Source organism: Enterobacter sp. BNK-8 (assembly GCF_048685095.1).
Lineage (GTDB): Bacteria > Pseudomonadota > Gammaproteobacteria > Enterobacterales > Enterobacteriaceae > Enterobacter > Enterobacter quasiroggenkampii.
In genome coordinates, this window is sequence record NZ_JBLQTN010000001.1 from 4,107,819 (window position 1) to 4,569,191 (window position 461,373).

Consider the following 461,373-nt stretch of genomic DNA (forward strand, 5'->3'; position numbering starts at 1 on the left):
ACTGACAAACGGCCAGTGGCTGGTCGTGGCAGCCAGCAGGTAGCTCAGGCCACTGAGGAAGCAGCCGCACAATCCCACCACCACAATGCTTTTTGGACCGAACGTGTCCGCGTAGCGACCGGCATGCGGTCGGCTCAGGAGTGTCGCGAAATACTGCAGGCTAATCACCAGCCCCGCCCAGAAGGCACTGAAGCCCATCACGTCATGGACATAGCCCGGCAGGACCGCCAGCGGCAGGCCGATGGTGAGATAGCTGGCAAAGTTGAAAATAACAACGGAAACGATGCGCAGATTGAGGCGCAGTCCGCTCAGTGCCGTTTCAGCGGCAGGTTCGGGCATGGGGTTCTACCTGGATTTTTTACAACAGTGTTTCACTATTACCACGCCCCAATAAGAAAATCAGCACCGACTTTCAGATTAACGGTGCCAGACGAAGCGAAGCCCGGGCACTACACTTATCGGGTCATCATATTAAGGAACACGCATGATCGCTAACCCGTCCGACAAAGCAGGACTCCACATCTTATTAAAGCTCGCCTGTCTGGTGGTTATCCTTGCGGGTATCCATGCTGCCGCTGACATTATTGTCCAGCTCCTGCTGGCGCTCTTTTTTGCCATTGTGCTTAATCCTCTGGTCACCTGGTTTCTTCGCCGGGGCGTCAGCCGTCCGGTCGCCATCACCATTGTCGTCATCGTGATGCTGATTGCCCTGACGGCGCTCTTCGGCGTGCTGGCGGCATCGCTGAGCGAATTCTCCACCATGCTGCCGCAGTACAACAAAGAGCTGACGCGTAAGATTGTGGCGCTGCAGGAGATGGTGCCCTTCCTAAATTTGCATATCTCACCTGAACGGATGCTGCGCAGGATGGATTCCGAGAAGGTCATGACCTACGCCACCACGCTGATGACGGGGCTTTCCGGCGCAATGGCCAGCATTCTGCTGCTGGTCATGACGGTGGTGTTTATGCTGTTTGAAGTCCGCCACGTCCCCTATAAGCTGCGCTTTGCGTTGAATAATCCCCAAATTCACATTGCCGGATTACACCGGGCGCTGAAGGGGGTCTCAAAATATCTGGCGCTGAAAACGCTGCTGAGCGTCTGGACCGGGGTGATTGTCTGGCTGGGGCTGATGCTGATGGACGTGCAGTTCGCGCTGATGTGGGGCGTACTGGCCTTTCTGCTCAACTACGTGCCCAATATTGGCGCGGTGCTTTCCGCCGTGCCGCCGATGATTCAGGCGTTTCTGTTTAACGGTTTTTACGAATGCATGCTGGTTGGCGCGCTGTTCCTCGTGGTGCATATGGTGCTGGGCAATATTCTCGAGCCGCGCATGATGGGGCACCGGCTGGGCATGTCGACGCTGGTCGTATTTTTATCCTTACTGATTTGGGGATGGCTGCTGGGCCCGGTCGGCATGCTGCTGTCGGTCCCCCTGACCAGCGTGTGTAAGATCTGGATGGAGACCACAAAAGGCGGCAGCAAGCTGGCCATTTTGCTCGGGCCGGGAAGGCCGAAAAGCCGGTTGCCCGGGTAGCTGACCTACCTTTATAGGTAGGTTTAAACCGCCAATAATCCGCCTTAAATTACCGCGTTCATAACCTGTCGCGGTATTTTTATTTGCGTTAAGGAAATATTAATTCTGTTTTTGTTTACGTCGGTCGCATTACGTTGAAACGCATATCATGATTTAACGCAAATTAAAAAAAATGAAATTGTTAATTATTTTCCATGTTATTATGCCCGCCTTCGCGTCAACGTAATGCAAACCTTAATATTGATTAAAAAAACATCTGGCACATAAGAAACGCCGGATGAATATTATTTGTAAAAACCACTACCTTTAATTGTTATTATTGATATGGAGTTGTTGATGAAAAAGATCGTTAAATGGTGTGCTGCCGCCGTATTCGTTGGCGCACTGGCAGGCTGTGCGCGTACTGCCCCAATCGCTCAGGTTCACTCTACTGTGAGCGCGGGTCATACCGCCGACCAGGTAAAAACAGCGATTTTGAAAGCAGGACAAAAACGTGACTGGATCATGACGGAAGCCGGTCCGGGCGTTATCAAAGGTCGTCTACAGGCGCGCGACCACTCGGTCGACGTTCGTATTCCTTATTCCGCAACAAGCTATTCCATTAACTACGAAAGCAGTATGAACCTGAAAGCGGCTGACGGTAAAATTCACAAAAATTATAACCGTTGGGTGAATAACCTCGACCACGATATTCAGCTGAACCTCTCCGCGGGCGCCCCACTGTAATATTTTTCTAAAGTCGGGCCGCATTTGGCCCGATAACCCTTATTTCTTGCCCTGAAAGGTTACGCAGCAATGTACGAAAAGGATACGCTCAGCGCACTGGATGCCATTACCGAAGCGCAACGCATCGCTTTTGCTCCGATGTTATTTCAGACCGCGCTTTGTCTGCGTAACTCAGGCATTCTCGCCTGGCTCGATAAACAAGGTAAAGAGGGTGCCAGCCTCGAGGAAATAACCGAACACAGCACGCTCGGCAGCTATGGCGTCAGCGTACTGCTGGATATGGGATTAAGCGGGCGGATCGTTACCCAACAGCATGGACGTTATTTTCTGGCGAAAGTGGGCCACTTTTTACTGCACGATGAAATGACCCGCGTAAATATGGATTTCACTCAGGACGTTTGTTACAAAGGGCTATTTCACCTGGCGGACGCCCTGAAGGAAGAAAAACCTGCGGGATTAGCGGTGTTTGGCAACTGGCCAACCATCTATCCGGCATTATCCCAATTACCGGCTCAGGCGAAAGAGAGCTGGTTCGCCTTTGATCATTACTATTCCGACGCCGCGTTTGACGCCGCTTTGCCATATATATTCGCAAGCTCGCCGACAAAATTGTACGATGTGGGCGGAAATACGGGTAAATGGGCGTTACGCTGCTGCCGCTATGACGAAAATGTTGCCGTGACGATCCTCGACCTGCCGCAGCAGATAGCGCTGGCGCAGGAAAACATCGCAAAAGCAGGTTTTTCTCATCGTATTGGATTCCATGCTGTCGATATGCTTAGCCCAGCAGCCTTGCCGGGTGAGGCCGACGTCTGGTGGATGAGCCAGTTTCTGGATTGTTTCTCTCCGGATCAGATTGTCGCCATGCTGACGCGCGTCGCACAGGTCATGAAGCCAGGCGCACGTTTGTGCATCATGGAGCTTTTCTGGGATGCCCAGAAGTTTGAAGCGGCCTCTTTCAGCCTGAATGCCACCTCGCTCTATTTCACCTGTATGGCGAATGGCAATAGCCGGTTTTACAGCATAGAGGCGTTTTATCGTTACCTGGAGAGCGCAGGTTTCAGCGTTGAACAGCGTCTGGATAACCTTGGGGTCGGTCATACCCTGCTGATATGCACCAAACGTGAACAATAGAGCAGCTTAGCTGCCCGGGTGGCCAAGTCTGCCCTTTGAATACGGTTTTTTTTCGCGGACGCGCGTAGATGAAATTTTCACTGAACATTATCGACTGGCAGGCGAGAGCCCCAGGACTCAACGATGCCACAGAGTGGCAGGCGTGGTCACGCCTGCAGCTGCCCGTCGATCCAGCGGCCCCGCTTCCCCGGCTGACCGCTTTACCCATGATGACCGCGCGCCGCCTCAATTCAGGCAGTAAGCTGGCGGTGGACATTGGTCTCGCTATGCTACAACACCACGCCATTGATGCCGTCGTCTATTCCAGCCGCCACGGCGAGCTGGAGCGCAACTACCGTATTCTGCATGCTCTGGCGACGGGGCAATCCGTATCGCCTACCGACTTCGCCATGTCCGTGCACAACTCGGCGGTGGGCAATCTCACGATTACCGCACGCCAGGCTATCGTCTCGTCATCCATTTCTGCCGGGCTGGACACCTTCCAGCAGGCATTATGTGAAGTCCTGAGCCTGCTGCAGGCGGGCTACTCCCGCGTCTTGCTGGTCGATTTTGACGGCGCACTGCCGGAATTTTACCACCCAGCGTTACCGCACCAGATGCCCACCTGGCCCTACGCGCTGGCGCTGGTGATTGAATCCGGCAAGGAATTGCTGTGTGAAACCCGCAGCGGCAGCACAGGGGATGAACCCGCCCTTCCGCAAAGCCTGATGTTCCTGCAACGCTATCTCAGCGAGGCACGCCAGTTTGTGGTACCCGGCGAACGTTTGCTGTGGCAATGGACGCGCGCATGAACCGCCTGACTGCCCGAATTAACTGGTTATGGCGTCTGATGATGACCGGATTCTGCTTCGTGCTGTTTGGCGTGGGCGGGCTGCTGCTGTCACTGGTATGGTTCAACCTGCTGCTGATCGTCCAGCGCGACCGCACCAACCGCCGTCGCCTTGCGCGGCGCAGCATTGCGGCCAGCTTCCGCTTCTTCCTGACCGTTGCCCGTGGCCTCGGGGTACTGGACTATCGCATTCACAATCTTGACGCCCTGCGCAACGATCGGGGTTGTCTGGTGGTGGCTAACCACCCCACGTTAATTGACTACGTGATTCTGGCATCGGTGATGCCAGAAACCGACTGTCTGGTGAAAAGCGCGCTGCTGCGCAATCCGTTTGTCAGCGGCGTCATCCGCGCGGCGGATTACCTGATTAACAGCGAAGCCGAGCCTCTGCTGGCTGCAAGCCAGCAGCGTCTGGCTCAGGGCGACACGCTTTTAATCTTCCCGGAAGGCACACGTACCCGGTCTGGTGAAGCTATTTCCCTCCAGCGCGGCGCAGCAAATATCGCCGTGCGCTGTAACAGCGATCTGCGGGTGGTGCTGATCCACTGTAGCGAACATCTGCTGGATAAAAAAAGTCGCTGGTATGATGTGCCGCCAGAAAAACCTGTCTTCACCGTGGATGTCCGCGACCGCGTGAACATCGACGAATTTTACGATGCAAATGAACAAGAACCGGCGCTGGCGGCAAGGCAGTTAAACCGGCATCTACAGCATCGATTAACATCAGGCCTTCAATCTTTGTCAGGAATTAATGATGCAAGCGCTTTATCTTGAAATTAAGAATCTCATTATCACCACGCTGAATCTGGACGAGCTTACCGCAGAGGATATTGATACCGATGCCGCGCTGTTTGGCGATGGGCTGGGTCTCGACTCTATCGACGCGCTGGAACTGGGTCTGGCCGTGAAAAACCAGTATGGCGTGGTGCTTTCTGCTGAAAGCGAAGAGATGCGCCAGCACTTCTTTTCCGTCGCCACGCTGGCGTCCTTTATCAACGCTCAACGCGCCTGAGATGTGATCACGATGACCGAACAAGAAACCATTTATCAGGAAGTCTGTGGCCTTCTGACCCGACTGTTTGAAATCGACCCGCAGGATATTACCCCTGAAGCCCGTCTTTACGAAGACCTGGAGCTGGACAGCATTGATGCGGTGGACATGATTGTTCATCTGCAGAAGAAAACGGGCAAGAAAATCAAGCCGGAAACCTTCAAATCGGTTCGTACCGTTCAGGATGTGGTAGACGCCGTCGAACAGCTTCTGCGCGAAGAGTAAGACGTCGTGCGCGGCGGACGGACATTCCCGATCATCCCACTTCTGACGGGGTTGATGCTGCTGGCGTGGCCCTTCCTGGTTGGATTTGGGCTGGCGCATAACAGCCTGCAGTGGCTATTACCCGTGATGGCTATGGTGTTACTGCTGCGGCTGCGTCAGGCGCAGCGGAACACAAGCCCGATGCGGTATGTGGTGCAGTGCGTGGCGCTGGCGGGGATCGCCCTCTGCACGGCAAGCTACCTGCTGAAAGCCCACCAGTGGCTGCTGCTCTACCCGGTGGTCGTCAACCTTGTCATGCTGGCCGTGTTTGGCGGTTCGCTGTGGACAGCGATGCCGCTTGTAGAACGACTGGCGCGCTTGCGCGAGCCAAACTTGCCCCCGGAGGGCGTGCGCTATACCCGTAAGGTGACCCTCGTCTGGTGCGGTTTTTTCGTCGGCAACGGCACGATGGCGCTGTTTACCGTCCTCCACGGCGACATGCATCTGTGGACGCTATGGAACGGTATGGTGGCTTACATCCTGATGGGGATGCTGATGGCAGCAGAGTGGCTGGTGCGCCAGCGGGTGATAAAAAAAGAGATGCACAATGACTAACCCCCTTCCGCTGGGCCAGTGGTTAAATGCGCCGCGCCCTGACGACACGCCTGTTGCCTGGCTCGACGATCGTACCTGGACGCTGGGCCAGTTGCGCCACGATGTAACCTTACTGGTCGAGACCCTGCGTCAGCAGGAAGGCGAGCGCTGGGCGCTGTGCTTTGAAAACAGCTACCTGTTTATTGTTGCGCTGCTGGCCTCGCTGCACGCCGGTAAAACACCGGTCATTCCCGGCCATAGCCGCGTCTCGCAGCTTGAAGAACAGCAATCTTTGTTTAGCGGCGTTCTGAGCGATCGAAATCTTGGTTTTCATGGGAAACAGACTGTGGTGGCCTCCAGCTACCAGACAGCCAGCCACTGGGTGCCTCTGCCGGCCATTGACGAAAACCGCTTCGTTGAACTGTTCACCTCAGGCTCCACGGGCACGCCGCGCCGGGTGGTTAAGCACATCGTCAGTCTGGATCGCGAAGCCCGCCTGCTGGCTAACCGCTTTGGTGAGCGTCTGGCCGGATGCAGCATTGTGGCCTCGGTCGTACCGCAACATCTGTATGGCCTGACATTCCGTATCGTCTTGCCGATGGCGCTGGGCCTGCCGCTGCATGCCGCGATGCTCTATTACGCAGAACAACTGGCCGCCCTGCCTCCTGACAGGCAATACCTGTTCATCAGCAGCCCGGCGTTCCTGAAGCGCCTGGATACCGAGCTTGCCGCGCCGCCCCTCAGGATGCTGATTTCAGCAGGTGGAATGCTGCCCTGGCGTGACGTCTCGACCACCTCCGGCTGGCTTAACCTTTGGCCAGATGAAATTTATGGCAGTACCGAAACCGGGATCCTCGCCTGGCGCCATCGTCAGGAGGATAACGTGCCTTGGCTACCGTTCCCCGGCGTGATCTTCCATCAGGAAGATGACGCCTGTCGCGTTACGTCGCCACTGATCCATGAGCCAGAAGGGCTCCAGCTCGACGATATCCTGCACTTCGACAGCGAGGGGCTTTTCAGCATCGCCGGTCGCCGCGGGCGGGTGGTCAAAATTGAAGAAAAACGCATCTCGCTTAACGAGATCGAACGCCGCCTGCTGGAGCTCGACGGTATTTGCGAAGCGGCCGCACTGCCGGTCACGCGCGGGGGTCGTCAGGGGATTGGCGCCCTGCTGGTTCTGGATGAAACGGCCCGTCAGCGCGGGTATGTGCAGGATAAAAAAGCGCAGGAGTTCGCCTGGCGTCGCGCCCTGCTGCCGTGGCTTGAACCTGTCGCGGTGCCGCGCTACTGGCGCATAGTTGATGAAATGCCGGTAAACAGTATGAACAAGCGTGTCTATGCGCAGTTAGAGGAGTTATTTCATGAAAATTCATGAAATTGAGCGCCACCAGACACAGCCGGAGAAGCTGGAGATCGTTTTGCATCTCGACGCAACGCTGTTCTGGTTTCAGGGCCATTTCGCCGTACAACCACTGCTGCCCGGCGTTGCGCAGCTTGACTGGGTGATGCACTACGCCACGACGTTACTGGCACCGGGCTATCGCTTTCACAGCATTCAAAACGTGAAGTTTCAGGCACCACTGCTGCCGGAAACCACGGTGACGCTGATGCTTGAGTGGCATGCCGAACGTCAGATGCTGACCTTCAGCTATCAACGCCATGCCGGGGCTGAGCGCCACACCGCCAGCAGCGGGAAAATTCGTCTATGTCAGTAATCTTTCGTCCCTGCGTGCTGATCCCGTGCTACAACCACGGCGCGATGATTGCCCGCGTGCTGTCACGTCTCGCGCCGTTCGGCCTGCCGTGCATGGTAGTGGATGACGGCAGCGACGCAGTCACCCGTCGGGAGCTTGAGCGCCTGGCGGCGGAGCAGCCGCAGATGACGCTGGTTCGTCTGGCGCAAAACGCAGGAAAAGGTGCCGCGGTCATCAGAGGGCTGGAGGAGTGCGCGCGGACGGGCTACACCCACGCCGTGCAGGTGGATGCGGACGGCCAACACGCCATTGAGGATATCCCCAAACTGCTGGCGCTGGCGGAGCGCCACCCGGACGCGCTGATTTCCGGCCAGCCCATTTACGATGACTCTATTCCGCGCTCCCGACTTTACGGGCGCTGGATCACCCACGTTTGGGTGTGGATTGAAACCTTATCGCTGCAGCTTAAAGACAGCATGTGCGGATTTCGGGTCTATCCGGTTTCACCCACGCTGCGGCTGGCAGCTCGCGAACCGCTCGGCAAGCGGATGGACTTTGACACCGAAGTGATGGTTCGTCTCTACTGGCAGGGCAACACCAGCGTCTTTCTGCCCACGCGCGTGACCTATCCTCAGGACGGTTTGTCCCACTTCGACGCGCTAAAAGATAACGTGCGGATCTCCCTGATGCATACCCGGCTCTTCTTCGGCATGCTGCCCCGTATGCCCGGCCTGCTTTTCCGTCGACGCCGCCAGCACTGGGCGCAGCAGGACGAGGTCAAGGGTCTGTGGGGGATGCGCCTGATGCTGCGCGTCTGGGAACGGCTGGGTCGGCGGGCCTTTACCGTGCTGTTGTGGCCAGTTATCGGCGTGTACTGGCTCATCGCGCGTCCGGCGCGGCAGGCCTCGCGGCAGTGGATTGCGAGAGTGAAGCAAGAACTGCGTCAGCGGAGCATGCCTGTTCCCTCACGGCTTAACAGCTTTTTCCATTTCATGCGCTTCGGCAACGCGATGCTGGATAAAGTCGCCAGCTGGCGCGGCGAGCTGAAGCTTCATCGCGATATTGTCTTTGCCCCCGGCGCGAGCGAAGCGTTAAACATCGCGGCTCCACAGGGCAAACTGCTGCTGGCCTCGCACCTTGGCGACGTAGAGGCCTGCCGGGCCCTGGCTCAGCTGGAAGGCAGTAAAATCATCAACGCCCTGGTTTTCAGCGAGAACGCCCAGCGCTTTAAGCAAATCATGAGCGAAATGGCGCCCGAAGCTGGCGTGAATTTGATGTCGGTCACCGACATCGGCCCGGATACCGCCATTGCCATCAAAGAGAAGCTTGAGCGCGGTGAATGGGTCGCGATTGTGGGGGATCGCATCGCGGTGAATCCGCAGCGCGGCGGGGAATGGCGCGTGATCTGGAGCCGATTCATGGGCCAGCCTGCACCGTTCCCACAGGGGCCGTTTATCCTGGCCTCCATCCTCCGCTGCCCGGTGGTGCTGATTTTCGCCCTGCGCCAGCATGGTAAGCTCGTCCTGCACTGCGAGCCGTTTGCCGACCCGCTGCGCCTGCCGCGCGGTGAACGCCAGCAGGCACTGCAAGATACCGTCGATCACTATGCGCAGCGGCTGGAACATTACGCCCTCATGTCGCCGCTCGACTGGTTTAATTTTTTCGATTTCTGGCATCTGCCAGAGTCCAGTGAGAAGGAGTAAAGGGTGCTGACCGATCCCCGCTTTACGACTGAAGTCGAGATCACCGTTCCGTTCCACGACGTCGATATGATGGGCGTGGTCTGGCACGGTAACTATTTCCGCTACTTTGAGATCGCCCGCGAGGCGCTGCTCAATCAGTTTGATTATGGCTATCGCCAGATGAAGGCCTCCGGCTACGTCTGGCCCGTCGTCGACACCCGGGTGAAATACCGCGATGCGGTGACCTTTGAGCAGCGTATTCGCGTCCGCGCGCACATTGAAGAGTATGAAAACCGCCTGCGCATTGCCTATCAAATTTTCGATGCGCAGACCGGCAAACGCACGACCACCGGTTACACCATTCAGGTGGCGGTGGAAGAAGCGACCCGCGAAATGTGCTTTGTGAGCCCGGCAATACTGTTTGAACGTTTGGGAGTAACACCATGAAATGGTTGCCTTTACTGGCGCTGATCGTCAGCCCGCTGGTCAGCGCCGTGACGCTGGATGAGCTGCAGCAGCGCTTCACCGAGCAGCCCGTGGTGCGCGCGCATTTCGAACAGGTTCGCACGATAAAAGATATGCCGCAGCCGCTGCGCTCGCAGGGCGAAATGCTGATCGCCCGCGACAGCGGCCTGCTGTGGGATCAAAAAGCGCCGTTTCCGATGACGCTCCTGCTGGACGACAAGCGGATGGTGCAGGCGATTAACGGCCAGCCGCCGCAAACCATCACTGCCGACAATAATCCGCAAATGTTCCAGTTCAACCATCTTCTGCGCGCCCTGTTCCAGGCCGACCGTAAGGTGCTGGAAGAGAACTTCCGCATCGATTTTAAGGACCTGGGAGCGGGCCGCTGGTCGCTGGTGCTTACGCCAAAAACGACGCCACTGGACAAGATTTTCGCCACCCTCGATCTGGGCGGCGCGACCTATCTGGAAACGATTCGCCTCAACGACAAACAGGGCGACCGTACCGATATCGCCCTTTCTCGCCACCAACTGACGCCCGCCAGCCTGACCGATGACGAACGCCAACGCTTTGCCGCACCGTAAATCCCTGCGCCCGGCGCTGCTGTGGGCCACGCTATGCCTGATTCTGCTGGGCGTGTTGCTGTCGCTGCTGCCCGGCGCGCGACTGAACAGCAGCGTGCTGGCCATGCTGCCGAAGCAGACGCTGGGGGCGATCCCGCCGGCGCTCAACGACGGGTTTATGCAGCGTCTCGACCGCCAGCTGGTCTGGCTGGTCAGCCCCGGCAAAGAGCCGGATCCGCGCGTGGCACAGCAGTGGCTGGCGCTGCTGCAAAGCACTGATTCGCTCAGCGAGGTCAAAGGCCCGATGGACGCCGCCGGGCAAAAGGCCTGGGGAGAGTTCTTCTGGCAGCACCGAAATGGCCTGATTGACCCCGCCACCCGCGCCCGCCTGCAAAACGGCGGAGAAGCGCAGGCGCAGTGGATTTTATCTCAGCTCTATTCGGCCTTTTCCGGCGTCAGCGGTAAAGAGCTGCAAAACGATCCCCTGATGCTGATGCGCGGCTCGCAGCTCGCTCTGGCGCAAAACGGCCAGAAGCTGCGGCTGATGGACGGCTGGCTGGTCGCAAAAGATGAGGCGGGAAACTACTGGTATCTGCTCCACGGCGAGCTGGCGGGCTCATCATTTGATATGCAGCAGACCCACCGGCTCGTGACGACGCTTAACGCGCTGCAGGAGACGCTGAAAGCCCGCTACCCTCAGGCACAGCTGCTTTCCCGCGGGACCATGTTCTACAGCGATTACGCCAGCCAGCAGGCCAAACGTGATGTTTCGACGCTGGGTATCGCCACCCTGCTTGGCGTGTTCCTGCTCATCGTGGCGGTGTTCCGCTCTCTGCGCCCGCTGCTGCTGAGCGTGCTCTCCATTGCCATCGGCGCGCTGGCGGGGACGGTGGTGACGCTGCTGCTCTTTGGCGAGCTGCACCTGATGACGCTGGTGATGAGCATGAGCATCATCGGAATTTCGGCAGACTACACGCTTTACTACCTGACTGAACGGATGGTACACGGCGCGGAGCATACTCCCTGGCAAAGCCTGGCCAAAGTTCGCAATGCGCTGCTGCTGGCGCTGCTGACGACCGTCGCCGCCTACCTGATTATGATGCTGGCCCCCTTCCCCGGGATCCGCCAGATGGCGGTGTTCGCTGCCGTGGGACTCAGCGCCTCCTGCCTGACGGTGATTTTCTGGCATCCGTGGTTGTGCCGCGGGTTACCAGTGCGCCCGGTTCCCTTTATGGTCCTGATGCTGCGCTGGCTGGCCGCCTGGCGACGCAGTAAAAAACTGTCAATTGGTCTTCCCGTCGCGCTGGCGCTGCTCTCCGCCGTGGGAATAAGCACGCTGAAGGTGGACGACGACATCGCCCAGCTGCAGGCGCTGCCGAAAGATATTCTGGCGCAGGAGAAGGCCATTACCGCCCTGACCGGACAGAGCGTGGATCAGAAATGGTTTGTGGTTCATGGCGCTTCGCCTCAGCAAACGCTGGAGCGGCTGGAAGCCTTTACCCCGGCGCTGGCAGAGGCGCAGAAAGCGGGAGAAATTACCCGCTGGCGCACCCTGCCGCTGAACTCGCTGGCCCGTCAGAAAAGCGATCTTACGCTGCTGCAAAACGCCGCGCCTGCGGTAACGAACGTGCTGAAAAGCGCAGGGCTCAACGCCGTCTCCCCGAATCTGGACGCCATGCCGGTCAGCGTGGACGCGTGGCTTAAAAGCCCAGCCAGCGAAGGCTGGCGTCTGCTCTGGCTGACCCTGCCCGACGGTCAAAGCGGCGTGCTCGTACCGGTGGACGGCGCAAAAAACAGCGCGGCCCTCGGCGAGCTGGCCGCGCGCCATGACGGTGTCGTCTGGGTCGATCGCAAAGCCAGTTTTGACACCCTGTTTGCCCTCTACCGCACGCTGCTGACGGGGCTTCTGTTTGCCGCGCTGGCGGTGATTGCCTGCGGGGCGATGCTGCGCCTCGGCTGGCGTAAGGGGCTGATAAGCCTGGTGCCGTCCGTGCTGTCGCTGAGCTGCGGGCTGGCGGTACTGGCCGCAACGGGCCACCCGGTAAACCTGTTTTCACTGCTGGCGCTGGTGCTGGTGCTCGGCATTGGCATTAACTACACGCTGTTTTTCAGCAACCCGCGCGGCACGCCGCTGACCTCGATGCTGGCGATTACGCTGGCGATGATGACCACGCTGATGACGCTGGGCATGCTCGTCTTCAGCGCCACGCAGGCCATTAGCAGCTTTGGTATCGTGCTGGTGAGCGGTATTTTTACCGCCTTCCTGCTGGCGCCGCTGGCGATGCCGGATAAGAAAGAGAGAAAACGTAAATGAACGCTTTTTACCGCGCCGCCGCGCTGGCTGCGGCGCTGCTGCTGGCAGGCTGCAGCCATTCGACCGATACCCAAGAGACGCGTCCCCAGGCCTGGCTCCAGCCGGGAACCCGCGTTACGCTCCCGCCGCCCGGCATTAGCCCGGCGGTAAGCTCTCAGCAGCTGCTGACCGGCAGCTTTAACGGGCAAACGCAGTCCCTGCTGGTGATGCTCAACGCGGATGCGCATAAAGTGACGCTGGCCGGGCTCTCTTCCGTGGGCATTCGTCTGTTCCTGGCGACGTACGATGAGACCGGTATTCATACCGAGCAGTCGATCGTTGTGCCGCAGTTGCCGCCCGCCAGCCAGGTGCTGGCCGACGTGATGCTCAGCCACTGGCCGATTAGCGCCTGGCAGCCGCAGTTGCCGAAGGGCTGGACGCTGACTGACACGGGCGATCGGCGCGAACTGCATAACGCCAGCGGCAAGCTGGTGACGGAGATTGTCTATCTGCAGCGTAAAGGCAAGCGCGAGCCGATCAGCATCGAGCAACACGTTTTTAAATACCACATCACCATTCAATATCTGGGTGACTGAGATGATTTATATTTCCGCTGTTGGCATGGTCAACGCGCTGGGCAACTCGCATGATGAAATCGCTGCTAACCTGATGACGGGCGTAGCGCCGGGTATGCATGCCCGAACCGGCTGGTTACAGGATTCACCCGATGCCGTGCTGGGCGGTGTGGAAGGCGAACTGCCGCCCATCCCGGAAACGCTGTCCGCACACCGCACCCGCAACAACCAGCTTCTACTGGCCGCGCTGGCGCAGATTCAGTCGACCGTCGACGAGGCTATCGCCCGCGTCGGCCGCGATCGGGTGGCCGTGGTGCTGGGGACCAGCACCTCTGGGCTGGATGAAGGCGATGAGCACGTGCAGCGCATGACCCATGGCGAAGCGAGCACGCACTGGCAGTACCCGCAGCAGGAGCTCGGCGATCCGTCCCGCTTCCTCGCCAACTGGCTTCAGCTCGAAGGCCCGGCCTATACGATCTCGACAGCCTGCTCTTCCAGCGCGCGGGCGATGATCGGCGGCAAACGTCTGATTGAAGCCGGGCTGGTGGACATCGCCATTGTTGGCGGAGCAGATACCCTGAGCCGGATGCCCGTCAACGGGTTTAACAGCCTTGAATCCTTCTCCCCTACGCTCTGCGAGCCTTTTGGTCGCGACCGTCGGGGGATCACCATCGGTGAAGCCGCCGCGCTGATGGTGCTTAGCCGTGAGCCCGCGGACGTGGCGCTGCTCGGTACGGGGGAATCCAGCGATGCGTACCATATCTCCGCTCCGCATCCGCAGGGCGAAGGGGCGATCAGGGCCATCACGCAGGCGCTCAACGAAGCGGGTATGCAGCCGGAGGATATCGGCTACATCAACCTGCACGGCACGGCCACGCCGCTTAACGATCAGATTGAATCGCAGGTGGTACACGATCTCTTTGGGGAAAGCGTGCCCTGTAGTTCTACCAAACACCTTACCGGCCATACGCTGGGCGCTGCCGGTATCACCGAAGCGGCCCTGAGCTGGCTGATTCTGACGCGCGATCTGCCCTTACCGCCGCAGGACTTCACCCGCTACGCACCGGACGACACGCTGGCGCCGTGCGGTCTGCTGCACCAGCGCACCGCGCTGACAAAGCCGGTCATTCTGTCTAACTCGTTCGCGTTTGGCGGCAACAACGCCAGCATTCTGCTGGGGAGAGCGTCATGAGCTACTTATCACCCGAAGCCTATTTGCCGCACGATGCGCCCATGATGTTGCTGGAGTCCGTTGAGAATGTGACGGACGACATGGCGGTATGCCGCGTCGCGATAGACAGACAAAGCGTGCTGGCACCATTTCTGAATGCCGATGGCGACCTGCCGGGCTGGTACGCGCTCGAGCTGATGGCGCAGACCGTCGGCGTCTGGTCCGGCTGGCATCGCCAGCAGCAGGGGCAGGAGCATATTGCGCTGGGCATGGTGCTCGGCGCGCGTGAACTGATCTGCGCCAGCGGGCGTTTCGCCGCAGGCTTGACGCTGGACATCACCGTTAAGCTGCTGATGCAGGACGAACGCTTCGGCAGTTTTGAATGCGCAATTTCCGCTAACGAAGAGACGCTGGCCACGGGCCGGGTCAACACCTTCCAGCCAAGCGCAGAAGAATTAACCTCGCTTTTTAATCAGGGATCTAACGCATGAGTCGTTCCGTACTGGTCACCGGGGCCAGCAAAGGCATAGGGCGCGCCATCGCCCGCCAGCTTGCCGCCGACGGGTTTACCGTAGGCGTGCATTACCATCGTGATGCCGCAGGCGCGCAGGAGACGCTGGACGCCATCACGCAGGCGGGTGGCAACGGCCGTTTACTCTCGTTTGATGTGGGCAACCGCGAACAGTGCCGCGAGGTGCTGGAACAGGACATTGAAGCCCATGGCGCATGGTATGGCGTGGTCAGCAACGCGGGTATCACCCGCGATGGCGCCTTTCCGGCATTGAGTGAAGACGACTGGGACAGCGTGATCCACACCAATCTCGACAGTTTTTATAACGTCATTCACCCCTGCATTATGCCGATGATTGGCACCCGTAAAGGGGGACGCATTATCACCCTATCGTCCGTTTCCGGCGTGATGGGTAACCGCGGGCAGGTGAACTACAGCGCGGCAAAAGCGGGCATTATCGGTGCCACCAAAGCGCTGGCGATTGAGCTGGCAAAACGCAAAATCACCGTGAACTGCATTGCGCCGGGGCTGATTGATACCGGAATGATTGAAATGGAAGAGGCCGCGCTGAAAGAAGCGATGTCCATCATTCCAATGAAACGCATGGGCCAGGCTGAGGAGGTCGCCGGGCTGGCAAGCTATCTGATGTCAGATATTGCGGGCTACGTCACCCGCCAGGTCATTTCCATTAACGGAGGAATGCTATGACGCGTCGCGTGGTGATAACGGGCATGGGCGGCGTGACCGCCTTTGGCGAAAACTGGCAATCCGTGTCCAGCAGGCTGCTGGCGTATGAAAACGCGGTGCGTAAAATGCCGGAGTGGCAGGTCTATGATGGCCTGCACACCCTGCTGGGCGCGCCGATTGATGACTTCACGCTGCCGGAACATTATACCCGCAAACGGATCCGCGCCATGGGCCGGGTGTCGTTAATGTCGACCCGCGCCACCGAGCTGGCGCTGGAGCAGGCGGGATTGATTGGCGAAGCGGTACTCACCAACGGGCAAACCGGTATCGCCTACGGTTCTTCTACAGGCAGTACCGGGCCCGTCAGCGAATTCGCCACTATGCTCACCGAAAAGCACACCAATAACATCACCGGCACAACCTACGTGCAGATGATGCCGCACACCACCGCGGTGAATACCGGACTGTTCTTCGGATTACGTGGCCGCGTCATCCCGACCTCAAGCGCCTGTACGTCCGGCAGCCAGGCAATTGGCTACGCCTGGGAGGCGATTCGCCACGGCTATCAGACCGTTATGGTTGCGGGGGGCGCTGAGGAGCTGTGCCCGTCTGAAGCGGCGGTGTTTGACACGCTGTTTGCCACCAGCCAGCGTAACGATGAACCCAAAACCACCCCTTCGCCATTTGATACGCAGCGCGATGGTCTGGTGATTGGGGAAGGCGCGGGCACCCTGATACTCGAAGAGCTGGAGCATGCCAAAGCGCGCGGAGCCACTATCTACGGCGAAATCGTGGGCTTTGCCACTAACTGTGATGCGGCCCATATCACCCAGCCTCAGCGTGAAACCATGCAGATTTGTATGGAGCAGTCGCTGGCCATGGCGGGATTAAGCGCCCTGGATATGGGGTATATCTCCGCACACGGTACTGCCACCGATCGCGGTGATATTGCTGAAAGCCTAGCCACCGCCGCTATCTATGGTGACAACGTGCCGGTTTCATCGCTGAAGAGCTATTTTGGCCACACGCTCGGAGCCTGCGGCGCGCTGGAAGCATGGATGAGTTTACAGATGATGCGTGAAGGCTGGTTTGCCCCGACACTCAATTTAAGGCAACCGGATGAGCAATGTGGTGCTTTAGATTATATTATGGGAGAAGCCCGCCAGATCGATTGCGAGTATCTGCAGAGCAATAACTTCGCGTTTGGCGGCATCAACACCTCGATTATCATTAAACGCTGGGCGTAACTATGTACCAGTTTGTACTGGGAAAAATATCCACCCTTTGCGCGGACCCGCTGGCGTCAACGTTCGCAGACAGCGCACCTCAGGGTGCTCGCAACGCCTCATGGCTGGCTGGCAGGATGCTGCTCGCCAGAGCGTTATCCCCTCACCCGCTCCCCGACATTATTTACGGCGAGCAGGGGAAACCGGCCTTTGCGGAGGGCCATCCGCTGTGGTTCAACCTGAGCCACAGCGGTGACGATATCGCCTTGCTGATGAGCGATGAAGGCGAAGTCGGCTGTGATATCGAAGTGATTCGCCCCAGGAAGAACTGGCAGGCGTTGGCGAATGCCGTCTTCAGCATGACGGAGCATGATGAGCTTGAGCGCGAAGCGCCAGAGGAACGGCTTGCCGCCTTCTGGCGTATCTGGACGCGAAAAGAGGCAATCATCAAACAGCGTGGCGGTAGCGCCTGGCAGATTGTCAGCATTGACAGCACGGCGCCGTCGCACTCAGTCAGCCAGGTGCAGATCGGCTCACTCAGCCTGGCCGTTTGTACGTCGACCCCTTACACCCTGACCACCGAGTCGATTATCCACGTCGGGGCAGGAAAATCACCAGTACACCCAACATAATAAACACGACGCCGACCAGCCCGTGCCAGGAGAAGCTTTCTCCCCAGCCCGGCAGCAGGATCGCAGCGCCCCACACCAGGATATAGCTAAGACTCAGCAAGGCATACGCTTTGCTGAGCGCCATGCGATGCAGCGCCAGATACCAGCAGCCCATCGAGGCCACATACCCCATCAACCCCAGCAGCAGCGCCGCCGTGCCGGATGAGAAGTGCCACAACGCGGAAATAAGCGCCAGAACATCGCTGACCGGCGGCAATGCCTGCATCGCATTGCGCAGCAACAGCTGCGCGGCGCTGACTAACAGCACGCTGCATAAGGCCCAGAACGCCCCTTTCACAGGCTTCCTCCCAGGATAACAATCCCAATGATGATCAACCCTACCCCCAGCCAGTGATGTGACGCGACGGTTTCACGCCAGAATACCTTCGCCGCCAGCGTCACCCAGACAAAATTGAGGCTCAGCATAGGGTAGGCAATGCCGACAGGCAGGCGCTGCAGCACCACCAGCCAGACCAGCATCCCGCTGCCCAGCGCCAGCAGGGCCAGGCCAAGCCACAGCGCGATATGCACGCCACGCCGCCCGGCTTTCGCCGGACGGGTAGCCTGTTTCTGGCACAGCTGTCCTGCACAGCTGAGCAGGCTTGCCAGTATCAGCCAGATCCAGGTCATCACTTCGGCAGATACTGCAGGTAGGCCAGACGGCCCTGGATATACAGGCTGTCCGGTTCTGGCAGATTCGCCCGCGAAAGGTCATCGCGTTTTGACAGCAGGATAACCAGCGATACGCGTCCCTGCTGACGGTGCTCTGCCAGCCACTGCGCGAAGTCATCTTTACCGACAAAACGATCTTTCACATCAGGATAATCCAGCCCGTAGCGCAGTTCGCCACTCTGACCATACAGCGTGATGTCATTGCGCTTCAGCTCCCACGCCAGGCCAGCGGCCACGCCCACGTTATTGGCCAGCACGTAACGGCTGTCCTGAAGCGGCTCGCGCACGGTGTCGACCAGCGACTGCGGCTGTTTGGAATCCACCACCAGGTTAGGAATGGCGAAACCAATCAGCAGCGCCAGGCCCGCAGGGCAGAACGCCGCCAGCCACCAGCGCTGCTGACTCTGCCTGAACGTAAACCAGCCTACCGCGGCCCAGATGAGGAACGCGACCACCGCGCAGAACACTTTATACAGTTCGACCGAGGTCCAGACCGGATGCTTAGACAGTCCCCACGGGGAGACCACCAGCGCCGCCACCACGCCGATAACGCCAAACGCCAGGTTAATCCCGCCGTTAATGCGCAACGCTCTGGCGCCTTTCTCCGCCGCGAGGCAGGCATAGCGCGCCATCAGGATCGCCAGTGGGGCAAAGCACGGCAGGATGTAGGTCGGCAGCTTGCCTTTGGCGATGCTGAAGAACAGCAGCGGCATCACCACCCATCCCAGCAGATAGAACCCGCCGCCCGCGTTTTGTCGGTCATTCCAGCCGAGACGAAACGCGCCGGGCAGCAGTGCCAGCCACGGCAGGCTACCCGCAATCAGGAACGGTATGTAGTACCAGAACGGGGCTTTGTGCTGCGCGTCGCTCTGGGCGAAACGCTGAATATGCTCCACCCAGAAGAAGTAACGCCAGAAGTCAGGCTCACGCTGCGCAATGGCCAGCCCCCATGGCAGAACAATCAGCACGCAGCTCAGGATCGCGAGCCAGCCAAAAATCAGCACCTCTTTCCAGCGCTTCTGGGCGATCACCCACGGCAGCACGCCAATCACCGGTACCGCCAGTGCCAGGAAGCCTTTGGTCATCACCCCCATCCCGCAGGCCAGCCCAAGCAGCACATAGCCGCCCGCTTTTCCGGCAACGGTTTGGGCCTGTGACGCCAGCCAGAAGCTGCACATCGCCGCCACCAGCCACAGGGTGATGATAGGATCCAGCACCGCATACGTGCCGATGCCATACACCAGGAACAGGGTCAGGAAGATTAGGCCGGAGAAAATGGCTGTCCGCTTATCCCGCCAGAGACGCCAGGCCATCCAGATAACCAGCAGCGCGGCTAAACCGGTGGAGAAGATGGACCCGGCGCGCACGGCGAGGTTCGTGTGCCCGAACAGCATCTGCCCGATGCTGTTGATCCAGTAGCCAGCAATTGGCTTTTCAAAGTAACGCAGCCCCAGAAAATGCGGGACAACCCAATCTCCGGAGGCCAGCATTTCGCGGCTGATTTCCGCATAGCGCGTTTCATCAGGCTGCCAAAGCAGGCGGATATCGACCGGAATGAGGTAGTAAACGATAAACAGTGCGAGAAGCGCTAAGCCATAACGGGCTGTTTTCATGGGACCGGACTCACGGTTTGTTGATAACCAAGCCAGCCTTCCCGGCCAGCCAGTTCATTACGGACAACTTTGCCTACGGGCAGGGTGCTGAGGTCGTCTGGCAGCAGCTCGCTCAACGGGCAGAATTCGATGCCCTCCTGAGCGGCCATCGTCAGCAGTTCGTCGAAATCATGCTGATACGCAATCCCTTCCACTTCGGCATGGATGGTATACACCGGCGTACCGGCGTCACGATGAATGCGGTCCAGAATGTAGCGATTGAACTCATCCGCCTTTACCTCGCGTCCGACCACTTCATCCCAGGTGGGAAGCGTGACCGGAATTTGCACCGTACCGTAGCGATTTTCGCCCAACAGCGGCAAAAAGGGCCCGGTTCCGCGGCAATCGCTGTTGTAGCGAAACGCGAAGGCCTCTTTGGCCTTCACGACGCGCTGATCCGCACGCCATCCCGCCACGGCGGAGCAGCGCACGGGCTGACCGATAATGGCCTCCAGCTCCAGCATCCCACGCTCGACCTCACGAGACAGGCGCGGGATATCCCAGACGCCCGCCCAGGCTTGCCAGGCATGGTGATCCCAGGCGTGCAGACCCACCTCATGATGCTGCGCCGCCTCGCGGATAACCGCTTCATTACCCGCGCCGATGCGTCTGCCGGGCCAGGCGGTGCCGGCCAGCAAAATATCCCAGCCGTAGAGGGATGCTGCGCGCGAGCGCAGCATTTTGTACAGAAATGCCGGTTTAACCAGACGCCATAAATGGCGTCCCATGTTGTCAGGCCCCACGCTGAAGAAAATGCTGGAGCGCACACCGTGCTTGCTCAGCAGTTCCAGCAGTTTGGGTACGCCGTCACGCGTTCCCCTGAAGGTGTCGACATCAATGCGTAAACCGACTTTTTTCATGAGACCTGTTCCGACAGCTCCACGGTGCGCAGGAAGAAATCAAGCGTTTCATCAATGGTCTGTTCCATCTTCACGGTCGGCGTCCAGTTCAGGCAGCGCTTCGCATTGCGAATGCTTGGCTTACGGTGCTCAACGTCCTGATACCCTTTTCCGTAGTAGCTGCTGCTTTCCACTTCGCGGAAACCGGCAAACGGCGGGAATTTATCGCGCAGCGGATGACGCTCAAAGCTGGCCAGCAGCATCTCGGCCAGCTCGCGAATGCTCGCTTCGTTGTCCGGGTTACCGATGTTGATGATTTCACCGTTGCAGCGGTTATCTTTGTTTTCGATGATGCGGAACAGCGCTTCGATACCGTCGCTGATATCCGTAAAGCAGCGTTTTTGTTTCCCGCCTTCGATAAGCTTAATTGGCGAGCCTTCTACCAGGTTCAGGATCAGCTGGGTGATCGCACGGGAGCTGCCGATACGCGCCGCGTTCAGGTTGTCCAGACGTGGCCCCATCCAGTTGAACGGACGGAACAGGGTAAAGCGCAGGCCCTCTTTCTCACCGTAGGCCCAAATCACGCGGTCCAGCAGCTGTTTGGAGACGGAGTAAATCCAGCGCTGTTTGTTGATCGGCCCGACCACCAGGTTGGAGGTGTCTTCATCGAAGTTCTTATCGGTACACATGCCGTACACTTCAGAGGTGGACGGGAAGATGATGCGCTTGTCGTATTTCACGCAGTCGCGGATGATCTTCAGGTTCTCTTCGAAGTCCAGCTCGAACACGCGCAGCGGGTTACGGGTGTACTCGATTGGCGTGGCAATAGCGACCAGCGGCAGCACCACGTCGCATTTTTTAATGTGGTATTCAATCCACTCGGAATGGATGCTGATGTCCCCTTCCACGAAGTGGAAGCGCGGGTTGTCGAGGAAGCGGCTGATGGCATCAGAGCCGATATCCAGACCGTAAATCTCGTAGTTATCGTCCTTAAGCAGACGTTCGGTCAGGTGGTTACCGATAAAGCCGTTCACGCCGAGGATCAGCACGCGGGTGCGGCGTTTGATGGCAACAACCGGTGCGCTGGTGATCAGCGCCCCGGCCACCAGGCCCAGAGACTGCGCCAGCTGTGTGCCCTGAACGTACAGGCCGTTGTCGGTTTGTCCGGTAACGATCTCCAGCGCCTGCTCGCCGCAGCTCACAATCAGCGGGGAGACGGAGACGACGGTGCCCGGTTTTGCCGCCGGAATGTCGTCACGCACGCGGGATTTCCAGACGATGAATTTGCTTACGCCCGCAAAGCTGTAGGCGCCCGGCCACGGATCGGTTACGGCGCGCACCAGGTTGTGCAACTGGCGGGCCGGTTTGTTCCAGTCCAGACGGCCATCTTCCGGCGCGCGGCGACCAAAGCTGCTTGCCTTGCTCTCGTCCTGCGCGGTCTCGCTGTAGGTGCCGTTGAGGATGGCAGGAAGGGCATCACGCAGCAGCGTCTGTGCCGTCGCGTTCAGCTTCTGATGCAGCTGCAGCGCGGTGTCGTCCGCATCAATAGCGACCTTCTGCTGTGCCACGATAGCGCCCGCATCCGCACGGCGCACCATGCGATGCAGCGTCACGCCCGTTTCCGTTTCACCGTTCACCAGCACCCAGTTCAGCGGGGCGCGGCCACGGTAGGCAGGCAGCAGCGAACCGTGAAGATTAAAGGCACCTTTCGCGGCCAGGCCTAAGATCTCGTCAGAGAGCAGGTTGCGATAGTAGAACGAGAAGATCACGTCAGGCGCGAGGGCGCGGATGCGATCCACCCACAGCGGGTGGTTGACGTCGTCCGGCGCATAAACCGGGATACCGCGCTCGGCGGCGATACGCGCTACGGAGCCGAAAAAGTTGTTTTCTCCAGCCGTGTCCGGATGGGTAAAGATTGCCGCAATGTCATAGCCCGCTTCCAGCAGGGCCAGCGTGCCCGTGCACCCCATATCGTGATAGGCAAATACAACAGCTTTCATGGGTGAATTTCCTCTTGAGATGCTTTGTGTTCCTGACGGACAACACGTTGAATAAAGTAGCGCGGACGCGCGCGAACATCGTTATAGATACGGCCAATGTATTCACCGAGGAGACCCATCCCGACAAACTGGGCGCCGATGAACATAAACAGCACGGCAAAGAGCATAAAGACCCCTTCCGCCGCCCACTGCGGGCCAAAGACCAAGCGCAGTACCACCAGCAGGACAGAAATCGCAAAGCCCGCCAGCGCAATAATGCTGCCGAACACGCTCAGCAGACGCAGCGGCGTGGTGGTCAGGCAGGTGATGAGGTCATACATCAGGTTGATGAGACGCATAAAGCTGTACTTCGATTCCCCGTGCTCGCGCTCGGCGTGCAGAACCGGGATTTCCGTTGCCTTACGGGCAAAGGTATTCGCCAGAATCGGAATGAAGGTGCTGCGCTCATGGCAATGCAGCATGGCGTCGACAATATGACGGCGGTAGGCGCGCAGCATGCAGCCGTAATCGCCCATCGCTTTACCGGTCGTGCGCTGGATAAGACGGTTGATGGTGCGCGAGGCCAGCTTACGGAACAGGCTGTCCTGACGGTTCTGACGGACCGTGCCGACCACGTCATAGCCTTCGTCGGCTTTGGCCACCAGGCGCGGGATCTCTTCCGGCGGGTTTTGCAGGTCCGCGTCCAGGGTGATGATCAGATCGCCCGTGACGTGGCTAAACCCCGCCATAATCGCCGAGTGCTGGCCGTAGTTACGGTTGAGCAGCACGGCTACGATGTGGCTGCCTTCAACCTGCGCGGCTTCGGTCAGCATCAGCGCGGAATTATCGCTACTGCCATCATCCACCAGCAGAATTTCGTAGGCCTTGCCCATCGTGTCGCAGGCGGCCGTTGTACGGCGGATCAGTTCGGGCAGGCTCTCCTGCTCGTTATAAACCGGGATTACCACGGATACTTTTTGTACAGGCGGTGCACTGAACATATCAATGTCCTGCAAGCTGATGGAGTGCGGTAATGACGCGGGTTGTGTCGTCATGAGTCATGTCCGGGAAAAGAGGGAGAGAACAAATACGCGCGCTATTCCATTCAGAATTCGGGAGCGATACATCAGGAAAACGCTCGCGGAAGTATTTTTGCGTGTGGGCCGCGCGGAAATGGAGGCCGGTACCGATGCCTTTCTCTTTCAGCGCCGCCATCAGGTTGTCGCGTGAGATCCCGCAGCGCGCTTCATCAACGCGAATAATAAACAGGTGCCAGGCGTGCACGTGCGGCCATGACGGAATAGTGAGCGGCTGGAACGGCGTATCGGCAAGCTCCCGCAGGTAGCGTTCAGCGATTTCCTGGCGGCGTTTGTTGGCCTCTTTCAGTTTGCCTAACTGCACCAGCGCCAGCGCGGCGTTGATGTCCGCCAGGTTGTATTTATAGCCCGGCGCGATCACTTCCGCCTGCGGCGCGCGGCCGTGCGTCTGGCGATCATAGGCGTCTACGCCCAGGCCATGGAATTTCAGACTGCGGATCCGCTGTGCCAGCTGCGCGTTATCGGTGACCACCAGGCCGCCTTCCGCGCAGGTCATGTTTTTAATGGCGTGGAAGGAGAAAATTGCCGTTCCTTTCCAGCCCACGTGACGGTTTTTGTAGTACGTTCCGGCGGCATGAGCCGCATCTTCAATCACCGGAATACCGTGACGTTCACCGATGGCATGGATAGCGTCGATTTCACACGGCGCGCCGGCATAGTGAACGGGAATAATGGCTTTAGTGCGCGGGGTAATGGCGGCTTCAACGGCTTCTGGCGTCACCATTAATGTGTCTTTATCCACATCAATCATGACTGGCGTGGCGCCCAGCAATACGATCATATTCAGCGTGGACACCCAGGTCTGGGAAGGGGTAATGACTTCATCGCCCGGGCCAATATCCAGCGCCATCAGCGTAACGTGCATGCCCGCGGTGGCGGAACAGACGGCAATCGCATGCTGATTCCCGGTAAGTTGACAGAATGCCTCTTCAAGTTCCTGATTCTTAGGCCCCGTGGTGATCCAGCCCGACATCAAAACGTCCTGAAGCGCCGCAATTTCCTCAGCGCCCATCGACGGTCGCGAAAAAGGCAGAAAATCACTCATTATTAATTTCCTTGCTGTATTAAAGGCGTCATCTTTTACTGCGCTGTCGTTATGGGCAGCTCAATGGAATCATGCAAGATGGTTATTAAATAAAGACCAAATAAAATTAAGTCGCTATAACAGTTATGTCAACAAACCATCAACTGAAGCAAAAGTAGCGTCGTTTTCTTAGGAAAAAATTAAGACAGAGGGGAAGCAGAAGAGGAACAGCATATAAAAAAGCACAGGAAAGTGTTTTACAACAGTAAGATAGCGCTTACGGCATTTTTTTTCTGTTTTTTGTGGGGCCACTCACAGCAGCAACTATAATATTTCATTTGTTTTACACTAAAAATTATAGGAAAAGTAAATGAATACTCAACCAAAATAAAAATCCCGAAGGTTTGGGCGGGAATTCCGACCTCCTCCGGGAACTTTTTATTAATTTGAATTGTCGCGGAATCAACTGTCGCGATTAGTTAAGATTAGCAGGAAAATCATTCGGCAATTCACTGGCCGCACAGGCGATCACGCTTTCGTTATTGGCGCCGCAGTCACGTACAAAGGTGATAGTGGCAAATTCATCAATCACTTCCGTTGGATACGCCGGGCCCGCATCACGGTAGCTGTTCATCAGTGGAATATGATCGTTCTGGAAGCAGACGGTTTTTTCCGGGTTGTTCATGACCCAGCGCGGGAAGAAGATGGTGCCGTGGAACAGTTTGTCGCCCAGGTTCACAATCAGGCTGACGTCGGTACCGGTTGGCTCGGTCCAGGAAATTTTATAGATGCTCTCCCCTACCCGCACGATGTAAGCCTGCTGATCTTTCACCCAACGGTTTGCCACCAGACCGCTGTGAATACGGTAATCCAGGGTCGTCTCATTTTTGACGTAAATCTCGTAGTTCCAGCCGTTGTCGTAGGTATAAACAAGGTGTTTGCCAACGAAGCCGCTTAAGTCGTGTTTGTCGAAGGTGTTCATAAGATGTCTCCTTTGTTTTGATGAGACGATCGTACCCCTTCAAAAAATGAATGAATAACGCTATGTTTTAATCAAATTCATCCAAATTTTAGATAAATTATGCACAAGACGACGCTTGAACAATGGTCTTTACTGGCGAAAGTGGTCGAGGCGGGCAGCTTTGCCCGAGCGGCGGAAGAAACGCACCGCAGCCAGTCTTCGGTGAGCTATAACCTGTCGCTGCTGCAGGAGCGGCTGGGCGTGGCCCTCCTGGTGCCGGAAGGACGACGGGCGGTGTTAACGCCGGCAGGAGAACTGCTGCTCAACCAGGTTAAACCGCTGCTGAAAGCCTTTTCGTACGTTGAGACGCGCGCAGCGACCCTTCGCAACGGAATGCGCACGCGGCTGGATCTGGTGGTGGATTCCATTTTCCCCCGTCGCCGCCTGTTTGCCATTCTGCGCCAGTTCCAGCAACAGTATCCGCAAACCCAGGTACGACTCACCGAGGTGCTGGAAAACACCCGGGACGACGCCATTAACGACGAAGCCGATGTGATGGTCCTCACCCGCCGCCAGGACATGACCGGGCTCGGCGAATGGCTGATGAATATCGACTTTATTGCCGTGGCCCACCATCAGCACCCCCTCTTTGACCTCGACGCGCCGCTTAACGATGACATGCTACGCCCGTGGCCGCTCATTCAGATTGCGGACAGCCAGCCCGCCGCGCGCGCGGCCGGTGAGTCATGGACCTTCTCCACCATCGATGCCGCCATTGAGGCCGTCCTCTCTCAGGTCGGCTACGGCTGGCTGCCGGAGGAACGCATCCAGACTCAGCTGGATCAAGGCATCCTGAAACGCCTGCCGCTGAGCCACGGTGCATGCCGAGCGACGCCGCTTCATCTGATTGTTAAGCGCTCCCTCGCCCCGCTTGACGAGCAGGTGGAGACGCTGCTGCGCCTTTTTAGCCAGGAGCCGTCATCCTCACCTGCTACGCTTTAAGGTCCGAACGTTAAAACGATAAGGAGCGGATGATGAAAATCGACTTTACGGGGAAAGTGGCGCTGGTGACCGCCTCAACCGGCGGGATCGGGTTCGCCATTGCCAGAGGGCTGGCAGAAAGCGGTGCCGAGGTGATCGTCAATGGCCGCAGCACGGAATCGGTGAACAAAGGCATTCAGCAGCTGCAGCAGGTGGTGCCGGGCGTCCAGGTGCGCGCCGCGATTGCCGATCTCAGCACGGCGGAAGGGGTCGAGTCGCTGCTGAAGGTGGCGAATAACGTCGACATTCTGGTTAACAACGCCGGGATTTACGGCCCGCAGGATTTCTATTCCACCGACGATGAAACCTGGGAGCGTTACTGGCAGACCAACGTGATGTCCGGCGTGCGTCTGTCCCGCGCCCTGCTGCCAGGCATGGTGCAAAAAGGCTGGGGGCGGGTGGTGTTTATCTCCTCCGAGTCGGCCTGCAATATCCCGGCGGATATGATCCACTACGGGGTGACCAAAACGGCGCAGCTCTCGCTGGCGCGCGGGCTGGCGAAGTTAGTGGCGGGAAGCGGCGTGACGGTCAACAGCGTCTTGCCGGGGCCAACGATGTCGGACGGTTTCGCAGAGATGATGAAGGATGAAATCGAAAAAACCGGTAAGTCGCTGGAGCAACTGGCGAAAGAGTTTGTGATGGCCAACCGCCCCAGCTCGGTGATCCAGCGCGCGGCCACGGTTGAAGAGGTGGCCAATATGGTGATTTATGTCTGTTCGCCCCAGGCTTCCGCCACCTCGGGCGCGGCGCTGCGCGTTGATGGCGGCGTCGTGGATGACATCATCTGAGGCTGTCAGGCTGCACTGCCTGCAACCCGACGGGCAGTAATGTAGTGCGCCTGCCAGTAAGCATCCGTCAGGGTTGAGACCGTGACGCCCTGGCTGCTTGAGGCATGAATGAACTGGCTATTGCCAATATAAACGCCGACATGCCTGCGGTTCGGACCCGTCTGGAAGAACACCAGATCTCCGGGCCTCAGGCGGTATTGCGTCACCTGCACCCCGCGGTGGATCTGCTCGCCGGTCGTGCGCGGTAAGTTAAGATGCGCCGCATCGCTGAACAGGTGCTGCATGAGCGCGGAGCAATCCACCCCGCGGCGCGTGGTACCGCCCCACTGATACTGGGTTCCCTTCCACTTTTGGTATTGATCGAGCATGCGCGCGCGCAGCGGGCCCGTATCCTGTTGCATCAGCGCAGATTTCGCTGGCGAGACTGCCAGTTCATGGTTCATCGATAACATCGACGCGGGAAGTTGAAAACTGAATGCAGAAAACGACGCAAAACTTAACGTAAGGATTGAAATAAACGATCTTAGAGTCATATCAAGAAAGAGGTAGTGAGTGAGTTTTTCCTTACCTGTGGGGGCCAAAGGGTTCCCCTAAATATCGTGCGATGTGGCGATAATATAGACAGATTGTTTTTTCACCAATTCTTATCGAGGCCAAAATTGGACTCACTTTGAGATCGCAAGATCGAGAAAAAAATGGTGGTGATGTAAGGACTGTCCTGGTAAAGCAGGTAAACTGATCCACAGAATGTGTATTTCAGCTAAGACGTATTTATGACCAATATGATTGCCGACGAGACGGTGGCGAAATCCAGCGTGCTCTCTGTCTTTGACTTTGATGGGACGTTAACGCACCACGACAGCTTTATCCCTTTCCTGCGCTTTGCCTTCGGGAAACGTTACTTCGCGGGCCGTCTGGTGCGCATGGCGCTGCCCACGCTCCACTGCGTGCGTCGCAAGCTGACGCGCGACGAGCTAAAGGAAGTGCTGATTAAAACGTTCCTGACGGGCGTGGATGAACACTGGTTGCGCCAGCAGGCGGAAGCGTTTTGCGAAAAATACTGGAACAAGCTGATGCGCCCCGAAGGGGTTCTGGCCGTGGCGGCCGAGGTGAATTCCGGTGCGGAGGTGACCATCTGTTCCGCGTCTCCGGCACTGGTGCTTCAGCCGTGGGCTGACAAACTGGGCATTAAGCTGATTGGCACGCAGCTGGAAGTGAAAAACGGCAAGCTGACGGGGCGCATCACGGGCCACAACTGCCGCTGCGCCCAGAAGGTGGCCAGGCTGGAAAAAGTGTATGGCGACCTGAACGCCTATCACCTGCGCGCCTGGGGAGACACCCGCGGCGACCACGAGCTGCTGGCGGCGGCGCAGGATCCGCACTGGCGGCACTTCCACCCGCCGCGCAAGCGCCGGAATTCACCGATTAAGGGTTAGGTGCGGTCTGGTGCCCTCACCCCAGCCCTCTCCCACAGGGAGAGGCAGAAAACCAAACTGTAGGCCCGGTAAGCGAAGCGCCACCGGGCGGAACATCAGGCCTCACGTTTCCCCGGGAACATCACGCTCGCAATAATTCCCAGCGCCAGCACGCCCAATACCACAAACAGGCTGGCCGTCGCGCCAATGCTGTAACCGTGATGCCAGAAGTGATCGGTGGCATTTAACCCCAGCTTGAACGCCACGAAGAACAGCAGCAGCACCACGGCTTTCTCGAGGTGCACCAGATACTGCTTCAGCGCTTCCAGCACGAAGTAAAGCGTACGCAGACCGAGAATAGCGAACATCATGGCGCTGTAGATAATCAGCGGCTCGCGGCTCACGGCAATAATGGCCGGCACGGAGTCAAATGCGAACATCACGTCAGAGAGTTCGACCACGGCCACGCACAGCAATAGCGGCGTCGCATAGCGCTTCGCCTTCTTCACGCGTCCGACCATCACGTCCTGGTTTTCCGGCTTTTCAAGCTCTGCATCCACCTCTTTCTGCGTCAGAATAAAGGCATTGCTGCTGATTTTCGGCCAGACCGGATAGAAGCGTTTTACCAGGCGATAGGCGAGATGACCCGAGTAATCTTCCACTTCGTCACTCTCTTCATTACGTCTGAGCATCATCACCGCCGTCCAGCCGACGACCAGCGCGAAAATCACTTCGACGTAGGGCCCCAGGCTTAACAGGCTGGTGCCGATAGCCACGAAAATACCGCGGAAAACAATCGCCCCCAGCACGCCCCAGTAGAGCACGCGGTGACGGTACTTATCCGGCACGCCGAACCAGGCGAAGATCGCCATCATCACGAACAGGTTATCGACGGAGAGCACCTCTTCCAGCGCATAGCCGGTAAGGAACAGGCTCGCCATCTCGGCGCCGTGGTGAACGTACAAGAACCCGGCGAAGGCCATCGCCATCATGACCCAGAAGATGGACCACATGGCGGCGCTTTTCAGCGAGATCGGTTTGTCGTGACGGTGCATAAAGAGGTCGATAAACATCGCCCCAACGGCCATCACCACAAAGACAACAACGGTTTCCGTCGGGAAACCGAGATGAGCAGCAGACATACAAAACCCTTTTGGCAGACAAAACACAGAACCATGCAAACTGGCGTAAACCAGGAACGAAACAGGGCGGGCCGTTAATCAGCCTCTTCACCCTTAAAGCCGCAGCCCAATCGGCTACGCAAGGAGGGGTACTTTACCTTACCAGGCGGGGATTGCGCATCTGCCGTTTAGGCGCTCATGCCACGTAAACGCTGCAGCACCGCGACCAGAACCGCCACAGACCAGCCTACCATCAACGCGCCCACCAGCCCTTCCACCCCGCCGATGAGCCGCCAGTGCTGGGGTAACGTGACGTCGCCGTACCCTACCGTCGCATAGCTCACCAGCGAAAAGTAGAAGCTGGTGTTCCAGTCATTAAACGCGTCGATGACAAAATAAAACGCAGCAAACAGCCCGGCTTCCAGGAGATGGGCGAAAATCATAGAGATCACGATGCCGACATTGCGTAAAACAATGCGTACCGCAGAATCGACCTCTAACGTAATGAATTTTAAAACGCCAAACATCCACAGCGAATGAATCACCACGGTTAGGGTAAGCAAAATAATAATGCTGAGTAGCTGCATGGTACGTGCTCTGACCAAAAGGAGTATGGCCCCGCGAACGCGGCGGGGCATCTGGTCGAAGCTTAGTCGAAGGGAGAGGAAAAGTTGGTGCAATAATTGCGTTGCGTGATTATTTCTCTGCCAGCACGTCCTGCTTGCGGCTGGTCAGCAGCCTTGAGCGATATCCGCAGCGCACTATCTGTGAGTCACCTCTTATTTACATCATTTAAACCTTCCATTAACTGGATAAAAAGAACGCGCCGTCGCTATAGTGGTTTTGTTTAATAAAACTAAGTTGTACCTAATAAAACAAAGAACACACCCTGCGAGGATACAATGACAGAACATTTACGTAACGGCGCGACCGCCACCGAGGACATAGAAAGAGAGACGATGCGGAAGGTGATCTGGCGTATTCTCCCGTTTCTGATTGTCAGTTACCTGGTCTCGATTATCGATCGCGGGAATATCGGCATGGCTTCGCTGCAGATGAATGAGGACCTTGGCCTCAGCAAAGCGGCGTTTGGCTTCGCCAGCAGCCTTTACTTCGTGGCCTATTTTTTGTTTGAGGTTCCCAGTAACCTGGCCATGCAGAAAGTCGGTGCCCGGCTGTGGATACCGCGCATTATGATCAGCTGGGGCATCGTCTCCATGGGCATGGCGCTGGTTCAAAATACCACCTCGCTCTATATCGTCCGCTTTCTCCTCGGGGCAGCGGAAGCAGGCTTCTTCCCGGGCGTCGTGCTGTATCTGACCTGGTGGATCCCTGCCCGCTACCGCGCGCGCATTATTGCGTCCTTTATGGTCGCCATCCCGCTCGCTAACTTCATCGGCTCCCCGCTTTCCGGGTTGATACTGTCGCTGGATGGCTGGCTGGGTCTTCGCGGCTGGCATCTGCTGTTCATTATTGAAGGCTTACCTGCGGTACTGCTGGGTATTGCGGCCTGGTTTATTCTCCGGGATCGCCCTCATCAGGCGAAATGGCTCGGTGATGAACAGAAAAAGTGGCTGGAAACCACGCTTGAGGCCGAGCGGAGCCAGCAAAAGAACATTGGACATCAGACGACGTGGCAGTTGCTGAAGCATCGTCAGATCTGGCTGATGGCGCTGATTTACGCGGGCGCATCGTCCGCGGGCACCACGATCAGCGTCTGGTCTCCTCAACTGCTGAAATCCTTCCATCTCGATAATCTTGAGACAGGTCTGTTTAACGCTATCCCTTACGGTCTGGCATCGGTTCTGATGATTGTCTGGGGACGACACTCCGATCGCACCAACGAACGCCGCTGGCATACCGCGCTGACGCTGTTCATGATTGCCGCCGGCGTGTTTGCTGCCTTTGTAAACGTCTCGCTCTTTGCCACTATCGTGATCCTGAGCATTATCCTGACAGGCGCGTATTCTGCGAAAGGGCCTTTCTGGGCGCTGGCATCCGGCTGGATGAGCAGCTCCTCGGCGGCGGCAGGGCTGGCCGCGATTGGCGCCATCGCGAACCTGATAGGCGGGGTGGTCATGGTAAATGCCTACGGCATAATCAGCGAGCAGACGGGAAGCTATACGCTGGCTATGCTTCCGCTGGCCGCGCTGTGCCTGGCCGGGGGTATCGCGGTACTCATTATGGGACGGCAGGCCCGCAACGCTCGGTTACACGAAAAACAGGTCACGCATTCGTGATGACAGAAGCGGGACACGTGTCCCGCTTCTGCGTTTAAAGATTTTCTTCCGCCGCGTCGCTCGTTTCACCAAAGAACTGCAGACAGAAGGGCTTACTGGCTCCCATTTTTTGCGACAGACGGCTGGCCGCCACCTTCATCAAAGGCCCTATCTCCTTCTCACGACGATCTTCCGTCAGCCGTGAGATGGGGCCGGTCAGGGCTAACGCCGCAACCAGCTTGTCGTGAACGCCGAAGACAGGCATCGCAAACGCCGCGGTGTGGGGATCGCGTGCGCCTGACGTGTAGAAAGGGAGTTCAGCGTCTCCCTCCGGCAGGCTCTCATTGAGCCCCCAATGGCGCAATACCTTACTGATGGCCGAATTATCGAGCGGGAACTGGCTGCCGGGAAGATTGCTGTGTCGCAGGCCGTGCGACGCTTCCGCGCGAAACAGGCAAAGGCGCTGCCCACCCTCCAGCACATACCAGCTGGCACTTTCCTGAGACGCCAGGGAGAGCGCCTGAAGCTCTGGCTGAACCACCCGCGAAAGATGGAAAGATTGTTCATACAGCTTGCCGAGGTAAAGCAGACGTGGGCCAAGCGCATAATTGCCGTCTTCATGCCTGACGACGTAATTCATCCGTTCAAGAGAATTCATCAGGCGGTAAACCGTGGTTTTGTGATAACCCGACAGCTGTGCCAGCGCGGTCAGCGTCAGGCTCTCATCCCCAGGACGGAAGCAATCCAGTAAAGCCAGCGCTTTTTCAACCGCTACAACGCCTTCATTCCCCATCATTATCTCCTTGTTAGCCCGGCAGTGAGTGTACCTCAAATTTTGTGAGTCACTTCGTGTTTACATCACAAACGCCACCTCGGGTCTGGCTAAAAGGAAAGCAACACCGCTATAGTTGTTTTGTTCTGTACACCTGAGTTGTACTAAGTAAAACAATATGGAGGCATTCATGTCCGTTTCTGAAAAAAAAGCGATTAATCGCCAGTTCGAACGCGTTTCTGCCGAGGACGTTCGTCGGGCTGCCGAGTATCAGGCAGCCATTCTGGCCGACGTGGCCGGTCGCCGCGGTACGCTTCACGGCCGCATCAAACCGCTGGCTCCTCACATGTCCGTTGCGGGTCCGGCCATCACCGTGGAAGTCCGTCCGGGTGATAATCTGGCGATTCATGCCGCGATGGCGGTTGCGCAACCCGGCGATGTCCTGGTCGTCGATGGCAAAGGCGACCTGAGCTGCGCGCTGCTGGGCGAAATCATGGCCACTCAGGCTCAGGCGAGCGGCATTGCGGGCATCATTATTGACGGTGCTGTACGTGACGCCGATTCCCTGAGCAAAGGTCACTACCCTGTCTTTTCTGCCGGTCTGAACCCCTGCGGCCCGACAAAGTTAATTTCTGGCCGGGTTAATCATCCCATTTCAGTCGCCGGGGCGACGGTTCAGGCCGGGGATCTGGTTGTGGCGGATATCGACGGCGTGGTCGTCATCCCGCGTGATGAGGTTCAGCAGGTCATCGCGCTGGCAAAGGAAAAGCTGGATATGGAGACCCGACGTCTTGCCGCCATCCGTGAAGGCGATTTGCGTCCACACTGGCTTGATGACGCGCTTCGTAAGGCAGGTATGTTAGCTGACGGGGAGACGCTGTGATGGAGGGCAAAGACGTAATTCTGGTTACCGGAAGCGACCTGGCGGAGCAGGCCATGGTGATGCTGCAGGGCTTTGAGGTGGTGTTTGCGGGCCGCCAGCCGACAGAAGATGACCTGATCGCGCTGTGTGAACGACACAATCCCGTGGCGATTCTGGTTCGTTATGGCCGGATCACCGCGAAAGTCATGGATGCCGCCCCGGCTCTGCAGGTTATTTCCAAGCACGGAAGCGGGATCGATGTGATAGACCAGACGGCAGCGGCCGAGCGCAATATCGCCGTCCGCGCGGCCCCAGGCGCAAACGCGGCGGCAGTGGCTGAACATACCTGGGCGCTGATCCTCGCCTGCGCAAAGTCCGTGGTGCCTCTGGACAAGCGGTTACGAGACGGGCACTGGGATAAGGCGACGCATAAATCCATTGAGCTGGAGGGATTAACCCTGGGGCTAATCGGATTGGGCGCTATCGGCTCGCGCGTGGCAACTATTGGTCATGCCTTCGGTATGAAGGTGCTGGCTTACGATCCTTATGCGAAGTCCATGCCCGCCCTGTGCGAACGCGCAGAGACGCTGACCGGACTTCTTTCCCGTTCCGATGTCATCTCTTTGCACTGTCCGCTAACCGATGAGAATCGGGGAATGATCAATAGCGAGACGCTCGCACACTGCAAGCGGAACGCCATTCTGGTCAATACGGCACGCGGTGGACTGATCCACAGTGAATCGTTACTGGCGGCGCTCCGGGATGGCACGCTGCACAGCGCAGCGCTGGACAGCTTTACCCACGAGCCGCTGACGGCGCCGCACCTCTGGCAGTCTGTAGAAAACGTGGTTATTTCACCGCATATCGGCGGCGTTACCGCCGCGTCATACATCAAGATGGGGACCGTGGCCGCGAGCAATATTCTGGCCGTGACGGACGCCACCACCGTCAGCCCGTAAAGCCAAGCGTGACGAGTGGCAGCGCGCTGATGTCACTTGTCTTCTGCCAGCGCCTGAGCACACGCCCAGGCACTTGCCCATGCCCACTGGAAGTTGTATCCGCCGAGCCAGCCGGTCACATCCATCACTTCGCCAATAAAATAGAGCCCCGGCACGTTGCGCGCTTCCATGGTGCGGGAAGAGAGCTCGTTCGTGTCGACCCCGCCCAGCGTAACTTCCGCGGTGCGGTAGCCTTCCGTGCCGTTTGGCTGCACGCGCCAGTTTGTCAGGGTCTCCACCAGCGTCTCCTGCTCGCGGCTGTTAAGCTGCTTAAGCGACACATCGGGGATCTGCCCCAGCACCTGCAAACACTCCACCAGACGCTTCGGCAGCTGCATTGCCAGCGTGTTTTTCAGGCTTTGATTCGGGTGCGCGGTACGCTGCTCGTTGAGGAAGGCATCCAGATCGCAGTCCGGGAGCAGGTTAACCGTGACAAACTCCCCCGGCTGCCAGTAGCTGGAGATTTGCAGGACCGCCGGGCCGGAGAGGCCGCGATGGGTAAAAAGCAGGTTTTCGCGAAACACCGTGCCGTCTTCGGCGGTGATAACTGAGGGAACAGACACGCCAGACAGCGTCTGAAGCTGTTCCAGAAGCGGTTTATGCAGCGTGAACGGCACCAGCCCGGCGCGCGTAGGCAAAACGTTCAGGCCAAACTGTTCGGCAATCTTATAGCCGAACGGGGAAGCGCCCAGCCCCGGCATAGAGAGGCCGCCGCTGGCGATCACCAGATTATCGGCACTGACGGTTTCGCCGTTGAGCTGCAGCGTGTAGCCCTGGTCGTCACGGGAAACCTCCAGCACCTCGGTGCGCAGGCGCATGACCACGCCGCCCTTCTCGCACTCGGCCACCAGCATATCGACAATCTGCTGCGCGGAGTCGTCGCAGAACAGCTGGCCCAGCGTCTTCTCATGCCATGCGATACCGTGCTTTCCTACCAGGTCGATAAAGTCCCACTGGGTATAACGCGCCAGCGCAGATTTACAAAAATGACGGTTTTGGCTCAAATAGGCCGCGGGTTCAACATACAGGTTAGTAAAGTTGCAGCGCCCGCCGCCGGACATCAGGATCTTACGGCCTGGCTTTTTACCGTTATCCAGCAGCAGCACGCGACGACCCGCCTGTCCGGCCATTGCCGCACAAAACATACCCGCCGCACCGGCGCCAATTACCACGGCATCAAACCTTTCCACGTCAAAACCCTCTTTGTTAACTGCCGCGGATTGTAAAGTTTCCTCTGTGGTCACACCAGCGTAAAAAGATATTACAAAGCCATTCCATTGAAATTTAAAGAATATCCTTTCAAGCACTTTTCTCAATTCAGGTGGTATGTCAAAAAAAGTCTATATTTCACTTTGCCCGTTGCGCATTTGTCCTGGATAATGCGCCGCGTTCATGTCCTCAAAATGGCGTAACGTCCTATGCTACATTTGTTTGCCGGCCTGGATTTACATACCGGGCTTTTACTCTTGCTTGCTCTGGTTTTTGTACTGTTTTACGAAGCGATCAACGGCTTCCACGACACTGCAAACGCAGTAGCGACGGTTATCTACACTCGCGCAATGCGATCGCAGCTTGCGGTTGTTATGGCGGCGGTATTTAACTTTTTTGGTGTCCTCCTGGGCGGACTGAGCGTTGCGTATGCCATTGTGCATATGCTGCCAACAGATCTGCTGCTTAACGTAAGTTCTGGCCATGGCCTCGCTATGGTGTTCTCAATGCTGCTTGCTGCAATTATCTGGAACCTCGGTACCTGGTATTTCGGCCTGCCTGCATCCAGTTCTCACACTCTCATCGGCGCGATTATCGGTATCGGGTTAACCAACGCCCTCATGACCGGTACATCGGTTGTTGATGCGTTAAATATCCCGAAAGTACTGGGGATCTTTGCCTCTCTCATCGTCTCCCCTATCGTGGGTCTGGTGGTGGCAGGCGGGCTGATCTTCATCCTGCGTCGTTACTGGAGCAATACCAAAAAACGCTCCCGTATTCACCTGACGCCAGCAGAGCGTGAAAAGAAAGACGGCAAGAAAAAGCCGCCATTCTGGACGCGTATCGCCCTGATCATTTCCGCAATCGGTGTCGCTTTCTCACACGGCGCGAACGATGGTCAGAAAGGCATTGGTCTGGTGATGCTGGTACTGATCGGCGTTGCTCCGGCAGGCTTCGTGGTTAACATGAACGCCTCCGGCTACGAAATCACCCGGACCCGTGATGCGGTCAACAACGTTGAAACCTACTTCCAGCAGCACCCTGAGCTGCTGAAAAAAGCGACCGGCGTTGACCAGCTGATTCCGTCTCCGGAAGCCGGTGCTACCACCGCGCCTGGCGAATTCCACTGCCATCCGGCAAACGCGATTAACGCGCTGGAACGTGCCAAAGGCATGCTGGGCAATATCGAAAGTTATGACAAACTGACCGTTGAGCAGCGTGGTCAGCTGCGTCGCATTATGCTGTGCATCTCTGATGTAACGGATAAAGTGGCGAAGCTGCCTGACGTGAATGCTGACGACCAGCGTCTCCTGAAGAAACTGAAAGGCGATATGCTCAACACCATTGAGTACGCGCCAATCTGGATCATCATGGCGGTCGCACTGGCACTCGGTATCGGTACGATGATTGGCTGGCGCCGTGTGGCGACCACCATCGGCGAGAAGATCGGTAAGAAAGGCATGACCTATGCGCAGGGTATGTCCGCGCAGATGACGGCGGCAGTATCTATCGGTCTGGCGAGCTACACCGGTATGCCGGTATCCACCACCCACGTACTCTCCTCGTCCGTGGCAGGTACCATGATTGTTGACGGTGGCGGCCTGCAGCGCAAAACCGTGACCAACATTCTGATGGCCTGGGTGTTCACCCTTCCGGCATCCATCCTGCTGTCTGGTGGGCTGTACTGGATTTCGCTGAAGCTGATTTAATCGGTTGAAAGCGACAAAAAAGCGGGTCAGGAAACTGACCCGCTTTTTTTATGCTCAGTGCCAAATCATCAATGCAATCATGCTGACCACGACCAGGCCACACAGGGCGCTGGTTAAAATGAACTGACGACGCAGGCGCTCGCAGCGACGGATAAACTCTTCATCGTGATGATCGCGGTAGCGCTGGTAGTAGATATATCCCACCAGACGCATCTGTTTGCTGGGCTGTCCATGCGAGGTGAAGAACCCTCCACCGTCCACATACTGATAAAGCAACGGATCGCAACCACGAAGTACCACTAACAGCGCACGTAACGATGAGAAGTAGCGCGCCATATTCACTATGCAAACCACGCATAACGCCCAAAACAATGCGACGGTGCTAATCATACATCCTCCCCGGCGTCCGCCCACGAAGCAAGGCTTCTGAGCTACCGCACCCCAATGCCCTGACAGACAGTTCAGTGAAAGAATGACCAAAAGTCGATCCGGTTCGCGTTTTAATATCCGAACGGCTCATTTAATAGTGTAGGAGATCCGTTAATTTTTTTGCCACAAGGTTAATCGTTATCAACACCAAAGCTTGAAAAATATGTTTAACTGGGCCGTAATGAAAGCATCAGACGACGGCTTTCCCATTTAGTCATCGATAACTTAAGGAAGGAGTAACACTATGGCTTACAAACACATTCTCATCGCGGTAGACCTCTCCCCGGAGAGCAAAGTGCTGGTTGATAAAGCGGTATCCATGGCACGTCCCTACAACGCGAAAGTTTCGCTGATTCACGTTGATGTGAATTACTCCGACCTCTACACCGGTCTGATCGACGTCAATCTGGGCGATATGCAGAAGCGTATCTCCGAAGAGACGCACCACGCCCTGAGCGAACTGTCCACTAACGCAGGCTACCCGATTACCGAAACCCTGAGCGGCAGCGGCGACCTGGGCCAGGTACTGGTTGATGCGATCAAGAAATATGACATGGACCTGGTGGTGTGTGGTCACCATCAGGACTTCTGGAGCAAGCTGATGTCTTCCGCGCGCCAGCTGATTAACACCGTTCACGTGGATATGCTGATTGTTCCACTGCGTGACGAAGAAGACGAGTAAGTGCAAAAAAGCCCGGTGGCGCTAACGCTTACCGGGCCTACAAACGGCACTAACTGTAGGCCGGGTAAGGCGAAGCCGCCACCCGGCTTTTTTTATTCCGGCGTGCCTGAGTAGATATCAAACCGGTGCCCTTTGGTGGTCACCGCATTGGTCGTGGCAACGTCCGCCAGCGGCGGTGCATAGTCAGGGCGTTTCACCACCACCCGCTTCGTCGCCAGCTGACGAGCCGGTTCCAACAGGCCATCCGCGTCCAAATCAGGCCCCACCAGAGACTGAAACACCCGCATCTCTTTCTTCACCAGCGCGCTTTTCTGCTTGTGCGGGAACATCGGGTCGAGATAGACCACCTGCGGGCGCGGGGTGATATCGGTCAGCGCCGTCAGGCTCGAGGCGTGGATCAGCTGCAATCGTTCCTGCAGCCACGGGCCGATTTCCGGGTCCGCGTAGCCACGGCTCAGACCGTCGTCGAGCAGGGCCGCCACCACCGGATTACGTTCCAGCATCCGCACCCGACAGCCGACAGACGCCAGCACAAAGGCATCGCGCCCCAGCCCCGCCGTGGCATCGACCACGTCCGGCAGATAGCTTCCTTTAATCCCAACCGCTTTAGCCACCGCTTCGCCGCGACCGCCGCCGAACTTGCGCCGGTGCGCCATGGCCCCGCCGACAAAATCGACAAAAATCCCGCCGAGCTTCGGTTCGTCGCGCTTGCGTAACTCCAGATGCGCTGTCGTCATCACCAGCGCCATCGGGTTTTCATCATCGTGCTCCAGCCCCCAGCGGGCGGCCAGAACAGATAAGGCGCCGTCTCCGGCGCCCGTTTCATCCACTAAGCAGATCTTCACGTCACAATCAGCCTTTGATCCCGTAATGCTCAAGCATCGCATCCAGCTGCGGCTCGCGTCCGCGGAAGCGTTTGAACAGCACCATTGGCTCTTCGGAACCGCCGCGGGTCAGGATATTGTCGAGGAACGACTGGCCAGTTTCACGGTTGAAGATCCCCTCTTCTTCGAAACGAGAGAAGGCATCCGCCGCCAGCACGTCGGCCCACAGGTAGCTGTAGTAACCCGCCGCGTAACCGCCTGCAAAGATATGGCTGAACGCGTGCGGGAAGCGGCCCCAGGTTGGCCCAGGAATAACGGCAACCTGCTTTTTAATCTCGGCCAGGGTTTCAAGAATTTTCGCGCCCTGCTCCGGGCTGAACTCGGCGTGCAGGCGGAAATCGAACAGGCCGAACTCCAGCTGACGCAGGATAAACATCGCCGCCTGGTAGTTCTTCGCTGCCAGCATTTTATCCAGCAATTCTTTCGGCAGCGGTTCGCCGGTCTCATAGTGACCGGAGATAAACGCCAGCGCGTCCGGCTCCCAGCACCAGTTTTCCATAAACTGGCTCGGCAGTTCGACCGCATCCCACGGCACACCGCTGATGCCTGCCACGCCTGCGGTTTCGATGCGGGTCAGCATATGGTGCAGACCGTGTCCGAACTCGTGGAACAGGGTGATCACTTCGTCGTGGGTAAAGAGCGCAGGTTTGCCGTTTACCGGACGGTTGAAGTTACAGGTCAGGTAGGCGACCGGCTTCTGCAGAGAACCGTCTGCTTTACGCATCTGGCCCACGCAGTCGTCCATCCACGCCCCGCCGCGCTTGTTCTCACGCGCGTAGAGATCGAGGTAGAAGCTGCCGCGCAGTTCGTTTTTCTCGTCATACAGTTCGAAGAAGCGCACGTCCGGATGCCAGACGTCGATATCGGTACGCTCTTTGGCGGTGATGCCATAGATGCGCTTCACCACTTCAAACAGGCCGTTAACGGCTTTGTTTTCCGGGAAATACGGGCGCAGCTGCTCGTCGCTGATGCTGTAGAGGTGCTGCTTCTGTTTTTCGCTGTAGTAAGCAATGTCCCACGGCTGCAGTTCGTCCACGCCGAACTCCGCTTTCGCGAAGGCGCGCAGTTGGGCCAGCTCTTTTTCACCCTGTGGACGGGCGCGTTTCGCCAGATCGGTCAGGAAGTCGAGCACCTGCTGCGGATTTTCCGCCATTTTGGTGGCGAGGGATTTATCGGCGTAGTTTTCGAAGCCCAGCAGTTGGGCCAGCTCGTGGCGCAGGGCGAGGATTTCCGCCATGACCGGGCTGTTGTCCCACTTACCGGCATTCGGCCCCTGATCGGAGGCGCGGGTGCTGTAGGCGCGGTACATCTCTTCGCGAAGCGCCTGGTTGTCGCAGTAGGTCATCACCGGCAGATAGCTCGGGATATCCAGAGTTAGCAGGAAGCCGTCCTGCTCTTTCGCCTCGGCCTGAGCTTTTGCCGCCGCCAGCGCGCTTTCCGGCATGCCGGAAAGCTCCGCTTCGTCGGTGATCAGCTTCGTCCAGCCCATGGTGGCGTCGAGCACGTTGTTGCTGTACTGGTTGCCCAGCTCAGACAGGCGCGCGGCGATTTCACCGTAGCGGGTCTGCTTCTCTTTTGGCAGGCCAATCCCGGACAGCTCAAAATCACGCAGGGCGTTATCGACCGATTTTTTCTGCGCCGTGTTCAGTTCGGCATAATGGTCACCGTCGCGCAGGTCGCGGTAGGCTTTGTAGAGCCCTTCGTGCTGGCCGACCCAGGTGCTGTACTCAGAGAGCAGCGGCAAGGTTTGCTCGTAGGCTTCGCGCAGCTCCGGGCTGTTTTTTACCGAGTTCAGGTGGCTCACCGGGGAGAAGATACGCCCCAGCACGTCGTCCACTTCGGCCAGCGGCTGACACAGATTTTCCCAGGTGTACGGCGCGCCCTGCGCTACCACGCTTTCTACCGCCGCGCGGCAGTTGTCCAGCGATTGCGTAACGGCTGGAACCACATGCTCGGGGAGGATTTTAGAAAACGGCGGCAACGAAAAAGGCGTCAGTAATGGATTGGTCATAAACGCTGTCCTGTTGAATAAGATGAATGAAGCGCGCATCCGGCGCTGTGCATATGCGATCTAGAATGGGGTTAAGTGTAGAGGATTTCAATGCCAGACGTTGTCGAAAAGAGCCCGGTGGCGCTGCGCTTACCGGGCCTACGGGTAATCTGCGCCGTTCTGCTGTAAACTGTGGCAAATCGTCAATTCAGCGGAATATCATTACCCATGCTCAGTTATCGCCACAGCTTCCACGCAGGCAACCACGCCGACGTCCTTAAACACACTGTTCAGAGCCTGATCATCGAATCGCTCAAAGAGAAAGAGAAGCCGTTTCTCTATCTGGACACCCACGCGGGCGCGGGCCGTTATCAGCTGAGCGGTGAGCATGCCGAGCGTACCGGTGAATACCTGGAAGGGATCGCCCGCATCTGGCAGCAGGACGACCTGCCTGCCGAGCTGGAGCCGTATATCGGCGTGGTGAATCACTTCAACCGCAACGGCCAGCTGCGCTACTACCCGGGATCCCCGCTGATTGCCCGCCAGCTGCTGCGCGAGCAGGACAGCATCCAGCTGACCGAGCTGCACCCGAGCGACTTCCCGCTGCTGCGCTCTGAATTCCAGAAAGACAGCCGCGCCCGCGTGGAAAAAGCCGACGGCTACCAGCAGCTGAAAGCCAAGCTGCCGCCGGTCTCCCGTCGTGGCCTGGTGCTGATCGACCCGCCGTACGAAATCAAAACCGACTATCAGGCGGTGGTGACCGGTATCCACGAAGGCTACAAACGCTTCGCCACCGGGACATACGCCCTGTGGTATCCGGTGGTGCTGCGTGCGCAAATTAAGCGCATGATCAAAGACCTGGAAGCCACCGGCATCCGCAAAATTCTGCAGATCGAGCTGGCGGTACGTCCGGACAGCGACCAGCGCGGCATGACCGCCTCGGGCATGATCGTCATTAACCCGCCGTGGAAGCTCGAAGCGCAGATGAACAACGTGCTGCCGTGGCTGCATAAAACGCTGGTGCCAGCCGGTACGGGCCATACCTCCGTCAGTTGGATCGTGCCGGAGTAATCGCAGCCATCGGTGGAAACTATTGATTTCAGGTATACAATCGCGGCAATTCACGATTAAGGACAAAAGCTATGACTAAGCATTATGACTACATCGCCATCGGCGGCGGCAGCGGCGGCATCGCCTCCATCAACCGCGCGGCCATGTACGGCCAGAAGTGCGCGCTGATTGAAGCCAAAGCGCTGGGCGGCACCTGTGTGAACGTGGGTTGTGTACCGAAGAAGGTCATGTGGCATGCGGCGCAAATCCGTGAAGCTATCCACATGTATGGCCCGGACTACGGCTTTGACACCACCATCAACCACTTCGACTGGGACAAGCTGATCGCCAGCCGTACCGCCTACATCGACCGTATTCATACCTCCTACGACAACGTGCTGGGCAAAAATAACGTCGACGTTATCCACGGTTTCGCTCGCTTCGTTGATGCGAAAACGATCGAAGTGAACGGTGAGACGATCACCGCCGATCACATCCTGATCGCTACCGGTGGTCGTCCAAGCCACCCGAACATCCCGGGCGTGGAATACGGCATCGACTCCGACGGTTTCTTCGAACTGCCTGCCCTGCCAAAACGCGTTGCCGTGGTGGGCGCGGGTTACATCGCGGTGGAGCTGGCTGGCGTGATTAATGGGCTGGGTGCTGAAGCGCACCTGTTCGTGCGTAAACACGCGCCGCTGCGCAGCTTTGACCCGCTGATTGTTGATACGCTGGTTGAAGTGATGAACACCGAAGGTCCAACTCTGCATACCAACGCCGTGCCAAAAGCGGTCGTAAAAAATGCAGACGGCAGCCTGACGCTGGAACTGGAAGATGGCCGCAGCCAGACCGTCGATTGCCTGATCTGGGCGATTGGCCGTGAACCGGCGAACGATAACTTCAACCTGGGCGTGACCGGCGTGAAAACCGACGAAAAAGGCTATATCGTCGTCGATAAATTCCAGAACACCAGCGTACCGGGCATTTACGCGGTCGGCGACAATACTGGTGCGGTTGAGCTGACCCCGGTAGCCGTTGCGGCGGGTCGTCGTCTTTCCGAGCGCCTGTTTAACAACAAGCCGGACGAGCATCTCGACTACAGCAACATCCCGACCGTGGTCTTCAGCCACCCGCCAATCGGCACCGTCGGCTTAACCGAGCCGCAGGCGCGCGAGCAGTATGGCGACGACCACGTGAAAGTGTATAAATCGGCCTTCACCGCGATGTATACCGCCGTCACCTCGCACCGTCAGCCGTGCCGCATGAAGCTGGTCTGCGTCGGTCCGGACGAGAAGATTGTCGGTATCCACGGCATCGGCTTCGGCATGGACGAGATCCTGCAGGGCTTTGCTGTGGCGCTGAAGATGGGCGCAACGAAGAAAGATTTCGATAACACCGTGGCAATCCACCCAACGGCGGCGGAAGAGTTTGTGACCATGCGTTAAGGGCTTTTCGCAGGAAAGCACGTCATCAAAACTGGCCTTTGCGGGCCAGTTTTTTTATATGGCTCGATAATTTAAAGACAAAGCTTCATCATCCCAGTGAATATAAAATCATCACCACGCTAAAAAGGAATTGAGATGAAAGCGCTTATCGGGTTGACCCTGCTTCTTTTTTGCTTTGCTGCCTCCTCATCTGATCAAATCACCTTCTGGGATACCCCTCAGCACGGCGGAAACAGCTTTAACCGCCTGCCACCCACGCAGGAATACTATGATGCGCTGCGTGGCTATGGCGCGACGTGGGTTCGCCTCTCTTATGATAAATGGAAACCTGCCGGGAGAGATTTTCTTCTCGGCAACGCCGACGGTTACCGTGGGCTCGAGGCCGCAGACCTCGCGACGCTCAAAGCCTCCATCAGGAAAGCCCACGCGGCCGGGCTACAGGTCGTTATTGCCCCACTCTCTTTACCCGGCATGCGCTGGGCGCAAAATAACAATAACCAGTTTGATGACCGCATCTGGCAGGATAAAAAATACTGGCAGGAAGCCGCTCAGTTCTGGCGTGATTTGGCCCAGGCCCTGAAGGACGAACCGGGCATTGCGGCCTGGAACCTGGTCAATGAACCCGCGCCTGAAAAAAGAGGCAACATTAGCGAGCAGGCGTCGCCAGAGGCGTTAAAAACCTGGTATCAGCAGCAGCAAAGCACGGCGCGTAACCTTCCCGCTCTCTACAATCAGATTATTGCCGCCATCCGCGAGGTCGATGCCACCACACCGATTATGGTCGATGGAGGCTGGTACGCCTCCGCGCGTGGTTTTTCTGGCTGGCCGTCCGCGCTTGAGGATAAGCGGGTGCTCTACAGCTTCCACATGTACGAGCCCTATGATTTCACCAGCGCGCCAAATGCACGCCGCAAAGTGCCGTTCGACTATCCCGGCATGGTCACGTTCGGCGGTAAAAAGGTGAAATGGGACGCTACGGCCATAGAGAAATGGATGAACGCGCCCTTTGACTGGGCGAAACAGCACGGTATACCGGCCAACCGGGTTGTCGCGGGAGAGTTTGGCTGCGTTCGCACGCTGCAGGGCTGCAGGCATTGGCTTAATGATGTCCTGACCGTCCTCGACAAACATCATGCACACTGGGCATTTTATGCGTTTCGTGAAGATGCCTGGGACGCCATGGACTATGAGCTGGGGAAAAAACCGGTGCCGTGGGCCTACTGGAAAGCCATTGAGGATAACGCACCTGATACGCTCAAGCGCCATTCTACCGAGGAATTTGAACCGATTGCTACGCGGCTAAAACAAGGCCTTTGATCCGGCAGGCTCCCCTCTTGTTCAGTAGCCTCTCCTGGAGAGGCTACTGTTAACATACATAAATCGTTGCAAAACGAATGCTCCGAAAATAGTGATCTACCGCACATATTCCTCCCCCTCTACCGAAGCGAATGTCTACGCTTATAAGACGCCCGGATAAACCTGTCTTTTGAACACACAACCGGAGGTCCCTATCACCATGTTCAACCAGAAACTACAGGCTACCGAGAACATCGAATTCGAGATTGCAGAAGAGCTGCGCTACGAGACCGATCCCTGCGAGTTGAAACTGGATGAAATGATTGAGGCGGAGCCGGAACCCGAAATGATCGAGGGGCTACCCGCCTCCGATGCGTTGACGCCCGCAGACCGCTATCTTGAACTGTTCGAGCATGTGCAGTCGACGCGGCTGTTTGCGGACAGCAAAACCTTCCCCGACTGCGCGCCGAAAATGGATCCGCTGGATATCCTGATCCGCTACCGCAAGGTCAGACGCCACCGGGACTTCGACCTGCGCCAGTTTGTGGAGAACCACTTCTGGATGCCGGAAACGTTCGGCACCGAGTATGTCTCCGACCCGGGCCTCTCCCTCAAGGAACACATTGATAACCTGTGGCCGGTGCTGACGCGCGAGCCGCAGGATCATATTCCCTGGTCTTCCCTGCTGGCGCTGCCGCAGGCCTATATCGTTCCCGGCGGACGATTCAGCGAGACCTACTACTGGGATTCCTATTTCTCCATGCTGGGGCTGGCGGAGAGCGGTCGTAACGACCTGCTGAAGTGCATGGCGGACAACTTCGCCTGGCTGATTGAACGCTACGGGCATATCCCCAACGGCAACCGTACCTATTATCTCAGCCGCTCCCAGCCGCCGGTCTTTGCGCTGATGGTAGAGCTGTTTGAGGAGGACGGCGTGCGCGGTGCAAAACGCTATCTGGATCACCTCAAAATGGAGTACGCCTTCTGGATGGACGGCGCGGAGTCGCTGCTGCTTAACCAGGCCTACCGCAGCGCCGTGCGCATGCCGGACGGTTCATTGCTCAACCGCTACTGGGATGACCGTGATACCCCGCGCGACGAATCGTGGATTGAGGACGTGGAAACCGCGCGCCACTCAGGGCGACCGCCAAACGAGGTCTATCGCGACCTGCGGGCGGGGGCAGCGTCCGGCTGGGACTATTCGTCCCGCTGGCTGCGCGATCCGTCGCGGCTCGCCAGCATCCGCACGACGCAGTTTATCCCCATCGACCTGAACGCCTTCCTGTTCAAGCTGGAAAGCGCCATTGCCAACATTTCGGCGTCGAAAGGGGACAAAGAGACGGCCGACCTGTTCCGCCAGAAAGCCAGCGATCGTCGCGAGGCGGTGAACCGCTATCTGTGGGACGAGGAGAGCGGCTGTTACCGCGACTACGACTGGCGACGTGAAGAGCTGGCACTGTTTTCTGCCGCCAGCATCGTGCCGCTGTATGTCGGTATGGCGACCCATGAGCAGGCTGAGCGCCTGTCGGATGCGGTCAAGGCGCGACTGCTCACGCCGGGCGGGATTCTGGCGACCGAGTATGAAACCGGCGAGCAGTGGGATAAACCCAACGGCTGGGCGCCGCTGCAGTGGATGGCGATTCAGGGGTTCAAGCAGTATGGCAACGACTCGCTGGGGGATGAGATCGCCTGGAGCTGGCTGCATACGGTGAACCATTTTTATCAGACGCACCATAAGCTAATCGAGAAGTACCACATCGCCAGCAGCACGCCGCGCGAAGGTGGCGGGGGTGAGTATCCGCTGCAGGACGGTTTTGGCTGGACAAACGGCGTGGTGCGGCGGCTGATTGGGTTGTATGGGGAGCCTTAAGTGGGGTGCGGTCTGATGCCCTCACCCCGGCCCTCTCCCACAGGGAGAGGGAGGAGAGATCAGCGAATTACCTCATAAATGGCGCTCTGAATAGACTGCCATTTTTTGGTGGTGGCATCCGGCTGTGACTTCGCACGCCGTGTGGCCATGTCGAGATCGTGCTGCTGGCGTTTCACCACCGCAGGCACGGTGCAGAAAGCTTTGAGGTACTCTTTACGTACCGAGGTCAGAGACTCGCCGTTCGACATTGCGTGGCTGAGCGTATTGATGAAGCGCCGACACGGCTTTTCCTCCACCATGTTTTGCCGGTAGCGTAACATCAGCTCCAGCACGTCGTCATAGCCTGCCGACATCGCCTCTTCGGTCCAGGAGAGCTTCCAGTCCATACCGCCCTGCAAAAAGAGCTGGGTCACGCGGGTGTCGTTGCGATTAATGGCCGAGCGGAAATTATTCTCGTCCCAGGTCACTCCCATGCGCGTGAGCGTTTCACGCGAGGAAGGTGTTTCACGCATTTCCTGTGGTGGTGCCGCTTCAGCCGCGCTGACGGCCGCAGGCTGCGGTTTACTGCTGGTCACCAGCCAGAATCCCCCGGCCACGATGGCAATCACCATAACGCCAACTGCCCCCCATAACGCACCGGAAATGAGCTGCTCGCGTTGTTCGGGGGTGCGCGGCGCGCGCTGGGTCGGCTTTTCAATGGTGTCGCGGACTTCAAACAGATCCCCGCCGGTGACCCGATCCATTTTCTGCGCCTTTTCCCAGAAGGTATGCAGTTCGCTGGCATCTACCGCCATGAATCCCGCCGGATTGACGCGCGTTCTCCCCTCTTCAAACGCGCGTTGAACGGGCCGCGCGATCTGCGCGTAGTAGTTATCCAGCAGCTGAATTTGCGCCGAGCTCAACGTTTTCTGAACGGTGATGTTGTTACGAATTTGCCGGATGTCATCGAGGAAGGTTTGCAGCGTTTTACGCGGTTCAACCAGCAGCGTCAGCATGGACGGATCGCTGAACAGCGAAGCGTAATAGCGGCTGAACTCCTTTTTATCCACCAGCATCTGTGCCAGCTCGCTGAACATCATGCCGCTCAACACATCGTTGATCTCGCCCAGCTTCAGCCAGCGCCGTACGCGATCGGCATTAAACAGGGTCTTAAGATGGTTGTTCAGCTTGACCTGATCGGGCCAGGCCTGCTGGATGAGCCCTTTTATCATCAGCTCTATCGCCCGCACCTGCTTGTGCGCCTGCTGCTGCTGGAGTTCGCTGCCCGGTGCCAGCTCTGTGCTGTAGGTCAACAGCGGCTGCTGCAGGCGAAGGTGCTCCAGCGCGGTGACAAACCGCATCGCCGCAATCAGCTGGTTTTCACTCACATCCTGTCCGCTTTCATACTGCGGCACGCGCTGCTGCAGCAGGCGCAGCTGGAGCGTAAATTCCGACATCTCGGCATCATTCAGATTGAGTTTTTTCGCCACGGCTCCCCAGCCGCCCAGGGCTAATCGCGCGCTGTCGAGCTGTTCCAGAAACCAGCGTGGATCTTTGCCCTCAGATGCATGTACATTCAGAAGAAGCAAAATTTCCACCGACGCATGGCGAATGACCGCCAGACAGTGTTCGAACTGTTCGCGAATATGATGTGATGTGCTGAGAGTCATTGTTTTCCTTAAGCGACAACGAAGACATCCGGAATGGGCACGAGACGGCCTTTTTTCTTTTTATTTATACGCGGTTAACCATACCTGACTTTCTGTTGAAATAAAGTGACAACCCTAAAATCATTTAAAAAGTGTCAGGAGAATCTGAATGCCCGTTTTAATTACCCCTCGCCTGAACTGCTCACCTTTGCAGGAAGAAGACTGGCCCTTTTTTCTGGCGCTACAGCAACATCCCGACGTCATGCGCTTTGTGGCGGAAGACCGCCCCGTCGCAGTTATTCGCGAGGCGTTCGATGCCCGTCTGACGCCCTGGACGCCAGGCAGCGCGCACTGGCTGTGCCTCGTCGTGCGTGACGCCGCCTCCCGGGCCCCGCTGGGCGTCACCGGGTATATTCATCGGGAGGCGGATTGTGCCGAAGTGGGTTTCCTTTTCGCCCCCGAGGCGCAGGGAAAAGGCTACGGCTTCGAATCCCTGCAGGCGCTTTGCCGCTATGCCTTTGAAGAAGGCGGTATACGCCGACTTACCGCCACCGTCACGGCGGGCAATATCGCCTCACGACGCCTGCTGGAAAAAGTCCGCTTTCGCCTGGAGGGCGAATTACGCGAGAGTTATTTCCTTGCGGGGCATTGGCATAATGACTGGTTATTTGGTTTATTGCGGCATGAATATCTGAATAACAAGGCGTGATCAACAGCCATTTGGCGGATATTTCTCGTAAGCCGTTTCCTCTACAGTGTCGCCATTAAGAGGAAACGAATATGAAAGAGCATGGGCTGAAAATATCATCTGCCGCCATCGCGTTAATAAAAAAACATCAGGGTCTTTCTCTGGAAAAATATCGTGACGAAAACGGATTATGGGTTATCGGCTATGGCCACGTTATCCGTGACCAGGAACATTTTCACGGTCCTGTCACACCGCTGGAGGCAGACCATTTGCTGCATGAAGATATACGGCTGTGTGAGACGCTGCTGCGGGAAAATCTGACACGTCCATTAACCCAACAGCAGCATGATGCGCTGGTCATGATGATATTCAGTTTCGGAGAGATAACGTCGCTCCCCGACGCGCTTATTCAGGCCGTAGCCCGTGTATAGTACATGGCTGCCTGCGTTCTGTTTTTCACGTCCAGCCGCCGGAAAAGTGCCTCAAGGTGCGCTTTTACCGTGGCCGCACTGATGTTGAGATTGCGGCCAATCTCTTTATTTGACTCCCCCGCCGCCAGCAGTTTCAACACTTCGCGCTGGCGCTCGCTTAAGGATAATAACGCCTGAGGCGACGTCGGCTCTCGGACCCACTCTCCGGGAAAACAGACCATCCCTCGGGCTACCGAATCCAGCACGGCGGAAAACCGTTCGGGACTGGCATTGCGGGGAATAATGGCCATGACGTTTCGCTGCCGCAGTTGCTCCACCCATCTGGCCTCTTTTTTCGCCAAAACCAGAATCACGCGTATCGCCGGAAAGCGATGCACGATCGCTTCCAGCAAAGCGCTCCCTTCGTCCTGAATTAAATTCCCATCAATCATGACGATAGCTGACGGCGAAGCAGAAGCCTGAGCCCATAAATCTTGTGCCTGACAGGTCCCTGTTATAGTTATTTCCGGGATTAGCGCCTGAAGACTGTGTATCGCTCCGTGAATAAAGAGTGACTGCCTGTCAAACATGATTACTCGCATCGTTTTTTCCCCTCTGAGAATAGCGAAGGGGGATTCTACAGAGGCGTTATTTAAGAAAAAACTCAACGAATGGAGCCGTTACAAATCCCCCGTGTTCTTTATATCTGTCAGTATCTGGACACATTCGTCTTAAGGATTTCCTTAAGCGCAGATATCACAGGAACATGCCGCCTGAGACTTCAATTCGTTGCGCAGTCATCCAGCCCAGTTTGTCGCTGAGCAGGGCCGCAATGGCATCGCCAATATCGTCCGGCAGCCCCACCCGTCCCAGCGCCGTCTGGGATGCCAGCATCTGGTTCAGCTCTGCGTTGTCGCGCACGCGTCCGCCGCCAAAGTCGGTTTCGATCGCGCCAGGCGCAATGATATTGACGGAAATACCGCGCGCCCCCAGCTCTTTCGCCTGATAACGCGTCAGCACTTCCATCGCCCCCTTCATCGCCGCGTAGGTTCCCGAGCCCGGCTGGGTAAAACGGGCCAGTCCGCTGGAGACGTTAAGGATCCGTCCGCCGTCGTTAAGCAACGGCAGCAGGCGCTGGGTCAGGAAGAAAGGTCCTTTGAAATGAATGTTCAGCGCCTCATCAAACTGGGCTTCCGTCGTGTCGGTGTAGGGCGCATATAAACCCGTTCCGGCATTGTTCAATAAATAGTCAAAGGTTTCACGCTGCCAGACGGTTCGGAGGGTTTCCTGAAGCTGTTGGGCAAAATGATCAAAACTTGTGACTTCTCCGACGTTAAGCTGTATTGCCGCCGCGTTAACGCCTTTTTGCTGAATTTCATGCACAACCGCCAGCGCTTCCTGCTGGCTACGGTTGTAGGTCAGCACAATTCCCGTGCCGTCTGCCGCCAGCTTTAAGGCCGCGTTTTTACCCAAACCACGGCTACCACCCGTCACTAATGCGATACGTTCAGTCATCATAAACCTCGTTTTGGCTGTTATGGAGATTGAGTAAGAGCTTATTAGGTGATAGAAGATCAATAAAGGTGGGTTAAAACGCTTCACTGTTTCATCGGAAACAACAATGAGCTTCATCTATGGATAAAATTCACGCAATGCAGCTGTTTGTCCGCGTCGCGGAACTGGAGAGTTTTTCCCGCGCGGCAGAAACTTTAACGCTGCCAAAAGGCAGCGTGTCACGGCAGATTCAGGCCCTCGAAAACCGGCTTGGCACCCAGCTATTGCACCGCACCACGCGTCGCGTCAGCCTGACGCAGGACGGCATGGTCTATTACGAACGGGCAAAAGATCTGTTGGCAAACCTTGATGAGCTCGACGGGATGTTTCAGCACGATCCCTCCAGCATCAGCGGACGGCTTCGCGTGGATATGCCCGTCGCCGTTGCTCGAAATTTAGTCATCCCCAAACTCCCTGCGTTTCTGCAGCATTATCCGGGCATTGAGCTGGAACTCAGCAGCAGCGATCGTCTGGTGGATGTGATCCGCGAAGGGTTTGATTGCGTGGTACGCGTCGGCACGCTGAAGGATTCAGGGCTTATCGCCCGACCGTTGGGCAAGCTGTCGGTGATTAACTGCGCCAGTCCGGACTATCTGGCGCGTTTTGGCTACCCGGACACGCTGGACGATTTAGGCTCGCACGCCGTCATTCACTACACCGCTATGCTGGGAACTCGCCCGCAGGGCTTTGAGTTTTATAACGGCAGTGCGACGCAGTGGATAAAAACGGGCGGGGTATTGACCGTTAACAGCACCGAAACCTACCAGGCGGCCTGCCTCGCCGGGCTGGGCATCATTCAGGTTCCACGGGTTGGGGTACGAGATTTGCTGCGCGCGAAGAAGCTGGTTGAGATCCTCCCGCAATACCGGGCCGAACCGATGCCTGTTTCCCTGATTTATCCCCACCGGCGCAACCTCTCCCGCCGGGTACATCTGTTCATGGAGTGGCTGACCGAACTCACAAAAGCTTACGTGGACTAGTCGCAAGCTATAATTCAATAACATCCAGCCAAACGAAAAGGAAAAGACGCGTGACGCCGGAAAACAACCCGCAACGACCCACCCAACATTTAGAGTATGAGCCCGTCAAAAAGATGGAAACCGGGCCTGAAGAGGCCAGGTCCCCTGGTACCGCCAGTAAAGCACTGGGGACCGTCACCGGCATTGTCGCCAGAATTCAGCAGTTTCCCATGATTGCGCATCTGATACGCGCGACCGAACGCTTTAATGACCGCATGGGAAACCAGTTTGGTGCCGCCATCACCTATTTTTCCTTCCTGTCGATGATCCCGATCCTGATGGTGTCGTTTGCGGCGGCCGGTTTTGTGCTCGCCTCGCACCCGACGCTGCTGCAGGATATCTTTAATAAGATCCTGAATAACGTCAGTGACCCAACCCTTGCCAGCACGCTCAAAAGCACCATCAATACCGCCGTGCAGCAGCGTACTACCGTCGGTATCGTCGGCTTGCTGATTGCCCTTTACTCCGGCGTTAACTGGATGGGCAACCTGCGCGAGGCCATTCGCGCCCAGTCGCGCGATGTCTGGGAGCGTAAGCCGCAGGACCAGGAGAAAATCTGGGTTAAGTATCTCCGTGATTTTGTTTCGCTGATTGGCCTGCTCGTCGCGCTCATCGTGACGCTTTCCATTACCTCCGTGGCGGGCTCGGCGCAGCAGATGATCATCTCCGCGCTCTATCTTGATTACATCGAATGGCTGAAGCCCGCCTGGCGCAGCATTGGGCTGGCGATTTCTATCTTCGCCAACTACCTGCTGTTCTTCTGGATCTTCTGGCGCTTGCCCCGTCATCGTCCGCGCAAGAAGGCGCTGATCCGCGGCACGTTGATCGCGGCGATTGGCTTTGAGGTGATCAAAATCGTGATGACGTACACCCTGCCGTCACTGGTGAAATCCCCTTCCGGCGCGGCGTTCGGCTCGGTACTGGGGTTAATGGCGTTCTTCTATTTCTTCGCACGTTTAACCCTGTTCTGCGCAGCATGGATTGCCACTGCCGAGTACAAAGACGACCCGAGAATGCCGGGTAAAACACACCGGTAACGCCACTCCCGGGCTGAAATTTCAGCCCAATTCATCATTTCAGCATATAAATCCAGTCCGTAACTTTTATTTAACCGAAAACCAGTTTTATTGACTGATATTTAAAATCTGTGAAGCATTTCATAGACGTGTTTTGGCTGGCCTGAAAATTATCCGCTTTTTGTTGCTTTTATCACCAGGTCGCGGCTTTGTTACAGATTGAAATGTCGCTTTTGCTGTGCGTAATATGGCCTTTCGTTCGACAAAAATAAGAAAATATTATGCAAGCAACCGCCACCACACTCGACTCAGAAACGGAAAACGTTCCGGTAAATTCGCGCAATAAAGTTGTCGTCGCCTCGCTGATTGGCACCGCCATCGAGTTCTTCGACTTTTATATTTACGCCACCGCGGCGGTCATCGTCTTCCCGCACATTTTCTTCCCGCAGGGCGATCCGACGGCGGCCACGCTGCAGTCCCTGGCGACCTTTGCTATCGCGTTTGTTGCGCGTCCGATTGGCTCCGCGCTGTTTGGACACTTTGGCGATCGCATTGGACGTAAAGTGACGCTGGTGGCCTCGCTGCTGACGATGGGGATCTCCACCGTGGCCATCGGCCTGCTGCCGACGTATGAGACCATCGGCATTCTGGCGCCGGTCCTGCTGGCGCTGGCGCGTTTTGGTCAGGGTCTGGGCCTGGGTGGTGAATGGGGTGGCGCGGCGCTGCTGGCCACCGAGAACGCCCCGGCGCGCAAGCGCGCGCTGTATGGTTCTTTCCCGCAGCTTGGCGCACCGATTGGCTTCTTCTTTGCCAACGGGACGTTCCTGCTGCTCTCCTGGCTGCTGACGGATGAACAGTTCATGAGCTGGGGCTGGCGTATCCCGTTTGTCTTCTCAGCCGTGCTGGTGCTGATTGGCCTGTACGTGCGTGTTTCTCTGCATGAGACCCCGGTTTTCGCGAAAGTGGCCGCGGCGAACAAGCAGGTGAAAGTGCCGCTGGGCACGCTGCTGACCAAACACGTGCGCGTGACCGTGCTGGGCACGTTTATCATGCTCGCCACCTACACGCTGTTCTACATCATGACCGTTTACTCCATGACCTTCAGTACCGCCGCCGCGCCGGTGGGGCTGGGTCTGCCGCGTAACGAAGTGCTGTGGATGCTGATGATGGCGGTGATCGGGTTTGGCGTGATGGTTCCGATTGCGGGGCTGCTGGCGGATAAGTTTGGTCGTCGCGCGAGCATGATTACCATCACCACGCTGATCATTCTGTTTGCTCTGTTCGTCTTCCCGCCGCTGCTGGGTTCAGGCAGCCCGGCGCTGGTGATGGCCTATCTGCTGATTGGCCTGAGCCTGATGGGGCTGACCTTCGGCCCGATGGGCGCGCTGCTGCCAGAGCTGTTCCCAACGGAAGTGCGTTATACCGGCGCGTCGTTCTCCTATAACGTCTCGTCTATTCTGGGCGCCTCCGTAGCACCGTATATCGCCACCTGGCTGCAGGCAAACTATGGTCTGTTCTATGTGGGCGTCTATCTGGCGGCCATGGCGGCGCTGACGCTGATTGCGCTGCTGCTGACGCACGAGACGAAGCACCAGGCTCTGTAAGCTAATGCCGGGTGGCGGCTACGCCTTACCCGGCCTACGATTCAAATGTAGGCCGGGTAAGCGCAGCGCCACCCGGCAAAAACAGGCCGCCCCTTACTTCTTCATCTGTGACAAAATGGTCCGGCACTGATTCGCCTCGCCCTCTGACGGCGATATCAACGCCAGCAGCGCTGCGGCTGGGGTAACCAGCGTCGCAAGCGCCGCAGCCACCGCACCACGCGCAATCAGCGGTCCGGGCTTCACGCCCGCCTGCGGATTTTTGAAGGTCCCGCGCACGTACAGCGGCGAGCGCAGCGTGATAATACGGATCCCCTTACTCTCCGGGTCAATCGTCAGATCAAGCTGCTCGGAGGCCATGCTGGCGGTTCCGGTCACGTTAATCACCGCGTTTTCCGTGTCGAAGGCAAAAATCTGCGGACGCGCCACGCCGTTCACCAGATCCAGATTGGCCGCCGCACAGTTCACCCGTACCTCATCATCGCCGAAGATTTGCCCGATGATGTAGTTCCCGACGTTCAGCCCGAGGATCTCCATCAGGTTGCGGCTCACCAGCCCGTCGTTCATCAGCAGCTTCAGGTTGCCATTACCGCTGCCCAGCAGCGCCGCCACGGAGTTACCCACGCCGCGAATGTCGGCATCGCCGTTCATCTCGCCGAGGGTTTTTTGCATCAGCTCGACGTTCGGCATCAGCGCTTTCAGCTTAAGCCTGCGCGCCTGAATCTCCGCCCGGCCCTGCATCGGCTTTTTATCGCCTTCCAGGTGAATGTTTGAGGAAATCGTCCCGCCTGCCATGCCAAACTTCAGCGGCTGCAGGCGCAGGTCGGCGTTTTTGAGGATGATATGCGTCGAGAGATCGCTCAACGGCAACGTGCTGCCATGCTCAATTTTACGCCCTTTGAAGCGGACGTCCGCATCCATCACGTTCCACTTATCGGTTTCAAAGCGATCGTAAGGCAGCACTTTTCCCGCAGGCTGAATGTCCTTTTTCACCTCTTTTGATTTTGTGCCTTTGCCGGAATCCACGCCGATCAGCGGGCCGAGATCGGCCAGACGCAGCTGACGGGACTCAACGTCCCCTTCCAGCTTCGGCCTCGGTTTTCCGGTGGTGTAGGTCAGCGAGCCGTGGATATCGCTGTCGCCGATGCGGCCGTTAAAATCACGGTAGTCAAAAACAGACGCTTTTTCGGTATCGATTTTGGCGACCAGATGCCCGTCCGTTTCGAACGGCGGCGTATCCGGCAGCAGCACGCCGGTCAGCTCATACAGCTCGCCCAGCGAATCACCGGCAAATTTAAGCTGAAGATCGACGCCGCCCATGTTCATCGGGTCGTTGACCGTCCCCACAAACGCCACGCGGGTGTTACCGGAGCGGAAGTCCGCCTGCACCGGGAACGGCGTGCCTTCGCTCCGGAGCGCCAGCATGCCGCCTATTTTCCCTTTACCGCTGAGCGGCTGATCGTTGTAGCGTCCTTTTGCCGTCAGGCCGAAGACATAGTCGCCCACGCTTGCCGTGTCACCTTTGGCTTTCGTCCCCGTGACCTCGCTAAACGGCAGCGGCTTGCCCAGCGGATCGACCAGGATCTCCACGTCGGCCTTGCTGACTTTGTCGTCGATGGCGATCCGCCCGCGATCGAAGAGAATATTGTCGAGACGGAATGACCAGGAAGAAGGCTGGGCGTTCGGATCCTTTTCGCCGTCGCTGGCAAGGTTAAAGGTCCAGTTGTTATTTTTTTCTGAGAGGCGGATCAGGCGCGCGTCGGGCTGTTGAAGTTTGATCCACGGCAGATAGACGGTTTTGGTGAACAGCGCGAGCGGGGCCAGCGTGGCCTCAACGCGCGGCAGGTGGATCATGGTGACCGCCGGGATATCCGGCGGGTTACCGAGAATGATGTCGTCGGCGTGGACGTGTGGCCACGGGATCCAGCTTCGCCAGCCGGGCTCCTCTTTCTGACGCTCCCACACGACCCCTAAATCACCGCGTATGGCGAAGGGGCGGTTCAGTTCGGTTGAGACTTTCTGGTTGATGGTCGGCTTAAGACGGTTCCAGTCAAACGTCGCGATAATGATGGCGACGACCACGATCAACAACAAGAAAATCCCTGCTGTCCAGGAGATTACCCTGGTTGTTCTTGTCATTTTTATCCCCTTTCCTGATGACCTGTCCTGTAAAACTATAGTCCAGACAAAGGGAAGCGGGCTTATCAGAGGGTAGTTATCACGCTATCGAGGCGATCCATGGGTACCGGACGGGAGAGGAAATAGCCTTGCGCCGCCGCGGCAGGCGAGCTTTGCACATCACGCCACTCTTCCAGCGTTTCCACACCTTCAACAATCACGCCCTGGCAATAGCGGTTCATCAGCTGCAATAGCAGCGTAAACAGGTTCCGCCCTTCCGGGGTCTGACGCAGCATAATGAACAGATCGCGGGCCACTTTAATGTAGTCGTAACGCACTTCACTCAGGGCCGAAAAGTTCGCCATGCCGGTGCCAAAGTCATCCAGCCACAGCGGGCCGTATTCGCATATGGAGGCAAACGAGGAGTCCTGCGGCAGGCGGACATGCTCCACCAGCTCAAAACGCACCCACGGCAGGGTGGCAATCAGCTCCTGCAATTTCGCGTTCTGACGCAGCGCCAGCAGAGTGGGACCATCAACATTCACGGAGGCGAGGATATCGTGCTGTTCGAAAAAGGGCTGCTTCGTTGCCAGCATATGGAGCTGCTCTTCCAGCACGTCCAGACGCTGGCGAACGGCAACTTCGGCAAAATAGCGATCCGGTGCGATGCGCTGGGTAGGGTTTGAGGGGTGCGTTACGACGGTCAAAATTTCAATGGCCATCAGTCGACCGTCTGTTCGGTATATCGGCTGATAAGTGTACGCACGCTCACATTGCAGCCAGTAGCGATGCTCCTGCAAGTTCTCAATACTTGCCTCAGGCGTGGTGCTCAGCCGCTGGATAACCTGCTCTGACTTCATTTCAGATGTCCTGTTGTTGGGATGGCCTTTCTGGACTCGTCACAGGATTATCGGCGCGACAATTGAGAACTTTATGTTCAATTCACCGGGAAAATGAAATTAAGATGACAGAAATGCGCAGGAACACGCGTTGGCTCAAATAAAATAATGGAACGTTGTTTTAATATAGTTGACCGGTTAATTCACTCAGCGCACACTGCTGTTAATTCTTCTGTTCAGGTTCACGATTATGTCTAAAAAAATTGCCGTGATTGGCGAATGCATGATTGAGCTGTCACAAAAAGGCGCGGAAGTGAGCCGCGGATTTGGTGGCGATACGTTAAACACGTCGGTTTATATTGCCCGTCAGGTTGCGCCTGAGGCGCTCACCGTGAACTATGTTACCGCTCTGGGCACGGACAGCTTCAGCCAGCAAATGCTGGAGGCCTGGCAGAGTGAACAGGTTGAAACATCGCTGATTCAGCGTATGGAAAACCGCCTCCCGGGGCTTTATTACATCGAAACCGACAGCACCGGCGAACGCACGTTTTATTACTGGCGTAACGAAGCCGCAGCCAAATTCTGGCTGGAGAGCGAGGCCGCCGCGGCCATCTGCCAGGAGCTGGCGACCTTCGACTATCTCTATCTGAGCGGGATCAGCCTGGCTATCCTCAGCCCGGCCAGCCGTGAAAAGCTGCTCTCGCTGCTGCGCGCGTGTCGTGCCAACGGCGGTAAGGTTATTTTCGATAACAACTACCGCCCGCGCCTGTGGTCCAGCCGTGAAGAGACGCAGCAGGTCTATCAGCAGATGCTGCAATGCACCGACATCGCCTTCCTGACGCTCGACGATGAAGACGCCCTGTGGGGTGAGAAACCGGTAGAAGACGTGATTGCACGCACGCAGGCGGCTGGCGTGCGTGAAGTGGTGATTAAGCGCGGTGCGGATTCGTGCCTGGTCGCGATTGCGGGTGAAGCAGTGGTTGAGGTCCCGGCGGTGAAGCTGGCCAAAGAGAAAGTGATTGATACCACGGCGGCGGGTGATTCATTCAGCGCGGGCTATCTGGCGGTACGCCTGACGGGTGGAACACCGGAAGCCGCGGCACAGCGTGGGCACCTGACGGCCAGCACCGTCATTCAGTATCGCGGGGCGATTATTCCGCGCGAAGCGATGCCTGTTTAAGCCCTCACCTTTACCCTCTCCCACAGGGAGAGGGAATGTCTACCCATTACTGCCCTTGCGGGATATCCGTCGCGTCCTGATGTAAATCATCAGCCGTCGCGGACTGCGTCGGCTGCGGCGCGGTAGCCATAATGGAATCCCAGGTCGTCTGAAGTTCCTTCATGTCATACTCCGGCTCGCCCTTCGGTTGCAGGAGAATCAACGCCATCTCCTGCGACAGCTGCTGGCGGAGCTCCTGGTTGAGCATATCGACGGTCAGACCGCTCAGGAAGTCCTGACGAAGCTTCTGGTACTGTTCCGGCGCAATGTCCACCACCTGGTTCTGCAGGGAGCGAATACGCTGGCTGATCAGAATGTCGGTATCGGCGCGCGCGTAGGTCGCGAACAGCTTCTGCAGCTCGAGTTTTTTCTGCGCCACAAGCGCGTTGAACTCCTCTTCAGAGAGCCCCTCTTTACGCACTTTTGCCAGCTCTTTCGCCACGACGCCCAGATTGGCATTCAGCTTATCGCCCGGAGATTCAACGTTAATGGCGCATTGCGCACGCTGGAACAGCACGCGGCAGTCAAAGCCAAGGCCGATATTCTTCACGTTGTTCTTACTGAGCGTCTGCTGAACGTGCCAGAATAGCGCTTCACGTGCCAGATCGGCACGCCAGTAGCGCAACAGCGCCGCGGACTCACGGATGGGCTGCCAGGCGTTATCCCACATCACGGAGAGTCGGTCCTGACGCACGGTGTCCGTCATAATGCTGACAGGCTCTGCCCGCAGCGGGGAGAGTGTTGGAACAGGAGCTGGCGATTCACGCTTGCCTTTCAGATCGCCAAACGCTTTGTTGATCTGCTCTACCACCGCGCGGCTGTCCACGTTACCCACCACGATCAGCGTCATTGCGTCCGGGGTGTACCATTTCTGATAGAACGTTTTCACCTGCTCAGCATCCACCGGCTGTTTCAGCGGTTCGGCCGGGTCATGCCCCAGTAACGTCGAGCCTTTCAGGCGGTAACGCCACCAGCCCTCTTTGGTATCTCCAGGCCAGGTCGCCACCATGTCGCTGTTGCTCAACGCATAGTTGACGGTATCCGGCGTAATCGCCAGATTGCCAGAGGCATCGGAGAGATACGTCAGGGCTTCTTTAAGCAGATCGTTGCGGTTATTAGGCAGGCTCAGGTTAAACATGGTGTAGTCATACGAGACCACCGCCGGCGGGAGTGGGCGTTTTGGATCGATGGCCTGTTGCCAGAGCGAACGCACCTGAACCGCTTGCAGGCTGCCGCTCTGAGTGAGCGCCAGCCGGGGAATAAAGTGGCTGAAACCGGTTTGCTGGGTGCTTTCCGTGAGGGAACCGGTATTAACAGACAGACGGATTTCAATACGGTCACTGGGACGTTGCGGCGTGGCTAACACCTGCCACTGAAAACCGTTCGCTAATGTCCCTTGTTGCCAGGCCGGGTCTGGCTGGAGCGCATCTGCCTGCACATAACTGGCTGCTGCCATCATCAGCAAACCGCCGGTTAAGAGTCGAATTTTTGTGCCCTGCATGTGAACCCCTGATCAACATTCCTGGTTAAAAAAGAGTGCCTCGCGACGCGCTTCACTCTTAAAGATGACGATGAAAACACGTCGATTAGACCGCGCGTTCGGCAAAACGTCACGGTCCGAAGTGAAATATACCCAAAAAAAATCTTGTCGAATTATGACAGGTATGAACAGTTATTATGCGCAGGAGCCCGCATCCCCACAAGGGAATACGGGCATTTGTTACAAGATTAAGAGGATAAGCCAGGATTTTTGCTGTCAGTTGAACGATTATTCAGAGTATCGTCGAGCTTTTTGTGATCCAGCTCTTTCACCCATTTCGCCACCACCACCGTTGCCACGCCGTTACCCACCAGGTTGGTTAGCGCACGGGCCTCAGACATGAAGCGGTCAATACCCAGAATCAACGCCAGACCCGCCACCGGCAGGTGACCCACAGCAGAAATGGTGGCGGCCAGCACGATAAAGCCGCTGCCCGTCACGCCTGCCGCGCCTTTAGAGGAGAGCAGGAGCACCACCAGCAGGGTAATCTGATGGAAAATATCCATATGGCTGTTGGTCGCCTGTGCGATAAACACCGCCGCCATCGTCAGGTATATCGAGGTGCCATCCAGGTTGAAGGAGTAGCCCGTCGGGATCACCAGCCCGACCACCGATTTACGACACCCGAGTTTCTCCATCTTATCGAGCATGCGCGGCAGCGCCGATTCTGACGAGGAGGTTCCCAGAACAATCAGCAGCTCTTCGCGGATGTAACGGATAAATTTGAAGATGCTGAAACCGGTCGCACGGGCGATGGAGCCCAGCACCACCACCACGAAAAGAATACAGGTGATATAGAAGCAGATAATCAGCTGACCCAACTGGACCAGCGTACCGACGCCATACTTACCGATGGTGAAGGCCATCGCACCGAAGGCACCGATGGGCGCCAGGCGCATGATCATATTGATGATGCCGAAGATGACCTGCGAGAAGCTTTCGATCACGTTAAAGATAAGCTGGCCTTTGCTGCCCAGACGGTGCAGGGCAAAGCCAAACATCACGGCGAACAGCAGCACCTGGAGGATGTTTCCGCTGGCGAACGCGCCTATGACGCTGCCAGGAATGACGTCCAGCAGGAAGGCGACCACGCCCTGATCCTTCGCCTGCTCGGCATAGACCGCAACCGCTTTGGCATCCAGCGTCGCCGGATCGACGTTCATCCCCGCGCCTGGCTGCACCACGTTGACGATGATCAGACCGATAATCAGCGCAAGGGTACTGACCACTTCAAAATAGAGAAGCGCCACTGCACCGGTACGACCGACCGCCTTCATGCTTTCCATGCCAGCGATGCCCGTGACGACCGTACAGAAGATCACCGGCGCGATGACCATTTTAATGAGCTTAACGAACGCGTCGCCAAGCGGTTTCATTTGCGCGCCCAGTTCAGGGTAATAGTGACCCAGCAGAATACCGATGGCGATGGCTGTCAGGACCTGGAAATAAAGACTTTTGAAGAGTGAGGTTTTCATAAGGTGTCCTTGGGAAGAAAAACCACAGGCTTTGTAAGGTTATGGTTAACCTGCGGCTTTAAAATAACACCCACATAACAGGACAGAAATAAACTCAGTTCAAATTTGAAACACAAATGTTAAAAACTTTGAGCTGGCTCGCACAAGCCAGCAACAAAATTACGCTTTTGCGTGGTGATCGGTGCCAGAAAGGTATCGTTCTTCAAAGACATCCGAAGGGACTGCAGGGGCAAACAGGAAGCCTTGCCCGCTCTCCACGCCCGCCTCTGCCAGCCAGGCGCGTTGCGCGTCGGTTTCAATCCCCTCGGCAATAAGGTGCAGGTTGAGGCTACGCGCCATCTGGATAATCGCCTGCACCATGCTGCTGTCGCCCGGCAGTCCGTCGACAAACGCTTTGTCAATTTTGAGCACATCTACCGGAAGGGTCTTCATGTGCTGAAGCTGACGCAGCCCGGCGTACCCCATGCCAAAATCGTCCAGGGCAATGCGAATACCGGCATTACGCAGCGGCTTGAGAATCGCGACCGCCTCATTGGGATCGTCGATGCGTCGGCTCTCCGTCACTTCCAGGGTTAACGTATCAGGCTTGATGCGGTAACGATGGATCAGCTCCAGCATCTCTGAAACCATGGTCGGGTGCATAAGCTGCAGGGCAGACAGGTTGACCGACAGCGGCAGCGTCACGCCACGCTCCTGCCAGGCGGCAAGCTGACGGCAGCACTCCTCCAGCACCCAGTAGCCGACGGTAACCATCAGGCCACAGGACTCGATGCGCTCAATCAGCCCTTCCGGCAGCTCCCATGAGCCATCCGGCTGCTGCAGACGCAGCAGGGCCTCGGCGCTTTTCACCTCTCCCGTCTGCAGGTCCACCTGCGGCTGCAGCCAGAGGGCAAACTGGCGGTTATCCAGCGCGGTCAGGATGTCGCTCTCTTCCGTCAGGCGCTGCTGCGCCTTTTCCATCTGCGCCGGGTCGAAGAACTGGATCTGGTTTTTGCCTTTGCGCCGGGCGGTAAAGGCCGCCGAGAAGGCGCGGCGATAAAGCTGTTCCGCGGTCAGATCGCCATAGAACATGGCAATCCCGATACTGGCGCTCGGGCGAAGCTGGATACCCTGAATCGGTAGCCGCTCATTAATGACAGTGAGTACTTGCTGACCTAACGTGATCGCATGCCAGGGTTCTTTTACGCCGTTGGCAATCACCACCAGGTCGTAACCGCTGACCTGAGTCAGCACCATGCGCGGGGCAAGGACAGATTTGATCTTTTCCACCAGGGTGAGCAGCAGCATTTCGCGCTGGCTCTCCTGAAGCACGCCAGCCGTGTCCTGCAGGGTTTCGCAGGCAATGACCATCAGCGCGGTGGTTTGCTGGCGCTCAACGGTTTGCTCCAGCATCGCCATCAGGAAGGCTTTATTGGGGAGCTCCGATACCGGAAAACGGGTGGCGCTACTGTTCAGTTCATCCTGCTGACGCTGGATGCGCTGCTGGTTGAGGTTATAGCTGCGCACCAGCATGCCGATCTCATCGTCATGATGCAGACGCGGCAGCTCAAGCTGGTGTCCCATCTGATCCTGCGGGGCGAGCGTGTTCAGCTCGCGGGCGATACGGCGCAGGGGATGGACAATCAGCCGGTTGATGCACCAGGTGAGCGCCACGCTGAGAATAAGCGTCATAAGTAAGCAAGTGGTCACTAACGTAACCACCCAACTCATGACGAATTTATACATGCGGTAGGAGTCTGCCTGTAACACCAGGTAGGCCAGCGGCTGCGGATTCGCAGGGCGTTCAAGCGAATAGACGGGAAGCGAAATTTGCACCGGCAGTTCAAACAGGCGCATCACCATCATCGGGACGGGACGTTCCGGGATAAAGCTCATCCGCAGCGCCTGAAACTGATTCGGGAGCACGACGTCCGCCCGGCTCACAACACCAGCCGGCTGAATGCGTTTCAGTATGGTTTCCGCCTCGGGGATATCCCCTTTCAGGATGGAGGCAGACAGCGGGCCGCGTACCGAGCGGGCGATGCTTTCTAATTGTGAAGCCGTGTTATAGCGATTCTGCTGTACGGAATGAAACAGCAAAATGACGCAGAAGAGCAGGACAAACAGCATGGTGACGGCAGAGACCATCGCCATCTGTTTGATTGTTAAGGAACGGCTGACACGCAAAATGACTCTCCACAAAACTCGAAGCGCAGGGCGCGCCAGGGTGTAAACCTGGCGCGCCTGAGTATACCCGATTGCCGCGCTATTAAGAGAGACTTACAAATGGATTAAGGAAAATCCGATTACCAGTCCGCGTAAGGGATAAGCGGCTGCGGCGGTAAGTCCATATCGCCCTGCCAGCCTGCAGCAGAGTAGCGCACATAGATCAGCGCGTGGCTTGGGGTATAGTCTTTCGCTTGCTGGATATCCACGCCCATGCCCACAAACCAGTTGGACGTGACCCGCCGCTCGATTATTGCCCGTGCGGTATAACCCGTACCGGAAGAACTGCTGCCGGTTTCCATCGCGCCCCGGTCGGTATAGCGGTCTGGCTCATCGGTCGGGATCAGATTCTGAATCGGGTAGCGCAGCTCGTCTTTGGTTTTGGAGTGGGACCAGGAGACCGAGCCCCCCAGCTCCCAGGACCAGTTTTCCGTGCGCTTACGCCATGTCACCGGCAAGGCGAAGGAGACATACTCCTGCGGGCTGTAATAGCCGCCCTGGCCCAGGGTATAACCGCTCAGGTCTTTGTCGTAGTGCCAGAGCATGTTGGACACGCCGACCGTCAGGCGCTCGTTGTTTTTATTAATGAGCTTGTAGTAGTAACCCGTCATCCAGCGGACGCGCCAGTTATCCTCCACATTTTTACCCGTCAGCGTTTCCGCGTTCAGGCTTGACCAGACGCCGTTCGCTTCCCCTTTGTCATAGCTCATACTTACGCCGCCACCGGTGGCGCGTACGCCGCCCCAGGTGGTGCCGGTATTGGTATCTTTTTGCCCGCCGAAGGCCAGCAGAGAGCTGGAGATTGGCCGACGATGGGCGTTAACGGTATAGCCGATGGGCCCCAAATCGCTGCTGTAGCTGATGCCGCCCACCACGTCGACGACGTCAAAGCCCATTGGCGTGGTGCCAATATCCATCGCCCAGGTTTTATTCTGCCAGCCGACGGCAACGCTCGCGCCATTGTCTGACTGATGGGTGTTGCCGCTACACGGTGTTTCGTAGCAGGTTCCCCATTTAGGATCATAAGTCCCGTTCCTGGTATCAAATGACCCGGCATCCATATTGACCAGATCACTTCTGAAGAACATGCGTCCATCAGAGAGCGGCGCATCCACCTGCAGCATGGTGGTATGCGCTTTCAGATCGGAATAACCGCCCGTACCGCTGGAGCCCCAGTAATCGTGCTGCAGCGTGACGTTAACATCCTGCTGACGGTACAACTCACCGGCATCACTGCGCACGCCGCGCTTCAGCCAGTCGTCTTTTTCATCGTTACGCGTCAGACGGGTGAAACTGTCGTTGTCAGCCGGACGCGTCGTGGTGATACCCGTCGATACCATCGCATCTTTATAGGTTTCCAGCGCCTGCTGAGGCTGGCCGTTCTGCGCCTGGAAACGTGCGGCATCACGCAGCACCAGCGCGTTTTCCATGGAGCCAGGCTGCGATTTTGCCTGCGGAATAATTTTATTAAAGGTCTGCTCTGCGGCAGCGGCATCGCCCAGACCCGCCTGCGCCATCGCGATGCGGCGCTGCATATTGAGCGACAGCGGCTGGCCGTTTTGCGCGGCGGGCAGCTTCGCCAGCTCCGCGCGCGCGGCATCTTTGTTACCCTGCGCGCTGTAAATCTCGGTCAGACCGAGGAGCGCGTCTTCATTCTGCGGCTCACGCTGCAGGACGGCGTTGTACGTCGTTTTCGCCGAGTCAAGATCGCCACGCTGCTGTGCCCAGTCCGCCAGCGTGAGGTCGATACGGGTGGAGGTCGGCTGCTGGCGAAGAAGATTCTCTGCGTCCTGCTCTTTGCCGCTGTCGCGCAGGCGGTTGGCGGTTTCCAGCACCTGGTTGCTTTGCAGGCGGTCGGCAAGCTCCTGAATATTGCCGTTCCACTGGCTGCGCGGCAGCGTCTCCAGATGCGCCAGCGCGGCCCGGTCCTGATCGTTTCCGGAAAGGTAGAGCCCGTTGGCATAAACCTGATCCGGATCGGACGGTTTCTGGTGGGCAAGCTGACGCATCAGGGTGTCCGCCTGGCTGCGCTGACCCGCGCTGTAGAGATCGCGCGAAAGACGATAGGTTATCCACACGTCGCCGGGAGAGAGCGCCAGACGACGACGCTGAATGTCTGCTGCCTGCGCGTATTTCCCCTGGTTCTCAAGCTGTTCGGCCTGGGCGGAGAGCTGTTCGTTGGTCAGGCTACGTTCAATGTCGTCTATGCTACGGCGCTGGCTGGCGGAGAGAGACTGGATAAACTGCGAAGCCTTCTCCGGCGACTGCGCGCGGTAAATATTGGCCAGGCCGCGAACCGCATTGCTGTTGCCGCTGTCCATCCGCAGCGCCTGGCGATAGTAACGCTCCGCCGCGTCGTTATCTTTACGCGCCGCGGCGGCGTCGCCCAGCCCCAGCACGGCATAGCTGTCGGTATTGTCGATATTGCGTGCCTGCTGATAGTAACGCTCTGCCTGCGCCGGGTTATTCGCCTTCAGCGCCGCATCGCCCTGCTGGATCAGCAGCCAGTAGCGATTAACCTTCAGAAGACTGTCCCATTTACCCCGGTTATCGCTCTGGGGATCGAGGGCAATCGCCTTTTCAAACTGTGCCACCGCGCGGGCGCGGTCGCCCTTCTGGGAATACGCCTGTCCAAGGGCGCCCACCGCTTCGCTGTCAGCATGGTTGGCGCTGACGGCTTTTTGCAGCTCCGCCACTGCCTTACTTCCCTGCCCGGCATCCACCGCCGCCAGCCCTTCTGCTTTCGCGCGGAACGCCGGATCGGCGAGCTGTTTTTGCTGCGCTTCAAGCTGGGCACGCGCCGCCGCGACGCTATCCCCGTCGCTGAATACGCTCAGGTATTTTTGCAGCGCGCTGACGCTGGCGCTGCTGGCAGGCTGGTCTTTGATTTGGTCATACCACATATCAGACGCCTGGCTACGGCCATTGGTGGATTTGGCCATCTCCTGCAATACCGCAAAGGCTTCATCACGACGTCCGCTCTGGAACAGAAGCTGGGACAGCGTCGCCTGCAGCTGCGTATTTCCGGGACTGCTGCTGTTTATTTTCTTGAGCTGGTTAATGGCCGCGCCGCGGCGAGCAGGATCTTTTGCCACGACGTTCCAGTATTCCGTCGCCACGTCGCCTCCCGGCGGGTTGCCGTCAAACAGCTTGTCATAGGCGGCAATCGCCTCCTGCGTGTGCCCCGTAGTGGCGAGCAGTCGCGCCTGCTGGAGCTGCTGGCGGCCATCCGGAGTAGAAAGCAGCATCGTGTTGCGTGATGACTGGTACGCACTCGAATCCGGCGCAATCCCTTTCAGACGATCCAGCTCTTTTTGCGCGCCGGCGTTATCGCCCTGACGCAGCAGGTAGCGAAAGCGTGCGGCAATCACGTCAGGGTTGTTCGGGTCAATCAGCTCAAGGCGATAGAGCGACTGACGAACCAAATCCTCACGCTGTGTCGATTCGCCCAGCCTCACCTGCTCCAGCAGCTGTTTTTGCTGCGGAGAGTTAGCGGCCTGGGCCCACGGCATAAGCGCCAGGCCAAGCGATAAACTGAGTAGATTTACTGTGAACTTGCGCATTCCTGGCCCCAATCCGGTATTAATTCACCTTTTGCGGTGAAGCGAAAACGATGCTGATCCCATCCTTGCCCAAAAAGAGTCAGCACGTAGCTGTAATAGGCATTGTTATCGGGAAAATGGTCCGCAACGCGCTGGCGCTGAATCGCCTGGGCATCACGTTGTTGTAAAAACGGCAGCATAGCGGCAGAGAACCCGACCGGGCCGTCGCCGGTGCGTTTCCCCGTCGCCACATCCACTTTCTCCGGCGGCACACCCCGTTTCATGGTCTTTGCCGCCATCGGCTGGAAGCGCGTCAGCAACCGGGCTTTCTGAGGATCGTTATCACTCATCATGCCCACCCAGAGATACACGCGGATGGCGTCGTAGCCGCCCACCAATGCTTTCTCCTGCTGTAACCGCCAGCCTCTGTTTTTCTGATACTGCACCCAGTCCGGCGAAAAGCCTTTCGGCGCACTCTCCAGCAGCAGGCGCAGATTGGTTTCACGAAGCTGGGGCCACGGGGAGCCAAAGCGCGTGAAATAAGCCGCTAGCTGCGGTGGAAGATAGCTGGGGTTAAAGCGCCAGGCGTGTTCATCGGCAAAGCCGACTTTGCCGGGAAGCAGCATTGCGCCAAGCCCCGGGACTTTCACCACCTCCTCGCTGACAATGCGTTTCAGCAGCGCTTTACCCGTGCGGGTATAGTCCGGATGCTTCCACAGCCGACCCGCTTCGAGCAGTGACCAGGCGATCCAGACATCGGCGTCAGAGGCGGAGTTGGTATCAATCACCGCCCACGTCTCTTTATCTTTCTGCCCCCATAACCAGGCTGGCAGATGGCCGTTGAGATCGCCGCTGGCAAGATTATCGCGCGTCCAGGTCAGTAGCTGGTCAAAGGCCTGGCGATCGTTCGCCGCCAGGGCAAAGAACAGGGCGTAGCTTTGCCCTTCCGAGGTCGTAATTTTGCGCGTGTCACTGGGGTCAATGACACGCCCGCCCTCGCTGATGTAGTCCTTTTTAAACTGCTCCCAGGCAGGCCAGGTACAGGCGGCGCGAAGAGGAAGCGCCGCCAGCATCACCGCTGCTAATACACACCAGCGAAAGGCTTTCATCACATCTTACTCATCCGGGTTCAGACGACGACGGCTGATGATTCGCAGCAGACGCCACAGCACCCATGCCAGCAGGACCACGCTAACCGCAGCCAGGATAGCGAGCAGAACCGGATGGTTAGCCAGCGCATACCACAGGCGTTCAAACCACGGCAGATGGCCTACGTAGTACACATCGCCCACGCGCAGGCTGTTGACGCCGGACTCACGGATCACCGACACGGAACCAAACATCGCGGCACGTTTACCGCTGTCGTTCATGGCCGTATTGAGCAGTTCATACCCGCGCGGGCTGTCCGCGAGGAGAGCCACCACGCTACGCTGTTCGTTGTAAGGTGACTGGAAGCCCACCACCGCAGCCATTGCCCCCTGAGACGTTATCGTCGTCTGCGCGCTGGCCTGACGGTCATTCACATCCGGCATAATGCTCGGGAATTCGGTCTGGCGCAGCGGCGTGTTAACCCAGGACTGGGCCGCTTTCACCAGCAGATCGATACGTTTGTCATCCTTCAGCTTATCCGGAATGGTTCCGATCACCATGATGTCAGCGTCTTTGTTCTGAATCTGGCTGCCATCGTCCGTCAACGTGACGTTAATTGCCGGTAATCCTGTTTGTCCGCCAACGGTCGCCATGGCGTCCAGCAGGGTCGTGACCTGACTTTCGTTTGGCGCTTTCGGCATCACCACAATGGACTCAGAGAGATCGGCCATGCGGCTGAACGGGAAGCCCGCGTTAGCAAACGCGCGCAGGTCCGGCATCGCCAGGAAGTGATAGTACTTCGAGAAGTCGATGGTCGACTCATCGCCAATCACCACGTGGTTCTGCACCGGCTGGAAGGTGATGCAGTTTTCCGCCGAGCCGCCAGGCATTGGGTTCATGTACTGGAAATCAAAGCGCAGCTGGTTTATCGCGCCCAGCTTCAGTGCCGGGATGGAAACATCCGTTTTACCGTCCAGCAGCCCCTGCAGCACCGGCAGGCGAAGCATCAGGCGGTTCGTATCCTGCGTGCTTTGCAGGCTGAAGGATTGCAGGAACTGGTTGTTGAGGCTGATATCCATGCGCGAGCTGTCTTTGGTGGCTGGCGCGGTATACCGGTAGTTCAGATTGATATCAATGCCGTTGGTGCGCAGCAGGTACAGATCCGGCGGCAGATTCAGCGACAGGCTAATCGGCGCTGGCTCAAGCCCCGTCGCCTGCAGCTGTTCTTCATAGGTTTTCAGCTCGCCAAAGGTGACCGCACGGTCGGTACGCACCCAGTTTGGCGCATCGTAAGGTTTACGCGCCAGCAGCGGCTTGACCTCATCAATCACCACGCTGTTGCCACGGAACAGGACGTTGCCCTGGGCAATCGCTTTTGCTGCCTGCACCAGATCTTTATCATCACGACCAAAGACCACCAGCAGCTTCACGTACGGGTTTTCCGGGTGGCTTATCATCTCAACGGTCGGCGCGTTGACGTCCGGATGATCGCGCAGGAAGGCCGGGCGTTTCGCGTTGGTGGCAAACACAATGGCATTTCTGTCCGGCAGCTTGTCATACATCGCCGGGAAGCTCTGGCCGCGCCAGCCCGCGCGTGAACCAAACCAGGACGCCACAATGGTGGCCGCCAGCTGCTCGGTCACGTCCGGGGAAGAGGCAAACACCATCGGCAGCGTGAGCGGACGGTTATCACGCGGATCGAAGAACGGAACCGGGAAGGCTGAGAGATCGTTTTTCAGCGCCAGCGACTGGTAGGTCATCTGCAGCGAGGAGTTACGCCCGACGTCCATCCACAGCGTGTTGCTGGCCGGGTTTTCGCAGACATCGCGGTAGTGACCGACAAATTCCAGGCGAATACGGTTAAAGTCGGTGATGAACAGCGGGTTGATCGGCACCTGAGCCTGCGTTTTCTTGCCGAGCTGCTCTTTGGTGACCGGCAGAACGTCCATCAGCTCGTCATTCAGATAGACCTTCAGCTGAGACTGGGTCGGCAGCAGCGACGGTGACGGCGTGTATTCAAGGTTCAGCACCGCATTAGAGACAACCTCATCGCTGCGCATGCCAAATTCAATGCCGCCGTTAGGGTTGATGCCGCGCAGCACCATGCTGCCCGGAGGCGGCGCAATTTGCGCGAAGGTCAGTTTCACGTCACGCGACGGCGCATTGTCCGCAACGACGGGCGCATTCGCCCCGCGAACGCCCGGCATGACCTGCCCGATGACCTGGCCGTCTGCCGGCAGGGTATTCCCCTCCGTTGGCTGGTTCGGCAGGATGTTTTCCGTTTGACCGGGTGCCGCGGTGACAACCGGATCGGTTGCTTGCGCGACGACAGGTACGGTTGGCGCAGGCGTTGCCGCTGCGTTACCCGGGGCCGCGTTAGCCATTGTTGCGGGGAGCGCATTCATCCCCATTGCCACTGCACATAACCAGGAAAGTTTTGTTTTCATCGCGTTATCATCATTGTTGAGCCATAACCGGGTCCGCCTGCTTCGCCTCATCCCGCTCAGGACGACGAGGAATGAACGACACGACCCAGGAAACCAGCGAAGTAAGTGACCGGAAAATTAATTTCACCGACGACGGGGCAAATTCTGCAAGGTGACGATAGCCACGGAACCCCAGCTTCAGAATATCCAGCAGGCTTTCCAGAGGTTTATCTTCCGGGAAGCTGTCCTGCCAGAGAGCCCACGTATCCGCGCGGGCAAACGTACACTGCACAAAATCGATATGTTGCTTTTTGGTCAACGGCATCAGCTGCAGGCCGACTTCATTGCCCACCACGCGAACGACCTGCGTGGGGAAGACATACTCCTGCTGACCGCGCTTAAGCAGCAGGTTAACTTTCTGCCCTTCCAGCACCTTCGCCTGGCCGTTGATTTTGATCCCCAGACCGCCGTCAGAGAAGTCGTGCACGGTACAGGAGAAGAGATGGCCATCTTCACGGGCAATCGCCGCAGGCATGCAGATTTCCACGCGATGTGCGCGACGAACCTGTTTGCTCTCCACCGACACCGCCACCGCGCCGCCGAGGATAATCAGGTTGTAGAAGACCCAGGCCATACTGACGAAGACGGTCAGGATTTCGTTTTCCGGACCGTAGAAGTAGCGCCAGATACCCGCAATGACGCCCACGATATTCAGCAGCACCAGGAAGATATACGGCCGGGAGATCACCCAGTCGACGTACTCCTCCTCCACCAGCCCGCCCTTCGCGGTGACGTTGAATTTACCTTTGTGCGGGTTAATCAGCGCCACCATCGTCGGCGGCGCGATGTACCAGGCCAGCACCGTTTCGTAGATTTCACTCCAGAAGGAGTGGCGGTATTTACCTTGTATCTTCGAGTTCGTCAGGCTCGCGTGGATCATGTGCGGCAGAACAAACAGCGCAATCATCAGCGCGGGAGCGTAGATGATATAAGCGTGAAGGAGCAGGAACGCCAGCGGCGCGGTCAGGAAGATCAGTCGCGGGATACCGGACAAGAAGTGGAACATGGCGTTGACGTAGCAGAGACGCTGCGCCAGCTTGAGTCCTTTCCCGATCAGGGGGTTATCGAGACGGAAAATCTGCACCATGCCGCGCGCCCAGCGAATACGCTGGCCAATGTGCGCCGACAGTGACTCCGTTGCGAGGCCAGCAGCCTGCGGAATGCGCATATAGGCTGAGGTATAGCCACGACGGTGCAGGCGCAGCGAGGTGTGCGCATCTTCGGTGACCGTCTCGACGGCGATACCACCAATTTCATCCAGCGGTTTACGGCGGATAACCGCGCATGAGCCGCAGAAGAAGGTGGCGTCCCACATGTCGTTTCCGTCCTGAACCAGGCCATAGAACAGCGTGCCTTCGTTCGGGGTCTTACGGAAACGGCCAAGGTTACGTTCAAACGGGTCCGGCGAGAAGAAGTGGTGCGGCGTCTGCATCATCGCCAGCTCTTTTTCCTTCAGGAACCAGCCCATGGTCATCTGCAGGAACGAGCGCGTCGGCACGTGGTCGCAGTCAAAGATCGAAACAAACTCCCCGGTGGCATACTTCAACGCGTTGTTGATGTTCCCCGCCTTAGCGTGTTCATGCGTCGGACGGGCGATGTATTCGACGCCGACCTCCTCCGCGAACTGGCGGAACGCCGGACGGTTGCCGTCATCCAGGATCCAGACCTTAAGCTTATCTTTCGGCCAGTCGATGCCCAGCGCGGCATAGATGGTGTTCTTCACCACGCTCAGGTCTTCGTTGTAGGTCGGCACGAAGAGATCGACGGTTGGCCACTGGGTCGTGTCCTTTGGCAGCGGAACCGGCTGGCGGTTGAGCGGCCAAATCACCTGGAAATAGCCCAGCACCAGCACAATCCAGGCATAGGTTTCAGCAAACAGCAGCACCAGGCCGCACACCAGACTCACCGGGTCGTCCCAGTTCAGCGTCGAGGTATAACGCCACCAGATGTAGCGGCAGGAGACGGTCAGCGACAACACGATCAGCATCAGCGCCGAGAAGCGGCCCGGAATTCGGCGCACCAGTAGCGCCACGCCCCACAGCAGGATCAGGAAAGTGAACTGCGCCAGAGGGTTGAAAGGCTGCGTAATACAGACCAGCGCCAGAATGAGCGAGAACACAACGATCACGCCGAGGATAAAACGCCGCAAGCCCGGGTGGAGATGCCCGAGCTCTTTGTGGTTATCCAGATGGCTGGTCTTATCGCTGACGCTGTTGGGGAGCCTGTCCAGCCACTGATGGTAGCGTTCACGTAACTGCTGCACGCGGGAGAAGCTCCGCCAGTGCGGCGTTTTTATCTCCGCGCGGGATGAGGTCGCCACCAGCCAGATGGCCTGAATGAGATAACGCGCCGGATCCAGTGGACGCGGCCGGTCAGGATTAATGTGCGGATACAGTTCACTGTGCCGGGCACGTATGCGCTGCCAGCGCGGGTGTTCGAGTGGAATAAACATCCAGGCCAGAATCATCCAGAAACAGCCGAGCGCGGCGCTGAATGCCGACGCGCCGTGACGGCGAAAATGCCGGTAATGTTCGCTCAAACGCGAACTGACCGGTGGGATGAGTAACCAGCTGGCGAGACGACTCATACATCACTCCCTGCATGCTCCGCCCGGTTGGCGAAGTTCAGCAGACACCAGTTAGCCAGCGTCAGGATCTCTTCTGCCGCCAGTGAATCGCTGCGGTATTCGCCGAGCGGCTGCTTCGACGCAAGGCATTCCGCCATGCCCTCATCACGATGAATGACAATGGGAAGCAGGCGGCGCTGGCTCTGCAGCCAGACCTGATACAGATCGTCCTGGATCTGGCTGCCTATGCGCAAATCGTTAATCAGGATATGGCCATTCTGAGGTAGCCCCTGCTGATGCAGGCGGATATGGCAGTTCGCATCGACGTTAACGATCGAGAGGACATGATCGCACTGCGCGATAAGCTGTCGGGTCAGCGTGCCCGCACCGTGCGGCAGATCCAGCAGGATCCACTTGTAGTGTCCCTTTTCCTTCAGGCTCTGCAGCGCCAGCGTAAATTGCGAAAACAGGCGCTGGTATGCGGCTTCATTTTCGCGTTCCGTGGTGGTCAGTTGACCAAACGGCAGCAGGTCAAGAAGAGAGGTATAGCGCAAACCTGCATCCTGCCAGTCTTTATCGTCAAGCAGCGCGCGGGCCCAGCCCTCTTCGCGAGTAAAGTCGACGTTAAACGACATACGCAGTAAATTATCGGCGCAGGCGTCAATAACCAGCACCGATTCACCTAAAAGCTGTAATGACCACGCCAGCGCCGCGGTAACAGATGTGGTACCCACACCCCCACGGACACCCTGTAATCCGAGTATGGCCATCAATGGCTCCCTTATTGTTGATGGGCGAATTCAGCTAATAACGGCCAGCGTTTAATAGCCGCGGCCAACTGTTCCCGCTGGGAAATATCGGTGTAATCTATTTCAGGTAAAGAAAAGGCCTGCGTCAGCGCCAGAAAATCGTTTTGGAATGTGTAACCCAGGGTCGAGTCGACTGGGGTACCGGGTTCATTATTATCCATTCTTTTTCCATCCCTTTAAGGAAAATCGCACGCTAAAGAAGTTGCGGGGCTTCCTGCCCTGACAAATTTCATTTACATGCTAAATCTGATGTTCTTTAATTTCAATGTTAGGTTTATTTCTACGCTTTCGCTAGTAAACTGAGATACAGATAAATTAGACGAAAAGAGGGACACCGTGGACTCCATATTTTCTATTGGCATCCAGTCATTATGGGACGAATTGAGCCACATGCCAGTCGGAGGAGTCTGGTGGATTAATACGGACCGGAATGAAGATGCTATCAGTCTGGTAAACCAGACAATTGCTGCCCAGGATAAGGATTCCCGCGTGGCCGTCATTAGCATGGGCGAAGATCCGAAGAAAATTATCACGCTGGAAAACGATCGCGGGCCTCAGACGGTGCGATTATTTTCCATGACATCGGATGCCGATAGTCTATACTTTTTGTCCCGTGACGTTCAGTGCACTATTGATCCGGATCACTATTTGGTGATCCTTAAATGTGCAAATAACGTCCTGCAAAATATCCCTGCTGAAAAACTGCTGCCGTGGCTGGAAAAAATCAATAAATGGGCAAAATTTCAAAATTGCACGCTATTGATAGTCAATCCCGGCAGTAATAATGACAAGCTGTTCTCACTTTTAATGGGTGAATATCGTTCCCTGTTCGGTCTGGCAAGCGTTCGTGACCAGGTGGGCAGCTATCTCTACGATATTGCCTTCTGGTGTAATGAAAAAGGCGTGAGCGCCAGGCAACAACTTACGCTGAAACACATCGAGGGTAAGTGGCACCTGGCACAGCAGGAAGAAACCGTGGTGCAGCCGCGCAGTGATGAAAAACGCATCCTGAGCCATATCGCGGTTTTAGAGGGGGCGCCCGCCCTGTCGGAAAACTGGTCGCTGTTTGAATCTAACGAAGACCTTTTCCACGAAGCCCGCACAACCCAGGCGGCAACCCTTATCTTCTCATTGATGCAGAATAACCAGATTGAGACGCTGGCAAGGCAGATCCACACCTTGCGCCGCCAGCGCGGAAGCGCGTTAAAAATCATCGTGCGCGAAAACAATACCAGCCTGCGCGCCACCGATGAGCGTCTGCTTCTGGGCTGTGGTGCAAATATGGTCATTCCCTGGAACGCGCCGCTGTCACGCTGCCTGACGCTGATCGAAAGCGTTCAGGGCCAGCAGTTTAGCCGCCATGTACCGGAAGACATTTCTACGCTGCTCTCCATGACGCAGCCGATGAAGCTGCGTGGATACCAAAAATGGGATACCTTCTGCGACGCCGTCGGCAACATGATGAGCAATACGCTTCTTCCTGCTGACGGAAAAGGGGTTATGGTTGCCCTGCGTCCTGTACCCGGTATCCGCGTTGAACAGGCTCTTACCTTGTGTCGCCCCAATCGTACGGGTGACATCATGACCATTGGCGACAATCGCCTGGTGCTGTTTTTGTCCTTCTGCCGGGTAAACGACCTCGATACGGCGCTTAACCATATCTTCCCGCTGCCTACCGGGGATATTTTCTCGAACCGTATGATTTGGTTCGAAGATAATACGATCAGCGCAGAGCTGGTGCAGATGCGTGCGCTCCAGCCTGAACAATGGGCTAAACCGCTCGCTATTAAGAGCGATGCGAAACCGATCCTTAATGCCAGACATGATGGACATGTCTGGCGCCGGGTTCCGGAGCCCCTTCGCTTATTAACAGACAACGCGGAGAACGCACCATCATGAATATCAGCGATATCATTCAACTGGTTATAGTCTGTGCGCTGATCTTTTTCCCGCTTGGCTACTATGCACGCCATTCCATACGTCGTATCCGTGATACGGCCAGAGTGCTGTTTATAAAACCTCGCTATGTAAAACCAGCCGGAACACTGACACGGGCATCACACGTCAAGGCAGACCGAAAACATGACTAATTCTACCTATACCGCTTCGTCACCCTCGCCGCTCTGGCAATACTGGCGCGGCCTTTCCGGCTGGAACTTCTACTTTCTGGTGAAGTTTGGTCTGCTGTGGGCAGGCTATCTGAATTTCCATCCCCTTCTTAACCTGGTATTTATGGCCTTCCTGCTGATGCCCCTGCCGAATATCAGGCTGCATCGCTTACGTCACTGGATAGCCATCCCTCTCGGCTTTGCGCTGTTCTGGCATGATACCTGGTTACCGGGGCCGGACAGCATTATGAGCCAGGGCTCACAGGTGGCAGGCTTTAGCGCCAGCTATATCCTCGATCTGACCGAGCGGTTTATTAACTGGCAGATGATAGGCGCGGTATTTGTGCTGCTGGTTGCCTGGCTGTTCCTGTCACAGTGGATCCGCGTCACGGTGTTTGTCGTCGCGATTATGATCTGGCTTAACGTGCTGACGCTGGCTGGGCCAAACTTTTCGCTGTGGCCTGCCGGTCAACCGACCACCACGGTGACCACCACCGGGGGAAGCGCGGCGGCCACCGTCACCACGGCAGGCGATACGCCTGTGGTGGGCGATATCCCAACCCAGACCGCACCGCCGACCTCCACAAACCTGAACGCCTGGCTCTCCAGTTTCTATACCGCGGAAGACAAGCGACAGACGAAATTCCCGGATGCGCTGCCGGCGGATGCTCAGCCGTTTGAACTGCTGGTGATCAACATCTGCTCGCTCTCCTGGGCAGACGTGGACGCTGCAGGTTTGATGTCTCATCCGCTGTGGTCTCATTTCGACATTCAGTTTAAAGATTTCAACTCTGCCACCTCGTACAGCGGCCCGGCGGCCATCCGCCTGCTGCGTGCAAGCTGCGGTCAGGCATCGCATAAGAATCTGTATCAACCCGCCGGCAACCAGTGTTATCTGTTCGATAACCTCGCCAAACTGGGCTTTACGCAGCATCTGATGCTGGGGCATAACGGCCAGTTCGGCAACTTCCTGAAAGAGGTGCGCGAACAGGGGGGTATGCAGGCACCGCTGATGGATCAAACCGGTCTTCCTGTCTCTCTGCTGGGCTTCGACGGCTCGCCCGTCTATGACGATTCCGCTGTCCTGCAACGCTGGCTGCAGACCATCGAAAAAGACAGTAATCCACGCAGCGCGACGTTCTTTAACACCCTGCCGCTCCACGACGGTAACCACTTCCCGGGCGTGAGCAAAACGGCGGATTATAAAGTGCGTGCGCAGAAACTCTTCGACGAGCTGGACGCGTTCTTTACGGAGCTGGAAAAATCAGGCCGTAAAGTGATGGTGGTTGTGGTACCTGAGCACGGTGGCGCGCTGAAAGGCGACAGAATGCAGGTGTCAGGCCTGCGTGATATCCCAAGCCCGTCGATTACCAACGTGCCTGCGGGCATTAAGTTCTTTGGGATGAAGGCACCCCATCAGGGCGCACCGATTGAAATCACCCAGCCGACCAGCTATCTGGCAATCTCAGAACTGGTTGCCCGTGCCGTTGACGGGAAGCTGTTTGTGGAAGATAGCGTGAACTGGGATCAGCTCACCAGCAAACTGCCGCAAACGGCAGAAGTCTCCGAGAACGCCAACGCGGTGGTGATTCAGTATCAAAACAAACCGTACGTTCGCCTGAACGGCGGGGATTGGGTACCTTATCCGCAGTAACTGATTACCCTCTCACCCTAACCCTCTCCCCATCGGGGAGAGGGGATAGCCAGTCCGTGATTATTGCGCTGAAATCCACACCAGCATTTTCAGACTTGCCGAATAGTAGTCGTCTTTAGAGGTGATTTCGGGTTCTCCGGAAGGCTGCCCCATCGTTAAATCGCGTACAGCCAACAGGCCGCCTTCCATCATGTAAGGCGCATATTCGTTAGTGGTGACGTTAACCCAGGCGGGCGTTTGCTCCCGGGGGAATTGCCCAAACCACGCTTTCCACGGCGTCAGGAGCGGGCTTTGCTTATCAGACCAGGCAAGATACAGCGGAATACGAATCGCGTCATAGCTCATCCGCGGCGGCCAGCCTTTGGCCGGTTCCAGCTTGCCATCTGATGCCAGCGAGACCCAGTCAGCGGGCAGATTCGCTTTACCCGAGCCCATTTTCCCCAACAGGCGCTTCCCATCCTTAATCAAATCGCGCCAGACTGGCAAATGACTGCGTCCGGCGAAGGCCTGCCAGGCCGGAAACACAAAATAGGAAGGATTAAGGACCACTTCACCGTCAAGCTTAAATCCCTGGACGCCGGGCAGCATCACGCGGTAACCCGCATAGCGGATGACGCTATGAGCAACCAGCGCTTTTGTAATGGCATCCGATGCGGCGCTGTAGTGTTTGTCATGCCAGCGGGCATCGGCTTTAAGCAACGCCCAGGCAATCAGCACATCGCCATCGGCGGCGTTGTTTTTGTCAGCGACCGGGTTGGAGTCTGCGGGGTTATAGCGCCAGTAAAACAGACCGTTCTCTTTGTTCTTCAGCTCACGGTTTGTCCATTGCCAGAGCTTATCGAACGTGGCTTTATCGTCGTTGGCGACTGCCATCAGCATGGCAAAGCCCTGACCTTCCGTATGCGACACGCCGCCATTGCCGGTATCGACAATGCGGCCTTCCGGTTTGAAAAAGCGAGCCTTGTAACTCTCCCAGGCCTGTCCAGCCTGAGAGAGGGATGAGAACAACAAGCTCATCATGACGGCCAGCGTCGCGCAGACGGGTTTTCGCATCATTCACTCCATCCGGTTATTCGGCACTCCGCAGGGAAATCTCACCGCCCACCCAGGGTTTGATCACGCCATCCTGCTCCAGGAGCAGCGCGCCCTGAGCGTCGATACCGCGGGAAGTGCCGTAGATCTTTTTATCACCAATCAGCAATTTCACCGGGCGGTTGATAAAGTTATCCAGCTTTTCCCAACGCGACAGGAACGGTGCCAGCCCTTCCTGCTCAAAAAGCGTGAGCGAGCTGCGCAGCTCTTTAATCATACGTACGGCAAGGGTGTTACGATCGATGACGATCCCCGCCTCCTGGAGGTTAGTCCAGGCCTGATTAACCACGTCATTCTGGACATTGCGCATCACCATATTGAGGCCCGCGCCAATGACGATTTGCGCCGCATCGCCCGTTTTGCCCGTCAGTTCGACCAGAATCCCGGCAAGTTTACGATCGTTGAGATACAGATCGTTAGGCCATTTAACACGCACTTGATCCGCACCCAGATCGTGCAGCACCTCTGCCATGACGATACCGATGACCAGACTCAGGCCAATGGCAGCGGCCGGGCCCTGATCGAGTCGCCAGTACATGGACAGATAGAGATTGGCGCCAAAGGGTGAAAACCACTTGCGGCCACGACGGCCGCGACCGGCCTGTTGATATTCAGCTACACAGGCATCGCCGGATTTCAGCTCAGGCAGACGATCCAGCAGATACTGGTTCGTCGAGTCAATCACAGGCAGCACCGCCACGTTGCCATGTCCAATCTGGCTGCGGATCGCGTCTTCATTCAGCAACTGAATCGGCTCCGGCAGGCTGTAGCCTTTTCCGGGAACCGTAAACACATCAACACCCCAGTCACGGAGCGTCTGGATGTGCTTGTTAATGGCGGCGCGGCTCATGCCCAGCTGCTCACCCAGTTGCTCGCCGGAATGAAATTCACCATCCGCCAGGATACTAATCAGGGTTAACGGGACCGTATTGTCCTTCATGCGATAGTCTCCACAGCGTTGACTTCACCTGTGCGACCAATGAAGCGGACTTCTGGCTCCAGCCAGACGTTAAATTTTTCGCCCACACGCTGGCGAACATAGTGAGCCAGCTGTACCACATCGTCGCTGGTTGCATCGTGTTGGTTAATCAGCACCAGAGCCTGCTGTCGGTGAACGGCTGCCCCGCCAACTGAAGTGCCTTTTAGCTGGCATTGATCGATAAGCCATCCAGCCGCCAGCTTCACGCTGCCATCCGCCTGAGGGTAATGTGGCGCGGTTGGCCACTCCTCCAGAAAGCGTCGGGCATTTTCGCCGCTGATCACCGGGTTTTTGAAGAAGCTCCCTGCATTTCCGTTAACTTTGGGATCGGGAAGCTTGGTCATCCGCATATGGCAAACAGAGTCAAAAACGTCGCGTGCGGTAACGGTAGCCGGATCGAGACGCGTTAAATCCCCGTAGGTCAATACGGGCTGCCAGTTCTTCGACAGACGCAAACCCACGGCGACAATCACGTAGCGATCCTGATATTCATGTTTGAAGATACTGTCACGATAGCCAAAACGGCACTGTTCTGCGGTTAAACGCGTCGCCGTTCCGGTCGCCAGCTCGATGCAGTCGACATATTCACAGACATGTTTCAGCTCGATGCCGTAGGCGCCGATGTTCTGAATAGGTGACGATCCGGCGCAGCCTGGAATAAGCGCAAGGTTTTCCAGACCCGCCATCCCTTTTTCGAGGGTAAACTGCACCAGGTGGTGCCAGTTTTCACCAGCCCCCACGTGCAAGTGCCAGCTATTGGCACGCTCTTCCACATCAATTCCCATGATGCGGTTAACGATCACCGTTCCCGCAAAATCATCGAGAAACAGGACATTACTTCCTTCGCCCAGAATCAGTACGGGTTCGTTTTTTTCTGTTGCGCTTTGCCATGCATCCAGCAGCTGCTGTGCAGTATCGGCACGTACAATTTGATTAGCATTGCGTTGAATGCCAAAGGTATTCCAGGGCTTAAGGGAGTGGTTCATAGACGCTATCCTGATGCAAAAACGCAGGTAGTTTACCGTATAAGCAGGGTGATGGGGGATCAGTTTGTGCAGCGTATAAACGCAAAAAGGCCATCCTTTCGGATGGCCTCTTCACTTGTTTGATGCCTGGCAGTTCCCTACTCTCACATGGGGAGACCCCACACTACCATCGGCGCTACGGCGTTTCACTTCTGAGTTCGGCATGGGGTCAGGTGGGACCACCGCGCTAAAGCCGCCAGGCAAATTCTGTTTAATCTGTATCAAAGCTGAATTTTGATTGTTCGTCTCGTCGCCAAAACATCTTCGGCGTTGTAAGGTTAAGCCTCACGGTTCATTAGTATCGGTTAGCTCAACGCATCGCTGCGCTTACACACCCGACCTATCAACGTCGTCGTCTTCAACGTTCCTTCAGGACTCTCAGGGAGTCAGGGAGAACTCATCTCGGGGCAAGTTTCGTGCTTAGATGCTTTCAGCACTTATCTTTTCCGCATTTAGCTACCGGGCAGTGCCATTGGCATGACAACCCGAACACCAGTGATGCGTCCACTCCGGTCCTCTCGTACTAGGAGCAGCCCCCCTCAATTCTCCAGCGCCCACGGCAGATAGGGACCGAACTGTCTCACGACGTTCTAAACCCAGCTCGCGTACCACTTTAAATGGCGAACAGCCATACCCTTGGGACCTACTTCAGCCCCAGGATGTGATGAGCCGACATCGAGGTGCCAAACACCGCCGTCGATATGAACTCTTGGGCGGTATCAGCCTGTTATCCCCGGAGTACCTTTTATCCGTTGAGCGATGGCCCTTCCATTCAGAACCACCGGATCACTATGACCTGCTTTCGCACCTGCTCGAGCCGTCACTCTCGCAGTCAAGCTAGCTTATGCCATTGCACTAACCTCCTGATGTCCGACCAGGATTAGCTAACCTTCGTGCTCCTCCGTTACTCTTTGGGAGGAGACCGCCCCAGTCAAACTACCCACCAGACACTGTCCGCAACCCGGATCACGGGTCTACGTTAGAACACCAGCCATTAAAGGGTGGTATTTCAAGGACGGCTCCATGCAGACTGGCGTCCACACTTCAAAGCCTCCCACCTATCCTACACATCAAGGACCAGTGTTCAGTGTCAAGCTATAGTAAAGGTTCACGGGGTCTTTCCGTCTTGCCGCGGGTACACTGCATCTTCACAGCGAGTTCAATTTCACTGAGTCTCGGGTGGAGACAGCCTGGCCATCATTACGCCATTCGTGCAGGTCGGAACTTACCCGACAAGGAATTTCGCTACCTTAGGACCGTTATAGTTACGGCCGCCGTTTACCGGGGCTTCGATCAAGAGCTTCGCGTTGCCGCTAACCCCATCAATTAACCTTCCGGCACCGGGCAGGCGTCACACCGTATACGTCCACTTTCGTGTTTGCACAGTGCTGTGTTTTTAATAAACAGTTGCAGCCAGCTGGTATCTTCGACTGATTTCAGCTCCCCCCGCAGGGGCTTCACCTACATATCAGCGTGCCTTCTCCCGAAGTTACGGCACCATTTTGCCTAGTTCCTTCACCCGAGTTCTCTCAAGCGCCTTGGTATTCTCTACCTGACCACCTGTGTCGGTTTGGGGTACGATTTGATGTTACCTGATGCTTAGAGGCTTTTCCTGGAAGCAGGGCATTTGTTACTTCAGCACCGTAGTGCCTCGTCATCACACCTCAGCGTTAAAAGGTACCGGATTTACCTGGAACCTCCGCCTACATGCTTAAACCGGGACAACCGTCGCCCGGCTAACATAGCCTTCTCCGTCCCCCCTTCGCAGTAACACCAAGTACAGGAATATTAACCTGTTTCCCATCGACTACGCCTTTCGGCCTCGCCTTAGGGGTCGACTCACCCTGCCCCGATTAACGTTGGACAGGAACCCTTGGTCTTCCGGCGAGCGGGCTTTTCACCCGCTTTATCGTTACTTATGTCAGCATTCGCACTTCTGATACCTCCAGCATGCCTCACAGCACACCTTCAACGGCTTACAGAACGCTCCCCTACCCAACAACGCATAAGCGTCGCTGCCGCAGCTTCGGTGCATGGTTTAGCCCCGTTACATCTTCCGCGCAGGCCGACTCGACCAGTGAGCTATTACGCTTTCTTTAAATGATGGCTGCTTCTAAGCCAACATCCTGGCTGTCTGTGCCTTCCCACATCGTTTCCCACTTAACCATGACTTTGGGACCTTAGCTGGCGGTCTGGGTTGTTTCCCTCTTCACGACGGACGTTAGCACCCGCCGTGTGTCTCCCGTGATAACATTCTTCGGTATTCGTAGTTTGCATCGGGTTGGTAAGCCGGGATGGCCCCCTAGCCGAAACAGTGCTCTACCCCCGAAGATGAATTCACGAGGCGCTACCTAAATAGCTTTCGGGGAGAACCAGCTATCTCCCGGTTTGATTGGCCTTTCACCCCCAGCCACAAGTCATCCGCTAATTTTTCAACATTAGTCGGTTCGGTCCTCCAGTTAGTGTTACCCAACCTTCAACCTGCCCATGGCTAGATCACCGGGTTTCGGGTCTATACCCTGCAACTTAACGCCCAGTTAAGACTCGGTTTCCCTTCGGCTCCCCTATACGGTTAACCTTGCTACAGAATATAAGTCGCTGACCCATTATACAAAAGGTACGCAGTCACACCACAAGGGTGCTCCCACTGCTTGTACGTACACGGTTTCAGGTTCTTTTTCACTCCCCTCGCCGGGGTTCTTTTCGCCTTTCCCTCACGGTACTGGTTCACTATCGGTCAGTCAGGAGTATTTAGCCTTGGAGGATGGTCCCCCCATATTCAGACAGGATACCACGTGTCCCGCCCTACTCTTCGAGTTCACAACCTGTGTGCTTTCGTGTACGGGACTGTCACCCTGTACCGTGCGACTTTCCAGACGCTTCCACTAACACACAAGCTGATTCAGACTCTGGGCTGCTCCCCGTTCGCTCGCCGCTACTGGGGGAATCTCGGTTGATTTCTTTTCCTCGGGGTACTTAGATGTTTCAGTTCCCCCGGTTCGCCTCGTTAACCTATGTATTCAGTTAACGATAGTGTGACGAATCACACTGGGTTTCCCCATTCGGACATCGCCGGGTCAAAGGTTCATATCACCTCGCCGGCGCTTTTCGCAGATTAGCACGTCCTTCATCGCCTCTGACTGCCAGGGCATCCACCGTGTACGCTTAGTCGCTTAACCTCACAACCCGAAGATGTTTCACTTCTGATTGCGAAAATTTGAGAGACTCGAACACACCTTAAAGATGTGTCGTTTCAATTTTCAGCTTGATCCAGATTTTTAAAGAGCAAAACTTCGCAGTGCACCTTTTCAGGTTCACTCTGAAGTTTTCTTGGGTTCGCAGTAAAAGATGGTGGAGCTATGCGGGATCGAACCGCAGACCTCCTGCGTGCAAAGCAGGCGCTCTCCCAGCTGAGCTATAGCCCCATCGTTTTGCAATCTCTGTACCGCTCATCCTTTAAAAGGAGTTTGGTAGGCCTGAGTGGACTTGAACCACCGACCTCACCCTTATCAGGGGTGCGCTCTAACCACCTGAGCTACAAGCCTGCAGAGATTTTTACTGCTGTTTTTCATCAGACAATCTGTGTGAGCACTGCAAAGGCAGGTTCTTTAAGGTAAGGAGGTGATCCAACCGCAGGTTCCCCTACGGTTACCTTGTTACGACTTCACCCCAGTCATGAATCACAAAGTGGTAAGCGCCCTCCCGAAGGTTAAGCTACCTACTTCTTTTGCAACCCACTCCCATGGTGTGACGGGCGGTGTGTACAAGGCCCGGGAACGTATTCACCGTAGCATTCTGATCTACGATTACTAGCGATTCCGACTTCATGGAGTCGAGTTGCAGACTCCAATCCGGACTACGACGCACTTTATGAGGTCCGCTTGCTCTCGCGAGGTCGCTTCTCTTTGTATGCGCCATTGTAGCACGTGTGTAGCCCTACTCGTAAGGGCCATGATGACTTGACGTCATCCCCACCTTCCTCCAGTTTATCACTGGCAGTCTCCTTTGAGTTCCCGGCCTAACCGCTGGCAACAAAGGATAAGGGTTGCGCTCGTTGCGGGACTTAACCCAACATTTCACAACACGAGCTGACGACAGCCATGCAGCACCTGTCTCAGAGTTCCCGAAGGCACCAATCCATCTCTGGAAAGTTCTCTGGATGTCAAGAGTAGGTAAGGTTCTTCGCGTTGCATCGAATTAAACCACATGCTCCACCGCTTGTGCGGGCCCCCGTCAATTCATTTGAGTTTTAACCTTGCGGCCGTACTCCCCAGGCGGTCGACTTAACGCGTTAGCTCCGGAAGCCACGCCTCAAGGGCACAACCTCCAAGTCGACATCGTTTACGGCGTGGACTACCAGGGTATCTAATCCTGTTTGCTCCCCACGCTTTCGCACCTGAGCGTCAGTCTTTGTCCAGGGGGCCGCCTTCGCCACCGGTATTCCTCCAGATCTCTACGCATTTCACCGCTACACCTGGAATTCTACCCCCCTCTACAAGACTCTAGCCTGCCAGTTTCGAATGCAGTTCCCAGGTTGAGCCCGGGGATTTCACATCCGACTTGACAGACCGCCTGCGTGCGCTTTACGCCCAGTAATTCCGATTAACGCTTGCACCCTCCGTATTACCGCGGCTGCTGGCACGGAGTTAGCCGGTGCTTCTTCTGCGGGTAACGTCAATCGATGAGGTTATTAACCTCACCGCCTTCCTCCCCGCTGAAAGTACTTTACAACCCGAAGGCCTTCTTCATACACGCGGCATGGCTGCATCAGGCTTGCGCCCATTGTGCAATATTCCCCACTGCTGCCTCCCGTAGGAGTCTGGACCGTGTCTCAGTTCCAGTGTGGCTGGTCATCCTCTCAGACCAGCTAGGGATCGTCGCCTAGGTGAGCCGTTACCCCACCTACTAGCTAATCCCATCTGGGCACATCTGATGGCAAGAGGCCCGAAGGTCCCCCTCTTTGGTCTTGCGACGTTATGCGGTATTAGCTACCGTTTCCAGTAGTTATCCCCCTCCATCAGGCAGTTTCCCAGACATTACTCACCCGTCCGCCGCTCGCCGGCAAAGTAGCAAGCTACTTTCCGCTGCCGCTCGACTTGCATGTGTTAGGCCTGCCGCCAGCGTTCAATCTGAGCCATGATCAAACTCTTCAATTTAAGTTTGATGCTCGTGAATTAAACTTCGTAATGAATTACGTATGTTCACTCAGAGACTTGGTATTCATTTATTGTCCGAAGACATTAAGAATCCATGTCACTTTGAGTGCCCACACAGATTGTCTGATAAATTGTTAAAGAGCAGTGCCGCTTCGTTTTCGCTGCGGCGCGGGGTGTGCATATTACGCTTTCCCGCTTCAGAGTCAAGCGTTTATTTTCGCTATTCTCTGCTGACCCGGCGGCGTGTGTGCCGTTGTTCCGTGTCAGTGGAGGCGCATTATAGGGAGTTATTCTGAAGTGACAAGCACAAAATACAAAAAACTTTTCGTTCGCTCACTTTTCAAACTTAACGCTTATTTATGTCGCGAATCGCCCGTTAAATGTGCGATTTCTCGCGCAAAACTGGCTACCTGCGACCAGTCGGTATAAACCACTTCTTTACGCGTGTCGGTTTCGCCCCCCGTCATCTTCATAATAAGACGGATCATAAAGCGGTCATACCAACGGTAGCGAGGGTAGCGCAGCGCGCCGGCAAAAACGGCGCACAGGTCTGGCTGCCACGGCGAGCTGAGTAAAAACTTGCGCGTGTAGCTGTTGGTCTGTGGCGTGCGCTTCTCCGCTTTACGCGCAACCAGATTGACCGAGTAAAACGCGCCTGGCATTTTGTTGAGTACTGCCGTGTGCTTTTTCACAAAGCGATCCAGCGCCGGATGGAAATGCCCGTAACGAATTGATGCGCCAATCACCACGCGATCGTAATCCTGCCAGGCAATCTGTTCCGCACGGTTCAGGTTCACCACGTCCGAGTATATCCCCAGCTCTTTTAATTCCGATGCCAGATAAGCGGCAATCTCACGCGTTTGTCCGTCTCGCGTAGAGAAAAGAATCAGTGTTTTCATCAACGGCTCCTTACTCGCGCCAGAATGTAGGGGTGAACAGCACCAGCAGCGTAAAGACCTCAAGACGACCAAACAGCATATTGGCGATGAGGATCCATTTCGCGACAGGGTTCATACTGGCAAAGTTATCCGCCACCACGCCCAGGCCAGGCCCGAGGTTATTCAATGTTGCGACGACGGACGCAAAGGCGGAGAAATCATCCACTCCCGTCGCGATAATCGCCAGCATACTGACGATAAAGACCAGCGCATACGCCGAGAAGAATCCCCACACCGCTTCGAGGATACGTTCCGGCAGCGCGCGGTTCCCCAGCTTGATGCTGTAGACCGCGTTCGGGTGGACCAGACGCTTCAGCTCACGGTTGCCCTGCTTAAACAGCAGCAGAATACGGATCACCTTCAGACCACCGCCCGTCGATCCCGCACAGCCGCCGATAAACGCGGAACAGAGCAGAAGCACCGGCAGGAACAGCGGCCAACGGGCGATGCTGTCCGTGGTAAACCCGGCGGTTGTCGCCATCGACACCACCTGGAAGAAGGCCTGGTTTAGCGTGGTCAACGCGGAGTTATAGACATCATGGAACCAGAGCACCAGGGTACAGATGATCACCAGCGTCAGCTGGACGCCAATAAACATGCGGAACTCAGGGTCACGCCAGTACACCTTCAGGCTGCGCCCGCTCAGTAAAGAGAAATGCAGACCGTAATTACAGCCAGAGATCAGCAGGAAAATGGCAATGATAGTGTTAATCGTTGGGCTGTCGAAGTAGCCCACGCTAGCATCGTGGGTAGAGAACCCGCCAATCGCAATCGTCGCAAAACTGTGTCCGATAGCATCAAACGCGGGCATCCCGGCAAACCATAGCGCCAGCGCACAGGCGACAGTCAGCAAGACATAAATCAGCCATAGGGTTTTCGCCGTCTCGGCAATACGCGGCCGCATCTTATTGTCTTTCAGCGGCCCGGGCATTTCGGCGCGATAAAGCTGCATCCCCCCGACGCCCAGTATAGGCAGGATGGCCACCGCCAGGACGATGATCCCCATACCGCCGAACCACTGCAGCATCTGACGATAAAAGAGAATCGCGTGCGGCAGCGAATCCAGTCCTACCAGCGTCGTCGCCCCGGTCGTCGTTAAGCCGGAGAAGGATTCAAAGAAGGCATCCGTGATGCTCAGGTTAGGCTGTTCAGAGAAGATAAAGGGCAGCGAACCGACGCTCCCCAGCACCGTCCAGAACAGGACCACAATCAGAAAGCCTTCGCGAGATTTCAGTTCACCTTTCTGACGACGGTTCGGCCACCACAGCAGGGAGCCGATCGCCAGCGCGACAAAGAAGGTCTGGGTAAATGCCCGCCCCGCGCCGTCCCGGTAGATAAGCGCCACCAGTCCAGGGAGAATCATCGTCCCGGAAAAGAGTATGACCAGCAGTCCAACGATTCGGGTTATGGCACGAAAATGCATCTCTGCCGCTTCCTTTGGTATTCAAAAGTGAGGTGGGGATTATTCTTCAATCGGCAGCAATTGCAACGAACCACGACTAAAATCAGCGAGTTTTGCTGAAAAAGCAGCCAGTTCCGCCTGAGGAAGCGCCACGCGTAATTGCACCATTGCCTGATATTCACTGTGTGCGATGACACCGTTAAACTGCCGCAGCAGCGCTTCAATACCCGATAGCTGGGCGTAATCGCATAATAAAGTATATTCGGTAAGCGGCGTTTTGCGGGTAGTGACCAGCATATTAAGCGCCTGCTGCACGCCCCCGCCATAGGCTTTTACCAGCCCACCGGTGCCTAACAAAATGCCGCCGTAGTAACGCACCACCACGGCGGTTATTTCGCCCACGCCGCTGCCCATAAGCTGGGAGAGCATGGGTTTACCGGCCGTGCCCGCCGGTTCACCGTCATCGGAAAACCCCAGCTGCTGCGAATCGTCCGGCGGCCCTGCTACCCACGCCACGCAGTGGTGACGGGCGTCAGGATGCTCAGCCCGGACGGACTCGACAAACGCTTTTGCCGCCTCTACGCCGTCGGTATGCGCCAGCAGCGTAATAAAGCGGCTTTTCTTGATTTCCTCAACAAAGGTGACCGGTTCAGCCGGTATTAGCCAGCTTTCCATCAGGCCAGCTTCAGGTCTCGCGTCATATTCTCGATACCGTTTTCGTGAATCACCACGTTATCTTCGATACGAATACCGCCAAACGGCTTCAGCGCGTCAATTTTTTCCCAGTTGAAGTGCTTGCTGAACTGGCCTTCACGCCACGGCGCCAGCAGGGATTCGATAAAGTAGATCCCCGGTTCAATCGTCAGCACCATGCGCGGTTCCAGAATACGGGTGCAGCGCAGGTAAGGATATTTAGACGGTGCCGCCAGGTGCGTACCGGTATCATCCTGCATAAAGCCCGCAACGTCGTGCACCTGCAGGCCCAGCGGGTGACCGATACCGTGCGGCATGAAGGGCCCGGTCAGATCGTTCTCGACCATCGCCTCTTCGCTCATGTCTTTCACAATCTGGTGCTTACGCAGCAGTTTGGCGATGCGCTGATGGAACTGGATGTGGTAATCCACATAGCTGGTGCCCGCCTTCATGGTGGCAATCAGCGCCAGCTGTTCATCGTTCACGTCTTTGATCAGCTGCGCGAACTCGGTGTCCGCATTCGCCGCCCAGGTGCGGGTCAGGTCGGCCGCGTAGCCGTTGTACTCTGCCCCTGCGTCCAGCAGGAAGCTGCGCATTTCCGACGGAACCTGGTGATCCAGTTTGGTGTAGTGCAGGACGGACGCGTGCTCGTTGAGCGCGACAATGTTGCTGTACGGCACGTCGGTATCGCGATGACCGGTGGCGGTCAGGTACGCCTGGTTGATATCGAACTCGCTCATGCCGGACTGGAAGGCTTCATGCGCCGCACGGTGACCGTTCACCGCGGTCTTTTGCGCTTCACGCATGCAGTAAAGTTCGTAGTCGGTTTTATACGCGCGGTAATAGTGGAGGTAATCCAGCACCCCTTTCGGGTTGAGTTTGTCTGCCGCAATATCCAGGCCCAATGCACGCTCCGGAAAAGGGCCAATATAGGCGATGTTGCCACGTGCGGCAGGCAGCTGGCCGCCAATACCGTCCGCTTTTGGCAGCGCAATGACCTCAATCTCTTCCGTCCAGAAAGAGGTCGGCAGCGGCTCAACGTTGTGCCAGTAATCGACCGGCAGGTAGAACCACAGTTTCGGCTTGTTCACGCCATCCACCAGCAGCCAGCAGTTGGGCACCTGCGTCACCGGCACCCACGCCTTAAACTGTGGGTTCACCTTGAACGGATAAGCGTGGTCATCCAGAAAGGTATTCATCAGCTCGCCGGAGTGGATCAGCAGCGCATCCAGCTTAAAGCGGGCCAGTACATCGCGGGTACGTTCCTGTAGGGTAACGATATGATTTTTATAAAGCGAAGCCAGTGAGTCCATCATTATTCCTTTCGTTTTTTGACCTCAAGTCATCGCATCTTAGCACACCTCACTCCGCCTGCGTGATTTCCACCGACCGTGATCAATGCAGCAATTTCTTAATGAGTAATTTGCATTTTATTAACATAAATCCCACACTCCGATTCATCTGGTATGACCAGATCCAATTGCTGGATTCAGGAGACTGACATGCTCTACAAAGGCGACACCCTGTACCTCAACTGGCTGGAAGATGGCATTGCCGAACTGGTGTTCGATGCCCCCGGCTCAGTGAACAAGCTTGATACCGCGACGGTGGCCAGTCTTGGCCAGGCGCTGGATGTTCTTGAAAAACAACCTGAATTAAAAGGGCTGCTGCTGCGTTCGAACAAAGCGGCCTTTATCGTCGGTGCCGATATCACCGAGTTCCTTTCGCTGTTCCTGGTGCCGGAAGAACAGCTGAGCCAGTGGCTGCACTTTGCCAACAGCGTCTTTAATCGTCTGGAAGATCTGCCTGTCCCGACTATTTCCGCCGTTAACGGCTATGCGCTGGGCGGTGGCTGCGAGTGCGTGCTGGCGACCGACTATCGCCTGGCGACGCCGGACCTGCGCATCGGCCTGCCGGAAACCAAGCTGGGCATTATGCCGGGCTTTGGCGGCTCCGTCCGTATGCCGCGCATGCTCGGTGCCGACAGCGCGCTGGAGATCATTGCCGCGGGTAAAGATGTCGGCGCAGAACAGGCGCAGAAAATTGGTCTGGTCGACGGCGTTGTAAAACCGGAGAAGCTTGTTGAAGGCGCACTCGCCATTCTGCGTCAGGCCATTAACGGCGATCTGGACTGGAAGGCCAAACGCCAGCCGAAGCTGGAGCCGTTAAAACTCAGCAAGATTGAAGCCACCATGAGCTTCACCATCGCCAAAGGCATGGTGATGCAGACGGCGGGTAAACACTACCCGGCGCCAATCACGGCGGTGAAAACCATCGAAGCGGCTGCCCGTCTCGGACGCGATGAAGCGCTGAAGCTCGAAAATCAGAGCTTTGTCCCGCTGGCGCACACCAATGAGGCTCGTGCGCTGGTCGGTATCTTCCTGAACGATCAGTTTGTGAAAGGCAAAGCCAAACAGCTGACCAAAAACGTTGAGACGCCAAAACATGCGGCGGTACTCGGCGCGGGCATTATGGGTGGCGGCATCGCTTACCAGTCAGCCTGGAAAGGCGTGCCGGTGGTGATGAAAGACATCAACGAGAAATCCCTGACGCTGGGCATGACCGAAGCGGCCAAGCTGCTGAATAAACAGCTTGAGCGCGGCAAAATTGACGGTCTGAAGCTTGCAGGCGTGATTTCCACCATTCAGCCCGTGCTGGAATACAGCGGTTTTGATCGTGTCGACGTGGTGGTCGAAGCCGTCGTCGAGAACCCGAAGGTTAAAAAAGCGGTGCTGGCGGAAACGGAAGACAAGGTTCGCCCGGATACCGTGCTGGCCTCTAACACCTCCACCATTCCAATCAGCGAACTGGCGAGCGTGCTGAAGCGTCCGGAAAACTTCTGCGGTATGCACTTCTTCAACCCGGTACACCGTATGCCGCTGGTCGAAGTGATCCGTGGGGAAAAAACCTCTGACGACACCATCGCCAAAGTGGTGGCCTGGGCCAGCAAGATGGGCAAAACGCCGATCGTCGTTAACGATTGTCCGGGCTTCTTCGTCAACCGCGTGCTGTTCCCTTATTTCGCCGGTTTTAGCCAACTGCTGCGCGACGGCGCGGACTTCCGCAAAATCGACAAAGTGATGGAAAAACAGTTCGGCTGGCCGATGGGACCGGCGTATCTGCTGGACGTTGTGGGCATTGATACCGCCCACCACGCCCAGGCAGTAATGGCGGCAGGCTTCCCGCAGCGCATGCAGAAAGACTATCGCGACGCGATTGACGCGCTGTTCGACGCTAACCGCTTCGGTCAGAAAAACGGTCTGGGCTTCTGGCGCTATAAAGAAGACAGCAAGGGCAAACCGAAGAAAGAAGAAGACGCGGCGGTGGATAGCCTGCTGGCCGATGTCAGTCAGCCGAAACGCGACTTCACCGACGATGAGATCATCGCCCGCATGATGATTCCGATGATCAACGAAGTGGTGCGTTGCCTCGAAGAAGGCATTATCGCCAGCCCGGCGGAAGCGGATATGGCGCTGGTATACGGCCTGGGCTTCCCTCCGTTCCACGGCGGCGCGTTCCGCTGGCTGGACACACTCGGCAGCGCCCGCTATCTCGATATGGCTCAGCAGTATCAGCACCTCGGCCCGCTGTATGAAGTGCCGGAAGGGCTGCGTAACAAAGCGCGCCATAACGAACCCTACTATCCCGCAGTTGAGCCAGCCCGTCCGGTTGGCGAGCTGAAAACGGCTTAAGGAGTCACAATGGAAAAGGTTGTCATTGTTGATGCGATTCGCACCCCGATGGGCCGTTCAAAAGGCGGCGCGTTCCGTAACGTGCGTGCGGAAGACCTCTCCGCGCACCTGATGCGTAGCCTGCTGGCGCGTAACCCGGCGCTGGATCCGGCTGCGCTCGACGATATCTACTGGGGCTGCGTGCAGCAGACCCTGGAGCAGGGCTTCAACATCGCCCGCAACGCGTCGCTGCTGGCGGAGATCCCGCATTCGGTTCCGGCCGTCACCGTTAACCGCCTGTGCGGTTCATCAATGCAGGCGCTGCACGACGCGGCCCGCATGATCATGACCGGCGATGCTCAGGCTTGCCTGGTCGGTGGCGTCGAGCATATGGGACACGTCCCGATGAGTCACGGGGTCGATTTCCACCCGGGGATGAGCCGCAACGTGGCGAAAGCTGCGGGGATGATGGGTCTGACCGCCGAGATGCTCTCCCGCCTGCACGGCATCAGCCGCGAAATGCAGGATGCCTTTGCCGCGCGTTCTCACGCTCGCGCATGGGCCGCCACGCAGTCTGGTGCCTTTAAGAACGAGATCATCCCTACCGGCGGCCACGATGCAGACGGCGTTCTGAAGCAGTTCAGCTACGACGAAGTCATCCGCCCGGAAACCACCGTCGAAGCGCTTTCCACGCTGCGTCCGGCGTTTGACCCCGTCACCGGTACGGTCACGGCAGGGACCTCGTCGGCGTTGTCCGACGGCGCCGCCGCGATGCTGGTAATGAGCGAAAGCCGCGCCCGCGAGCTGGGATTAACGCCTCGCGCTCGGGTACGCTCGATGGCGGTCGTGGGCTGCGATCCGTCGATCATGGGCTACGGCCCGGTTCCGGCTTCAAAGCTGGCACTGAAAAAAGCGGGCTTAACCGCCAGCGACATCGATCTCTTTGAGATGAACGAAGCGTTCGCCGCGCAGATCCTGCCGTGCATTAAAGATCTGGGGCTGATGGAGCAGATCGACGAGAAGATTAACCTCAACGGCGGCGCGATCGCCCTCGGTCACCCGCTGGGCTGTTCCGGGGCGCGTATCAGCACGACGCTGATCAACCTGATGGAACGCAAAGATGCCCAGTTTGGTCTGGCAACGATGTGTATCGGGCTGGGTCAGGGTATCGCGACGGTATTTGAGAGAGTGTAAGGCTATAACGTAGGCCCGATAAGCATCGCGCCATCGGGCTTTTGCCGGGAGGCGCTGCGCTTTCCCGGCCTACGAGAGGTACCTCGCCGCCAGTCGTGTCACTGGCGAAGAGAAATAGTTTAGTTGCCGTTCTTCCCGCCTGTCAGGGGCGGGTTTTTTATTTAAATGAAGGCAAACGCATCGCCAAACAGGCGGTCTTCACGCGCATCACGTTCGTTACAGAACAGATCGCGGGCGATTTTCGCCATCTCGAAACGCCCTGCAATGTAAATATCATGCCCCGCCAGCGTACCGTGATCCTGCAGCACTGCCGTCAGCACCGTCCCGCTACGCCCGCGCCAGCCCTCTTCCGGCTGCTCAACCACCGGTTCAATGCGCAGGTTAGGATGGGTGACGCTCAGCGCTTCCAGTTCAGACAGGTCATACAGGTGTTTCTCTTCACGGCCACCCCAGTAGATCGTGATATCACGGTCAGGGTTACGCGCCAGGGCGGTCAACAGAATGGAGCGCACGTAGGAGAAGCCTGTACCACCAGCAATCAGGATCAGCGGACGGTCCTCGTCATCGCGCAGCCACGCATCACCGTGCGGAATATCCACTACGATCTCGCGCTCTTTCAGAATGCGGTCCATGACGGCCATCGCATACAGGTTAAGCTCTGACGCACCGATATGAAGCTCAATAAATTCCTGCTCCGCTGGCGTGGAGGCCATGGAGAAAGGACGCTTATCACGCTCATCCATCACGACCATCAGATACTGACCCGCGCGGAAAGAGAATGGCGCTTCTGGCACTAAACGGACGCGATATACGGTGTCGGTGATGGCATCTACCGAGGTCACTTTACAGCTTAAGGTTGTCATTCGCTCTCTCTGTCGGGAAGTCTATAGGGCTTAACGGTCAGCTCAGGGTTTACCGTTATTCATTATGGCCAGCTCGTCCCAGATCGCGTCAATGCGCGCGGTCACAGCAGGATCTTTTTTGATCGGGCGACCCCATTCACGGTCGGTTTCGCCAGGCCATTTATTTGTGGCATCCAGTCCCATCTTTGAGCCAAGACCGGAAACCGGCGAGGCAAAATCCAGATAATCAATCGGCGTGTTTTCGACTAACACCGTATCGCGCGCCGGGTCCATTCGCGTGGTAATGGCCCAGATTACGTCATTCCAGTCGCGGGCGTTAACGTCATCATCGCAGACAATAACAAATTTGGTATACATAAACTGGCGCAGGAAAGACCACACGCCCATCATCACGCGTTTAGCATGGCCTGGATACTGCTTCTTCATCGTGACCACCGCCATGCGATACGAGCATCCTTCAGGCGGCAGATAAAAATCAACAATTTCCGGGAACTGCTTTTGCAGGATCGGCACAAACACTTCGTTCAGCGCCACGCCCAGTACCGCCGGTTCATCCGGTGGACGCCCGGTATACGTGGAGTGATAAATCGCATCTTCACGCTGCGTAATGTGCGTCACGGTAAACACCGGGAAGTTATCCACTTCGTTGTAATAGCCGGTGTGGTCGCCGTAAGGGCCTTCCGGCGCCATTTCACCCGGTTCAATGTAACCTTCCAGCACAATTTCTGCACTGGCCGGGACTTCAAGATCGTTAGAGATACACTTCACGACTTCGGTTTTCGTTCCGCGCAGCAGGCCAGCAAAGGCATACTCCGAGAGCGTATCCGGTACGGGCGTGACGGCCCCGAGAATGGTGGCTGGATCGGCGCCCAGCGCAACGGACACCGGGAAACGTTCACCCGGATGCGCAGCACACCACTCCTGGAAATCCAGCGCGCCGCCGCGATGCGACAGCCAGCGCATAATGAGCTTATTCTTACCAATCAACTGCTGGCGGTAAATACCGAGATTCTGGCGCTCTTTGTGCGGGCCGCGCGTGACGGTGAGTCCCCAGGTGATCAGCGGCGCGGCATCTTCCGGCCAGCACTGCATGATAGGGATTTTAGTCAAATCAACTGCATCGCCTTCCAGCACCTTCTGCTGGCACGGCGCGCCGCGCAGGCGTTTAGTGGGCATGTTCAGCACCTGCTTAAACTGCGGCAGCTTGTCGAACAGATCGCGGAAGCCTTTCGGCGGCTCCGGCTCTTTCAGGAAGGCCAGCAGCTTACCGACTTCGCGCAGGGCCGTGACGTCTTCCTGCCCCATCCCCAGTGCGACGCGACGCGGGGTACCAAACAGGTTGCACAGCACCGGCATGGCGTACCCTTTCGGATTTGCAAACAGTAACGCGGGGCCACCGGCACGCAGGGTGCGGTCAGCAATTTCTGTCATCTCCAGATAAGGATCAACAGGAAGTGTAATACGTTTGAGTTCACCCTGCTTTTCCAGCAGCGTCAGGAAGTCGCGGAGATCGTGGTATTTCATGCAGTTAATCATGGCCTCTCTGTAAGCGCTTCATTATACGGCGTAAGCCTGCTTGATGCTGTAATTTTGTTAAATTAGCGTGAAGTTATGCGTTCTGCCCCATTTTCGCCCATTATAATCAACTTAGCGATCCCGCCAGGGTTTTGATATGCTTGCGCCCCGAACTAAGGGAAAGAGTGATTATGCAGGCCTGGTATTTACTGTATTGCAAACGCGGGCAACTTCAGCGCGCGCAGGAACATCTTGAACGTCAGTCTGTCAATTGCCTGACGCCCGTGATCACGCTTGAGAAAATGCAGCGCGGGAAGCGCACAACCGTGAGCGAGCCGTTGTTCCCGAACTACCTGTTCGTGGAGTTCGACCCTGAGGTGATCCACACCACCACCATCAGCGCCACGCGCGGCGTCAGCCATTTTGTTCGCTTTGGCGCTCACCCCGCGACGGTTCCCTCATCGGTGATCCACCAGCTGTCGATTTATCAGCAGCCCGAAGGCCTTACCGACCCGGAAACGCCCTACACGGGCGATAGCGTCGTGATTACTGAAGGGGCTTTCGAAGGCCTGCAGGCGATTTTTGCCGAGCCGGACGGGGAAGCGCGCTCCATGCTGTTGCTTAATCTGCTGAACAAACAGGTGTTGCAGAGCGTTAAAAACACCGACTTCCGTAAACTTTAAACGTTTATCCCGAACAGCTTACGCACGTTGTCATCCGTCTGTACGGAAAGCCAGTGCGGATCCTCTCCGCGCCACGTCGCGACGCGCTCAACAATGTGCCCCAGATAAGCGGGCTCATTGCGTCGCGATGCCGGTTTGGGTTTCATATCGCGCGGCAGCAGATAAGGCGCATCCGTTTCAAGGAGCAACCGGTCAGCCGGGATCGCTGGCAACAGTTCCCTAAGCTCAAGCCCGCGGCGCTCATCGCAAACCCAGCCGGTAATCCCCAGATAAAGCCCGCGCTCCAGGCACTCCAGCGCCTCCTGCCGTGAGCCGGTAAAACAGTGCAGCACTGCGCCCGGCAGTTTCTCAAGCCACGGATCCAGCAGAGTCAGGAAACGCTCATGCGCGTCGCGGCAGTGCATAAATACGGGCATTTCAAGCTCTGCCGCCAGCGCAAGCTGGGCAGTGAACGCCTTTTCCTGCTCTTCTGGCGTGGAAAAGTTACGGTTGAAATCGAGGCCGCATTCGCCAATCGCCACCACTTCCGGTGTCTTCGCCAGCCTGCGCAGGATTTCACTGCTTTCCGGGATCCACTGGCTGCTGTCATGTGGGTGTACGCCCGCGGTAGACCAACAGCGTTCGTAGCGTTGCGCCAGCTGCTGCGCCTGCTCGCTCTCATGCAGGTTGGTGCCCGTCAGCAGCAGTCCTTTCACCCCGGCGGCAAACGCGCGCGCAACCACCTCATCGCGATCTTTCGCAAACTGCGAGCTGGTCAGGTTAAGTCCGATATCAAACATGCGAATCCCCATATAACAACCGCCCTGACGGGCGGCTGGTTTTACTCTTCAGTGGTCTTGTCGGACGTCGCGTCTTCGTCATCCGACCGACGCCCTTTACCCACGTAGAACCGTGAGAAGAAGACGCCGACCTCAAACAGGCAGTACATCGGTATGGCCAGCAGCGTCTGGGAGAACACATCCGGCGGTGTCAGCAGCATGCCGACCACAAATGCGCCGACCAGGATATACGGACGCTTCTTACGCAGGTCATCCGGCGTGGTGACCCCTACCCAGCAGAGCAGCACAATGGCCACCGGTACTTCAAAGGCCACGCCGAACGCCATAAACAGCGCCATCACAAAGCTGAGGTAGCTGGCGATATCCGTCGACACCTGGACGCCTTCCGGCGCGGTATGCGTCAGGAAGCCGAAGGCCAGCGGGAAGACAACGAAATAGGCAAACGCCATGCCGATATAGAACAGCAGCGAACTGGACACCAGCAGCGGGATGACCAGCTTACGTTCGTGCTTATACAGTGCTGGCGCCACAAAGGCCCACACCTGGTACAGAATCACGGGCGCAGAGGCAATCAACGACACCCAAAAGGTCAGCTTGATGGGGGTAAAGAACGGAGAAGCAACGTCTGTTGCAATCATCGTTGCGCCCAGCGGCATCTGCTTGATCAGCGGCGCAGAAACCACCTGGTAGATATCGTTGGCGAAATAGACCAGGCATAGAAAAATAACGAGAACCGCAATAATGCAGTTTAACAGGCGCTTACGCAGCTCTATGAGGTGCGTAATCAGCGGTTGAGTATCATCTACAGCCATGTTTACGCTTTATCACTCGACGAGGGGGATGATTCGGAAACGGGCGCGGCGGGTTTTGCCTCGGCAGCGTTAACCACGGGCTTTTCCGGCTGCACCTGCTTTTTCACTTCGGTTTCCTGCGGCGTCTGTTCAGGCGCAGCAGCCTGATGTTCAGCGCTGGCAGGCGTTACGCCTTCACGCTGCTCTTCGCTGCCCTTCACCACCGGGTTATGGATGGTGTTCGCTTCATCGCTCGCTTTTTCAGGATCGTTAATGCTGTAGGAGCGCTTCATGGATTCCGCCGCTTCGCGCAGCTCATCCATTGATGCTTTCAGTTCCGGCGTCAGGTTATCCATGCTCGCCTTCTCAACCTTTTTCAGGCTTTCCTGAAATTCCTGCAGCTTAAGCTCCTGAGCCAGTTCATTCTGAACGGTCGATGCCAGCGATCTCAGCGCACGAACCCAGCCCGCAACGGTTTTCACCGCCACCGGCAGACGCTGAGGCCCCAGCACGATCAGGCCAATCACAAAGACCAGCAGGAGCTCACTAAAACCAATGTCGAACACGACTTACACCTGCTCTTTATCGTGGCGTTTAGCGTCTTCCTTTTTGGCTTCTTCTTGCTTGTCGGAGATGGATTTAGCAGTAAAGTCAGCGTCCTGGCTGGTTTTATCCTGCTTGCTCTCATCATCGCTCATCGCTTTCTTGAAGCCTTTGATAGACGCGCCCAGATCGGAACCAATAGAACCGAGCTTTTTGGTGCCAAACAACAGCACGACGATGACGGCAATGATCAACAATTGCCAGATACTGATACCACCCATACACGTTCCTCAGGGATAGATGATTAATGAGTCAGGTCGCATTATACGTATGCGACCCGTCGATAGCGACGCAAACTCAGCGCGTTTTTCGCCATCCGGCAAGCCAGACAACCACCCCGGCGGCCATCAGCCAGGCGGGCATCATCTGCCACTCCGGGCGGTTGATTAGCAGCAGCGTACCGCTCAGCAGCAGCGTTGCGCCAATCCCAAAGAGATAGCGTGACTGCCCCTGACGAACACGGCTGGACTGAAGTTCGCGAGCGATTTTATCCATGCTGTGCTGAAGGTTCTTGCTCTGACGCAAACTGTCATAAACCAGTTCAGGAATTTCAGGCATTTTTTCTATCCAGAACGGGCCTTTCTCTTTCAGCGAGCGAACCAGCGCCGGAATACCCACCTGATCCTTAATCCAGGATTCAAGGAAAGGTTTCGCGGTCTTCCACAAGTCTAACTGAGGATAGAGCTGTCGGCCTACACCCTCAACGTAAAGTAATGTTTTCTGAAGTAAAACTAGCTGTGGCTGAACTTCCATATTAAAGCGGCGAGCCGTGTTGAACAGATTCAACAGCACATGTCCGAAGGAGATTTCCGCCAGCGGTTTTTCAAAAATCGGTTCGCAAACGGTCCGGATCGCAAACTCGAACTCTTCGACGTTGGTGTCCGGCGGCACCCAGCCGGAATCGACGTGGAGCTCGGCCACCTTACGGTAGTCGCGGTTGAAGAACGCGATGAAATTCTCGGCCAGATAGCGTTTATCTTCTTTATTCAGCGACCCCACAATCCCACAGTCGATACCGATATACTTCGGATCCTCAGGGTGCTCGTAGCTCACGAAGATATTGCCCGGGTGCATGTCCGCATGGAAAAAGCTGTCGCGGAACACCTGGGTGAAGAAGACCTGAACGCCACGCTCGGCCAACAGCTTCATGTTCGTTCCCTGCTTCTCCAGGGCCACCACATCCGAAACCGGAATACCGTAGATACGCTCCATCACCATCATGTTCTGGCTGCAGTAGTCAGAATAGACTTCAGGAACATAGAGCATCGGGCTGTTTTCAAAGTTGCGACGCAGCTGAATGGCGTTTGCCGATTCACGCAGCAGGTTAAGCTCATCAATCAGCGTTTTTTCATATTCCCGCACCACTTCCATTGGACGCAAACGACGTCCGTCCGGAAGCAGACGCGGCACCCAGCGCGCCAGACGATAAATCAGCTTCATGTCTGCTTTGATGATGGGCAGGATGTCCGGACGAATGACCTTAATAACCACTTCCTTGCCATTTTCTTTCAGGCGCGCGGTGTGTACCTGAGCGATAGAGGCCGATGCCAGTGGCTGAATATCGAAATCGTCAAACCAGGTCTCAATGGGAATGTTGCCCATCGCCTCTTCAATTTGCTTTTTCGCGCGCGCACCGTCAAACGGTGCGACGCGGTCCTGCAGCATCGCGAGTTCATCAGCAATCAGCGGCGGGAAGAGATCGCGGCGGGTCGAGAGCATCTGCCCGAACTTAATCCATACCGGACCGAGCTCCTGCAATGCGAGGCGCAGGCGCTCACCCAGCGGCTGACCTTTATGGCGATTAGGCATCCAGAAGAGCATCCGCCGCCAGATGCGAAGCGGCAGCGTGATACGCATTTTGGGGATAAGCTCGTCGAGCCCGTAGCTCAAAAAGGTGCGAATAATGAAATAGAGGCGCCGAATTTCACCAGGCGTCATTTGCCCTCCAGTTTTTCCAGCCGTTTGGTTAAGGCATCAACCGCACGTTCAACAGCCGCGGTCTCTTCCGCAAACCATGCCACTTCCAGTGGACCGGGCGCCATTCGCCACTCCTCCGTCAGCACTTCCGCCGCATAGCGTTGCTGACGTTGCAGGCTTTTACGCGCAAAGGAGGTGCCACCCTGAAGGACTTTCCCGATACCTTCAGCGGCAATGTCGCCGATAAAGGGCGCGAGCAGTTCTGCCGGGTCGAACTCCGCCAGATCGGTGAGCGCAACGAAGTTCTGCACGACCTGAATGTCGCCTTCCACTTCCAGCTCACCGCTGCGGATAAGCGCCGTTAATTGCTGGCGATCGCGCAGTTTTGGCAGCACGCTCATGTGCGTGATGACCGAGCAGTCGGCGTCACCTTCCCACGCCCCCAGAACGTCAAGCTGGCGTTCGCTGAAGACCAGCACAAGCGGCGTCGAGAACTCTTTTAAAACAATACGTAATACCTTCCCGTTTAGCCGCTGACGCGCTGCTTTAAGCGCCGGAGCACGATAGAGAAAAGCATTCAGTACGTTTTCGATACCTGCGGTGACTAAGGGTTTAAAGGGCACGGGACACCTCCACTCAGAACTTGTAACCGCGATGCAGCGCGACGACACCCGCCGTCAGGTTGAAATATTCAACGTTCTCAAATTCTGCATCCTGCATCATGGCTTTTAATGTGTCCTGATCCGGGTGCATACGGATAGATTCCGCCAGATAGCGGTAGCTTTCCGCGTCGTTGGCCACTAGCTCACCGATGCGTGGCAGAACGTGGAAGGAATAGGCGTCGTAAGCTTTGCTCAGCGGCTCAATAATCGGTTTGGAAAATTCGAGCACCAGCAGGCGTCCACCCGGCTTCAGCACGCGATACATGGAGCGCAGCGCTTTTTCTTTGTCGGTCACGTTACGCAGACCGAAGGAGATCGTGATGCAGTCAAAGGTATTGTCCGGGAACGGCAGCGCTTCGGCATTTGCCTGCACATATTCCACATTCCCCACCACGCCGATGTTACGCAGCTTTTCGCGGCCCATTTTCAGCATGGAGTCATTAATATCGGCGAGGACAACGCGCCCGGTTTCGCCCACCAGACGAGAGAATTTCGCGGTTAAATCGCCCGTACCACCGGCTAAATCCAGCACCGTTTGTCCGCGACGTACGCCGCTACAGTCAATGGTGAAGCGCTTCCACAAGCGATGAATGCCGAACGACATCAGGTCATTCATCACATCGTACTTCGCCGCCACGGAATGAAATACGTGGGCCACCATGTCAGCTTTCTGCGCTTTGGCGACAGTCTGAAAGCCAAAGTGCGTTGTGTCTTGTGAATCGTCAGCCATCTTAGAGCCTGCTTATCAGTAAAATGTTCGAGAAGTGTAACAGATTGGGCGCGTTTGCCCTACGTTTCAACCACCGCGAAAGAAACGCGCCGGAGTCTCGTCTGGTGATAAATCCACCGCTAACGTGTTGTCTTCACTGTTTGTCTTTTGTTCGTCCGCCCCTTCACGCAGGCGAAACTCGTCGTCCTGGGCGGTGGCCTGTTCCACCAATTCCGGATTAATCTCGCGTTTAACCTCTACCCCCAGGCTGCGGAATGATTCGGCCTGCGCCAGCAGATTGCCACGTCCCGAGGCGAGTTTTTTCATCGCCTGACGGTAGTTATCCTGCGCACGGTCCAGGCTCTGCCCGACGGAGGACATGTCGTCCACGAAGAGGCGCATTTTGTCGTACAGCTTGCTGGCGCGGTCAGCAATCTGCTGCGCGTTGCGGCTCTGGTGCTCATAGCGCCACAGGTTCGCAATGGTGCGTAAGGCCACCAGCAGCGTGGTGGGGCTGACCAGCATAATGTTATTTTTGAGCGCTTCGGTGATGAGTTCAGGCTGCCTGTCGAGTGCCAGCAGAAACGCGGGCTCTACCGGAATAAACATCAGGACATAGTCTAGCGATCGCAGGCCAGGCAGTTGCTGATAGTCTTTTCTGCCGAGCAGGCGAATATGATTGCGTACGGAGGCAATGTGCTCCTGCAGCGCCGATTCGCGAGTGTAGTCGTCCTCCGCATTGAAGTAACGCTCATACGCCACCAGGGTCATCTTGGCGTCAATCACCACATCTTTGCCCTGGGGCAGCCGCACGATCACATCCGGCTGCATTCGCGAGCGGGCATCATTTTCAATACTCACCTGCGTTTCGTATTCGTACCCTTCCCGAAGGCCTGAAGCTTCCAGGACGCGGGTCAGCACCACTTCTCCCCAGTTGCCCTGGGTTTTGTTATCCCCTTTCAGCGCGCGGGTCAGGTTGACCGCCTCCTGCGCCATCTGGGCATTCAGCTGCTGGAGATTGCGAATCTCATGCGCCAGCGTGTGCCGCTCGCGGGCTTCCTGACCAAAGCTGTCCTGTACCTGACGGCGGAAGCCGTCCAGCTGTTCACGCAGGGGCGTCAGCAGGCTGTTCAGGCTCTGGCGGTTCTGTTCGTCAACGCGGCGGTTGCTGTGCTCAAAAATGCGGTTTGCGAGGTTTTCAAACTGTTCGCTGAGGCGCTGCTCGCTGTTGATCATCTGGCGGATTTTATCTTCCGCATGCAGCTGAGTGGATTCCAGGCGGGTGGTCACTTCACGGAGATCGGCCTCCAGCGAGGTGTTGATATCACGGAGATTGCGCAGCTCGTTGTTGAGCAGTTCACACTCGTCGCGCCAGTGTTCACTCAGGGCAAGCTGCTGCCTGGCCGCGCTTAAATCGGCGACGATCTCTTCGCGTTCAGCCAGCTGATCGGCCTTCTGCTGCGCATGCTGATAGCTTGACATCAGCCAGCCTATCGCCACGCCCGCCAGCGCAATCACCGCATAAATCAGGATTGAGATATCCACAATGCCCCCTGCATCAACGTATTACCCGCACAATCTAAGATTGTGCTGTATAAACGTCCAGTTTGAAAGGGTTTTCCTGCGAGGCGTTACGCAAAAAATAAAGGCCGAACGTGTCGGCCTTTAATTTCGAAGGAAGAGGACTAGATCAGGCGACGCGCCGCTTCCACCACGATTTTCACTGCATGACTTTCGGTCTGCTTCATGGTTTCGGCGTTCGGGATCTCCTGCTGGGTACGGTTGACGATGACGCCAGCCACCATACCGGCACGCAGACCCTGGCTTGCGCACATGGTCAGCAGCGTGGCGGATTCCATTTCGTAGTTCATCACGCCCATCGACTGCCACTCTTCCATGGAGCCTTTGAAGCGGCTTACCACGCGGCCAGAGAAGGTGTCGTAACGCTCCTGGCCCGGGTAGAAGGTATCGGACGAAGCGGTCACGCCCACGTGGGTGGTGGCGCCCACGGATTTCGCGGCTTCAACCAGCGCGGTGGTGCACTCGAAATCTGCCACCGCCGGGAACTCCATCGGTGCAAAGTGGAGGCTTGCGCCATCCAGACGCACAGACGCGGTCGTCACCAGCACATCGCCGACGTTGATATGCGGCTGAATAGCGCCAGTGGTACCGATACGCAGGAAAGTACGAATGCCCAGCTGTGCCAGCTCTTCAACAGCAATCGAAGTAGACGGGCCACCGATACCGGTAGAACACACGATCACGGCTTTACCATCCAGCTCTGCGCGCCAGGTGGTGAATTCACGATGGGCTGCCAGCTTAACCGGCTTATCCATCAGCGCGGCGATCTTTTCCACACGCTCCGGATCGCCAGGGACGATAGCGAGCGTAGCCCCTTGTAAATCGTTTTTAGTGAGGCCGAGATGAAAAACATCAGACTTAGACATAGGTGACTCCTCTGTGGGTCGGTTAGTCAGAAGAAGTAAAACGGTACTTTACAGAAGCAGTAAGCATAATTTCGTGACACATCTCACCATGAATGAAAATGATTGCATCGAATTTCCATCAAAAAGTGATTTACATCACATTAACAAGTTATATCGTCAGGTGCTGCACAAAAGATAGACCGTTTAAGGCACTGTGAGTTGTTAACCTGGTGTCTATATTTACCTTTGCGCTAACTGATTGGTACGGAGAATGCCATGACTGAAAAAACCGGTTTTGCACCTGCTGCGGCCCCACATGCCTCAACCATCGTCTCAACGTCTGAAGATGCCATCACCGCGGGTGAGACCTCTATTCCCACGCAGGGAGAGAACATGCCTGCTTACCACGCACGACCAAAATCGGCAGACGGCCCGCTGCCCATCGTGATCGTGGTTCAGGAAATTTTCGGTGTTCACGAACACATTCGCGACCTCTGCCGCCGGCTGGCGCTGGAAGGCTATCTGGCCGTTGCGCCAGAGCTCTACTTCCGTCAGGGCGATCCGAACGACTACAGCGATATTCCCACCTTGCTCAGCAACCTGGTCAGCAAAGTCCCGGACGCGCAGGTGCTGGCCGACCTCGACCACGTCGCCAGTTGGGCGGCGCGCAACGGGGGCGATCCCCATCGTCTGCTGGTCACCGGCTTCTGCTGGGGCGGACGCATTAGCTGGCTGTATGCCGCGCATAACCCGCAGCTCAAAGCCGCTGTCGCCTGGTACGGCAAACTGGTGGGTGAAAAAACGCTGAATTCACCGAAACATCCGGTTGATATCGCCACAGACTTAAATGCCCCCGTGTTAGGGCTTTACGGCGGTCAGGACACCGGTATTTCGCTGGATTCGGTAGAAACCATGCGCCATGCGCTCCGCGCGGCAAATGCGAAGGCGGAGATCGTGGTATACCCGGATGCCGGGCATGCGTTTAACGCCGACTATCGTCCGAGCTATCACGCTGAATCGGCTAAAGATGGATGGCAGCGGATGCTTACGTGGTTCCGTCAGTACGGTGGTAAAAAAGGGTAAGCCTTTCCCATCATCATGACGCATAAGGAGTGCGTGTTATGGACAATTCCCTCGCGTTTCCACACGGTTTTTTATGGGGCGGCGCGATTGCCGCCAACCAGGCCGAAGGCGCATGGAACGTGGACGGCAAAGGGCCGTCCGTTGCCGACGCTGTCGCCTGGAAACCCAACCTCTCCGTGAAAGATTACAGCGGCCACATGGCCCTGACGGACGAAAATATTCGCGACGCGTTTGAAGGTAAAAATGATGCGCTGTACCCGAAACGCCGCGGCATCGATTTTTATCACCACGATAAAGACGACATCGCGCTGTTTGCTGAGATGGGTTTTAAGGTGCTGCGCGTATCTATTGCCTGGTCACGTATTTTCCCGACCGGAGAGGACGCCGAGCCAAACGAGGCCGGGCTGCAGTTTTATGAAGAACTGTTTCGCGAGCTGCGTCGTCATAACATCGAGCCGCTGGTCACCCTTTCCCACTACGAAATGCCGCTGGCGCTGAGCGAAAAATATAACGGCTGGGTGCACCGCAATGTGGTCGATGCTTTCGTTCGCTTCAGCAATGTTTGTTTCGACCGCTACAAAGAGCTGGTGCGTTACTGGCTAACCTTCAATGAAATAGACAGTATTCACCGCCATCCCTTTACGACCGCGGGCATTCGCGAAGAGAAAAGCGCGCCGGGCAACGCGAAACAGGATATCTATCAGGGTCTGCACCATCAGTTTGTCGCGTCTGCACTGGTCACGCGCGACTGCCACGCCAAAATTCCGGGCAGCCAGGTCGGGTGCATGCTGACGAAACTGACGACCTATCCGCACAGCTGCCGTCCGGAAGACGTTGAAGCCACGCTGAAGAAAAACCTGGAAAACTATTTTTATGCCGACGTGCAGGTATTTGGCGACTATCCCCCGCTGATCCTGCGCGATCTGGAACAACGAAATATCCATATTGAAATGCACCCTGACGATCGGCGTATTTTAAAGGCGCATACCGTCGATTTCGTCTCCTTCAGCTATTACATGTCGATGACCGAATCCACTCAGCCTGACGCCGAACGCATTCCCGGGAATACCGTTCTCGGTGTGAAAAACCCGTATCTGCCTGCGTCCGAATGGGGATGGCAGATTGATCCGCTTGGGTTGAAAATCTCGCTGCTGGAGCTGTATGACCGTTACCGGAAGCCGCTGTTTATCGTTGAAAACGGTCTGGGCGCGAAGGATGTGGTCGAAAACGGCAAGATCCACGATAGCTATCGAATCGACTACTTCCGCGCACACTTCGCGCAAACGCGGGCCGCGATTAATGAAGGCGTCGAGGTGATGGGGTTCACCACGTGGGGCTGTATCGACATCATCAGCGCGGGCACCTCGCAGATGTCCAAACGCTACGGTTTTATCTATGTCGATCAGGACGATGAAGGCAACGGTACGTTGAAACGGCTGAAAAAAGACTCCTTCTGGTGGTACCAAAAAGTGATTGCCAGCAACGGCGCAGATCTGAACTAAGCATGCGCATTCCAGGCCGGGCAGACGCCCGGCCATCGCGCGTCACAATTATGCCTGACGCAAATTCTGTGCTGCCTTCACCATATTCGCCAGCGCGGCGCGGGTTTCCGGCCAGCCGCGGGTTTTCAGGCCGCAGTCCGGGTTCACCCACAGGCGCTCAGCCGGAATGCGCTGAGCCGCTTTTTTCAGCAAGGCTTCAATCCACTCCACGCTCGGCACGTTCGGGGAGTGAATGTCATACACGCCCGGTCCGATTTCGTTCGGGTACTCGAACTCTTCGAACGATTCCAGCAGCTCCATGTCTGAGCGCGACGTCTCAATGGTGATCACGTCAGCGTCCAGCGCGGCAATCGAATCCATGATGTCGTTAAATTCGCAGTAACACATGTGGGTGTGGATCTGCGTGTCGTCCTTCGCCACCGCGGCGTTGATGCGGAATGCCTCCACGCCCCACTTCAGGTAGGCACCCCAGTCGCTGCGGCGCAGCGGCAGACCTTCGCGCAGGGCCGGTTCGTCAATCTGGATGATGCCTATGCCTGCAGCTTCCAGATCTGCCACTTCATCACGCAGCGCCAGCGCGATTTGCTTCGCGATGGTTTCACGGGTGACGTCTTCGCGCGGGAAGGACCAGCAAAGAATGGTCACCGGACCGGTGAGCATACCTTTCACCGGCTTGTCGGTCAGAGACTGCGCGTATTTCGCCCACTCCACGGTGATCGCTTCCGGACGGCTGACGTCGCCGATCACCACCGGCGGCTTCACGCAGCGGGAGCCGTAGCTCTGCACCCAGCCATTCTGGGTAAACACAAAGCCGTCGAGATGCTCACCGAAGTACTCCACCATGTCGTTACGCTCGGCCTCACCGTGCACCAGTACGTCCAGCCCCAGCCGCTCCTGCTCGATAATCGCCTGCTTGATGTGTTCGGCGATACCGGTGCGGTAGTGATTCGCATCCAGGTTGCCCTTTTTGAAGTCCAGACGCAGGCCACGGATTTCGGTGGTTTGTGGGAAGGAACCGATGGTGGTGGTCGGCCACGCAGGCAGGTTGAAGCGGGCACGCTGCGCTTCGGCGCGCACCTCATATGGGCTCTGACGCTGGCTGTCCTGGACGGTGATGGCCGCCAGGCGTTTTTCCACCGCCGGGTTATGCACGCGCGCCGAGTGACGACGTGCCTGGATCGGCGCGCTCCATGCGCTGATCGCCACCGTGTCGCCGCTGTTCAGCGCATCGCGCAGCAGCGCCAGCTCTTCACATTTTTGCAGGGCGAAGGCAAACCAGCTTTTCACCTCAGCATCAAGACGGGTTTCCACGCTCAGATCGATCGGGCTGTGCAGCAGGGAGCAGGACGAGGCCACCCACAGCTCACGTTTGCCGACGATGTCCTTAATCTGCGCGTATTTCTCGGTCAGATCGGCGCGCCAGACGTTACGACCGTTAACCAGACCCGCGGAGAGCAGCCAGTCTGCAGGCAGTCGCTTGTGCAGTTCCGCTACATCGTCTTTGCCGTGAACCAGGTCAACGTGCAGGCCCTGAACCGGCAACGCGGTAATGGTGTTCAGGTTCGGCGTGACGCCCTCAAAATAGGTGGTCAGCAGCAGCTTCACCTGCCCCACCAGCGCGTCATATGCCGGTTTGAAAGCATCAAGCCAAACCTTGGGCAGTTCGAGCACCAGCGCCGGCTCGTCGATTTGCACCCACTGAATGCCGCGCTTGCCCAACTCAATCAGCACCTGTTTATAGACCGGCAGAATATCCTTCAGCAGGCTGAGCCGGTCAAATTGCTCGCCTTTTACTTTACCCAGCCACAGGTACGTGACTGGCCCAAGCAGCACGGGTTTCACCTGGTGGCCCAGCGCCAGCGCTTCGTCCACTTCATCCAGAAGCTGCGTCCAGGTCAGCCTGAACTGCTGACCCTTTACGAACTCCGGCACCATATAGTGATAGTTAGTGTTAAACCATTTAGTCATTTCCGCCGCTGCCGCTGGCTCACCCGTTGGCGCACGGCCACGGCCGATGCGGAACAGAGTATCGATATCTACCGATCCATCTTTGTTCTGATGACGAGCCGGCACGTTGCCAAGCAGCAGGCTGGTCGTCAGAACATGGTCGTACCAGGCGAAATCGCCCACCGGCAGCAGGTCAATCCCCGCCTGTTTTTGCTGATCCCAGTGACGGGCGCGCAGCTCGCGTCCCACCGCCAGCAGTTCTTCACGGGTGGCGTTACCCGCCCAGTAACTTTCTTGCGCTTTTTTCAGCTCGCGACGCAGGCCAACGCGAGGGAAACCGAGAGTGTGATTGCGGATTGTCATGGTGTGCCCCTTATGAAATTCGTTATTTAGACGTCCAGATGTTTACACATCTATAATTGGCAGGTACTGTATATTCCTCAAGCGCAAAATGTTCATGGCGAAGTGAAGGACTTTCATGATCGAGATAAAACACCTGAAAACGCTACAAGCGTTGCGGAACTGCGGCTCGCTCGCGGCGGCGGCGGCCACGCTGCACCAGACCCAGTCCGCCCTTTCTCACCAGTTCAGCGATCTGGAACAACGCCTCGGCTTCCGTCTTTTTGTGCGCAAGAGCCAGCCGCTGCGCTTTACGCCCCAGGGCGAGATCCTGTTGCAGCTGGCGAATCAGGTCCTGCCGCAGATCGCCAGCGCGCTCCAGGCGTGTAACGAACCGCAGCAGACCACGCTGCGTATCGCCATTGAGTGCCATAGCTGTATTCAGTGGCTGACCCCCGCGCTTGAGAACTTCCGCCAGAAATGGCCGCAGGTGGAGATGGACTTTAAATCCGGCGTGACGTTCGACCCGCAGCCCTCGCTGCAGCAGGGCGAGCTGGATCTGGTGATGACGTCCGATATTCTGCCGCGCAGCGGCCTGCACTATTCGCCGATGTTTGATTATGAAGTACGCCTGGTACTGGCGCCGGATCATCCGCTGGCGGCCAAAACGCGCATCACGCCAGAGGACCTGGCGACGGAAACGCTGCTGATTTACCCGGTTCAGCGCAGTCGTCTGGATATCTGGCGACACTTCCTGCAGCCCGCGGGCATCAGTCCGCAGCTGAAAAGCGTGGATAACACCCTGCTGTTGATTCAGATGGTGGCGGCCAGAATGGGTATCGCGGCGCTGCCGCACTGGGTGGTAGAGAGCTTTGAACGCCAGGGTCTGGTGGTGACCAAAACCCTGGGTGAAGGACTGTGGAGCCGGCTGTACGCCGCCGTACGCGATGGTGAGCAGCGTCAGCCGATTACGGAGGCGTTTATTCGCTCAGCGCGGAACCACGCGTGCGACCATCTTCCGTTTGTGCGGAGCGCGGAGCGACCCAGCGGCGATGGACCCACAGCGAAGCCAGGATCACCGCTCCCCCAATAAGGAAGCTCGGCCAGTGCGGCTGTTGCTGCCAGATGGCAAGGTTGACCAACAACCCTGCCGGAACATGTACGTTGTTCATGATCCCCAGCGTACCGGCGTCGACTTGCGTCGCGCCGTAATTCCACATGAAGTACCCCAACCCGGAAGCCACGACGCCCAGCCAGATCAGCACGCCCCACTGCACAGGGGTAGTCGGCAGCTTTTGTGGGTTACCGAGCATAAACCACGCCGCCACCGCGACCATCGCGGCCCCCATGTAGAACCAGGCGAACGCGTTATGCTGCGGCATCGGACGGGTTTCCATCAGGCGTTTGTAGCCCACCATGCCAATGGCGAAACTGATATTGGCGAGCTGGACGAACATCAGCCCGGTCCAGAAGTGATCGCTCACTTTGTCGTAGCGAATAATCGCCGCGCCGATCACCGCCAGCGCCGCGCTCAGCAGGTATCCCCAGCGCAGACGGCGTTTACTCAGCAGATCGTAAATCAGCGTGATGTAGAGCGGCGTCAGCACGGTAAAGAGCAGGAATTCCGAGACAGACAGATAGACGTAAGCCCGGAAGCTGAACAGGTACATGATGCCGAGCTGCATCGCCCCCACCAGCATGTACAGCACAATCGTTTTCAGCGACTGTCCGCGCGTGCGCAGAAACGGCAGGAACACCAGCGCCGCCAGCCCTACGCGCATCAGCACCGAGAAGTAGCTGTCGACTGAACCGGCAAGGTATTCGCCAATCAGGCTAAAGGAGAAGGCCCACAGGATAGTGGTGATAATGAGTAGCGCCACAATGCTTGTCTCTCAGAAAGAAGGACAGGCATTGTAGCGAACTCTTTAGTTGACATCTGAGCAATAAACAATCAAATGAAGATTATTCAAGGAACAGCTTGCGCAGGTATTTCGGTACCGCGTTGTCAGCGTTAGAACCAATCACCTCCAGCTCCGGGTGCAGATCTTTCAGACGCTGATGCGCGTTCTGCATGATGCAGCCCTTGCCCGCCATCGACAGCATTTCGGCATCGTTCATGCCGTCACCAAAGGCGATACAGTCTTTCAGCTCGAAGCCCAGACGTTTCGCGACCGCTTCCAGGGCGTGGCCTTTGGAGACACCTCCCGCCATCACTTCCAGACAGGTGAGCGTTGAGAAGCTGACGTTAACGCGATCGCCCCAGCGGGCATTGATCGCCTGTTCCAGCGGGAGCAGTTCTTCGTGGCTGTCGCAGGTGAAGAACACCTTACTGATCCCCTCTGGCTCAAGAAGGCCCGGCTCGTACAGGGAGTAGTTAAATACCGCTTCTTTAAAGAAACGCATTTCATCCGGACGGTGGCGGTTCATGAACCAGTCGTCGTCACGGTAAACGTTGGTGACGATAGCCGGGTTGTTGTGCACCACGCCAAACAGATCGGCGGCAATATCGCGATCCAGGTTGTGGGTGAAGATCAGGTTGCCGTCGGTATCATGCACGCGCGCACCGTTGGAGGTGATCATGTACGATTTGATCTCAAGATTATCGCGGATCTGCCCCACGTCGACATGGTGGCGGCCGGTGGCAAACACAAAGTTCACGCCCCGTGCCGTCAGCAGCTTTAGGGTCTCTTTCGCGTAAGGCGACAGGGTGTGGTCAGGGGAAAGCAGCGTGCCATCTAAATCAGATGCAACAACCTGGTACATAGGGATTTCAACCTCTGGTGGAAAACGATAATCAATTATGCCTGTTGAAAAATTCAACAATGGCGTTGAGCGCGACTGAGCGCATAGCGTCCTTTTCGAAAAGGATCTCATGGTAAGCGCCGTTGATGACCAGCGGTTTTCCCCCTTCGCAGGGGTGACCGGCGGCGGCGCGCAGTTCACAATAGCGGTCATGCATGCGGTTATCCACCACACGCTCTTCTTCCGCCTGGATCAGAAGCGTTGGCGTGTCATCATCGCCCACGCCTGCCAGCACCTGCTCACCGGCCAGAATACCTTCCCGCACCCAGTGCCAGGTCGGGCCGCCGACGCGTAAGCGTGGTTCATCGGCATAAAAGCGCAGGTTACGGCGATAACGCTGCCGACTGTGGGTTAAGACGTTGATGGCGAACGGCAGCGCGCGCCAGCGTCCGGTTCCGATGGCATAGCCTTCACGAATGCGCTGATGGCCCTCAGCCCAGTCAAGAAGATGGCGCACCATCCAGTCCGGGAAACGTATGACGATACCGTACATCGGCGCGGTCAGCGCAATCGCATCGCACTGGTGTTCATAACGCTGCAAAAACAGCGTCGATATCGCGCCCCCCATGGAGTGCGCAAGAATGTATCGCTTACGCCAGGGACCGGGCTGAACTTCCTGCTGCCAGAACGCGGCAAAATCGTCGACGTAATCGCTGAAGCGATCGACGTGCCCACGGTGCGTGTCCGGAAGCATGCGCCCGGACAGCCCCTGTCCACGGTGGTCGATGATCAGCACATCGAACCCCATATGGACCAGGTCGTAGGCCAGTTCGGCGTATTTAACGTAGCTTTCAATACGCCCCGGGCAGACCACGATGACCCGATCATTTTTTTCATTACGGAAACGAACGAAGCGCACCGGGATGCCCCCGACGCCCGTAAACGCATCTTCCTCACGCTGGCGCCAGAAATCGGTCAGCGGCCCCATGGAGAAAGCAGCAAATGCGTTTTCTCGTGTTTCCCAGTCCTTTTTCTGCTGAAACATCGGGTTTCTACTCACCTAAGCCAAGGAATATCGTTTTTTCGTAACCGGTCACAAAATGACTCAACAATAGCGTATTGTGGCATAAAAACAGACGTTTCGGGAGTTTCAAATGACCTTCGAGTGGTGGTTCGCTTACCTGCTGACATCCATCATCCTTAGCCTTTCACCGGGCTCGGGCGCCATTAACACCATGACCACCTCCATCAACCACGGCTATCGCGGTGCGGCGGCATCCATTGCCGGTTTGCAGACCGGGCTGGGCATTCATATCGTGCTGGTCGGGATTGGTCTGGGGACCCTGTTCTCCCGCTCCGTGCTGGCCTTTGAAGTGCTGAAATGGGCCGGGGCGGCGTATCTGATTTGGCTCGGCATCCAGCAGTGGCGCGCGGCAGGCTCCATCAACCTGAACACGCTCGCGCAGACGCAAAACCGCGGTCATCTGTTTAAGCGCGCGGTGTTCGTCAACCTGACCAACCCGAAAAGCATTGTGTTCCTCGCCGCGCTGTTCCCGCAGTTTATCGTGCCACATCAGCCCCAGGTGATGCAGTACGTGGTGCTGGGCGCGACCACCATTATTGTCGATATCATCGTAATGATTGGTTACGCGACGCTGGCGCAGCGGATTGCGGCGTGGATTAAAGGGCCTAAGCAGATGAAGGCCCTGAATAAAGTCTTTGGTTCGCTGTTCATGCTGGTTGGCGCGCTGCTTGCGTCAGCGCGTCATGCTTAGCGAGAAATAATAAGATGAATGCCGAAGCCGGCGAACAGCGCGCCGGCGAAGCCGTCAATCCACTTCGCGATACGCTGGTAGCCACGGCGCATCGCCGGTAAGGCAAACAGGCTGGCCACGATGGTAAACCAGGCAAAGGTTTCCACAACGATCAGCAGGAAGATACCCCAGCGTGCGCCCGCACCGACGCTATCACCCACAAACAGCGAGAACACGGAGCCGAAATAGATAATCGCTTTCGGGTTCGCCAGGTTGGTCAGCAGCCCTTTTACAAAGCTGCGGCCGCCCGTTGCCAGCTCTACCTTTGGCTCTTCCGGTTTTTTCTCTTCTTTCTTCAGCGCCCCGCGCAGCATCTGGTAGCCCATCCAGCACAGGTACAGCCCGCCGCCGACCATAATGATGTTATGCAGCCAGGCCATCTTCGCCAGGATCAGGTTCAGACCGAGCAGCGCAACGGCCGCCCAGACCATAACGCCCATGGTGATACCGAGCACGCCCATCATCGCCTCTTTGCGGGAGCGGCTGACGGCCGTTTGTGACACGAAGAAAAAGTCAGGTCCCGGGCTCATCAGCGCAACAATGTGCACTAACGCCACGGTGAGAAATAGCATCAACATAATTAACTCGCGGGGAAATAATTCAGTGAGTCATCATCCTGGCACTTTTTCGCCCGGCTGACTACTCCTCATCATCACCGTCGGCGTGAGAACGGATGAGCGCCATAAACTCTTTACCGAAGCGCTCCAGCTTGCGCGTGCCGACGCCGTTGACGCTGAGCATTTCGCTGGCGCTGAGCGGCATCTGCTCGGCCATCTCAATCAGGGTCGCGTCGTTGAACACCACGTAAGGCGGGATATTCTCTTCATCGGCGATGGCTTTACGCAGCTTGCGCAGTTTGGCGAACAGCTTGCGGTCGTAGTTGCCGCCGTACGATTTTTGCATCACCCGCGGCTTGAGGGCGACCACGCGCGGCACGGCGAGCTTCAGTTCAACGTCACCGCGCAGGACCGGACGCGCCGCTTCGGTCAGCTGTAGCGCGGAGTGCTGAGCAATGTTCTGTGTGGCAAAGCCGAGGTGGATCAGCTGACGAATAATGCTGACCCAGTGCTCGTGGCTCTGGTCCTTGCCAATACCGTAGACAGGCAGCTTGTCGTGGCCCATATCGCGGATACGCTGGTTGTTGGCACCGCGCAGCACCTCCACCACGTAGCCCATCCCGAAGCGCTGGTTCACGCGGTAAATGGTCGAGAGTGCCTTACGTGCGTCCATCAAACCATCGTACTGTTTCGGCGGATCCAGGCAGATATCGCAGTTACCGCACGGCTCCTGTCGCCCTTCGCCAAAGTAGTTGAGCAGCACCAGACGACGGCAGGTTTGCGCTTCGGCAAACGCGCCCATCGCGTTGAGCTTGTGGCGTTCGATATCCTGCAACTGCCCCTGCGGTTTTTCCTCCAGACAGCGGCGCAGCCACGCCATATCGGCCGGATCGTAAAACAGCATCGCTTCCGCAGGCAGGCCGTCACGCCCGGCGCGGCCAGTTTCCTGATAGTAGGATTCGATATTGCGCGGAATGTCGAAGTGCACCACAAAGCGCACGTTCGGCTTGTTGATGCCCATCCCGAACGCCACCGTCGCAACCACGATCTGCAGATCATCGCGCTGGAATTTCTCCTGCACGTCGGCGCGGATGTGGTTCTCTAACCCGGCGTGATAGGCGGCGGCGCTAAAGCCGCGGTTTTGCAGCCGCGCGGCGGTGTCTTCCACCTTCGCACGACTGTTGCAGTAGATGATGCCGGACTTGCCGCGCTGCTCCTGGACGTAGCGCAGGAGCTGATCCAGCGGCTTGAATTTTTCCATCAGCATGTAGCGGATGTTGGGGCGGTCGAAGCTGCTGACCTGAATATAGGGGTCGTTTAGCCCCAGCAGACGAACGATATCCAGACGGGTGGTGTCATCTGCCGTGGCGGTAAGCGCCATAAATGGCAGCTCGGGGAAGCGCTGACGCAGCTGGCCGAGGGCGGCGTATTCCGGGCGGAAATCGTGTCCCCACTGGGAAATACAGTGCGCTTCATCCACCGCCAGCAGGACCGGATTCCAGTGCGCGAGATGGTCGAGGAAGTTATCCAGCATCAGGCGTTCCGGCGCGATATACAGCAAACGGATCTGCCCGGTGCGGCACCCGGCCATCACCTCTTGCTGCTGCTCCCGGGTTTGGGTCGAGTTAAGGCAGGCCGCCGCCACGCCGTTGGCGAGCAGTTGGTCAACCTGGTCTTTCATTAGCGAAATAAGCGGGGATACCACGACCGTCAGGCCGTTAAGCACCAGCGCGGGCACCTGATAACAGAGGGATTTACCGCCGCCGGTCGGCATCACCACCAGGCAGTCACGGCCTTCCAGCACCGTTTCAATGATGGTTTCCTGACCAGGGCGGAACTGCTGGTAGCCAAAGGTTTCATGCAAAACCTGTTTAGCCAGCGACTCCTGATTCAATACTTCCGCCTGCGCCACATTAACCCCATATGCCTGAAATGAAACAGGCGCTATTTTCAGCGCCTGAGAGAGAAACTTCAACGTTTAACGCAAAAACATTCGAGCAACCTAGAGAATATCGTTCAGCATCACGCCCACGCCGACGCGGGTCTGGTTGAAGTTGTAATCGATAAGCGACTCGCCGTAGCCGCTGTAGACTTGCGTATAAAGGCGAACATGCTTGCTTACCGGATAGCTTAAGCCCACTTCCGCACCGCCGTAGCCGGTGTTCCAGTTGTACTGGCCTTTCGCACTCAGCACGGCATCACCTAGCTGGTAACCGACTTTAAGCTGGTAGTAGCCCATGTATTTGGTGATGTCCGGGTTGTCATCCGTGCTGCCGACCACATACCACGGCTTCACTTCCACCATCCAGTTACCGTTCTGCGCCATCAGGCGCGTATAGGCGCGGTTCCAGCTACGGGATGTCGGATCGGAACGGCCGTTAGAATCATGGTTAAAGCCCACTTCGACGTCGCGCAGCGTCCAGCCGGCAAATTCATAATCCGTTGCGAAGCCGAGGAACAGCTGCGGCTCATAGTTGGTTTCGCGGAACGGTGAGGATTCCCCGCTGTTAGAGAGCTGCCACCAGGACTTCTGCGTATAAGAGGCACCAAACACCGAGTTCGGCCCCAGAATGCCGCGCCAGAACGGGAAGGCGAGGCTGAGCTGGAACTTCACCTCATCTTTACGCGCATTATCAGACCAGTTATAGGAGCTTATCGCCTCTTTGTTGAGATCGCTGGTCTGGGTATAAATCACGTAGTTGGTGTCATACGGATAGAGCGTGAACGGATTGTCATGCTCCTGAAGAAGGTTCGCGATAATGCTACCGTGAACGGCAGGCTTATCGTGCACCTCTTTGATTGTCGCTTCCTGCGCATAGGCTGTGAGGGGCAGCGAAACCGCCGCCAGTAACCAGGCCAGATACGTCCGCATCGGTGGTGTTCTCCTGCAAAAGAGTAAAATTGATTGAATAGTTATGTGGCGAACATTCTACAGACTTCTGCGACAACTGCTGCATCCTCGTTTCTGAAAGTGGCATTCCTCGTTGCTGAGGCATAAAATCAACATTTCGTTAACAATAAGGATGTGATGCCTCATGTCAGCCATGCTTACCGCCGAAGAAGTGTTAAAACTCGTGGGCGAGATTTTTGTTTACCATATGCCGTTTAACCGCGCGCTGGGACTGGAGCTGGAGCGTTACGAGAAGGACTTTGCCCAACTGAGCTTCAACAACCAGCCGATGATGGTAGGGAACTGGGCGCAAAGTATTTTGCACGGCGGGGTGATTGCCTCCGCGCTGGACGTGGCGGCAGGTCTGGTCTGCGTGGGCAGTACGCTGACGCGCCATGACACCATTAACGAAGACGAGCTTCGCCAGCGTCTGGCGCGCATGGGCACCATTGATTTACGCGTCGACTATCTTCGTCCGGGGCGCGGAAATCGCTTTACCTGTACCAGCAGCCTGCTGCGCGCAGGGAATAAAGTCGCCGTGGCGCGCGTTGAGTTACACAACGAAGAACAGGTTTATATCGCCAGCGCAACCGCCACTTATATGGTGGGTTGAGGCGGGAAAATCGGGTAAAATTGATTCACTTTTTTGTAACGGATTTTCCCGATGGATGCTAAACAGACGCGGCAGGGCGTTTTACTCGCCCTTGCCGCTTATTTTATTTGGGGTATCGCCCCGGCGTACTTCAAGCTTATCGCCTACGTTCCGGCTGACGAGATCCTCACTCACCGCGTCATCTGGTCGTTCTTCTTTATGATTGCGCTGATGAGCCTCAGCCGTCAGTGGTCGGGCGTCAAAACGCTACTGCAGACCCCGAAGAAGATCTTCCTGCTGGCACTCTCTGCCGTGCTGATTGGTGGTAACTGGCTGCTGTTTATCTGGGCAGTGAATAACCATCACATGCTCGAGGCGAGCCTGGGATACTTTATTAACCCGCTGGTGAATATTGTGCTGGGGATGATTTTCCTCGGCGAACGCTTCCGTCGTATGCAGTGGTTAGCGGTGATTCTGGCCTTCTGCGGCGTGCTGGTGCAGCTGTGGACATTCGGCTCGCTGCCGATTATCGCCCTCGGTCTGGCGTTCAGCTTTGCCTTCTACGGCCTGGTTCGCAAGAAGATTGCGGTGGAAGCGCAGACGGGGATGCTGTTTGAAACCCTCTGGCTGCTGCCGGTGGCGGCGATTTATCTCTTCGGCATCGCCGACAGTCCAACCAGCCATATGGGCAGCAACCCGTGGTCGCTGAACCTGATGCTGATGGCGGCGGGCGTGGTAACTACCATCCCACTGCTGTGCTTCACCGGTGCAGCGACGCGCCTGCGTCTCTCCACTCTGGGCTTCTTCCAGTACATTGGCCCGACGCTGATGTTCCTGCTGGCAGTGGTGTTCTACGGCGAAGTGCCGGGGGCAGATAAGATGGTGACGTTCGCCTTTATCTGGGTAGCGCTGGCGATTTTCGTTGCGGATGCGATTTATACCCAACGCAGAGTGCGTAAAGGGCTGTAGTGCCTTTTTGCCGGATGGCGGCTGCGCCTTATCCGGCCTACAGGATCTGTAGGCCCGGTAAGCGTAGCGCCACCGGGCGGATTCTTAAAGCCAGTTACGACGCTTAAAGTACAGATACGGCGCCAGGCCCGCGAGGATCATAAAGATAATCGCCCCCGGGTAACCAAAGCTCCACTTCAGCTCCGGCATAAACTCGAAGTTCATCCCGTAGCTGGAGGCCACCAGCGTCGGCGGCAGGAACACCACGGACACCACCGAGAAGATCTTGATGATGCGGTTCTGCTCGATGTTGATAAAGCCCATCGCCGCCTGCATCAGGAAGTTGACCTTCTGGAACAGAGATTCGTTGTGCGGCAGCAGGGACTCGATATCTCGTAAGATCTCACGCGCCTGCTCCAGCTGACCGCCCGGCAGACGCGCCTTGCGCACCAGGAAGTTCAGCGCGCGCTGGGTATCCATCAGACACAAACGCACCTTCCAGCCGATATCTTCCAGCTCTGCCAGCGTGGACAACGCTTCGTCATATTCGTCGCCCTGATGGCCTTCCATGATCACCCGGCTCAGCTTTTCCAGATCGCTGTAGATGTTTTCAATTTCATCCGCCAGCTGTTCAATTTTGGTCTCGAACAGATCGAGCAGCAGTTCGTACGCGTTGCCGTCTACCATCGCCTGGCTGCGGGCGCGCATGCGGTAGAGACGGAATGCCGGCAGCTCACGTTCGCGCAGGGTAAACAGACGACCGTCGCGAATGGTAAACGCCACGGTGGAGTTACCCGCGTGGTCTTCGGCATCTTCAAAGAAGAAGAAGGAGTGAATGTGCAGACCGTCTTCGTCTTCAAAAAAACGCGCGGATGCTTCGATGTCTTCCAGTTCCGGGCGCGTTGCCAGGCTTTGCCCTAGCTCAGATTGTACGCGAAGGCGCTCATCGTCGTCCGGCTCGACCAGATCCACCCATACGGCATCAATGAGGGGCTGTGACTCTTCGGCTTCAAGCCGAGTCAGTCGGTTATTTTCGAGTTGAAATGCGCTCAACATGACCGGGACTCCCAATGCAAAAAATATCGGACAGTTCGGTGGGCACACAGAAACAAATTGGGTTTCAGACCATTAAACAGCCTGACTCAGCGCGACGGGAATAGAGCAGTCGCTGACAACCACTAAGGCCATCAGCAAGAGGAGATAGCCTTAGGAGTTGTTCCTGGATGACAGGGAATTGAGCCAGTATCTACTGGGTGTGTCCAAGGCGAATGTCCTCTTAGCGTAATCGTGCGCGCATGTTACGCCAGCTATAACTGTGGCGTCAACACGCAACGGAACGCTGAAGGGCATTAATTGACCTTCACTGTATAAGGCTAGCAGATTATTGCAAAATAATGATATTTTTCTGAATGTTAGACTGTTTCCAGCTTCGCGTAGGCCGCCACCAGCCATTTGATCCCCTGCCCCTGGAACGCCACCTGCAGGCGGCTGTGCTCGCCGCTGCCTTCCAGATTCACAATGGTACCTTCGCCAAACTTCGAATGGCGCACGCGCTGGCCCAGCTTGTAGCCGGTGTCGGTTTCCGCAATCGGCGAGCCCATGCGCTGATGGCTGACCGGGCGGCTGATGCTCGCCCGCAGACGTACCTCCTCCACGCACTCTTCCGGCAGTTCACCGATAAAGCGCGACGGACGGTGATAGACCTCTTTACCGTACAGACGGCGGGTTTCGGCGTAGGTCAGCGTTAGCTTTTGCATCGCACGCGTCACACCCACGTAGGCCAGACGACGCTCCTCTTCCAGACGCCCGCCCTCATCCAGCGACATCTGGCTCGGGAACATCCCTTCTTCCATGCCAACGATGAACACCTGCGGAAACTCCAGACCTTTGGCGGAGTGCAGGGTCATGAGCTGAACCGCATCCTGCCAGGTGTCCGCCTGCCCTTCCCCCGCTTCCAGCGCGGCGTGAGAGAGGAACGCCTGCAGCGGCATCAGATCTTCGTCTTCTTCGTTGTAGCTGAACTGGCGCGTTGCCGTGACCAGCTCCTCTAAGTTCTCGATTCGGGTCTGGCCCTTCTCGCCTTTTTCCTGCTCGTACATGGTGCGCAGGCCCGAGTCTTTAATCACCCGGTCGGTCTGCACGTGCAGCGGCATGTCGGCGGTTTCCTGCGCCAGGGCGTCAATCAGCTCAAGGAAGCGCTGCAGGGCGCTGGCTGCGCGTCCGGCAAGGGCCTTTTCCTGCAGCAGCTCGCGGCACGCCTGCCACAGCGTCAGCTGGCGGTCGCGCGAGGCCTGACGCACCACGTCCAGCGTACGGTCGCCAATCCCGCGGGTTGGGGTGTTCACCACGCGTTCAAACGCCGCGTCGTCGTTACGGTTGGCAATCAGACGCAGATACGAGAGCGCATCTTTGATTTCCTGGCGTTCGAAGAAGCGCATGCCGCCGTAAATGCGGTACGGCATGCCCACCTGCAGCAGCGCCTCTTCCAGCACGCGCGACTGGGCGTTGCTGCGATAGAGAATGGCGCACTGCTCCAGCGCGCCGCCGTTGTCCTGCCAGGTTTTGATGCGGTTGACCACGAAGCGCGCTTCGTCGAGTTCGTTAAACGCGCAGTAAATCGAAATCGGTTCGCCGTCGACGCCGTCGGTCCACAGCTTTTTACCCAGACGCCCGTTGTTGTTCTCAATCAGGGCGTTGGCCGCGCTCAGAATGTTGCTGGTTGAGCGGTAGTTCTGCTCCAGACGGATAGTTTCCGCGCCGGGGAAATCGTTGAGGAAGCGCTGGATGTTCTCCACCTGCGCCCCGCGCCAGCCGTAGATCGACTGGTCATCATCGCCCACGATCATTACCTTGCCGGTATCACCGGCCAGCAGGCGGATCCACGCGTACTGGATGTTGTTGGTATCCTGGAATTCGTCCACCAGGATATTGGTGAAGCGTTCACGGTAGTGCTGCAGGATGTGCGGCTTGTTGAGCCACAGCTCGTGGGCGCGCAGCAGCAGCTCGGCAAAATCCACCAGGCCGGCGCGATCGCACGCTTCCTGATAGGCCTTGTAGACGTTCTGCCAGGTCTGCTCGACCGGGTTGCCGAAGCTCTGAATGTGATGCGGGCGCAGCCCTTCGTCTTTCTGGCCGTTGATGTACCACATCGCCTGACGCGGCGGCCACTGCTTCTCATCGAGGTTCATCGCCTTGATCAGGCGCTTCAGCAGACGGAGCTGGTCTTCGCTGTCGAGGATCTGGAAATCCTGCGGCAGGTTGGCGTCCATGTGGTGCGCACGCAGCAGGCGGTGCGCCAGACCGTGGAAGGTACCGACCCACATGCCGCCCTGGCTGGTGCCCATCAGCTGCGCGATGCGGTGGCGCATCTCCGCCGCCGCCTTGTTGGTGAACGTGACCGCCATAATGGAGTACGGCGAGCAGTTTTCCACGCTCTGCAGCCAGGCGATACGGTGAACCAGCACGCGCGTCTTACCACTGCCCGCTCCAGCCAGCACCAGCAGGTTGGTGCGCGAGGCGGCAACCGCGTCACGCTGTTTGTCATTAAGGCTGTCGAGCAGGTAAGAAACGTCCATTGGCACCGTCACGTCATGTCGGGCAGGCGAAGCGCATTCGCCAAAACCCTGTTAATTTATACAGAACAATTGATGATTATATCAGCGTCGTGAGGGATGCCAACCGCGAAATTTCCACGTGCGGCAGAAGACGGCTATCGGAGGCGATCATCAAGTCAGCGTTTTCCGGCTTGATCCAGCAGGCCTGCATGCCGCAGCGGATAGCGCCCGCCACGTCTGTGGTCAGGTCATCCCCCACGTGCAGGATCTCACCCAGCGGCAGGTTAAGCTTATCTGCCGCCAGATGGTACATGTCACTGAACGGCTTCGCGCGCCCGTGAGGACCCGCACGCAGCACGAATTCAAAGTAATCGCTCAGGCCAAACAGCTCCGGCTGGGCATTGCCGTTGGTGATGGCCACCAGTGGCCACTTTTCGGCAAGCTTCGCCAGCGTGTCGTGGGTTTCCTGCGGCACGTCGATACGGCTGCGCCATTTGGCGAAGTTTTCCATGGCCGCTTCTGCCCCAATGGCGGCATCCTGCGCACTCAGGCCCACATTCAGCATCGCCTGCTCAACCGCGCGACGACGCCATTCGGTCACGTCGTGGTAAATGTCCGGCTCGGTCTCCCGCAGGGACTGGCGCAGCTTCTGGAAATCCTTGTTCTGTATCGCCTTCAGCGCGGGATGGTAGTTCTGCACAAACGCCAGAGACTCCTGCTCGGTACGCAGGATCACCTCGCGGTTGTCATAAAGAGTGTCATCAAGGTCAAACGTCAGGGCTGAGATCTGACCGAGTGGGCGGTAAAAACGCATTATTTCCCCCGTTTGGCGCGTGGATGCGCCGCGTCATACACCGAGGCAAGGTGTTGGAAGTCTAAGTGGGTATAAATTTGTGTGGTCGACAGGTTCGCATGGCCAAGCAGTTCCTGCACGCCGCGCAGATCGCCGCTCGACTCAAGCATATGTGTTGCAAAGGAGTGGCGCAGCTTGTGCGGATGCACGTGGCTGTTTAAACCCTGCTTAATGCCCCACTCCGCAAAGCGCTTCTGCACGTTACGCGCCGAGATCCGCTTGCCGAGTTTCGACAGGAACAGCGCATCTTCGTCGGAGCCAAACAGCCCGCGCAGGTCAAGCCAGTGCTCAATCCAGGAGACCGCATTGCGGCCAATCGGCAGGCGGCGCTCTTTGCTGCCCTTACCCATTACCCACACTTCGCCCGATTCCAGATCGAGATGCTTGAGATCAAGGTTGACGAGTTCAGACAGACGCAGCCCGGCACCGTACATCACCTCCAGCATCGCGCGGTCGCGCACGGCCAGCGGATCGTTCAGATCGATATCCAGCAGGCGGTTTACGTCGTCAACGTCAATATTTTTAGGCAGATGGCGCGGCGCCTTCGGCGTGGCGATCCCTTTTGCCGGGTTGGCTTTTAAGCCTCCCTGGCTGACCAGCCAGTCGAAGAAGCTGCGCAGCGCTGAGAGCCTGAGCGCCAGGCTCGCCGGGCTGAGGTTTTTTTTACGGCTACGCACAACAAACCCGCGTACCGTCGCAGCATCACATTGTTGCCAGCTTTTCAGGCCGATTTCGTCGGCGATCTGCATGATGGCATCAAGCTGACGCTGATAGTTAAGCAGCGTAATGGGGCTAAGCTGACGCTCCACGCCGAGATAGCGCAGAAAGCGCGAGACGTCAGTGGCGAGCAGTCCGTCCGTCATACGCGCTCAATCCAGCGCTCCAGCAGCTCAGGCAGCATCAGGGCGATCTCCTGCAGCAGGTGCGTGGCTTGCCCCTGCTCATAGTGATGCGCGTCGCGGCTGGTAAATAAGATGACGCCCAGATCGCCATCGCGCCCCATCAGCGACATCGCCACCGATCCAATCGCTTTGGCCTCTGGCAACACCACCAGCAGCTCAGGCCCGTTAAGCGGCCCCAGATAGTGGTGTTCATGGCCCAGACGCTGTATGCGCAGCGGTTCAAACGCCTGACGGCTCAGTGCCAGATGGGTAAATCCCGACGGCGCGCCGATACGCCAGCGGTCAGGGAAAAGACGAATCGTTGCGCCCGCCAGCCCCAGCTCGCGCGCCCAGCGGTGGAAGCGGCTGAGGAACTCGTCAAGGCTGTGCGCCGACGCCAGACGCGCCTGCAGATGCAGCAGACGATAGAACAGGCTTTCGTTGGTGCTGGCCTGCTCCATCAGCAGCGTCATGTTCTCTTCGAGCTGGTTGATGTGGTTGCGCGCGCGCGCCATGTGCCATTCCACCAGCGACACGGTCCCGCGAACCGGATGCGGCACGCGCATCTCTTCGACGACGCGTGCATTGCGAATAAAAAACTCAGGATTGCGCAGCAGATAATCAACAACAGCTCTGTCGTCCAGTTCCGTCACTGTTTCCTGCAGTTCTTCCCCTGGTTGTTTCATAGATGGATAAACCCGTCATAGACATGTGCCGCCGGGCCAGTCATATACAGTGGATGACCCGGTCCTTTCCAGGCGATATCAAGCCGACCGCCCGGTAATTCCACGCGAACCTCTTCTGCCAGTAACCCCTGGGAGATGCCCACGGCCACTGCCGCACAGGCTCCGCTTCCGCAGGCCTGAGTTTCGCCCGCGCCGCGCTCATAAACCCGCAGACGAATGTGCTCGCGCTTCACTACCTGCATAAAACCGATGTTCGCGCGCTCCGGGAAACGTTCGTGGCTTTCCAGCACCGGGCCGAGCGTTTCGACCGCCGCGGTTTCCACATCATCAACCTGAATCACGCAGTGTGGGTTACCCATTGAGACGACGCCGCACAATACTGTCTGCTCGGCCGCCCGCATAATATAGGTCTTTTCCGCTTTGTTTGCGCGAAACGGTACGACGGAGGGCTCGAAGTTAGGTTCGCCCATGTTCACGCGCACCAGCTCATCATCGGTGACGCTGAGCACCATGCGACCATTGGCCGTGCTGACGCGAATATCACGTTTGTTGGTCAGCCCTTTCAGACGGACAAAGCGGGCGAAACAGCGCGCGCCGTTGCCGCACTGGTTAACTTCGCTGCCGTCTGCGTTAAAAATACGGTAGTGGAAATCGAGGTCGGGATCGTACGGCGGCTCAACCACCAGCAGCTGATCGAACCCCACGCCCAGATGCCGATCCGCCAGACGACGGATCAGTTCCGGGAGAAAAACACATTCTGCGTTACCGCGTCGACGACCATAAAATCGTTGCCAAGGCCATGCATTTTAGAGAACTGCATCATTTGCTCCATTGCGCGGGTACAGAACGTTGTCGTCAGAGATTAACCTGAGTCGGGCCGCCGTTGTCGCCACGGTCGTTAGTGTTTGGCGTGGAAGACTCAATGCCGCTGTTAACCGGTTTCGTCGGCGGCGGTGCGGTTTTATCCGCAGGCGGAAAGTACAGTGGTCCCTTCAGTCCGCAGCCAGTCAGGCTAAACAGCGTGATGAGAACGGCAAGCGTTCGGAAAGCGTTTTTCATTATAAAGTTGCCCGTAAGTTCAAATCTGTTTCTATCATCGCAGGAGAAGACACAAAAGCAAGAGTTTGCCGCTTTCCTGCAACGGGAATTATTTAGGGTTATACTGCCGGCATCACGAAAAACAGGAACAAAACCATGAACGACAGTGAATTCCATCGCCTTGCCGACAACCTGTGGATGACCATCGAAGAGCGTATTGACGACTGGGACGGCGACAGCGATATCGATTGTGAAATCAACGGCGGTATTCTGACCCTGAGCTTCGAAAATGGCAGCAAAATTATTATTAACCGCCAGGAGCCGCTTCACCAGGTCTGGCTGGCCGCTAAACAGGGCGGCTATCATTTCGATCTGAAAGACGGGGAATGGGTTTGCGACCGCAGCGGCGTGCCGTTCTGGGATCTGCTGGAACAGGCCGCGACTGCACAGGCGGGTGAGGCGGTGAGTTTCAGGTAGTTTTGTCGCCCGGCAACAGCGACTCGAACCGTAGGCCGGGTAAGCGTAAGCGCCACCCGGCGAAAAGGCTCAGGAGAAATACTGCTGCAACAGCGGCGCGGTGTCCTGATTCGCAGGTGCGGCAGGCGTGACGGCCTGGGTGCGGAACGGAATCACCTGCGTACGACCGTCGACGTTCACAATCTGGTAGAACTGCGGCAGGTTAAAGTTGATAAAGCTTGAGCCGTAGGTAAAGCGGTCATGCGAAGAGGAGTAGAAGCGGCTGACGTCGCGCACCAGCTCCTCTTTACTGCCTTCACAGTGGTGATACACCTCGGCGCGGTTGGTCTCATCCAGAATGTAGATGTTAAACCCGGCGTTATCACCCGACTCCTCAAAGAAGAACTGAATAATCCCTTCACTGGCAAAGCCGTCCACCACCTGCGGAAGCTTAACGTGGTTGGTTTCCACCTGCACCGACAGGCCATGCAGCTTGTTATGCGAAATCGCGCCGTAGAATTCGATGGCGTTTTCCAGCTTCTGTACCGACACGTTGAGGCGTTCAAAGAACAGGCCCCAGGTCTGGCCGGAGACGCGCAGCGCCTTAAAGCGCCCGGTTTCCTGACGGGTACTGGAGAGACGCAGTTCGATACATTCCGAGACCAGCTGCTGCACGCGGGTACGAATCAATCCACGCAGGTGCTGGCTGTAGCAGAACACTTCCACGCTGTCCGGCGGCGCGGCATCCTGGTGCATCTTGCCGAGAATGGTTTTCAGCGCCTCGATCATCGCCTGCTCGCCGTTGAAGTGCAGGGTACGCACTTCGTTCCACGAGTTGCGGTAGAGCAGGTCCACGCTGCCGACCAGGCAGTTTTGCTGCTCGCCAAAGCTAAAGACGTCCAGCTTGCGGAAGTCAAAATGGACCACCTGATTGCGGAAGGCCGCGGTCGGGTCATATTCCAGGTTGACGATGATCGCCAGATGGCGAATCTCGCACGGGCTGTAGAGCGCTTTTGGCGTCGGCGCAGGCAAGCGCAGCGGGAAGTGGTGCGACACATCCGCGACCATCTCCTGCAGCTTAGCGAGATCGACCACCTCGTTGCCTTTGATAAACAGGCGCGTGCGCGAGGTTAGCAGGCCGTTAAACCAGGCCCAGGCCACCAGCTTGTTCAGATAGCGGTTATATTCCAGCGGCTGATGGCTGATGATGGAATCCATGCTTGGCGCACGGTTATACAGATACCACCCGGTGCGGTTCGCGCGGCCCGGCGGCACGTAGATAAAGGTCAGGTTCGGTTCTGACAGGTCAGGCGAAATCTGCGGGTTAACCAGCGTGACTTTACCCGGCAGCGCTTCAAACGCGGCGTACAGCTTACGGGTCAATACCCCGATATCCTGCGGACTGGCGGAAACGCTGAGGTTGTTACGGCGCGCAAAGCGGATCAGGTTACGGTAGCTTTGCATCATTGCATCGAGCAGTTCGTTGTGCGCTTCACGCACCTGATCGATTTTCCAGTTGGCCCGGTTGTCGAGCATGGACAGACGCGCTTCGTCCCATCCCCACTCTTTGACTAACTGACTGACCACTTCACGACGCCAGCCCACGCAGGCGCGCTCGCGGCTCAACTTCTCACAGACTTTGAGATAGAAACATCGACGCACCAGGTCAAGACGCGTAGTGTCATCAATGGCTTTCAGGTATTCGGTCACGCGCTCCAGCATCATGCAGTAGGCGTCGAGCCCGAAGGAGACGATTTCCCCGTCGTGCAGTCGCTGCTTGATGTCTTTCGCCAGCAGGCGCGGCGTCGGGTATTCCCAGGAATAGGCTTCAAGCAGCAGCGTTTTGAGCACCGCTTTGTACGGCGAGTCGATACTCTTATAGAGCTGCCAGAGGCTTGCGCCGAAGTACTCTTCCGCAGACAGAGAGCTGAGACCGCCGAGGTCCAGCCATTCGTTTGGCGTCAGTACGCCCTGCGCGTAAAGCGACATGACGTAATCGTCGTAATGCTCTTCCTCTTCACACGGGACCATATTCCACAGAATACGCTTCCCGGCCAGACGCACAGCAGTACGGTAGAATTCATCCAGCAACAGGATGTGCTGGGTCGAGCCGCAGTCCTCACCACCCAGACTGCCGCTTTCGTTATGGCGGAAACGGTTTTCATCAATCAGGAAGAAGCTAACTTCCACACCGAGCGATGCCGCCCAGCTCTCCAGCAGGCTGCATTTACGCTGCAGCAGCTGACGCTCTTCGTTATCGAGCCAGGACTGATGGCAGACCCAGATGTCCAGGTCCGAAGAACAGCTTTGCCCTACCGATGAGGTGCTCCCCATTGAGTAAACACCGGTAATCGGCAGTTCACCTTTTGGGGACTCCTGCGGCGGCATGCCACGGTAGAGTTCCAGCTCGTTCAAATAATGCTGTTGGGTTTCATCAGGCGTGAAAAGGCAAATGCCCTGGGGAACGTTACCATCAAGGTAGCCAGGCATCAGCGGGTGGTGATAGTGCAATAATGTCGGCAGCAGACTGTATACCTGCTGGAAAGCAGGGCCCATAGCAGCAAGCGCGCGATCCACACGCAGTTGATTTATGGCATCCAGTCTCTGTTTCAGAGTCTCAATATAGAGGTACAAGACGTATCGCCTGATGTTTCCGGGTGTCGCAGCTATTCAAAACACGAGTAACAGCGGACCCGCAGTATTTCAAAAAGATAACCGTTACCCTTTTTCGCCCTTATCATTTTTGGTGGTACCGACGAAAAAATGGTCTAAAACGTGATCAATTTAACACCTTGCCGATTGACCGTAAAGAAAGATGCGCTACATACAAGTGTAGCACCGTTCTGTACGTGTAAATTCCTGAATACGGCTATGGCTGACGAATACGCCGCCTTGTCCCTCTCACGCTTCATCAACCGTAAAACTGCCATCCCAGAGTCAACAATGTTAGGATGGTTAGCGATTGATAATGACGGTAACAAGCATGTTAGACAATGTTTTGAGAATTGCCACACGCCAAAGCCCTCTCGCGCTCTGGCAGGCACATTATGTGAAGCAGCGCCTGGAAGCCTGCCACAGCGGATTGCGCGTCGAGCTGGTGCCGATGGTCACGCGCGGTGACGTGATCCTCGATACGCCGCTGGCGAAAGTGGGCGGCAAAGGCCTGTTCGTCAAAGAACTGGAACTGGCATTGCTTGAGAACCGCGCCGATATCGCCGTACATTCGATGAAAGACGTGCCCGTCGAGTTCCCGGAGGGGCTGGGGCTGGTGACCATCTGCGAGCGCGAAGATCCGCGCGATGCGTTTGTCTCTAACCGCTATGACTCGCTCGACGCGCTGCCAGCGGGTAGCGTGGTTGGCACGTCCAGTTTACGCCGTCAGTGTCAGCTGGCGGAGCGTCGTCCCGATCTGATCATTCGCTCGCTGCGCGGTAACGTCGGCACGCGTCTGGGCAAGCTGGATAACGGCGATTACGATGCCATTATTCTCGCCGTTGCCGGCCTGAAGCGTCTGGGGCTGGAGGAACGTATTCGCGTGGCGCTGCCGCCAGAGCTGTCGCTGCCGGCTGTTGGTCAGGGTGCTGTCGGCATCGAGTGCCGTCTGGACGATGCACGTACCCGCGCGCTGCTTGCTCCACTGAATCATGACGAAACCGCTACCCGCGTAAAAGCGGAGCGGGCGATGAATACCCGCCTCGAAGGCGGGTGCCAGGTTCCGATTGGCAGCTATGCTGAATTGACGAATGGCGAACTGTGGCTGCGCGCGCTGGTAGGCGCCCCGGACGGTTCGCAGATGGTACGCGGCGAACGTCGCGGAAAAGCGCAAGATGCCGAGCAGCTTGGCGTGTCGCTGGCGGAAGAATTGCTGGATAACGGCGCCCGCGAGATTCTGGCTGACGTTTACAATGGAGAACCCCCTGCATGAGTATTCTCGTCACCCGCCCTTCTCCCGCAGGAGAGCAGTTAGTGAGCCGTCTGCGCACACTGGGGCAGGTGGCCTGGAGTTTTCCGCTCATTGAATTCTCCCCCGGTCGCGAGCTCTCTGCGCTCGCCGACCAGATGAATACCCTTCAGGACGGTGACCTGCTGTTTGCGCTGTCGCAGCATGCCGTGGAATTTGCCCACGCACAGCTGCAGCAGCAGGGACAGGCCTGGCCAACCGCCCCCCGCTATTTCGCGATTGGCCGTACAACGGCACTGGCACTGCATACCGTGAGCAGCGCGGACGTTCGTTACCCGTTAGATCGGGAAATCAGTGAAGTATTGCTACAATTACCTGAATTACAAACTGTTGCCGGCAAGCGTGCGCTCATTTTGCGCGGCAATGGGGGCCGCGAGCTGCTGGGCGAAACGCTGCGTGAACGTGGTGCGAACGTGACGTTCGTTGAGTGCTATCAGCGCTGTGCAAAACACTACGACGGTGCGGAAGAGGCGATGCGCTGGCACGCGCGAGGCATCAATACGCTGGTGGTCACCAGCGGTGAAATGTTACAACAGCTTTGGACGCTGATACCGCTTTGGTATCGCGAAAACTGGTTACTCCGCTGTCGGCTTCTGGTCGTCAGTGAGCGTCTGGCGAACCAGGCCCGGGAACTGGGCTGGCAGGATATTCGGATCGCTGATAACGCCGACAACGATGCGCTGCTGCGCGCATTACAATAACTCTCAAATGGGAAGCCATAATGACGGAACACGACAAATCCTCCGCCGTGGTTGAAGAGACCAGGGAGACTGTGGAGACGACGCCACAGCCAGAGACGACTGAGAAAACCGCTGAGAAGAAAAACGGCAGCAACAAAACAAGCCTCACGCTGAGCGCGATTGCCATCGCCATTGCGCTGGCAGCGGGGGTTGGCCTGTACGGGCTGGTGAAGCAACAGAGCGCTAACCAGACGTCTACCAGCGACGCGCTGGTGAATCAGCTCACTGCCCTGCAAAAAGAGCAGGAGACGCAGAAAACCGAGCTGGAAGCCGTGATTAAGCAGCAGGCCGCGGCGCTCGCCGAAGCGAACAGCAAACAGGAAGAGCTGACCAAACAGCTGGGTGAAGTACAGCAGAAAGTCGCCACCATTTCCGGTACCGATGCCAAAACCTGGCTGCTCTCGCAGGCTGACTTCCTGGTGAAGCTCGCCGGACGTAAGCTCTGGAGCGATCAGGACGTCACCACCGCTGCCGCGCTGTTGAAAAGCGCTGATGCAAGCCTGGCGGACATGAACGACCCAAGCCTTATTACCGCCCGTCGCGCGATTACCGAAGACATCGCCAGCCTCTCCGCCGTCTCGCAGGTGGATTACGACGGCATTATCCTTAAAGTGAATCAGCTGTCGAATCAGATTGATAACCTGCAGCTGGCGGATAATAACGACGACGACTCCCCGATGGATTCCGACGGTACCGAGCTTTCGAGCTCCCTGAGCGAATGGCGCATTAACCTGCAAAAAAGCTGGCAGAACTTTATGGACAGCTTTATTACTGTCCGCCGTCGCGACGAAACTGCCGTACCGCTGCTCGCACCGAACCAGGACATCTATCTGCGCGAGAACATTCGTTCCCGCCTGCTGGTCGCTGCCCAGGCCGTGCCGCGTCATCAGGAAGAGACCTACAAACAGGCGCTGGATAACGTCTCAACGTGGGTACGCGCCTACTACAACACCGATGATGCGACGACCACCGCCTTCCTCGAAGACATTGATAAGCTCAGCCAGCAGAACATCACCATGAACGTGCCGGATAAGCTGGCCAGCCAGCCGATTCTGGAGAAACTGATGCAGACGCGCGTACGTAACCTGCTGGCACAGCCGGGCGTACCGGCAGAGCAGACGAGCGGAGCAGCACCTGCTCCGGCTCCTGCGCCTGAAAGCGCACCGCAGGGAGAGTAATGATGCTAAAAGTCCTCTTACTCTTCATCCTGCTGATCGCCGGGATCGTCCTGGGGCCTATGCTTGCGGGTCATCAGGGTTACGTCCTGATCCAGACCGATAACTACAACATTGAAACCAGCGTAACGGGTCTGACGATCATTCTGATCCTCGGCGTGGTGGTGCTGTTTGCGATCGAGTGGATCCTGCGCCGTATTTTCCGTACCGGCGCCCATACCCGCGGCTGGTTCGTTGGCCGTAAGCGCCGCCGCGCCCGTAAACAGACCGAGCAGGCGCTGCTTAAGCTCGCAGAGGGTGACTATCAGCAGGTTGAAAAGCTGATGTCGAAAAACGCCGACCACGCCGAACAGCCGGTGGTGAACTATCTGCTGGCGGCCGAAGCAGCGCAGCAGCGCGGTGACGAAGCCCGCGCTAATCAGCACCTGGAGCGAGCGGCTGAGCTGGCTCACGGCGACCCGATTCCGGTGGAAATCACGCGCGTTCGTCTGCAGCTGGCACGTAATGAGAATCACGCGGCTCGCCACGGTATCGACCGTCTGCTGGAAGTCGCGCCGCGTCATCCGGAAGTGCTGCGTCTTGCCGAGCAGGCCTATATTCGTACCGGCGCCTGGGGCTCACTGCTGGACATCATTCCATCGATGGCGAAGGCCGAGGTGGGCGACGATGAACATCGTGACGAGCTTCAGCGTCTGGCGTGGATTGGCCTGATGGATCAGGCGCGCGCTGACCTGGGCAGCGACGGTCTGAAAACCTGGTGGAAGAATCAGAGCCGTAAAACGCGCCAGCAGGTTCCTCTGCAGGTGGCGATGGCGGAACATCTCATCGAGTGTGACGATCACGACACGGCTCAGGAGATCCTCCTCGACGGTCTGAAGCGCCAGTACGACGATCGCCTGGTGATGGTGATTCCGCGCCTGAAAACCAACAATCCTGAGCAAATCGAAAAAGTGCTGCGTCAGCAGATTAAAACCGTTGGCGATCGCCCGCTGCTGTGGAGCACGCTCGGCCAGTCGTTGATGAAGCACGGCGAATGGCAGGAGGCGAGCCTCGCCTTCCGCGCCGCGCTCAAGCAGCGTCCGGATGCCTTCGACTACGCATGGCTTGCCGATACGCTGGACAAGCAGCATAAGCCGGAAGAGGCGGCCGCCATGCGCCGTGATGGGCTATTACTGACGCTGCAAAATAACGGTACGCAGCAGTAATTCATCAGGAGGCCAGATGGCCTCCTTTTTTTATCGCTTTTCTCCTGCTACATTCTTTACACCCGCATCTGCAAACGAACCCGCCAATGTAACGATGTCTTTTCATTAACTTTTTTCACACACGCGCACTTGCTGCGGCGTGGACTAAATCGTTTTTGAAAGGAAATCGTCATGAACTCGCTTTTATATGCGCTTATTGAAGCGCTGCGCTGCCACCGCTGGCTGCGCCTGCTTGCCTGTGCTTTTATCTTTTCTTCGCTGGGGAATGGCTTAACCCAGGTTGTGGTCTTCGGCTTGCTGTTAGCGTGGTCAGCTCCGCCCGCTCTGCTCACCCTTGCTTTTCTTTTCGCGACGGTACCGGGATTTATCGGCAGTACGATCGGCGAAAAGCTATGCTCACGCTGGTCTCCGATATCCCTGCTGATACTGACCGAAGGGCTGGGCCTGCTCGCCCTGCTCTTTCCCCTGCTTGGTGTGGGTTATCACAGCGTTGCCGCATTACTCGCCGTACAATCCACCGAGGCGCTGCTCAGCGGGATGAGCTGGCCCGCGCTGACGTTGCTCTTTAAGCGCGGACTTAGCGAAGCAGAGCTGCCTGCTGCGACCTGTCTGGAAAATGTGATTTTTGCTTCGCAGGTATTGTTAGGGACTGGCCTGGGCGTGGTGCTGTTCCAGAAGACGTCCGTGTTTACCCTGCTGGCCATTGATGCCGCCAGCTTTCTCGGGTCACTGCTCATGCTATGGCTGGCTGGACGCCGGTTTTCTGCGCCATCACTCCCGTCCTCCGGGGAAGAGGAAGCCTCTGCGGCATTACGCTGGCGGACGTTGACCGTTCGGCAGAAACGCAGTCTGCTCCTGCTGCCGTCGCTGGCGGCCGTCGGCTCACCGGCTATGGCGCTGCTTCCGGCGCTGGCACAGCAAATCCATCCTCAGGATGCGGCGGGCCTTGCTCTGCCGCTGCTTTTCGCAAGAAGCATGGGCCAGCTTTGCGGTCCCATGCTGCTAAAGAAAGAGAGCCTGACGCGTTTTGCCGCTCATACGCCGCGCATCATCGTTTGTCTCGGCATCTTTCTGGCCGCTTACGGAACGCTACCGTTGTTGTCCGGATGGATGGCATGTGCACTGGGGGCGATTTTTATCGCACATCTGGCCTCGAATATTCTCTTCGCAGCCGGGACGTTTGGGGTACTCAGTAGTTTTCATCTCACGCAAACCGCTTCAGCCAGTGGGAAAGCCTGGCGCTGGCAAACGCTCAGCGCCTCTCTTTTCACCGGCATCGCTGCGGCAGTGGCTGCCGGGTTTGGCTCAGTAACGGCACTCTATGCCGTCTCGTCAGCAGCCCTGGTGATGGTTGCCCTGATCGTGCGCCGGTATCGGGAATAAGGCATAAAAAAACGCCTGCTATAAAAGCAGGCGTTAAAACAGGTCTGTAAGACAACATATTTGGTGCTTCACTCAACGTTATGTCCATGGTGTCTGATGAGGCCGAAGCGACATCTGTCAGTGGACGATAAGCACCGTAAATGGCTCTGCGTCATTCCGGAGTTTATGAGGCACGAAGGCGAACATAAGAGATGGAATGAGCATCTACACGCATATTATTGCACGTAACGTGCCAGGTTCGCACCCAAAACGTTTACATGACGCAACATTTTAAGATAAAAGGAAATTATGCTGTTAAGCGCCGTCTTAAGCCCCACAATGTATCGGTAAGGACAGAATTCTGTCGCCAGGAGGAGACAGCAAAATGGAAGTATGAGTAATTCTTTTATTTTCAATGGATTGTATGTCGCTGAATCGCGACAATGAAACCGGACGCTGTCGGGGAATCACTACAGGGATGAAGAATGGCAGAAAACAAAAAACCCCGCCGAAGCGGGGTTCAAAATTGGTCGGCGAGAGAGGATTCGAACCTCCGACCCACTGGTCCCAAACCAGTTGCGCTACCAAGCTGCGCTACTCGCCGATGTACTGCTTTTTTGAATTTTTAGTTCAATTCATTTAAAAAGTCGTGGTGCGAGGGGGGGACTCGAACCCCCACATCCTAAGGACACTAACACCTGAAGCTAGCGCGTCTACCAATTCCGCCACCTTCGCAATTCACAACTCTTTCAATAATGGGGTGGCTAATGGGATTCGAACCCACGACAACTGGAATCACAATCCAGGGCTCTACCAACTGAGCTATAGCCACCACTGTATTCTTTCACGCGGTACTGACTACTTCTCAGACCACCGCAGCTCTAGCGCCGGGACTAAAATGGCGCGCCCGACAGGATTCGAACCTGAGACCTCTGCCTCCGGAGGGCAGCGCTCTATCCAGCTGAGCTACGGGCGCTTAGCGCCGTTGCGGGGCTGGATATTACGTACCTCCGTCCCCGCTGTCTAGTGCTTTTTTGAAAAAAATGCGCGTTTGGTTATGGTTTGCACATTTTGCCGCTTATTCCTCCACTTTCTGCGTGGTGGCACGGCGACCCAGGCCAAAAAGCTTATAGGCAGCCGTCACGGCGGCCAGGAAGATCACCCCGACAAACAGCGACATGCGGGTATCTTCATTAAAGTACATTCCGATTAATACGCAAATCAGGAACGCCATCGTCAAATAGTTCGCATAGGGGAACAGAATTGAACGGAACGGATGGCTTTCAATCGCCTTTTTATGCGCATGACGGAAACGCAGCTGGCTGATGAGAATAACAAACCACGGCACCATGCCCGGCAGGACGCTGGCGCTGTAGACGTAAACGAACACCCGCTGCGGATTAGGAATGATGTAATTCAGGCAAGACCCAATCAGCAGGATTGCAATGGAGACCGCCACGCCCGCCACCGGCACCCCGGCACGTGAAACTTTACTCATTGCCGCAGGCAGCTGGTTATTCTTCGAGAGCGCATAGAGCATACGCCCACAGCTGTACATCCCGCTGTTACAGCCTGACAACGCGGCCGTCAGGACCACAAAGTTGATGATACCCGCCGCCGCCGTGATACCAATTTTGGCGAAGGTTAAAACAAACGGGCTGCCCGTCGAGCCTATTTCGTTCCACGGGAAGATGGTCACGATAACGAAGATGGCGCCCACATAGAAAATCAGGATGCGCCACAGCACTTTGCCCACCGCGCTACGCAGCGTGACCTGTGGATTTTTCGCTTCACCGGCGGTAATACCGATCAGCTCTACGCCCTGGTACGACGCTACAACGATACACAACGCCGTCAGGAAGCCCTTCCAGCCGCCGGCAAAGAAGCCGCCGTTTTCGGTCAGGTTACCAAAGCCGATAGCATGTCCACCGTTGCCAAGGCCGAAGAAAATTACGCCCAGGCCGACGACAATCATCACGATGATGGTGGTGACTTTGATCATCGCAAACCAGAACTCGATCTCACCGTAAAGACGCACGGCGGCCAGGTTTGCCAGCGCCACCAGCCCCACGGCAATGAGTGCGGGTATCCACTGAGCCATATCCGGGAACCAGAACTGGACGTAGACCCCTATCGCGGTGATCTCGGAGATGCCCACCGCCATCCACATAAACCAGTATGACCAGGCCGTCAGGTAGCCGAAGAACGGGCTCATATAACGATGCGCGTAAACGGCGAAAGAGCCGGTTACCGGCTCCAGGAAGAGCATTTCGCCCATGGAACGCATGATGAAGAAAACAAACAGCCCGGCGATAATGTACGCCAGTAATACGGAAGGGCCTGCCCACTTGAGCGTGCTTGCGGAGCCCATAAACAGGCCCACGCCGATAGTGCCGCCCAGCGCTATCAGTTCAATATGACGAGCTTCCAGCCCACGCTGCAGCTCCGGTTTTTTCTCTGCCATAGATCCTCGATTGTGTTTGCTGTTTCCCGGCTTAAGACCGGGTATTGTTTTTTAGGGGGACTAAAATACGGAGCGAATGGTTTCTTAAAATCTGCCAAATGGCAAACGATGCATTAAAAAAATGAATGCATTGCACAGATTATCAGCAGTTTTGCAGGCGAGTTGCAGCGCGAATAGCATATCGCGCTACATTTTGATTACATTTTTCCGGTGTAATGCCAGACGAGATAGCGAAGCAGACGGATCTGTCGTTTAATGCGTGTCGGTTGCGAAAGCAGACGATACAACCACTCCAGCCCAAGATATTGCCAGACCGTTGGCGCACGCTTAACGTGGCCGGTAAAGACGTCGTACGTGCCGCCGACGCCCATGTAGAGGGCATCCGGGCAGACCAGGCGGCAGTCACGCATCAAAATCTCCTGGCGCGGGGACCCCATCGCCACGGTGACAATCTTTGCCCCGCTGTCACGAACGCGCTCAAACAGCGTCTGCCGATCTTCCGGTTTGAAGTAACCATCCTGGCTGCCGACAATATTAACATTCCATTGACGACGCAGTTTCTCCTCCGTCTGGGCCAGTATCTCCTGCTTCCCGCCAATCAGGAACACGGGCGTACCCTGCGCGCCTGCGCGGGCCATAAGCTGCTCCCAGAGATCGGCCCCCGCGACGCGGGAAACATTAGCGTCAGGATACTTTTTACGGATAGAGCGAACCACGCTGATCCCGTCCGCGTATTTAAATTCGGCCGCTTCAATCAGGCTTTTGACTTCCGCGTTATCCTCAACCGCCAGCATTTTTTCCGCGTTGATGGCCACCAGCGTACCGGATTTCATCTGGCCGTCGGCGAACAGAAAGTCCAGCGCGTGCTGCATGTCGCGCCAGCCAATAAGCTGCAGGCCACGTAGCGCATAGCGCGGTGCAGAAATTCTATCAGTCATTACTATCCTTACTCAGACTTGCGACAGCGTTGTGCTGCCCTGCCGCTCGCGCTTGTGCACAAGCCCGGCGCTGTCAAACAGCCAGTACAACAGTTTGGCCAGTAACAGGCAGATGCCGAAAACAACCATGAAGAACACTACGCGCGAAACGAACGAGTCCAGCCCTTCGCGCGCCAGAACGATCATATTGAAAATGGCACCAAAGCAGAAACTGTGCAAAATGGCCGCTTTATAGCGGTTGGTCTCTTCGTTGCCACGCACGTAAAGCCAGTCGAACCACTTGATAATCAGCCCCACGGCAACCGCCCCGGGCAGAATGAACCACGCCCCGCCCATCACCACCAGGGAACCGATCAGCGTGGGTGAAATTGCCAGACCGGAATGGTTGTTCAGCACTTCCCAGGTAAAATAGTTCGCGGTATTGAGCACCACACCAGGGCGGTCCGGCCATAGCCAGGAAGGGATAAAGACGTAGAAGTCGCGAACAATCGGCGCCAGCCCCTGGAAATCAATCTTGTCGTAGTTTTGCAGCAGCAATGCCAGGTTTTCCCACGGCGAGAACGTATCGCGCGTGAGGTAGAGGAACGTATAAAACGCCTCATCACCCGCCACGTTCATTCCGTACCGCTTCAGCGCCAGCCAGAACATCCCCACGATGCCAAACACGCCTGCCGCAACCAGCATCCACAGCGAGATCCAGCCGCGGATGATGCCGATAAACAGGAAGATGGCGAAGGCGATGATAATGTTCGCGCGCGTGCCGCCCACAATCATGTAGGTCAGGATGCCAAACGCGACGGTACTCACCAGGAAGAACAGCCACGCTTTGCTGTCCTGGCGCAGGAAGAAGATCACCAGCATCGCCGGGATGAAGAAGTAGAAGAAACGCTTAAGCGCCACGCCCGAAACCTCGGCCGAAAAAATCTGGCTGTAGGAGTGAAGCTTAAACAGCAGGAAGCCGTTATGCATGAAGAAGATGCCGACGCTGACCAGGGCGATGGTCATCAGCATCACCCATGTCAGGTGGGTTTCCACCCTATTCATGTTAAAGAGCGCCCGACGCGGGGCAGCTGTCTGCGCTGAACGCAGACGCGTTTTATAGGTGACGTAGTAGACCGCATAGAAGCAGGTCGCCGCCAGAAGCGCCTGGAGCAGAATATCCGGCGGCGCGACGCTCACGTCAAAACGGAAGACCAGAATGCTGGTGAGCGGGAAGCCGAAAAAGAACGTCAGCAGGAACAGTAACGAGAAGAAGACGTTAAAGTTGAAGCGCACCCGGCGGAATTCAAACCAGGTGAGCGTGGCGATAAACAGGGCGCTCAGAAGCCAGACAACCAGTAAGCCGCTGAATTGCAACTGACTCATGCTTTGTCTCCTGAAGCGATACGCAGCGCGCGGTGCCACGGCGTGAGATAATTCGGGCTGAAAAAATCGATGCTGTTTTTATCCACCAGCGTGAGCTGACGTTGAGCTTCACGTACCACCTCGACGTTCAGCGTGTCTGAGGTAAACAGCACCGGAATATGCTGCTCGGCCATGTCCTGCCAGAACGGGTTGTCGCTGTTGAGCACGCACGGTACCCCCGCCTGAATCAGCAGACACAGTGTGCCAATTCCCTGCTGTCGGGCAAAGATGAAATAGCCGAGATCGCATTTTCTCAGCAGTGCGAGATATTCCTCAAATTCCAGCTTATCGCTGAGGATGTGCAGATTTTCTGCGCTAAACAGCGCCAGTCCCTGCTGGCGAACCTCGTCAATGTAGGCGTTATTGTTGGCGGGATAGCCCATCGGCACCACCACGTTCACCGTGTCGCCAAACTGCTGATGCACCGCCCTGAGCGCCGCGACATGTTCGTTACTGCGATCGCCGGAATTCCCCACCAGGATCGTCAGCTTGCCTTCACGCACCGCGTCATTGGCCATGGCGTTCAGCGCCGGATCCATGCGGGTGGGGAAATAAAGCAACTCGCCGCGCACGTTGGGGTGCTGTTTAGCAAAATAGTTGAGATCGCCGCGGGTAGCAAAAACGCAGCCCACGCGCCCCTGCGCCATGCGGCGCAATGGATAGAAAAGACGGAATTTCCAGCCGCGGGAGACTTCATAAAGATCGGCTCCCCAGATATGCCAGCTGCACTGGGAGGGTTTAATCCCTCCGCTGAGAAGCGCCAGCCACAGGCCGGTGTTAAACTGCCCGTGGAAGAAGAATCGTTGCTCGCGGTCGGCTTTCGCCCTGGCAACGACCGCCTTTGCCAGCGTTGCCTTATCTGGCCAGAAGCGAATCGTCAGCGCCGGAAATGCCTCGCTCAGGCCCTTATCCTGACCTGCAACCATAAACTCACGCGCATCAGGATCCCCCGATGCCAGCTCGTCGTTGAAGAACCGCAAAACGGTCTGGTTATGGTGTGGGATATCCGATCCCAGGATGTGAATCAGTGCAGTCATGCGCGTTTACGCCACAATAAAAATACACCGCAACAGGCGGCGAAATGAACGATATAGGTTGCCATGTAGGCCTGAGCCGCCCCCAGCGCGCCGTGCGCGGGTATCAGCCAGTGCGAGAACGAGGTCAGTAATGCAAACTGGCTAATTTCCGCCAGGATATACAGCCGCAGGGAGGCTTTTGCTATCACCAGATAGCCGAAAACGTAAGCCCCCACTTTCAGTACATCACCTACCAGCTGCCAGGCAAAGAGATCGCGCATGGCGATGAACTTCGCCGAAAACAGCAGCCAGATGGCGACATCGCGCAATAGCCAGACGGTAAAGCTGGCAGCCGCAACAGCCGGCAATACAAAGCGCAGCGACCGGAAAATCTCACGCGTAATATCCTGTCTGGAGGTCAAACGCGATAAGGTTGGCAGCAAATAAACGCTAAAGGAAGCCGTAATAAACTGGAGATAAGCGTCGGAAATACTGCTTACGCCCTGCCAGATCCCCACTTCATCCCAGCTATAATGCGCCGCCAGCAGGTTACGCATCATCACGTAGGCCACCGGCAGCGTGACGGAGGTGATGAGCGCCATCAGGGTAAATTTACCCAGCTGGCTGGCAAGCAGCGTGTCCCATTGCGGCCTGAGGAAGCTCAGGGGGATGACGCCCCGACGCATCAGCATAAATGCCGCAGGCACAACCACGAGCGCCGGAACCAGCGCCAGCCCCAGCAGTGCGCCTTCGTAGCCCCCCAGGCGATAGCAGAAATAATAGGCAATCACGCCGATAGCGCTGCCCAGGATTAACGCAATCGCGTTTCCGGCCGCATCACGAAACCCTTTCATCAGCGCCAGCAGCAGGTTAGCCCAGGCAATCCCCATCTGAACCAATGCGACCAGACGCACCAGCCCCTGATAGTGGGTGTGACCGAATAATCCCTGGCTGATGGGCGCCGCCGCCAGCAGAAAGATAATCGCCATCAGGGTCGAAAAAACCGTGACCATCGCCGAGGAAGTGCCCACGACCCTGCGAAGCTGGGTCGCATCATCATGATACTGCGCAACGTATTTGGTCACGCCGTTGAAGATACCGGCACCGGCCAGCACCCCAAGGACGGTGACAAGCTGGCGGAAATTACCCGCTAGCCCCACGCCAGAGGGGCCAAATGAGACAGCCAGCAGCTTGACGACCAGCAGCCCGGCGCCAATTTTTACAAGCGTGGACGCGGCGGTCCACACCGATGCTTTTGCCAGAGACATATCAGCCGAAATAGCTCAGAAGGGTATTAATCACCGTACGCTGGTTAACTGGCGCGAGGTTGTAGAACAGAGGCAGACGAAGCAACCGCTCACTTTCTTTGGTGGTGTAACGGTCTTCACCCGCGAAGGTTCCAAACGCTTCGCCCGCCGGGCTGGAGTGCAGCGGAATATAGTGGAACACCGCCATAATTTCGGCTTCTTTCAGCCAGGCGATAAGCTCGCTCCGGTCGTCGTTATCGCGCAGCTTGATGTAGAACATGTGCGCGTTGTGGACGCAATCTGCCGGGATAGTCGGCAGCTCAATACGCCCGGCTTTGGCCAGAGGCTCAAGCGCATCGTAATAGGTTTGCCACAGGGAGAGGCGCTGCAGGTTGATGCGATCCGCGGCTTCCAGCTGCGCCCACAGGTACGCGGCCTGCAGATCCGCCATCAGATAGCTGGAGCCAATATCGCGCCAGGTGTATTTGTCTACCTGGCCGCGGAAGAACTGACTGCGGTTGGTGCCTTTTTCGCGGATCACCTCCGCACGCTCCACGAGCGCCCGGTCGTTAATCAGCGTCGCGCCACCTTCTCCGCCAGCCGTGTAGTTTTTGGTTTCGTGGAAGCTAAAGCAGCCGATATGGCCGATGGTACCCAGCGCGCGTCCCTTGTAGGTCGACATCACGCCCTGGGCGGCATCTTCCACCACAAACAGGTTATGTTTTTTGGCGATGGCCATGATGGTGTCCATTTCACAGGCCACGCCCGCGTAGTGAACCGGCACGATCGCGCGCGTTTTGTCGGTGATCGCCGCTTCAATCAGCGTCTCATCAATATTCATGGTATCCGGGCGGATATCCACAAAGACGATTTTCGCCCCGCGCAGGACAAACGCGTTCGCCGTGGAAACGAAGGTGTAGCTCGGCATGATCACTTCATCGCCGGGCTGGATATCCAGCAGCAGCGCGGCCATTTCCAGCGATGCCGTACAGGACGGGGTCAGCAGCACTTTGGCGCTGCGAAAACGCTGTTCCATCCACTGCTGACAGCGACGGGTAAAACCGCCGTCACCGCAGAGTTTGCCGCTGCCCATGGCAGACTGCATATAGTCGAGTTCCGTTCCGACGACGGGTGGTGCGTTAAATGGAATCATCTTGTCACCTGTATAACCAGTAGGCGGTGGCGTCGATGTTGGCACCACTCGCAATATAACGTTTAAGCGCGGCGGTGTTGCCCACCTGGGTCGCCACCCGCAGCGTCTCAACCTGCTGCTGCTGCGCCCAGTGCAGCGCCGCCTGCATGAGCTTCTCACCCATGCCGCGCCCGGCTAATAAGCCAATACGCGCCTCGCACGCGTTGAGCTTGCGAAGCGAGACGAACCCCTGGAGTTGACCGTCCCCTGCGCGGAAAACCAGGCAGACGTGATCAAAGGTGCCTTTAACCGCATTCTCTATCCACTGGGCATAGAAACGTCCGCTATCGTCAGGAGCATACCAGGGCGTACGAAAGCGACTCTGCGCAAACGCCTGAGCCGCCATCTGACGCAGCACGGGAATATCCTGTTCGGTTGCCATTTCCACACCGGGCGCATCGTGCCGGGTGAGGGTTATGGAAAGGTCTGCCTCACCTTCAACCAGCTGAAAGCCGCGTTGCTGGAGCGCGTCAAGCAGGTCGGTACGGTCCGCCGGGATCTTCGCCTGAATCCGTTGCCAGGCGTTCAAATCTGATTCAGCCAGTACCGGCGCATCATCGCGCAGGCGCACAATGGCCGACGGCAGGCCGAAAAAGGCACTCTCCCACTGCAGGGGCTCGAGTACCCCGTTCAGGCTGTTCAACGCCAGACGCCTTTGGTATCAATCACATATTGCTGACGCACCGCATCACCAGGCGTCGCTTTAAACGCTTTATGATCCACCAGCAGCACCAGTACGTCCGCCGTCGCCAGCGCCTCATCCAGCGCTGTCAGCGTGCAGTGCCCCGCCAGTTTTGCTGGCAGTTCATGAATATTCGGCTCAACCACCAGCGTTTCACCCTTGTGCCATTCGGCAATCATCTGAGCAATTTCCATCGCCGGGCTTTCACGCAGGTCGTCAATATTCGGTTTGAAGGCCAGACCAAAGCAGGCAATTTTCAGCTCGCTGGCGCGCTTGCCGCTCTCTGCCAGACAATCCGCTACCGTGGTTTTGACCTGATTGAGCACCCAGTGAGGTTTGCTGTCATTGACTTCACGCGCGGTGCGAATCAGGCGCGCCTGCGCTGGGTTCTGCGCCACAATAAACCACGGATCGACGGCGATACAGTGTCCACCCACGCCCGGGCCTGGCTGGAGAATGTTGACGCGCGGATGGCGGTTCGCCAGGCTAATCAACTCCCAGACGTTAATCCCCTGATCGGCGCAGATCAGCGACAGTTCGTTCGCAAAGGCGATATTGACGTCGCGGAAGCTGTTTTCCGTCAGCTTACACATCTCGGCGGTACGGGAGTTGGTCACCACGCATTCGCCTTCCAGGAAAATCTTGTACAGCGCGCTGGCGCGTTCGGAACAGACGGGCGTCATACCGCCAATGACGCGGTCGTTTTTAATCAGTTCGACCATAACCTGGCCCGGGAGTACGCGCTCCGGGCAGTAGGCGATATTGATATCTGCCTGCTCCCCCGCCTGTTGCGGGAAGCTTAAATCAGGGCGAGCGTCGGCCAGCCACTGCGCCATCTGCTCGGTAGCGCCGACGGGAGAGGTCGATTCCAGAATCACCAGCGCCCCTTTCTTCAGCACCGGGGCAATGGACTTCGCCGCCGCCTCGACGTAGACCATGTCGGGCTCATGGTCGCCTTTAAAGGGCGTTGGAACGGCAATCAGGTAGGCATCCGCTTCAACGGGCGTCGTGCTGGCACGCAGGAAGCCGCCCTCCACCGCCTCTTTCACTACACGATCCAGATCGGGCTCGACAATATGAATTTCGCCACGGTTAATGGTTTCCACCGCGCGGGCGTTGATATCCACACCGACAACCTGTTTCTGACGAGAGGCAAACGCCGCCGCGGTGGGCAAGCCAATGTAGCCAAGACCAATGACAGAGATGGTAGTAAAACTCATAGCGATACCCGATTGTTTTTAAGTGCATGCAAAATACGGCCACAAGCCTGCCCGTCTCCATACGGATTATGGGCCCGGCTCATCGCCTGATACGTTTCATCGTCATGCAGAAGGCGCGTGACCTCTTCGACGATGAGCTGCGCGTTGGTGCCAACCAGACGCACCGTCCCGGCTTTCACCGCTTCCGGACGTTCGGTGGTTTCACGCATCACCAGCACCGGCTTGCCAAGAGAAGGCGCTTCTTCCTGAATGCCGCCGGAATCGGTAAGGATCAGCCAGGCATGGTTCATCAGCCAGACAAACGGCAGGTAGTCCTGAGGTTCAATCAGAAGGACATTTTCAACATGACCCAGGATGCGGTTAACCGGCTCGCTGACGTTAGGATTGAGATGGACCGGATAGACAATCTGCACATCGTCGTTCTGCGCGGCGATTTCAGCCAGCGCGTGACAGATTTGCTCAAAGCCCCGGCCAAAGCTTTCGCGTCGGTGGCCCGTCACCAGTATGGTTTTTTTACCGTTGTGCAGGAAGGGATAGCGGGCAGCGAGTTCTTTCTTAAGATCGTCGTTTGCGAGGACGCGGTCACGTACCCAAATTAACGCATCGATGACCGTATTGCCGGTCACAAAGATTTTGTTATCGGCGATATTTTCACGCAGCAGGTTCTGACGCGAGTTTTCCGTTGGCGCAAAGTGGTACATCGCCAGGTGGCCCGTTAGCGTGCGGTTGGCTTCCTCCGGCCACGGCGAATACAGATTGCCGGTACGCAGACCCGCCTCGACATGCCCCACGGGAATACGTTGATAAAACGCGGCCAGGCTGGTCGCCACGGTCGTGGTGGTATCTCCGTGTACCAGCACCACGTCAGGCTTGAATGACTCCAGGATCGGCTTGAGATCTTGCAGTATGCGACAGGTTATCTCCGTCAACCCTTGCCCCGGTTTCATAATATTAAGGTCGTAATCCGGGACGATGGAAAAGAGCGTTAAGACCTGGTCAAGCATCTCACGGTGCTGGGCCGTGACGCAGACTTTCGCTTCAATATCAGGATCGCTGGCCAGGGCATGAACCAGAGGTGCCATCTTAATGGCCTCCGGCCTGGTGCCAAATACGGTTAGTACTTTCACATCGATTCTCTTCGATTAGGCGATGAAGGCCGCAGCCTTCATCGTAGACGGCATTCTTAGTTTGTGCGACGACGCGTTAACGCCACGCCAGCGCCCGCCAGTGCACCGACAATCCCCCACATGATCATCAGGAATGCACGACGCGGACTGTCGCGTTTTACAGGTTCTTCAGGCGTTCGCAAATAACGATAGGTCTGAAAACGCGGGTCCAGAGAGGGACCGACATTAAGCGTATTGAGCATCGCGCGATTTTGATCGTAATCGAGGTCAACATCAGGACCGACGGCCTGGAGATTTTCCAGGCGTGCCTGCAGCATAGGGCGACCAAGAAGGAACATTTCAGAGTCAGGCAGTTCATCAGCCGGCACGTCCGTCTCACTACGAGAAATATTGTGCTGTTCCGCAATTTTCAGCGCCTGCTCAATGTTGTGTACACGGCGAGTAAAAATCGCTTTAGCCACCTCTTCCTGACGTTTCACCTGGGCTTTCATCTGGATGGTACGGGCCGCCCAGGCGCCTTTAAGCTCTTCGTTAAGATGGCTTGCGGCACGCTGGCTGGCAAACGCGACGTATTGACGCAGCAGGTTGTTGGCATCCGGCGCGGTTTCTGCAATCAGCTTGACGCTGTCATTCACGTTACGCAGCGCGTCGCCCGGCATAAACTGAATATTGTTAATCAGATCGTCCAGCAGGGCGGCATCGGCTTTGGTGTTATCAACCCGACGCTGCTTGTAGTAATCCGTCTGGGACCAGAAGTCGCGACGCGTATCCCACGAAGCCAGTTGCATCACAAACTCTTTGTAGGCCTCATCCATAACGGAAACCTGATCTGGCGTGGCAAGGTTGGCTTTGATATCCAGGTTTCGCAGGAATTGCTGCTGGGAATAGTATCCCCCAAGCATGTTAACCGTTGGTTTGTCCGTGATTGCCGTGGCGCTCCATTCCTGTTTTGCAAAGAACGTATAGGCCAGCGCTAACAGTGCAAATCCCAGCGCGATCCCCGCAATCCAAAGTTTGCCTGCCCATAACACGCGAAACAAACCCCGAATATCCAGTTCATTCTCTGTTACCACTGATTTCGCTCCCGCCAACGGTTGAGTCATCATAGTCCCGGTTTTACTTAGTTAATGTTGTGTTTTTGCCACTGTTACGACGCATCCTGCGTTTAATACGTTTAATGAACCGCGCCACTTTCCATGCGCGCTTAATGCAGTAGCCGTACAGGAAAAATGCTAGCAAGAATAATACCAACATGACCCATTCTGGCACAAAATGAGCATACTCCGCGGCAACACCCACTCCCGCAAGGATAGCAGCCGCTACGGTTATCAAAACAAATGCCTGTCTGGAGGTGAATCCAGCTCGCATGATCAAATGATGAATATGCTGTCGGTCGGCTGAGAAGGGACTCATCCCTTTGCGCAAGCGGCGATACATTATCGCAACCATATCCATTAACGGGATAGCGATAATCCACAACGCGGTAACAGGGCTGATAGGATGGACTTGTCCCTGAGTCGTTTCCAGTAAAATCCAGATGACGGTAAACCCAATGAGTGTACTGCCCGCATCACCCATAAAGACTTTATAGCGGCGCCCCAGCGCACCGAGGTTTAACAGGATATAAGGCAGGATGGCGGCAATCATGGCGAAGCACCACATAGCAAGACTATATTGTCCGTCAAACCACAAAATAAAACCGATCGCGGCAAATGAGACGCAGGAGAGTCCCCCCAGCAAGCCATCAATACCATCGACCATGTTGAATGCGTTTATAGCCACCCATACGGCGAAAAGCGTCAGAAAATAGCCGAACGGGCCGAGCACCATCTCCCACGAGCCAAAAATATAGCCCAGGCTACTCAAGTAGAGTTTTGCTGAGACCATCATGGCAATGCCAACTGCCGCCTGCACAAAGGCGCGAATTTTAACGCTGATGTCATAACGATCGTCAAGCGCGCCGACGATAACCAGTACCGTTGAACACATCAGGTATAATTTGACATGTGGGACATAGTAGTTAGCAATTGCGAAGGCATAGCAAATACCCGCAAATACTGAGATACCACCCACCAGGGGGATCATACCCTGATGACGTTTCCGGAAGTTGGGTTTATCCACTAACCCCACGTATTTCGCCACCTTACGCGCAATAAACAGAAAACAGGTGGTGAATAAAAAAATACTGGTTAGATCAGTAAACGTATCGAATAGGTTCACAATGGATTCTCAACAAATGTTAGTCTCGGAAGTATAACCATGAAGGCTCATAGCCCGAAGGTAAAAGTAAACCTCTTGTGACCTCATTTGTATATTATTCAAGCTATTAATGTTTTTACTCTACGAATCGTCTTATTGTTACACCTACACGTCAAAATTGGGAGTAGGTGGTACTAGCGTATAGTCCATAAAAGAAAAACGCCACGTAAAAACGTGGCGTTCGCTGGCTTTATTTGCGTTACGAGCGTTTCATCATGTCGAAGAAATCGTCGTTGGTTTTGGTCATCGCCAGTTTGTTAATGAGGAACTCCATCGCGTCGATTTCACCCATTGGATGGATGATTTTGCGCAGGATCCACATTTTCTGCAGCTCTTCCTGAGTGGTGAGCAGCTCTTCTTTACGGGTACCGGAACGGTTGTAGTCGATAGCCGGGAAGACGCGTTTTTCAGCGATCTTACGAGAGAGGTGCAGTTCCATGTTGCCTGTACCTTTAAACTCTTCGTAAATCACTTCGTCCATTTTGGAACCGGTATCGATCAGCGCCGTCGCGATGATGGTCAGGCTGCCGCCCTCTTCCACGTTACGTGCAGCACCGAAGAAGCGTTTCGGACGATGCAGGGCGTTAGCATCCACACCACCGGTCAGCACTTTACCAGACGCTGGCACCACGGTGTTGTAGGCACGCGCGAGACGGGTGATGGAGTCGAGCAGGATGATCACGTCTTTCTTGTGCTCAACCAGGCGTTTTGCCTTCTCGATAACCATTTCCGCAACCTGAACGTGGCGAGATGCTGGCTCATCGAAGGTTGAAGCAACCACTTCACCTTTAACCAGACGCTGCATCTCGGTCACTTCTTCCGGACGTTCGTCAATCAGCAGCACCATCAGCACACAGTCTGGGTGGTTATAGGCGATGCTCTGCGCGATGTTCTGCAGCAGCATGGTTTTACCCGCTTTTGGCGGCGCCACAATCAGACCACGCTGGCCGCGACCAATAGGTGATGCCAGATCCAGAACACGCGCGGTTAAGTCTTCGGTCGAACCGTTACCACGTTCCATACGCAGGCGAGAGTTCGCGTGCAGCGGCGTTAAGTTCTCAAAGAGGATCTTATTACGCGAGTTTTCAGGTTTGTCGAAGTTAACTTCATTGACTTTCAACAGCGCAAAGTAGCGTTCACCCTCTTTAGGAGGACGAATCTTACCTGAAATGGTGTCACCAGTGCGGAGGTTGAAACGGCGGATTTGGCTGGGGGATACGTAGATGTCGTCAGGGCCGGCGAGGTAGGAGCTGTCTGCAGAGCGGAGGAAACCAAATCCGTCTTGCAATATCTCCAGCACACCGTCGCCAAAGATATCTTCGCCACTCTTAGCGTGCTGCTTCAGGATGGCGAAAATGATGTCCTGCTTGCGCATACGAGCCTGGTTTTCCAGCCCCATATTTTCGCCGAGAGTGATCAGCTCAGAAACCGGCGTATTCTTTAATTCGGTAAGATTCATAATGGTGTGGGTTCTTAAACTCGGGGTGATTCTCGAACTTAATGTTGTGAATGGTATGGCAGGGTCATCCATGCCTGTTTAGCGGCCATCAACTCATGTCTGTTCGCTGTCTGGTCACAGGGAAAGAACGCAGAACTGAAACGACAAGACGGATTGAGTGACAAGCCCGGAATTTAGCCACTTCACGCACTGGATATGTCAACAGCGGGAAGTATCGGGTAAAACAAGATTCAAACAACAAGATATGTTTAAAACGAAGTCATAGCTAACTTAGCACGACTTCAGCCGGGCGTCCAGAGTTCCAGATCATTTAGCCGGGAGCTCTGAACGCGCAGCGGAGAAACCTTACGCCAGGTTAGCGTCCAGGAACTCTTTCAGTTGACCTTTGGACAGCGCGCCCACTTTGGTCGCCGCCACTTCGCCGTTTTTGAACAGCAGCAGGGTCGGAATGCCACGGATACCGTATTTTGGTGCGGTGCCCGGGTTCTGGTCGATGTTCAGCTTGGCAACGGTCAGTTTGCCCTGATATTCGTCGGCGATCTCATCCAGAATCGGGGCGATCATTTTGCAAGGACCACACCATTCAGCCCAGAAATCGACGAGGATCAGCCCGTCAGCCTTAAGTACGTCCGTGTCAAAACTGTCGTCAGTCAGGTGAATAATTTTATCGCTCATATATAACTCCACAGGAATAAGCCTGGTACGTTGGTTTTGTCTCCACCAACGACGTGTTGATGTCGCATTAACCAACTAAAGGTTGACTTTATTTCACCGGATACGCTTTCGTAAAGCAATAGTAAGCTGATATTCTACCACACTATGAGCAAAACACATTTAACAGAACAGAAGTTTTCCGACTTCGCGCTGCACCCGAAGGTGATTGAAGCCCTTGAAAATAAAGGGTTTCATAACTGCACGCCCATTCAGGCCCTCGCGCTGCCGCTGACGCTGGCCGGTCGCGATGTTGCCGGGCAGGCGCAAACCGGTACCGGCAAAACGATGGCGTTTTTAACGTCAACGTTTCATTATTTACTTTCTCACCCAGCGATTGCAGACCGCAAAGTTAACCAGCCGCGCGCGCTAATTATGGCCCCGACGCGAGAACTGGCGGTACAGATCCACGCAGACGCTGAACCCCTGGCGCAGGCTACCGGCCTGAAGCTGGGCCTGGCCTATGGCGGCGACGGCTACGATAAACAGCTGAAAGTGCTGGAAAGCGGTGTGGATATCCTGATCGGTACCACCGGCCGTCTTATCGATTACGCCAAACAGAACCACATTAACCTCGGTGCCATCCAGGTTGTGGTGCTCGATGAAGCTGACCGCATGTACGATCTGGGCTTCATTAAAGACATCCGCTGGCTGTTCCGCCGTATGCCTCCGGCTAACCAGCGCCTGAATATGCTGTTCTCTGCAACCCTCTCCTACCGTGTGCGCGAACTGGCGTTCGAACAGATGAACAACGCCGAGTACGTGGAAGTGGAACCGGAGCAGAAAACGGGTCACCGCATTAAAGAAGAGCTCTTCTATCCTTCGAATGAAGAGAAGATGCGCCTGCTGCAAACGCTGATTGAAGAAGAGTGGCCAGATCGCGCCATTATCTTCGCGAACACCAAACACCGCTGTGAAGACATCTGGGGCCATCTGGCTGCAGACGGCCACCGTGTTGGCCTGTTGACCGGTGACGTCGCGCAGAAAAAACGCCTGCGAATTCTCGAAGAGTTCACCCGTGGCGATCTCGATATTCTGGTCGCCACCGACGTGGCTGCACGTGGTTTACACATTCCAGCCGTAACGCACGTCTTTAACTACGATCTGCCAGACGACTGTGAAGACTACGTACACCGTATCGGTCGTACCGGTCGTGCGGGCGCAAGCGGTCATTCGATTAGCCTTGCGTGTGAAGAGTATGCGCTGAATCTTCCGGCCATTGAGACCTACATCGGTCACTCTATTCCGCAGAGCAAATACAATCCGGAAGCGCTGTTAAGCGAACTGCCGCCGCCTAAGCGTCTAACCCGCCCACGCTCCGGCAATGGACCGCGTCGTTCAGGCGGCGCACCGCGTAATCGTCGTCGTTCAGGTTAAGAAAATATGCTCAGCTCCACCTCGCTTTATGCAGCAATCGATCTCGGTTCGAATAGTTTTCATATGCTGGTTGTGCGCGAGGTGGCAGGAAGCATACAAACGCTGACGCGCATTAAGCGCAAGGTCCGCCTCGCGGCGGGCCTGAGCAGCGACAATCACCTCTCACCTGAAGCCATGGAACGTGGCTGGCAGTGTCTGCGACTCTTTGCCGAGCGTCTGCAGGATATCCCGCATGCCCAAATCACCGTCGTCGCCACCGCGACACTCCGCCTGGCGGTTAACGCCGTGGATTTTATTGCCAGAGCGCAGGAAATTCTCGGTTGCCCGGTTCAGGTTATCAGCGGTGAAGAAGAAGCTCGCCTGATTTATCAGGGGGTTGCACATACCACAGGGGGTGACGATCGCCGCCTGGTGGTGGATATCGGCGGTGCCAGTACCGAGCTGGTGACCGGCACCGGCGCGCAGGCAACCTCGCTGTTCAGCCTGTCGATGGGCTGCGTGACCTGGCTTGAGCGCTACTTTACCGATCGTAATCTGGGTAAAGAGAACTTCGACGAGGCAGAAAATGCGGCGCGCGAGGTGTTACGTCCGGTGATGGACGAGCTGCGCTATCACGGCTGGAAAGTGTGCGTGGGTGCGTCGGGTACCGTGCAGGCCCTGCAGGAAATCATGATGGCGCAGGGAATGGACGAGCGGATTACGCTTGCCAAGCTTCAGCAGCTAAAACAGCGCGCCATTCAGTGCGGACGCCTTGAAGAGCTGGAAATTGAAGGCCTGACGCTCGAACGCGCGCTGGTTTTCCCGAGCGGGCTGGCTATTCTGATCGCTATTTTTACCGAACTGAACATCCAGTGTATGACCCTGGCTGGCGGCGCGCTGCGTGAAGGTCTGGTCTACGGGATGCTGCATCTGTCGGTCGATCAGGACATCCGCAGCCGTACCCTGCGCAACGTGCAGCGTCGTTTTCTGGTTGATATCGATCAGGCAGGACGCGTATCGCAGCTGGCGTCACGCTTCGCCGATCAGGTCGCTAACGTCTGGGATCTTGAACCACTGAGCCGCGATTTACTGCTGAGCGCCTGTGCGCTCCATGAAGTGGGGCTGAGTATTGATTTTAAGCAGGCTCCTGCTCATGCTGCGTATCTGGTGCGCAACCTGGATTTACCGGGCTATACACCCGCACAGAAAAAATTGCTGGCAACGCTGCTGCTGAACCAGACCAATGCCGTTGATCTCTCGTCTTTGCATCAGCAAAATGCCGTACCGCCGCGTGTGGCCGAACATCTGTGCCGCCTGCTGCGTCTGGCGATTCTGTTTGCCAGCCGACGTCGCGATGATTTGCTGCCAGCGATCGGCCTGGTGGCCGATGACGAAAAACTGTCGCTGACGCTGCCGGAAAACTGGATTGAACGTCACCCACTTGGGGCAGAGATGATCGAGCAGGAGTGCCAGTGGCAGAGCTATGTGCACTGGGTGCTGGAAGTGAAGTAATACGCTGAACATTGCCGGGTAGCGGCTTCGCCTTACCCGGCCTACTCATCCTTATCCTTTCTCTTTGGCTTTTGCCAGCATGGCGCGAATGTTCGCCACGTTAGCCTGCCCCTTGTGCATCCGCTCTTCCGCAGTAATTACTTTGCGTTCCTGCTCCCAGATTAGGTCATCCTGCGGCAGTTCCAGCAGGAAACGGCTCGGCTCCGGGCGGACAAGTTCGCCATACTGACGGCGCTCTTTACACAGTGTGAACGTCAGCTCTTTCTGCGCGCGGGTGATCCCCACGTAGGCCAGGCGGCGCTCCTCGTCGACGTTGTCTTCATCAATGCTGCTCTGATGCGGTAACAACCCCTCTTCCATACCAACCAGATAGACATACGGGAACTCAAGACCTTTTGACGCGTGCAGCGTCATCAGCTGTACCTGATCGGCCTCTTCTTCGCTCTCGCCACGCTCCATCATGTCGCGCAGGGTAAAGCGGGTGACGACCTGCGTCAGGGTCATCGGCTCGTCGATTTCAGAGCCCTCCAGCATTTCGGTCATCCAGCTGAAGAGCTGGTTAACGTTCTTCATGCGCATCTCAGCGGCTTTCGGGCTGGCCGAGGTTTCGTACAGCCAGGACTCATAGTCGATGCCGTGAATAAGATCGCGCACCGCCGCCACCGGCTCGCGCTCCGCGAGACGCTGCACTTCGCCGAGCCAGTGGGTGAATCGCGTTAACGAATCATAGCCGCGACCGGTTAACGTCTGGCTTAGCCCCATGTCGAAGCTGGCGGTAAACAGGCTTTTGTTACGCGTCATCGCCCACTCGCCGAGTTTTTGCAGCGTTGCCGGGCCAATCTCGCGTTTTGGCGTATTCACAATGCGCAGAAACGCGCTGTCGTCATCCGGGTTAGTGAGCACGCGCAGATAGGCCAGCAGGTCTTTGATCTCTGGCCGTGAGAAGAACGAGGTCCCGCCCGAGATTTTGTACGGAATGCGGTTCTGCATCAGCATCTTTTCAAAGACGCGCGACTGGTGATTCCCGCGATAGAGGATCGCGTAATCCTTATATTCGGTTTTATTGACGAAGTGATGGGCGATCAGTTCACCGGTGACGCGCTCCGCTTCATGCTCTTCGTTGTTGGCGCTGAGCACTTTCAGCTCCGTCCCGTAGCCCAGCTCGGAGAAGAGACGCTTCTCAAACACGTGCGGGTTATTGGCAATCAGGATGTTTGCGGCCTTCAGGATACGCCCGGAGGAGCGGTAGTTTTGCTCCAGCTTAATCACCTGCAGTGCCGGAAAATCTTTGCTCAGCAGCACCAGGTTTTGCGGACGCGCGCCGCGCCAGGAGTAAATTGACTGGTCATCATCGCCGACCACGGTGAAACGCGCGCGCTGCCCCACCAGCAGCTTCACCAGCTCGTACTGGCTGGTGTTGGTGTCCTGATACTCATCCACCAGCAGGTAACGGATTTTGTTCTGCCAGCGCTCGCGAACCTCTTCATTACGCTGCAGCAGCAGCGTCGGCAGCAGGATCAGGTCGTCGAAGTCCAGCACGTTGCACGCTTTCATGTGCGCGTCGTACAGACCATAGCAGTGGGCAAAGATGCGATCCCGTTCGCCTTTGGCGATCGCCGCGGCCTGGGCCGGGGTCATCAGATCGTTTTTCCAGTTCGAGATCGTCGAGATCAGCTGCTGCAACAGCACCTTGTCATCTTCGATCAGCCCCTCGGTGAGCTCTTTGAGCAACGCCACCTGATCGGTGTCATCAAAGAGGGAGAAGTTGGACTTCATGCCCAGCGCCGCATACTCGCGCTTGATGATATCCAGCCCCAGCGTGTGGAAGGTAGAGATCATCAGGCCCCGGGCCTCTTTGCGCCCCAGCGTCTGGCCGACACGCTCTTTCATCTCACGCGCCGCTTTATTGGTAAACGTCACCGCCGCAATGTGCCGGGCCTGATAGCCACAGCCGCGGATAAGGTGCGCAATCTTGTTGGTGATCACGCGGGTTTTACCGGATCCAGCCCCCGCCAGCACCAGACACGGTCCGGTGACAAATTCGACGGCTTGTTGTTGTCCGGGGTTTAAACGCATAAATGATCACTCAATGAAAGTCAGGAGGGGAGAATAACAGCGTGGTAGTATAGCGAGCCTAATCCATACCACTCAAGGCACGATCATGGCAAAAACAGCAGCAGCACTGCATATTCTTGTTAAAGAAGAGAAACTGGCTCTGGATCTTCTGGAGCAGATCAAAAACGGCGCCGACTTCGGCAAACTGGCGAAGAAGCACTCTATCTGTCCGTCAGGCAAACGCGGCGGCGATCTGGGTGAATTCCGCCAGGGTCAGATGGTACCGGCGTTCGATAAAGTGGTCTTCTCCTGCCCGGTGCTGGAGCCAACCGGCCCGCTGCACACGCAGTTCGGCTACCACGTGATTAAAGTGCTGTATCGCAAATAAAAAAGCCGGGTGGCGGCTACGCCTTACCCGGCCTACATCTTACGGTTTTGTAGGTCGGGTAAGCGAAGCGCCACCCGACAAAGTTGTTAACCCGCTACCGCGATACGCTTCATATCGGTCATGTAGCCACGCAGTTTGTGGCCCACTTTCTCGATCTGGTGGCTGCGAATCGCTTCGTTCACATCGCGCAGCTGCGCGTTGTCCACGGCACCTTCTGCAATCGCTTTACCCAGATCGCCCGGCTGCAGAGTGGTCATAAACTCTTTCAGCAGCGGTACGCAGGCGTAAGAGAACAGGTAGTTACCGTATTCTGCGGTATCAGAGATCACCACGTTCATTTCGTACAGACGCTTACGAGCGATGGTGTTCGCAATCAGCGGCAGCTCGTGCAGTGATTCGTAGTACGCAGACTCTTCGATGATGCCGGAGTCCACCATGGTTTCGAACGCCAGCTCAACGCCAGCTTTCACCATCGCGATCATCAGGACGCCTTTATCGAAGTACTCCTGCTCGCCGATTTTACCTTCATACTGTGGCGCGGTTTCGAACGCGGTTTTACCGGTCTCTTCACGCCAGGTCAGCAGTTTCTTATCGTCGTTCGCCCAGTCCGCCATCATGCCGGAAGAGAACTCGCCGGAGATGATGTCGTCCATATGTTTCTGGAACAGCGGCGCCATAATGGTTTTCAGCTGTTCAGACAGCGCGTAAGCACGCAGTTTTGCCGGGTTGGACAGACGGTCCATCATCAGCGTAATACCGCCCTGCTTCAGCGCTTCGGTGATGGTTTCCCAGCCGAACTGAATCAGTTTTTCCGCGTATGCCGGGTCGGTACCCTCTTCCACCAGCTTATCGAAGCACAGCAGAGAACCGGCCTGCAGCATGCCGCACAGGATGGTCTGCTCGCCCATCAGGTCAGATTTCACTTCGGCAACGAAGGAAGATTCCAGCACGCCCGCACGGTGGCCGCCGGTCGCCGCTGCCCATGCTTTGGCAATCGCCATACCTTCGCCTTTCGGATCGTTTTCCGGGTGTACCGCGATCAGGGTCGGCACGCCGAAACCACGCTTGTACTCTTCACGTACTTCGGTACCCGGGCACTTCGGTGCCACCATCACCACGGTGATGTCTTTACGGATCTGCTCGCCTACTTCAACGATGTTAAAGCCGTGGGAGTAACCCAGCGCGGCACCGTCTTTCATCAGCGGCTGTACGGAACGCACTACGTCAGAGTGCTGCTTGTCCGGCGTCAGGTTAACCACCAGATCCGCCTGCGGGATCAGCTCTTCGTAGGTACCCACTTTGAAGCCGTTTTCGGTCGCTTTACGCCATGAAGCGCGCTTCTCGGCAATCGCTTCTTTGCGCAGTGCGTAGGAGATATCCAGACCGGAGTCACGCATGTTCAGGCCCTGGTTCAGACCCTGTGCGCCACAGCCGACGATGACCACTTTTTTACCCTGAAGGTAGCTTGCGCCATCGGCAAATTCGTCGCGCGCCATGAAGCGGCATTTGCCCAGCTGCGCCAGCTGCTGGCGCAAGTTCAGTGTATTAAAGTAGTTAGCCATGGGTGATACCTCGTGATGTTGTGTGTCTTATTGTTCGGTTCGCGTTTCAGCGAGAATGTACCCACATTACAACAGGAAATTTATTGCGGAAATTGATATATTCACAACGTCACATTGCAATTTTTGCAATGTAAAAAGAGGGAGTGAAATCGGTGGATTTACGCGATCTGAAAATGTTTCTTCACCTGGCGGAAAGCCGTCATTTTGGCCGCAGCGCGCGGGCGATGCACGTTAGCCCCTCCACGCTTTCACGCCAGATCCAGCGCCTTGAGGAAGACCTTGGCCAGCCGATGTTCGTGCGCGATAACCGCACCGTCACCCTCACGGAAGCGGGCGAAGAGCTGCGCATTTTTGCCCAGCAGACGCTGTTACAGTACCAGCAACTGCGGCACTCTATCGATCAGCAGGGGCCGTCACTCTCCGGTGAACTGCATATTTTTTGCTCCGTGACCGCCGCCTATAGCCATCTGCCGCCTATCCTTGACCGCTTCCGCGCGGCGCATCCGTCAGTTGAAATTAAGCTCACTACCGGTGACGCCGCCGACGCAATGGAAAAAGTGGTGACGGGCGAAGCGGATCTCGCCATTGCCGGGAAGCCGGAAACCCTGCCGGGCGCGGTAGCGTTCTCGATGCTGGAGAATCTGGCGGTGGTGCTGATTGCCCCGGCGCTGCCCTGCCCGGTGCGTAACCAGGTGTCGGTGGAAAAACCGGACTGGTCGACGGTGCCGTTTATCATGGCCGATCAGGGGCCGGTGCGACGTCGCATTGAGCTGTGGTTCCGCCGCCAGAAAATCAGCAACCCGTCGATTTACGCCACCGTCAGCGGTCATGAGGCGATGGTGTCGATGGTGGCGCTCGGCTGCGGCGTGGCGCTGCTGCCGGAAGTGGTGCTGGAAAACAGCCCGGAACCGGTGCGCAATCGCGTGATGATTCTGGAACGCAGCGACGAGAAGACGCCGTTTGAGCTTGGCGTATGCGCACAAAAAAAGCGGCTGCATGAGCCGCTTATTGATGCGTTCTGGACGATATTGCCGAACCACTGAACCCGGGTGGCGCTACGCTTACCCGGCCTACGCGCAGCTCTACCACTAGCCTGCCAGGAAGAAGCGGAACGCGGGGTTATGGGTTTCGTCGTGACACTCATAGCCCAGCTCGTTCAGCCGCGTTTCGAAATCCGGCTCGTGCTCGCCCAGTTCAAACGCCGCCAGCACGCGCCCGTAGTCGGTGCCGTGGCTGCGGTAGTGGAACAGAGAGATGTTCCAGTGCGTGCCCAGCGTGTGCAGGAACTTGAGCAGCGCGCCCGGCGATTCCGGGAATTCAAAGCTGAACAGGCGTTCTTTGAGCGGCTTCGAAGGACGGCCACCGACCATGTAACGCACGTGCAGCTTCGCCATCTCATCGTCGGAGAGATCGACCACGCTATAGCCGCCCTCATGCAGCAGGTTGAGGATCTCTTTGCGCTCCTCCACGCCACGGCTCAGACGCACGCCGACAAAAATGCAGGCATCTTTGGCATCGGCAAAACGGTAGTTAAATTCCGTCACCGAACGACCGCCCAGCAGCTGACAGAACTTCAGGAAGCTGCCCTTCTCTTCCGGAATGGTCACCGCCAGCAGCGCTTCACGCTGTTCGCCCAGCTCGCAGCGCTCGGACACGTAGCGAAGACCGTGGAAGTTCACATTGGCACCGGAAAGCACGTGCGCCAGACGCTCGCCGCGAATATTGTGCTGTGCGATGTATTTTTTCATGCCCGCCAGCGCCAGCGCGCCGGACGGTTCCGCCACCGCACGCACGTCTTCGAACAGATCTTTCATCGCCGCGCAGATGGCATCGCTGTCCACCGTGACGATATCGTCGAGATATTCCCGGCACAGGCGGAACGTTTCGTCGCCAATACGCTTCACCGCCACGCCCTCGGCAAACAGCCCGACGCGCGGCAGGTCGACCGGATGCCCGGCCTCCAGCGCCGCTTTCAGGCAGGCGGAGTCTTCCGCTTCCACGGCAATGACTTTGATCTGCGGCATCAGCTGTTTGATCAGCACCGCCACGCCTGCGGCTAAACCGCCGCCGCCCACCGGGACAAAGACGCGGTCGAGATGGGCATCCTGCTGCAGCAGTTCAAGCGCCAGCGTCCCCTGCCCGGCAATCACCATCGGGTGGTCGAACGGCGGCACCCAGGTGAACCCCTGCTGCTGCGCCAGCTCAATCGCTTTGGCTTTGGCTTCGTCAAAGTTGGCCCCGTGGAGTAAGACTTCGCCGCCGAAACCGCGCACCGCGTCGACCTTGATGTCTGCGGTAGCAACCGGCATCACAATCAGCGCTTTCAGACCCAGGCGAGCAGACGAGAACGCCACGCCTTGCGCATGGTTACCTGCCGAAGCGGTAATCACGCCGCGCGCTTTTTGCTCGTCGGTCAGCCCGGCCATCATCGCGTAGGCGCCGCGTAGCTTAAAGCTGTGCACCGGCTGGCGGTCTTCGCGCTTCACCAGGATAACGTTGTCGAGGCGCGAAGAGAGTTTTTCCATTTTCTGCAGGGGGGTGACCTGCACGGCTTCATAGACCGGCGCGCGCAGCACCGCTCTCAGGTACTCCGCCCCCTCAGGGGCGGCGGATAAGGGTTGCGACTCGGCCATCGTTAGCCCCCAAGTTTCGATTTATCGCGCACCGCGCCTTTATCTGCACTGGTGGCAAGGCTCGCGTAGGCGCGCAGGGCGAAGGAGACTTCACGCTGACGGTCTTTCGGCGTCCAGGCTTTGTCGCCGCGCGCTTCCTGCGCTTCACGACGGGCCGCGATCTCCTGATCGCTCAGCTTGAGCTGAATGCCGCGATTCGGAATGTCGATTTCGATCAGGTCACCATCTTCGATGATGGCGATGTTGCCGCCGCTTGCCGCTTCCGGCGAAACGTGACCGATGGAGAGACCAGAGGTCCCGCCGGAGAAACGCCCGTCGGTGATCAGCGCGCAGGCTTTACCGAGGCCCATCGATTTCAGGAAAGTGGTTGGGTAGAGCATCTCCTGCATACCCGGGCCGCCTTTTGGCCCTTCATAACGGATGACCACCACGTCGCCTTCCACCACTTTACCGCCCAGGATGGCGTCTACCGCTTCATCCTGGCTTTCGTACACTTTCGCCGGACCGGTGAATTTCAGGATGCTGTCGTCCACGCCAGCGGTCTTCACGATGCAGCCATTTTCCGCAAAGTTACCGTACAGCACGGCCAGGCCACCGTCTTTGCTGTAGGCATGTTCCAGCGAGCGGATGCAGCCTTCGGCGCGGTCATCGTCCAGGGTGTCCCAGCGGCAATCCTGCGAGAATGCCTGCGTGGTACGAATACCGGCAGGACCGGCGCGGAACATTTTTTTCACCGCGTCGTCTTTAGTCAGCATCACGTCGTACTGGTCCAGCGATTCCGGCAGCGTCAGGCCGAGCACGTTTTTCACGTCACGGTTCAGCAGCCCGGCGCGATCCAGCTCGCCGAGGATACCGATGACGCCACCGGCACGGTGCACGTCTTCCATGTGGTACTTCTGCGTACTTGGCGCGACCTTACACAGCTGCGGCACTTTACGGGAGAGCTTGTCGATGTCGCTCATGGTGAAGTCGATTTCGGCTTCCTGCGCGGCGGCCAGCAGGTGCAGAACGGTGTTGGTGGAACCGCCCATGGCGATATCCAGGGTCATGGCGTTCTCGAATGCCGCTTTACTGGCGATGCTGCGCGGCAGCGCGCTGGCGTCGTCCTGCTCGTAGTAGCGTTTGGTCAGCTCAACGATACGTTTACCGGCATTGAGGAACAGCTGCTTACGATCGGCATGGGTCGCCAGCAGCGAGCCGTTGCCCGGCTGAGACAGACCCAGCGCTTCGGTCAGACAGTTCATGGAGTTAGCCGTGAACATACCGGAACAGGAGCCGCAGGTCGGACACGCGGAGCGTTCCACCTGATCGCTCTGCTCGTCAGAAACCTTCGGATCCGCACCCTGAATCATCGCATCGACTAGGTCGAGCTTGATGATTTTGTCGGAGAGCTTGGTTTTCCCCGCTTCCATTGGGCCACCGGAGACGAAGATCACCGGAATGTTCAGACGCAGGGAGGCCATCAGCATCCCCGGGGTGATTTTGTCGCAGTTGGAGATACAGACCATCGCATCGGCGCAGTGGGCGTTAACCATGTACTCCACCGAGTCGGCGATCAGCTCGCGCGACGGCAGTGAATAGAGCATGCCCCCGTGGCCCATCGCGATACCGTCATCCACCGCAATGGTGTTGAACTCTTTCGCCACGCCGCCGGAGGCCTCGATTTGCTCGGCAACCAGCTTACCCAGATCGCGCAGGTGCACATGGCCCGGTACGAACTGGGTGAAGGAGTTCACCACGGCGATAATTGGCTTGCCGAAATCGGCGTCGGTCATTCCGGTGGCGCGCCACAGTGCGCGGGCACCCGCCATGTTACGGCCGTGGGTGGTGGTGGCTGAACGATACTTAGGCATGCTTTATTTACTCCCGTCTGACTATGTAATGGGACGGTGCGTGCCGTCCCAAATTTATATTTAGTGATTAACCTGATCCAACCAGCCGTATTTATCTTCTGTTTCGCCGGTGAAGAGGCCAAAGAACGCTTGCTGAATGCGTTTGGTGACCGGGCCACAGCGGCCTTCGCCCACCTGGATACCGTCTACGCTGCGTACCGGCGTGATTTCAGCCGCGGTACCGGACATAAATACTTCATCGGCCAGGTAGAGGGATTCGCGGGACAGCACCTGCTCGCGCACTTCGATACCGAGGTCTTTCGCCAGCTTGATGATGGCGTCACGGGTGATACCCGGCAGCGCGGACGAGGTGAACGGCGGCGTAAACAGAATGCCGTCTTTCACTTCAAACAGGTTTTCACCTGCGCCTTCGGAGATGTAGCCATTTACATCGAGCGCGATACCTTCCTGGTAGCCGTGACGGCGTGCTTCGCTGCCGACCAGCAGGGAAGAAAGGTAGTTACCGCCTGCTTTCGCGGCGGTCGGGATGGTGTTTGGTGCAACGCGGTTCCAGGAAGAGACCATTGCGTCGATCCCCTGTTCCAGGGCTTCTGCACCCAGATAAGCCCCCCACGGGAACGCGGCAATGATCACATCCGTGGTATAGCCAGCGGGCGGGTTCACGCCCATACCGACGTCGCCCACAAACACCAGCGGACGAATATAGGCGCTGGTCAGGTTGTTCTTACGGATCACGTCGCGACAGGCTTCCATCAGCTCATCCACGCTCTGAGATACCGGGAAACGATAAATTTTGGCTGAGTCATGCAGACGCTGCATGTGTTCGCGATGGCGGAACACCACTGGCCCTTTGTGAGAATCGTAGCAGCGGATGCCTTCAAACACGGAGGTACCATAATGCAGTGCGTGGGACATCACGTGGACCTTCGCGTCCTCCCAGCGAACCATCTCACCGTTGAACCAAATGTAATCAGCTTTTTTTGTCGTCATTTTTTCGTCCTGTCACGCTTAAGCGCGGATTTGTTGTGATGTGGTTGTGCTCTGGCAGATGGCAACATGGGCAACGTCTACCAGCTTTGATAACTGACTAAACAGTAAGTCGACCGACCGCGGGCTGGCAACGGTTAATTCGATACTGATATTTTGGGCGTCAGTGGCCGTCTCCATATTCATAGAGCAAATCTGAAAACCACGATGACGCACCACACGCAAAACGCGTTCTAAGGTTTCCGGGTTGAAGCGAGCCTGTACGGCGACCTGATGCTGCATCATGATAATTTCTCCATCATTTGTGAGTTACTGGCATCAGGCGGTACCAGCGGCCAGACGTTCTCGAGTTCGTCGATTGAGACATGAAGCAGGTAAGGCCCCTCGCTGTTCAGCATGGTGTCGAGCGCCGCTTCAACCTGATCTTTACGGGTGATGTGCTGACCAGGGATGCCAAAAGCGCTGGCCAGCGTGAGGAAATCGGGGTTATCGGTAAGGGTCGTTTCGCTGTAACGCTCCTGGAAGAACAGCTGTTGCCACTGGCGAACCATCCCTAAACGCTGGTTGTCGAGCAAGACGATTTTCAGCGGTAACTGCTTGCGCTTAACGGTGCCGAGCTCCTGAACGTTCATCATGAAGGAGCCGTCACCGGAGATACAGATTACGGTATCGTTCGGGCGGGCAACCTGTGCGCCAACGGCGGCTGGCAGACCGAAGCCCATCGTCCCTAACCCGCTGGACGTGATGAAGTTCTCCGGACGGGTGTAGGTCATATGCTGGGCTGACCACATCTGATGCTGGCCGACATCGGTCGTCACCACGCTGTTTGCCGGTTTACGGTCGGACAACTGCTTCAACAGCAGCGGCGCGTAGATGGCCTCGCCCGGATGATCGTAACGCCAGGCGTGTTCAGCGCGCATATCGGCGGTGTGCTGACGCCATGCGTTGATATCCAGCGGCTGCTGCAATGCCGGTAACAGCGCGTTGAGATCGCCCTGCAGCGCGACGTGCGCCTGACGCAGCTTGTTCATCTCCGCCGGGTCGATGTCCATATGGATCACTTTGGCGTTCGGCGCGAAGGTATTCAGCTTGCCGGTAACGCGGTCGTCAAAACGGGCACCGACGGCGATGAGCAGATCGCACGCCTGCACCGCCAGGTTTGCCGCTTTAGTGCCGTGCATCCCGAGCATGCCCAGATAGTACGGGTAGTCTGCATCTACCGCACCCAACCCTTTCAGCGTGCAGGTGGCAGGCATTTGCGTTACCGCAATAAATTCACGCAGGGCGGGAACGGCCTGCGCCATGCCTACGCCACCGCCCACGTACAGCATCGGCTGTTTTGCCTGCGCCAGCATCTGACGCGCCTCTTCAACTGCCGCATGCGGAAACGCGTCGTCGCTTCCAACGGTGGAGAAGTGCGGCTCCAGTACGCCGAGTGCGACCTGGATATCTTTCGGGATATCCACCAGAACCGGGCCAGGGCGGCCAGAGCTGGCTACCTCGAATGCTTCAGCCATGACGCGTGGCAGCTCTTCCAGTGACTGAACGAGGAAACTGTGTTTGGTGCAGGCCAGCGATAAACCCAGTACATCGACCTCCTGAAAAGCGTCGGTACCGATGAACGGAGACGCCACCTGCCCGGTGATGGCGACAACGGGAACAGAATCCAGCAGCGCGTCAGCCAGGCCGGTGATCAGGTTAGTTGCGCCAGGGCCTGACGTCGCCATACACACGCCGGTTTTACCGGTCGCGCGGGCGTAGCCAATGGCCGCCATCACTGCGCCCTGCTCGTGTCGGCACAAGAGATGTTCCACGCCGCCGTCATACAGTGCATCGTAAATCGGCATAATTGCGCCACCCGGATAACCGAATACTGTCTCGACTCCCTGCGCGCGCAACGCATGTACTACCCACTGTGCCCCATTCATAGTTAGTTCCCCGTCATAAATCGGGAGAAACAGAATTTTGTGCTAGTCGTCATTCTCTGCTCCTCATCTGCGTTTTTTAGTCATAAAAAAACCCCGGACCTTTCGGTGCGGGGGTCTTAGTTCGTTAAGGCTTGATTTCTAAGCCTTTCCTCGTCCAAGTGCAGCCCCGCACGGTGGGATAATAATCACCACCACGCTAATCACGACCAGGCTAATCACTCGTAGAAGGGCTGTCATTTTCAGTTCTTTTTGCATCTTGTTCGAAGGAATACCTAAAGAGTTATCACAGTTTTCAAATTAAACACAAGATTTATTTATGACGGATTTGGTTAGCCCGCGAATCATATTTCTTAAAAGCGTTGTTTTATATACGGAAATTAGAAAATGAATATTTTTCATTTTTTTACTGTGGTGCTAACCGTCAAAACAGGATTTTTTCGTTCTGCGAGGAGCTTTCCACGATTATGAAATTGTTGCAATGCGCCATTAAAATACCTGAACATGCGGCGTAAATTCACGAAATTGCAGTAAACAAACATAACGAGCACTGGCATAGTCACACCAGGAGGTAGTGCAAATGTCACTGTCAGTTGTTTATACGCGTGCGGCCCTCGGGGTAAAGGCACCGCTTGTTTCCGTAGAGGTGCATTTGAGTAATGGACTGCCCGGACTCACGCTTGTCGGGTTACCTGAAACGACGGTTAAAGAAGCCAGGGATCGCGTCCGTAGCGCAATAATAAATAGCGGTTATACCTTCCCTGCGAAGAAGATCACCATCAACCTTGCTCCCGCCGACCTGCCTAAAGAAGGGGGACGATACGATTTACCTATCGCAATTGCCCTTCTCGCGGCTTCTGAGCAGCTTAATACGACAAGGCTAGGCTCGTATGAGTTCGTGGGTGAACTCGCGCTCACAGGCGCGCTGAGAGGCGTTCCCGGCGCGATATCGGGAGCGCTGGAGGCCATACGATCAGGCCGGCAAATCATTGTGGCCAATGAAAACGCATCAGAAGTGAGTCTTATCGCGGAAAAAGGATGCCTCATCGCGGGACATTTACAGGAAGTTTGTGCCTGGCTGGAAGGACGGCATGAACTGTCCGAACCGGAGGAGTGTGACGAGGTTATAGCCGACGTCCCGGAGGATCTCAGCGAGATTATGGGGCAGGAGCAAGGGAAGCGGGCGCTGGAGATTACGGCCGCAGGTGGACACAATCTTCTGTTGATTGGCCCGCCAGGTACGGGGAAAACGATGCTGGCGAGCAGGCTGAGTGGGTTACTTCCACCGCTCAATAACCATGAAGCGCTGGAAAGCGCTGCCATCTATAGCCTCATCAGTTCTGCATCGTTGCAAAAACAGTGGCGCCGTCGTCCTTTTCGTTCCCCGCATCATAGCGCTTCACTGACGGCGATGGTCGGCGGCGGGTCTATCCCCGGCCCGGGAGAGATCTCACTGGCGCACAATGGCATTCTGTTTCTCGATGAGCTGCCCGAGTTTGAGCGCCGCGTGCTGGATGCGCTGAGAGAACCTATTGAATCTGGCGAAATACATATCTCGCGCACTCGGGCCAAAATAAGCTATCCCGCGCAGTTTCAACTGGTCGCTGCGATGAATCCCAGCCCGACGGGCCACTACCAGGGCAACCATAACCGCTGTACGCCGGAGCAGACGCTGCGCTATCTGGGAAAGTTATCCGGTCCGTTCCTCGACCGTTTCGATTTATCTCTCGAAATCCCGCTTCCTCCTCCGGGCCTCCTCAGGCAGACGGGCATCACGGGTGAAAGCTCTGCGAAGGTACGCGAGCGGGTGATCGCCGCCCAGGCACGACAGTACACTCGCCAGAACAGGCTAAACGCGCGGCTGGATAATGCCGGGATCCGGCAGTTTTGTGCCCTTAACAGTGAGGATGCGGTATGGCTGGAGGAGACGTTGACGCGCTTTGGGCTATCTATACGTGCGTGGCAGCGTTTGCTAAAAGTGGCCAGAACCATTGCTGACGTGGAGGGATGTACTGACATTGAGAGGAAACACTTGCAGGAGGCGCTGAGCTATCGCGCTATCGATCGTTTGCTGCTGCATCTGCAGAAGTTGCTAGCATAAAAAAAGGGGCCGTAGCCCCTTCTTATCATCTTAGTCATCAGACTCGGTGTAGTCTTCTGCACCTTCCATCTGCGGCTTACCGCCAGACAGCGTATGGAAGCGCTTTGGACGCTTAATGCGTGCCATATACTTGATCCACACACGTTCCGCTTCAGACTGCGGCTCACGCTCACCACGGCAAACAGAAACAAACTGTTTTTCGTCTTCGGTTGCAGGTTCACGCTTACCCAGATCCAGCTCGTTAAAGGCATAACCATGGCGCTCAAGCAGTTGAGCTTCTTTGATGGTGAAATCGCCGTGACGAGAGAACCCGCGCGGATAATGTTTATTGTCGAAAAAACGATTAGTCGTCGTAAAGCTTTCCGCCATCCTACACGCTCCTAATTCTTTGGCCGAGCTATTTATGGCGCGGAGTATTAGTTACGCTTGACAGAGTGTAAAACAAAACATTTAAATCATAACGACAAATAATTTTGCGGAGAAAGATGTGGATACGGAATTGCTTAAAACTTTCCTTGAAGTGAGCAGAACACGCCACTTTGGGCGAGCAGCGGAAGCCCTTTACCTGACGCAGTCAGCAGTCAGTTTTCGTATTCGACAGCTGGAAAATCAACTGGGTGTGAATCTTTTTACCCGCCATCGCAACAATATTCGCCTCACGCCCGCCGGTGAAAAACTGCTGCCGTACGCAGAAACGCTGATGAATACCTGGCAGGCGGCACGCAAAGAGGTTGCACATACTTCGAGGCATAATGAGTTCTCGATAGGGGCCAGCGCTTCCCTGTGGGAATGTATGCTAAGTCAGTGGCTTACCCGGCTTTATCAATCTCATAGCCACCTGCAATTTGAAGCCAGGATTGCGCAACGGCAGTCGCTGGTTAAGCAACTTCATGAGCGTCAGCTTGATCTTCTGATCACAACCGAAGCCCCCAAGATGGACGAATTTAGCAGCCAGATCGTCGGTCAGTTTGGCCTGGCGCTGTATGCCTCTGAACCGTCGATGATGAAGGCAGACCTGACCTATTTGCGCCTCGAATGGGGGCCAGATTTTCAGCAGCATGAGACGGGATTGATTGCACCTGATGATGTTCCACAGTTAACGACCAGCTCTGCGGAGATCGCCTGTCAGCAACTGCCCTTGCTGAGAGGTTGTACCTGGTTACCTGTTCGCTGGGCAGACACTAAAGCGGGGCTGCATACGGTGTTGGATTCCACCACGCTTACCAGACCGCTGTATGCGATTTGGCTGCAAAACAGTGATAAGCAGTCACAGATAAAAGATCTGTTAAAAATCAATGTAATGGATTGATACATCAGCCAGCAGGAATGCTGGCTGAATAGTAAGAAGAGGCGTTTTTACAGGATTACGGGCAAAAAAAAATCCTTTGCCGAAGCAAAGGATTATATATGGCAGGGGCGGAGAGACTCGAACTCGCGACACCCGGTTTTGGAGACCGGTGCTCTACCAACTGAGCTACGCCCCTAAAGTTTTTTGCCATTAAGCCTGCCAGTAAGGCAGGCTTAATGTCTTAATAAGTGGCGGAACGGACGGGACTCGAACCCGCGACCCCCTGCGTGACAGGCAGGTATTCTAACCGACTGAACTACCGCTCCACCGAAGACTGCTTGTAACCACCGGATTAATGCACCGGCTTACTACTTAATTTGATGCCTGGCAGTTCCCTACTCTCACATGGGGAGACCCCACACTACCATCGGCGCTACGGCGTTTCACTTCTGAGTTCGGCATGGGGTCAGGTGGGACCACCGCGCTAAAGCCGCCAGGCAAATTCTGTTCATCTGTATCAAGGCTGAATTTTGATTGTTCGTCTCGTCGCCAAAACATCTTCGGCGTTGTAAGGTTAAGCCTCACGGTTCATTAGTATCGGTTAGCTCAACGCATCGCTGCGCTTACACACCCGACCTATCAACGTCGTCGTCTTCAACGTTCCTTCAGGAGACTTAAAGTCTCAGGGAGAACTCATCTCGGGGCAAGTTTCGTGCTTAGATGCTTTCAGCACTTATCTTTTCCGCATTTAGCTACCGGGCAGTGCCATTGGCATGACAACCCGAACACCAGTGATGCGTCCACTCCGGTCCTCTCGTACTAGGAGCAGCCCCCCTCAATTCTCCAGCGCCCACGGCAGATAGGGACCGAACTGTCTCACGACGTTCTAAACCCAGCTCGCGTACCACTTTAAATGGCGAACAGCCATACCCTTGGGACCTACTTCAGCCCCAGGATGTGATGAGCCGACATCGAGGTGCCAAACACCGCCGTCGATATGAACTCTTGGGCGGTATCAGCCTGTTATCCCCGGAGTACCTTTTATCCGTTGAGCGATGGCCCTTCCATTCAGAACCACCGGATCACTATGACCTGCTTTCGCACCTGCTCGAGCCGTCACTCTCGCAGTCAAGCTAGCTTATGCCATTGCACTAACCTCCTGATGTCCGACCAGGATTAGCTAACCTTCGTGCTCCTCCGTTACTCTTTGGGAGGAGACCGCCCCAGTCAAACTACCCACCAGACACTGTCCGCAACCCGGATTACGGGTCTACGTTAGAACACCAGCCATTAAAGGGTGGTATTTCAAGGACGGCTCCACGCAGACTGGCGTCCACGCTTCAAAGCCTCCCACCTATCCTACACATCAAGGACCAGTGTTCAGTGTCAAGCTATAGTAAAGGTTCACGGGGTCTTTCCGTCTTGCCGCGGGTACACTGCATCTTCACAGCGAGTTCAATTTCACTGAGTCTCGGGTGGAGACAGCCTGGCCATCATTACGCCATTCGTGCAGGTCGGAACTTACCCGACAAGGAATTTCGCTACCTTAGGACCGTTATAGTTACGGCCGCCGTTTACCGGGGCTTCGATCAAGAGCTTCGCGTTGCCGCTAACCCCATCAATTAACCTTCCGGCACCGGGCAGGCGTCACACCGTATACGTCCACTTTCGTGTTTGCACAGTGCTGTGTTTTTAATAAACAGTTGCAGCCAGCTGGTATCTTCGACTGATTTCAGCTCCACCCGCAGGGGCTTCACCTACATATCAGCGTGCCTTCTCCCGAAGTTACGGCACCATTTTGCCTAGTTCCTTCACCCGAGTTCTCTCAAGCGCCTTGGTATTCTCTACCTGACCACCTGTGTCGGTTTGGGGTACGATTTGATGTTACCTGATGCTTAGAGGCTTTTCCTGGAAGCAGGGCATTTGTTACTTCAGCACCGTAGTGCCTCGTCATCACACCTCAGCGTTAAAAGGTACCGGATTTACCTGGAACCTCCGCCTACATGCTTAAACCGGGACAACCGTCGCCCGGCTAACATAGCCTTCTCCGTCCCCCCTTCGCAGTAACACCAAGTACAGGAATATTAACCTGTTTCCCATCGACTACGCCTTTCGGCCTCGCCTTAGGGGTCGACTCACCCTGCCCCGATTAACGTTGGACAGGAACCCTTGGTCTTCCGGCGAGCGGGCTTTTCACCCGCTTTATCGTTACTTATGTCAGCATTCGCACTTCTGATACCTCCAGCATGCCTCACAGCACACCTTCAACGGCTTACAGAACGCTCCCCTACCCAACAACGCATAAGCGTCGCTGCCGCAGCTTCGGTGCATGGTTTAGCCCCGTTACATCTTCCGCGCAGGCCGACTCGACCAGTGAGCTATTACGCTTTCTTTAAATGATGGCTGCTTCTAAGCCAACATCCTGGCTGTCTGTGCCTTCCCACATCGTTTCCCACTTAACCATGACTTTGGGACCTTAGCTGGCGGTCTGGGTTGTTTCCCTCTTCACGACGGACGTTAGCACCCGCCGTGTGTCTCCCGTGATAACATTCTTCGGTATTCGTAGTTTGCATCGGGTTGGTAAGCCGGGATGGCCCCCTAGCCGAAACAGTGCTCTACCCCCGAAGATGAGTTCACGAGGCGCTACCTAAATAGCTTTCGGGGAGAACCAGCTATCTCCCGGTTTGATTGGCCTTTCACCCCCAGCCACAAGTCATCCGCTAATTTTTCAACATTAGTCGGTTCGGTCCTCCAGTTAGTGTTACCCAACCTTCAACCTGCCCATGGCTAGATCACCGGGTTTCGGGTCTATACCCTGCAACTTAACGCCCAGTTAAGACTCGGTTTCCCTTCGGCTCCCCTATACGGTTAACCTTGCTACAGAATATAAGTCGCTGACCCATTATACAAAAGGTACGCAGTCACACCACAAGGGTGCTCCCACTGCTTGTACGTACACGGTTTCAGGTTCTTTTTCACTCCCCTCGCCGGGGTTCTTTTCGCCTTTCCCTCACGGTACTGGTTCACTATCGGTCAGTCAGGAGTATTTAGCCTTGGAGGATGGTCCCCCCATATTCAGACAGGATACCACGTGTCCCGCCCTACTCTTCGAGTTCACAACCTGTGTGCTTTCGTGTACGGGACTGTCACCCTGTACCGTGCGACTTTCCAGACGCTTCCACTAACACACAAGCTGATTCAGACTCTGGGCTGCTCCCCGTTCGCTCGCCGCTACTGGGGGAATCTCGGTTGATTTCTTTTCCTCGGGGTACTTAGATGTTTCAGTTCCCCCGGTTCGCCTCGTTAACCTATGTATTCAGTTAACGATAGTGTGACGAATCACACTGGGTTTCCCCATTCGGACATCGCCGGGTCAAAGGTTCATATCACCTCGCCGGCGCTTTTCGCAGATTAGCACGTCCTTCATCGCCTCTGACTGCCAGGGCATCCACCGTGTACGCTTAGTCGCTTAACCTCACAACCCGAAGATGTTTCACTTCTGATTGCGAAAATTTGAGAGACTCGAACACACCTTAAAGATGTGTCGTTTCAATTTTCAGCTTGATCCAGATTTTTAAAGAGCAAAACTTCGCAGTGCACCTTTTCAGGTTCACTCTGAAGTTTTCTTGGGTTCGCAGTAAAAGATGGTGGAGCTATGCGGGATCGAACCGCAGACCTCCTGCGTGCAAAGCAGGCGCTCTCCCAGCTGAGCTATAGCCCCATCGTTTTGCAATCTCTGTACCGCTCATCCTTTAAAAGGAGTTTGGTAGGCCTGAGTGGACTTGAACCACCGACCTCACCCTTATCAGGGGTGCGCTCTAACCACCTGAGCTACAAGCCTGCAGAGATTTTTACTGCTGTTTTTTCATCAGACAATCTGTGTGAGCACTGCAAAGGCAGGTTCTTTAAGGTAAGGAGGTGATCCAACCGCAGGTTCCCCTACGGTTACCTTGTTACGACTTCACCCCAGTCATGAATCACAAAGTGGTAAGCGCCCTCCCGAAGGTTAAGCTACCTACTTCTTTTGCAACCCACTCCCATGGTGTGACGGGCGGTGTGTACAAGGCCCGGGAACGTATTCACCGTAGCATTCTGATCTACGATTACTAGCGATTCCGACTTCATGGAGTCGAGTTGCAGACTCCAATCCGGACTACGACGCACTTTATGAGGTCCGCTTGCTCTCGCGAGGTCGCTTCTCTTTGTATGCGCCATTGTAGCACGTGTGTAGCCCTACTCGTAAGGGCCATGATGACTTGACGTCATCCCCACCTTCCTCCAGTTTATCACTGGCAGTCTCCTTTGAGTTCCCGGCCTAACCGCTGGCAACAAAGGATAAGGGTTGCGCTCGTTGCGGGACTTAACCCAACATTTCACAACACGAGCTGACGACAGCCATGCAGCACCTGTCTCAGAGTTCCCGAAGGCACCAATCCATCTCTGGAAAGTTCTCTGGATGTCAAGAGTAGGTAAGGTTCTTCGCGTTGCATCGAATTAAACCACATGCTCCACCGCTTGTGCGGGCCCCCGTCAATTCATTTGAGTTTTAACCTTGCGGCCGTACTCCCCAGGCGGTCGACTTAACGCGTTAGCTCCGGAAGCCACGCCTCAAGGGCACAACCTCCAAGTCGACATCGTTTACGGCGTGGACTACCAGGGTATCTAATCCTGTTTGCTCCCCACGCTTTCGCACCTGAGCGTCAGTCTTTGTCCAGGGGGCCGCCTTCGCCACCGGTATTCCTCCAGATCTCTACGCATTTCACCGCTACACCTGGAATTCTACCCCCCTCTACAAGACTCTAGCCTGCCAGTTTCGAATGCAGTTCCCAGGTTGAGCCCGGGGATTTCACATCCGACTTGACAGACCGCCTGCGTGCGCTTTACGCCCAGTAATTCCGATTAACGCTTGCACCCTCCGTATTACCGCGGCTGCTGGCACGGAGTTAGCCGGTGCTTCTTCTGCGGGTAACGTCAATCGGTGAGGTTATTAACCTCACCGCCTTCCTCCCCGCTGAAAGTACTTTACAACCCGAAGGCCTTCTTCATACACGCGGCATGGCTGCATCAGGCTTGCGCCCATTGTGCAATATTCCCCACTGCTGCCTCCCGTAGGAGTCTGGACCGTGTCTCAGTTCCAGTGTGGCTGGTCATCCTCTCAGACCAGCTAGGGATCGTCGCCTAGGTGAGCCGTTACCCCACCTACTAGCTAATCCCATCTGGGCACATCTGATGGCAAGAGGCCCGAAGGTCCCCCTCTTTGGTCTTGCGACGTTATGCGGTATTAGCTACCGTTTCCAGTAGTTATCCCCCTCCATCAGGCAGTTTCCCAGACATTACTCACCCGTCCGCCGCTCGTCACCCAGGAGCAAGCTCCCTGTGTTACCGCTCGACTTGCATGTGTTAGGCCTGCCGCCAGCGTTCAATCTGAGCCATGATCAAACTCTTCAATTTAAGTTTGATGCTCGTGAATTAAACTTCGTAATGAATTACGTATGTTCACTCAGAGACTTGGTATTCATTTATTGTCCGAAGACATTAAGAATCCATGTCACTTTGAGTGCCCACACAGATTGTCTGATAAATTGTTAAAGAGCAGTTGCAACGCGGCGTTAAGCTCACCGTTGCGAGGTCCCGTATATTACGTTTTCCTCATTCAGAGTCAAGTGATTATTTTCGCTTTTCTCTGTTGGCGTTCATCTCTGAACCCCGCTAACCCGGCGGCCTGTAAGCCGTTGTTCCGTGTCAGTGGAGGCGCATTATAGGGAGTTCTCAGACGTTGACAACCCCTCTTTTAAAAAAAACTTTCAACCGTCTCTTTTTTGCTCAAAACCGTGCTATAGCGCCAGTTTTTCGAGCGTTTCAAAGCCATAACGGCGTAAAACGGGTAAAAGTTGTTCAGTTTCTTTTGTTAACGCCATACAAAACGCGATATTCGCATCGGTAGATTTCGCATCCGGGGCTTCATGCTCCAGCAACCATGCCGTACGACGGGCAATAGCCGCTCCGGAATCCACCAGGCGCGTCCCCTCCGGCAGTACCTCTAATAGCTCTTCCTGGAGTAGCGGGAAGTGGGTACAGCCCAGCACAACGGTATCCGGGGGTTCGGGCATCCTCAGCCACGGACGAAGAATACGACGCAGCTCGTCGAGTGATACCGACTTGCCATGCAGCTTCGCTTCCGCCATCTCCACCAGCTCAGCCGAACCGAGCATCGCAATCTGGCATTCATTAGCGAAACGGTCGATCAGCTCGCGGGTATAAGGACGCTTTACCGTGCCTCGCGTGGCCAGCAAGCCCACAATGCCGTTCGCTGTCAGACGCGCGGCAGGCTTTATTGCAGGAACGACGCCCACAACCGGGAACTGGAATTTTTCACGCAGGGCGGGAAGAGAAACGGTGCTCGCCGTGTTACACGCGATGACAGCCAGCGCAAGGGGATAGCGCTTTTGTACCGCAGTGACGATTTCCACCACGCGCTCGACAATAAAATCTTCGCTCTTTTCCCCGTACGGGAAAGCGACGTTATCGAAGGCGTAGATGTAATGGAGATCCGGCAGGAGATGCCGAATCTCATCATAGACCGAAAGCCCACCGACGCCGGAATCAAACACCAGCACGGTGGGACGCGGATTAGAAGGTGTAGCTGCCAGACAAGGTGTATTCCCGTCCTGCAGTTTGGTAGCCATAAACTGTCTCGTAATCTTTATCGAACAGGTTGGCTATTTTACCACGAACTGTAAGGTGTGAGGTGACAGGATACGAAACTGCGACATCCCACAGGCTTACACCGCCCATTTTTACTTTCTCAGACGGGTAAGTACCAAAGTCAGTGTCGTAACGCGTACCGAGATAGTGATAAGTCAGGCTCCAGTCGAAATCATAGATCTGCGTGTCGAGCTGATATTTCACCTGCTGCTTAGCACGACGGTCCAGAAGTTCGTTGGTTGCAGCATTGCGGGCATCCACGTAGTCGTAGCCAACGGTGTGCGTCAATGGCCCCGTGTCAAACGATGCTGTCGCTTCCACACCTTTAATGCGCGCTTTACCGACGTTGTAATATTGCTGGAGATTATTATCGAAGTCGATGAGATTATCAACGTCATTACGGTAGCCGGATACGCGCCAGCTCACGCCTGCCGTCAGGCCTTCAAACGCACCTTCCCACTGTTTGCTCTCTTCTGGATCAAGATGGTCATTGCCATAGAAACCATAGAGTTGACCCAGATTCGGTGCTTTATAGGCCGTACCATAAGAAGCAACGAAGCGGTAACCCTCCACGAACTCCCAGGCCGCACTGCTTTGCCAGGTGCCATGACGACCGAACTGAGAGTTGTCATCGCTGCGAACCGCCCCTTCCAGGGTGAAGTCACCAAACTGCTGCAGCCCGGTCAGGTAGACGCCGGTGTTACGCAGGTCGTAGCCGTTGGTCACGTAGTTTGTACCCGGCTCGGTGCTCTGCTTCTGCCAGTCAACGCCCGCGCCAATGTTCCCTTGGCCAACATCAACGGAGTTGAGCCACTGGACATTGTACTGCTTGATTTCATCCAGCGTGGCTGTCGAATCGTAGCGGCCTAAATTCGGGTCGTAGTTATAGTCCTTGCTGTGGCTATAGCTGGTGAGCAGCTGTGAATGGAAGATGTCATCATTGAAGCGCAATCCTGCATCCCAGGTCTGACTATAAAGCTGGCGGGTATCGACCAGTACGTCAGGGGTAAATGAGCTGTAGTAACCGTCGTAGGCAGTACGGTTGCTGTAGCCAAAGCCGCGAACAAAACCGCTCCACTGGTCTGAGAATGCGTGATCCAGTGCGCCGTAGAGCGTTTTATTCATAAAGCCGTCGCGATCGGTCTGGGCAAGGCCACCATTGTTGCCATCCGCAACCACATCAAACCCTTTGGTATAGGTGTAATCACCCGCAAGCGTGACGCGCGTGCTGTCGCCCAGTGTTTGCTGAGTACTGCCACCATAATTCTGGTAGCCGTGCGAGCCTACGCCAGCATTCAGCGTGGTACCGTCCGTCGCGCGAGTGGTAATAATGTTTACGACGCCGCCGATCGCGTCCGAGCCGTATACCGCCGAACGCGGTCCACGAACATATTCGATTCGCTGTACCAGGGAGATTGGGAACTGGCTGAGATCGGACGACCCCGTGACGCCCGCCTGGTTCAGGCGGATCCCGTCAACAAGGATCAGGACGTGGCTGGAGTTGGTGCCACGGATAAAGAGAGAAGAGAGTTGCCCCATCCCGCCATTTTGCGCCGTATCCACGCCGGGCAGGCGACGCATAACATCCAGGAGCGAGGTTGACTGCCAACGATCAATATCGGCACGCGTAACAACCGTGTTTGCAGCCAGAATAGTTTTTTCAGGTTGTTCAAAACGATTTGCCGTCACCACCAACGAGTCTGCGCTATCCTGCGCCCAGCCCGAAAATGCCGTGACGGACAACGCCGTCAACAGCGATACTTTTTTAATCATTATTAAAGCATCCACAATATAAGAAGGATGCCGCAGGCCTCATCGATAGCACGCGATGATGAAACCAAATGCGACGTGATCCCGGCAGGTCTTCGGGCTAGGTGGCTATATAAGGATGAAGACTTCCCATTTTCACAGTGTCTACAACGCTCATCCCGCCAGTCTTTACCGCTGCGCGTCAGCTCCAGATTTACACTGGATTCCCTTTTCACTCTCAGGAGACCGGAAACAGAATGCTACAATTAGACACGTATGGATGTCCAGACAGCTATTGGCCATTAAATCTGGACATCCCCTGAACAATCCCTACAATCGCCGCGTAATTCTTTATCACTCAGGACGCATCATGACCCCAGAACACCTCCCGACAGAACAGTACGACGCGCAGCTGGCAGAGAAAGTTGTCCGCCTGCAAAGTATGATGACGCCTTTCAACGCGCCCGTTCCCGAGGTGTTCCGCTCTCCTGTCAGCCACTACCGCATGCGTGCCGAGTTTCGCATCTGGCATGACGGTGACGACCTGTACCACATCATTTTCGATCAGCAGACGAAGTCCCGTATCCGCGTGGACAGCTTCCCGGCAGCGAGTGAGCTCATTAACCAATTAATGACGCTGATAATGGACGGCGTGCGTAACAACCCGGTACTGCGTAACAAGCTTTTCCAGATTGACTACCTGACCACGCAAAGCAATCAGGCGATTGTCTCCCTGCTGTACCACAAAGCCCTGAACGACGAGTGGCGCGAGCAGGCGGAAGCGCTGCGCGATGCGCTGCGTGCGCAGAACATCAACGTTCACCTGATTGGCCGCGCGACAAAAACCAAAATCATGCTGGATCAGGACTACATCGACGAGCGTCTGCCGGTGGCGGGTAAAGAGATGGTGTATCGTCAGGTCGAGAACAGCTTCACCCAGCCGAACGCTGCAATGAACGTGCAGATGCTGGAGTGGGCGCTGAAGGCGACGGAAGGATCAACGGGCGATCTGCTTGAGCTCTACTGCGGTAACGGCAACTTCTCGCTGGCGCTGGCGCGTAACTTCGATCGCGTCCTGGCAACGGAAATCGCCAAACCGTCGGTTGCCGCCGCGCAGTACAACATTGCCGCCAACCATATCGACAACGTGCAGATCATTCGTATGGCCGCAGAAGAGTTCACGCAGGCGATGAACGGCGTTCGCCAGTTTAACCGTCTGGAAGGCATCGATCTGAAGAGCTACCAGTGTGAGACAATTTTTGTCGACCCGCCGCGCAGTGGCCTGGACAGCGAAACCGAGAAGATGGTGCAGGCGTACCCGCGTATTTTGTACATCTCCTGTAATCCGGAGACGCTGTGCAAGAACCTGGAAACGTTAGGCCAGACGCACAAGGTTGAACGTCTGGCGCTGTTCGATCAGTTCCCGTATACGCACCATATGGAGTGCGGTGTACTGCTCACGGCGAAGTAATGTGGCCTTGTAGGGCAGGTAAGCGAAGCGCCACCTGCCAAAAAGCCGGATGGCGCTTCGCTTATCCGGCCTACAATGACAAAAACCTTTATTCCGGTAACTGGCTTTTACGGCTACGCATGCGCGAGCCAATCCAGAACACCAGCGCCACAGACAGTACCGCAGGGAAGAAGTTAGAGCCGATATCCGGATACTCCGCGCGCACCACCGTGCTGTACAACAATACGCCCAGAATAAAGCAGGCGGCGGCCAGCCCCGGTAACCCCACCGGCATGGTGCGGTTCAGGTAGCGTTGATGCAGGCAGTACACCGTCAGCACCAGCGCAATCAGCGGGAAAATCGAAAACGGCACGATGGAGCTAAAAATAGCGGCGAACGTACCATTAATGGATAAGCCAGCGATCAATGCCAGCAACAGCGTCCCTTTATCCTGACCTGACTGTTTCATTACTCACCTTCACTCTTCGGTTTGATGTGCCAGTTTCTCTTGTTCACGGCGATACCAGTAGTACGCGCCTTTGGAGATCATCCTGAGCTGCAATACCAGTCGCTCTTCAAGCTGCTTGCGTTGTTCAATGCTGACATCCAGCGCTTCGGCACCTGCGCTGAAAACAATCGTCACCATCGCCTCGGCCTGTGCTTCGGTAAACGCACGCGGCATATGGTTTTCGAGTTCAAGATAGTCGGCAAGTTCCGCGATGAAGTGCTGAATTTCGCGCGCGACGGCGGCACGAAACGCCGCCGACGTGCCCGAACGCTCGCGCAGAAGCAGACGAAACGCGTTGGGGTTATTGCCGATAAATTCCATAAAGGTCGACACGGAGGTACGGATCACGCTGCCCCCTTTGGCGATACGCTGACGCGCCTGGCGCATCAGCTGGCGCAGCATCAAACCGCTCTCGTCGACCATGGTCAGGCCCAGTTCATCCACATCACGGAAGTGACGATAGAAGGACGTTGGCGCAATCCCGGCCTCACGTGCGACTTCGCGCAGGCTCAAACTGGCAAAACTTCGCTCAGCACTCAGTTGACTGAATGCGGCTTCCACCAGCGAACGCCGGGTTTTCTCTTTTTGTTGTGCTCTTACGCCCATCACGATAGTTGAATCCTTCCAAAGGCCTGATGGCACTATACCAGAGAATAAAATTAATCTGTTTGCCTGGCTTTGTGAATGATTGTTTACGTGCGGTTTGTGCTCCACTGCCGGAAAAAAGCACAACGATAATTGGGTTACTCTGGCAATGATGTTATGATTCTGTTGCTTTTATGTATAAGAACAGGTAAGCCTTGCCATGCCACATTCCTACGATTACGACGCAATAGTTATTGGTTCCGGCCCCGGCGGCGAAGGCGCTGCTATGGGTCTGGTGAAACAGGGAGCCAGAGTAGCGGTCATTGAGCGCTATCATAATGTCGGCGGCGGTTGCACCCACTGGGGCACCATCCCTTCGAAAGCCCTCCGCCACGCCGTTAGCCGCATTATCGAATTTAACCAGAATCCTCTTTACAGCGACCACTCCCGACTTCTTCGTTCCTCCTTTGCCGACATCCTGAACCACGCGGATACCGTCATTAACCAGCAGACGCGCATGCGTCAGGGGTTTTATGAGCGTAACCACTGTGAAATTTTGCAGGGCAACGCGCATTTTGTGGATGAACACACCCTGGCACTCGAATGCCATGACGGGTCGGTTGAAACCATCACCGCTGAAAAATTTGTGATTGCCTGCGGTTCACGCCCATACCATCCGGCCGACGTGGACTTCTCGCACCCGCGCGTCTACGACAGCGACTCGATTCTGAGCCTGCATCATGAACCCCGCCACGTCATTATCTATGGCGCAGGGGTCATTGGTTGCGAATATGCGTCGATCTTCCGCGGAATGGACGTCAAAGTTGACCTGATCAACACTCGCGACCGCCTGCTGGCCTTCCTCGATCAGGAGATGTCGGACTCCCTCTCCTACCACTTCTGGAACAGCGGCGTGGTCATTCGCCACAACGAAGAGTACGAGAAGATCGAAGGCTGCGACGACGGGGTGATCATGCACCTCAAGTCCGGCAAGAAGCTGAAAGCGGACTGCCTCCTGTACGCCAACGGCCGTACCGGCAACACCGATTCCCTGCAGCTGGAAAATATCGGGCTTGAAACCGACAGCCGCGGTCAGTTGAAGGTCAACAGCATGTATCAGACCGCCCTGCCGCACGTTTACGCGGTCGGCGACGTCATTGGCTATCCAAGCCTGGCCTCAGCCGCTTACGACCAGGGACGCATTGCGGCTCAGGCGCTGGTGAAAGGCGAAGCGACGGCGCATCTGATTGAAGATATCCCGACGGGCATCTACACCATCCCGGAAATCAGTTCCGTAGGGAAAACCGAGCAGCAGCTGACGTCAATGAAGGTGCCTTACGAGGTGGGTCGTGCGCAGTTTAAGCATCTGGCGCGGGCGCAAATCGTGGGGATGAGCGTGGGTACGCTGAAAATTCTGTTCCATCGCGAGACGAAAGAGATCCTCGGGATTCACTGCTTTGGTGAACGCGCCGCGGAAATCATTCATATCGGTCAGGCGATCATGGAGCAGAAAGGTGGTGGTAACACCATTGAGTACTTCGTTAACACCACCTTTAACTACCCGACCATGGCGGAAGCCTATCGGGTCGCGGCACTAAACGGCCTGAACCGCCTGTTTTAACGCGCTGTCAAAATGGCCATCCATCGCACCACGGATGGCCTCTGCCAGCTGCTCATAGCGGCTGCGCAGCGGTGACCCAGGGCGATAGACCAGGCCAATCGTACGACGCGGCTCTGGTTTAATGCACGGCAAGTAGACCACGCCATCACGTTTACGCTCGTGCGGTACCGCCAGCGCAGGCAGCAGCGTAATACCGCTTCCCGCCGCGACCATATTACGCAGCGTTTCCAGGCTGGTTGCGCGGAAATGGGTATCCTCATCCGCACCCGCTTCGAAGCAGAAGCCCATCGCCTGGTCGCGCAGGCAGTGGCCATCTTCCAGCATCAGCAGCTTTTCACCCGCCAGATCGGCCATCGGCACGCGATCGCGGTTCGCCCACGGGTGATCTTCATAGATCGCCAGCATCATTGGCTCATCGAACAGCGGCACTTCAATAAAGGCTTCACTCTCTTTTACCAGTGCCAGAATGGCGCAGTCGAGCTTGCCGCTGTCCAGCTGTGCCAGCAGCTGATGGGTTTGCGCTTCGTGCAGGTACATTTCGAGTTTCGGGAACGTCTGGTGCAGCATCGGAATGATGTGCGGTAACAGGTACGGGCCAACGGTTGGGATCAGGCCAATATGCAGCGGGCCGGACATGGCCTCCCCCTGCTGGCTTGCCATTTCCTTGAGCACTTTGACCTCGCGCAGCACGGTGCGCGCCTGATCCACCAGCAGAAGACCTGCCTGTGTGAACAGAACCTTACGACTGGTGCGCTCCAGCAGCATCACACCCAGCTCGTCTTCCAGCTTGCGGATCTGGCCGCTCAGCGTGGGCTGGCTGACGTGGCAGGAATCTGCCGCGCGGCGAAAGTGACGATGCTCGGCTAACGCTACCAGGTATTCAAGATCACGAATATTCATTATTCATCCTCCGTCGCCACGATAGTTCATGGCGATAGATAGCATAGCAACGAACGATTATCCCTATCAAGCATTCTGTTGAATAATACACCACATAGACGAGGCGGCACGTGTTTGACCCTTGACGTCCCCGCACCGTCAGCGAGTTTCTCTCAAAACTCGAACAACTAAAGCCAACGTGAACTTTTGCGGACCCCGTGGTCCGCTTTTTTTTTGCGTAAAAAAGCCCAACTCAGGGTTGGGCTGGGGTTTTGTAGGTCGGGTAAGGCGAAGCCGCCACCCGACGTTTCAGGCATCAAATCAGGCGGTTTTTCGCATCCGCAATCGCCTGCGCCACCTGCTTAGGCGACACGCCGCCTTTCGCCGCACGCTTATCCAGGCAGGACTGCAGCGCCAGTATTGGATACACATCATCCCCGATAACCGCGCTGAATTTCTGTAGATCGGCCAGCGCCAGATCTTCCAGCGGTTTACCCTGACGAATGGCTTCCACCACCGCTTCACCGACAATATGGTGCGCTTCACGGAACGGTACGCCCTTCGCCACCAGGTAATCCGCCAGCTCGGTCGCGTTCGCATAGCCCTGCTGCGCCGCTTCCTGACAGCGCGGACGCTTCACCTGAATGCCATCCAGCACCAGCGCGCCCATATGCAGACAGTCCAGCCAGGTGTCGAGCGCGTCGAACAGACCTTCTTTGTCTTCCTGCATATCTTTGTTGTACGCCAGCGGCAGCCCTTTCAGGGTCATCATCATGCCGGTCAGCGCGCCCTGCACGCGGCCACATTTCCCGCGGATCAGCTCCAGCGCGTCCGGGTTTTTCTTCTGCGGCATCAGGGATGAACCTGAGGTCACGCGGTCGGACAGCTCAACAAAGCCCGCTTCGCCAGAGTTAAAGAAGATCAGGTCTTCGGCAAAGCGCGACAGGTGCACCATACCGATAGACGCGTTAGAGAGCAGTTCCAGCACGTGGTCACGATCGGAGACACTATCCAGGCTGTTGCGGGTAGCAGAGGCAAAGCCCAGCCAGCCTGCCAGCTGTTCACGGTCGATTTCGTATGCGGTACCCGCCAGCGCGCCGCTGCCCAGCGGGCTGACGTCCAGACGCTTCAGGGTATCCTGCAGACGGCTTTCGTCACGCGCCAGCATCTCTACATAGGCCAGACACCAGTGCGCAAAGGTCACCGGCTGCGCGCGCTGCAGGTGGGTATAGCCCGGCATCACCGCGTCCTGATTATTCTGTGCGGTCTCCACCAGCGCGGTCTGCAGCTGACGGTTAGCCGCCAGCAGTTCGCCAACGGTATCCTTACACCACAGCTTCAGATCGGTGGCGACCTGGTCGTTACGGCTCCGGCCGGTATGCAGCTTTTTACCCAGTTGGCCGACCTTGTCGATCAGTTTACCTTCCACCCAGCTGTGAATATCTTCGGCATCGCTCTGCAGAATTTGCTGCGGATCCAGACGCACTTCTTCCAGCAGATTGTTCAGCGCCTCTTCCAGCTGCAGCTGTTCCTCTGGGGTCAGCACGCCCACCGTCACCAGCGCTTTGGACCAGGCCACAGAGCCGACAATATCCTGTTCGGCCAGGCGGTAGTCGAAGCGCAAAGAGTCGTTGAACTGTTTGAACCGCTGATCCGCTGCCTGTGTAAAACGCCCACCCCAAAGTGCCATAACATGCTTCCTTAATATCTTTGAATTTCATTGCCCGGTGGCGCTGCGCTTACCGGGCCTACAAAACATTAAATCGATTACGCTAAAATACGCGTGCCAATCGGCGTGCCGTTAAACAGCGCCGGGAGCTGCTCCGCGTGACGCCAGGAGGCGATATCTACCGGGCGACCCAGCGTGCGTGCCGCATCCAGCGCGGCGTTCACTTTGACGATCATGCCGTCGGTGATGATGCCCTGCGCAATCAGCTGCTCGGCTTTCTCTGCCGTCATTTCTGCGATGCGCTGGCCTTTTCCGTCCAGAATGCCGCTCACGTCGGAGAGCAGGATCAGGTCCGCACCCAGCGTTGCCGCCAGTGCGGTTGCCGCCTGGTCAGCGTTAACGTTCATCAGCTCACCCTCTTCGGTCACGCCGATAGAGCTCACCACCGGCAGGAAACCGCCTTCCAGCAGCGTGTTAATCAGCTTAGGCGAACCCGGCTGCGCCAGTCCAACATGACCGAGCGCTTCGTCGAGCTGGGTCACTTTTACGCTGTCGCCATCGCCCAGATAGAGGCCAACGGAGGCAATATGGTGTTTCTTCGCCCAGGACAGCAGGGTTTTGTTCGCCGTACCCGCCAGCGCACCGGTGATAATGTCAATCTGATCCGCAGGCGTCACGCGCAGGCCGTTTTTCTTGATCACCGGCAGGTTGAGCCCTTTCATCAGCTCATCCACCACGCAGCCGCCGCCGTGCACAATCACCAGTGGACGTTGGTGTGATTCGCGATAGTTCACCAGCGCGGTAAACAGACGCTCCAGCGCTTCTTCGCTGTCCAGCAGTACACCACCGAGTTTGATAATTAATGGGTTCATCATCACACCTTAAATAAGAGCCTGCGTTTCAGGGAAACCGAAACGAATATTTGCACACTGCATTGCCTGTGCGGCAGCGCCTTTCAGTAAGTTATCTTCTGCGGCCACCACGATGAGATGCTCACCCTGAACGGCAAAGCCGATATCGCAGAACGGCAGACCGACCACGTTTTTCAGCGCCGGCACGCCTTTGTCGTACAGACGTACCAGCGGTTTGTCCGCATACGCCTGCGTGAAGACCTCGCTCACCTGCTCTTTGGTCACGCCAGGCTTCAGGCGGCAGGTAATGGTTTCGAGGATCCCACGCGGGAAGCTGCCCAGGTGCGGGGTGAAAATGACGTCCGCGCCCAGATGCGTCGTGATTTCAGGGTGATGACGGTGATTAAACACGCCATACGGCTGAAGGCTCACTTCGCAGAAGCTGTTAGAGATCGCCGCCTTGCGTCCTGCACCGCTCACGCCGCTGGTGGCGTTGATCACCGGCCACTGGTTCAGATCCAGCAGACCCGCGTCGATCAGCGGCTTCAGGGCAAGCTGCGCCGCCGTCGGGTAGCAGCCAGGAACGGCAATCAGATCCGCTTCTTTCAGTTTATCTGCGCTCCACTCCGCCAGGCCGTACACCGCTTTTTCAAGCAGATCCGGATGCTGATGGGTGAAACCGTAATATTTTTCGTAGAACGCGCCGTCGTTAACGCGGAACGCGCCGGAGAGGTCGAAGACCACGCAGCCAGCCGCCAGGAACTGCGGCGCCAGGTCGTGGCTGACCTCGTGTGCGGTGGCTAAAAACACCACGTCGACGCCGTCAGTAAACTCGCTGATGTCAGACATGGGCTGCAGCGGCAGATCGACCAGGCCCTTAAGCTGCGGATGCAAATCGGAAATTAACTTTCCTGCATCATTGCTTTGCGCTGACACGGTCAAAGCGGTTATGGTCATATGTGGATGGCGATTCACGTAGCTTACAAGCTCTGCGCCCGCATAACCGCTAGCGCCTACAATCAGCGTATTCAACATCGGGTTCCTTTATGCTCAACGTTAATGTATTTTTATTCACATTTATTGCATGAATATTGATACTATCACGACCTAAGGTGTGTCAACAATGAAAATGAACTTACCGCCATTTATCGAGATCTACCGCGCCCTGATTGCCACACCGTCCATCAGCGCAACGGAAGAAGCGCTGGATCAGAGCAATGAGTCTTTAATCAATCTGCTGGCGGGTTGGTTTAGCGATCTTGGGTTTAACGTTGAGGTTCAGCCCGTCCCCGGCACTCGCCACAAATTCAACCTGCTCGCCAGTACCGGAACCGGTGCGGGCGGCCTGCTGCTGGCCGGTCATACCGACACCGTGCCGTTCGACGATGGCCGCTGGACGCGCGATCCGTTCACCCTGACCGAGCACGACAACAAGCTCTACGGTCTGGGCACCGCCGACATGAAAGGCTTCTTCGCCTTTATCCTCGACGCGCTGCGTGACGTGGACGTGACGAAGCTGAAAAAACCGCTCTACATTCTGGCGACCGCTGATGAAGAGACCAGCATGGCGGGCGCGCGCTACTTCTCTGAAAACACGTCAATTCGCCCGGATTGCGCGATCATCGGCGAGCCGACGTCTCTGCAACCGATTCGCGCGCATAAAGGTCATATCTCTACCGCCGTGCGCGTGCTCGGCCAGTCCGGCCACTCCAGCGATCCGGCGCGCGGCGTGAACGCCATTGAGCTGATGCATGATGCCATCGGCCGCATCATGGCCCTGCGTGACGATCTGAAAGCACGCTATCACTACGACGCGTTCACCGTGCCGTACCCGACGCTGAACCTCGGCAGCCTGCACGGCGGCGATGCCTCCAACCGCATCTGCGCCTGCTGCGAACTGCACATGGATATTCGACCGCTGCCGGGCATGACCCTGAGCGATCTCGACGGCCTGCTGAATGAGGCGCTGGCCCCGGTGAGCGAACGCTGGCCGGGTCGCCTGACGGTCTCCGAACTGCATCCGCCCATCCCGGGTTACGAATGCCCGCCGGACCATCAACTGGTCGACGTTGTAGAAAAGCTGCTCGGCCAGAAAACCGACGTGGTGAACTACTGCACCGAAGCGCCGTTTATTCAGACGCTTTGCCCGACGCTGGTTCTAGGCCCTGGGTCCATCAACCAGGCGCACCAGCCGGATGAATATCTGGAAACCCGCTTTATCAAACCCACCCGCGAACTGATTACCCAGGTTGTGCATCACTTCTGCTGGCATTAAAAACTGCCCCTCACCCTAACCCTCTCCCCAAAAGGGAGAGGGCAGAGTGAGGGGGAGTAAATCCCGCGATCTCCGTCACATTTCCATAAGCATCTCTTATCTGACGCAATGCGAATTAAATTTCGTAAATTGCCCACATTTATTCGTTTGCTGAACCGTTTTCGCAGCAATTGACGACGGGGGTTTTACGTGGCTTTATAAAGGGAGATGACAAAATAATGTCCAAAAGATTTTCACATGGGCATAAACAAAAATGATGGGGTGACTGGGTTTTTATGAACGAACAATATTCCGCGTTGCGTAGTAATGTCAGTATGCTCGGCAAAGTGCTTGGAGATACCATCAAAGATGCGTTGGGGGAAAACATCCTCGACCGCGTTGAAACCATCCGCAAGCTGTCTAAATCTTCCCGTTCCGGTAACGAGGCCAGTCGTCAGGAGCTGCTCACCACCTTGCAGAACCTCTCTAACGATGAGCTGCTGCCCGTTGCGCGCGCCTTCAGCCAGTTCCTGAACCTGGCCAACACCGCTGAGCAATACCACAGCATTTCGCCAAACGGCGAAGCGGCCAGCAACCCGGAAGTCATTGCCCGCACCCTTCGTAAACTGAAAGACCAGCCCGACCTCAACGAAGCCACCATCAAAAAAGCGGTGGAGTCGCTTTCGCTGGAGCTGGTACTGACCGCTCACCCAACCGAGATCACCCGTCGCACCCTGATCCACAAAATGGTGGAAGTGAACAACTGCCTGAAGCAGCTGGATAACAAAGACATTGCCGACTATGAACGCAACCAGCTGATGCGCCGTCTGCGCCAGCTGATTGCCCAGTCCTGGCACACCGATGAAATTCGTAAGCATCGCCCAAGCCCGGTCGACGAAGCCAAATGGGGCTTTGCGGTGGTGGAAAACAGCCTGTGGGAAGGGGTACCAAACTACCTGCGCGAGCTGAACGAACAGCTGGAAGCGAACCTGGGCTACCGTCTGCCGGTTGATTTCGTGCCGGTTCGCTTCACCTCCTGGATGGGCGGCGACCGCGACGGTAACCCGAACGTTACCGCGGAAATCACCCGCCACGTCCTGCTGCTGAGCCGCTGGAAAGCGACCGACCTGTTCCTGAAAGACATTCAGGTGCTGATCTCCGAGCTGTCGATGGTTGAAGCGACGCCGGAACTGCGCGCGCTGGCCGGCGAAGAAGGCGCCAGCGAGCCGTACCGCTTCCTGATGAAAAAGCTGCGTGGTCAGCTGATGGCCACTCAGGCCTGGCTGGAAGCGCGCCTGAAAGGCCAGCGCCTGCCAAAACCAGAAGGCCTGCTCAGCCAGAACGAACAGCTCTGGGAGCCGCTTTACGCCTGTTATAAATCGCTGCAGGCCTGCGGGATGGGCATCATCGCCAACGGCGAACTGCTCGACACCCTGCGTCGCGTGAAGTGTTTTGGCGTGCCGCTGGTGCGTATCGACGTGCGTCAGGAAAGTACCCGTCATACCGAAGCGCTGGGCGAGCTGACCCGCTATCTCGGCATCGGTGACTATGAAAGCTGGTCCGAAGCCGACAAGCAGGCGTTCCTGATCCGCGAGCTGAACTCCAAGCGCCCTTTGCTGCCGCGCAACTGGGAGCCAAGCAACGATACCCGTGAAGTGCTCAACACCTGTAAAGCGATCGTGGACGCACCGAAAGGATCGGTCGCCGCCTATGTGATCTCCATGGCGAAAACCCCATCCGACGTGCTGGGCGTTCACCTCCTGCTGAAAGAAGCGGGAATCGACTACGCCCTGCCGGTCGCCCCGCTGTTTGAAACTCTCGACGACCTGAACAACGCCAACGACGTGATGAGCCAGCTGCTGAACATCGACTGGTATCGCGGCTTTATTCAGGGCAAACAGATGGTAATGATCGGCTATTCCGACTCCGCGAAAGATGCGGGCGTGATGGCGGCATCCTGGGCGCAGTATCAGGCGCAGGATGCACTGATCAAAACCTGCGAAAAAGCCGGTATCGAGCTGACCCTGTTCCACGGACGCGGTGGCTCAATTGGCCGTGGTGGCGCGCCAGCACACGCGGCGCTGCTGTCACAGCCGCCGGGAAGCCTGAAAGGCGGCCTGCGCGTGACCGAGCAGGGTGAGATGATCCGCTTCAAGTACGGCCTGCCGGAAGTGACCATCAGCAGCCTGTCGCTTTATACCAGCGCGATCCTGGAAGCCAACCTGCTGCCACCGCCGGAGCCGAAAGCCTCCTGGTGCCACATCATGGACGAGCTGTCGGCTATCTCCTGCGATCTGTACCGCGGCTACGTGCGTGAAAACAAAGATTTCGTGCCTTACTTCCGTTCAGCCACGCCTGAACAGGAGCTGGGTAAACTGCCGCTGGGCTCACGTCCTGCAAAACGTCGCCCGACCGGCGGCGTAGAGTCTCTGCGTGCAATCCCGTGGATCTTTGCCTGGACGCAGAACCGTCTGATGCTGCCCGCCTGGCTGGGTGCCGGTGCCGCACTGCAAAAAGTGGTGGAAGACGGCAAACAGAGCGAGCTGGAGACCATGTGTCGCGACTGGCCGTTCTTCTCTACCCGTCTGGGAATGCTGGAGATGGTCTTCTCGAAAGCTGACCTCTGGCTGGCGGAATACTACGATCAGCGCCTGGTGAAGCCAGAGCTGTGGGCGCTGGGTAAAGAACTGCGCGAACTGCTGGAAGGCGACATCAAAGTGGTGCTGGATATCGCCAACGACTCACACCTGATGGCGGACCTGCCGTGGATTGCCGAGTCTATCCAGCTGCGTAACATCTACACCGACCCGCTGAACGTCCTGCAGGCAGAGCTGCTGCACCGTTCGCGTCTGGCGGAAGAAGAAGGGAAAGAGCCGGATCCACGCGTTGAACAGGCGCTGATGGTGACGATTGCGGGCGTTGCGGCAGGTATGCGTAACACCGGCTAATGCTTTACGCCCGGCGGCGCTACGCTTGCACGGGCCTACGATAAGTAGGCCGGGTAAGCGTTAGCGCCACCCGGCAAATTTCGGTAGTCTCCTTATGCATTCCGATATCACCCAGATTTTGACTGACCTGGTGAACCGCACGTTACCGCTGGGTCAGATTCGTTTTTCAGCGCTGGCTGAACACCATCCCCGAACCTCTCCCTGCCTCGGCATTACCCTTGGCGCTCCCTGCGAGGCGTTTTTTTCTTTTTTTGGACAAATCACGCATCCTGCGCCTCACGTCCTGAGCATACATTTCGGTAAGCAGCAGCTTACAATCGAGCTACAGCGTGACAATGTGCTCTTACAACAACTCCAGGTTGCCCGACGTGGCCCGCGAACGGGAGCTTTTCTTCTGCAAACGCTCACCGAATTACAGATGCAGCCTGAGGAACAAGACACAGCAAAGCTGGTAGTTTTAAGCCTGCTCAGCCACTGCCGGGATCTGCTTGGAAGCGAAATTCACACCGACAGCCGCAGCAGGGCGCTGTTCGAAGCCGTTCGGAGATATATCGAAGAAAATTATGCCTCTTTGTTAACTCGCGAATCCGTGGCACAGGCGTTCTACATCTCCCCAAACTACCTTTCCCATCTATTCCAGAAAGTCGGCAGCGTCGGATTCAATGAATATTTAACAAAAACGCGCCTGGAACATGCGCGTCAGCTGCTGAAAGGCTACGACCTCAAAATTAAAGATATCGCCACACGCTGCGGATTTACGGACAGCAACTACTTTTGCCGTCTCTTTCGCAAGCACACCGAACGTTCCCCTTCCGAATATCGACGCCAGTACCACAGCCAGCTGATCGCCAAAAAGTAGCATTGTGATCGCTCTCTCACTTCTCTAAGGACATTACATTTGTCCAGTATTTGGCAAAATTGACCTGTATTCGCCGCGCCTGGGTGCGCCGTATCCTTTATTCAACCTTTCTGACTTAAGGAAAAATAATGGAACTGTACCTGGATACCGCCAACGTGGCGGAAGTAGAACGCCTGGCGCGCATCTTTCCCATCGCGGGCGTCACCACCAACCCGAGCATCATTGCCGCCAGCCGTGAATCCATCTGGGACGTGCTGCCGCGCCTGCAACAAGCCATCGGGCCGGAAGGCACGCTGTTTGCTCAAACCATGAGCCGCGATGCCGAAGGCATGGTGGCGGAAGCCAAACGTCTGAGTAACGCCATTCCGGGCATTGTGGTGAAAATCCCGGTGACGGCTCAGGGGCTTATCGCAATTAAAGCGTTGAAAAAACAGGGGATAACCACACTGGGCACCGCCGTTTACAGCGCGGCGCAGGGCCTGCTCGCCGCACTCGCAGGGGCGAAATATGTCGCGCCGTATGTAAACCGCGTCGACGCGCAGGGCGGTGACGGCATTCGCATGGTTCAGGAACTGCAGTCCCTGCTGGAACTGCACGCGCCGGAAAGCAAGGTGCTGGCCGCCAGCTTCAAAACGCCGCGTCAGGCGCTGGACTGCCTGTTGGCAGGATGTGAAGCAATCACGCTTCCCTTAGACGTAGCGCAACACATGCTCGGCACACCGGCGGTAGAGTCAGCCATAGAGAAGTTCGAGCAGGACTGGAAAAACGCGTTTGGTAACCTCAACCTCTAAGGGAGAACTGTTATGGACCGTATCATTCAATCGCCGGGGAAATATATCCAGGGCGCTGACGTACTGACCCGTCTCGGCGACTATCTGAAACCGCTGGCCAACCGCTGGCTGGTCGTTGGCGATAAGTTTGTGCTGGGTTTTGCCGAAGAGACCCTGCAACAAAGTTTTAAAAAAGCTGAACTGCATGCCGAAATCGCGCCGTTTGGCGGCGAGTGTTCACAAAATGAAATCGATCGGCTGAAAAGACTGGCCGACAGCGCCGACTGCCTGGCGGTGCTGGGTATTGGGGGCGGTAAAACGCTGGATACCGCCAAAGCGCTGGCCCACTTTATGAACGTGCCGGTCGCCATTGCGCCGACTATTGCCTCCACCGACGCGCCGTGCAGCGCCCTTTCCGTTATTTACACCGACAGCGGCGAGTTCGATCGCTACCTGATGCTGCCGCACAACCCGAACATGGTCATTGTGGATACGAAAGTGGTAGCAGGTGCGCCTGCACGTCTGCTGGCCGCCGGGATTGGCGACGCGCTGGCGACCTGGTTTGAAGCACGCGCCTGCTCGCGCAGCGGTGCGACCACCATGGCCGGGGGTAAATGCACCCAGGCAGCACTGGCGCTCGCGGAGCTGTGCTACAACACGCTGGTTGAAGAGGGTGAAAAAGCGATGCTGGCGGCGGAGCAGCATGTGGTGACGCCTGCGCTGGAACGCATTATCGAAGCCAACACCTATCTCAGCGGCGTCGGCTTTGAAAGCGGCGGGCTGGCGGCGGCACACGCTATTCATAACGGTATGACGGCAGTGCCGGACGCGCATCACTTCTATCATGGGGAGAAAGTGGCGTTTGGTACCCTGACGCAGCTGGTGCTGGAAAATGCGCCGGTAGAAGAAATTGAAACCGTCGCGGCGCTTTGCCACAGCGTTGGGCTGCCAATCACGCTGGCACAGCTGAACATCAAAGAGGATATTCCGGCCAAAATGCGTCTGATTGCCGAAGCGTCCTGTGCGGAAGGAGAAACCATCCACAACATGCCCGGCGGCGTCACGCCGGATCAGGTCTATGCGGCACTGCTGGTGGCCGACCAGTATGGACAGCGATTCCTGCAGGAGTGGGAGTAATAAAAAAAGCCGGGTGGCGCTGCGCTTACCCGGCCTACATGGCACTTTAATTTCCAGGCCGGGTAAGGCGTAGTCGCCACCCGGCACAAGGGTTACTTCACGTCAAACCGATCCAAATCCATTACCTTCGCCCATGCGGCAACGAAGTCGCGAACGAACTTCTCATGCGCATCATCGCTGGCATAAACCTCTGCCAGCGCGCGCAGGACGGCGTTAGAACCGAAGACCAGATCGGCGCGGGTGGCGGTATATTTCACTTCACCGCTGGCGCGATCGCTTCCGGCAAACAGCTCATTGGATTCGTCGGTCGCCTTCCACTGGGTGTTCATATCCAGCAGATTCACGAAGAAATCAGTGCTCAGCACGCCCTCACGGTTGGTGAACACGCCGTTCTTGCTGCCATCAAAGTTGGCACCCAGCACGCGCAGGCCACCAATCAGCACCGTCAGCTCCGGCGCGGTCAGCGTCAGCTGCTGGGCTTTATCAACCAGCAGCGACTCCGTGGTGGACACATCCACCTGCGCACGGTAGTTGCGGAAGCCATCGGCAATCGGTTCGAGCAGGTTAAACATCTCGATATCCGTCTGATCCTGACGCGCATCCACGCGGCCCGGCGTGAACGGCACGGTGACGTACACGCCCGCCGCTTTTGCGGCCTGCTCAACGCCTACCACGCCCGCCAGGACGATGATATCGGCCAGAGAGGCTTTGTTGGTGGTGCGCTGGATAGCTTCGAGCGCCGGTAACGCGCGAACCGCCGCGGCGTTCACATCCCAGTCACGCTGAGGCGCCAGCGCCAGACGCGCGCCGTTGGCACCGCCACGTTTATCGCCACCGCGGAAAGTCGATGCCGACGCCCAGGCCACAGAAACCAGTTCGCTCACGGAGAGACCCGAGGCCGCAATTTCCGCTTTCAGGCTTTCAATGTCCTCTTTGGTCGGATTGAATACCGCCTGCGGCAGCGGGTCCTGCCAAATCAGATCTTCTTTCGGCACTTCCGGGCCAAGGTAACGCGATTTTGGCCCCATATCACGGTGGGTCAGTTTGAACCACGCGCGCGCGAAGGCTTCGTTGAAGGCCTGCGGGTCGTTCAGGAAACGGCGGGAAATCTTTTCGAATTCCGGGTCAAAACGCAGCGTCAGGTCGGTGACCAGCATGGTCGGCTTGCGTTTTTTCGACGGGTCGAACGGGTCGGGCATGATTTCCGGCGCATCAACGGCTTCAAACTGAATCGCCCCTGCCGGGCTGCGGGTCTGCACCCATTCGTATTTGAACAGGTTCTCGAAGAAGTAGTTGCTCCACTGCGTCGGGGTTTGTGACCAGATGACTTCCAGGCCGGAAGTAATGGCATCAGCGCCCACGCCCGTGCCGAGCGTGCTCGCCCAGCCCAGGCCCTGCGCTTCAATTGGTGAGGCTTCCGGGTCGGTACCCACGTGGGTGGCTTCACCCGCGCCGTGAGTCTTGCCGAGGGTGTGGCCGCCTGCAATCAGCGCCACGGTCTCTTCATCGTTCATGCCCATGTTGCCGAAGGTCGCGCGAATCGCTGCCGCCGCTGACAGTGGTTCACCGCTGGCGTTTGGCCCTTCCGGGTTCACGTAGATCAGACCCATTTCGGTGGCGGCCAGAGGACGCTTCGCCAGCGCTTCCGGATCGCGGTGGGTCAGCCAGGCTTTTTCATCACCCCAGTTCACGTCCAGATCCGGTTCCCAGACGTCTTCACGCCCGGCACCGAAACCAAAGGTGCGGAAGCCCGAATTCTCCAGCGCCACGTTACCCGCGAGGATAAACAGGTCAGCCCAGGAAATTTTTTGTCCGTATTTTTTCTTGATGGGCCACAGCAGACGGCGCGCTTTATCCAGGCTCACGTTATCCGGCCAGGAGTTCAGCGGCGCAAAGCGCTGTTGACCGCGTCCTGCCCCGCCGCGCCCGTCAACGGAGCGATAGGTACCCGCACCGTGCCACGCCATGCGGATAAACAGGCCCGCGTAGCTGCCCCAGTCGGCTGGCCACCACGGCTGAGAGTCGGTTAAGAGTGCTTTAAGGTCGCCTTTAAGGGCAGAGTAATCAAGTTTGCTGAATTCTTTGCGGTAGTCGAAGTCTTCACCCAGCGGGTTCGAACGATTGGAATGTTGGTTAAGAAGATCGATGCGGAGTTGTTTTGGCCACCAGTCGCGGCTGCCTGTACCTGCGCCCGCGCTGTGATCGACGCCGCCCTGATGGAACGGGCATTTGCCGACTGATGCCGCTTTATTGGTCTCGTCTGACGTGCTCATCGCTATGCTCCCTTTTACAGTGTTACCGTTACGATATACGCCCTTGTTGATAAGGTATAGTTGAGATAACCCACAGATTCGATAGTTAAATCCGTTTAATTTCCCATGGAAAATACATGAGTTTTGTACGTCAAAGGCAGCATTGCTGATATGGCAGGAAAATAAAACCCTTATAAATCAAAAAACCCTCCGAAGAGGGCTCTTTTTTGTTACACGCCTGGTCTAACGCCGAGCGTGTGGCATATGGCGTAACTCATCTCAGCACGGTTCAGCGTGTAGAAGTGGAAATCCTTCACCCCTTCACGACTTAAGATCTTCACCATGTCCATCGCGATGTTTGCGCCCACCAGCTTGCGTGTTTCCGGGTCATCGTCCAGCCCCTCGTACATTTTAGACATCCAGAGCGGAATACGCACATTGGTCATATCAGCAAATTTCTTCGCCTGTTTGAAGTTAGAGACCGGCAGAATACCCGGGATAATTTCAACGTCGATGCCCGCGGAGACGCAGCGGTCACGGAAGCGTAGATAGCTTTCGACATCAAAGAAGAACTGGGTAATGGCGCGGTTCGCGCCAGCATCCACCTTACGCTTGAGGTTAAGCAGATCCGCCTGGGCGCTTTTCGCTTCCGGATGAACTTCAGGATAAGCGGCAACGGAGATATCAAAGTCAGCCACGCCCTTCAACAGCCCGACCAGATCGGCGGCATACATGTCCGGCTTACCGCTGCCCGGCGGCAGATCGCCGCGCAGCGCAACAATATGCCGAATGCCGTTATTCCAGTAATCCTGGGCGATGGCACGCAGCTCGTCGCGGGTGGCGTCGATACAGGTGAGATGCGGCGCCGCTTCCAGACCGGTACGATCTTTGATGCCTTTAATGATGCTGTGGGTACGGTCACGCTCGCCGGAGTTCGCACCATAGGTCACGGAGACAAACTTCGGTTTCAGGCTGCTGAGACGATCGATAGAGCTCCACAGGGTTTGCTCCATTTCACTGGTGCGCGGCGGGAAAAATTCAAAAGAGACGTTAATCTGGCCGTTTACTTCGGCCAGGCTCTGGTTCAGTGCTTCCCGCTGGTTGGCGTGAAAAAAGCTCATACCCTACCCCTATCAATCGCGTGTCATTGTCTGTTGTGTTGTGAACTTCTATACGTTTAGACGTCCAGATGTAAAAATGACGGAAAAGCGGAGGGACGTCAATAGAAATAATCAACAATAACGGTGAGGTTTGCTCAGGGAAGATGAGGGAAATTCATGATGGGGGTGAGTGCAGTCTGATGCCCTCACCCTAACCCTCTCCCATAGGGAGAGGGAAATTGATTTTTTACAGCAGCTTAGCCAGACGGTTGATGTCGGATTGGATGGCCCCGGCGGTAACGTCACGCCCGGCGCCCGGGCCGCGGATCACCAGCGGGTTATCGCGGTACCAGCGGCTTTCGATGGCGAAGACGTTATCGCACGGCAGCAGCGCCGCCAGCGGATGTTCAGGACGCACCGCCTCGACACCGACTCGCGCTTTTCCGTTGGCCTCGAAACGCGCCACGTAGCGCAGCACCAGCCCCATCTCGTTTGCAGCTTCCAGACGCTGCACCATCTGCTCGTTAAGTTCTTCCCCATTTTCAAAGAAATGGTCCACAGAACCTTCTTCACAGCCGGCAGGCACCAGTGACTCGACGCGGACGGAATCCGGTTCGATGTCATAACCCGCTTCACGCGCCAGGATCACCAGCTTGCGCATCACGTCTTTACCGGAGAGGTCAACGCGCGGATCGGGTTCCGTTAAGCCCTGCTGCCACGCCTGATCCACCAGGTCGGTGAACGGTACGGTGCCGTCAAACTGCAGGAACAGCCAGGAGAGCGTACCGGAGAAGATACCGCTCAGCGCCAGAATGCTGTCGCCGCTTTCAATCAGATCGCGCACGGTGTGGTTTACCGGCAGGCCCGCACCCACGGTGGCGTTATACAGCCAGTGACGACCGGTTTTTTCAAACGCGTCGTGGATCTGGCGGTATTTGTCGGTGCTGCTTGCCCCCGCCAGCTTGTTGGCGCTGATGACGTGGAAACCGTGGCTGGCGAAATCAAGATACTGATCGGCAAGCTGTTCGCTGGCGGTAACGTCCAGCACCACCAGATCGTCATACGGGTGCGCACGCATCCACAGGAACAGCGACTCTTCATCCTGCTCGACGGCTTCATCATTAAAGAAGGCAAGCGCGCGGCTGGCATCCAGCCCTTCGTAGTTCAGCAGGCTGCGGCGGCTGTCCACTACGCCTGCGAGAATGAATTCGAACCCGGTACGCGCCGAAAGCGTGACCTGTTCGCGGGCAAACAGCTCCAGCCAGCGGGAACCGATGTTGCCTTTACCAAACAGCACCAGGCCGATGCGTTTTTCCGCGCGGAACAGGGAGGTATGCAGACCCTGAATCAGGCTTTCGGTTGGCCCTTTGCGCAGAACGGCCACCAGGCTAATGCCCTCTTCCGATTGCCAGGTAAATTCCACCGGCTGGCCTTTCAGCTGCTGCCAGAAGCGGTGGCAGTGCAGCGGGTTACGGGTGACGCCTGCGCCCACCATCGCCACCAGCGCCAGCCCCTGACGCAGGCGAAGCTCGCCCGGCAGACCGGCTTCATCCAGAATTTTCAGGGCGCTGTCCGCCACTTCTGCGGTATAGCAGAACTGCAGCAGCTGACGGTCATTGTGAACACCCACGGCCAGCGGACGCACCTGGGCGCGTTTCAGGATCGTGTCGATCTCTTTATGCGCCAGCCTGAAGTCCTGGCCCGCAGGAACCTGGAATTCAATCAGGCAGATGTCGTCGTGGCTGGTGACAATACGCGCCCCGGTACCGGACGCCAGCACGCGCTCAATGCGCGTGGAGCCTTGATCCGGGGTGTAGCTGCAGCGCAGCTGGAGGTCGATATCACTGCCGGAAACCGGCTGCAGGGTGCGCGCGTGCAGCACTGGTGCGGCCAGACGCGCCAGTTCGCTGGCTTCATCCAGGCGCAGCAGCGGCAGCAGGCAGGCATCTTTTACTTTGCGCGGGTCCGCGCTGTAAACACCGGCCACGTCGCTCCAGATGGTGACGCGGGACACGCCCGCCAGCGCACCGATTTGCGTTGCCGAGTAGTCGGAGCCGTTACGGCCCAGCAGCACGGTTTCACCCGCGTTGCTGCGGCTGATAAAGCCGGTAACCACAATGCGTTTGCCCGGATGCTGCACCAGCAGCTGTTGCAGCAGCGGGTAGGACAGGCCTTCATCCACCTGTGGCTGCGCGGCGCGTTCGGCGCGCAGGAAATCACGCGCGTCGAGCCAGGCGGCGTCCACACCCAGGTGTTGCAGAACCGCAGCCATCAGGCGCGCGGACCACACTTCACCGTGCCCCACCACTTCGGCATACACCGCATCGGTAATGCCGCTATCCAGCAGGGCAGCCAGGCGCTCAAGGTCATGCGTGAAGGCGCTGATCAGCCCGTCCGCTACGTCCGCAGGCAGCAAGCCAGCAATCAGCTCGCTCTGGTAACGACGTAAGGACTGTTGCACCTGATGCGCAGAAAGGCGATCGGTCTGGCTCAGTTTCAGCCAGCTAATCAACTGGTTGGTGGTGCTGCCCGCCGCCGAGACAACCATCATGTCACCCGGCTGTGAATATTCCGTCATGATCCCTGCGACACGCAGGTAACATTTCACATCAGCAAGACTACTACCACCAAACTTGTGCAGTTGACGACCCTTCGCCCCTGCCTGCGCTATCACACTCATGATTACCCCTTGGCTGCGATCCGGAAGCCATTTTCCAGATCGGCAATTAAATCTTCAGAATCTTCAATACCGGTTGAGATCCGCAGCAGCGTCTCAGAAATACCGGCGGCGGCACGTGCTTCGGGTGCCATTCCTGCGTGCGTCATGGTCGCGGCGTGGGAGATCAAGCTTTCAACCCCACCTAAGGATTCCGCCAGCGTAAACAATGACAGCCCGCTCAGGAAGCGACGCAGCGTTTGCTCGTCACCGTCCAGTTCAAAACTTAACATCGCGCCAAACCCTTTCTGCTGGCGCGCGGCAATCTCGTGCCCCTGATTTTCCGGCAGCGACGGGTGATACAGCTTCTTCACCAGCGGCTGGGTTTTCAGGAAGTCGACAATCGCCTGAGCATTGCGCTGCGCCACGTCCATGCGCGGCGACAGCGTGCGGATACCGCGCAACAGCAGGTAGCTGTCGAAGGCGCCTGCGGTGACGCCAATATTATTGGCCCACCATGCCAGTTCGGTGACAACATCCGGATCTTTGGCAATCACCACGCCTGCTACCACGTCAGAATGGCCGTTCAGATATTTAGTGCATGAATGCAATACCAGATCGGCACCCAGTGCGAGTGGGCTCTGAAGGGCCGGACTGAGGAACGTATTATCCACTACACTTATCGCTCCCGCATCCCTTGCGAGCTGACAAATTTTCGCAATATCGACAACGCGCAACAATGGATTGCTTGGACTTTCTACCAGAACCAGCTTCGGTTTCTCTGCCAGCGCCTGTTTCAACGCCTGTTCGTCGTTTTGATCGACAAACAATACGCGATAGCAGCCGCGTTTCGCCAGGCTATCGAACAGGCGATAGCTGCCGCCGTAGCAATCGTGCGGCGCAACCAGCAGGTCACCAGGTTTCAGGAACACGGTGGTCACCAGGTGAATGGCGGACATCCCCGTGTTGGTTAACACAGCACCTGCGCCACCTTCCAGTTCGGCCAGCGCGCGCTGGGTCACGTCACGCGTAGGGTTGCCACGACGCGAGTAATCATGCGCGCGGGGTTCATTAAATCCGGTGAAGTTGTAAGTACTGGAAAGATGAATGGGCGGGACAACGCAGCCGTACTGCTCGTCATCATTTAATCCGCTACGCACTGCGATAGTGGCCTGTTTACGCGTCATGGTGAGGGCTTCCTGGCGAATGAGGTGAAAAGTCAGGCACCAGAGTAAACACTGAAAGTATGGACGTCAATACATCTGGACATCTAAACTTCTTTGCGTATAGATTGAGCAATGCGCAAATAGCCGTTAAAATTATATGCTTTAGTGCACGCTGCAGCGGCAATATCCGTGCCACGGTATCGTCTCTACGGTAAACTAGGCAAGATTGCGGTTCAAAACGGGTGGTTACCGGTTTTGCACCTTTAAATAAATGACTGAGAGGATTAAAGGTATCTCATGGCTGAATGGAGCGGCGAATATATCAGCCCATACGCTGAGCACGGTAAGAAGAGTGAGCAAGTAAAGAAAATTACGGTTTCCATTCCTCTGAAGGTGTTGAAGATCCTCACCGATGAACGTACGCGTCGTCAGGTGAATAACCTGCGCCACGCAACCAACAGCGAACTGCTGTGCGAAGCGTTTCTGCATGCGTTTACCGGTCAACCGTTGCCGAACGATGACGATCTGCGCAAAGAGCGTAGTGACGAAATCCCGGAAGAGGCGAAAGTAATCATGCGTGAACTGGGTATTGACCCGGAGACGTGGGAATACTAACTGCGGTGTGATCCCGCTGAGGTGACTCAGCGGGATAGTTTTTAGAAGTTGTAGCCTAAACCCACGCGCAGACGCGTCTGGCGATCGTCGCTGGTGGCGGTGTTATAGCCGGAAGAGACATTGCCCACTTCGATAAATGGGATCCACGAGTCGATGTTATACGCCACGCGGAAGTTATATTCGTAATCTTCTTTTTTATTGTTATACAGGTCTTCGTTATCGGCGAATTTATAAATGCCGTTTAACTCGAACATCCAGCTATCAATATTATAACCCAGCCACACTTCCGGACGATAAACCATACGGTCATCTTTACCGTCAGCATTACGGCGAGTGTACTCCGTACGATAACGAAACGCCGTCCACCAGCTGTCATTAATATTATACTGTACGCGCAGATAAGGCTTATAGATGGCCATGTCATCACCCATTTCAACGGCGACGCCCGGCTGCCATATAAAACCTTGCCAGGTAAATTGATAGCTTGCGGTATATTCGTTGCTGTTACTTTCCATATTATTAAGCGCGTCGTTAGACTGCTTGTTATCGGAGCGCGATACCGCCTCAACCGCTACGCCAATGCCAGTGCCAAAGCGGTGTGACATGTATACACGGTCATAGTTACGCCCATCGTCGTAATACTCGTGTCGGTAATCCACATATCCCGCCTGCGCCGCGCACGATATTAACGGAAGCACAAATAAGACTTGCTTCAATTTCATAACAGTTCCCTCGAAGTAAATGCGCCCTGAAAGCCACCTTGTCGTAATGGCGAATAAGAATGTATGACGGGCGAAGTGTAATTTTACGAAACGAGAGAAACCTTTTAATTTTTGACACACTCATTAAAAGGTGGCAAAGAATTAAAGAAATGAGAGATGCAGTTCACTATCCGTTAAAGAATACATCAGACAAATATTTTAATACAATGATGCGTAATTAATTATTTTAGATAGAAATATCCAGGTGTGATTTATTCAGAAGAGATATAACAGGCACAAAAAAACCGCCCGTAGGCGGTTTTTTCTGGATGCTTATTTAGCGCCCGGGATGCTGAAACGCTTGTTGAAGCGGTCAACACGGCCACCGGTTGCAACATCACGCTGCTTACCAGTGTAGAACGGGTGGCATTTGCCGCACACGTCCAGGTTCAGATCGTGACCCACAGTAGAGCGGATCTGGATAGAGTTACCGCAAGAACAGTTTGCAGTAATCATTTCGTATTTCGGGTGAATATCTTTTTTCATGGGAGAACCTCAGTTAAGGCCGCGTCGCTCTTCCAGCCCTAACGCCAGACACCACGCGATGTTGATTGTAAGTTCTTTGGCGTAAAGTACACCAAAGGCGGCGAATCATACAGAATTTGACCAACGTATGCAAACTGATCCGCACGCCGCTTTTACTAATGTGTATACTAACGCGCCACTTTTCAAGTCAGGAAGATTCGATGCCCGTCGCTCACGTTGCCCTGCCCGTTCCGCTTCCCCGTACCTTTGACTATCTGCTGCCCGACAGCATGAACGCCAAAGCGGGCTGCCGCGTGAGCGTGCCATTTGGCAAACAGCAGCGCGTGGGGATCGTTGTCTCCGTCAGCGATAAAAGCGAACTGCCGCTTAACGAACTGAAATCGGTCGTTGAGGTGCTGGACAGCGAGCCTGTTTACTCCACCAGCACCTGGCGACTGCTGCTGTGGGCGGCAGATTATTATCATCACCCGATTGGCGACGTCCTGTTCCACGCCCTGCCAATGATGCTGCGTCAGGGCAAAAGCGCCAGCCACGCGCCGATGTGGTACTGGTTTGCCACAGAGGAAGGACAGGCCGTCGACATCAACAGCCTCAAGCGTTCGCAGAAACAGCAGCAGGCGCTGGCGGCGCTGCGTCAGGGGAAAATCTGGCGGCATCAGGTCGACGAGCTTGAGGTCAGCGAAACGGCGCTACAGGCATTAAGAAAGAAAGGGCTGAGCGACCTGGCAAGCGAAGCGCCTGCCCTTTACGACTGGCGGGAAAATTTCTCCGTTTCAGGGGATCGCCTGCGTCTGAATACCGAGCAGGCCACCGCGGTAGGCGCGATTCATAGCGCCTCCGATCATTTCTCTGCCTGGCTGCTGGCGGGCGTCACCGGTTCCGGCAAGACCGAAGTTTACCTGAGCGTGCTGGAAAACGTGCTCGCGCAAGGCAAACAGGCGCTGGTGATGGTGCCGGAAATTGGCCTGACGCCGCAAACTATCGCCCGATTCCGCGAGCGCTTTAACGCGCCGGTTGAGGTTCTGCACTCCGGCCTGAACGACAGCGAGCGCCTCAGTGCCTGGTTGAAAGCGAAAAACGGCGAAGCGGCGATTGTGATTGGCACCCGTTCGTCGCTGTTCACGCCGTTTAAAAATCTTGGCGTAATCGTGATCGACGAAGAGCACGACAGCTCCTATAAACAGCAGGAAGGCTGGCGCTATCACGCCCGCGATCTGGCCGTCTACCGCGCGCACAGCGAGCAAATTCCTATTGTTTTGGGATCCGCCACACCTGCGCTGGAAACGCTGCACAACGTGCGCCAGCGTAAATACCACATGCTGCGCCTGACGCGCCGGGCGGGGAATGCCCGTCCGGCCATTCAGCACGTGCTGGATCTGAAAGGTCAGCAGGTTCAGGCGGGGCTAGCGCCTGCGCTGATTACCCGCATGCGCCAGCATTTGCAGGCGGGGAATCAGGTCATTCTGTTCCTCAACCGTCGTGGATTTGCCCCCGCCCTGCTGTGCCACGACTGCGGCTGGATTGCCGAGTGCCCGCGCTGTGATCACTACTACACCTTCCATCAGGCCCAGCGGCATTTGCGCTGCCACCACTGCGACAGCCAGCGTCCGGTGCCGCGCCAGTGCCCGTCATGTGGTTCAACGCATATTGTGCCGGTCGGTCTGGGGACGGAACAGCTGGAACAGGCGCTTGGGCCCTTCTTCCCGGACGTGCCGATTTCGCGTATCGACCGGGACACCACCAGCCGCAAAGGCGCGCTGGAACAGCAGCTGGCGGAAGTGCATCGCGGTGGCGCGCGCATCCTGATTGGCACCCAGATGCTGGCCAAAGGCCACCACTTCCCCGACGTGACGCTGGTCGCCCTGCTGGACGTGGACGGCGCGCTGTTCTCGGCAGATTTCCGCTCCGCCGAGCGCTTCGCCCAGCTTTACACCCAGGTAGCCGGACGAGCAGGACGCGCCGGTAAACAGGGCGAAGTGGTGCTGCAAACACACCACCCGGAGCACCCGCTGCTGCAAACCCTGCTGCACAAAGGCTATGACGCCTTTGCCGAGCAGGCGCTGGCCGAACGCCAGACCATGCAGCTACCGCCGTGGACCAGCCACGTCATCATCCGCGCGGAAGATCATAACAACCAGCAGGCACCACTTTTCCTGCAGCAGCTGAGAAACCTCCTGCAGGCCAGCCCGCTGGTGGATAACCAGCTGTGGATTTTGGGCCCGGTGCCTGCCCTCGCGCCAAAACGCGGCGGCCGTTTCCGCTGGCAGATCTTGCTCCAGCACCCCTCGCGTATTCGTCTTCAGCATATCGTCAGCGGCGCGCTGGTACTGATAAACACCCTGCCCGAAGCGCGAAAAGTGAAGTGGGTCCTGGACGTCGACCCTATCGAAGGCTGAAGCTGGATCGAAAAATTTAACGCTCCTCACACTTTTTATGAAAATTCTGTAACCGATTCCATTAACTATCTGTAAAAATGGTGATGTCAGAAGTTCGGTGTTCAGGCGAGGAGAAGACGTTGAAGTCCAGGAAAGAGGTTGCGACTGCGACCATGAAAGACGTTGCCCAGAAAGCACAGGTCTCTACGGCAACAGTATCCCGCGCATTAATGAACCCGGATAAAGTATCCCAGGCGACCCGTAACCGGGTGGAGCAGGCTGCGCTTGAAGTGGGCTATTTTCCGCAGGCAATGGGGCGTAACGTCAAACGCAACGAGTCGCGCACCATCCTGGTGATTGTGCCGGACATCTGTGACCCTTTCTTTAGCGAGATTATCCGCGGTATTGAAGTCACCGCGGCGGAACAGGGGTATCTGGTGCTGATTGGCGACTGCGCCCACCAGAACCAGCAGGAAAAAACCTTCATCGACCTCATTATCACCAAGCAGATCGACGGCATGCTGCTGCTTGGCTCTCGCCTGCCGTTTGATGCCAGCATCGAAGAGCAGCGTAATTTACCGCCGATGGTCATGGCCAACGAGTTTGCGCCAGAGCTGGAGCTGCCGACGGTCCATATCGATAACCTTACCGCCGCGTTCAACGCCGTAAACTATCTCCAGGAGCTGGGGCATAAGCGTATTGGCTGCATCGCCGGGCCGGAGGAGATGCCGCTGTGTCACTACCGTTTGCAGGGCTACGTTCAGGCGCTGCGCCGGACCGGCGTCACCGTCGATCCGCACTACATTGCGCGCGGTGATTTTACCTTCGCTGCGGGTGGACAGGCGCTGGAGAAACTTCTGGACCTGCCTGAGCCGCCAACCGCCGTATTTTGTCACAGCGACGTGATGGCGCTGGGCGCATTATCGTATGCCAAACGCCGCGGTCTTCGCATACCGAAAGATTTATCCATCATCGGATTCGATAATATTTCGCTTTCGGAATTTTGCGATCCGCCGCTCTCAACGGTCGCTCAGCCGCGCTACCAGATCGGCCGCGAAGCGATGCTGCTTCTGCTGGATCAGCTTCACGGTCAAACAGTTAGCAGCGGCTCACGGTTGCTGGACTGCGAACTGATCGTCCGCGGCACGACCCAGGCATTGACTTAAAGTAAACGTCTTTCGGATACCCTTATCTGGTCAAAGCCCCGCCGCTTAAGTAACATGGCGGACTGACGAACGAATAAATACAGCGAAACGATAGTGGCACAACGAGATTATGTACGTCGCGGCCAGCCGGCACCTTCGCGACGCAAAAAGAGTAGCTCAAGAAAAAAGCAACGTAACCTGCCTGCTGTCTCGCCAGCAATGGTCGCTATTGCTGCGGCTGTAGTCGTCGCCTTTATTGGTGGCCTGTACTTTATCACGCACCATAAAAAAGAAGAGTCCGAGGCGCTTCAGGCCAGTAAAGTCGCCGGAAATGGCCTCCCTCCGAAGCCTGAAGAGCGCTGGCGCTATATCAAAGAGCTGGAGAGCCGTCAGCCTGGGGTGCGTGCGCCAACGGAACCTTCTGCGGGTGGTGAAGTGCAGAATGCGAATCAGCTGACGGATGAACAGCGTCAGCTGCTGGCACAAATGCAGGCCGATATGCGCCAGCAGCCTACGCAGCTGAACGAAGTGCCGTGGAATGAGCAGACGCCGGAACAGCGTCAGCAAACGCTGCAGCGTCGCCAGGCACAACAGCAGATTCAGCAGCAACAGCAGTGGGCGCAAACTCAGCCGGTACAGCAGCCTAAGGCACAGCCGCGGGTCACGGAACAGCCGTATCAGCAGCCGACGCGTACGGTGCAGTCTCAACCTGTCCAGCAGCAGCCTAAAACGCAGCCGCAGAAGCAGGCGGCTCAGCCGTATCAGGATCTGCTCCAGACGCCAGCGCATACCACCGCCCAGCAGCCGAAAACGCAGCAGGCCGCGCCGGTAACGAAAGAGACCGAAGCGCCGAAGCAGACGGCGGAGAAAAAAGACGAACGTCGCTGGATGGTACAGTGCGGTTCGTTCAAAGGTGCGGAGCAGGCGGAAACGGTGCGCGCGCAGCTGGCCTTTGAAGGGTTTGATTCGCGTATTACCACCAATAACGGCTGGAATCGCGTGGTGATTGGTCCGGTCAAAGGCAAAGAAAATGCCGATGGCACCCTTTCTCGTTTGAAAATCGCCGGTCACACAAACTGCATTCGACTCGCCTCCGGGGGTTGAAACCCCCAAATTCCCCCCCATCTATCATTTAATTCAGCCCTGAGCACAGGCTCAGGGCTTCTGTTTCCCGATTCTGTAACCAGGGGGTCTGCTCGTGACAACAATAGTAAGTGTACGCCGTAACGGCCATGTGGTAATCGCCGGTGATGGCCAGGCCACGCTGGGTAATACCGTCATGAAAGGCAATGTGAAGAAAGTGCGTCGTCTCTACAACGACAAAGTGATCGCCGGCTTTGCAGGCGGCACGGCGGATGCCTTCACGCTGTTTGAACTGTTTGAACGTAAACTGGAAATGCACCAGGGTCATCTGGTGAAAGCCGCCGTTGAGCTGGCGAAAGACTGGCGTACCGACCGCATGCTGCGCAAGCTCGAAGCGCTGCTGGCGGTCGCCGATGAGACCGCATCGCTTATCATCACCGGTAACGGTGACGTGATTCAGCCGGAAAATGACCTGATTGCCATCGGCTCTGGCGGCCCTTATGCCCAGGCTGCTGCCCGCGCGCTGTTGGAAAATACCGACATGAACGCGCGTGATATCGCGGTGAAGGCGTTGGATATTGCAGGTGATATCTGCATCTATACCAACCACAACCACACCATCGAAGAATTGACCTCCAAAGCGTAAGGATCTCCCATGTCTGAAATGACCCCACGCGAAATTGTCAGCGAACTGAACAAACACATTATCGGCCAGGATAACGCCAAGCGCTCCGTGGCTATCGCCCTGCGTAACCGCTGGCGTCGTATGCAGCTTGACGAAGAGCTGCGCCACGAAGTTACGCCGAAAAACATTCTGATGATCGGCCCGACCGGCGTCGGTAAAACCGAAATCGCCCGTCGTCTGGCGAAGCTGGCTAACGCGCCGTTCATCAAAGTCGAAGCCACCAAGTTCACCGAAGTGGGCTATGTGGGTAAAGAAGTGGACTCCATCATCCGCGATCTGACCGACTCGGCGATCAAAATGGTGCGCGTCCAGGCGATTGAGAAAAACCGCTATCGCGCGGAAGAGATGGCCGAAGAGCGCATTCTCGACGTGCTGATCCCGCCGGCAAAAAACAATTGGGGTCAGGCTGAACAGCAGGCGGAACCGTCTGCTGCACGTCAGGCGTTCCGCAAAAAACTGCGTGAAGGCCAGCTGGATGACAAAGAGATTGAGATCGATCTCGCTGCCGCGCCAATGGGTGTGGAAATCATGGCGCCTCCGGGCATGGAAGAGATGACCAGCCAGCTGCAGTCCATGTTCCAGAACCTGGGCGGTCAGAAGCAAAAAGCGCGTAAGCTGAAAATCAAAGACGCGATGAAGCTGCTGATTGAAGAAGAAGCGGCGAAGCTGGTGAACCCGGAAGAGCTGAAGCAGGACGCTATCGACGCGGTTGAGCAGCACGGTATCGTGTTTATCGACGAAATCGACAAAATTTGTAAGCGCGGCGGCAACAGCTCCGGCCCGGACGTGTCCCGCGAAGGCGTTCAGCGCGACCTGCTGCCGCTGGTTGAAGGCTGTACCGTCTCCACCAAGCACGGCATGGTGAAAACGGACCACATCCTGTTTATCGCATCAGGTGCCTTCCAGGTTGCCAGCCCGTCGGATCTGATCCCGGAACTGCAGGGCCGTCTGCCTATCCGCGTTGAGCTGCAGGCGCTGACCACCGAAGATTTCGAACGTATCCTGACCGAGCCAAACGCCTCTGCCACCGTACAGTACAAAGCGCTGATGGCGACCGAAGGCGTGAACCTCGAGTTCACCGAAGACGGTATCAAACGTATTGCCCAGGCTGCATGGCAGGTGAACGAAACCACCGAAAACATCGGTGCGCGTCGTCTGCATACCGTGCTGGAACGCCTGGTGGAAGATATCTCTTACGACGCGAGCGACCTGAACGGTCAAACCGTTACCATTGACGCAGAATATGTGAGTAAACATCTGGATGCGTTAGTGGCAGATGAAGATCTGAGCCGTTTTATCCTATAATCGCGGTTACTGGATTCTCATCACGTTTAATGGGGGCTAATGCCCCCATTTTTATTGGCTAAATACTTATGACTGACATCAGCCGTACGCAGGCGTGGCTCGAAAGTCTGCGCCCTAAAACACTTCCTCTGGCCTTCGCCGCGATTATCGTTGGTACGGCGCTTGCCTGGTGGCAGGGTTATTTCGATCCGCTGGTCGCCGCGCTGGCATTGATTACCGCCGGCCTGCTGCAAATTCTCTCCAACCTCGCCAACGACTACGGCGACGCGGTGAAAGGCAGCGACAAACCTGACCGTATCGGGCCGCTGCGTGGAATGCAAAAAGGGGTGATTACCCAGGCGCAGATGAAGCGCGCGTTGATTATCACCGTGGTGCTGATCTGTTTATCGGGTCTGGCGCTGGTGACGGTGGCGTCTAAGACTCCCAGCGATTTCATTGGTTTTCTGGTGCTGGGCTTATTGGCCATTATCGCGGCCATCACCTATACCGTCGGCACGCGACCTTACGGTTATATTGGGCTCGGTGATATCTCGGTACTGGTGTTCTTCGGCTGGCTGAGCGTCATGGGAAGCTGGTACTTACAGGCGCATACGGTGATTCCTGCCCTGTTCCTGCCTGCGACCGCCTGCGGCCTGCTGGCGACAGCGGTGCTCAACATCAACAACCTGCGCGACATCGACAGCGATCGCGAGAACGGTAAAAACACCCTGGCGGTCCGTCTGGGGCCAGTGAATGCGCGTCGCTACCATGCCTGCCTGCTGATGGGGGCCCTGGTCTGCCTGGCGTTGTTTAACCTGATTTCCCTGCACAGTCTTTGGGGCTGGCTGTTTGTGCTTGCCGCGCCGCTGCTGATTAAGCAGGCCCGTTTTGTGATGCGTGAACTTAGCCCGGCCGCCATGCCGCCGATGCTGGAGCGCACGGTAAAAGGCGCGCTGCTGACTAACCTGTTGTTCGTCATCGGGATTGTCTTAAGCCAGACGCTCAGTTAGCTGACAAATATCAATTAACAATTGATGATTTTGCCAACAACGCATTTCGCACGATATACTGAACACATTCGCAGCAACTGAGCGTTAAACCTATGAAATACGATACCTCCGAGCTTTGTGACATCTACCAGGAAGATGTCAACGTCGTTGAACCGCTGTTCTCCAACTTTGGTGGGCGGTCGTCGTTTGGCGGACAGATCGTCACGGTGAAATGTTTCGAGGATAACGGGTTGTTGTACGATCTGCTCGAACAGAACGGCCGCGGCCGCGTACTGGTGGTCGATGGCGGCGGTTCCGTGCGGCGCGCATTGATTGATGCTGAGCTGGCCGGTATTGCCGTGCAAAACGAGTGGGAAGGCCTTGTGGTGTACGGTTCCGTGCGTCAGGTGGATGATCTGGAAGACCTGGATATCGGGATTCAGGCCATCGCGGCCATACCGGTAGGGGCAGCGGGTGACGGTATCGGCGAAAGCGACGTGCGCGTTAACTTCGGCGGCGTGACCTTCTTCTCCGGCGACCATCTTTATGCCGATAATACCGGCATTATCCTTTCCGAAGATCCGCTGGATATTGAGTAATAAAACCGTAAGCGTGGACCATAAAAAAACCGCCAACAGCAATGTGGCGGTTTTTTTGTCCCTCGGGATTCGCGGTCCGTTGGGAAGTTTTGCAACCTTTAACCAGGATGTTTATCTTACCCTGGTTCAAATCTCAGGTAACCCCATCGACCCTTTATAAATTCCTAATTAACTATTAAAACCTTAACTACGCTGCTGCTGCTCATTATGATGCATCGTCCCTTTCCGCCATCTCGCACATGGGCATCGGTCCAGGGAAAGGTGTATTCACAACCGTTAAGCAACCTTTAACCAGGCTTGTGTCCACCGACTTATCACCGGTGGTGAACGGTGGAGCGGTTAGCTGCAGGGACCGCATAATGAAACGCTATTTATGTATCGCGTTCATTGTCGCCAGCGTACTCGTTGTAAAGAGTGATGAACCGAATATGTTCGTTGCTTTTGCTATGACAGCGCAGGACAAGTAGCGTTAAGGCCGCCTCTGGCGGCCTTTTTTATAACTGGCATAAAAAAAGCCAGGTAGCGGCATCGCCTTACCCGGCCTGTTCAGTTCATCCCAATGGGAATCAGACTTCTTCCATACGTCCCAGCAGCGCCTGCAGGCGATCCTGCCAGCCGTTCTGCTGTTCGCGCAGCTGGTTGTTTTCGCGCTCCAGTTCTTCGCGGCCGTGCTGCGCGTTCTGTACTTCCTGCGCCAGGCTGTTGTTCTTCTCTTTCAGCTCTTCAATTTCCATCTGCAGCAGGGTGATGGTGTCAATCGCCTGCTGTACTTTCGATTCCAGTTTCTCAAACACTTCTAAAGACATGATGCTACCTCTCCTGAATTGCAAGGCGACGCTTTAACATAAACGCGCACGACATATACCGTCGATTGTATGGAGCGCGGCGCTCTGTGTCCAGCGACACACCGCGCAGATCGCGGTTTGCAACACTTTTAGGTCTGGTCCTGGTGCGTTCGCGTCATATCCCCCTAAATTGTTAACTCATTCGTTAATGAAATGATTCAGCTCTCATTCCTGTACCGATCCTGTACTGCTGTAAAAATGTGCTTTATGGCGCGAAAACGCTCATTTTATTGACACAGACCACACATTTTGATTTCGATATTTCTCGTTTTTGCTCGTTAACGATAAATTAACACTATGTCTACAGGGCATCGTGGCTGTCACGGGCGGCCATGCTAACAATAAACATCAATTTCTTCAGGATTCCGATTATGAGTCAGACATCAACCTTAAAAGGCCAGTGCATTGCCGAGTTCCTTGGTACCGGGTTGTTGATATTCTTCGGAGTGGGCTGTGTCGCTGCACTGAAAGTGGCGGGTGCCAGTTTTGGTCAGTGGGAAATCAGTATCATCTGGGGTCTGGGCGTGGCGATGGCCATCTACCTGACTGCAGGAGTTTCTGGTGCACATCTTAACCCGGCGGTGACTATCGCACTGTGGCTGTTCGCGTGCTTCGACGGACGCAAAGTTGTTCCTTTCATTCTTTCTCAGTTTGCCGGCGCGTTTTGCGCAGCGGCGTTAGTTTACGGGCTTTATTACAATCTTTTCATCGACTTCGAACAGACGCATCATATGGTGCGCGGCAGCGTCGAAAGTCTGGATCTGGCAGGCATCTTCTCAACCTATCCAAACCCGCATATCAATTTTGTGCAGGCGTTCGCAGTTGAAATGGTGATTACCGCTATTCTGATGGGCGTTATCCTGGCGCTGACCGACGACGGAAACGGCATTCCGCGCGGCCCGCTGGCCCCTCTGCTGATTGGCCTGCTGATTGCGGTGATTGGCGCTTCCATGGGCCCGCTGACCGGCTTCGCGATGAACCCGGCACGTGATATCGGACCTAAAGCGTTCGCCTTTATCGCAGGCTGGGGCGACGTCGCCTTCACCGGCGGCAAAGACATTCCTTACTTCCTGGTACCGCTGTTTGCGCCAGTTGTCGGGGCTGCGCTGGGTGCGTTCAGCTACCGCAAATTAATTGGTCGCCATTTACCGTGCGACACCTGTGTGGAAGAGGAGAAGGAAACGACTTCTACCGCACAACAAAAAGCTTCGCTGTAATCTGACTACGGGACACATACCATGACCGAAAAAAAATATATCGTTGCGCTCGACCAGGGCACTACCAGCTCCCGCGCTGTCGTAATGGATCATGACGCGAACATCGTCAGCGTGTCACAGCGCGAATTTGAGCAAATTTACCCTCGTCCAGGCTGGGTAGAACACGACCCAATGGAGATCTGGGCGTCACAAAGCTCCACGCTGGTCGAAGTGCTGGCGAAAGCCGATATCAGTTCCGACGAGATTGCCGCGATTGGTATCACTAACCAGCGTGAAACAACGATTGTCTGGGAACGTGAAACCGGTAAGCCTATTTACAACGCCATCGTCTGGCAGTGCCGCCGTACCTCTGAGATTTGCGAACAGCTGAAGCGCGACGGCATGGAAGAGTACGTGCGCAGCGCCACCGGCCTGGTGGTTGACCCGTATTTCTCCGGCACCAAAGTGAAATGGATCCTCGACCATGTGGAAGGTTCACGTGAGCGTGCAAAGCGCGGCGAGCTGCTGTTCGGTACCGTTGACACCTGGCTTATCTGGAAGATGACCCAGGGACGCGTTCACGTCACCGACTACACCAACGCCTCGCGTACCATGCTGTTCAACATCAACACCCTGGAGTGGGATGACAAGATGCTGGACGCGCTGGATATCCCACGCGCGATGCTGCCTGAAGTGCGCAAGTCTTCTGAGGTATATGGCCAGACCAACATCGGCGGTAAAGGCGGCACCCGTATTCCTATCGCCGGTATCGCCGGTGACCAGCAGGCGGCGCTGTTCGGCCAGCTGTGCGTCAAGGAAGGGATGGCGAAGAACACCTACGGCACCGGCTGCTTTATGCTGATGAACACCGGCGAGAAAGCGGTGAAATCAGAAAACGGTCTGCTGACTACCATCGCCTGCGGCCCGCGCGGCGAAGTGAACTATGCCCTGGAAGGTGCGGTGTTCATGGCCGGCGCGTCTATCCAGTGGCTGCGTGACGAGATGAAGCTGATCAGCGATGCGTTCGACTCCGAGTACTTCGCGACCAAAGTGAAAGACACCAACGGCGTGTACGTGGTGCCTGCGTTCACCGGTCTGGGCGCACCGTACTGGGACCCGTATGCACGCGGCGCGATTTTCGGTCTGACGCGTGGCGTGAATTCTAACCATATCATTCGCGCCACCCTGGAATCCATCGCCTACCAGACGCGCGACGTGCTGGAAGCGATGCAGGCGGACTCCGGTATTCGTCTGCACGCCCTGCGCGTGGACGGCGGTGCGGTCGCGAATAACTTCCTGATGCAGTTCCAGTCCGACATTCTGGGCACCCGCGTTGAGCGTCCTGAAGTGCGTGAAGTGACGGCGCTGGGCGCGGCGTACCTTGCCGGTCTGGCGGTAGGCTTCTGGCAGAACCTGGACGAGCTGCAGGAAAAAGCGGTGATCGAACGCGAATTCCGCCCGGGCATCGAAACCACCGAGCGTAACTTCCGCTACAGCGGCTGGAAGAAAGCGGTGAAACGCGCCCTGGCGTGGGAAGAGCACGACGAGTAAGACAAACTTACCCCTCTCCCCTTTGGGGAGAGGGGACTTAAAACCCCCCTCCCCACTCTGTGATAAACTTCGTGCAATTCCTTTTGACTGCACGAGTACCTCATGAAACGTGAACTTGCTATCGAGTTTTCCCGCGTCACCGAAGCGGCCGCCCTTGCAGGCTATAAATGGCTGGGTCGTGGTGACAAAAATACCGCCGACGGCGCAGCCGTCCATGCCATGCGCATTGTGCTTAACCAGGTCAACATCGACGGCACTATCGTGATCGGCGAAGGCGAGATCGACGAAGCGCCAATGCTCTATATCGGTGAAAAAGTCGGTACCGGCAAAGGTGATGCTGTGGATATCGCCGTCGACCCGATCGAAGGTACGCGCATGACGGCAATGGGTCAGGCCAACGCCCTCGCGGTGCTGGCCGTAGGCGATAAGGGCTGCTTCCTTAACGCGCCGGATATGTACATGGAAAAGCTGATTGTCGGTCCTGGCGCAAAAGGCGCAATCGACCTCAGCCTGCCGCTGGAAGAGAACCTGCGTAACGTCGCCAGCGCGCTGAACAAACCGCTGAGCGAACTCACCGTCACCATTCTGGCAAAACCGCGCCACGACGCCACTATCGCGCAGATGCAAAAGCTCGGCGTGCGCGTGTTTGCCATTCCGGATGGTGACGTTGCCGCCTCGATCCTGACCTGCATGCCGGACAGTGAAGTGGACGTACTGTACGGCATCGGCGGCGCGCCGGAAGGCGTAGTCTCTGCGGCAGTGATCCGCGCGCTGGACGGCGATATGCAGGCTCGTCTGCTGCCCCGCCACGAGGTGAAAGGCGACAGCGAAGAGAATCGCCGTATCGGGGAAAACGAGCTGGCACGCTGCGAAGCGATGGGTATCGAGGCCAACAAAGTGCTGGCGCTACATGATATGGCCCGTAGCGATAACGTGGTCTTCTCGGCGACCGGTATCACCAAAGGGGATCTGCTGGACGGCATCAGCCGCAAGGGCAATATGGCGACCACCGAAACGCTGCTGATCCGCGGCAAATCGCGCACCATTCGCCGCATCCAGTCTATCCACTATCTCGACCGCAAAGACCCGGACGTACAGACGCACATTCTGTAAAACCGTTTGATCGATAGAGCTTTCCGGCCCAAATGGGCTGGAAATCTCCCCGTTAAGTACGGAAGATAGAACAGAGAAACAGCACAGGAGAAGATCATGGCGGACTGGGTAACAGGTAAAGTCACAAAGGTACAGTTCTGGACCGATGCGCTATTTAGTCTCACCGTGCATGCTCCCGTCCACCCGTTTAAAGCCGGGCAATTTGCGAAGCTGGGGCTGGATGTCGACGGCGAGCGCGTGCAGCGCGCCTACTCTTACGTTAACTCGCCTGATAACCCGGATCTCGAGTTCTATCTGGTCACCGTTCCTGACGGTAAACTCAGCCCGCGCCTTGCCGCCCTTAAGCCCGGCGACGAGGTGCAGATCGTGAGTGAAGCAGCAGGCTTCTTTGTGCTCGAAGAGATCCCGGATTGTGACACGCTCTGGATGCTGGCAACCGGCACGGCCATCGGTCCTTATCTCTCTATTTTGCAGTACGGCAAAGACCTCGAGCGCTTTAAAAACATCGTGCTGGTGCACGCCGCGCGCTACGCTGCAGATCTGAGCTACCTGCCGCAGATGCAGGCGCTGGAACAACAGTACGGCGGAAAGTTAAAGATTCAGACGGTGGTCAGCCGCGAAACCGTAGCAGGAACGCTGACCGGCCGCGTGCCGGCGCTTATTGAGAGTGGTGCCCTGGAAGAGGCGGTGGGTTTGCCGCTGAACGCTGAAACCAGCCATGTCATGCTGTGTGGCAACCCGCAGATGGTACGGGACACGCAGCAGCTTCTGAAGGATACCCGGCAGATGACGAAACATCTTCGCCGCCGGCCAGGCCATATGACCGCCGAACACTACTGGTGATCAGCGGTATTTCACCTCAACGGTGTCTTTACCGTATTTGTTTTCGCTCTGGGTGCCAATAAACGCGCCCAGATCGACAATCATCATCACGAAGATGACCGACGGCAACAGCCTGCCCACAACCCACGGCAGGATGGACGGCAGCATCGCCCAGTTTCCCGCCACCAGCATCCACGCCAGAATAATCAGAAATGCCCACGCGCCGGAACGTCCTCGATCGTGCAGGCGTTTCACGACGACAGCCGCCGTTGGCCAGAGCAGGCAGACCAGCGCGAAGGCCGCCGTTTGCGTGCTTAGCCATGCGTTATAGGCAACGAAAAACAGAAGCAGCATGGCGACAACCCACGTCACCATCCAGATCCAGAAATCACGGCGTCCAATACGCCCTTTGAATGAAAACAGCCACTGCTGTATGGTCATGTAAGGTTCCTTATTATCATATCGCGCGCATTTTACCCTGGAGTTGTGACCTTTTGACAAGCCGACCAGATATCGTTTTAATCATGAGCACTTACGGCCAGGGGCAATGTTGATGAAAAGTTCGACACATTCTCTTTTCCTGTGTTTAGCGCTGCTCAGCGCGGGCTTTACCCTGCACGCCGCCGAAACCACAGCCCCGACCACCGCACCGTATCTGCTGGCGGGCGCACCGTCGTTCGATCAGTCCATCAGCCAGTTTCGTGAAGCCTTCAATCAGGCCAACCCCACGCTGCCGCTGGATGAGTTTCGTGCCATTGATGGCCCCCGCGACACGCCTACCCTGACCCGTGCGGCAAGCAAGATTAACGAGAATTTGTATGCTTCCACGGCGCTGGAACGCGGGACGTTAAAAATCAAAAGCATGCAAATCACCTGGCTGCCAATACAGGGGCCAGAGCAGAAAGCCGCGAAGGCAAAAGCCCTGGAGTACATGAGCGCGGTCTTGCAGGCGTTTACCCCTGCGCTGACGAAAAAGCAAAGCCAGCAAAAGCTGCAAAAACTCCTCACCGCCGGTAAAAACAAGCGTTACTACGCCGATACCGAAGGCGCGATCCGCTATGTTGTGGCGGACAACGGCGAAAAAGGACTGACCTTCGCTGTTGAACCGATTAAGCTGGCACTATCAGACACCCTTGGCGGGGCGAATTAATGACAAAAAGCAAAGCCTTTCGAGGGAAAATCTCTATACTGATTCACAGACCATGCTGCCCGACAGGGTGGCCATATTCCTTAATTCGCTTATTGAGCGTGGAGAATTGAAATGCGACATCCTTTAGTGATGGGTAACTGGAAACTGAACGGCAGCCGCCACATGGTAAACGAACTGGTTGCGAACCTGCGTAAAGAGCTGGCTGGCGTGACCGGCTGCGCGGTTGCTATCGCTCCGCCGGATATGTACCTGGATCTGGCTAAACGTGCCGCAGACGGCAGCCACATCATTCTGGGCGCGCAGAACGTTGACGTTAACCTGTCTGGCGCGTTCACCGGTGAAACCTCCGCTGAAATGCTGAAAGATATCGGCGCGAAATACATCATCATCGGCCACTCCGAGCGTCGCACCTACCACAAAGAATCCGACGAGTTCATCGCGAAGAAATTCGCCGTGCTGAAAGAGCAGGGTCTGATCCCGGTTCTGTGCATCGGTGAAACTGAAGCAGAAAACGAAGCGGGTAAAACCGAAGAAGTGTGCGCACGTCAGATCGACGCTGTGCTGAAAACGCAGGGCGCAGCAGCGTTCGAAGGCGCGGTAATCGCTTACGAGCCAGTCTGGGCGATCGGTACCGGCAAATCAGCAACCCCTGCGCAGGCTCAGGCGGTTCACAAATTCATCCGTGACCACATTGCGAAAGCTGACGCCAAAGTGGCTGAGCAAGTGATCATCCAGTACGGCGGTTCCGTTAACGCGTCTAACGCTGCTGAGCTGTTCACCCAGCCAGACATCGATGGCGCGCTGGTTGGCGGTGCATCCCTGAAAGCGGACGCTTTCGCGGTGATCGTTAAAGCGGCAGAAGCGGCTAAACAGGCGTAATTGCCTTTGTGGCGGGTGGCGCTTCGCTAACCCGCCCTACGGTTATGTAAGCCCGGTAAGCGTCAGCGCCACCGGGCTTTTTTACAGCCGTCCCAGCAGGCTAAACCACAGGTAATCCAGCGGCAGCAGCACCAGATACGTCGCTATCGCCAGCGCCAGACAGAGCACCATCCCCGCCCTGGCAGGCACCTTTCCTAGCCCCATCGCCACCACGATCGGCGACGCCTGATACGGCAGCAGCGGCGTGGAATAGCCGAGCACCTGAATCATGATCACCGACAGCAGCGGGAAGCCGGTCGCATCCGAGAAGCTTTGCGCCAGGGTGGTATACAGCGCAGGAACGCCGTTGGCGGTCATAATGAAGTTGAGTGCGGTGGTGATCCCGGTCAACGCCAGGAAACTGGTGAACGGTCTATCTGCATCCAGCGGCATAATGCGGAGCAACGCCTCGCCCACCGCTGTGCCGATGCCGGATTGCGTCACGACGATCGCTAGCCCCAAAATACCAGCAACGTAGATACAGGTACGCATATTCACCCCCGCAGAAAACTCCTCCCCGGTGATAAAACCGATACGCGGCAGCATAATGATGACCGACGCCGCCAGCCCGGTCCAGGCGGGCCCAACGCCGTGCCAGCTCTCCGTCACCCACATCCCCAGCACCACCGCCAGCAGCCAGGCAAGACGCTTTTCGTCCCGCCCCATAGGCTCAGACGGCGCCTGTTCCTTCGGCGGTTTTGGGCTGCCGGGAAAAAGCCAGCAGATCAGGCCAATCAGAATCAGGCCTTTGAGAATGCCCAGCACCGGCGTGTGCAGCAGCAGATACGGGACATAGTTCAGATGGATGCCGTACGAGCCTTCCGCCGCACCGCTCATCACCAGGTTAGGCACGTTAGCGGGCAGAATCGTCGCCGAAAGCTGGAACGTCCCGAACCCTACCGCCAGCGCCAGACCAAACCAGGAGCGGGAGCCGTCGGCGATACCGGCGCGTTTCGCCATTGCGGCGACAATCGGCATCAGCAGCGCAATACGTCCCATATTCGACGGCATCACAAACGCCAGCGCATAGCTCAGCAGCACCACGCTCGCTACCATTAATACCCAGGAGTCGGTGAGCTTTTCCGACAGCGCCTGGGCGGCCCTGTCCGCCAGTCCGGTTTTACGGATCGCCACGCCGAGCACGAATCCGCTGAAGACCAGCCAGAAGGCCGACGAAGCAAAACCGCCGAAAATCACCTCCGGCGGGGCAATCTTCGCGGTCATTGCCGCCGTAAAGAACAGCAGCGCGGTGATGAATTCCGGCAACAGCGACGTCGCCCATAGCACGATAGTGACGCCAACGATCAGTGAGGGTACCAGCAGAGGATACGTTGACCAGAGCGACATACCTGTCTCCTGTAGAATTTTTCAGCAAGTCTACGGCGACAGGCAGGGCGAGTAAACGCTATTTATGGTGGGGTCAATTCAGAATAGCGCATTGATGATCCTGCAGTTCCTCAGCGGACGCGCGGTTAAGCATCAGCATGTTACGTTCGGTTGCCAGCAACACAAACGAACCATCCGACTGCTGCGCCATCGCCAGGGCAAAGCGCCCCATATGGTCGCGCGCTTCCGGCAGCTCTTCAGCCAGCATTATGAACGGGCTGCGCTGCACCAGTTCATTCTCCGTCACCCGACGAGCAAGATACTCATGCCCTTCCAGCCCGCCAGGAAGGGGCAACCACTGGGTGCTGATTTCTCCCTGCGCGGCGTTGAGTTTCTCGCGCACGTCCGGGCGCAGACAGGAGATATGAATATGTAAATGGTTCTGCGTGCGCCCTGTCGGCGAGTTAATCGTCAGCGAAATGGCGCTATCGGGCACCTCGGATCCGCGCTTCAGGATCATAAAGCTGCGCGACTGCCAGGCCAGCCAGAAAAAGTTCGGCGTGTGCGCTTCGGTCAATAGCGGGCTCTCGGTGCCGTTGATGCGATATGTCGGCATCAGCAGATATTGCAGCGGCCCGTTGCGGTCTTTAAAGACCACATAGCCTGCATCCGTTTTCACCTGCGCACACGGTGCCGGGTTACGATTCTGGATCTGATTCGGCACACACTGGTCGAGAACGATATGTCGCAACGCATTCGGATTACCCGCTTTCATCCAGTACACGCCGCCAGCGGCAAGGGCGATGACAATGAGGATCAATAAGATAATTTTTTTCACAACGCGTTCCCTGTTTTCAATAGAGGCAAAAGAGTAACGCAAAATGATGACCAAATAAAAAACCCGGCGGATTTCTCACGCCGGGTTACCGTGTCATTGGTTAATGGGTTAGCGCTGGCTGATCTGGTCGAACGTGCCGCCGTTAGAGAAGTGCTCTTTCTGCGCTTTCGTCCAGCCACCGAACTCGTCATCAATGGTGAAGAGTTTCAGTTTAGGGAAGACGCTTTCGTATTTCTTCGCCACCGCCGGATCGCGTGGGCGATAGAAGTTTTTCGCCGCAATTTCCTGGCCTTCTGGCGAGTAGAGATACTTCAGGTAGGCTTCTGCCACCGCTTTGGTATCTTTCTTCTCAACCACTTTATCGACAACAGAGACGGTCGGCTCAGCCAGAATTGATTCGCTTGGGGTCACGATCTCGAACTTGTCTTTACCCAGCTCGTTAGTGGCCAGCAGGGCTTCGTTTTCCCATGCGATCAGCACGTCGCCGATCCCGCGCTCGACGAAGGTGTTGGTGGCACCACGCGCGCCGGAGTCCAGCACCTCAACGTTTTTATACAGCGCTTTCACGAATTCCTGCGCTTTGGCCTGGTCGCCATTGTTGTGGTGCAGCGCGTAGCCCCACGCGCCCAGGTAGTTCCAGCGAGCGCCGCCAGAGCTTTTCGGGTTAGGGGTGATGACGGACACGCCTGGCTTAATCAGGTCATTCCAGTCATGGATCTGTTTCGGGTTGCCTTTACGGACCAGGAAAACGATGGTCGAGGTGTATGGCGCGGAGTTATCCGGCAGGCGTTTGATCCAGTTTTTGTCGATACGGCCACGCTCGGCGATCGCGTCAACATCGTAGGCCAGCGCCAGGGTCACCACGTCGGCTTCAATACCGTTGATGACGGAGGTCGCCTGCTTGCCAGAACCGCCGTGAGACTGGCGAACCACGACATTGTCGCCGGTTTCCTGTTTCCAGTGTGCCGCAAACGCTTTGTTGTATTGCTCGTACAGTTCACGCGTCGGGTCGTATGACACGTTCAGTAACTGGATGTCCTTAGCCAGAACGCTGGTCGATGCCAGCAATAATGTTAAACCCACGCCCCATTTATTCATCGCCCAGCTCTCTTGTGTAGTGTTTTGATGAATGCAGCGTGCCAGAAAGCGAATCGAGGATTAAAGAATAAAAAAAGATTGGCTATAACGTAGTGGAATAAAAAAGTGTGCACGCATAAAAAAGCCGGGTGGCGGCTACGCCTTACCCGGCCTACGAGTCGTGCTTTTGTAGGCCCGGTAAGCGCAGCGCCACCGGGCAACAGAGCCAATCAGTACAGTTTTTTCGCGCAGTCCAGCCAGTCACCTTTGAACGGACGCTTCATGTTTTCAATCGCGTCGATGATGTCATGGTGAACCAGTTTCTCGTTCTGAATACCGACGCAGCGGCCGCCGTGGCCCTGCAGCAGCAGTTCGATTGCGTACGCGCCCATACGGGACGCCAGAATACGGTCGTACGGGCCAGGGGAACCGCCACGCTGGATGTGCCCCAGTACGGTGGCACGGGTTTCACGCTTGGTTTCGGTTTCGATGTACTTGGCCAGCTCGTCAACGTCACAGATGTGCTCGGTGATAGCTACGATCGCGTGTTTCTTGCCTTTCGCGATGCCCGCTTTGATTTCAGCTACCAGATCTTCACGGCTGAATTCCACTTCCGGAACCACGACAAACTCACAGCCACCCGCAATCGCCGCAGCCAGGGTCAGGTCACCGCAGTAACGCCCCATCACTTCAACGATAGAGATACGCTGGTGAGAAGAAGAGGTGTCACGCAGGCGGTCAATCGCTTCAACAACGGTTCCCAGCGCGGTGAAGTAACCGATGGTGTAGTCGGTGCCTTTGATATCGTTGTCGATAGTGCCTGGCAGACCGATGCACGGGAAGCCCATTTCTGTCAGACGTTTTGCACCCATGTACGAGCCGTCGCCACCGATTACCACCAGTGCGTCCAGGCCACGTTTTTTCATGTTCTCGATAGCCACTTCACGAACGTGTTCATCACGGAATTCCGGGAAGCGTGCAGACCCAAGGAAGGTACCGCCACGGTTGATCATGTCAGACACGCTGTAACGGTCGAGCTGAACCATACGGTCTTCATACAGACCCAGGTAACCATCATAGATACCAAAAACTTCCAGACCTTCCGTCAGCGCCGCGCGAACAACCCCACGAATTGCCGCGTTCATGCCCGGCGCATCACCGCCGCTTGTCAACACACCGATTTTCTTAATCATGACTACCTCTGAACTTAGGAATGCAAAATTGAAATCTGTTGCCGGAAGAAACTTATCGACCAACGAATACTGCAAATAGTATATCAATCCCTTCCAGCTGAATTGATTCAGGTCAGACCAAATGGCGGTAATTTATACACAAAATGCTGGCCTGGCTCACTTTTTTACAACGAATTACGAAAGCCCAACATGTCCGGGTACAACCGAGCAGGGATCCTGGTGAATGATGACGTCTGAACCAGGAAAACGCTGCAAAATCGCCTGCTCTACCTGCTCAGCAATCACGTGAGCCTGAACCAGTGGCAGGTTGTCTTCCATTTCAATATGAATCTGAATAAAGCGGGTCGGCCCTGACTGCCGCGTTCGAAGATCGTGCGCACCGCTGACGCCGGGCCAGGCGGTCACGATAGAAAAAATTTCATTGCGTTCTGAGTCCGGGAGGGCGCGGTCAAGCAGTGATTGCACCGCTTCATACCCCATCCGCAGGGCGCTATATAAAATATAGATACCAATCCCTAACGCAAACAACGCATCGGCCCGATGCCAGCCATACCAGGCCAGACCGAGCGCAATAAGAATAGCCCCATTCATCATAACATCAGATTGATAATGAAGCATATCCGCCCGTACAGCCTGACTTTGCGTTTTGCGAACGACCCAGCGCTGGAACGTTACCAGAACAAGTGTGCATATAAGCGCGACAATCGTCACAACGACGCCGACGCCGGGATCGTTCATCGGTGTCGGCGAGACGAGATGCTGAATGCCGGTGAGAAACAGGAACAGCGCAGAACCGGATATAAACATGCTCTGCGCCAGCGCGGCCAGCGACTCCGCTTTGCCGTGCCCAAACGTGTGCTCTTCATCCGCTGGCTGCAGCGAGTAACGCACCACCAGCAGGTTGGTCAGCGAGGCGGCAATATCGACCAGCGAGTCCACCAGCGCCGCCAGAATACTGACCGAACCGGTATACCACCACGCAAAAACCTTAATGACCAGCAAACACGACGCCATGATCGTCGCGGCCATGGCGGCCCGGTTTACCAGTCTTCCATAGGATTGATTCATAAACGCTCCTGTCATGTCATGCCGCTAGTATAACGGAAGCATGTGGAGTCGAAGGATGAATAAACGGTTAACAAATCAGAATGCAGGGCAAAAAAAACCCCCACATCATGTGGGGGAAGACAGGGATGGTGTCTATGGCAAGGAAAACAGGGTTTACTGGTTACTACGGGTACTGCTATTGCTACTGAAAAACGTCGTTTCTGAGCTTCGCTGCATCCGTGCAACCTCACGCAGCTGATCCATACGCTGCTGATGTCTGGTGTTCAAAACCGCTTGCTGCTCGGGCGTTAGCAGGTGGAACATCTGGTTGCGGACCTTCGCCATTTCAACCTGGCGAGCAACCTGTTCCTGTGCCATTTTTTCGGCCTGAGCGCGCACAGCGCTTTCGTCAAAATTTTCTGCGGTGACAAGGCGATGCATTGTCTCCATTTCGCTAACATTAACAGGGGGCTGGTCGTGTCTCGCCCTCTGCATCAGATCTCGCATCTGTTGACGCTGATGTTCGGTTAAACTTATGCCGTCAAACATATGGCTTTGGCTACTGTGCTGCGTTGTGTCCTCTTGTGAGGAACCGTTATCGCTGATGATAGCTACAGCAGCCTGGCTAAACGCACTGAACGCCAGCGTTGAGGCCATGACGGCAGCGGTAACTTTGCGCATCACTTGCTCCCAAAATCTTTCGTGTCGCGATTCAACGAGAGACAGTCTACGATTCAGGCTGCAAACATGCGTCAGGGGGTGTAAAACAACGTAAAGTCATGGATTAGACAGCCTTGATGTCGTAATTTCTGCCTCGGAGGTATTTAAACAATGAATAAAATCCTGTTAGTTGATGATGACCGAGAGCTCACATCCCTTTTAAAGGAGTTGCTCGACATGGAAGGTTTCAACGTCCTGGTTGCCCATGATGGCGAGCAGGCGCTGAGTCTCCTTGACGACAGCATCGATTTACTTTTGCTCGACGTGATGATGCCGAAGAAAAACGGTATTGATACGTTGAAAGAGCTTCGCCAGACACACCAGACTCCCGTTATCATGCTGACCGCTCGCGGCAGCGAACTCGATCGCGTACTCGGCCTTGAGCTGGGCGCGGATGACTATTTACCGAAGCCGTTTAACGACCGCGAACTGGTCGCCCGTATTCGCGCGATCCTGCGTCGTTCCCACTGGAGCGAGCAGCAGCAGAATACCGACAACAGCTCACCTACCCTTGAAGTCGACTCCCTGAGCCTGAACCCGGGCCGTCAGGAAGCGAGCTTTGATGGCCAGACGCTGGAACTGACCGGCACGGAGTTCACCCTGCTGTATCTGCTGGCGCAGCACCTCGGCCAAGTGGTTTCTCGTGAACATTTAAGTCAGGAAGTTCTGGGCAAACGTCTGACCCCGTTTGACCGCGCCATCGACATGCACATCTCTAACCTGCGCCGTAAGCTGCCGGAGCGTAAAGACGGTCACCCATGGTTTAAAACCCTGCGTGGTCGCGGTTATCTGATGGTTTCCGCTTCATGATCGGAAGCTTAACCGCCCGCATCTTCGCCATCTTCTGGCTGACGCTGGCACTGGTTTTAATGCTCGTACTGATGTTGCCAAAACTCGACTCACGCCAGATGACGGAGCTTCTCGACAGCGAGCAACGTCAGGGCGTGATGATCGAGCAGCACGTGGAAGCCGAGCTGGCAAACGATCCGCCAAACGATTTAATGTGGTGGCGCAGGCTGTTTCGCGCTATCGACAAGTGGGCGCCGCCCGGACAACGCCTGCTGCTGGTGACCAGCGAAGGCCGCGTGATTGGCGCCGATCGCAATGAAATGCAGATTATCCGCAACTTCATTGGCCAGGCAGATAACGCCGATCACCCCCAGAAGAAAAAATATGGCCGCGTAGAAATGGTGGGGCCGTTCTCCGTCAGAGATGGCGAGGATAACTATCAGCTCTACCTGATTCGCCCCGCGAGCAGCTCCCAGTCCGACTTTATCAACCTGCTGTTTGACCGCCCTCTCCTGCTGCTGATTGTTACTATGCTGGTCAGCTCGCCGCTGCTGTTATGGCTGGCGTGGAGCCTGGCAAAACCGGCGCGTAAGCTGAAAAATGCGGCTGACGAAGTGGCGCAGGGTAACCTGCGACAACACCCTGAACTGGAAGCCGGACCGCAGGAGTTCCTTGCTGCCGGGACCAGTTTTAACCAGATGGTGAGCGCTCTCGATCGCATGATGACGGCACAACAGCGTCTGCTGTCGGATATCTCGCACGAACTGCGCACCCCGCTTACGCGCTTACAGCTTGGCACCGCGCTGCTGCGCCGCCGCAGCGGGGAGAGCAAAGAGCTGGAGCGTATCGAAACCGAAGCGCATCGTCTGGACAGCATGATCAACGATCTGCTGGTCATGTCGCGCAATCAGCAGAAAAACGCGCTGGTGAGCGAAACGGTGAAAGCCAATCATCTGTGGCATGAAGTGCTGGATAACGCGGCGTTCGAAGCGGAGCAGATGGGCAAATCCTTCACCGTCAACTTCCCGCCGGGTCCATGGCCGCTGTACGGTAACCCCAACACGCTGGAAAGCGCGCTGGAGAATATCGTGCGTAACGCCCTGCGCTACTCGCACACGAAGATTGAGGTGGCGTTCTCGGTGGATAAAGACGGGATCACCGTCATTGTCGACGACGACGGTCCAGGCGTCAGCCCGGAAGACCGCGAGCAGATTTTCCGTCCGTTCTACCGCACCGACGAAGCGCGCGACCGGGAATCGGGCGGTACGGGGCTGGGGCTTGCGATTGTGGAAACCGCCATGCAGCAGCACCGCGGCTGGGTGAAAGCCGATGACAGCCCGCTGGGTGGGCTGCGGTTAACGCTGTGGCTACCGTTGTATAAGCGTTCGTAGCTGTTAGTGCCGGGTGGCGGCTTCGCCTTACCCGGCCTACTCTTTACGGAGGACTATTTACCCCACAACCTCCGCGAATTATCCTCGATCTTGCTGCTTAAACGCCGCTTCTGTATCGTTCTTGTCCAGCTGGTCGATAACCCCGCCGCCGACAGCAGGCGATGATACTGCTCGTCATCAAACGGCATATGCCAGGCAATGGCGCAGGCGTCGTAAACAGACACTTCACTCAGGCGTGATGCCAGCTCAAGCGGCGCATCCGCTGACACCTGCCCAGCCAGCACCACACGGTACAGCCAGCCGGTTTTACCCGCGCTTTGCATCTGAGCCGACATGTCATGAATACCGAAATGGAAGTTGAGCTTGAAGCACGGCGAGCGCGGCTGCGTCACCTGAATCAGGGCATCGCCCCAGCGGTAGATATCACCTATAAACACGTTCTTTTCGGTGAGCCCTTCGGTGGAGAGATTCTCGCCAAACGCGGGGGCGACGAAGAGGTCCGCCTGCTCGGGGAACTCGGTTTTCCAGTGCTGATAGTGCTCGCGCGGGTAGTGGCACAGCGCGCGCTCGGGCCCACCGTGGATCTTCTTTTCGGCCTGCTCGTCGCCCGCAAGCCCAAGGTCGGTTAACGTCAGCTCACCGTCGACCTGAATTTTGGCGATGGCGCTCGGGCGGCTACCGTCGTACTCCCTTACCTTGCCTGTAAATACATTCACCGGGTAATGCATCGCTGCCTCCATTACGCAGATACAAAAAAAGCGAGCCATCAGACTCGCTTCTCACAGGCGTCAATGCAACCTTATTTTTTAGCGGCGAAACGCGCTGCTGCTTCGTCCCAGTTCACCACGTCCCAGAAGGCTTTGATGTAGTCCGGGCGACGGTTCTGGAATTTCAGGTAGTAAGCGTGTTCCCACACGTCCAGACCCAGGATTGGGAAGCCGGATGCGCCAGAGATCGCTTCACCCATCAGCGGGGAGTCCTGGTTCGCGGTAGAAACCACCGCCAGTTTGTCACCTTTCAGAACCAGCCACGCCCAGCCGGAGCCGAAGCGGGTTGCAGCGGCTTTTTCGAATTCCGCTTTGAAGTTGTCAACAGAACCGAAGTCGCGCTCGATAGCCACTTTCAGGTCGCCCTGCAGGGTGGTACCGGTCTTCAGGCCTTTCCAGAACAGGCTGTGGTTTGCGTGGCCGCCCGCGTTGTTACGCAGCACGGTTTTCTTGTCCGCTGGCAGCTGGTCCAGCTTGGTGATCAGCTCTTCAACAGGCAGGTTAGCGAATTCTGGCAGGCTTTCCAGCGCGGCGTTCGCGTTGTTCACGTAAGTCTGGTGGTGTTTAGTGTGATGGATTTCCATCGTCTGCTTGTCGAAATGCGGTTCCAGTGCGTCGTAGGCATACGGCAGGGATGGCAGTGTATAACTCATAATCCTCTCCATTATTGTCGGGCGGCACAGCTGTTAATGCCGCGTAAGCAGTTGGTTCATTATAGTTAATTAAATGATATTGAAAATGATTATCAATGCCGTAGTTTTTATAAGGTTATTCAGTTTTCGATTAATAGCGGAAATGTGAGTCTGCTCACGCGGTTAACGTGCTGATTGCCATCCAGAACACCTGTGCGGCAACCTTCTGAAGGTTCCCGGGCTGCCTAATTTTTACACTCCTCAAGTCGAAGAGAAGCCACTGACGATAAAAACGATGAGGGTGTAAAAATGAATCATGCGATTACGATGGGTATCTTCTGGCATTTGATAGGCGCTGCCAGTGCAGCCTGTTTCTATGCTCCGTTTAAAAAGGTGAGAGGCTGGTCATGGGAAACCATGTGGTCCGTTGGCGGGGTCGTGTCCTGGCTGATTTTACCCTGGACCATTAGCGCCATGCTGCTGCCCGATTTCTGGGGCTACTTCTCCTCCTTCAGCGCCTCCACTCTGCTGCCGGTGTTCCTGTTCGGCGCGATGTGGGGCGTCGGTAACATCAACTATGGCCTCACCATGCGCTATCTCGGCATGTCGATGGGCATTGGTATCGCGATTGGCATTACGCTGATCGTCGGAACTCTGATGACGCCAGTTCTCAACGGCAACATCGAGGTGCTTATTAATACTCAGGGTGGGCGGATGACGCTCCTGGGCGTGCTGGTGGCGGTCGTTGGCGTAGGAATAGTGACTCGCGCGGGGCAGCTGAAAGAGCGCAAGATGGGCATTAAAGCTGAAGATTTTAACCTGAAGAAAGGTCTGCTGCTGGCGGTGATGTGCGGCATCTTCTCGGCCGGTATGTCGTTCGCGATGAATGCTGCCAGGCCTATGCATGAAGCCGCCGCCGCGCTGGGCGTCGATCCGCTGTATGTTGCGCTGCCAAGCTATGTCGTGATTATGGGTGGCGGCGCGATGGTTAACCTGGGCTTCTGCTTCATTCGTCTCGCAAAAGTGAAAAACCTGTCGATAAAAACCGACTTCTCGCTGGCAACATCGCTTATCATCACCAACGTGTTACTCTCCGCGCTCGGCGGGCTGATGTGGTATTTACAGTTTTTCTTCTACGCCTGGGGCCATGCCAGCATTCCGGTGCAATACGACTACGTAAGCTGGATGCTGCACATGAGTTTCTACGTACTGTGTGGCGGGCTGGTCGGTCTGGCGCTGAAAGAGTGGAAAAACGCCGGACATCGTCCGGTTGGCGTATTGAGCCTCGGCTGCGTGGTGATCATTATCGCTGCCAATATCGTTGGGCTCGGCATGGCAAACTGATCACGACCCCTTTCGACTGCGATGACGCCACTGTACCGGCGTCATCCCCACCTCGCGATTAAACACCACTGAAAAGTAGTTACTGTCTTCAAAGCCGCAGCACATCGCCACATCACTGACCATCCACTCCGTATGCTGCAGGAGATATTGTGCATGGCAGATGCGCAGCTGGCGCAGATAGTGGTTCACCGTCATCCCGGTCAGGGTGCGGAACTGCTGGCGCAACGCGCGCTCGCTGCACTGCTCCTGCTCGCAGAATTTCTCCAGTATAAAGTTTTTATTCAGGCTGCCCGCAAGCGTGGTGATGAGCTTATCCAGCAGCGCTTCCTGCGTCGTGGCGGAGGGGTTATCAGTGGCGTAACGATGACGCTTTAACGTCACCACCAGCTGGGCGAAAAGCAACTCCGCTAGCTGGTTAGAAACGGGGTCGTTCTTCTGGCTCTCCTGCTCCAGTTGAGAAATAACCTGCCGTACCTGAGCCATGCCGTTACTGCTTAAGCGCCAGTGCGGAGAACCCTTAGCATCAAGAAAACCCGGAATGCTTGCGGCCCAGTCTACGTTAAGCCTGAGCCTGTCCGGACAGTAAATAACGTTCTGCAGTACCAGGTCATTAACCGAGGCGTAGGAGTGTTTATCCTCCGCGCGAATATAGAACAGATCTCCGCGCGTGATGCGGTAGGGACGGTCGTTGAGGATGTGCAGGCCGTTACCGCGCCATACCAGCACCAGTTCGCAAAACTCGTGGGTATGTTCGGCAAAGACGTCTTGCGGGTAGCGGTCGGCCACCGTCACGGCCTGGCTCGCGGAGGCATAAAAATCATCTTTGCGAAGGATTAACTGAGCAGCCACACCACGACCTCTACGCCGAATAACCTGACACTATTAGCTTTTTTGCGGAAATAAAACGGTGACTGCCCTCGCGTTACTGAAGCATCGCGTCTTTCCCCTGACGAATATCACGCGGCGACCAGTTAAATTCCCGGCGAAACAGCGTTGAAAAGTGATTGCTGTCGCCAAAACCGCAGCAGTAGGCGATATCCGTGACGCTTTCGTCGGTATGACGTAAAAGATGACGCGCTTTGATCAGGCGCAGACGGTTGAGATATCGCTGCGGCGTCATACCGGTATGCTGCTTAAGCTGGCGATGCAGGGTGCGCAGCGACAGTGAAAAATCATCCGCAAGCGTTTCCCAGCAGACATCCTCAGCGAAATGATCTTCCAGCCAGGCCATCAGATGGTTCAGGCGCGCGTTGTTATCTTCCAGCCCTTCCACCAGGCTGCTGCGGCGCAGCAGCACCAGAAGCTGCATAAACAGCAGTTCGCGCGTGGCAATGGCGTGCGTCTCCCGCCCGTCCTCGCTCTGCTCCATTTGGCCCACCAGCTGACGCACCTGCTGCAGGGTGGACTGATTCACGCGCCAGTGCGACGGATAGTGTCCGTCTTGCTCCTGGGGCAACAGCTGATTCAGGCGCGAAAGAAACTGGAACGCATCCGGGGAACGGTAGAGCACATTCGTCAGATACAGGTTGTCGGTATGCTCATACAGGTGCCGATCGTGGTCGCGCACGAAGCACACCGTACCGCCGCTGATGGTATATGGCTGGCCATTGAAGACATGAATACCTGTCCCGCGCTCAACAATCACAATTTCATGAAAATCATGGTGATGCTCCGGGAACGCGGCCTGAGGAAGCCGTGGCTCAATCGCGACAGGCGCCCCTCCTGAAGGAAAAAAATCCACGCTGTGCAGTACGGTCATAACGGCCTCCACCAATGAAAAATGTTCTCAAAATAGTAATTAAGGCCTTCCGCACTCACCTTCAATTTTTGGCAGTAAACCTCGCAAAAGCTGTCCATTTTTCAAGAAACAGGGGGAAAGATCGGGAAATGCGGTCAGCGTCACACTGCCTGAAAATCCCGCCACCACTGGAAACTGTGAACTCCCTCACATTCACCTTTGCTTTCTTGCCAGCGCGAGATTTGGCCTGTCAGTGGTGAGAAGGTGACTTTTTCTTCCCTTTTTTACACTCACCGCTAATGACTTAAGAAAGGACCCGACTATGACTTTTCGCCATTGTGTGGCTGTCGATTTAGGCGCATCCAGCGGGCGCGTAATGCTCGCGAGCTGGGACCGTGAGCAGCACACGCTTGCGCTTCGCGAAATGCACCGTTTCGCCAACTGCCTGCAAAAGCAGGACGGTTTTGTTGCCTGGGATATCGATGCCCTGGAGGCGGAGATCCGTATCGGACTGAACAACGTCTGCAACGATGGTATTCGCATCGACAGCATCGGCATTGATACCTGGGGCGTGGACTACGTTCTGCTTGATAGCCATGGCGAACGCGTCGGCTTGCCAGTTTCTTATCGCGACAACCGCACCGACGGCCTGATGGCGCACGCTATCGCCCAGCTTGGCAAGGACAACATCTACAGACGCAGCGGCATTCAGTTTCTGCCGTTTAACACGCTTTATCAGCTGCGCGCTTTGGTCGAGCAACAGCCAGAGCTGGTGGCGGACGTGGCCCATGCGCTGCTGATCCCGGACTACCTGAGCTATCGCCTGACCGGCAACATGAACTGGGAATATACCAACGCCACCACCACGCAGTTGGTCAACATCAACTCGGATAACTGGGATGAACATCTGCTGGCCTGGACGGGAGCGTCGCCTTCCTGGTTCGGTACACCAACCCACCCGGGTAATGTGATCGGTCACTGGATTTGCCCACAGGGGAACGCAATTCCTGTCGTTGCCGTCGCCAGCCACGATACCGCCAGCGCGGTGATTGCTTCCCCACTTGCGAGCAAAGACGCGGCTTACCTCTCTTCCGGTACCTGGTCGCTGATGGGCTTTGAGAGCAAAACCCCGTACGCCAGCGATGCTGCCATGGCCGCAAACATTACCAACGAAGGGGGTGCCGAAGGCCGCTACCGCGTACTGAAAAACATCATGGGGCTGTGGCTGCTCCAGCGGGTACTGAAAGAGCAGAACATTACCGACCTGCCTGGGCTTATCGCCGAAACCGAGAAGCTGAAGGCTTGCACGTTCCTGATCAACCCGAACGATGAGCGCTTTATCAATCCGGCGCACATGAGCGCCGAAATTCAGGCCGCCTGCGTCGAGGTCGGGCAGCCTGTGCCGTCCAGCCCTCCCGAACTGGCGCGCTGCATTTTTGACAGCCTCGCCCTGCTGTATGCCGACATCCTCAGCGAGCTGGCGAGCCTTCGAGGAAAACCCTTCAGCCAGCTGCATATCGTGGGCGGCGGCTGCCAGAACCAGCTGCTGAACCAGCTCTGCGCCGATGCCTGCGACGTCACCGTGGTGGCAGGTCCCGTGGAGGCCTCCACGCTCGGCAATATCGGCATTCAGCTGATGACTCTGGACGAACTTTCCAACGTTGACGACTTCCGTTCGGTGGTGACGGCGAACGCCAGTCTGACCACCTTCACACCCAATCCCTGCCATGAAATTGCTCGCTTTCGCGCGCAGTTTCAGCAAAACCGACTGACTAAGGAGCTTTGTGCATGACAACTCAATTAGAACAAGCCTGGGATCTGGCTAAACAGCGTTTCGCCGCCGTCGGCGTGGATGTCGAAGAGGCGCTGCGCCAGCTCGACCGTCTGCCCGTCTCCATGCACTGCTGGCAGGGCGATGACGTCGCTGGCTTCGAGAACCCAGGCGGTTCCCTGACAGGGGGTATTCAGGCCACGGGTAACTATCCAGGCAAAGCGCGCAACGCGACCGAACTGCGCGCCGACCTTGAACTGGCGCTGAGCCTGATCCCGGGGCCAAAGCGCCTGAATCTGCATGCAATCTATCTCGAATCCGATGAGCCGGTGGCGCGCAACGAAATCAAACCGGAACACTTTAAGAACTGGGTAGAGTGGGCCAAAACCAACAGGCTGGGCCTGGACTTTAACCCGTCCTGCTTCTCACATCCGCTGAGTGCGGACGGTTTTACTCTCGCCCACGCGGACAACGACATCCGCCAGTTCTGGATCGATCACGTGAAGGCCAGCCGCCGCGTTTCGGCGTATTTCGGCGAGCAGCTCGGCACGCCGTCGGTGATGAACATCTGGATCCCGGACGGCATGAAGGATATCACCGTCGATCGTCTGGCTCCGCGCCAGCGCCTGCTGGCCGCGCTGGATGAGGCTCTCAGCGAGAAGCTGGACCCGGCGCACCACATCGACGCCGTCGAGAGCAAGCTGTTCGGTATAGGCGCCGAGAGCTATACCGTGGGCTCGAACGAGTTCTATATGGGTTACGCCACCAGCCGCCAGACCGCGCTGTGTCTGGATGCTGGCCACTTCCACCCGACCGAGGTGATCTCCGACAAAATCTCCGCCGCCATGCTCTACGTGCCGCGTCTGCTGCTGCACGTCAGCCGTCCGGTGCGCTGGGACAGCGACCACGTGGTGCTGCTGGATGACGAAACCCAGGCGATTGCCAGCGAAATCATCCGCCACGACCTCTTTGACCGCGTACACATCGGCCTCGACTTCTTCGATGCCTCCATCAACCGCATCGCGGCGTGGGTTATCGGCACCCGCAATATGAAGAAAGCCCTGCTGCGCGCGTTGCTGGAGCCAGTCGCCACGCTGAAGCAGCTGGAGGCTAACGGTGACTACACCGCACGTCTGGCGCTGCTGGAAGAGCAGAAATCCCTGCCGTGGCAGGCAGTGTGGGAGATGTACTGCCAGCGTAACGATGCCCCGGCGGGCAGCCAGTGGCTGAACAACGTGCGGGCGTATGAGAAAGACGTTCTCGCCGCTCGTCAGTAAAAACATCGCCCGGCAGCACGTTGCCTGCCGGGTCTACGGGTAAGAGCAGGCCGGGTAAGCGTAGCGCCACCCGGCATTTTCAAAGGAACCACAGTATGCAGACTATCACCCACTCCTGGTTCGTCCAGGGCATGATCAAAGCCACCTCCGACGCCTGGCTGAAAGGCTGGGACGAGCGCAACGGCGGCAACCTGACGCTGCGCCTGGACGACGCGGATATCGAACCTTTCGCGGCCGATTTCCACGCGAAGCCGCGCTATATCGCGCTGAGCCAGCCGATGCCGCTGCTCGCCAACACGCCGTTTATCGTCACCGGTTCCGGCAAGTTTTTCCGTAACGTCCAGCTCGACCCGGAGGCCAACCTCGGCGTGGTGAAAGTGGACAGCGACGGCGCGGGTTACCACATTCTGTGGGGGCTGACGGATGAAGCGGTGCCCACCTCCGAACTGCCGGCGCACTTCCTCTCCCACTGCGAGCGCATCAAAGCGACCAATGGCAAGGACCGCGTGATCATGCACTGCCACGCCACGAACCTGATCGCCCTGACCTACGTGCTGGAAAACAGCGCCGATGTCATCACCCGCAAGCTCTGGGAAGGCAGTACCGAGTGTCTGGTGGTATTCCCGGATGGCGTGGGCATTCTGCCGTGGATGGTACCGGGTACCGACGAAATCGGCCAGGCAACCGCCGTTGATATGCAAAAACATTCTCTGGTGCTATGGCCGTTCCACGGCGTGTTCGGCAGCGGTCCAACGCTGGATGAAACCTTTGGCCTGATCGACACCGCCGAGAAATCAGCGGAAGTGCTGGTGAAGGTGTACGCCATGGGCGGCATGAAGCAGACCATTCCCCGGGAAGCGCTCATCGCCCTCGGCAAGCGCTTTGGCGTGAGCCCGCTGCAATCCGCGCTGGATTTATACGCATAAGGCCTTTGCAGGACAAACATTGATCGTTAAGGAGAATTATCATGAGCTTTATGTTGGCGCTTCCAAAAATCAGCCTTCACGGCGCGGGCGCAATCGGCGATATGGTCAATCTGGTAGCGAACAAGCAGTGGGGAAAAGCGCTGATTGTCACCGACGGCCAACTGGTGAAGCTGGGTCTGCTCGACAGCCTGTTTACCGCGCTGGACGCCCATCAGATGTCGTATCACCTGTTCGATGAGGTGTTCCCGAACCCAACAGAAGCGCTGGTGCAAAAAGGATTTTCGGCTTACCGGGACGCAGAGTGTGATTACGTCATTGCCTTTGGCGGCGGCAGCCCGATTGATACCGCCAAGGCGATTAAAATCCTCACCGCTAACCCCGGCCCGTCAACCGATTATTCCGGCGTCGGCAAGGTGAAAAATGCGGGGGTGCCGCTGGTAGCGATCAACACCACCGCAGGGACGGCGGCGGAGATGACCAGTAATGCGGTGATCATCGACTCCGCGCGTCAGGTGAAAGAGGTGATCATCGACCCGAACATCATCCCGGATATCGCCGTGGACGATGCCAGCGTCATGCTGGATATTCCGGCCTCCGTGACCGCCGCAACCGGTATGGACGCATTAACCCACGCCATTGAAGCCTATGTGTCCGTTGGCGCGCACCCGCTGACCGATGCCAACGCTCTGGAGGCGATTCGCCTGATCGGCCTCTGGCTGCCGGAAGCGGTTGATAACGGTCATAACCTTGAGGCGCGCGAGCAGATGGCGTTTGGCCAGTATCTGGCGGGTATGGCGTTTAACAGTGCGGGTCTGGGTCTGGTACACGCCCTGGCGCACCAGCCGGGCGCGACGCATAACCTGCCGCACGGCGTGTGCAACGCCATTCTGCTGCCGATCGTCGAAAGCTTTAACCGCCCGAACGCAATCACCCGCTTCGCCCGCGTGGCGCAGGCGATGGGCGTCGATACCCGCGGCATGAGTGATGAAGCCGCCAGCATGTCCGCCATTCAGGCAATTCGCGACCTCAGCGCTCGCGTCGGCATTCCTGCGGGCTTCAGCCAGCTCGGCGTCACTAAAGCCGATATCGAAGGCTGGCTGGATAAAGCCCTCGCGGATCCGTGTGCGCCATGCAATCCGCGCACCGCCAGCCGCGATGAAGTCCGCGAGCTCTATCTGGAGGCATTATGATCCGCAAAGCGTTTGTGATGCAGGTGAACCCGGACGCGCACGAGGAGTACGCGCGTCGCCACAATCCAATTTGGCCCGAGCTTGAAGCGGTGCTGAAAGACCACGGCGCTCACCACTACGCCATTTATCTCGACAAAGCACGTAACCTGCTGTTTGCGACCGTGGAGATTGAATCGGAGGAGCGCTGGAGCGCGGTAGCGAATACCGACGTCTGCCAGCGCTGGTGGAAACATATGGGCGACGTCATGCCGTCGAACCCGGATAACAGCCCGGTGAGTGCGGAGCTTAAAGAGGTCTTTTACCTGGACTGATGTGTTAGCGCTGCCGCCCCCGCGGCGGCGGCAATCTCCTGCCTGCTGCTCAGCGTAAACGCCGACACCACCGTAATCGCCAGCACGAAACAGCCCAGCATCAGATACGTCTCCTGGAAGCCGATCCGGTCATACATATTCCCGGCAAAAGCGGAGAGAATAATCGCCGCCGACTGTTTGGCAAACTGGAAGCCGATCAGATAGATAGTCGCCGACAGTCGGGTATCAAACACCCCGGTGATGTACTTGAAGGCGCCCACCAGCAGGAACGGGACTTCCAGCGCGTGCAGCATCTTGAGGGCAATCACCTCCACGGCAGTGGTGGCGAACGACGAGCCGATAATGCGTGTCGCCATAATCACCCCGGCGATCAGCAGCGTGTTCTTCGCGCCGATGCGGTTAATGATCCACGGCGAACAGAACATAATGATGGCATTACAAATCTCCCCGGCAGTCGTTGCGAAACCAAAGGCGCGGGTCCCCTCCTGCGGCGTGGCGAAGAAGGTTTTAAAGAAGGTGGCAAACTGCTGATCGAAAACGTCATACACGCAGGCCACGCCAATCACGTAGAGGATAAACATCCACATTCTGCGCTGGCGGAACAGGTTGAACACGGTTTTTGCGGTGATTTGCGGCTGGTTCGCGCCCAGGGCATTCATGACCTGCGCCGTCTGGTTGGGCTTCGGCTTCGCGACCACCAGCAGCAGCATCAGCAGCAATGCCGCTCCCGATCCCATCCAGAAAACATACGATGGATCGATGCCGAACAGGATGCCGCCCGTGGAGGCGCACAAGCCCCAGCCGAGACAGCCAAACATCCGCGCCTTGCCGTATTCAAAGAAGCTGTTGCGGCTCACGCGTTCGATGTAGGCCTCAATCGCCCCCGATCCGGCCGAAAATACAAAACCGATATACAGCCCGCCGCTCAGCGCGCCCAGCCAGATATTGGCTTTCAGCAGCGGCGCGAAGACGTACAGGAAGAACGGTGCGAACAGAACCAGCAGCACCGCGATGATCCACAGAAGGTGTTTTTTCAGCCCCAGCTTGTCCGAAATAACGCCCAGTAGCGGCTGGAACGCGATGGCCGACAGCGAGATGCAGGAGAAGACAATCCCGGTATGGGTTTTATTCAGGCCGATGATGTCCGACAGCCAAATCGGCAGGAACGGAAAGCAGGTGGCCATGATGAAGAAGTAGAGAAAGAAGAACAGCCCGAAGATCCAGAAGTTAGGGTTGTCTTTGTGGGTACAGGTTGTTGTGTTCATTATTTTTATCCTCAACGGAGGGCCGGCTGCCCGGCCCGTCACCTTTACACGCGTTCAACGCCAATCAGAACGGCGGTTTCCGGATCCAGAATCGGCAGCGCAATGCCCGCCTGCATCAGCCACTCGCCGCTCACCGTTTGCGGCGTTTCCATCCACGCTGGCAGCTTGCGCATGGTGTGCCCTCCCTCGCCCGTAATCTGAATATTCGGGTGATCGAGCAGCATGACGCGGTACCGCGCGCTAGCCTCCAGCCCCGCCATGCGCAGCGGCATCATCAGGCTGTAATCCGGCATCGCGAGCTGGCTGACCATAAACAGCCCCTGCGCCTTATCTTCGCTCACAATCCCCTGCGCCAGCGTGGTGGCATCCGGCATATCAATACGCCACTGGGTACCATGGTGGATCACCTCTCGCCACTGCTTGTGCAGCGCGGCGTAATGGCGATAGCCTTCGCGCTCCTGTGCGTCCACGGTGAGCGGATCCAGCTCCAGCCCCATATGGCCAAACAGGGCCGTCAAGCCGCGAAACTGGATGCTATGCTGGCGGAAGGTGGCGTGGCATTTATGATGACCGATATGCGCGCCCATCACCTCCGGCGGGAAGAAGTAGCTCATGCCGCGCTGGATGGTGCTGCGCTCCAGCGCGTCGTTGTTGTCAGACGCCCAGAAGCGGTGGCTGCGGGTCAGTACCGCATAATCAATGCGCCCACCGCCGGAGGAGCACGATTCAAACTCAATGTGCGGGAAGCGCTCGCCCAGCACGTCCAGCAGGCGGTAAAACTGGCGGGTCTGCGCGTCGGCAGCGGCTTTACCGTTGTGTCCCGGCTGCACCAGTTCGCGGTTCATGTCCCACTTCACGTAGTCGACCGCATGCTCGCCCAGCAGCCAGCTCATGCGCTCCACCAGGTAATCAAAGGCCTCCGGGATGTTGAGATTGAGCACCAGCTGGTGTCGTCCGGTCGCCTGGGGATAGCCCGGCAGCGCCAGTACCCAGTCAGGATGCGCGCGGTACAAATCGGAATCCGGATTGATCATCTCCGGCTCTACCCAGATGCCAAACTCCATGCCGAGCCGCTTGACGTGGTCGATCACCGGCGTCAGGCCGTTCGGGTATTTCTTCTCATCCAGATACCAGTCGCCCAGCGCGGCATGGTCGTCATTACGGCCTTTGAACCAGCCATCATCAATGATGAAGCGCTCCACGCCCAGCGCGGCAGCCTCGTCGGCCATGCGCATGATGTAGTCCGGATCGTGGTTGAAGTAGATCCCTTCCCAGGTATTGAGGTGCACCGGGCGCGGTTTGTTTTCCGGGAAGCGGATGACGTTGTTGCGCAGGTAGCGATGGAACGGCTGGCTCATGCCGTTCAGGCCCTGCGTGGAGTAGCTGGCATACAGGCGCGGCGTCCAGAGCGTATCGCCCTCCTCAACCGCCATTTCACCCGGCAGGTAGAGCGCTTCGGCCTGCAGGTAGCGACGACCATCGGTTTTCGCTTCCGCGCGCAGGCGGTGATTACCGCTCCAGCCCAGATGCACGCCCCAGACGTCACCCTGCATTTCGCTGAACGACGGCGTACCGGCAATCAGCGCCGGGAAGTGCTCGTGGGAGGTTTTACCCCGGCGGTTTTCAATCACGAAGCTGTCGTGTTCAAGCTTTACGCGGTGCGGCTGGAATTCACGGATCCAGCGTCCGTGGAAGGCCATCACTTCCTGCGCGCGCTCGGCCACCGGCAGCGTGACGGCGAAACGGTCCACCTGCCAGGGGATCGCTTTCAGATTCGTTAAACCGTGACGAACCACCAGCACGCCGCTGGCATCCAGCGCCAGCTCGCTGGTCAGGCGCAGTCCCGCATGCTCATCTTCGGCGGTTATCGTCAGGGTATTTACCCCCTGCTGCACCTGGGTGGTTTTGAACACCGGGGAACCGTCCAGCCCCTGGCGATGCCCCTCAATGCCCGGCGAGCCAAACAGGCCGTGCCCCAGCTCGGCCATCAGCGTGACCGGGGAGTCGACGTCAAGCCTGCCGTTGGCAACAGGACGCGCGAGCAGAGCAACATCTTGCGGCGAAAAGTGCCGAAGGTGAGGCCCCCAGTAGAGAATTTCGGCGAACGGATGGGTTTTAATCACCACGTCTACCGTCGTGGTTTCGAGACGTAAAACGGAATCTTGCATCAGACATCTCCTGTCATCGGGATGATCTGAGTGTTGATCCGAAACGTTTCGGATACAAACCAAAACGTTTCGGTTCTGTGATCGGCTTTAAAATTTTGCGCTATTTAAGCCGTCTGGCCCGGAGAGAATTCTGGCTGCCAGAGCACCTGAAGCTGTTCAATATCGTCGCCGTTAATCAGCTGGCGCACCATATCGGCAATCTGTTTCCCGACGCCCTGGCGGGTAGACTGGATCACCGACGCCACGTCAATATCGACAATGCTGTCCTGGGGTAGTCCGTCATAGACCACCAGTGAGACGGCGTTGTCGCCGGATAAACGCCCCATCTGCGCCAGCGCCATCGCCGCGCCGTCGCCGTGGGTGTTGCAGTCGGTGATGATGGCCGTGGGCGGCTGCGGCAGGGCAAGCAGTTCTTTCGTGGTGGCATACCCAACGCGGCGCGAAGGCGGCATAGCGCGCAGCCATTCGCTGGAAAGCCCGGCTTCCCGCAACGCGTCCAGATAGCCCTGACGGCGCTGGGTGATAAACGCCTGATTGTTGCTTTCGCCAAGTAGCGCGATACGCTGATGGCCTTTCTCGATCAGCCAGCGGGTAGCCTGATGCGTACCGGCGTAGTTGTCGAAATCAAACCACGCGTACGGCTGCGGGAGATGGCTGCGCCCGAGCGCCAGGAATGGAAAACCGGCCGCCTGCAGCTGCTCAAGACGGGGATCGTGATCCAGCGTGTGTGCCACGATCAGCGCATCCACGCGGCGGCTTTGCACCATGCGCATGTAGCTGTGTTTATCGGCCAGATCGTCATCGGCAATCAGCAACAAATCGATTTCATGTCGCGCCAGTTCGTGGCTAATTTCGCCGACCATGTCCATAAATACGCTGTTATTGAGCGGAACAGGATGGACCGGGAACACCAGCCCAACGGCGTCAATTTTGCCCATCTTCAGGCGGCGAGCGAAGGTGTTCGGTCGGTAACCACGGCGCTGGGCCTCTGCTTCCACGCGTGCGCGCGTCTCGGCGGAGACGTCGTCATATCCGTTGAGGGCGCGGCTGACGGTGGTGACTGACAGCCCCAGTTCTTTGGCAATGGCTTTAAGCGACATGAGTTTCCGTATCTCTGTTAGTTTTGTTCCGCCACCAGCAGCGCGTAAGTGTCTGGCTCCAGGGCCTTGAAGATATGCGGCTGGTCGGCGGGATAACAAATGTAATCCCCTGCGCCGAGCTCTTCCGCCGCGTCGAGCAGACCGACCAGCGCCCGCCCCTGCGTCACAATAATATGTTCAACCGAGCCAGGTGGATGCGGCTGTGAAATACGGTCTGCTCCCGGTTGGGTCATCAGAAGATAGACATCGCGGCGCGCGCCTGGGGGGCATGCCGCCAGTAAAATGGCTTCATAGTTAGCCTGTCCAGCCACCACTTTTGTCCCTTCACCACGGCGGATCACCTGCGTGGTCGGCAACTGTGGCTCAAGCAAACGGGCGAAAGGAATATCCAGCGCCACGCAGAGCGACCACAGCGTTTCCAGGCTAGGGTTACCGTTGCCGGACTCCAGCTGGGAAAGCGTGGATTTTGCGATCCCGGCACGGCGAGCAATTTCCGCCAGTGAAAGCCCGGTTCGCAGGCGTTCTCGCACCAGACTTTTGGCGATCAGGCTGATCGGCTGCGTCATATAACGGCCTCGCGTTCTATAAAACGAACAATTCGTTCGTCTTGAAAATCAGTTTCGTTGCGTTCATTATAATGGATACACGTTCGATATGGCTAAAATTGTATGAAGCATCATCTCTCTTGTCTGAAAGGCGACACCATAAAAGCAATCATTCTGGTCTGCCTCGCGGTGGGCGTGGTCGGAATGTCCTACGGCTCGCTGGCGATGGCCTACGGTTTCCCGGTCTGGGTGCCGTTTGTGCTCTCTATTACCGTGCTGGCGGGCGCGTCTGAATTTATGTTTATCGGCATCGTGGCGAGCGGCGGCAATCCGCTGGCAGCTGCGGCGGCAGGTTTGCTGGTCAACGCGCGGCATGTGCCGTTTGGCGTGACGGTGCGTGAGCTGGTGGGCAAGCGCGGTCTGAGCCTGCTGGGCTGCCACATCATGAACGATGAAAGCGTGGTGTTTGGCCTGTCGCAAAAAACCGCCGAACAGCGTAAAGCCGCCTACTGGCTATGCGGCTTAGGCGTTGCCATCATCTGGCCGCTGGGCGCGCTGCTGGGTGCCATGGTGGGCAAACTGTTGCCCGACCCGGAAACCATCGGGCTGGATGCGGTATTTCCGGCCATTCTGCTGGCATTAGTGGTTCCCGCATTTAAAAACCGTACCACGCTGATCCGCGCCTGCAGCGGCGCCGTGTTATCGCTGGCCGCCGTGCCGTTTGCCCCGGTGGGATTACCGGTACTGCTCTCTTTACTCGGTCTTGCCGCGAGGAAAAAATAATGGAAAACATGACGGTCTTTATTCTCGGCATCGCCATTCTTTCTGCCGGAACCTATTTAATGCGCCTTGGCGGCGCCAAACTCGGCAACCGGCTGGCGTTGTCGGAGCGTTCTCAGGCGCTGCTGTCAGATGCGGCAACGGTATTGCTGTTCTCCGTCGCGCTGGCGACCACCTTTTATGAGGGAGAACACTTCGCAGGCATGGCGCGCGTGCTGGGCGTGGCGTTTGCGGTGTTTTTGGCCTGGCGGAAAATGCCGTTAATCGTGGTCATTGTGGCCGCGGCGGTGGTGACGGCATTGCTGCGCGTGGCGGGCATAAACTAAAAAAGCGCCCCGGGGGCGCTCTTTCGACGGTGTGACTCGCTTATTTATTCAGTTCAGCAGTCATGTGTACGCGGTTACCGGAGAATGCCTGGGTAATTTTGTACGATGACGCGCCCGCTTCCTGAGCCTGAGCCGCGATTTTCGCTTCTGCACCATCAATGGTAGAGGCGGTTGCGGTCACAGTCTGCGCAGCGAAAGAACCGAAAGAAGCAGCCAGAGCGATTACAGCGACAAAAGTTTTGATGCTTTTCATGATTTAAACCCTTTCATTAAGTTGTTTAGGTAAGGCACCGTGCCTTGATGAGATAAATACTAGACCTCATCGCGAACAACTAAAAGCGGAAGGATTTGCTAATATCATTCAAAATTACTGATCAACTATTAATCGCTGAGGATGGGTATAAATCGTCGCCCTTCCCGGCTTGCAGAAGCCCACCAGCGTCAGGTTACAGCGCTCCGCTACCTCTACCGCCAGCGTGGTCGCCGCCGACACCGCAAACAAAATTTCCACACCGCACATGGCGGACTTTTGCACCATCTCGTAGCTGGCCCGGCTGGAAACGAGCGCCGCGCCCTGCTGCCAGACCTGACTTTCACGCGCACGACGACCGAGCAGCTTATCCAGCGCCACGTGGCGACCCACGTCTTCATGCCCACCGGCAATTTCTCCCGACGGCAATACCCACGCCGCCGCGTGCGTGCAGCCGCTCAGCTGGCCGATGGGCTGTACGTCGTTGAGATGCTCAAGGGCGGGGTCGAGGTGCGCCAGATTAAAGGTCTGAGTAAACGGCAGTGGCGCAACGGGCTTGCCAATATCATTAAGCTGCTCAACGCCGCACACGCCGCAGCCGGTACGCCCGGCCAGCGCGCGACGACGCTCCTTAAGCCCCATAAAGCGGCGGCTGGAGAGTTCGATTTGCACTTCAAGACCGTTGCAGGCCTGGACCACGTCCATGCCGTAGATCTCTTGCGGATGCTCGATGATGCCTTCCGAGAGGGAAAAACCGATGGCGAACAGCTCAAGATCTTTCGGAGATGCCATCATCACCACATGCGAGATGCCGTTGTAAACGAGCGCAACGGGCACTTCTTCCGCCAGAAAATCGGGCGTGGCATGGGTTATGCGGGGCGGTCGGTGTACCGACAGTTCCACAATGCCGGCAGGCAGGGGTGACGAGTGGGGATCACGGTTTTGTTTAGACACAGCGGTATTCCTGAACAACCACGGAAGCGAGCGTGCTATTGCAGCATAAACCACAGGCTGTACGCATAGTATGGATCAACTTTTCGACAACCATTCTCCTACTCATTTAGCAGGGGTGCAACCTGCCACCGGCTACATCGCTTTAACATGCAGAGCTGTTAATGTGATCGATATCACACTTTATAATCAACATGGTGATAATACGTTCACTTTGTATTAACGCCATTAGAACAGCGGTACCGACAATGTGGTATTCTGATGATATCCCTCGTGGAATTGAGGGATTAACGCAAATTTTTCTCCTTTGCGGTCATTCTTCAACCGCGAAGTCAAAACTACATATGTAAGCAATGTCGAAACAAGGAGTGACCCATGCAGGTCAGCAGAAGGCAGTTCTTTAAGATCTGCGCTGGCGGTATGGCAGGCACCACGGCAGCGGCACTGGGCTTTGCGCCCGGCGTAGCGCTGGCGGAAACGCGGCAGTATAAACTGCTGCGCACCCGTGAAACCCGTAATACCTGTACGTACTGCTCTGTCGGTTGCGGGCTGTTGATGTATAGCCTCGGCGACGGTGCTAAAAACGCCAAAGCGTCTATTTTCCATATCGAAGGCGACCCGGATCACCCGGTTAACCGCGGCGCATTGTGCCCGAAAGGGGCCGGTTTGGTGGACTTTATCCACTCCGAAAGCCGCCTGAAATTCCCTGAATATCGCGCGCCGGGTTCCGACAAATGGCAGCAAATCAGCTGGGAAGAGGCGTTTGACCGCATCGCTAAACTGATTAAAGAAGACCGCGATGCCAACTTTGTTGAGAAGAACGCCGACGGCGTCACGGTCAACCGCTGGCTCTCCACCGGGATGCTGTGTGCCTCTGCTTCCAGCAACGAAACCGGTTATTTAACCCAGAAATTTACGCGTGCACTCGGTATGCTCGCGGTCGACAACCAGGCGCGTGTCTGACACGGACCAACGGTAGCAAGTCTTGCTCCAACATTTGGTCGCGGTGCGATGACCAACCACTGGGTCGACATCAAGAACGCCAACCTCATTGTGGTGATGGGCGGTAACGCCGCTGAAGCGCACCCGGTCGGGTTCCGCTGGGCGATGGAAGCCAAAATCCACAACGGTGCGAAACTGATTGTGATCGATCCCCGCTTTACGCGTACTGCGTCAGTGGCGGATTTCTACACCCCTATTCGTTCAGGTACTGACATCACTTTCCTGTCAGGCGTACTGCTGTACCTGATGACCAACGAAAAATACAACCGCGAATACACCGAAGCCTATACCAACGCCAGCCTGATCGTGCGTGAGGATTACCACTTCGAAGATGGTCTGTTCAGCGGTTACGACGCTGAAAAACGCAAGTACGACAAAACCAGCTGGAACTACGAGCTGGATGAAAAAGGCTTTGCGAAGCGCGACACCACTCTGCAACACCCGCGCTGCGTGTGGAACCTGCTGAAAGAGCACGTCTCCCGCTACACGCCGGACGTTGTCGAAAACATCTGTGGTACACCGAAGGCGGACTTCCTGAAGGTGTGCGAGCTGATCGCCGAAACCAGCGCGAAAGACAAAACCGCGTCGTTCCTGTATGCCCTCGGCTGGACGCAACACTCCATCGGCGCGCAGAACATCCGCACCATGGCGATGGTTCAGCTCCTGCTCGGCAACATGGGAATGGCAGGCGGCGGCGTGAACGCCCTGCGCGGTCACTCCAACATTCAGGGTCTGACCGACCTCGGCCTGCTGTCTCAGAGCCTGCCGGGCTATATGAACCTGCCAAGCGAGAAACAGACCGACCTGCAAACCTACCTGACGGCCAGCACGCCTAAACCGCTGCTTGAAGGCCAGGTGAACTACTGGGGCAACTATCCGAAGTTCTTCGTCTCGATGATGAAAGCGTTCTTCGGGGATAAAGCGACGGCGGAAAACAGCTGGGGCTTTGACTGGCTGCCGAAGTGGGACAAAGGTTACGACGTTCTGCAGTATTTCGAGATGATGCACCAGGGCAAAGTGAACGGCTATCTTTGCCAGGGCTTTAACCCGGTTGCCTCGTTCCCGAACAAGAACAAGGTTGTTGAGTCGCTGTCGAAACTGAAGTTCCTGGTGACAATTGACCCGCTCAATACCGAGACCTCGACCTTCTGGCAGAACCACGGCGAATCGAACGACGTCGATCCGTCGAAGATTCAGACCGAAGTGTTCCGTCTGCCTTCGACCTGCTTTGCGGAAGAGAACGGGTCTATCGTCAACTCCGGACGCTGGCTGCAGTGGCACTGGAAAGGCGCTGACGCCCCGGGCATCGCCATGAACGACGGCGAGATCCTGGCCGGTATCTTCTTGCGCCTGCGTAAGATGTACGCGGCAGAAGGCGGCGCGAACCCGGAACCGGTCCTGAACATGACCTGGAACTACTCGACGCCGGAAAACCCTGCGCCAGAAGAAGTGGCGATGGAGAGCAACGGTAAGGCGCTGGCGGACGTTATCGACCCGGCCACCGGCACCGTGCTGGCGAAGAAAGGCGATCAGCTCAGTACCTTCGCCCACCTGCGCGATGACGGCACCACCTCCAGCGGCTGCTGGATCTTTGCCGGTAGCTGGACGCCGAAAGGCAACCAGATGGCCAACCGCGATAACGCCGACCCGTCAGGCCTTGGCAATACGCTGGGCTGGGCATGGGCGTGGCCGCTCAACCGCCGCATTCTCTATAACCGTGCGTCCGCTGACCCGCAGGGCAACCCGTGGGATCCGAAGCGTCAGCTGCTGAAGTGGGACGGCGCGAAATGGGGCGGCGTGGATATTCCGGACTACAGCACTGCCGCACCGGGCAGCGACGTTGGGCCGTTTATCATGCAGCCTGAAGGGATGGGGCGTCTGTTCGCTATCGATAAGATGGCGGAAGGTCCGTTCCCGGAACATTACGAGCCGTTTGAGACGCCGCTGGGCACCAACCCGCTGCACCCGAACGTGGTCTCTAACCCGGCTGCCCGTATCTTCAAGGGCGACTTTGAAGCGCTGGGTAAAAAAGACAAGTTCCCGTACGTGGGTACCACCTACCGTCTGACCGAGCACTTCCACTACTGGACCAAGCACGCGCTGCTTAACGCCATCGCGCAGCCGGAACAGTTTGTGGAGATCGGCGAGAAGCTGGCGAACAAGCTCGGCATTGCCCATGGCGATACCGTGAAGGTCTCCTCTAACCGCGGCTACATTAAGGCCAAGGCGGTGGTGACCAAGCGTATTCGCACGCTGAACGTTCACGGTCAGCAGGTGGATACCATCGGTATTCCGATTCACTGGGGTTATGAGGGCGTGGCGAAGAAAGGGTTCATTGCGAACACCCTGACGCCGTTCGTCGGTGATGCGAACACGCAGACGCCGGAGTTTAAGGCCTTCCTCGTGAACGTGGAAAAGGTGTAACGGAGACGACTTATGGCTTATCAATCTCAAGACATTATCCGTCGTTCCGCGACTAACGGTTTCACGCCCGCGCCTCAGGCGCGGGACCACCAGCAGGAAGTGGCGAAGCTTATCGACGTGACGACCTGTATCGGCTGTAAAGCTTGTCAGGTGGCCTGCTCTGAGTGGAACGACCTGCGTGACGAAGTGGGTCACAACGTCGGGGTGTACGACAACCCGGCAGACCTGACCGCCAAGTCCTGGACGGTGATGCGTTTCTCGGAAGTGGAGCAGAACGACAAACTGGAATGGCTTATCCGCAAAGACGGCTGTATGCACTGTGCGGATCCTGGCTGCCTGAAGGCATGTCCGTCAGAAGGGGCTATCATTCAGTATGCCAACGGCATCGTCGACTTCCAGTCCGAACAGTGCATCGGCTGCGGCTACTGCATCGCGGGCTGTCCGTTCGACGTACCGCGCCTGAACCCGGAAGACAACCGCGTCTACAAATGCACCCTGTGCGTGGACCGCGTTACCGTCGGCCAGGAGCCTGCATGCGTGAAGACCTGCCCAACCGGCGCAATTCACTTTGGCTCCAAAGAGGATATGAAAACGCTGGCGGCAGAACGCGTGGGCGAGCTGAAAACCCGTGGTTACGACAACGCGGGCCTGTACGATCCGGCCGGGGTTGGCGGTACGCACGTGATGTACGTGCTGCACCACGCCGACAAGCCGAATCTGTATCACGGCCTGCCGGAGAACCCGGAAATCAGCGCCACCGTGAAGTTCTGGAAAGGCATCTGGAAACCGCTGGCAGCGGTGGGCTTTGCTGCCACCTTCGCAGCGAGCATCTTCCACTACGTCGGCGTCGGTCCGAACCGCGCGGAAGAGGAAGACGACAACCTGCATGAAGAGAAAGACGAGGTGCGCAAATGAGAAAACGTGACACCATCGTGCGCTACACCGCGCCGGAACGCATCAACCACTGGGTCACCGCCTTCTGCTTCATGCTGGCGGCGATAAGCGGGCTGGGGTTCTTCTTCCCGTCCTTCAACTGGCTGATGCAGATCATGGGGACACCACAGCTGGCGCGCATCCTGCACCCGTTTGTGGGCGTCATCATGTTCGCGTCGTTCATCATTATGTTTTTCCGCTACTGGCACCATAACCTAATCAATCGGGATGATATCTTTTGGGCGAAGAATATTCGTAAGATCGTCGTCAACGAGGAAGTGGGTGACACCGGGCGTTATAACTTCGGCCAGAAATGCGTATTCTGGGCGGCGATTATCTTCCTGGTCCTGTTGCTGGTGAGCGGCGTGATCATCTGGCGTCCGTACTTTGCGCCTGCTTTCTCAATCCCGGTGATCCGATTCGCGCTGATGCTGCATTCATTTGCCGCAGTGGCGTTAATTGTGGTTATCATGGTGCATATCTACGCCGCCCTTTGGGTGAAAGGCACCATTACCGCGATGGTGGAAGGATGGGTAACCAGTACGTGGGCGAAGAAGCATCACCCGCGCTGGTACCGTGAAGTCCGCCAGAAACAGGAAAAGTCATCTGAATGAGTATTCGCATAATCCCGCAAGATGAGCTGGGGTCGAGCGAGAAACGCACGGCGGATTATATTCCGCCGTTGTTATTCCCCAGACTCAAGAACCTCTATAACCGCCGCGCAGAGCGTCTGCGCGAGCTGGCAGAGAACAACCCGCTGGGCGATTTTCTGCGTTTTGCCGCGCTGGTCGCCCACGCGCAGGAAGTGGTGCTGTACGATCACCCGCTGCAAATGGATCTGACCGCGCGCATCAAAGAAGCCAACACGCAGGGCAAGCCACCGCTGGACATTCACGTCCTGCCGCGCGACAAGCACTGGCAAAAGCTGCTGCATTCGCTCATTGCCGAGCTGAAGCCGGAGATGAGCGGTACCGCGCTGGCGGTCATTGAAAATCTGGAAAAAGCGTCCGAACAAGAGCTGGAAGAGATGGCGAGCGCGCTGTTTGCCTCTGACTTCTCGCTGGTCAGTAGCGATAAAGCGCCGTTTATCTGGGCTGCGCTGTCGCTTTACTGGGCGCAAATGGCGAGCCTGATCCCGGGTAAAGCGCGCGCCGAATACGGCGAGGCGCGCCAGTTCTGCCCGGTCTGCGGCTCTATGCCGGTCTCCAGCATGGTGCAAATCGGCACCACTCAGGGGCTGCGCTACCTGCACTGCAACCTGTGTGAAACCGAGTGGCACGTGGTGCGCATCAAGTGCAGCAACTGCGAACAGACCCGCGATCTGAACTACTGGTCGCTGGAAAATGAAGACGCGGCGGTGAAAGCCGAAAGCTGCGGCGACTGCGGCACTTACCTGAAGATTCTGTATCAGGAAAAAGACCCGAAAGTCGAAGCGGTGGCCGACGATCTCGCCTCGCTGATTCTGGACGCGAAGATGGAGCAGGAGGGCTTTGCCCGTAGCTCGATCAACCCGTTCCTGTTCCCGGGTGAAGGGGAGTAATTCCCTGTGACAGTGCCGGGCGGCGCGTGCTTGCCCGGCCTACAATTGATAAGGTAAAACCACCCCAGCAATCCCCTGAAAGTCTTTGGTATTCCGGGTGATTAACGGGCAATTTCTGCTTTGGGCAGTCGCTAAAATAATGGCATCCGGCAGTTTCATGCCATGCTTCTCACGGAGCACGACGCTTCTTTCTGCGATCTCTCGGGTTACATCGATAACCTCAAATGCGCCCATTACCGCCGCGGTTTTCGCTTCGTGGCCATGTTTGCGCGCCCCTACCATGACTTCCATCCATGTGATTAGACTGATTGACCGGTGCGATGCTGTGTTTTCGATCGTATTTGCTGCCTCGACGCGATTGTTGAAAAGGTCGATCAGGATATTGGTATCAAAAACCGCCATGTGTTCCATCACTACCACTCCTCACGCAGCTTGCGCTCATACTCTAAACCATCTTCTTGCTGGTTCCCCCAAAGACCAAGCGCATCACGGATAACGGACGAGCTTTGCTGATCGAGATACTGCTCAATTGCTTCACGCAGTAATTCGGCACGAGGTTGGTTACGCAGCTGTTTGAGGTTATCGAGACGTTGAATAACGTCATCCGACAAATCGATCAGAATTCTGCCCATGCTAAGCTCCGCCAGTAAACTCATATATCACCTCAGTATATCACCATTGTCTATTTTCAAGGCAACATACGCTTTCTCTCAGTAGGGTTAAAGTCCCTGGCAATAGTTATCCTTCCATTTGCGAGCCGCTTTCCAGATTGTTGCCCTCAACACTATTCTTGTTTTCTTTTGAATCAAACCAGGCTATAAAACTGTTCATCCATACAGTAAAAGGGAATTTTCATGGCGCTGGAACAGGGTATTGCACAGCTGGTTCAGGGGTTTATCGCTGCAGGTCGGCCCTCGTCACGTCGCCAGAGCATTGAGGTGCGACGAGCAGGCTATATTGCCAGCACGGGGCTTGCCGGGGAGACCGAAACGCGCGTTCAGGTGGAGACGCTTGTTCTTGAGGGTCTTACCATTCGGGTATTTTCACCTCTCAATGCACCTGAAATATTGCCTGCTGCCATCTACTACCACGGCGGATGCTTTATCAGCGGCGGCTTTGATACCCATGACAACCAACTCCGTCAGTTAGCCTGCTACGGCAACTGCCGGGTGATTGCGATTCAGTACAGGCTGGCGCCGGAGCATACTTTCCCCGCCGCACATGACGATGCGGAAAGAGGTGCAGATCTGGTCTGGCACTATGCGGACAAACTGGGCGTGGATAAAAACCGGATCACCCTTTGCGGAGACAGTGCAGGGGGACATCTTGCGCTGGTAACGGCGCTGCGGCTTAAGGTTAAAGGGCTGTGGCAACCTGCGCAGCTCATTCTCATCTACCCCATGCTCGACGCCACGGCCAGTTTTGAAAGCTATGCCCTCAATGGCACGGATTACATCATCACCCGCGATACCCTGCTCAGTGGGTATGAAAGGTACCTCGCTGACACCGACCGCCAGCACCCCGAAGCAAGTCCGCTGTGGCGCGATGATTTTTACGGTCTTCCGCCTGTGCACATTATTACCGCAGAGTACGATCCGCTCTGCGATGAGGGCGAAATGTTGTTCCAGCATCTGACGGAGCAGGGTGTGAAGTGTACCGCTCAGCGCTGGCTGGGCGTCATCCATGGCTTCTTTCAGCTTGGCGGCGTTAGCCAGTCAGCGCGAGACGTTATGCGGGATGTCGCCGGGCGGATTCAGCACGCCCGGGAAGCGTGAACAGGAGATTACTCCTCCTCGTTCCCACCCTCTTCATACGCGCCAAAAGGCTTCGCCGGAAGAACGATATAGGTGCCTTCAAACACCGCGCCCGGTGTTTTATCGCCAAACAGTTCAACCTGCATTTGGACGCGAGCCTTGCGGCCACGAGCCAGACGGTCCAGATCGCCGCCCAGCGACCCCAGATCGGCCACCGCACTCGGCTTGCCGCTGATTGGTGCGCTATAGCGGATATGAGCATCGGCAAGAATGATGGTGCCACCCAGATGGCGCTCGCGCAGCATCAGCCAGATCAGTCCCCAGCCGGTAAGCGTGGCCAGTGAGAACAGGCTGCCGGCAAACAGCGTGTGGTGCGGGTTCTGATTGCCGGTTTCCGGCATGGTGGTAATAAATTTTTGTCCGGTGTACTGCTGAATGCGCACGCCCATTTTTTCACTGAGCGGAATATGCTGATACCAGGCCTGCTGGAGCTGCCCGCACCAGTCGGCGCGATGCAGAATATCGTCCAGGGTGGCGATGGGTTTGATCATCAAAAAATGACGAATCGGCGTGGTTTGCGGTGTCGTGATCTCCCCCTGATTCACAAAGCCGAGTTTAGCGAAGAACTCAACGGCATCTTCGCGGGCGCTACAGGTGACACGCTTAACGCCTTCCTGACGGGCAACGGATTCCAGGGTCATCGCCATTAGCGTCCCCAGACCTTTGTCCTGCACGGAGGGATGAACCGCCATAAAGCGAATAGACGCTTCGTTATCGGCGTTGATATACAAACGCCCGACGGCCACGAGGTTGCCCTCTTCGTCCATCACCATCTGATGGTGGGCCATCGCGTCCCAGGCGTCGCGTTCAGAGCCTTTTGGCTGATGCAGTGGCTTGCGCAGCATTTCCCAGCGGAACTGGTAATAAGCGTCTAACTCTTCTTCCGTTTGCGGTACTCGAAGGTGATACATAGCTGTACTCTCTCTTGTTACCCGCGGCCATGCCGTAAGTATGCTCATACCTGGAGCCAGAATGTGACGGGGCCATCGTTCACCAGCGATACCTGCATATCTGCAGCGAATCGTCCGGTTTGCGTATTCATTTCCTGCTGGCGACAACGCTCAACAAAGTACTCGTAAAGTGCTTCTGCACGATCCGGCGCGGCCCCTTTGGAGAAACTCGGGCGCATGCCGCGCTCGGTATCCGCTGCCAGCGTAAACTGGGAAACCACCAGCACGCTGCCGCCTGCCTGCTGGACGTTCAGGTTCATTTTGCCTTCCGCATCGCTGAAAATACGGTAGCCCAGCACGCGCTCACACAAGCGGTTGGCTTTTTGTTCGTCATCATCCTTTTCGACACCTAACAACACCAAAAGTCCTGGGCCAATTTCACCCGTCACCTCTCCCTCCACGGTGACGCTGGCACGGGTTACGCGCTGTATCAATGCAATCATGGTTGGTCTGCTTCTTGTTGTTTTTCAGCTGCTGCTGCTTTTTTAAGTTCGCGGTATACACCGAGAGTGACAGTTATTTCAGCACCAAGCAAGACGATACACCAGGTCCAGTAGACCCAGACAAACAAAATGGGGATCACCGCCAGCACGCCGTAAATCAGCTGATAGGACGGAAACATCGTGATGTAGAGGGCAAACCCTTTCTTACCGAGCTCAAAGAGCAATGCTGCCACCAGCGCCCCCACGACCGCATCGCGGTTAGGCACGCGCGTGGTCGGCACGACGCTATAGAGCAGCCAGAACGAGAGCCACGACAGGATCAACGGAAAGATGCGAAGCACATTATCAATAGCGCCGTTTAAATCACTCGCCCAGCGCAGGGAGAGTAGATAAGAACTGATTGCCAGGCTCGCCCCGGCCAGCAGCGGTCCCAGCGTGAGGATCATCCAGTACACGGCAAAGGAATAGACCTTTGGCCGCGCTTTTTTACTCCGCCAGATCGTGTTTAGCGCGTTATCGATGGCGTACATCAACAGCAGCGCGGTGACGATAAGACCGCACGCCCCCACTGCCGTCATCTTGCTGGAGTTAGCAACAAACTGCTCAATGTAGTTCTGGATGACATCCCCGGTTGCCGGAATGAAATTCGCAAAGACAAAATGACGAAGCTGCACGCTGACGTCCGCAAACATCGGAAAGGCGGAGAACAGGGCAAAGATGACCGCCACCAGCGGCACCAATGAGAGCAGCGACACGTAGGCGAGGTTACCCGCCAGCGTGGTCATATTGTCCTCATCAATCCGGTGCCAGAGCAGTTTCAGCCAGGCCCGCAGCGGGCGAGTATGGTGCGTGGCTTTTTGATGAACGGTTTTTAGCATAGCTGCTTCGCAAAGTAGTCAGGTATCGTCTCTTTTCCGGTCACCAGAATTGACGTAATACCCAACTGGTTAGCTCCCTCTATATTATCGGCGTTGTCATCGAAAAAGACCGCATCGGCCGCGGTGAATCCCTCTGCCTGCAGAACAGCCTGATAAATTCGCGCTTCAGGCTTACGCATCCTCATCTCCTGCGAGAGATAGATCTTATCCGCCGCCGCCTTAACTTCAGGGTACTCCTCAGGCCAGAACGTAGTGTGCAGACGGTTGGTGTTTGACAGCACAACGACCCGATGTCCCTGCTCGCGAAGCTTATGCATGATGTCGATCACCTCAGGCCGGATGGCGACAAATACGGCTTGCCAGCCGTGTGAAAACTGCTCGTAGCTTAACGGTAGATCCATCTCCTGACAGAAACGTTCAGCGAATTCTTCGTCGCTGATCTCGCCGCGTTCATGCTGATGGAAGGTCTCACCCATCGCGAAATTTTGCTTTAACGTTGCCAGCGGCACGCGGCTAAAGTCGCTCCATGCACCCAACACGCGATTAAAATCGATATCGACGATGACGTTTCCTAAATCAAAGATATAAAGCATGTTTATCTCCTGCTCGCCGTGGAGAAGTAACTGTAGCGGGAATAAAGAGATTTGACTATGCGTGCGCTCTAAGGTGTGCGATCGATTTTTACGGCGCGTTTTTACGACAGTAAAGTGAAGGGACGTTTGACGCGGCAAAAAGCCAGGCCCCCCGGTACTCATCAATCATCAGGCTCAGGTCCCGACCCGGCGTACGGTAAAAGCCCGGTAATGTTGCGTTGATATCAGCCTCATCCGCATTATCGGCGAAGGTTTTAACAATACGATCGTTATTTAACACGCGCGCATTCTGATGGTAACTGTAGTGAAAATAGATGGTGCGGTTAACTTCAGACACCGTCTGACCAAATAATTTACCGTTAATGATGGTCGCGCCCTCCCGATGCTGCATTCGCCAGGAAACCGTACCCACAAATCGGTTTTTACCAATCGTCCATTCCACATTTCCCGTGCAGCGTATCGGCGTACTCGACAAATTCCAGTACGCTAACCAGCCGCTGGTAATAACCGCCACCAGAATCGCCCCCAGCAAAATAATACGGTTTCGAAGAGTCATCATTGCTCGTGTGCCCAAAAATAATGGGTGGTACAAAACGCGGCCGCGTCGCGACGTGGATCCTTATTACAGGCAAACGCCGCGATTCGCTCCGTTTTACTGTAGCCAATGAGAAAAACATATCGCTTTTCGGCACACAGGCCAGGGTTATTGTTTAACAAGCGCAAGTAATGGTCCTGCATAGGTTCGTTAGGCGCATAAAAAAGCTGGCAGGCACTGCTGCCCGTAGAAAGTGGAATGTAGTGACTAAACGGCATGTTCTGGTGCTGTTTGTATAATATCCCCCCGTTGATAAGCGCGATCAGCAAAAGCGTTGCGGTCGTTATTATCAGCCAGGCCGGACTCTTCACCGCGGTGCTATCGGCAACGACTGCGTCTTTATTGGCTATTATCGGCTCAGCGCCTGGGATAAATCGTTCAACCAGGGTGGCTTCGGAAAGCATAAGCCCACGACGCGAAATCGTTTTTACCGTATCGCGCGGTAACCCCACCTCAGCCAGGGCGTTGCGTAATGTCAAAATAGCCTGATAAAAGGTATTCGGTGTGGTGACGTCATTGCGCTCACCCCATCCCACTATCATTAACTGATTTTGCGAAATTATTTCTCCGGGATGGGTGACGAGATAGAGAAAACAGAGGTTGGCAGGAAGCTGCAATTGTATCGAGCGCCCGGAAATATGATTTACCAGGGTTTTGTTTTCTGGATCATACTCGACCAATTTGTTAATGAGATACAATTTTCCTTTCCTCAGCAATAACAATACTTAACCATATACACCAAAAAGACATACGTATATTTAACAAGAGTATAGGTCAGAAGGATCAGGACGCGATACCATTCCAACTAAGATTAAAAATAACATATTTATTTTCAATGGGTTAAGAGATGCTTTTCTTAGGTTTTTCTCATCTAAAACGACATAATGAGATTTCATTACACTTCGCCAGACCAAATAATTATATTGAGCCACAACAAGAGAAAAGACGGTCGTTGCGGCAGATTAAAGAAACGAATCTTTAGCTTTTAGTGCTATTTCGTGAATCTTCCCCTGGGATTTTTTTTGTCGAATAATCTTAAGGGACTGATGAATATTCCTGGAATACGTCGACCAACGTATGTCCTTTCGCGATGGCTATGGCTTGACAGAATAGACATCACCAGGAATTTATATTCTTTATCACTATTTTTCATAAACAAGAGAGGGCCACTGGATATGTTTCAAGATTGACACATTTGCATGGCAGTGAAATATTGACGGTGAAAATAAGACAGGAGTGGACTGGATGATACCATCGTCGCATAAGGTTGTCCGCTGTATAAGCTGTGAATTGTCCTGTCAGTTATATCCAGATAACGCAGTACGTTCACAATATTGTGGAAACGCCTCGTTCGCAGTTTGGCCAGGTGATAACCATTTCCTGCAGATTGCAGTAGAAAATAAAATAGTGCGAGGAAACAAGAATCACTTATTACGCGGATTTATATTTGTAGACTTTTCGATGTACAACCTGCGCGCACTTGCCGATCCGCAATGGATTGAACGTCTGGCGAGAACTAACATGAACATTGTGATTATCTCAGACCGCAAGCTGGAAGCATTGGCCAATTATTTTCTCACTCACCGCAGTGAAATAAAGGGAGTTATTTATTCGAATGACAGTGACATTATATTAAAAGAAAAAATTAGCCATCTATTCACCGGGAGACGAGTGAATAGCAGACGCGGCAGTATCTTAAATGCTGTTGAATTCACGTTACTTAACAGATTTTTGTCAGGAGCGTGCCTTCAGGAGATTATAAAAACAGACGGCATTGATGTTAAAAAAATTTACGTCCATAAAATACGACTTGAGAGGAAGTTAGGTACCAGCATTCATAAAATTCTCGTTTCTATTTTGTAATTTCAACCTGTTTACCTACCCACATTTAATGGTGTGGAGGATGTTCTACGCCTGAAAGAAAGGGGGCAGTCATGCCATATTTAATGAAACACTCACCAGTCGCCGCTGCGATTTCGCTGGCGTTGTCGTCAGCGCTATTTACCGCACATGCAGCGGTAATAGATTTTTCTAATTTACCCGCTTCCGGAGCGGTAACGGATTTTCCTGCAGAAATACAGGCGATGATACCTGCAACGGCAAACACGAACTTTAGCAAAAATACCGGCGATCCTAACTATGTCTACCAGTACAGCGCCGGTAATATCCCGATCTACGGAGATGGGATCACCCTCGAAGGGCCTGGGGCGGAAGCCTTTGAGCATTCCGTTACCGTTATTCAGAACTCCACGTCCGGCAGTCCGGGGGGATATTTGGTGACGATCTGACTATTCGCACCCAGTCAAAAGTGGCTGCCAATAATGGTAAAGACGTCGACGGTATTCGTACTCACGGTATGAACACGCCGGACAACCCGGTATTTATCATTACCGGCGACCGCACCCATATTTACGTTAATGGCCAAAGCGGTGACGGCATCAATGCCGGCTACAGCTCCTTCAGCCAGGGATCGCTTGGCTCCGCCAATATTTATGTGGGGGACGATCTCTATATCGAAACCACGGGCAGCACAGGACGCGGGATTAGCGCCTATGCACTGAATGATGCGTCGAAGGCAAAAAATAACGTTATCGTCGGCGATCGAGCCCATATTGTGACGCGCGGTACCTACGCCGAAGGGATCCGCACCAACCAGAGCGGCTCTTACGTTCGTCTGGGAGATGAGGCGACCATCGAAACGTACGGCACATCGGCCTATGGCCTGTATGCGGGCTCTGCGTCAAAAATTGAGCTAGGCAAAAGCGCGACGATTACCACCGACGCGGCCAGTGCTTCCGGGGTTTATTCTACCGGCTCGTCAACTATCACCCTTGATGAAGGCGCCACTATCACGACCAACGGTGCCAGCGCGCATGGCGTCTATGCTTACACCGGTGCGGTGAATCTGGGAGATAACGTCACCATTGCGGTAAACAGCAGTGAGAAAACCAGCAGCTCTGCGCAAGCGCCGCACGGGATGTATGCCTGGTCACGCGGCGTGATAGCCCTCGCGGGTGGTGCAACCATTACCACCGCAGGCCATCGCGACAACGGTAGCTACGCCCTGAACGCCAGTAACGGCGGGGTAATTGACGCGTCCGCTGGAGGCAAATTCATCCTCAACGGCGATGTCCTTTCCGCGGGCGGCGTCGCGGCCACCAGCACGCTTCCGGCACAAAACAGTACCATTACGCTGACGATGGATGACAACTCCCTGTGGAATGGGGCGTCCTTCATTGAAAGCAACGCCGCGGGTACCGGTACTATCGCACTGACGATGAATGATGCCGTCTGGAATCTGCGCGACAGCTCCACGCTGACCAGCCTGACGCTGAATGCGGGCGGCACGATTAATTTTCAGCATGCAGAGGACGCGGCGTGGCAAACGCTGACCATCAAGGATGATTTTATCGGCAACGGCGGCAAGCTGGTTTTCAATACCGTGCTGTTTGACGACACTTCGGAAACGGACAAACTGATTGTGGAAGGCAACACGTCCGGTCATACCGGGGTGGAAGTGAACAACATTGGCGGTACTGGCGCGCAAACCGTAGAAGGGATTGAAATTGTCAGCGTTGGCGGCAACTCTGACGGGACGTTTGAGAAGGCCAGCCGTATCGTGGCGGGCGGTTATGACTATAACGTTGTGCAAAAAGGTAAAAACTGGTTTCTGACCAGCCTGGTCGAGCCCGTTGATCCAGTTGACCCACCGGTCGACCCCGTAGACCCGCCTGTTGACCCCGTGGACCCACCTGTCGACCCGGTAGATCCGCCCGTTGACCCGGTGATTCCGCCGCAAGAGCCGGTCCCACCGCCTGCACCACCGAAAAGCGAGCATCAGTATCGCCCGGAATTTGGTAGCTATCTGGCAAACAGCTATGCGGCAAATACGCTGTTTATGACCCGCCTGCACGATCGTCTGGGTGAAACGCAGTACACCGACATGCTCACTGGCGAGCAGAAAGTGACGAGCCTGTGGATGCGTAACGTCGGCGGTCATACGCGTTTCAGAGACGGCAGCGGCCAGTTAAAAACCACCGCCAATCGCTACGTGCTGCAGCTGGGTGGCGATGTCGCTCAGTGGAGCACCGACGGTCTGGACCGTTGGCATCTTGGCCTGATGGCGGGCTACGGCAACAGTCAGAGCCGGAGCGCTTCCAGCCTGACCGGCTACCACTCACGCGGTGAAGTGAATGGCTATAGCGTCGGTCTGTACGGTACCTGGTACGCAAACGACGCGGATAAAAGTGGCACTTATGTTGATAGCTGGGTGCTGTATAACTGGTTCGACAATAAGGTGATGGGACAGGATCAGGCCACTGAAAACTATCGCTCCAGCGGCGTGACCGCCTCTGTAGAAGCAGGCTATAGCGTTAAGGTGGGCGAAAGCGGCCGCAACAGCTACTGGCTCCAGCCGAAAGCGCAGGCCGTTTGGATGGACGTGCAGGCTGACGACCATCGTGAGCGCAACGGCACGCGGGTGAAAGACGAAACCCAGGGGAACCTGATGACGCGCCTCGGCGTGAAGGCCTACATCAGCGGACATAACGCGATTGACGACGGTAAATCACGGACCTTCCAGCCGTTTATCGAAGCGAACTGGATCCACAACACCCAGACCACGCGTATCCGCATGGATGACGTTAGCAATGAGATGCGTGGTACGCGCAATATCGGTGAACTCAAGACAGGCGTAGAGGGGCAGATTACGCCGCAGCTTAGCGTATGGGGCAACGTGGCTCAGCAGATAGGCGACAAAGGCTACAGCGATACGCAGGGGATGCTGGGGGTGAAATACAGCTTTAAATAACAATGTTCAAGCCGCTGTTTACTCAGCGGCTTTTTTTGCTTCAGGCGATATCATCGCCGGTGCTGGCCAGGACGATTTCAACTTTACTGGATTTCAGATGATTTTGCAGAGCCGAGCCAGGCATCTCGTCGGTGAAGAGTGCAGTGGCCTGCGCCACGTTGCCAATTTCCACCGCAGCGGAGGCGGTAAATTTCGTATGATCGGCCGCTAAAAGAATGTGCCGGGAGTGGGCGATCATGCTTTTCACCACGCTGGCTTCATTGACGTCAAACTCCATCATCGCCCCGTCGTGCTCAATGGCTCCCACGCTCGTCACGAGATAATCCGCCCGAAAACCAGACACAAACGCCGTCGCCGCAGGCCCGATAATCCCGCCATTGTGCGGGCGCAGCGTGCCGCCCGGCACCATCACTTCAAAACGCGGGTTCTTATACAGAATGTGCGCCACCCGCAGGCTGTTGGTGATAATGCGCAGATGATTATGGTTCAGCAGCGCCCGGGCAACGTGCTCTACGGTCGTGCCGATGGTGATGAAGATGGTGGAGCCATCGGGAATATAGTCCGCAATGGCTTCGGCAATCGCTCGCTTCTCTTCGGTAAGCGAGACTTCGCGCTGTTCGAACGCCATGTTCACCACGCTGGATGCCCTGCCCGCCCCGCCATGATGACGCGTGATCAGTCCCTGCTCGCTCAGCTTGCGAATATCCCGGCGCACCGTTTGCGTGGAGACATCCAGCAGTTGCGCCAGTTCATCAATGTTCATATAGCCGCGATCGGCAATCAGCGTCAGCAGCTGATCGTGACGCGGGTTGCCGGTCAGTTCGGTAAGACTCATGGGCTGTCCTCTGAAAACCATCTCGCCCCGCATTTTATACAAAAAGTGACAAAAAAGAGCGGGTTTGATCACAGTCGGGTATACCTGCACGCCCACCGGGCTTCGTGCATTTCAGCGCTGCGACGGCACTGGCAAAGCGGACGGCGTCTGTAGTGGACGATTGTTGCCCCAGACTGAACGCCAGCGCGCCGTGGAAAACGTCGCCCGCCCCGGTGGTATCCACCACGTCCACCTCAAAGCCGGGCTGATGACGCAATGCGCCGTTTTCCAGCCAGAAGCAGCCGTCTCGCCCCTGAGTGACATACACATGTCCATTTGTGAGCGTTTGTGCTTTTTTCAGTGCATCTTCGGTTTTATCCAGCTGCGTTAAACGCCGCAGCCCCGGCGCGGAGAAGGCCGCGTGGTCGCTTAAGGTAATCAGCTCCGCAATATCCTGTGGGGTAACATCCGCATCCAGCAACGTCGGCACACCTTGCTTACGGGCCAGGGTAAACGCCTGTTTCGCCCCGTCATGCCAGCGCACGTCTGCTAAAACAATATCCCACTGCGAGAAGTCGATTTCATGCAGCCAGTCTGCCGCCGCAGGGAGATCGGGGCTGGGGTAGTTAGCAATCACGCGTTCTCCGCCCGCGTCCACCAGCACCGCCGATTGTGACGATCGGGCACCCTTAAATACGCGGGTGTAACGGGTCTTCACCCCCAGGGATTCCAGCTCCGCGAGCAGCCGTCTGCCGGTATCGTCGTCCCCCACCCGGCCAATAAAATCCACTTCCGCGCCCAGTTTCGCCGCCGCCACAGCCGCAGTTGCCGCCGGGCCGCCCCCCACTTCCGTATAGTCCTTTGCGACATATTTCCCACCTTCCTTGGGTAAGTCATCGAGATACCAGATGCGATCCAGCACGGTAATACCGACACAAACGATGCGAGCCATGGTGATTCCTTCTGCGATTTCTGATGCTTTCATTTTAATTTCATCAAATGTTTAAAAAGTGACTCGTGTCAATTTTTTGACTATAAATTACAAATACGATCAAAAACAGACAACATAAACGCGCAAAAATTGACACGATGTGACAGGAGAGAGGCATGTCAGCAATCGCATTTATCGGTTTAGGACAGATGGGCGCGCCAATGGCGAAGAATCTGTTGAAACAAGGTCATCAGCTTAACGTCTTCGATGTGAACCCGCAGGCGGTTCAGGCGCTGGTAGAGAGCGGCGCACGGGCGGTGACAACACCCGCGCAGGCCGCCACGGACGCCGAATTCGTCATCACCATGCTGCCAAACGGCGACCTGGTACGCAGCGTGCTGTTTGGCGAAAACGGCGTGTGCGAAGGATTGTCCCGCGACGCGCTAGTCATTGATATGTCCACCATACACCCACTGCAAACCGACGCGCTGATCCGCGACATGGCTGAACGCGGCTTCAGCCTGATGGATGTGCCTGTCGGACGCACCTCAGATCATGCCATCGCCGGCACGCTGCTCCTGCTGGCAGGCGGCACGGCGCAGCAAATTGAGCGCGCCACTCCGGTCTTAATGGCGATGGGCAATGAGCTGATTAATGCCGGCGGGCCAGGCATGGGCATCCGCGTGAAGCTTATCAATAACTACATGAGCATTGCCCTGAACGCTCTCTCGGCGGAGGCGGCCGTGCTGTGTGAAGCACTGGGGCTCTCATTTGATGTGGCGCTGAAGGTCATGAGCGGTACGCCTGCGGGTAAAGGCCACTTCACGACCTCATGGCCGAACAAGGTGTTGAAAGAGGATCTTTCACCCGCCTTCATGATCGACCTTGCGCATAAAGATCTGGGGATCGCCCTCGACGTGGCTAACCAACTCCATGTTCCGATGCCGCTGGGCGCGGCCTCCCGCGAGGTTTACAACCAGGCACGCGCCGCCGGGCGCGGGCGCGAGGACTGGACAGCCATTCTTGAACAGGTTCGCGCATCTGCCGGGCTGAAAAAAACACTCTGATACGAAAGGACTGAGGAATGACGATGTACACCCTGAAAGATATCACCCGACCTTCCGGCGGTTTTGCGATGCTGGCCGTGGATCAGCGCGAAGCGATGCGCCTGATGTTTGCTGCAGCAGGCGCGCCGGTTCCGGTAACCGACCAGCACCTGACGGATTTTAAGCTCAACGCGGCAAAAATTCTGTCACCGTACGCCTCTGCCATTCTCGTCGACCAGCAGTTCTGCTATCGCCAGATTGTCGAGCAGCAGGCCGTAGCTAAAAGCTGCGCAATGATTGTGGCCGCCGACGAGTTTATCCCGGGGAATGGTCTTCCGGTCGACAGCGTAGTGATCGACAAGAACGTCGACGCGCAGGCGGTCAAACGCGATGGCGGCAAAGCACTGAAGCTGCTGGTGCTGTGGCGCAGCGATGAAGATCCGCAGCAGCGCCTTGAGATGGTGAAGGCGTTCAACACGCTGTGCCACGATAACGGTCTGCTGAGCATTATCGAGCCGGTGGTGCGTCCGCCGCGTCGCGGTGCCGCGTTTAACCGCGAACAGGCGATTATCGACGCGGCTAAAGAGCTGGGCGACAGCGGTGCCGACCTCTACAAAGTGGAGATGCCGCTGTTTGGCAAGGGCACGCAGCAGGCGCTGCTGGCAGCCTCGCAGAAGCTGAATGAGAACATCGCCATGCCGTGGGTGATCCTCTCGTCCGGCGTGGACGATAAGTTATTCCCGCGCGCCGTAAGCGTCGCCATGCAGGCGGGGGCCTCAGGCTTTTTAGCCGGTCGTGCCGTCTGGTCCTCTGTGATTGGCCTGCCGGACACCGAGCTGATGCTGCGTGATATCTCCGTACCCAAACTTCAGCGTCTGGGTGAGATCGTCGACGAAATGATGGCTCGCCGTTAAGAAAGGACCCGAACATGAAATGGTTTAACACCCTGAGCCATAACCGCTGGCTCGAGCAAGAGACCGACCGCATTCTCGATTTCGGTAAAAACGCCGCCGTACCGACCGGCTTTGGCTGGCTGGGCAATAACGGCCAGGTGCGTAGCGATATGGGCACGCATCTGTGGATCACCGCGCGTATGCTGCACGTTTACGCGGTGGCGGCGAACATGGGGCGTCCCGGTGCGTATGCCCTGGTTGAGCACGGCATTAACGCCCTGAACGGCCCGCTGCGCGACAAGCAGCACGGCGGCTGGTACGCCTGCGTTAACTATGAAGGCGTGATTGATGCGTCCAAGCAGGGCTATCAGCACTTCTTCGTCCTGCTGGGTGCGGCGAGCGCCGTCACCACCGGCCATCCGCAGGCACGCAGGCTGCTGGACGATGCCATCGAGGTGATTGAGCGTTACTTCTGGAGCGAACAGGAGCAGATGTGCCTGGAGTCATGGGATGAAGCCTTCAGCAAAACGGAAGATTACCGCGGCGGTAACGCCAACATGCACGCCGTAGAAGCCTTCCTCATCGTTTATGACGTGACCCACGACCGCAAATGGCTCGACCGCGCCCTGCGTATCGCGTCGGTGATTATTCACGACGTAGCGCGCAAAGGTGAGTACCGCGTTAACGAACATTTCGATACCAGCTGGAACCCGATCCGCGACTACAACATTGATAATCCCGCCCACCGCTTCCGCGCCTACGGCGGCACGCCGGGACACTGGATCGAGTGGGGCCGCCTGATGCTGCACCTGCGCGCCGCCCTGGAAGCGCGCTTTGAGACCCCGCCTGAATGGCTGCTGGAAGATGCGAAAGGCCTGTTCCACGCCACCATCCGCGACGCCTGGGCACCCGACGGCGCCGACGGGTTTGTCTATTCCGTGGGCTGGGACGGCAAGCCAATCGTCCGCGAACGCGTGCGCTGGCCAATCGTCGAGGCGATGGGCACGGCCTATGCCCTCTATACCGTCACCGGCGAAGCGCAGTACGAAGCCTGGTATCAGAAGTGGTGGGATTACTGCATCAAATACCTGATGGATTACGAGAACGGATCCTGGTGGCAGGAGCTGGACACCAACAACGAAGTGACCACCAAAGTCTGGGACGGCAAGCAGGATATTTACCACCTGCTGCACTGCCTGGTGATCCCCCGCCTGCCGCTGGCCCCGGGCTTAGCCCCTGCCGTCGCCGCCGGATTACTGGATAGCCAGGCCAAATAATTAAGACGGAGTGTTTATGCGTACCCTACACAATATTGACCTGAAAAATAACGAAAGTGGCTTCACCCTGCTCTGGCAGGACCGTCTGATTTTATCCCACACCGCGGATGCCCCTTGCCTGTGGATTGGCGCAGGCGAGGCGGATATCGAGATGTTTCGCGGCAACTTCAGCATCAAAGACAAGCTCAACGAAAAGATTGCCCTGACGGACGCGACCGTCACTCAGCAAAGCGCGGGCTGGGCGATCCGCTTTACCCGCGGCGATGCGGTAAGCGCGACGCTGCTGGTGGGCGTGGATGCGGAAGGCCGTCTGGAGCTGAAGCTGAAAAATGACGCCGCCAGCCATAACCGCATCTGGCTGCGGCTGGCAGCTCAGCCAGACGATCATATCTACGGCTGCGGCGAGCAGTTCTCGTATTTCGATTTGCGCGGCAAGCCGTTCCCGCTGTGGACCAGCGAGCAGGGCGTGGGCCGCAATAAGCAGACCTACGTCACCTGGCAGGCCGACTGCAAAGAGAACGCGGGCGGCGACTACTACTGGACCTTCTTCCCGCAGCCTACCTTCGTGAGCACCCAGAAGTACTACTGCCACGTGGATAACAGCTGCTACATGAACTTTGATTTCAGCGCGCCGGATTTCCACGAGCTGGCGTTCTGGGAAGATAACGCCACGCTGCGCTTCGAATGCGCAGAAACCTACGTCGATCTGCTGGAAAAACTGACCGGCCTGCTGGGGCGTCAGCCGGAGCTGCCGGACTGGGTGTACGACGGCGTGACGCTGGGCATTCAGGGCGGCACCGAGGTGTGTCAGCAGAAGCTCGACGCCATGCGCGAGGGCGGCGTGAAGGTCAACGGCATCTGGGCGCAGGACTGGTCCGGCATTCGCATGACCTCCTTCGGCAAGCGCGTGATGTGGAACTGGAAGTGGAACAGCGCGCTCTATCCGCAGCTTGATGCGCGGATTGCGAAGTGGAAAGAGGAAGGCGTGCAGTTCCTCTCCTATATCAACCCGTACGTCGCCAGCGATAAAGATCTCTGCGAAGAGGCGTCGAAGCGCGGCTATCTGACCAAAAACGCCGACGGCAAGGACTACCACGTTGAGTTCGGCGAGTTCTACGCGGGCGTTATCGACCTGACCAACCCGGAAGCCTACGACTGGTACAAAGAAGTCATCAAAAAGAATCTGATCGAACTGGGCTGCGGCGGCTGGATGGCCGATTTCGGGGAGTACCTGCCGACCGACACCTTCCTGCATAACGGCGTGAGCGCGGAGATCATGCATAACGCCTGGCCTGCCCTGTGGGCCAAATGTAACTACGAGGCGCTGGAAGAGACCGGCAAGCTCGGCGAGATCCTGTTCTTCATGCGCGCGGGCTACACTGGCAGCCAGAAGCACTCGGTGATGATGTGGGCGGGAGATCAGAACGTCGACTGGAGCCTGGACGACGGTCTGGCGTCCGTCATCCCTGCGGCGCTGTCGCTGGCGATGACCGGGCACGGCCTGCACCACAGCGACATCGGCGGCTATACGACCCTGTTCGAGATGAAGCGCAGCAAAGAGCTGCTGCTGCGCTGGTGCGACTTCAGCGCCTTTACGCCGATGATGCGTACCCATGAGGGTAACCGCCCCGGCGATAACTGGCAGTTCGACGACGACGCGGAAACCATCGCGCACTTCGCGCGCATGACCACCGTCTTCACCACCCTGAAGCCGTATATCAAAGCCGCCGTCGCGCAGAACGCAAAAAGCGGCCTGCCGGTGATGCGTCCGCTGTTCCTGCACTACGAGGACGATGCGCGCGCCTACACGCTGAAATACCAGTACCTGTTTGGCCGCGACCTGCTGGTGGCACCGGTTTATGAAGAGGGGCGCCGCGACTGGTCGCTCTATCTGCCGCAGGACAGCTGGGTGAATGCGTGGACCGGGGAAACCTGCCAGGGCGGCGACGTCACTGTTGATGCCCCGCTCGGCAAGCCGCCGGTCTTCTACCGCCAGCACAGCGAATGGGCAGATCTGTTTAGCACCTTACGTGATATCTGATAAGGCTCGCCCGCAGGGAAACCTGCGGGCAGACGGAGAACAATAATGAGTCAACATACTTCCGATCCGGCAACCCTACGCCTGCCGTTTAAAGAAAAACTCGCCTACGGGATGGGCGATCTCGGCTCAAACATCCTGCTGGATATCGGCACGCTCTATTTGCTGAAGTTTTATACTGATGTTCTGGGGCTGCCGGGTACCTACGGCGGAATCATCTTCCTGATTGCGAAGTTCTTTACCGCCTTCACCGATATGGGCACCGGGATCATGCTCGACTCGCGGCGCAAGATCGGCCCGAAAGGAAAATTCCGCCCGTTCGTGCTCTATGCGGCGTTCCCGGTGACCTTACTGGCGATTGCCAACTTCGTCGGCACGCCGTTTGAAATCACCGGTAAAACGGTGATGGCGACGGTGCTGTTCATGCTGTACGGCCTGTTCTTCAGCATGATGAACTGCTCCTACGGCGCGATGGTACCGGCCATTACTAAAAACCCGGACGAGCGCGCCTCGCTGGCCGCCTGGCGTCAGGGCGGCGCTACGCTGGGCCTGCTGCTTTGTACCGTGGGTTTTGTTCCGGTGATGAACCTGATTGTAGGCAATGACCAGCTTGGCTACATCTTTGCCGCCACCCTCTTCTCGCTGTTCGGGCTGTTTTTTATGTGGTGGTGCTACAAGGGGGTGACCGAGCGTTACGTCGAGGCGCAGCCCGCTAACCCGGCGCAAAAACCTGGGCTGCTGCAGTCATTTCGCGCCATCGCCGGGAACCGTCCGCTGTTTATCCTGTGCATCGCGAACCTGTGCACGCTGGGCGCCTTTAACGTCAAACTCGCCATTCAGGTCTACTACACGCAGTACGTGCTGAACGACCCAATCCTGCTGTCGTACATGGGCTTCTTCAGCATGGGCTGCATTTTTATCGGCGTCTTTATGATGCCCGGCGCGGTGCGGCGCTTCGGCAAGAAAAAAGTCTACATCAGCGGGCTAACGATTTGGGTGGCGGGCGATCTGCTCAACTACTTCTTCGGCGGCGGCTCGGTGAGCTTTGTGGCGTTCTCCTGCCTGGCGTTCTTCGGTTCCGCGTTTGTGAATAGCCTGAACTGGGCGCTGGTGTCCGATACCGTGGAGTACGGCGAGTGGCGCACCGGCGTGCGCTCCGAAGGGACGGTCTACACCGGCTTTACCTTCTTCAGGAAAGTATCCCAGGCGCTGGCAGGTTTCTTCCCGGGGATCATGCTCACGCAGATCGGCTATGTGCCCAACGTGGTGCAATCCAGTGGCACGGTTGAAGGGCTGCGGCAGCTGATATTTATCTACCCGAGCCTGCTGGCGGTCATCACCATCGTGGCGATGGGCTGCTTCTATAACCTCAACGAGAAGATGTATGTGCGCATCGTCGAAGAAATCGAACTGCGCAAACGTACGGCATAAATGACGTGATAGAGCGCCCTGCGGGGCGCTCTGAGGATCGACCATGACACATAACACTGATCCGTTAACCCTGAAATTGAGCCTGCGAGAGAAGTGCGCCTACGGGATGGGCGATTTTGGCTCGAACCTGATGCTGTGTATTGGTACGCTGTATTTGCTGAAGTTTTATACAGACGAACTGGGCATGCCGGCGTTCTATGGCGGCATTATTTTCCTGGTAGCGAAGTTTTTTACCGCGTTTACCGACATGCTAACCGGCGTACTGCTCGATTCCCGGCGTCACATCGGTGCAAGAGGAAAATTCCGGCCATTCATTCTTTACGCCTCCGTGCCGGTGGCGCTGGTCGCGACGGCGCAGTTTATGGCCAACGACTTTAGCCTGACGGTGAAAACGGCGCTCGCCACCGTGCTCTTCATGATGTTTGGCCTCTGCTACAGCCTGATGAACTGCGCCTACGGTGCGATGGTCCCGGCCATCACCAAAAACCCGAACGAGCGCGCGCAGTTGGCGGCCTGGCGTCAGGGCGGCGCAACGGTGGGGCTGTTACTCTGCACCGTCGGCTTTATGCCCATTCAGGCGCTGTTCGTCCACCAGCCCTCCCTCGGCTATCTGGTGGCCGCGCTGGTGTTCGTCACTGGCGGTCTGTTCTGCATGTGGTGGTGCTATAGCGGAGTTAAAGAACGCTACGTGGAGCTCACACCCGATCACCACAAGCCCGGCATTCTGAAATCGTTCTGTGCGATTTTCCGCAATCCGCCGCTGCTGGTGCTGTGCATCGCTAACCTGTGTACCCTCGCTGCGTTTAACATCAAGTTAGCGATTCAGGTCTATTACACCCAGTACGTGCTGAACGATCTGCATCTGCTGTCGTGGATGGGCTTTTTCAGCATGGGCTGCATCCTGATTGGCGTGTTTCTGGTGCCCGGCGCAGTGAAGCGCTTTGGCAAGAAACCGGTCTATCTGGGTGGCCTGGCGCTGTGGGCAGTGGGCGACGTGCTGAATTTCTTCTGGGGGACCAGCTCCCTGCTGTTCGTGATGTTTTCCTGCATGGCCTTCTTCGGCACCGCGTTTGTGAACAGCCTGAACTGGGCACTGGTGCCGGATACCGTCGATTACGGCGAGTGGAAAACCGGCATTCGCGCCGAAGGGTCGGTGTATACCGGCTATACCTTCTCGCGCAAAATCTCCGCCGCGCTCGCCGGTTTCCTGCCCGGCATTATGCTGACCCAGATTGGCTACGTTCCCCATGCAGTGCAGAGCGCGGGCACGCTGCTTGGGTTGCGTCAGCTTATTTTCCTCTGGCCGTGCGGCCTGGCGATTGTTGCTGCCGTGACCATGGGGCTGTTTTATAAACTCAACGAAGCGCGCTTCGCCTTTATTATCGAGGAGATTGGAAAACGGAAGAAACAAACCGCGAATACCCCTGAGATAACCACCAACAATAAAGCGTCAGCAGTCACTTTATAACAATAAATCCGGCCACTATGTCCTTCCTGTTTATCAGGAGGGAGGCCTTTCTGTACCTGATACATGGACAAATTATGAAAAGAATCATCACTGTACTGATCGTGTCGTCTGTGTCCTGCTCGGTATTTGCCGGGGCCTATGTCGAAACCCGCGAAGCCTACAATACAGCCTCAGAGCTGCACGAGGTGATCCTGCGTGCGGGCTATAACTTCGATATGGGCGCGGGACTGATGTTCACCAACGCCTATAACGTGGGCAAATGGGATGAGCTGAAACACAGCTATAACGAAATCGAGGGGTGGTATCCGCTCTTTAAACCAACCGACAAACTCACTTTCCAGCCCGGTGGGTTGATTAACGACAGCAGCGCAGGGTCCGGCGGTGCGGTTTATTTAGATACCAACTACAAATTTACAGACTGGTTTAATCTGACGTTCCGCTATCGCTACAACCATAACAACTACGATACGCCGGACTATAACGGGCAGATGGATAAGAATGACACGCACGAATTTGCCAACTACTGGAATTTCAAAGTGACGGATGCGTTTTTCTACACCTTTGAGCCGCACTTTTTCCAGCGGGTGAATGATTACCACAGCAAAAATGGCAAAGACCATCACTGGGAAATTACCAACAAGTTCAGCTATAAAATCGACAGAAACTGGCTGCCGTACCTCGAACTGCAGTGGCTGGACAGGTGGAATGATTACAACCGGGAGCAGTACCGGATCCGTTTAGGGTTACGGTATTCGTTCTAATAAAAAAGCCGCTGATCGCTCAGCGGCTTTTTCGTTGCCGGGTGGCGCATGCGCTTACCCGGCCTACGGATTAACCGTATTAGTCTTCTTTCGCACCGCGCATAGCACGTTTACGATCGTTCTCGGTCAGGTGACGTTTACGGATACGAATTGACTGTGGAGTCACTTCGACCAGTTCGTCATCATCGATGAATTCCAGAGCCTGCTCCAGAGTCATCTTGATCGGTGGAACCAGAACCGTTGCTTCGTCAGTACCGGACGCACGCATGTTGGTCAGTTTCTTACCGGTCAGGCAGTTTACGGTCAGGTCGTTAGAACGACTGTGAATACCGATGATCTGGCCTTCATAAACCTCAGCACCGTGACCCAGGAACAGCTTACCGCGATCCTGCAGACCGAACAGCGCAAACGCAACCGCTTTACCCTGACCGTTGGAGATCAGCACGCCGTTGTTACGCTGGCCCACTTCACCCGGACGAACGTCGTCGTAGTGGCTGAAGGTGGAGTACAGCAGACCGGTACCTGAAGTCATGGTCATGAACTCAGAACGGAAGCCGATCAGGCCACGGCTTGGGATCACGTAGTCGAGACGTACGCGGCCTTTGCCATCTGGATTCATGTTTTTCAGGTCGCCTTTACGCTCACCAAGAGCCTGCATCACAGAACCCTGGTGCTGCTCTTCAACGTCCAGCGTCACGTTTTCGAACGGCTCTTGTTTACGGCCATCGATTTCGCGGAAGATAACTTTCGGACGGGAAACCGCCATTTCGAAACCTTCACGACGCATGTTTTCGATCAGAACAGACAGGTGCAGCTCACCACGACCCGAAACGCGGAATGCATCAGCGTCTTCGGTTTCTTCAACGCGCAGCGCAACGTTGTGCACCAGCTCTTTGTTCAGGCGGTCAAGGATCTGACGAGAGGTAACGAACTTACCTTCTTTACCACAGAACGGAGAGGTGTTGACGTTGAAGAACATGGATACGGTTGGTTCATCAACGGACAGGGCTGGCAGCGCTTCGACGTTCTGCGGATCGCAGATGGTGTCGGAGATGTTCAGTTCACCCAGACCGGTGATAGCGATGATGTCGCCCGCTTCAGCGATGTCGCTCTCGATACGCTCAAGGCCCAGGTGAGTCAGTACTTTACCAACTTTACCGTTACGGGTTTTGCCTTCGCTATCGATGATAGTGACCTGCTGGTTCGGCTTCACTTTACCGCGCTTGATACGACCAATGCCGATAACGCCAACGTAGTTGTTGTAATCGAGCTGAGAGATCTGCATCTGCAGGGTACCGTCGAGATCGACGTTTGGCGCAGGAACACGGTCAACAATCGCCTGATACAGCGGGGTCATGTCTTCAGCCATGTCTTCGTGGTCCAGACCTGCGATACCGTTCAGCGCAGAGGCGTAAACGATAGGGAAGTCCAGCTGCTCGTCGGTCGCGTCGAGGTTAACGAACAGGTCGAATACTTGGTCAACAACCCAGTCAGGACGCGCGCCAGGGCGGTCAACTTTGTTGATAACAACGATTGGCTTCAGACCATGGGCAAATGCTTTTTTGGTCACGAAGCGCGTCTGTGGCATTGGGCCATCCATTGCGTCAACGACCAGCAGAACGGAGTCTACCATGGACATTACACGTTCAACTTCACCACCGAAGTCGGCGTGCCCTGGGGTATCAACGATGTTGATACGGTAGTCATTCCATTTAATCGCGGTGTTTTTCGCGAGGATGGTAATCCCACGCTCTTTCTCCAAATCGTTGGAGTCCATCACGCGTTCTTGGGTTTCGGCACGCGCATCAAACGTACCGGATTGCTGCAGCAGCTTATCGACCAGGGTAGTTTTACCATGGTCAACGTGCGCGATGATGGCGATGTTACGCAAATTTTCGATCACAACTTTGCCTCAGGCATTTAGAAATAGCGCGTTATTGTACACGGATTAATCGCACTACAAAACAGGATCACAAACATCCCCCGCAAACAAGTATTGCAGAGATGCTTTGTGATCGCTTTCACGGAGCGGTAAAAGGGCACTTTAACGTAAATTGCACCAATATGGTGCTCAATGTTCACATTGAAGCACTATACTGGTGCAACAAATCCATCGTGGTGCAGCCCTTTTGCACTATGGTGCGCATGATAACGCCTTTTTGGGGTGTTTTAAAAGTTGGCACAGATTTCGCTTTATAAAAAATACATGGCACCAGCCAGTACAAACAGAAATTGAAGACCTCGTTACCACGACGACAATGACCAATCTGGAGAGTTAAGTATGTCCGCTGAACACGTTTTGACGATGCTGAACGAACATGAAGTGAAGTTTGTTGATCTGCGCTTCACCGATACCAAAGGTAAAGAACAGCACGTCACAATCCCTGCTCATCAGGTGAACGCCGAATTCTTTGAAGAAGGCAAAATGTTTGACGGCTCCTCCATTGGTGGCTGGAAAGGCATTAACGAATCCGACATGGTTCTGATGCCAGATGCGACCACTGCGGTCATTGATCCGTTCTTCGAAGAACCAACCCTGATCATCCGTTGCGACATCCTCGAGCCAGGCACGCTGCAGGGCTACGACCGCGACCCACGTTCTATCGCGAAACGCGCTGAAGAGTACCTGCGTTCTACCGGCATCGCAGACACCGTTCTGTTCGGGCCAGAGCCAGAGTTCTTCCTGTTCGATGACATCCGTTTCGGTGCGTCTATTTCTGGCTCCCACGTGGCTATCGACGACATCGAAGGCGCATGGAACTCCTCCACCAAATACGAAGGTGGTAACAAAGGTCACCGTCCAGGCGTGAAAGGCGGTTACTTCCCGGTTCCTCCGGTCGACTCTGCACAGGACATTCGTTCCACCATGTGTCTGGTGATGGAAGAGATGGGCCTGGTTGTTGAAGCTCACCACCACGAAGTGGCGACGGCGGGTCAGAACGAAGTGGCTACCCGCTTCAACACCATGACCAAAAAAGCGGACGAAATTCAGATCTACAAATACGTTGTGCACAACGTTGCGCACCGTTTCGGTAAAACCGCGACCTTCATGCCAAAACCAATGTTTGGCGATAACGGTTCCGGTATGCACTGCCACATGTCTCTGTCCAAGAACGGTACCAACCTGTTCTCTGGCGACAAATATGCCGGTCTGTCCGAGCAGGCGCTGTATTACATTGGCGGCGTAATCAAACACGCTAAAGCGATCAACGCCCTGGCGAACCCAACCACCAACTCCTACAAGCGTCTGGTCCCGGGCTACGAAGCGCCAGTGATGCTGGCCTACTCTGCGCGTAACCGTTCTGCTTCTATCCGTATCCCGGTGGTGGCGTCTCCTAAAGCGCGTCGTATCGAAGTGCGCTTCCCGGATCCAGCGGCTAACCCATACCTGTGCTTCGCAGCACTGCTGATGGCCGGTCTGGACGGTATCAAGAACAAGATCCACCCGGGCGAAGCGATGGACAAAAACCTGTACGACCTGCCGCCAGAAGAAGCGAAAGAGATCCCACAGGTTGCTGGCTCTCTGGAAGAAGCCCTGCAGGCGCTGGACGCAGACCGCGAGTTCCTGACTGCAGGTGGCGTATTCACTGACGACGCTATCGATGCTTACATCGCACTGCGCACTGAAGAGAACGACCGCGTGCGTATGACTCCGCATCCGGTTGAGTTCGAACTGTACTACAGCGTTTAATAAGTTGTTTTACCCGGCGTGGTAAGCGCCGGGAGTAGTTGCCGTGGAAACTTTTAGCCCATCTCCGGATGGGCTTTTTTCTCCACCAACAATCTGATCTCACGCGCTTTTGACGCCGAAAACGCTATACTGCACTAAATTAGTGCAAACGACTCCAGGAGACTGCTGAATGGCAACTGGCACGCTGCCCGATGCTGGGCAGATCCTCAATTCTTTGATTAACAGCATTTTGCTGGTCGATGACGAGCTGGCCGTTCATTACGCCAACCCGGCGGCACAGCAGCTGCTCGCCCAAAGCGCACGTAAACTGTTCGGCACCCCACTTCCGGAACTCCTGAGCTATTTTTCGCTGAATATTGGCCTGATGCAGGAAAGTTTACAGGCAGGCCAGGGTTTCACCGATAACGAAGTGACGCTGGTGATCGACGGGCGTTCGCACATACTGTCGCTGACCGCGCAACGTCTTCCCGAAGGCCTGATCCTGCTGGAAATGGCGCCGATGGATAATCAGCGCCGACTGAGCCAGGAACAGCTTCAGCATGCACAGCAAATTGCCGCCCGAGACCTGGTGCGCGGTCTGGCGCATGAAATCAAAAACCCGCTGGGCGGATTACGCGGTGCGGCGCAGCTTCTGACCAAGGCGCTGCCTGACCCTGCGCTGGCGGAGTACACCAACGTCATCATCGAGCAGGCGGACCGTCTGCGGAATCTGGTTGACCGCCTTCTCGGGCCACAGCAGCCGGGAATGCACGTCACAGAAAGCATCCATAAAGTGGCTGAACGGGTGGTCAAGCTCGTCTCGATGGAGCTGCCGGAGAACGTCACGCTGGTACGTGATTACGACCCAAGCCTGCCGGAACTGGCTCATGACCCGGATCAGATTGAGCAGGTCCTGTTGAACATTGTGCGCAATGCCCTGCAGGCGCTGGGGCCTGACGGGGGCGAGATTATTTTACGCACCCGTACCGCCTTCCAGCTCACGTTACACGGCGTGCGCTACCGGCTTGCGGCCCGAATCGACGTCGAGGATAACGGGCCCGGCATTCCATCGCATCTGCAGGACACCCTGTTCTACCCGATGGTCAGCGGTCGCGAAGGCGGAACCGGCCTGGGCTTATCCATTGCCCGCAGTTTGATCGATCAACACTCTGGAAAAATTGAATTTACCAGTTGGCCGGGACATACCGAGTTTTCGGTTTTCCTGCCGATTAAAAAATAAAGGTGACGTTTATGCAACGAGGGATAGTCTGGGTAGTCGATGACGATAGCTCCATCCGTTGGGTGCTTGAACGCGCGCTCACAGGGGCGGGATTAAGCTGCACGACGTTTGAGAGCGGCAGCGAAGTGCTCGACGCACTCACCACCAAAACGCCCGATGTTCTGCTGTCGGATATTCGCATGCCGGGCATGGACGGGCTGGCGCTGTTAAAGCAGATCAAACAACGCCACCCTATGCTTCCGGTCATCATAATGACGGCACACTCCGATCTGGATGCCGCGGTGAGCGCTTACCAGCAAGGAGCATTCGATTATCTGCCCAAACCGTTTGATATCGACGAGGCGGTGGCGCTGGTCGAGCGCGCGATTAGCCACTATCAGGAGCAGCAGCAGCCGCGCCACGCGCCCGATTTTGGGCCAACCACCGACATCATCGGCGAAGCGCCGGCGATGCAGGACGTCTTTCGCATTATTGGCCGTCTGTCCCGCTCGTCCATCAGCGTCTTGATTAACGGCGAATCGGGAACCGGTAAAGAGCTTGTGGCGCATGCTCTGCATCGCCACAGCCCGCGGGCAAAAGCGCCGTTTATCGCCCTGAATATGGCGGCGATCCCGAAGGACTTGATTGAATCCGAACTGTTCGGGCACGAAAAAGGGGCGTTTACCGGCGCAAATACCATTCGCCAGGGGCGCTTCGAACAGGCAGACGGCGGCACGCTGTTCCTGGATGAGATCGGCGATATGCCGCTGGATGTCCAGACCCGTCTGCTGCGCGTGCTGGCCGACGGACAGTTTTACCGCGTGGGCGGTTATGCGCCGGTGAAGGTGGACGTGCGTATTATCGCCGCGACCCACCAGAACCTGGAGCAGCGCGTGCAGGAAGGCAAATTCCGTGAGGATTTATTCCATCGTCTGAACGTCATTCGCGTTCATCTGCCGCCGCTGCGTGAACGCCGGGAAGATATTCCCCGCCTGGCGCGCCATTTCCTGCAGGTAGCCGCCCGCGAGCTGGGTGTGGAGGCCAAGCAGCTTCACCCGGAAACCGATGCTGCCCTTACGCGCCTGGCGTGGCCGGGCAACGTGCGTCAGCTGGAAAACACCTGCCGCTGGTTAACCGTGATGGCCGCCGGGCAGGAAGTGCTGATTCAGGATTTACCGGCCGAGCTGTTTGAAGCGACCGCGCCTGAAAGCAGCACCGGGCATGCTTTGCCGGACAGCTGGGCAACGCTGCTGGCGCAGTGGGCCGACCGCGCGCTGCGTTCCGGTCATCAAAACCTGCTGTCTGAAGCGCAGCCTGAGATGGAGCGTACGCTGTTAACTACCGCGCTTCGTCATACGCAGGGCCACAAGCAGGAAGCCGCTCGCCTGTTGGGATGGGGACGCAATACCCTGACGCGCAAGCTGAAAGAGCTGGGAATGGAGTAATATCCGCGCTTGTGTAAAGGTTATTAATTGAGCGCAAATTGCCGTTATTTTGCGCTTTACTGTTCCGATGAGTTTTGTATGATCGTGCCCGGAAATTGGGGGTGAACATCATGCTGGAAACATTCGTGAATATGCTCTCTAGCGGAGCCGCTGAAAGCCACACGCCACAAACCGCCGTTGCGGCGGTGCTGTGCGCGGCGCTGGTTGGGCTGTTTAGCTAGCGAGTTGGCGATGAAATCCGGGTGGCGCTTCGCTTACCCGGCCTACATTTCGCACTTTTGTAGGCCGGGTAAGGCGAAGCCGCCACCCGGCATTGCAGTTTAAATTACCCGCGAGAACTGCTGCATACGCGCTTTCTGACGCAGATACGCGTCGAAGCACATGCAGATATTGCGGATCAACAGACGCCCTTTTGGCGTGACCTCAATCGCGCTCTCCGACATATCCACCAGCCCGTCTTTCGCCAGCGGCGCCAGCAACTTCAGGTCTTCTGCGAAATAATCGCTGAAGTTCAGCGTCCACTGCGCTTCCACGTCGCTGAAATCGAGACGGAAGTTGCAGATAAGCGCCTTAATCACATCGCGACGGATACAGTCGTCGTGCGTTAATGCGATGCCGCGCCACAGCGCGTTGCCCGTCTCATCAACCTGCTGGTAATACAGCTTCAGTTCTTTCTGGTTTTGCGCGTAGCAGTCGCCGATCATGCTGATGGCGGAGACGCCCATTCCCAGCAAATCGGTATCGCCCTGGGTCGTGTAGCCCTGGAAGTTGCGGTGCAGGACCCCTTCGCGCTGAGCGACCGCCAGTTCGTCGTCCGGACGGGCAAAGTGATCCATGCCGATAAACTGATAGCCGGTGTCGGTCAGCGAGGTGATGGTTTCCTGCAGGATATCCAGCTTCTGCTGGGCAGAAGGCAGATCGGCATCTTTGATTTTACGCTGGGCGGCAAACAGCGTCGGCAGATGCGCGTAGTTAAAGACGCTCAGACGGTCCGGGTTGAGTTCGGCCACGCGCTTCAGCGTGAAGGCGAAGCTTTCCGGCGTTTGCTTTGGCAGGCCATAAATCAGGTCAATATTGGTCGAGGTGAAGCCAATTTCACGCGCATGGTTGAGTAAGGCAAAGATAAAGTCTTCGTCCTGCTCGCGGTTCACCAGACGCTGAACCTCTTTATTGAAATCCTGCACGCCCATGCTCAGGCGGTTGAAGCCTTCGGCGCGTAAGTGATCGAGGACATCCAGCTCAATTTCACGCGGATCGACTTCGATCGAGATTTCTGCGTCGTCGTTAAAACTGAAATTATCGCGCAGAAGCGTCATCAGGCGGCTGATTTGCGCTTTATTCAGATAGGTTGGCGTACCGCCGCCCCAGTGCAGCTGGCTGACGTGACGGCCTTTGAACAGCGGCGCGCGATGCACAATTTCCTGTTCGAGCGCGTCAAGGTACTGGTCGGCTTTATGCTGCTGGCGGGTCACGATTTTATTGCAGCCGCAGAAGTAGCAAAGCTTGTGGCAGAACGGAATATGGACGTAGAGCGACAGCGGACGCTCAGGATAGCGCGCAACAGCCTGCTGAAAATCCCCCTCGCCGAAGGCATCGGAGAACTCCAGCGCGGTGGGGTATGACGTATAACGCGGCCCGGAATAGTTATATTTCTGGATTAGGGCCAAATCCCAGTCGATAGTTGGTGCTGACATGCTCACTCCTTCCGTTGGTGTCGCGTTCGTATACGGCGGCCCGTTCTGACCCCATTGCGGGCCATCATTCGGGTGCGCAGCCACTTCTGTCGCCGCGACAACCGCCGTAGTTTAACGAATAACCACACCAGATAACATATAACCGGAAGGGTTATAAGCAGGACTATCGTGCCTGCCGGGTGCAAATGTTAGTTTCCACCCTTCAGAAGACGCATCATATCTTCCTGCTTTTCGTCTTCTTCTTCGTCGTCTTCATCATCGTAAGACAGACCCAGCTTCTGCATCAGCTCGTCGATGCGATCCAGTTTGGCATCCACCCATGACTGCTCTTCAGCGGTCAGGGTTTCACCCTCTTCAAGACGTTCCAGCAGCGCGTCCAGGCGCTCATCGTTCTCCAGCAAATCCAGCTCAGCCTGCGGTGAAAGCATAGGTTTCTCGCTCTTTGGTTTGTGCTGCTTAGTGACCGGGGTGTCTGTCACGCCTAGTGGAATGGGTGTTTTACTGCCGATACGAGGATCTTTCTGCTGTTTGCCTTTTGCAGAAGCGCCTGCTGCACCACCACCGTTGGCACGGCTACCCGCAGCATGACCGCGATGTTTTTTGTCGCGTTTGCGGTCGCGCGCTTCCTGGTTCAGTTCTTCGCGCGTTTTGCGGCGTGCTTTTGCAGGGCGTTTCGCGCCCACAGCGGAGGTTGGTTTTTTCATGATGTTTTATCTTTAAGTCGTTTTCTTCAGTATAGAATTGCGGCGAAATCTAGCAGAAAGCAAGCAAAGAAAAAAGGCGACAGAGCAATCTGTCGCCTTTTTTCCTGACTCACAACCCTTAGCGGGTCAGACATTCCATGTTTGCCAACAACAAACCCTGTTTATCCCTTGGCTAATACCGTCCGTGATACGGTTCCATTTCCTGTTAAAACGCCTCCAGGCGCTGGTCGTCCTGACAATCCTGCGTCTTCGCCTCCTGGCGCTCCTGACCCTAATCCTTAAGTCGATTTCCTGTTGGCTTCCTCGCCCTGACGCACACTTTACCTTGTTCCGTTAAACTAACAAGCAACGAAACGGTATAAAAAGAGATTTTCAGACAATTACCCGAAAATAAGCTTATGATTTAAAACAGTTTGCATTTTTTAACGCCTGCGAATTCTCTGAAATCTCCCATAGCATCACTGGCGGATCTCTCACACCGGTGGGGGCATTCGCCTACAGGGCATAGCAATCAGAAAAGCCTTTTGCCTGCATTCGGGTATAATCCCCCTCAGATTACGATTTTGGAGACGACCACGTGACTACCTGGAACTACCAACAGACGCATTTTGTCACCAGTGCGCCCGATATTCGCCACCTCCCCTCTGATACCGGTATTGAAGTGGCCTTTGCTGGCCGCTCTAATGCGGGGAAATCCAGCGCCCTGAATACGCTGACCAATCAGAAGAACCTGGCGCGTACCTCAAAAACACCTGGCCGTACCCAGCTGATCAACCTGTTTGAAGTTGCAGAGGGCAAACGCCTGGTCGACTTACCGGGGTACGGTTACGCACAGGTACCCGAAGAGATGAAAATCAAGTGGCAGCGTGCGCTGGGTGAATACCTGGAAAAACGCCTGTGCCTGAAAGGTCTGGTGGTGCTGATGGATATTCGCCATCCCCTGAAAGATCTCGATCAGCAGATGATCGACTGGGCGGTGGCAAGCGATATCGCCGTGCTGGTGCTGCTGACGAAAGCCGATAAGCTGGCAAGCGGCGCGCGTAAAGCGCAGGTGAATATGGTTCGCGAAGCGGTGCTGGCGTTCAACGGCGATGTGCAGGTTGAACCGTTCTCCTCGCTGAAAAAGCAGGGCGTGGACAAGCTGCGTCAAAAGCTCGACACCTGGTTTAACGAGCTGGAACCCGCGACGGAAGCGGAAGAAGAGTAATACCGGGCGCGGCGATGGCCGCGCTTTTTTTTGCCCGAAAGTTTCTTTGCCGCAATAAAAAACGCCCCAGTCATTACTGACTGGGGCGGCTAAAATATTCAGCCAAATCCGATTACGTGAAGTAAAAGGTCTGAAAGATAGAACATCTTACCTCTGTACCCTACGCCGATAACTCTACCCCTTTTTGTGCTGCAGAAAAAGCACTTTTTGTAGTTTTTTTTCATTCTTTACATAGGGAATTCTAATGATCGTCACAAAACGCGCGTTCTTATGTTGCAAACTTACATAAACAGCGCGTTATGCGAAGAACCGTTAGTGAGCCTGATCCCAGTTTTCACCACTTCCCACTTCCACCAGCAACGGCACGTCCAGCGTCATGCTGCTTTCCATCAGTTCGTGGATCTTCTTCGACACGGCGTCGAGGTCGTCCTTGTGCACTTCAAATACCAGTTCATCGTGTACCTGCATGATCATTTTCACGCGCGGTTTCTCTTTCTCGAGCCAGGCATCAACGGCGATCATTGCACGCTTAATAATGTCCGCCGCAGTACCCTGCATCGGGGCGTTGATCGCTGCACGCTCTGCACCCGCGCGGCGCGCGGCGTTGCTGGATTTGATGTCCGGTAAATAGAGACGGCGGCCGTCCAGGGTTTCAACGTAGCCTTTCTCTTTCGCCTGCGCGCGGGTACGTTCCATATATTCCAGCACCCCCGGATAACGCTCGAAGTAGAGATCCATATACTTCTGCGACTCTTTACGCGGAATGTTGAGCTGGCGCGAAAGCCCGAATGCACTCATGCCGTAAATCAGCCCGAAGTTGATCGCCTTAGCGCTGCGGCGCTGTTCGTTGGTTACGCTGTCCAGCGGCAGACCGAAGACTTCGGCTGCAGTCGCCCGGTGGATATCCTTCCCTTCGGCAAAAGCGCTCAGCAGGCCTTTGTCGCGGGACAGGTGCGCCATAATGCGCAGTTCGATTTGCGAGTAGTCCGCCGAGACAATCAGATAATCCTCTGGTGCAATGAAAGCCTGGCGAATACGGCGGCCCTCTTCGTTACGTACCGGGATGTTCTGCAGGTTGGGATCGGTTGACGAGAGACGACCGGTCGCCGCGACAGCCTGATGGTATGAGGTATGCACGCGGCCCGTTTTCGGGTTGATCATCAGCGGGAGCTTATCAGTGTAGGTAGACTTCAGCTTCGCGAGACCACGGTACTCCAGAATCACTTTTGGCAGCGGGTAATCCAGCGCCAGCTCTTCCAGCACCTCTTCAGAGGTTGAAGGCGCACCGCCAGGGGTTTTCTTCAGCGGCTTGATGCCCTGCTTTTCAAACAGAATGGTTTGCAGCTGCTTCGGCGAAGAGAGGTTAAACGGCTCGCCTGCAAGCTCATGCGCTTTTTGCTCCAGCTCGGTCAGACGCTGCGCCAGTTCCCCGGAGTGGTTATGCAGCACCGTTGGATCGATTTTCACGCCGTTGCGTTCAATGCGGGACAGCACGGGCACCAGCGGCATCTCAATATGCTGGAACACGTTCAGCGGACCTTCGTGCTTCTGCAGCTTTGGCCACATCTTCAGGTGCAGCTGCAGCGTGACGTCAGCGTCTTCCGCCGCGTAGCGTCCTGCCTCTTCGAGAGCAATCTGGTTAAAGGTGAGCTGATTTTTCCCTTTACCGGCAATCTCTTCAAAGGTGATGGTTTTGTGCTTAAGCCAGCGGTCAGATAAGGAATCCATATCATGGCGGCCCGCGACGCTGTCCAGGATGTAGGATTCGAGCATGGTGTCGAAGGCAATCCCGCGCAGTTCAATGCCGTAGTTTTGCAAAATGCCACGGTCGTACTTGAGGTTTTGCCCAACCTTAAGCGCCTTTTCGTCTTCCAGGATCGGCTTCAGCAGCTCAAGCACGCGCTCACGGGGGATCTGTTCCGGCGCGTCCAGGTAATCGTGCGCCACGGGAACATAGGCCGCATGACCAGGCTCTGTCGCAAATGACAGACCTACCATATTGGCAGAGATGTTATCGAGACTGTCCGTTTCGGTGTCAAAGGCGAAGACCGGCGCTTTTTTCAGTTTTTCGATCCAGGCAATGAGCTGCGACTCTTCAAGAAGGGTTTCGTAGTTGTCGAAGGTAAGCACCACGGCTTCTTCTTCCGCCTGCTCTTCTGCGTCAACGACAATCGTCTCCTTCGGCTTTGCAGCAGGTTTCGCCCCTTTTGCCTGCAGCCACTTGCCGGCTTCCACGTCAGTGGTCCAGCGCTTGAATTCGTATTTCTTAAACAGACTCAGAAGCTCGTCCGCAGAAGGCTGCTGCACTTCCAGCTGCTCACAGCCCAGCTCCAGTTCGACATCGGTTTTGATGGTTGCCAGCTTATAGGAGAGGTAAGCCACCTCTTTGTTCTCTTCCAGCTTCCCGGCCATGGTTTTTGCACCACGGAAGGAGAGCCCGGCGATTTTGTCTGATTCGGCGTAGAGCGTATCCAGCCCGCCCAGCCCCTGAAGCAGCGCCTGCGCGGTTTTCTCACCGACGCCAGGAACACCAGGGATGTTATCCGAGGAGTCGCCCATCAACGCGAGGAAGTCGATAATCAGCTCAGGCGGCACGCCATACTTAGTGACGACCTCTTCAGGCCCCAGAATGGTGTTGGTCATGGTGTTAATCAGGGTAATACCTGGCGTCACCAGCTGTGCCATATCTTTATCACCGGTGCTGATCAGCACGGGACGACCCATTTTTTCGGCTTCACGCGCCAGCGTACCGATAACGTCATCGGCTTCAACGCCAGAAACGGCCAGCAGCGGTAGCCCCATGGCTTTTACCATGGCATGCAGCGGCTCTATCTGCGCACGCAGATCGTCAGGCATTGGCGGACGGTGGGATTTGTAATGTTCAAACAACTCGTCGCGGAACGTTTTGCCTTTTGCATCAAAAACGACGGCCGCATGGGTTGGCTGATACTGCAGGATCAGGCTGCGCAGCATATTCAGCACGCCGTACATTGCGCCGGTAGGTTCCCCTGCGCTATTGGTCAGAGGAGGAAACGCATGGTATGCCCGATACAGGTAAGAAGAGCCATCGACGAGAATAAGAGGGTTTTCTGGGATCTGAACCATAATGTCCGTGCCTTTAATCAATTTATGAGTAAAGGATGCCACAGAAGGATGAAAACATCAGTTATTAGCGCCAGATACAGGAAAAGATTTTGCGATCGTGAGGATCGCTCGCAAAAATAAAACTGTGGATAAGTTTGTGAATATTTTCACTTCATATGAATAACAGACACGAAAAACACATATGAGGTAATATTTAGATCTTAATTATCATGCTGTTATGTTGTTAGATCTTATCTATATGGTCAACTGATGGCAATTTAGTCTATGTGGATATAAGCCTTGATTCGCGCAGAACCCCAGAGAAATCTGCTGCGCCAGGGTAAAAGCCGCCAAATCATCATGTGAAAGCGCCATTCATTCGTTTGTTTTCTGGTAAAATCAGCGCCCAGCGTCGACTAGCCGGTCGCTCACTTACAGCTAACTATTTGAAAAAGCTCATCATGTCGAGATTGCTCGCTGCAATAACATTACTGCTAAGCATCATTTTAACTATCCTGGTGACGATCGCCTGTTCCGTGCCGATCATTCTCGCCGGGATCATTAAACTGCTGCTGCCCGTACCCATGGTGTGGCGAGCCGTGTCCGCATTTTGTAACTTCATGATGTATTGCTGGTGCGAAGGGCTGGCGAGCCTGTTGTGCCTTAACCCGCATCTGAAGTGGGATGTCAAAGGGCTCGAGAGTCTCAACAAAAAGAACTGGTACCTGCTGATCTGCAATCACCACAGCTGGGCGGACATCGTGGTGTTATGCGTGCTTTTTCGCAAACACATCCCGATGAACAAATACTTCCTGAAACAGCAGCTCGCCTGGGTGCCTTTTATCGGGCTGGCCTGCTGGGCGCTCGATATGCCGTTTATGAAACGCTATTCGCGCAGCTATTTGATTCGTCATCCGGAACGTCGCGGTAAGGATGTGGAGACCACGCGCCGTTCCTGTGAAAAGTTTCGCGCACATCCTACGACCATCGTGAACTTTGTTGAAGGTTCCCGGTTTACGGAAGAGAAGCGCCAGCAAACTCGCTCTCCTTATCAGCACCTGTTGCCGCCAAAAGCGGCAGGGATTGCGATGGCGCTTAACGTGCTGGGAGCACAGTTCGATAAACTTCTTAACGTCACGCTCTGCTATCCGGAAAACGACAGGACGCCGTTCTTCGATATGCTCAGCGGCAAACTGACGCGCATTGTCGTGCACGTCGACCTGGTTCCGATTGACGCTGAACTGCACGGTGATTACGTAAACGATAAGAACTTCAAACGTCGTTTCCAGCAGTGGCTTAATACGCTCTGGAAAGAGAAAGACGAACAGATAGACAAGATAAAATCTTCATACAAAAACGCCGGTCAATGACCGGCGTTTTTACATCAACGAAATTACTTCTTCTCGACCAGGTATTTCACGGTATCTGCATACTGCTGTACGAAAATATCCATGCTGCTGGTATCCATGCCCTGCATGTTCAGCTGATATTTGCCGTTAACAAACATCGCCGGAACGCCCTGAAGCTGGAGATCAGCAGCCGCTTTTTCCTGCTGGGCAACCAGTGATTTCACCACGAAGCTGTTCCATGCGGCATCGTACTCTTCACCTTTCACGCCCGCATCAACGAACACTTTACGGATATCCGCAGTGGTCTGAACGGTCTGGGTTTTCTGTACGGCTTCAAACATTGGCGAAGTGATCTTATCTTCCACGCCCAGTGCCATCGCCACCGCCCATGCCTGAGTCAGGTCTTTACCCAATGGGCCCAGGAACTCAACGTGGTACTTGGTCATTTTGGTGCCTTCCGGCAGCTTTTTCTTCACGTTGTCAGAAACATGCAGCACCTGCTCGAACTGATAGCAGTGTGGGCAATAGAACGAGAAGAACTCCAGAACCTGTGGCTCGCCAGCGACCGGCTTGTCCAGCGTGATGAACTGTTTGCCGTCGGTAAACTGCGCAGCAGAAGCGCTAAATGCCAGAATCATACCTGCCAGCGCCAGCCAAATTTTTTTCATGATTAACTCTCTCCTGGGTGTGTCCAATTAATACATCGGCGTTAATTGCAGAGGGGGCTCCTGAAGAACCTTAACCTGCTCAGTAAATGTAGATATCTGGCTACGCCAGTAATCCTCTCCGGTAAGCCACGGGAAATTGCGAGGAAATGCCGGATCGTCCCAACGCCTGATTAACCATGCGAGATAATAAACAAAACGCATCGCACGTAAAGGCTCAATCAGGGCAATTTCGTCTGAATTAAACGGGCTAAATTCTTCATAAGCTTCAATAATGGTTTCAAGCTGCATGCGTTGCTCGGCTTTGTCGCCATTGAGCAGCATCCACAGGTCCTGAACCGCTGGCCCCATACGCGCATCATCGAGATCGACAAACAGCGGGCCATCACGCCAGAGAATATTCCCGGCGTGACAATCGCCATGCAGGCGCAGGACGGAAATATCATCGCGCCAGCAGGTTTTCACTGCAGCAATAAGCTTATCGGTGGCGTTGAGGAAATCATCCTTTAGCGCAGCGGGGATCATTGCAGACGTTTCGAATAGTTCGCGCGGTTCAAGAAGGTATTCCTGAATCCCCATCGTCGGGCGGGCAATAAAGGCTTTTTTGCGTCCCGTCTGGTGTATACGCCCAAGATAGCGGGCAACCCACTCCATCTGATCAATATTATCCGCTTCAAACTGACGACCACCCAGGCTTGGGAATACTGCGTAGTAATACCCTTCGTGCGTGAGGAGCGTTTGGTTATTAAATTTCAGGGGCGCGGCAACGTGGACATCGTCATCCAGCAGATCGTGAGCAAACTGATGCTCTTCCTGAATTTGTTCAGCGGACCAGCGTTCAGGACGATAGAATTTTACGACGTAGCGCTGACGATCCTCGTCCTGAAATTGATAGACGCGGTTTTCGTAGCTGTTTAATGGTGTTAGCCCGGAATCCACCCGAATACCCTGTTCAAACAGGGCATCCATAATGGTGTCCGGGTGTAATGTCTGGAAAGTAAAAGCCTGGTCGTTCATCCGATCATCCGGAAATTATACGAATGATTCAGGATATCATCTTGTGGCGATTTCGGTGCCGCCGCTTACAAGCTTTTACTCTTTAATTACGCCTCGGGCGCGCAGCAATGCGGTCTTAAAATCTTCCTCATAATCTTTCTGAATACCAGGAATAACAGCATCTTTGGCAGAGTCGCGCATTTTAAGGTGGTAGATCAGGATGTCGTCAGAAAGGTCTGCCAGATCGCCGTCAAAACCTGACTCTTTCGCCAGTTTCTGTAAAAATTGCATCAGATTTAGCTCTGGCTCTTTTTGCCAGGCGGGCTGGAGGAGTTCAATAACTTCATTCAGACGTTTACATTTCATGGTGGTGCTCCTTTCATTTAGAGTGACACGTTAGCAGGGTCAATCCCACAATAAAAGAGGCGATATTCGTGAATGTTAGCCAGGAAATCATCGGGGTCGTTCTGGCAGGCGGCAGAGCAACGCGAATGGGCGGTAAAGATAAGGGGCTTCAGCTTCTTAATGGAAAACCCTTATGGCAGCATGTCGCCGATACGCTCGCCGGCCAGGTGACGGCAATGGCCATCAGCGCGAACAGGCATATCGACACTTACCGGCGCAGCGGGTACGCCGTTTATCAGGATAGCCTTGAGAATTACCCGGGCCCGCTTGCCGGTATGCTTTCGGTCATGCAACAGTCGCACGGAGAGTGGTTTATCTTCTGCCCCTGCGATAACCCGTTTATTCCCTCCGAACTCGTCGAGCGTCTGTTCCTGCTTCGTGGTACAGCACCTGTGGTTTGGGTACATGACGGCGAGCGTGACCATCCTGCTATCGCGTTGATGCATCGATCGCTAGTGCCTGCTCTGCAGAGCTATCTGGCTGCGGGAGAGCGCAGGGTGATGGTCTTCATGCGTGAGTCTGGCGGCCATTCCGTTGATTTTAGCGATGTGAAATCAGCGTTTGTGAACGTGAATACGCATGAAGATTTGCAGATGATGCAGGAGAAAAAATGATACCTCTTTTAGCCATTTCCGCATGGAGTGGGACCGGGAAAACCACGCTGCTGAAAAAGCTGATACCCGCGCTGTGTGCCAGAGGCCTTCGTCCGGGATTGATTAAGCATAGTCATCACAACATGGATATCGATACGCCAGGAAAAGACAGCTATGAGCTGCGTAAGGCCGGAGCAGCACAAACGATGGTAGCAAGTCCTCTGCGCTGGGCGTTAATGACAGAAACGTCGGATGAGGCCCCGCTGGATCTCGCTTATCTGGTCAGTCGGATGGATCATTCCACCCTGGATCTGGTGCTGATTGAGGGATTTAAGCATGAGGCAGTGCCTAAGATCCTGCTGTTCAGAAGCGATGCCGGACATCATTTCAGCGAGTTAACGCTGGATGAGCATGTCATTGCGGTAGCCAGTGATGTGGTATTGCCGCTTGAGGTTCCGGTGCTGGACTTAAATGATGTAGATGGGATTGCGGGCTTTATTGTGACGTGGAGTACGGTCTGACGTGCCGGGTGGCGGCTTTGCTTTACCCGGCCTGCCGTTTTTTTGGCGGTATAAACGCAAAAAGGCCATCCTTTCGGATGGCCTCTTCACTTAATTGATGCCTGGCAGTTCCCTACTCTCACATGGGGAGACCCCACACTACCATCGGCGCTACGGCGTTTCACTTCTGAGTTCGGCATGGGGTCAGGTGGGACCACCGCGCTAAAGCCGCCAGGCAAATTCTGTTCATCTGTATCAAGGCTGAATTTTGATTGTTCGTCTCTTCGCCAAAACATCTTCGGCGTTGTAAGGTTAAGCCTCACGGTTCATTAGTATCGGTTAGCTCAACGCATCGCTGCGCTTACACACCCGACCTATCAACGTCGTCGTCTTCAACGTTCCTTCAGGAGACTTAAAGTCTCAGGGAGAACTCATCTCGGGGCAAGTTTCGTGCTTAGATGCTTTCAGCACTTATCTTTTCCGCATTTAGCTACCGGGCAGTGCCATTGGCATGACAACCCGAACACCAGTGATGCGTCCACTCCGGTCCTCTCGTACTAGGAGCAGCCCCCCTCAATTCTCCAGCGCCCACGGCAGATAGGGACCGAACTGTCTCACGACGTTCTAAACCCAGCTCGCGTACCACTTTAAATGGCGAACAGCCATACCCTTGGGACCTACTTCAGCCCCAGGATGTGATGAGCCGACATCGAGGTGCCAAACACCGCCGTCGATATGAACTCTTGGGCGGTATCAGCCTGTTATCCCCGGAGTACCTTTTATCCGTTGAGCGATGGCCCTTCCATTCAGAACCACCGGATCACTATGACCTGCTTTCGCACCTGCTCGAGCCGTCACTCTCGCAGTCAAGCTAGCTTATGCCATTGCACTAACCTCCTGATGTCCGACCAGGATTAGCTAACCTTCGTGCTCCTCCGTTACTCTTTGGGAGGAGACCGCCCCAGTCAAACTACCCACCAGACACTGTCCGCAACCCGGATCACGGGTCTACGTTAGAACACCAGCCATTAAAGGGTGGTATTTCAAGGACGGCTCCATGCAGACTGGCGTCCACACTTCAAAGCCTCCCACCTATCCTACACATCAAGGACCAGTGTTCAGTGTCAAGCTATAGTAAAGGTTCACGGGGTCTTTCCGTCTTGCCGCGGGTACACTGCATCTTCACAGCGAGTTCAATTTCACTGAGTCTCGGGTGGAGACAGCCTGGCCATCATTACGCCATTCGTGCAGGTCGGAACTTACCCGACAAGGAATTTCGCTACCTTAGGACCGTTATAGTTACGGCCGCCGTTTACCGGGGCTTCGATCAAGAGCTTCGCGTTGCCGCTAACCCCATCAATTAACCTTCCGGCACCGGGCAGGCGTCACACCGTATACGTCCACTTTCGTGTTTGCACAGTGCTGTGTTTTTAATAAACAGTTGCAGCCAGCTGGTATCTTCGACTGATTTCAGCTCCACCCGCAGGGGCTTCACCTACATATCAGCGTGCCTTCTCCCGAAGTTACGGCACCATTTTGCCTAGTTCCTTCACCCGAGTTCTCTCAAGCGCCTTGGTATTCTCTACCTGACCACCTGTGTCGGTTTGGGGTACGATTTAATGTTACCTGATGCTTAGAGGCTTTTCCTGGAAGCAGGGCATTTGTTACTTCAGCACCGTAGTGCCTCGTCATCACACCTCAGCGTTAAAAGGTACCGGATTTACCTGGAACCTCCGCCTACATGCTTAAACCGGGACAACCGTCGCCCGGCTAACATAGCCTTCTCCGTCCCCCCTTCGCAGTAACACCAAGTACAGGAATATTAACCTGTTTCCCATCGACTACGCCTTTCGGCCTCGCCTTAGGGGTCGACTCACCCTGCCCCGATTAACGTTGGACAGGAACCCTTGGTCTTCCGGCGAGCGGGCTTTTCACCCGCTTTATCGTTACTTATGTCAGCATTCGCACTTCTGATACCTCCAGCATGCCTCACAGCACACCTTCAACGGCTTACAGAACGCTCCCCTACCCAACAACACATAGTGTCGCTGCCGCAGCTTCGGTGCATGGTTTAGCCCCGTTACATCTTCCGCGCAGGCCGACTCGACCAGTGAGCTATTACGCTTTCTTTAAATGATGGCTGCTTCTAAGCCAACATCCTGGCTGTCTGTGCCTTCCCACATCGTTTCCCACTTAACCATGACTTTGGGACCTTAGCTGGCGGTCTGGGTTGTTTCCCTCTTCACGACGGACGTTAGCACCCGCCGTGTGTCTCCCGTGATAACATTCTTCGGTATTCGTAGTTTGCATCGGGTTGGTAAGCCGGGATGGCCCCCTAGCCGAAACAGTGCTCTACCCCCGAAGATGAGTTCACGAGGCGCTACCTAAATAGCTTTCGGGGAGAACCAGCTATCTCCCGGTTTGATTGGCCTTTCACCCCCAGCCACAAGTCATCCGCTAATTTTTCAACATTAGTCGGTTCGGTCCTCCAGTTAGTGTTACCCAACCTTCAACCTGCCCATGGCTAGATCACCGGGTTTCGGGTCTATACCCTGCAACTTAACGCCCAGTTAAGACTCGGTTTCCCTTCGGCTCCCCTATACGGTTAACCTTGCTACAGAATATAAGTCGCTGACCCATTATACAAAAGGTACGCAGTCACACCACGAAGGTGCTCCCACTGCTTGTACGTACACGGTTTCAGGTTCTATTTCACTCCCCTCGCCGGGGTTCTTTTCGCCTTTCCCTCACGGTACTGGTTCACTATCGGTCAGTCAGGAGTATTTAGCCTTGGAGGATGGTCCCCCCATATTCAGACAGGATACCACGTGTCCCGCCCTACTCTTCGAGTTCACAACCTGTGCATTTTCGTGTACGGGACTGTCACCCTGTACCGTGCGACTTTCCAGACGCTTCCACTAACACACAAGCTGATTCAGACTCTGGGCTGCTCCCCGTTCGCTCGCCGCTACTGGGGGAATCTCGGTTGATTTCTTTTCCTCGGGGTACTTAGATGTTTCAGTTCCCCCGGTTCGCCTCGTTAACCTATGTATTCAGTTAACGATAGTGCAACGAATTGCACTGGGTTTCCCCATTCGGACATCGCCGGGTCAAAGGTTCATATCACCTCGCCGGCGCTTTTCGCAGATTAGCACGTCCTTCATCGCCTCTGACTGCCAGGGCATCCACCGTGTACGCTTAGTCGCTTAACCTCACAACCCGAAGATGTTTCACTTCTGATTGCGAAAATTTGAGAGACTCGAACACACCATTTAAGATGTGTCGTTTCAATTTTCAGCTTGATCCAGATTTTTAAAGAGCAAATATCTCAAACGTGACTCGCAAGTCAGTTTTGAGATATGACGGCAGGTGACTTTCACTCACGAACCAGCAAGTGGCGTCCCCTAGGGGATTCGAACCCCTGTTACCGCCGTGAAAGGGCGGTGTCCTGGGCCTCTAGACGAAGGGGACACTGAAGTCTCAATCGCAAGACGCCTTGCTATTTACTTTTCATCAGACAATCTGTGTGAGCACTGCAAAGGCAGGTTCTTTAAGGTAAGGAGGTGATCCAACCGCAGGTTCCCCTACGGTTACCTTGTTACGACTTCACCCCAGTCATGAATCACAAAGTGGTAAGCGCCCTCCCGAAGGTTAAGCTACCTACTTCTTTTGCAACCCACTCCCATGGTGTGACGGGCGGTGTGTACAAGGCCCGGGAACGTATTCACCGTAGCATTCTGATCTACGATTACTAGCGATTCCGACTTCATGGAGTCGAGTTGCAGACTCCAATCCGGACTACGACGCACTTTATGAGGTCCGCTTGCTCTCGCGAGGTCGCTTCTCTTTGTATGCGCCATTGTAGCACGTGTGTAGCCCTACTCGTAAGGGCCATGATGACTTGACGTCATCCCCACCTTCCTCCAGTTTATCACTGGCAGTCTCCTTTGAGTTCCCGGCCTAACCGCTGGCAACAAAGGATAAGGGTTGCGCTCGTTGCGGGACTTAACCCAACATTTCACAACACGAGCTGACGACAGCCATGCAGCACCTGTCTCAGAGTTCCCGAAGGCACCAATCCATCTCTGGAAAGTTCTCTGGATGTCAAGAGTAGGTAAGGTTCTTCGCGTTGCATCGAATTAAACCACATGCTCCACCGCTTGTGCGGGCCCCCGTCAATTCATTTGAGTTTTAACCTTGCGGCCGTACTCCCCAGGCGGTCGACTTAACGCGTTAGCTCCGGAAGCCACGCCTCAAGGGCACAACCTCCAAGTCGACATCGTTTACGGCGTGGACTACCAGGGTATCTAATCCTGTTTGCTCCCCACGCTTTCGCACCTGAGCGTCAGTCTTTGTCCAGGGGGCCGCCTTCGCCACCGGTATTCCTCCAGATCTCTACGCATTTCACCGCTACACCTGGAATTCTACCCCCCTCTACAAGACTCTAGCCTGCCAGTTTCGAATGCAGTTCCCAGGTTGAGCCCGGGGATTTCACATCCGACTTGACAGACCGCCTGCGTGCGCTTTACGCCCAGTAATTCCGATTAACGCTTGCACCCTCCGTATTACCGCGGCTGCTGGCACGGAGTTAGCCGGTGCTTCTTCTGCGGGTAACGTCAATCGATGAGGTTATTAACCTCACCGCCTTCCTCCCCGCTGAAAGTACTTTACAACCCGAAGGCCTTCTTCATACACGCGGCATGGCTGCATCAGGCTTGCGCCCATTGTGCAATATTCCCCACTGCTGCCTCCCGTAGGAGTCTGGACCGTGTCTCAGTTCCAGTGTGGCTGGTCATCCTCTCAGACCAGCTAGGGATCGTCGCCTAGGTGAGCCGTTACCCCACCTACTAGCTAATCCCATCTGGGCACATCTGATGGCAAGAGGCCCGAAGGTCCCCCTCTTTGGTCTTGCGACGTTATGCGGTATTAGCTACCGTTTCCAGTAGTTATCCCCCTCCATCAGGCAGTTTCCCAGACATTACTCACCCGTCCGCCGCTCGCCGGCAAAGTAGCAAGCTACTTTCCGCTGCCGCTCGACTTGCATGTGTTAGGCCTGCCGCCAGCGTTCAATCTGAGCCATGATCAAACTCTTCAATTTAAGTTTGATGCTCGTGAATTAAACTTCGTAATGAATTACGCATGTTCACTCAGAGACTTGGTATTCATTTATTGTCCGAAGACATTAAGAATCCATGTCACTTTGAGTGCCCACACAGATTGTCTGATAAATTGTTAAAGAGCAGTGCCGCTTCGTTTTCGCTGCGGCGCGGGGTGTGCATATTACGCTTTCCCGCTTCAGAGTCAAGCGTTTATTTTCGCTATTCTCTGCTGACCCGGCGGCGTGTGTGCCGTTGTTCCGTGTCAGTGGAGGCGCATTATAGGGAGTTATTCTGATGTGACAAGAGGAAATTTAAAAAAAGTTTCCATCCGCGTTTTTTTTCACCAATAGAGGTGAAATCAAGCTACAAATTGTTCTATTTGATGTATCTGCAACCACAATCACATTCGCGGTGGCATAATTATCAGCATGAATCTTTAAGGAATAAAAGCGATGCCATTAAGCGCGCAACAGCTGGCCGCCCAAAAAAACCTGTCGTATGTGCTGGCAGAAAAGCTGGCTCAGCGAATTTTAGCGGGTAAATATGCCCCGGGTAGCATCCTGCCGGGTGAAATGGAGCTGGGTGAGCAGTTTGGGGTGAGCCGTACCGCGGTTCGCGAGGCGGTGAAAACCCTGACGGCAAAAGGTATGGTGCTTCCACGCCCGCGTATTGGCACACGCGTGATGCCACAGAGTAACTGGAATTTTCTCGATCAGGAGCTGCTCTCCTGGTGGATGACGGAAGATAACTTTCATCAGGTTGTCGATCACTTTCTGGTGATGCGCAGCAGTCTTGAACCTCAGGCATGTCTGCTTGCCGCCACGCTTGGCACGGCAGAGCAAAAAGCGCAGCTTAACGCATTGATGGAAGAGATGGTGTTTCTGAAAAAACACTTCAACCGCGAACGCTGGGTTGAAGTCGATATGGCCTGGCATGAACATATCTATATGATGAGCGCCAATCCGTTCCTCACCTCGTTTGCCTCATTATTGCATTCGGTGTACCACACTTACTTTACCTCTATTACACAAAACGACGTGGTAAAACTGGAATTGCATCAGGCGATAGTAGATGCCATTCAGGAAAGCGACGGGCAGCGAGCCCTGAGTGCGTGCCAGGCATTACTGGCTGCGCCAACCCACCAGCAGGTAAATAGATGACAAAGAAAAAAGCGCGCAGCATGGCCGGATTGCCGTGGATTGCAGCCATGGCGTTTTTTATGCAGGCACTGGATGCCACCATCCTCAACACCGCGCTTCCCGCTATTGCGCAAAGCCTTAACCGCTCCCCGCTGGCGATGCAGTCCGCCATCATCAGCTACACCCTGACGGTCGCAATGTTAATTCCGGTTAGCGGCTGGCTGGCCGACCGCTTCGGTACCCGCAGAGTTTTCATGCTGGCCGTAACACTCTTTACGCTCGGTTCGCTGGCCTGTGCGCTCTCCTCGTCCTTAACGGAACTGGTTATCTTCCGCGTATTACAGGGCATTGGCGGCGCGATGATGATGCCCGTGGCGCGCCTTGCCTTATTACGAGCCTACCCTCGAAGCGAACTGCTTCCCGTGCTCAACTTCGTCACCATGCCGGGACTGGTCGGCCCGATACTTGGCCCGGTACTCGGTGGCGTGTTTGTCACCTGGGCAAGCTGGCACTGGATCTTCCTGATTAATATTCCGATTGGCGTTGCGGGGCTGCTGTATGCCCGCAAATATATGCCTAACTTCACCACGCCAAGACGCAGCTTCGACATGGGGGGCTTTTTCCTGTTTGGCCTGAGCCTGGTGCTCTTCTCCAGCGGGATGGAGCTGTTTGGCGAGAAGATCGTCGCGACATGGATGGCGCTCTCCGTTATCCTCGCCGGGATTCTGCTGTTCCTTTTTTATATACGTCACGCGCGCCGTCACCCGACGCCGTTAATCTCTCTTGGGCTCTTCAACACCCGAACCTTTTCCGTCGGGATCGCGGGAAACATTGCCTCGCGTCTGGGAACCGGCTGCGTACCGTTCCTGATGCCACTGATGCTGCAGGTCGGTTTCGGCTATCCGGCCCTGATTGCCGGCTGCATGATGGCCCCTACGGCGATGGGCTCGATTCTGGCAAAATCGACCGTGACGCAGGTGCTACGCTGGTTTGGCTATCGCAAGACGCTGGTTGGCGTGACGGTCTTTATTGGCCTGATGATTGCGCAGTTCTCGCTGCAGTCCGCCTCGCTTCCTGTCTGGATGCTGATCCTGCCGCTGTTTGTGCTGGGCATGGCGATGTCGACGCAGTTCACATCAATGAACACCATCACCCTTGCGGATCTGACCGACGAGAACGCCAGTAGCGGCAACAGCGTGCTGGCAGTCACCCAGCAGCTGTCGATCAGTTTAGGGGTGGCCGTGAGCGCGGCGGTACTGCGGTTTTATGAAGGTTTCGACAGCGCGAACACCGTCGAGCAGTTCCACTATACCTTTATCACCATGGGCGCACTCACCGTCGTTTCAGCGCTGGTCTTTATGCTGTTAAAACCGAAAGATGGCCGTAACCTGATAAAAGAACGCCATAAGGCGAAAGCTAAACCGAACCCCGTTCCATCAGAACAGGAGTAAGCTGCAGGCGTTGCTGCTGCAGCGTGGGCTGAGCCATTCGGTGGATCAACACATCGATGGCCAGCTCGCCCAGCTCATCTTTTGGCTGATGGATGGTAGTGAGCGGCGGCGTCATATAGCTGGCCAGCTCAATATCATCGTAGCCGATTACCGCCATATCGTCGGGAACACGCAAACCGGCCTGATATAACGCCTGATAGGCGCCAAACGCCATGGCGTCGTTGCCGATAAACACCGCCTGCGGACGCTGCGGCTGCGCCAGCAGCGTCTGCATCGCTTCAAAACCACCGTGAAACTCAAAATCACCGGTAATACGGTACCCTTCCGGCACCGAAAGGCCCGCCCGCGCCATCGCGGCGAGATACCCTTCCAGTCGCAAACGCGCCGGGGTTTTGTCCAGCGGACCGGTAATACAGGCGATGCGGGTATAGCCTTTATCGATGAGATACTGGGTGGCCATATCGCCCCCCAGCAGGGAGTTATCCTGAATAAGATCGCTGGTGCCGTCGAACGGCGCCCAGTCCATCATCACCGTGGGAATGGAGGGGTAGCGCTGGATAATCTCTTTCGAGGGCTGGTGCGTTTCGGTACACAGCAGCAGTAGCCCGTCGACGCGTTTTTGCATCAGCGTTTCCAGGTTACGGTTCATGCGCTGCTCGTCCCCTTCGGTATTGCACAGCACCAGGCTGTAGCCACGCTCGAAGCAGCTGCGCTCCACGCCACGAACCAGCTCAGAATAAAAGGGATTGGTACTGGCGGTGATCAGCATACCGATCGTACGCGTCTGATTGAGCTTAAGGCTGCGCGCCAGCGCAGACGGCGCATAGTTGAGATCTTTTACTGCCGCTTCGACTTTTTCCCGAATCGCCTCGCTGACGAAGCGATCGTTATTAATGACGTGAGACACCGTCGAGGTAGAAACGCCCGCCAGGCGAGCGACATCTTTCATTGTGGCCAAGCGTTACCCCTGCTGACTTAAGAATTCATCGATCTCTTTACGCCACGGAACGGAAGGCTGAGCGCCCTTGCGCGTCACCGCAATCGCGGCAGCCGCATGCGCGAAGCGGATCGCATCATCCATACTCTTGCCTTCCAGCAGCGCGGTCACCAGTGCACCATTGAAGGTATCTCCCGCTGCAATGGTATCAATCGCCTTCACCTTAAAGCCCGGCACGCGACGGCCTTCACCGTTTACGCTTGCCCATACCCCACGGCTGCCCAGGGTGATGATCACCGTTCCGATGCCTTTGTCGTGCAGCGCACGCGCGGCTCGCGCGGCATCATCATCGTTTTCAACACGAATGCCCGTCAGCTTTTCAGCTTCGGTTTCGTTCGGCGTGATGATGTCCACCAGCGCCAGCAGCTCGTCAGATAATACACGGGCAGGGGCCGGATTAAGTACGACAGTGGTATGATTTTCATGCGCGATGTTGGCCGCGGCCAGCACGCTTTCAACCGGTGACTCCAGCTGCATGAGCAGGGCTTCCGCTCCGGCGATGAGTGCACGTTGCGCTTCTACGCGCTCCGTCGTCAACGCTGCATTAGCGCCAGCATGAATACCGATAACATTCTCACCTTCTGCGTTGACGAAAATCAGCGCCACGCCGGTAGACTCCCCTGCAACAACGCTGACCGGTGCGATATCAATGTTGTCGCTTGCCAGCTGCTTGCGTACGCGTTCACCGGTATCGTCATCGCCCGTGCAGGCAATAAACGCAATATTCGCTCCGCTGCGGCCAGCGGCAACGGCCTGGTTTGCCCCTTTACCGCCAAAAGCGACCTGATACTGGCTACCCGTGACGGTTTCGCCCGGTGCAGGGAACGATTCAAGGTTAAGAATGTGATCGGCATTGATACTGCCAAGGACGACGAGGTTGCCTGCGGTTTTCATGGTTGGGTTGTCCATCTGAGAGCGCCACCGGTGTTACCCGGTGGCGTATGCCACACTTTTCTTTATTGGTGTCCCTCAGGCCGCCAGTGACGACCTGATTCGCCTTTTACTGCTTGATAACCAGTTTCAGGTCAACAGGGTATTTAGCCTGAACTTTTTCGCCCTTCAGCACTTTGTCGGCAGTTTCAACGCCAGTGGCGCCAATCTGCTCAGGCAGCTGAGCGATGGTCGCAGCCAGTTTGCCATCGTTTACTGCTTTTTCACCATCCGGCGTGCCGTCAAATCCGACAACCATCACATCAGATTTACCTGCAGTCTGCAGGGCACGCAGCGCGCCCAGCGCCATTTCGTCGTTCTGCGCGAAGACCGCCTGTACGTCAGGATGTGCGGTCAGCAGGTTCTGCATGACGTTCAGACCTTTAGTACGGTCGAAGTCCGCAGGCTGACTGGCCAGTACGTTGAATTTATGCGCTGCAACCGCCTGCTGGAAGCCTTCGCCACGCTCGCGGGCGGCAGACGTACCGGCAATCCCCTGCAGTTCGATAACTTTCGCGCCTTCGCCTGCTTTCTTCGCAATGTAGTCACCCGCGATTTTGCCGCCCAGCACGTTGTCAGACGCGATATGGCTCACCACGTCGCCTTTGGTTGCCTGACGGTCCAGGGTGATCACCGGAATTTTTGCCTGGTTTGCCATCTTCACGGCGTTGCCTACGGCATCAGAATCGGTTGGGTTGATCAGCAGAATCTTGGTGCCACGAACGGTTAAGTCCTGAACGTTAGCCAGCTCTTTCGCCGGGTTGTTCTGTGAATCCAGTACCACCAGGTTATAGCCCAGTTTATCCGCTTCTTTCTGCGCACCGTCCTTCAGGGAGACGAAGAACGGGTTGTTCAGCGTAGAGACAACCAGCGCGATGGTATCTTTCGCCATGGCGTTAGCACTTACGGTTGCGCTCAGCGCGACAGCGGAAACCAGGGTAGCCAGTTTTTTCATGTTCATATCTAAGATGTCCTGTAGTGTCGTCAGTTACTGTTTTTTGTTGTCTACCAGTACCGCCAGCAAAATCACCACTGCCTTAACGATCATCTGGTAATAGGAGGAAACACCTAACAAATTCAAACCATTATTCAGGAAACCGAGAATCAGTGCGCCGATCAATGTCCCAACAATGCGACCTTTACCGCCCGCCAGACTCGTACCGCCCAGAACCACTGCTGCAATGGCATCCAGCTCATACCCCGTACCCGCCGTCGGCTGCGCGGAAGAGAGGCGCGCCACTTCGATGATGCCCGCCAGTGACGCCAGCAGACCGCACAGGGAATACACGATGACTTTGACTTTATTAACGCTAATCCCGGACAGGCGCGTTGCCGCTTCGTTACCGCCCAGCGCATAGATGTAACGACCCAGACGGGTATGGTGCAGCATGTACCACGCCGCCAGGAAGACGATAGCCATGATCCAGACCGGGGTCGGGACGCCCAGCGGGCGACCGATACCGAACCAGCCAAACAGATCGGCGTTATCGGTGAAGCCAGTATTGACCGGGCTGCCGTTGGTATAAACCATGGTCACCCCGCGCAGCAGCAGCATCATCACCAGGGTTGCGATGAACGCCTGAACGCGGCCTTTTGCCACAATCACGCCGGTGACGGCGCCAATCGCCGCGCCTGCCGCCAGGGCCGCGGCCACGGCCACCAGCGCGTTAACTTCAATCCCGACAAGCGAAGCGGCGATCGCGCCGGTGAGGGCCAGCAGGGAACCGACGGACAGATCGATCCCTGAGGTCAAAATCACCAGCGTCATGCCGACCGCCATAATGGCGTTCACCGACGTCTGCTGCAGAATGTTGAACAGGTTATTTACGGTGAAGAAATTCGGGCTCATGGTCGACACAATCGCGATCAGCACCAGCAGGGCAATCAGCGATTTTTGCTCCATCAGCCACGCCTTTGTGAAATAGCGGCGACCAGAAACAGCCTGGGTTGTCATCTTCTTACTCCTGATTCACGCGATTAAGCTTGCCCACAGCGGCAGCCATCAGAACTTCCTGGGTGGCCTGCTCGCGAGTGAATTCACCGCCGAGATGCCCTTCATGCATGACGATAATACGATCGCTCATGCCTAATACTTCTGGCATCTCGGAAGAGACCAGAATGATGCTCAGACCGTCGGCCTTGAACTGGTTAATCAGCTGATAGATCTCTTTTTTCGCCCCCACGTCCACGCCGCGGGTTGGCTCGTCGAGGATCAACACTTTCGGGCGCGTCATCAGCCCGCGCGCAATCGCCACTTTCTGCTGATTCCCGCCGGACAACAGGCCAATCGCCTGCTCCATCGACGGGGTTTTAACGTTAAAGAGACGGATGAAATCGCTGACCGCCTGCTGCTCGTCTTTATGCTTCAGGCTGCCGCCGCTGTGGCTGAAATAGCGCAGCGCGGTGAGGGACATGTTCTCTTTTACCGACATGCCCAGCACTAAGCCGTCGCGTTTGCGGTCTTCGGAGATATAGACGATGCCGTTCGCCAGACCATCCTGCGGGGAACGGGTGACCACTTCATGGCCGTCGAGGGTGACATAACCGCTGGTGCGCGGCAGTGCGCCGTACAACACTTTCATCAGCTCGGTACGTCCCGCGCCCATCAGGCCCGCCACGCCCAGGATCTCGCCCTGGCGCAGGGTAAAGGTGACGTCGTTCACACCCGGACCGCAGAGGTTGTCCACCTTCAGGCGGATCTCACCCGGCGCTTTATCCAGATGCGGATACTGATCTTCCAGCTTACGTCCCACCATCATTTCGATGAGCGTATCTTCGGTCAGCGTGGCCACTTCGCGCTCGGCAATAAACTGCCCGTCGCGGAAGACGGTGACGTCATCGCAGATTTCAAAGATCTCTTTCATGCGGTGAGAAATATAGACAATCCCGCGCCCCTGCGATTTCAGCTCGCGGATAACGCGGAACAGGGATTCGGTTTCGGTATCGGTCAGGGCGTCGGTCGGTTCATCCATAATGATGACCTTCGACTCAAAGCTCAGCACCTTCGCGATTTCCACCATCTGCTGATCGCCGATGGAGAGATCGCCGACCAGCCGGTCGCTCTTAAAGCGCAGGTTCAGCTTCGCCAGCAGCTTGTCGGCTTCGGCATACATGGTTTTCCAGTCGATCTTACCGAAGCGATTCACGAACTCACGGCCGAGGAAGATGTTCTCCGCAATGGTGAGCTGTGGGATCAGGTTCAGCTCCTGGTGAATAATGCCGATACCCGCTTCCTGAGAAGATTTCGGGCCAGTGAAGGTGGTTTCTTTACCCAGCCAGAGGAGTGAACCGGCATCGCGTTGATAGATACCGGTCAGCACTTTCATCATGGTGGATTTGCCGGCGCCGTTTTCGCCCACCAGCGCCATTACGCGCCCGGGATAAACGTTCAGCGCCGCGCCGGAGAGGGCTTTTACGCCCGGGAACGACTTATCGATCCCTTTGAGTTGCAGTAATGCGTCCATGATGGCCTCAGAAGGTGACGCCAGCACAGAGAATGATATTCGCATACGGGGAACACTCCCCGCTGCGAATCACCGCCTGACTGTCTGCGGTTTGTTGTTTGAATTGTTCGTGCGTTGTGTAACGAATTTCGATGGTGTTTCCCTGGTGTTGTTGCAGCTGCTCAAGATGGCTGAGCAACGTTTCGTGGAGTTGCGGATTATGTTGTTTGATTTCCGCCGCGAGAATGGCCGCCTCAACCTGCATCTCCGCGGTCACCACGTCCAGTACCTGCATAAACGAAGGTACGCCCTGCGTTAACGCCATATCGATACGGGTTGTGCTGCGCGGAACCGGTAAGCCTGCATCGCAAACCACCAGCGTATCGGTATGCCCAAGACGGGAAATAACCGATGAGATTTCTGAGTTGAGTACAGTGCCTTTCTTCATTTTCTTGCTCCACTAGCGAAACGTTTCGCTAAAAGAAGTGTAGCCTCAGAAATGTTCAGAAAACCACCATGACGTAACAGATTTGTGATCGACGTCGAAACGTTTCGCTAAGTGAAATATTGATGGGAGAAATTGCCCGCCGGCGCTTCGCTTGCACGGGCCTACGGGTTTGGTAGGCCGGGTAAGCGCAGCGCCACCCGGCATTTTCGAAAGGACTTAAATCTCGACCTGCGTACCCAGCTCTATCACGCGGTTAGGCGGGATCTCAAACTGGTCAGGCGCGCGCAGGGCGTTACGCTGCAGGATCAGGTACAGCTTGCCGCGCAGGCGCAAATACCACGGGCGCTTGCCGATGATCAGCGACTCGTGAGACATAAAGAACGACGTCTCCATCATCCGGCAGCTCAGCCCTTCCAGACCGCAGCGGTGGAACACCTCTTCCACGTTTGGCGTTTCACGCCAGCCGTAGCTCGCCACCACGCGCCAGAATGTCGGGGAGAGCTGCTCGATTTGCACGCGACGCACGTTATGAACGTAAGGCGCATCTTCGGTGCGCAGCGTCAGCAGGATCACGCGCTCGTGCAGCACTTTGTTGTGCTTGAGGTTATGCATCAGCGCGAACGGGATGACGTTCAGGGCGCGAGACATGTACACCGCAGTGCCCGGCACGCGGACCGGCGGAGATTTCTCCAGCGAAGCGATCATCGCCTCCAGAGAATTCCCGTGCTCATGCATGCGCCGCAGCAGGCGGAAACGCTCGCTTTTCCAGGTGGTCATGACGATGAACATCACCAGACCCAGCGTCAGTGGCAGCCAGCCGCCGGAGACAATCTTGTCGAGGTTCGCGGAGAACAGCGGCACGTCAATACACAGGAAGCCCACCAGAATCATCGCCACGAGGAATTTATTCCAGTGCCAGTTTCGGTACGCCACCGTAGTGGAGAGAAGCGATGTCAGCACCATCGTACCGGTTACTGCAATACCGTACGCCGCCGCCAGGTTACTGGAGTGCTCGAAGCTGACGATAACAATCACAACCGCGAAATAGAGCAGCCAGTTAACGAACGGGATGTAGATCTGGCCCGACTCCATCTCTGAAGTATGGATGATGCGCATCGGCGAGAGATACCCCAGACGCACGGCCTGGCGCGTCAGAGAAAACACGCCGGAAATCACCGCCTGAGAGGCAATGACGGTCGCCAGCGTCGCCAGGATCAGCATCGGCACCAGCGCCCAGTCAGGCGCCAGCAGGAAGAACGGGTTCTTTATCGCTTCCGGATTTTTGAGCAACAGCGCGCCCTGGCCAAAGTAGTTCAGCACCAGCGACGGCAGCACCACAATAAACCAGGCCACGCGGATAGGCAGTTTCCCGAAGTGACCCATGTCAGCATACAGCGCTTCAACGCCGGTGATGGAGAGCACGACCGCCCCCAGCGCCACGAAGGAAACCACTTTGTATTCGAGGAAGAAATGCACGGCCCAGTAGGGGTTCAGCGCATGCAGCACTTCCGGGTTAGCAATAATGCTGCGCAAGCCAAGCGCGGCCAGGATCAGGAACCAGGCCAGCATAATTGGTGCAAACAGTTTACCCACCAGCCCGGTACCGTGCTTCTGGATCACAAACAGCAGCGTCAGCACGATTATCGCCAGCGGGACCACCCACGTATCAAGCTGCGGCGCGATAATCTCCAGCCCCTCTATCGCCGAGAGGACCGAAATCGCGGGCGTAATAACCACCTCTCCATAGAAGAAGCTGCCGCCAATCAGGCCGATAATCACCAGCACGGAGGTCATTCTGGCGGAGGTGTTGCGCCCTGCAAGGGACATCAGGGTCAGGATACCGCCTTCGCCCGCGTTATCAGCGCGCATAACGAAGGAAAGATATTTAACAGAAACCACCAGGATCAGCAGCCAGAAGATGAGGGACAGGAAGCCAAATACGGCATCGCGCTCAACACCAAAGCCAAACTGGCCGGACAGACATTCACGAAGCGTATAAAGCGGGCTGGTGCCAATATCACCGTAGACAACCCCGATCGCCGCAAGCGTTATTGCGGGTAATGATTGCTTATTATCAGTGCTCATAGACTAGTCTTTTCGTTTGAATAACAAATGTGTTCCTGGTCCCTTGGCCCACAAAAAGCGCACAGTATGCACGATTCAATGCAAAATCGTACCCCTAAATGCAACCGCATTAATGTAGCGCAAAGAAAATTGCGCCGCACTTCAGTCTATTACCAGCCCTGACTGAAACGTCTATACTCGCTTCAATTGGCCGCCACGACGGCGAAAGGATGCAAAACTATTATGGCTCACTCACATTTATTAGCAGAAAGAATTTCCCGCCTCAGCAGCGCGCTGGAGAAAGGCCTTTTCGAGCGTAGCCACGCCATTCGCCTCTGTTTACTGGCGGCGTTGAGCGGTGAAAGCGTGTTTCTGCTTGGGCCACCGGGCATCGCCAAAAGCCTGATTGCCCGCAGGCTTAAGTTTGCTTTTCAGAACGCCCGCGCGTTTGAATACCTGATGACCCGCTTTTCTACCCCGGAAGAGGTGTTTGGCCCCCTTTCCATTCAGGCGCTGAAAGATGAAGGGCGCTACGAGCGTTTGACGGCGGGGTATCTGCCTGAGGCAGAAATTGTCTTTCTTGATGAGATCTGGAAAGCGGGACCGGCCATTCTGAACACCCTGCTCACGGCGATAAACGAACGTCGGTTCCGTAACGGCGCCAGTGAAGAGAAAATCCCGATGCGCCTGCTGGTGGCCGCCTCTAACGAACTGCCCGAAGCCGACAGCAGCCTGGAAGCGCTGTATGACCGTATGCTCATCCGCCTGTGGCTGGACAAAGTACAGGATAAGTCTAACTTCCGCTCCATGCTGATCAGCCAGCAGGATGAAAGTGAAAACCCGGTATCCGCTTCGCTGCAGGTGACGGATGAAGAGTATTACCAGTGGCAGCAGGATATTGGCAAAATCACATTGCCGGACGCGGTATTCGAGCTGATCTATCTGCTGCGTCAGCAGCTTGATCATCTTCCTTCTGCGCCCTATGTCTCCGATCGCCGCTGGAAAAAAGCGATCCGCCTCCTGCAGGCCAGCGCCCTATTTAGCGGCCGCGATGCTGTTGCCCCCATCGATCTGATCCTGCTGAAAGATTGCCTCTGGCACGACGCGGAAGGCATGAATCTGATGCAGCAGCAGCTTGACGTTTTGATGACCGGACACGCGTGGGGACAGCAGGCGATGCTCAACCAGCTGGGGGCGATTGCCCAGCGGCGTATCCAGCTTCAGCAGCAGCAAAGTGATAAAACCGCGCTGAAAGTGAATCGCCTGGGGGGGATGTTCGCCCGCAAACCGCACTATGAATTACCCGCCGAACTCACCAGCCCGACGCTGACCCTGCTGCTCCAGCAGCCGCTCAAGCTGCATGATATGCAGGTGGTGCACGTGACGATTGAGCGCGAGGCGCTGGCGCAGTGGCTGGATAAGGGCGGAGAGATCCGCGGAAAGCTCAACGGCATCGGTTTCGCGCAGCCGCTGAATATGGAAGTGGACAGCAGCCAGCACCTGGTGATCCGCGACGTCAGCCTGCAGGGCTCGCGTCTCGCGCTTCCGGGAACCGCCTCTGACAGCGTTCCCGAAGAGATTAAGCAGCAGCTGGACGCGCTGGATACCGAATGGCACCAGCAGCACACCCGCTTTAGCGAGCAGCAAAAATGCCTCTTTATTCATAGCGACTGGTTAGGTCGCATTGAAGCCAGCCTGCAGGACGTCAGCGCGCAGATTAAACAGGCGCGTCAATGCTAACTCTGGATACGCTTAACGTCATGCTGGCCGTCAGCGAGGAAGGGTTGATCGAAGAAGTGGTCATAACCCTTCTGGCTTCGCCGCAGCTGGCAGCCTTCTTTGAAAAATTTCCGAAGCTCAAAAAGGCGATGACGGACGATCTTCCGCGCTGGCGCGAAAATTTGCGTCAGCGCTTCAGGGAGACCGAAGTTCCGCCTGAGTTAACGGAAGAGGTGGCCTGCTATCAGCAGTGCCAGCGGCTCTCCACGCCGCAGTTTATCGTCCAGCTTCCGCAAACCCTGACGTTGCTCGACAAGGTCCACTCCCCGTTTGCCAGCCAGGCCCGGGGGCTGGTCACGGACAACGCCACGTTCACTCCCGCACTGCACACCCTCTTTTTACAGCGCTGGCGTCTCAGCCTGGTGGTGCAGGCCACCACGCTAAACCAGCAGCTGCTGGATGAAGAGCGCGAACAGCTGCTCAGTGAAGTTCAGGAACGCATGACCTTAAGCGGCCAGCTTGAGCAGGTGCTGGTGGAAAATGAGAACGCGGCAGGACGTCTCTGGGATATGAGCGCCGGACAGCTCCGGCGCGGGGACTATCAGTTGATCGTCAAATACGGCGATTTTCTGACGCAGCAGCCCGAATTGATGAAGCTTGCAGAACAGCTGGGTCGCTCAAGGGAGGCGAAGTCAGTTCCAAAGAAAGACGCCCCGATGGAAACCTTCCGCACCCTGGTGCGTGAACCGGCCACCGTTCCGGAGCAGGTCGACGGGCTCCAGCAGAGCGATGATATTCTGCGTCTGCTGCCCACGGAGCTGAGCACGCTGGGGATGACCGAGCTGGAGTATGAGTTTTACCGTCGACTGGTGGAAAAACAGCTCCTTACCTACCGGCTGCACGGTGAAGCCTGGCGCGAGAAAATCAGCCAGCGTCCGGTCGTTCATCAGGATTTTGATGAACAGCCGCGCGGACCCTTCATCGTTTGCGTGGATACATCCGGATCGATGGGTGGGTTTAACGAGCAGTGTGCAAAAGCGTTTTGTCTGGCGCTGATGCGCGTGGCGCTCGCCGATCGTCGTCGCTGCTTCATCATGCTGTTCTCCAGCGAAGTCGTAGGCTATGAGCTGACGAACCAGCAGGGGATCGAGCATGCAATCCGCTTCCTGAGCCAGCGTTTTCGCGGCGGCACCGATCTGGCCAGCTGTTTTCGCAGCATCGTTGAGCGGATGCAGGGCGGCGACTGGTACGACGCTGACGCGGTGGTGATTTCCGATTTTATCGCCCAGCGGCTGCCGGATGACGTGATAACTAAAGTGAAGGAATTACAGCGTGTGCATCAGCACCGTTTTCATGCAGTGGCGATGTCCGCCCATGGAAAACCCGGCATCATGCGCATCTTCGATCATATCTGGCGCTTTGATACCGGGTTGCGTAGCCGCCTGCTCAGACGCTGGCAGCGTTAATTACAGAAGAGAGCCGACGCTTTCGCGAACCTGCTGAGGCCAGACGCCACACTGAACCTGACCAATATGGGGCAGTTGAAGTAGCAGCATGGTCAGACGGGACTGGCCGATACCGCCGCCAATCGTCTGCGGCATCTCCCCACGCAGCAGCGCCTGGTGCCACTCCAGTTTGAGACGATCTTCATCACCGGTCACCGCCAGCTGGCGCTTCAGCGCGTCAGCATCCACGCGGATCCCCATAGAAGAAAGCTCGAATGCGTCTTCCAGTACCGGGTTCCAGACCAGAATATCGCCGTTCAGACCGGCAAATTCACCCTCACCGGTGGTGCTCCAGTCATCATAATCTGGCGCACGAACGTCATGGCGCTTACCGTCAGACAGCTTGCCGCCGATCCCAATCAGGAACACCGCACCCAGCTCTTTAGCAATCGCGCGCTCGCGGCCTTTGGCATCCAGATCCGGGAAACGGGTCAGCAATTCCTGGCTGTGCACAAAGTGGATCGTATCCGGCAGGAACGGTGCCAGACCAAACGCTTTGCTTACGGCCGCTTCGGTTGCTTTGATCCCGGCGTAGATCGCCTCAACGGTGGATTTCAGCGTGCCGACATGACGCTCGCCATCACCCATCACGCGCTCCCAGTCCCACTGGTCAACATAAACGGAATGAATCGGAGAAAGGCGGTCTTCATCGGGGCGAAGGGCTTTCATGTGCGTGTAGAGCCCTTCGCCCGCGCTGAAGTCGTGTTGTCCCAGGGTCTGACGCTTCCATTTCGCCAGTGAATGAACCACTTCGAACTGAGCATCTGGCAGTGTTTTCACTTTCACCTGTACCGCTTTTTCGCATCCAGAGAGGTTATCCTGCGTCCCGTCACCCACGCGGCTGAGGATCGGCGCCTGGACTTCAATCAGCCCAAGCTTCTCTTCCAGCTGGCGGGAAAAATGGGATTTTACGAAACTGATCTGGCGTTGTTTTGCGATGTAAGCGGTTTTCATTATTTATACTCCTGCGTCCTGTTGATATTGATTAAGCAACAGAAATGACACCTTATTCAATAACCCATCAACAAAAAGCCGTCTTCACTTTTGATTCGATAAAATAAGGCGCTAGAATAGAGTGATTCATTAATCTTCATAAGAAAAAGCTATGGAAAATTATCAGATCGACAATCTTGACCGCGGCATTCTGGAGGCGTTAATGGCCAATGCCCGTACCGCCTACGCCGAACTGGCGAAACAGTTTGGCGTCAGCCCGGGAACCATTCACGTTCGCGTAGAGAAGATGAAGCAGGCAGGGATCATTACCGGTGCTCGCATTGACGTCAGCCCGAAGCAGCTGGGTTACGACGTCTGCTGCTTCATCGGCATCATTCTTAAAAGCGCCAAAGACTACCCTTCCGCCCTGGCGAAACTGAACGCGCTGGATGAAGTCACCGAGGCGTACTACACCACCGGGCACTACAGCATCTTTATTAAAGTCATGTGCCGATCCATCGACGCGCTCCAGCAGGTACTTATCAACAAGATCCAAACAATCGATGAAATTCAGTCCACCGAGACCCTGATCTCCCTGCAAAACCCGATCATGCGTACCATCCGCCCGTGATCGGGCAAATCCATTCCCACATTTTCCACAGGTAGATCCCAGCTCGTTCACAGCGTACAATGGCCGTCTCTTTATCTGGGCGAGCGATCAATGGCGGACATTACCCTTATCAGCGGCAGCACCCTGGGTGGTGCAGAATACGTAGCGGAACATCTGGCTGAAAAGCTGGAAGAGGCGGGCTTTTCTACGGAAACCCTGCACGGCCCGTTGCTGGAAGATCTCCCGACTGACGGGGTCTGGCTGCTGATCACCTCCACGCACGGCGCGGGCGATCTGCCGGATAACCTGCAACCTTTATATGATGAACTGCTGGAACAGCAGCCCGATCTGTCAAACGTCCGTTTTGGCGCAGTAGGGATCGGCAGTCGTGAATATGACACCTTTTGCGGGGCAATAGAGAAAGTCGAAGCCGCTGTGACCTCCTGCGGAGCAAAACAGCTGGGTGAAACTCTCAAGATCAACATCCTCGATCATGACATTCCGGAGGATCCAGCCGAGATCTGGCTCGCGGAATGGAAAAATTTACTCAAAACCGATTAAAGATCGCGCGAACAGATGTGGATAACTCAGGGTAAAAGCTCGTATTAACCCGTAGTTATCCAAAGAACAACCGTAGCGTCGTTTTTGGCCTGTGTATAAAGTCGCGATCTGATCCCAGCTTATACGGTCCAGGATCACCGATCATTCACAGCAAACGATCCTTTCTAACTGCATGATCTTCTTTGTGAGATCGGACTTATCCACACGGGTTCGCGATCCTAATAAGAGATCACAATAGAACAGATCTCTAAATAAAAAGATCTTCTTTTTAATAGCCCAGGATCCCAATGCTTTCTCGAAAGACTAAAGTTGAGTAGAATCCACGGCCCGGGCTTCAATCCATTTTCATACCGCTTTACGCGAGGCAGACCACCATGTTTTATCAGGATCCTTTTGACGTCATCATCATTGGCGGGGGTCACGCAGGCACTGAGGCCGCAATGGCCGCAGCGCGAATGGGTCAGCAGACCCTGCTTTTGACACACAATATCGACACGCTGGGACAAATGTCCTGTAATCCGGCGATTGGCGGCATTGGGAAAGGACACCTGGTAAAAGAAGTGGATGCACTTGGCGGCCTGATGGCGAAAGCGATCGATCATGCCGGCATCCAGTTTAGGATACTAAACGCAAGCAAAGGGCCTGCTGTTCGAGCGACCCGTGCACAGGCAGACCGCGTACTTTATCGTCAGGCGGTGCGTACCGCGCTGGAGAACCAGCCGAACCTGATGATCTTCCAGCAGGCGGTCGAAGATCTTATCGTTGAGAACGATCGCGTCGTAGGCGCGGTGACCCAGATGGGCCTCAAATTCCGCGCCAAAGCCGTGGTGTTGACCGTGGGGACATTCCTGGACGGTAAAATTCATATCGGCCTGGATAACTACAGCGGTGGTCGTGCTGGCGATCCGCCGTCTATTCCCTTGTCTCGCCGTCTGCGCGAACTGCCGCTGCGCGTTAGCCGCCTGAAAACCGGTACGCCGCCGCGTATTGATGCGCGTACCATTGATTTCAGCGTGCTGGCGCAACAGCACGGTGACAACCCAATGCCGGTCTTCTCGTTCATGGGCAATGCGGCACAGCATCCGCAGCAGGTGCCGTGCTATATCACGCATACCAACGAGAAAACCCACGATGTGATCCGCAATAACCTCGATCGCAGCCCGATGTACGCTGGCGTGATCGAAGGGATCGGTCCGCGCTACTGCCCGTCGATCGAAGACAAAGTGATGCGCTTCGCCGATCGCAACCAGCACCAGATCTTCCTGGAGCCGGAAGGGCTGACCTCAAACGAAATTTACCCGAACGGCATCTCCACCAGCCTGCCGTTCGACGTGCAGATGCAAATTGTTCGCTCAATGCAGGGTATGGAGAACGCAAAAATCGTTCGCCCTGGCTACGCTATTGAGTACGATTTCTTCGATCCGCGTGACCTGAAGCCGACCCTGGAGAGCAAATTCATCCACGGTCTGTTCTTCGCGGGTCAGATTAACGGCACCACCGGCTACGAAGAAGCTGCTGCACAGGGCCTGCTTGCCGGCCTGAACGCTGCGCGCTTCTCTGCCGAGAAAGAAGGCTGGGCACCCGGCCGTTCTCAGGCGTACCTGGGCGTGCTGGTTGACGATCTCTGCACGCTGGGTACCAAAGAACCGTACCGTATGTTTACCTCTCGCGCAGAATATCGCCTGATGCTGCGTGAAGATAACGCCGACCTTCGTCTGACCGAAATGGGCCGCGAGCTCGGTCTGGTCGATGACGAACGCTGGGCGCGCTTCAACGAGAAGCTGGAGCGCATTGAACAGGAACGTCAGCGTCTGAAAACCACCTGGGTGAATCCGCAGGCGGAAACCGCTGCTGAAGTAAACGCTCACTTAACCGCGCCGCTGTCGCGCGAGGCCAGCGGTGAAGATTTGCTGCGCCGTCCTGAAGTCACCTACGAGAACCTGGTCAAACTGACCGCGTTCGCGCCGGGCCTGGAAGATGCTGAAGCGGCGGAGCAGGTTGAGATCCAGGTGAAGTACGAAGGTTACATCGCGCGTCAGCAGGATGAGATTGAAAAACAGCAGCGTAACGAAAACACGCTGCTGCCGGAAATGCTGGACTACCGCCAGGTGACAGGCCTTTCCAACGAAGTGATCGCTAAGCTGAACGATCACAAACCGGTATCGATCGGCCAGGCTTCCCGCATCTCGGGCGTGACTCCAGCGGCGATTTCGATCCTGCTGGTGTGGCTGAAAAAGCAGGGCATGCTGCGCCGTAGCGCGTAAAGCCTTGAAATTGCCCGGTGGCGCTGCGCTTACCGGGCCTACTGAACTCCGTAGGGCGGGTAAGCGAAGCGCCACCCGCCACTTAAGTCTCTCAACAGGTATTCACCGTGCTCAACAAACTCTCTCGTCTGCTGGATCAGGCAGGTATTTCGCTCACCGATCACCAGAAAAATCAGCTGGTGGCCTATGTCGATATGCTGAACAAATGGAACAAAGCGTACAACCTGACGTCTGTTCGCGACCCCAACGAGATGCTCGTTCGCCACATTCTCGACAGCATCGTGGTTGCCCCCTGGCTGAAAGGTGAACGCTTTATCGACGTGGGGACGGGCCCTGGTCTGCCGGGTATTCCGCTGTCGATTGTTCGCCCTGAGAGCCATTTCACGCTGCTGGACAGCCTCGGCAAACGCGTGCGCTTTTTACGTCAGGTACAGCATGAGCTGAAGCTTGAGAACATCACGCCCGTGCAGAGCAGGGTAGAGGAGTTCCCGGCAGAGCCGCCGTTTGACGGGGTTATCAGCCGCGCATTTGCGTCGCTCAACGATATGGTGAGCTGGTGCAAACACTTACCTGCGGAGAACGGCCGCTTTTATGCGCTGAAAGGGCAGTTGCCAGGCGATGAGATTGAACAGCTTCCGGACGGTTTTGCTGTCGAGTCTATTGAGAAATTAGAGATTCCTCAGCTCGAAGGTGAACGTCACCTGGTGATAATTAAGCCAAACAATTTTTAAAAAATTAATAAAAAATGTGGAATTCGTGCTGTTCTTATCATGTTAAAAAACAGCACAACTAGCGGGGATTTATCGGGCAGCTTTTAACCTCTGTTTCACTAAGGTTTTTCTTCCGGTTAACGAAGTAACTATTATTCACCGAGAAGATAGTCATCTGTGAAAGTATAAGTCTGCTAAAAGTGGAAGGCAGTAACCAGAACGCAATGTTAATTATTTATTAAGAATGTCAATAAAAGGTTTTTATTGTGTACTGGGCTGTTTTGAAAATAGTTACGACGTTTTGCGTTTAATTTCATAAAGATAAATTTCCGCGATTTGCGCCTTTGATAAATACAACCTTATTGCAAATGTGTGTTTTGTGATCTCGTGCACGCTTTATCGTCAACGTTTTCGCGCTGTTTGCAGTTTTGGTCGAAGGTTGACGCTTTCAGCGAAAGTTAAAAAATAGCGGTGGGGAAAAATATTTAAACATTTATTCACCTTTTCGCTACTTAATGTTTGAAATCACGGGTGCGCACCGTATAATTTGACCGCTTTTTGATGCTTGACTCTGAGCCTTAAAGGACGTTTTATACGACACGCGGCATACCTCGAAGGGAGCAGGAGTAAAAACGTGATGTCTGTGTCGCTCTTGAGTAGAAACGTTGCTCGTAAGCTTCTGTTCATTCAGTTTCTGGCTGTGATAGCAAGTGGACTGCTGTTTAGCCTCAAAGACCCCTTCTGGGGCATCTCCGCCGTGTGTGGGGGTTTGGCGGTTGTGCTGCCAAACGTGTTGTTTATGATTTTTGCCTGGCGTCATCAGGCGCATACACCTGCCAAAGGCCGCGTGGCCTGGTCCTTCGCCCTCGGCGAAGTGTGTAAGGTGTTGCTGACCTTTGCTCTACTGGTGATGGCGCTGGCGGTTTTGAAAGTGGTCTTCATGCCGCTGATAGCAACGTGGGTTTTGGTGCTGGTGGTACAAGTTCTGGCTCCAGCTGTAATCAATAACAAAGGGTAAAAGGCATCATGGCTTCAGAAAATATGACGCCGCAGGATTACATAGGTCACCATCTGAATAACCTTCAGCTGGACCTGCGTACATTCTCGCTGGTGGATCCACATAACCCCCCGGCCACCTTCTGGACGATCAACATCGACTCCATGTTCTTCTCGGTGGTTTTGGGTCTTCTGTTCCTGGCCATGTTCCGCGGTGTTGCTAAACGAGCGACCAGCGGTGTACCAGGGAAATTCCAGACCTTCATCGAAATGATCATCGGCTTCGTCCATGGCAGCGTCAAAGACATGTACCATGGCAAGAGCAAGCTGATTGCTCCGCTGGCCCTGACCGTGTTCGTTTGGGTCTTCCTGATGAACCTGATGGACCTGCTGCCAATCGATCTGCTGCCGTTCATCGGCGAGCACATCTTCGGCCTGCCAGCACTGCGTGTGGTACCGTCTGCGGACGTGAACATCACCCTGTCGATGGCGCTGGGCGTGTTTATCCTGATTCTTTTCTACAGCATCAAAATGAAAGGCGTAAGCGGCTTTGTGAAAGAGCTTACCTTGCAGCCGTTCAACCACTGGGCGTTTATTCCGGTCAACCTGATCCTGGAAGGCGTTAGCCTGCTGTCCAAACCTGTTTCACTGGGTCTGCGACTGTTCGGCAACATGTATGCGGGTGAGCTGATTTTCATTCTGATCGCGGGTCTTCTGCCGTGGTGGTCACAGTGGGTTCTGAATGTGCCGTGGGCCATTTTCCACATCCTGATCATTACGCTGCAAGCCTTTATCTTCATGGTTCTGACGATCGTCTATCTGTCGATGGCGTCTGAAGAGCACTGATTTTTTACCAACACTACTACGTTTTAATTGAAACAAACTGGAGACTGTCATGGAAAACCTGAATATGGATCTGCTGTACATGGCTGCCGCTGTGATGATGGGTCTGGCGGCTATCGGTGCTGCGATCGGTATCGGCATCCTCGGGGGCAAATTCCTGGAAGGCGCTGCGCGTCAACCTGATCTGATTCCTTTGCTGCGTACTCAGTTCTTTATCGTTATGGGTCTGGTGGATGCTATCCCAATGATCGCTGTAGGTCTGGGTCTGTACGTGATGTTTGCTGTCGCGTAGTAGTAGTTTTAAAACCCTAAGCCACAGATATTAAAGAGGTATTGTGCTGTGAACATGAACGCAACAATCCTCGGCCAGGCCATCGCGTTTATTCTCTTTGTCTGGTTCTGCATGAAGTATGTATGGCCGCCTTTAATGGCTGCCATCGAAAAACGTCAGAAAGAAATTGCTGACGGTCTGGCTTCTGCAGAACGCGCTAAGAAAGATTTGGACCTTGCACAGGCCAACGCGACAGACCAGCTGAAAAAAGCGAAAGCGGAAGCTCAGGTTATCATCGAACAGGCTAACAAACGCCGTTCGCAGATCCTGGACGAAGCCAAAGCTGAAGCAGAACAGGAACGTACTAAGATCGTGACACAGGCTCAGGCTGAAATTGAAGCTGAGCGTAAACGTGCTCGTGAAGAACTGCGTAAGCAGGTTGCGATTCTGGCTGTTGCTGGCGCCGAGAAGATCATCGAACGTTCCGTGGATGAAGCTGCTAACAGCGACATCGTGGACAAACTTGTCGCTGAACTGTAAGGAGGGAGGGGCTGATGTCTGAATTTGTTACGGTAGCTCGCCCCTACGCCAAAGCAGCTTTTGACTTTGCTATCGAACACCAAAATGTCGATCGCTGGCAGAATATGCTGGCGTTTGCCGCTGAGGTGACGAAAAACGAACAAATGGCCGAGTTGCTTTCCGGTGCGTTAGCACCTGAAACCCTCGCCGCGTCGTTTATCGCCGTGTGCGGAGAGCAACTGGATGCCAACGGCCAGAACCTGATTAAGGTGATGGCAGAGAATGGTCGTCTCCGTGTGCTCCCGGATGTTCTCGAGCAGTTTGAGCACTTACGTGCCCTTAGTGAAGCTACCGCTGAAGTCGAAGTGACTTCTGCGACTGAACTGAGTGACGAACAGCTTGCGAAAATTACCGCCGCGATGGAAAAACGTCTGTCACGCAAAGTTAAGCTGAATTGCAAAATCGATAAGTCTGTAATGGCAGGCGTAATCATCCGCTCGGGTGATATGGTCATTGATGGCAGCGTACGCGGCCGTCTTGAGCGCCTTGCAGACGTCTTGCAGTCTTAAGGGGACTGGAGCATGCAACTGAATTCCACCGAAATCAGCGAACTGATCAAGCAGCGCATTGCTCAGTTCAATGTTGTGAGTGAAGCTCACAACGAAGGTACTATTGTTTCTGTAAGTGACGGTGTTATCCGCATCCACGGCCTGGCCGATTGTATGCAGGGTGAGATGATTTCCCTGCCGGGTAACCGTTACGCTATCGCACTGAACCTGGAGCGCGACTCCGTTGGTGCAGTTGTGATGGGTCCATACGCTGACCTCGCCGAAGGCATGAAGGTTAAGTGTACTGGCCGTATTCTGGAAGTGCCGGTTGGCCGTGGCCTGCTGGGTCGCGTTGTTAACACCCTGGGTGCGCCAATCGACGGTAAAGGTCCGGTTGAGCACGATGGCTTCTCCCCAATCGAAGTTATCGCACCGGGCGTTATCGACCGTCAGTCCGTAGATCAGCCTGTTCAGACAGGTTATAAGTCCGTTGATGCCATGATCCCAATCGGTCGTGGTCAGCGTGAACTGATCATCGGTGACCGTCAGACCGGTAAAACCGCGATGGCTATCGACGCCATCATCAACCAGCGTGACTCCGGCATCAAATGTGTGTACGTGGCCATCGGCCAGAAAGCGTCCACCATTTCCAACGTGGTTCGTAAACTGGAAGAGCACGGCGCACTGTCTAACACCATCGTTGTGGTGGCGACCGCGTCTGAATCTGCTGCACTGCAATACCTGGCGCCATACGCCGGTTGCGCAATGGGCGAATACTTCCGTGACCGCGGTGAAGATGCGCTGATCGTATACGATGACCTGTCTAAACAGGCTGTTGCTTATCGTCAGGTTTCCCTGCTGCTCCGTCGTCCACCTGGACGTGAAGCGTTCCCTGGCGACGTATTCTACCTCCACTCTCGTCTGCTGGAGCGTGCTTCCCGCGTAAACGCGGAATACGTCGAGAACTTCACCAAAGGTGAAGTGAAGGGTAAAACGGGCTCTCTGACCGCTCTGCCGATCATTGAAACCCAGGCGGGTGACGTTTCTGCGTTCGTTCCGACCAACGTAATCTCCATTACCGATGGTCAGATCTTCCTGGAAACCAACCTGTTTAACTCCGGTATTCGTCCGGCAGTTAACCCGGGTATCTCCGTATCCCGTGTTGGTGGTGCTGCTCAGACCAAGATCATCAAGAAACTGTCCGGTGGTATCCGTACCGCGCTGGCACAGTATCGTGAACTGGCTGCGTTCTCTCAGTTCGCATCCGATCTGGACGAAGCAACCCGTAAACAGCTGAGCCACGGTCAGAAAGTGACCGAGCTGCTGAAGCAGAAACAGTACGCACCAATGTCTGTTGCTCAGCAGGGCCTGGTTCTGTTCGCGGCTGAACGCGGTTACCTCGAAGATGTGGAACTGGCGAAAATCGGTAGCTTCGAAGCCGCTCTGCTGGCTTACGTCGACCGTGATCACGCTCCGCTGATGCAAGAGATCAACCAGACCGGTGGCTATAACGACGAAATCGAAGGCAAGCTGAAAGCTATCCTCGATTCCTTCAAAGCAACCCAATCCTGGTAATCGTCCGGCGGCTTGTCTCAGGACAAGCCGCCTGGCATTGAGGAGAAGCTCATGGCCGGCGCAAAAGAGATACGTAGTAAGATCGCAAGCGTCCAGAACACGCAAAAGATCACTAAAGCGATGGAGATGGTCGCCGCTTCCAAAATGCGTAAATCGCAGGATCGCATGGCGGCCAGCCGTCCTTATGCAGAAACCATGCGCAAAGTGATTGGTCACCTTGCAAACGGTAATCTGGAATATAAGCACCCTTACCTGGAAGAACGCGACGTTAAGCGCGTGGGCTACCTGGTGGTGTCGACCGACCGTGGTCTGTGTGGCGGCTTGAACATTAACCTGTTCAAAAAACTGCTGGCGGATATGAAAGCATGGTCTGAAAAAGGCGTTCAGTGCGATATCGCAATGATCGGCTCTAAAGGCGTCTCTTTCTTTAACTCCGTTGGTGGCAACATTGTCGCTCAGGTGACCGGTATGGGTGATAACCCGTCCCTGTCCGAACTGATCGGCCCGGTTAAAGTGATGTTGCAGGCTTATGATGAAGGCCGTCTGGACAGACTGTACGTTGTCAGCAACAAATTCATTAACACCATGTCTCAGGTTCCAACGCTCACTCAGATGCTGCCGTTACCGGCATCAGAAGATGGCGAGCTGAAGCAAAAAACCTGGGATTACCTGTATGAACCCGATCCGAAACCGCTGCTGGATACCCTGCTGCGTCGTTACGTTGAATCTCAGGTTTATCAGGGCGTTGTAGAAAACCTGGCCAGCGAGCAGGCCGCACGAATGGTGGCGATGAAAGCCGCGACCGATAATGGCGGCAGCCTGATTAAAGAGCTGCAGTTGGTTTACAACAAAGCTCGTCAGGCCAGCATTACTCAGGAACTCACCGAGATCGTCTCGGGGGCCGCCGCGGTTTAACCAGGTTTACGAATTACGTAGAGGATTCAAGATGGCTACTGGAAAGATTGTCCAGGTAATCGGCGCCGTGGTGGACGTCGAGTTCCCTCAGGACGCCGTACCACGCGTGTACGACGCGCTTGAGGTACAGAATGGTAACGAGAGCCTGGTGCTGGAAGTTCAGCAGCAGCTCGGCGGCGGTATCGTGCGTACCATCGCGATGGGTTCTTCCGACGGTCTGCGTCGTGGTCTGGAAGTAAAAGACCTTGAGCACCCGATCGAAGTCCCGGTAGGTAAAGCAACACTGGGTCGTATCATGAACGTATTGGGTCAGCCAATCGACATGAAAGGCGACATCGGTGAAGAAGAGCGTTGGGCTATCCACCGCGCGGCACCTTCCTACGAAGAGCTGTCCAGCTCTCAGGAACTGCTGGAAACCGGTATCAAAGTTATCGACCTGATGTGTCCGTTTGCGAAGGGCGGTAAAGTTGGTCTGTTCGGTGGTGCGGGTGTAGGTAAAACCGTAAACATGATGGAGCTGATCCGTAACATCGCGATCGAGCACTCCGGTTACTCTGTGTTTGCGGGCGTAGGCGAACGTACTCGTGAGGGTAACGACTTCTACCACGAAATGACCGACTCCAACGTTCTGGACAAAGTATCCCTGGTTTACGGCCAGATGAACGAGCCACCTGGAAACCGTCTGCGCGTTGCGCTGACCGGCCTGACGATGGCTGAGAAGTTCCGTGACGAAGGCCGTGACGTTCTGCTGTTCGTTGATAACATCTATCGTTACACCCTGGCCGGTACTGAAGTATCTGCACTGCTGGGTCGTATGCCTTCAGCGGTAGGTTATCAGCCTACGCTGGCGGAAGAGATGGGTGTTCTTCAGGAACGTATCACCTCTACCAAAACCGGTTCTATCACCTCCGTTCAGGCGGTATACGTACCTGCGGATGACTTGACTGACCCATCACCAGCCACCACCTTTGCGCACTTAGATGCAACCGTGGTACTGAGCCGTCAGATCGCGTCTCTGGGTATCTACCCGGCCGTTGACCCGCTGGACTCCACCAGCCGTCAGCTGGATCCACTGGTTGTTGGTCAGGAACACTACGACACCGCGCGTGGCGTACAGTCCCTGCTGCAGCGTTACCAGGAACTGAAAGACATCATCGCCATCCTGGGTATGGATGAACTGTCTGAAGAAGACAAACTGGTGGTAGCACGTGCGCGTAAGATCCAGCGCTTCCTGTCCCAGCCGTTCTTCGTTGCGGAAGTATTCACCGGTTCTCCGGGTAAATACGTTTCCCTGAAAGACACCATCCGTGGCTTTAAAGGCATCATGGAAGGCGAATACGATCACCTGCCAGAGCAGGCGTTCTACATGGTTGGTTCCATCGAAGAAGCTGTGGAAAAAGCCAAAAAACTTTAACGCCTTAATCGGAGGGTGATATGGCAATGACTTACCACCTGGACGTCGTCAGCGCAGAGCAACAAATGTTCTCTGGTCTGGTCGAAAAAATCCAGGTAACGGGTAGTGAAGGTGAACTGGGTATTTTCCCGGGTCACGCACCGCTGCTCACCGCCATTAAGCCTGGTATGATCCGCATCGTTAAACAGTTCGGTCACGAAGAGTTTATCTATCTGTCCGGCGGCATTCTTGAAGTGCAGCCTGGCAGTGTGACCGTTCTGGCCGATACCGCTATTCGTGGCCAGGATCTCGACGAAGCGCGAGCCCTGGAGTCGAAGCGTAAGGCTGAAGAGCACATTAACAGCTCTCATGGTGACGTGGATTACGCTCAGGCGTCTGCGGAGCTGGCCAAAGCGATCGCGAAACTGCGCGTTATCGAGTTGACCAAAAAAGCGATGTAACACCGGCTTGAAAAGCACAAAAGCCAGTCTGGATACCAGGCTGGCTTTTTTTTCGGCCTTAATTCATGCTGAAAAAGATGTAGAATTTTAAGCATCAAACGTTTTTACTTCTCACTCAAACTACCGTCAGGATGCGTATGTCAAACAGTGCGATGAGCGTGGTGATCCTTGCCGCAGGCAAAGGGACCCGCATGTATTCCGACCTGCCTAAAGTGCTTCACACGCTTGCAGGAAAGCCAATGGTGCAGCATGTCATTGATGCAGCGAATGAACTGGGGGCTAATCAGGTTCACCTGGTCTACGGCCACGGCGGCGATCTGCTTAAAAAGACGCTGAGCGACGACAAGCTCAACTGGGTGCTTCAGGCTGAACAGTTGGGTACAGGCCATGCCATGCAGCAGGCAGCGCCCTTCTTTGCGGATGACGAAGACATTTTGATGCTCTACGGCGATGTCCCGCTGATCTCTGTTGAAACACTGACTCGCCTGCGTGAAGCCAAACCGCAGGGCGGCATCGGTTTATTAACCGTCGTGCTGGACGATCCAACCGGTTATGGACGTATCACCCGTGAAAACGGCAACGTTACGGGTATTGTTGAGCATAAAGATGCCAGTGAGGCGCAGCGTCAGATTCAGGAGATCAACACCGGTATCCTGATTGCCAATGGCGCGGATATGAAGCGCTGGCTGTCGAAGCTCAACAACAACAATGCGCAGGGTGAATACTATATCACCGATATTATTGCGATGGCGTACCACGAAGGGCGCGAGATTGCGGCGGTCCATCCGGCACGCATCAGCGAAACCGAAGGGGTGAATAACCGTCTTCAACTTTCCCGCCTTGAGCGTGTTTATCAGTCCGAACAGGCTGAAAAACTGCTGCTGGCAGGCGTGATGCTGCGCGATCCGGCGCGTTTCGATCTGCGTGGCTCATTATCTCATGGGCGTGACGTTGAGATTGATACTAACGTTATCCTCGAGGGTAACGTGACGTTGGGCAACCGCGTCAAAATTGGCGCCGGCTGCGTGATCAAAAACAGCATCATCGGTGACGACTGCGAAATCAGCCCGTACAGCGTGGTGGAAGATGCCCGTCTGGACGTGGCCTGTACTATCGGCCCGTTTGCGCGCCTGCGCCCGGGTGCTGAGCTGCTGGAAGGCGCTCACGTGGGTAACTTCGTGGAGATGAAAAAAGCGCGTCTGGGTAAAGGCTCTAAAGCCGGTCATCTGACCTATCTGGGCGACGCGGAAATTGGCAATAACGTGAATATTGGTGCAGGGACGATTACCTGTAACTATGACGGCGCCAATAAGTTTAAAACGATCATTGGTGATGACGTGTTCGTTGGCTCCGATACGCAGTTGGTGGCGCCTGTTACCGTGGGTAACGGGGTGACTATTGCCGCTGGAACAACCGTAACGCGCGATGTGGCCGAGAACGAGCTGGTATTAAGCCGCGTTCCGCAGGTCAGCAAGCAGGGCTGGAAACGCCCGGTGAAGAAAAAGTAACAACAAGGCGGGTGGCGCTACGCTTACCCGCCCTACGATTGAGTAGGCCTGATAAGGCGTAGCCGTCATCAGGCAAACCCGGGAGAGGAGATAAATATATATCTCCCCCCACAAGCAGTACCCATAACAATAACCCCACTCTCTACAAGGCTCGGGGCGCCCGGAAAGGGCAAATACAGGTCAGCGACAACGCAGGCATAATGCCTAAATTCGGAATATAAATTATGTGTGGAATTGTTGGCGCAGTTGCGCAGCGTGATATTGCTGAAATCCTTCTCGAAGGTTTACGTCGTCTGGAATACCGTGGTTACGACTCTGCCGGTCTGGCTGTCGTCGATGCAGAAGGTCATATGACCCGTCTGCGTCGTCTCGGTAAAGTGCAGATGCTGGCCCAGGCCGCGGAAGAACATCCGCTGCACGGGGGAACCGGTATTGCGCATACCCGCTGGGCGACGCACGGCGAACCGTCTGAAGGCAACGCGCACCCGCATGTGTCTGAACACATCGTGGTTGTGCACAACGGCATTATCGAAAACCACGAACCGCTGCGCGAAGCACTGAAAGCGCGCGGCTACACCTTCGTCTCTGAAACGGACACCGAAGTGATTGCTCACCTGGTGCACTGGGAGCTGGAGCAGGGCGGCACACTGCGTGATGCGGTGCTGCGTGCTATCCCTCAGCTGCGCGGTGCGTACGGTACGGTGATCATGGATTCCCGCGATCCGTCCACGCTGCTGGCCGCGCGTTCCGGTAGCCCGATGGTTATCGGTCTGGGCATGGGTGAAAACTTTATCGCCTCTGACCAGCTGGCGCTCCTGCCGGTCACCCGCCGCTTTATCTTCCTGGAAGAGGGGGATATCGCCGAAGTGACTCGCCGCAGCGTGACCGTGTTCGATACCAAAGGCGAGCAGGTGAAGCGCCAGGAGATCGAATCTAACCTGCAGTACGACGCGGGCGACAAAGGCGCTTACCGTCACTACATGCAGAAAGAGATTTACGAGCAGCCAAACGCCATCAAAAACACCCTGACCGGGCGCATCAGCCACGGTGAAGTGGATTTGAGCGAGCTGGGTGCAAATGCGAATGAACTGCTCAGCAAGGTTGAGCACATTCAGATCGTGGCCTGCGGCACCTCCTACAACTCCGGTATGGTCTCTCGCTACTGGTTTGAATCCCTGGCGGGCGTGCCGTGTGATGTGGAAATTGCGTCTGAATTCCGCTATCGCAAATCTGCGGTGCGTCGTAACAGCCTGATGATCACCCTTTCCCAGTCTGGTGAAACGGCGGATACCCTGGCTGCGCTGCGACTGTCTAAAGAGCTGGGTTACCTGGGCTCTCTGGCCATCTGTAACGTCCCGGGCTCTTCCCTGGTGCGTGAATCCGATCTGGCGCTGATGACCAAAGCGGGTACCGAAATCGGCGTGGCCTCCACTAAAGCGTTTACCACTCAGCTGACCGTTCTGCTGATGCTGGTGGCGAAGCTGGCACGCCTGAAAGGCGAAGATGCTTCCGTTGAGCATGACATCGTTCATGGTCTGCAGGCGCTGCCGAGCCGTATTGAGCAGATGCTGTCTCAGGACAAACGCATTGAAGCCCTGGCGGAAGATTTCTCTGACAAGCATCACGCCCTGTTCCTGGGTCGTGGCGATCAGTATCCGATTGCGCTGGAAGGCGCGCTGAAGCTGAAAGAGATCTCCTATATTCACGCTGAAGCGTATGCGGCAGGCGAACTGAAACACGGCCCGCTGGCGCTGATTGACGCCGATATGCCGGTCATCGTTGTGGCACCCAACAACGAACTGCTGGAAAAACTGAAATCTAACATCGAAGAAGTGCGCGCCCGCGGTGGTGTCCTGTACGTCTTCGCCGACAAAGATGCCGGTTTCGCCAGCAGCGACAACATGCACATCATCGAGATGCCGCATGTGGAAGAGGTGATTGCACCGATCTTCTACACCGTTCCGCTGCAGCTGCTGGCTTACCACGTGGCGCTAATCAAAGGCACCGACGTCGACCAGCCGCGTAACCTGGCGAAATCGGTCACTGTAGAATAAACCCTTCAGGCTCCACCTTCGGGTGGAGCTTTTTTATCCTGCCTGGTTTGTTTTTCATCAATCCTTTCTCATTTTTAATAATGACAATTTGTCATCTTCAGCTACTTTTTTCAGTGTCACATAAAGAAAATATTTCTGAAAACAACCTGTCATAAAAGTGGCTAACGCGATGAAAATTAAGCTTTATTTTGTTTAATTTTAAGTTAAATTTTCATTGTCATAAAACTGTCATAATTCGTACATTTATCTGTCACCTGTTTGTCCTATTTTGCTCATCGTAGCCACTAAACAACGATTTACGAAAATCTTGCAGGAGACATTATGAAAGTTATGCGTACCACTGTCGCAACTGTTGTCGCCGCGACCTTATCTCTGAGCGCGTTCTCTGTATTTGCAGAAGCAAGCCTGACTGGCGCTGGTGCAACCTTCCCTGCGCCGGTGTATGCCAAATGGGCGGATACCTACCAGAAAGAAACCGGTAACAAGGTTAACTATCAGGGTATCGGCTCCTCCGGTGGCGTGAAACAAATTACCGCGAACACGGTTGATTTCGGCGCGTCTGACGCTCCGCTGTCAGATGACAAACTGGCTCAGGAAGGCCTGTTCCAGTTCCCTACCGTGATCGGTGGCGTGGTTCTGGCCATCAACCTGCCGGGCGTGAAGTCGGGCGAGCTGGTGCTGGACGGCAAAACGCTGGGTGACATCTACCTGGGCAACATCAAAAAATGGGATGACGAAGCGATCGCTAAGCTCAACCCAGGCCTGAAGCTGCCTTCTCAGAACATCGCCGTGGTTCGCCGCGCGGATGGTTCCGGTACCTCTTTCGTGTTCACCAGCTACCTGGCGAAAGTGAACGAAGAGTGGAAATCTAAAGTCGGCTCCGGCTCTACCGTTAACTGGCCTACCGGTCTGGGCGGTAAAGGTAACGACGGTATCGCCGCGTTCGTACAGCGTCTGCCTGGCTCCATCGGCTACGTAGAGTACGCGTACGCGAAGCAGAACAACCTGTCCTACACCAAACTGGTTTCTGCCGACGGCAAACCGGTTAGCCCGACCGAAGAGAACTTTGCTAACGCCGCCAAAGGCGCTGACTGGAGCAAATCCTTCGCGCAGGATCTGACTAACCAGAAGGGCGAAGGTGCATGGCCAATCACCTCTACCACCTTCATCCTGGTGCACAAAGAGCAGAAGAAACCTGAGCAGGGCGCTGAAGTGCTGAAGTTCTTCGACTGGGCATACAAAAACGGCGGCAAACAGGCTAACGCTCTGGATTACGCCACCCTGCCGGACAACGTGGTTGAGCAGATTCGCGCTGCATGGAAAACCAACGTAAAAGACAGCAGCGGTAAAGCATTGTATTAATTTAGCATTCTGACGAAAATGGCGGGTGGCGCTTGCGCTTACCCGCCCTACGGTTCCGACTGTAGGCCGGGTAAGCGCAAGCGCCACCCGGCGATTTCGTAAACGCGTTTAACAGAAGAGTAATTTATGGCTGCAACCAAGCCTGCATTTAACCCTCCGGGTAAAAAAGGTGACATGATTTTCAGCGCGCTGGTCAAACTGGCTGCGCTGATTGTGCTATTGCTGCTGGGCGGCATTATCGTGTCTCTGATTTTCTCCTCCTGGCCGAGCATCCAGAAATTCGGTTTCTCCTTCCTGTGGACCAAAGAGTGGGACGCGCCGAACGACATCTACGGTGCCCTGGTGCCAATTTACGGCACGCTGGTGACCTCGTTCATCGCCCTGCTGATTGCGGTTCCGGTAAGCTTTGGTATTGCCCTGTTCCTGACGGAGCTGGCGCCGGGCTGGCTGCGTCGTCCGCTGGGGATCGCCATTGAACTGCTGGCAGCTATTCCGAGTATCGTCTACGGCATGTGGGGCCTGTTCATCTTTGCGCCGCTGTTCGCCACGTACTTCCAGGAACCGGTGGGTAACGTCCTCTCTGCCATTCCGTTTGTGGGGGCCCTGTTCTCTGGCCCGGCTTTCGGTATCGGCATTCTGGCGGCTGGCGTGATCCTCGCCATCATGATTATTCCGTACATTGCGGCGGTTATGCGCGATGTCTTCGAACAAACGCCGGTGATGATGAAAGAGTCGGCCTACGGTATCGGCTGCACCACCTGGGAAGTGATCTGGCGCATCGTCCTTCCGTTCACCAAAAATGGGGTGATCGGGGGCGTGATGCTGGGCTTAGGTCGTGCGCTGGGTGAAACCATGGCGGTCACCTTTATCATCGGTAACACCTACCAGCTCGACAGCGCGTCGCTCTATATGCCGGGTAACAGTATTACCTCTGCGCTGGCGAATGAATTTGCGGAAGCGGAATCAGGTCTGCACGTCGCGGCGCTGATGGAGCTGGGTCTGATTCTGTTCGTTATTACCTTCATTGTTCTGGCGATTTCCAAGCTGATGATTATGCGTCTCGCTAAAAATGAGGGAGCACGCTAATGGCCACTCTCGAAATGCAAGCAACTGCTGAACTGGCGGAATCCCGCCGCAAAATGCAGGCCAGACGCCGCATGAAAAACCGCATTGCCCTGACGCTCTCTATGGCGACGATGGCATTCGGCCTGTTCTGGCTTGTCTGGATCCTCTTCTCGACGGTCGTTCGCGGGATTGACGGAATGTCACTGTCGCTGTTCACCGAAATGACGCCGCCGCCGAACACGGCGGGTGGTGGCCTGGCGAATGCCCTGGCGGGCAGCGGACTGCTGATCCTCTGGGCGACGGTCTTCGGCACGCCGCTGGGCATCATGGCGGGCATCTACCTGGCAGAATACGGCCGTAAATCCTGGCTGGCGGAAGTGATTCGCTTCATTAACGACATTTTGCTGTCAGCCCCTTCTATCGTCGTGGGTCTGTTCGTTTACACCGTGGTGGTGGCGCAGATGGAACACTTCTCCGGCTGGGCGGGCGTCATTGCGCTGGCACTGCTGCAGGTGCCGATTGTGATTCGAACCACCGAGAACATGCTGAAACTGGTGCCGGACAGCCTGCGTGAAGCGGCTTACGCGCTGGGTACGCCGAAATGGAAGATGATCTCTGCGATTACACTGAAGGCGTCGGTCTCCGGGATCATGACCGGTATCCTGCTGGCGGTGGCGCGTATCGCGGGTGAAACGGCACCGCTGCTGTTTACGTCCCTCTCCAACCAGTTCTGGAGCACGGATATGATGCAGCCGATCGCCAACCTGCCGGTGACGATCTTTAAATTTGCGATGAGCCCCTTCGCGGAATGGCAGCAGCTGGCCTGGGCCGGGGTGCTGATCATTACCCTTTGCGTACTGTTGCTGAACATTCTGGCGCGCGTCATTTTCGCGAAGAAGAAACACGGTTAATTTTTTACGGCGCGGCAGCTCGCGGCGCCGAATGAGGAAATGAGTCAATGAGTATGGTTGATACTGCCCCGGGTAAGATTCAGGTTCGTGATTTGAACTTCTACTACGGCAAATTCCATGCCCTGAAGAACATCAACCTGGATATCGCAAAGAACCAGGTCACGGCATTTATCGGTCCGTCCGGCTGTGGGAAATCCACGCTGCTGCGTACCTTTAACAAAATGTATTCGCTCTATCCGGAGCAGCGCGCTGAAGGGGAAATCATCCTCGATGGTGAAAACATTCTGACCCAGGCTCAGGATATTGCCCTGCTGCGTGCGAAAGTGGGGATGGTGTTCCAGAAACCCACGCCGTTCCCGATGTCTATTTATGACAACATTGCGTTTGGTGTGCGTCTGTTTGAAAAGCTCTCCCGTGCCGATATGGATGAGCGCGTGCAGTGGGCTTTGACCAAGGCCGCATTATGGAACGAAACCAAAGATAAGTTGCACCAGAGCGGTTACTCTCTCTCCGGTGGTCAGCAGCAGCGTCTGTGCATTGCGCGCGGTATTGCGATTCGCCCGGAAGTGTTGCTGCTGGATGAGCCGTGTTCAGCGCTGGACCCGATTTCAACCGGTCGTATTGAAGAACTGATCACCGAGCTGAAGCAGGATTACACCGTGGTTATCGTGACCCACAACATGCAGCAGGCTGCACGTTGCTCCGATCACACGGCGTTTATGTACCTGGGTGAATTGATTGAGTTCAGTAATACGGACGATCTGTTCACTAAGCCCGCGAAGAAACAAACCGAAGATTATATTACTGGCCGCTACGGTTGATTTGCCTTAGTGCATGTGGAGAAACCATGGACAACCTCAATCTTAATAAACACATTTCCGGCCAGTTCAACGCAGAGCTGGAAAGCATTCGCACCCAGGTGATGACCATGGGCGGCATGGTCGAGCAGCAGCTTTCTGATGCGATTACGGCGATGCATAACCAGGACAGCGAGCTGGCGAAGCGCGTCATTGAAGGCGATAAAAACGTCAACATGATGGAAGTGGCTATCGACGAGGCCTGCGTGCGCATTATCGCGAAGCGTCAGCCGACGGCGAGCGACCTGCGTCTGGTGATGGCGATCATCAAAACCATCGCCGAGCTGGAACGTATCGGTGACGTCGCCGATAAAATCTGCCGTACCGCGCTGGAGAAGTTCTCTCAGCAGCACCAGCCGCTGCTGGTCAGCCTGGAGTCGCTGGGCCGCCACACCGTGCAGATGCTGCACGACGTGCTGGATGCCTTTGCGCGTATGGATCTGGACGAAGCGGTGCGTATCTACCGTGAAGATAAGAAGGTCGATCAGGAGTATGAAGGCATCGTGCGTCAGCTGATGACCTACATGATGGAAGATTCCCGTACGATCCCAAGCGTACTGACGGCCCTGTTCTGCGCGCGCTCCATCGAGCGTATTGGCGACCGCTGCCAGAACATTTGCGAATACATTTTCTACTTCGTGAAGGGTCAGGACTTCCGTCACGTGGGCGGCGACGAGCTGGACAAGCTGCTGGCGGGTAAAGATCCGAAAGAGTAATCCTGTCATCTGATAATAACGCCGGTACTTACCGGCGTTATTATTTCTATAGTAATCACAACTCTCCCCTTCATCCGTTGCCTGACGTTCGAAACGCGCTAACGTGAGACGAAAAAAACAGCAAAGGATGGGATATGAAAAATTCATTAGCGTGCCTGGCGATGGCTATCAGCATCGGGATCGGTGCTGGAACAAACGTGATTGCCGCACCGTTGCCAGCGACACCCGACCCGGCTACCCCGGTCAGCCGCTATGTGACGCAGGTCAATGCGGATAAAAGCATTACGTTTCGCCTGTTTGCGCCCGGCGCAACGCGAGTCTCCGTGGTGACAGGGTCAATGCCTGAAACCCAGGTTTCCCATGATATGACGAAAGAGAAAAATGGCGTCTGGACATGGAAAAGTGAGCCGATGGCCCCGAATCTCTACGAATATTATTTCGATATCGATGGTTTCCGTTCAGTTGACACGGGAAGCCGCTATCAAAAACCTCAGCGGCAGGTGAACACCAGCCTGATTCTGGTTCCGGGCAGCATTCTCGACGATCGTGCCGTACCGCATGGCGATCTCACCACCCTGACCTGGCACTCGCCGTCACTCAAGTCAGAGCGCCGCGTCTATGTATGGACTCCCCCTGGCTACAACGGCAAAGGGGAACCTCTACCGGTGCTCTACTTCTACCATGGCTTTGGGGATACCGGGCTCTCGGCAATCGATCAGGGCCGCCTGCCGCAAATGATGGATAACCTGATGGCCGAGGGGAAAATCAAACCGATGCTGGTGGTCGTTCCCGACACCGAGACGGAGAGCGCTGAGGCCATTCCCGAGAATTTCCCCGGCAGAACGACGAAAGTCTTTCTATCCGCTTAATGCGAAAGCCGCAGACCGTGAACTGATGAGCGAGATTATTCCGCTGGTGGATACACGCTTCAACGTGCGTAAAGATGCTGATGGCCGGGCGCTGGCGGGGTTGTCACAGGGCGGCTATCAGGCGCTCGTATCCGGTATGAACCATCTGGACAGCTTCGGCTGGCTGGGAACGTTCAGCGGCGTTACCACAACAACCGTGCCTGACGACGGCGTGGCCGCACGCTTTAAGCAGCCGGAGGCCATTAACCGGCAGTTGCATAACTTCACCGTCGTCGTGGGAGAGCGCGATTCGGTGACCGGCAAAGATATCGCCGGTCTGAAAGCGGAGCTGGAAAAGCAGGGCATCAAATTCGACTATAAAATGTACCCCGGTCTGAATCACGAAATGGATGTCTGGCGTCCGGCCTATGCTGAGTTTGTTCAAAAGCTCTTCAGATAAACCTGTCGCCCTCCCTGCCGGGAGGGTCTGCTTAACGCGTAATATTCCACCCGCGGGCCTTCCACAGCGCGGGTAGCTGCGCCAGATCGGTGAAGGTCGTGACTTTGGGATGGTCGATCGGCTTGTTGTGCGGGTCGGCGCAGAAGTAAAACACCTCCATTCCCGCATCAATCCCCGACTGCGCGCCCGCAGACGAGTCATCCACCAGAATGCAGTTCTCTACGTTAACGTTCATCGCCTTTGCCGCATGGAACATCAGTGCCGGGTCCGGCTTCCAGCGCTGGATATCGTAGCCGCTGAACAGTTTTTCCGGGAAGTGGTGCAACATCTCAAGCTTGCCCAGCGAGTGCTGCATTTTGCTGACCGGACCGTTGGAGACCACGCAGATCGGCACCGTCATGGCATCCAGCAGCGCGTTTGCGCCCGGAATCACCTCCAGCTCCGAATCGAACAGGCGTGCAACCTCGGCGCGGTACACCGGTTCCAGAGCCGCTTTCTCCAGAACGACGCCGTGTTCTTCGTTAATGATGTCGATGATCTCGTAGAGCTTCACGCCCTTAAAGCGTTTAAACACCTCTTCGAGTTCCAGCGTAATGCCAAATTCCTGGAACATGGCCACATACGCGCGGGAACAAATGACCTCACTGTCGACCAGCGTACCGTCGCAGTCGAAAAATACCGCTTCAATTCCGGACATGCCTTTCCCTTTTAACCAGTTTAACGTTTACGTACGGCAGTTCACCGGAACGCAATCGTTGCCGTATAAGCAAATTCAATGAAAAAAGTATCACGTAACCGCCACTATTGTCGCATTTTGGTATAGGATAGCGACGAATTTTCCCTCCTTGTTCGGAAATTGATGATGAGTCAACAACACACTACCCAGACATCTGGTCAGGGTTTGCTTGAGCGCGTGTTTAAACTGCGCGAGCACGGCACGACGGCACGCACCGAAGTGATCGCCGGTTTCACCACCTTCCTGACGATGGTCTATATCGTTTTTGTTAACCCTCAAATTCTGGGCGTTGCTGGCATGGATACCAGCGCCGTCTTCGTAACAACCTGTCTGATCGCGGCCCTTGGCAGCATTCTGATGGGCGTGTTCGCTAACCTGCCGGTCGCGCTGGCCCCGGCGATGGGTCTGAATGCGTTCTTTGCCTTCGTGGTGGTTCAGGCGATGGGTCTGCCGTGGCAGGTGGGTATGGGCGCCATCTTCTGGGGCGCGGTTGGCCTGCTGCTGCTGACCATTTTCCGCGTGCGTTACTGGATGATTGCGAACATCCCCGTGAGCCTGCGCGTGGGCATTACCAGTGGTATCGGTCTGTTTATCGGGATGATGGGGCTGAAAAACGCCGGTGTTATCGTGGCGAACCCGGATACGCTGGTGAGCATCGGTCACCTGACCTCTCATAACGTGCTGCTGGGCGTGCTGGGCTTCTTTATCATCGCGATCCTGGCTTCCCGCAATATTCATGCGGCGGTGCTGGTGTCCATCGTGGTCACCACGCTGCTGGGCTGGATGCTGGGCGACGTTCACTATAACGGCATCGTTTCCGCGCCACCGAGCGTCTCTACCGTTGTTGGTCATGTTGATCTGGCGGGTTCCCTGAACCTGGGCCTGGCGGGCGTGATTTTCTCCTTCATGCTGGTGAACCTGTTTGACTCCTCCGGTACGCTGATTGGCGTGACTGACAAAGCGGGTCTGGCAGATGAGAAAGGGAAATTCCCGCGCATGAAGCAGGCGCTGTTTGTGGACAGTATCTCCTCTGTGACCGGCTCATTTATCGGAACCTCGTCTGTTACCGCTTACATTGAATCCTCTTCCGGGGTTTCTGTGGGTGGCCGTACCGGCCTGACGGCGGTTGTGGTGGGTATTCTGTTCCTGCTGGTGATCTTCCTCTCGCCACTGGCGGGCATGGTGCCTCCGTACGCGGCGGCGGGTGCGCTGATCTACGTGGGGGTGCTGATGACCTCCAGCCTGTCTCGCGTGAAGTGGGATGATTTAACCGAAGCGGTGCCGGCGTTTATTACCGCCGTGATGATGCCGTTCAGCTTCTCGATTACCGAAGGTATCGCGCTGGGCTTTATCTCTTACTGCGTAATGAAGATCGGTACCGGCCGCTTCCGCGACCTCAGCCCGTGCGTCATCGTTGTGGCGCTGCTGTTTGTGCTGAAGATTGTGTTTATTGACGCACACTAAGGTGCGGTTTGTGGTGTCAGGTGGCGCTTCGCTTACCTGACCTACCGACGAGTGTAGGCCCGGTAAGCGCTAGCGCCACCGGGCTTTTTTATCAGGCTTTAACCCGCTTAATATAATCCCCGAACGCCGTCAGCTGGCCAGATAGATGGTCGCGCGTGCTCTGATCCACCACCTCACCCGTTTGCGGGTCGACCTTGTTCTGAATCACTCCGCCCATAAATTCTGGCTTGTTCATCACCATCGCATCGAGGAAGACCAGGATCTGACGCAGGTGATACTGGCAGCGCGCGCCGCCAATCGCGCCCATGGAGCTGGTCTGGATCAGCACCGGTTTGCCTGACAGCGGCTGCTCAGGTAAACGGGACAGCCAGTCGATGGCATTCTTCAGACCACCGGGTATAGAGTAGTTGTACTCTGGCGTGACGATAACCACGCCGTCAGCCTGGCGGATCTGTTCGGCCAGCGCCTCAACGCTCTGCGGGAACCCTTCTTCCTGCTGTACGTCAGCATCATAAAGCGGAATATCGCCAATAGACGGCAGGGCGCTAATTTCCATACCTGCAGGCGCCAGCTGTGGCAGCGTGCGGGCTACCATCCCGTTAAATGAACCTTTGCGCAGGCTTCCCAGTAACGTAACGACTTTCAACGTATCAGACATGATTACTCCTGTTTCATCATGATGACCCTGATTGGATCAGCTTAGGGTAAATGCTTTTTCTGCCGGTAAACTGGTTAATCGCATCAGACGTGCGGCGGGCTCGTTGGCGCGCTCGGGCACATCAGGAAGGCTACGCCATCCCTGTTGACTGTCAAATTCCCAGATTTTCATGCGTTCGATAGCGGGGGTTACTGCGATGGACCAAATGAGCACATCCTCAGCGTCGCAGAGCGCTTCTACCAGCGTGGCCTGGGTGGCACGCAGACGTCCGGAGCCTGGCAATAGCTGCAGCAGGCTGGCGTCGTCTGAGGCACATCCGCAGAGCTTACGAATGCTCTGGCGCAAGGTAATGAGTTGCGCTCTGGCTTCGACAGGATCGTTCTGGTTGCGTACCCACAGCCTCTCATTGCTGGAGAGCGGATAGTCTTCATGCGCATTAGCGCCATGGAAGCTGCGCGTCGCACGCTGAAGTTCCATATCGAGCCCACAGTCCCCCTCGGTGGTCAGCGCGACGCCAATGATATTGCCCGTGTAGGCAATGGAAAAACGAGGGAGATCCGGGTCAGCAAAGACCGGACGGCCTTCTGGCTGGGTTATGATATCCGGCAGCTCGCTGGTGCCGTACAGCATAAACAGCAGTTCCGCGAGAAGCGCCCGGGACGCTAAAAACCGCGACCTGCGGTGCTCCGGAAGCGTGAGTGCTTCACGGTGACAGGCTGAAGAAATTCTTGCCGATACGAGACGTCCTTCTGTCAGTATCCCTCTTGCAAAGTGCGTAGCCATTTTTCGCTCCTTGATAATGGTCGTAATCGGTTAAACGGTTACATGATTATCGCTTAACTTGCCTCCTGTTTTAATCAGTAAATGGGCGTAAGAGAAGCCTTAGGACCGAACTTTACATTTTCTTAGGCAAAAATTGGATCGCTCGCACCGTACAGCGCCTTGATGGTCTCCCGCAGCCAGAGGATTTTTGGATTGTGGCTGTTCCGTTTATGCCAGATCAGCGTGAAGGGCACGGTCAATTTTTCCGCCTGCTCCTCATCAATCGGAATGGGAAGGGCGATCAGCTTCCGCTGGTGGAGTTCATTGTAGTGGTGACAGTAGTGCGGGGCGGTGGCGATATAGTGATGGCCGGGCTGCGCCGCCATAAACATCGCCTGTTCGAAGCCCGGCAGGCTCATGGCGATCGTGCGCTCGCGTCCCATCTCCTTTAGCACCTCATCCAGCGCCCAGGTATCGCTGCGTTCCCAGAAGATGCTGATATGGGGATAGCGCAGGAAGGTCTCCAGATTCCACTCTTGCTGAAGCGCCGGATGATCCTCGCGCAGATAGACGCAGGGGCGGTCGCTGAACAGGATTTCGTAGTCGATAAACCACGGCATCAGCTTAAGCAGCTCGCGGGATCGCGGATGCGTTTCACGCCCGGTGAAGCCCAAATCCACCTCGCCACGCGTAATCGCGTCCAGCGAGTCGTAATCCCACTGGCGCATTTTCACCGTCGCCTGCGGATAGCGCTGGTTCACCTGCTCCAGCAGGGTATTGAAGCGGATCAGCATCAGCGGCGTTTCCGCGGCCAGCACGAACGTCAGCCCGCCCGGAGAGTCATGGTGGAATTTATCGAGGATCTGGTTGCCGATTTGCATCCAGTCAGCCAGATCCTGCTCCAGGCTCACCGTCAGCGGCGTCGGCAGCAGCCCTAGCGGCGTTTTGACAAACAGCGGGTCATCGAACCAGTCGCGCAGCTTGGCCAGCGATTTGCTCACCGCTGACGGCGTCACGTTCATCCGCTTCGCCGCTTTGGTAACGCTGCGCTCCTGCAGCAAAAGCTGCAGGCACAGCAACAGGTTAAGATCGAGACTGCTGATGGGCTTCTTCATAGTGCGCCGCGGGCTGGATGACCATAAGTAAGGTAATGCAGAGTATGCTACAGCCAATCAGAACCCCGATCAGCATATTCAGCGCGTTAAGCCCGATGACCGCCGCCAGCCAAATCCACAGCGACGAGCCGCAGACCTGTGCGATACCCAGCACCGAGCTGGCCACGCCTGCCCGCAGCGAGAAGGGACCAAGCGCCTGGCTCATCGCCACGCCAAAGCCAACCGAGAACCCGGCGCAAATGAGCGTAATGCCCACCAGCATCACCGCATGTGAGCTGGTAGTCGCCAGGATCGCGCCTGCGGCGAGGAATAAAACCTGTGAGGTCAGCATCAGCGTGCGCTGGCGGAAGATATTCAGCGCAAACGGGGTGGAGAACGACACAGCCATACTGACCAGAGCGGTTAATGCCATCACCGTGGAATACTCACCGCGATCGAAGCCCATGGTCTCCATCAGCAACACCGGGGAAACGTTTACATAGGTCAGGATCACCGCCACGCTTAACGTGGTCACGGCCAGACGGCTAAGGAAAAAGCGGTTGAGAAGCTTCTCTGCCGGGTGAATGGTTGCGGTATGGCCGGTATTCTGCGAGCCAGGGTGGGTCTCTTTCAGCACGGCGATCGACAGGATAAACACCAGCGCGCCCATCGCCGCCATGGTCCAGAACAGGCTCTGCCACGGGAATTTCAGCATGATCAGATATCCCACGACCGGGGCCAGCACCGGGATGATGCAGGTAATGCCGTTCAGCATCGACAGCACTTTGGCGCGACGCTGGGCGCTTAAGGTGTCGCGCAAAATGGCAAACGCCACCACGTAGCAACCGCCCGCCCCGATGCCCTGGATAAAGCGCCCGGTCAGAAACACGGTGCTGTTTTGCGCCTGTGAGCAAAGAAGGGACGCCAGGGCAAAAACGATGGCTCCGGCGATAGCGACAGGCTGACGGCCTGCTTTATCCGCGATCTTCCCGGCAAAGACCATCGACGATGCCATCCCCGCGAGGTAGGCCGAAAACGCAATATGCAGCTGCGCTTCGCTGGCGCCCAGATCGCGGGCGATATGCGGTAATCCCACCAGATACATATCAATACCGGACGGATAAAGCAGAACTAATGCGAAACTACAAAACAGAAAACGCGCCATAAACCCCCCATAGATGCAGGCATGCAGGATAGGGGGTGAAAAGGGATTAAGCGAGTTGCCATTTGGACAATGGTGATTTCCCTGGAGGAAATCACCATGGATTAACGGGAATTACTTACCAATACAGAAGCTCGAGAAGATCCGTCCCAGCAGATCGTCCGACGTAAACTCCCCGGTGATCTCGCTCAGATTCTGCTGCGCCAGACGCAGCTCTTCCGCCAGCAGTTCACCCGCCCACGCGCCGATCAGCTGCGCTTTACCCTGAACGAGATGGTTCGCCGCCTCTTCCAGCGCCTGAAGGTGACGGCGACGCGCGAGGAAGCCGCCTTCCATGCTGGTGTCAAAGCCCATGCTCTGCTTGAGATGGTTACGCAGGTCGTCCACGCCTTCACCGGTCCGCGCCGACAGGCGAATCAGTGAGTGACCATTCACATCGCTGATACCGAGCGTTTCGCCGGTCACGTCCGCTTTGTTACGCACCACGGTGATCGGCAGTTTAGCCGGCAGACGGGCGATAAAGTCCGGCCAGATCTCCGCCGGGTCAACGGCGTCGGTCGTGGTGCCGTCCACCATAAACAGCACGCGGTCGGCCTGCTCGATCTCCTGCCAGGCGCGTTCGATACCGATGCGCTCAACCTCGTCGCTGGCATCGCGCAGACCGGCGGTATCGATGATGTGCAGCGGCATGCCGTCGATGTGGATGTGCTCGCGCAGCACGTCGCGAGTGGTACCGGCAATGTCGGTCACGATTGCCGCTTCACGGCCCGCCAGGGCGTTCAGCAGGCTCGATTTCCCGGCGTTAGGGCGTCCGGCAATCACCACCTTCATCCCTTCGCGCAGCAGGCTGCCCTGGCGCGCTTCGGCGCGAACGGCGTCGAGATCGGCCATCACCTGGTTGAGCTGGGCTTCAATTTTACCGTCAGAGAGAAAATCGATCTCCTCATCCGGGAAGTCGATAGCCGCTTCCACGTAGATGCGCAGGTGAGTAAGTGCTTCCACAAGGTGATTTACACGCGCGGAGAATGCCCCCTGCAGCGAGTTCAGGGCGGAGCGGGCCGCCTGCTCGGAGCTGGCGTCGATCAGGTCAGCAATCGCCTCCGCCTGCGCCAGGTCGAGCTTGTCGTTGAGGAAGGCACGTTCGGAGAACTCGCCCGGCTTCGCAATGCGCAGGCCCGGCAGGGTCAGGATCCGTTTTAACAGCAGGTCGAGGATAACCGGGCCGCCGTGGCCCTGCAGCTCCAGCACGTCTTCACCGGTAAAGGAGTTCGGGCCGGGGAACCACAGCGCAATGCCCTGGTCCAGCGGCGTGCCGTCGGTATCTTTAAACGGCAGGTAATCAGCGTAGCGCGGCTTTGGCAGCTTACCCAGTACCGCTTCGGCCACCTCGCGCGCCTTCAGGCCGGAGATACGCAGAATGCCTACACCACCGCGTCCCGGTGGGGTTGCCTGGGCGACGATAGTGTCGTTATGGCTCATGGTTGCTCTCGTTCAATACAAATAAAAAAGGCGGTCAATCGACCGCCCTTATTTTAGCGTTAACTTATCGGATCAGGACTTTTTCTTTTCGCGGCTATGCAGGCCACGTTTTTCCAGACCACGGTAAATCAGCTGCTGCTGGATAATGGTCACCAGGTTGCTGACGATATAGTACAGCACCAGACCTGACGGGAACCACAGGAAGAACACGGTGAAGATGACCGGCATAAAGGTCATGATCTTCTGCTGCATCGGGTCGGTCACGGTGGTCGGCGACATCTTCTGGATGAAGAACATCGTCACGCCCATCAGGATCGGCAGGATGTAGTACGGGTCCTGTGCGGACAGGTCATGGATCCACAGTGCGAACGGCGCGTGGCGCAGCTCAACGGAACCCATCAGCATGTAGTACAGCGCAAGGAAGATTGGCATCTGAATCAGCAGCGGGAAGCAACCACCCAGTGGGTTCACTTTCTCTGCTTTATACAGGGCCATCATCTCCTGGCTCTGACGCTGTTTGTCATCGCCCAGACGCTCACGCATTGCCTGAATCTTCGGCTGCAGCATACGCATCTTCGCCATGGAGGTGTACTGCGCTTTAGTCAGCGGGTACATGATGCCACGAACGATGAAGGTGATAACGATGATGGAGAAGCCCCAGTTACCCAGGAAGCTGTGGATGAACTTCAGCAGCTTAAACAGCGGCTGAGAGATGAACCACAACCAACCGTAATCCACGGTCAGATCCAGGTGCGGCGCAACAGCGGCCATTTTGTCCTGAATTTCCGGGCCGACCCACAGGGTGCTTGCCAGCTTACCGGTTTGACCCGGCTGTACCAGAACCGGCTGAGATTTGTAGCCGATGGCGGCAAGACCGTTACCCAGGTTCGCGGTGTAGAAGTTGTTGGTACCGTCGTTATTTGGCACCCATGCCGTTGCGAAATACTGCTGCAGCATCGCCACCCAACCGCCTTTAGCGCTGACGTTCAGGTTTTCGTTATCGGCAATGGTGTCGAATTTGTATTTCTCGTACTTCGCGTCAGGCGTGGAGTACGCCGCGCCACGGAAGGTATGCAGCGCAAAGTTGCTGCTTCCGGTGTCACGGTGTGACGGCAGATTGATGGACTGCTTCAGCTGGCCAAAGGTCGACAGCTCCAGCGGTTTCGCACTGGCGTTCTGTACGCTGTAGCCCACGTTCACCGCATATTCACCGCGCTTCAGGGTGAAGGTTTTGGTGAAGGTGTTGCCTGCGGCGTCGGTGTACGTCATCGGGATCACGAGTTCGTTCTGACCATCAGCCAGCACAAAGGTGTCGTTCTCGACGTTATACAGTGGACGCGCACCGTTAGCCGGGTTATCCGGGCCATCACGACCGGTCAGGCCGCTCTGCGCCTGGTAGATAAACTCAGGCGTGGTTTCCAGTAACTGGAACGGTTCGTTAGACTTCAGCTCTTTCGGGTAGGTTAACAGCAGCGCCTGCTCAACATCACCACCACGGGTGTTGATAGTCAGCTCAAGCACATCGGTCTTAACCGTAATCTGTTTCCCCTGGCCACTGGCCGGTACGCCCTGGTCGGCGGCGCTACCCGCTGCGGTGGTCGTTGTCTGCGTGACCTGCTGTTGTGGTTGAGGATTTTTATCCTGCTCCCACGCCTGCCAGATCATGAAAGACACGAACAACAAAGCGATGATAAGAAGATTGCGTTGCGAATCCATCGTTAGTGTTCTCTGGTATCAAAGGGTCCTGGGGGGACGGGGTCGTCTCCACCTGGGTGTAAAGGGTGGCATTTTAATACGCGTTTCACCGTCAACCAACTGCCTTTTATCACTCCAAACCTGCGCAATGCCTCAATTCCGTAGCTTGAGCATGTTGGTGTGAAACGGCAGTGCGGCCCGAGTAGCGGACTAATCAGGCGTTGATAGACCCGAATGAGGGCTATCAGGACCCGTGAGCCAGGCGACAGTGGCGGCGCCATAATTTTTCCAACGCTTCCGAGAGAGCACGGTTATCGAGGTCGGCAACCCCTTTCTTCGCCACCACCACGAAATCCATTGAAGGCAGTTCGTGCTGACGTAAACGGAAGCTTTCACGCGTCAGACGTTTAATCCGATTGCGTTCATGCGCACGCTTAACATTTTTCTTGGCGACTGTGAGACCGATGCGGGGATGCCCCAGCGAATTTTGGCGGCCGAGGATGGTGATTTGCGGCGTGCCAGCCCGTTGTGGCTGCTGGAAGACGAAAGTGAAATGAGCGGGAGTTAACAAACGTAACTCCCTGGGAAATGCTAGCTTAACCACTCAGGGGTTAGCTTTATTACTTGGAAACGGTCAGACGAGCGCGGCCTTTAGCACGACGACGTGCCAGAACCTGACGACCATTTTTAGTAGCCATACGAGCACGGAAGCCGTGAGAACGGTTGCGCTTCAGTACAGACGGTTGAAAAGTGCGTTTCATGGCGATTTCTACCTAAACTTGAATAAATTCACTGACTTTTGCGTATACCCGAACGAGTTTCGAACGACTAACGCCTCAGCGTGGGTGATTAAAGAGGCCGGATTGTAATAATTGTACACTCCGGAGTCAATTCTCTTTCCTTATTTCCCGCGTATTTCCGCACGTTTTCGCGTGGAAAATGAGCAACGGACGACGCAGGAAGATGAGCATCACGCGCCGGGTCGAGGATTATACGGGCTCACCGACAAAGCGCAAGGATCGTCCCGGATCTTCGTTAGATCATTTAAGCAATAAATTGTCTGTGCTCATTAATTTTTCCAATATGCGGGCTAAATCGTGGGGCACTCGCGCCAGGATCGTTTACACTTAACCGGTTTCTGATCTTCCTGTGGATAAATCGGGAAGAATCTGTGAGAAACAGAAGATCTCTGGCTCAGTTTAGGCTATGATCCGCGGTCCCGATCGGGATCCCAGGATCCTGGTCAGGATAAATTGCAGATAGCAATTCGCACGTCCCCCTTTACACAGGGTCATGCCGATGTGCGCCAACAATCATGAATATTCAATAGTTTTCTTTTATTGTTCGAGTGGAGTCCGCCGTGTCACTTTCGCTTTGGCAGCAGTGTCTTGCCCGATTGCAGGATGAGTTACCAGCCACAGAATTCAGTATGTGGATCCGCCCGTTGCAGGCGGAACTGAGCGATAACACGCTGGCTTTGTATGCGCCAAACCGTTTTGTGCTCGATTGGGTAAGGGACAAATACCTTAATAACATCAATGGACTGCTGAACGATTTCTGCGGGTCAGATGCCCCACAGCTGCGCTTTGAAGTGGGTACAAAGCCGGTCACCCAAACCGTTCGTGAAACCGTGAACGTCGCAGCGCCTGCTCAGGCCGCTCCTGTTCCGGCCCCTCGCGTCGCACCCGCTCGTCAGGGCTGGGATAATGTTCCCGCACCGGCTGAGCCAACCTACCGCTCTAACGTAAACGTGAAACACACGTTCGATAACTTCGTTGAAGGTAAGTCGAACCAGCTGGCGCGCGCGGCGGCTCGCCAGGTTGCTGATAACCCCGGTGGGGCCTACAACCCGCTGTTTCTGTATGGCGGCACGGGTCTGGGTAAAACGCACCTTCTTCATGCGGTGGGCAACGGCATTATGGCGCGCAAGCCCAATGCCAAAGTGGTGTATATGCACTCCGAGCGCTTCGTTCAGGACATGGTAAAAGCCCTGCAAAACAATGCGATCGAAGAGTTTAAACGCTACTATCGTTCCGTTGACGCGCTGCTGATCGATGACATTCAATTCTTTGCCAACAAAGAACGATCGCAGGAAGAATTTTTCCACACCTTCAACGCCCTGCTGGAAGGTAATCAGCAGATCATTTTGACCTCGGATCGTTATCCAAAAGAGATCAACGGCGTTGAAGATCGTCTGAAATCCCGCTTCGGCTGGGGCCTGACCGTGGCGATCGAGCCACCGGAGCTGGAAACCCGCGTCGCGATCCTGATGAAGAAAGCCGATGAAAACGACATTCGCCTGCCGGGTGAAGTGGCGTTCTTCATTGCCAAGCGTCTGCGCTCCAACGTGCGTGAGCTGGAAGGGGCACTGAACCGCGTTATCGCCAATGCCAACTTCACCGGTCGTGCGATCACCATCGATTTTGTGCGTGAAGCGCTGCGCGATTTGCTGGCATTGCAGGAAAAACTGGTCACCATCGACAATATTCAAAAGACGGTGGCTGAGTACTACAAGATCAAAGTGGCAGATTTACTGTCTAAACGTCGTTCCCGCTCGGTGGCGCGTCCGCGTCAGATGGCGATGGCGCTGGCAAAGGAGTTAACCAACCACAGTCTGCCGGAAATTGGGGATGCGTTTGGTGGCCGTGACCATACGACCGTGCTGCACGCTTGTCGCAAGATTGAGCAGTTACGCGAAGAAAGCCACGACATAAAAGAAGATTTTTCCAATCTAATCAGAACATTATCATCGTGACGCTATGAAATTTACCGTTGAACGTGAACATTTATTAAAACCGCTGCAACAGGTGAGTGGCCCATTAGGCGGCCGCCCAACGCTGCCTATTCTCGGAAACCTGCTGCTTCAGGTCGCGGACGGTACGCTGTCGCTGACCGGTACAGATCTGGAAATGGAAATGATCGCGCGCGTTACGCTGACGCAGCCGCACGACGCGGGCGCGACCACGGTTCCGGCACGTAAATTCTTTGATATTTGCCGCGGGCTGCCGGAAGGCGCTGAAATCGCCGTGCAGCTGGAAGGCGACCGTATGCTGGTGCGCTCTGGCCGCAGCCGTTTCTCGCTCTCCACGCTACCTGCTGCGGACTTCCCGAACCTGGACGACTGGCAGAGCGAAGTGGAATTTACCCTGCCGCAGGCGACGATGAAGCGTCTGATTGAAGCCACGCAGTTCTCCATGGCGCATCAGGACGTTCGTTACTACTTAAACGGCATGCTGTTCGAAACCGAAGGTGAAGAGCTGCGTACCGTGGCGACCGACGGCCACCGTCTGGCGGTCTGTTCCATGCCGATTGGCGACTCACTGCCAAACCATTCGGTGATCGTGCCGCGTAAAGGGGTGATTGAGCTGATGCGTATGCTCGACGGTGGCGACACGCCGCTGCGCGTGCAGATCGGCAGCAATAACATCCGCGCTCACGTGGGCGACTTTGTCTTCACATCGAAGCTGGTTGACGGCCGTTTCCCGGATTATCGCCGCGTATTGCCGAAGAACCCGGACAAAACGCTGGAAGCCGGTTGCGATAGCCTCAAGCAGGCGTTTGCACGTGCGGCCATTCTCTCTAACGAGAAATTCCGCGGCGTGCGTCTGTATGTGAGTGAAAACCAGATCAAAATCACCGCCAACAACCCGGAGCAGGAAGAGGCAGAAGAGATTCTGGACGTCACCTACGCCGGGGCTGAGATGGAAATCGGCTTCAACGTTAGCTACGTGCTGGATGTGCTGAATGCGCTGAAATGCGAGAACGTGCGCATCCTGCTGACCGACTCCGTTTCGAGCGTACAGATTGAAGATGCCGCATCACAGTCGGCTGCCTATGTTGTCATGCCAATGAGACTGTAATGTCGCTCACCCGTCTGTTGATCCGCGACTTTCGCAACATCGAGAGCGCGGATCTCGCTTTATCCCCTGGCTTTAACTTCCTGGTTGGCGCGAACGGCAGCGGCAAAACCAGCGTGCTGGAAGCCATCTATACGCTCGGCCACGGCCGGGCGTTTCGCAGTTTGCAGATTGGTCGCGTCATTCGCCACGAGCAGGAATCCTTTGTTCTGCACGGGCGTTTACAGGGCGAGGAGCGGGAGACCGCCATCGGCCTGACCAAAGACAAGCAGGGCGACAGCAAGGTGCGCATCGACGGTACCGACGGTCACAAGGTGGCCGAGCTGGCGCTGCTGATGCCGATGCAGCTGATCACGCCCGAGGGGTTTACTTTACTCAACGGCGGCCCCAAATACAGAAGAGCGTTCCTCGACTGGGGATGCTTTCACAACGAAGCCGGATTCTTTAACGCCTGGAGCAACCTGAAGCGTCTGCTCAAGCAGCGTAACGCCGCACTGCGTCAGGTGACGCGCTACGCCCAGCTGCGTCCGTGGGACATGGAGTTAATCCCTCTCGCGGAACAGATCAGCCGCTGGCGTGCCGAATACAGCGCAGGTATCGCCGAAGACATGGCCGACACCTGCAAACAGTTTTTACCTGAATTCTCTCTCACCTTCTCCTTCCAGCGCGGCTGGGAGAAAGAGACGGACTATGCCGAGGTGTTAGAGAGAAGCTTCGAGCGCGACCGCATGTTGACCTACACCGCGCACGGCCCGCACAAGGCGGATTTCCGCATTCGTGCTGACGGTGCGCCGGTGGAAGACACGCTGTCGCGCGGGCAGCTCAAGCTCCTGATGTGTGCGCTACGCCTGGCACAGGGGGAGTTTCTTACCCGCGAGAGCGGGCGACGCTGCCTGTACCTGATAGATGATTTTGCCTCGGAACTTGACGACGCGCGGCGCGGGCTGCTTGCCAGCCGCTTAAAAGCCACGCAGTCGCAGGTTTTCGTCAGCGCAATAAGCGCTGAACACGTTATAGACATGTCGGACGAAAATTCGAAGATGTTTACCGTGGAAAAGGGTAAAATAACGGATTAACCCAAGTTGAAATGAGCGAGAAACGTTGATGTCGAATTCTTATGACTCCTCCAGTATCAAAGTCCTGAAAGGGCTGGATGCGGTGCGTAAGCGCCCGGGTATGTATATCGGCGACACGGATGACGGCACCGGTCTGCACCACATGGTATTCGAGGTGGTAGATAACGCTATCGACGAAGCGCTCGCGGGTCACTGTAAAGACATCGTGGTCACCATCCATGCGGACAACTCCGTCTCCGTCACCGATGACGGTCGTGGCATCCCAACCGGTATTCACCCGGAAGAGGGCGTCTCTGCGGCGGAAGTGATCATGACCGTCCTGCACGCAGGCGGTAAGTTCGACGATAACTCCTATAAAGTTTCCGGCGGCCTGCACGGCGTGGGTGTTTCGGTAGTAAACGCCCTGTCGCAGAAGCTGGAGCTGGTTATCCAGCGCGAAGGCAAAATCCACCGTCAGCTTTATACGCACGGCGTGCCGCAGGCACCGCTGGCCGTTACGGGCGACACCGACAAAACCGGTACCATGGTGCGTTTCTGGCCGAGCCTCGAAACCTTCACCAACGTCACCGAGTTTGAGTACGACATCCTGGCGAAACGCCTGCGTGAACTGTCGTTCCTGAACTCCGGCGTCTCGATTCGCCTGCGCGACAAGCGTGACAACAAAGAAGACCACTTCCACTACGAAGGCGGTATCAAGGCGTTCGTTGAGTATCTGAACAAGAACAAAACGCCTATTCACCCGAATATCTTCTACTTCTCCACCGAAAAAGACGGTATCGGCGTAGAAGTGGCGCTGCAGTGGAACGACGGTTTCCAGGAAAACATCTACTGCTTCACCAACAACATTCCACAGCGTGACGGTGGTACTCACCTTGCAGGCTTCCGTGCGGCGATGACCCGTACCCTGAACGCCTACATGGACAAAGAAGGCTACAGCAAGAAAGCGAAAGTCAGCGCCACCGGTGACGATGCCCGTGAAGGCCTGATTGCCGTTGTCTCCGTGAAGGTGCCGGATCCGAAGTTCTCCTCACAGACCAAAGACAAGCTGGTCTCTTCTGAGGTGAAATCAGCGGTTGAGCAGCAGATGAACGAACTGCTGAGCGAATACCTGCTGGAAAACCCGTCCGACGCGAAAATCGTGGTGGGCAAAATTATCGATGCGGCGCGTGCCCGTGAAGCGGCGCGTAAAGCCCGTGAAATGACCCGTCGTAAAGGCGCGCTGGACTTAGCCGGCCTGCCGGGCAAGCTGGCTGACTGCCAGGAACGCGACCCGGCGCTGTCCGAACTGTACCTCGTGGAAGGGGACTCCGCGGGCGGTTCTGCGAAGCAGGGCCGTAACCGTAAGAACCAGGCTATCCTGCCGCTGAAGGGTAAAATCCTCAACGTTGAGAAAGCCCGCTTCGACAAGATGCTCTCTTCTCAGGAAGTGGCGACGCTCATCACCGCGCTGGGCTGTGGCATCGGCCGTGACGAGTACAACCCGGACAAACTGCGCTACCACAGCATCATCATCATGACCGATGCGGACGTCGACGGCTCGCACATTCGTACGCTGCTGTTGACCTTCTTCTATCGTCAGATGCCTGAAATCGTTGAACGTGGCCACGTCTATATTGCCCAGCCGCCGCTGTACAAAGTGAAGAAAGGCAAGCAGGAACAGTACATCAAAGATGACGAAGCGATGGATCAGTACCAAATCGCGATCGCACTTGATGGCGCAACCCTGCACGCGAACTCGCACGCTCCTGCACTGGCCGGTGAGCCGCTGGAGCGTCTGGTGTCCGAGTTCAACGCCACGCAGAAAATGATTACGCGTATGGAACGTCGTTATCCGAAAACGCTGCTGAAGGAGCTGGTTTATCAGCCAACCCTGACCGAAGCCGATCTGAGCGACGAGCAGACCGTCACCCGCTGGGTGAACGCCCTGGTGACCGATCTGAACGAGAAAGAGCAGCACGGCAGCCAGTGGAAATGCGATGTTCAGCAGAACGCCGATCATCAGTTCGAGCCGATCGTTCGCGTGCGTACCCACGGCGTCGACACCGACTACCCGCTGGAGCACGAATTTGTGACCGGTCCGGAATACCGTCGTATCTGCACACTCGGCGAGAAGCTGCGCGGCCTGATCGAAGACGATGCGTTCATCGAACGTGGCGAACGTCGTCAGCCGGTAGCCAGCTTCGAGCAGGCGCTGGACTGGCTGGTGAAAGAGTCCCGTCGCGGCCTCGCCATCCAGCGCTATAAAGGTCTGGGCGAAATGAACCCGGAGCAGCTGTGGGAAACCACCATGGATCCGGAAAGCCGCCGTATGCTGCGCGTGACCGTTAAGGACGCGATTGCTGCAGACCAGCTGTTCACCACCCTGATGGGCGATGCGGTTGAACCACGTCGTGCCTTCATCGAAGAGAACGCCCTGAAAGCGGCAAATATCGATATTTAATCGACGTGATACCGCACGATAACTGGCCGCGCTTTTAGCGCGGCTTTTTTTTGGGCGCAGGCATATCCAGCGACATCACGGACGGTAAACGGCTCGCCAGCGTGTCTATGGCGATTCTTACCCTCAGCGGCAGATGCGGCGTCTGCTGCCAGACCGCATGGACGTCAAAATGGACATCCGGCGCCTGCTTCAGGAGCGGGACGAGTTTTCCCTGATGGATTTCTTTAATGGCCATCCAGCAGGGGAGCCAGGCAATGCCGTGCCCGGTCAGCGCCGCGTCGCAGATGGCCTGCAAATCATCCATATTGAGTGATGAACGGGGAGTAAAACTGTGCGAGGTCCCCTCATTATCCATCAGTTGCCAGGAGAGGACTCTGCCTGCGCGCAGATAGTTAATGGCCGTATGATGGGGTAAATCAGCCACGCTTTGCGGCTGGCCTTTCTTCTGCAGATAATCCGGCGCGGCACATAGCACCATGCGGTGTTCCCCCAGCTTTCTGGCGACCAGCACGCTGCTGTCCTGCAGCGTGCCGTTACGCACCGCCATATCAAACCCTTCCTCTACCAGATCCACCACGCGGTCGCTGAACGACATTTCAAGCTCAAGCCCAGGATGTTCCTGCGCCAGTTCAATCAACAGCGGCGCGACACACTGGCGACCAAAGAGCACCGGCATGGCAACGCGCAGGCGGCCGCTGACCTGCTGTTTCCCCGTTTCAAGCAGCGACTCTGCGCCCCGAATCTCCTCCAGCGCGCGCAGACAGCGCTCGTAGAACAGGGCGCCGTTATCGGTGAGCCGCTGGCTGCGTGTGGTGCGCTGAAAGAGCCGTACTCCGAGGCGTTCCTCAAGGCGAGCAATGCTTTTTCCCACCGCCGAGCGCGACAGGTGCAGGCGAACTGCGGCCTGTGCAAAGCTTCCTGCCTCCACGGCAGCGACAAAAACAGGAATATCTTTCAGCGTATCGGTCATGGATTGTATCCATTCAGGCATCAATAAAGAGAAAACTTATCGCCACTGGTGACGAAGAGTCAACGCTAGACTGTCGGTACTGAAGCTTATTTTTATCGCAGGAGAGAAAAATGACAGAGACAATGCAACGCTGGACGATGAACGCCCTCGGGCGCGAGAGGCTCACACTCACTCAGGAGCCCATTCCACAGCCAGGCCCGGGTCAAGTACGCGTGCGGGTGAATGCCGTTGCGCTCAACTATCGCGATAAAATGGTGATTGAAGGCACGATGCCGATTCCGCTCTCCTTCCCGTTTACCCCCGCGTCTGACATGGCGGGCGTCGTAGACAGCGTTGGTGAAGGCGTCACGCGTTTCCAGCCTGGCGCTCGCGTTATCTCAACCTTTTTCCCGGAGTGGATCGACGGTAAACCGCAGGCGGACGCGCGCAATTTGCCCTATAAAACGTCCGGTGGATACTTCCAGGGAATGCTGGCCGAGTATGTGATTGTGAAGGAAGACGCGCTGGCGGCATCGCCGGAAACCCTGGATGACGCAGAGGCCAGCACCTTACCCTGTGCAGGGCTTACCGCCTGGTTCGCGCTGGTGGAACGCGGCCAGCTGCGCGCCGGACAGTCGGTGCTGGTACAGGGGACGGGCGGCGTGGCGATTTTCGCCCTGCAAATTGCCAAAGCGCACGGCGCAGAGGTATTTGTCACCTCGGGGAGCGATGAAAAGCTGGCGTTGGCCAAAAAACTGGGGGCCAGCCAGGGCATCAACCGCCTGAAAGGCGACTGGGCTGAAAATACGCTGGCACTGACGCAGGATCGCGGTATCGACCATATTATTGAAACCGTGGGCGGGGAGAACCTGAAGCACTCCCTGCGCGCCGTTGCCGTTCATGGTCGTATCTCGGTCATTGGCGTGCTGGCCGGCACTGACATTTCGCTCTCTGCTGGCGAACTGTTGCTGAAATCTCCCGTCATTCAGGGGATCGGTGTAGGACACCGCAGGGCGCTGGAAGATTTCGTCCGCGCTGTTGATGTCACCGGCCTGAAACCCGTGATTGAGCATCGCTACCGTTTTAACGAGCTTGAACAGGCACTTGAGCATCTGGATCGCGGTGCGTTTGGTAAAATCGTTCTCACTCGCGAGTAGGTCTTTATTCCCCGGGAGAAGCGTAAAAGGGGGCTTTTGTTGCGCAATATAGCTCTATTTTTGTGTGCTTAATCGCGTTAGCATGAGGCAGCACTCATTTATCCCGGGGAACTCATGGCTATCAAACTTATTGCAATCGATATGGACGGCACGCTGTTGCTGCCAGACCACACTATCTCTCCAGCCGTTAAGAACGCGATCGCCGCGGCACGCGCCAAGGGTGTGAATGTGGTCCTCACCACGGGGCGTCCGTATGCGGGCGTGCACAGCTACCTGAAAGAGCTGCACATGAATCAGCCTGGCGACTACTGCATCACCTATAACGGCGCGCTGGTACAGAAAGCCGCGGATGGCAGTACGGTTGCGCAAACCGCGCTGAGCTACGATGACTACCGGTTCCTGGAAAAACTGTCCCGTGAAGTGGGCTCCCACTTCCACGCCCTCGATCGCAATACGCTTTACACCGCCAACCGTGATATCAGCTACTACACGGTACATGAATCCTACGTGGCGACCATTCCGCTGGTGTTCTGTGAAGCCGAGAAAATGGATCCGGCCACCCAGTTCCTGAAAGTGATGATGATCGACGAGCCGGAGATCCTGGATAAAGCGATTGCGCGCATTCCGGCCGAGGTGAAAGAGAAATACACCGTGCTGAAAAGTGCGCCGTACTTCCTTGAAATCCTCGATAAACGCGTCAATAAAGGCACCGGCGTGAAATCGCTGGCCGACGCGCTGGGCATCAAGCCGGACGAAATCATGGCGCTGGGCGACCAGGAAAACGACATCGCGATGATTGAATTCGCGGGCATGGGCGTGGCGATGGATAACGCCATTCCGTCGGTGAAAGAAGTGGCTAATTTTGTCACCAAATCTAACCTCGAAGACGGCGTGGCTTACGCCATTGAGAAGTTTGTGCTGAACTAAACACCCGCTTGCTATACCCTGATGCGATAACAGCGCATCAGGGTATCCTCATGAAACAAATCACCTTCGCTTCCCGCAACCACCAGCTGACCAACATCAATACCTGGACGCCGGACAGCCAGTGGCTGGTCTATGACGTGCGCCCGTCAGGTGCATCGTTCACCGGAGAAACCATCGAGCGGGTCAACGTCGGCACGGGCGAGGTAGACGTGGTTTACCGCGCCACTGACGGCGCGCACGTTGGCGTGGTGACCGTTCATCCTGCGCAAGAGAAATACGTCTTCATCCACGGTCCGAAAAACCCGGATGCAGACTGGCACTACGATTTTCATCATCGTCAGGGAGTGATTGCGCATCACGGTCAGGTGAGCAACCTGGACGCGATGGATATCACTTCGCCGTACACCCCTGGCGCGCTGCGCGGCGGCAGCCACGTCCATGTCTTCAGCCCGAACGGCCAGCTCGTCAGCTTTACCTATAACGATCACGTGCTGCACGTGCGCGACCCTAAACGTGATTTACGCAACGTCGGCGTGGCGGCGCCTTACGGCCCGGTGAACCCGCAGGGGAACCATCCTCGTGAATACCCGGGGACTTACTGGAGCGTGCTGGTCAGCCGCACGACGCCCAACCCGCAGCCGGGCAGCGACGAGATTAACCGCGCCTATGAAGAGGGCTGGGTGGGCAACACCAGGCTGGCGTTTATCGGCGATACCCTTTCTGCGCAGGGCGAAAAAGTCCCGGAACTGTTTATCGTCGACCTGCCGGAAGAGAAGCAGAGCTGGAAACGCGCGGGCGATGCGCCGCTGCAGGGCACCGAAGAGACCCTGCCAGCTCCGCCTGCTGGGGTGAAGCAGCGTCGTCTGACCTTTACGCATCAGAGGGCCTATCCGGGCCTGGTGAACGTGCCACGTCACTGGGTTCGCAGCAACCCGCAGGGAACGCAGATCGCGTTTCTGATGCGCGACGATAACGGCATTGTGCAGCTGTGGCTGATCTCGCCTGAGGGCGGCGAGCCGCGCCAGCTGACGCAGACCGCGAGCGGTATTCAGTCTGCGTTTAACTGGCATCCGGCGGGTGACCGACTGGGGTTTGTGCTCGAAAACCGGATCGCCTGCTGTGACGCGCAGACTGGAGAGGTGACGTTTTTGACGTCCGATCACGGCAATCCGCCGTCTGCTGATGCCGTCGTGTTTTCTCCGGACGGGCGCTTTATCGCGTGGATGGAAGAGACAGGAGGTTTCCGTCAACTTTGGTTAACGGAAACCGCGCAGAACTAGCGTGGAGGCATGTCAGCGGGCGGGATAACGGCGTTTGTCGCCAGATTCTCCTGCTCGCTTTTTTCTACCCGTGAGCGCACGGAGTTGTCCTTACGAAACATATCCCACGGTAGCAAAAGCGTATCCGCCACAGCCGTAAACGGCATATCCAGGATAACCAGGGATTTGGTGCCCCAGTTTGTATCGTCATCGGAGATCATCGCCGCGCTGGCGCGCGTCCCCGGATATGTTCCTTCTTTACCGCCGGTGTGAGACATCACGCTCGAACACCCGCAAAGTAAAACAACCCCGCTGAACGTCGTCAGCTTTATCAGAACATTTTTCATCATCACTCAGTCATCGTTAATGGCACTGCATAGACCTGCAACTCAGGGTTATAACGAGCCTTAACCAAAATGGATAGCCCGATAACCCCGCACTGTGGCAGCCATCGCAATTTAACCCTTTGTGCTGTTGTCCCAGTCTAAGCGAGATGCAGGAAAGTGCAAAAAAAAGTGCAGTCGTCGCGCTTGAAAAGCCCGGTTGCAGACCCATTTTAAGAATACGACCCGATAACGAACTCGCCTGATGGGTGTTCGGGGGGCGCAAAGGCCTGTCCATGGTGGAAGGCTTAATTTTCTCGCTGATTTCAGGAGTTTTATTTATGCGTAACTTCGATCTTTCTCCGCTATACCGTTCTGCAATTGGTTTTGACCGCCTGTTTAACCATCTAGAAAATAACCAAAGCCAGAGCAACGGCTACCCTCCATACAATGTTGAGCTGGTTGATGAAAACCACTACCGCATCGCCATTGCCGTCGCCGGTTTTGCAGAAAACGAACTGGAGATCACCGCGCAGGACAACCTGCTGGTGGTGAAAGGTTCCCATACGGCCGAGCAGAAAGAACGTACCTACCTTTACCAGGGCATCGCTGAGCGCAACTTTGAACGCAAGTTCCAGTTAGCCGAGAACATTCACGTGAAAGGCGCGAACCTGGTCAACGGCCTGCTGTTTATCGAACTGGAACGTGTGATTCCGGAAGAGAAAAAACCGCGTCGTATCGAAATTAACTAATTATGCGGGTCGCGCGAGCGGCCCACCCAGACTTGCTTGCCGTAACGGGAGCATATGCGAATCCATCCGGATTTGCAGGAACAACTGCGCACAAAATTAAACTTTGCCGAACTCGCTTCTCAGAAGGAGATTTAGTATGCGTAACTATGATTTATCCCCCTTACTTCGTCAGTGGATTGGTTTTGACAAACTGGCTAATGCCCTGCAAAACACCGCTGAGCAACAGACGTTTCCGCCGTACAACATCGAAAAAAGCGACGATAACCACTATCGCATCACCCTGGCGCTGGCCGGCTTCCGTCAGGAGGATCTGGATATCCAGCTCGAAGGCACGCGTCTGACCGTGAAAGGTACGCCGGAGAAACAAGAGACCGAGACCAAATGGCTGCATCAGGGGCTGGTTAATCAGCCGTTTAGCCTGAGCTTTACTCTGGCAGACCATATGGACGTCTCCGGCGCAACGTTTACCAACGGGCTGCTGCATATTGACCTGACCCGTAACGTACCGGAAGCCATCGCGCCACAGCGTATCGCCATTAGCGACCGGCCGGCGTTAAACAGTTAACAATCCCACCGAACCTGTAGGTCGGGTAAGGCGCAGCCGCCACCCGACACCGCTCACAGACCGCACAAGGCCCTGCCCCGGCAGGGCTTTTTTGTGCGCCATCGCCCATACAACCGCCCACGGCTCTGAGAGAATCCTTAGCATAACTAAGGTTATGCCAAGGAAGTGGATCATGAGTGATATCGCGTTAACCGTCAGCGTGTTGGCCCTGGTCGCTGTTGTTGGCCTGTGGATAGGGAATATCAAAATCCGCGGCGTCGGGTTTGGGATAGGCGGGGTGCTGTTTGGCGGCATTTTTGTCGGCCACTTTGCCGACCAGCTCGGGCTGGTGCTGAGCGCCGAAATGCTCCACTTTACTCAGGAGTTCGGCCTGATCCTGTTCGTTTATACCATCGGGATTCAGGTGGGGCCGGGTTTTTTCGCCTCTCTTCGTGTTTCCGGCTTACGGCTCAACCTATTTGCCCTCGGCATTGTGGTGATGGGCGGGCTGGTCACCGCCATTCTGCATAAAATCTTTGCTATCCCGCTGCCCGTAGTGCTGGGCATTTTCTCCGGGGCGGTCACCAACACGCCCGCGCTCGGTGCCGGGCAGCAAATCCTGCGCGATTTGGGCATCGAACCCGGCATCGTCGACCAGATGGGGATGAGCTACGCCATGGCCTATCCGTTTGGCATTTGCGGCATTCTGCTCTCCATGTGGCTGGTCCGCGTCCTGTTTCGCATTAACGTCGATAAAGAGGCAAAGGACCACGAAACCACGCTTACCAACGGCCATATGCCGATCAAAACCATCAACATTCGGGTTGATAACCCCAACCTGAACAATATGGCGATTCAGGACGTGCCGATCCTGAACAGCGCCAATATTATCTGCTCCCGCCTTAAGCGCGACGATATGCTGATGGTGCCCGCGCCCGGCACCATCATTCAGCAAGGCGATCTGCTGCACCTGGTTGGCCAGCCTGGGGATTTGAACAACGCGCGGCTGGTGATTGGTCAGGAAGTGGATACCTCGCTCTCCACGCGCGGCACCGATATGCGGGTGGAACGCGTTGTGGTGACTAACGAGCACGTACTGGGTAAAAAAATACGCGATCTGCAGGTAAAAGAGCGCTATGACGTGGTGATCTCCCGCCTCAACCGTGCGGGTGTCGAGCTGGTCGCCAGCCCCGAGGCCAGCCTGCAGTTCGGGGATATTCTCAACCTGGTGGGTCGCCCGTCGTCCATCGACGCCGTGGCGGATATGGTGGGTAACGCCCAGCAGAAGCTGCAGCAGGTGCAGATGTTGCCGGTGTTCATCGGTATTGGGCTTGGCGTGCTGCTCGGCTCCATCCCACTGTACGTGCCGGGCTTCCCGGTGGCGCTCAAGCTTGGCCTGGCGGGCGGGCCGCTGATTATGGCGCTGATCCTCGGGCGTATCGGCTGCATCGGTAAGCTCTACTGGTTTATGCCGCCGAGCGCCAACCTGGCGCTGCGCGAGCTGGGCATCGTGCTGTTCCTGGCGGTGGTCGGGCTGAAGTCCGGCGGGGATTTCGTCGATACGCTGATCAAGGGCGAAGGGATGAGCTGGGTCGGCTACGGCATCTTTATCACGGCGATTCCGTTGCTGACGGTGGGCATACTGGCGCGGATGTTCGCCAAAATGAACTACCTGACGCTGTGCGGCATGCTGGCGGGCTCCATGACCGATCCGCCCGCGCTGGCCTTTGCCAACAACCTGCACACTACCAGCGGCGCGGCTGCACTCTCCTATGCCACCGTCTACCCGCTGGTGATGTTCCTGCGCATCATTACGCCGCAGCTACTGGCGGTGCTGTTCTGGGGGATGGGCTAGCAGGTCGTCCGGGTGGATGCGCCGCAGATGGTAGTCCACCTGGTAATCACTGGTATTTCGGAACATCACGGAATAATTGAGGAACTCGCCGCTGTCGCTGTAGGAAAGGGAGGTGATACGCAGCAGCGGCGTCTGTTCCGGCAGGTTCATATAACCCGCCAGCTGCTTATCGGCCAGCACCGGCGTCAGGCTCTCGTAGTTGCCGCTGATGGTGATCCCGCACTCCTTCTCGATGTAATCAAACTTTGACCCTTCAAGATGCGCCAGCGACAGATTGCGAAACAGCTTCACCGGCATAAAACTGTCCTCCAGCATCAGCGGCTTTCCGTCCACGTAGCGCACCCGTCGGGAAAAGTAGATCCGCTCATCCACCTGAATTCGCAGCTGGCTGGCGATGGCGGGCGGGGCGGGCATCACTTCGAACTGCAGCACCTTGCTCTGCACCTCTTTTCCCTGCTGACGCAGCACTTCCACCAGCCCGGTCAGGTTGGTGGTTTCGTGGTGAACGTCTTTGCGTGACACAAACGTGCCGCTGCCGTGCCGCCGTTCAACCAGCCCCCAGCTCACCAGCAGATCCAGCGCCTTGCGGATGGTCATTCGCGCCACTCCGAACTCCTGCGCCAGCGCTTTCTCGCCCGGCAGCGGACTGCCGATATTGTAGTCCGACGAATTCAGCCGCAGCCGCAATCTGTCAGCAATGGATTTGTAGATCACCAGTAGACCTCTCTGCCCTTATCAGGGCGTGGATGGCGTCCTGACATGTCCATATTTACCGCAAAAAGTAGACCTGATTGGTCAAAATAAAACCATGAATGCGATCACGAATCGCAGCGGCACGCCATGTTCGCGCATCAGTAAGTTCTTATGCTCACCTCAGGCCAGCAAAAAACCATAAAGGCCTCTACCCCTACAGGTTGTTTCATGAGGATTTAAAAATGCTCAGTCAAATACAACGTTTTGGCGGTGCCATGTTTACCCCGGTGTTGCTGTTTCCGTTCGCCGGGATCGTGGTGGGAATCGCCATCATGCTTCGCAACCCGCTGTTTGTCGGCGAAGCCTTAACGGCCCCCGATCATCTTTTCGCGCAGATTGTTCACATCATTGAAGAGGGCGGCTGGGCGGTGTTCCGCAATATGCCGCTGATTTTTGCCGTCGGCCTGCCGATTGGCCTGGCGAAGCAGGCCCAGGGCCGTGCCTGTCTGGCGGTGCTGATTAGCTTCCTGACCTGGAACTACTTCATCAACGCGATGGGGATGACCTGGGGCCACTTCTTTGGCGTCGACTTCTCCGCCGAACCGACGGCCGGTAGCGGGCTGGCGATGATTGCCGGCATCAAAACGCTCGATACCAGCATCATCGGTGCAATCGTGATTTCAGGCATCGTCACCGCCATCCATAACCGCTATTTTGACAAGCCGCTGCCGGTGTTTCTGGGGATTTTCCAGGGCAGCTCGTTTGTCGTTATCCTCGCGTTCTTCGTCATGATCCCCTGCGCCTGGCTGACGCTGCTGGGCTGGCCGAAAGTGCAGATGGGCATTGAGTCTCTGCAGGCGTTCCTGCGCTCTGCCGGGGCGCTGGGCGTGTGGGTTTATACCTTCCTGGAACGCATTCTGATCCCAACCGGATTGCACCACTTCGTCTACGGTCCGTTCATCTTCGGCCCGGCGGCGGTGGAAGGGGGGATTCAGGTCTACTGGGCGCAGCATCTGCAGGAATTCAGCCAGAGCACCCTGCCGCTGAAAACCCTCTTCCCGGAAGGCGGCTTCGCCCTGCACGGTAACTCAAAAGTGTTCGGCTCGGTCGGGATTGCGCTGGCGATCTGGTACACCGCGTCGCCGGAAAACCGCGTCAAGGTCGCGGGGCTGCTGGTCCCGGCCACGCTTACCGCGGTGCTGGTGGGCATTACCGAACCGCTCGAATTCACCTTCCTGTTTATCTCGCCACTGCTGTTTGCCGTTCACGCCGTGCTGGCGGCGACCATGGCGACGGTGATGTACACCTTCGGCGTGGTCGGGAACATGGGCGGCGGCCTGCTGGACCAGTTCCTGCCGCAAAACTGGATCCCGATGTTCCATAACCACGCCGCGACGGTCTTTACCCAGATCGGCATTGGCGTCTGCTTCACCGGAATTTACTTCGTGGTTTTCAAAACGCTGATTGCACGTCTGAACCTGAAAACCCCGGGCCGGGAGGAGAGCGAAATCAAGCTCTACAGCAAGGCCGACTATAAGGCGGCGCGCGGGCAAACCACCGCCCCGGCCGCGGCCAGCCAGCAGGTCGGGCAGGCCGCCGGATTCCTGCAGGCGCTCGGCGGCGCGGCCAACATCGAAAGCATCAACAACTGCGCCACCCGCCTGCGCATCGCCCTGGTCGATATGGCGAAAACGCAAAGCGATGACGTCTTCAAAGCCCTCGGCGCCCACGGCGTGGTGCGACGCGGCAACGGCATTCAGGTGATTGTCGGCCTGCACGTTCCTCAGGTGCGCGACCAGCTGGAATCGCTGATGAAAACCCCCTTAACGAATGAACAAACCACCCTGACAGAGGCTATATCATGAAAAAATTCTCAGTTGTCATTGCAGGCGGCGGCAGCACCTTTACGCCTGGTATCGTCCTGATGCTGTTAGCCAACCGTGACCGTTTCCCGCTGCGCGCGCTGAAGTTCTATGACAACGACGGCGCGCGTCAGGAGACCATCGCCGAAGCGTGCAAAATCATCCTTAAGGAGCAGGCGCCGGAGATTGAATTCAGCTACACCACCGATCCGAAAGCGGCCTTTAGCGATGTCGATTTCGTGATGGCGCATATCCGCGTGGGCAAATACCCGATGCGCGAAAAAGATGAAAAAATCCCGCTGCGCCACGGCGTGCTGGGCCAGGAAACCTGCGGCCCGGGCGGGATTGCCTACGGCATGCGCTCTATCGGCGGCGTGCTGGAGCTGGTGGATTACATGGAGCAGTACTCTCCGAACGCGTGGATGCTGAACTACTCCAACCCGGCGGCGATTGTCGCGGAAGCCACGCGCCGCCTGCGTCCGAACGCCAAAATCCTCAATATCTGCGATATGCCGATCGGCATCGAAGGGCGCATGGCACAGATTGTTGGCCTGAAAGACCGCAAAGAGATGCGCGTGCGCTACTACGGCCTGAACCATTTCGGCTGGTGGACGTCAATTGAAGACCTGAACGGCAACGATCTGATGCCGAAGCTGCGCGAATACGTGGCGAAAAACGGCTATGTTCCGCCTTCTGACAATGCTCACACCGAGGCGAGCTGGAAAGATACGTTCGCTAAAGCAAAAGACGTGCAGGCGCTGGATCCGGATACCATGCCGAACACCTACCTGAAGTATTACCTGTTCCCGGACTACGTGGTCGCACATTCCAACCCGGAACGCACCCGCGCCAATGAGGTCATGGATCACCGTGAGAAGCACGTGTTCAGTTCCTGCCGGGCGATTATCGAGGCGGGAAAATCCTCCGCCGGCGATCTGGAAATCGATGAACACGCGTCGTACATCGTCGATCTGGCGACCGCGATTGCCTTTAATACCCAGGAACGCATGCTGCTGATTGTGCCAAACAACGGGGCCATCCATAACTTTGATGCCGATGCGATGGTGGAGATCCCTTGCCTGGTAGGCCATAACGGACCGGAGCCGCTCACGGTGGGCGATATTCCGCACTTCCAGAAAGGGCTGATGAGCCAGCAGGTAGCGGTGGAAAAACTGGTGGTGGATGCCTGGGAGCAGCGCTCGTACCAGAAACTCTGGCAGGCGATCACCCTGTCGAAAACCGTGCCGAGCGCGTCCGTCGCGAAAGCGATTCTGGATGACCTGATCGAGGCCAACAAGGATTTCTGGCCAGCGCTGCACTGATCGTCCTGACCGGCATCATCCGATGCCGGTCTCCTTGTCCTTGTCGATTTACGCTATGCTGAAGCCTGCCCGTAGCTCGACAAGGAACCTTTATGAAAATTTCCCGCCTCGGCGAAGCGCCGGACTACCGCTTCTCGCTGGCTAATGAACGCACGTTTTTAGCGTGGATCCGCACCGCGCTGGGGTTTCTTGCCGCCGGGGTGGGGCTCGACCAGCTCGCGCCTGATTTCGCCACCCCGCTGATTCGCGAGGTGCTGGCGCTGCTGCTGTGCCTGTTCGCGGGCGTGCTGGCGATTTACGGCTACCTGCGCTGGCTGCGCAATGAAAAAGCGATGCGTTTGAAGCAGGATCTGCCCTATACGCGCGGGTTACTCATCATCAGCGCGATTTTGCTGGCGGTGGCGGGTGTGGTGATGGTGCTGGTGTTCTATGGCGGATAGCCGCAAAGCGCGACGCGAAGCGGACCCCGGCCTGCAGCCGGAGCGGACGTCACTCGCCTGGCTGCGCACGCTGCTGGGGTATGGTGCGCTGATTGCCCTGGCGATTAAGCACAACTGGCACCGCACCGGGGTGCCGTTCTGGATCTCGCTTGTTGTGCTGGCGCTGGTGGCGATCGTTTTATGGCGCTATACCCGCAGTCGTAATCTGATGGACGTGGCAAAAGAGGATGTTGTGCAGCCGAAGGCGGTGCGGGATAAGTTCCTGATCGCCCTGGCCGTGCTGTCTCTGTCTTTACTCTTCGCAGTGACTCACATTCAGCAAATTGTGAGCTTATAAAGCCCGGTGGCGGCTACGCCTTACCGGGCCTACAACTGCCGCGAACCGTAGGCCGGGTAAGGCGCAGCCGCCACCCGGCATAATTACTTCCCTTTCGCCAGATACTTCGCCATCTCGTCTTCCGGCACCATGCCGCCGCCGGTCGCCCACACCAGGTGGGTAACGCTGGCATCTGAAGGCACGCGCAGCGGTCCGGCCATGCCCGCCAGCGCGGACGGTTCCAGCCGAATGCCTTCCTCCTGCGCCAGCCAGCCGAGCATGTCGTACATGCTCTGATCGGAAAGCGTATAGAACCCGTCAAGCAGGCGCTCCATGGCGCGGCCCACGAAGCCAGACGCGCGTCCTACCGCCAGCCCGTCCGCTGCCGTTACGTTATCAATGCCCAGGTCCTGTACGGCAATCTCGTCGTGCAGGCCGGTGTAGACGCCCAGCAGCATGCACGGGGAGTGCGTGGGCTCCGCGAAGAAGCAGTGGACGTTGTCACCAAAGGCCAGCTTCAGGCCAAACGCCACGCCGCCAGGGCCGCCGCCGACGCCGCACGGCAGATAGACGTACAGCGGATGATCGGCATCCACCACGCGGCCCTGTGCGGCAAACTGCGCCTTTAGCCGCTCGCCTGCCACCGCGTAGCCCAGGAACAGGGTGCGGGAGTTTTCATCGTCAATGAAGAAACAGTTCGGATCGCTTTCTGCCGCTTTGCGTCCCTGCTCCACCGCCACGCCGTAATCCTGCTCATATTCCACGACGATGACGCCGTGGCTGCGCAGTTTGGCTTTCTTCCACTCGCGGGCGTCGGCGGACATATGCACCGTCACCTTAAAGCCGATGCGGGCGCTCATGATACCGATGGACATCCCCAGGTTGCCGGTTGAGCCTACCGCAATGCTGTACTGGCTGAAGAAGTCCTTAAAGCGCGGCTCCAGCAGGATGCTGTAGTCATCCTCAACGCTCAGTAATCCGGCGTCCAGAGCCAGTTTTTCCGCGTGGGTCAGCACCTCATAGATACCGCCGCGCGCTTTAATCGAGCCGGAAATCGGCAGATGGCTGTCTTTTTTCAGCAGCAGCGTGCCGGGAATAGACTTAGCAGATTCTTTCTCCAGCCGCGCCTGCATTGCCGGGATCGCGACCAGTTCGGATTCAATAATCCCACCCGTTGCCGCCGTCTCCGGGAAGGCTTTCGCCAGATACGGCGCGAAGCGGTTGAGTCGCGCATGGGCGTCGTCCACGTCGGCTTTGGTCAGCCCGACATAGGGCAGCCCTTCCGCTAGCGTGGTGGTGCGCGGGTTAAGCCAGGTGGTTTCTTTCAGGGCAATCAGATCCTCAACAAGAGGAAACTGTGCGGTTAAAGTGGTGATAGTTGCGTTTTCCATAATACGTCTCTTCGCGCTCAGATAATGAAAGAAAGCAGGAATGTGCCGCCAAGTGCAAGCACCGAGGCGATAAACGTCGCCGTCGTATAGTATTTGAAGGTCTCATTCAGGGTCGCGCCGCAGTACTGCTTCACCAGCCAGAAGAGGGAATCGGTCACGATCGTGCAGCCAATTGCGCCGGAACCGATGGCAATGGTGATGATCTCCGGACTGACGTTCGGGTAGAGCGGCAGCATCGGCGCGACGATGGCCGTGGCGCCCATCATCGCGACCGTCGCGGAGCCAACGGCGGCATGCAGCACCAGCGCCACCAGCCAGGCGAGCAGAATAGGGTGCATGTGCAGGTTCGAGAGAATATGCGCCAGCGAGTCCGCCAGTCCGCTGGTTTTCAGGATGGCGTTGAACGCGCCGCCCGCGCCGATAATCAGCAAAATGTTGGCGATAGAGCCAAAGCCGTGCTCCGTATGGGTCAGCATCGCGCCCATGCCCATGTGCTGGCGGATCCCCAGCAGGTAATAGGCGACAAACACGGCGATAAACATCGCGGTGATCGGGTTGCCGATAAACTCCAGCAGCGTATACAGCGTGCCCTCTTTTGCCATATTCAGTTCGGCGATGGTCTTCACCAGCATCAGGGCAATCGGCAGCAGCACCGTAAACAGCGTGGCGCCCAGCGACGGCAGGGTATGCTCCTCCCGCACCTTCAGATCTGAAAATTCCGCCGGAACCGGTTTAAACGGCAGACGATTGCCGAGCAGTTTCAGGAACAGCGGGCCGCCGACCAGAGAGGCCATCAGGCCCACCAGCAGGCCGTAGACGATCACCGTCCCGACGTCCGCCCCTAATTTATTGGTCACAAACAGCGCAGCCGGATGCGGCGGCACCACGCAGTGCACCGCCATCAGCGCGGTACAGAGCGGAATGGCCAGCTTGAGCAGCGACGTGTGGGTCTTTTTGGCGATGGAAAACGCCAGCGGGATCAGCAGGACCACGCCCACTTCCACGAACAGCGTAATGCCGCAGATCAGGCCGACCAGTACCATAATCACGTCTGCTGACAGCCAGCGGCAGCGCTGCAGGGCGATCCCGATGCGCTCTGCCGCGCCGGAAACCTCCATCATCTTGCCGAGAATGGTCCCAAGACCAATCACGGCCGCCAGGAAGCCCAGCGTGCCGCCAATCCCGCTCTCAATGGCGTTTACCATATCCAGCGGGCTCATTCCCATCATTGCGCCGACGAAAAAGCTCGCCAGCAGCAGCGCGAGGAACGGGTGAAACTTCAGTTTTACGATGGTTAAAACAATCAACACAATGCTGACCAGCAGCGTTGCCACAACCCAGACCTGAGATCCCATATCTCACCTCACCCTTATGTCATCTGGGGGTATTGGACGAAAAAGCGGCGTGGGCTGACAAACGATATAAATTGGCGTTCAGGTGAGCCAGATTGAATCAACTGAGTGACTGCGCTCTAAAAAACGCACTTAACTCGCATTAGGTTCACATAAATTCACCCTTAAACGGTATGCTGAGCGCAGAAACCACGCGTGAGAATTGTGATGACCGATGCAAATGAAGCCAGAAACCGGCTGCTCAACGGCTGGCAACTGTCGAAAATGTACACCTTTGAAGTGGCGGCCCGGCATGAATCCTTCGCGCTGGCGGCGGAGGAACTGTCGCTTAGCCCCAGCGCGGTGAGCCACCGCATTAATCTGCTGGAAGAGGAGCTGGGTATTCAGCTGTTTGTCCGTTCGCACCGTAAAGTTGAGCTGACGCAGGAGGGAAAGCGCGTTTACTGGACGCTAAAATCGTCCCTCGACACCCTGAATCAGGAGATCCTGGACATCAAAAACCAGGCGCTGTCCGGCACGCTGACGGTCTACTCCCGGCCGTCGATCGCCCAGTGCTGGCTGGTACCCATGCTGGGCGACTTTACCCGCCGCTATCCGTCAATTTCGCTCACCATCCTGACCGGTAATGATTACGTCAATATGCAGCGAACAGGTGTCGATCTGGCGCTCTACTTCGACGATACCCCGCCAAACCATCTGTCTCACCACTTCCTGATGGACGAAGAGATTTTGCCCGTCTGCTCGCCGCAGTATGCCCGCGAGCATGAGCTGCTGAAAAACCCCGATAACCTTAGCCACTGCACGCTGCTGCACGACCGTCAGGCCTGGAGCAATGATTCTGGTACGGATGAGTGGCTGAGCTGGGCGCAGCACTTTGCGGCGAATATGCCGCCATCATCGGGCATTGGTTTCGATCGTTCCGATTTGGCGATCATTGCGGCCATCAACCACGTCGGCGTCGCGATGGGCAGAAAGCGGCTGGTGCAAAAACGGCTTGAACGGGGCGAACTCATCGCTCCGTTTGGTGACAAGACCCTGAAATGTCATCAGCACTACTATATTTCGACGCTTTCGGGCCGTCAGTGGCCGAAAATTGACGCCTTTATCGGCTGGCTGAGAGAACTGGCAGGTTGAAGAATTATTACGCTTTCGCGCTACACCAAATGTGAAAAAGCGTGCTAAATACAGGTAATGCTTTCGATTTATCCAGGGTAAACCGTGTTAAAGCCTTTTATTGCCTGTGCATTACTGATCTCTTCCGGCTGGGCCATTGCCGCTGAGCCGCCGCTGACGGCCGCCCTTTATGCGCAGCAGCTGGGCGTCGGGATGGATGTGGACTGGGCGCGCACCGAGCGCGGCATACGTGAATTCGACCCGCTGGTGGTACGCGATTTTCGGGCTAAAGGCATTACCCACGTGCGCATCCGTGTCGCCGATGAGCCGACGGAAGCGCGGCTGATCCACCTGCGCAAGCTGGTGGAAGCCTGCGAGCAGTATGGCGTGATCCCGATAGTCGCGTATCAGGCTGATGAATATAAAAACGACCCGAAAGCCGATAACGAGAAAGAGACGGTCAACTGGTGGATTGCCGTGGCGCACTATTTCGGTCAGAGCTACCCGCTGCTGGGTTTTGATCTCATTTATGAGCCCGCCGACAAGCTTAACCACAATCTGGCGTCGTTAAACCGCGTCTATGAAAAAACCATCAAAGCGATCCACGACATCGACCCACAGCGCATGATCTTCATCGCGCCACGCCTGCGTGCCGCGCCGGAGGAGTTATCCAGCCTGAAGCTGCCCGCGCACAGCCAAAACTATCTGCTGGCGGAGTGGCATATTTTCCCGTGGGGGCCGCTGAAGAATGGCGGCAAATACCCGTGGACGTCCGGCACGGCGGCGGAGAAAGCGGCAATCCGTAACCGCATCAATGCCGCGCTGCACTGGCAGCAAAAAACCGGGCACGTTAGCTGGGTCGGGGGCTGGGGCGTGGGAGAATCAAGCCGCTTTACGCCAACCGCCTCGCAAATAGCGTTCGCTACCTTTATGGCCTGCGAGCTGCAAAAGGCGAAAATCCCGTATGCGCTTAACGCGGATTTCCAGTTTTACGACGGGGAAGAGGGCGCCTGGCGGCCTGCGCCAGAGCCGTTGTTGCAGGCGATGATCGCCCCTGTCTGTGAAAAGCCCGGCGAGAAGCCGGGCCATCATGCGGTTAAACCGGCTGCTCGTGATGCGGGACACGCGACGCCAGCGGCAGCCAGCACAGTAAAATCAGCAGCCCCATCAGCGTCATCAGCAACCCCAGACTAGCCTGCCCGGTCTGCGGCATCATCGCCGAGAGCCAGGCCAGCGCGCCGGAACCGATGTTTTGCAAACCGCCCACCAGCGCGCCCGCCGTACCTGCGAGGAACGGGAACGGCTCCATCGCGCCGCTGGTGGCGAGCGGGAACAGCATCCCCGCGCCGAAGAAGAATAGCGCCGCCGGGATGAGCAGCGTCCAGACGGTCATCACGCCAAACAGCCCCGGGATCCACATCATCAGACCCGCCAGCAGACAGCTGATCACCGACTGCCACATCAGGGTGGAGAAGCGTTTGTTTGGTCGCCCGGCAAACCACGCGCCGAAGAACGCCGCCGGGATCGGCAGAATAAACAGAATGCTCACCACCATACTGCTCAGGCCAAGCCCCGCGCCCAGCAGCACGCCGGAGCAGGCTTCAAACACCGCGATACCCGCCAGGCCGCCAATCAGCATCAGCAGGTAGCAGGTGAACGCGCCGTTGCCGAACAGCATTTTATAGCTGGCGATAAGCTTCGTGCGCGGCGCGTCCTGCGGGCGCGTTTCCGGCATCCAGCGCGCCATGCTGAAGGTGACAATCATGCAGAGCACCAGCAGGAAGGCGTAACAGGCGCGCCAGGACCACATGGTGTCCAGCAGGCCGCCGATCAGCGGGGCCAGCAGCGGGCTGACCAGAATGCCCATATTCAACAGGCTGTTGGCATGGCGCAGCTGGGTACCCTGATACATATCGCGCGGTAAGGTTCGCGCCATCACCCCGCCGACGCCGGTCCCGACGCCCTGCAGGGCGCTGGCGGCAATCAATACGGTCAGGTTATGGGTGGTCATCGCAATGACGGTCGCCACCATGAAAATGCTCATGCCCACCAGGATCACCGGGCGACGCCCTACGCGGTCGGAGAGCGGGCCGTAGAAGAGCTGCGAAACGCCATAGGTCAGCAGGTAAGCTGCCATTACGCTCTGTACTGCGCCCTCGCGGACGTTTAATTCCTTTGCCATGTCGGCAATCGCCGGAATGTAGATGGTTTGCGCCATCTGACCGACGGCCACCAGTAACACCAGCATCAACAATAAGTTAACGTTCCGTTGCTTTTTCATGTCGCTGAATACTTTTGCCAAAAGAGAAAAATGAAGAATAAGTGACTGCGCATTCCCATAAATGCGCGAGGAATCTACCACAGAGAGATGACAATTTAAGCATTGTTGTGGTGAATGAAAAAACCGGTAAAGGCAGGATTTGTAAACAAGAACGGCAACTAATGTTGCCAGTGCTTTACGCCAGGCGCAGCAGAATGGCGCCGCCAGCAATGCCCAGCGCCGCCGCGATGCGCAGGCCCGCAACCTTTTCTTTTAAAAGCAAAAATGCGATCAGCGCGCCAAAGAGTATGGAAGTTTCCCGCAGCGCCGCAACCACCGCCAGCGGTGCCTGCGTCATTGCCCACAGCGCCAGACCGTACGAGCCCATGGTGCCAACGCCGCCGAGCAGCCCCTTTTTCCAGTGCAGACGCAGGTAGCCGGATGCCTCGCGTCGACGCGCGACCATCGCCCAGCCGAGCAGGCAAAAGCCGTTCATAAAGAAGGTCCACAGCGTATAGCCCAGCGCGGTGTCTGACAGCCGCACGCCGGTGCCGTCCACCAGGGTATACCCGGCGATAAAACAGGCATTCAGCAGCGCCAGCCAGATCCCCTTGCGCGACTGCATGCGCCCGTTCATCGCCATCGCCAGAATCGACAGGCAAATTACCCCAATGCCGGACCAGGCGAGCCAGGAGAGACGATCGCCAAGCGCCAGCACGCTGATCAGCGCCACCAGCAGCGGTGCGGTGCCGCGCATCAGCGGATAGGTCTGGCTCATATCGGAGACCTGATAGGTCTTTGCCACCAGCACGGTGTACACCACCTGTAAGGCGCAGGAGACTAACAAAAACGGCCAGCTTGCGGCAGAGGGCTGTGGAGAGAAGGGGAGCAGCACCAGGGCAATCAGCGTGGCGGAGCCGCTGACGCTAATCGCGGAATAGAGCTTGTCCGTTCCGGCTTTGACAATGGCATTCCAGCTGGCATGCAGCAGGGCGGCGAACAGCAAAATGCAGAATACGGTGATGGTCATGGCGTATCGGGTGATGAATTGTCACTCAACTGTAACATTCACGCCCTGAAGCTGCCAGCCGGTTACACCGCACAAAAAAGGCGGTGCGTCACCCGCGGTTCGTCCGAGACCAGCGTAAAACCTGCCCGGTGATAAAACCCGTAGGCAGCGTCCGGCGCATGGGTATTGAGGAAATCAAACCAGATGCTGGCATCGGCCATCACGACGGTTAAAAGCTGCTTGCCAATCCCCAGCCCGCGGCACTTCTCGCTGACGTAGAGATGGCGAATACGTCCAGCGCGCGGCTGCTGGCTGAACGGATCGCGATTCAGACCGCACACGCCCACCAGCTTGCCGTTAAGAAACGCACCTAACAGCTTTTCGCCCGGCGCGTTAAAGCGGTTCTCACCCCGCTGCCAGCTCTCTTCAAGCCTGCGCAGCATGTTAAAATTCAGTGCAATACTTTCCGCCTTCAGGGCGATATACCCCGGCTCATCAGGCGTAAGAGGCTCAATTAACAGACGCGACATAGCATTCCCTCGTTATTAAAGAGGGGCGGTTGCCCGCCCCTCTCAGGTGCGACTTGAACCTGAATTACCGAAGGAATTTCAGGACAGCATCAAGCAGTTGCAGTACAGCAACAATGAGTTTGAGGATAAGTATCACCATATCCACTACGCTCATACGCGTCTCCTTTTGGTTAAAAGGAGCACGATGCTGGCGTACCTTTCCGCCGCCTGTTGCCAGCACCTGGATTGACGTAACACAGTGTGCTCACTTCAGGGGTTAAGGCACTGACGGCACCACCCGTTTCAGCCAGGACTTCGTTGCGCCGGTAGAACTGCGGCCCCCTCGCTCACTGCGAACACCCTCAGTATAGATAAATACTGTATGTATGAACAGTATTTTTTGGACAAAAATCGAAAGGCGATCCATACTCAAAAACGTCAAAATCCGTGCCGGAATTGCGCGTTCGTCTTCGATCGCGTATACTTTTTTGCGTTGACGTAACACAGTGTGTTCTGCGGCGACCAACCGCAAAACCCTGATAAAAACCTCGCTTAGGCGGGGTTTTTTGTTTTCTGTCAGTCTGAATAATTCATATTTTCAACGTAAGACCGTATTGCGGCTCTCTTTTGTTCAAAGGCCATTTCCTCCGCTTTTTGACACTCTGCCAGGGCTGCGGCAGGGTAATGAACGCAGGGTATTTGCCGGGTTTTATCCTGCAGTACCCCCAGCGGATATCCCGTGCTGGCATCAAGGACAGAAATGCGTTGTTCGACGGCGGCAGATGGCCCCTGCCCGATATTTTGCAATTCAATAAGAAACTGGACCTCGTGCGTTGAGATGGGGTAACCCAGTCCTGCAACATAGCCCAGCATGGAGAGTGGCTTAACCTGTTTACTCGTCGCTTCGCCGAAATAGATCATACGGTAGATAAAATAACTGCCCCAGGGTTCGCGCGAGCCCAACGCGCTGTGCATAAACCAGGCGCGGGAATCATGGATTTGGTCATCAAAAAGCGCTCTTGTTAGTCCTGAGGGTTCATTGGCATTGCTCTGCTCCCCTTGTGGTGGAAACAGTGTTTCCAGGTGTTGTTTCCCCGCCTCTTTGATCTTTTTAAACTCAACGGGAATGTCATCCTGGTTAAAGGCAAAAACAAAACCTTTGAAGTAATCGAGTACGGCGTAGGTTGTGCTTTTTGCCTGAGTACGAGAAACGCCCTGATAGTCCTCTTTGAACTCGAATGCGGCCTGTAAAAGCTGTGTTTGCCCGAGCAAAGCATCAAAGTCTTTTGGGCCTGTCTTAAGCATCACAAACTGACCCTGCGGGTGGCTACCGAGCTGTTTAATTCGCTCTCTTTCTGCATCTTTTTGTAATTTTTCGCGTTCTCTTTCCCGTTCCGCCCTTTTGCCAGGATCGTTATCCTGATTTTGATTATTGGCTGCGGCGTCGTGATAAAAGCGCTGGCTCCGGAATGTTTCCTGGGCGTAGCGATTGATGCGCCAGGCGGTTATCCAGCCGATTTGGTTTTCAAGCGCTTCGATGATATTGACTCGAGCGCGAACGGGGGAGTAGTGGGTTGCCTGTTCGTCGGGAATGCCAGTTTCGGAAAGAGGTAAATCAAGAGTGAGCTGGCGCCAGGCGTTGAAGCGTTGGATTAGTAAGGGGTCAGTACTAAATTCGTCAACCAGGGCTTCTGGCATAATTCTCCATGAATCTTTTTGTAAATCTTCAGGGAGCGACTCTTTTTGGACTTTTAATGGGGCACCTGAAGTAAAGGCTGCTGCGTATATGTCGTTTAAACAAAGCTGTGATAATAAGAAATCATCGACATTAGCATTTGCTTTCCCCTGATCGCCTGGTGGATACCCGCCCCCAATATCAGAGTGCATCCCAGGATAAACCACCTCTACGGCATATTCAGGATACCGCCCGTCAGCACGACAGATTGAATCGAGTGGGAAGCACAACCGCTGATCGTGAGCCGAAACCAGATGCACGCAGCGCTTAATCAGCGCATTGTCCGGCAATTCCATCGTTCCGTCGGCCCAGCCCATATGACCTTCCGCAACCGGGGCAATATGGGCAATCCCTACGGAAGCGACCGTATCCAGCAGGCCCAGAAATTCAATGCTAATCGGAATTTCACCCTGCTTTGTCGCCAGGCAAAAAGGTTGTAAGGCCCCTTCCCGGGAAGGAGAAAGGAGGGCGTTAAGCCAGTTAACAAAGGCCCGGGCGGAGGCCGCTCCGCGAGAGAAACCGTAAACATAGAGTTTGATTCCCAGCAGCTTAGAGGTGCCCGGCGTTGGCTGCGTTAGCGCGATTTCCAGCGTTTTCCCCAACCCGTTCAGCAGCCGGAAAAGCTCTGTGTGGCGCAGGTATTCTCCATGAGAGTTGGATTGAGAATAGCTGGAGTTCATCGCCTGAATGGAGTGCCAGTTTTCATCATCGCTTAGTTTCCCAAGCCCAAGCGTACGTCGCAGAGCGTCTACCAGCCGAAGCAGACCCCAGATGATGCGCTCCTCGCCGTAAGCTGCGTATTTCAGGCCTGCATCACTGAAGTCGAGATCCAGCACCTCCGGAAAAGGCGTCCCGACGCCGGGAATATAGTATTTGTAATACTGGTTGTGCGCGACGCCGTCCTGATCGACCAGCTCTGCGTTATGCGCGCCGGTGCCCCCTGCATAGCCTTGTCCTATGGTGGCACGGAACAGGCGAGCGATATTGGTCGGATGAGGCGGGGTCGACTCATAGAGGTCATGATTCAGGTTGTTGCCCGTACCGTCAAAGAAAAGGCTGATATGCAGCGTTTTACAGCAGGGAGGTAAGACGCGTCGGTTTGCAGCCGTGCAAAGCTGGTTATGATATGTCGTTTCCAGACTGTCTTGTTTCCTGCAGTTTTGCACAAAGTGTGATTTTTCGGTTGGGAGTCTTCCTTCACCAGGAAAAATCGGTGGAAACCAGACTTTATCAGGGGTTATTTTGGGCATGCTATTGGCTTCTCCATATGCACGGGGTCTTTGACGGGGTAATCCGGGCTGCCGTAGTCGGCGCAGCTGGTGGTGACCTTCACCTGGTCACAGGGCAGGAAGTGAACGGTAATGCCGCAGGTTTTCTGGCCGGTGTAATCGGGGACCGGAACGGTTTGAGTATGTTTTTTATTCAACCTTTTGATTATTGCTCGCCATTCACGGCGTTTATCTGCGTACTCCTGCCATGCTTTGTAATAGGTCTGTTCATCCATTCCTTTAGTATTTGGCCGCTCAGGAGGAGGAATTTGAGGCACATCGCTGGCAAACGCGACGCCCGTTTCCCAGTCAACCTGCACCGTCATTCCGGGCGTCCACGGCCCGCTCACGCCAAAGCAGCATCCCCCACCGCCACCCGAATACGGGCCGATAATATCGAGGCCGGACTGCCCGTTCACGCTGAAGCGGTTGATGGCCCAGCTGGTATGGTTAATGGCTTCAATCGTTCCGCCCACGCCGGGCGGGGCTGGTTCCGTTTTTACGGGCTGGTCACATCCGGCCAGCAGCAGGGCTGCGGCCAGCAAAATGCGGGTACGCCATACTGCACTCACTGGGGACATACTTTCGGCTTCTCCATATGCACGGGGTCTTTGACGGGATAATCCCTGCTGCCGTAATCGGCGCAGCTGGTAGTGACCTTCACCTGGTCACAGGGCAGGAAGTGAACGGTAATGCCGCAGGTTTTCTGGCCGGTGTAATCGGGTATTTGCACCGATTGAGAATGCTGCTGCTTGAAAGACTCTATTTTCTTATACCATTTCTGTTTTTCATCGAAATATGCTTGGGCTACCCTGTATCCTTCTGCATCGCTCAAGCCTGCAAGATCTGGTCTTACAGGCTCAGGGATCTCCGGTACATCGCTGGCAAACGCGACGCCCGTTTCCCAGTCAACCTGCACCGTCATTCCGGGCGCCCACGGCCCGCTCACGCCAAAGCAGCAGCCCCCACCGCCACCCGAATACGGGCCGATAATATCGATGCCGGACTGCCCGTTAACGCTGAAGCGGTTGATGGCCCAGCTGGTGTGGTTAATGGCTTCAATGGTTCCGCCCCCGCCGGGCGGGGCTGGTTCCGTTTTTACGGGCTGGTCGCACCCGGTCAGCAGCAGGGCTGCGGCCAGCAAAATGCGGGTACGCCATACTGCACTCACTGAGGACATACTGTCGGCTTCTCCATATGCACGGGGTCTTTGATGGGATAATCCGGGCTGCCATAGTCGGCGCAGCTGGTGGTGACCTTCACCTGGTCACAGGGCAGGAAATGAACGGTAATACCACAGGTTTTTTGTCCGGTATAATTGGGCAAGGGGGCGTTTTGCGAGTGCTTCTTACTAAATGATTTTAATTTCTTATACCACTCCTGTTTTTTATCGAAATATGCCTGTGCTAATTTGTACCTTTCTTCACTGTTTTTACCTGTTAAATCTGGACTCGCTGGCTCGGGGATCTCCGGCACATCGCTGGCAAACGCGACGCCCGTTTCCCAGTCAACCTGCACCGTCATTCCGGGCGCCCACGGCCCGCTCACGCCAAAGCAGCAGCCTCCACCGCCACCCGAATACGGGCCGATAATATCGAGACCGGACTGCCCGTTAACGCTGAAGCGGTTGATGGCCCAGCTGGTGTGGTTAATGGCTTCAATGGTTCCGCCCCCGCCGCCGGGCGGGGCTGGTTCCGTTTTTACGGGCTGGTCGCATCCGGCCAGCAGCAGGGCTGCAGCCAGCAAAACGAGAGCGCGCCATGCTGCAATCACTGGGGACATACTGTCGGCTTCTCCATATGCACGGGGTCTTTGATGGGATAATCAGGGCTGCCATAGTCGGCGCAGCTGGTAGTGACCTTCACCTGCTCACAGGGCAGGAAGTGAACGGTGATACCGCATGTTTTCTGGCCGGTGTAATCGGGGACCGGAACCGTTCGGGAATGTGTTTTACTGATGGCTTTAATTTTGCTGAACCATTCGTGGTACATCTCGTCATACCGCTCAGCTCTTAAATTCGCATCTTCTTCACTTAAATTACTTAAATTTGGCCTTTTAGGTTCAGGGATTTCAGGCACATCGCTGGCAAACGCGACGCCCGTTTCCCAGTCAACCTGTACCGTCATTCCGGGCGTCCACGGCCCGCTCACGCCAAAGCAGCAGCCCCCACCGCCACCCGAATACGGGCCGATAATATCGAGGCCGGACTGCCCGTTAACACTGAAGCGGTTGATGGCCCAGCTGGTGTGGTTAATGGCTTCAATGGTTCCGCCCCCGCCGCCGGGCGGTGCTGGTTCTGTTTTTACGGGCTGGTCGCATCCGGCCAGTAAAAGCAAAGCCGCGAAAAGCATTGTGTAAAACTTATTCATGTTGTCTTCCTTAACACCAGCCTGTATCCCTCGGCACGCTCTCGTATTTTTGTAGTTGTTCTTAGGTTCGAAGAAATCATAACCACATAAAGCCTGCGGCAATACCCTCGAGCCGCTATTTTCAGATTTTCATAAGAAATTAATATGTGACTGAACCTAATAGCGTTTCGGGCAAATTTGAGAGGTGAAAACGGAGAGCAAACCCAACAAACGAAACGTGATCCCTGGCGCATTTTTGCGCAGATGAAAAATTTTCCATTGTCACGCCCGAAAACCTGTGTTTGTATAAATTCAATCAATGATTCCAAACACAGGTCCCCAATGACTTCATCCATCTTCACTTCGACCCTACTAAAAACTGCGCAACCAGCCGCAGTGGTCGTCGTGCGTGTGGTGGTGGTCGTCGGCAATGCGCCGTAGGGACTGGATCAACACACGAATCCAAAACCCCGCCGGCGCAAACCGGGCGGGGTTTTTCGTTTAGGACCCTCCCCGGAAAGTCGGCTCAGAAGAAAAGGACTGGAGCATGGCAAGTTCGGGCACAACATCCACCAAGACGCGTTTTACCGGCGCGCAGCTGATCGTTCATCTGCTGGAGCGACAGGGCATTACCACGGTTGCGGGCATCCCCGGCGGCACGGTGCTGCCGCTGTACGATGCGTTAAGCCAAAGCACGCAGATCCGCCACGTGCTGGCGCGTCACGAGCAGGGGGCAGGCTTTATCGCTCAGGGCATGGCGCGCACGCAGGGTAAACCGGCGGTCTGTATGGCCTGCAGCGGCCCGGGCGCAACCAACCTGGTCACCGCCATCGCCGACGCGCGCCTCGACTCCATTCCGCTGATCTGCATTACCGGCCAGGTGCCGTCCTCGATGATCGGTACCGATGCGTTCCAGGAAGTTGATACCTACGGCATCTCTATCCCCATCACCAAACATAACTATTTAGTTCGCGACATCGCCGAGCTTCCTCAGGTTATCAGCGATGCGTTCCGCATTGCGCAGTCCGGCCGCCCGGGCCCGGTGTGGATAGACATTCCTAAGGATGTCCAGACCGCAGAAATTGAGATCGACGTTCTGCCTGAACCGGGCGAGCGTGCCCCCGCGCCAGCATTTAGCGCGGAGAGCGTGCGCGACGCCGCCGCCATGATTAACGCCGCCAAACGTCCGGTGCTCTATCTGGGCGGCGGGGCGATCAACGCCGCGGATGAAATCCGCCAGTTTGCGGAAAAAGCCAACCTGCCGACCACCATGACCCTGATGGCGCTCGGCATGCTGCCAAAAGCGCACCCGCTGTCCCTGGGGATGTTGGGCATGCACGGCGCGCGCAGCACCAACTACATCCTGCAAGAGGCGGATTTGCTGATTGTTATGGGCGCGCGTTTTGATGACCGGGCGATTGGCAAAACCGAGCAGTTCTGTCCGAATGCGAAAATCATTCACGTGGATATCGATCGCGCCGAGCTGGGTAAAATCAAGCAGCCGCACGTGGCGATTCAGGGCGACGTAGCCGAAGTGCTGGCGCAGTTGATCCCGCAAACCGAGGCGACCGATCGCGCCGACTGGCGCCAGCTGGTGGCCGATCTGCAGCGCGAGTTCCCGGGCGCGATCCCAACTGAAGGCGACCCGCTGAGCCACTATGGCCTGATCAACGCCGTTGCCGCCTGCGTGGACGACAGCGCGATTATCACCACCGACGTGGGCCAGCATCAGATGTGGACCGCGCAGGCCTACCCGCTGAACCGTCCGCGCCAGTGGCTGACCTCCGGCGGTCTGGGAACCATGGGCTTTGGTCTGCCCGCAGCTGTGGGTGCGGCGCTGGCGAATCCGGACCGCAAGGTCATCTGCTTCTCCGGCGACGGCAGCCTGATGATGAACATTCAGGAGATGGCGACCGCAGCCGAAAACCAGTTAGACGTAAAAATCATCCTGATGAACAACGAGGCGCTGGGCCTGGTGCACCAGCAGCAGAGCCTGTTCTACAAGCAGGGCGTGTTTGCGGCGACCTATCCGGGGATGATTAACTTTATGCAGATTGCCGCCGGCTTTGGCCTGCACACCTGCGATCTGAACGCGGAAGAGGATGCCCACGCGGCGCTGCAGGCGGCGATCTCGCGTCCGGGCCCGGCGCTTATCCACGTCCGTATCGACCCTGAACAAAAAGTGTATCCGATGGTGCCGCCGGGTGCGGCAAATACTGAGATGGTGGGAGAATAAGCCATGCAGAAACAACATGATAACGTCATTCTGGAACTCACCGTCCGCAACCATCCTGGCGTCATGACTCACGTCTGCGGGCTGTTTGCCCGCCGGGCGTTTAACGTGGAAGGCATTCTCTGTTTGCCGATTCAGGGCAGCGAGCACAGCCGCATCTGGCTACTGGTCAACGATGACCAGCGTCTGGAGCAGATGATGGCGCAGATCGACAAGCTGGAGGACGTCACCAACGTGGCGCGCAACCAGTCCGATCCCACCATGTTTAACAAAATTGCGGTGTTCTTCGAATAGATCGCTTAAGGTAGGCGTCTTTCGCTCTTGTAGGCCGGATAAGCGCAGCGCTATCCGGCATTTCAGACCGCAGGAACACACATGACCACCATCGCCCTTATCGACGACCACCTTATCGTCCGCTCTGGCTTTGCCCAGCTTCTCAACCTCGAACCGGATTTCCAGGTCGTGGCCGAGTTTGGCTCCGGTCGCGAAGCGCTGGCGGGCCTGCCGGGGCGCGGGGTGCAGGTCTGTATCTGCGACATTTCGATGCCAGATCTCTCCGGGCTGGAGCTGTTAAGCCAGCTGCCGAAAGGAATGGCGACCATTATGCTCTCGGTCCACGACAGCCCGGCGCTGGTCGAGCAGGCGCTCAACGCGGGCGCGCGCGGGTTCCTCTCCAAACGCTGTAGCCCGGACGAGCTGATTGCCGCCGTGCGCACCGTCTCCACCGGCGGCTGCTACCTGACGCCGGATATCGCCATCAAGCTGGCGGCCGGACGACAGGATCCGCTCACCAGACGCGAGCGTCAGGTGGCTGAGAAGCTCGCGCAGGGGATGTCGGTAAAAGAGATTGCCGCCGAGCTGGATCTGTCGCCGAAGACCGTGCACGTCCATCGCGCCAACCTGATGGAAAAACTCAACGTCAGCAACGACGTCGAGCTGGCGCGCCGCATGTTTGACAGCTGGCAATGAGTCCCGTGTTTTCGCGGCTGATCGCCGTCGTTGCCAGCTTTTTTATCTTCTCTGCCGCGTGGTTCTGCCTGTGGAGCATCAGCCTGCATCTGGTGGAACGTCCTGAGCTGGCGGTGCTGCTGTTTCCCTTCGGCCTGCGACTGGGGTTAATGCTCCAGTGCCCGCGCGGCTACTGGCCCGTTTTGCTGGGCGCAGAGTGGCTGCTACTGGTCTGGCTGGCGCAGGAAGTCGCTCTGGCGCATCTGCCATCATTGATGACCGGAAGCCTGCTTACGCTTCTCCCGGTTGCGCTCATTTCCCGCTACCGTCACCAGCGCGACTGGCGCACGCTGCTGCGCCAGGGGGCGGCGCTGATTGCCGCCGCGCTGCTGCAGTCCCTGCCGTGGGTTGGCGACAAGGAGATGCTCAACGCGCTGCTGCTCACCCTAACCGGTGGCCTGACGCTTGCGCCGACCTGCCTCGTTATCTGGCACTATCTCTCCAGCACCGTCTGGCAACCGCTTGGTCCGGGGCTGGTGTCCCAACCGGTGAACTGGCGCGCCCGGCATCTCATCTGGTATCTGCTGCTGTTCGTGGTGAGCCTCTGGCTTCAGCTGGGTCTACCTGCCGAGCTTTCACGCTTTACGCCGTTTTGCCTGGCGCTGCCGATTATTGCCCTGGCCTGGCACTACGGCTGGCAGGGGGCGCTGATCGCGACCCTGATGAACGCCATCGCGCTGATCGCCAGCCAGACCTGGCACGACCATCCGGTGGATCTGCTGCTCTCGCTGCTGGCACAGAGCCTGACCGGGCTCCTGCTCGGGGCGGGCATTCAGCGTCTGCGTGAGCTGAACCAGTCCCTGCAAACCGAGCTGGCGCGCAACCGGCGTCTGGCTGAACGCCTGCTGGAGACCGAAGAGAGCGTGCGGCAGGAGGTCGCCCGCGAGCTGCATGATGACATCGGCCAGACGATCACCGCCATCCGCACCCAGGCGGGCATTGTCCAGCGTCTGGCGGCGGAAAACGCGGGCGTAAAGCAGGGTGGGGCGCATATCGAGCAGCTTTCACTGGGCGTGTATGACTCGGTGCGACGCCTGCTCGGCAGGCTGCGTCCGCGCCAGCTCGACGACCTGTCGCTGGAGCAGGCGGTGCGTTCCCTGATGCGCGAGATGGAGCTGGAAAGCCGCGGCATTGTCAGTCATCTCGACTGGCGAATTAACGAATCTGTGCTGAGCGAAGGCCAGCGCGTAACCCTTTTCCGCGTCTGTCAGGAAGGACTGAACAATATTGTTAAACACGCCAATGCCAGCGCGGTCACGATCCAGGGCTGGCAGCAGGACGAACGCCTGATGCTGATAATTGAAGACGATGGCTGCGGCCTGCCGCCGGGCTCCGGCCACCAGGGCTTTGGCCTGGCGGGCATGCGCGAGCGCGTAAAGGCGCTGGGCGGCACGCTAAACCTCTCCTGCACCCACGGGACGCGCGTCAGCGTCAGCCTGCCGCTACGGAGTTATCATGTTTAAAACCCCTGCCAGCGCCGCGCCGATTGGCGACAAAGCGGAAATCGACGCCCGCTACCGCTACTGGCGTCGCCATATTCTGATCGCCATCTGGCTCGGCTACGCGCTGTTCTACTTCACCCGCAAAAGCTTCAACGCCGCCGCGCCGGAAATTCTCGCCAGCGGCGTGATGACGCGCACCGACATCGGCCTGCTGGCGACGCTGTTTTACATCACCTACGGCCTGTCGAAGTTCTTCTCCGGCATCGTCAGCGATCGCTCCAACGCGCGCTATTTCATGGGCGTAGGGCTGATCGCCACCGGCGTGGTGAACATCCTGTTTGGTTTCTCTACCTCGCTGTGGGCCTTTGCCCTGCTGTGGGCGCTGAACGCTTTCTTCCAGGGCTGGGGTGCGCCGGTCTGCGCCCGCCTGCTCACGGCGTGGTACTCGCGCAACGAGCGCGGCGGCTGGTGGGCCGTCTGGAACACCGCGCACAACGTCGGCGGGGCGCTGATCCCGATGGTGGTGGGTGCCGCGGCGCTGCACTACGGCTGGCGCGCGGGGATGATGATTGCGGGTGGCCTGGCGATTGTCGCCGGGCTGTTCCTCTGCTGGCGCCTGCGTGACAGGCCGCAGACCGTGGGCCTGCCTGCGGTGGGCGACTGGCGGCACGACGAGATGGAGATTGCCCAGCAGCAGGAGGGCGCGGGATTGACCCGCAAGGAGATCCTCACCAAATACGTGCTGAAAAACCCCTACATCTGGCTCCTCTCGCTCTGCTACGTGCTGGTCTACGTGGTGCGCGCGGCCATCAACGACTGGGGCAATCTGTACATGTCCGAGACGCTCGGCGTGGACCTGGTCACTGCTAACTCGGCGGTCACGATGTTCGAACTGGGTGGGTTTATCGGCGCGCTGGTGGCGGGCTGGGGCTCGGATAAGCTGTTCAACGGCAACCGCGGCCCGATGAACCTGATTTTTGCCGCAGGGATTTTGCTCTCTGTTGGCTCGCTGTGGCTGATGCCGTTCGCCAGCTACGTCATGCAGGCGGCGTGCTTCTTCACCACCGGCTTCTTCGTCTTTGGCCCGCAGATGCTCATCGGCATGGCGGCGGCAGAGTGCTCCCACAAAGAGGCGGCAGGCGCGGCGACGGGCTTTGTCGGGTTGTTTGCCTACCTCGGCGCATCGCTCTCCGGCTGGCCGCTGGCGCGGGTCATCGACATCTGGCACTGGAGCGGCTTCTTCGCAGTGATTGCCATCGCGGCGGGAATTTCCGCCCTCCTGCTGCTGCCGTTTTTACATGCGCAGGCACCGCGTGAAGCCAGTGTGATGTGATGCGCCTCACCTTTTCACCCCGAGTGGCGCAAAACTAAGAAATTTTCCCGGTTTTACCTGGACGCTGTCTCAGGCATCTCTCCCGGCTGATTTTTACAATGCTGCAAAAATCAGCTCAGGAGTAAACCAACCATGCTGGCCTTCTTAAACCAGGTGCGCAAGCCGACCCTGGATCTGCCGCTCGATGTGCGGCGCAAAATGTGGTTCAAACCGTTCATGCAGTCCTATCTGGTGGTCTTCATCGGCTACCTGACCATGTACCTGATCCGCAAGAACTTTAATATCGCGCAGAACGACATGATCTCCACCTACGGGCTGAGCATGACGCAGCTGGGGATGATTGGCCTGGGCTTCTCCATCACCTACGGCGTGGGGAAAACGGTCGTGTCCTACTACGCGGACGGCAAAAACACCAAGCAGTTCCTGCCGTTTATGCTGATCCTCTCCGCCATCTGTATGCTCGGCTTCAGCGCCAGCATGGGCGCAGGGTCCGTTAGCCTGTTCCTGATGATCGCCTTCTACGCCCTGAGCGGTTTCTTCCAGAGTACCGGCGGGTCGTGCAGCTACTCCACCATCACCAAATGGACGCCGCGCCGCAAGCGAGGGTCGTACCTCGGCATGTGGAATATCTCCCATAACCTCGGCGGGGCGGGTGCGGCAGGCGTGGCGCTGTTTGGCGCAAACTACCTTTTCGACGGCCACGTCATTGGTATGTTTATCTTCCCGTCGATTATCGCCCTGATTGTCGGCTTTATCGGCCTGCGCTTCGGCAGCGACTCCCCCGAATCCTACGGCCTCGGCAAAGCTGAAGAGCTGTTCGGCGAGGAGATCAGCGAAGAGGACAAAGAGACCGAAGAGAACGAGATGACCAAATGGCAGATCTTTGTTGAGTACGTGCTGAAAAACAAAGTGATCTGGCTGCTCTGCTTCTCAAACATCTTCCTCTACGTGGTGCGCATCGGCATCGACCAGTGGTCTACCGTGTACGCCTTCCAGGAGCTTAAGCTCTCTAAAGAGGTGGCGATTCAGGGCTTCACCCTGTTCGAAGTGGGCGCGCTGGTCGGCACGCTGCTGTGGGGCTGGCTCTCCGACCTCGCCAACGGCCGTCGCGCGCTGGTGGCCTGCATCGCGCTGGCGCTGATTATCGCTACCCTCGGCGTCTACCAACACGCCAGCAACCAGTACGTTTACCTCGCATCCCTGTTTGCGCTCGGCTTCCTGGTGTTTGGTCCGCAGCTGCTGATCGGCGTGGCGGCAGTGGGCTTCGTCCCGAAAAAAGCGATCGGCGCCGCCGACGGGATCAAGGGCACCTTCGCCTACCTGATCGGCGACAGCTTCGCCAAGCTGGGTCTGGGAATGATCGCCGACGGCACGCCAATTTTCGGCCTCACCGGCTGGGCGGGCACCTTCGCGGCGCTAGATGCGGCAGCGATCGGCTGTATCGTCCTGATGGCGATGGTTGCCGTGCTGGAAGAACGTAAAATTCGCCGTGAGAATCGTGCGCAGAAATTAAAAACAGCCTGAGTGTGCAGGTAACTTCTTTGCCCGGTGTGTGATGCCGGGCTTTTTTATTTCCGCCGACGGCATTAATACCTTATCCCCCGTTCTGCAACGTCTTTTCAGTGCACTATTCTGGTTCTGCCCGCTGTCGACGCGGTGCGTTTCCCGCTATGATGAGCGGCTAGTCAAAGGAGAACGCATGGTCTGGATGATGCTGGCAACGCTTGCCGTGGTGTTTGTGGTGGGATTTCGCGTCCTGACCTCAGATTCCCGCCGCGCCATCAAACGTTTAAGCGAGCGTCTGGGCATCACCCCGATGCCGGTCGAGTCGATGATCGATCAGTTCGGTAAAACGCCGGGCAATGAGTTTATCCGCTATCTTGAGCGCCCCGATGAGGCGCATCTGCAAAACGCCGCACAGGTGCTGCTGATCTGGCAGGTCTGCATTGTCGACGGCAGTGAAGAGAACTTGCACACGTGGCACCGCCTGCTGCGTAAAGCCCGCCTGGCCGCGCCGATCACCGATGCGCAAATTCGTCTGGCGCTCGGCTTTATGCGCGAGATGGAGCCCGATCCGCAGGAGCTGAACGCCTTCCAGCTGCGCTATAACCAGCTCTTCCTGCCGGAAGAGGGCGTGTATTACCTGCACTGATCCCCTCTAAAAACCACAAAAGTTGTCAAATCGTTAAATTCGTCACACTTTTGATGATAAACTGCGCGACTTTTCCGCACGTTTTCATCTTCAGGTGACGCCATGACAGAACATATTCAGCCCTCGACCAGACCGCAGACCAGCGAGGTTTCACGCCCCAACTGGTCGGCCGTTTTCGCCGTGGCATTCTGCGTCGCCTGCCTGATTACCGTTGAGTTTCTGCCGGTGAGCCTGCTGACGCCGATGGCGCAGGATCTGGGCATTTCCGAAGGCGTGGCGGGGCAGTCCGTTACCGTCACCGCCTTTGTGGCGATGTTTGCCAGTCTGTTTATCACCCAGGTGATTGGCACCATCGACCGCCGCAAAGTGGTCATTCTGTTCAGCGTGCTGCTGACGCTCTCCTGCCTGCTGGTCTCCTTCGCGGAAAGCTTTACCCTGCTGCTGCTGGGGCGCGCCTGTCTGGGGCTGGGGCTCGGCGGCTTCTGGGCGATGTCTGCCTCGCTGACCATGCGCCTGGTGCCTGCGCGCACCGTGCCGAAAGCGCTGTCCGTCATCTTCGGCGCGGTCTCTATCGCACTGGTGATTGCCGCGCCGCTGGGTAGCTTCCTCGGCGGGATTATCGGCTGGCGTAACGTCTTCAACGCGGCGGCAGTGATGGGCCTGCTCTGCGTTATCTGGGTGTGGAAGGCGCTGCCGTCCCTGCCGGGCGAAGCGGCGCACCACAAGCAGAACATGTTCAGCCTGCTGAAGCGCCCCGGCGTGCTGGCGGGGATGACCGCGATCTTTATGTCCTTTGCCGGGCAGTTTGCCTTCTTTACCTATATCCGCCCGGTGTATATGACCATGGCGGGCTTTGACGTCGACGGCCTGACGCTGGTGCTCCTGAGCTTCGGTATTGCCAGCTTTGTCGGCACCTCTCTGTCGTCCCAGTTCCTTAAGCGCTCCCTGAAGGTGGCGCTGGCGGGGGCGCCGCTGGTGCTGGCAGTGAGCGCCACGGTGCTGGTGCTGTGGGGCAGCGATAAGTGGGTCGCGTCTGCGATTGCGATTATCTGGGGCTTTGCCTTTGCGCTGGTGCCGGTGGGCTGGTCGACGTGGATCACCCGCTCGCTCGCCGATCAGGCGGAAAAAGCCGGGTCGATTCAGGTGGCGGTGATCCAGCTGGCAAACACCTGCGGCGCGGCGATTGGCGGCGTGGCGCTCGACCACCTGGGGCTGACGTCACCGCTGGTGATTTCCGGCACGCTGATGTTGTTGACCGCGCTGCTGGTGGCGGGGAAGGTTAAAGCACGTTGATTGATAAATAGTCACTTCATCGATATACTTGTACCGTAACTTGTACAGGAGGGAATATGCAGGTTGTGACGTTTACCGAAGCACGAAGCCGACTCAAAGATGTGTTGGACGACGTGAATGACAACGTGGAGACAACCATCATCAGCCGCCGAAACGGGGGGGATGCGGTGGTTATGTCTCTGCAGCACTACAACTCGATGATGGAAACCATCCATCTGATGAGTTCGCCTGCTAACGCCAGCCGACTGATGGAGTCAATCGCACAGGCAAATACCGGAAAAACCACGCAGAGGGATCTGATAGATGACCAGGCTACTGATTTGGACTGACAACGGCTGGGATGATTACCTGTGGTGGCAGGAGCAGGACAAGAAAACGCTTCGCAGAATCAATAAATTGATTGAAGATGCGAAGCGTCAACCCTTCGATGGCCTGGGTAAGCCGGAACCCCTTAAAGGTAACCTTTCCGGATACTGGTCCCGTCGAATCAATGATACTGACCGTCTGGTTTATGGGGTGTCAGATAGCGCTCTTACTATTTTAATGTGCCGCTATCACTATTATTCGTAGATCACGCCGATGTCCTCACCCGTCTTCTTGAATCCATCGAAATCAGCACCACCGACGACACGATTAGCAGCGTCCCCAGCCAGTCCGGCAGGGTAAACGCCACGCCCAGCAACATCACCGACAGCAACGCGCTGCTCAGCGGCTCGGCGCAACTCAGAATGCTCGCCTTTGGCCCGCCGATCATCTGCGCGCCTTTCAGATACAGGCTGAAGGTCAGCGCGGTGCCGATCACCACCAGATAGAAAAACGCCAGCAGCAGGCTGCCGTCAATGACGAAGGTCGTCCCGCGCCCGGCGTAGAACGGCGTCAGCATTAACCCGGCAATCAACATACTCCAGCCGACAATCGGCAATGTGCCGTAGCGGGCAATCAGCGTTGACGGATAGGTGGTGTAAAACGCCGCGGCAAACGCCGAGGCGATGCCGAAGAACAGCGCGGCTGGCGAGATGGAGAGCGAGGTTGGGTCGCCGTGGGTCACCAGCAGGAACGTCCCGACAAGCGAGGTCACAATTGCGGACAGAACAAACACGCCGGGGCGCGTTTTCCGCGCCAGCGCGAACCACGCCACGATAATCGTTGGCGACAGAAACTGCAGCACGGTGGCGGTAGCGGCGTTGGATTTTTCAATCGTCAGCAGGAAGGTGAGCTGCACGGTGAGCGCGCCGACCAACGAGAAAAACAGCAGGCTGAGGGCGTCTTTGCGATGCTTGATGACCGAGAAAATCTTGTCGCCGTGAACGAAGGAGAGCGTCAGGAGGATCACGCCGGTAAACAGCAGGCGAACCATGGTCAGGTAAGGCGAAGAAATGTGGCTTTTCTCCATGATGTACTGCGCGCAAACGCCGGAACTGCCCCATAAAACGGCGGCGATCAGGACGTTCAGCATCCCTTTACGTGTGGAACCCATTTTCTCCCCTGCTATGTTGATTTTTTTCTAGCATAACATGGGATCTTGCCGGGTGGCGCGGCGCTTACCCGGCCTACAAAACCTTGTAGGCCCGTGCAAGCGCAGCGCCGCCGGGCGAAACAAACGACGCTCTACTAGAACCACGCCTCCCACATTGCGCCGACGTTGAAGTCGTCGAGCGTCTCGTCTTTGGTGTTGTTCACACGCGCGGTGCGTGCGTTATCCACTTTGCCGCCGGTCACGTAGAAGCGCAGCATCGGACGGAACTCTGGCCCCATGGCGATAGACATGTTCTGCGACAGGGTCAGCTTCCAGCCCTTGTTGTCGCCGCCGTTATCATAGTCAACGTGCTGCCAGCCTGCTTCCAGCCAGGTGGAGTGAACGTCGTTCCACCAGTGCATCGGGCGCACGATGGCGTTGTAGTTCTTACGGTTGTCGGTCTTATCGCGGCTGTTGTCATAGTCGTGGAAGGCGAGGATGTACTCCACCTGCGTGGCCTGGGTGAATTTGTACAGCCCTTCGAAGCTGGCGTAGACCGTGGTCAGATCCTCGGTTTTGTTGAACACGCTGTTGTCCGCGTTATCGGAGTAGCGGGCAATCACCTTGTTCACGCCGCTGTCGTTGGTGTGGCTCAGCACCACGCCGCCCTGCCAGGCGTTCAGACGCTCGTCGCTCTCCACCGCTTTCGAGTCAAAGCCGTAGTTGGCGTACAGCTCCAGATCCAGCGGACCGAGCTTCATGCCGTGGATTTTAGACGTCGCGGCGTAGTTGCCTTTGTCGCCCGTGCCGGACCCGCCGGTACAGGTGATACGCGACGGGTTCGCTTCGTCTTCCATCACTTCCGGGCTACAGGATTCCACCGCCGCCACGGCGGCCACGTCGAACTGCACGCCGCCGATGTCGAAGTTCTTCACCCCGGCGCCCTGGCCGTCGTGGTTCATCCAGAAGTAATCGTTGATGCCCTGCTGCGGACGCTGGTGGAAGTCACGACCGGCCCAGAAGTAGGCGTTCGGGTTGGAGGCCATAATATTGGTCACCCCGGCGTAGGCCTTTTTCAGGTTAACTTCGTCGCCCCAGTGGTCGATCATCACGTTGATGTCCCAGATGGCGCCGTTTTCGCCCTTGAAGGCTTTAGAGAGCTGGAACTCGCCGCCGTTGCCTTCGTTACCCAGACGACCAATCGCGGACGCGCCGTTGTAGGAGCCATCGACAGCCACGTATTTCTGATCGGCGGCCTGGAAGTGCGCGCCGTAGCGGGCGTAGCCGGTAAATTTAATCCCGAACGGAATCGCCATGTCCGGGGATTGCGCCGCGCTTTGCGGCTCGGTCACCACGTCCGCTTTTTTCGCGACCGCCGCATCCATTTTGGCCTGGCGCTCGGCCAGGGCTTTATCCACCGCTTTCGCCACAATGGCGTCGATTTGCTCCTGGGTGAATTCTTGTGCAAGCACGGAAATTGGGCAAAGCGCGGCGATAACCGCCATGGTTAATGGAAGTTTTTTAATCGTATTCATGGTTATCTCAATATAGTTTAATTTTATTCAGACAATAACCATCCCGCTCCGATCTGACAGAATATGTCGCTATCATCAGAACAAGTGGATTTCTAGTTTTAGGTACAGAGGTATTACATTAATTTATTTCGCCATAGACTATCTCTGATATAAATGAATAATTTCTTCAGACAATTCACGCGCTAATAACGAATTCATTAAATGATCCTGCGCGTGCACCATAATTAAGGTCATCGGCTGGCGGGCTTCGCCTGCGTCCTGCTCGATCAGTTTGGTCTGCATCTTGTGCGCCTGGCGCGCATAGCCGTCGGCTTCGCGCAGCAGGCTTTTGGCTTCGTCAATGTTGCCCTGGCGCGCCGCGTGCAGCGCCTCAAAGCACAGGCTGCGGGACTGGCCAGCATTGACGATAATTTCCATAACGGCTTCTTCTAATGCGATCATTATCATTACTCTTATTCAAAACTATTATTTAAGGCGGTGGTGGCAAACCACTCTCCGCTTTTCTTAATGGTGCGCTGCTGCGTCTCCAGATCGAGCTGGATAAATCCGTAGCGATTTTTATAGGCATTGCACCACGACCAGTTATCGATAAATGTCCACATATGGTAGCCAAGGCAATTACACCCTTCGCTAATGCCTTTATGCAGCCAGGTTAAATGCTCAGAAATAAACTCAATGCGGTATTGATCGTTAATCTGGCCATTTTCAATAAAGCGCTGCTCGTTTTCGACGCCCATCCCGTTTTCAGAAATAAAGCAGCGGGGGTTACCGTAATTGTCGCGCAGGTTAATCAGAATATCGTAGATACCTGGCGCGTAGATTTCCCAGCCGCGGTAGGGGTTCATCTTGCGGCCCGGCATCTCGTAGCTATCAAAGAACCATTCCGGCATAAACGGCGCCTGCGGGTTCACCGCGCTGTCGCGGCACTTCACGCGACGCGGCTGATAGTAGTTAATGCCGAGCAGGTCGATTTTCCCTTCCGCAATCAGGAAACCGTCTTCCGGCTTGCAGGCGGGCAGCTGGTCGTAAGATTTCAGCAGCGCCACCAGATCCGCCGGGTATTCGCCGCGCAGGACCGGGTCGAGGAAGCTGCGGTTAAACATCAGATCCGCAACGTGCGCCGCCTTCACGTCCGCCGGGTTTTGCGAGCGCGGATACGACGGCGTCAGGTTCAGCACGATGCCGATCTCTCCCGCGTAATGCCCGGCGCGGTAGGCCTGAACTGCCTTCGCATGCGCCAGCACCGTGTGATACGCCACGGTGGCCGCCCGGCGGAAATCCACCACGTTCGGATAGTGGAAGTCGTACAGATAACCGCCTTCCACCGGCACGATCGGCTCGTTGAAGGTAAACCAGTGCAGCACGCGGTCGCCGAACAGCTCGAAGCAAATCTGCGCATAGCGGGCGTACGCGTCCACCACGTCACGGTTTTCCCAGCCGCCTATCTCCTGCATCGCCATCGGCATGTCGAAATGGAACAGGGTGATGAACGGCGTGATGCCCTGTTCATTCAGTTCATCAATGACCTGATGATAAAAATCGACCGCGTCCGGGTTCACTTCACCGATACCGTCGGGGATCAGGCGCGCCCAGCTAATCGAGGTGCGAAAGCTGTTGTGGTTCAGCTGTTTCAACAGCTGAATGTCCGTTTTCCAGTGCTGATAAAACGTGGAGGTCTGCTGCGGCCCTACCCCGTTGTGAAAACGGTTCGGCTCGCGGGCAAACCAGTAATCCCACGTGGTTTCACCCTCTCTTGCCCCTTCCGTCTGGAGAGCGGAGCTTGCGCTGCCCCACCAGAAGTTATCGGGAAATGCGTATTTCATGACCCTTCCTCTTTGACTTAATTGCTTGTGGCTTCAGCGGCACCCACGGTTGCAGCCTGGGCTTTCTGCTCTTCGTTTTTAATCAACGTACGCTCATAGGCGCGCAGGAACGGCAGGTACATCAGCGCGGACATCACCATGCAGACCAGGCACATCACCACCGGGCTCAGCGCCCAGTTCGCCGCCCACGAGGCGCCAATCGGTGCAGGGGTAGTCCACGGAGTTAACGAGACGACCTGCGCCAGCCAGCCGAGCTTCGTGGCGCCGTACGCCAGGCAGGCGTTGATCAGCGGAACGCACACGAACGGGATAAACAGCATCGGGTTCATGATGATCGGCGCGCCGAACAGAATCGGCTCGTTGATGTTAAAGAAGCTTGGCACCACGCCCATTTTGCCGATGGTGCGCAGGTGGGTAACGCGGCTGCGTAGCAGCAGGAACGCCAGCGGCAGGGTGGAACCGACGCCGCCAATCAGCAGATAGTGATCCCAGAAGCCCTGCAGGTAAACGTGCGGCAGCGCCGCGCCTGCGGCCAGTGCCGCCTGGTTTGCCGAGAGGTTGGCCATCCAGAACGGGTTCATGATGCCGGTAACAATCAGCGAGCCGTGGATACCCGCGAACCAGAAGATCTGGCACAGCAGCACGGAGAGCAGAATGGCGGGCAGGGAGTCAGACGCGGACACCAGCGGCTCCAGCAGGTGCATGATCGCCTGCGGGATAATCATCCCGGTCTGCGCTTCAATGAACAGGTTCAGCGGATGCAGCGTGCCGATCACCACCATCACCGGGATCAGGATCTCAAACGAACGTGCCACGCCGGTGGGCACTTCCTTCGGCAGGCGGATGGTGACGTTGTTCTGCTTCAGCCAGGCATAGACGCGGGTGGCGTAGATCGCGGTGATCAGCGCGGTGAAGATGCCCTGACCGGAGAGATACTGGGTCGAGATTTTGCCGTCGGCATACGGTGCGGCGACCAGCAGGAAGGCCATAAAGGCCAGCAGGCCGGACATCACCGGGTCGAGGTTAAACTGACGCCCCAGGCTCGCCCCAATCCCCACCGAGATGAAGAAGGTCATCACGCCCATGCTGAGGTTAAACGGCAGCATCAGCTGTTCGCGGTAGGTCTGGGAGAAATCCAGCCAGCCGCGGGCGAAGCTGTTGGTGGTATCCGCCGAGAACGGCGGGAAGATGAACACCAGCATAAACGAGCCGATGATCATAAACGGCAGCGCGGCGGTAAAGCCGTCGCGGATGGCAATCACGTACTTTTGCTGGCCGAGCTTCGCGGCCAGCGGGGTAATTGACTGCTCAATCACCGCGACCATGGATTGATATAACGAACTCATGTGAACACCTTTTAGTGTGCCGCTTCGATGAGCGACAGAGCAAAGTCCAGTACTTTATCGCCACGCTGCATACCGTAGTCCATCATGTCGATGGGCTGCACCGGAATGCCATGCGTCGCCGCCTTGTCTGAGAGTGTCTGTAACATGTATTTCACTTGCGGTCCGAGAAGTACCACCTGGTATTGCGGAAACTGCGTATCAAATTCGGAAACACCGTACGCATCAATCTTCACCGGCAAACCACGTTCTTTCGCGACATCGACCATTTTGCTGACCAACAGGCTGGTGGACATCCCGGCAGAGCAGCACAGCATAATCTTGAACATCGACAACCATCCTCTAAATGTAAAAAGTTATTGCGAGGATGATTGGACATGATACGGAAACCGGTTTCCATTCATAAAAGGCAGAACTGTGACAACCATCAAGATCCAATACTTATGAGGCTAATTAACCGGATGCAGGTCACATAATTTGTCTGTTTTGACATCATTTTGAGTGGAAACGGAAAATCGGTTTCCATGGAAAACGGAAACGGATATACTCCGTTCTGGCTATAATGTGAGCCGAAGCGGTCATGGAATTTGCAGGCGCGAGGTAAGCCTGCCAGGGGAAAGAGATGTCGACAATCAATGATGTATCACGTCTTGCCGGGGTGTCTAAAGCCACGGTATCGCGAGTGTTGAGTGGGTCGCGTGGCGTAAAGGAAGCCAGCCGTCAGGCCGTACTGAAAGCGGTGGATGAGCTGAACTACCGGCCTAACGTGATTGCCCAGTCGCTGCTGAGCCAGTCGACGGGCTGTATCGGGGTCATTTGCGCGCAGGAAAATATTAACCAGACCACCGGTTATCTCTACGCGCTGGAAAAACAGCTCAGCCAGCATCAAAAACACCTGCTGCTGCGCTTCGCGCACAGTAAAGCGGAAGTGATGCACGCCCTTGAAGAACTCTCTCGCGGGCTTTGCGATGACATCCTGGTGATTGGCGCGCGTTTCCCGCTGGACGTCGATATGGACAACGTCATCCTGGTCGACTGCATGGAGTCTGATAATTCCAACAGCATTCAGTTCGATCACGCCTTTGCCGCCGAAACCGCCTGTAACTACCTGACCAGCCAGGGTCGACGGCAGATTGCCCTGATCCACCCGCACGGCAGCGGGTTTGCCGACCAGGTTCTGCTCGGCTACAAGCACGCGCTGGAGAAAAATTTCCTGCCCTTTAATCGCAACCTTGTGTTCATGGACGCGACCTCCTCGTCCGTTGCGCTACAGGAGCTGCTGAATAACGCCAGCACGCTGAACTTCAACGCACTGCTGGTGGCGGACGAGCAGGAAGCCCAGCGGGTGATCCCGCAGCTGCAGGCGTTTAATAAAACCGTGCCGGACGACATTATGGTCTTTAGCCTGGCCGGATCGCTGCACCTGCCGGGTATTCCGGTGATCCCGGCGATTGAATATTCAATGGATGCCATGGCGGCGCGTATCGTGAGCTGGCTGACGGAGAAAACGCAGATGCTGGGCTCGTATGTGCTGCGCGGGGATTTAATTATTCCAGACGTGCGTAAGCGTTAAAAATATTGTGTAGGCCGGGTAAGGCGCAGCCTCCACCCGGCAAGCAGCATTCAATAATCTTCCATACAATCCACCTGACCAACCGCCGCCCAGTAGGCGTCCAGGTTGTCGCGCTTCACGGCGGTAACGGCATTTTTGATCAGCAGCTGATTGGCCTCTGACGACAAAATCATCGCCTGCCAGGCCTTATCGCTCTGCTTTTTCTGTGGCGTACAGGTTTTCTTAATATCTTTCAGGACCTGCTGCTTAATCTGTGCCTCTTTCGCCGGATCCTCCTTTTCCTGAGCATGGACAAACGCGGCGAACAGCAGACAAACCAGCAGGCAGACCAGATGCGCAGCTTTCATCAACAACCCCCATTAGAAGTCACAGGCTTCCCATGAAATATATCGTTACATTCAGTGTAGCGACGCCAGCCGAAAGTATGAATTTTCTCCACGATGCGTGTGTGAGATAGTGAAACGGCACAGATAACAAGGAGAAAAAATATGCACCTGAGCATTACTGATAATGTTACGACGCAGGAGAAAGAGGAGTTACTGACGGGGCTGAGGGCTTTTAACGGAAAGTTTCTCGATCTGACAAATTTTAGCGGCGATGTTGGCGTTTACGTGCGGGACGAAAACGGCACCATGCTCGGCGGGCTCATTGGGGTGCGCAAAGGCGACTGGCTGAATATCGACTATCTCTGGGTGAGCGACACCGTACGGGGAACTGGCGTGGGCAGCCAGCTCATCAGAACGGCCGAAGAAGAAGCCAGGCGCAAAGGCTGCAAGCACGCGCTGGTCGATACCGCCAGCTTCCAGGCGCGTCCGTTCTATGAAAAGCAGGGGTATCAGCTGCAGATGTCTTTGCAGGATTATCCGTACCCGGGCATGCAGCGACATTACCTGGCGAAAGCCCTTTAAGCCCGTTTCTGTCATTATGCATTCTGCTATTTATTGCGAGCCGCTTTCCTAATTTAAAACGTGTTGCTTGTCTTCTTTTCGGGCCCTGGCGCATGCTTTGGCCTGGTCAAGTCATCCATGGAGATAGCAATGGAACGCACAGCAAAACTATTCAAAAAGGGTCAAAATCAGGTCGTTATGCTGCCTGCTGAATTCGCGTTTGATGCGGAGAGCGTCTACATCCGACGGGATGAGAAGGGGAATGTCGTTTTGGCGGCAAAACCTGTTCTAATAAAGAGCTGGGATAATTTTCTCCGCATGCTGGCAGAAACGGACGTACCAGATACGTTTTTGAGCAAGGAGGAACGCAATCAGAGTGTTACGACAAGAGACCCTCTGGATGGAACATGCTCATGAGACATATGCTGGATACGAATATTGTGAGTCACTTGTTTAAACGACACCCGGAGGTTGTAAGCAGAATGACATGTCTGGCGCCGGGTGACGTTTCTATCTCAAGCATTACCGAAGCGGAATTGCTGTATGGTGCTGACAAGAAGAAAAGCAGTAGATTGAAAGAAACAATCCGGGAGTTTCTCAATACCATCACGATTTGCGACTGGGACAGCGACGCCGCAGCAACGTACGGTGAACTCCGTGCAACCCTGGAAAAGAAAGGGATAGTGATGGGGGATCTCGATCAACTGATCGCTGCACATGCTATCAGTCGGGGAACAACGATTGTTACTAACGATCGTGCATTCAGAATGGTGCAGGAGCTTGCCGTCGAGGACTGGACGACAACGTTGTGATCCCTGATGCCCGGTGGAGCAGCGTCACCCGGCCATACCCGCATATAACCGATCCTTCTTATTGATTCTTTTTCGGTTTTTATTTCCCCGCCTCGTTGTCGATATAGTCACTACAACATTCAGCAAAAGGAACTGTCTTGTGAAACGTCGATTGGGTGCTCTGGTACTGGCTGGCCTGCTGCTGGCAGGGTGCGATCAAAGTGGCAGCGATGCCAAACACATTAAAGTCGGCGTCATCAACGGCGCCGAACAGGACGTGGCGGAAGTCGCCAAAAAGGTGGCAAAAGAGAAATATGGCCTGAACGTGGAGCTGGTGGGCTTCAGCGGCTCGCTGTTGCCTAACGATGCCACCAACCAGGGGGAACTGGATGCCAACGTCTTCCAGCATCGCCCGTTCCTTGCAGAGGATAACAAGGCGCATGGCTACAAGCTGGTGGCCGTGGCGAACACCTTTGTCTTCCCGATGGCCGGCTATTCCCGCAAAATCAAATCCGTGTCTGGCCTGAAGGACGGCGCAACCATTGCCATTCCAAACGACCCGACCAACCTTGGCCGCGCGCTGTTGCTGCTGCAAAAAGAGAAGCTCATCACCCTGAAGCCAGATACCGGGTTGCTGCCGACGGCGCTGGATATTACCGCCAACCCTAAGCAGCTGAAAATCATGGAGCTGGAAGGGGCGCAGCTGCCGCGCGTGCTGGACGACCCGAAAGTGGATGTCGCCATCATCAGCACCACCTATATTCAGCAAACCGGGCTGTCGCCGGTGCATGACAGCGTCTTTATCGAAGACAAAAATTCGCCGTACGTGAACATCGTGGTGACGCGCGAAGACAACAAAGACGCGGAGAACGTGAAGGAATTTATCCAGTCGTATCAGTCCCCTGAAGTAGCGAAAGCAGCGGAGACGATCTTTAACGGCGGGGCGGTGCCGGGCTGGTAAAAGCACCCGCATAAAGCACGGTGACGTAAATTGGCCCGATTTCATCGGTAATCGCTCTTTAACCCACAGCGTGCCGCGCGACGGCTGGCTATCCTCCTTATCACACCAACCGGAGGATAGCCCATGAACATCACCCACATTCGCAACGCCACCCAACTGATTACCTATGCCGGAAAACGTCTTTTAGTCGACCCGATGCTGGCCCCACAGGGCGCTTATCCGGGCTTCCCTGGCACGGCCCATGCCGAACGCCGCAACCCGACGGTCGAACTCCCCGTTGACGTCAACGCGCTGCTGGACGCCGACGCGGTGATCGTCACCCATACCCATGACGATCACTGGGATCGCGCCGCAGCGGAACTGATCGCCAAAGACAAACCGATCTACGTACAAAATGACCGCGACGCCGCGCTGCTGCGCAGCCAGGGGTTTAGCAACCTGACGGTCATGACCGACGAGACCACCTTTGGCGAGATTCGAATTGCGAAGACCCACGGCGGCCAGCACGGTACCGATCGCGCATACGCCGTGCCCGAACTGGCGGAGCGGCTGGGCGAGGCCTGTGGCGTGGTGCTGCGTCATCCTGATGAGAAGACGCTCTATATTGCCGGGGATACCGTCTGGCGTGACGAGGTGGCGGCCGATCTGCAAAAGCACCAGCCGGACGTGGTGGTGCTGAACGCCGGCTATGCCCACGTCATTGGTTTTGGGCCCATTATTATGGGGCAGGAGGATGTGCTCAACGTCCATTTCCTGCTGCCGCAGGCTAAAATTGTGGCGATCCATATGGAAGCCATTAACCACTGTCTGTTAACCCGCAGCGCGCTGCGGGAGTACGTTGAAGCCAACCAGGTGAGTGACGCAGTGAGCATTCCCCAGGATGGCGAAACCGTTATATTCTGAGTGTCTGAAAGGGAAAGGAGAGACAGATGTCGCTAATCAACGTCGCGATTGTCGCGGTAGACGGGTTCAGCCCGTTCCACTACTCCGTTCCCTGCATTCTGTTTGGCGACTCGGTCTCCGGAGAAAAGCGCTTTAACGTGACGATCTGCGCCGAAACGCCAGGATTTCTCACCTCAAAAGACGGATTTGCTCTCAACGCCACGCAGGATTTTACCGCCATTGGGCAGGCCGATATTGTTGTCGTTCCTTACTGGCAGCACGTTCTTGAACGCCCGCCGCAGGCGCTGCTCGACAGCCTGATGCAGGCGAGAGACCACGGTGCGGAAATCGTCGGGCTGTGTCTGGGGGCGTTTGTGCTGGCCTGGGCGGGGATCCTCGACGGCAAACGCGCGGCCACCCACTGGGAGTTCGAACGTCAGTTTCAGTCGCTCTTTCCGAACGTTCAGCTGGATATTAATGCCCTTTATGTGGATGACGGCAATATCATCACCTCCGCCGGTACTGCCGCAGCCCTCGACTGCTGCCTGTATATCATTCGCCAGCGCTTTGGCAGCCTGGTTGCTAACCAGATTGCCCGTCGGATGATTGTTCCGCCCCACCGCGAGGGCGGGCAGGCGCAGTTCATCGCCCAGCCGGTGCCTAAAGATACCCGCGACGGACGCATTAACTGTCTGATCGACTACCTGCAGCAGCACATCACCGAACCGCATAGTCTGGACTCGCTGGCGGAGGTGGTCTCGATGAGCCGCCGCACCCTGACCCGTCATTTTGTTAACGCGACGGGGATGAGCGTCACCGACTGGCTGACCGCCGAACGCCTGCGGCGCAGCCAGATCTTACTGGAAGCCGGAAATATGCCGATTGAACGCGTGGCTGAGTTGGTGGGGTTTAATTCCGCTGTCACCTGGCGACAGCAGTTTAAAGCGCGTTTTGGGGTGAGTCCCGCAGAGTGGCGAAAAACTTTCCGTCTTCACAGCTAGTGTATTGGGGCTAACTCAAGATTTAAGGCTTAGTTAAATCCTTTCTTATTTTCTCTTAATACCCTTCTCACTCTTCTGAAATAACTATTAATTTTAGGAGCCCTAATTCAAATTTGATATACTCTCTTTAAGAAAACTCTTATATTACAAAAATAATCATTGCGGACATTTTTGTGGCATGGATGAATAACGCCGAAATAAAAATTAGAATAATTTCATTAGTAAATTATGCTGTTGCTATCTTATTGTTTTCGCTTTTTTCAGCGAGGGTGAGTGCTGCACCTTTATCGCCAGCCGATCGCGATTCCATTCAACAGCAACAGCAGCAGCTTTTATTACAGAACCAGCAACAGCGTGAGGAGCTGGAGCGCAGTATTCCTCGCCCTGCGCCCGCCAGACCGCTGCCTGTTACCGGCTCCGGACCCTGTTTCACCATTCATACCATTACCCTTTCCGGTGCGACCTTAATCTCCCCGAAAAACCGGCAGACCCTTGTCGCGCCGTGGCAGGGCCGCTGTCTGGATATGGCGAAAATAACGGAGCTTCTCGCCCATATTTCTGACTGGTATATCAGCCGGGGATATATCACCAGCCGCGCTTTTCTTACCGAGCAGGATCTCTCCGGCGGCCAGCTGAATATTGTTGTGCTGGAAGGCAGACTGGAAGCGATCCGTCTGGAAGGCGAAACGCCGCGTATGCTGAAAATGGCGTTTCCGGGACGGGTGGGCGGCATCCTTAATTTACGCGACATCGAACAGGGCATGGAGCAAATTAACCGTTTGCGTACCGACCCGGTTCAGATTGAAATTCTTCCGGGAACGCAGGCCGGATATTCCATCGTTAATCTCACGGCAAAACCGGAATTTCCCTTAAGTGTATCCGTAAGCCTGGATAATAGCGGACAGAAGAGTACCGGCGAAGATCAGCTGAGTGGCGTGCTCACCGCCAATAATATGCTGGGGCTGGCGGATAAATGGTTTGTCAGCGGCGGGCGCAGCAGCGATTTTGCCAGCGCGTACGATGCGCAGAATTTCCAGGCGGGCGTCAGCGTGCCGTTTGGCTACGGATTACTGGACTACAGCTACGCCTGGAGTAACTACCGGACCACCATCAATAACCAGGGATTCAACTGGCTCTCCACGGGCGATACCAAAACCCACCGCCTTAACGCGTCCTGGGTGGTCTTCCGCAACGGGGAGGTGAAAACCGGCATTGCGGCTGGCGTGGTTCAGCGATCCAGCCGCAACTGGCTCAACGACGCGCCGCTTCAGAGCAGCACGCGCAACCTCTCCAGCCTGATTCTGGGCATTACGCACACGCAAAAAATGCTGGGCGGCGTGGCGACCTTCAACCCGACCTGGAGCCACGGCATGCCGTGGTTCAATGCCGAAACCGACGAAGATAAGTCCGGGGATGTGCCGCGTGCGGAATTCCGCAAATGGAGTCTGAACGCCAGCTTCCAGCGGCCGATTACCCGTAATGCCTGGTGGCTGACCAGCGCCTACGGCCAGTGGTCGCCCGATCGGCTGTACGGTTCCGAGCGCCTGACGCTCGGCGGCGAAAGCTCCGTGCGCGGTTTTAAAGAGCAATACCTGTCCGGGGATAACGGCGGCTACTGGCGTAACGAGCTGGGGTATTCCCTCTTCACCCTTCCGGTGATTGGCGCAGTGAGCGCAACGGTTGCCGTTGACGGCGGCTGGCTGGAAAAAGACCGTCAGGACCGTTTTGCCTCCGGCACGTTATGGGGAGGCTCGGTGGGGCTGAGCAGCGCAGGGCGCTGGTACAGCAGCCAGATTTCGGTCGGCACGCCCCTGCACTACCCCGACTGGCTCGGCCCGGATCATGTGAGCGTTAACTGGCGCATTGCCTTCATGCTTTAAGAGACTCTACGACTATGGATACCCGTCACCCACCCGTTCGTTTCTCGCAGCGTCTGATCAGCTGGATTGTCTGCGGCTTAATGGTCTGGCAGCCGATGGCACCTGCCGTCGCGGCGGCGCTGACGCCGACCGGGCAGACCACGGTCGATCGGGCGGGGAACGGGGTGCCGGTCGTCAACATCGCCACGCCCAACGGGGCGGGTATCTCGCATAACCAGTTCGGTGAGTATAACGTCGGCAAAGAGGGGCTTATCCTCAATAACGGCACGGACCGTTTAACCCAGACCCAACTGGGCGGGCTTATCCAGAACAACCCCAACCTGCAGGCCGGGCGGGAAGCGAAAGGCATTATCAACGAAGTCACGGGCGCCAGCCGCTCGCAGCTGCAGGGCTACACGGAAGTCGCCGGTAAAGCAGCAAACGTTATGGTGGCCAACCCGTACGGCATCACCTGTAACGGGTGCGGATTTATCAACACCCCGAACGTCACCCTGACCACGGGGAAACCGCAGTTCGACGCCAGCGGTAACCTGCAGGCGCTGGAGGTGACGAAAGGCGCCATCACGGTTGAAGGCCAGGGGCTGGATGCCAGCAAGAGCGACGCGCTGTCGATCATTGCGCGCGCGACGGAAGTGAACGCCGCGATACATGCGAACGACCTGACGGTAACGGCAGGGGCGAACCGCGTGGGCGCAGACGGCAGCGTCAAACCGATTGCCGGTGAGGGCGCCGCGCCCGTGGTGGCCGTGGATACCGGCGCGCTCGGCGGGATGTATGCCAACCGTATCCGCCTGGTCTCCAGCGAGACGGGCGTGGGGGTGAACCTCGGCAACCTCACCGCGCGCCAGGGCGATATTCAGCTGGATGCGGGCGGGAAACTGACGGTCACGAACAGCCTGGCCAGCGGCTCGATTACCGCGAATGGCGCGGGAGTGGTCCTCAACGGCAGCCATCAGGCCGGGGGCGCGCTGAATGTGACCAGCTCGCAGGATGTGGAACTCAATAACAGCACGCTCGCCAGCCAGGGCGATATGCGCCTTTCCGCTGCGGGGAAAGTGCAGACGATGGGCGGCGGGACAAACAGCGCGGGCGCGCTGTCGGTGAGCAGCGGGCAGGGGATGACGCTCAGCAATACCTCCCTGGTCTCCCGCGGCGCGGCGACGCTGGACAGTAAATATACCCTGACCGTAAACGGCGGCGGCGTGTCGGCACAGGGCGGGGCGCTAACCGTCACGAGCAAACAGGGTACAGCGCTTGCGGATGCGACGCTGACAGGCCAGGCCGACACCACGCTGTCCACCGACGGCAGCCTGACGCAGCGCGGCGGCAGCGTCACCAGCAAAGGCGCGCTCAGCGTGGCGGCCGGGAAAGATATCACGCTGACGAATACCCGCAGCGGTAGCGATACCCGCGCGACCCTCAGCAGCGGCGGCACGCTGTCATCCACGGCCAGTGCGGTCTCGGCAGGAGAGAATCTGGCCCTGAGCGGCGGACAGCTGGTGATGGACGGCCAGAGCCGGGCCGATGCCACGGGCGATGTCCGCCTGACGGGCAGCGCCGTCAGTAATCAGGGGCAGGTGAATGCGGGGCGCGACATTGTCCTTTCCGGTAACAGGGTGTCCAACAGCGGCCAGCTGGCGGCGAAAGGCCACCTTGACGTGAACGCAAGTGAGCTGACAAACGGCGGCACGGTGCAGGGTAACGACGTCACCCTGAAGGGGCAGACGATCACTAACAGCGGTACCCTGCAGAGCGCCGGCAACCTGGCGCTAAGCGCCGGTACCCTGGAGCAGCGGGGCACGCTGAGCGCGAAAGGCAATGCAAACGTCACGGCGCAGCAGACCCTGCGTAACAGCGGCAGCCTGCTGGCTGACGGGGCGATGAGCGTGACGGCAGACACGCTTGAACAGAATGGCACCCTGTCCGGCGCGACGGCGCTGACGGTGCAGACCGGCACCCTGACCAGCGGTCAGGCGTCCCGTACCACCAGTCAGGGCAATGTACAGATTACCGCGACCCACAGCGCCAGCCTGAACGGGCAGACGGACGCGGCGGGGGCATTAACCGTCAGTACCGGCGACCTGACCACCGGCCAGGATGCGCATCTGCAGAGCGGGCAGGGGCTTACCCTGCAGGCGCAGAATGCCGCGCTGAACGGCACGCAGGCGGCGAAGGGTGCGCTGTCGGTGACGGCGGGCACAATTACGCACGCCGGGAAATCCACCGGTAACGCGCTGAGTTTTAACGCGACCGGCGACCTGACCAGCGGCGGAGAGCTTACCGCCAGCGCCATCGCGCTCAGCGGACAGAACATCCTCCAGTCCGGCGTCGCAAAAGCGGAACGCATGACCCTGACGGCTCCTGAACGCATCACCAACAGTGGTACGCTGGTTGCCGGTACGCTGGCGCTGGACGCTGCCTCGGTGGAGAACAGCGGACTGCTGCAGGGGACCACCCTGCTCGGCCTGAAGACCGGGTCACTCACAAACCTCGCGGGCGGATCGGTCTACAGCACGCAGGATTTAACGCTGAACGTTCCGGTGCTGTCTAACCGCGGGCTTATCACTACCGACGGCACGCTGCGCCTCCGGGGCGACACGCTGACAAACCAGGGTGAAATCAACGGCGTCAGCCTGAGCAGCGACTACCTCAGCCTGACCAACACCGATACCGGACGCCTGCTGGCGGACGACCGGCTCACCCTGAACGGCACTGCGTTTGCGAACGCGGGCAATATTGCGGCCAGCGACCTGCACATCACGGCGAACAGCCTGCAAAACCAGGGCACCGTCGAGGGGGACTCGGCGCTGACGCTCGGCGTGGCAGACCTCACTAACCGTGGCGCGCTGCGCAGCAGCGGAACGCTGACGCTCGGCGGTGAGACGCTGGTCAACAGCGGTGAGCTCAGCGCCACCGCGCTGCTGCTGAACCTGACCCGACAAGCCAGCAACGATGCCGACGGGCGGGTGATTGCCCGGAACGGCCTGACGCTGACTACCGCCAGCCTGACGAACAGCGGGCTGATGGCCGGTACCGACGCGCAGTTTAACAGCGCGTCGGTGACCAACGGCGGCACGCTGCAGGGGACACACTCCCTGACGGCGACCGGGGCACAGCTCAGCAACCAGCAGGCGGGCATGCTGCTCTCCGGTGGCGCGCTCGCCCTGCACCACACCACCCTGAACAACGCCGGGCTGCTGCAGGGTAACACCCTGAACCTCGCCACCGGTGAGTGGATGAACACCGGTAACGCGCTGGGGGAAGCGGGCGTGACGGCGGCGGTAACCGGCACGCTGACCAACAGCGGTAAGGTGCTCAGCCAGCAGGCGCTGGACGTCCAGGCCGACAGGACCGATAACCGTGGCCAGCTGCTGGCGAAAGTGCTGACCCTGCAGGGCGACCTGCAGAACAGCGGTCTGCTTCAGGGCAGCAGCACGCTGGCCTGGTCCGGGAACACCTTCACGAACCAGCCTCAGGGCCAGGTGACGGGCGGCGAGACCCTGACGCTGAGCGGACAAACCCTCAGCAACGCGGGCAGCCTTCAGGGGCGCAGTGCGACGCTTGACGCCGGGAGCCTGAATAACCAGGGCAGCGTTCAGACGCTGGACGCCCTGACGCTTTCCGCAACCGGCAGGCTGGATAACACGGGTGCCCTGCTCAGCCAGAATCTGTTCACGCTGACGGCGGCGCAGCTGTTCAACGACGGCCAGCTGGCCGGGAAAGCCCTCGCGGTGAAGGCTGCGCAGCTGAACAACACCGGGATTCTTCAGGGCAACGACACGCTGACGCTGACCACCCGCGCGCTGAGCAACGGCGCCACCGGGCAGCTGGTGAGCGGCAGTCCTCTGAACTTATCCCTCGACACGCTCGATAACGCTGGCCTGTTGCTGGTGAAGGGCGGGTTCACCCTGCGGGGCAGCGACCTGACGAACCGGGGCGATATTCAGGCGCAGAGCCTGGATTTGGGCCTGAGCAATGCCCTGACCAACACGGGGAACATCGTTGCCACCGACGATGCCGTGCTTAACGCGACGACGCTGACCAGCAGCGGCACGGTGGCGGGCAAAACGCTGACAGCAGGCGGTACTGAGCTGCGCAACAGCGGCCTGATGCAGGGCAGCAACGCGGTTAACGCCACCGCCGACCGCTTTATCAACGAGCTGAACGGTAAATGGCTCTCCGGCGGCGGCTTCACGCTGACGGGCGGACAGCTGACCAACGCCGGTTCGCTGCAGGGCGCCACACTGGGCATGACCGGCACCACCCTCACCAACAGCGGCACGGTGAACGGGCAGACGGGACTCAGCGGCACGCTCAGCGGGGCGTTAACGAATACCGGGCTGCTGCAGAGTGGCGGCACGACCGCCTTCACCGCGGATACCCTGGCGAACCCGGGGCGCATCACCGGCGGTACGCTGTCCCTCACTGCCCGCGATATGAACAACGGCGGGCTGATGCAGGGAACGAATGGCCTGGCGCTCACCGGGACCACGTTGACCACGGGCGCGACCTCGCGCACCCTCTCCGGCGGCATGTTGACGCTGGATGCAGGCCAGCTGACCACGCAGGGCACGCTGCAGGGGAACGGCGCGGACATCCGCGCCAGCGACTGGGCGCACGGCGGGTCTCTGCTCAGCCAGGGAACGCTGACGGCCACGACCGGCGGCACGCTGACCTCAACCGGCTCGCTGATGAGCCAGGGTAGGACGGATATCACCGCACAGACGCTGGATAACCGCGGGCAGCTCCTCAGCGAGGGCGATGTGACGCTCGGCGGCAGCACGCTTAAAAACAGCGGCACCGTGCAGGGGAACACCCTCGCGCTGCATCAGAACAGCATTAACAACCAGGGCACCTTAACCGGTCTGCAGAGCCTGACCGTTCAGGGACAGCAGCGGCTGATGGCGCGCATGGCGATGGCCGCGCCTCAGCAGGAGCTGATCAACGGCGCAGGCGGTAAGCTTCTCACCCAGGGTACTCTGACGATTGCGTCCGGCGCGGTGACCAACGCCGGCAGCTGGCAGGCACAGAATATTCTGCTTAACGCCCGGTCGCTCAATAACAGCGGCGCGGTGCAGAGCGCCGACGCGCTGCAGATGACGCTGGCCGATACGCTCACCGGAACCGCAGGCAGCAGGATCACCGCGCTGGGTGCGGCGACGCTGCAGGCCGCGACGCTGGCGAACCAGGGCCAGTGGGCGGCGAAAAACCTGACGCTGACAGGCGGCACGCTCAGCAACAGCGGCGCCATCAGCGGCGTGAATGGCCTGACACTCAGCCAGACCGGCGCGGTCAGCCAGCAGTCTGGCGGCACCCTGCTGTCCGGCGGGGCGCTGAACATCACGGCGGCCTCCGTCACCAGCGACGGCAAAATGCAGGGGGGCACGCTCGGCATCACCACCGGGGCGCTCACCAACAACGGACGTCTGCAGGGCGATAACGGCGCGACGCTGGCCCTCAGCGGGACGCTGACCAACAACAGCGGAGGCGAAATCGTCAGCCGCGATGCGCTGACGCTGACCACGCCCGCGCTGTTTAACTACGGCCTGATCCAGGGCGGCGGCGAGACGCGCGTGACCGCCTCCTCGCAGGCGCGTAACGACGGCAAACTCCTCTCCGGCGCGCGCCTGACGCTCGGCACGCCGCAGTTCACCGGCACCGGCTGGCTGCAGGCCACCGACCTGATCCTGAATGCGGCAAACGCCACCAACGGCGGCACGTGGGTGGCCGATCGCGCCACCCTGACCGGCACCAATTTCTCCAGCCAGGGCACCACCCAGGCGGGACAGCTGACGGTTAACTACAGCCAGCTGAACAACAGCGGCACGCTGCTCGGCAACACGCAGCTGAATATTGGCGCGGACCAGGTAACCCAGAGCGCGGGCGGCAAGCTGCTGAGCGGCGGCAACCTGTGGCTGCAAAGCCGTGGGCTGGACCTTACCGGCCAGCTGGTGTCCCTGGGGGACTTAACGCTGCAGCTGACGAACGCGTTTACCAGCAGAACCGCTGTGGCGGCAGGCAGAACCCTCACCATCAACAGCGGCGGCGACATCGATAACCGCAGCGTGCTGCAGGGGCAGGCGGTCAACCTGAATGCGGGCGGGCAGCTCAGCAACAACGGACAAATCACCACTGGCGGCGGCTCGAGCACGCTCTCCGGCAGCAGCGTGGCGCTGAACGGCGCGGGCTCGGTGCAGGGCGGAGGTGACATCACCGTGGCCAGCCGGAGCAATATTACCGTGGACGGCTTCACCGGCACGCGCGGCTCGCTGACCCTGAGCGCGCCGGGCGCCATCGTCAACACCGCGCTGCTGTACGCGGCGAATAACCTGGCGCTGTTTGCCGACAGCATCACCAACCAGCGCGGCGACATCATGGCGGGAAACAACCTGTGGATGCAGCGGGATGCGGCAGGGAATGCGAACAGCCAGGTGGTGAACACGTCGGGGAATATTGAGACGCAGCGCGGGGATATTGCGATCAGGACGGGGCATTTGCTGAACCAAAGGGATGGTCTGCAAGCAACAACTGTGCGTAACGCAGTACCAACAGAAAGCTGGATGACGGGTGAATCGATTATAAATGTTCCTGTCACAGCCTTAGCAGAAGGAAGTTATGGTTATTACTCCCAGTTAGAAAGATGGCAAACAGGTACTTGTGCAGGCGGGCAAAATGGTGGGTGTAATTACCATAAGGCGATGGCTTATTACTATGCACCTTTTAAGAACACTTCGACGCAAAAATTTGTAACTTCAAGTACTGTAACATCGGTTATCGGAGGCAATAATCCTGCTGGTCGTATCAATTCAGGAAAAAACTTAGATCTGTACGCAACGTCTCTGGATAACCAGGCTAGTAACATCCTTGCAGAAGGAAACATCGTTCTTGCAGGCGGGACGCTTAATAACCAAAGTTGGCAAGAAGGTATTCAGAATGAGTATCTGGTTTATGAATATGCTTCTAAATACAAAAATGTTAAGCCTAAGTACGCCACAAATGAGATGTCTTCAGCAAAAAATATTACCTTCAATAATGATTCGGTAACCTTTGCACTAACTGGACATGATTCCTCTTTTGAAGCAGGTTCGTTATACCGCGCCGTCATCCAGGCGGGCGGTAACGTCACCGCAAACTTCACCAGTAACATCAGCAACACCAATACCACTGCGAACGCGGGCGGCGTTAGCAACGTTATCTCCACGCCGTCGCTGAACACCCTCAGCAACCAGAGCGTCGGCAGCGGCGTACAAAAACAGGGGCTGAACACGACTGGCACCGTGGCGGTGAACTCGCCGCAGTGGAACGATCAGCTCCAGGGTGCGCTGCAGCAGCTTAACGGCGGCGGCGCGCTGGAAAACGGCGGCGCGTCCGGCACGCCTCTCAGCGACATTGGCACCAGGCAGAAAGGCAACGCGAACCTCGGACAACTGGGCGCACTGGCGAACGCCGGGGTCACCACCGCCGATCTCAGAACCGCTCAGGGCGGAGCCGTCGGGCATTATCAGGGCCAGCGCGTCGATACCAGCGCTTACCCGCTGCCGTCGGGCAACAACGGCTATTTCGTCTTCTCCGATAACCCGAAAAGCCCGTACCTGATCAGCATCAACCCGAAACTGAACGGTCTCGGACAGCTTGATCCCGCCCTGTTTGCCGATCTGAACGCGATGCTCGGGGTCAAACCGTCGTCCACGGCGCCGCAGGAGACGCGGCTGGCGTTTACCGACGAGAAGCAGTTCCTCGGCTCGTCTTACATGCTCGGCCGACTCAACCTGAACCCGGATTACGATTACCGCTTCCTCGGTGATGCGGCGTTCGATACCCGCTATGTCTCCAACGTGGTGCTCAACCAGACCGGTAACCGCTACCTGAACGGCATCGGTTCCGATCTGGATCAAATGCGCTATCTGATGGACAACGCCGCGGCGGCGCAGCAGTCGCTGGGCCTGCAGTTTGGCGTTTCGCTGACCGCCGATCAGATTGCCGCACTCGACCACAGCCTGCTGTGGTGGGAGAAAGCCACCGTCAACGGCGAAACCGTGATGGTACCGAAACTCTACCTGTCGCCGAAGGACGTCACCGTCAATAACGGCAGCGTAATCGCGGGTAACAACGTTACCCTAAAGGGCGGCGACATCACCAACAGCGGCAGCTCGCTGCTGGCGAAAAACAGCCTGACGCTCGACAGCCAGAACAGCATCAGCAACCTCAACAACGGCCTGATGAAAGCGGGCGGCGACCTGAACCTGAGCGCCATCGGCGATATCAATAACATCAGCTCCACCATCAGCGGCAAAACGGTCGCGCTGGAGAGCCTGGACGGCAGCATCAACAACCTGACCCAGGTTGAGCAGATTGATATCAACGCCGGAGGGAAGTACGGCAAGATCGGCCTGAAAGATACCCTGCTGGGCAACACGGCGTCTATTACCGCGCAGGATGGCCTGTCGCTTGAGGCGGGGAAAAACATCACCGTTACCGGGGCGAACCTGGCCTCCGGCGGCGATATGCTGCTGAACGCGTGGGGCGATATTGCCGTCAACGCGAATCAGATCAACGACGCATTCAGCTCCAGCCGGGCGAAAACCAGCCGTTCGTCCGTCACGTATCAGGGCAGTAACGTCACCGCGGGCGGCAACCTGCTGGTGAACGCCGGGCACAACCTTGACGTGACCGCCAGCGACCTGAAGGCGGGCGGCAGCGCGGGGCTGAGCGCGGGCAACGATCTCAATCTGAACGCGGCACAGACCAGCGAAAGCAGCCGTAAAGGGAAAAGCGAGTCCCACAGCACCGGGCTCGACCGCACCACGATTTCCGCAGGCGATAACCTGGTGCTGAAGGCCGGGCAGGATATCAACGCTCAGGCCGCCGCGCTGGCAGCGGAGAAAAGCGTCGGGCTGCAGGCGGGTCGCGACGTGAATCTGGCGGCGGAAGAGACCACGCAGGGCGATAGCTATAAGTCAGGCAAGAAAACCGTCATCAACGAATCGGTACGCCAGCAGGGAACCGAGATCGCCAGCGGGGCGAATACCCAGATCCTCGCCGGGCGCGATGTCACCACCGAAGCCGCGCAGGTAACGGCGAAGGGCGATATCGGCGTGGCGGCGGGCCGCGACGTCAATCTCACTACCGCAACCGAAAGCGATTATCACTACAAAGAGCAGACCAAAACCAAAAAAGGGTTCCTGAGCAAGAAAACCACCCATACCATCGAGGAGAACAGCGCGACGCGTGAATCCGGCTCATTGCTGAGCGGTGATAACGTGCAGGTCGTTGCGGGCAATAACCTGCTGGTGAACGGCTCCGCCGTGGCGGGCGATGGCGATGTGAAGCTTAAGGCGGGCAACAACGTCGATATCGTGGCAGCGACGAACAGCGATACCTCCTGGCGCTTTAAGGAAGAGAAAAAATCCGGCCTGATGGGCTCGGGCGGGATTGGTTTCACCATCGGCAGCAGCAAAAGTACCCAGGATCTCCGTGAGAAGGGCACCACCCAGAGCCAGAGTTTCAGTACGGTGGGCTCGACGGGGGGAGCGTTGATATTGCCGCCGGTAATCAACTGCATGTCGGCGGCGCGGATCTGGTGGCTGGCAAAAATATGGCGCTCACCGGAGACAGCGTGACGATCGAGCCGGGCCACGACAGGCTCACCAGCGATCAAACCTTCAAGCAGAAAAGCAGTGGCCTGACGATTGCCCTCTCCGGCGCAGTGGGTGACGCGGTGAACACTGCGGCCAGCACGGCAATGGCGGTGAAAGACCAGAGCGATGGCCGTCTCGCCGCACTGCAGGCGACCAAAGCGGCATTGTCGGGTGTTCAGGCCGTGCAGGCCAACCGTCTCGCTGAAGCGGCTAACGGCAGCGATCCCACCAACAATGGCGCGTTCGGCGTGATGGCCTCCATTGGCGGACAGTCCTCTAAATCCACCTCACACTCGGAGCAGGACAAAACGACCGGCAGCACGCTGAATGCCGGGGGTAACCTCGCCATCACGGCGACAGGTCAGGGCAACGCTGCCAACAGTGGTGATATTACCGTGGCGGGCAGCCAGCTGAAGGCTGGCAAGGATCTGACGCTCAATGCGGCTCAGGATATCAACCTGACGAGTGCAGCCGACACCAACAAACTGACGGGCAGTAACTCCAGCAAGGGTGGCTCAATCGGGATCGGTATTACCGCCGGTCCGAATGGTGCGGGCATCACCGTCTCTGCCAGCGTAAACGCCGCCAGAGGCAGCGAAAAAGGCAATGGAACCTCCTGGAACGAAACGACGCTGGATGCCGGACAGAACGTCAACCTGACCAGCGGCCGCGATACGGTACTTAAAGGCGCGCAGGTCAACGGCGATAAGGTCACGGTGGATGTCGGGCGCGACCTGACCCTCAGCAGCCTGCAGGATAGCGACAAATACAACAGCAAACAGCAGAGTATGAATGCGGGTGCAAGCTACACCTGGGGAGCGGGCAGCGGTAGCGGCAGCTTTAGCATCAGCCGCGACAAGATGAAGAGCAACTACGACTCGGTCCAGGAGCAGACCGGGATCTTCGCTGGCAAAGGCGGCTTTGATATTAACGTTGGCAACCATACGCAGCTGGACGGTGCGGTGATTGCCAGCCGTGCTGATGCAGACAAAAACCGCCTTGAGACCGGTACGCTGGGCTTTACGGACATCAACAATAAGGCGGAGTATAAGGTTGAACATCAGGGTGTCGGCTTCAGCAGCGGCGCCGGGGTTGCGGGTAATCTGGTTAGCAACATGGCCAGCACAATGCTGGCAGGAATGGGCGGCAGCGGCCATGCTGAAGGGACCACGCAATCAGCGGTAGCTGACGGTGCTATCATTGTTCGCGACCAGGCTAACCAGAAGCAGGACGTCAGCACGCTCAGCCGTGACACAGACCATGCCAACGGCAGCATCGACCCGATCTTTAACAAAGAGAAAGAGCAGAAACGCCTGCAAACCGCGCAGATGATTGGCGAGATCGGCAATCAGGTTGCGGATATTGCGCGCACCAACGGCAAGATTGCGGCCACGGAAGCGGCCAACGAGAAGATGAAAACCGCGGGCAGCGATGCGCGTAACGCCGCCATTAGCCAGCTGAAAAAAGACGGTAAAGAGGTTACCGATCAGGCGATTCATGACCAGATGTACCAGACCTTCTATAACGAAGCGTTTAACCAGTCTGGCATGGGAACGGGGCAGAGCACCCAGCGCGCCATCACGGCAGCAACGGCGGCCATTCAGGCGCTGGCAGGTGGCGATATTAAAGCTGCGATTGCGGGCGGTGCCGCGCCGTATATCGCCAATGCCATCGCGAATGCCATCCCGGAGAAGGATCTTAAGGGACGCGTGCTGGCCCATGCGGTTGTCAACGCCGCACTTGCAACCGCTTCCGGCAGAGATGCGGCGTCGGCCGCAGCCGGTGCAGCGGTGGGTGAGCTGGCTGGTAAGATTGCAGTTGACGGTTTTGGCAAACAGGTCAGCGAACTGAGCGAGGAAGAAAAACAGGCGGTATCTGCGCTGGCGACACTGGCTTCTGGTCTGGCTGGCGGGCTTGTCGGAGACAGCAGCGCGAATGCGGTAGCGGCGGCTCAGGCGGGCAAAACGACGGTTGAGAATAATTATCTTAGCAGCAAACAGATAGATGCCTGGTCTGCTGAAATGAAGTCCTGTCAGGCCAGCGGCGGTGACTGTGATGGCATTATCAGAAAGTATGAGGAATTAAGTACCTCCCAGCAACAGCAGCTTATCAGTTACTGTGCGGCCAATCCGGCGACCTGTCAGCAGAAATATGGTGATGTGCTGGCTGATAGCATGGCGGTGAAGCATGCGCTGGATAAAGCACTGGGTCAGGACATTCCGGCAAAGATGGCTTATGATCTTACTGCAACATGGATGCATCAGATCCAGGCCGATGGAGTTATTTCAACCAACAAAGTCTCGGAAGCCCTTCAGAAAGATTATGGTCTGGATGCGATTCAGGCTGATATTGTAGCTGGTGCGGCGGCAGCGGCGTTTGGGGGAATTAGTAAGGTCACCAAGCCTAATTACACCTTAAATAAAGAAGGTGTAATGCTTGGTATAAATGGCCCAACAGTTCCAAGCAAGACATTGTGGATGGGAAAAGGCAAAGAGAGAATTGATGTTGAGAACCCAGCACCAGGAAAGAGAGCGGGTCAAATACATTATCAAGATAATAGTAACAACAAGTACTATTATGATCCTGTCACACAAACTTTCCCTGATGCACCTAAAAGTGTGAATGATAAGTTGAAAGACTCGGCTTTCAAAAATGCTATAGATAAAGGTATGACTAAATATCTGGGGGAAAAATGATATGCTGGCTAACTATTTAATGCTCCCTCAACTAGAATCCATATGTTGGGAGGATATGAGGAAAATTACTCTTCCTTACGAGCTAAACGAAGTTGTTGAGCAGGGTTTTGTGGAGTTATTTAGTTGTTTTTTATCAAAAAAACTCTTCGGTTATTGTGGGGGGGTTAAACCTGATTCTTTTGAAGATGAAATAGCCTTGGAGTGTTTTGTAAATTCTATCCATATAGAAGATTACGTAAGTGAAAATTACCTTCAACATTCTATTGTCTTTTGTAATTCAATGATTAAGGAATGGAATGAAAGCCATTCTGGGGTTCTAAATGTTATTATATCGTTGGATGATGAAACATTACTGCCAACAATAAAATTCCATTTAAAAAGAAAAGACGCTTCATGGCTAGATGAAGATAATCTTGACTCAAGTATTCAGGCTGTCTTAGTGACTACAGATGAAATTAATAAGGATAGATTATCAAGTCTACTGATTAAGTAAAAGAACCCAACCTTTGAGGCCGCCTACGGGGCTGGTATGCTGGTTGGTGTTCCTCAGGGGATTAGTGATTCCGTCGAGAGTTTATCGAAAGCCGTCACAAATCCTGCCGCCACTTATGATGCGATTAAGCAATTAATCACGAGCGACGACATGTCCAGTACGATGTCGGATGCCGTTAAACAAAGTTATATTGATCGTATCAATCTGATGGAATCAGAGTATCAGAGGGCAGGTGCGGGAGGTGCGTACAATGCAGGTCTTGAGGCGTGTAAACTCATGTCCGATCTCATTACTGCTGTCGCCGGTGGTGTTGGTGTTGCAAAAACAGGTACGGCTCTGACAGAGAAGATTGTTGCAAAAGTCACTTCCAAAGTAGACAAAGTTATTCCTGAAAATCCGTCGATCAGATGGACTGCAGGCGATGGCGAGTATTCAGTAAAACCGGGTAAGGATATTAAAGATGTAGAGTATCCTGGCGGTCAGTATGGCGGAAATTCGCTGCCATATAAAACCAGTACAGAGAAGGGCATGACGACAATCACTTATCCTGATGGGATGAGTATCAGAATTGATCAACCAAAACATCTGGCAACGGTTGATGGGTTTACGCAAAAGAGTGGGATCTCAGGTGGGCATAATGCTGATGCGTTTTATGATACCGTTAAAAAATATGGCGTAAAAATCGTAAGTGAGAAACCTACAAATGTTAAAGGTATTTCTGAAGTTGAATACTTAGCTCCTACCAAAGATCGCGCGGGGAATTTAACTGGAGAATATAAACCAAGTCCAGTAAAGAAAACTATCTATGATCCGAAAATATATACTGGCAAAGTAATGTTAGATCTTGGGCAAGAGGCTGCAATGAAAGGGTAAAGAGATGCAATGCGCAATGGTCAGTCAGCATATGATGCTACAGCTGGCGGGTTGAATTTTAGAGTTTATCTCGAAAAAAATACAGGTCGAGTCACAAACTTTCATCCCAAATAGGATTAAATGAATGAAATTTTTATTTGATTTACCTTATATAAAATCAGATCCTTACGTGGTTATAAAAACTTACTTTGACCTCATGTATAATGATGGTGTTTTCTTGATGTCTATTGAAAGTATTATTAAAAAGCATTCATTTATAAGAGATGGGGTTTACTGCTTCTTTCCTGATATGGAAAGTTATGACGAAAGTGAACATTTTGAAGGTGTTGAATTTGCTGTTGGTTATCCTCCCTCTGAAGCAGATACTACTATCGTTAGTGAAGAAATCTGCTATCACTACGTACGACTTGCAAGTGAAAAGTATTTGCTGCTTCACCCGGAAGATACGGAAAAGGTAAATAGCTTACTTGCTCGGCTACCTGTGTGAGTACAAATCCAGCCAACTGTCCGCGGGATTTTTTTGCTCTACCTTTTTCACTTCCAGACAAGATGTGTTTTTGGAGTACCGCCGTCCGCGACGGTACTCCAAAACGACCAGGTTACGCAATCCTAAACATCAGATGGTGGAACCGTTTTTAGGCCTGTAAACGGTAGGGCGTACTTCGATAATTTGAGGTCATGAATGAATGTAATATCTCTTGCTGGGAAACAAGCTCAATTAACCATTGATGAAAATGAGTTATTGATCCTGAATTCAGCTTTAAATGAAATCTGTAATGGTATCTCTGTTCCTGAATTTGAAACCAGGATTGGGGCTTCTAAAGAAGATGTCTGTGCCTTACTTAATGATATAGGCCAAATTTTAGCCAATATGATGGCTTGAGAAGATCCCAGCTCCTGCGGCGTTTTTTTGTTACGCAATACTGTTTGGAAATATCTGAACTCATCCCGGCAGGCTATTTTACGATAGCCTGCTTCTCACTGACCTGCTCCCCGTTGATGCCATTATGCTGGGAGTGGCATCTGCCGCAACTACGGGGAAAGGCTGGAAAGTATCAGCGGCAATCAATATTGGGGCTGCGCTTGGCAGTGCGATTAAAAGGAAAGACCCGAATAACACTCTGATAAGTCGTGGATTTGGAAGTGCGGCTGGTAGTTTAGGAGGAAAAGTTTTTGGTTCATTGTCTCCAGTAGCTGATCAAGTGACAAAGAATGTTATTGGTGTAGTAACAGGTTCTACTGCTTTTGAATTTCCAGGAAAAGTGGTAAAAGATGAGTGAGACAAACGGGAGAAGAAGTAATGAGCATCTTCAGTAAGGTTGGTATCTTTTGGCTTCTTTTCTTGGTTATGTACTGTACTGTTTTAGTCGCTATTGTTCTTTTTGCATGCCAGTTCGGAGTGTCAATAATTTTCTATTTTAACGATGGTGAATTCTTTTTTTCATGGAAAAAGGCATTACATATCTCATTAATAAAAGGGGGTGTTACAGGATTAATATTAGGTGTAGGGGTGTGGTTAAAAAACAAAGTGCATGAGTATCGCTGGAAAAAGAGTCGCCGAGGATAGATAGCATGAGCGAGATGCGAAAAACAGCCCGTGGGCCTCGGCAAATTGCCGCTGCTAACAACAAGAATTGAGCGGTAAAATGAACAAAAAAGGTGGTTAATATCTTTTATTTTGCTGGCGCTGATTTTAACAATGGAAATTATTGCTTTGTTTGCTTATTTTTTCAAAATCCGTCTCTATTTCATTCGTAATATTCCTTTTGAGATAAATATTTTTTGAGTTAGTGAGGATTATTAAGGGTGCTTCATTTGGTGGACTTATTGTTGGTATAGGTTGTTTGTATCTTTCTTTTAAAAAATTTATTATTGCTGATGATGATTTACTCGGCGGTAGCGAAGATGTTCAGGCCGCGAGGATACGCCAGCATGGTGTTGATATGGCGTCTTTTTCCGACAATCCGAGTGGGGCTGCATGTCAGAAAGCAATGAAGGACTAATCAAATGATTTATCTGCTGTTAGGAATTGCGCTGTTCGCATTTTTCATCGGAACTGTCGTGTTTGTCCGTTTTAGTAAAGTGACGGGAAGAAGCGTTCAGTCACCTCTTACCACAATGTTTTTCTTTGATGCGCTCTTTTTTGGTCTGGGTAGTAAGCGAGACATGAACATTGCAGCATCTTCATTTATCGTCTTCTTAGTCAGTATCTGGGGATTAACTTATTTAAAGTTAAGCACTCATTTTTGGGGAAGTCGCGAAAGTTATTTTGGTTTTGCGATCGCCGGAATTTTATTTCTGATTATGCATTGCCGCTATTGTGCAAAAAATGTCGTTATCAAAAATGATGGCCTGGCCCCCATGAGAGAGTTGATTAATATCCGGCGATCCGGCCTTACCAGCCCCTTTATATGGTTAAGCAGGGCCGGGTATCTGGGGTTCTTTATTGGCATGCTTCACTGAAGTGAGATGCGAAAAAACAGCCTCCGTACCCATTGAGACTACCCCAGCCTCTCCACCCGCGTCTCCCCCTCCGCCATCGACAGCTGATACAGCGAAAACGATCGCTGCTTCTCAATCAACTTTGCCAGCTCCGGCGAGTGGCTGGTGAGCCAGATCTGCGAGTAGCGGCTGGCCTCGGCGATTAAGCTCGCCAGGGCAGGCAGCATCTGCGGGTGCAGGCTGTTTTCCGGTTCGTTCAACGCGATAAACGCCGGTGGGCGGGGGCTTAACAGCGCTACCGCCAGGCACAGGAAGCGCAAGGTACCGTCGGAGAACTCTGCTGGTTCCAGCGGTCTGCTCAGCCCCTCGCGCTGCATCATCATCCGGAAACGTCCACCGGTGTTGTCGCTGTAAAACACGCAGCCGGGGAAGGCCTGGTCAAGGATGCGCATCAGCAGCAGCTCGTCGCCAATCTCGACAATGGTCTGAAACGCGGCCGCCAGATTAGCGCCGTCGCTGGCCAGCACCGGGGAGCGGAAACCGACCTGCGGGGCGCGCATCGCCGAGCCGATTGATACAGAAAACTCATGATAAAAGCGCCAGTTACGCAGGGACTCGCGCATCTGCGACACTTCCGGGTAAAGGTGTGGTTCGCCGAGCTGTCCGAATACCGATTCGTTCTCGTACAGCGTGCCGCTGTGGGTTACCTTCTCGTGATGCACGTTGTTCAGAAACACCGCCTGGTTCTTACGCTTCATCAGCTGTGACGAAGGTCGACGGTGCTGGCCGCTCAGCCAGATGGACTCTTCTTTGATCACCGGGTCGAGCTGAAACTGCGAGGGGTAGGGCAGCTTCTCCACAAACCCGACCTGCAGCTCGTATTCGTAGGCCTCTGTTTCTACCGCGAGGTTCATCCGCCGCAGCTGGTCGCTACGGGTTTTACCTGCCCAGAACACCTTCAGAATGCCGCCCTCGTTCGCCAGCGCCTGGGAAAACTGCCCCTGCGCGGCGCTGTGCATCAGGTGTATCGCCTTGTAGATATTCGATTTTCCGGTCCCGTTCGGCCCGAAGACGATATTGAGTTGCTCCAGCTCCAGCGACATCTCGCGGATGGATCGATAGTTTTGAATGTGCAGGGTGTGGATCACAGGCAGGCCCCTTTCGCAGAATAAGCCTGTATATAATCACAGTCTTTGAGATGAAATGCAAAAAAGAGACGACAGTGAGGATGTCGTCTAAACGGGGTACTGCTTTGGGCCTCTACGGGTCAATGGGGCCTTCGCATTTTTATGATCACTTGACTGCCAGACGCAGACCCAAATCATCAGGATAGGGATCAAAGTAGTTTTGCGTCATCAGATACCGGTCGGGGTATTCGGCCAGGTAGTGCTTCAGCAGCGTGATCGGGGCGAGGATAGGCAACTGTCCGTTGCGATAATGCAGGATCACGTCGCGCAGCTCGCCGCGCTGGCGGGTGTTCAGCTGGTTACGAAAATAGCCCTGAATATGCATCAGCACGTTGGTGTGATTCTTACGCGAAGCGGGTTTTTTCAGGATGGTCATCAGCTTTTCCCGGTATGCCACGAAGAAAGCGTCCAGGTCTTCCCACTCGTGCAGCGAGGCAACGAACGGGCCGATTTCACGGTAACCCGCCTGATGGTGCGCCAGCAGCTGGAGTTTGTAACGGCTGTGGAAGTCCAGCAGCGCGCGGCGCGTGAGGCCATTTTTACGCAGCGTGTTCAGTTCGTGCAGGGCAAAAACACGTTCGACAAAGTTTTCCCGCAGCACCGGGTCGTGCAGACGTCCATCCTCTTCCACGGGCAGCCACGGCCAGGTTTCAAGGAGGGCGGCGGTGAACAGCCCGACCCCCTCCTTGCGGCCCCGGTTGCCGTTTTCATCATACAGACGCACGCGTTCCATGCCGCAGCTTGGGGATTTAGCGCAGACGATAAAACCAGCGAGATCGCCGATTTTCGGCAAAAAATCTGCCGTAAAGTCCGCCATTTTCTGCGTAACGTCTTCGTGAGGCGCATGGCTAAAACGCATCTGCGTTTCACCGTGTTCCGTCACGATCAGACGCAGCGCCGGGCGAGGGGTCGGCAGGCCGATGGCCATTTCCGGACAGACGGGCCTGAAATTCACCCACTGGGCCAGCTCATCCATGACGAAGCCCATACGCTTGTGTCCGCCGTCAAAGCGAACGGCGGATCCGGTCAAACATCCGCTGATACCCAGCACTGGTTTTGTCGTCATGGTGTCGTCCTCCCGTTCATATAATTAAAACTTACACAACATGACTAATTTGTCCAAGTATTAGCGGAACTATTTTTTTATTCCTTTAGAATCAATGTGTCTTAGCTGCCCTTATAGGTCGAGTAACCGTACTGGCTCAGCAGAAGCGGGATGTGCAGCTTCTCGTTGGTGCGGGTCACGGTAAACAGCACCGGAATCTCCGGGAAGAAGGAGTCGAGCTTTTTACCGTGGAAGTACTCTGCGGTTTTGAAGGTCACTTTATACACGCCAGGCTGCATGTCCTGGTCCTGCGGATAGAGCGATTTGATGCGTCCATCCTGGTCAGTTTTACCGCTGGCGATCGGGGTCCATTTGTCCTGCTGCTGCTTTTCCAGCGTGACGGTGACGCCCGGTGGAGGCGTGCCGGTTTGCTGGTCGAGGATGTGTACGCTCAGGGTGCCAGCAGGAGCGGCGCTAAAGGCGGCAGGGGTAAAGGCCATAGCGGCCAGCATCAGCAGAGGGGTAGTTTTCTTCATGGTGTTTTCCTGTGGAGTTATTCGTCACAGGAAAACGTTAGCATCTGCGGCGCGGGAAAATATTCAACTTTTCGTGAAGATTCCCGCAGGAGAAAATGATCAGAGGATAATCACTTCAAGCGATACCTGCTGCTGCCACTGCTCCACCTGCTTTTTCCGCGCCGCGGTGAGCTTGCCGCTGGTGACCAGAAGCCATTTGCGCTCCGGGAAAATTTCCGGGGCCAGCGCGGCCGGAGGCGAGGGCAGAATGTCGATTCGGTGTCCCTGTCCTGTGCGCGTTAAGGCTTCGAGCCAGATCTCGCAGGCGTCGTTCAGGTGCCAGCCGCTGAGCAGAATATTATCGCCCGGCGCTTTTTTATCACCCTCGAGACAAAACGAGGTGTAGGCGATGATGATGCCGTCGAGGATTGCGCGCAGGGTCATAGCGGCGGCCACGTTGGCCGAAACCTGACTGCGCAGCGGGCGCAGCACGTTCGCGACCAGCTCGGGTCTTGGGTACTCGCGTCCTGCGTCGTAAATCATCTGGCGCAGGGACTCGACTTTGCCGTCCTGCAGGCGTTGCAGCATGTTCTGCTGCAGGGTTTGCCAGTTGTTGGTCCGGCCCGGCATCGGGCGTTCCAGCAGCGGTTTGACCTGGCCGATCGGGACGCCTTTTTTTACCCAGTCGAGGATTTTGAGCGCCTGCTGGACGTCCTCATCGCTGTACTGGCGATGGCCGCCTTCCGTGCGCTGTGGCTTGAGTAAACCATAGCGACGCTGCCACGCCCGCAGGGTGGTGGCGGTGATGCCGCTGAGTCTGGCGAATTCGCCGATGGAGTAAGCCATGTCCGTGTCCAGAGTGGAGGAATACTCTCAATATACTACGAATTTTCCCGAACGGGATGAAGCGCCGAAACGGTGCACTACACTTAACATCCAACCGTGCAAATGAAAGGAATTCTCATGAAGCTATGGCCTGTTGTGACCGGTGTTGCGATTGCTTTGACGCTGGTCGCCTGTAAATCCCCCACGCCGCCGAAAGGCGTGCAGCCTATTACCCACTTTGACGCCAGCCGCTATCTCGGCAAATGGTACGAAGTCGCCCGTCTGGAAAACCGCTTCGAACGCGGGCTGGAGCAGGTGACGGCGACCTACGGCAAGCGCAGCGACGGCGGTATCAGCGTGCTTAACCGGGGCTACGATCCGGTGAAGAATAAGTGGAACGAGAGCGAGGGGAAAGCGTACTTTACCGGCGAACCGACCACGGCCGCGCTGAAGGTCTCCTTCTTCGGCCCGTTCTACGGCGGCTATAACGTGATCAGACTGGACGATAAGTACCAGTATGCGCTGGTCAGCGGCCCGAACCGCGATTACCTGTGGATCCTGTCGCGCACGCCGACCATCCCGGATGCGGTGAAGCAGGACTACCTGAATACTGCGCGCAGCCTGGGCTTCCGGGTTGATCAGCTGGTGTGGGTGAAGCAATAAAAATCGTGCTTTCTTCCTGGGGCATTACTGGCTCGCCTGGATAGACTTCCGTTAAAAGCCTAACGGGGAGAAGACGACATGAACTGGCAGCCTTTTCGCGGCGATGCGCCGGAAAATATGACGATTTTCAGCGCGTCATTTCCCGACGTCAGCGACCAGTGGCCGATGAAAGACGATGCTGCCCGGGAGATCGCCTCCCTTGACCGCGCCCTGAAAGCCGAGCCAGCGCTCCGTCCGCCGCGGGTGGAATACGACGAGGGCGGGCAGGCCGTGCTTGTCCCCCAGAACCGCTATTCCGAACAGGCCTTCCGTAACCGCCCGGCCCTCACCGCGTGGCGCACCCGGCTGGTCCCCTCCGCGCTGGCGCTGTTTGTGGTGCAAAACCCGCTGGAAGACCGCCTGCCCGACGGAACAAAAATGGACAGCGACAGCCGCCAGTGGTTTATCCACGCAAATGATGCCATCGGCGTGCGTTCCCGCGCCCGGGTGCTGGCCGCGCTGGTGGATAAGTACATTCACAATGAGAGCGAGAACAACTGGGTCAGCCTGGCGAGCGGCGCCGCCATCCCGGTGCTGGAGGCGCTGCGTGAAGCAAAGCTTGATGGCCAGCAGGTCTATCTCACGCTGGTGGACAAAGACCCCGTAGCGCTGAGCTGGGCGGAAACCATGGCGGCGCAGGAAGGCATTGTGGTGGGCGAACAGCTGACGCTGCTCAGGCGCAACCTGCTCCATACGCTGGTGCGTAACGAGGACCTGCTGCTGGAGCTGGGCGAGCATCAGGCCGAACTGGTCGACGCGCTGGGGATTTTCGAATACTTCAGCGATACCGATGCGGTGATTTTCCTCCAGCGCGCGCTGCGGCTGGTCAAGCCCGGCGGGGCGGTGATTGTGTCGAACATGCTGACCAGCAGCCCACACATTGACTTTGTGCTGCGCGGTATCGGTTGGGAGGATATTCACCCAAGGACGCTGCAGCAGCTGCAGGACATCCACCTCGCGGCGGGCGTGCCGGTGGAAAACGTCACCGTGGTGGTGCCGAAGGACGGGGTGTATGCGGTGATGGAGATTAGGGTAGGGGATGAAAAACCGCACGGTCAGTTCCCTCTCCCTGAGGGAGAGGGCTAGGGTGAGGGGGAACAGAGCGCAAGGAGTGACTTGAATTAACGTCCTAAACCGCACATGATCCCCCCATGAAAATTGAAACCGCACTCCCCACACACTTCGAACGTCTGGTCGCGATCTGGGAATCCTCCGTCCGAGCCACCCACCACTTTTTACAGGAAAGCGATATCGCGGCGCTGCGCCCGTTATTGCTTAACGCGTATTTGCCTAACCTCACCGTCGTGATGGCCCAGGATGACGCAGGCGTTATTCACGGCTTTTTAGGCGTGGATGAAAACCGCATTGAAATGCTGTTTGTTGATGATGCGAGCCGGGGGAAGGGCGTCGGGAAATTGCTGCTGCAACACGCCATCGCAGCGTTCGGCGCGAACGAAGTGGACGTGAATGAGCAGAACCCGCAGGGCGTTGAATTTTATCGCCATATGGGGTTTGAGCAGGTCGGGCGCTCGGAACAGGACGGGCAGGGGAATCCGTTTCCGTTGCTGCATATGCGGTTGGCTAAGTGAATATTCACTTAACGCAGGAATCACACTTGTTAGATATGAAATGCAACGCGTTTTCCTGTGGGAAGTTCAACGTCGATACAAAGTTTCCCACCCATTGCCTCGATGTAACGCTTAAGCGTGGCAATTTTTAGTTCATTTCCACGTTGCTCTATCTGAGTTACTGCGGGCTGGCTAACCCCCATCAGGTCAGCAACTTTTTTTTGCGAAAGCCTGAGCTCTTCGCGCAAAAGTTGCAGACCCGTTTCGAGGATCATTTCCTCTGCCATCTCTTTAATACGTTGTTGGCTTTCCGATGAACGTGACGCAATCACTTCATTTAAGGTTTTCACTTGGCTGCCTCTTGGCTTGTCAGATGAAGGGAAAATTCGGCATCTGCGATGCGAATCATTTTTTCATAAAAGGTTTTGTCGTTACTCTTATCGCCCGCGCAAAGCACAATGGCCTGACGTACAGGATCAAATGCGAAGAAAGCACGAACAGGACGACCAGCATATTGAATACGTAATTCTTTCATATGCTTATACCGTGAGCCTTTAACCGTATCTGCATAGGGACGAGGAAGACGTGGCCCATAGTGTTGCAGATTTAGCAGGTCTGCCAGTACCTTATCCTGTAATCCTTCTTCTTGTTCAAACAACCACTGCTCGAATACCTTTCCGAACCGAACCGTCCACATGCTTTCGTCCATGATAAGCTGTAGCTTATAAAAAGAATATAAGCTGTAGTTAATAAATGCAATGGCAGTCATCGACAGCCAGGCTGTTAGTGGCAGGAGTATGACAAAGAGGGGATTTCAAACGGATCGTGCAATTAAGAAATTGCGAGGCGCTTTCCAGCGTTTTTACATTCATGCTGGAGAGTGAGGCTGGCGTTCGTTCGTGACGAATTTTTTGATCTGGTATTACTGGGGCGTTTGAGGGTTCCTGGTGGAACTGGGCGCCTCAGGAGAGCGGTACCCGTTATGGTTAACTATCTTTCTGGAAACCTGATGTTTCCCTTCAGGCGAACTATCCGGGATTTCCGGATAGTAGAATATTAATCATTTTCTCCTGCCGGATAATGGATGACATCATTATCAGTAATGCCGCCTCCATATTCTCAACGTTAAGCTCGGTGGTTTGTACTCACGTTTGCGAGCCGCTTTCCAGGACGCGGAGTTTGAATCGCCGCAAGCGCGTCCTCTATCTCAATGAGCTTTGCCTTCGTCCGTTTATAATCGTCCTGCAACCGCTGCTCTTGCTCGTTATACGCCACCAGAACGATGCATCCTTTCATGACCTTTACCGTGACCTGCTGTCCGGTATCAAAACCTGCAGCGCGTAGCCACTTGCCGCACAGGATGATTTTCGGCGTGGATTTGTCGAAAACATTCGGGCGGTATCCCACAATTAACGAACGCTCGGTTCCGGATTGGTCGGTGTCTGGGGTAGAATGTGAATCAGCCATAATCAACTTCTTGATAGTTGCTGAGGTTTGACGCTCCGGTTGTGTTCCCGCACATTGGGGCGTTGCTAATACAGGAGGTTTAGGTGACCTTATGTCAATTATATCGCGCGAAAAAAACAAAAGGCGACGGGCAGTCTCCGCAGTTTAAGATGCGCATTGATCCGGCATTGAAGGAGCAGTTGGATGCTGTGGCGGCTGAGGAAGGGGGGGCTCGCCAGTTGGTTGAAAGAACTGGCGAGGGAGGCGTTACGAGCTAAACGTATTTCACCAAAAGCATGAACATATCAGTGTGATTCTTTATTGAAATCATTTGTATTTTTAGAAACGACCTCATCATCCGGATTGGCCTTATTCAGGGGGGCATTAGTAATAAACATCGGTAAGGCCGTATCGCCAGAGAAAACTTTTTCTAAACCCTTTAAGATATTTGCTTGTGTTGTTTCTAAATCGCCATGAGCAATTGGCCTATAACAGTCTCTTTGTAATTGTACTTTATCAAAATCATAATTCATTGCTTGAGAAAGAGCGTAGAGTAAGTCAGTAAAGAGATCATCGGATTTAGATATCCAAATGTTAATATCAGGGTAGTCTTGTATTTTATTTAGATGGCTGTTATAACTTTTCCAGGCGTGAGTAACAGTTTGTTCTTTCCTTGGTTTGATATCTTATTTTTATTATTGGGATTTTTCTTCCATAAAATTCTATATCGATCATATTCAATGCTTGTACATGTTCTCTATGCAATCTTTGAGCTCTGGTGGACATTAGCGTTCTAAAAATAGATAAGCGGCTTTGTTTTCTTTCTCTAAATTGCTCTAATGTTTTTTGTATTTGAACAGCAAGAATAGGACCTATTATAACTGCTGCTGTCATAATTATATCTTTTGATTCCATGCCAAATAATATGTTCATATAACACTTCCCGAGTGATAGTTATAGAAATATTATATGCTTTAAGAATGGATAGTTTAAAATTTAATTATAAGAATTTTTGGCGGAAGATCACAGGAGTCGAACCTGCCCGGGAACGCTGGCGTCCCCAACTGGATTTGAAGTCCAGCCACCTCACCGGAGATGACGATCTTCCGCGCCTGCATTGCTACATGGAGGCGGGGCGCATTATAGCTACTTTCAGGCATTTACCACATACCCCACACCACTTTTTTCACCTCTCTTTTGACCTGTACCCCCCTGTTTCAGTTAATTCCTAAGAAAATCCTCATGTTAGACCTTCGTGCTCCCCAATATTTACCGCGATCACAAAAAACAAGAAACGTAATCTGCTAACCAGAAAACGCAATACCCGCTCAAGAAACAATGGTTTAAAAAAACTGTAACCGGTCTCAGCGCCCCCTATAGCGTGAAGGATAAAAAAAGATGAGCGAAGTATTGTCAGTAAAAGAGAAGATTGGCTACGGCATGGGAGACGCCGCCAGCCACATCATTTTTGATAACGTCATGTTGTACATGATGTTTTTCTATACCGATATTTTCGGCATTCCCGCCGGATTTGTCGGCACCATGTTCCTGCTGGCGCGCGCGCTGGATGCGATCTCCGACCCGTGCATGGGGCTGATTGCCGACCGCACCCGCAGCCGCTGGGGCAAGTTCCGACCGTGGATTTTGTTTGGCGCGATCCCGTTCGGCATCGTCTGCGTGCTGGCCTACACCACGCCGGACCTCAGCCTCAACGGCAAAATGGTTTATGCCGCCGTGACTTACACGCTGCTGACCCTGCTCTATACCGTGGTCAATATTCCTTACTGCGCGCTGGGCGGCGTGATCACCAGTGACCCGACGCAGCGTATCTCCCTTCAGTCCTGGCGCTTTGTGCTGGCGACCGCGGGCGGCATGCTTTCCACGGTGCTGATGATGCCGCTGGTGAAGCTGATTGGCGGCGACGATAAGGCGTTCGGCTTCCAGGGCGGCATCGCCGTGCTGTCGGTGGTCGCGTTCCTGATGCTGGCGTTCTGCTTCTTCACCACCAAAGAGCGCATCCAGGTGCCGCCGAGCACCACCTCCATGCGGGAAGACCTGCGCGATATCTGGCAAAACGACCAGTGGCGCATCGTGGGCGTGCTGACCATCCTCAACATCCTTGCCGTCTGCGTGCGCGGCGGCGCGATGATGTACTACTGCACCTGGATTATGGGCTCGCCGGAAGTGTTCGTCGCGTTCCTCACCACCTACTGCGTCGGCAACCTGATTGGCTCCGCGCTGGCGAAACCGCTCACCGACTGGAAGTGCAAGGTCAGCATCTTCTGGTGGACCAACGCCGCGCTGGCGGTGGTCAGCGTGGCGATGTTCTTCGTCCCGATGCATGCCACCGTGGTGATGTTCGCCTTTATCTTCGTCATTGGTGTGCTGCACCAGCTGGTGACGCCGATCCAGTGGGTCATGATGTCCGATACCGTCGACTACGGTGAATGGACCAACGGCAAGCGCCTGACCGGCATCAGCTTTGCAGGCACGCTGTTCGTGCTGAAGCTGGGTCTGGCGCTGGGTGGGGCGATGATCGGCTGGATGCTGGCAGGCGGCGGCTACGACGCGGCGGCCAAAACCCAGAACAGCACGACCATCAGCATCATTATCGGCCTGTTTACCCTGGCCCCGGCGGTCTGCTACGTGCTGAGCGCCATCATCGCCAAACGCTACTACACGCTGAAAACCCCCTTCCTGACCAAAATCCTGGGCGAGCTGGCACAGGGCGCGCGCCGTAATCAGCAGGAATTTGAAAACCTGCCGGTCAGTAAGGAATTGCAGAACTAAGAGGACGAAAGCATGAAAATCAGTGATGGAAACTGGCTTATTCAACCGAGCCTGAATGTGACCTATCCGGTTCAGGTGTTCGACGTGGAGCAGCAGGGGAATGACCTGGTGGTGTATGTGGCGCCGCGTGACGTGCGCGAACGCACCTGGCAACTCGACACGTTGATGTTCACGGTGCGCCTGTTTGCCCCGCAGGAAGGGATTGTCGGGGTGCGCATCGAGCACTTCCAGGGCGCCCTGAACAACGGTCCACATTATCCGCTGAACGTCCTGAAAGACGTGAAGGTTGAGATCGAAAACAACGCCGAATTTGCCGAGCTGAAAAGTGGCAGCGTCAGCGTTCGCGTCACCAAAGGCGAATTCTGGGCGCTGGATTTCCTGCGCAACGGCCAGCGTATTACCGGCAGCCAGCTGAAAAATAACGGCTACGTGCAGGACAGCAATACCCACCGCAATTACGTTTTTGAGCGTCTGGATCTGGGCGTGGGGGAAACGGTCTATGGTCTGGGCGAGCGCTTCACCGCGCTGGTGCGCAACGGCCAGACGGTCGAGACCTGGAACCGCGACGGCGGCACCAGCACCGAGCAGTCCTATAAAAATATCCCGTTCTACCTGACCAACCGCGGCTACGGCGTGCTGGTGAATCATCCTGAAAACGTCTCGTTTGAGGTCGGCTCCGAGAAGGTCTCTAAGGTGCAGTTCAGTGTGGAAGGGGAATATCTTGAGTACTTCGTGATCGACGGCCCGACGCCAAAAGAGGTGCTGAATCGCTATACGCAGTTCACCGGGCGTCCGGCGCTGCCGCCTGCCTGGTCGTTCGGCCTGTGGCTCACCACCTCGTTCACCACCAACTACGACGAAGCGACGGTGAACAGCTTTATCGACGGTATGGCCGAGCGCGACCTGCCGCTGCACGTCTTCCACTTCGACTGCTTCTGGATGAAGGCCTTCCAGTGGTGTGACTTCGAGTGGGATCCGGTGACCTTCCCGGACCCTGAAGGAATGATCCGCCGTCTGAAGGAGAAAGGGCTGAAGGTCTGCGTGTGGATTAACCCGTACATTGGCCAGAAGTCGCCGATCTTCCAGGAGCTGAAAGCGAAGGGCTACCTGCTCAAGCGCCCTGACGGCTCCCTGTGGCAGTGGGACAAATGGCAGCCGGGGCTGGCGATTTACGACTTCACCAACCCGGACGCGTGCCGGTGGTATGCCGACAAGCTGAAAGGCCTTGTGGACATTGGCGTCGACTGCTTCAAAACCGACTTCGGCGAGCGTATACCGACGGACGTGCAGTGGTTCGACGGGTCCGATCCGCAGAAAATGCACAACCACTACGCCTACATCTATAACGAGCTGGTGTGGAACGTGCTGAAAGAGACGGTGGGGGAAGAAGAGGCGGTGCTGTTTGCTCGCTCGGCGTCAGTGGGTGCGCAGCAGTTCCCGGTGCACTGGGGCGGCGACTGCTACGCCAACTATGAATCAATGGCGGAAAGCCTGCGCGGCGGGCTGTCGATTGGCCTGTCCGGTTTTGGATTCTGGAGCCACGATATCGGCGGGTTCGAAAACACCGCCCCGGCGCACGTCTACAAGCGCTGGTGCGCGTTCGGGCTGTTTTCCAGCCACAGCCGCCTGCACGGCAGCAAATCCTACCGCGTGCCGTGGGCGTACGATGACGAGTCCTGCGACGTGGTGCGCCACTTCACGCAGCTGAAGTGCCAACTGATGCCGTATCTGTACCGTCAGGCGACGCTGGCGCGCGAGTTCGGCACGCCGATGCTGCGGGCGATGATGCTGGAGTTCCCGGACGATCCGGCGTGCGATTACCTCGACCGTCAGTACATGCTGGGGGATTCGTTAATGGTGGCGCCGGTGTTCTCCGAGGCGGGCGACGTGCAGTTCTACCTGCCGGAAGGGCGCTGGACGCACCTGTGGCACAACGACGAAATCCAGGGCAGCCGCTGGCATAAGCAGCAGCACGATTTCATGAGCCTGCCGGTCTACGTGCGCGACAACACGCTGCTGGCGCAGGGCAATAATAACCAGAAACCCGACTACGCGTGGCACGAGGGGACGGCCTTCCAGCTGTTTAACCTGGATGATGGCGCAACGGCAGTGAGCGAAGTGCCTTCGGCGAACGGCGCGGTGGCGTTTACGCTGAAGGCATCGCGTCAGGGCGACATCGTGACCTTTACCGGCACGGGAGACGCGCAAAACTGGTCGGTGTGTTTGCGCAACGTGCAGAAGGTGAGCGGCGTGAAGGGCGGCTCACAGGCGGGCAGCGAGTGGGGCGTGGTGGTGAAAGCCGAAGGGAATGAGGTGGTGGTTCAGCTCTGAGGTGGAAAATGCCCGGTGGCGCTTCGCTTACCGGGCCTACAATCCCATGTAGGCCGGGTAAGGCGTAGCCGCCACCCGGCTTGTTTATTGCACAGGCGTTGAAACCTCGCCGCCCGTCATCGTCTGCTCTACCTGCTGCTTATCCATATTCACCGCGCTCAGCTTCCCATTCACCGTTGGCTTCAGCGGCGCACTGGCCTGCACGCTGCCGCTGGCGGTGAGCTGAATATTGCCGTCGCCTGCAATCGGCAGCGCAGGCCAGCCCCACTGCTGCAGCACATTGAGCGGTACGCCGCGCCCGTTCAGGCTCACCGCGGTCTGCCGCTGCGGGAGTTGTGAAACGGTCGCCGTCGCTTCCAGAATGCCTTTTTCGGTAAACGCGCTGAGGTCGGTAATATTCACCGTGGCGGCATTGGCATTCAGCGCCAGCGACGGACGACGTACGTCGACGCGGTTAAAGGTCGCCGCCGCGCCGTTCAGGGTCGCGCTGCCGCCCCAGACGCCCCACTGACGATCTTTCACAAGCTGCAGGTTTGCGCCATAGCCATCCAGAGAAGTGATCTGCCACGGGAAGGCAGGATCGATGTCGATCACCAGGTTGCGGCTCAGGCCGAATTTTTGCAGCGTGACGCTGTTCAGCCATTCCGGTAGAGGCGCCATCCACAGCGTTTTCCAGTTCTGCGGCAGGGTGTACTCCAGCCCGGCGATGGCGACATCGTCCAGCACCAGCGCTTTGCCGTCGCGCAGCCAGTTGCCGGAGGTGCGCACCATGCCGCCTTCCCAGCGGGAGGTGAACTGACGCAGCGCCATGCCCTGCGGGGAAAACTCCGCATTCAGGATCGGGTCAAACAGATGCAAGGAGCCGTAGATAAACTCGCTGGCGTTCATCGACAGACGGCCCTCCTGGCTCTGCCAGTCGCCTTTGCTTAGCGTCAGGTTGCGCAGGCTTAAATCGAGGTCGGTCACCGCCCAGTCCGGGCCCTGAAGCCGGGCGTCGGTCACGTCCAGACGACCAATCTGCAGAGAGGGGATAGTGGCCAGCGGCGCGAAGAAAGCGGCCAGCGTTTTATCGCTCTGCAGGCGGATTTCGTTCAGGCGCATGGTGTCGATAATCCAGCTCCCGTCGGCGTTGCGCAGGGCGGAGCCGGTGAGTGAGCCGCGGGCCATATCGGCACCAATCGTGTTCAGCACCACCTCCTTGCCGTTAAGCTGGCCCTCGATCAGCACGTTGGTGGCCGGTACGCCGTTCAGAGTCAGCGAGCCTGCGCTCATCTGGATCTGCGCGTGATTACCCAGCACGTTGCCCGCTTCCGGCTGCCATGGGCTGACGCCGCCCGTCACCTTCTGCGCGCTCAGATCCCATTCGGTATTCGGGCTGTTGAACGCCATGTTGTTCAACTGCAGACGATCGGCCTGGAAAGGCAGCGGCGCGGTCTGCGGGGAGAGATTAAGCGTGCCGTCGAACAGGGTGATGGTGTCCACGTGCAGCGGATCGGTTATCTGGCGGCTACTCAGGCCGATATCCACTTTTTTGGCTACCAGGGTGGCGGGTTTTCCGTCCCGACCGAAGGTAACGTTTTCCAGAATGAGGTGGGAAGGCGACGAAAAGCGGTGATTCATCTTGTCGAAACTGAGTTCGTAGTCGGTATTCACCGTTACCCAGCTGCTGACCTGAGCCGCACCCCAGCGGGTCTGGAGCAGAATATAGAGCGCCAGCATCACAATGAGCAGGGCTACCAGAAGATAGACGAGTAGCTTTCCAATAAATTTCATGGTCTTCCATCCCGCAAAACGCACATAAGGGAGTTATGCACGATTTATGCGCAATCCTCAAGGCGGGAATGGTGTAATTAGATGTCACGGCAGGCATTGACTGCCTGCCGTGAGAGAAATCAGTTTTTCTCAGGCGGGAAAACGAGGTTCAGCACGATAGCGGTGATACCGCCTGCGGCAATGCCGGAAGAGAGCAGGTTTTTCACCCAGTCCGGGGCAAACTGCAGGATCAGCGGCTGCTGAGAAACGCCCAGACCGACGGCCAGCGAAAGCGCAATAATCATGATTGCGCGGCGGTTCAGCGGCTCGCGGGAGACGATACGCACGCCGGAGGCCGCGATCGTCCCGAACATCACCAGCGTTGCGCCGCCCAGCACCGGCTCCGGAATGTGCTGTACAAAGCCGCTCACCGCCGGGAACAGGCCGAGGACGATCAGCATCAGCGCCACCACGAAGCCAACGTAGCGGCTGGCCACGCCGGTCAGTTGGATCACGCCGTTGTTCTGACCGAAGCAAGAGTTCGGGAAGGTGTTGAAGACCGCAGAGACAAACGAGTTGAGGCCGTTCGCCAGCACGCCGCCTTTCAGGCGCTTCATGTACAGCGGGCCGGAAACGGGCTGCTCGGAGACGTCGGAGGTGGCGGTGATGTCGCCGATGGTCTCCAGAGAGGTGATCATAAAGACCAGCATCAGCGGCAGGAGCAGGCCCCAGTCAATGCCCAGACCGTAGTACAGCGGCGTGGGGACGGTGATCAGCGCGCTGTTGGTCGGCGCGGTGTTTTCCGGCAGCATACCCAGCGCCCAGGCCAGCAGGTAACCCGCCGCCATGGCGATCACCAGCGAGGCGACGCGCAGGTAAGGGTTACGCTGACGGTTAAGCAGAATAATGATGGCCAGCACGACGCCTGCCAGCAGCAGGTTTTTCGGCGCGCCGAAGGTGTGGTCGCTCATCGCGGCATAGCCGCCACCGATGGAGGTAAGGCCCACCTGAATCAGCGACAGGCCGATAATCATCACGACGACGCCGGAAACCAGCGGGGTGATAACGCGGCGAGCCAGATGCAGAACGCGGGAGATCACCATCTCCGTACAGCTGGCCAGCATCAGCGTGCCGAACAGCGCCGCCATCATGGTCGGGACATCCGCGCCGCCGGTTTTCAGGGCCGTACCGCCCATGATCAGGGGCGCCACGAAGTTAAAGCTGGTGCCCTGAATCGACAATAATCCCGACCCCACCGGACCCCACGCTTTAATTTGAATAATCGAGGCCACGCCGGAGGCGAAAAGAGACATGCTGATAATGTGCTGCGTGTCCTGCGCCGGTAAGCCGAGCGCCTGGCAAATCAGCAGCGCCGGGGTGATCACCGCAACAAACATCGCCAGAAGATGCTGGCAGGCGGCGAAAAGCGTCTGCGGCAGCGGCGGGCGATCTTCAAGGCGGTAAATCAGTTCGCTATTTTGCTTTTGCGCAATCGGTTGCGCATCAGGCGACTCTATGGTGTTAACGGACATCGGCGGCAATCCCACGGTGGAAAAGCGGGCATTTTATCTGACCACCTGGTAAAAGCAAACGATTGCCAGCAAAAAAAGGCAAGAAAATCTGCCGCTGTGAGCAGGTTTTCTACAACGCATCGGGAAAAAAAATTACACTTTTTGCGCCGGGGGCTCATGAAGAGCGCAAACCGGCCCAGGATAACGCCGCGTGTGTAGGGAACACGCGCAAAAAAGGAGCCTTCTATGATTCATCTCGATACGTTGTCGACCCTTGTTGCCGCAACGCTGGTCTTACTGCTTGGTCGTAAACTGGTACATAGCGTTTCCCTTCTGAAGAAATACACTATTCCTGAGCCTGTCGCCGGTGGTCTGCTGGTGGCGCTGGCCCTGCTGGTGCTGAAAAAAAGCCTGGGCTGGGAAATCGATTTTGATATGTCCCTGAAAGACCCGCTGATGCTGGCCTTCTTTGCCACCATCGGCCTGAACGCCAACCTGGCGAGCCTGCGGGCGGGCGGTAAGGTGCTCGGTGTATTTTTGATTGTGGTGGTGGGGCTGCTGCTGATGCAAAACGCCATTGGTATCGGGATGGCGTCGCTGCTGGGACTGGATCCGCTGATGGGGCTGCTGGCAGGGTCGATTACCCTGTCAGGCGGCCACGGTACCGGGGCCGCGTGGAGCAAGTTGTTTATCGAGCGCTACGGGTTTGAAAACGCGACGGAAGTGGCGATGGCCTGCGCGACCTTTGGTCTGGTGCTGGGTGGCCTGATTGGCGGCCCGGTGGCTCGCTATCTGGTGAAGCACTCCACCACGCCGGACGGCAGGCCGGACGATGAGCTGGTGCCGACAGCATTCGAAAAGCCGGACGTCGGGCGCAGTATTACCTCGCTGGTGCTGATTGAAACCATCGCGATGATCGCCATCTGCCTGACCGTGGGCAAAGTGGTTGCGCAATGGCTGGCGGGCTCAGCGTTTGAGCTGCCAACGTTTGTCTGCGTGCTGTTTATCGGGGTGATCCTGAGCAACGGTCTGGCGCTAATGGGCTTCTACCGCGTGTTTGAACGGGCGGTGTCAGTGCTCGGCAACGTCTGCCTGTCGCTGTTCCTGGCGATGGCGCTAATGAGCCTCAAGCTGTGGGAGCTGGCCTCGCTGGCGCTGCCAATGGTGGCGATTCTGGCGGTGCAAACCCTGTTTATGGCGCTGTACGCCATGTTTGTCACCTGGCGGATGATGGGCAAAAACTATGATGCGGCGGTGCTGGCGGCGGGTCACTGCGGGTTTGGTCTGGGGGCCACCCCAACGGCTATCGCCAACATGCAGGCGATCACCGAACGCTTCGGGCCTTCGCACATGGCGTTTCTGGTGGTCCCGATGGTCGGGGCGTTCTTTATTGATATCGTCAACGCGCTGGTGATTAAGCTGTACCTGATGCTGCCGATGTTTGCCTGAATCAGGCGTTGGAATAGCGTTCGGTTTCCGGCATCCAGCGCTCAATTAACGCTGCCGCCTGTTCGGGGTAGCGTTCATGAATGTGGCGGGCGAGGCGCTGAACCTCGGGGATCATGGCCTGATCGCGCAGCAAATCCGCGACTTTGAATTCCGCGTTCCCCGTCTGACGCGTGCCCAGCAGTTCACCGGGGCCGCGGATCTCAAGGTCTTTTTGCGCAATCACAAAACCGTCGTTACTGTCGCGCAGCACCTGCAAACGCATCTGGGCGGTTTTCGAGAGCGGGGCTTTGTAGAGCAGGACGCAGTGGGACGCTACCGCGCCACGGCCAACGCGTCCGCGCAGCTGGTGGAGCTGGGCCAGGCCCAGGCGCTCCGGGTTTTCGATAATCATCAGGCTGGAGTTCGGGACGTCCACGCCCACTTCAATCACCGTCGTGGCGACCAGCAAATGTAACTCGCCCTGCTTAAACGACTGCATCACCGCCTGCTTTTCGGCAGGCTTCATGCGTCCGTGAACCAGGCCCACGTTCAGCTCCGGCAGCGCCAGCTTAAGCTCTTCCCACGTGGCTTCGGCAGCCTGCGCTTCCAGCAGTTCCGACTCTTCAATCAGCGTACAAACCCAGTAGGCCTGACGCCCTTCGTGGGTGCAGGCGTTGCGCACGCGATCGATGATATCGCTGCGACGCGTGTCAGGAATGGCAACCGTTGTGACCGGCGTACGGCCAGGGGGGAGTTCGTCGATGGTGGAGGTATCCAGATCGGCGTAAGCCGTCATCGCCAGGGTGCGCGGGATCGGCGTGGCGGTCATGATCAGCTGATGCGGGTGGAAGCCCTGCTGCAGTCCCTTTTCCCACAGCGCCAGACGTTGATGCACGCCGAAGCGGTGCTGTTCATCGATAATCACCAGCGCAAGGCCGTTGAACTGCACCTGCTCCTGGAAGATAGCGTGCGTGCCGACAATCATCTGCACCTGCCCGCTGGCGATGGCCTCCTGTTGCGCAAGGCGCGCTTTGCCTTTTTGCTTTCCGGCAAGCCAGCCGACTTCAATCCCGAGCGGTGCAAACCATGCGCGGAAATTGTTGGCGTGTTGTTCCGCCAGCAGTTCGGTCGGTGCCATCAGCGCGACCTGTTTGCCATGGGCAATCGCGCGCAGGGCGGCCAGCGCGGCAACCAGCGTTTTACCGGACCCCACGTCGCCTTGCACCAGGCGCATCATCGGCACGTCGAGCGCCATATCACGTTCAATCTCGGCGGTGACGCGCGCCTGTGCGCCGGTGGGTTTAAACGGCAGGGAGGCCAGCAGCTTATCTTTGAGCTCATCACGCGGGCTTAATGGCTGGGCATGGAAACGCTGCGCGCCGGCGCGCAGCGCCAGCATGCTCAGGTTATGGGCCAGTAATTCCTCAAGGATAAGACGCTGTTGAGCGGGGTGTTTGCCGCTTTCTAAGTCGCTGAGCTGCAGCGTTGGCGGCGGGCGGTGCAGGGTACGCAGCGCCTCGGGCAGGCTCATCATGCCCTGTGCCAGCTCGGGCGGCAGCAGCTCGGTAATGGCGCAGGTATCCAGCAGCTCCAGCGCCTGATCGGTGAGCTTACGCAGCGTTGCCTGCTTGATGCCTTCGGTCGTCGGGTAAACCGGGGTGAGCGTCTCCTGCATCTCTGGCGTGCTGAGATCGCCCTGCACGCGGTACTCGGGGTGGATCATCTCTGCGCCATATTTCCCGCGTTTGGCTTCGCCATAGGCCAGCACCCTGCGGCCCGTTGCCAGGCTGTTTTTCATCGCCGCGCTGAAGTTGAAGAAACGCATGGTGAGAATGCCGGTGCCGTCGCTGATCTGGCAGGTCATCATCCGGCGTCCGCCGAAGGTGATGTTGCAGTTCAGGACTTCGCCTTCAACGGTGGCGTAAATGGCGGGAAGGAGATCGCCAATCTTGTAAAGCTGGGTGCGGTCTTCGTAACGCAAGGGGAGGTGAAGCAGGAGATCCTGCACCGTGTGCAGGCCAATTTTAGCCAGCTTATTGCTTTGCGCCGCGCCCACGCCCGTCAGGCTGTTGAGCGGGATGGCATCCAGCAGGCGGCCTTTCATCGCTTACCCGGCGTACTGCATAGTGGCCCACCACTCGGCATCGGCTTCAATTTCGCCCTGCGCGTTGACGTGGGGGTAAGGCAATTTTTTCTGCTTCGCAACGCGAGCCAGCACCGGATAGCCACCTTCAAACAGCAGGCGCTGCTGTTCCTCTTCCGGCAGCATGCTGTTGCTGCGCTCGTACATGCCGGCGTTCTGACGCTGGCGCTGCGCTTCATACAGAATGAGCGCGGAGGCCACGGAGACGTTGAGTGACTGGACCATGCCAATCATCGGAATGATGATGTCCCGATCCGCCAGATCCAGCGCTTCCTGGGTGATCCCGGTTTTCTCCTGGCCCATCAAAATGCAGGTCGGGCGGGTGTAGTCGATCTCGCGGAAATCCACGGCCTTAGCGGACAGGTTAGTGGCAAGGATCTGCATACCGCGCCCTTTCAAGTGCGATACGGCTTCGCCAATTGTCTGGTGAGATTTGACGGAAACCCAGCTGTTACTGCCTGCCGCGGCAGAGACCATGGTTCGCATCCGGTGACCCGGCCAGACGGCGTGCACTTCATGCACACCGACGGCATCGGCGGTACGAACGATAGCAGAGACGTTATGCGGTTTATGGACCTGCTCCATGCAGACCGTCAGGTCAGGCTGACGCCTGGCGAGCATTTCGCATATCCGCGCGTAACGTTGTGAATTCATGCCGCTAGTTTCGGTTACGGGTGACTTTAATCACGTCCGGCATGACGCGGATCTTGCGCATAATATTTGCCAGATGCACGCGGTCGCGGGCGGTCAGACGAATAAAGGCGCTGTACACGCGGCCATCTTTTTCTTCCGTATTCAGGCTTTGAATATTGGAAGACGCCGTGTTGATCGCTGCCGTCAGGTTCGCCAGGGCACCCTGATGGTTGAACATATCCACCTTAATTTCGGTGATAAATTCCTGCGCGGTCTCTTTATCCCATTCGACCGCCATAAACTTCTCGGCCTCTTTCTGGTAGCCACGGATGTTACGACAGGATTCATGGTGGATAACCAGCCCTTTACCCGGGCTGACGTGCGCAATAATCGGGTCGCCAGGAATTGGACGGCAACATTTTGCGAAGGTGATCAGCACCCCGTCCGCGCCTTTAATCGGCAGATGTCCGTGGCCTGGCGTAGCTGCAGGCACGGCTGTCGTGTCGCCTTGCTGCAGGTTCTTCGCCACCACCACGCTCATGGCGTTGCCGAGGCCAATCTCTGCCAGCAGGTCATCAAGCGACGCGAGCTTCATGCGCTCCAGTTCACGCTGGACGTTCTCCTGCGGGATTTCAGCCAGCTTGCGACTGCCGCCCAACGCGTGGTTGAGAAGACGACGCCCAAGGCTGACGGAATCATCACGCTTGAGGTTTTTCAGCAGCTGGCGAATTTTGGCGCGTGCTTTAGAACTCACGACAAAGTTCAGCCAGGCCGCGTTTGGACGTGCGCCCGGCGCGGTAATGATTTCCACCGTCTGGCCGCTGGAGAGCGGCTGAGACAGCGGGTAAGGCTGTCTGTCGACGCGCGCGCCCACGCAGGCATGGCCGATATCGGTATGCACGGCGTAAGCGAAGTCGACCGGTGTTGCGCCCGCAGGCAGTTCGACAATGCGGCCTTCTGGGGTGAAAACGTAAATCTCATCCGGGAAGAGATCGGATTTCACGCTCTCGATAAATTCAAACGAGCTACCCGCACTCTGCTGAAGTTCCAGCAGGCTCTGCATCCAGCGCTGGGCGCGGATTTGTGCGGTCGTGCTGCTTTCGCCACCGTGCTCTTTATAGGCCCAGTGCGCGGCCACACCCATCTCTGCCATCTGGTCCATGTCTTCGGTACGAATTTGCACCTCAACAGGCACGCCGTGCGGCCCGATCATCGAGGTGTGCAAAGATTGATAGCCGTTCGCTTTTGGAATGGCGATGTAATCTTTCATCCGCCCTGGACGCGGTTTATAGAGGCTGTGCATCTGCCCCAGCACGCGATAACAGGTATCTGAATCGTGGACAATCACGCGGAAGGCGTAGATATCCATGATCGAGTGAAAACGTTGCTCTTTGAGCACCATTTTGCAGTAGATGGAGTACAGGTGTTTTTCGCGACCGCTGACGCGGCACGGGATCCCCGCTTCCTGCAAACGCCCTTCGATTTCAGAGAGGATCTTTTGAATCATCTCTTTACGGTTGCCGCGTGCGGCTTTCACCACCTCTTTAATCACGCGATAGCGGTTCGGGTACAACGCTTCAAAACCCAGCTCTTCCAGCTCGGTTTTAATGTGGTGAATACCTAAACGGTGCGCCAGCGGACTGTAGATTTCGAGGGTTTCACGGGCAATGCGGCGACGTTTATCCGGGCGAAGTGAGCCCAGCGTGCGCATGTTGTGGGTGCGGTCAGCGAGTTTGATGAGAATGACGCGGATATCCTGCACCATCGCCATAATCATCTTGCGGAAGTTTTCGGCTTGCGCCTCTTTCTTGTCGCGGAAATTCAGCTTATCAAGCTTAGAGACCCCTTCCACCAGTTCGGCAACGCTTTTGCCAAACAGCTGTTCCATGTCCTGGTAAGTGGCAGGGGTATCTTCAATCACGTCGTGCAGCAGCGCGGCCATCAGCGTTTCGTAGTCGAGTTTCATCTCGGCCAGAATACAGGCCACCGCTACCGGGTGCGTGATGTAGGGTTCACCGCTTGAACGTGTCTGGCCCTCGTGAGCGTCACGTGCAACGAGATACGCCTGCTGAAGACGCTTAATCTGGTCTTCAGGCAGGTAGGTTTGAATCAGTTGATTCAGGCTTTCAAACAGATACAAGGGCGACCCGCAGGTTTAATTAACGACGACCTTCAGCAATAGCGGTTACGGCCTGCAGTTCTGCGGCTTCCTGCTCTTGCTGCTCCTGGCGCTCACGCACGTCGAGGATCTGGTTGTTGATCAGACCTTCTTCGATTTCGCGAAGTGCAATAACGGTGGTTTTATCGTTTTCTTCCGGTACCAGCGGATCTTTACCGCCTACCTGCATCTGACGAGCGCGACGCGCGGCGACCAGCACCAGGTCAAAACGGTTACCAATTTTCTCTACAGCGTCCTGAACAGTTACGCGTGCCATACTTAAAATGCTCCACAGGTGAAGAAATGACTGGGCATGATACTGAAAGTGGGTTCAGTCTGCCAACAGTTTGGTGATTAATGCGTCATGTCGCTGCTTCTGGCGGCTCATACGCAGACGTTCTGCACGAAGAATGGTTTTGAGATCGCTCAGCGCGGCATCAAAATCATCATTCACAATAAGGTAATCATATTCCGCGTAATGGCTCATTTCTGCAACAGCCTGTTCCATACGCTTTGCGATGACTTCTTCGCTGTCCTGACCGCGGCCACGCAGGCGGCGATCCAGCTCATCTTTCGATGGCGGTAAAATAAAGATACTGCGCGAGTCAGGCATTTTCTTGCGAATTTGCTGTGCACCCTGCCAGTCGATATCCAGGAACACATTCACGCCCGTGGCCAGAACCTGCTCAATGGTTTCACGCGAGGTACCGTAGTAATTACCGAATACTTCCGCGTGTTCAAGAAACGCGTCTCTGCCGATCATCGCTCTGAACTCGTCGTGATCCACAAAGAAATAGTGTTCACCGTGCACTTCACCCGGACGCGGCGCTCGCGTGGTGTGAGAAACAGAAACCTGTGTGTCGTACAACGGTTGGGTTTTTAACAGTGCCTGAATAAGGCTGGATTTACCCGCGCCACTAGGGGCAGAAACAATATAAAGCGTGCCTTGAGCCATGAGCGTCTTTTGTATGTGTTAACGAAGAAGTCCTACATACGGGCTTATTATACACGTCACTGCCGTGTGACGTAGCCTTTGTCACACTTTTTCCCCTGGATTATTGAATTTTGCGTGCCGTTTTCAGGTTTTATCCGTGGTTTTCAGCAACCCCAGGAAATACTGGATAGCGTCTCGCAGTGTGAACCGTTGCCGTTAGCGTTGTTTCAGACATCGGGGTATACCTCCTGCAACGCAAAGGAGGGGTAGCGATGTGGCGATGGATAAGCGGGTTAATGCTGTTGTGGTGTGGCTATGGCGCGGCGGTATGTCCGGTCTGGTCGCAGGCAAAAGCAGAGAAAGAGATGGCGTCATTAAGCGCGCAAATCAAACGCTGGGATGACGCTTACTGGAAGCAGGGCGTGAGCGAAGTTAACGACGAGGTTTACGATCAGCTTAACGGGCGGTTAACGCAGTGGCAGCGCTGTTTTGGCACTGAATTCTCAGGAGAGAAACTTCCTCCGCTGACCGGGAGCGTCAAACATCCTGTTGCCCATACGGGCGTACACAAGGTGGCCAGCAAAGAGGAGCTGAAACAATGGATGCGTGCGCGGCAACATCTGTGGATGCAGCCCAAAGTTGACGGTGTGGCGGTAACGCTGGTCTACCGTGACGGAAAGTTAATCCAGGCCATCAGTCGCGGTGATGGCCTGAAAGGGGAGGACTGGACCGGGAAGGTACGTTTAATCCCGTCTGTTCCGCAAAAGCTCACCGGCAAGCTGGCGAACAGCGTCTTACAGGGCGAGCTTTTTTGGCTAAGCGACAGTCACATTCAGCGGCAGATGGGTGGGATGAACGCTCGCGCAAAGGTGGCAGGTGCGATGATGCGCCAAAAGGATAACGCGCTATTGAATAAGCTTGGCGTATTCATCTGGGCCTGGCCGGATGGGCCGAAAAATATGCAGACATCTTTAGCTGAACTGTCTCAGGCCGGTTTTACGCTGTCGGCACGGTATACGCTACCCGCCGAATCTGTTGACGCCGTCCAGAAACAACGCGCGGCCTGGCACGTAGCTGCATTACCCTTTGCCACGGATGGCATTGTGGTGCGGTCGGAGGATGCGCCTGCGGGGGAAGGCTGGTTGCCGGGCGAAGGCAACTGGGTGGTTGCGTGGAAATATATGCCAGCAGCCCAGGTGGCCGAGGTGAGTGATATTCATTTTTCCGTGGGGCGAACGGGCAAAATGTCCGTTGTAGCCGCGCTGGAACCCGTGCAACTGGATGATAAACAGGTGCAGCGGGTGAGTCTGGGCTCAGTTGAGCGCTGGCAGCGGCTGGATATTGCCCCGGGGGATCAGATCCAGGTCAGCCTGGCCGGGCAGGGTATTCCCCGGTTTGATAAGGTGGTCTGGCGCGGGACGGACAGACATAAACCTGAGCCTCCCGCCTCACGGTATCATGCGCTTAGCTGTTTCTATGCTTCGCCGGAATGTATGGAGCAGTTCTTTGCCCGACTGGCATGGCTCAGCTCAAAGCAGGTATTTGATATTGAAGGATTAGGTGAGTCAGGCTGGCGGACCCTCTGGCAGGCGCATCATTTTGAACATCTCTTTTCGTGGCTGTTATTAACGCAGGCGCAAATGCAGGCTACGCCTGGATTTTCCTCCGCGCGCGGGCTGGCGCTCTGGCATCGATTTAATCTGGTGCGCGAGAAGCCTTTTATCCGCTGGCTCATGGCACTGGGTGTTCCGCTGACACAGGCTTCGCTGAAGGCGATGGGGGACGTAACGTGGCAAACGTTGAGCGGACGTAACGCAAAAGACTGGCAGAGCCTGCCGGGAACGGGAGAGAAGAAGGCGCGACAAATTGTTGCATTCATCCATGACCCTGGCGTTGCCGGCCTGGCTTCCTGGCTAGGCAAGCAGGGTGTGCCCGGATTTTAGAGCGAGCTTGCTTTAGCTTTGCGCCAGGGGGTATGTCTGTCTGGCGAACTGAAGGTTTCGCGAAGCTGATCGTAGTCATAGATGTGGCGGCCGCCATCAATTACCGGGATAAGTGTAGGAGCCTGATAGCACGGTGCAAGCACCGAGCCGCATTGATCAACACCCGTTGTGATTCCAAGCCACGTTAACATCAACTCATAATTGCTTGCTGTGGGCCACGCTTCATGTACCCACCCCACCGCTCTTTTTTGGGCATTCAGGGCTTGCTGGCTATACCAGATAAACTGGGGGACCTGGTAAGCCTCTTTGCTTGGGTTGCGTGAGCCATGCATATAGATGGAATTCAGTTGTGGGTTTTTTTCCAGCCCATGGTCTGAAAAATAGAGCAGAGAGGATGCGCTGCCCTGCAGACGTTTAGCCACTTCGCCAATGAAGTAGTCGGTAAACAGAATCGCGTTATTGTAGCAATCTTCATATTTGTTGCCGGTATGCAGAATATTCGCTGATGCCGGATACCGATCGCAGGCCATCTCATGGCTGCCGTTGATATGCAGGAAAATTAACTTCTTGCCGGGGGCTTTAAGCGCCTCATCCAGGGCAGGTAAAAGCTCGGTGTCATAACGGGTATCAATCCACTGGGCTTTATGGCTGATAGAGGCAATGGCCACAATGTAGTTATTGCTCTTGCCTGTGTTACCCTGGGCGCTAATCCACTCGGTGTGATAGCCCGTTTTTTTAGCGACGCTAACGATATTGTCAGCAAGCTTATCGGTGGTGAAGTGGTCTGGATCAGCTTTGCTTAAAATCATCGGCACGGAAAGCACGGTGGCTGACGCGGGGGCAATAGCATTGCTAAAGATGAGGGCGTCCTTCGCCAGCCTGGATTCCACAGGCGTGGTATCCTGGTGAAAACCGTAGAGCTTCATATTGCTGCGACGTGCGGATTCACCCACGATAACAACATAGTTTTCGATGCCCGTATCATGATATTGCAATGCAGGATAATTGACGCTGTGCTGGCTAATTTTCTCGGCCAGCGCGTTATCGCGATGGGCAATAATGAACTCTGCACCGGTGTAAAAAGGCGTATTGGTTAAAATCCGCGAGCTGAGCGGATAATAAACTTCAAGATCGTGGCGTTTTTTTAGCCAGTTCGCCGTTGAATACCAGCCCAAATAAACGGCAAGCAGAACGAAGCCGACAGTTCTCACACGGGAAGAAACATGCTCGCTCGTCGATTTGATTGCGTACCAGGTGACAACAAAGTAAGCAACCGCGGCTGGTAAACAGTGCAGGTATAAACCTGACATGCTTTTCGCTTCGGCTACGTGAGTGCCGAGAATACTCATCGCAAATACGGTGTTAAATTCGCTCTGGTAGACACTCCATGTGCTGTAAGCAACCGCAAAATTTAACGTAAGCAGGGCGGTTAAAACAAATGCGACGATCTTACCGGGAAGCGTGCGATAGATCGCTGCGGCGCATACCAGTAAGAGCGCATTACAAATCGCAATGCGCACTGCGAATCGCGCGGGTTGTGTTAAAAATACTGGCCATAACTGAATCAGCACGGAAACGAGCAGCAAAATTAAAAAATGGCTGCTGAGTTTTTTATTAATAATCAGTGCTGACGTTTTGGCAAAGGACATTGTTTTAACGCAAGTTTATGGGGACAAAGTTGCGACATTTTATCGCGTTTGGCCCGGTTATATGGGATAACAAAAGGTGCTTTTTACTACTTTGTTGTGGTTTTGTTGAGAATTCAATGGGTGTCCTGCGTGTAATGAAAAACGGGCAATCCCAGTTTTAAGCGCAGCGCCAGCAAGCGAGCCGTAAAACCAAATAATAACGTGGCAATGACCACAACATCATGGCTCGAAACATAATGTTGTAAAGCAATATACAGAACGGCAGAGGCAAAGGATATTCCAGCGTAAAGCTCTTTCTGGAAAACCAGTGGAATGCGCTTACAGAACATATCGCGCAGTACGCCGCCAAATACACCTGTTACGACCGCGGCGATAGTGGCTATGACCGGGCTTTCGCCCATATCCAGCGCGATTTGCGCCCCGATAATGGAGAAAACCACCAGACCCAAAGCGTCAAGGACTAAAAAAAGACGGCGAAGATGGGGCATAACGGGCGCCACGATGGTGGTCAACACGGCGGCAATCGCGACAATAACAATGTATTCAGGGTTTTTTACCCAGCCGAGCGGATAATGTCCCAGCAGGATATCTCGTACCGAACCGCCGCCCAGCGCGGTCGCTGTAGCAATAATGATCACGCCGAAGGTGTCCATACGGCGACGTCCGGCGGCAAGTGCGCCGGTCATGGCTTCTGCGGTGATGCCAATGAGATAAAGAATGTGAAGCAGCATATACCCTCCGGTGTGAATGCGGGGAGGTTAGCGATTTGTGCGCAAGATCACGATTGAGTTTTTCTAAGGCGACGGGGTTTGCCCTATATATTTTTATCAAGTTAAGTTGAATGAGCTTGATGAGCGGCGGTGAAAAGCAAAATCAGGTGTTGGGATGGATTAGAAATAATAATGGGTGGCGCCGTCGACACCACCCGGAAAGGCATTACTCAATATTCTGGATCTGCTCGCGCATTTGCTCAATCAGCACTTTCAACTCAATCGCGGAGTTGGTGACTTCTGCATTGATAGACTTAGACGCCAGGGTGTTCGACTCACGGTTGAACTCCTGCATCATAAAGTCCAGACGGCGGCCCACCGCTTCCTTCTTCTTCAGAATGTTGTAGGTCTCTTTAACGTGCGCTTCCAGACGGTCCAGCTCTTCAGCGACATCGATACGTTGCGCCATCAGCACCAGCTCTTGTTCCAGACGGGTGTTTTCCAGCTGAACTTCTGCTTCTTCCAGTTTGGCGACAAGGCGCTCGCGCTGCCACTGCAGCACTTCCGGCATATGGGTGCGAACCTTAGCCACTTCAGCGCTGACGCCTTCAAGGCGCTGCTCGATCATTGCTTTCAGCGCCTGACCTTCGGTTTCGCGGGCAACGATAAAGTCATCCAGCGTGCCGTCGAGGGCGGCCAGAATTTCAGCGGCAATGGCGTCCAGATCCTGCTCACCGGCGGCCATGACGCCAGGCCAGCGCAGAATATCAACCGGGTTGATTTCGCCTTCGTCGCTCTGCATTTTGACCCAGTTCGCCGCATTGACGAGCTGTTTCGCCAGTTTTTCGTTGAGGATCAGCTCGCCCTGTGCGCTGGCATCAGGCTCAAAGCGCAGGTTACATTCCACTTTACCGCGCGTCAGGCGCGTACGGATACGCTCGCGTACAACAGGCTCAAGGCTGCGGAACTGCTCCGGCATACGGAAATACGTTTCCAGGTAACGCTGGTTTACCGAGCGCATTTCCCATGTGGCGCTACCCCAGCTACCCTTGATTTCACGCCGGGCGTAGGCGGTCATACTGCGGATCATAGACATTCCCGTTTTTAAAGGAGAGATGGGGGGATTATAGCTTTCGGGGGCTTCTCAGGATAGGAATAAGCGTCCTTTATCCGTATAATGCGCAGCCACATTCGTTTCAAGCCGGAGAATCCATCATGCGTCCATCAGGTCGTAGCGCCAATCAGGTGCGTCCCGTCATCCTGACCCGTAACTATACAAAACACGCTGAAGGCTCCGTGCTGGTTGAGTTTGGTGACACTAAAGTGCTGTGCACCGCCTCCATCGAAGAAGGCGTTCCGCGCTTCCTGAAAGGTCAGGGTCAGGGCTGGATCACCGCAGAATACGGCATGCTGCCGCGTGCGACCCATACCCGTAATGCCCGTGAAGCGGCAAAGGGTAAGCAGGGCGGTCGTACCATGGAAATTCAGCGTCTGATCGCGCGTGCGCTGCGCGCTGCCGTTGACCTGAAAACCCTCGGCGAATTCACGATTACCCTGGACTGCGATGTAATTCAGGCCGATGGTGGCACGCGTACGGCCTCTATTACCGGCGCCTGTGTAGCGCTGGCCGATGCCCTGAACAAGCTGGTTGCAGCCGGTAAGCTGAAAACCAACCCAATGAAAGGCATGGTTGCGGCGGTCTCCGTAGGCATCGTTAACGGTGAAGCGCTTTGCGATCTGGAATACGTTGAAGATTCCGCGGCAGAGACAGACATGAACGTGGTGATGACCGAAGACGGTCGCATCATTGAGGTGCAGGGCACGGCAGAAGGCGAGCCGTTCACTCACGAAGAACTTCTCTCCCTGCTGGCATTGGCCCGAGGGGGAATCGAATCCATTGTCACGACGCAGAAAGCGGCGTTAGAAAATTGATTTTAAAGGCGACCAATGAGTCGCCTTTTTTTTGCCTGTAAGACAGAAAACCAAAGGAGCAAATCCATGAAATCGTATCAGCGCCAGTTTATTGAGTTTGCGCTTAACAAGCAGGTACTTAAGTTTGGCGAATTTACGCTGAAATCCGGGCGTAAAAGTCCCTATTTCTTCAACGCCGGGCTGTTTAATACCGGGCGCGATCTGGCATTGTTAGGCCGTTTCTATGCCGAAGCGCTGGTAGATTCCGGGATTGATTTTGACCTGCTGTTTGGCCCGGCCTATAAAGGCATTCCGATTGCGACCACCACCGCGGTGGCGCTGGCGGAACACCATGACCGCGACGTGCCGTACTGCTTTAACCGCAAAGAGGCTAAAACCCACGGTGAAGGCGGGAATCTGGTCGGCAGCGCGCTGCAGGGCCGCGTCATGCTGGTCGACGACGTGATCACCGCAGGCACGGCGATCCGCGAATCAATGGAGATTATCCAGGCCAACGGTGCAACGCTGGCTGGCGTGTTGATTTCGCTGGATCGTCAGGAGCGTGGTCGTGGAGAAATCTCCGCCATTCAGGAAGTGGAGCGCGACTACAACTGCAAAGTGACGTCGATTATCACCCTGAAAGACCTGATTGCGTATCTGGAAGAGAAGCCTGAGATGGCGGACCATCTGGCAGCGGTAAAAGCGTATCGCGAAGCGTTTGGGGTTTAATTGCATTGCCCGGTGGCGCTACGCTTACCGGGCCTACCCGTTCGCAGGCCGGATAAGGCGAAGCCGCCATCCGGCGATGGCGTTACTGTAATTGTGCTGCGACTAACGGCCAGCGGGCGTCAAAATCGTCCGTTGGGCGGTATTTGAACTCGCTACGCACAAAGCGGGAGAGCATCCCTTCACAAAACGCCAGAATCTGGCTCGCCAGCAGCGTTTCATCAATGCTGTATCCTTCACCTTCACGCATTTTCTTCTCGCGCAGCACCTGGCGCAGCTGCGCTTCAATGCGTTCGAAAAGTTGGTTAATGCGGCCCTGCAGTCTGTCTTGTTCAAACATCAGCGCGTGGCCGGTCAGGATACGGGTTAAGCCCGGATTGCGTTCACCAAAACCCAGGATTAACAGCACAATCAGACGCAGACGCGCGGTGGTGTCTTTTTCGTCTTTCAGAATCAGGTTGATGCGTGTGATCAGGCTGTCTTCAATAAACTCGATCAGGCTGTCGAACATCCGGGTCTTGCTCGGAAAATGACGGTACAGCGCCGCCTCAGACACGCCTACGGAGGCGGCCAGTTTAGCGGTGGTGATGCGTTGACTACCATCGCTGGATTCAAGCATCAGAGCCAGAGATTGAAGTATTTCTTCGCGACGATTCCTTTTCGCGGTTTGTTTTTCTGCCATGTTACAAAATACCCCTGAAAATAAGCACTTGCCAGGCTGGCATCCACACAGCGACCGCAAACGGACGTTTGCGGTTTGTTATTGCATTATGACGCTGTGGGATACGTGTCTGTCGGGCAGTTATTTGCGCCCGGAATGGCCGAAGCCGCCTTCGCCACGGTCGGTGGCATCAAAATCTGCCACCAGGTTAAATTCTGCCTGCACCACCGGTACAAAGACCATCTGTGCGATACGCTCGCCCGGTTCAATGGTGAAGCTGTCCTGACCACGGTTCCAGACGGAGACCATCAGTTGGCCCTGGTAGTCGGAGTCGATCAGTCCCACCAGGTTACCCAGCACAACGCCGTGCTTATGACCCAGGCCAGAACGCGGCAAGATCACCGCCGCCAGCGACGGGTCAGCGATGTGAATCGCCAGGCCAGTCGGAACCAGGGTCGTGGCACCCGGAGCCAGTTCTACGGCGTCATCGAGACAGGCGCGCAGGTCAAGACCGGCAGAGCCGGAGGTGGCATAGGTTGGCAGCGGAAATTGCTCGCCAACACGCGGGTCCAGAATCTTAACGTCGATTTTTTTCATCATAACGGGTAACGATCTCGTCGAGTAAATGTTGGCCCAGGAGTTCCTTGCGCTCAAGCGGTAAGACTTTATCTCCATCCTGCCAGAAAAGGTGCAGTGCGTTGCTGTCGCTGTTAAATCCTTGTGTGGCCAGCGATACGTCGTTCGCGCAAATCAAATCGAGGTTTTTGCGGGTACGTTTTTGCCGGGCATATTCTTCCACATTATTCGTTTCTGCGGCAAACCCAACAACGTATGGACGGTGGCTTTTTAGTGCGGCGACACCGGCAACAATGTCCGGATTTTTCACCATTTTTATTGTTAATTCATCGCCTTGCTTTTTAATTTTAGCCTCGGCGATCGTCTCGGCGCGATAGTCTGCAACGGCCGCACAGCCGATAAAAATCTGCTGGTTTTGCGCATGTGCCTGCACGGCGGCTTCCATCTCCAGCGCGGTGGTAACGTCAATTCGCTTCACAAACGCAGGGGTAGGCAGAGAGACCGGGCCGCTCACCAGCGTGACGTTCGCGCCACGCTTCGCGGCGGCGGCGGCAATCGCAAAGCCCATTTTGCCGGAGCTATGGTTGGTGATGTAGCGCACCGGATCCAGCGGCTCGCGCGTGGGGCCCGCGGTAATCATGATGTTGAGATGTTGCAGATCGTTGACAGGCGAGAAGTGGGCTGCGGCCATATCAACAATCGTTAGCGGATCGAGCATGCGGCCCGGGCCAACATCGCCGCAGGCCTGGCTGCCGCTGTCCGGACCCCAGATAAGCAGGCCGCGTGAGGCCAGCGTCTCAAGATTGTGCTGAGTGGCGGCATTACGGTACATCTGCTGGTTCATGGCCGGAACGACGGCAACAGGGGCAGGCGTAGCCAGACAAATGGTGGAAACCAGATCGTTTGCCATACCGGCCGCCACCCGAGCGATTAAATCCGCAGTGGCGGGGGCGAGGATAACCAGATCTGCCCATTTCCCAAGCTCAATATGGCCCATCGCGGCTTCGGCAGCCGGATCGAGCAGGCTGTCAGATACCGGGTATCCTGAAACGGCCTGCAGGCTCAGAGGAGTGATAAAGGCTTTACCGCCTTCGGTTATCGCGACCCGCACATCTGCCCCGCGCTCGCGCAGACGACGCACCAGCTCCGGCGCTTTGTAGGCAGCAATACCGCCGCTCACGCCAAGAACGATTTTTTTACCGGCCAGGCTCATCATGATTCTTTCCTGTTGGGTTTCACCAGAGAGCGGGCATTTTATCACAATCCCCAAAACGGGGTGATTTTGTCCTTCGACCACTTTGCGAGACGCTACGCAAGAACGCAACGTGGCCGTCGAGCGCCGGATGGGCCTGTGGCAGCATGCGGTTAAAAAGGGAGAAAGAGCATGGAAGAAGAGGATGAGCAGCTGCTGCCGCGTGAAAAACTGCTGCGCTACGACGTCACCCTGTTAAAAGATGATGAACTGCTGGCGCTCTTTTTACGTACCGGAACACCCGGCAAAACGGTATTTACGCTGGCAAAAGAGCTGATAGCACGTTTCGGTTCGCTGTACGGTTTACTGACCGCTGAGCTGGCGCAGTTTAAGCATGTTGAGGGGATCGGCGTGGCGAAATATGCCCAGTTGAGAGCCATTGCTGAGCTTGCCCGCCGTTTTTACAATGTCCGCATGGAGAAGGACGATCCGATCCTGACGCCAGCGATGACGCGTGAATACCTGCAAAGCCAGTTAACCGATATCGAGCGCGAGATCTTTATGGTGATCTTTGTCGATAACCGAAACCGGGTACTGAAACATAGCTGCCTCTTTGCCGGTACGTTAAGCCACGTTGAGGTGCATCCGCGTGAAATTGTGCGGGAAGCGATAAAAGTGAATGCAGCGGGCGTGATCCTCGCGCATAATCACCCCTCTGGCTGTGCAGAACCGAGCAGAGCGGACAAAGAAATCACCGAGCGCATTATCAAATGCTGTCAATTCATGGACATTCGTGTGCTGGACCATCTGATAATTGGCCGCGGAGAGTACATTTCTTTTGCAGAACATGGCTGGATTTAGGCTATTTCTCGCGATCCATCGGGATCTTTGTCTGTTCGGGACTTGAGCACACCGCCGAGTCAGCGTATACTACGCCACCTTTGAGAATCTCGGGTTTGGCATTTGGGCCTGGCAATCGAGAGTTCACTTAGAACTATGCGATGACCGGGCTGTAAAGCCTGACGAGGCGCCGATACCCCATACGAAGCTCGAGCTAATTTGATTTTTGGAGAATAGACATGTCCCGAGTCTGCCAAGTTACTGGCAAGCGTCCGGTGACCGGTAACAACCGTTCCCACGCACTGAACGCGACTAAACGCCGTTTCCTGCCGAACCTGCACTCTCACCGTTTCTGGGTTGAGAGCGAGAAGCGTTTTGTCACCCTGCGCGTATCTGCTAAAGGTATGCGTGTAATCGATAAGAAAGGCATCGATACAGTTCTGTCCGAACTGCGTGCCCGTGGCGAAAAGTACTAAGTACTTAAAGAGGAAATAAATCATGGCTAAAGGTATTCGCGAGAAAATCAAGCTGGTTTCTTCTGCTGGTACAGGTCACTTCTACACCACCACGAAGAACAAACGTACTAAGCCGGAAAAACTGGAACTGAAAAAATTCGATCCAGTTGTACGCCAGCACGTACTGTACAAAGAAGCTAAAATCAAATAATTTTAGTCTCCTTGTATCGAAAAACCCCGCAACTGCGGGGTTTTTTGCATTCTGCATCTCAACGGAGGAACCATGCCTGAATTACCTGAGGTAGAAACCAGCCGTCGCGGCATTGAGCCCCATCTGGTCGGCGCGACGATTCTTCACGCGGTTGTCCGTAACGGTCGTCTGCGCTGGCCGGTGTCCGATGAGATCCACGCCCTGAGCGATCAACCCGTCCTTAGCGTGCAGCGTCGCGCGAAATACCTGCTGCTGGAACTGCCTGACGGCTGGATCATTATCCACCTGGGGATGTCCGGGAGCCTGCGCGTTCTTACCGAAGAACTGCCGGCGGAAAAGCACGACCACGTCGATCTGGTGATGAGTAACGGCAAAGTGCTCCGTTATACCGACCCACGGCGCTTTGGCGCGTGGCTGTGGACGAAAGAGCTGGAAGGGCATAACGTGCTCGCGCATCTGGGCCCGGAGCCGCTCTCAGACGCGTTTAACGCGGAATACCTGAAAGCGAAGTGCGCGAAAAAGAAAAGCCCGATTAAGCCGTGGCTGATGGATAACAAGCTGGTGGTCGGCGTGGGGAATATCTATGCCAGCGAATCGCTGTTTGCCGCCGGGATCCATCCCGATCGGCTGGCCTCTTCGCTGTCGGCGCAGGAGTGTGAGCTGCTGGTCCGCGTGATTAAAGCCGTATTGCTGCGCTCGATTGAACAGGGGGGAACAACGCTGAAGGACTTCCTGCAAAGTGACGGCAAGCCGGGCTATTTTGCCCAGGAGCTGCAGGTGTATGGCCGTAAAGGCGAACCGTGCAGAGTCTGCGGTACGCCCATTATTGCCACGAAGCACGCCCAGCGCGCCACGTTCTACTGCCGTCAGTGCCAGAAATAGGGCTACTTTAGCTTTTCCATCAACGCCTGGTGGACGTTAACCGGCAGGAAATGGGTAACGTCCCCGTGATGACGCGCCACCTCTTTTACCAGCGTGGACGAGATAAACGACCACTCTTTGGAGGGCATCAGGAACACGCTCTCCAGCTCCGGCATCAGGTGGCGGTTCATGTGCGCCAGTTGCATCTCATACTCGAAGTCTGCCACCGCGCGTAAGCCGCGGATCAGAATGTTCGCCTGCTGAGCGCGGGCGAAGTTAGCCATCAGGTCGCTAAACCCGACCACCTCAACATTCGGCAGGTGCGAAATGGCATCGGTGGCGAGCTGTACGCGCTCGTTGAGATCAAACATCGGCTTTTTGCTGGGGCTGGCGGCAATGGCCAGGATCACCTTGTCGAACATGCACGCCGCACGGGTGATGATATCAAGATGACCGTTGGTGATTGGATCGAAGGTACCCGGATAAATCGCTTTTGTGCTCATGGCTCACGTTTTCTCTGAGTAGCCGCGGCAGAGCGCCCACAGCTCGGTGTATTTGTTGAAAGTATACTGGGCATTCACTACCGCGAGTAACCAGCCCTGCTTGCCGTCCAGGACGCCACCACGCAGCAGGAGCGTTTTCAGGAACGCGCCCAGCGTGTGGGTGAAGATACCCGTCAGCGAGGCCTTCTTGCCGCGCTGGTGACGCTCCTGCGCCCATGCGGTGGCATAGTTGAGCTGTTTACGCTGAAAGCTTGCGAAATCACGGCAGGTCAGGTGCAGCAAATCGCCCGTCAGGGGGATGATCCGGGCGTTGTCGCAGGCCAGAGATTCATGCACCAGATTGTCGTTGTACTGATAGCGCTCGCGCTCGTAAAGGCGCGTCACGCGGTCTGGATACCAGCCGCTGTGGCGCATAAATCGGCCAAGGAAATAGTTGCGGCGGGCAATGCTGTATACAGCACCAGGCTGAGGCGAGGAAAGCACCGCCTGAATGGCCTGCTGAAGTTCTGGCGTAATACGTTCGTCAGTATCGAGCATCAGGACATAATCACCGGTGGCAAACCCCTGCGCGCGCTGGCGCTGGATGCCATAGCCTTGCCAGTCAACGTCGGTAAACACCTTTGCACCCGCTGCCCGGGCAACGTCCACCGTGCTGTCCGTACTTCCGGAGTCAAGAATGACTATCTCGTCAGCCCAGGCAACTGATGCCAGGCAGTCCGGAAGCAGGTCGGCGGCGTTTTTGGCGATCATCACGACCGACAGACGCGTTGACATTAGTGGCTCCGCTGGGGCAGGTAAGGTTGCAGAAGTTGCAGCAGACGGGTCAGGGCGCCCTGGTTCTGATGCAGCACTTCAACGGCATGACGCCCGTACCACAGGCGATAATCTTCATCAGTCAGAAGGGTCGATACCTCTTTGACTACCGAATCCGCATCGGTCACGGTAATTAAACCATCGGCCTGCTGTAATTTCGCGCAGATATCTTTGAAGTTAAACGTATGTGGCCCCATCAGCACCGGAATCGCGTGGGCGGCCGGCTCGAGCGGGTTATGACCGCCGCGCTCCACCAGGCTGCCGCCGACAAACGCGAGGTCAGCAATGCCGTACAGCAGCATCAGCTCGCCCATCGTATCGCCAATCACCACCTGGGTGCTGCCAGACGGGATCTCCCCGCTGCTGCGCAGCGTGAAGCTGAAACCGCCTTTCTGCACCATTTCACGGGCATCTTTAAAACGTTCCGGATGGCGGGGCACGAGGATCAGCAGTAAATCAGGGAAGCTTTCCAGCAGCTTACGGTGCGCCTGCAGGATAATCTCTTCTTCACCGTCATGGGTACTGGTTGCAATCCAGACCTGACGACGTGGCGCCCACTGGCGACGCAGCGTGATCGCGCGGGCGGCGAGTTCCGGGGTAACCGAAATATCAAATTTCAGGCTACCCGTCACTGCAAGCTGGTTGCGTTTGAGGCCCAGAGAGACAAAGCGTGCCGCATCTTCTTCATTCTGCGCGGCGATCAGCGTGATTTTGCTCAGCAAGCGGCGCATAAATTTACCCAGCTTGCCGTAACCTTTCGCCGATCGCTCTGACAGGCGCGCGTTGGCAATCACCAGCGGGATTTTACGGGCATGCAGGGCGGAAATCATGTTCGGCCACAGTTCGGTTTCCATCACAATCACCAGCTTCGGGCGAACGGTATTCAGGAAACGATTCATGGCGCAGGGCAGGTCGTAAGGGAGATAGACGTGATGAACGTCTTTGCCAAAAGCGGATAACGCGCGCTCCGAGCCGGTTGGCGTCATCGTCGTGACGGTGATCGGCAGCGACGGGTAGCGGTGACGCAGGGCGCGAACCAGCGGGATTGCCGCCAGCGTTTCACCGACAGAAACGGAATGCAGCAAAATACCGTCCGGCGCGACTTTATTGCGGCAGAAGCCATAGCGTTCAGCCCAGCGTTTACGATACGCAGGCGCTTTACGGCTACGAAGCAACAGTCTCAGCCACACCAGTGGCTGAATGATGTAGAGCAGAGCGGTATACAACAATTCCAAGCGATTATCCGTTTTTTTAGTTTCGGCGGGCAAATTCTAAGCATTTGAGCCGTCTAAAGCTATCTCTTTGGTGTTTTAAGACACCCATTTGCCTGCGTTACGCTCATTCGCCTGAAAAAAAACGGGCAATTTCTTGCCCGTTTCTTGTCTCACCGTTTAGCGCTCCGCTTCGGGGAGGGCGTTCAGATGGTAGGTTACGCGCTCCGAAAGGCCGCGAATGTCACCGCCAGTGATAAAGAAGCTGTCATCTTTTTGATTTGGATTACTGACGTCGTAGCCCAGCATCTTGTTGATGAGCGTTGCCACCTGATAATGGTTGAGCGGCATCTGCGGGCTGATCTCCTTCATGGCGTAAGCTGGATCGTTGCTGAAGTAGAGGAACGGTACCTGAGCAATTGGCATTTCTACAACCGAGTGGCCAAACAGACCGTTATCGCCCACGCGTTCCCCGTGATCGGAGGTGATAAACACCAGCACCGGCAGTTTGGATTTTGCCAGCGCGGTGCGAATCGCGGACGCGAGTTCTTTGTCATACAGGCGGACTGCATCGTCATACTCATTTTTCTTCTGCGCCACATCATCACTCAGACGCGGTGTAGAGAACTTCGCGAAGCCCTGCGGGATATTACGCTCGTACGGGATATGTGGAGCACGGCTGTTGAGCACCATCAGGAACGGTTTGTTCCAGTCCAGCGTTGCTTTCTCAACGGATGGCGTCAGAACAACGTCCGCGCCGACATCCGGTGCCGGGCGGATCTGAGTATCTTCCCATAGATCAATATCATGGATACCAATCCAGTTGCTCAGCCCTTCCAGCCCCTGGGCGGAGATAAAGGCGGTCTGATAACCCTGTTTCTTCGCGTTGGCGAAGATATTGGTGGATTTCGATTTATAGGCCCCGTAGTTATCCGGCTCGCGCAGATTATTCACCAGCATCGGGATGGCCACGCGGGTGGATACGGCGTTGGAGACAATCAGACGGCCCGTACCTTGATACTGCTGGAGCAGCGCTTTCAGCTCGGGCGTGGTATCGCGTTCGTAGCCCAGGGCGCTGACGTGGTGCGGGTTAAGGCTTTCACCTATCGCCAGAATAATCGAATATTTGCCCGCACGCGTATCCTTCACAGGTTTGACCTGGTAGGGATCGTAATGGGTCAGATTCTGGTTTTCTCCTGACATCGCTTCCGGGATCAGGCGTATGGCGCTGAAGCTCATCGCTGACAGGCCGTTACGCAGCAGGGAGTGCCGCAGGTCCGGGTTGAACTTGTACATCTGCCCGTCGACCGCTTTGTAGAACTGGCCGACAAACATCACGACGATGGCAAGCAGGCAAGGCAGCGCAATCCATTTGTGCCAAAGCGGCGCAAGACGACGCGCAAAGACCAGCGCAAACACGACCGCCACAATCATGATGGCGAAGTAGATGCCCAGTGAACCTAGGCTGTCGGTGATCCCACTGGCGATGTCTTTCGTTTCCACGAACGCCAGCCAGACTTCACTCGGGCCATAGAACTGACCGTAGAACTGGTAGTACACCGCTTCCGATATCTGAACGATAAACGTCACGGCCAGCAGCAGGCGAGTCAGGAAGAAACGCGCACTGGCCGCGGCAAGCAGGGAGATGATCAGATACAGCGAGATATCACCGGATTTCGGCTGGTAGACATGATCTTTCAGCAGAATGATGATTTCTGAGAGCGAGAACAGCAGCAAGAATGCCAGCGTCAACCCCAGGGTGCGCAACAGATTGCTGCGTGGGGTGAACGAAAAGTGTGTCGTTGTTTTGAACATGGAAGGGCTCTATTCCGATCAGAACTTTTTAGTCAGCGGGCGAATGGCTTTACCAAAACCAAAGCGCAGTGCGCGAACTACCGTAGGACGATTGTGCAATCCTTTACGCCAGATATCCTCAAACAGGGCGTACCAGCGTGCGGCGACCGCTTCGCGGGAATAGACCTGTAGGCGTTTTTCACCCTGTTCGCGCATCTGACGATACAGTTCAGGGGAATTTTTAAGACGCATGATGGCATCGAAGGCTTCATCAGGGTTTTTGGCGATGAGGTAGTCCAGCTCGCTTTCGCGGATCGCGCGATAAGACGGCTCGTCATCGCAGACCATCACCGTTTTCCCCAGCCAGTTGTTAATGAGCTTGCTGGCAGGCTTACGCGCCAGTTTATGATCGTGTGATTTGCGGAAGCTGATGCACACATCCACGTCCTGGTAGTTTGTCCAGTTATCGAACGAGATGCGTAGCTCGATACCTTGTTCGGCAAGGCGTTGCTTAAAGTTTCCTTCGCGGTATTGGTCCGGGAAACTGTCTACACGGCCGAAGAATGCGACGGTTTTGATTGTCTCGTCGGTGCGCTCACGCGGTTTTACGCCCGGCTGTGGCCAGTTAGGAATAAAGATACGCCCTGGGATGTTAGCAACTTCAGGGTTTTGTTCGACGACGTAATCCGCGCCGATAACCGGCGGACGATCGGCACGAGCAACAACGGTCACGCCGACCCAGGGTTTTACGCGGGAACCATAGTGATCGTTGTGCATCAGATTAATTGCATCCGGGCGGCATTCAGTGCCCCATGAACATTCAATCTGGCCGTTATAGTAATAGTTAAGGCTGAGCATCGTCTGAAATGTCCAGACGCCTCTTCCCCCACAGTAAAAACGATGCGGAATATCATCCGGATTGATTTTGTGATCAATCAGTTCCTGAAAATCGGCAAAATTCGTCGCGATAAACTCAGGGCGGGAAACAACATGCAGTTTAAGCTTGCTCATAACTCCACTCATTTGACGAGTTTTTTAAGACGGAAGTAGCGACGTCCCAGACGCCACCGTTGGCGGAAGCCGCGCGCATTTTGCCAAATCAGCGTCCAGATACCGCGATCGAAAAGCTCACGGGTGATCTCGCGTTTTTTGGCCATATCGTCAATGTTGTTAATGCTATGCAGGATCCCCAGACCCTCTTTGGCGATTTGCCAGCGGCAGGCGGGTACGCGTTTCACCTGTTCCGGATAGCGTTTGTTGATGGCGTCCAGCATCTCCAGAATCTTCATGTAATGGCGCGAAGAGCGCATGCGCGTGTCGTCCGTGCCTGGCGTATGGGAAACGGAAGCGGAATGGATCAGGTAATCGTAATAGACCTCATCAATATACTGCACGCGTCTGGCGGTGAGCAGCACTTCCGTAGTCCAGGGGATGTCCTGATGGCGCAGACCATGTTCAAAGCTGAAGCCCTGCTCTTTGATAAAGGCGTGTCGATAGATATTCAGCCATGTTACGTGCAGGAACTTGCGCGATTCGAGCGCCATCTGCAGCCAGGTCGGGCCGTCCAGCACGCCGGTTGACGCAAGTTTATCTGAAGGGAAAATCTTCTTCGACGGGCGTCCGTCATCATAAATGTAGGTACCGTTGCAGGTCGCGACGTCCAACTGCCCGGCGAGTGCAATCTCCAGCAGGCGCGGATACATACCCGGATAGATAACGTCATCAATATCCGGGAACGCGACGTACTCGCCCGTAGCCACGGCCAGACCGGTATTACGGGCCGCAGAGACACCCCCATTAGGCTGGTCGATGACGTTAAAATGACTGAATTCACTGGCGTAGCGGGCGATGATATCTGCGGAGCCGTCAGTTGAGCCGTCATTAACGATAACAAGTTCCAGGCTGGGCAGATTCTGTTTCTTTATGCTGTCAAAAAAAGCGCTCAGGAAATTCTCGCCATTATAGACGGCGACAACGAGGCTTAATTGAGGCGTTCCAGACATGCTTACTCCGTAATTTAACGCGGTGAGATGCGGCTAACGAGCGATACAGCAATGTGCAATGGCTTTTCGACAGCCGGCAGGCAAAAGAGTTCTGATGGGTAACGTTGCGCCGATGCCTGTTATCATCGGCGCAATATACGCGATCAGGAGGTTGTTTCTGTCCGTTTAGCGGGTCGTAACGCGCACATTCCCACAAGTAACCCGGTTAACAGCATATATTGTTCCAGGTAGTGATCTTTCAGATTATGGTCAACCATGGTTCGGGAGAAGAAACCAACCGTAAACAGCAGCAGGAACATGCCTGCCATCATATTGCCATGGCGGAACTCGCGCCAGCCGATGTACCAGCAGCCTGCCAGCAGAATCAGCCAGCCTGCAATGCCCACGACCCCGTTCTGGATACCAAACTCAATCAGGCCGTAGTGGCTGTGTGGAATATCAATGCGATTGTCCTGCGTGTCGCGACGCAGCACATAACGGAAGGCCTCTTTGCGAGGTCCCATTCCTGCAGGATGTTCACCCACCAGTTTCCAGCCCTGATGGAAGAAACTCGCGCGACAGCCGTTGGAGTGGTTCATTGGACGACCGAGATCGTTAGTCGGTACTGTTCCGTTGGTTTTGTTATAGCAAAAACTGGTGAAAGGCGCGTTCCAGCCGGTTACGGCATCATCTTCCAGACTTTGCCAGCGCGGATCGGTTTTCCAGGAGGCATAGCCCAGAAGCGCAGAAGCGATAGTAATGCCCAAAAGAATGCCGCCTGTGAGCAACACCCGGCTGCGACGCATGCTGTGCAGGCTGAGCAGAATGAAGGTGGAGAACAGGCTGCCAACCAGGCCGATCGTTCCCCAGCGGGTATCGACTAATGCCGTGCAGACAAGGTTACACAGCAGCATAAAGGCGAGGAACGGTGTCTTCAGGCGTAAGAAACGCTGATGAAGCAGGCCGCGTGCAAGCAGTTCAGCGAGCAGGAAACCGGTGATCATATTGACCTGGAAGCTCATGCGCGTGCGGTTATAAACAATCCGCGTTTCGCCCCAGTGGATCACGCCGTCTCGCCAGTAAAGCCAGACGGTATCAAGGAGGTGGATACAGACGACGCCCCAGAAAAAAAGGACGACGAGAGTAAAGAAACGGGCTGCCGATAAAGAGGGGAAGCGCTCCTGAATCACCGGTAATAACACCAGACCCGCACAGAAAAGTAATACCGGACGTAGCCACTGACCATCCCAGGTCGACACCATTTCTTTAATATCTGGCGCGACAAAAAAGCCGTTAATCAGGATAAAGAAGGTCAATGCCCAGAGCACAATAAGCACGAACTTAATTTTGTTTAAGTCCAGCGCTTTTCTCGCCACTGAGGAGCTAAAGAAAAGACCGAGCGCCACCACAATATTAGGATAAATCAGTCCATTACGATGAAAAGGTAGCTGATCGTTTGGGATTGGCCAGATAAAACATAAAGCCAGTACAGACAGCACTAAAAGACCTGTCAGGATGTTACGAGTATTTGTCATAATTTTGGTACTGGTAAAGGATCTCGGCGTTAATACCGGTTAGTTAACAATGCCATACGCAGATTCCACTGATTTTGAGTGGAATAAAAGCCTGAGAAAATTACCACATAAGCCATAACTACAGAAGGACAATGTTTGTAAGCAAGATTAATCCGCCTGTGCATTATCGTAATACCCACGTATATAATCGGCGGCCTGGACAGCGGTTTCAGCTAAACGACAGGAAATATATGCACATTGTTCACACTGAAGCAGACGGCGGCAAAGGCGGGCAGCCTCTGCGCATTATCAACGAATCGCTTGGGATGATTCAGCGTGGCCATCAGGTGACTCTCCTTTGTCCGGAAACTGCGCCGCTCCACGCGCTGGCACGCAGTGCCGGTCTGACGGTGGTCACGATGCCGTTGAAGCGTAAGAACCTTAAAAACCTGCAGCTGCTGCGTCGCTGGCTGAAGGATAACCGTCAGTCGATTGACGTCATCAATAGCCATAACTCTGCCGATACCTGGCTGGTGGCGCTGGCGAATCTGACGCTCTCCAACCCCGTACCACTGGTGAGAACCCGTCATGCGTCCGGCGTTCCGCGTAACAACTGGACGACACGCTGGCTGTTCCGCACCGCCTGCGCGCACATCGTGACTACCGGGGAGGCGCTGCGCCATCAGGTGGCAAATATTGGCGTGCCGATGTCTCAGAGTACGTCGGTGCCAAGCGGTGTCGATACGCAGCGTTTCCATCCGGGAGATAAGCACCAGGCCCGGGTTCATTGTGGTTTGTCGCAGGACGATTTCTGGCTGGGCGTGGTATCGCATTTGCGCCCGAACAAAGGCCATAGCGTACTGCTGCGCGCCCTGGCGAAAATCGACATTCCACACATCAAGCTGGCGATTGTGGGTGAGGGCCCGCACAAGGCGACGCTGGAACAGGAAATCGCCGCGCTGGGATTACAGCAGCGCGTGGTCATGGCGGGACATCAACCCGATCCGGAACGCTGGTTTCCGGCCTTTGATATTGCGCTGAGTCCTTCGCATGACATGGAAGGTGTGCCGCAGGGCGTACTGCAATCGTTAGCCACCCGTATTGCCACCATTGCGACGGATGCCGGTGGAACGGGGGATGCGGTGATTAACGGGCAGACGGGATTGTTGGTCGCCCAGCGCGACGAAAACGCACTGCGCGATGCCATAATGAAACTCTATGCCGACTCAGCCCTTCGCGAGACGCTCGCGCAACAGGGGTATGACTACCTGAGCACGCACTTTACCCGCGAATGTATGCTGGATGCGATGGAGAAGGTCTTCTCCGATGCCGCTCAGCTCAGCAAATCGCGATAAAGCGTTTGTAGCTCTCGGGCCATTCTGTCCAGGGTGAAAGGCTCCGCAGTCGCACGCGCGGCAGCGGCGTAATCGACACCCTGTTCACGGCCTTTTAGCCACAGCGAGATGGCCTGCTGGTAACCTTCGCTGTCCAGCGCATCGCGTACCCAGCCGTTTTGACCCTCGGTTATCCACTCCGCCGCGCCACAACCGTGGCTGGTGAGCAGTGGCAAACCACAGGCCAGGGCTTCCACGCAGACGTTCGGGAAGGGATCGTAGAGCGTCGGCAGGATAAGGGCATCAGCCGTGCCATACACTTCACGCACGTTGGCTACGGGACCCAGGAACTTCACTCGAGAGGAAATCCCCAGCGCCTGCGCCAGCTTTTCGAACTTCCGCGCATGTTTATCGCGGCCGGCAATCAGCAGCCAGACGTCAGGATGCGCCACAATAGCGCGCAGCGCGGTGGCGACGCCTTTGCGGCTGAAGCCTGACCCAACATACGCCAGTACCGGTGCGTTATGGGGAATACCCAGTGCATCACGCTGCGAAAGGGCGCGGACCTCAGGACTAAACTGAACGGTGTCTACGCCGTTGTAGATCACCGTCAGCTTGTCTTCCGACAGTCCGAAACGACGGGCGATATCATCGCGAACCATCTTCGAATTACAGATCACCTTGCGCAGCTGCGGATGGGTAAACATCTGCGCCTCGGCCTGCAGAATGTAGCGGTGATAACGGCTCAGAGACTGCGCCCAACGCGCCAGTGGCGACAGAATACGACCATATTGCTCAAGCCAGGTGGCGTGAACACCGTCGCCCGCCCGGAAGATGGTGGCGCCCGGTATGCGTTCGTGGCTTTGCACAATATCAAACTGCGTAAAATGCGCGGCGGCTTCGACGGCAAAACCGGATTCACGCGCGATGCGATTGCGAAACGGCGGATTGACCGTCAACGTTTTCCAGCCTGCGGCATCCTCCCACTGGCGAGCAATCAGCGTGACATCAAGGGAGGTATCCTGCGCCAGCACGTTCAGCGCACGTGAGACAAAACGCTCTGCGCCACCGTTGGGGTTGTAGGTCTGTCGAACAATGGCCAGCTTCATGCAGGGGTTTCCGTTTCCAGAAGCATCGTATCAATGGCGCTCAGCACCTGCTGTGGGGTAATGGCCGTAATGCAGTCTGAGACACCGCTGTCTCCGCAGCCCGCTTTGCCGCACGGCTGGCAGGTAAACCCGGCCACAATCACACGATAATTTACCCCCCACGGTGCCCATTTGATGGCGCCGGTAGGGCCAAAGATAGCAACGGTCGGCGTACCGACGGCGCTTGCAAGGTGCATCGGCATGGAGTCCACACCAAAGTACACCCGGGCGTGCTTCATCAGCGCACCCAGCTCTTTCAGGTTCAACTGACCGCTTAAATCAAAGACCGGCTGGGTGAGGGCTGCGCGCAGCTCATCCATGTAGGCCTTCTCTTCTTTTGACGGTGCGGCGGAGAGGACGATCGGCAGGCCGCGCGCCGCCAGGTTATCAATGGTCGCTGCCAGTTTTTTGATATCCCAGGCCTTAAACATCCAGCGCGAGGTCGGGTGAACCAGAATGTAGGATTTACTCGTGAGCCCAAACCCGGCCAGTTTTTCGGCCACAGAGGCTTCTGCCGCGTCACCAGGCACAAAAAGCGTATGCTTGTCTTCGTCGGACTGCGGATGAATACCGATTCGGCGCAGGGCATCCAGATTGACTTCCACCATATGGCGGCTGTTGTCCTGAATGGCCGGGTAGAGCGTGGTGAACGATTTCACCCAGCGACGACGTGCCAGGCCCCCGCGTTTATCCGGCTTAAAGCCGACGGAGACACGCGGTTTCAGGCGACGCGCCAGACGCGCGCCGTGCCAGTGTTCGGTCAGATTAATCAGCACGTCATACTGACGGCCTTTCAGGGTATTCAGCAGGGCGCGGTAGAGGCGGAATTGTTCAAACCAACCCTTCTTGCGCCAGTTGCGCCCAATAGTATGCACCTGGTCGATATGCGGATGGCTGGTCAGCATCGCCTGGGTATCGTCATAAACCAGCGCATCGACTTCCACGTTCGGCCAGTTCTTTTTCAGCACGGTAAACACCGGCGAGGTAAGCAGAACGTCACCGTGGTGACGCAGCTTAATAATCAGCACGCGCTTTGGCGGGCGCTCCGCTGAGAAAAAATCAGACATAGGCTCTCTCTGCTGCCAGCAAAGGCTCTAATTGCGCAAATACCGCAGCGGCGCTGAGATCGCTCAACTGCGATGAGTGTTCCGGGCGGCAGATATACTGATTTTTTCCATAACCGCCGATCAGGCCCGGGTCCGTTGGGCCGTAAAGCGTGATGTTAGGACGGTCCAGCGCCGCCGTCAGGTGGCTGAGGCCCGTATCCACAGAAACCACAGCCGTAGCGCCTGCCAGCGCCTGAGCGACGCCGTCAAGTTTCATGCGCGGCAGAACGTCCACGTAATCAAACCCTTCTGCCAGACGTTTGGCCCGTGCCTCTTCGTGCGGTGCGCCCCACGGGAGTTTGATACGCAGCCCCGCGCTTGCCAGCAGGCCGATCAGTTCGCGCCAGTGCGCTTCCGGCCAGTGCTTGTCATCGCGGGTTGTCGCGTGAAGGAAAATCAGATAAGGATCGCTTTCCTGCGGTGAGGTGTGCAGGAAATGCCGGGAAATCGCATAGTCGCCCTGGGTTTCCGGTTTCGCATAGCCCAGGCTTTTGGCAAACAGCTCGCGGGTACGTTCCACCGCGTGCTGTTGCTTTGCGATGTGGTGGCGGCGGTTATAAAACAGGCTCGCCAGCGGTTCGCGGGCGGTGTTCCAGTCCATGCCGTGCTTTACGCCGTGTGCCAGACGCGTTACCAGCGCGGCGCTTTTGACCAGCCCCTGCGCGTCAATGATGGCGTCGTAATGCTGTGACCGCACCGCCTCGCGGAAGGCTTTGCGTTCGGCTTTAATCGGCGCGGAGAACCACGCTTTGCGCCAGCGGCGAATCGCCACCGGGATCACGCGGTCAACCGCTTCATGCCAGGTGGGGATCTGCGCGAAGCCTTCTTCCACCACCCAGTCAAAACGAATGCTGGGGATGGCCCGCATGGCGTCCGTCAGCGACGGCAGCGTATGCAGAACATCACCCATCGAGGAGGTTTTAACGATCAATACCTGCATTCGTTATCCTTCTTCGCTCAACAGCAGTGCGTTGAGTTCTTCGAGAACGCGCGCTGGCGTAATGTCGATCAGGCTCTGATGATAGCCTTCTGCAGCATCGCCTTTGCGCACCTTGTGGTAGCCGGTGATCAGGCGGATGACGCGCGCTTTATGGGAAAGCGGAGGCGTGAAGTCCGGGCTGCTTGGGCCATACAGCGCGACCAGCGGGCGGTTGAGTGCAGCGGCGACGTGCATCAGGCCTGAATCGTTGGTGACCACGGCGTGACAGGCGGCAATCAGAATAACGGCCTGTTCAAGCTGCGTTTCTCCCGCCAGGTTGCGGCACCAGGCCTGCTGTTCATTACTGAGTGTGGCGAGAATTTCGTTGCCCGCCTCGTGGTCTTTTGCCGAACCGAACAGGACAATCTGGTAGCCTTCGTCGATCAGCTGTTTCGCCAGCTCCGCATAGTGGTAGTGCGGCCAGCGTTTTGCCGGACCGAACTCGGCGCCAGGGCAGAAGCCAATCATCGGACGTTCAGACGAAAGGCCAAACGCGCTGCAGGTCTGGGATTTTTCACCGTCGTTAACCTGAAGCTGGGGCCAGAGCAGCGGCTGCGGCAGGTCTTTCGCACTGCGCATCACGCCTTTGTCATAGGCCAGCGCCACGTAGCGCTCCACCATTAATGGCCAGGCCGCTTTATCCAGCACCCGCGCATCGTTCAGCAGACCGTAGCGCATTTCGCCGCGCCAGCCGGTGCGATGCGGGATGCCCGCAAAGAAGGGCACCAGCGCGGATTTAAAGGAGTTGGGCAGGACATACGCACGATCGTACCGCTTTTCGCGCAGGCTATGGCCGAGCTTGCGGCGCTCGCCAATCTCCAGCGCCCCGTGGCCGAGCGGCATCGGGATCGCTTCATTCACTTCCGGCATACGCGATAACAGCGGACGGCACCACGCGGGTGCCATCACGTCGATTATCGCCTGGGGATAACGCGCCTTGAGCGTGCGATAGAGACTTTGCGACATCATCATGTCGCCCACCCATGACGGGCCGATCACCAGAATTCTCATACTTACGCGTCGCGGTTCAGCCAGGCCATATATTCCGTTACGCCTTCGGCAACGGTCTTGAACGGCTTGTCATAACCTGCGGCGCGCAGGTTAGTCAGATCGGCCTGCGTGAACGCCTGGTAACGGCCTTTCAGCTTATCAGGGAACGGAATGTACTCGATGCTGCCTTTTTTATGGTACGCCAGCGTGGCGTCAGCCACCGCCTGGAAGGACTCTGCGCGGCCGGTACCGAGGTTGAAGATGCCTGAAACGCCGTTTTCCCAGAACCACAGGTTTACGGCCGCCACGTCACCCACGTAGACGAAGTCACGCTTAAAGCCGTCGCTGCCTTCGAACAGTTTTGGACTTTCACCGTTATTCAGTTGGGTGTTCAGGTGGAACGCTACGCTCGCCATGCTGCCTTTGTGGCCTTCGCGCGGTCCGTAGACGTTGAAGTAGCGGAAACCGACGATCTGCGAGTTCGCTTCTGGCAGTACCTGACGTACGTATTCGTCGAACAGGAACTTGGAGTAACCGTAGACGTTCAGCGGCTGCTCATATTCGCGGGACTCGATGAAGTCCGAGGTGCGCCCGCCGTAGGTGGCAGCAGAAGAGGCATACAGGAACGGAATTTCACGCTCCAGGCAGTAATGCAGGATCTCTTTGGAGTACTGATAGTTATTGTCCATCATGTACTTGCCGTCCCACTCGGTAGTGGACGAGCAGGCACCTTCGTGGAAGATGGCTTCGATCTCGCCGAACTCTTCACCTGCCATAATCTGGATAAGGAAGTCTTCTTTATCCATGTAGTCAGCGATGTTCAGATCCACCAGGTTAACGAACTTGGTGCCGTCTTTCAGGTTGTCAACCACCAGGATGTCGGTGATGCCTTTGTCATTGAGAGCCTTAACAATATTGCTGCCGATAAAGCCTGCGCCGCCGGTAACGATGATCATAACTGTAACCTTTGAAGTGTGGAGCCCGGGGACAATCCCGGACGCTAATGTTTCTATCATATCATTAGTATGGCTGCCCTTCAGCCATTCACCGACATAGCGCAAGGGTACACGTGATTTATGCTGCAAAAACGACAAGAGATGACGTGTCATCTCGTCATGAACTATAGGTTTGGGTAATATGTCCCGAAATTTGCCGAGTCTGGAGAATTGCAATGCGTGGTGATTTTTACAAACAGTTAAACAGCGACCTCGAGACCGCACGTGCGGAAGGGTTGTTCAAGGAAGAGCGTATTATCACGTCTGCCCAGCAGGCGGACATCACCGTTGCCGACGGCAGCCATGTGATCAACTTTTGTGCGAACAACTACTTAGGTCTTGCGAATCACCCTGAGCTGATTGCCGCTGCCAAAAACGGCATGGATACCCACGGCTTCGGCATGGCCTCCGTACGCTTTATCTGCGGAACCCAGGACAGCCACAAGCAGCTTGAGCAAAAGCTGGCAACCTTCCTCGGAATGGAAGATGCGATTCTGTACTCCTCCTGCTTTGACGCCAACGGCGGCCTGTTTGAGACCCTGCTCGGCGCAGAAGATGCCATTATCTCCGACGCCCTGAACCATGCTTCCATCATTGACGGCGTGCGCCTGTGCAAAGCGAAGCGTTTCCGCTACGCCAACAACGACATGGTTGAGCTGGAAGCGCGCCTGAAAGAGGCCCGTGAAGCGGGCGCTCGACATGTGCTGATCGCCACCGACGGCGTGTTCTCCATGGACGGCGTGATCGCCAACCTGAAGGGCGTATGTGACCTGGCAGATAAATATGACGCGCTGGTGATGGTCGATGACTCTCACGCGGTGGGCTTTGTCGGCGAAAACGGCCGGGGCTCCCACGAATACTGCGACGTCATGGGCCGCGTGGACATCATCACCGGTACGCTGGGCAAAGCGCTCGGCGGCGCATCCGGCGGC

At 56.3% G+C, this 461,373-nt stretch carries 406 protein-coding genes, 12 tRNA genes, 9 rRNA genes, 6 pseudogenes, 1 riboswitch and 1 other annotated feature (2 of these 435 running past the window's edge); of the genes and pseudogenes, 201 read left to right on the forward strand and 232 right to left on the reverse strand.

Translation table 11 applies throughout. From position 1 onward, the window contains the following. A protein-coding gene (locus ACMGGU_RS19920; RefSeq protein WP_420300860.1) for an MFS transporter crosses the window boundary here: on the reverse strand, positions 1–339 show its 5' end (the start). 879 nt of this gene lie to the left of the window's left edge; the window shows 339 of its 1,218 coding nt (coding positions 1–339); it begins with the start codon at positions 337–339; the stop codon falls past the left edge of the window. Between the two features lie 145 nt (positions 340–484). On the opposite strand from ACMGGU_RS19920, the gene ACMGGU_RS19925 reads away from it, so the two are divergent. From ACMGGU_RS19925 to acpT, 20 genes are all read left to right on the forward strand, one after another. Next, entirely contained in the window at positions 485–1,534 is a 1,050-nt protein-coding gene (locus tag ACMGGU_RS19925) for an AI-2E family transporter (RefSeq protein WP_045909021.1), read from the forward strand. A 336-nt stretch (positions 1,535–1,870) separates the two neighbouring features. Then, positions 1,871–2,260, forward strand: a complete 390-nt coding sequence (locus tag ACMGGU_RS19930; protein ID WP_045909022.1) for a hypothetical protein — start codon at positions 1,871–1,873, stop codon at positions 2,258–2,260. Between the two features lie 69 nt (positions 2,261–2,329). Then, entirely contained in the window at positions 2,330–3,394 is a 1,065-nt protein-coding gene (locus tag ACMGGU_RS19935) for a class I SAM-dependent methyltransferase (protein WP_252077846.1), read from the forward strand. A 68-nt stretch (positions 3,395–3,462) separates the two neighbouring features. After that, on the forward strand, positions 3,463–4,185 hold the full coding sequence (locus ACMGGU_RS19940; protein ID WP_262751796.1) for a beta-ketoacyl synthase chain length factor: 723 nt from the start codon (positions 3,463–3,465) through the stop codon (positions 4,183–4,185). Continuing rightward, positions 4,182–4,997: a lysophospholipid acyltransferase family protein gene (locus ACMGGU_RS19945; protein ID WP_420300861.1), complete on the forward strand. Its 816-nt coding sequence runs from the start codon at positions 4,182–4,184 to the stop codon at positions 4,995–4,997. Before ACMGGU_RS19940 ends, ACMGGU_RS19945 begins: the two co-directional genes overlap by 4 nt. Next, complete coding sequence (locus ACMGGU_RS19950) at positions 4,978–5,235, forward strand: phosphopantetheine-binding protein (RefSeq protein WP_008503081.1); 258 nt, start codon at positions 4,978–4,980, stop codon at positions 5,233–5,235. The genes ACMGGU_RS19945 and ACMGGU_RS19950 overlap by 20 nt, the downstream gene beginning before the upstream one ends. A gap of 12 nt (positions 5,236–5,247) precedes the next feature. Further along, complete coding sequence (locus tag ACMGGU_RS19955) at positions 5,248–5,499, forward strand: acyl carrier protein (protein ID WP_008503082.1); 252 nt, start codon at positions 5,248–5,250, stop codon at positions 5,497–5,499. A 6-nt stretch (positions 5,500–5,505) separates the two neighbouring features. After that, complete coding sequence (locus tag ACMGGU_RS19960) at positions 5,506–6,093, forward strand: hypothetical protein (protein ID WP_252077843.1); 588 nt, start codon at positions 5,506–5,508, stop codon at positions 6,091–6,093. Continuing rightward, positions 6,086–7,447 (forward strand): AMP-dependent synthetase, encoded by a 1,362-nt coding sequence (locus ACMGGU_RS19965; RefSeq protein ID WP_252077842.1) that lies wholly within the window; start codon positions 6,086–6,088, stop codon positions 7,445–7,447. Before ACMGGU_RS19960 ends, ACMGGU_RS19965 begins: the two co-directional genes overlap by 8 nt. Beyond that, positions 7,434–7,787: a hydroxymyristoyl-ACP dehydratase gene (locus ACMGGU_RS19970; protein WP_008503085.1), complete on the forward strand. Its 354-nt coding sequence runs from the start codon at positions 7,434–7,436 to the stop codon at positions 7,785–7,787. Before ACMGGU_RS19965 ends, ACMGGU_RS19970 begins: the two co-directional genes overlap by 14 nt. Then, positions 7,778–9,469, forward strand: a complete 1,692-nt coding sequence (locus ACMGGU_RS19975) for a glycosyltransferase family 2 protein (RefSeq protein ID WP_420300862.1) — start codon at positions 7,778–7,780, stop codon at positions 9,467–9,469. Before ACMGGU_RS19970 ends, ACMGGU_RS19975 begins: the two co-directional genes overlap by 10 nt. 3 nt (positions 9,470–9,472) lie before the next feature. Next, a complete protein-coding gene (locus ACMGGU_RS19980) occupies positions 9,473–9,895 on the forward strand; it encodes an acyl-CoA thioesterase (RefSeq protein ID WP_420300863.1) in 423 nt (140 codons plus the stop codon). Then, positions 9,892–10,497, forward strand: coding sequence for a LolA family protein (locus tag ACMGGU_RS19985; RefSeq protein ID WP_008503088.1), 606 nt, complete (start codon positions 9,892–9,894; stop codon positions 10,495–10,497). Before ACMGGU_RS19980 ends, ACMGGU_RS19985 begins: the two co-directional genes overlap by 4 nt. After that, a complete protein-coding gene (locus tag ACMGGU_RS19990; RefSeq protein ID WP_252077840.1) occupies positions 10,466–12,790 on the forward strand; it encodes an MMPL family transporter in 2,325 nt (774 codons plus the stop codon). The genes ACMGGU_RS19985 and ACMGGU_RS19990 overlap by 32 nt, the downstream gene beginning before the upstream one ends. Further along, a complete protein-coding gene (locus ACMGGU_RS19995) occupies positions 12,787–13,365 on the forward strand; it encodes a DUF3261 domain-containing protein (RefSeq protein WP_045909032.1) in 579 nt (192 codons plus the stop codon). Before ACMGGU_RS19990 ends, ACMGGU_RS19995 begins: the two co-directional genes overlap by 4 nt. A gap of 1 nt (position 13,366) precedes the next feature. Further along, positions 13,367–14,536, forward strand: coding sequence for a beta-ketoacyl-[acyl-carrier-protein] synthase family protein (locus ACMGGU_RS20000; protein ID WP_048027733.1), 1,170 nt, complete (start codon positions 13,367–13,369; stop codon positions 14,534–14,536). Further along, positions 14,533–15,006, forward strand: coding sequence for a 3-hydroxy-fatty acyl-ACP dehydratase (locus ACMGGU_RS20005; RefSeq protein WP_008503092.1), 474 nt, complete (start codon positions 14,533–14,535; stop codon positions 15,004–15,006). The genes ACMGGU_RS20000 and ACMGGU_RS20005 overlap by 4 nt, the downstream gene beginning before the upstream one ends. Continuing rightward, positions 15,003–15,734: a 3-ketoacyl-ACP reductase FabG2 gene (locus ACMGGU_RS20010; protein WP_008503093.1), complete on the forward strand. Its 732-nt coding sequence runs from the start codon at positions 15,003–15,005 to the stop codon at positions 15,732–15,734. The genes ACMGGU_RS20005 and ACMGGU_RS20010 overlap by 4 nt, the downstream gene beginning before the upstream one ends. Further along, a complete protein-coding gene (locus ACMGGU_RS20015; RefSeq protein ID WP_252077838.1) occupies positions 15,731–16,960 on the forward strand; it encodes a beta-ketoacyl-ACP synthase in 1,230 nt (409 codons plus the stop codon). Before ACMGGU_RS20010 ends, ACMGGU_RS20015 begins: the two co-directional genes overlap by 4 nt. A 2-nt stretch (positions 16,961–16,962) precedes the next feature. Continuing rightward, on the forward strand, positions 16,963–17,571 hold the full coding sequence (gene acpT, locus ACMGGU_RS20020; protein WP_021242167.1) for a 4'-phosphopantetheinyl transferase AcpT: 609 nt from the start codon (positions 16,963–16,965) through the stop codon (positions 17,569–17,571). On the opposite strand, the gene arnF is transcribed toward acpT, so the two are convergent. From arnF to ACMGGU_RS20060, 8 genes are all read right to left on the reverse strand, one after another. Next, the gene (gene arnF / locus ACMGGU_RS20025; RefSeq protein WP_420300864.1) at positions 17,528–17,908 is read right to left on the reverse strand and encodes a 4-amino-4-deoxy-L-arabinose-phosphoundecaprenol flippase subunit ArnF; all 381 of its coding nucleotides are present in this window, start codon (positions 17,906–17,908) and stop codon (positions 17,528–17,530) included. The two genes, acpT and arnF, sit on opposite strands and share 44 nt — an antisense overlap. After that, entirely contained in the window at positions 17,905–18,240 is a 336-nt protein-coding gene (gene arnE / locus ACMGGU_RS20030; RefSeq protein WP_045909037.1) for a 4-amino-4-deoxy-L-arabinose-phosphoundecaprenol flippase subunit ArnE, read from the reverse strand. Before arnE ends, arnF begins: the two co-directional genes overlap by 4 nt. After that, positions 18,240–19,895 (reverse strand): lipid IV(A) 4-amino-4-deoxy-L-arabinosyltransferase, encoded by a 1,656-nt coding sequence (gene arnT / locus ACMGGU_RS20035; RefSeq protein WP_048226326.1) that lies wholly within the window; start codon positions 19,893–19,895, stop codon positions 18,240–18,242. The genes arnE and arnT overlap by 1 nt, the downstream gene beginning before the upstream one ends. Then, entirely contained in the window at positions 19,892–20,794 is a 903-nt protein-coding gene (arnD, locus tag ACMGGU_RS20040; protein ID WP_048226324.1) for a 4-deoxy-4-formamido-L-arabinose-phosphoundecaprenol deformylase, read from the reverse strand. Before arnD ends, arnT begins: the two co-directional genes overlap by 4 nt. Then, positions 20,791–22,773 (reverse strand): bifunctional UDP-4-amino-4-deoxy-L-arabinose formyltransferase/UDP-glucuronic acid oxidase ArnA, encoded by a 1,983-nt coding sequence (gene arnA / locus ACMGGU_RS20045; RefSeq protein WP_262805717.1) that lies wholly within the window; start codon positions 22,771–22,773, stop codon positions 20,791–20,793. Before arnA ends, arnD begins: the two co-directional genes overlap by 4 nt. After that, positions 22,770–23,753, reverse strand: a complete 984-nt coding sequence (gene arnC / locus ACMGGU_RS20050) for an undecaprenyl-phosphate 4-deoxy-4-formamido-L-arabinose transferase (RefSeq protein WP_048027754.1) — start codon at positions 23,751–23,753, stop codon at positions 22,770–22,772. The genes arnA and arnC overlap by 4 nt, the downstream gene beginning before the upstream one ends. A gap of 1 nt (position 23,754) precedes the next feature. Next, positions 23,755–24,894, reverse strand: coding sequence for a UDP-4-amino-4-deoxy-L-arabinose aminotransferase (arnB, locus tag ACMGGU_RS20055; protein ID WP_262805716.1), 1,140 nt, complete (start codon positions 24,892–24,894; stop codon positions 23,755–23,757). Positions 24,895–25,348: 454 nt separating this feature from the next. Next, positions 25,349–25,855 carry a phenolic acid decarboxylase gene (locus ACMGGU_RS20060; RefSeq protein WP_024908855.1) on the reverse strand — a complete coding sequence of 169 codons (507 nt, stop codon included), beginning with the start codon at positions 25,853–25,855 and terminating at the stop codon, positions 25,349–25,351. A 99-nt stretch (positions 25,856–25,954) separates the two neighbouring features. On the opposite strand from ACMGGU_RS20060, the gene ACMGGU_RS20065 reads away from it, so the two are divergent. Together ACMGGU_RS20065 and ACMGGU_RS20070 are read left to right on the forward strand one after the other, a co-directional pair. Next, a complete protein-coding gene (locus ACMGGU_RS20065; protein WP_262805715.1) occupies positions 25,955–26,836 on the forward strand; it encodes a LysR family transcriptional regulator in 882 nt (293 codons plus the stop codon). Positions 26,837–26,868: 32 nt separating this feature from the next. Beyond that, positions 26,869–27,663, forward strand: coding sequence for an SDR family NAD(P)-dependent oxidoreductase (locus ACMGGU_RS20070; RefSeq protein ID WP_262805748.1), 795 nt, complete (start codon positions 26,869–26,871; stop codon positions 27,661–27,663). A 5-nt stretch (positions 27,664–27,668) separates the two neighbouring features. Here ACMGGU_RS20070 and ACMGGU_RS20075 read toward each other — a convergent pair whose 3' ends face one another. After that, complete coding sequence (locus tag ACMGGU_RS20075) at positions 27,669–28,115, reverse strand: NlpC/P60 family protein (RefSeq protein ID WP_235830470.1); 447 nt, start codon at positions 28,113–28,115, stop codon at positions 27,669–27,671. 321 nt (positions 28,116–28,436) lie between these two features. Between ACMGGU_RS20075 and ACMGGU_RS20080 the strand changes: the two genes are divergently transcribed. Continuing rightward, a complete protein-coding gene (locus ACMGGU_RS20080) occupies positions 28,437–29,099 on the forward strand; it encodes an HAD family hydrolase (RefSeq protein ID WP_074180434.1) in 663 nt (220 codons plus the stop codon). Positions 29,100–29,194: 95 nt separating this feature from the next. Here the strand turns inward: ACMGGU_RS20080 and ACMGGU_RS20085 are convergent, their stop codons facing one another. Together ACMGGU_RS20085 and ACMGGU_RS20090 are read right to left on the reverse strand one after the other, a co-directional pair. Continuing rightward, positions 29,195–30,220: a TerC/Alx family metal homeostasis membrane protein gene (locus tag ACMGGU_RS20085; RefSeq protein WP_023616134.1), complete on the reverse strand. Its 1,026-nt coding sequence runs from the start codon at positions 30,218–30,220 to the stop codon at positions 29,195–29,197. A gap of 167 nt (positions 30,221–30,387) precedes the next feature. Beyond that, positions 30,388–30,786 (reverse strand): potassium channel family protein, encoded by a 399-nt coding sequence (locus ACMGGU_RS20090; protein WP_024908850.1) that lies wholly within the window; start codon positions 30,784–30,786, stop codon positions 30,388–30,390. A 315-nt stretch (positions 30,787–31,101) separates the two neighbouring features. On the opposite strand from ACMGGU_RS20090, the gene ACMGGU_RS20095 reads away from it, so the two are divergent. Further along, on the forward strand, positions 31,102–32,439 hold the full coding sequence (locus tag ACMGGU_RS20095; RefSeq protein ID WP_262805714.1) for an MFS transporter: 1,338 nt from the start codon (positions 31,102–31,104) through the stop codon (positions 32,437–32,439). A 34-nt stretch (positions 32,440–32,473) separates the two neighbouring features. Here ACMGGU_RS20095 and ACMGGU_RS20100 read toward each other — a convergent pair whose 3' ends face one another. Further along, entirely contained in the window at positions 32,474–33,211 is a 738-nt protein-coding gene (locus tag ACMGGU_RS20100) for an IclR family transcriptional regulator (RefSeq protein ID WP_063622760.1), read from the reverse strand. A 169-nt stretch (positions 33,212–33,380) separates the two neighbouring features. Here ACMGGU_RS20100 and ACMGGU_RS20105 point away from each other — a divergent pair, with 169 nt between their 5' ends. After that, entirely contained in the window at positions 33,381–34,073 is a 693-nt protein-coding gene (locus tag ACMGGU_RS20105) for an RraA family protein (RefSeq protein ID WP_126534895.1), read from the forward strand. Next, the gene (locus ACMGGU_RS20110; RefSeq protein WP_262805747.1) at positions 34,073–35,011 is read left to right on the forward strand and encodes an NAD(P)-dependent oxidoreductase; all 939 of its coding nucleotides are present in this window, start codon (positions 34,073–34,075) and stop codon (positions 35,009–35,011) included. Before ACMGGU_RS20105 ends, ACMGGU_RS20110 begins: the two co-directional genes overlap by 1 nt. A 32-nt stretch (positions 35,012–35,043) precedes the next feature. Here the strand turns inward: ACMGGU_RS20110 and ACMGGU_RS20115 are convergent, their stop codons facing one another. Beyond that, a complete protein-coding gene (locus tag ACMGGU_RS20115) occupies positions 35,044–36,240 on the reverse strand; it encodes an NAD(P)/FAD-dependent oxidoreductase (protein ID WP_048226402.1) in 1,197 nt (398 codons plus the stop codon). 228 nt (positions 36,241–36,468) lie between these two features. Between ACMGGU_RS20115 and pitA the strand changes: the two genes are divergently transcribed. Next, entirely contained in the window at positions 36,469–37,968 is a 1,500-nt protein-coding gene (gene pitA, locus ACMGGU_RS20120; protein WP_008503116.1) for an inorganic phosphate transporter PitA, read from the forward strand. Between the two features lie 54 nt (positions 37,969–38,022). Here the strand turns inward: pitA and uspB are convergent, their stop codons facing one another. Continuing rightward, positions 38,023–38,358 carry a universal stress protein UspB gene (uspB, locus tag ACMGGU_RS20125; RefSeq protein WP_003861224.1) on the reverse strand — a complete coding sequence of 112 codons (336 nt, stop codon included), beginning with the start codon at positions 38,356–38,358 and terminating at the stop codon, positions 38,023–38,025. 283 nt (positions 38,359–38,641) lie between these two features. Between uspB and uspA the strand changes: the two genes are divergently transcribed. Next, the gene (gene uspA / locus ACMGGU_RS20130; RefSeq protein WP_003861223.1) at positions 38,642–39,079 is read left to right on the forward strand and encodes a universal stress protein UspA; all 438 of its coding nucleotides are present in this window, start codon (positions 38,642–38,644) and stop codon (positions 39,077–39,079) included. 92 nt (positions 39,080–39,171) lie between these two features. Here the strand turns inward: uspA and rsmJ are convergent, their stop codons facing one another. Both rsmJ and prlC read right to left on the reverse strand, forming a co-directional pair. Further along, positions 39,172–39,924 (reverse strand): 16S rRNA (guanine(1516)-N(2))-methyltransferase RsmJ, encoded by a 753-nt coding sequence (rsmJ, locus tag ACMGGU_RS20135; protein ID WP_024908847.1) that lies wholly within the window; start codon positions 39,922–39,924, stop codon positions 39,172–39,174. Positions 39,925–39,931: 7 nt separating this feature from the next. Then, complete coding sequence (gene prlC, locus ACMGGU_RS20140; protein WP_048027782.1) at positions 39,932–41,974, reverse strand: oligopeptidase A; 2,043 nt, start codon at positions 41,972–41,974, stop codon at positions 39,932–39,934. A gap of 207 nt (positions 41,975–42,181) precedes the next feature. Between prlC and ACMGGU_RS20145 the strand changes: the two genes are divergently transcribed. The 4 genes from ACMGGU_RS20145 (at position 42,182) to ACMGGU_RS20160 (ending at position 47,614) form a co-directional block, all read left to right on the forward strand. After that, a complete protein-coding gene (locus ACMGGU_RS20145; protein ID WP_008503119.1) occupies positions 42,182–43,024 on the forward strand; it encodes a 23S rRNA (adenine(2030)-N(6))-methyltransferase RlmJ in 843 nt (280 codons plus the stop codon). A gap of 71 nt (positions 43,025–43,095) precedes the next feature. Continuing rightward, positions 43,096–44,448 carry a glutathione-disulfide reductase gene (gene gorA / locus ACMGGU_RS20150; protein WP_048226303.1) on the forward strand — a complete coding sequence of 451 codons (1,353 nt, stop codon included), beginning with the start codon at positions 43,096–43,098 and terminating at the stop codon, positions 44,446–44,448. A 135-nt stretch (positions 44,449–44,583) separates the two neighbouring features. Beyond that, entirely contained in the window at positions 44,584–45,765 is a 1,182-nt protein-coding gene (locus ACMGGU_RS20155) for a glycoside hydrolase family 5 protein (protein ID WP_417930065.1), read from the forward strand. A gap of 199 nt (positions 45,766–45,964) precedes the next feature. Next, entirely contained in the window at positions 45,965–47,614 is a 1,650-nt protein-coding gene (locus ACMGGU_RS20160; protein ID WP_024908843.1) for an alpha,alpha-trehalase, read from the forward strand. A 59-nt stretch (positions 47,615–47,673) separates the two neighbouring features. On the opposite strand, the gene ACMGGU_RS20165 is transcribed toward ACMGGU_RS20160, so the two are convergent. Then, a complete protein-coding gene (locus ACMGGU_RS20165) occupies positions 47,674–49,263 on the reverse strand; it encodes an STY4199 family HEPN domain-containing protein (RefSeq protein ID WP_111967785.1) in 1,590 nt (529 codons plus the stop codon). Between the two features lie 148 nt (positions 49,264–49,411). On the opposite strand from ACMGGU_RS20165, the gene ACMGGU_RS20170 reads away from it, so the two are divergent. Continuing rightward, positions 49,412–49,951 carry a GNAT family N-acetyltransferase gene (locus ACMGGU_RS20170; protein WP_196353048.1) on the forward strand — a complete coding sequence of 180 codons (540 nt, stop codon included), beginning with the start codon at positions 49,412–49,414 and terminating at the stop codon, positions 49,949–49,951. A 71-nt stretch (positions 49,952–50,022) separates the two neighbouring features. Further along, complete coding sequence (locus tag ACMGGU_RS20175) at positions 50,023–50,361, forward strand: lysozyme (protein WP_048027789.1); 339 nt, start codon at positions 50,023–50,025, stop codon at positions 50,359–50,361. On the opposite strand, the gene ACMGGU_RS20180 is transcribed toward ACMGGU_RS20175, so the two are convergent. Both ACMGGU_RS20180 and ACMGGU_RS20185 read right to left on the reverse strand, forming a co-directional pair. Continuing rightward, positions 50,340–50,942: a helix-turn-helix transcriptional regulator gene (locus tag ACMGGU_RS20180; protein ID WP_048027792.1), complete on the reverse strand. Its 603-nt coding sequence runs from the start codon at positions 50,940–50,942 to the stop codon at positions 50,340–50,342. The genes ACMGGU_RS20175 and ACMGGU_RS20180 overlap by 22 nt on opposite strands. A 154-nt stretch (positions 50,943–51,096) precedes the next feature. Beyond that, positions 51,097–51,855, reverse strand: a complete 759-nt coding sequence (locus ACMGGU_RS20185; RefSeq protein WP_045909056.1) for an SDR family NAD(P)-dependent oxidoreductase — start codon at positions 51,853–51,855, stop codon at positions 51,097–51,099. Positions 51,856–51,974: 119 nt separating this feature from the next. Here ACMGGU_RS20185 and ACMGGU_RS20190 point away from each other — a divergent pair, with 119 nt between their 5' ends. From ACMGGU_RS20190 to ACMGGU_RS20200, 3 genes are all read left to right on the forward strand, one after another. Further along, a complete protein-coding gene (locus ACMGGU_RS20190) occupies positions 51,975–52,874 on the forward strand; it encodes a LysR family transcriptional regulator (protein WP_045909057.1) in 900 nt (299 codons plus the stop codon). A 50-nt stretch (positions 52,875–52,924) separates the two neighbouring features. After that, a complete protein-coding gene (yhjD, locus tag ACMGGU_RS20195; protein ID WP_111967783.1) occupies positions 52,925–53,950 on the forward strand; it encodes an inner membrane protein YhjD in 1,026 nt (341 codons plus the stop codon). A gap of 260 nt (positions 53,951–54,210) precedes the next feature. After that, complete coding sequence (locus tag ACMGGU_RS20200) at positions 54,211–55,533, forward strand: MFS transporter (protein WP_023617091.1); 1,323 nt, start codon at positions 54,211–54,213, stop codon at positions 55,531–55,533. 93 nt (positions 55,534–55,626) lie between these two features. Here ACMGGU_RS20200 and ACMGGU_RS20205 read toward each other — a convergent pair whose 3' ends face one another. After that, positions 55,627–57,669: an AsmA family protein gene (locus tag ACMGGU_RS20205; RefSeq protein WP_045909059.1), complete on the reverse strand. Its 2,043-nt coding sequence runs from the start codon at positions 57,667–57,669 to the stop codon at positions 55,627–55,629. A gap of 65 nt (positions 57,670–57,734) precedes the next feature. Further along, the gene (gene pdeH / locus ACMGGU_RS20210) at positions 57,735–58,508 is read right to left on the reverse strand and encodes a cyclic-guanylate-specific phosphodiesterase (RefSeq protein ID WP_045909060.1); all 774 of its coding nucleotides are present in this window, start codon (positions 58,506–58,508) and stop codon (positions 57,735–57,737) included. Between the two features lie 229 nt (positions 58,509–58,737). Here pdeH and ACMGGU_RS20215 point away from each other — a divergent pair, with 229 nt between their 5' ends. Continuing rightward, positions 58,738–59,667, forward strand: coding sequence for a sugar kinase (locus ACMGGU_RS20215; protein ID WP_063622769.1), 930 nt, complete (start codon positions 58,738–58,740; stop codon positions 59,665–59,667). 46 nt (positions 59,668–59,713) lie between these two features. Here the strand turns inward: ACMGGU_RS20215 and ACMGGU_RS20220 are convergent, their stop codons facing one another. The 9 genes from ACMGGU_RS20220 to bcsR form a co-directional block, all read right to left on the reverse strand. Next, the gene (locus ACMGGU_RS20220) at positions 59,714–61,207 is read right to left on the reverse strand and encodes a M16 family metallopeptidase (protein ID WP_048027805.1); all 1,494 of its coding nucleotides are present in this window, start codon (positions 61,205–61,207) and stop codon (positions 59,714–59,716) included. A 227-nt stretch (positions 61,208–61,434) separates the two neighbouring features. After that, the gene (locus tag ACMGGU_RS20225) at positions 61,435–62,721 is read right to left on the reverse strand and encodes a dicarboxylate/amino acid:cation symporter (protein WP_045909063.1); all 1,287 of its coding nucleotides are present in this window, start codon (positions 62,719–62,721) and stop codon (positions 61,435–61,437) included. 159 nt (positions 62,722–62,880) lie between these two features. Next, positions 62,881–64,887 carry a biofilm formation regulator HmsP gene (hmsP, locus tag ACMGGU_RS20230; RefSeq protein WP_048226290.1) on the reverse strand — a complete coding sequence of 669 codons (2,007 nt, stop codon included), beginning with the start codon at positions 64,885–64,887 and terminating at the stop codon, positions 62,881–62,883. Positions 64,888–65,006: 119 nt separating this feature from the next. Then, complete coding sequence (gene bcsC / locus ACMGGU_RS20235) at positions 65,007–68,489, reverse strand: cellulose synthase complex outer membrane protein BcsC (RefSeq protein ID WP_045909065.1); 3,483 nt, start codon at positions 68,487–68,489, stop codon at positions 65,007–65,009. Next, positions 68,471–69,577, reverse strand: coding sequence for a cellulose synthase complex periplasmic endoglucanase BcsZ (gene bcsZ, locus ACMGGU_RS20240; protein WP_045909066.1), 1,107 nt, complete (start codon positions 69,575–69,577; stop codon positions 68,471–68,473). Before bcsZ ends, bcsC begins: the two co-directional genes overlap by 19 nt. Positions 69,578–69,583: 6 nt before the next feature. Then, the gene (gene bcsB, locus ACMGGU_RS20245; RefSeq protein WP_262809205.1) at positions 69,584–72,004 is read right to left on the reverse strand and encodes a cellulose biosynthesis cyclic di-GMP-binding regulatory protein BcsB; all 2,421 of its coding nucleotides are present in this window, start codon (positions 72,002–72,004) and stop codon (positions 69,584–69,586) included. Positions 72,005–72,014: 10 nt separating this feature from the next. Continuing rightward, positions 72,015–74,630 (reverse strand): UDP-forming cellulose synthase catalytic subunit, encoded by a 2,616-nt coding sequence (gene bcsA, locus ACMGGU_RS20250; protein ID WP_045909068.1) that lies wholly within the window; start codon positions 74,628–74,630, stop codon positions 72,015–72,017. Further along, positions 74,627–75,379: a cellulose biosynthesis protein BcsQ gene (gene bcsQ, locus ACMGGU_RS20255; RefSeq protein ID WP_045909069.1), complete on the reverse strand. Its 753-nt coding sequence runs from the start codon at positions 75,377–75,379 to the stop codon at positions 74,627–74,629. The genes bcsA and bcsQ overlap by 4 nt, the downstream gene beginning before the upstream one ends. An 11-nt stretch (positions 75,380–75,390) precedes the next feature. After that, positions 75,391–75,579 (reverse strand): cellulose biosynthesis protein BcsR, encoded by a 189-nt coding sequence (gene bcsR / locus ACMGGU_RS20260; RefSeq protein WP_008503237.1) that lies wholly within the window; start codon positions 75,577–75,579, stop codon positions 75,391–75,393. Positions 75,580–75,754: 175 nt separating this feature from the next. Here bcsR and bcsE point away from each other — a divergent pair, with 175 nt between their 5' ends. Genes bcsE through bcsG form a run of 3 tightly spaced genes read left to right on the forward strand, consistent with a single transcriptional unit; the run spans position 75,755 to position 79,180 of the window. Further along, positions 75,755–77,317 (forward strand): cellulose biosynthesis c-di-GMP-binding protein BcsE, encoded by a 1,563-nt coding sequence (bcsE, locus tag ACMGGU_RS20265; protein ID WP_045909070.1) that lies wholly within the window; start codon positions 75,755–75,757, stop codon positions 77,315–77,317. After that, on the forward strand, positions 77,314–77,508 hold the full coding sequence (gene bcsF / locus ACMGGU_RS20270; RefSeq protein ID WP_045909071.1) for a cellulose biosynthesis protein BcsF: 195 nt from the start codon (positions 77,314–77,316) through the stop codon (positions 77,506–77,508). The genes bcsE and bcsF overlap by 4 nt, the downstream gene beginning before the upstream one ends. Beyond that, entirely contained in the window at positions 77,501–79,180 is a 1,680-nt protein-coding gene (gene bcsG, locus ACMGGU_RS20275) for a cellulose biosynthesis protein BcsG (RefSeq protein WP_045909072.1), read from the forward strand. The genes bcsF and bcsG overlap by 8 nt, the downstream gene beginning before the upstream one ends. 60 nt (positions 79,181–79,240) lie before the next feature. Here bcsG and ACMGGU_RS20280 read toward each other — a convergent pair whose 3' ends face one another. The 12 genes from ACMGGU_RS20280 to pepQ form a co-directional block, all read right to left on the reverse strand. Then, positions 79,241–80,233 carry a glycosyl hydrolase family 8 gene (locus ACMGGU_RS20280; protein ID WP_262806034.1) on the reverse strand — a complete coding sequence of 331 codons (993 nt, stop codon included), beginning with the start codon at positions 80,231–80,233 and terminating at the stop codon, positions 79,241–79,243. Positions 80,234–80,249: 16 nt separating this feature from the next. Then, entirely contained in the window at positions 80,250–81,212 is a 963-nt protein-coding gene (gene birA / locus ACMGGU_RS20285; RefSeq protein WP_420300865.1) for a bifunctional biotin--[acetyl-CoA-carboxylase] ligase/biotin operon repressor BirA, read from the reverse strand. Then, entirely contained in the window at positions 81,209–82,237 is a 1,029-nt protein-coding gene (gene murB, locus ACMGGU_RS20290) for a UDP-N-acetylmuramate dehydrogenase (RefSeq protein ID WP_262751850.1), read from the reverse strand. The genes birA and murB overlap by 4 nt, the downstream gene beginning before the upstream one ends. Positions 82,238–82,361: 124 nt before the next feature. Further along, positions 82,362–82,477 (reverse strand): 5S ribosomal RNA (gene rrf, locus ACMGGU_RS20295). 73 nt (positions 82,478–82,550) lie between these two features. Continuing rightward, positions 82,551–85,455, reverse strand: a 23S ribosomal RNA gene (locus ACMGGU_RS20300). 170 nt (positions 85,456–85,625) lie between these two features. Further along, positions 85,626–85,701, reverse strand: a tRNA-Ala gene (locus ACMGGU_RS20305). Positions 85,702–85,744: 43 nt separating this feature from the next. Then, positions 85,745–85,821, reverse strand: a tRNA-Ile gene (locus ACMGGU_RS20310). A 69-nt stretch (positions 85,822–85,890) separates the two neighbouring features. Then, a 16S ribosomal RNA gene (locus tag ACMGGU_RS20315) occupies positions 85,891–87,432 on the reverse strand. Together the 16S, 23S and 5S rRNA genes with 2 tRNA genes alongside form the textbook arrangement of a ribosomal RNA operon. 353 nt (positions 87,433–87,785) lie before the next feature. Next, positions 87,786–88,331 carry a menaquinone-dependent protoporphyrinogen IX dehydrogenase gene (hemG, locus tag ACMGGU_RS20320; RefSeq protein WP_420300866.1) on the reverse strand — a complete coding sequence of 182 codons (546 nt, stop codon included), beginning with the start codon at positions 88,329–88,331 and terminating at the stop codon, positions 87,786–87,788. Positions 88,332–88,341: 10 nt separating this feature from the next. After that, positions 88,342–89,793 carry a Trk system potassium transporter TrkH gene (gene trkH / locus ACMGGU_RS20325; RefSeq protein ID WP_023309600.1) on the reverse strand — a complete coding sequence of 484 codons (1,452 nt, stop codon included), beginning with the start codon at positions 89,791–89,793 and terminating at the stop codon, positions 88,342–88,344. Between the two features lie 39 nt (positions 89,794–89,832). Continuing rightward, on the reverse strand, positions 89,833–90,447 hold the full coding sequence (locus ACMGGU_RS20330; RefSeq protein WP_024908007.1) for an IMPACT family protein: 615 nt from the start codon (positions 90,445–90,447) through the stop codon (positions 89,833–89,835). Then, complete coding sequence (gene pepQ, locus ACMGGU_RS20335; RefSeq protein WP_420300987.1) at positions 90,447–91,778, reverse strand: Xaa-Pro dipeptidase; 1,332 nt, start codon at positions 91,776–91,778, stop codon at positions 90,447–90,449. Before pepQ ends, ACMGGU_RS20330 begins: the two co-directional genes overlap by 1 nt. 189 nt (positions 91,779–91,967) lie before the next feature. Between pepQ and fadB the strand changes: the two genes are divergently transcribed. Further along, a complete protein-coding gene (gene fadB / locus ACMGGU_RS20340) occupies positions 91,968–94,157 on the forward strand; it encodes a fatty acid oxidation complex subunit alpha FadB (protein ID WP_252078035.1) in 2,190 nt (729 codons plus the stop codon). A 9-nt stretch (positions 94,158–94,166) separates the two neighbouring features. Continuing rightward, on the forward strand, positions 94,167–95,330 hold the full coding sequence (gene fadA / locus ACMGGU_RS20345) for an acetyl-CoA C-acyltransferase FadA (RefSeq protein ID WP_008501515.1): 1,164 nt from the start codon (positions 94,167–94,169) through the stop codon (positions 95,328–95,330). Between the two features lie 161 nt (positions 95,331–95,491). On the opposite strand, the gene fre is transcribed toward fadA, so the two are convergent. Then, positions 95,492–96,193: an NAD(P)H-flavin reductase gene (fre, locus tag ACMGGU_RS20350; RefSeq protein ID WP_008501516.1), complete on the reverse strand. Its 702-nt coding sequence runs from the start codon at positions 96,191–96,193 to the stop codon at positions 95,492–95,494. A 42-nt stretch (positions 96,194–96,235) separates the two neighbouring features. Next, entirely contained in the window at positions 96,236–97,729 is a 1,494-nt protein-coding gene (ubiD, locus tag ACMGGU_RS20355; RefSeq protein WP_420300867.1) for a 4-hydroxy-3-polyprenylbenzoate decarboxylase, read from the reverse strand. A 170-nt stretch (positions 97,730–97,899) separates the two neighbouring features. On the opposite strand from ubiD, the gene rfaH reads away from it, so the two are divergent. Then, positions 97,900–98,391 (forward strand): transcription/translation regulatory transformer protein RfaH, encoded by a 492-nt coding sequence (gene rfaH, locus ACMGGU_RS20360; RefSeq protein WP_028015881.1) that lies wholly within the window; start codon positions 97,900–97,902, stop codon positions 98,389–98,391. Here rfaH and tatD read toward each other — a convergent pair. The 9 genes from tatD to udp all read right to left on the reverse strand — a co-directional run bounded on the left by tatD (position 98,388) and on the right by udp (position 106,299). Further along, positions 98,388–99,170, reverse strand: a complete 783-nt coding sequence (tatD, locus tag ACMGGU_RS20365) for a 3'-5' ssDNA/RNA exonuclease TatD (protein ID WP_395299658.1) — start codon at positions 99,168–99,170, stop codon at positions 98,388–98,390. The two genes, rfaH and tatD, sit on opposite strands and share 4 nt — an antisense overlap. A gap of 41 nt (positions 99,171–99,211) precedes the next feature. Continuing rightward, the gene (tatC, locus tag ACMGGU_RS20370; RefSeq protein WP_045909218.1) at positions 99,212–99,982 is read right to left on the reverse strand and encodes a Sec-independent protein translocase subunit TatC; all 771 of its coding nucleotides are present in this window, start codon (positions 99,980–99,982) and stop codon (positions 99,212–99,214) included. Positions 99,983–99,984: 2 nt separating this feature from the next. Then, positions 99,985–100,527: a Sec-independent protein translocase protein TatB gene (gene tatB, locus ACMGGU_RS20375; RefSeq protein ID WP_008501521.1), complete on the reverse strand. Its 543-nt coding sequence runs from the start codon at positions 100,525–100,527 to the stop codon at positions 99,985–99,987. Positions 100,528–100,530: 3 nt separating this feature from the next. After that, positions 100,531–100,785, reverse strand: a complete 255-nt coding sequence (tatA, locus tag ACMGGU_RS20380) for a Sec-independent protein translocase subunit TatA (RefSeq protein WP_020882874.1) — start codon at positions 100,783–100,785, stop codon at positions 100,531–100,533. Between the two features lie 76 nt (positions 100,786–100,861). Further along, positions 100,862–102,502, reverse strand: coding sequence for a ubiquinone biosynthesis regulatory protein kinase UbiB (ubiB, locus tag ACMGGU_RS20385; RefSeq protein ID WP_045909219.1), 1,641 nt, complete (start codon positions 102,500–102,502; stop codon positions 100,862–100,864). Next, entirely contained in the window at positions 102,499–103,104 is a 606-nt protein-coding gene (ubiJ, locus tag ACMGGU_RS20390; protein ID WP_048030774.1) for a ubiquinone biosynthesis protein UbiJ, read from the reverse strand. Before ubiJ ends, ubiB begins: the two co-directional genes overlap by 4 nt. A 13-nt stretch (positions 103,105–103,117) precedes the next feature. Continuing rightward, positions 103,118–103,873 carry a bifunctional demethylmenaquinone methyltransferase/2-methoxy-6-polyprenyl-1,4-benzoquinol methylase UbiE gene (gene ubiE, locus ACMGGU_RS20395; RefSeq protein ID WP_023309612.1) on the reverse strand — a complete coding sequence of 252 codons (756 nt, stop codon included), beginning with the start codon at positions 103,871–103,873 and terminating at the stop codon, positions 103,118–103,120. Positions 103,874–103,939: 66 nt separating this feature from the next. Beyond that, entirely contained in the window at positions 103,940–105,397 is a 1,458-nt protein-coding gene (gene rmuC / locus ACMGGU_RS20400; RefSeq protein WP_024907997.1) for a DNA recombination protein RmuC, read from the reverse strand. A gap of 140 nt (positions 105,398–105,537) precedes the next feature. Next, the gene (udp, locus tag ACMGGU_RS20405) at positions 105,538–106,299 is read right to left on the reverse strand and encodes a uridine phosphorylase (protein WP_003860792.1); all 762 of its coding nucleotides are present in this window, start codon (positions 106,297–106,299) and stop codon (positions 105,538–105,540) included. 255 nt (positions 106,300–106,554) lie between these two features. Between udp and ACMGGU_RS20410 the strand changes: the two genes are divergently transcribed. Then, complete coding sequence (locus ACMGGU_RS20410) at positions 106,555–107,361, forward strand: dienelactone hydrolase family protein (RefSeq protein WP_048030776.1); 807 nt, start codon at positions 106,555–106,557, stop codon at positions 107,359–107,361. A 38-nt stretch (positions 107,362–107,399) separates the two neighbouring features. Next, positions 107,400–108,863 carry a glycoside hydrolase family 1 protein gene (locus tag ACMGGU_RS20415; protein ID WP_420300868.1) on the forward strand — a complete coding sequence of 488 codons (1,464 nt, stop codon included), beginning with the start codon at positions 107,400–107,402 and terminating at the stop codon, positions 108,861–108,863. 48 nt (positions 108,864–108,911) lie between these two features. Here the strand turns inward: ACMGGU_RS20415 and metE are convergent, their stop codons facing one another. Further along, the gene (metE, locus tag ACMGGU_RS20420; protein ID WP_420300869.1) at positions 108,912–111,173 is read right to left on the reverse strand and encodes a 5-methyltetrahydropteroyltriglutamate--homocysteine S-methyltransferase; all 2,262 of its coding nucleotides are present in this window, start codon (positions 111,171–111,173) and stop codon (positions 108,912–108,914) included. Positions 111,174–111,288: 115 nt separating this feature from the next. On the opposite strand from metE, the gene metR reads away from it, so the two are divergent. Then, the gene (gene metR, locus ACMGGU_RS20425; RefSeq protein WP_024907993.1) at positions 111,289–112,242 is read left to right on the forward strand and encodes an HTH-type transcriptional regulator MetR; all 954 of its coding nucleotides are present in this window, start codon (positions 111,289–111,291) and stop codon (positions 112,240–112,242) included. Here the strand turns inward: metR and ACMGGU_RS20430 are convergent. The 3 genes from ACMGGU_RS20430 to pldB all read right to left on the reverse strand — a co-directional run bounded on the left by ACMGGU_RS20430 (position 112,130) and on the right by pldB (position 114,936). After that, a complete protein-coding gene (locus tag ACMGGU_RS20430) occupies positions 112,130–113,029 on the reverse strand; it encodes a carboxylate/amino acid/amine transporter (RefSeq protein WP_045909224.1) in 900 nt (299 codons plus the stop codon). The two genes, metR and ACMGGU_RS20430, sit on opposite strands and share 113 nt — an antisense overlap. A gap of 82 nt (positions 113,030–113,111) precedes the next feature. Continuing rightward, positions 113,112–113,912: a sugar/pyridoxal phosphate phosphatase YigL gene (yigL, locus tag ACMGGU_RS20435; protein WP_021242854.1), complete on the reverse strand. Its 801-nt coding sequence runs from the start codon at positions 113,910–113,912 to the stop codon at positions 113,112–113,114. A gap of 31 nt (positions 113,913–113,943) precedes the next feature. Further along, a complete protein-coding gene (gene pldB / locus ACMGGU_RS20440) occupies positions 113,944–114,936 on the reverse strand; it encodes a lysophospholipase L2 (protein ID WP_045417641.1) in 993 nt (330 codons plus the stop codon). A gap of 109 nt (positions 114,937–115,045) precedes the next feature. Here pldB and rhtB point away from each other — a divergent pair, with 109 nt between their 5' ends. After that, entirely contained in the window at positions 115,046–115,666 is a 621-nt protein-coding gene (gene rhtB / locus ACMGGU_RS20445) for a homoserine/homoserine lactone efflux protein (RefSeq protein ID WP_008501533.1), read from the forward strand. On the opposite strand, the gene rhtC is transcribed toward rhtB, so the two are convergent. The 3 genes from rhtC to pldA all read right to left on the reverse strand — a co-directional run bounded on the left by rhtC (position 115,663) and on the right by pldA (position 119,134). Beyond that, positions 115,663–116,283, reverse strand: coding sequence for a threonine export protein RhtC (gene rhtC / locus ACMGGU_RS20450; protein ID WP_010426287.1), 621 nt, complete (start codon positions 116,281–116,283; stop codon positions 115,663–115,665). The two genes, rhtB and rhtC, sit on opposite strands and share 4 nt — an antisense overlap. 61 nt (positions 116,284–116,344) lie before the next feature. Then, positions 116,345–118,174, reverse strand: coding sequence for an ATP-dependent DNA helicase RecQ (gene recQ, locus ACMGGU_RS20455; protein WP_032644788.1), 1,830 nt, complete (start codon positions 118,172–118,174; stop codon positions 116,345–116,347). Between the two features lie 90 nt (positions 118,175–118,264). Beyond that, the gene (pldA, locus tag ACMGGU_RS20460) at positions 118,265–119,134 is read right to left on the reverse strand and encodes a phospholipase A (protein WP_023615553.1); all 870 of its coding nucleotides are present in this window, start codon (positions 119,132–119,134) and stop codon (positions 118,265–118,267) included. Between the two features lie 163 nt (positions 119,135–119,297). On the opposite strand from pldA, the gene yigI reads away from it, so the two are divergent. Both yigI and rarD read left to right on the forward strand, forming a co-directional pair. Then, positions 119,298–119,765: an acyl-CoA thioesterase YigI gene (yigI, locus tag ACMGGU_RS20465; RefSeq protein ID WP_008501538.1), complete on the forward strand. Its 468-nt coding sequence runs from the start codon at positions 119,298–119,300 to the stop codon at positions 119,763–119,765. A gap of 51 nt (positions 119,766–119,816) precedes the next feature. Continuing rightward, positions 119,817–120,713, forward strand: a complete 897-nt coding sequence (rarD, locus tag ACMGGU_RS20470) for an EamA family transporter RarD (protein WP_045909225.1) — start codon at positions 119,817–119,819, stop codon at positions 120,711–120,713. A gap of 84 nt (positions 120,714–120,797) precedes the next feature. On the opposite strand, the gene corA is transcribed toward rarD, so the two are convergent. From corA to lptM, 8 genes and pseudogenes are all read right to left on the reverse strand, one after another. Beyond that, positions 120,798–121,748 carry a magnesium/cobalt transporter CorA gene (corA, locus tag ACMGGU_RS20475; RefSeq protein WP_008501540.1) on the reverse strand — a complete coding sequence of 317 codons (951 nt, stop codon included), beginning with the start codon at positions 121,746–121,748 and terminating at the stop codon, positions 120,798–120,800. Between the two features lie 150 nt (positions 121,749–121,898). After that, positions 121,899–121,955, reverse strand: a complete 57-nt coding sequence (gene ysgD / locus ACMGGU_RS20480) for a YsgD/CorL family protein (RefSeq protein WP_212743980.1) — start codon at positions 121,953–121,955, stop codon at positions 121,899–121,901. A 149-nt stretch (positions 121,956–122,104) separates the two neighbouring features. Then, positions 122,105–124,267, reverse strand: a complete 2,163-nt coding sequence (uvrD, locus tag ACMGGU_RS20485) for a DNA helicase II (RefSeq protein ID WP_021242849.1) — start codon at positions 124,265–124,267, stop codon at positions 122,105–122,107. A gap of 76 nt (positions 124,268–124,343) precedes the next feature. Then, positions 124,344–125,060, reverse strand: a complete 717-nt coding sequence (gene yigB, locus ACMGGU_RS20490; RefSeq protein ID WP_045909227.1) for a 5-amino-6-(5-phospho-D-ribitylamino)uracil phosphatase YigB — start codon at positions 125,058–125,060, stop codon at positions 124,344–124,346. Then, positions 125,060–125,962: a tyrosine recombinase XerC gene (gene xerC, locus ACMGGU_RS20495; protein WP_024907983.1), complete on the reverse strand. Its 903-nt coding sequence runs from the start codon at positions 125,960–125,962 to the stop codon at positions 125,060–125,062. Before xerC ends, yigB begins: the two co-directional genes overlap by 1 nt. Continuing rightward, entirely contained in the window at positions 125,959–126,666 is a 708-nt protein-coding gene (locus tag ACMGGU_RS20500; RefSeq protein WP_032646075.1) for a DUF484 domain-containing protein, read from the reverse strand. Before ACMGGU_RS20500 ends, xerC begins: the two co-directional genes overlap by 4 nt. Further along, a pseudogene (gene dapF / locus ACMGGU_RS20505) lies at positions 126,663–127,486 on the reverse strand (diaminopimelate epimerase). The gene ACMGGU_RS20500 and the pseudogene dapF overlap by 4 nt, the downstream one beginning before the upstream one ends. Before the next feature lie 35 nt (positions 127,487–127,521). Further along, positions 127,522–127,725: an LPS translocon maturation chaperone LptM gene (gene lptM, locus ACMGGU_RS20510; protein ID WP_032646076.1), complete on the reverse strand. Its 204-nt coding sequence runs from the start codon at positions 127,723–127,725 to the stop codon at positions 127,522–127,524. Between the two features lie 135 nt (positions 127,726–127,860). On the opposite strand from lptM, the gene cyaY reads away from it, so the two are divergent. After that, a complete protein-coding gene (gene cyaY, locus ACMGGU_RS20515; protein ID WP_045909228.1) occupies positions 127,861–128,181 on the forward strand; it encodes an iron donor protein CyaY in 321 nt (106 codons plus the stop codon). A 69-nt stretch (positions 128,182–128,250) separates the two neighbouring features. Here cyaY and cyaA read toward each other — a convergent pair whose 3' ends face one another. Beyond that, a complete protein-coding gene (cyaA, locus tag ACMGGU_RS20520; protein WP_045909229.1) occupies positions 128,251–130,794 on the reverse strand; it encodes a class I adenylate cyclase in 2,544 nt (847 codons plus the stop codon). A gap of 349 nt (positions 130,795–131,143) precedes the next feature. Here cyaA and hemC point away from each other — a divergent pair, with 349 nt between their 5' ends. The 5 genes from hemC to ACMGGU_RS20545 all read left to right on the forward strand — a co-directional run bounded on the left by hemC (position 131,144) and on the right by ACMGGU_RS20545 (position 136,624). After that, entirely contained in the window at positions 131,144–132,085 is a 942-nt protein-coding gene (gene hemC / locus ACMGGU_RS20525) for a hydroxymethylbilane synthase (protein ID WP_164712111.1), read from the forward strand. Next, positions 132,082–132,822: a uroporphyrinogen-III synthase gene (gene hemD / locus ACMGGU_RS20530; RefSeq protein WP_048226899.1), complete on the forward strand. Its 741-nt coding sequence runs from the start codon at positions 132,082–132,084 to the stop codon at positions 132,820–132,822. The genes hemC and hemD overlap by 4 nt, the downstream gene beginning before the upstream one ends. A 20-nt stretch (positions 132,823–132,842) precedes the next feature. Further along, on the forward strand, positions 132,843–134,039 hold the full coding sequence (hemX, locus tag ACMGGU_RS20535; RefSeq protein WP_045417670.1) for a uroporphyrinogen-III C-methyltransferase: 1,197 nt from the start codon (positions 132,843–132,845) through the stop codon (positions 134,037–134,039). A 2-nt stretch (positions 134,040–134,041) separates the two neighbouring features. Then, positions 134,042–135,241 (forward strand): protoheme IX biogenesis protein HemY, encoded by a 1,200-nt coding sequence (gene hemY, locus ACMGGU_RS20540; RefSeq protein WP_008501551.1) that lies wholly within the window; start codon positions 134,042–134,044, stop codon positions 135,239–135,241. Between the two features lie 171 nt (positions 135,242–135,412). Then, positions 135,413–136,624 carry an MFS transporter gene (locus ACMGGU_RS20545; protein WP_420300870.1) on the forward strand — a complete coding sequence of 404 codons (1,212 nt, stop codon included), beginning with the start codon at positions 135,413–135,415 and terminating at the stop codon, positions 136,622–136,624. Positions 136,625–137,130: 506 nt separating this feature from the next. Here ACMGGU_RS20545 and ACMGGU_RS20550 read toward each other — a convergent pair. From ACMGGU_RS20550 to trxA, 17 genes are all read right to left on the reverse strand, one after another. Continuing rightward, positions 137,131–137,207: transfer RNA gene (locus ACMGGU_RS20550), tRNA-Pro, on the reverse strand. Between the two features lie 46 nt (positions 137,208–137,253). Next, positions 137,254–137,338, reverse strand: a tRNA-Leu gene (locus ACMGGU_RS20555). 21 nt (positions 137,339–137,359) lie between these two features. Next, positions 137,360–137,435: transfer RNA gene (locus ACMGGU_RS20560), tRNA-His, on the reverse strand. A 67-nt stretch (positions 137,436–137,502) separates the two neighbouring features. Then, positions 137,503–137,579, reverse strand: a tRNA-Arg gene (locus ACMGGU_RS20565). Between the two features lie 102 nt (positions 137,580–137,681). Further along, entirely contained in the window at positions 137,682–139,067 is a 1,386-nt protein-coding gene (thrP, locus tag ACMGGU_RS20570) for a bifunctional threonine/serine APC transporter ThrP (RefSeq protein WP_048030790.1), read from the reverse strand. Positions 139,068–139,264: 197 nt separating this feature from the next. Beyond that, the gene (wecG, locus tag ACMGGU_RS20575; RefSeq protein WP_045909234.1) at positions 139,265–140,005 is read right to left on the reverse strand and encodes a lipopolysaccharide N-acetylmannosaminouronosyltransferase; all 741 of its coding nucleotides are present in this window, start codon (positions 140,003–140,005) and stop codon (positions 139,265–139,267) included. Positions 140,006–140,017: 12 nt separating this feature from the next. After that, entirely contained in the window at positions 140,018–141,370 is a 1,353-nt protein-coding gene (gene wzyE / locus ACMGGU_RS20580; RefSeq protein ID WP_420300871.1) for an ECA oligosaccharide polymerase, read from the reverse strand. Then, positions 141,367–142,446, reverse strand: coding sequence for a TDP-N-acetylfucosamine:lipid II N-acetylfucosaminyltransferase (locus ACMGGU_RS20585; protein ID WP_420300872.1), 1,080 nt, complete (start codon positions 142,444–142,446; stop codon positions 141,367–141,369). The genes wzyE and ACMGGU_RS20585 overlap by 4 nt, the downstream gene beginning before the upstream one ends. Next, the gene (gene wzxE, locus ACMGGU_RS20590; protein WP_420300873.1) at positions 142,443–143,693 is read right to left on the reverse strand and encodes a lipid III flippase WzxE; all 1,251 of its coding nucleotides are present in this window, start codon (positions 143,691–143,693) and stop codon (positions 142,443–142,445) included. The genes ACMGGU_RS20585 and wzxE overlap by 4 nt, the downstream gene beginning before the upstream one ends. 1 nt (position 143,694) lies before the next feature. After that, the gene (gene rffA / locus ACMGGU_RS20595) at positions 143,695–144,825 is read right to left on the reverse strand and encodes a dTDP-4-amino-4,6-dideoxygalactose transaminase (protein ID WP_045909238.1); all 1,131 of its coding nucleotides are present in this window, start codon (positions 144,823–144,825) and stop codon (positions 143,695–143,697) included. A 4-nt stretch (positions 144,826–144,829) separates the two neighbouring features. Further along, on the reverse strand, positions 144,830–145,507 hold the full coding sequence (gene rffC / locus ACMGGU_RS20600) for a dTDP-4-amino-4,6-dideoxy-D-galactose acyltransferase (RefSeq protein WP_069719863.1): 678 nt from the start codon (positions 145,505–145,507) through the stop codon (positions 144,830–144,832). After that, positions 145,504–146,766 (reverse strand): UDP-N-acetyl-D-mannosamine dehydrogenase, encoded by a 1,263-nt coding sequence (gene wecC / locus ACMGGU_RS20605; protein WP_069719864.1) that lies wholly within the window; start codon positions 146,764–146,766, stop codon positions 145,504–145,506. Before wecC ends, rffC begins: the two co-directional genes overlap by 4 nt. Next, positions 146,763–147,893 carry a non-hydrolyzing UDP-N-acetylglucosamine 2-epimerase gene (wecB, locus tag ACMGGU_RS20610; protein ID WP_048226919.1) on the reverse strand — a complete coding sequence of 377 codons (1,131 nt, stop codon included), beginning with the start codon at positions 147,891–147,893 and terminating at the stop codon, positions 146,763–146,765. Before wecB ends, wecC begins: the two co-directional genes overlap by 4 nt. 56 nt (positions 147,894–147,949) lie before the next feature. Then, on the reverse strand, positions 147,950–148,996 hold the full coding sequence (gene wzzE, locus ACMGGU_RS20615) for an ECA polysaccharide chain length modulation protein (RefSeq protein ID WP_045909242.1): 1,047 nt from the start codon (positions 148,994–148,996) through the stop codon (positions 147,950–147,952). A gap of 13 nt (positions 148,997–149,009) precedes the next feature. Continuing rightward, positions 149,010–150,113, reverse strand: coding sequence for a UDP-N-acetylglucosamine--undecaprenyl-phosphate N-acetylglucosaminephosphotransferase (gene wecA, locus ACMGGU_RS20620; RefSeq protein ID WP_045909243.1), 1,104 nt, complete (start codon positions 150,111–150,113; stop codon positions 149,010–149,012). Between the two features lie 238 nt (positions 150,114–150,351). Beyond that, entirely contained in the window at positions 150,352–151,611 is a 1,260-nt protein-coding gene (rho, locus tag ACMGGU_RS20625; protein WP_008501566.1) for a transcription termination factor Rho, read from the reverse strand. A 345-nt stretch (positions 151,612–151,956) separates the two neighbouring features. Next, on the reverse strand, positions 151,957–152,286 hold the full coding sequence (gene trxA / locus ACMGGU_RS20630) for a thioredoxin TrxA (protein ID WP_006179218.1): 330 nt from the start codon (positions 152,284–152,286) through the stop codon (positions 151,957–151,959). A gap of 144 nt (positions 152,287–152,430) precedes the next feature. Between trxA and rhlB the strand changes: the two genes are divergently transcribed. After that, positions 152,431–153,699 (forward strand): ATP-dependent RNA helicase RhlB, encoded by a 1,269-nt coding sequence (gene rhlB, locus ACMGGU_RS20635; RefSeq protein ID WP_021242834.1) that lies wholly within the window; start codon positions 152,431–152,433, stop codon positions 153,697–153,699. A 6-nt stretch (positions 153,700–153,705) separates the two neighbouring features. Beyond that, a complete protein-coding gene (gppA, locus tag ACMGGU_RS20640) occupies positions 153,706–155,190 on the forward strand; it encodes a guanosine-5'-triphosphate,3'-diphosphate diphosphatase (RefSeq protein WP_063622989.1) in 1,485 nt (494 codons plus the stop codon). Positions 155,191–155,241: 51 nt separating this feature from the next. On the opposite strand, the gene rep is transcribed toward gppA, so the two are convergent. Further along, a complete protein-coding gene (rep, locus tag ACMGGU_RS20645) occupies positions 155,242–157,266 on the reverse strand; it encodes a DNA helicase Rep (protein WP_008501569.1) in 2,025 nt (674 codons plus the stop codon). 85 nt (positions 157,267–157,351) lie between these two features. Here rep and ppiC point away from each other — a divergent pair, with 85 nt between their 5' ends. Beyond that, positions 157,352–157,633, forward strand: a complete 282-nt coding sequence (ppiC, locus tag ACMGGU_RS20650) for a peptidylprolyl isomerase PpiC (protein ID WP_008501570.1) — start codon at positions 157,352–157,354, stop codon at positions 157,631–157,633. Between the two features lie 86 nt (positions 157,634–157,719). Here the strand turns inward: ppiC and ilvC are convergent, their stop codons facing one another. Further along, positions 157,720–159,195, reverse strand: coding sequence for a ketol-acid reductoisomerase (gene ilvC / locus ACMGGU_RS20655; RefSeq protein ID WP_008501571.1), 1,476 nt, complete (start codon positions 159,193–159,195; stop codon positions 157,720–157,722). A gap of 152 nt (positions 159,196–159,347) precedes the next feature. Between ilvC and ilvY the strand changes: the two genes are divergently transcribed. Next, on the forward strand, positions 159,348–160,238 hold the full coding sequence (ilvY, locus tag ACMGGU_RS20660) for an HTH-type transcriptional activator IlvY (protein WP_277718185.1): 891 nt from the start codon (positions 159,348–159,350) through the stop codon (positions 160,236–160,238). Positions 160,239–160,283: 45 nt separating this feature from the next. On the opposite strand, the gene ilvA is transcribed toward ilvY, so the two are convergent. The 7 genes from ilvA to ilvL form a co-directional block, all read right to left on the reverse strand. Then, a complete protein-coding gene (ilvA, locus tag ACMGGU_RS20665; RefSeq protein WP_045909247.1) occupies positions 160,284–161,828 on the reverse strand; it encodes a threonine ammonia-lyase, biosynthetic in 1,545 nt (514 codons plus the stop codon). 2 nt (positions 161,829–161,830) lie between these two features. Beyond that, complete coding sequence (gene ilvD, locus ACMGGU_RS20670; protein WP_045909248.1) at positions 161,831–163,681, reverse strand: dihydroxy-acid dehydratase; 1,851 nt, start codon at positions 163,679–163,681, stop codon at positions 161,831–161,833. Positions 163,682–163,741: 60 nt separating this feature from the next. Then, positions 163,742–164,671 carry a branched-chain-amino-acid transaminase gene (gene ilvE / locus ACMGGU_RS20675; protein ID WP_023309654.1) on the reverse strand — a complete coding sequence of 310 codons (930 nt, stop codon included), beginning with the start codon at positions 164,669–164,671 and terminating at the stop codon, positions 163,742–163,744. A gap of 18 nt (positions 164,672–164,689) precedes the next feature. Further along, positions 164,690–164,953 carry an acetolactate synthase 2 small subunit gene (gene ilvM, locus ACMGGU_RS20680; RefSeq protein ID WP_006179206.1) on the reverse strand — a complete coding sequence of 88 codons (264 nt, stop codon included), beginning with the start codon at positions 164,951–164,953 and terminating at the stop codon, positions 164,690–164,692. After that, complete coding sequence (gene ilvG, locus ACMGGU_RS20685) at positions 164,950–166,596, reverse strand: acetolactate synthase 2 catalytic subunit (RefSeq protein WP_420300874.1); 1,647 nt, start codon at positions 166,594–166,596, stop codon at positions 164,950–164,952. Before ilvG ends, ilvM begins: the two co-directional genes overlap by 4 nt. Before the next feature lie 2 nt (positions 166,597–166,598). Beyond that, entirely contained in the window at positions 166,599–166,649 is a 51-nt protein-coding gene (ilvX, locus tag ACMGGU_RS20690) for a peptide IlvX (RefSeq protein ID WP_166792073.1), read from the reverse strand. Positions 166,650–166,734: 85 nt separating this feature from the next. Next, positions 166,735–166,833 carry an ilv operon leader peptide gene (gene ilvL / locus ACMGGU_RS20695; protein ID WP_001311244.1) on the reverse strand — a complete coding sequence of 33 codons (99 nt, stop codon included), beginning with the start codon at positions 166,831–166,833 and terminating at the stop codon, positions 166,735–166,737. A gap of 340 nt (positions 166,834–167,173) precedes the next feature. Here ilvL and ACMGGU_RS20700 point away from each other — a divergent pair, with 340 nt between their 5' ends. After that, positions 167,174–168,694 carry a YifB family Mg chelatase-like AAA ATPase gene (locus ACMGGU_RS20700; protein ID WP_262802648.1) on the forward strand — a complete coding sequence of 507 codons (1,521 nt, stop codon included), beginning with the start codon at positions 167,174–167,176 and terminating at the stop codon, positions 168,692–168,694. Positions 168,695–168,724: 30 nt separating this feature from the next. On the opposite strand, the gene ACMGGU_RS20705 is transcribed toward ACMGGU_RS20700, so the two are convergent. After that, complete coding sequence (locus tag ACMGGU_RS20705; RefSeq protein ID WP_008501577.1) at positions 168,725–169,063, reverse strand: DUF413 domain-containing protein; 339 nt, start codon at positions 169,061–169,063, stop codon at positions 168,725–168,727. A gap of 118 nt (positions 169,064–169,181) precedes the next feature. On the opposite strand from ACMGGU_RS20705, the gene hdfR reads away from it, so the two are divergent. Then, positions 169,182–170,003, forward strand: a complete 822-nt coding sequence (gene hdfR / locus ACMGGU_RS20710) for an HTH-type transcriptional regulator HdfR (protein WP_032675646.1) — start codon at positions 169,182–169,184, stop codon at positions 170,001–170,003. A 99-nt stretch (positions 170,004–170,102) separates the two neighbouring features. On the opposite strand, the gene ACMGGU_RS20715 is transcribed toward hdfR, so the two are convergent. From ACMGGU_RS20715 to btuB, 9 genes are all read right to left on the reverse strand, one after another. Next, positions 170,103–170,178, reverse strand: a tRNA-Trp gene (locus ACMGGU_RS20715). Between the two features lie 53 nt (positions 170,179–170,231). Next, a tRNA-Asp gene (locus ACMGGU_RS20720) sits at positions 170,232–170,308 on the reverse strand. A 56-nt stretch (positions 170,309–170,364) separates the two neighbouring features. Then, positions 170,365–170,480: ribosomal RNA gene (gene rrf, locus ACMGGU_RS20725) — 5S ribosomal RNA — on the reverse strand. Positions 170,481–170,552: 72 nt separating this feature from the next. Next, positions 170,553–173,457: ribosomal RNA gene (locus ACMGGU_RS20730) — 23S ribosomal RNA — on the reverse strand. A 170-nt stretch (positions 173,458–173,627) separates the two neighbouring features. Continuing rightward, positions 173,628–173,703 (reverse strand) — tRNA-Ala (locus ACMGGU_RS20735). 43 nt (positions 173,704–173,746) lie between these two features. Next, positions 173,747–173,823: transfer RNA gene (locus ACMGGU_RS20740), tRNA-Ile, on the reverse strand. Between the two features lie 70 nt (positions 173,824–173,893). Then, positions 173,894–175,433: ribosomal RNA gene (locus tag ACMGGU_RS20745) — 16S ribosomal RNA — on the reverse strand. Positions 175,434–175,816: 383 nt separating this feature from the next. Further along, positions 175,817–176,668, reverse strand: coding sequence for a glutamate racemase (murI, locus tag ACMGGU_RS20750; RefSeq protein ID WP_048028420.1), 852 nt, complete (start codon positions 176,666–176,668; stop codon positions 175,817–175,819). Next, positions 176,613–178,460, reverse strand: a complete 1,848-nt coding sequence (gene btuB, locus ACMGGU_RS20755; protein ID WP_395299663.1) for a TonB-dependent vitamin B12 receptor BtuB — start codon at positions 178,458–178,460, stop codon at positions 176,613–176,615. The genes murI and btuB overlap by 56 nt, the downstream gene beginning before the upstream one ends. A 65-nt stretch (positions 178,461–178,525) precedes the next feature. After that, a riboswitch (cobalamin riboswitch) is annotated at positions 178,526–178,702 on the reverse strand. Positions 178,703–178,806: 104 nt separating this feature from the next. On the opposite strand from btuB, the gene trmA reads away from it, so the two are divergent. Further along, positions 178,807–179,907: a tRNA (uridine(54)-C5)-methyltransferase TrmA gene (gene trmA / locus ACMGGU_RS20760; RefSeq protein WP_023333837.1), complete on the forward strand. Its 1,101-nt coding sequence runs from the start codon at positions 178,807–178,809 to the stop codon at positions 179,905–179,907. Positions 179,908–179,995: 88 nt separating this feature from the next. Here the strand turns inward: trmA and ACMGGU_RS20765 are convergent, their stop codons facing one another. Beyond that, on the reverse strand, positions 179,996–180,355 hold the full coding sequence (locus tag ACMGGU_RS20765; RefSeq protein WP_008501783.1) for a YijD family membrane protein: 360 nt from the start codon (positions 180,353–180,355) through the stop codon (positions 179,996–179,998). Positions 180,356–180,364: 9 nt separating this feature from the next. Next, on the reverse strand, positions 180,365–181,003 hold the full coding sequence (gene fabR, locus ACMGGU_RS20770) for an HTH-type transcriptional repressor FabR (RefSeq protein ID WP_008501784.1): 639 nt from the start codon (positions 181,001–181,003) through the stop codon (positions 180,365–180,367). 196 nt (positions 181,004–181,199) lie between these two features. On the opposite strand from fabR, the gene sthA reads away from it, so the two are divergent. Next, a complete protein-coding gene (gene sthA, locus ACMGGU_RS20775) occupies positions 181,200–182,600 on the forward strand; it encodes a Si-specific NAD(P)(+) transhydrogenase (protein ID WP_008501785.1) in 1,401 nt (466 codons plus the stop codon). Here sthA and oxyR read toward each other — a convergent pair. The 4 genes from oxyR to argC all read right to left on the reverse strand — a co-directional run bounded on the left by oxyR (position 182,574) and on the right by argC (position 187,034). Next, positions 182,574–183,500 (reverse strand): DNA-binding transcriptional regulator OxyR, encoded by a 927-nt coding sequence (gene oxyR, locus ACMGGU_RS20780; protein ID WP_044597477.1) that lies wholly within the window; start codon positions 183,498–183,500, stop codon positions 182,574–182,576. The two genes, sthA and oxyR, sit on opposite strands and share 27 nt — an antisense overlap. A gap of 295 nt (positions 183,501–183,795) precedes the next feature. Beyond that, the gene (gene argH / locus ACMGGU_RS20785; RefSeq protein ID WP_167215597.1) at positions 183,796–185,169 is read right to left on the reverse strand and encodes an argininosuccinate lyase; all 1,374 of its coding nucleotides are present in this window, start codon (positions 185,167–185,169) and stop codon (positions 183,796–183,798) included. A gap of 77 nt (positions 185,170–185,246) precedes the next feature. Next, complete coding sequence (gene argB / locus ACMGGU_RS20790; protein WP_086374972.1) at positions 185,247–186,023, reverse strand: acetylglutamate kinase; 777 nt, start codon at positions 186,021–186,023, stop codon at positions 185,247–185,249. 6 nt (positions 186,024–186,029) lie between these two features. Next, entirely contained in the window at positions 186,030–187,034 is a 1,005-nt protein-coding gene (gene argC / locus ACMGGU_RS20795; protein WP_048028410.1) for an N-acetyl-gamma-glutamyl-phosphate reductase, read from the reverse strand. 88 nt (positions 187,035–187,122) lie between these two features. Between argC and argE the strand changes: the two genes are divergently transcribed. The 5 genes from argE (at position 187,123) to gldA (ending at position 193,967) form a co-directional block, all read left to right on the forward strand. Then, positions 187,123–188,274, forward strand: a complete 1,152-nt coding sequence (gene argE, locus ACMGGU_RS20800; protein ID WP_196353157.1) for an acetylornithine deacetylase — start codon at positions 187,123–187,125, stop codon at positions 188,272–188,274. Positions 188,275–188,549: 275 nt separating this feature from the next. Next, positions 188,550–191,201 carry a phosphoenolpyruvate carboxylase gene (ppc, locus tag ACMGGU_RS20805; RefSeq protein ID WP_045909126.1) on the forward strand — a complete coding sequence of 884 codons (2,652 nt, stop codon included), beginning with the start codon at positions 188,550–188,552 and terminating at the stop codon, positions 191,199–191,201. A 94-nt stretch (positions 191,202–191,295) separates the two neighbouring features. After that, positions 191,296–192,060, forward strand: coding sequence for a helix-turn-helix transcriptional regulator (locus tag ACMGGU_RS20810; protein ID WP_420300875.1), 765 nt, complete (start codon positions 191,296–191,298; stop codon positions 192,058–192,060). Between the two features lie 128 nt (positions 192,061–192,188). Then, positions 192,189–192,851 carry a fructose-6-phosphate aldolase gene (fsa, locus tag ACMGGU_RS20815; protein WP_395299666.1) on the forward strand — a complete coding sequence of 221 codons (663 nt, stop codon included), beginning with the start codon at positions 192,189–192,191 and terminating at the stop codon, positions 192,849–192,851. A 12-nt stretch (positions 192,852–192,863) separates the two neighbouring features. Continuing rightward, positions 192,864–193,967: a bifunctional L-1,2-propanediol dehydrogenase/glycerol dehydrogenase gene (gene gldA / locus ACMGGU_RS20820; RefSeq protein WP_262811233.1), complete on the forward strand. Its 1,104-nt coding sequence runs from the start codon at positions 192,864–192,866 to the stop codon at positions 193,965–193,967. A 92-nt stretch (positions 193,968–194,059) separates the two neighbouring features. Here the strand turns inward: gldA and katG are convergent, their stop codons facing one another. From katG to metB, 4 genes are all read right to left on the reverse strand, one after another. Next, on the reverse strand, positions 194,060–196,240 hold the full coding sequence (katG, locus tag ACMGGU_RS20825; RefSeq protein WP_045909122.1) for a catalase/peroxidase HPI: 2,181 nt from the start codon (positions 196,238–196,240) through the stop codon (positions 194,060–194,062). A 209-nt stretch (positions 196,241–196,449) separates the two neighbouring features. Beyond that, entirely contained in the window at positions 196,450–197,340 is an 891-nt protein-coding gene (gene metF / locus ACMGGU_RS20830) for a methylenetetrahydrofolate reductase (protein ID WP_024909186.1), read from the reverse strand. A 226-nt stretch (positions 197,341–197,566) separates the two neighbouring features. Then, positions 197,567–199,999 (reverse strand): bifunctional aspartate kinase/homoserine dehydrogenase II, encoded by a 2,433-nt coding sequence (locus tag ACMGGU_RS20835; RefSeq protein ID WP_008501797.1) that lies wholly within the window; start codon positions 199,997–199,999, stop codon positions 197,567–197,569. A 2-nt stretch (positions 200,000–200,001) separates the two neighbouring features. Further along, on the reverse strand, positions 200,002–201,162 hold the full coding sequence (gene metB, locus ACMGGU_RS20840; protein ID WP_420300876.1) for a cystathionine gamma-synthase: 1,161 nt from the start codon (positions 201,160–201,162) through the stop codon (positions 200,002–200,004). 276 nt (positions 201,163–201,438) lie between these two features. Between metB and metJ the strand changes: the two genes are divergently transcribed. Next, positions 201,439–201,756: a met regulon transcriptional regulator MetJ gene (metJ, locus tag ACMGGU_RS20845; protein ID WP_003862042.1), complete on the forward strand. Its 318-nt coding sequence runs from the start codon at positions 201,439–201,441 to the stop codon at positions 201,754–201,756. Between the two features lie 41 nt (positions 201,757–201,797). Here the strand turns inward: metJ and ACMGGU_RS20850 are convergent, their stop codons facing one another. Then, on the reverse strand, positions 201,798–202,478 hold the full coding sequence (locus ACMGGU_RS20850; protein WP_420300877.1) for an oligogalacturonate-specific porin KdgM family protein: 681 nt from the start codon (positions 202,476–202,478) through the stop codon (positions 201,798–201,800). Positions 202,479–202,790: 312 nt separating this feature from the next. Then, on the reverse strand, positions 202,791–203,003 hold the full coding sequence (rpmE, locus tag ACMGGU_RS20855; protein WP_003862040.1) for a 50S ribosomal protein L31: 213 nt from the start codon (positions 203,001–203,003) through the stop codon (positions 202,791–202,793). Positions 203,004–203,203: 200 nt separating this feature from the next. Here rpmE and priA point away from each other — a divergent pair, with 200 nt between their 5' ends. The 7 genes from priA to rraA all read left to right on the forward strand — a co-directional run bounded on the left by priA (position 203,204) and on the right by rraA (position 211,163). Beyond that, entirely contained in the window at positions 203,204–205,399 is a 2,196-nt protein-coding gene (gene priA, locus ACMGGU_RS20860) for a primosomal protein N' (RefSeq protein WP_045909120.1), read from the forward strand. A 119-nt stretch (positions 205,400–205,518) separates the two neighbouring features. Continuing rightward, the gene (gene cytR, locus ACMGGU_RS20865; protein WP_021242811.1) at positions 205,519–206,544 is read left to right on the forward strand and encodes a DNA-binding transcriptional regulator CytR; all 1,026 of its coding nucleotides are present in this window, start codon (positions 205,519–205,521) and stop codon (positions 206,542–206,544) included. 93 nt (positions 206,545–206,637) lie between these two features. Then, positions 206,638–207,627, forward strand: coding sequence for a cell division protein FtsN (gene ftsN, locus ACMGGU_RS20870; protein WP_032635441.1), 990 nt, complete (start codon positions 206,638–206,640; stop codon positions 207,625–207,627). A gap of 94 nt (positions 207,628–207,721) precedes the next feature. Then, entirely contained in the window at positions 207,722–208,252 is a 531-nt protein-coding gene (gene hslV / locus ACMGGU_RS20875) for an ATP-dependent protease subunit HslV (RefSeq protein ID WP_008501802.1), read from the forward strand. A gap of 9 nt (positions 208,253–208,261) precedes the next feature. After that, complete coding sequence (gene hslU / locus ACMGGU_RS20880) at positions 208,262–209,596, forward strand: HslU--HslV peptidase ATPase subunit (RefSeq protein ID WP_023309685.1); 1,335 nt, start codon at positions 208,262–208,264, stop codon at positions 209,594–209,596. 68 nt (positions 209,597–209,664) lie between these two features. Next, positions 209,665–210,585, forward strand: a complete 921-nt coding sequence (gene menA / locus ACMGGU_RS20885) for a 1,4-dihydroxy-2-naphthoate polyprenyltransferase (protein WP_262805874.1) — start codon at positions 209,665–209,667, stop codon at positions 210,583–210,585. Positions 210,586–210,677: 92 nt separating this feature from the next. Next, complete coding sequence (gene rraA / locus ACMGGU_RS20890; RefSeq protein WP_023309687.1) at positions 210,678–211,163, forward strand: ribonuclease E activity regulator RraA; 486 nt, start codon at positions 210,678–210,680, stop codon at positions 211,161–211,163. A 566-nt stretch (positions 211,164–211,729) separates the two neighbouring features. On the opposite strand, the gene zapB is transcribed toward rraA, so the two are convergent. Continuing rightward, positions 211,730–211,969: a septal ring assembly protein ZapB gene (gene zapB / locus ACMGGU_RS20895; RefSeq protein WP_010436935.1), complete on the reverse strand. Its 240-nt coding sequence runs from the start codon at positions 211,967–211,969 to the stop codon at positions 211,730–211,732. A 410-nt stretch (positions 211,970–212,379) separates the two neighbouring features. On the opposite strand from zapB, the gene ACMGGU_RS20900 reads away from it, so the two are divergent. From ACMGGU_RS20900 to fpr, 4 genes are all read left to right on the forward strand, one after another. Next, complete coding sequence (locus ACMGGU_RS20900; RefSeq protein WP_014885705.1) at positions 212,380–213,225, forward strand: MIP/aquaporin family protein; 846 nt, start codon at positions 212,380–212,382, stop codon at positions 213,223–213,225. Between the two features lie 21 nt (positions 213,226–213,246). Further along, positions 213,247–214,755 carry a glycerol kinase GlpK gene (glpK, locus tag ACMGGU_RS20905; RefSeq protein WP_014885706.1) on the forward strand — a complete coding sequence of 503 codons (1,509 nt, stop codon included), beginning with the start codon at positions 213,247–213,249 and terminating at the stop codon, positions 214,753–214,755. Positions 214,756–214,857: 102 nt separating this feature from the next. Then, positions 214,858–215,868, forward strand: a complete 1,011-nt coding sequence (glpX, locus tag ACMGGU_RS20910) for a class II fructose-bisphosphatase (protein ID WP_023293599.1) — start codon at positions 214,858–214,860, stop codon at positions 215,866–215,868. A gap of 96 nt (positions 215,869–215,964) precedes the next feature. Then, positions 215,965–216,711 carry a ferredoxin--NADP(+) reductase gene (gene fpr, locus ACMGGU_RS20915; RefSeq protein WP_048028397.1) on the forward strand — a complete coding sequence of 249 codons (747 nt, stop codon included), beginning with the start codon at positions 215,965–215,967 and terminating at the stop codon, positions 216,709–216,711. On the opposite strand, the gene ACMGGU_RS20920 is transcribed toward fpr, so the two are convergent. Beyond that, positions 216,712–217,131 (reverse strand): DUF805 domain-containing protein, encoded by a 420-nt coding sequence (locus ACMGGU_RS20920; RefSeq protein WP_023293600.1) that lies wholly within the window; start codon positions 217,129–217,131, stop codon positions 216,712–216,714. Between the two features lie 112 nt (positions 217,132–217,243). Between ACMGGU_RS20920 and ACMGGU_RS20925 the strand changes: the two genes are divergently transcribed. Beyond that, the gene (locus ACMGGU_RS20925) at positions 217,244–217,840 is read left to right on the forward strand and encodes a DUF1454 family protein (protein ID WP_045909117.1); all 597 of its coding nucleotides are present in this window, start codon (positions 217,244–217,246) and stop codon (positions 217,838–217,840) included. 111 nt (positions 217,841–217,951) lie between these two features. Further along, positions 217,952–218,719, forward strand: a complete 768-nt coding sequence (gene tpiA / locus ACMGGU_RS20930; protein ID WP_003862019.1) for a triose-phosphate isomerase — start codon at positions 217,952–217,954, stop codon at positions 218,717–218,719. A gap of 81 nt (positions 218,720–218,800) precedes the next feature. Here the strand turns inward: tpiA and ACMGGU_RS20935 are convergent, their stop codons facing one another. The 6 genes from ACMGGU_RS20935 to cpxP all read right to left on the reverse strand — a co-directional run bounded on the left by ACMGGU_RS20935 (position 218,801) and on the right by cpxP (position 224,920). Beyond that, entirely contained in the window at positions 218,801–220,105 is a 1,305-nt protein-coding gene (locus ACMGGU_RS20935) for an SLC13 family permease (RefSeq protein WP_420300878.1), read from the reverse strand. A 73-nt stretch (positions 220,106–220,178) separates the two neighbouring features. After that, positions 220,179–220,922: a CDP-diacylglycerol diphosphatase gene (locus tag ACMGGU_RS20940; protein WP_420300879.1), complete on the reverse strand. Its 744-nt coding sequence runs from the start codon at positions 220,920–220,922 to the stop codon at positions 220,179–220,181. Positions 220,923–221,030: 108 nt separating this feature from the next. After that, positions 221,031–222,020, reverse strand: coding sequence for a sulfate ABC transporter substrate-binding protein (locus ACMGGU_RS20945; protein WP_024909198.1), 990 nt, complete (start codon positions 222,018–222,020; stop codon positions 221,031–221,033). A gap of 209 nt (positions 222,021–222,229) precedes the next feature. Continuing rightward, positions 222,230–223,192: a 6-phosphofructokinase gene (gene pfkA / locus ACMGGU_RS20950; protein ID WP_008501816.1), complete on the reverse strand. Its 963-nt coding sequence runs from the start codon at positions 223,190–223,192 to the stop codon at positions 222,230–222,232. A gap of 174 nt (positions 223,193–223,366) precedes the next feature. Further along, entirely contained in the window at positions 223,367–224,260 is an 894-nt protein-coding gene (gene fieF / locus ACMGGU_RS20955; protein WP_045909114.1) for a CDF family cation-efflux transporter FieF, read from the reverse strand. 153 nt (positions 224,261–224,413) lie between these two features. Continuing rightward, positions 224,414–224,920: a cell-envelope stress modulator CpxP gene (cpxP, locus tag ACMGGU_RS20960; protein WP_045909112.1), complete on the reverse strand. Its 507-nt coding sequence runs from the start codon at positions 224,918–224,920 to the stop codon at positions 224,414–224,416. A gap of 150 nt (positions 224,921–225,070) precedes the next feature. Between cpxP and cpxR the strand changes: the two genes are divergently transcribed. Together cpxR and cpxA are read left to right on the forward strand one after the other, a co-directional pair. Beyond that, on the forward strand, positions 225,071–225,769 hold the full coding sequence (gene cpxR / locus ACMGGU_RS20965; protein ID WP_006179159.1) for an envelope stress response regulator transcription factor CpxR: 699 nt from the start codon (positions 225,071–225,073) through the stop codon (positions 225,767–225,769). Continuing rightward, positions 225,766–227,139: an envelope stress sensor histidine kinase CpxA gene (gene cpxA / locus ACMGGU_RS20970; protein ID WP_014885717.1), complete on the forward strand. Its 1,374-nt coding sequence runs from the start codon at positions 225,766–225,768 to the stop codon at positions 227,137–227,139. The genes cpxR and cpxA overlap by 4 nt, the downstream gene beginning before the upstream one ends. A gap of 53 nt (positions 227,140–227,192) precedes the next feature. Here the strand turns inward: cpxA and yiiM are convergent, their stop codons facing one another. Both yiiM and sodA read right to left on the reverse strand, forming a co-directional pair. Further along, a complete protein-coding gene (yiiM, locus tag ACMGGU_RS20975; protein WP_262802632.1) occupies positions 227,193–227,867 on the reverse strand; it encodes a 6-hydroxyaminopurine reductase in 675 nt (224 codons plus the stop codon). A 71-nt stretch (positions 227,868–227,938) separates the two neighbouring features. Then, complete coding sequence (sodA, locus tag ACMGGU_RS20980) at positions 227,939–228,559, reverse strand: superoxide dismutase [Mn] (RefSeq protein WP_262802625.1); 621 nt, start codon at positions 228,557–228,559, stop codon at positions 227,939–227,941. Between the two features lie 288 nt (positions 228,560–228,847). Here sodA and rhaT point away from each other — a divergent pair, with 288 nt between their 5' ends. Beyond that, positions 228,848–229,882 (forward strand): L-rhamnose/proton symporter RhaT, encoded by a 1,035-nt coding sequence (gene rhaT / locus ACMGGU_RS20985; RefSeq protein WP_262802626.1) that lies wholly within the window; start codon positions 228,848–228,850, stop codon positions 229,880–229,882. On the opposite strand, the gene rhaR is transcribed toward rhaT, so the two are convergent. Both rhaR and rhaS read right to left on the reverse strand, forming a co-directional pair. After that, positions 229,883–230,731, reverse strand: coding sequence for an HTH-type transcriptional activator RhaR (rhaR, locus tag ACMGGU_RS20990; protein ID WP_045909109.1), 849 nt, complete (start codon positions 230,729–230,731; stop codon positions 229,883–229,885). It abuts the gene before it with no gap. Between the two features lie 73 nt (positions 230,732–230,804). Further along, a complete protein-coding gene (rhaS, locus tag ACMGGU_RS20995) occupies positions 230,805–231,641 on the reverse strand; it encodes an HTH-type transcriptional activator RhaS (RefSeq protein WP_196365673.1) in 837 nt (278 codons plus the stop codon). A 301-nt stretch (positions 231,642–231,942) separates the two neighbouring features. Between rhaS and rhaB the strand changes: the two genes are divergently transcribed. The 5 genes from rhaB (at position 231,943) to rhaM (ending at position 237,095) form a co-directional block, all read left to right on the forward strand. Further along, positions 231,943–233,412, forward strand: coding sequence for a rhamnulokinase (rhaB, locus tag ACMGGU_RS21000; protein ID WP_395299671.1), 1,470 nt, complete (start codon positions 231,943–231,945; stop codon positions 233,410–233,412). After that, on the forward strand, positions 233,409–234,668 hold the full coding sequence (gene rhaA / locus ACMGGU_RS21005) for an L-rhamnose isomerase (protein ID WP_045909105.1): 1,260 nt from the start codon (positions 233,409–233,411) through the stop codon (positions 234,666–234,668). Before rhaB ends, rhaA begins: the two co-directional genes overlap by 4 nt. A 95-nt stretch (positions 234,669–234,763) precedes the next feature. Beyond that, positions 234,764–235,594, forward strand: coding sequence for a rhamnulose-1-phosphate aldolase (gene rhaD / locus ACMGGU_RS21010; RefSeq protein WP_048028382.1), 831 nt, complete (start codon positions 234,764–234,766; stop codon positions 235,592–235,594). A 41-nt stretch (positions 235,595–235,635) separates the two neighbouring features. Next, positions 235,636–236,784 (forward strand): lactaldehyde reductase, encoded by a 1,149-nt coding sequence (fucO, locus tag ACMGGU_RS21015; protein WP_023618148.1) that lies wholly within the window; start codon positions 235,636–235,638, stop codon positions 236,782–236,784. After that, complete coding sequence (gene rhaM / locus ACMGGU_RS21020) at positions 236,781–237,095, forward strand: L-rhamnose mutarotase (RefSeq protein WP_048226835.1); 315 nt, start codon at positions 236,781–236,783, stop codon at positions 237,093–237,095. Before fucO ends, rhaM begins: the two co-directional genes overlap by 4 nt. Here rhaM and ACMGGU_RS21025 read toward each other — a convergent pair. The 4 genes from ACMGGU_RS21025 to ACMGGU_RS21040 all read right to left on the reverse strand — a co-directional run bounded on the left by ACMGGU_RS21025 (position 237,083) and on the right by ACMGGU_RS21040 (position 242,194). Continuing rightward, positions 237,083–238,360, reverse strand: a complete 1,278-nt coding sequence (locus ACMGGU_RS21025) for an MFS transporter (RefSeq protein ID WP_048226833.1) — start codon at positions 238,358–238,360, stop codon at positions 237,083–237,085. The genes rhaM and ACMGGU_RS21025 overlap by 13 nt on opposite strands. 44 nt (positions 238,361–238,404) lie before the next feature. After that, positions 238,405–240,528, reverse strand: coding sequence for an alpha-galactosidase (locus ACMGGU_RS21030; RefSeq protein ID WP_395299673.1), 2,124 nt, complete (start codon positions 240,526–240,528; stop codon positions 238,405–238,407). Positions 240,529–240,632: 104 nt separating this feature from the next. Next, positions 240,633–241,628 (reverse strand): LacI family DNA-binding transcriptional regulator, encoded by a 996-nt coding sequence (locus ACMGGU_RS21035; protein ID WP_048226829.1) that lies wholly within the window; start codon positions 241,626–241,628, stop codon positions 240,633–240,635. A 17-nt stretch (positions 241,629–241,645) separates the two neighbouring features. Beyond that, positions 241,646–242,194, reverse strand: a complete 549-nt coding sequence (locus tag ACMGGU_RS21040; protein WP_023309744.1) for a helix-turn-helix domain-containing protein — start codon at positions 242,192–242,194, stop codon at positions 241,646–241,648. A gap of 102 nt (positions 242,195–242,296) precedes the next feature. On the opposite strand from ACMGGU_RS21040, the gene ACMGGU_RS21045 reads away from it, so the two are divergent. Both ACMGGU_RS21045 and ACMGGU_RS21050 read left to right on the forward strand, forming a co-directional pair. Further along, positions 242,297–242,956 carry an AzlC family ABC transporter permease gene (locus ACMGGU_RS21045; protein ID WP_045909098.1) on the forward strand — a complete coding sequence of 220 codons (660 nt, stop codon included), beginning with the start codon at positions 242,297–242,299 and terminating at the stop codon, positions 242,954–242,956. Further along, on the forward strand, positions 242,956–243,279 hold the full coding sequence (locus tag ACMGGU_RS21050) for an AzlD domain-containing protein (RefSeq protein WP_008501826.1): 324 nt from the start codon (positions 242,956–242,958) through the stop codon (positions 243,277–243,279). Before ACMGGU_RS21045 ends, ACMGGU_RS21050 begins: the two co-directional genes overlap by 1 nt. 40 nt (positions 243,280–243,319) lie before the next feature. On the opposite strand, the gene ACMGGU_RS21055 is transcribed toward ACMGGU_RS21050, so the two are convergent. Together ACMGGU_RS21055 and fdhD are read right to left on the reverse strand one after the other, a co-directional pair. Next, a complete protein-coding gene (locus tag ACMGGU_RS21055) occupies positions 243,320–243,532 on the reverse strand; it encodes a DUF1471 domain-containing protein (RefSeq protein ID WP_021242795.1) in 213 nt (70 codons plus the stop codon). A gap of 114 nt (positions 243,533–243,646) precedes the next feature. Beyond that, complete coding sequence (gene fdhD / locus ACMGGU_RS21060) at positions 243,647–244,483, reverse strand: formate dehydrogenase accessory sulfurtransferase FdhD (RefSeq protein WP_196347424.1); 837 nt, start codon at positions 244,481–244,483, stop codon at positions 243,647–243,649. A gap of 372 nt (positions 244,484–244,855) precedes the next feature. Here fdhD and fdnG point away from each other — a divergent pair, with 372 nt between their 5' ends. From fdnG to fdhE, 4 genes are read left to right on the forward strand one after another with little or no spacing between them, the layout of a single operon-like run. After that, positions 244,856–247,906 (forward strand): formate dehydrogenase-N subunit alpha, encoded by a 3,051-nt coding sequence (fdnG, locus tag ACMGGU_RS21065; protein WP_090393126.1) that lies wholly within the window; start codon positions 244,856–244,858, stop codon positions 247,904–247,906. A 12-nt stretch (positions 247,907–247,918) separates the two neighbouring features. After that, the gene (gene fdxH / locus ACMGGU_RS21070) at positions 247,919–248,821 is read left to right on the forward strand and encodes a formate dehydrogenase subunit beta (protein WP_008501831.1); all 903 of its coding nucleotides are present in this window, start codon (positions 247,919–247,921) and stop codon (positions 248,819–248,821) included. After that, positions 248,818–249,453 (forward strand): formate dehydrogenase cytochrome b556 subunit, encoded by a 636-nt coding sequence (fdoI, locus tag ACMGGU_RS21075; protein ID WP_008501832.1) that lies wholly within the window; start codon positions 248,818–248,820, stop codon positions 249,451–249,453. Before fdxH ends, fdoI begins: the two co-directional genes overlap by 4 nt. Further along, a complete protein-coding gene (gene fdhE, locus ACMGGU_RS21080; RefSeq protein ID WP_111967919.1) occupies positions 249,450–250,379 on the forward strand; it encodes a formate dehydrogenase accessory protein FdhE in 930 nt (309 codons plus the stop codon). Before fdoI ends, fdhE begins: the two co-directional genes overlap by 4 nt. 39 nt (positions 250,380–250,418) lie before the next feature. Here the strand turns inward: fdhE and ACMGGU_RS21085 are convergent, their stop codons facing one another. Both ACMGGU_RS21085 and ACMGGU_RS21090 read right to left on the reverse strand, forming a co-directional pair. Then, entirely contained in the window at positions 250,419–250,790 is a 372-nt protein-coding gene (locus ACMGGU_RS21085) for a type II toxin-antitoxin system VapC family toxin (protein ID WP_080347348.1), read from the reverse strand. Positions 250,791–250,792: 2 nt separating this feature from the next. Continuing rightward, a complete protein-coding gene (locus ACMGGU_RS21090) occupies positions 250,793–251,035 on the reverse strand; it encodes a ribbon-helix-helix protein, CopG family (RefSeq protein WP_048226827.1) in 243 nt (80 codons plus the stop codon). A 198-nt stretch (positions 251,036–251,233) separates the two neighbouring features. Here ACMGGU_RS21090 and ACMGGU_RS21095 point away from each other — a divergent pair, with 198 nt between their 5' ends. Next, positions 251,234–252,154 carry an alpha/beta hydrolase gene (locus ACMGGU_RS21095; protein WP_420300880.1) on the forward strand — a complete coding sequence of 307 codons (921 nt, stop codon included), beginning with the start codon at positions 251,234–251,236 and terminating at the stop codon, positions 252,152–252,154. 8 nt (positions 252,155–252,162) lie between these two features. Here the strand turns inward: ACMGGU_RS21095 and fabY are convergent, their stop codons facing one another. The 6 genes from fabY to ACMGGU_RS21125 all read right to left on the reverse strand — a co-directional run bounded on the left by fabY (position 252,163) and on the right by ACMGGU_RS21125 (position 256,350). Beyond that, on the reverse strand, positions 252,163–253,104 hold the full coding sequence (fabY, locus tag ACMGGU_RS21100; RefSeq protein WP_023309755.1) for a fatty acid biosynthesis protein FabY: 942 nt from the start codon (positions 253,102–253,104) through the stop codon (positions 252,163–252,165). 44 nt (positions 253,105–253,148) lie between these two features. Next, positions 253,149–253,586: a D-aminoacyl-tRNA deacylase gene (dtd, locus tag ACMGGU_RS21105; protein ID WP_008501836.1), complete on the reverse strand. Its 438-nt coding sequence runs from the start codon at positions 253,584–253,586 to the stop codon at positions 253,149–253,151. Then, positions 253,583–254,464, reverse strand: coding sequence for a virulence factor BrkB family protein (locus tag ACMGGU_RS21110; RefSeq protein ID WP_045909090.1), 882 nt, complete (start codon positions 254,462–254,464; stop codon positions 253,583–253,585). The genes dtd and ACMGGU_RS21110 overlap by 4 nt, the downstream gene beginning before the upstream one ends. After that, positions 254,458–255,057 (reverse strand): glucose-1-phosphatase, encoded by a 600-nt coding sequence (gene yihX, locus ACMGGU_RS21115; protein WP_420300881.1) that lies wholly within the window; start codon positions 255,055–255,057, stop codon positions 254,458–254,460. Before yihX ends, ACMGGU_RS21110 begins: the two co-directional genes overlap by 7 nt. 88 nt (positions 255,058–255,145) lie before the next feature. Further along, positions 255,146–255,613 (reverse strand): hypothetical protein, encoded by a 468-nt coding sequence (locus ACMGGU_RS21120; RefSeq protein ID WP_420300882.1) that lies wholly within the window; start codon positions 255,611–255,613, stop codon positions 255,146–255,148. After that, positions 255,613–256,350: a winged helix-turn-helix domain-containing protein gene (locus ACMGGU_RS21125; RefSeq protein ID WP_420300883.1), complete on the reverse strand. Its 738-nt coding sequence runs from the start codon at positions 256,348–256,350 to the stop codon at positions 255,613–255,615. The genes ACMGGU_RS21120 and ACMGGU_RS21125 overlap by 1 nt, the downstream gene beginning before the upstream one ends. 547 nt (positions 256,351–256,897) lie before the next feature. Between ACMGGU_RS21125 and ACMGGU_RS21130 the strand changes: the two genes are divergently transcribed. Together ACMGGU_RS21130 and ACMGGU_RS21135 are read left to right on the forward strand one after the other, a co-directional pair. Then, positions 256,898–257,515 carry a helix-turn-helix transcriptional regulator gene (locus ACMGGU_RS21130; RefSeq protein WP_420300884.1) on the forward strand — a complete coding sequence of 206 codons (618 nt, stop codon included), beginning with the start codon at positions 256,898–256,900 and terminating at the stop codon, positions 257,513–257,515. Between the two features lie 71 nt (positions 257,516–257,586). After that, positions 257,587–260,462 (forward strand): annotated as a pseudogene (locus ACMGGU_RS21135) (autotransporter outer membrane beta-barrel domain-containing protein). 40 nt (positions 260,463–260,502) lie between these two features. Here the strand turns inward: ACMGGU_RS21135 and ACMGGU_RS21140 are convergent. Then, positions 260,503–261,297 carry a DeoR/GlpR family DNA-binding transcription regulator gene (locus ACMGGU_RS21140; protein WP_420300885.1) on the reverse strand — a complete coding sequence of 265 codons (795 nt, stop codon included), beginning with the start codon at positions 261,295–261,297 and terminating at the stop codon, positions 260,503–260,505. Between the two features lie 34 nt (positions 261,298–261,331). Further along, complete coding sequence (locus tag ACMGGU_RS21145) at positions 261,332–262,228, reverse strand: sugar kinase (protein ID WP_048028358.1); 897 nt, start codon at positions 262,226–262,228, stop codon at positions 261,332–261,334. Positions 262,229–262,383: 155 nt separating this feature from the next. Between ACMGGU_RS21145 and yihU the strand changes: the two genes are divergently transcribed. The 7 genes from yihU (at position 262,384) to ompL (ending at position 271,121) form a co-directional block, all read left to right on the forward strand. Beyond that, positions 262,384–263,274 carry a sulfolactaldehyde 3-reductase gene (yihU, locus tag ACMGGU_RS21150; protein WP_420300886.1) on the forward strand — a complete coding sequence of 297 codons (891 nt, stop codon included), beginning with the start codon at positions 262,384–262,386 and terminating at the stop codon, positions 263,272–263,274. Between the two features lie 17 nt (positions 263,275–263,291). Further along, complete coding sequence (gene yihT, locus ACMGGU_RS21155; RefSeq protein WP_325819510.1) at positions 263,292–264,167, forward strand: sulfofructosephosphate aldolase; 876 nt, start codon at positions 263,292–263,294, stop codon at positions 264,165–264,167. Positions 264,168–264,181: 14 nt separating this feature from the next. Next, entirely contained in the window at positions 264,182–265,423 is a 1,242-nt protein-coding gene (gene yihS, locus ACMGGU_RS21160) for a sulfoquinovose isomerase (protein WP_420300887.1), read from the forward strand. 16 nt (positions 265,424–265,439) lie between these two features. Next, entirely contained in the window at positions 265,440–267,464 is a 2,025-nt protein-coding gene (locus ACMGGU_RS21165) for an alpha-glucosidase (RefSeq protein WP_420300888.1), read from the forward strand. Between the two features lie 45 nt (positions 267,465–267,509). Beyond that, entirely contained in the window at positions 267,510–268,892 is a 1,383-nt protein-coding gene (locus ACMGGU_RS21170; RefSeq protein ID WP_420300889.1) for an MFS transporter, read from the forward strand. Positions 268,893–268,935: 43 nt separating this feature from the next. Next, a complete protein-coding gene (locus ACMGGU_RS21175) occupies positions 268,936–270,360 on the forward strand; it encodes an MFS transporter (RefSeq protein ID WP_420300890.1) in 1,425 nt (474 codons plus the stop codon). A 74-nt stretch (positions 270,361–270,434) separates the two neighbouring features. After that, positions 270,435–271,121 (forward strand): porin OmpL, encoded by a 687-nt coding sequence (gene ompL, locus ACMGGU_RS21180; RefSeq protein WP_420300891.1) that lies wholly within the window; start codon positions 270,435–270,437, stop codon positions 271,119–271,121. A 79-nt stretch (positions 271,122–271,200) separates the two neighbouring features. Here ompL and typA read toward each other — a convergent pair whose 3' ends face one another. After that, complete coding sequence (gene typA, locus ACMGGU_RS21185) at positions 271,201–273,024, reverse strand: ribosome-dependent GTPase TypA (protein ID WP_023331638.1); 1,824 nt, start codon at positions 273,022–273,024, stop codon at positions 271,201–271,203. Between the two features lie 378 nt (positions 273,025–273,402). Here typA and glnA point away from each other — a divergent pair, with 378 nt between their 5' ends. The 4 genes from glnA (at position 273,403) to ACMGGU_RS21205 (ending at position 277,676) form a co-directional block, all read left to right on the forward strand. Next, complete coding sequence (gene glnA / locus ACMGGU_RS21190) at positions 273,403–274,812, forward strand: glutamate--ammonia ligase (protein ID WP_008501856.1); 1,410 nt, start codon at positions 273,403–273,405, stop codon at positions 274,810–274,812. 169 nt (positions 274,813–274,981) lie between these two features. Beyond that, positions 274,982–276,031, forward strand: a complete 1,050-nt coding sequence (glnL, locus tag ACMGGU_RS21195) for a nitrogen regulation protein NR(II) (protein WP_032644301.1) — start codon at positions 274,982–274,984, stop codon at positions 276,029–276,031. An 11-nt stretch (positions 276,032–276,042) separates the two neighbouring features. Then, entirely contained in the window at positions 276,043–277,455 is a 1,413-nt protein-coding gene (gene glnG / locus ACMGGU_RS21200) for a nitrogen regulation protein NR(I) (protein WP_023309765.1), read from the forward strand. A 110-nt stretch (positions 277,456–277,565) separates the two neighbouring features. Continuing rightward, positions 277,566–277,676 (forward strand): YshB family small membrane protein, encoded by a 111-nt coding sequence (locus ACMGGU_RS21205; protein WP_032622955.1) that lies wholly within the window; start codon positions 277,566–277,568, stop codon positions 277,674–277,676. Between the two features lie 99 nt (positions 277,677–277,775). Here the strand turns inward: ACMGGU_RS21205 and hemN are convergent, their stop codons facing one another. Both hemN and yihI read right to left on the reverse strand, forming a co-directional pair. Then, complete coding sequence (gene hemN / locus ACMGGU_RS21210) at positions 277,776–279,149, reverse strand: oxygen-independent coproporphyrinogen III oxidase (RefSeq protein WP_420300892.1); 1,374 nt, start codon at positions 279,147–279,149, stop codon at positions 277,776–277,778. 188 nt (positions 279,150–279,337) lie between these two features. Continuing rightward, complete coding sequence (gene yihI / locus ACMGGU_RS21215) at positions 279,338–279,853, reverse strand: Der GTPase-activating protein YihI (RefSeq protein ID WP_048226812.1); 516 nt, start codon at positions 279,851–279,853, stop codon at positions 279,338–279,340. Between the two features lie 577 nt (positions 279,854–280,430). Between yihI and yihA the strand changes: the two genes are divergently transcribed. Next, a complete protein-coding gene (gene yihA, locus ACMGGU_RS21220) occupies positions 280,431–281,060 on the forward strand; it encodes a ribosome biogenesis GTP-binding protein YihA/YsxC (protein ID WP_048226811.1) in 630 nt (209 codons plus the stop codon). Positions 281,061–281,372: 312 nt separating this feature from the next. On the opposite strand, the gene polA is transcribed toward yihA, so the two are convergent. After that, a complete protein-coding gene (polA, locus tag ACMGGU_RS21225; protein ID WP_252077974.1) occupies positions 281,373–284,165 on the reverse strand; it encodes a DNA polymerase I in 2,793 nt (930 codons plus the stop codon). A 440-nt stretch (positions 284,166–284,605) separates the two neighbouring features. Here polA and ACMGGU_RS21230 point away from each other — a divergent pair, with 440 nt between their 5' ends. After that, the gene (locus ACMGGU_RS21230) at positions 284,606–285,514 is read left to right on the forward strand and encodes an acyltransferase (protein WP_252077973.1); all 909 of its coding nucleotides are present in this window, start codon (positions 284,606–284,608) and stop codon (positions 285,512–285,514) included. A gap of 23 nt (positions 285,515–285,537) precedes the next feature. Here ACMGGU_RS21230 and dsbA read toward each other — a convergent pair whose 3' ends face one another. The 3 genes from dsbA to ACMGGU_RS21245 form a co-directional block, all read right to left on the reverse strand. Next, the gene (gene dsbA / locus ACMGGU_RS21235; protein ID WP_045909081.1) at positions 285,538–286,161 is read right to left on the reverse strand and encodes a thiol:disulfide interchange protein DsbA; all 624 of its coding nucleotides are present in this window, start codon (positions 286,159–286,161) and stop codon (positions 285,538–285,540) included. 27 nt (positions 286,162–286,188) lie between these two features. Beyond that, complete coding sequence (locus ACMGGU_RS21240; RefSeq protein ID WP_420300893.1) at positions 286,189–287,175, reverse strand: serine/threonine protein kinase; 987 nt, start codon at positions 287,173–287,175, stop codon at positions 286,189–286,191. A gap of 75 nt (positions 287,176–287,250) precedes the next feature. Then, positions 287,251–287,520 carry a YihD family protein gene (locus tag ACMGGU_RS21245; RefSeq protein WP_008501866.1) on the reverse strand — a complete coding sequence of 90 codons (270 nt, stop codon included), beginning with the start codon at positions 287,518–287,520 and terminating at the stop codon, positions 287,251–287,253. A gap of 68 nt (positions 287,521–287,588) precedes the next feature. On the opposite strand from ACMGGU_RS21245, the gene mobA reads away from it, so the two are divergent. Together mobA and mobB are read left to right on the forward strand one after the other, a co-directional pair. Further along, complete coding sequence (mobA, locus tag ACMGGU_RS21250; protein WP_277718198.1) at positions 287,589–288,173, forward strand: molybdenum cofactor guanylyltransferase MobA; 585 nt, start codon at positions 287,589–287,591, stop codon at positions 288,171–288,173. Further along, positions 288,170–288,673 (forward strand): molybdopterin-guanine dinucleotide biosynthesis protein MobB, encoded by a 504-nt coding sequence (gene mobB, locus ACMGGU_RS21255; protein ID WP_420300894.1) that lies wholly within the window; start codon positions 288,170–288,172, stop codon positions 288,671–288,673. The genes mobA and mobB overlap by 4 nt, the downstream gene beginning before the upstream one ends. Before the next feature lie 99 nt (positions 288,674–288,772). Here mobB and rrf (ACMGGU_RS21260) read toward each other — a convergent pair. The 4 genes from rrf (ACMGGU_RS21260) to ACMGGU_RS21275 all read right to left on the reverse strand — a co-directional run bounded on the left by rrf (ACMGGU_RS21260) (position 288,773) and on the right by ACMGGU_RS21275 (position 293,750). Next, positions 288,773–288,888, reverse strand: a 5S ribosomal RNA gene (gene rrf / locus ACMGGU_RS21260). A 72-nt stretch (positions 288,889–288,960) separates the two neighbouring features. Beyond that, a 23S ribosomal RNA gene (locus tag ACMGGU_RS21265) occupies positions 288,961–291,864 on the reverse strand. A gap of 183 nt (positions 291,865–292,047) precedes the next feature. Beyond that, positions 292,048–292,123, reverse strand: a tRNA-Glu gene (locus ACMGGU_RS21270). Between the two features lie 85 nt (positions 292,124–292,208). Continuing rightward, positions 292,209–293,750, reverse strand: a 16S ribosomal RNA gene (locus ACMGGU_RS21275). 453 nt (positions 293,751–294,203) lie between these two features. Between ACMGGU_RS21275 and ACMGGU_RS21280 the strand changes: the two genes are divergently transcribed. Both ACMGGU_RS21280 and mdtD read left to right on the forward strand, forming a co-directional pair. Further along, positions 294,204–294,911, forward strand: a complete 708-nt coding sequence (locus ACMGGU_RS21280) for a FadR/GntR family transcriptional regulator (RefSeq protein WP_420300895.1) — start codon at positions 294,204–294,206, stop codon at positions 294,909–294,911. Further along, complete coding sequence (gene mdtD, locus ACMGGU_RS21285; protein WP_414455819.1) at positions 294,908–296,341, forward strand: multidrug transporter subunit MdtD; 1,434 nt, start codon at positions 294,908–294,910, stop codon at positions 296,339–296,341. Before ACMGGU_RS21280 ends, mdtD begins: the two co-directional genes overlap by 4 nt. Here the strand turns inward: mdtD and rbsR are convergent. The 7 genes from rbsR to kup form a co-directional block, all read right to left on the reverse strand. Next, positions 296,307–297,299 carry a ribose operon transcriptional repressor RbsR gene (rbsR, locus tag ACMGGU_RS21290; RefSeq protein ID WP_074180468.1) on the reverse strand — a complete coding sequence of 331 codons (993 nt, stop codon included), beginning with the start codon at positions 297,297–297,299 and terminating at the stop codon, positions 296,307–296,309. The two genes, mdtD and rbsR, sit on opposite strands and share 35 nt — an antisense overlap. A 3-nt stretch (positions 297,300–297,302) precedes the next feature. Then, positions 297,303–298,232 (reverse strand): ribokinase, encoded by a 930-nt coding sequence (rbsK, locus tag ACMGGU_RS21295; RefSeq protein ID WP_196365604.1) that lies wholly within the window; start codon positions 298,230–298,232, stop codon positions 297,303–297,305. A 106-nt stretch (positions 298,233–298,338) separates the two neighbouring features. Continuing rightward, on the reverse strand, positions 298,339–299,229 hold the full coding sequence (gene rbsB, locus ACMGGU_RS21300; RefSeq protein WP_008503498.1) for a ribose ABC transporter substrate-binding protein RbsB: 891 nt from the start codon (positions 299,227–299,229) through the stop codon (positions 298,339–298,341). Between the two features lie 27 nt (positions 299,230–299,256). Beyond that, positions 299,257–300,222, reverse strand: a complete 966-nt coding sequence (gene rbsC, locus ACMGGU_RS21305) for a ribose ABC transporter permease (protein WP_021242657.1) — start codon at positions 300,220–300,222, stop codon at positions 299,257–299,259. Positions 300,223–300,226: 4 nt separating this feature from the next. After that, positions 300,227–301,732 carry a ribose ABC transporter ATP-binding protein RbsA gene (rbsA, locus tag ACMGGU_RS21310; protein ID WP_021242658.1) on the reverse strand — a complete coding sequence of 502 codons (1,506 nt, stop codon included), beginning with the start codon at positions 301,730–301,732 and terminating at the stop codon, positions 300,227–300,229. Between the two features lie 7 nt (positions 301,733–301,739). After that, positions 301,740–302,159: a D-ribose pyranase gene (gene rbsD / locus ACMGGU_RS21315; RefSeq protein WP_008503495.1), complete on the reverse strand. Its 420-nt coding sequence runs from the start codon at positions 302,157–302,159 to the stop codon at positions 301,740–301,742. 216 nt (positions 302,160–302,375) lie between these two features. Then, positions 302,376–304,244, reverse strand: coding sequence for a low affinity potassium transporter Kup (gene kup / locus ACMGGU_RS21320; RefSeq protein ID WP_008500202.1), 1,869 nt, complete (start codon positions 304,242–304,244; stop codon positions 302,376–302,378). A gap of 222 nt (positions 304,245–304,466) precedes the next feature. Here kup and ravA point away from each other — a divergent pair, with 222 nt between their 5' ends. Together ravA and viaA are read left to right on the forward strand one after the other, a co-directional pair. Further along, positions 304,467–305,963, forward strand: a complete 1,497-nt coding sequence (ravA, locus tag ACMGGU_RS21325; RefSeq protein WP_032675673.1) for an ATPase RavA — start codon at positions 304,467–304,469, stop codon at positions 305,961–305,963. Beyond that, a complete protein-coding gene (viaA, locus tag ACMGGU_RS21330; RefSeq protein ID WP_420300896.1) occupies positions 305,957–307,408 on the forward strand; it encodes an ATPase RavA stimulator ViaA in 1,452 nt (483 codons plus the stop codon). Before ravA ends, viaA begins: the two co-directional genes overlap by 7 nt. Here the strand turns inward: viaA and asnA are convergent, their stop codons facing one another. Further along, complete coding sequence (gene asnA, locus ACMGGU_RS21335; RefSeq protein WP_420293977.1) at positions 307,409–308,401, reverse strand: aspartate--ammonia ligase; 993 nt, start codon at positions 308,399–308,401, stop codon at positions 307,409–307,411. A gap of 151 nt (positions 308,402–308,552) precedes the next feature. On the opposite strand from asnA, the gene asnC reads away from it, so the two are divergent. The 21 genes and pseudogenes from asnC to ACMGGU_RS21440 all read left to right on the forward strand — a co-directional run bounded on the left by asnC (position 308,553) and on the right by ACMGGU_RS21440 (position 329,827). Continuing rightward, the gene (asnC, locus tag ACMGGU_RS21340) at positions 308,553–309,011 is read left to right on the forward strand and encodes a transcriptional regulator AsnC (protein ID WP_008500198.1); all 459 of its coding nucleotides are present in this window, start codon (positions 308,553–308,555) and stop codon (positions 309,009–309,011) included. A gap of 90 nt (positions 309,012–309,101) precedes the next feature. Further along, positions 309,102–309,551: an FMN-binding protein MioC gene (gene mioC, locus ACMGGU_RS21345; protein WP_420300897.1), complete on the forward strand. Its 450-nt coding sequence runs from the start codon at positions 309,102–309,104 to the stop codon at positions 309,549–309,551. A gap of 374 nt (positions 309,552–309,925) precedes the next feature. Then, the gene (gene mnmG / locus ACMGGU_RS21350; protein ID WP_014072433.1) at positions 309,926–311,815 is read left to right on the forward strand and encodes a tRNA uridine-5-carboxymethylaminomethyl(34) synthesis enzyme MnmG; all 1,890 of its coding nucleotides are present in this window, start codon (positions 309,926–309,928) and stop codon (positions 311,813–311,815) included. 107 nt (positions 311,816–311,922) lie between these two features. Next, on the forward strand, positions 311,923–312,546 hold the full coding sequence (gene rsmG, locus ACMGGU_RS21355) for a 16S rRNA (guanine(527)-N(7))-methyltransferase RsmG (RefSeq protein WP_045909355.1): 624 nt from the start codon (positions 311,923–311,925) through the stop codon (positions 312,544–312,546). Between the two features lie 616 nt (positions 312,547–313,162). After that, a complete protein-coding gene (gene atpI, locus ACMGGU_RS21360) occupies positions 313,163–313,543 on the forward strand; it encodes a F0F1 ATP synthase subunit I (protein ID WP_008500194.1) in 381 nt (126 codons plus the stop codon). An 8-nt stretch (positions 313,544–313,551) separates the two neighbouring features. Then, on the forward strand, positions 313,552–314,367 hold the full coding sequence (atpB, locus tag ACMGGU_RS21365) for a F0F1 ATP synthase subunit A (RefSeq protein ID WP_008500193.1): 816 nt from the start codon (positions 313,552–313,554) through the stop codon (positions 314,365–314,367). Positions 314,368–314,416: 49 nt separating this feature from the next. Beyond that, positions 314,417–314,656, forward strand: coding sequence for a F0F1 ATP synthase subunit C (atpE, locus tag ACMGGU_RS21370; protein ID WP_000429386.1), 240 nt, complete (start codon positions 314,417–314,419; stop codon positions 314,654–314,656). A gap of 48 nt (positions 314,657–314,704) precedes the next feature. Further along, positions 314,705–315,175, forward strand: coding sequence for a F0F1 ATP synthase subunit B (gene atpF, locus ACMGGU_RS21375; protein WP_003862370.1), 471 nt, complete (start codon positions 314,705–314,707; stop codon positions 315,173–315,175). Positions 315,176–315,189: 14 nt separating this feature from the next. Then, positions 315,190–315,723 carry a F0F1 ATP synthase subunit delta gene (gene atpH / locus ACMGGU_RS21380; RefSeq protein ID WP_008500192.1) on the forward strand — a complete coding sequence of 178 codons (534 nt, stop codon included), beginning with the start codon at positions 315,190–315,192 and terminating at the stop codon, positions 315,721–315,723. A gap of 12 nt (positions 315,724–315,735) precedes the next feature. Next, the gene (gene atpA / locus ACMGGU_RS21385) at positions 315,736–317,277 is read left to right on the forward strand and encodes a F0F1 ATP synthase subunit alpha (RefSeq protein WP_003862367.1); all 1,542 of its coding nucleotides are present in this window, start codon (positions 315,736–315,738) and stop codon (positions 317,275–317,277) included. 51 nt (positions 317,278–317,328) lie between these two features. After that, complete coding sequence (gene atpG / locus ACMGGU_RS21390; protein ID WP_024907886.1) at positions 317,329–318,192, forward strand: F0F1 ATP synthase subunit gamma; 864 nt, start codon at positions 317,329–317,331, stop codon at positions 318,190–318,192. Between the two features lie 31 nt (positions 318,193–318,223). Further along, a complete protein-coding gene (gene atpD, locus ACMGGU_RS21395) occupies positions 318,224–319,606 on the forward strand; it encodes a F0F1 ATP synthase subunit beta (protein ID WP_003862362.1) in 1,383 nt (460 codons plus the stop codon). Positions 319,607–319,626: 20 nt separating this feature from the next. Further along, entirely contained in the window at positions 319,627–320,046 is a 420-nt protein-coding gene (locus ACMGGU_RS21400) for a F0F1 ATP synthase subunit epsilon (protein WP_003862360.1), read from the forward strand. 137 nt (positions 320,047–320,183) lie between these two features. Further along, positions 320,184–321,554: a bifunctional UDP-N-acetylglucosamine diphosphorylase/glucosamine-1-phosphate N-acetyltransferase GlmU gene (gene glmU / locus ACMGGU_RS21405; protein WP_126535069.1), complete on the forward strand. Its 1,371-nt coding sequence runs from the start codon at positions 320,184–320,186 to the stop codon at positions 321,552–321,554. A gap of 224 nt (positions 321,555–321,778) precedes the next feature. Next, a complete protein-coding gene (gene glmS, locus ACMGGU_RS21410; protein ID WP_008500188.1) occupies positions 321,779–323,608 on the forward strand; it encodes a glutamine--fructose-6-phosphate transaminase (isomerizing) in 1,830 nt (609 codons plus the stop codon). Positions 323,609–323,929: 321 nt separating this feature from the next. Continuing rightward, positions 323,930–324,970 carry a phosphate ABC transporter substrate-binding protein PstS gene (gene pstS, locus ACMGGU_RS21415; protein WP_032675678.1) on the forward strand — a complete coding sequence of 347 codons (1,041 nt, stop codon included), beginning with the start codon at positions 323,930–323,932 and terminating at the stop codon, positions 324,968–324,970. 126 nt (positions 324,971–325,096) lie between these two features. Next, positions 325,097–326,056 (forward strand): phosphate ABC transporter permease PstC, encoded by a 960-nt coding sequence (gene pstC, locus ACMGGU_RS21420; RefSeq protein ID WP_023309793.1) that lies wholly within the window; start codon positions 325,097–325,099, stop codon positions 326,054–326,056. Continuing rightward, positions 326,056–326,946, forward strand: a complete 891-nt coding sequence (pstA, locus tag ACMGGU_RS21425) for a phosphate ABC transporter permease PstA (protein WP_024907882.1) — start codon at positions 326,056–326,058, stop codon at positions 326,944–326,946. The genes pstC and pstA overlap by 1 nt, the downstream gene beginning before the upstream one ends. 47 nt (positions 326,947–326,993) lie before the next feature. After that, entirely contained in the window at positions 326,994–327,767 is a 774-nt protein-coding gene (gene pstB / locus ACMGGU_RS21430; RefSeq protein ID WP_008500183.1) for a phosphate ABC transporter ATP-binding protein PstB, read from the forward strand. Positions 327,768–327,793: 26 nt separating this feature from the next. Further along, on the forward strand, positions 327,794–328,519 hold the full coding sequence (gene phoU, locus ACMGGU_RS21435; RefSeq protein WP_008500182.1) for a phosphate signaling complex protein PhoU: 726 nt from the start codon (positions 327,794–327,796) through the stop codon (positions 328,517–328,519). Between the two features lie 134 nt (positions 328,520–328,653). Next, a pseudogene (locus tag ACMGGU_RS21440) lies at positions 328,654–329,827 on the forward strand (esterase). 31 nt (positions 329,828–329,858) lie between these two features. Here ACMGGU_RS21440 and yieH read toward each other — a convergent pair. Next, the gene (gene yieH / locus ACMGGU_RS21445) at positions 329,859–330,524 is read right to left on the reverse strand and encodes a 6-phosphogluconate phosphatase (RefSeq protein WP_196352886.1); all 666 of its coding nucleotides are present in this window, start codon (positions 330,522–330,524) and stop codon (positions 329,859–329,861) included. Positions 330,525–330,689: 165 nt separating this feature from the next. Between yieH and adeP the strand changes: the two genes are divergently transcribed. Further along, positions 330,690–332,027: an adenine permease AdeP gene (adeP, locus tag ACMGGU_RS21450; protein WP_021242668.1), complete on the forward strand. Its 1,338-nt coding sequence runs from the start codon at positions 330,690–330,692 to the stop codon at positions 332,025–332,027. 91 nt (positions 332,028–332,118) lie between these two features. Here the strand turns inward: adeP and ACMGGU_RS21455 are convergent, their stop codons facing one another. The 10 genes and pseudogenes from ACMGGU_RS21455 to ACMGGU_RS21500 all read right to left on the reverse strand — a co-directional run. Next, positions 332,119–332,685: an NADPH-dependent FMN reductase gene (locus ACMGGU_RS21455; RefSeq protein ID WP_420300898.1), complete on the reverse strand. Its 567-nt coding sequence runs from the start codon at positions 332,683–332,685 to the stop codon at positions 332,119–332,121. A 36-nt stretch (positions 332,686–332,721) separates the two neighbouring features. Beyond that, entirely contained in the window at positions 332,722–333,468 is a 747-nt protein-coding gene (locus tag ACMGGU_RS21460) for a 4'-phosphopantetheinyl transferase family protein (protein WP_420300899.1), read from the reverse strand. A gap of 122 nt (positions 333,469–333,590) precedes the next feature. Further along, positions 333,591–334,562, reverse strand: coding sequence for an HTH-type transcriptional regulator YidZ (gene yidZ / locus ACMGGU_RS21465; RefSeq protein WP_045909359.1), 972 nt, complete (start codon positions 334,560–334,562; stop codon positions 333,591–333,593). After that, complete coding sequence (locus ACMGGU_RS21470; protein ID WP_048030314.1) at positions 334,531–335,706, reverse strand: MFS transporter; 1,176 nt, start codon at positions 335,704–335,706, stop codon at positions 334,531–334,533. Before ACMGGU_RS21470 ends, yidZ begins: the two co-directional genes overlap by 32 nt. Positions 335,707–335,817: 111 nt before the next feature. Next, entirely contained in the window at positions 335,818–337,182 is a 1,365-nt protein-coding gene (mnmE, locus tag ACMGGU_RS21475; RefSeq protein ID WP_021242672.1) for a tRNA uridine-5-carboxymethylaminomethyl(34) synthesis GTPase MnmE, read from the reverse strand. A 72-nt stretch (positions 337,183–337,254) separates the two neighbouring features. Then, positions 337,255–338,898 (reverse strand): membrane protein insertase YidC, encoded by a 1,644-nt coding sequence (gene yidC, locus ACMGGU_RS21480; RefSeq protein WP_023617679.1) that lies wholly within the window; start codon positions 338,896–338,898, stop codon positions 337,255–337,257. A 2-nt stretch (positions 338,899–338,900) separates the two neighbouring features. Next, the gene (gene yidD, locus ACMGGU_RS21485) at positions 338,901–339,158 is read right to left on the reverse strand and encodes a membrane protein insertion efficiency factor YidD (RefSeq protein WP_001307474.1); all 258 of its coding nucleotides are present in this window, start codon (positions 339,156–339,158) and stop codon (positions 338,901–338,903) included. Then, the gene (rnpA, locus tag ACMGGU_RS21490) at positions 339,122–339,481 is read right to left on the reverse strand and encodes a ribonuclease P protein component (RefSeq protein ID WP_024907873.1); all 360 of its coding nucleotides are present in this window, start codon (positions 339,479–339,481) and stop codon (positions 339,122–339,124) included. Before rnpA ends, yidD begins: the two co-directional genes overlap by 37 nt. A 16-nt stretch (positions 339,482–339,497) precedes the next feature. Then, complete coding sequence (gene rpmH, locus ACMGGU_RS21495) at positions 339,498–339,638, reverse strand: 50S ribosomal protein L34 (RefSeq protein ID WP_000831330.1); 141 nt, start codon at positions 339,636–339,638, stop codon at positions 339,498–339,500. 228 nt (positions 339,639–339,866) lie between these two features. After that, positions 339,867–339,917, reverse strand: a pseudogene (locus ACMGGU_RS21500) (hypothetical protein); the annotation flags it as partial. A gap of 320 nt (positions 339,918–340,237) precedes the next feature. Between ACMGGU_RS21500 and dnaA the strand changes: the two are divergent. Genes dnaA through gyrB form a run of 4 tightly spaced genes read left to right on the forward strand, consistent with a single transcriptional unit; the run spans position 340,238 to position 346,250 of the window. After that, positions 340,238–341,632, forward strand: coding sequence for a chromosomal replication initiator protein DnaA (dnaA, locus tag ACMGGU_RS21505; RefSeq protein ID WP_039267117.1), 1,395 nt, complete (start codon positions 340,238–340,240; stop codon positions 341,630–341,632). A 4-nt stretch (positions 341,633–341,636) separates the two neighbouring features. After that, a complete protein-coding gene (gene dnaN / locus ACMGGU_RS21510; protein ID WP_008500170.1) occupies positions 341,637–342,737 on the forward strand; it encodes a DNA polymerase III subunit beta in 1,101 nt (366 codons plus the stop codon). Further along, entirely contained in the window at positions 342,737–343,810 is a 1,074-nt protein-coding gene (gene recF / locus ACMGGU_RS21515; protein WP_048030318.1) for a DNA replication/repair protein RecF, read from the forward strand. The genes dnaN and recF overlap by 1 nt, the downstream gene beginning before the upstream one ends. 28 nt (positions 343,811–343,838) lie before the next feature. Further along, positions 343,839–346,250: a DNA topoisomerase (ATP-hydrolyzing) subunit B gene (gyrB, locus tag ACMGGU_RS21520; protein WP_048030320.1), complete on the forward strand. Its 2,412-nt coding sequence runs from the start codon at positions 343,839–343,841 to the stop codon at positions 346,248–346,250. A 34-nt stretch (positions 346,251–346,284) separates the two neighbouring features. On the opposite strand, the gene ACMGGU_RS21525 is transcribed toward gyrB, so the two are convergent. Further along, a complete protein-coding gene (locus ACMGGU_RS21525; protein WP_262805889.1) occupies positions 346,285–347,220 on the reverse strand; it encodes a LysR family transcriptional regulator in 936 nt (311 codons plus the stop codon). A gap of 110 nt (positions 347,221–347,330) precedes the next feature. Here ACMGGU_RS21525 and ACMGGU_RS21530 point away from each other — a divergent pair, with 110 nt between their 5' ends. From ACMGGU_RS21530 to ACMGGU_RS21540, 3 genes are all read left to right on the forward strand, one after another. Next, positions 347,331–348,356, forward strand: a complete 1,026-nt coding sequence (locus ACMGGU_RS21530) for a zinc-dependent alcohol dehydrogenase family protein (RefSeq protein ID WP_420300900.1) — start codon at positions 347,331–347,333, stop codon at positions 348,354–348,356. Between the two features lie 114 nt (positions 348,357–348,470). Continuing rightward, entirely contained in the window at positions 348,471–349,283 is an 813-nt protein-coding gene (yidA, locus tag ACMGGU_RS21535) for a sugar-phosphatase (protein ID WP_008500165.1), read from the forward strand. 50 nt (positions 349,284–349,333) lie between these two features. Then, complete coding sequence (locus ACMGGU_RS21540; RefSeq protein WP_420300901.1) at positions 349,334–350,563, forward strand: DUF3748 domain-containing protein; 1,230 nt, start codon at positions 349,334–349,336, stop codon at positions 350,561–350,563. On the opposite strand, the gene ACMGGU_RS21545 is transcribed toward ACMGGU_RS21540, so the two are convergent. Beyond that, a complete protein-coding gene (locus ACMGGU_RS21545; protein WP_032662055.1) occupies positions 350,560–350,892 on the reverse strand; it encodes a YceK/YidQ family lipoprotein in 333 nt (110 codons plus the stop codon). The genes ACMGGU_RS21540 and ACMGGU_RS21545 overlap by 4 nt on opposite strands. Positions 350,893–351,141: 249 nt before the next feature. After that, positions 351,142–351,213 (forward strand) — a sequence feature (ROSE (Repression Of Heat Shock gene Expression) occurs in the 5'-region of heat shock genes and acts as an RNA thermometer to modulate expression.). On the opposite strand from ACMGGU_RS21545, the gene ibpA reads away from it, so the two are divergent. From ibpA to ACMGGU_RS21560, 3 genes are all read left to right on the forward strand, one after another. After that, positions 351,207–351,617 carry a small heat shock chaperone IbpA gene (ibpA, locus tag ACMGGU_RS21550; RefSeq protein WP_008500162.1) on the forward strand — a complete coding sequence of 137 codons (411 nt, stop codon included), beginning with the start codon at positions 351,207–351,209 and terminating at the stop codon, positions 351,615–351,617. (Overlaps the previous feature by 7 nt.) Before the next feature lie 136 nt (positions 351,618–351,753). Further along, positions 351,754–352,182: a small heat shock chaperone IbpB gene (gene ibpB / locus ACMGGU_RS21555; protein ID WP_008500161.1), complete on the forward strand. Its 429-nt coding sequence runs from the start codon at positions 351,754–351,756 to the stop codon at positions 352,180–352,182. A 172-nt stretch (positions 352,183–352,354) separates the two neighbouring features. Beyond that, the gene (locus ACMGGU_RS21560; RefSeq protein ID WP_111967621.1) at positions 352,355–354,016 is read left to right on the forward strand and encodes a putative transporter; all 1,662 of its coding nucleotides are present in this window, start codon (positions 352,355–352,357) and stop codon (positions 354,014–354,016) included. Here the strand turns inward: ACMGGU_RS21560 and ACMGGU_RS21565 are convergent. Continuing rightward, complete coding sequence (locus ACMGGU_RS21565) at positions 353,984–354,730, reverse strand: GntR family transcriptional regulator (protein ID WP_023618235.1); 747 nt, start codon at positions 354,728–354,730, stop codon at positions 353,984–353,986. The two genes, ACMGGU_RS21560 and ACMGGU_RS21565, sit on opposite strands and share 33 nt — an antisense overlap. Before the next feature lie 221 nt (positions 354,731–354,951). Here ACMGGU_RS21565 and ACMGGU_RS21570 point away from each other — a divergent pair, with 221 nt between their 5' ends. From ACMGGU_RS21570 to ACMGGU_RS21585, 4 genes are all read left to right on the forward strand, one after another. After that, on the forward strand, positions 354,952–356,574 hold the full coding sequence (locus ACMGGU_RS21570; protein ID WP_024907386.1) for an alpha-glucoside-specific PTS transporter subunit IIBC: 1,623 nt from the start codon (positions 354,952–354,954) through the stop codon (positions 356,572–356,574). Further along, on the forward strand, positions 356,571–357,893 hold the full coding sequence (locus tag ACMGGU_RS21575) for a 6-phospho-alpha-glucosidase (protein WP_395299683.1): 1,323 nt from the start codon (positions 356,571–356,573) through the stop codon (positions 357,891–357,893). Before ACMGGU_RS21570 ends, ACMGGU_RS21575 begins: the two co-directional genes overlap by 4 nt. A 92-nt stretch (positions 357,894–357,985) precedes the next feature. Then, on the forward strand, positions 357,986–358,333 hold the full coding sequence (locus ACMGGU_RS21580) for a YidH family protein (RefSeq protein ID WP_024907384.1): 348 nt from the start codon (positions 357,986–357,988) through the stop codon (positions 358,331–358,333). Continuing rightward, complete coding sequence (locus tag ACMGGU_RS21585; RefSeq protein ID WP_048030328.1) at positions 358,323–358,670, forward strand: DUF202 domain-containing protein; 348 nt, start codon at positions 358,323–358,325, stop codon at positions 358,668–358,670. Before ACMGGU_RS21580 ends, ACMGGU_RS21585 begins: the two co-directional genes overlap by 11 nt. A gap of 83 nt (positions 358,671–358,753) precedes the next feature. Here the strand turns inward: ACMGGU_RS21585 and dsdA are convergent, their stop codons facing one another. Next, positions 358,754–360,040, reverse strand: a complete 1,287-nt coding sequence (gene dsdA / locus ACMGGU_RS21590; protein WP_048030329.1) for a D-serine ammonia-lyase — start codon at positions 360,038–360,040, stop codon at positions 358,754–358,756. A 17-nt stretch (positions 360,041–360,057) separates the two neighbouring features. Beyond that, positions 360,058–361,395 carry a D-serine transporter DsdX gene (gene dsdX / locus ACMGGU_RS21595; RefSeq protein WP_048030330.1) on the reverse strand — a complete coding sequence of 446 codons (1,338 nt, stop codon included), beginning with the start codon at positions 361,393–361,395 and terminating at the stop codon, positions 360,058–360,060. A gap of 204 nt (positions 361,396–361,599) precedes the next feature. On the opposite strand from dsdX, the gene dsdC reads away from it, so the two are divergent. Both dsdC and ACMGGU_RS21605 read left to right on the forward strand, forming a co-directional pair. After that, positions 361,600–362,526: a DNA-binding transcriptional regulator DsdC gene (gene dsdC / locus ACMGGU_RS21600; protein WP_420300902.1), complete on the forward strand. Its 927-nt coding sequence runs from the start codon at positions 361,600–361,602 to the stop codon at positions 362,524–362,526. Between the two features lie 84 nt (positions 362,527–362,610). Continuing rightward, positions 362,611–363,699 (forward strand): glycoside hydrolase family 5 protein, encoded by a 1,089-nt coding sequence (locus ACMGGU_RS21605; RefSeq protein WP_262766270.1) that lies wholly within the window; start codon positions 362,611–362,613, stop codon positions 363,697–363,699. Here ACMGGU_RS21605 and emrD read toward each other — a convergent pair. From emrD to ACMGGU_RS21650, 9 genes are all read right to left on the reverse strand, one after another. Beyond that, positions 363,602–364,786 (reverse strand): multidrug efflux MFS transporter EmrD, encoded by a 1,185-nt coding sequence (gene emrD, locus ACMGGU_RS21610; RefSeq protein WP_420300903.1) that lies wholly within the window; start codon positions 364,784–364,786, stop codon positions 363,602–363,604. The two genes, ACMGGU_RS21605 and emrD, sit on opposite strands and share 98 nt — an antisense overlap. A 175-nt stretch (positions 364,787–364,961) precedes the next feature. Beyond that, entirely contained in the window at positions 364,962–365,795 is an 834-nt protein-coding gene (locus tag ACMGGU_RS21615; protein WP_045909373.1) for an EamA family transporter, read from the reverse strand. 62 nt (positions 365,796–365,857) lie between these two features. Beyond that, complete coding sequence (locus tag ACMGGU_RS21620) at positions 365,858–366,304, reverse strand: GNAT family N-acetyltransferase (RefSeq protein WP_420300904.1); 447 nt, start codon at positions 366,302–366,304, stop codon at positions 365,858–365,860. 64 nt (positions 366,305–366,368) lie between these two features. Beyond that, a complete protein-coding gene (tisB, locus tag ACMGGU_RS21625; protein ID WP_023309830.1) occupies positions 366,369–366,458 on the reverse strand; it encodes a type I toxin-antitoxin system toxin TisB in 90 nt (29 codons plus the stop codon). A gap of 401 nt (positions 366,459–366,859) precedes the next feature. Beyond that, complete coding sequence (locus ACMGGU_RS21630; RefSeq protein WP_420300905.1) at positions 366,860–369,268, reverse strand: T6SS phospholipase effector Tle1-like catalytic domain-containing protein; 2,409 nt, start codon at positions 369,266–369,268, stop codon at positions 366,860–366,862. After that, positions 369,256–369,867: a DUF3304 domain-containing protein gene (locus ACMGGU_RS21635; RefSeq protein ID WP_045909375.1), complete on the reverse strand. Its 612-nt coding sequence runs from the start codon at positions 369,865–369,867 to the stop codon at positions 369,256–369,258. Before ACMGGU_RS21635 ends, ACMGGU_RS21630 begins: the two co-directional genes overlap by 13 nt. Further along, positions 369,855–370,466 (reverse strand): DUF3304 domain-containing protein, encoded by a 612-nt coding sequence (locus ACMGGU_RS21640; protein ID WP_420300906.1) that lies wholly within the window; start codon positions 370,464–370,466, stop codon positions 369,855–369,857. The genes ACMGGU_RS21635 and ACMGGU_RS21640 overlap by 13 nt, the downstream gene beginning before the upstream one ends. Beyond that, entirely contained in the window at positions 370,454–371,068 is a 615-nt protein-coding gene (locus tag ACMGGU_RS21645) for a DUF3304 domain-containing protein (protein WP_395299687.1), read from the reverse strand. Before ACMGGU_RS21645 ends, ACMGGU_RS21640 begins: the two co-directional genes overlap by 13 nt. Next, positions 371,056–371,655 carry a DUF3304 domain-containing protein gene (locus ACMGGU_RS21650; RefSeq protein ID WP_420300907.1) on the reverse strand — a complete coding sequence of 200 codons (600 nt, stop codon included), beginning with the start codon at positions 371,653–371,655 and terminating at the stop codon, positions 371,056–371,058. Before ACMGGU_RS21650 ends, ACMGGU_RS21645 begins: the two co-directional genes overlap by 13 nt. A 321-nt stretch (positions 371,656–371,976) precedes the next feature. Between ACMGGU_RS21650 and ivbL the strand changes: the two genes are divergently transcribed. The 11 genes from ivbL (at position 371,977) to ACMGGU_RS21705 (ending at position 381,665) form a co-directional block, all read left to right on the forward strand. Then, positions 371,977–372,075: an ilvB operon leader peptide IvbL gene (gene ivbL / locus ACMGGU_RS21655; RefSeq protein WP_057979964.1), complete on the forward strand. Its 99-nt coding sequence runs from the start codon at positions 371,977–371,979 to the stop codon at positions 372,073–372,075. A 106-nt stretch (positions 372,076–372,181) separates the two neighbouring features. Continuing rightward, entirely contained in the window at positions 372,182–373,870 is a 1,689-nt protein-coding gene (gene ilvB / locus ACMGGU_RS21660) for an acetolactate synthase large subunit (protein WP_167214796.1), read from the forward strand. Positions 373,871–373,873: 3 nt separating this feature from the next. Then, positions 373,874–374,161 carry an acetolactate synthase small subunit gene (gene ilvN / locus ACMGGU_RS21665; RefSeq protein WP_008500144.1) on the forward strand — a complete coding sequence of 96 codons (288 nt, stop codon included), beginning with the start codon at positions 373,874–373,876 and terminating at the stop codon, positions 374,159–374,161. An 81-nt stretch (positions 374,162–374,242) separates the two neighbouring features. Beyond that, entirely contained in the window at positions 374,243–374,836 is a 594-nt protein-coding gene (gene uhpA / locus ACMGGU_RS21670; protein ID WP_022646555.1) for a transcriptional regulator UhpA, read from the forward strand. Then, positions 374,833–376,338, forward strand: a complete 1,506-nt coding sequence (gene uhpB / locus ACMGGU_RS21675; protein ID WP_353143351.1) for a signal transduction histidine-protein kinase/phosphatase UhpB — start codon at positions 374,833–374,835, stop codon at positions 376,336–376,338. Before uhpA ends, uhpB begins: the two co-directional genes overlap by 4 nt. Then, positions 376,331–377,650, forward strand: coding sequence for an MFS transporter (locus ACMGGU_RS21680; RefSeq protein ID WP_126288224.1), 1,320 nt, complete (start codon positions 376,331–376,333; stop codon positions 377,648–377,650). The genes uhpB and ACMGGU_RS21680 overlap by 8 nt, the downstream gene beginning before the upstream one ends. 132 nt (positions 377,651–377,782) lie before the next feature. After that, complete coding sequence (gene uhpT / locus ACMGGU_RS21685; RefSeq protein ID WP_039024528.1) at positions 377,783–379,174, forward strand: hexose-6-phosphate:phosphate antiporter; 1,392 nt, start codon at positions 377,783–377,785, stop codon at positions 379,172–379,174. 175 nt (positions 379,175–379,349) lie between these two features. Next, on the forward strand, positions 379,350–379,802 hold the full coding sequence (locus ACMGGU_RS21690; protein WP_420300908.1) for a DUF1198 domain-containing protein: 453 nt from the start codon (positions 379,350–379,352) through the stop codon (positions 379,800–379,802). A 102-nt stretch (positions 379,803–379,904) separates the two neighbouring features. After that, positions 379,905–381,095 (forward strand): purine ribonucleoside efflux pump NepI, encoded by a 1,191-nt coding sequence (gene nepI / locus ACMGGU_RS21695; RefSeq protein WP_420300909.1) that lies wholly within the window; start codon positions 379,905–379,907, stop codon positions 381,093–381,095. 56 nt (positions 381,096–381,151) lie between these two features. Further along, positions 381,152–381,424: a type II toxin-antitoxin system Phd/YefM family antitoxin gene (locus tag ACMGGU_RS21700; protein ID WP_041911702.1), complete on the forward strand. Its 273-nt coding sequence runs from the start codon at positions 381,152–381,154 to the stop codon at positions 381,422–381,424. After that, positions 381,399–381,665: a Txe/YoeB family addiction module toxin gene (locus ACMGGU_RS21705; protein WP_041911701.1), complete on the forward strand. Its 267-nt coding sequence runs from the start codon at positions 381,399–381,401 to the stop codon at positions 381,663–381,665. Before ACMGGU_RS21700 ends, ACMGGU_RS21705 begins: the two co-directional genes overlap by 26 nt. Position 381,666: 1 nt before the next feature. On the opposite strand, the gene ACMGGU_RS21710 is transcribed toward ACMGGU_RS21705, so the two are convergent. From ACMGGU_RS21710 to ACMGGU_RS21735, 6 genes are all read right to left on the reverse strand, one after another. Beyond that, positions 381,667–382,572 carry an EamA family transporter gene (locus ACMGGU_RS21710; protein WP_008500138.1) on the reverse strand — a complete coding sequence of 302 codons (906 nt, stop codon included), beginning with the start codon at positions 382,570–382,572 and terminating at the stop codon, positions 381,667–381,669. A gap of 134 nt (positions 382,573–382,706) precedes the next feature. Further along, positions 382,707–384,086 carry a carbohydrate porin gene (locus ACMGGU_RS21715; RefSeq protein ID WP_008500137.1) on the reverse strand — a complete coding sequence of 460 codons (1,380 nt, stop codon included), beginning with the start codon at positions 384,084–384,086 and terminating at the stop codon, positions 382,707–382,709. 138 nt (positions 384,087–384,224) lie between these two features. After that, the gene (locus tag ACMGGU_RS21720) at positions 384,225–384,527 is read right to left on the reverse strand and encodes a PTS lactose/cellobiose transporter subunit IIA (RefSeq protein WP_008500136.1); all 303 of its coding nucleotides are present in this window, start codon (positions 384,525–384,527) and stop codon (positions 384,225–384,227) included. Positions 384,528–384,538: 11 nt separating this feature from the next. Continuing rightward, a complete protein-coding gene (locus ACMGGU_RS21725; protein ID WP_420300910.1) occupies positions 384,539–385,909 on the reverse strand; it encodes a glycoside hydrolase family 1 protein in 1,371 nt (456 codons plus the stop codon). A gap of 17 nt (positions 385,910–385,926) precedes the next feature. Continuing rightward, complete coding sequence (locus ACMGGU_RS21730) at positions 385,927–387,255, reverse strand: PTS sugar transporter subunit IIC (protein ID WP_111967629.1); 1,329 nt, start codon at positions 387,253–387,255, stop codon at positions 385,927–385,929. An 11-nt stretch (positions 387,256–387,266) separates the two neighbouring features. Next, positions 387,267–387,581 carry a PTS sugar transporter subunit IIB gene (locus tag ACMGGU_RS21735; protein WP_008500132.1) on the reverse strand — a complete coding sequence of 105 codons (315 nt, stop codon included), beginning with the start codon at positions 387,579–387,581 and terminating at the stop codon, positions 387,267–387,269. Between the two features lie 293 nt (positions 387,582–387,874). Here ACMGGU_RS21735 and ACMGGU_RS21740 point away from each other — a divergent pair, with 293 nt between their 5' ends. Beyond that, positions 387,875–388,825, forward strand: a complete 951-nt coding sequence (locus ACMGGU_RS21740; RefSeq protein ID WP_229226559.1) for a LacI family DNA-binding transcriptional regulator — start codon at positions 387,875–387,877, stop codon at positions 388,823–388,825. Positions 388,826–388,875: 50 nt separating this feature from the next. Here ACMGGU_RS21740 and ACMGGU_RS21745 read toward each other — a convergent pair whose 3' ends face one another. Next, entirely contained in the window at positions 388,876–389,172 is a 297-nt protein-coding gene (locus ACMGGU_RS21745; RefSeq protein ID WP_048992761.1) for a YicS family protein, read from the reverse strand. A gap of 141 nt (positions 389,173–389,313) precedes the next feature. Here ACMGGU_RS21745 and ACMGGU_RS21750 point away from each other — a divergent pair, with 141 nt between their 5' ends. The 16 genes and pseudogenes from ACMGGU_RS21750 (at position 389,314) to ACMGGU_RS21825 (ending at position 411,390) form a co-directional block, all read left to right on the forward strand. Further along, positions 389,314–389,733: a GNAT family N-acetyltransferase gene (locus ACMGGU_RS21750; RefSeq protein WP_048030347.1), complete on the forward strand. Its 420-nt coding sequence runs from the start codon at positions 389,314–389,316 to the stop codon at positions 389,731–389,733. A gap of 129 nt (positions 389,734–389,862) precedes the next feature. Further along, a complete protein-coding gene (locus tag ACMGGU_RS21755) occupies positions 389,863–390,129 on the forward strand; it encodes an antitoxin (protein WP_252078013.1) in 267 nt (88 codons plus the stop codon). Then, the gene (locus tag ACMGGU_RS21760) at positions 390,126–390,524 is read left to right on the forward strand and encodes a type II toxin-antitoxin system VapC family toxin (RefSeq protein ID WP_420300911.1); all 399 of its coding nucleotides are present in this window, start codon (positions 390,126–390,128) and stop codon (positions 390,522–390,524) included. The genes ACMGGU_RS21755 and ACMGGU_RS21760 overlap by 4 nt, the downstream gene beginning before the upstream one ends. A 139-nt stretch (positions 390,525–390,663) precedes the next feature. Continuing rightward, the gene (nlpA, locus tag ACMGGU_RS21765; RefSeq protein WP_252074023.1) at positions 390,664–391,464 is read left to right on the forward strand and encodes a lipoprotein NlpA; all 801 of its coding nucleotides are present in this window, start codon (positions 390,664–390,666) and stop codon (positions 391,462–391,464) included. 123 nt (positions 391,465–391,587) lie between these two features. Beyond that, positions 391,588–392,367, forward strand: a complete 780-nt coding sequence (locus ACMGGU_RS21770) for an MBL fold metallo-hydrolase (RefSeq protein WP_045907939.1) — start codon at positions 391,588–391,590, stop codon at positions 392,365–392,367. Between the two features lie 26 nt (positions 392,368–392,393). Continuing rightward, positions 392,394–393,347 (forward strand): GlxA family transcriptional regulator, encoded by a 954-nt coding sequence (locus tag ACMGGU_RS21775; protein WP_126535090.1) that lies wholly within the window; start codon positions 392,394–392,396, stop codon positions 393,345–393,347. A 182-nt stretch (positions 393,348–393,529) separates the two neighbouring features. Continuing rightward, positions 393,530–395,227 carry a ShlB/FhaC/HecB family hemolysin secretion/activation protein gene (locus tag ACMGGU_RS21780; RefSeq protein ID WP_244940638.1) on the forward strand — a complete coding sequence of 566 codons (1,698 nt, stop codon included), beginning with the start codon at positions 393,530–393,532 and terminating at the stop codon, positions 395,225–395,227. Positions 395,228–395,241: 14 nt separating this feature from the next. After that, positions 395,242–404,847, forward strand: a complete 9,606-nt coding sequence (locus ACMGGU_RS21785) for a hemagglutinin repeat-containing protein (RefSeq protein WP_420300912.1) — start codon at positions 395,242–395,244, stop codon at positions 404,845–404,847. Then, positions 404,808–407,561, forward strand: coding sequence for a hemagglutinin repeat-containing protein (locus tag ACMGGU_RS21790; RefSeq protein WP_420300913.1), 2,754 nt, complete (start codon positions 404,808–404,810; stop codon positions 407,559–407,561). Before ACMGGU_RS21785 ends, ACMGGU_RS21790 begins: the two co-directional genes overlap by 40 nt. 1 nt (position 407,562) lies before the next feature. Then, positions 407,563–408,054, forward strand: a complete 492-nt coding sequence (locus ACMGGU_RS21795) for a hypothetical protein (RefSeq protein WP_229226556.1) — start codon at positions 407,563–407,565, stop codon at positions 408,052–408,054. A 15-nt stretch (positions 408,055–408,069) separates the two neighbouring features. Next, positions 408,070–409,041 (forward strand): annotated as a pseudogene (locus tag ACMGGU_RS21800) (CdiA family toxin C-terminal domain-containing protein); the annotation flags it as partial. Between the two features lie 10 nt (positions 409,042–409,051). Next, complete coding sequence (gene cdiI / locus ACMGGU_RS21805) at positions 409,052–409,414, forward strand: ribonuclease toxin immunity protein CdiI (RefSeq protein WP_196352871.1); 363 nt, start codon at positions 409,052–409,054, stop codon at positions 409,412–409,414. A 195-nt stretch (positions 409,415–409,609) separates the two neighbouring features. After that, on the forward strand, positions 409,610–409,810 hold the full coding sequence (locus ACMGGU_RS21810) for a hypothetical protein (RefSeq protein WP_071530939.1): 201 nt from the start codon (positions 409,610–409,612) through the stop codon (positions 409,808–409,810). Between the two features lie 124 nt (positions 409,811–409,934). Then, positions 409,935–410,207, forward strand: coding sequence for a hypothetical protein (locus tag ACMGGU_RS21815; protein ID WP_196352870.1), 273 nt, complete (start codon positions 409,935–409,937; stop codon positions 410,205–410,207). Positions 410,208–410,227: 20 nt separating this feature from the next. Next, positions 410,228–410,494, forward strand: coding sequence for a hypothetical protein (locus ACMGGU_RS21820; RefSeq protein WP_196352869.1), 267 nt, complete (start codon positions 410,228–410,230; stop codon positions 410,492–410,494). 440 nt (positions 410,495–410,934) lie between these two features. Continuing rightward, positions 410,935–411,390 (forward strand): hypothetical protein, encoded by a 456-nt coding sequence (locus ACMGGU_RS21825; protein WP_008500120.1) that lies wholly within the window; start codon positions 410,935–410,937, stop codon positions 411,388–411,390. Positions 411,391–411,428: 38 nt separating this feature from the next. Here ACMGGU_RS21825 and ACMGGU_RS21830 read toward each other — a convergent pair whose 3' ends face one another. The 4 genes from ACMGGU_RS21830 to ACMGGU_RS21845 all read right to left on the reverse strand — a co-directional run bounded on the left by ACMGGU_RS21830 (position 411,429) and on the right by ACMGGU_RS21845 (position 414,962). Then, the gene (locus ACMGGU_RS21830; RefSeq protein WP_420300914.1) at positions 411,429–412,517 is read right to left on the reverse strand and encodes an AAA family ATPase; all 1,089 of its coding nucleotides are present in this window, start codon (positions 412,515–412,517) and stop codon (positions 411,429–411,431) included. 145 nt (positions 412,518–412,662) lie between these two features. Next, a complete protein-coding gene (locus ACMGGU_RS21835; RefSeq protein ID WP_048030819.1) occupies positions 412,663–413,622 on the reverse strand; it encodes a YbgA family protein in 960 nt (319 codons plus the stop codon). A 101-nt stretch (positions 413,623–413,723) separates the two neighbouring features. Next, positions 413,724–414,137 (reverse strand): hydroxyisourate hydrolase, encoded by a 414-nt coding sequence (gene uraH, locus ACMGGU_RS21840; protein WP_048226512.1) that lies wholly within the window; start codon positions 414,135–414,137, stop codon positions 413,724–413,726. 99 nt (positions 414,138–414,236) lie between these two features. Beyond that, a complete protein-coding gene (locus ACMGGU_RS21845) occupies positions 414,237–414,962 on the reverse strand; it encodes a MerR family transcriptional regulator (RefSeq protein WP_248222742.1) in 726 nt (241 codons plus the stop codon). A 117-nt stretch (positions 414,963–415,079) separates the two neighbouring features. On the opposite strand from ACMGGU_RS21845, the gene ACMGGU_RS21850 reads away from it, so the two are divergent. The 3 genes from ACMGGU_RS21850 to ACMGGU_RS21860 all read left to right on the forward strand — a co-directional run bounded on the left by ACMGGU_RS21850 (position 415,080) and on the right by ACMGGU_RS21860 (position 417,232). Then, the gene (locus ACMGGU_RS21850) at positions 415,080–415,604 is read left to right on the forward strand and encodes a lipocalin family protein (RefSeq protein ID WP_063622787.1); all 525 of its coding nucleotides are present in this window, start codon (positions 415,080–415,082) and stop codon (positions 415,602–415,604) included. A 78-nt stretch (positions 415,605–415,682) separates the two neighbouring features. Next, the gene (locus ACMGGU_RS21855; RefSeq protein WP_196365573.1) at positions 415,683–416,729 is read left to right on the forward strand and encodes a class I SAM-dependent methyltransferase; all 1,047 of its coding nucleotides are present in this window, start codon (positions 415,683–415,685) and stop codon (positions 416,727–416,729) included. Between the two features lie 65 nt (positions 416,730–416,794). Further along, positions 416,795–417,232, forward strand: a complete 438-nt coding sequence (locus ACMGGU_RS21860; RefSeq protein ID WP_252077897.1) for an acetyltransferase — start codon at positions 416,795–416,797, stop codon at positions 417,230–417,232. 29 nt (positions 417,233–417,261) lie between these two features. On the opposite strand, the gene ACMGGU_RS21865 is transcribed toward ACMGGU_RS21860, so the two are convergent. The 3 genes from ACMGGU_RS21865 to ACMGGU_RS21875 form a co-directional block, all read right to left on the reverse strand. Further along, positions 417,262–417,561 (reverse strand): helix-turn-helix domain-containing protein, encoded by a 300-nt coding sequence (locus ACMGGU_RS21865; RefSeq protein ID WP_252077896.1) that lies wholly within the window; start codon positions 417,559–417,561, stop codon positions 417,262–417,264. Further along, positions 417,558–417,908, reverse strand: coding sequence for a type II toxin-antitoxin system RelE/ParE family toxin (locus ACMGGU_RS21870; protein WP_045907956.1), 351 nt, complete (start codon positions 417,906–417,908; stop codon positions 417,558–417,560). The genes ACMGGU_RS21865 and ACMGGU_RS21870 overlap by 4 nt, the downstream gene beginning before the upstream one ends. Before the next feature lie 428 nt (positions 417,909–418,336). Next, positions 418,337–418,678 (reverse strand): SymE family type I addiction module toxin, encoded by a 342-nt coding sequence (locus ACMGGU_RS21875; protein ID WP_252077895.1) that lies wholly within the window; start codon positions 418,676–418,678, stop codon positions 418,337–418,339. 83 nt (positions 418,679–418,761) lie between these two features. Here ACMGGU_RS21875 and ACMGGU_RS21880 point away from each other — a divergent pair. Further along, positions 418,762–418,957 (forward strand): annotated as a pseudogene (locus ACMGGU_RS21880) (hypothetical protein). A 5-nt stretch (positions 418,958–418,962) separates the two neighbouring features. Here the strand turns inward: ACMGGU_RS21880 and ACMGGU_RS21885 are convergent. The 3 genes from ACMGGU_RS21885 to ACMGGU_RS21895 form a co-directional block, all read right to left on the reverse strand. Then, complete coding sequence (locus tag ACMGGU_RS21885) at positions 418,963–419,340, reverse strand: DUF6680 family protein (protein WP_420300988.1); 378 nt, start codon at positions 419,338–419,340, stop codon at positions 418,963–418,965. Further along, positions 419,291–419,590 (reverse strand): DUF6680 family protein, encoded by a 300-nt coding sequence (locus ACMGGU_RS21890; RefSeq protein WP_420300915.1) that lies wholly within the window; start codon positions 419,588–419,590, stop codon positions 419,291–419,293. The genes ACMGGU_RS21885 and ACMGGU_RS21890 overlap by 50 nt, the downstream gene beginning before the upstream one ends. Positions 419,591–419,670: 80 nt before the next feature. Further along, positions 419,671–419,765 (reverse strand) — tRNA-Sec (locus ACMGGU_RS21895). 290 nt (positions 419,766–420,055) lie between these two features. Here ACMGGU_RS21895 and ACMGGU_RS21900 point away from each other — a divergent pair. Together ACMGGU_RS21900 and yicI are read left to right on the forward strand one after the other, a co-directional pair. After that, a complete protein-coding gene (locus ACMGGU_RS21900; RefSeq protein ID WP_262779047.1) occupies positions 420,056–421,447 on the forward strand; it encodes a glycoside-pentoside-hexuronide family transporter in 1,392 nt (463 codons plus the stop codon). Positions 421,448–421,459: 12 nt separating this feature from the next. Next, a complete protein-coding gene (gene yicI, locus ACMGGU_RS21905) occupies positions 421,460–423,778 on the forward strand; it encodes an alpha-xylosidase (RefSeq protein ID WP_420300916.1) in 2,319 nt (772 codons plus the stop codon). A gap of 84 nt (positions 423,779–423,862) precedes the next feature. Here the strand turns inward: yicI and ACMGGU_RS21910 are convergent, their stop codons facing one another. Then, positions 423,863–425,551 (reverse strand): AsmA family protein, encoded by a 1,689-nt coding sequence (locus ACMGGU_RS21910; protein ID WP_420300917.1) that lies wholly within the window; start codon positions 425,549–425,551, stop codon positions 423,863–423,865. A gap of 119 nt (positions 425,552–425,670) precedes the next feature. Then, complete coding sequence (xanP, locus tag ACMGGU_RS21915) at positions 425,671–427,062, reverse strand: xanthine/proton symporter XanP (protein ID WP_014881972.1); 1,392 nt, start codon at positions 427,060–427,062, stop codon at positions 425,671–425,673. Between the two features lie 225 nt (positions 427,063–427,287). Between xanP and gltS the strand changes: the two genes are divergently transcribed. Continuing rightward, positions 427,288–428,490: a sodium/glutamate symporter gene (gltS, locus tag ACMGGU_RS21920; RefSeq protein WP_045907923.1), complete on the forward strand. Its 1,203-nt coding sequence runs from the start codon at positions 427,288–427,290 to the stop codon at positions 428,488–428,490. Between the two features lies 1 nt (position 428,491). Here gltS and recG read toward each other — a convergent pair whose 3' ends face one another. From recG to gmk, 5 genes are read right to left on the reverse strand one after another with little or no spacing between them, the layout of a single operon-like run. Beyond that, positions 428,492–430,573: an ATP-dependent DNA helicase RecG gene (gene recG / locus ACMGGU_RS21925; protein WP_048028147.1), complete on the reverse strand. Its 2,082-nt coding sequence runs from the start codon at positions 430,571–430,573 to the stop codon at positions 428,492–428,494. Positions 430,574–430,576: 3 nt separating this feature from the next. Next, on the reverse strand, positions 430,577–431,266 hold the full coding sequence (gene trmH / locus ACMGGU_RS21930) for a tRNA (guanosine(18)-2'-O)-methyltransferase TrmH (protein ID WP_048028145.1): 690 nt from the start codon (positions 431,264–431,266) through the stop codon (positions 430,577–430,579). Between the two features lie 4 nt (positions 431,267–431,270). Beyond that, positions 431,271–433,385, reverse strand: a complete 2,115-nt coding sequence (gene spoT, locus ACMGGU_RS21935; protein ID WP_045907920.1) for a bifunctional GTP diphosphokinase/guanosine-3',5'-bis pyrophosphate 3'-pyrophosphohydrolase — start codon at positions 433,383–433,385, stop codon at positions 431,271–431,273. A 19-nt stretch (positions 433,386–433,404) separates the two neighbouring features. Next, the gene (gene rpoZ / locus ACMGGU_RS21940; RefSeq protein WP_000135058.1) at positions 433,405–433,680 is read right to left on the reverse strand and encodes a DNA-directed RNA polymerase subunit omega; all 276 of its coding nucleotides are present in this window, start codon (positions 433,678–433,680) and stop codon (positions 433,405–433,407) included. Between the two features lie 54 nt (positions 433,681–433,734). Beyond that, entirely contained in the window at positions 433,735–434,358 is a 624-nt protein-coding gene (gene gmk / locus ACMGGU_RS21945; RefSeq protein ID WP_010426438.1) for a guanylate kinase, read from the reverse strand. Positions 434,359–434,609: 251 nt separating this feature from the next. Here gmk and ligB point away from each other — a divergent pair, with 251 nt between their 5' ends. Continuing rightward, the gene (gene ligB / locus ACMGGU_RS21950; protein WP_420300918.1) at positions 434,610–436,280 is read left to right on the forward strand and encodes an NAD-dependent DNA ligase LigB; all 1,671 of its coding nucleotides are present in this window, start codon (positions 434,610–434,612) and stop codon (positions 436,278–436,280) included. Here the strand turns inward: ligB and ACMGGU_RS21955 are convergent. The 3 genes from ACMGGU_RS21955 to ACMGGU_RS21965 all read right to left on the reverse strand — a co-directional run bounded on the left by ACMGGU_RS21955 (position 436,277) and on the right by ACMGGU_RS21965 (position 439,729). Further along, positions 436,277–437,929, reverse strand: coding sequence for a phosphoethanolamine transferase (locus ACMGGU_RS21955; RefSeq protein ID WP_069720519.1), 1,653 nt, complete (start codon positions 437,927–437,929; stop codon positions 436,277–436,279). The genes ligB and ACMGGU_RS21955 overlap by 4 nt on opposite strands. 113 nt (positions 437,930–438,042) lie before the next feature. Beyond that, positions 438,043–438,660: a trimeric intracellular cation channel family protein gene (locus ACMGGU_RS21960; RefSeq protein WP_045907917.1), complete on the reverse strand. Its 618-nt coding sequence runs from the start codon at positions 438,658–438,660 to the stop codon at positions 438,043–438,045. 205 nt (positions 438,661–438,865) lie between these two features. After that, positions 438,866–439,729 (reverse strand): YicC/YloC family endoribonuclease, encoded by an 864-nt coding sequence (locus tag ACMGGU_RS21965; RefSeq protein ID WP_008502687.1) that lies wholly within the window; start codon positions 439,727–439,729, stop codon positions 438,866–438,868. 125 nt (positions 439,730–439,854) lie between these two features. Here ACMGGU_RS21965 and rph point away from each other — a divergent pair, with 125 nt between their 5' ends. After that, complete coding sequence (rph, locus tag ACMGGU_RS21970; RefSeq protein WP_061096639.1) at positions 439,855–440,571, forward strand: ribonuclease PH; 717 nt, start codon at positions 439,855–439,857, stop codon at positions 440,569–440,571. Between the two features lie 66 nt (positions 440,572–440,637). Continuing rightward, complete coding sequence (gene pyrE / locus ACMGGU_RS21975) at positions 440,638–441,279, forward strand: orotate phosphoribosyltransferase (RefSeq protein WP_420300919.1); 642 nt, start codon at positions 440,638–440,640, stop codon at positions 441,277–441,279. Positions 441,280–441,361: 82 nt separating this feature from the next. Here the strand turns inward: pyrE and slmA are convergent, their stop codons facing one another. From slmA to coaBC, 3 genes are all read right to left on the reverse strand, one after another. Next, positions 441,362–441,958, reverse strand: a complete 597-nt coding sequence (gene slmA, locus ACMGGU_RS21980; protein ID WP_008502690.1) for a nucleoid occlusion factor SlmA — start codon at positions 441,956–441,958, stop codon at positions 441,362–441,364. Positions 441,959–442,078: 120 nt separating this feature from the next. Continuing rightward, positions 442,079–442,537 carry a dUTP diphosphatase gene (gene dut / locus ACMGGU_RS21985; protein WP_008502691.1) on the reverse strand — a complete coding sequence of 153 codons (459 nt, stop codon included), beginning with the start codon at positions 442,535–442,537 and terminating at the stop codon, positions 442,079–442,081. Beyond that, the gene (gene coaBC, locus ACMGGU_RS21990) at positions 442,515–443,726 is read right to left on the reverse strand and encodes a bifunctional phosphopantothenoylcysteine decarboxylase/phosphopantothenate--cysteine ligase CoaBC (protein WP_111967689.1); all 1,212 of its coding nucleotides are present in this window, start codon (positions 443,724–443,726) and stop codon (positions 442,515–442,517) included. The genes dut and coaBC overlap by 23 nt, the downstream gene beginning before the upstream one ends. Before the next feature lie 171 nt (positions 443,727–443,897). Between coaBC and radC the strand changes: the two genes are divergently transcribed. From radC to mutM, 4 genes are all read left to right on the forward strand, one after another. After that, positions 443,898–444,566, forward strand: a complete 669-nt coding sequence (gene radC / locus ACMGGU_RS21995) for a RadC family protein (RefSeq protein WP_032675724.1) — start codon at positions 443,898–443,900, stop codon at positions 444,564–444,566. 218 nt (positions 444,567–444,784) lie between these two features. Then, on the forward strand, positions 444,785–445,021 hold the full coding sequence (rpmB, locus tag ACMGGU_RS22000) for a 50S ribosomal protein L28 (RefSeq protein ID WP_002436699.1): 237 nt from the start codon (positions 444,785–444,787) through the stop codon (positions 445,019–445,021). A 22-nt stretch (positions 445,022–445,043) separates the two neighbouring features. Continuing rightward, a complete protein-coding gene (rpmG, locus tag ACMGGU_RS22005) occupies positions 445,044–445,211 on the forward strand; it encodes a 50S ribosomal protein L33 (protein ID WP_003024094.1) in 168 nt (55 codons plus the stop codon). A 72-nt stretch (positions 445,212–445,283) separates the two neighbouring features. Beyond that, positions 445,284–446,093, forward strand: a complete 810-nt coding sequence (mutM, locus tag ACMGGU_RS22010) for a bifunctional DNA-formamidopyrimidine glycosylase/DNA-(apurinic or apyrimidinic site) lyase (protein WP_032675725.1) — start codon at positions 445,284–445,286, stop codon at positions 446,091–446,093. A gap of 2 nt (positions 446,094–446,095) precedes the next feature. Here the strand turns inward: mutM and coaD are convergent, their stop codons facing one another. The 7 genes from coaD to ACMGGU_RS22045 all read right to left on the reverse strand — a co-directional run bounded on the left by coaD (position 446,096) and on the right by ACMGGU_RS22045 (position 453,910). Then, the gene (coaD, locus tag ACMGGU_RS22015; protein WP_024906627.1) at positions 446,096–446,575 is read right to left on the reverse strand and encodes a pantetheine-phosphate adenylyltransferase; all 480 of its coding nucleotides are present in this window, start codon (positions 446,573–446,575) and stop codon (positions 446,096–446,098) included. 3 nt (positions 446,576–446,578) lie between these two features. After that, positions 446,579–447,349: a glycosyltransferase family 2 protein gene (locus ACMGGU_RS22020; RefSeq protein ID WP_262752430.1), complete on the reverse strand. Its 771-nt coding sequence runs from the start codon at positions 447,347–447,349 to the stop codon at positions 446,579–446,581. Then, positions 447,349–448,623 (reverse strand): lipid IV(A) 3-deoxy-D-manno-octulosonic acid transferase, encoded by a 1,275-nt coding sequence (gene waaA, locus ACMGGU_RS22025; protein ID WP_024906625.1) that lies wholly within the window; start codon positions 448,621–448,623, stop codon positions 447,349–447,351. The genes ACMGGU_RS22020 and waaA overlap by 1 nt, the downstream gene beginning before the upstream one ends. A 156-nt stretch (positions 448,624–448,779) precedes the next feature. Beyond that, positions 448,780–450,414, reverse strand: coding sequence for a sulfatase-like hydrolase/transferase (locus tag ACMGGU_RS22030; protein WP_126534971.1), 1,635 nt, complete (start codon positions 450,412–450,414; stop codon positions 448,780–448,782). A gap of 18 nt (positions 450,415–450,432) precedes the next feature. Further along, positions 450,433–451,404, reverse strand: coding sequence for a hypothetical protein (locus ACMGGU_RS22035; RefSeq protein ID WP_045907912.1), 972 nt, complete (start codon positions 451,402–451,404; stop codon positions 450,433–450,435). 8 nt (positions 451,405–451,412) lie between these two features. Next, positions 451,413–452,396 (reverse strand): glycosyltransferase, encoded by a 984-nt coding sequence (locus tag ACMGGU_RS22040; RefSeq protein ID WP_045907911.1) that lies wholly within the window; start codon positions 452,394–452,396, stop codon positions 451,413–451,415. A gap of 143 nt (positions 452,397–452,539) precedes the next feature. Further along, positions 452,540–453,910: an O-antigen ligase family protein gene (locus tag ACMGGU_RS22045; RefSeq protein WP_069720513.1), complete on the reverse strand. Its 1,371-nt coding sequence runs from the start codon at positions 453,908–453,910 to the stop codon at positions 452,540–452,542. A gap of 230 nt (positions 453,911–454,140) precedes the next feature. On the opposite strand from ACMGGU_RS22045, the gene ACMGGU_RS22050 reads away from it, so the two are divergent. Continuing rightward, entirely contained in the window at positions 454,141–455,244 is a 1,104-nt protein-coding gene (locus ACMGGU_RS22050; RefSeq protein WP_420300920.1) for a glycosyltransferase family 4 protein, read from the forward strand. On the opposite strand, the gene ACMGGU_RS22055 is transcribed toward ACMGGU_RS22050, so the two are convergent. Genes ACMGGU_RS22055 through rfaD form a run of 5 tightly spaced genes read right to left on the reverse strand, consistent with a single transcriptional unit; the run spans position 455,223 to position 460,402 of the window. Further along, entirely contained in the window at positions 455,223–456,332 is a 1,110-nt protein-coding gene (locus tag ACMGGU_RS22055) for a glycosyltransferase family 4 protein (protein ID WP_069720511.1), read from the reverse strand. The genes ACMGGU_RS22050 and ACMGGU_RS22055 overlap by 22 nt on opposite strands. Then, positions 456,329–457,438: a putative lipopolysaccharide heptosyltransferase III gene (gene rfaQ, locus ACMGGU_RS22060; RefSeq protein WP_023618272.1), complete on the reverse strand. Its 1,110-nt coding sequence runs from the start codon at positions 457,436–457,438 to the stop codon at positions 456,329–456,331. Before rfaQ ends, ACMGGU_RS22055 begins: the two co-directional genes overlap by 4 nt. Beyond that, complete coding sequence (rfaC, locus tag ACMGGU_RS22065; protein ID WP_420300921.1) at positions 457,431–458,417, reverse strand: lipopolysaccharide heptosyltransferase RfaC; 987 nt, start codon at positions 458,415–458,417, stop codon at positions 457,431–457,433. Before rfaC ends, rfaQ begins: the two co-directional genes overlap by 8 nt. A 3-nt stretch (positions 458,418–458,420) precedes the next feature. Continuing rightward, entirely contained in the window at positions 458,421–459,467 is a 1,047-nt protein-coding gene (rfaF, locus tag ACMGGU_RS22070; RefSeq protein WP_045907906.1) for an ADP-heptose--LPS heptosyltransferase RfaF, read from the reverse strand. A gap of 2 nt (positions 459,468–459,469) precedes the next feature. Then, on the reverse strand, positions 459,470–460,402 hold the full coding sequence (gene rfaD / locus ACMGGU_RS22075) for an ADP-glyceromanno-heptose 6-epimerase (protein WP_008502707.1): 933 nt from the start codon (positions 460,400–460,402) through the stop codon (positions 459,470–459,472). 215 nt (positions 460,403–460,617) lie between these two features. Here rfaD and kbl point away from each other — a divergent pair, with 215 nt between their 5' ends. Next, on the forward strand, positions 460,618–461,373 hold the 5' portion of the coding sequence (gene kbl / locus ACMGGU_RS22080) for a glycine C-acetyltransferase (protein ID WP_048028122.1). It continues 441 nt past the right edge of the window; 756 of the gene's 1,197 nt are visible here — the first part of the coding sequence; its start codon is at positions 460,618–460,620; its stop codon lies off the right edge, out of view.

Bases quoted from the DNA above. Each gene is read 5' to 3' on its own strand.
- ACMGGU_RS21910 (WP_420300917.1), bottom strand. From the start codon at position 425,551: ATGAAATTTATTGGAAAGCTACTCGTCTATCTTCTGGTAGCCCTGCTC.
- prlC (WP_048027782.1), bottom strand. From the start codon at position 41,974: ATGACCAATCCATTACTGACGCCTTTTTCGTTGCCGCCGTTTTCTAAA.
- metE (WP_420300869.1), bottom strand. From the start codon at position 111,173: ATGACAATCCGCAATCACACTCTCGGTTTCCCTCGCGTTGGCCTGCGT.
- hemN (WP_420300892.1), bottom strand. From the start codon at position 279,149: ATGTCAGCACCAACTATCGACTGGGATTTGGCCCTAATCCAGAAATAT.
- ACMGGU_RS21145 (WP_048028358.1), bottom strand. From the start codon at position 262,228: ATGGCTCGCATCGTTTGTGTCGGTATTACCGTGCTGGATCGCATCTGG.
- birA (WP_420300865.1), bottom strand. From the start codon at position 81,212: ATGAAGGACAATACGGTCCCGTTAACCCTGATTAGTATCCTGGCGGAT.
- sodA (WP_262802625.1), bottom strand. From the start codon at position 228,559: ATGAGTTATACACTGCCATCCCTGCCGTATGCCTACGACGCACTGGAA.
- ilvN (WP_008500144.1), top strand. From the start codon at position 373,874: ATGCAGAAACAACATGATAACGTCATTCTGGAACTCACCGTCCGCAAC.
- coaBC (WP_111967689.1), bottom strand. From the start codon at position 443,726: ATGAGCCTGGCCGGTAAAAAAATCGTTCTTGGCGTGAGCGGCGGTATT.
- ilvA (WP_045909247.1), bottom strand. From the start codon at position 161,828: ATGGCCGAGTCGCAACCCTTATCCGCCGCCCCTGAGGGGGCGGAGTAC.
- ACMGGU_RS19940 (WP_262751796.1), top strand. From the start codon at position 3,463: ATGAAATTTTCACTGAACATTATCGACTGGCAGGCGAGAGCCCCAGGA.
- glnG (WP_023309765.1), top strand. From the start codon at position 276,043: ATGCAACGAGGGATAGTCTGGGTAGTCGATGACGATAGCTCCATCCGT.
- ppiC (WP_008501570.1), top strand. From the start codon at position 157,352: ATGGCAAAAACAGCAGCAGCACTGCATATTCTTGTTAAAGAAGAGAAA.
- yihI (WP_048226812.1), bottom strand. From the start codon at position 279,853: ATGAAAAAACCAACCTCCGCTGTGGGCGCGAAACGCCCTGCAAAAGCA.
- rhaM (WP_048226835.1), top strand. From the start codon at position 236,781: ATGATCCGCAAAGCGTTTGTGATGCAGGTGAACCCGGACGCGCACGAG.
- bcsG (WP_045909072.1), top strand. From the start codon at position 77,501: ATGACTAATTCTACCTATACCGCTTCGTCACCCTCGCCGCTCTGGCAA.
- ACMGGU_RS21175 (WP_420300890.1), top strand. From the start codon at position 268,936: ATGACACATAACACTGATCCGTTAACCCTGAAATTGAGCCTGCGAGAG.
- ACMGGU_RS20185 (WP_045909056.1), bottom strand. From the start codon at position 51,855: ATGACTGAACGTATCGCATTAGTGACGGGTGGTAGCCGTGGTTTGGGT.
- ibpB (WP_008500161.1), top strand. From the start codon at position 351,754: ATGCGTAACTATGATTTATCCCCCTTACTTCGTCAGTGGATTGGTTTT.
- fadA (WP_008501515.1), top strand. From the start codon at position 94,167: ATGGAAAAGGTTGTCATTGTTGATGCGATTCGCACCCCGATGGGCCGT.
- dut (WP_008502691.1), bottom strand. From the start codon at position 442,537: ATGATGAAAAAAATCGACGTTAAGATTCTGGACCCGCGTGTTGGCGAG.
- priA (WP_045909120.1), top strand. From the start codon at position 203,204: ATGCCCGTCGCTCACGTTGCCCTGCCCGTTCCGCTTCCCCGTACCTTT.
- menA (WP_262805874.1), top strand. From the start codon at position 209,665: ATGACTGACATCAGCCGTACGCAGGCGTGGCTCGAAAGTCTGCGCCCT.
- ACMGGU_RS20015 (WP_252077838.1), top strand. From the start codon at position 15,731: ATGACGCGTCGCGTGGTGATAACGGGCATGGGCGGCGTGACCGCCTTT.
- ACMGGU_RS21620 (WP_420300904.1), bottom strand. From the start codon at position 366,304: ATGTCGCGTCTGTTAATTGAGCCTCTTACGCCTGATGAGCCGGGGTAT.
- bcsZ (WP_045909066.1), bottom strand. From the start codon at position 69,577: ATGAAAGCCTTTCGCTGGTGTGTATTAGCAGCGGTGATGCTGGCGGCG.
- ACMGGU_RS21120 (WP_420300882.1), bottom strand. From the start codon at position 255,613: ATGACTCTTCGAAACCGTATTATTTTGCTGGGGGCGATTCTGGTGGCG.
- yigI (WP_008501538.1), top strand. From the start codon at position 119,298: ATGTCAGCCATGCTTACCGCCGAAGAAGTGTTAAAACTCGTGGGCGAG.
- arnC (WP_048027754.1), bottom strand. From the start codon at position 23,753: ATGTTCAGTGCACCGCCTGTACAAAAAGTATCCGTGGTAATCCCGGTT.
- ACMGGU_RS21455 (WP_420300898.1), bottom strand. From the start codon at position 332,685: ATGTCTGATACGTTGAAAGTCGTTACGTTACTGGGAAGCCTGCGCAAA.
- rarD (WP_045909225.1), top strand. From the start codon at position 119,817: ATGGATGCTAAACAGACGCGGCAGGGCGTTTTACTCGCCCTTGCCGCT.
- rph (WP_061096639.1), top strand. From the start codon at position 439,855: ATGCGTCCATCAGGTCGTAGCGCCAATCAGGTGCGTCCCGTCATCCTG.
- ACMGGU_RS21735 (WP_008500132.1), bottom strand. From the start codon at position 387,581: ATGTTCAAGATTATGCTGTGCTGCTCTGCCGGGATGTCCACCAGCCTG.
- murB (WP_262751850.1), bottom strand. From the start codon at position 82,237: ATGAACCACTCCCTTAAGCCCTGGAATACCTTTGGCATTCAACGCAAT.
- ACMGGU_RS20110 (WP_262805747.1), top strand. From the start codon at position 34,073: ATGGAGGGCAAAGACGTAATTCTGGTTACCGGAAGCGACCTGGCGGAG.
- ACMGGU_RS21760 (WP_420300911.1), top strand. From the start codon at position 390,126: ATGAGACATATGCTGGATACGAATATTGTGAGTCACTTGTTTAAACGA.
- ACMGGU_RS21730 (WP_111967629.1), bottom strand. From the start codon at position 387,255: ATGAGTTCGTTATATCAATCCATGGTCGCGGTGATTGAGCAGTCAATT.
- ACMGGU_RS21845 (WP_248222742.1), bottom strand. From the start codon at position 414,962: ATGGCTTACTCCATCGGCGAATTCGCCAGACTCAGCGGCATCACCGCC.
- rhaD (WP_048028382.1), top strand. From the start codon at position 234,764: ATGCAGACTATCACCCACTCCTGGTTCGTCCAGGGCATGATCAAAGCC.
- rraA (WP_023309687.1), top strand. From the start codon at position 210,678: ATGAAATACGATACCTCCGAGCTTTGTGACATCTACCAGGAAGATGTC.
- dsdA (WP_048030329.1), bottom strand. From the start codon at position 360,040: ATGGAAAACGCAACTATCACCACTTTAACCGCACAGTTTCCTCTTGTT.
- ACMGGU_RS20850 (WP_420300877.1), bottom strand. From the start codon at position 202,478: ATGAAATTGAAGCAAGTCTTATTTGTGCTTCCGTTAATATCGTGCGCG.
- ACMGGU_RS20190 (WP_045909057.1), top strand. From the start codon at position 51,975: ATGGATAAAATTCACGCAATGCAGCTGTTTGTCCGCGTCGCGGAACTG.
- udp (WP_003860792.1), bottom strand. From the start codon at position 106,299: ATGTCTAAGTCTGATGTTTTTCATCTCGGCCTCACTAAAAACGATTTA.
- glpK (WP_014885706.1), top strand. From the start codon at position 213,247: ATGACCGAAAAAAAATATATCGTTGCGCTCGACCAGGGCACTACCAGC.
- rfaD (WP_008502707.1), bottom strand. From the start codon at position 460,402: ATGATCATCGTTACCGGCGGCGCAGGCTTTATCGGCAGCAATATTGTT.
- ACMGGU_RS20165 (WP_111967785.1), bottom strand. From the start codon at position 49,263: ATGACTCTCAGCACATCACATCATATTCGCGAACAGTTCGAACACTGT.
- rbsA (WP_021242658.1), bottom strand. From the start codon at position 301,732: ATGGACGCATTACTGCAACTCAAAGGGATCGATAAGTCGTTCCCGGGC.
- pfkA (WP_008501816.1), bottom strand. From the start codon at position 223,192: ATGATTAAGAAAATCGGTGTGTTGACAAGCGGCGGTGATGCGCCGGGC.
- ACMGGU_RS21700 (WP_041911702.1), top strand. From the start codon at position 381,152: ATGCAGGTTGTGACGTTTACCGAAGCACGAAGCCGACTCAAAGATGTG.
- ACMGGU_RS21890 (WP_420300915.1), bottom strand. From the start codon at position 419,590: ATGAACATATTATTTGGCATGGAATCAAAAGATATAATTATGACAGCA.
- ACMGGU_RS21580 (WP_024907384.1), top strand. From the start codon at position 357,986: ATGAAAATTTCCCGCCTCGGCGAAGCGCCGGACTACCGCTTCTCGCTG.
- ACMGGU_RS19965 (WP_252077842.1), top strand. From the start codon at position 6,086: ATGACTAACCCCCTTCCGCTGGGCCAGTGGTTAAATGCGCCGCGCCCT.
- ACMGGU_RS21835 (WP_048030819.1), bottom strand. From the start codon at position 413,622: ATGACGACAAAACCAGTGCTGGGTATCAGCGGATGTTTGACCGGATCC.
- cpxA (WP_014885717.1), top strand. From the start codon at position 225,766: ATGATCGGAAGCTTAACCGCCCGCATCTTCGCCATCTTCTGGCTGACG.
- ACMGGU_RS19925 (WP_045909021.1), top strand. From the start codon at position 485: ATGATCGCTAACCCGTCCGACAAAGCAGGACTCCACATCTTATTAAAG.
- oxyR (WP_044597477.1), bottom strand. From the start codon at position 183,500: ATGAATATTCGTGATCTTGAATACCTGGTAGCGTTAGCCGAGCATCGT.
- ACMGGU_RS20180 (WP_048027792.1), bottom strand. From the start codon at position 50,942: ATGCGAGTAATCATGTTTGACAGGCAGTCACTCTTTATTCACGGAGCG.
- ACMGGU_RS21245 (WP_008501866.1), bottom strand. From the start codon at position 287,520: ATGAAATGTAAACGTCTGAATGAAGTTATTGAACTCCTCCAGCCCGCC.
- wzyE (WP_420300871.1), bottom strand. From the start codon at position 141,370: ATGAGTCAGTTGCAATTCAGCGGCTTACTGGTTGTCTGGCTTCTGAGC.
- ACMGGU_RS21130 (WP_420300884.1), top strand. From the start codon at position 256,898: ATGATACCATCGTCGCATAAGGTTGTCCGCTGTATAAGCTGTGAATTG.
- ACMGGU_RS20095 (WP_262805714.1), top strand. From the start codon at position 31,102: ATGACAGAACATTTACGTAACGGCGCGACCGCCACCGAGGACATAGAA.
- fadB (WP_252078035.1), top strand. From the start codon at position 91,968: ATGCTCTACAAAGGCGACACCCTGTACCTCAACTGGCTGGAAGATGGC.
- ACMGGU_RS21035 (WP_048226829.1), bottom strand. From the start codon at position 241,628: ATGTCGCTTAAAGCCATTGCCAAAGAACTGGGGCTGTCAGTCACCACC.
- mutM (WP_032675725.1), top strand. From the start codon at position 445,284: ATGCCTGAATTACCTGAGGTAGAAACCAGCCGTCGCGGCATTGAGCCC.
- thrP (WP_048030790.1), bottom strand. From the start codon at position 139,067: ATGGCAGAGAAAAAACCGGAGCTGCAGCGTGGGCTGGAAGCTCGTCAT.
- gmk (WP_010426438.1), bottom strand. From the start codon at position 434,358: ATGGCTCAAGGCACGCTTTATATTGTTTCTGCCCCTAGTGGCGCGGGT.
- yidC (WP_023617679.1), bottom strand. From the start codon at position 338,898: ATGGATTCGCAACGCAATCTTCTTATCATCGCTTTGTTGTTCGTGTCT.
- katG (WP_045909122.1), bottom strand. From the start codon at position 196,240: ATGAGCACGTCAGACGAGACCAATAAAGCGGCATCAGTCGGCAAATGC.
- rpmH (WP_000831330.1), bottom strand. From the start codon at position 339,638: ATGAAACGCACTTTTCAACCGTCTGTACTGAAGCGCAACCGTTCTCAC.
- glmS (WP_008500188.1), top strand. From the start codon at position 321,779: ATGTGTGGAATTGTTGGCGCAGTTGCGCAGCGTGATATTGCTGAAATC.
- rbsB (WP_008503498.1), bottom strand. From the start codon at position 299,229: ATGAACATGAAAAAACTGGCTACCCTGGTTTCCGCTGTCGCGCTGAGC.
- radC (WP_032675724.1), top strand. From the start codon at position 443,898: ATGGAAGAAGAGGATGAGCAGCTGCTGCCGCGTGAAAAACTGCTGCGC.
- tpiA (WP_003862019.1), top strand. From the start codon at position 217,952: ATGCGACATCCTTTAGTGATGGGTAACTGGAAACTGAACGGCAGCCGC.
- uraH (WP_048226512.1), bottom strand. From the start codon at position 414,137: ATGAAGAAAACTACCCCTCTGCTGATGCTGGCCGCTATGGCCTTTACC.
- rffA (WP_045909238.1), bottom strand. From the start codon at position 144,825: ATGATTCCATTTAACGCACCACCCGTCGTCGGAACGGAACTCGACTAT.
- ACMGGU_RS21090 (WP_048226827.1), bottom strand. From the start codon at position 251,035: ATGAGTTTACTGGCGGAGCTTAGCATGGGCAGAATTCTGATCGATTTG.
- ibpA (WP_008500162.1), top strand. From the start codon at position 351,207: ATGCGTAACTTCGATCTTTCTCCGCTATACCGTTCTGCAATTGGTTTT.
- ACMGGU_RS20145 (WP_008503119.1), top strand. From the start codon at position 42,182: ATGCTCAGTTATCGCCACAGCTTCCACGCAGGCAACCACGCCGACGTC.
- ACMGGU_RS19985 (WP_008503088.1), top strand. From the start codon at position 9,892: ATGAAATGGTTGCCTTTACTGGCGCTGATCGTCAGCCCGCTGGTCAGC.
- pyrE (WP_420300919.1), top strand. From the start codon at position 440,638: ATGAAATCGTATCAGCGCCAGTTTATTGAGTTTGCGCTTAACAAGCAG.
- ACMGGU_RS20070 (WP_262805748.1), top strand. From the start codon at position 26,869: ATGAAAATCGACTTTACGGGGAAAGTGGCGCTGGTGACCGCCTCAACC.
- ivbL (WP_057979964.1), top strand. From the start codon at position 371,977: ATGACTTCATCCATCTTCACTTCGACCCTACTAAAAACTGCGCAACCA.
- yidZ (WP_045909359.1), bottom strand. From the start codon at position 334,562: ATGAAGAAGCCCATCAGCAGTCTCGATCTTAACCTGTTGCTGTGCCTG.
- ACMGGU_RS21615 (WP_045909373.1), bottom strand. From the start codon at position 365,795: ATGACCATCACCGTATTCTGCATTTTGCTGTTCGCCGCCCTGCTGCAT.
- dtd (WP_008501836.1), bottom strand. From the start codon at position 253,586: ATGATTGCATTGATACAGCGCGTAACCCGTGCCAGCGTCACCGTGGAG.
- phoU (WP_008500182.1), top strand. From the start codon at position 327,794: ATGGACAACCTCAATCTTAATAAACACATTTCCGGCCAGTTCAACGCA.
- ACMGGU_RS20415 (WP_420300868.1), top strand. From the start codon at position 107,400: ATGGACAATTCCCTCGCGTTTCCACACGGTTTTTTATGGGGCGGCGCG.
- nepI (WP_420300909.1), top strand. From the start codon at position 379,905: ATGACAGAACATATTCAGCCCTCGACCAGACCGCAGACCAGCGAGGTT.
- atpA (WP_003862367.1), top strand. From the start codon at position 315,736: ATGCAACTGAATTCCACCGAAATCAGCGAACTGATCAAGCAGCGCATT.
- atpE (WP_000429386.1), top strand. From the start codon at position 314,417: ATGGAAAACCTGAATATGGATCTGCTGTACATGGCTGCCGCTGTGATG.
- trmA (WP_023333837.1), top strand. From the start codon at position 178,807: ATGACCCCAGAACACCTCCCGACAGAACAGTACGACGCGCAGCTGGCA.
- pdeH (WP_045909060.1), bottom strand. From the start codon at position 58,508: ATGAAGTCAGAGCAGGTTATCCAGCGGCTGAGCACCACGCCTGAGGCA.
- cyaY (WP_045909228.1), top strand. From the start codon at position 127,861: ATGAACGACAGTGAATTCCATCGCCTTGCCGACAACCTGTGGATGACC.
- arnT (WP_048226326.1), bottom strand. From the start codon at position 19,895: ATGAAAACAGCCCGTTATGGCTTAGCGCTTCTCGCACTGTTTATCGTT.
- ACMGGU_RS21170 (WP_420300889.1), top strand. From the start codon at position 267,510: ATGAGTCAACATACTTCCGATCCGGCAACCCTACGCCTGCCGTTTAAA.
- ACMGGU_RS19950 (WP_008503081.1), top strand. From the start codon at position 4,978: ATGCAAGCGCTTTATCTTGAAATTAAGAATCTCATTATCACCACGCTG.
- hemC (WP_164712111.1), top strand. From the start codon at position 131,144: ATGTTAGACAATGTTTTGAGAATTGCCACACGCCAAAGCCCTCTCGCG.
- metB (WP_420300876.1), bottom strand. From the start codon at position 201,162: ATGACGCGTAAACAGGCCACTATCGCAGTGCGTAGCGGATTAAATGAT.
- ACMGGU_RS21110 (WP_045909090.1), bottom strand. From the start codon at position 254,464: ATGCTAAAAACCGTTCATCAAAAAGCCACGCACCATACTCGCCCGCTG.
- ACMGGU_RS20945 (WP_024909198.1), bottom strand. From the start codon at position 222,020: ATGAATAAATGGGGCGTGGGTTTAACATTATTGCTGGCATCGACCAGC.
- ACMGGU_RS20060 (WP_024908855.1), bottom strand. From the start codon at position 25,855: ATGAACACCTTCGACAAACACGACTTAAGCGGCTTCGTTGGCAAACAC.
- dsdC (WP_420300902.1), top strand. From the start codon at position 361,600: ATGACCGATGCAAATGAAGCCAGAAACCGGCTGCTCAACGGCTGGCAA.
- ACMGGU_RS21470 (WP_048030314.1), bottom strand. From the start codon at position 335,706: ATGGCGCGTTTTCTGTTTTGTAGTTTCGCATTAGTTCTGCTTTATCCG.
- bcsQ (WP_045909069.1), bottom strand. From the start codon at position 75,379: ATGGCCATACTCGGATTACAGGGTGTCCGTGGGGGTGTGGGTACCACA.
- sthA (WP_008501785.1), top strand. From the start codon at position 181,200: ATGCCACATTCCTACGATTACGACGCAATAGTTATTGGTTCCGGCCCC.
- ACMGGU_RS21400 (WP_003862360.1), top strand. From the start codon at position 319,627: ATGGCAATGACTTACCACCTGGACGTCGTCAGCGCAGAGCAACAAATG.
- ACMGGU_RS21810 (WP_071530939.1), top strand. From the start codon at position 409,610: ATGAATGTAATATCTCTTGCTGGGAAACAAGCTCAATTAACCATTGAT.
- tatA (WP_020882874.1), bottom strand. From the start codon at position 100,785: ATGGGTGGTATCAGTATCTGGCAATTGTTGATCATTGCCGTCATCGTC.
- hemX (WP_045417670.1), top strand. From the start codon at position 132,843: ATGACGGAACACGACAAATCCTCCGCCGTGGTTGAAGAGACCAGGGAG.
- ACMGGU_RS20225 (WP_045909063.1), bottom strand. From the start codon at position 62,721: ATGAAAACCTCACTCTTCAAAAGTCTTTATTTCCAGGTCCTGACAGCC.
- uspB (WP_003861224.1), bottom strand. From the start codon at position 38,358: ATGATTAGCACCGTCGCATTGTTTTGGGCGTTATGCGTGGTTTGCATA.
- ACMGGU_RS20155 (WP_417930065.1), top strand. From the start codon at position 44,584: ATGAAAGCGCTTATCGGGTTGACCCTGCTTCTTTTTTGCTTTGCTGCC.
- trmH (WP_048028145.1), bottom strand. From the start codon at position 431,266: ATGAATTCACAACGTTACGCGCGGATATGCGAAATGCTCGCCAGGCGT.
- mnmG (WP_014072433.1), top strand. From the start codon at position 309,926: ATGTTTTATCAGGATCCTTTTGACGTCATCATCATTGGCGGGGGTCAC.
- atpI (WP_008500194.1), top strand. From the start codon at position 313,163: ATGTCTGTGTCGCTCTTGAGTAGAAACGTTGCTCGTAAGCTTCTGTTC.
- corA (WP_008501540.1), bottom strand. From the start codon at position 121,748: ATGTTGAGCGCATTTCAACTCGAAAATAACCGACTGACTCGGCTTGAA.
- arnB (WP_262805716.1), bottom strand. From the start codon at position 24,894: ATGAGTGATTTTCTGCCTTTTTCGCGACCGTCGATGGGCGCTGAGGAA.
- yihU (WP_420300886.1), top strand. From the start codon at position 262,384: ATGTCAGCAATCGCATTTATCGGTTTAGGACAGATGGGCGCGCCAATG.
- ACMGGU_RS21850 (WP_063622787.1), top strand. From the start codon at position 415,080: ATGAAGCTATGGCCTGTTGTGACCGGTGTTGCGATTGCTTTGACGCTG.
- ilvB (WP_167214796.1), top strand. From the start codon at position 372,182: ATGGCAAGTTCGGGCACAACATCCACCAAGACGCGTTTTACCGGCGCG.
- ACMGGU_RS21825 (WP_008500120.1), top strand. From the start codon at position 410,935: ATGATTTATCTGCTGTTAGGAATTGCGCTGTTCGCATTTTTCATCGGA.
- ACMGGU_RS20075 (WP_235830470.1), bottom strand. From the start codon at position 28,115: ATGTTATCGATGAACCATGAACTGGCAGTCTCGCCAGCGAAATCTGCG.
- ACMGGU_RS20920 (WP_023293600.1), bottom strand. From the start codon at position 217,131: ATGACCATACAGCAGTGGCTGTTTTCATTCAAAGGGCGTATTGGACGC.
- kup (WP_008500202.1), bottom strand. From the start codon at position 304,244: ATGAGCACTGATAATAAGCAATCATTACCCGCAATAACGCTTGCGGCG.
- hslU (WP_023309685.1), top strand. From the start codon at position 208,262: ATGTCTGAAATGACCCCACGCGAAATTGTCAGCGAACTGAACAAACAC.
- gltS (WP_045907923.1), top strand. From the start codon at position 427,288: ATGATTCATCTCGATACGTTGTCGACCCTTGTTGCCGCAACGCTGGTC.
- fieF (WP_045909114.1), bottom strand. From the start codon at position 224,260: ATGAATCAATCCTATGGAAGACTGGTAAACCGGGCCGCCATGGCCGCG.
- ACMGGU_RS21965 (WP_008502687.1), bottom strand. From the start codon at position 439,729: ATGATCCGCAGTATGACCGCCTACGCCCGGCGTGAAATCAAGGGTAGC.
- pldA (WP_023615553.1), bottom strand. From the start codon at position 119,134: ATGCGGACGTATCTGGCCTGGTTACTGGCGGCGGTTTCGCTGCCCCTC.
- ACMGGU_RS20105 (WP_126534895.1), top strand. From the start codon at position 33,381: ATGTCCGTTTCTGAAAAAAAAGCGATTAATCGCCAGTTCGAACGCGTT.
- yigB (WP_045909227.1), bottom strand. From the start codon at position 125,060: ATGCGTTTTTACCGCCCACTCGGTCAGATCTCAGCCCTGACGTTTGAC.
- mnmE (WP_021242672.1), bottom strand. From the start codon at position 337,182: ATGAGCCATAACGACACTATCGTCGCCCAGGCAACCCCACCGGGACGC.
- ACMGGU_RS21050 (WP_008501826.1), top strand. From the start codon at position 242,956: ATGGAAAACATGACGGTCTTTATTCTCGGCATCGCCATTCTTTCTGCC.
- murI (WP_048028420.1), bottom strand. From the start codon at position 176,668: ATGGCTACCAAACTGCAGGACGGGAATACACCTTGTCTGGCAGCTACA.
- uhpT (WP_039024528.1), top strand. From the start codon at position 377,783: ATGCTGGCCTTCTTAAACCAGGTGCGCAAGCCGACCCTGGATCTGCCG.
- mioC (WP_420300897.1), top strand. From the start codon at position 309,102: ATGGCGGACATTACCCTTATCAGCGGCAGCACCCTGGGTGGTGCAGAA.
- ACMGGU_RS21795 (WP_229226556.1), top strand. From the start codon at position 407,563: ATGCTGGCTAACTATTTAATGCTCCCTCAACTAGAATCCATATGTTGG.
- fdoI (WP_008501832.1), top strand. From the start codon at position 248,818: ATGAGAAAACGTGACACCATCGTGCGCTACACCGCGCCGGAACGCATC.
- ACMGGU_RS20085 (WP_023616134.1), bottom strand. From the start codon at position 30,220: ATGTCTGCTGCTCATCTCGGTTTCCCGACGGAAACCGTTGTTGTCTTT.
- ACMGGU_RS21815 (WP_196352870.1), top strand. From the start codon at position 409,935: ATGCTGGGAGTGGCATCTGCCGCAACTACGGGGAAAGGCTGGAAAGTA.
- arnA (WP_262805717.1), bottom strand. From the start codon at position 22,773: ATGAAAGCTGTTGTATTTGCCTATCACGATATGGGGTGCACGGGCACG.
- ACMGGU_RS21680 (WP_126288224.1), top strand. From the start codon at position 376,331: ATGTTTAAAACCCCTGCCAGCGCCGCGCCGATTGGCGACAAAGCGGAA.
- bcsR (WP_008503237.1), bottom strand. From the start codon at position 75,579: ATGGATAATAATGAACCCGGTACCCCAGTCGACTCGACCCTGGGTTAC.
- rep (WP_008501569.1), bottom strand. From the start codon at position 157,266: ATGCGTTTAAACCCCGGACAACAACAAGCCGTCGAATTTGTCACCGGA.
- rhtB (WP_008501533.1), top strand. From the start codon at position 115,046: ATGACCTTCGAGTGGTGGTTCGCTTACCTGCTGACATCCATCATCCTT.
- uvrD (WP_021242849.1), bottom strand. From the start codon at position 124,267: ATGGACGTTTCTTACCTGCTCGACAGCCTTAATGACAAACAGCGTGAC.
- rpmB (WP_002436699.1), top strand. From the start codon at position 444,785: ATGTCCCGAGTCTGCCAAGTTACTGGCAAGCGTCCGGTGACCGGTAAC.
- ACMGGU_RS19955 (WP_008503082.1), top strand. From the start codon at position 5,248: ATGACCGAACAAGAAACCATTTATCAGGAAGTCTGTGGCCTTCTGACC.
- ACMGGU_RS21630 (WP_420300905.1), bottom strand. From the start codon at position 369,268: ATGCCCAAAATAACCCCTGATAAAGTCTGGTTTCCACCGATTTTTCCT.
- yidD (WP_001307474.1), bottom strand. From the start codon at position 339,158: ATGGCGCCGCCACTGTCGCCTGGCTCACGGGTCCTGATAGCCCTCATT.
- argB (WP_086374972.1), bottom strand. From the start codon at position 186,023: ATGATGAACCCATTAATTATCAAACTCGGTGGTGTACTGCTGGACAGC.
- ACMGGU_RS20215 (WP_063622769.1), top strand. From the start codon at position 58,738: ATGTCTAAAAAAATTGCCGTGATTGGCGAATGCATGATTGAGCTGTCA.
- ACMGGU_RS20200 (WP_023617091.1), top strand. From the start codon at position 54,211: ATGCAAGCAACCGCCACCACACTCGACTCAGAAACGGAAAACGTTCCG.
- metR (WP_024907993.1), top strand. From the start codon at position 111,289: ATGATCGAGATAAAACACCTGAAAACGCTACAAGCGTTGCGGAACTGC.
- dsdX (WP_048030330.1), bottom strand. From the start codon at position 361,395: ATGGGATCTCAGGTCTGGGTTGTGGCAACGCTGCTGGTCAGCATTGTG.
- glmU (WP_126535069.1), top strand. From the start codon at position 320,184: ATGTCAAACAGTGCGATGAGCGTGGTGATCCTTGCCGCAGGCAAAGGG.
- wzxE (WP_420300873.1), bottom strand. From the start codon at position 143,693: ATGTCTCTGGCAAAAGCATCGGTGTGGACCGCCGCGTCCACGCTTGTA.
- ppc (WP_045909126.1), top strand. From the start codon at position 188,550: ATGAACGAACAATATTCCGCGTTGCGTAGTAATGTCAGTATGCTCGGC.
- glnL (WP_032644301.1), top strand. From the start codon at position 274,982: ATGGCAACTGGCACGCTGCCCGATGCTGGGCAGATCCTCAATTCTTTG.
- ACMGGU_RS21690 (WP_420300908.1), top strand. From the start codon at position 379,350: ATGGTCTGGATGATGCTGGCAACGCTTGCCGTGGTGTTTGTGGTGGGA.
- ACMGGU_RS21560 (WP_111967621.1), top strand. From the start codon at position 352,355: ATGAGTGATATCGCGTTAACCGTCAGCGTGTTGGCCCTGGTCGCTGTT.
- rbsK (WP_196365604.1), bottom strand. From the start codon at position 298,232: ATGAAAACCGCAGGCAACCTCGTCGTCCTTGGCAGTATCAATGCCGAT.
- ACMGGU_RS21045 (WP_045909098.1), top strand. From the start codon at position 242,297: ATGAAGCATCATCTCTCTTGTCTGAAAGGCGACACCATAAAAGCAATC.
- ACMGGU_RS21545 (WP_032662055.1), bottom strand. From the start codon at position 350,892: ATGATGAAAAATGTTCTGATAAAGCTGACGACGTTCAGCGGGGTTGTT.
- gorA (WP_048226303.1), top strand. From the start codon at position 43,096: ATGACTAAGCATTATGACTACATCGCCATCGGCGGCGGCAGCGGCGGC.
- emrD (WP_420300903.1), bottom strand. From the start codon at position 364,786: ATGAAAAAGCAACGGAACGTTAACTTATTGTTGATGCTGGTGTTACTG.
- ubiB (WP_045909219.1), bottom strand. From the start codon at position 102,502: ATGACGCCTGGTGAAATTCGGCGCCTCTATTTCATTATTCGCACCTTT.
- ACMGGU_RS21820 (WP_196352869.1), top strand. From the start codon at position 410,228: ATGAGCATCTTCAGTAAGGTTGGTATCTTTTGGCTTCTTTTCTTGGTT.
- uspA (WP_003861223.1), top strand. From the start codon at position 38,642: ATGGCTTACAAACACATTCTCATCGCGGTAGACCTCTCCCCGGAGAGC.
- rhaS (WP_196365673.1), bottom strand. From the start codon at position 231,641: ATGACCGTACTGCACAGCGTGGATTTTTTTCCTTCAGGAGGGGCGCCT.
- recG (WP_048028147.1), bottom strand. From the start codon at position 430,573: ATGAAAGGCCGCCTGCTGGATGCCATCCCGCTCAACAGCCTGACGGGC.
- ACMGGU_RS21040 (WP_023309744.1), bottom strand. From the start codon at position 242,194: ATGACGCAGCCGATCAGCCTGATCGCCAAAAGTCTGGTGCGAGAACGC.
- atpH (WP_008500192.1), top strand. From the start codon at position 315,190: ATGTCTGAATTTGTTACGGTAGCTCGCCCCTACGCCAAAGCAGCTTTT.
- ACMGGU_RS21725 (WP_420300910.1), bottom strand. From the start codon at position 385,909: ATGAAATACGCATTTCCCGATAACTTCTGGTGGGGCAGCGCAAGCTCC.
- rhtC (WP_010426287.1), bottom strand. From the start codon at position 116,283: ATGTTGATGCTATTTCTCACCGTGGCGTTAGTGCACATTGTTGCGCTG.
- ACMGGU_RS21205 (WP_032622955.1), top strand. From the start codon at position 277,566: ATGCTGGAAACATTCGTGAATATGCTCTCTAGCGGAGCCGCTGAAAGC.
- rpmE (WP_003862040.1), bottom strand. From the start codon at position 203,003: ATGAAAAAAGATATTCACCCGAAATACGAAATGATTACTGCAAACTGT.
- ACMGGU_RS20410 (WP_048030776.1), top strand. From the start codon at position 106,555: ATGACTGAAAAAACCGGTTTTGCACCTGCTGCGGCCCCACATGCCTCA.
- bcsF (WP_045909071.1), top strand. From the start codon at position 77,314: ATGAATATCAGCGATATCATTCAACTGGTTATAGTCTGTGCGCTGATC.
- yihX (WP_420300881.1), bottom strand. From the start codon at position 255,057: ATGCTTTATATCTTTGATTTAGGAAACGTCATCGTCGATATCGATTTT.
- ACMGGU_RS20090 (WP_024908850.1), bottom strand. From the start codon at position 30,786: ATGCAGCTACTCAGCATTATTATTTTGCTTACCCTAACCGTGGTGATT.
- ACMGGU_RS21955 (WP_069720519.1), bottom strand. From the start codon at position 437,929: ATGTCCTTTGCCAAAACGTCAGCACTGATTATTAATAAAAAACTCAGC.
- ACMGGU_RS21085 (WP_080347348.1), bottom strand. From the start codon at position 250,790: ATGGAACACATGGCGGTTTTTGATACCAATATCCTGATCGACCTTTTC.
- ACMGGU_RS21530 (WP_420300900.1), top strand. From the start codon at position 347,331: ATGACAGAGACAATGCAACGCTGGACGATGAACGCCCTCGGGCGCGAG.
- ACMGGU_RS22050 (WP_420300920.1), top strand. From the start codon at position 454,141: ATGCACATTGTTCACACTGAAGCAGACGGCGGCAAAGGCGGGCAGCCT.
- fucO (WP_023618148.1), top strand. From the start codon at position 235,636: ATGAGCTTTATGTTGGCGCTTCCAAAAATCAGCCTTCACGGCGCGGGC.
- ACMGGU_RS21745 (WP_048992761.1), bottom strand. From the start codon at position 389,172: ATGAAAGCTGCGCATCTGGTCTGCCTGCTGGTTTGTCTGCTGTTCGCC.
- ACMGGU_RS20330 (WP_024908007.1), bottom strand. From the start codon at position 90,447: ATGGAAAGCTGGCTAATACCGGCTGAACCGGTCACCTTTGTTGAGGAA.
- fdxH (WP_008501831.1), top strand. From the start codon at position 247,919: ATGGCTTATCAATCTCAAGACATTATCCGTCGTTCCGCGACTAACGGT.
- ACMGGU_RS21030 (WP_395299673.1), bottom strand. From the start codon at position 240,528: ATGCAAGATTCCGTTTTACGTCTCGAAACCACGACGGTAGACGTGGTG.
- glnA (WP_008501856.1), top strand. From the start codon at position 273,403: ATGTCCGCTGAACACGTTTTGACGATGCTGAACGAACATGAAGTGAAG.
- ACMGGU_RS21650 (WP_420300907.1), bottom strand. From the start codon at position 371,655: ATGAATAAGTTTTACACAATGCTTTTCGCGGCTTTGCTTTTACTGGCC.
- cpxR (WP_006179159.1), top strand. From the start codon at position 225,071: ATGAATAAAATCCTGTTAGTTGATGATGACCGAGAGCTCACATCCCTT.
- yihT (WP_325819510.1), top strand. From the start codon at position 263,292: ATGACGATGTACACCCTGAAAGATATCACCCGACCTTCCGGCGGTTTT.
- ACMGGU_RS20700 (WP_262802648.1), top strand. From the start codon at position 167,174: ATGTCACTGTCAGTTGTTTATACGCGTGCGGCCCTCGGGGTAAAGGCA.
- ACMGGU_RS19970 (WP_008503085.1), top strand. From the start codon at position 7,434: ATGAAAATTCATGAAATTGAGCGCCACCAGACACAGCCGGAGAAGCTG.
- argE (WP_196353157.1), top strand. From the start codon at position 187,123: ATGAAAATGAACTTACCGCCATTTATCGAGATCTACCGCGCCCTGATT.
- gyrB (WP_048030320.1), top strand. From the start codon at position 343,839: ATGTCGAATTCTTATGACTCCTCCAGTATCAAAGTCCTGAAAGGGCTG.
- pstB (WP_008500183.1), top strand. From the start codon at position 326,994: ATGAGTATGGTTGATACTGCCCCGGGTAAGATTCAGGTTCGTGATTTG.
- polA (WP_252077974.1), bottom strand. From the start codon at position 284,165: ATGGTTCAGATCCCAGAAAACCCTCTTATTCTCGTCGATGGCTCTTCT.
- bcsB (WP_262809205.1), bottom strand. From the start codon at position 72,004: ATGAAAACAAAACTTTCCTGGTTATGTGCAGTGGCAATGGGGATGAAT.
- ACMGGU_RS21460 (WP_420300899.1), bottom strand. From the start codon at position 333,468: ATGGCTACGCACTTTGCAAGAGGGATACTGACAGAAGGACGTCTCGTA.
- ACMGGU_RS20010 (WP_008503093.1), top strand. From the start codon at position 15,003: ATGAGTCGTTCCGTACTGGTCACCGGGGCCAGCAAAGGCATAGGGCGC.
- ACMGGU_RS21720 (WP_008500136.1), bottom strand. From the start codon at position 384,527: ATGATCGCATTAGAAGAAGCCGTTATGGAAATTATCGTCAATGCTGGC.
- rfaH (WP_028015881.1), top strand. From the start codon at position 97,900: ATGCAGGCCTGGTATTTACTGTATTGCAAACGCGGGCAACTTCAGCGC.
- slmA (WP_008502690.1), bottom strand. From the start codon at position 441,958: ATGGCAGAAAAACAAACCGCGAAAAGGAATCGTCGCGAAGAAATACTT.
- ilvC (WP_008501571.1), bottom strand. From the start codon at position 159,195: ATGGCTAACTACTTTAATACACTGAACTTGCGCCAGCAGCTGGCGCAG.
- rfaC (WP_420300921.1), bottom strand. From the start codon at position 458,417: ATGCAGGTATTGATCGTTAAAACCTCCTCGATGGGTGATGTTCTGCAT.
- viaA (WP_420300896.1), top strand. From the start codon at position 305,957: ATGCTAACTCTGGATACGCTTAACGTCATGCTGGCCGTCAGCGAGGAA.
- bcsC (WP_045909065.1), bottom strand. From the start codon at position 68,489: ATGCGCAAGTTCACAGTAAATCTACTCAGTTTATCGCTTGGCCTGGCG.
- ACMGGU_RS21870 (WP_045907956.1), bottom strand. From the start codon at position 417,908: ATGTGGACGGTTCGGTTCGGAAAGGTATTCGAGCAGTGGTTGTTTGAA.
- ACMGGU_RS21575 (WP_395299683.1), top strand. From the start codon at position 356,571: ATGAAAAAATTCTCAGTTGTCATTGCAGGCGGCGGCAGCACCTTTACG.
- rhaT (WP_262802626.1), top strand. From the start codon at position 228,848: ATGAATCATGCGATTACGATGGGTATCTTCTGGCATTTGATAGGCGCT.
- ACMGGU_RS21570 (WP_024907386.1), top strand. From the start codon at position 354,952: ATGCTCAGTCAAATACAACGTTTTGGCGGTGCCATGTTTACCCCGGTG.
- arnE (WP_045909037.1), bottom strand. From the start codon at position 18,240: ATGACCTGGATCTGGCTGATACTGGCAAGCCTGCTCAGCTGTGCAGGA.
- adeP (WP_021242668.1), top strand. From the start codon at position 330,690: ATGAGTCAACAACACACTACCCAGACATCTGGTCAGGGTTTGCTTGAG.
- asnA (WP_420293977.1), bottom strand. From the start codon at position 308,401: ATGAAAACCGCTTACATCGCAAAACAACGCCAGATCAGTTTCGTAAAA.
- ubiE (WP_023309612.1), bottom strand. From the start codon at position 103,873: ATGGCTGACGATTCACAAGACACAACGCACTTTGGCTTTCAGACTGTC.
- ACMGGU_RS21710 (WP_008500138.1), bottom strand. From the start codon at position 382,572: ATGGGTTCCACACGTAAAGGGATGCTGAACGTCCTGATCGCCGCCGTT.
- yihS (WP_420300887.1), top strand. From the start codon at position 264,182: ATGAAATGGTTTAACACCCTGAGCCATAACCGCTGGCTCGAGCAAGAG.
- ubiD (WP_420300867.1), bottom strand. From the start codon at position 97,729: ATGATTAACTGCATGAAATACCACGATCTCCGCGACTTCCTGACGCTG.
- yiiM (WP_262802632.1), bottom strand. From the start codon at position 227,867: ATGCATTACCCGGTGAATGTATTTACAGGCAAGGTAAGGGAGTACGAC.
- ACMGGU_RS21740 (WP_229226559.1), top strand. From the start codon at position 387,875: ATGTCGACAATCAATGATGTATCACGTCTTGCCGGGGTGTCTAAAGCC.
- atpD (WP_003862362.1), top strand. From the start codon at position 318,224: ATGGCTACTGGAAAGATTGTCCAGGTAATCGGCGCCGTGGTGGACGTC.
- zapB (WP_010436935.1), bottom strand. From the start codon at position 211,969: ATGTCTTTAGAAGTGTTTGAGAAACTGGAATCGAAAGTACAGCAGGCG.
- dnaN (WP_008500170.1), top strand. From the start codon at position 341,637: ATGAAATTTACCGTTGAACGTGAACATTTATTAAAACCGCTGCAACAG.
- gppA (WP_063622989.1), top strand. From the start codon at position 153,706: ATGCTCAGCTCCACCTCGCTTTATGCAGCAATCGATCTCGGTTCGAAT.
- tatC (WP_045909218.1), bottom strand. From the start codon at position 99,982: ATGGCTGTAGATGATACTCAACCGCTGATTACGCACCTCATAGAGCTG.
- ilvM (WP_006179206.1), bottom strand. From the start codon at position 164,953: ATGATGCAGCATCAGGTCGCCGTACAGGCTCGCTTCAACCCGGAAACC.
- ACMGGU_RS21900 (WP_262779047.1), top strand. From the start codon at position 420,056: ATGAGCGAAGTATTGTCAGTAAAAGAGAAGATTGGCTACGGCATGGGA.
- ACMGGU_RS22035 (WP_045907912.1), bottom strand. From the start codon at position 451,404: ATGAGCAAGCTTAAACTGCATGTTGTTTCCCGCCCTGAGTTTATCGCG.
- ACMGGU_RS21240 (WP_420300893.1), bottom strand. From the start codon at position 287,175: ATGAACGACCAGGCTTTTACTTTCCAGACATTACACCCGGACACCATT.
- ACMGGU_RS20280 (WP_262806034.1), bottom strand. From the start codon at position 80,233: ATGCGAAAACCCGTCTGCGCGACGCTGGCCGTCATGATGAGCTTGTTG.
- acpT (WP_021242167.1), top strand. From the start codon at position 16,963: ATGTACCAGTTTGTACTGGGAAAAATATCCACCCTTTGCGCGGACCCG.
- glpX (WP_023293599.1), top strand. From the start codon at position 214,858: ATGAAACGTGAACTTGCTATCGAGTTTTCCCGCGTCACCGAAGCGGCC.
- ACMGGU_RS20835 (WP_008501797.1), bottom strand. From the start codon at position 199,999: ATGAGTGTGATAGCGCAGGCAGGGGCGAAGGGTCGTCAACTGCACAAG.
- ACMGGU_RS22020 (WP_262752430.1), bottom strand. From the start codon at position 447,349: ATGTCAACGCGTCTGTCGGTCGTGATGATCGCCAAAAACGCCGCCGAC.
- cdiI (WP_196352871.1), top strand. From the start codon at position 409,052: ATGAAATTTTTATTTGATTTACCTTATATAAAATCAGATCCTTACGTG.
- ACMGGU_RS20810 (WP_420300875.1), top strand. From the start codon at position 191,296: ATGCATTCCGATATCACCCAGATTTTGACTGACCTGGTGAACCGCACG.
- ACMGGU_RS20705 (WP_008501577.1), bottom strand. From the start codon at position 169,063: ATGGCGGAAAGCTTTACGACGACTAATCGTTTTTTCGACAATAAACAT.
- ACMGGU_RS19935 (WP_252077846.1), top strand. From the start codon at position 2,330: ATGTACGAAAAGGATACGCTCAGCGCACTGGATGCCATTACCGAAGCG.
- fabY (WP_023309755.1), bottom strand. From the start codon at position 253,104: ATGTATCACCTTCGAGTACCGCAAACGGAAGAAGAGTTAGACGCTTAT.
- argC (WP_048028410.1), bottom strand. From the start codon at position 187,034: ATGTTGAATACGCTGATTGTAGGCGCTAGCGGTTATGCGGGCGCAGAG.
- ACMGGU_RS19975 (WP_420300862.1), top strand. From the start codon at position 7,778: ATGTCAGTAATCTTTCGTCCCTGCGTGCTGATCCCGTGCTACAACCAC.
- ACMGGU_RS19995 (WP_045909032.1), top strand. From the start codon at position 12,787: ATGAACGCTTTTTACCGCGCCGCCGCGCTGGCTGCGGCGCTGCTGCTG.
- rpmG (WP_003024094.1), top strand. From the start codon at position 445,044: ATGGCTAAAGGTATTCGCGAGAAAATCAAGCTGGTTTCTTCTGCTGGT.
- ACMGGU_RS20500 (WP_032646075.1), bottom strand. From the start codon at position 126,666: ATGAAACAACCAGGGGAAGAACTGCAGGAAACAGTGACGGAACTGGAC.
- ACMGGU_RS21755 (WP_252078013.1), top strand. From the start codon at position 389,863: ATGGAACGCACAGCAAAACTATTCAAAAAGGGTCAAAATCAGGTCGTT.
- yicI (WP_420300916.1), top strand. From the start codon at position 421,460: ATGAAAATCAGTGATGGAAACTGGCTTATTCAACCGAGCCTGAATGTG.
- wecC (WP_069719864.1), bottom strand. From the start codon at position 146,766: ATGAGTTTTACTACCATCTCTGTCATTGGTCTTGGCTACATTGGCTTG.
- ACMGGU_RS22055 (WP_069720511.1), bottom strand. From the start codon at position 456,332: ATGAAGCTGGCCATTGTTCGACAGACCTACAACCCCAACGGTGGCGCA.
- ravA (WP_032675673.1), top strand. From the start codon at position 304,467: ATGGCTCACTCACATTTATTAGCAGAAAGAATTTCCCGCCTCAGCAGC.
- ACMGGU_RS19930 (WP_045909022.1), top strand. From the start codon at position 1,871: ATGAAAAAGATCGTTAAATGGTGTGCTGCCGCCGTATTCGTTGGCGCA.
- rbsC (WP_021242657.1), bottom strand. From the start codon at position 300,222: ATGACAACCCAGGCTGTTTCTGGTCGCCGCTATTTCACAAAGGCGTGG.
- ACMGGU_RS21095 (WP_420300880.1), top strand. From the start codon at position 251,234: ATGGCGCTGGAACAGGGTATTGCACAGCTGGTTCAGGGGTTTATCGCT.
- wecG (WP_045909234.1), bottom strand. From the start codon at position 140,005: ATGACTGATAGAATTTCTGCACCGCGCTATGCGCTACGTGGCCTGCAG.
- ACMGGU_RS21585 (WP_048030328.1), top strand. From the start codon at position 358,323: ATGGCGGATAGCCGCAAAGCGCGACGCGAAGCGGACCCCGGCCTGCAG.
- rpoZ (WP_000135058.1), bottom strand. From the start codon at position 433,680: ATGGCACGCGTAACTGTTCAGGACGCTGTAGAGAAAATTGGTAACCGT.
- pepQ (WP_420300987.1), bottom strand. From the start codon at position 91,778: ATGGACTCACTGGCTTCGCTTTATAAAAATCATATCGTTACCCTACAG.
- metJ (WP_003862042.1), top strand. From the start codon at position 201,439: ATGGCTGAATGGAGCGGCGAATATATCAGCCCATACGCTGAGCACGGT.
- ACMGGU_RS21715 (WP_008500137.1), bottom strand. From the start codon at position 384,086: ATGAATACGATTAAAAAACTTCCATTAACCATGGCGGTTATCGCCGCG.
- tisB (WP_023309830.1), bottom strand. From the start codon at position 366,458: ATGAGCGTAGTGGATATGGTGATACTTATCCTCAAACTCATTGTTGCT.
- bcsA (WP_045909068.1), bottom strand. From the start codon at position 74,630: ATGAGTCGTCTCGCCAGCTGGTTACTCATCCCACCGGTCAGTTCGCGT.
- coaD (WP_024906627.1), bottom strand. From the start codon at position 446,575: ATGAGCACAAAAGCGATTTATCCGGGTACCTTCGATCCAATCACCAAC.
- mdtD (WP_414455819.1), top strand. From the start codon at position 294,908: ATGACAAAGAAAAAAGCGCGCAGCATGGCCGGATTGCCGTGGATTGCA.
- ACMGGU_RS21860 (WP_252077897.1), top strand. From the start codon at position 416,795: ATGAAAATTGAAACCGCACTCCCCACACACTTCGAACGTCTGGTCGCG.
- gldA (WP_262811233.1), top strand. From the start codon at position 192,864: ATGGACCGTATCATTCAATCGCCGGGGAAATATATCCAGGGCGCTGAC.
- dsbA (WP_045909081.1), bottom strand. From the start codon at position 286,161: ATGAAAAAAATTTGGCTGGCGCTGGCAGGTATGATTCTGGCATTTAGC.
- mobB (WP_420300894.1), top strand. From the start codon at position 288,170: ATGATACCTCTTTTAGCCATTTCCGCATGGAGTGGGACCGGGAAAACC.
- rhaB (WP_395299671.1), top strand. From the start codon at position 231,943: ATGACTTTTCGCCATTGTGTGGCTGTCGATTTAGGCGCATCCAGCGGG.
- ACMGGU_RS19945 (WP_420300861.1), top strand. From the start codon at position 4,182: ATGAACCGCCTGACTGCCCGAATTAACTGGTTATGGCGTCTGATGATG.
- tatD (WP_395299658.1), bottom strand. From the start codon at position 99,170: ATGTTTGATATCGGACTTAACCTGACCAGCTCGCAGTTTGCGAAAGAT.
- btuB (WP_395299663.1), bottom strand. From the start codon at position 178,460: ATGATTAAAAAAGTATCGCTGTTGACGGCGTTGTCCGTCACGGCATTT.
- ilvE (WP_023309654.1), bottom strand. From the start codon at position 164,671: ATGACGACAAAAAAAGCTGATTACATTTGGTTCAACGGTGAGATGGTT.
- hemD (WP_048226899.1), top strand. From the start codon at position 132,082: ATGAGTATTCTCGTCACCCGCCCTTCTCCCGCAGGAGAGCAGTTAGTG.
- ACMGGU_RS20100 (WP_063622760.1), bottom strand. From the start codon at position 33,211: ATGGGGAATGAAGGCGTTGTAGCGGTTGAAAAAGCGCTGGCTTTACTG.
- ligB (WP_420300918.1), top strand. From the start codon at position 434,610: ATGTGGCGATGGATAAGCGGGTTAATGCTGTTGTGGTGTGGCTATGGC.
- fre (WP_008501516.1), bottom strand. From the start codon at position 96,193: ATGACAACCTTAAGCTGTAAAGTGACCTCGGTAGATGCCATCACCGAC.
- ACMGGU_RS20080 (WP_074180434.1), top strand. From the start codon at position 28,437: ATGACCAATATGATTGCCGACGAGACGGTGGCGAAATCCAGCGTGCTC.
- xanP (WP_014881972.1), bottom strand. From the start codon at position 427,062: ATGTCCGTTAACACCATAGAGTCGCCTGATGCGCAACCGATTGCGCAA.
- ACMGGU_RS22045 (WP_069720513.1), bottom strand. From the start codon at position 453,910: ATGACAAATACTCGTAACATCCTGACAGGTCTTTTAGTGCTGTCTGTA.
- ACMGGU_RS21280 (WP_420300895.1), top strand. From the start codon at position 294,204: ATGCCATTAAGCGCGCAACAGCTGGCCGCCCAAAAAAACCTGTCGTAT.
- ilvD (WP_045909248.1), bottom strand. From the start codon at position 163,681: ATGCCTAAGTATCGTTCAGCCACCACCACCCACGGCCGTAACATGGCG.
- trxA (WP_006179218.1), bottom strand. From the start codon at position 152,286: ATGAGCGATAAAATTATTCACCTGACTGACGACAGTTTTGACACGGAC.
- ACMGGU_RS20170 (WP_196353048.1), top strand. From the start codon at position 49,412: ATGCCCGTTTTAATTACCCCTCGCCTGAACTGCTCACCTTTGCAGGAA.
- wzzE (WP_045909242.1), bottom strand. From the start codon at position 148,996: ATGACTCAACCGTTGGCGGGAGCGAAATCAGTGGTAACAGAGAATGAA.
- ACMGGU_RS21165 (WP_420300888.1), top strand. From the start codon at position 265,440: ATGCGTACCCTACACAATATTGACCTGAAAAATAACGAAAGTGGCTTC.
- hemY (WP_008501551.1), top strand. From the start codon at position 134,042: ATGCTAAAAGTCCTCTTACTCTTCATCCTGCTGATCGCCGGGATCGTC.
- ACMGGU_RS21705 (WP_041911701.1), top strand. From the start codon at position 381,399: ATGACCAGGCTACTGATTTGGACTGACAACGGCTGGGATGATTACCTG.
- fdhE (WP_111967919.1), top strand. From the start codon at position 249,450: ATGAGTATTCGCATAATCCCGCAAGATGAGCTGGGGTCGAGCGAGAAA.
- ACMGGU_RS21230 (WP_252077973.1), top strand. From the start codon at position 284,606: ATGTCGAGATTGCTCGCTGCAATAACATTACTGCTAAGCATCATTTTA.
- ACMGGU_RS21025 (WP_048226833.1), bottom strand. From the start codon at position 238,360: ATGAACACAACAACCTGTACCCACAAAGACAACCCTAACTTCTGGATC.
- hemG (WP_420300866.1), bottom strand. From the start codon at position 88,331: ATGAAAACACTGATTCTTTTCTCTACGCGAGACGGACAAACGCGTGAG.
- ACMGGU_RS21875 (WP_252077895.1), bottom strand. From the start codon at position 418,678: ATGGCTGATTCACATTCTACCCCAGACACCGACCAATCCGGAACCGAG.
- ACMGGU_RS21055 (WP_021242795.1), bottom strand. From the start codon at position 243,532: ATGAAAAGCATCAAAACTTTTGTCGCTGTAATCGCTCTGGCTGCTTCT.
- ACMGGU_RS20160 (WP_024908843.1), top strand. From the start codon at position 45,965: ATGTTCAACCAGAAACTACAGGCTACCGAGAACATCGAATTCGAGATT.
- pldB (WP_045417641.1), bottom strand. From the start codon at position 114,936: ATGTTTCAGCAGAAAAAGGACTGGGAAACACGAGAAAACGCATTTGCT.
- pitA (WP_008503116.1), top strand. From the start codon at position 36,469: ATGCTACATTTGTTTGCCGGCCTGGATTTACATACCGGGCTTTTACTC.
- ACMGGU_RS21525 (WP_262805889.1), bottom strand. From the start codon at position 347,220: ATGACCGATACGCTGAAAGATATTCCTGTTTTTGTCGCTGCCGTGGAG.
- xerC (WP_024907983.1), bottom strand. From the start codon at position 125,962: ATGACGGACGGACTGCTCGCCACTGACGTCTCGCGCTTTCTGCGCTAT.
- trkH (WP_023309600.1), bottom strand. From the start codon at position 89,793: ATGCATTTTCGTGCCATAACCCGAATCGTTGGACTGCTGGTCATACTC.
- atpG (WP_024907886.1), top strand. From the start codon at position 317,329: ATGGCCGGCGCAAAAGAGATACGTAGTAAGATCGCAAGCGTCCAGAAC.
- ilvL (WP_001311244.1), bottom strand. From the start codon at position 166,833: ATGACAGCCCTTCTACGAGTGATTAGCCTGGTCGTGATTAGCGTGGTG.
- pstC (WP_023309793.1), top strand. From the start codon at position 325,097: ATGGCTGCAACCAAGCCTGCATTTAACCCTCCGGGTAAAAAAGGTGAC.
- ACMGGU_RS21780 (WP_244940638.1), top strand. From the start codon at position 393,530: ATGAATAACGCCGAAATAAAAATTAGAATAATTTCATTAGTAAATTAT.
- ACMGGU_RS20220 (WP_048027805.1), bottom strand. From the start codon at position 61,207: ATGCAGGGCACAAAAATTCGACTCTTAACCGGCGGTTTGCTGATGATG.
- rho (WP_008501566.1), bottom strand. From the start codon at position 151,611: ATGAATCTTACCGAATTAAAGAATACGCCGGTTTCTGAGCTGATCACT.
- arnD (WP_048226324.1), bottom strand. From the start codon at position 20,794: ATGAAAAAAGTCGGTTTACGCATTGATGTCGACACCTTCAGGGGAACG.
- ACMGGU_RS20765 (WP_008501783.1), bottom strand. From the start codon at position 180,355: ATGAAACAGTCAGGTCAGGATAAAGGGACGCTGTTGCTGGCATTGATC.
- pstS (WP_032675678.1), top strand. From the start codon at position 323,930: ATGAAAGTTATGCGTACCACTGTCGCAACTGTTGTCGCCGCGACCTTA.
- ACMGGU_RS21960 (WP_045907917.1), bottom strand. From the start codon at position 438,660: ATGCTGCTTCACATTCTTTATCTCATTGGCATCACCGCAGAAGCCATG.
- ACMGGU_RS20205 (WP_045909059.1), bottom strand. From the start codon at position 57,669: ATGACAAGAACAACCAGGGTAATCTCCTGGACAGCAGGGATTTTCTTG.
- ACMGGU_RS21785 (WP_420300912.1), top strand. From the start codon at position 395,242: ATGGATACCCGTCACCCACCCGTTCGTTTCTCGCAGCGTCTGATCAGC.
- rhlB (WP_021242834.1), top strand. From the start codon at position 152,431: ATGAGCAAAACACATTTAACAGAACAGAAGTTTTCCGACTTCGCGCTG.
- metF (WP_024909186.1), bottom strand. From the start codon at position 197,340: ATGAGCTTTTTTCACGCCAACCAGCGGGAAGCACTGAACCAGAGCCTG.
- asnC (WP_008500198.1), top strand. From the start codon at position 308,553: ATGGAAAATTATCAGATCGACAATCTTGACCGCGGCATTCTGGAGGCG.
- ACMGGU_RS21540 (WP_420300901.1), top strand. From the start codon at position 349,334: ATGAAACAAATCACCTTCGCTTCCCGCAACCACCAGCTGACCAACATC.
- ACMGGU_RS21140 (WP_420300885.1), bottom strand. From the start codon at position 261,297: ATGAGTCTTACCGAACTGACCGGCAACCCGCGTCACGATCAGCTGCTG.
- ACMGGU_RS21645 (WP_395299687.1), bottom strand. From the start codon at position 371,068: ATGTCCCCAGTGATTGCAGCATGGCGCGCTCTCGTTTTGCTGGCTGCA.
- ilvG (WP_420300874.1), bottom strand. From the start codon at position 166,596: ATGAATGGGGCACAGTGGGTAGTACATGCGTTGCGCGCGCAGGGAGTC.
- ompL (WP_420300891.1), top strand. From the start codon at position 270,435: ATGAAAAGAATCATCACTGTACTGATCGTGTCGTCTGTGTCCTGCTCG.
- ACMGGU_RS20545 (WP_420300870.1), top strand. From the start codon at position 135,413: ATGAACTCGCTTTTATATGCGCTTATTGAAGCGCTGCGCTGCCACCGC.
- ACMGGU_RS22040 (WP_045907911.1), bottom strand. From the start codon at position 452,396: ATGTCTGGAACGCCTCAATTAAGCCTCGTTGTCGCCGTCTATAATGGC.
- fsa (WP_395299666.1), top strand. From the start codon at position 192,189: ATGGAACTGTACCTGGATACCGCCAACGTGGCGGAAGTAGAACGCCTG.
- ACMGGU_RS20925 (WP_045909117.1), top strand. From the start codon at position 217,244: ATGAAAAGTTCGACACATTCTCTTTTCCTGTGTTTAGCGCTGCTCAGC.
- ACMGGU_RS20935 (WP_420300878.1), bottom strand. From the start codon at position 220,105: ATGTCGCTCTGGTCAACGTATCCTCTGCTGGTACCCTCACTGATCGTT.
- cpxP (WP_045909112.1), bottom strand. From the start codon at position 224,920: ATGCGCAAAGTTACCGCTGCCGTCATGGCCTCAACGCTGGCGTTCAGT.
- uhpA (WP_022646555.1), top strand. From the start codon at position 374,243: ATGACCACCATCGCCCTTATCGACGACCACCTTATCGTCCGCTCTGGC.
- yieH (WP_196352886.1), bottom strand. From the start codon at position 330,524: ATGTCCGGAATTGAAGCGGTATTTTTCGACTGCGACGGTACGCTGGTC.
- ACMGGU_RS21750 (WP_048030347.1), top strand. From the start codon at position 389,314: ATGCACCTGAGCATTACTGATAATGTTACGACGCAGGAGAAAGAGGAG.
- fpr (WP_048028397.1), top strand. From the start codon at position 215,965: ATGGCGGACTGGGTAACAGGTAAAGTCACAAAGGTACAGTTCTGGACC.
- yigL (WP_021242854.1), bottom strand. From the start codon at position 113,912: ATGTACCAGGTTGTTGCATCTGATTTAGATGGCACGCTGCTTTCCCCT.
- rfaF (WP_045907906.1), bottom strand. From the start codon at position 459,467: ATGAGAATTCTGGTGATCGGCCCGTCATGGGTGGGCGACATGATGATG.
- rbsD (WP_008503495.1), bottom strand. From the start codon at position 302,159: ATGAAGAAAGGCACTGTACTCAACTCAGAAATCTCATCGGTTATTTCC.
- ACMGGU_RS20900 (WP_014885705.1), top strand. From the start codon at position 212,380: ATGAGTCAGACATCAACCTTAAAAGGCCAGTGCATTGCCGAGTTCCTT.
- ACMGGU_RS22030 (WP_126534971.1), bottom strand. From the start codon at position 450,414: ATGTTCAAAACAACGACACACTTTTCGTTCACCCCACGCAGCAATCTG.
- ACMGGU_RS21855 (WP_196365573.1), top strand. From the start codon at position 415,683: ATGAACTGGCAGCCTTTTCGCGGCGATGCGCCGGAAAATATGACGATT.
- ACMGGU_RS20585 (WP_420300872.1), bottom strand. From the start codon at position 142,446: ATGACTGCACTGATTCACATCCTGGGATCGGATATCCCACACCATAAC.
- uhpB (WP_353143351.1), top strand. From the start codon at position 374,833: ATGAGTCCCGTGTTTTCGCGGCTGATCGCCGTCGTTGCCAGCTTTTTT.
- recF (WP_048030318.1), top strand. From the start codon at position 342,737: ATGTCGCTCACCCGTCTGTTGATCCGCGACTTTCGCAACATCGAGAGC.
- lptM (WP_032646076.1), bottom strand. From the start codon at position 127,725: ATGAAAAACGCTTTCCGAACGCTTGCCGTTCTCATCACGCTGTTTAGC.
- ACMGGU_RS20005 (WP_008503092.1), top strand. From the start codon at position 14,533: ATGAGCTACTTATCACCCGAAGCCTATTTGCCGCACGATGCGCCCATG.
- yidA (WP_008500165.1), top strand. From the start codon at position 348,471: ATGGCTATCAAACTTATTGCAATCGATATGGACGGCACGCTGTTGCTG.
- ACMGGU_RS20065 (WP_262805715.1), top strand. From the start codon at position 25,955: ATGCACAAGACGACGCTTGAACAATGGTCTTTACTGGCGAAAGTGGTC.
- argH (WP_167215597.1), bottom strand. From the start codon at position 185,169: ATGGCACTTTGGGGTGGGCGTTTTACACAGGCAGCGGATCAGCGGTTC.
- ACMGGU_RS19990 (WP_252077840.1), top strand. From the start codon at position 10,466: ATGACGAACGCCAACGCTTTGCCGCACCGTAAATCCCTGCGCCCGGCG.
- ACMGGU_RS21640 (WP_420300906.1), bottom strand. From the start codon at position 370,466: ATGTCCTCAGTGAGTGCAGTATGGCGTACCCGCATTTTGCTGGCCGCA.
- ACMGGU_RS20000 (WP_048027733.1), top strand. From the start codon at position 13,367: ATGATTTATATTTCCGCTGTTGGCATGGTCAACGCGCTGGGCAACTCG.
- pstA (WP_024907882.1), top strand. From the start codon at position 326,056: ATGGCCACTCTCGAAATGCAAGCAACTGCTGAACTGGCGGAATCCCGC.
- ACMGGU_RS21770 (WP_045907939.1), top strand. From the start codon at position 391,588: ATGAACATCACCCACATTCGCAACGCCACCCAACTGATTACCTATGCC.
- ACMGGU_RS21775 (WP_126535090.1), top strand. From the start codon at position 392,394: ATGTCGCTAATCAACGTCGCGATTGTCGCGGTAGACGGGTTCAGCCCG.
- ACMGGU_RS20175 (WP_048027789.1), top strand. From the start codon at position 50,023: ATGAAAGAGCATGGGCTGAAAATATCATCTGCCGCCATCGCGTTAATA.
- rhaA (WP_045909105.1), top strand. From the start codon at position 233,409: ATGACAACTCAATTAGAACAAGCCTGGGATCTGGCTAAACAGCGTTTC.
- rfaQ (WP_023618272.1), bottom strand. From the start codon at position 457,438: ATGTCTGATTTTTTCTCAGCGGAGCGCCCGCCAAAGCGCGTGCTGATT.
- ACMGGU_RS21635 (WP_045909375.1), bottom strand. From the start codon at position 369,867: ATGTCCCCAGTGAGTGCAGTATGGCGTACCCGCATTTTGCTGGCCGCA.
- atpB (WP_008500193.1), top strand. From the start codon at position 313,552: ATGGCTTCAGAAAATATGACGCCGCAGGATTACATAGGTCACCATCTG.